Raw genomic sequence first — 453,032 nt, 5'->3', positions numbered from 1 at the left:
TGCCGCGCGGGACGATCTGTTTCCAGCGCAGCGCGGCGCGGTCGAGCCCGGCGCTGAGCATCGATGCGATCAGGCGATCGGCGTCGGCAGCATGTTCGGCCGACGGCGTCAGGCGCGCGGCGGCGCGGGCGGTGAGGATCAACCGGCTATAGGTGGCGCGCGGCCCCTGCGCCTCGTCCCATAGCTGGCGCATCCGCTCGACCCGCTCGGCGGCGGTGGCGGCGGTGAAGGCGGCGCGCAGATCGCGGGCAACCGCGACTTCGGCGATCGACGGATCTTCCTGTGCCTCGATCTCGCCGTACAGGTCGGTGAGCGCCTGGCTCGAGAAGATGCCCTGGGTCGCCGCTGCCTCCGCCGCGGCAGCGCGGTCACGCAGGCCCAGCATCGGCGCGGTCGCGCGCCAGTAGCGCAGTTGCGGCCCGGCAGTGCCGTACATCCGCTCGGGAATGTCGGTGCCCGATGCGACCGCAAGGCCCCAGCGCCAGGCGCTGATCCGGTCCACGGCGTCCCATTCGACGGTGACTGCGCGGCGGCCCGATACGCCCATGCCGACCAGCTTTTCGGCCAGCAGCACATCGACCGACGTACCCATTCGACGGCGGCTGGCGTCGATCAGCGGCCCGGCCTTGGACGGATCGGCATCGAGCCCCGCGCAGATCGCTTCGGCGAGCCACCAGTTGCGGTCGGGCGCGGTGTCGAGCGCGGGCTGAACCATCGGGCACATGCCGCCCGGATCGGCGGTGGCGAGCATCGCCTGCATCGCCACCTGAAACATTTTGGGCGTGTAGTTGGCGATATCGACCGACTGGACCAGCGCGCGCGCGGCATCGGCCTCACCCATGCGGATCAGCAGCCACGCGCGCTCCGCCGCGAAATCCGCGCCGTTGAGGCCGCGCGGGGTGTCGACCCGCGACAGCAGCGCGCGGCGCAGCGCGATCGACAGCCAGCGCGATGCGACCGGCGCATCGGCGCGGCGCATCAATGTCTGGAGGAAGCCGCCATCGGCATTGCCGAACGCGGTTGCAGCCAGCCCGTCGCTGGCGGGCGAGGACGGGCCGACCTGCGCGAGCGAGCGCTTGGCGAAATCGGGGAGTTCGTAGCGGGCGATCGTCGCGTAATCGATCTCGCCCGGTGCTTCGGGCGCGACGCCACCGGCCGCTGCGGTCGTATTGCCCGGCGTGCCGGGCGCAACCGGCGGAGCATCCGCGCGCGGCGCGCTCGTCGGTCCAGCCACGGGCGCGGTCGGCGCGGGGGCTGGCGCCGGAGCGGGCGCGGGGACCGGATCGTCGAATCCGGGGGGCAGCAGCGATTCGGGTCGATCCTGCCCCAGCGCGGGAATTCCCACGCCGGCAGCGACCACCAGAACCGCGGCGAGCGCGGTCTTAGTTCGAGAGATTGTCAAGCGGGACGACCTTCTCGACACGCACCGGTTGCTTTTCCGTATCGCGCCCCGCGAGGAAAAACAGCCCTCCGATCAACAGGATAGCAACAATGACGATGATGATGAGCGAACGGGACATCGACCCCCTCAAACCGGTTCTGAACACAGGCGACGGGCCTTTTGCCCGAGCGCGATGCTCGCTGTATAGCCCCCGCGACCATGCTGCAAACCCACCGCGCCGATCCTGAACCGATTACCCGCCCGATCGTGCTGATCGGACTGATGGGCGTGGGCAAAACCACGGTCGGCCGCCGCCTTGCCCAGCGCCTCAAACTCCCCTTTGTCGACGCCGATGCGGAGATCGAGGCGGCAGCGGGGATGACCGTCGCAGAAATCTTCGAGCGATTCGGCGAACCGCATTTTCGCGACGGCGAACGGCGCGTGATCGCGCGGCTGATCGATGGCGCGCCCAAGGTAATCGCGACCGGCGGCGGCGCGTTCCTGAACGAGGAAACCCGTACGCTGATCCTTGACCAGGCGACCGCGATCTGGCTGGACGCCGCCCCCAAGGTCTTGGCCGAACGCGTCGCCAAGCGCGACCATCGCCCGCTGCTACGCGGAAAGGATCCGTTGAAGGTGCTCACCGAACTCGCCGAAATCCGCAACCCGATCTATGCGCTCGCGCCGATCCATGTGGTGAGCAAGGCCGCGCCGCACGAGGCGACGGTGAGCTCGATTCTGGAGGCGCTGGGTCGATGAAGGTCGTTCCGGTCGCGCTGGGCGCGCGTAGCTATGAAGTGCGGATCGCGAGCGGCTTGCTGGCGCAGGCGGCGGAGCAGCTTGCGCCGCTGTCGCGCGGGCGCCCGTTTGTCATCGTCACCGATGCCAATGTCGCGCCGCACGCCGCGCGGCTGGCGGCGTTGCTGCACAATGGCGGGCTTGCGAGCGATATCATCGCCCTGCCTGCGGGCGAGGCGACCAAGAGCTGGGCGCAGCTCGAATCGCTCACCGACGCGCTGCTCGAGCGCGGGATCGAGCGTGGCGACCATGTGATTGCGCTGGGCGGCGGGGTGATCGGTGATCTGGTCGGCTTCGCCACGTCGATCCTCAAGCGCGGCTGCCACTTCGTGCAGATCCCGACGACGCTGCTGGCGCAGGTCGACAGCTCGGTCGGCGGCAAGACCGCGATCAACAGCCGGGCGGGCAAGAATCTGATCGGCGCGTTCCACCAGCCGTCGCTGGTGCTGATCGACCCGGACCTGCTCGACACGCTGCCGCTGCGCGATTTGCGCGCGGGCTATGCGGAAGTGGTGAAATACGGGCTGATCGACGATCTCGGCTTTTTCGAATGGTGCGAGGCCAATGGCGCGGCGCTGCTGGCGGGCGATCCGGCGGCACGCGAGCATGCCATCGCGCATTCGGTCGCGGCCAAGGCGCGGATCGTCGCCGCCGATGAGCGTGAGACGACGGGCGTGCGCGCGCTGCTCAACCTTGGCCACACCTTTGGCCATGCGCTGGAGGCGGAGACGGGCTTCTCCGACGCGCTGCTGCATGGCGAGGGCGTAGCGGCGGGGATGGCGCTCGCCTTTGCCTATTCGGCGCGACGCGGGCTATGCCCGGCGCAGGATGCCGATCGGGTCGCGGCGCATCTGAAGGCGATGGGGATGCCCCATGACCTGCGCAGCGCCGGCATTACCGCGTCCGGCGAGACGTTGGTCGCGCACATGCTGCACGACAAAAAGATGGACGCCGGCACCCTGCCCTTCCTGCTCGCGCACGGCATCGGGCGGACCTATCTCGACAAGCAGGTCGACCTGGCGGACGTGGCGGCGTTTCTGGACGAACTACCACGCTGACAACGACCGTTTGCCCTGAGCCCGTCGAAGGGCCGCAAGCGAAACGTCTGTTGGCAATCGCCCTTCGACAAGCTCAGGGCAAACGGGGGTTGGTGATCGCAGGCGCTCGTGGTGCGCCGAGCTGCCTCAAGCCTCGAGCTGGCGCATCAGGCTGCGGACGGCGCCGTCGATTTCGCTGTCGGTGCCGCGCAGTTCCTCGATGCGGCGGACGGCGTGGATGACGGTCGAATGGTCGCGATTGCCGAACTTGCGGCCGATTTCGGGCAGCGAGCGCGTGGTCAGGCGCTTGGCGAGGTACATCGCGATCTGGCGCGGGCGGGCGATTGCCACCGCGCGGCGCTGTGACACCAGGTCGAGCTGCTTGACGTCGAAATGCGACGACACGGCCTTCTGGATCTCGTCGATCGTTACACGGCGCTGGCTGCCGCGCAGTGCTTCGCCCAGCACGCTCTCAGCGAACTCGATCGTCACGACCTCGTTGTTGAGCTGCGAATAGGCGACGAGGCGGTTGAGCGCGCCTTCGAGCTCACGCACCGACGAGCTGATTCGCGTCGCGAGCAGGTCGAGCACTTCGGACGGCACCGTGGCGCCCGACATATCCTCAAGCTTGCGGTCGAGGATCGTGCGGCGCAGGCCGAGCTCAGCCGGCTTGATATCGGCCGCGAGGCCCGAGCCGAGGCGCGAGGCGAGCCGGGTTTCGATCCCCTCAAGCGCCAGCGGGCTGCGATCGGCGGCGATCACCAGCCGTTTGCCCTCACGCATGAATTCGTCGACGGTGTGGAAGAACTCTTCCTGAGTCGATTCCTTGCCAGCGATGAACTGGAGATCGTCGATCATCAGCAGATCGACGCCACGCAGCCGCGCCTTGAAGCTGTAGGTGTCGCGCTCCCGCACCGCGCGGACGAATTCGAACATGAAGCGCTCGGCCGGCATGTAGATCGCGGTCGCGTCCGGGCATGCGTCCATGAACGCATGGCCGATCGCGTGCATCAGGTGGGTCTTGCCCTGGCCGGTGTTGCTGTGGAGGTAGAGCGGGCTGAAGCGCGGCTTGCCCGGCTCCGCCAGCGCCTTGGCGGCGTTGAACGCCAGCCGGTTGGACGTGTCGACCACGAATCGGTCGAAGGTGAAGCGCGAATCGAGATTGGGACGCTCGCCCGCTCCGGCCTGGGCCGAGGGCGCGGCGGGCGTCGCCGCTTCGACCACGGGGGTCGCTGCGGCAAGCTCACGATTCGCACGCGCGTCGACCGTCTCGATCGAAACCGTACGCACGCCCGGAAGCTGCGCACGGAATTCCATCGCCAGACGGTCGGCGTAATGATTCTTGACCCAGTTGGTCATGAAGGCGGACGGCAGGCCCAGACGCACCGTTTCGGCGTCGTCGCCCGGGATCAGGACGATTGGCTTAAGCCACTGGTCGAACAGCCGCTGCCCTGCGGAGAGTCGCAGATTGCCGCGCACGCGTGTCCAGGCCTTGGCTTGATCCATATTTCCCGTTGCCCCTCAATTGCCAAAACACCCGCATGCGCGCCCGGCGCGCATGGACTCCCCCCGGCGCGAAGGAGTTCCTTCGCGCAAATCGCTCAGGCAACAGCCTCCCTCAGCCGGAATGACATCCGCACTTGGTTGGTGCCTTCGCTGAATCCGCCGACGTGAACGCCGTGGCGGAGGGCTGTTTTAGGGACGCTTTTCTGAGTCGAGCAAGAGGGTGGCATGTAAAGAATCTGAAATAAGTGGGGTTGACTCACTCAGAGCCCCGGAAACGCGTTATTCTTCTCTTAAATCACTGATTTAACGCGTTTTTATTGATTCATTACATCGCCGTAACACCGCGACTCATTGGAATTGCGCGATTCGCTTCCGCGCGGTCAGAAATTGGTCTTATCACAAACGAAAAACCCCGCCGGCACAGGGCCGGCAGGGCTCTTTCGATCGTCCTGATCGGCGGTTCAGCCGAGTGCGGCAAGCCGCTTGGTCAGGCGCGAGAACTTGCGCGAGGCGGTGTTCTTGTGAACGACGCCCTTGGCCACGCCGCGTGCCAGCTCCGGCTGCATCGCCTTGAGCGCGGTTTCCGCTGCGGCCTTGTCGCCGCTGGTCAGTGCGCTTTCGACCTTCTTGACGAAGGTACGGATGCGGCCAACGCGGGCACCGTTGACTTCGGCGCGGCGGTCGTTGCGGCGGATGCGCTTCTTGGCTTGCGGCGTGTTCGCCATGAATCTTCGTTCCTGTTTTCGATGCGAAAAGAGGCGCGGATTTCCGTCCCACGCCTCGGGAAAGCGCGGCCCTTAGCGAGGGCAGGCGATTCGGTCAACCTTTTGCGGAGGAAAACCGGGCACTAACGCTGGCATTTCGGACACCAGAAGGTCGAGCGCCCACCCTCGGCATAGCGCGCGACGGTGCCACCGCATTCGCACGGCTCGCCTTCGCGGCCATAGACTTTGAACTGCTTGGAGAAATAGCCGAGCTCGCCATCGGGCCGGGCATAGTCGCGCAGCGTCGACCCGCCGGCTTCGATCGCCGATTCGAGCACGCTATGCACCGCCGCGACGAGTCGCTGGAGTTGCGGCCGGGTCAGTGATCCGCCGCTGCGCTTGGGCGAGATGCGCGATTCGTGCAGCGCCTCGCAGACATAGATGTTGCCGAGTCCCGCGACGATGCGCTGGTCGAGCAGCAACAGCTTGATCGACGCCACCCGCCCGGCAAGCGCCTGGCGCAGGTGATCGGCGTTGAAGTGCGGCCCCAGCGGCTCAGGCCCCAGTGCGGCGAACGGCGGCCACGCGCCAATCTCGGCGGTCGGCATCAGGTCGACCGACCCGAATCGGCGGGGATCGTTGAGCGCCAGCACCCGGCCCGCCCCGGTCTCGATCAGCAGATGATCATGCGGCAGCAACTCGGTCGGATCGATTCGCCACCGACCCGACATGCCGAGGTGGAAGATCATCGTGTCGCCACGGTCGGTGTCGATCAGGCCATATTTGGCGCGTCGCCCGAGCGCGGTGACGGTTGCCCCGGTCAGCCGCTGCCCCAGATCGACCGGCATCGGCCGGCGCAGGTCGGGGCGGCGCAACTGGACGCGCGCGATCCGTTGCCCGTGCAAGGCAGGGGTCAGACCGCGGACCGTCGTTTCGACTTCGGGAAGCTCGGGCATTTTGTCCCGCTAAGCGGGCTTTGCCGCGCCCACAAGGGCGGCTAAGGGCTTGGCCATGACCGACACCGTCTCCTTTGGCTATGAAGAGGTTGCGCCCGACGAAAAGACCCGCCGGGTAGGCGGCGTCTTTTCCAGCGTCGCGGCGCGCTATGACATCATGAACGACGCCATGTCCGGCGGGCTGCACCGCGTCTGGAAGGACGTGTTCGTCCGCCGGGTGAAGCCGCGCCCAGGCGAAGCGATTCTCGACATGGCCGGCGGCACCGGCGACATCGCCTTCCGCATGGCCGAACATGGCGCGGCGGTTACGGTGGCCGACATCAACCCCGACATGCTCGCAGTCGGCATCGATCGCGCGGCCAAGCGCGGCATCGACGGGCTGGTGTGGAGCGAGGCCAATGCCGAAACGCTGCAATGGCCCGACCGATTCTTCGATGCCTATACGATCGCGTTCGGCATCCGGAACGTCACCGACATCCCCGCCGCGCTGCGTGAGGCGCATCGCGTGCTGCGCCGGGGCGGACGGTTCTTCGTCCTCGAATTCTCTACGACCTTATGGCCGGGCTTTGCCGATGTGTACGACGCCTATTCGCACCGGCTGGTGCCGAAGCTCGGCGAGATGCTGGCGGGCGATGCCGACAGCTATCGCTATCTGGTCGAATCGATCCGCCGCTTCCCCGACATGCCGACGTTCGAGGCGATGATCAAAGACGCGGGCTTTGTGCAGACGCGGGTCGAGCCGATGCTGGGCGGGCTGGTCGCGATTCACAGCGGCTGGAAGATTTGACCGCTCCCGTCGTCCATCTGTGGCGCCTCCTGAAATGGGGTCGCACGCTGGCGCGTCACGGCGCGCTGCGCGGGATCGAGCGTGACCGCAATGCGCCGCCGTTGGTCCGCCGCGCCGCGCGCATCCTGCGATTCGGTGCGCGCCTGCCAGAGGTGCCGCGCTATGCCGATGCGCTGCAGGCGATCGGTCCGGCGGCGATCAAGCTCGGCCAGACACTCGCCACCCGCCCCGATTTGATCGGCGAGGCCGCGGCGCATGATCTGTTGCGGTTGCAGGACGCGCTGCCCCCCGTCCCGTTCGCGGTGATCCGCGCGGCGATGGAGACGGGCTTCGGCAGGCCGATCGAGGATCTGTTTCTGTCGGTCGAGGAGACGCCGATCGGCGCCGCATCGATCGCGCAGGTGCATCGCGCGATCACCACCGATGGCCATCAGGTCGCGGTCAAGGTGCTGCGGCCGGGGATCGAGGTCGAGTTCGCACGCGCGATCGAAACCTATGAATGGGCGGCAGCGCAGCTTGAGGCGCAGGGCGGTGAGGTTGCGCGCTTGCGCCCCCGCCTCGTCATCGAGACCTTCAAGCGCTGGACCGCACGCGAACTCGACCTGCGGCGCGAGGCAGCGTCGGCGTCGGAGCTGTCCGAATCGATGGAGGCGGAGCCCGACTTCACCGTCCCGACGATCGACTGGCAGCGTACGACCGGCAAGGTCATGACGCTGGAATGGATCGACGGCATCAAGCTGTCGAACCGCGACGCGCTGATCGCTGCAGGGCATGACACCGAGAAGCTGGCGCATACGCTGGTCCGCGCGTTCCTGCGTCAGGCGATTTCCGAAGGCTTTTTCCACGCCGACATGCACCAGGGCAATCTGTTCGCCCTGCCCGGCGACCGGATCGCGGCGATCGATTTCGGCATCATGGGCCGGATCGACCGCCGCGCACGCGTGTGGCTGGCGGAGATTCTCTACGGCCTGATCACCGGCAATTACCGCCGCGTCGCGGAGATTCACTTCGAGGCGGGCTATGTCCCCGCGCACCATAATGTCGCCGAGTTCGCGACCGCGCTGCGTGCGGTCGGCGAGCCGATGCGCGGCCTGCCGGTCAAGGACATGAGCGTCGGCATGATGCTCGACAGCCTGTTCAACATCACCCGCGACTTCGACATGCAGACCCAGCCGCATCTGCTGTTGCTGCAAAAGACGATGGTGATGGTCGAGGGCGTGGCGACGCGCATCCATCCCGACATCAATCTGTGGGACAGCGCCGCGCCGTTCGTGCGCGAATGGATCCGCACCGAACTGGGCCCGGAGGCGTTCCTGGCCGACCGGATTTCGGAGGATCTGAAGACGCTCGCGCGGCTGCCCCGGCTGATCCGCAATATCGAACGGCATTTCCCCGATCCGGGCGGCGCGCCCCCTGCCCCGCCGCTGCGCGAGATTGAGGTGGTGCGGGTTGGCGGTGGCTGGCGCTATGGCGTGGTCGCGCTGCTCGCCGCCGGGTCGGGCGTCGCGGCGACGCTGTTGCTTGCCTGACAAGCGACTCCAGTCGCGCTAGGGACGTCGCATGACCAGCGCTCCCCTGTGGCTCTCCGCCCCCAGCCGCTTTGCCGCGCTGCCGGTGAACCGTGCGCGCTGGGTGGTGGCTGGGGTGGTGCTGTTGATCCTCGGCGCGCTGAGCGTGTTGTTCGTGCCGCTGCCCGTGCCTGGCGCAACCGGTGCGGGGGCGGATCGGCAGGGCGATGTCGCGCTGTATGAGTCGATCGTCGCGGCGGTGACGCATGGCGAGGGCTATTACCGCGCCGCGGCGGATGCGTTGCGCATGGGCGGCTATCCGCTGCGGCCGTTCCTGACCTTTCGCATGCCGGGGCTGGCCGTGGTGCAGGGCGCGCTGCCTGCCGCGCTTACCGTTGCGATGCTCTATGCGCTCGCACTGGCGACGGCGTGGAGCTGGTACCGGCGGGTCGCGGAAGCGCTGCCGCGCTGGCCCGCACGCGTGGTAGCGCTGGTGCTGCTCACCGCCGGGATGCTGGCGTTCGTGCAGAGCGGGCTGATCGCGTTTCACGAGATTTGGGCAGGGCTGCTCGTCGCGCTCAGCCTCGCGCTGCGCCGTCCCGGGCGTTGGGTCGAGGCGGCGGCGATTGCGGCGATCGCGACGCTGATCCGCGAGACAGCCGCGCTGTACGTGATCGTCATGGCGGGCATCGCCTTTGCCGAGGGGCATCGGCGCGAGGCGGCGGGATGGGCTGCTGCGCTCGGCCTGTTCCTGCTGGTGCTGACCGCGCATGCGGTGGCGGTGCAGGGCGTGACGGGGCCGCTCGACGCCACGTCGCCGGGCTGGGCGGGGCTGAACGGGTTCGGGCTGTTCGTCCGCGCGATGACGCTGGCGACGGGGTTGCAGTTGCTGCCGCCCGCACTGGCCGCGATCCTGACCGCGCTGGCGCTGTTCGGCTGGGCCTGCTGGCGCGACCCGCTCGGGCTGCGCGCGCTCGCTACCTTCTGCGCCTATGCGCTGGTGATCAGCCTATTTGCGCGGCTCGACACGTTCTACTGGGGGCTGATCATCGCGCCGGCCTTTTTGATCGGGCTCGCCTTTGTGCCCGATGGCCTGCGCGACCTGTGGGTTCGCGCCCGCGACCGGCGGCGGGTGGTCGTGACGCAGGTTGCGCGCTAGAGATCGCGGCATGAAGCGTATCCTTCTTATCGTCGGCGGCGGCATCGCGGCGTACAAGGCGTGCGAGCTGGTCCGGCTGATCCGCAAGGCGGGGCATTCCGTCACCTGCGTCGTGACCGCAGGCGGGCAGCATTTCGTGACCCCGATGACGCTCGCCGCCCTGTCCGAGAACCAGGTTTATACGGCCCTGTGGGACCTCAAGGACGAGGCCGAGATGGGGCATATCCAGCTCAGCCGCGCCGCCGATCTGGTTGTCGTCGCGCCCGCCACGGCGGACCTGATGGCGAAGATGGCGGCGGGCATTGCCGACGATCTCGCCACCACGCTGCTGCTCGCGACCGACAAGCCGGTGCTGGCGGCGCCCGCGATGAATGTGCGGATGTGGCAGCACGCCGCGACGCAGCGCAACGTCGCCACGCTGCGGGCCGATGGCGTGACCGTGCTGGAGCCCGACGAAGGGCCGATGGCGTGCGGCGAGTTCGGTGCCGGTCGGCTGCCCGAGCCGGATGCGATCCTGCGCGCGATCGAGGATGCGCTGGCGCCGCCATCGGGTCGGCTCGCGGGCAAGCACATCCTCGTCACCGCCGGGCCGACGCATGAGCCGATTGATCCGGTGCGCTACATCGCCAACCGTTCGTCGGGGAAGCAGGGCTTTGCGATTGCCGGCGCGCTCGCGGCGCTGGGTGCGCGGGTGACGCTGGTGGCCGGGCCGGTCGCGCTGCCGACGCCGGCGGGCGTGGAGCGGGTCGATGTCGAGACCGCGCGCGAGATGGCAGCGGCGGTCGATGCCGCTTTGCCCGCTGATGCCGCGGTGATGGTCGCGGCAGTTGCCGACTGGCGCGCGGGCGACGCAGCGGGGCAGAAGATCAAGAAGGGTGACGCGGCGGCTCCCGCGCTGGCGCTGGTCGAGAACCCCGATATTCTGGCCGGACTCGCCCATGGCACCAACCGACCGCGCCTCGTCATCGGTTTCGCCGCCGAAACCGAACGGGTGGTCGAACATGCGGTCGCTAAACGTACGCGCAAAGGCGCAGACTGGATTGTCGCCAACGATGTTTCGGGCGATGTCATGGGAGGCGATGCCAATCTTGTTCACCTTGTCACGGCGTCGGGCGTCGAAAGCTGGGAGCGGCTGGCCAAGGCCGATGTCGCACGCCGCCTCGCCGAACGGATCGCCGATGCGCTTTAAACTCTCTCTCCTGCTGCTCCCGCTGCTGATCGCCGGATGCGCGGCCGATCGCGCGCAAACTCCGACGGCGCCGAAGCTGTTCACCCAGGGCTATGGCGCCTCGCCGCGCACCGCGCCGACACTGTATGTCGTCATTCACGGCAATGGCCGCCGCGCCAAGATCGACACCAGCGACTTTGCGCGCTCATTGGCAGCGGCCGAGCCGGGCAGCGCCGTCGTACGATTGCTGCGCCCCGGCTATGCCGACGGTATCGGCGGCCAGTCGCCCGGCGTGCGCGGGGCGAGCCCGACCGATGATTTCAGCGCAGAGCGAATCGCCGCGGTGGGCGACGCCATCGCCGCGCTGCGTCAACGCTATCGCCGCGCGCGCGTGGTTGTGATCGGCGAAGCCGGGGGCGCGGTGGTTGCCGCCAATCTGGCCGGGCTGCGTCCCGGTTTGATCGATGGCGTGGTGCTGGTGTCCTGCCCCTGTGCATTGCCCGAATGGCGCGCCTATCGCGCGAAGCGCGAGCCGGATACGCCGCACTGGCGCGAAAAGCTGGTCAGCCTCGATCCGCTGCAGACCGCCGGTGGCATCCAGCCGGGACTGCGGGCAGCGATTCTGGTCGGCGGCGCGGACGCCGATGTGCCCGCGCGCTTTTCCCGCAGCTATGCCGAGGCGCTGAGCCTGCGCGGGATCACCACCGATTTCCGCATTATTCCGGACCGCAAGGACCCAGTGCTGGACGACCCGCAGGTGCTCGAGGCCACCCGCCGGCTTGCCGCCGCATTGCCGAGGCGCAACTGATGGGCGCGCCGATCTCGATCCGCCTGATGCGCCTCCCGCACGGCGAAGGCCTGCCACTCCCCGCTTATGCAACTGCGGGGGCGGCGGGGATGGATGTGGTTGCGGCAGAGGATCTGGTCCTCTCCCCCGGCGCGCGTCACGCGGTCGCGACCGGCTTCGCCATCGCGATTCCCGCGGGTTTTGAGGTGCAGGTACGCCCGCGCTCCGGCCTTGCGCTCAAGCATGGCATTACCTGTCTCAACACCCCCGGCACGATCGACGAGGATTATCGCGGCGAGGTGAAGGTGATCCTTGCCAATCTTGGCGACGAACCCTTCACCATCGTGCGCGGAGAACGGATCGCACAGCTCGTCCCCGCGCCGGTCCAGCGCGCGGTATTCGAGGAGGTTGCGGCGCTCGACGACACGGCGCGCGGCGGCGGCGGGTTTGGATCAACCGGACGATGATCACGGTCACGGCCCTCGCGCTGACGCTTGCCGCCGTGCAGGGAGATCCGGCGCCGACGCAGGACGCTCCCGCGCCGGCGGCGATCGATTGGGAGAGCCTGCCGGCCCTGCCCTATCGCGAGGCGCCGAACATGACCCCGGCGATGCATGATTGGGCGCGCGGCCAGGTGCGCTCTCGCAAATGCCGTGCGAGGCGGCTGGTCGACGGGCGTCCGGCGGTGCGGATCGAGGTCGCAGTGCTGGTCGATGAAGAGGGTGTGCGCACCACCATCCCGCGCGCGACCGGCTGTCCGACGATCGAGCAATATGCCGCCGGGCTGGTCGCGGGTTTTTCGCGCAACAATTTGACCCAGCGCACAGCTTCGCCGACAGCCTGGTACCGCGCGACAGTGACCTTCGCCTGGCGGCAATGAGCTTTTCCGACGCCGAACTCGAACGCTATGCCCGCCACATCGTGCTGCCCGAGATCGGCGGCGCGGGTCAGGCGGCGCTGAAGGCCGCGCGGGTGCTGGTGGTGGGCGCTGGCGGGATTGGAAGCCCGGCGCTGCAGTATCTGGCGGCGGCGGGGGTAGGCCAGATCACGGTCGTCGATGACGATCGCGTCGATCTGTCGAACCTTCAGCGGCAGACGATTTTCAGCACCGAGGACGCGGGGCGCTCCAAGGCGGTCGCAGCGCTGACACGGGCGGAGGCTATCAATCCCCATATCGAAATGCGGGCGTGGCAGGTCCGCCTTGATGGCGGCAACGTGGACGAACATGTCCGTGGCAACAACGTCATCCTCGACGGCACCGACAATTTCGAGACCCGCCTGCTCGTGGCCGATGCAGCCCTCCGCCATCGCGTCCCGCTGGTCAGCGCGGCAGTCGGGCGGTTCGAGGGGCAGCTTGGCGTGTTTCGTGGGTGGGAGGCGGACAAGCCCTGTTATCGCTGCTTCGTCGGGGCCGACCCGGAAACAGCCGGGATCAACTGTTCCGAACAGGGCGTGCTCGGCGCGCTGACCGGGATCATGGGCAGCCTCGCGGCGCTCGAGGTGATCCGCGCGATCCATCCGTTCGGGGAGGACAGCGCGGGCAAGCTGTTGCTCGCCGACACGCTGGCGCTGCGCTTCCGCACGCTGACCCTGCCCAAGGACCCGGGGTGCCCCGCATGCGCGGCCTGACGCTGATCGTCGCGACCGGCGATATCGAACGGTTCCGCGCCGCGCTCGCGCTCGCCTGCGCCCATGCTGCGCTGGGTGGGCAGGCGCGCGTCTATGCGCATGAGGCTGCGGTGCCGTTGCTGGTCCCCGGCGCAGATCCCGACGATACCGCGCTGCCCGCGCATGGCTTTGCGACGCGCGCGCAACTGCTCGCCGAGGCGCATCAGGCCGGGGTGCGCCTGATCGCGTGCCAGACCGGCCTTGCCGCCGCCGGCCTCAGCTTCGACGCGCTCGCCGCCGGGACCGAGCCCGGCGGACTGATTTCGCTGATGGCCGAGCTGGGCAACGACCGGCTGGTGGCGTTTTAGCCTTTACTGCGCCGGGAATGCCTGGCGCTTGCCGCCGGCCTTGTGAACGACGCCCTGGCGCATCACGAACTCGACCTGCTCCATCCGCTTGATGTCGTCGAGCGGGCTGCCGGTCACCGCGATAATGTCGGCGTGCTTGCCCGGCGCGATCGAGCCGATGCTGTCCGCCCGCCCGAGCGCTTCGGCAGCATTGAGCGTGGCCGTCTTGAGCGCCATCGCGGGGGTCATCCCCGCCTTCACCATCATCGAAAATTCCTGCGCATTGTCGCCGTGACGCGACACGCCGCTGTCGGTGCCGAATGCGACCTTCACGCCCGCGGCATAGGCTTTGCTGTGGCTGGCAAAGGCGGCGGCGGCGGCTTCCTCAGCCTTGGGGATCACTGCGGGCGGGAGCAGCCCCTTGCGCGCCTGTTCCAGCGCGGCGGCGGGCGCCATCATCGTCGGGACCAGCCAGGTGCCGTTCTTCTTCATCATCGCGATCGTCTCGTCGTCGAGGAACGACCCGTGATCGACGGTGTCCACGCCGGCAGCCACCGCCGCCTTGGTCCCCGCCGCAGCGTGGCTGTGCGTCGCGACCTTGCGGCCAAGGCCATGCGACGTATCGATGATCGCCTTCATCTCCGCATCGGTCATCGCGCGGCCAAGCCCGCCCGATACGTTCGAGAGCACGCCGCCGGTCGACATGTATTTGATCACCTGCGCCCCCAGCGCGATCTGCTGGCGCACCGCGCGGGTGCAATCCTCGGGGCCGTCACAGGTGTTGATCTGATGCTTGTGGATCGCGTCGGCGAACACCTCGGCCACGCCATTGGTGCCATCGGCATGACCGCCGGAGACCGAGATCGAATTGCCGGCGTTGATGATGGTCGGCCCGGCAATGTCGCCGCGCTCGACGCCCTCACGCAGCGCGCGCATCCCCCGCGCGCTCCCGCCCAGATCGCGCACCGTGGTGAAGCCAGCCTCGAGCGTGACCCGCGCATTGGCGACCGCATGCATCATGTCATCGGCATCGTCGCGATTGAGCGCGGTCAGCCGGTCGCGCAGCGGATCGCCGCCGATCCCCCATAGATGGACGTGCATGTCGACTAGCCCCGGCATCACGAACCGGTCCTTGAGGTCGATCAGCTCCGCTCCACCCTCGGGCGCGACGAAGCCATCGCGAATTTCCGCGACCTTCCCGTCGCGCACCACGATCGTGCTCGGCCCGCGCGGCGCCTCGCCGGGCTTGGCGAGCAAGGTGCCGGCGTGGATGAACCTGACCTTGGGCGGCGCGACCGTCTGGGCCGCGAGCGGGGTCGCAGCGAGCAACGCGATGGTGACGGCGGCGATTCGACGCATGAAACTCTCCCCTGTTTGCGGCAGCCTAGGCGGCAATCAGGGGGAGTGGCTAGCCCCCGCGCTGGGTGATCGACGGCGGGTCGCTGGCCGGGAAGCTGTCTTCTAGCTCTTCGTCCAGCTCGGCTTCCTGCTTGTTGCGCGCGACACTCGCTTCCATCCGGGCGATCTGCTCGGGCGTTGCCTGCCCCTGATGCTGCGCCTTCCAGCGCGCATAGGGCATGCCATAAACCACTTCGCGCGCGGCATCGCGGTCCAACTCCCCACCGCTCGCCTCGCTCACCCAGTCGCCCAGACAGTTGCGGCAAAAGCCGGCAAGGCCCATGAGTTCGATATTCTGCGCATCGGTGCGGTGGCGCAGATGGCGGACCAGTCGGCGGAACGCCTGAGCGGCAATGCGGTCGTCTAGTTTGTCCAGCGTTGTCACAATGACGCCTCCACAGTTGAATAGTGCGCATTTGGCGTTAGGGACCGGCACAGACAAGACATGGAGAATTCGGCGATGACGAAGGCAATGGCACCGCGGTCGCGCAAGGTGCGCGTTCTGGCGACGCTCGGCCCCGCCAGCAACGCGCCCGAGATGATCGCCGCGCTCCATGCCGCGGGCGCCGACGCCTTCCGCATCAACATGAGCCATGGCGACCAGGAATCGAAGATCCCGGTGATCCAGGCGATCCGCGCGCTGGAGAAGACGACCGGCCGCCCGACCACGATCCTCGCCGACCTTCAGGGACCGAAGCTGCGCGTCGGCAAGTTCGCCGAGGGCAAGGTGACGCTGGCGACCGGCACATCCTTCCGCCTCGACCGTGACCCGACGCCGGGCGACGCGACCCGCGTCGAACTACCCCATCGCGAGATTTTCGAGGCGGTGACCGAGGGCGCGCGGCTGTTGCTGGACGACGGCAAGATGGTGCTGCGCGTCACCGGCTATGGCGTCGGCTACATCGACACGCGGGTCGAGGTCGGCGGGGTCTTGTCCAATTCCAAGGGGTTGAACGTCCCCGACATGGTCCTGCCGATGGCCGCGCTGACCGAGAAGGACCGCAGCGACCTCGCCTTTGCGGTCGAACAGAAGGTCGACTGGATCGCGCTGTCGTTCGTGCAGCGGCCCGAGGATCTGGCCGAGGCGCGCCGCCTGATCGGACCGGACGGCCCGGCGCTGCTTGCCAAGATCGAAAAGCCGAGCGCGGTCGCGCGGCTCGATGAAATCGTCGAGGCATGCGACGGCGTGATGGTCGCGCGCGGCGATCTGGGCGTCGAGCTGCCGCCCCAGAACCTGCCCCCGATGCAGAAGCGCATCGTCGAAACCTCGCGCCGCATGGGCCGCCCGGTGATCGTCGCGACGCAGATGCTCGAATCGATGATCACCTCGCCCTCCCCCACCCGCGCCGAGGTGTCGGACGTCGCGACCGCGGTCTATGACGGCGCCGACGCGATCATGCTGTCGGCCGAGAGCGCCGCGGGTCAGTGGCCGATCGAATCGGTGACGATGATGGACGCGATCGCCGATTCGGTGGAGCGCGATCCGGCGCATGGCGACCGCGTGCACTTCACCGTGATGAAGCCCGATCCCACCACCGCCGACGCGCTTGCCGAAGCGGCCAAGACGATCGCGGCGAATGTGTCGGCTAGCGCGATCATCTGCTTCACCATGTCGGGCTCCACCGCCCGCCGCATCGCGCGTGAGCGCCCGTCGGTGCCGATCCTGGTGCTGACCCCCAAGGCAGAGACCGCACGGCGCATGGGCCTGCTGTGGGGCACCCACGCGGTGCACACCCGCGATGTCGATTCGTTCGAAGACATGGTCGCCAAGGCCAAGCGCATGGCGATGCGCCACGGCATCGCCAAGGGCGGCGACCGCGTGGTCGTATGCGCCGGCGTCCCGTTCGGCACGCCGGGGTCGACCAATGTGCTGCACGTCGTGACGATCGTCGGCGACGAGCTGAAGGGGCGGAGTTAAGCCGACAGGGCGAGCGGGTGACCGGTGAGGAGCCGGTCGCGCGTCAGCAGCCGCGCGCCAAGTACCTGCGCGTGGATCAGCAACTGCTCGTCAAACGGGTCGCGATGCGCGATCGGCGCCACGAGTGACGTCGCGCAATCGGTCGGCGTCAACGGCTTGAGTTCAAACCCGGCCTTCTCAACGAACGCAAGTGCAGCGGCGGGATCGAGCAATTCGCTCCGCCGCGCCGCACCGCTGGGACCCCATTTCAGCCGAAGTTCCCAGATCGACACTGCCGAAACCAGCACACGTGTCTCACTCTCTTCAAACAAAGCCGCTTCCGCTACGGTCAGCCGGTCCGGTGCCCGCGCAAGCCAGATCAGAACATGCGTATCGATCAGCAGCTTCACGTGCGCTCGGGCTCATCATCATAATAGTCAGGTCCGAACAATTCGCGGGTCCAGGCCGGGTCATTGAACTCCTCCAGCCATTTCTCGTCGAGCGGATAGTCCAGCTTCACCTTGTCCAGGCCCATTTCCTTGCGCACGCGCGCGTTGCGTTCCCAGAACCCCTCTTTCGAAGGCTTCTGAACCGGCCCGAGTTCCGCCACTGCTTCGCCATTGCGGGTAATGGTCACGCGCTCGCCACGCTCAGCGGCCTCGATCGCTGCGGCGAAATGGGCACGGGCTTCGCGAACAGACATCTTCATCGCGACTCTCCAATTGTGTACGCAGTGTACACGTATGGAGCAATTCAGTCCAGCAGGCCGGCTGCGACCAGTTCGCGCCGGGCGTCGGCCTCTTCGGTAAACAGCACCGAGCGGATCCCCAGCGCCCGCGCGCTATCCACATTCGCGGCATTATCGTCGATGAACACCGCCTCGCCCGGCTCCAGCCCGAAACGGGCGAGCGCGAGGTGGTAGATGGCGGGGTCGGGCTTCACCAGCTTCTCGTCGCCCGAGACGACGACATCGCGGAAGCGGTCGAACAGCTGCGGCCATTCCGCACGGAAGGGCGGCCAGAATTCGTGGCTGAAATTGGTGATCGCGAACAGCGGCACGCCCGCCGCATCCAGCTCTGCGACCAGCTCGTGCATCCCCGGCACCGGGCCGCCGACGCTTTCATTGAAGCGCGGCCCCCATGCGGCGATCAGGTCGGCATGCTGCGGATAGCGCGCGATCAGCTCCGCCGAGGTGTCGGCGAAGTCGCGCCCGGCATCATGCTGGAAATGCCAGTCGAGCGTGACGACATCGCGCACAAACGCTTCGAGCGCCCGATCGTCACCGATCAGGCGCTCGTAAAGATAGCGCGGGTGCCAGGTGAAAAGGACGTTGCCGATATCGAAGATAACGGCGCGCACGTCCCCGTTCGCCTGCGCCGGGATTAGCCCTGGCGGGCCTTGAAGCGACGCTGCGTCTTGTTGATGACGTACACGCGACCGCGACGACGGATCACGCGGTTGTCGCGGTGACGCCCCTTGAGCGACTTCAGGCTGTTCACGATCTTCATGACCGATTCTCTACTATCTTGAATTGTGGCGGGTGCCGGAAAAGAGGCGCCCGCCTAGTCGGGACGCGTCGGCAAGTCAAGGAAAGCTTGGCAACGGAACCCGCATCCTCGTAACGATGTTCAGTCGCTGAGCCGTGGCGTGTGCACGGCAGGAGGATGTGTCCGATGAAGACCCGTGCAATGCTTGCCCTCGCCCTGTCCGCAGTCGCTCTGGCGGGCTGTTCCACCACCATGGGCGGCTCTGCGCCGGTCGATGTGACGCGCTATCACCTGTCCCAGCCGATCCCGGCGGGAACACTGGCGGTGCAACCGGTGAGCGGCGGCGCGGTCGGGCCGGAGGCACAACTGTATCTCGACGCGGTCGCGACGACGATGGGCGGCATGGGATTCGCCGCTGCGCCCGATTCGGCCAAGGCCGACTATCTCGCCACCGTCGATTTCCGCCGCACCGATCGCGGCCAGGTCCGCACGCGTCCACCGGTGACCATCGGCCTTGGCGGTGGCAGCTTTGGCGGCAATGTCGGCGTCGGCGGCGGGGCCAGCGTCGGGATCGGCAGCAAGACCAAGACGATCTATGCCTCCGAACTGTCGGTCCAGCTCCGCCGGCGCGGCGACAACACCGTGATCTGGGAGGGCAAGGCGATGACCGAGGCGCTCGGTGCAAGCGATGGCACCCAGCCGGGGGACACGGCCACCAAGCTGTCAAATGCGCTGTTCAAGGGCTTTCCCGGCCAGTCGGGGATCACTATCACGGTCAAATGACCATCCAGCTGAACGCCGCCTTTGACAGCGGCAACATCCGCCTCATCGACATCGACGGTGACACCGTCGATGTCGAGATCGTCGCCGACCACCAGTCCGACTTTTTCCAGTGGTTCCACTTCCGCGTGGCGGGGGCGAAGGGGCGGACGCTGACGTTCCGCATTCTGAACGCGGGCAAGGCGGCCTATGCGTTCGGCTGGCCAGGCTATCGCGCGCGGGTCAGCACCGATCGTGACGCATGGCGGCTGACCGACGGCGCCTATGCCGATGGCGTATTCAGCTTCACGCACAGCTTCGACAGCGACGTGGCGTGGTTCGCCTATTTCGCGCCCTATACGATGGAGCGCCATGCCGACCTGATCGCGCGCATGGCCGCTCAGCCCGGCGTGATGCATCGTGAACTGGGTCAGACGCTCGACGGGCGCGCGATGGACCTGCTGACGCTCGGCACGGGGCCTAAGCAGGTATGGCTCTATGCCCGCCAGCATCCCGGCGAATCGATGGCGGAATGGTGGGCCGAGGGTGCGCTGGAGAAGCTGACCAACCCCGCGGACGCCACCGCACAGGCGCTGCGGGCCAAGGCGACGTTCCACATCGTCCCCAACATGAACCCGGACGGCAGCTTCCGCGGCCATCTGCGCACCAATGCGGCGGGCGTGAACCTCAACCGCGAATGGCATGCCCCGACGATGGAGCAGAGCCCCGAGGTCCTCCTCGTCCGCGCGGCTATGGACGAGACCGGCGTCGATTTCGCGATGGACGTGCATGGCGACGAAGCGATCCCGGCCAATTTCCTTGCCGGATTCGAAGGCATCCCGAGCTGGACCGATGCGCAGGGCGAGAAATATTACGAATTCGGCCGCCGCCTCGCCGCCGCGACGCCGCTGTTCCAGCTTGAAAAGGGCTATGACAAGTCCGCTCCCGGGCAGGCCAATCTGTCGATGTCGACCAACCAGCTCGCCGGGCGCTTTGGCGCGGTGTCGATGACGCTGGAAATGCCGTTCAAGGACCACGATCCCAGCCCTGACGCGGAGTTCGGCTGGTCGCCGGAGCGGTGCAAGGCGCTCGCGCATGCGTGCCTAGACACGCTGGCAGGGATGATCGACGAGATTTAGAGGAGCTACTCGCATGAGGCGCGCTGCAGCCCTTCTCCTGGCCCTCACTTTGGCGGCCTGCGATAACGGCGATAGCCGGATATGCGGCGCGCTCGCGGTCAAAATGGATAACATCGACTTGCCTGCTAATGATCCGCAGAACGTGACTGCCTGTGTAGATCGCTGGGCTGCGCGATTATCCAAAGCGCCCGACGATGCCACTACGGTCGCGGAAGCCGCGATTGGTGCATGCCAAGATGCAATTTCCAGGCATGAGGCCGCGATCGCGAAAGACGCCGACCGACCCCCTGACTATCCCGCCGCTCGCGCATATTGGAAACGCATCGCAACATTCCGCGCTGTCCAATGGCGAGCCGGAAAGTGCCCAATCGAACGGGCAAAATAACAGATGCGAATTGACGAAGGAGACCTCGACGATCCGCAGATCATCGCGCTGCTCGAACTGCACGCGCGGGAAATGTCGGATCATTCGCCGCCGGGCACCTGCCATTTCCTTGACCTGTCGGGGCTGAAGACCCCGGACATCACCTTCCTGAGCGCATGGGATGGCGACACGCTGCTCGGCGTCGGGGCGCTCAAGCAACTTGATCCGCTGACCGGTGAGGTCAAATCGATGCGCGCCACCGCCGCCGCGCGCGGGCGGGGTGTGGGGTTCGCGATCCTCGACCATATCGCCGGCCTCGCCCGCGACCGGGGCTATACTGCGCTCAAGCTGGAAACCGGCACGGGTCCGCTGTTCGAGGGCGCGCACGCCCTCTATCGCCGCTATGGCTTTGCCCCCTGCCCGCCCTTTGCCGGCTATGTCGAAACCGACTTCAACCGCTTCTACGCGCTCGACCTGCCCGCGCCTCAGTTCCAGTAATCGAGCATGTCGGCGGTGATCCAGCCGTTGACGTAATTGAGGTAGAAGGCCGCGAACAGCGCCGTGCCGACGATCGTCGTCCACTTCGCGATCGGCCCCGCCTGAAAGCGCTGCGGCGCGCTTTCGGCCTGCCCCTTGACCATCGGGTCCCCCGCCTCGACCCCGGTGCGCGCATAGAAGGGCAGCACCAGGAACAAGGCGAGGAACCAGAACAGGAAGTAAATCGCGAGCGCGCTGAACCAGTTCATTCCATCACACCTCGATGAGCATTACGTCCATCACCGGCTTCTTCCCGGTGTAGCGCACCGCGACGCGCCGTGCGGCAAGCCGGATTTGCTCGCGCAGCTTGTCGCGGTCGCCGCCGCGCGCTTCGCCCACCACCTTGGCCACCGCCGCGCTGGCATCGGTGATCAGCCCGTCGCGATCCTCTTCGGCCGGAACGCCCTGGATCGTGACTTCAGGCTGGCCGGCGAGTTTGCCATTGGCCTTGAGCGCCACCGCGACCGACATCTGGCCATAGAGGCCGAGCTTGCGCCGTTCGTTCATCGTCGTGCCATCGGCTGGCAGGATCACGTCGCCGTCGAGCACCAGCCGTCCGGCTGGGGCATTTCCGACCTTTTTCGGCTTGCCGGGCGCCAGGCGGATGATCTCGCCATTATTCTGCACCACCGCACTGGGGATGCCATGCGCGCGACCAAAGCGGGCTTGCTCCGCGATATGGCGCATTTCGCCATGGACGGGGACGAGGATGTCCGGGCGGATCCAGTCATACATCGCCGCGAGTTCCGGGCGGCCGGGATGGCCGGAGACGTGCACGAACGCCTGACGGTCAGTGATCATTTCGACCCCCTTGCCCGCCAGCACGTTCATGATGCGCCCGATCGCCATTTCGTTGCCGGGGATCTGCTTGGACGAGAATACGACGGTGTCGCCGGATTCGAGCTTCAGCTGATGCGTCTCGTCGGCGATGCGGGCGAGCGCGGCGCGCGGTTCGCCCTGGCCGCCGGTGGCGATGATCATCACCTTGTCGCGCGGCAGCTTCATCGCGGTCTCGAAATCGACCGTCTCGGGGAAGTCGCGCAGATAGCCGGTCGCCTTGGCAACGCGCAGGATGCGGTCGAGCGAGCGCCCGGCAACGCACATCGCGCGGCCGGTATCCTTCGCGACCTCGCCCAGCGTCTGCAACCGCGCGGCGTTGGAGGCGAAGGTGGTGACGAGCACCCGGCCCTTGATGCCCGCGACGACCTCGTCCAGCCCCTCCCGCACGGCGGACTCGGAGCCCGAGGCTTCGGGGTTGAAGACGTTGGTGGAGTCGCACACCAGCGCGAGCACGCCCTCGTCACCCACTGCGGTCAGTTCCGCGGCGGTCGATGCGCCGCCCATCACCGGCGTGTCGTCGATCTTCCAGTCGCCGGTGTGGAACACGCGGCCATAGGGCGTGTCGATCAGTACCGCATTCCCCTCAGGGATCGAGTGCGCCAGCGGCAGGTAGCGGATGCCGAACGGGCCGATCTGGAACGGCTCCTCTTCGCGCACCACGTTCAGTTCGACGCGGTCGGCAATGCCCTCCTCGTCCAGCTTGCCGTGGATCAGGCCGGCGGTGAACGGCGTCGCATAGAGCGGCACGTCCAGCTCGCCCGCCAGATAGGGCAGCGCGCCAATATGATCCTCATGCCCGTGGGTCAGCACGATGCCGAGCAAATCGTCCAGCCGCTCCTCGATGAACTGCAGATCGGGCAGGATCAGGTCGATGCCGGGATAGTCGGGTGTGCCAAAGATCACGCCGCAATCGACCATGATCCATTTGCCCTGACAGCCATAGAGATTGACGTTCATGCCGATCTCGCCCGAGCCGCCAAGCGCGAGGAAGAGGAGTTCTTTACCGGGGGTCACATGTTTCCAGTCTGATAAACGGCCATTTGCCCTGAGCCTGTCGAAGGGCTGTGCCGCGAACGTGATGGCGGGAACAGGCCTTCGACAGGCTCAGGCCAAACGGCGTTAGTGGGATATGCGCCAGCGATCAAACGATCATGCCCGCGACCGCTCCCACAGCATCGCTAGCCCCTGAATCGTCAGGTCAGGTTCGATCACGTCGAACGCATCGGTCTGCTTTTCGAACAGCACCGCCAGGCCGCCGGTGGCGATCACCTTTACCGGGCGACCGATCTCCGCCTTCATCCGCGCGACCAGCCCCTCGATCATCGCGATGTAGCCCCAATAGATGCCGATGTGCATCTGATCGACCGTATTGCGGCCGATAACGCTGGTGTTGGCGGGCGCCTCGATCGCGATGCGCGGCAGCTTGGCGGCGGCGGTGACCAGCGCGTCGAGCGACAGGTTGATGCCCGGCGCGATGATCCCGCCCTTATATGCGCCGGTATAGTCGGCGACGTCGAACGTGGCGGCGGTGCCGAAGTCGACGACGATCAGGTCACCGGGATGGTTCTCATGCGCGGCGATGATGTTGAGCGCGCGGTCGGCGCCGACGCTCTGCGGCTCTTCCACATCCAGCGCGATCGGCCAGCCGTCGCGCCCGGCGACCAACGGGGTGCAGCCGAAGTATTTCTGCGACAACACCTCAAGATTGTGGAGCGCGCGCGGGACGACCGTGCCGATGATGACGCCGGTAACGACTCCGCGCTCATAGCCCTCCAGCGCGAGCAGCTGGCTCAGCCACACGGCGTACTCGTCGGCCGTGCGGCGCGGATCGGTGGCGATCCGCCAGCGCGCCTTGATCTCGCGCCCCTGCACGAGCGCGAAAACGATGTTGGTGTTGCCGGCGTCGATCGCGAGCAGCATGAATTGGTCCTTCAGATGAGGAAGACGTCGCCAGCATGAATGACATGCCGCGATCCATCGGCCAAGCGGAGGATCAGCGCGCCGTCGCCGGTCAGGCCGTCAAACAGGCCGTCATGGGCCGTGCCGTCGGGCAAGCGCGCGGTGAGTGCAGTGCCGGTCGGGTGCGCGCGGTCGAGCCAGCGGTGGCGGATCGGGTCCAGTCCCTCGCCACGCCAGCGCGATAGCCAGCGTGAAAAGCTCTCGGCCAAGACCTCGGCAAACGTCGCGGCGGCGACCGCAACGCCCTGCGCGGCAAGGCTCGTCACGGGGCGATCGGGCAGGTCGGGATGATGCGCCAGGTTGACGCCGATCCCGACCACGACCGCATCGCCGGCGCGCTCGAGCAGCACGCCCGACAGCTTCGCGCCGTCGATCAGCAGGTCATTGGGCCATTTGATCGTCGCGTCGGTGGGGAGGAAGACGCGGACAGCCTCCTCAAGCGCAACGACCGTGACCAGCGCAAGCGTAGGCGCGGACGGATCGGTCGGGCGCAAGCGGACGAGCGTGCTGCCGTAGAAATTGCCGACCGGCGATTCCCACGCCCGGCCCTGTCGCCCCTTGCCCGCAGTCTGGCGCTCCGCACGCAACCAGGCCCCTTCGCTCGCGCCCGCCGCAGCGAGCGCCAGCATGTCGGCATTGGTGGAACCCGTCTCCGGGACGACGCGGATCAGAACAGCGTCCGCGCCGCCGCCATCGACCATGCGCCGAGCACCGGGATCAGCAGATAGCCGAGCGGCGAGACGAACACCGCCGCTGCGGCGATCAGACCGCCCTCAAGCGCGCTGTCGCCCTTGGCATAGGCCGGTGCGGGCTCGTCGAAGTACATCGTCTTGACGATCTTGAGGTAATAGAACGCCCCGATCACCGACGCCGCGATACCGATCGCTGCGAGCGGGAACAGCCCAGCCTTCACCGCCGGCTCGAACACCGCGAACTTGGCCCAGAAGCCAAACAGCGGCGGGATGCCCGCGAGGCTGAACATGAACATCGCCAGCGCCGCTGCCAGCGCCGGACGCGTGCGCGACAAGCCCGACAGGCTGGCGATCGTCTCGACCGGCTGGCCCTCGGTGTCGCGCATCTGCAGCACGACGAGGAAGCTGCCCAGCGTCATCACCACATAGATGGTGAGGTAGGTCAGCACGCCCGCCACGCCCTCTGCGGTGCCGGCGGCAAGGCCGATCAGCGCGAAGCCGACATTGTTGATCGAAGAGTAAGCCAGCAGCCGCTTAATGTTGGTCTGCCCGATCGCCGCAACCGCGCCGAGCACGATCGAGGCGAGCGCGGCGAAGATCACGATCTGGCGCCAGTCGCTGGTCACCGGACCCATCGCCTCGATCGCGACGCGGACCGACAGTGCCATTGCCGCCACCTTGGGGGCACTGGCGAAGAAGGTCGTCACCGGGGTCGGTGCGCCTTCGTACACGTCCGGGGTCCACATATGGAACGGCACCGCCGACATCTTGAACGCGAGGCCAGCAAACACGAACACCAGGCCGAACAACAGGCCCATATTCTCACCCGCAGCATAGGCCGACGCGATGTCGCCGAACACCGTGGTGCCGCTGAACCCATAGACCAGGCTGATGCCGTAGAGCAGGATGCCCGAGGCGAGCGAGCCGAGGATGAAGTATTTCAGACCCGCTTCGGCCGAGCGCACATCGCGGCGCATGAAACTGGCGAGAACGTAGGACGCGAGGCTGTTCAGCTCGAGCCCGACATAGAGCGTCAGCAGGTCGTTGGCCGATACCATCATGCCCATGCCCGCGGTCGCGAACAGGATCAGGATGGGATATTCGGGGCGCAGATCCTCACCACTGGTGCGCGCGAAGAAGCGCGGGGCGATGATAATCGCAATCGCCGCGGCGAAGAAGATCAGCGCCTTGGCATAGGCCGAGAACAGGTCGGCGCGATACAGGCCGTCGAACGCGAGGCCGCCGGAGGAGGCGTTGCCGGTCAGCGCGATGCCTGCGCCGATCAGCACAGCGACCGACACCCAGCTCACCGCGCGCGAAACCGCTGGGCCACCCCATGCGGCGACCATCAGCAAAGCGAGCCCACCGACCGAGAGGACAATCTCGGGCAGGACCATCGAAAGTTGCAGGCCGTAGTCCATCAGTGTGCCGCTCCATGCTCGGCAGATTTATGCTCGGGCGCATGCGCAGCCTTGGCAGCAGCGGGATTGCCGGGGGTCGGCAGGCTGTCGCCCGCCGGACGCGCCCGCTCGATCCGCGCCAGCAACGTCGCAACGTCGGCACGCATCGGGGCGAGGAAGCTCTCAGGGTACACACCCATCCACAGCACCGCCGCTGCGATCGGCGCCAGCAGCGCCATCTCGCGCTTGTTCAGGTCCGGCATCGCCTTGACGTCGTCCTTGGTCAGATCACCGAACACGACGCGGCGGTACAGGTAGAGCATATAGCCCGCGCCCAGAATGATGCCGGTCGTGGCGATCAGCGTCGCCAGCGTCGACACCTGGTACGTGCCCATCAACGCCAGCAGCTCGCCGACGAAGTTGCTCGTGCCCGGCAGGCCGACCGATGCCATCGTGAACAGCATGAACAGGATCGCATATTTCGGCATGTTGATCGCGAGGCCGCCGTAGCGGTCGATCTCACGGGTATGCAGACGGTCGTAGATCACGCCGACGCACAGGAACAGCGCGCCCGACACCAGGCCGTGGCCCAGCATCACCATCATCGCGCCCTCGATGCCCTGCCGGTTGAAGGTGAACAGGCCCAGCGTCACGATCGCCATATGCGCGACCGACGAATAGGCGATCAGCTTCTTCATATCGCTCTGCACCAGCGCGATCAGCGACGTGACCACGACCGCGATGCACGACAGGCCGAACACCAGCCAGATCAGCTGCGCCGACGCCTCCGGGAACATCGGCAGCGAGAAGCGCAGGAAGCCATAGCCGCCGAGCTTCAGCAGCACGCCCGCCAGGATCACCGACCCTGCGGTCGGCGCCTGCACGTGCGCGTCGGGCAGCCAGGTGTGGACCGGCCACATCGGCATCTTCACCGCGAAGCTCGCGAAGAACGCCAGCCACAGCCAGGTCTGGACCCCGGCGGGGAAGTCATACGCCATCAGCTCCGGGATCGACGTCGTGCCCGCGGTGATGGTCATGTACATCATCGCGATCAGCATCAGCACCGAGCCGAGCAGCGTGTAGAGGAAGAACTTGTAGCTCGCGTAGATGCGGTTCGCGCCGCCCCAGATGCCGATGATCAGGAACATCGGGATCAGGCCGGCCTCGAAGAACACGTAGAACAGGAAGATATCCTGCGCCGCGAAGGTGCCGATCATCAGCACTTCGGTGATCAGGAACGCGGCCATATATTCCTGGACGCGCTTGTTGATCGCTTCCCAGCTCGCGCCGATGCAGATCGGCATCAGGAACACGCTGAGCATGATCAGCAGCAGCGCAAAGCCGTCGATGCCCAGCGACCAGCCGAACACGCCGAACAGGTTCGGATAATGCTCGACGAACTGCCACTGCGGCCCGCCAATCTCGAAATTCGCCCACAGCACGCCGCCGAGAACGAGGTCGACCAGCGTCGCGCCCAGCGCGATCCAGCGCGCCTGATTGGCGCTGACGAACAGACATGTGATCGCCGCCACCAGCGGCACGATCAGCATCAGGGAGAGAATGCCGCTCATCGCGTGATCACCCAGGTAACGGCTGCGGTCAGGCCGATCAGCATGACGAACGCATAGCTATAGACATATCCCGACTGGAGCTTGGCGCTCCACACGCCCGCGAACTTCACCGCCGCAGCGGAGCCGTTCGGGCCGAACCGGTCGATCAGGCCCTCATCGCCCCGCTTCCAGAACAGGCGGCCGAACCAGAAGGCGGGCTTCACGAACAGCACATTGTACAGCTCGTCGAAATACCACTTGTTCAGCAGGAACTTGTAGAGAAGCGAGAAGGTCGCGGTGAAGCGCGCAGGGATGGTTGGCGACTTGATGTACGCAACCCACGCCCCGAACAGACCGAGCAGCATGACGATGCTCGCCGACAGCTTCACCCACAACGGCACTTCGTGCATCGCGTGCGCAAGGTGCGTATCGAACGCGACCGCGCCCTTCCAGAAGATTTCACCACTGTTGGGCTGGATGAAATACTGGTTGAACGCGAGTCCTGCGAACACCGCGCCGATCGACAGGATGATCAGCGGGATCATCATCGGCAGCGGGCTTTCGTGCGGATGATATCCGCCGGTGCCGTCTGCAGTCTCATGCGCGCTCGGACCATGGACGTGCGGTTCATGGCCCGCATCTTCCTGCGCCGGCGGGTTCTCCGCATGCGCGACCGCGTGGCCATGGGCGTCATCGTTATGATGCGAGTCATGCAGCGCGTGCTGAATATGCTCCGACTGCGTCCAGCGCGGTTTGCCCCAGAAGGTCAGGAACATCAGGCGCCAGCTGTAGAAGCTGGTCAGCAGTGCGGCGAACACGCCGACCCAGAACGCCGCCTGACCGCCACCACCGGCTGCATAGGCCGCCTCAAGGATCGCGTCCTTGGAGTGGAAGCCCGCGAACCCGGCATGGAGCCAGTAGATGCCGACGCCAGTGATCGCGAGCGTGCCCGCCATCATCGTCCAGAAGGTGACCGGGATGTGCTTCCGCAGGCCGCCATAGTACCGCATGTCCTGCTCATGGTGCATCGCATGGATGACCGAGCCGGCACCCAGGAACAGCAGCGCCTTGAAGAAGGCGTGGGTGAACAGGTGGAACATCGCCGCGCCATACATGCCGACGCCCGCGGCGAAGAACATGTAGCCGAGCTGCGAACAGGTCGAATAGGCGATCACGCGCTTGATGTCGGTCTGCGTCGTGCCGACTGTCGCGGCGAACAGACAGGTCGCCGCACCGATGAAGGTGACGAAGCCGAGCGCGATCGGCGCCTGCTCGAACAGCGGCGACAGGCGGCACACCATGAACACGCCCGCGGTGACCATCGTCGCCGCGTGGATCAGCGCCGACACCGGGGTCGGGCCCTCCATCGCGTCGGGCAACCAGGTGTGCAGGCCAAGCTGCGCCGACTTGCCCATCGCACCGACGAACAGCAGCAGGCACAGCACGGTCAGCGTATCGACGCGATAGCCGAGGAAGCCGATCGTGCTGCCGGCCATACCCGGTGCAGCTTCAAGGATCTCGGGGATCGAGATGGTGCCGAACACCAGGAACACGCCGAAGATGCCGAGCATGAAGCCAAGGTCACCCACGCGGTTGACCACGAACGCCTTGATCGCGGCGGCGTTGGCCGACGGCTTCTTGAACCAGAAGCCGATCAGCAGATAGCTCGCGAGGCCCACGCCTTCCCAGCCGAAGAACATCTGCAGCAGGTTATCGGCGGTCACCAGCATCAGCATGGCGAAGGTGAACAGCGAGAGATAGGCGAAGAAGCGCGGCTGATCCGGGTCCTCTTCCATGTACGACCAGCTGTAGAGGTGGACCAGCGCCGAGACGCTCGTCACCACCACCAGCATCACGGCGGTCAGGCTGTCGACGCGCAGCGCCCAGTCGACCATCAGATCGCCTGAGTTCATCCAGGTCAGCACCTTGATGACCTGCGGCTCGGCCGTGCCGTTGAGGAACGGGATGAACGTCATCCAGCTGAGGATCGCCGCGACGAACAGGCCGCCGGTGGTGACGATCTTCGGGAATGCCGTGCCGAACGCGCGGTTACTGAAACCGGCGACGATCGCTGCCAGCAGCGGCAGGAATACGATGAAATGGATCGAAGACATCAGCCCTTCATCCGATTGACGTCGTCGACCGAGATCGTGCCGCGGCCGCGGAAATAGATGACAAGGATGGCGAGGCCGATCGCGGCCTCACCCGCCGCAACGGTCAGCACGAACATCGCGAACACCTGACCAACCAGATCGCCCAGCGCGGCGCTGAACGCGACGAGGTTGAGGTTCACGCTGAGCAGGATCAGCTCGATCGCCATCAGGATGACGATGAGGTTCTTGCGGTTCATGAAAATGCCCAGCACGCCCATGGTGAACAGGATCGCGCTAACGACGAGATAATGGGTGATTCCGATCACAGCTCCACCCCCTGCCCGACGGGCTGGTTGACGTTGCGGGTCGCGTCCTTCTGACGCCGGTTGATCTGGCGCCAGACATTCTGCGTCTGCACCCCGCCGCGCTTGCGGTGGGTCAGCACGATCGCGCCGACCATGGCGACGAGCAGGATGAAGCCAGCGGCCTCGAACAGATAGAGATAGCGGCTGTAGAGCAGCATGCCGATCGCCTGAACGTTCGACACCTGGCCGAGCGCGGTATCCGCGTCGACTGGCGCGATCCGCTTGGCCAGGTCGATCTTGCCTGCGGTCCACGCCATCGTGCCGATCACGATCTCCGCCGCCAGCGCCACCGCGATGGCGAGGCCGAACACGGCATAGCGGACGAACCCGGCGCGCAGCTCGGCAAAGTCGATGTCGAGCATCATCACGACGAACAGGAACAACACCGCGACCGCGCCGACATAGACGATGACCAGCAGCATCGCGATGAACTCAGCGCCTGCGAGCACCATCAGCCCGGCGGCGTTGAAGAACGCCAGGATCAGCCACAGCACCGAATGAACGGGATTGCGGGCGGTAATCGTCATCGCGGCGGAGAGGATCACCACCCCGGCGAAGAGATAGAAGGCGATTGCCTGGATCATGGCTTAAACTTGAGCCCCCAAACCCCGTTCGGGCTGAGCTTGTCGAAGCCCAGCACCAGCAGCTGTAGAATTGCGCCCTTCGACAAGCTCAGGGCAAACGGAGGTGATTCCGAATGTCATGGCGCGCTTAACGGTACGGTGCATCGGCGGCAAGGTTCGCGGCGATTGCGCGTTCCCAGCGGTCGCCGTTCGCGAGCAGCTTGTCCTTGTGATAGATCAGCTCCTCACGTGTTTCGGTCGCGAATTCGAAGTTCGGCCCCTCCACAATGGCGTCCACCGGGCATGCCTCCTGGCACAGGCCGCAATAGATGCATTTGGTCATGTCGATGTCGTAGCGCGTGGTGCGGCGGCTGCCGTCGTCACGCGGTTCGGCCTCGATCGTGATCGCCAGCGCCGGGCAAACCGCCTCGCACAGCTTGCACGCGATGCAGCGCTCTTCGCCGTTCGGATAACGGCGCAGCGCATGCTCGCCGCGGAAGCGGGGCGAGATCGGGTTCTTCTCGTACGGATAGTTGATCGTCGCCTTGGGCTTGAAGAAATACTTCAGCGTGAGGGCGTGCGCCTTCACGAACTCCCACAGGGTGAACGAACGGACGAGTTGGGCGACGCTCACTGGACAGTCCCCTGAGAAGGCGATCCACGCCGCGTTTCACACATGCCGGTTCCGATAAGTGTATCGAACGAATGGCGACCGTCACTATACGACCGGACAATCGTTAACACGGCCACTTGCTGATTGCTGTAATCAATCATTCGAACATTTACTCTTTCGCGACCCGCCGCTTCTTTCCACTCATAATGATGGACCAGGTTCTCCACGGACAGCTGAAGGCCACCTTTAAGTTTGATCGGGCTCGATGGCTTAAGCCAATCCGCCATGTTCGTTTTCACCTCGGCCCCATCATAGGTGCCACGCAGCTTGAACCGAGCGGCGGATTTGGCGCCCCCCGGCCCGCGCATATCACAATCAAACGCCAGTCGACCGGCACTTGGCACGGCGGCTACGGTCTGAGCTGCTATCGCGAGGGCTAAGCTCATCACAGCCCCACTCGCTGGATCATCAGCCAGCCCGACACCGCGAACACGAAGAACAGCGACAGCGGCAGGAAGATCTTCCAGCCCAGGCGCATCAGCTGGTCATAGCGGTAGCGCGGGACGGTCGCCTTGATCCACGAGAAGATGAAGAAGAAGACGAGGATCTTGATGAACAGCCAGATGATGCCCGGGACCGCATACAGGATCGGGATATCCAGCGGCGGCAGATAGCCGCCCCAGAACAGCACCGCGTTGAGCGTGCACATCAGGATGACGTTGGCGTACTCGCCCAGCCAGTAGAGCGCGAAGGCCATCGACGAATATTCGGTCTGATAGCCCGCGACCAGCTCGCTCTCCGCCTCGGTCAGGTCGAACGGCGCGCGTGCGGTTTCGGCGAGCGAGGAGATCAGGAACACCACCGCCATAGGGAACAGCAGCGGGTTGAAGCCGAAGCCGTTGAAGATGCCCATCACATGCCCCTGCTGCGCATTGACGATGCCCGACAGGTTGAACGTCCCCGCCCACAGCACCACCGCGATCAGCACGAAACCGATCGAGACTTCATAGCTGACCATCTGCGCCGCAGCGCGGATCGCCGAATAGAAGGGATATTTGGAGTTCGACGCCCAGCCGGCGAGGATCACGCCATAGACACCCAGCGACGACGCCGCGAGGATGTAGAGCAGGCCGACATTGATGTTCGACAGCACCACGCCCGCCTGGAACGGGATCACCGCCCACACGATCAGCGCGACGGTGAAGGTGATGATCGGCGCGAGCAGGAACAGCCCCTTGTTCGCGCTCGACGGGATGATGGTTTCCTGAAGGAAGACCTTGAGGCCATCCGCGAACGACTGAAGCAGGCCGAGCGGGCCGACGACGTTGGGACCACGGCGCAGCGCCATCGCCGCCCAGATCTTGCGATCGGCATAGATGATCATCGCGACGGCCAGCATCAGCGGCAGCGCGATCAGCAAAATGCCCGCGATCGTCGCGACGAACCACGCCCATTCGAAGGGCATGCCGAGGGATTGGAAGAAAGCGGTCACTCTGCGGCCTCCGCGAAATCCTGGCCGTGGATCAGTTCGGCCGAGCAGCGCTGCATCGTCGGCGACGCGCGGCAGATGGCGTTGGTCAGGTAGAAGTCGGCGATCGGGTAAACGACCTCCCCTTCCCCCTTCGCGTCGAGCGCGGGCGGGTTCCACTCGAAGCTGGCGAGCCCTTCGCTGCCCAGCGCCGGCACGTCGGCGGCCATTGCCGCGCGCAGTTCGCCAAAGCTGTCGAACGGCAGCGTCTTGCCGATCACTTCGGACAGGGCGCGCAGGATCGTCCAGTCCTCACGCGCGTCGCCGGGGGCCGAAACCGCCTTCTCGCTGCGCTGGACCCGGCCTTCCAGATTGACATAGGTGCCGTGCTTTTCGGCATAGCTCGCGCCCGGCAGGATCACGTCCGCCGCATGCGCGCCCTTGTCGCCATGATGGCCGATATAGACGTTGAAGCTGTTGGCGAAGTTGGAGAAGTCCACTTCGTCTGCGCCCAAGAAGAAGGTCAGCTTCGGCTCCGCAGCGACGATGTCGGCAATGCCGCCCTTCGACGCGAAGCCGAGCATCAGGCCGCCCATGCGGCTCGCCGCCATGTGCAGCACGTTGAAGCCGTTCCAGCCCTCACGCACCAGATCGAGCTTCTTGGCCAGCGCCAATGCCGCGCCATGCCCGTTCTTGAGCGCCGCGCCGCCGACGATGACCATCGGGCGCACCGCATCCTTGACCGCGTCCGCCGCCGCGTCGGGCAGCTTGCCGAGCAGGCCGAGATCATTGCCGAGCCAGGTCGTCTTGTAGGTCAGATCGGTTTCCGGCCCGATCGCGAACACCTTCGCGCCCTTCTTGATCGCCTTCCGCACGCGGGTGTTCACCAGCGGCGCTTCCCAGCGCAGGTTGGTGCCGACCAGCAGGATCACGTCCGCCGTCTCGACGCCCGCGATGGTGGTGTTGAAATTCACCGCCGACAGCGACGACGTGTCATACGCCATGCCGGTCTGACGCCCCTCAAGCAGGTCGGAGCCGAACGACTGGACCAGCTTCTTGGCGGCAAAGATCGTCTCGCAATCGAGCAGGTCGCCATGAATCGCGGCGACCTTGTCCCCCGCGCCCTTCGCGGCAACCGCGATAGCGGCGAACGCCTCGTCCCAGGTCGATTCAACCAGTTTGCCGTCCTTGCGGACATAGGGCTTGTCGAGCCGGCGGAAGCTGAGGCCGTCGACATGGTGGCGCGTCTTGTCGTGCGCCCATTCCTCGTTCACGTCTTCATTGATGCGCGGGAGGACGCGCAGCACGCCGCGCCCGCGGCTGTCGATGCGGATATTGGTGCCGACCGCGTCCATCACGTCGATCGCGAGCGTCTTCTTGAGCTCCCACGGCCGCGCTTCGAACGCATAGGGCTTCGACGTCAGCGCACCGACCGGGCACAGGTCGACGACATTGCCCGAGAGTTCGGACGTGACCGCCTGCTCCAGATACGACGTGATCTGCATATTCTCGCCGCGATAGAGCGCGCCGATTTCCTCAACGCCCGCAACCTCTTCGGCAAAGCGGACGCAGCGGGTGCACTGGATGCAGCGGGTCATCACCGTCTTGACGATGGGGCCCATATATTTCTCGGTCACCGCGCGCTTATTCTCGGTGTAGCGGCTGTGACCACGGCCATAGGCGACCGACTGGTCCTGCAAATCGCACTCGCCGCCCTGATCGCAGATCGGGCAATCGAGCGGGTGGTTGATCAGCAGGAACTCCATCACGCCTTCGCGCGCCGCCTTGACCATCGCACTGTCGGTGCGGACATCCTGATTGTCCGCGGCGGGCAGCGCGCACGACGCCTGCGGCTTGGGCGGCCCGGGCTTCACCTCGACCAGGCACATGCGGCAATTGCCCGCGATGCTCAGCCGCTCATGGTAACAGAAACGCGGAATTTCCTTGCCCGCGGCCTCGCACGCCTGGAGCACGGTGGCCCCTGCGGGCACCTCCACTTCGATTCCGTCGACGGTCAGCTTCGGCATTACACGCTATCCCCGTCCCGGACGCGCCGGGCGTTCAAACTCTGAATCATCACGACGTCGCCCCCGCTGCCAGCCGGTAATAGCTGATCGCGATCGCCTCACGCAGCGTCGCGCGGTTGAGCTTCAGCGTCTCGCCCTTAGGCACGCAGGCCGGGATCGCCGGGCTTAGCGCGCGGAATGCGGGCAGTTCGGCGGCGTCGCCGATCTTCGTCGCGAGGAGCGCGCGCGTTCCAGCAGGGTTCGCGCGAACGATGCACTCGCCGAGCTTGCCCATATACATCTCGGCGACAGTCATCGAGTAGCCCTCGCGGGCCTTTTCATCGTCCTCGGTTGGGGCCTTAGGCTCCGTCCAGATCAAAGCGGGCTTGGCGGCGGGATCGATCGGCCCCTGCCCCTTCAATTCGACAGTGATCAGTCGCTCGGCCAGCGCGGCGCGGTATTGTTGATACCGCATGCGCAGCTTACCGCGCAGGAAACCGAGGCAACGTGGCCCCATGACCTTACGGAACTCGTCCTCGGGCATGCGCTCACCCACGGGCGTCAGCACATATTTGCGCGCGAGGGAGGGTTGGGCCTGCACAACGCACTCGGCATAGTCAGCCAGGACCTTGCGGCCCATCGCTTCGGCCTCGGCCTTTTCCTTGGCAGCGTCGGCGGGCGCGGCGGTCAGCAGCGTCGCGGCAAGAGCGAATGCGGCGATCATTCCGCAGCCTCCTGCATCGGGCTCAGTCCGCCGCCCTGCTTCTCAAGGATGCGCCGCTCCATTTCGGGGCGGAAATGCTTGATCAGGCCCTGGATCGGCCATGCCGCCGCGTCGCCGAGCGCGCAGATGGTGTGGCCTTCGACCTGCTTGGTGACGTTGAACAGCGTATCGATCTCGCTGATGTCAGCATCGCCCGTGCGCATCCGCTCCATCACGCGCCACATCCAGCCGGTGCCCTCACGGCATGGGGTGCACTGGCCGCAGCTCTCATGCTTGTAGAAATAGCTGATGCGGCTGATCGCGGCGACGATGTCGGTGGACTTGTCCATCACGATCACAGCTGCCGTGCCAAGGCCCGATCCGAGCGCGCGCAGGCCGTCAAAGTCCATCGGCGCGTCCATGATCTCCGCCGCCGGAACCAGTGGCACCGACGACCCGCCGGGGATCACGGCGAGCAGATTATCCCAGCCGCCACGGATGCCGCCGCAATGCTTTTCGATCAGCTCGCGGAACGGGATCGACATGCTTTCCTCGACCACGCACGGCTTTTCGACGTGCCCGCTGATCTGGAACAGCTTGGTGCCCTTGTTGTTCTCACGACCAAAGCTCGCGAACCATTCGGGGCTGCGGCGCAGGATCGTCGGGGCAACCGCGATCGATTCGACATTGTTGACCGTGGTCGGGCAGCCATAAAGACCTGCGCCCGCTGGGAAGGGCGGCTTGAGGCGCGGCTGGCCCTTCTTGCCCTCCAGGCTTTCGATCATCGCGGTTTCTTCGCCGCAAATGTACGCACCCGCGCCGCGATGGCAGAAGACGTCGAAATCATAGCCCGAGCCACAGGCATTCTTGCCGAGCAGACCCTTGGCGTAGGCTTCCTCGATCGCCGCGAACAGCGTCTGCGCCTCGCGGATATATTCGCCGCGAATGTAGATATACGCCGCGCGCGCGCGCATCGCGAAGCCCGCGACCAGCGCGCCTTCGAGCAGCAGGTGCGGGTCGTGGCGGATGATCTCACGGTCCTTGCACGAGCCCGGTTCGGATTCGTCGGCATTGATGACCAGGAAGCTCGGCCGTTCCGGCGTCGGGTTCTTGGGCATGAACGACCATTTCATGCCGGTCGGGAACCCTGCCCCGCCGCGCCCGCGCAGGCCCGACGCCTTGATCTTTTCGATGATCGTGTCGGAGCCGAGTTCGAGCAGCTTCTTGGTATTGTCCCACGCGCCGCGCTTCATCGCAGCGTCGAGGTTCCACGGCTGATAGCCGTAGAGGTTGGTGAAAATCCGGTCCTTGTCCGCGAGCATGTTAACGCGGCCCCCCGATACGCTTGTTGTCCTTGACCGCGAGGTAGATCGCGACGCCAGCGCCGATGACGAGCAGCGGCACGAACAGTTTCGCGGCCAGTTTCAGCGCCCAGATTGCAACGACGATGCCACCGATGATGGCGAGGATCGTGAAGATCGTGTTCTTGCTCACCATTCGCTCCTGTAGTCGTGGTTGTCGGACACCATCGCGGTCAGGCTGGTCGGGCCGCCGAGCGGCTCGACGGTGTGGCGGCCGGGCTCCTGCGTGCCCGCCTTGGGGCTCTTGCCCTGCGCCAGCGCGTCGAGGATCGCGACGGTACGGTCGTAGTCCAGATCCTCGAAATTATCGTCGTTGATCTGGACCATCGGCGCCGACGCGCAATTACCCATGCACTCGACCTCGGTCAGCGTGAACAGGCCGTCGGGCGTGGTCTTGCCCTTGGCCATGCCGCGGTTCTTGCACGCCGCGAACACCTCGTCCGATCCGCGCAGCCAGCACGGCGTCGTGCCGCACACCTGCACATGATATTTGCCGACCGGGTGCATGTTGAACATCGTGTAGAAGGTCGCGACCTCGAGCACGCGGATCACCGCCATGTCGAGTTCACGCGCGACGAATTCGATCACCGGGATCGGCAGCCACCCCTGCGTATCCGTCTCCGCCCCCACCTGACGCTGGGCGAGGTCGAGATAGGGAATGGAGCAGCTCATCTGCCGCCCCTCGGGATAGCGCGCACGGATGGTCGCGGCCTTGGCGGCATTCTCCGCCGTCCAGGCGAAATTGCCCCAGCGCGCGCGGAGTTCAGGCGTGTCTTCGATTGCGTTTGCGTCGGCCATTAGCGGATGAACTCCACGCGGCTCACTCGGTCGCCGCTGAAGGTGTAGATGGACATGACCTCGAACTGCTCGCCATCGGGCGCGCGCGAGACCGTTTCGTGGAGCAGCACCGTCTCGCCCAGCTCATAGCTGGCGAGGATGTCGGCGCGGTTGTGCGGGAACTGGGCGAACATCGCTTTCAGCCCCGCGCGGACGCCTTCGCGCCCCTCACGCAGCACCGCACCGCGATAGCCCGCTTCACAGGCATCGTCGGTCATCAGCGCGACATAGGCGTCGGCATCCTGCGCGTTGTAATGCGCGATCATTGCGTGCGCGGTGGCGACGCGGGTGCTCACGGGTGCGTCTTGGAGGGTGAGGGTGTCAGCCATGATTTGGCCCCGGATTCTTGGCCGCGCTGCGCAAGCGCGCGACCGAGGTGCCGAGCTTTGTCGCTAGCACCAGATAATAAAGCACAGCAGCACCAAGAATGAACACGACAGCGCCCATCACGAGATTGCCCCACGGATCTCCGAGCATCGAGTAACCCGCGTAGATCGCGAGGATTACGATCGGCGCAGCCAGCGTGAGCACGACAGACAGACCAACATCGCGAAGCACCTTCACCGGTCACACTCCCCGAACACGATATCCATCGCGCCCAGAATCGCGGTGATGTCCGCCAGCATGTGCCCGCGCGACATGAAGTCCATCGCCTGCAGATGGCTGAACGCGGTCGGGCGGATCTTGCAGCGATAGGGTTTGTTCGACCCGTCGCTGACCATGTAGATCCCGAATTCGCCCTTGGGGCTTTCGGTCGCGACGTACACTTCACCTGCGGGGACGTGGAAGCCCTCGGTATAGAGCTTGAAGTGATGGATCAGCGCTTCCATCGACTGCTTCATCTCGGCGCGCTTGGGCGGCACCACCTTGCGGTCGAGCGACGCGATCGGGCCGGACGGCATCTCGTTCAGGCACTGTTTCATGATGCGCGCGGACTGGTACACTTCCTCGACGCGGACCATGAAGCGGTCGTAGCAGTCGCCGCGCGTGCCGACCGGGATTTCGAAATCCATGCGGTCATACACGTCATAGGGCTGCGACTTGCGCAGGTCCCACGGGATGCCGGCAGCGCGGATCATCGGGCCGGAAAAACCCCACTTCACCGCGTCGTCGCGGTTAACGATCGCGATGTCGACATTGCGCTGCTTGAAGATGCGGTTTTCCGCGACCAGGCTGATCGCGTCGCCGAACAGCTGCGGCAGGCGCGTGTCGAGCCAGTCGCCGATGTCGGTCAGCAGCTTGAGCGGCACGTCCTGATGCACGCCGCCGGGGCGCAGATAATTATGGTGCATGCGCGCGCCGGACATGCGCTCAAAGAAGTTGAGGCAATCCTCACGCAGCTCGAACATCCACAGGTTCGGCGTCATCGCGCCGACGTCCATGACGTGTGCGCCAAGGTTGAGCATGTGGTTACAGATGCGCGTCAGCTCGGCGAAGAACACGCGCAGATATTGCGCGCGCACCGGCACTTCGATGTCGAGCAGCTTTTCGACCGCGAGCACGAAGCTGTGCTCCATCGCCAGCGGCGAGCAATAATCGAGGCGGTCCATGTACGGGAGCGCCTGGGTGTAGGTCTTGTGCTCGATCAGCTTTTCGGTGCCGCGATGCAGGAGACCCACGTGCGGGTCGATCCGCTCGATAATCTCGCCATCCAGCTCGGTGACAAGGCGCAACACGCCATGCGCCGCCGGGTGCTGCGGCCCGAAGTTGATCGTGTAGTTGGCGATCGCGGTGTCGCCCACGCTGGGGTCGCTCGCATCGGCGCGCCCGGCGATTTCGTCGAGATACTCGGCCATTATGCCTCATCCCCCTTCTTCGCGCGCGGCTTGGCCGGCTTGCGGGGCTTTTTCACAACATCGGGGTCGGCGGGCGCGGGACCGGCGTCGGGCGACGCCTTGCCGATTCCGGTATCCTCGGGGCCATCGCTGGTCTTGGGCTTGCGCACGCGCGCCTTGACCGGCTTGACCGAGTCATCGGCCTCCTTGACCTGATCGGCCGTGGCGGGCGTCGGCGCACCCTTTGCCTCAGGCGCAGCGGCGGGCTTTTCCTCGACCTTGGCGGCGGGCGGCGGGGCCGGGGGCGCAGGCGGCGGTGGCGGCGCGATATATTTCTCGTCGCCGGGCAGGATATACTCCGCCCCTTCCCACGGGCTCATAAAGTCGAAATTGCGGAAGTCCTGCGCCAGCTGAACCGGCTCATAGACCACGCGCTTGTCGGCTTCGGAATAGCGCAGCTCGACGAACCCGGAGAGCGGGAAGTCCTTGCGCTGCGGATGCCCGCGGAAGCCATAGTCGGTGAGGATGCGGCGAAGGTCGTCGTTACCCTCGAACAGCACGCCGTACATATCGTACACTTCGCGCTCGAGCCAGCCGGCGACCGGCCAGATCGCCGTCACCGACGGCACCGGCTTGACCTCGTCCGTCGTCACGCGGACGCGGATGCGGTGGTTGCGGGTGTAGGACAGCAGCATGTAGCAGACATCGAACCGCTCGGCCCGCGCCGGGTAATCGACCCCGGCGATCTCCATCAGCGCCTGATACTGCAAGCCCGCACCGTCGCGCAGTGCGATCATCGCCTCAACCAGCCGCGCACGATCGACAGTCAGATTGACCTCACCGACCAGATCGGTCGCCTCGATCAGCATATCGCCCAGCGCAGCCTGCGCCGCCGCGATCACGCCGTCATTGGCGGCGTATTTGGGAGCCGGGGCCTTCACCGCGTCACCGTGCCGATGCGGCGGATCTTCCGCTGCAGCTGCATTACGCCGTACAGCAATGCCTCGGCGGTCGGGGGACAGCCGGGGACGTAGATATCAACCGGCACGATCCGGTCGCACCCGCGCACGACGCTGTAGCTATAGTGATAATAGCCGCCGCCATTGGCGCAGCTGCCCATCGAGATGACGTATTTCGGCTCCGACATCTGGTCGTAGACGCGGCGCAGCGCCGGGGCCATCTTGTTGCAGAGCGTGCCCGCGACGATCATCACGTCCGACTGGCGCGGCGATGCGCGCGGGGCGGCACCGAACCGCTCCATGTCATAGCGCGGCATGTTGACGTGGATCATCTCGACCGCGCAGCACGCGAGGCCGAACGTCATCCACCACAGCGAGCCGGTGCGCGCCCACTGGAACAGCTCCTCGGTCGAGGTGACGAGGAAACCCTTGTCGTTGAGCTCGCCATTCAGGTCGTTGAAGAACGACTGATCGGGCTGAACAACCGCGCCGCCAGCCATCGGCTGACCTTGCGCGTTGAGGATCGGAGAAGTCTGGTTCACGGTGTTCATTCCCAATCCAGCGCCCCGACCTTCCACGCATAAGCGAGGCCCAGGCCGAGTTCGGCGATGAAGATCATCATGCTGATCCATGCGGCCCAACCCAGGTCGAATACGGTGACCGCCCACGGGAACAGGAACGCCGCTTCAAGATCGAAGATGATGAAGAGGATCGCGACGAGGTAGAAGCGCACGTCGAACTGGCTGCGCGAATCCTCGAACGCGGGGAAGCCGCATTCATATTCGGTGAGCTTTTCCGGCGTCGGCTGATGCGCCCCGGTGAAACGGGCCGCGACCATGGGCAGGAAGACAAAGGCGCTCGACAGCACCAGGGCCACCCCCAGGAACAGCAGGATCGGCAGATATTCTGACAGGTCGACCAAGACGGCCCCTCGCGGTTGCGGAATCTTCGGGTCGCTTTAGGCCGATGGCAGGGGGGCATCAAGGGCGGAAACCCTTGAGAATCACTCGCAACTAAAGCGCTATGGGAGGCGAAACGCGACCAGCGTGTTCGCGCCGCGCGGCGGCTGGTCCGGCTTGGTCGCTGCGGGCCAGCCGGCATCGGCCACCACGAGCAGGCGATCGCCATCCAAAGCGAGCTGAGTCGGGTCGGCGAGCGGGGTTCCGCGCTGCACGACCGTGGGCTCGATCTGTGCCCCGGAGATGCGGGAACGGATCAGCGATCCGGGGCTGCTGCCATTGTGGATCGCGTAGTAATCCGCGCCCACGCGAACCAGACCGTCGAGCCCGCGCAGCGGCTTGCCATCCGCCATGGGGAGCAACGTCCGCACCTTCGTTTTCAGATCGATGGTCGCGACGCCGCAGCCATAATCGGCGACGACCAGATGCTGGCCATCGGCGGTGAGTGCCGTTCCCTGCGCCGAACGCGCGACGCCCGGGGCGATCAGCGGGTCGAGGGTGCCGCCGTTGAGGCGATAGACCGCGCCATTGAGGCTGTCGGAGACGAACACCGCGCCGCCCGCCGCCGAAACATCGCCGGGGTGGAAGCCTGGTCCGGCCGTCAGCTTCGCCTTGAGCCGCCCCTTACGGTCGAGCGCGACCAGCGCGCCGGAGTCACACTTCGCCACACCGGGCAGATCGGGGCAATCGGTGGCGACCCACAGCCAGTTGCGCCGGGAGTCCCATGCCAGCCCCAGCGGGTGCAATGTCCCGGCAGGCATCGCGATGTTGGTGACAGCCCCGGCGCGCCGGACCAAAATAGTGCGGTCGAGCACGCTCGACAGCCAGATCGTCGCCCCGTCCGTCGCGACCCCTTCGATCAGCCGGTGCTGGGCGGGCGCGGAATAGACGGCCTCGGGGGCATCTGCAGCAGCCGTCAGGGCCAGCAGCAGCACCCCCGCGCGCATCACCGCAGCGACGACGCCAGCAGCTTGTGCAGCTTGGAGTGAATCGCGTCGTTTGCGGCGAGGATTTCGCCCTTGGCATGGGCATTGTCCGTACCGCGGAAATCGGTGACGAAGCCGCCCGATTCCTTGACCAGCAGGATGCCCGCCGCCGTATCCCACGGCTTGAGGCCGCTTTCCCAGAAGCCGTCATAGCGGCCCGCCGCGACCCAGGCGAGGTCGAGCGCAGCCGATCCGAAGCGGCGGATGCCCGCGACTTCCGGCGCAACCGCGCCGAAAATGCGGCTCCATTCGGCGAAATTGCCATGGCCCATATAGGGGATGCCGGTGGCGATCAGCGTGTCGGCCAGATCGCGCCGCGACGAGACGCGCAGCCGCTGGTCCTGAACCCATGCGCCGCGGCCCTTTTCGGCCCAGAAGCTCTCATCGGTGATCGGCTGATAGACATAACCGTGGGTGATCTCGGGCTTGCCCTGGCTGCCGAAGGGATCCTCGACCGCGATCGACATGCAGAAATGCGGGATGCCGTGGAGGAAGTTGGTGGTGCCATCGAGCGGATCGATGATCCAGCGCGGCTTGTTGGGATCGCCCGCAATCTGGCCGCGCTCTTCGACCAGGAAGCCCCAATCGGGCCGCGCCTTGCGCAGTTCCTCGATCAGCGTGTCCTCAGCGCGCTTGTCGGCCATCGACACGAAGTCGGCCGGCCCCTTGCGGCTGACCTGCAGCTGCTGGACTTCGTTGAAGTCGCGCCGCAACCGCGGCCCCGCCTTGCGCGCGGCACGCTCGATGACGGTGATGAGGCCGGAATGGGAAACCATTACTTCTTCTCCCCCCTCCCGCGTGCGGGAGGGGTTGGGGGAGGCCTGTCAGCAGTCAGCGGAGGGTCGTGAGGCCACGAACACGCCCTCCCCTGGCCCCTCCCGCACGGGGAGGGGAACAGATCAGTCCGCGCGCTTGACGTAAGTCTGCTCGTAGACATCCACGACGATCCGCGTACCGGCGCCGATATGGGGCGGCACCATCACACGCACGCCGTTCTCGAGGATCGCGGGCTTGTAACTGGACGAGGCGGTCTGCCCCTTCACCACCGCGTCAGCCTCGACGATCAGCGCTTCGATCGTGTCGGGCAGCTGAACGCTGATCGCTTCCTCGTCATACAGCTCCATGACGACATCCATGCCGTCCTGAAGGAACGCCGCGGCGTCGCCCAGCAGGTCGCGGGGCAGCGTCACCTGGTCATAGGTTTCCTTGTCCATGAACACGAGCATGTCGCCCTCAGGGTAGAGGAACTGGAAATCCTTGGTGTCGAGGCGGATACGCTCGACCGTCTCGGCCGAGCGGAAACGGACGTTGTTCTTGCGACCGTCGCGGAGATTCTTCATCTCCACCTGCATATAGGCGCCGCCCTTACCCGGCTGAGTGTGCTGGATTTTCACCGCGCGCCAGATGCCGTTTTCATATTCGATGATGTTGCCGGGACGGATGTCCACGCCGCTGATCTTCATGGGGATCGCCTACAGTGCTGAGAAAGACAAAGCCGTCGGGGTGTTCCCCAAAGGCCAAACAACGCCGCGGCCCTTAGCGATCTACGGGCGATCCGGCAAGCAGCAGATAGGGATCCACCGGTGTGCCCTTATGCCAGCGCTCGCCCGGGGCCATCCGGTTGACGCCGAAATGAAGGTGGAAGTTGCCGGCGCCCGAATTGCCGGTATCACCGACATAGCCGAGCACGTCGCCGGCGCGCAGCACCCTGCCCTCCACGATTCCCGGGGCGTAACCGGCGAGGTGGGCGTAGTAATAGACCCAGCCGCCATCGGCCGAGCGCTGGTACAGCGTAATCCCGCCGCCCCCGTTGGAATAGAACAGCTTTTCCACCAGCCCGTCCGCTGCGGCGATCACCGGCGTGTTGGCGGGGGCAATGATATCGAGCCCCTGATGCGCCCGAGCACCCCCGCCACGCGCCTCACCCCAGTTGCTGCGTAGCGTTTCGGCCTTCACACCCTGAACCGGGACAATCAGGCCTCCACTGTGCGCAGCGCGGGGAGATTGCGGCTCAGGCGTGGGCTGCGCGGTCGCGGTGCTCGGCTCGACCACGCGGATCGTCGCGGCGAGGAACGCGACGACTGCAACGACGCAGCCCCCCGCCACCCACAGCACGATCCGCAGCCGGCTCATTCCTGGAAGATCACCGGGGTTCCCGGCGACACCATCAGCGCCAGCCGCGCCGCGTCCCAATTGGTCAGGCGGATACAGCCATGGCTTTCACTGCGCCCGATCGTGTGGGGTTCGGGCGTGCCATGGATGCCGTAATGCTCTTTGCTGAGGTCGATCCACACCACACCCACCGGATTGTTGGGACCGGGCGGCAACAGCGCGTCGGGCTTCTTGTCGCTGACGTCCCAGAACAGCTTGGGGTTGTAGTGAAAGTCGGGGTTGGTCGCGACGCCGTTGATCTTCCAGCTGCCGATCGGCAGCGGGTCGCGCTTGCTCCCGACGGTGACATTGAACTGTGCTGCGAGCATCCCCTTGGCGTCGAACACGCGCAGCACCTTGTCGGACTTGTCGACCACGATGCGGTTCGCCTTGGGCTGCACCGCGCCGACATTGAGATCGGTCAGCGTCTTGCGCCAGTCGGGCTTCAGGTCGGCGGGATAGGCACGCGAGGCGGGAATCGCGTTCGGAACCTCGATCGGCACACCAGACGCGAGGCGCGTGTCGGGGCTGTTGAGCTCGATCAATACCTGCGGCGTCGTATGGAACATCTCTCCGAGCTTTTCGAGCGCGGTGCGATAGCCCATTGTCTTGAGCTTCGACTGCGCCTGCGGGTCGCGCGGCCAGGGGCGGACGTACGGCCCGGCCAGCATCTCAGGCGTCAGCCGCACGATCCGCGTCGGGCGGAGCGCGCGGTGTTCATGCAGCGCCTGCAGCGTGCGTGCATCGGTCTTGCCGGTCACCGGAATCTGGCGGTTGATCTGGAACGCCTTGAGCGCCGCAGTCATCCCCTGCCCCTCGCGCCCGTCCAACGGCCCGGGCGGAAATCCAAGATGGTCGAGGATCACCTGAACATGCAGGATGTCGCGGCTGAGCGCTGGCTTCGCCGGAGTCGCCTTCTCCGCCGCGCCGTTCTGCGCCTGCACCGCCACCGCGCCACCCGCCGCGAGCGCAACCGCGCCGATCAGTCCTGCAATAGCCTTACGCACACACACTCTCCGTCTCGTTACTCCGGGATAACGAGGCATCGCGGCGAGGGTTGCGCGATCAATAGCGATTGCGCAGCCGCTCGACCGTCGCAGCCGGATGTTCCGCGGCATTCGCGCGGACCTCGGCTTCGATCGCGGCACGGATCGCCTCGATCTCGATGTCGCTGCGATGTTCGATCCCGATAAACTCGTTGCGCGCCCCCTCCATCGCCCGGATCAGCTCGTCAAGTTTGGCCTGCAGTGCCGCAGCGTCGCGGTTCTGCGAATTCTGGATCAGGAACACCATCAGGAAGGTGACGATGGTGGTCGAGGTGTTCACGATCAGCTGCCAGGTATCGGAAAAGCCGAATACCGGGCCAGTCAGGCCCCAGCCGACGATCAGCAGCACCGCGACGATGAACGCCAGCGGCTGGCCCGCGAGCGCGGCGATGCGACCGGCGACGATCGTGAACATCCGGTCGAGCATCGTCGGCTCCTTTCGATCAGCGCGGCTGCTTCAGCAGGGCTTCGAACGCACGCATCGCAGCCACTTCATCTCCGCCCCACACCCCGCTCGACACCGCGATGAAGTCCGCTCCTGCTGACACCAAAGGTGCGGCATTTGCCGGAGTGATGCCGCCGATCGCGACGCAGGGGATCTCGAACACCGTGGTCCACCACGACAGGATCGCGGGGTCCGGGTGGTGTGACGTCGGCTTGGTCGTGGTGGGGTAGAAGGCGCCAAACGCGACATAGTCGGCCCCGGCCTCACCCGCTTCCATCGCCAGATGGCGGCTGTCATGACAGGTCACGCCGATCTGCGCCGCCGGGCCGAGCACGCTGCGCGCCTCGCGCGGGTCGCCATCACCCTGTCCCAGATGGACGCCGTCCGCGCCCAGTCTTTTGGCGAGGCTGACGCTGTCATTGACGATGAACGCCACCTCACGGTCAGCGCAGATCCGCAGCAATGGCTCGGCGAGGCGGGCCGCTTCGTGCTGATCGACATCCTTGACGCGGAACTGGAACGCCGCGACGGGGCCGGCATCCAGGGCCCGGGCGAGCCGGTCGGGGAAGTCGCCATCGACGCTGAGCGGCGAGATCAGATAAAGCTGGCAGGGCGGCCGTTTGTCGTCGCGTTTGAACTGGGCGGCGAATTCGGGGCCGAGCGGGGGCAGGTCGTCTTCATCAATCATGCGCCGCTGATAGGACGCGAAACGGGCGACGGGAAGCGTCCGTTTCGCGCTCCTGCAATCGTCAGACAGTGACCGCTTTCTTCGTCGACGCCGCGTGAATTGCGTCAATTGCCTCGCCCAGCGCAGCGTCTAACTCGGCGTCGGTCATGCCGTGGCGCAGATCTTCGAGCAGCGCGCGGCTGAAGCTGGCGATCATGCCGCGGTTCCGGGCCAGCTCAGCGCATGCCTCGGGGCGCTTGAAGCCGCCGGACAGGGCGACGACGCGCAGCACCTTGGGGTGGTCGATCAGCGGGTCGAACAGGCCCGGCGTCGCGGGGATCGACAGTTTGAGCATAACCCGCTGCCCCTCGGGCAGGGCGTCGAGCGCCTTGAGGATTTCGTCGCGCAGGATCGCGTCGGCCTCGGCGCGTTCGGGCGACTTGATGTTCACCTCGGGCTCGATGATCGGCATCATGCCGTGGCTGAGCACCTGGGCGCCGATTTCGAACTGCTGCTTCACCACGGCGGCGATGCCGTCGCGGTTGGCGAGGTTGACGACCGAGCGCTCCTTGGTGCCGAACACGCCGAGCGCGCTCGCCTTGGTCAGCAGCGCGTCGAGATCGGGCATCGGCTTCATCAGTTGAACGCCGTTTTCTTCAGCCTCAAGCCCCTTGTCGATCTTGATGAACGGAACGACGCCGCGCTCGATCAGCGCGTGCGGCGTGGGCTTGTCTTCGACATGTCCGTCCATCGTGCGTTCGAACAGGATCGCGCCGATCACCTTCTCGCCGCTGAAGCAGGGCGAGGTGATGATGCGGCTGCGCATCGCGTGGATCAGGCCGAACATCTCCTCGTCGCTCGACCATGCATCATCGGCGACCCCATAGCCGGCCAGCGCCTTTGGCGTCGAACCGCCGCTCTGGTCGAGCGCGGCGATGAAGCCGTTACCTTCGGCGATCTTGGCGGTCATTTCGGCGGTGTTCATCGCTGGCATCCCTGTACCGACACTTTGTTGCGCGGCCTATTGCAGCGCGGCAACGCGCTGAAAAGCCTGACAACGATAGCCAACCCGCCGAAAAAGCGCCGTCAGCGCGTCAGTGCCGCCACGCCGGGTAATTCCTTGCCCTCCATCCACTCCAGGAACGCGCCGCCGGCGGTGGAGACGAAGGTCATGTCGCCCGCGACGCCGGCCTGATTGAGCGCGGCGACCGTGTCCCCGCCGCCGGCGACCGAAACCAACGACCCTTCCTTGGTCAGTGCGGCGACGGTGTGGGCGAGTGCCATCGTCGCGGTGTCGAACGGCTTGGTTTCGAACGCACCGAGCGGGCCGTTCCACACCAAAGTGCGGCAGTTCTTGAGCACATCCGCCAGCGCCTCGCTCGCCGCCGGGCCGATGTCGAGGATCATCTCGTCCGCCGCGACTTCATGGACGTTGCAGGTGCGCAGGCTCGGCGGGTTCGCGGCGAATTCCTTCGACACCACCACGTCATACGGCAGGTGGATCGTGCAATTGGCCTTGTCGGCTGCGTCGAAGATTTCCTCGGCAGTGCCGGTCAGGTCGTGCTCGCACAGCGACTTGCCGACATTCACGCCACGCGCGGCGAGGAAGGTGTTGGCCATGCCGCCGCCGATGATCAGGTGATCGACCTTGCCGACCATGGCCTTGAGCACATCGAGCTTGGTAGACACCTTGGCGCCGCCGACGACTGCCGCGACGGGGTGGTCCGGGTTACCCAGCGCCTTGTCGAGCGCGTCGAGTTCGGCCTCCATCTGGCGACCGGCAAAGGCGGGGAGACGATGCGCCAGACCCTCGGTCGAAGCGTGGGCGCGGTGCGCGGCGGAGAAGGCGTCGTTGACATAGAGGTCGCCAAGCGCAGCGAAGCGCTCGACCGTTGCGGGGTCGTTCTTTTCCTCACCGCCGAAGAAGCGGGTGTTTTCGAGCAGGCCGATGTCGCCCGGCTGAAGCGTCGCGACCGACTCGGCGTCGCCCTCCCAGTCGATATAGCGGACCTCGCGACCGAGGACCTGGCTGAACGGCCGGGCAAGCTGGGCGGTCGACAGGTCGGGGCTCGGCACCTTGGGGCGGCCGAAATGGGCGAGGATCAGGACGATTGCGCCCTTGTCGGCGAGTTCGGCGACGGTCTGCACCGCGGCGCGGAAGCGGTTGTCGTCGGTGACCGCACCATCGGCCATCGGCACGTTCAGGTCTTCTCGCACCAGCACCCGCTTGCCGGTGATGTCGCCCATATCGTCGAGGGTCTTGAATGCACGCGTCATGGTTCGATCCTGATGCTGTCGCCGACGGCAATCGTGCCGGGCGTGATGACTTTGGTGAGCGCACCGCCGCGCCAGTCGGGGGTGAGCGCAGCGCGCAGCCCGGTGGCCAGCGCCTCCATCCGCTCACACGGGTTGGTTTCGCAGGTGATTTCGAGGACGACATCGGCGCCGATGCGGATACGGACGCCAGGGGTCTGGGGCAGGTCGAAGCCTTCGACCAGCAGGTTGGCGCGACGCTGTTCCCACGGGATCGAATGGCCGACCTCGACCATCGCCGCGTCCCAGTCACCCGCCTCGATCAGGCTGACCTGACGCTTGTACGGCTGGCCCTTCATCGCGCCGCGAAAATCGCCGCCGATGCCGCCTTCGAGCGTAACGGTGGCGTGATCGATGACCTCCATCGGCCCTTTGGGGATGGCGTGGCGGGCGATGCCTGTGATGCGGCCGGTCATGCGATCGCTCCGGTTGAGCGGGTAGCGAGATACCCGTTCCTGACAAGTCTGACGTTTTTGCTCATAGATGCGCGGGTGTCAGGCTGACTGGGAGTGGTGCCGGTTGCGGGTGGGAGGGGTCGACGGTGCGTCATGGTTCGACCCTAACCGAAAGGGGCGGCTGTAGGAAAGCGGGTCTGCCCCCAATCCTCCCCCGCCAGGGGGAGGTGTCAGCGCAGCTGACGGAGGGGGAGGAAGCGACGGACAAGAAGCTCAAGCGCATCGCCGTCCTCCCCCTCCGTCGCCTTCGGCGCCACCTCCCCCTTGCGGGGGAGGATTAGCAGGTCGCTTAGCCCAGCTTTGCCATTGCGCTGGCGGTGTCGACCATGCGGTTCGAGAAGCCCCATTCATTGTCGTACCAGCTGACAACGCGGACGAGCTTGCCGTCGATGACGGCGGTTTCGAGGCTGTCGATGGTCGACGATGCCGGGTTGTGGACGATATCGATCGAAACCAGCGGCTCGTCGCTATAGGTCAGCACGCCGACCAGCGGGCCGCTTTCCGACGCCGCCTTGAGGATCGCGTTGACCTCTTCCTTGGTGGTGTCGCGCGAGGGCGTGAAGGTCAGGTCGATCAGCGAGCCATCCGGCACGGGGACGCGCACCGACGAACCGTCGAGCTTGCCCTTGAGCTCAGGCAACACTTCGCCCACGGCGCGCGCGGCACCGGTGGTGGTCGGGATCATGCTCATCGCCGCAGCGCGGGCGCGGCGCATGTCCGGGTGGATCTGGTCGAGGATCTTCTGATCGTTGGTATAGGCGTGGATCGTGGTCATCAGGCCACGCTCGATGCCGATGCTGTCGTTCAGCACCTTTGCCACCGGGGCGAGGCAGTTGGTGGTGCATGATGCGTTCGAGACGATCGTGTGGCCGGCCTCAAGCTTGTCGTGGTTGACGCCATAGACGACGGTCAGGTCGACATTCTTGCCCGGCGCCGAGATCAGCACCTTCTTCGCGCCCGCGTCGATATGCTTCTGCGCGCTTTCGCGGTCGGTGAAGAAGCCGGTGCATTCGAGCACCAGATCGACGCCGTTGGCGGCGTGCGGCAGGTTGGCGGGATCGCGCTCCTTGGTCACCTTGATCCGCTTGCCATCGATGATCAGGTCATCGCCGTCCGCGCTCACCGTGCCGGGATATTTGCCGTGGACGCTGTCGCGGCTGAACAGCCATGCGTTCGACTTGGCGTCCGCCAGATCGTTGATCGTCACCAGTTCCAGACCGCTGTCGGGGCGCTCCAGAATGGCGCGCGCCACCAGGCGTCCGATGCGTCCGAACCCGTTGATCGCTACCTTCGTCATTCGAGTCTCCTTTTAGCGGCAAGCCGCAAGATGATGGGCCTTAAGCGGCAAGCCGTTCGATAATCTGGGGCACGATCGCGTCGGCGGTCAGCCCGAAATGGGTGTAAAGGTCTTCGGCGGGGCCCGACGCGCCGAAGCCGTCGATGCCGAAATTGAGGCCATTGAGGCCGGTGTAACGCTGCCAGCCAAAAGTCGTCCCCGCCTCGACCGAGACGGTCAGCACGTCGGCCGGCAGGATCTCGGCGCGATAGGCGGCGGGCTGGGCGTCGAACGCCTCGGTACAGGGCATGGACACGACATCGGCACCAATGCCCTGTGCTTCAAGGGCGGTGCGGATATCGGCGGCGATCTCGACCTCAGAACCGGTGGCGAGCAGCACGACCCTGCGTGCGGCCTGTGCCGACTGGAGGCGGTAGCCGCCCTTCGCGATATCGGCGACTTGGGTTGCATCGACCAGCGGGCGGAGGTTCTGGCGGGTCAGCACGAGCATCGACGGGCCGTCGACGGTGCGCAGCGACAGATCCCATGCCGCAGCCGCCTCGACCGCATCGCACGGACGCCACACGTTCAGGTTGGGCATCGCGCGCAGGCTCTGCAGATGCTCGATCGGCTGGTGGGTCGGGCCGTCTTCGCCCAGGCCGATGCTGTCATGCGTCATCACATAGACGACACGCGCGCGCTGCAGCGCCGAGAGGCGGATCGCGCCACGCGCATAGTCGGAGAAGACAAGGAAGGTGCCGCCATAGGGGATGATCCCGCCATGCAGCGCCATGCCGTTCATCGCCGCCGCCATGCCGAATTCGCGGATGCCGTAATAGACATAGCGGCCGGCATAATTTTCGGCCGTCAGGGGCCCGGTTGCCTTGGTCTTGGTATTGTTCGATCCGGTGAGGTCGGCCGAGCCGCCGATCAGTTCGGGCAGGTTTTCGGTCAGCGGCTCGAGCGCCATTTCGCTCGACTTGCGGGTCGCGACCTTGGGCGGGTTGGCGAGCAGGTCGGCGATGTAGGAATCGAGGTTGAAGGCGGGCAAGTCGCCGGCCATGCGGCGCTCGAACTCGGCATGGTCGGTGTGCGCGGCGAGGCGCGCTTTCCACTCGGCATGGGGTGCGGCACCGCGCTTGCCTGCTTCGAGCCAGGCGGCGGCGATGTCGCCGGGGATGTCGAACGGGGCGTGGCTCCAGCCGAGCGCTGCGCGGGCAGCGGCGACTTCGTCGGCACCGAGCGGCGAGCCATGGACCTTGCTGGTCCCGCCCTTGTTTGGCGAACCCTTGCCGATCACGGTCTTGCAGCGGACCAGCGAGGGGCGCGGATCAGCGAGCGCGGCGTCGAAGGCGGCGGCGATGCTGGCGGGATCATGACCGTCACAGGCGACGACGTGCCAGCCGGTCGCTTCGTAGCGGGCGGGGATATTCTCGCTCGACGACAGCGACACCTTGCCGTCGATGGTGATGTCATTGTCGTCCCACAGCACGATCAGGCGGCCGAGCTTGAGGTGACCGGCAAGGCCGATCGCTTCGTGGTTGATGCCCTCCATCAGGCAGCCGTCACCCGCGATCACCCAGGTGCGGTGATCGACGATCGAGTCATCGAACACGGCGTTGAGGTGACGCTCGGCGAGCGCCATGCCGACCGCCATTGCAAGGCCCTGACCCAGCGGGCCGGTGGTGCATTCGATGCCGGGCAGCTCGAAATTCTCCGGGTGGCCGGCGCAGGGCGACCCGACCTTGCGGAAGTTCTTGATGTCGTCGAGCGTCGGGCGGGCATAGCCGGTCAGGTGCAGCAGCGAGTAGATCAGCATCGAGCCATGGCCAGCGGACAGCACGAAGCGGTCGCGGTCGGCCCATTTGGGGTCGGTCGGATCATACTTCAGATAGTCGCTGAACAGGACGGTCGCGACATCGGCCATGCCCATCGGCATGCCGGGATGGCCCGAATTTGCGGCCTCCACCGCGTCCATCGACAGGGCGCGGATGGCGTTGGCGCGGTCGGCGAATGAAATGGTCACGGCATATCCCCTATCGGGCCTGCGCGCGTCGCGTTGAGTCTCGCCACGGCCCGGCGAATCGAAGTTGGCGTGCCAATGGGGCGCGCGGGCGCGTGCGTCAACCGGGCGGGGTTGCGGGTTGGGGAAAGCCCCCCTATCCACCCGGCATGGCGGATGCGGCACCTTCCGCGCTTGACCGGATCGAGCGCGCGCTCACGCGGATCGAGGCGGCTGCCACGCGGCGCGCCTTCGACGCCGAACGGCTGGAACACAGGCATGCGGCACTGCGCGGCCGGGTCGAGCAGGCGATTGCCGCGCTCGATGCGGTGATCGCGCAGGAGGGCGAGGACTGATGGGTCAGGTCACGCTCACCATCGCTGGACGCAGCCACAGCATCGCCTGTCGCGATGGCGAGGAACTGCATCTCGAGCGGCTCGGCGCGTTGCTGGAACGCCATTCCGACACTGCGGTGCGCGCGTCGGGTGGGCTGAGCAGCGAGCGGACGATGCTGTTCCTTGCGCTGATCCTCGCCGACCAGGTCGATGAGGCCGAGCGCAACCCGCCGGGGGGCGTGTCGCCGGTGCTGCTGGAAAATCTGGCGGATCGGCTGGAGGCGGTCGCGGCGGCGCTGGAGCAATAACGAAAATTGCGCAGTTTTTGTTATTGGGGTAGAGTCTGCGGCGAAGGAGAAGTTCGATGAACGTGTCGATCGGCGAACGCTGGGAAGGCTATGTCGCGGAGATCGTGAAATCGGGCCGCTATGGCTCGGCGAGCGAAGTCGTGCGCGAAGGGTTGCGCTTGGTGGAAGAGCGCGAGGCGAAGCTGCAGGCGCTGCGCGACACGTTGAATGCGTCGATTGAGGCGGGGGGTGAAGTGACTCCCGAAGAGCTCCGCGCAAGTCTCGACCGAACGATGCAGGAGTTGGCGGCAGAGGGCTACTAGGTGCGCCGCCTGATCTATCTCCCGGCGGCCAAAAAGGATTTGAACGCGATACTCCGGCATATCGCCGTCGAGAGCGGAAGCCTGCGTGTCGCGAATGACTTCGCGACGAAGCTGGAACGTCGCTGCGAGCGGATTGCCAGCCTTCCCGGCACGCTCGGGACGGGGCGACCTGAATTGCGCGCCGACATCCGGTCGGTGTCCGAGCAAGGCTATGTCATCTTCTTTCGCTACTCCGACGAGCGAGTCGAGATCGTCAATGTGATCCCCGGCCATCGCGACGTCGCAGCGCAGTTCGATCCCCCGCAATCCCATTGAATCCGGCGGCCTCACGGCCTAGATTGGCGGCGGCGGGTACTGCCCGGTGCGAGCTTTAGCGATTATCCCTGAGGCGATTCATCATCCATGGGGGCTGTCCCTGTTCAGACCCTGGTCTGTGGCACATGGTCCCCACCTGACGTAAAACGGCGTCAGAGGATATTCAAGCAACGGCCCATGGTGGTCCCGCCAACGAATTTTGTCAGCGAGGCTCAGGCTTCGCGTATAGCGAAGCACGACGATGGCTGACGATAAACGGACATTACGCGCCCGGATGCGCGCGCTGCGCGACGAGTTCGCGATGACCATTGGGGGCGTGATCGAGCCGCCCCCTGCCCTGCTCGCGCGGTTTGCGCCGGGCGTCATTGTCTCATCTTATGTGCCAGTGGGCAGCGAGGCCGATCCGACCGCGATCGCCTGGGCGGCGCGCGAGGCGGGGTGCACGATCGTGCTGCCGCATGTCACCAGCCGCGAGTCGCCGGTGCGCTTCTTTGCTTGGGAGCCGGATCATGCGCTGGTCGACGGGCCGCTGGGGTTGCGCCAACCCGATGATAGCGGGCTGGAGTGCGATCCCGAGATTGTGCTGACCCCATTGCTGGCGTTCGACGCGGCGCTGAACCGATTGGGTCAGGGTGCCGGACATTACGACCGGGTGTTCGAGCGGCTGCCGGATGCATGGCGGGTCGGTATCGCCTGGTCGGTGCAGCAGGTCGAGGCGCTCGCGATCGACACTTGGGATATGCCGCTGCATGGTGTCATTACCGAAGCCGCCGCATTCGGCGAGGTGGCAGCATGACCCCGTCCTGGCGCAAGCCTGTTGGCGCGTTCGTGATTATCGCGCTGATCCTGATCTGGTGCGTCGCGGTGGCGAGCCTGTCGCGTATCGTCGGCCAGTGGCCGGCCTTGGTTCAGATGGTCTTTTACGTCTTTACCGGGATCGTGTGGATTCTGCCGTTGAAGCCGTTGTTGCGCTGGATGGAAACGGGGCGGTGGGGGCTGCCCAAGGGGTAACCAGGCGCACAGTTCTGCGCGCCGAACGGTTTCAAGGCGAGTACACAGCGCAAAAGCAGCGCGCGAGGCATGGAGCCTCGCACGCCGCTAAACTCTCCCCTAGCCCCTCCCTTTCAGGGAGGGGAATAGTGGGTCAGAGGTGCGGGACCCCGTAATAGGCGTAGACCTCTTGCCCATAGGCGCGGTCGTAGGTCGGCTCGTCGCCCTCGTGGTCGTAATTGGGCGCGTTTTCGAGCTTCTCTTTGCTCAGCGAGACCACATAGCCGCTCTTGTCGGTGTCGTAGGTCAGCGCCTTCCACGGCACCGGATAGTGGCGGTGGCCGATGCCGAGAATGCCGCCGAACGCCATCACAGCATATTCGGCCTGGCCCGATACCTTGTCGACCATGAAGCGTTCGACATGGCCGAGCTTTTCGCCTGCGGTGTCATAGACGGCGGTGCCTTCGACCCGGTCGGATGCGATCAGGGGGTTCGGGCTTTCGACAGTCGTGTTCATCGCGTCTCTCCTTGAATTTGGGATATTGCGATCAACGCATCAGGGCCGTGCTTGTGCCCAAAGCGTTGAGATCGTAGCAATTGCCACCATGCGTATCCTGACCCTCGCAGCATTGCTGCTCGCCTCCGCCGCCCCTGCCCCCGCACTCGCCCACGCCCAGACCGCCAAGGTCGCGCCGGTGCTGACCACGCCCGAGGCAAAGGACGTGTGGACCTATGCCCGCCCCGCCGAAGCGCGCGTGACGCATGTGGACCTCACCCTGAACATCGATTTCGACAGCAAGACGATTGGCGGCGTGGCGACGCTCGACGTGCTGGCGGCGAAGGGCGCGAAGGAGATCGTGCTCGATACGCTCGACCTTGAGATTGCGGTGGTCTCTGACGAACGCGGCGTGAAGCTGGCGCATCGTGTCGGGGCCAGCGACCCGCAACTCGGCGCGCCGCTGACGATCGAGCTGAACGGTGCCAAGCGCATCCGCATCGTCTATCGCTCAAAGCCTGGCGCACGCGCGCTGCAGTGGCTAACGCCCGAGCAGACGCAGAGCAAGACCCTGCCCTTCCTGTTCAGTCAGGGGCAGGCGATCAACAACCGCAGCTGGATCCCGACGCAGGACAGCCCCGGCATCCGCCAGACCTGGGCCGCAACGGTGACGGTGCCGGAAGGGTTCGTCCCGGTGATGAGCGCGCAGATGCTGGACGGCGCGACTGGCACGCCCGCGCCGCAAGGAGGCCGCAGCTTCCGCTTCAAGATGGACAATCCGGTTCCGCCCTATCTGATCGCGATCGCGGTCGGCGACCTCAAGTTCAAGGAAGTCGGGCCGCGCAGCGGGGTGTGGGCGGAAGCGGGCATGCTCGATGCGGCCGTGTCCGAATTTGCCGATGTCGAAAAGATGATCGACGCGGCGCAGGCGCTGTATGGTCCGTATCGCTGGGGTCGGTACGACATGCTCGTGCTGCCCCCCTCCTTCCCCTATGGCGGAATGGAGAACCCCAATCTGACCTTCTTCACGCCCACCATCATCACCGGCGACCGGTCGAACACCGATGTGCTCGCGCATGAGCTGGCGCATAGCTGGTCGGGCAACCTCGTCACCAATGCGACCTGGGCGGATGGCTGGCTGAACGAGGGCTTCACGACCTATTTCGAGAACCGGATCATGGAGGCGCTGTACGGCAAGGAGCGCGCGGCGATCTATTCTGACCTCGATTATGCCGGGATGCTGCGCGACGTGAAGAACGCCGGTGGCGATGCCGCGCCCGCGACGCGCTTGCATGGCGCGCCGGGCGAGAGCGCGGGGCAGCTCGATTACCTCAAGGGCAGCACGTTCCTGCGCACGATCGAGTATGCGGTGGGGCGCGACCGCTGGGACCCCTATCTGCGCGGCTATTTCGACCGGCACGCGTTTCAGCCGCAGACCAGTGCGGGGTTCCTGGCGGACATCCGCAAGCATCTGGTCAAGGGCGACAAGGCGCTGGAAGCCAAGCTGCAGCTCGATCGCTGGGTGTTCGAGCCGGGCGTGCCGTCCAACGCGGTTCAGGTGAAGTCCCAGACGCTGGCCAAGGTCGACGCGCAGCTTGCCGCGTTCAACGCGGGCGGACCGGCGGCGGCGATCGACACGACCAGCTGGCAGACGCAGCAGTGGAAGCGGCTGATCGACAATTTGCCCCGCCAGCAGAGCGCGGCGCGGCTGGCCGAGCTTGACGCGGCGCTGGGGCTGACCAGGTCGCAGAACGCCTATGTCCAGTCGGCGTGGTTCGATCTCGCCATCGCCAACCGGTATGAGCCGGTGATCCCGGCGCTGGAGGAATATCTGACCCGCGTCGGCCGCAATCTGCTGGTCACGCCGCTGTATCGCGGGCTCAAGGCGCAGGGCGAATGGGGCGAGCCGATTGCCCAGCGCATCTTTGCCAAGGCGAAGCCGGGATATCATCCGGTGACGGTGGGCGCGGTGACGCGCATTTTGGGTAGCTGAGTCGATCGCCGCTGACCGAATCTTCATATTGTTTCGACCAAAGTTCGAACGAAGCGCGACAGAATTCGCGGTACGAACGGGGTTGAATTGATGGTCGAGGGCGAGACGCTTGGCGCAACCGCGCTGCGCGAGATTATTTCTCACGCCAGTGAGGCAACGAGTTCGGACGCGATCATCGCCCGCGCGTTGCAGGCGGTGCGCGCGCATTTGGGCCTGCAGGTCGCCTATGTGTCCGAGTTCGTCGGCAATGATTCGGTGTTCCGCGTCGTGGATGCCCCGGGGCTGGAGCATCTGGCCAAGGCTGGCGACGTCCATTCGCTCGATGACGTCTATTGCCGACATATCCTGGCGGGGCGCCTGCCGGAGCTGATCCCCGATACCGCCGCTGAGCCGATCGCGATGGCGATGCCGATCACCGCAGCCGTGCCGATCGGCGCGCATGTCAGCGTGCCGATCCGGCTGTCGAACGGGCGGACCTATGGCATGTTCTGCTGCCTTGGCCCGTTTGCGAGTCCCACGCTGAACCCCCGCGATCTGGGCATGATGCGCGCCTTTGCCGATCTGGCCGCGTTCGAGATCGAGCGTGATCTGGGCAATCGCGAGGAAGCGACGGCGTCGCGCACGGGGATCGAGGCGATCATGGCCGATGGCCTGATGGAGATTCACTATCAGCCGATCTTCAGCCTCTCGCAGGGCCGACCTGCCGGCTATGAGGCGTTGGCGCGGATCAGCGTCGAACCCTATCGGTCGCCCGACAAATGGTTCGATCAGGCCGGTCGCGTGGGCATGGGTGTCGCGTTCGAGCTGTTCGCGATCGACCGCGCGCTGCAGGGCCTGTCGCAGCTTCCCGACCATGCCTATCTGTCGGTCAATGCCAGCCCCGCGACCGCGATGTCGCCCGAGCTGCCCGCGATCCTGCGCCGCGCGCCGCTGAACCGCGTGGTGCTGGAAGTCACCGAGCATGACCGGGTTTCGGACGTCGCCATCCTGCTTGAGCGGCTGGCCCCGTTGCGGGCGGAGGGGCTGAAGATCGCGGTGGACGATGCCGGATCGGGCTATAGCGGGCTGCAGCAGATCATCCAGATGCGCCCCGATCTGGTAAAGCTCGACCGGTTCCTGATCGAGGATATCCAGCATGATCCGGGCCGCCGCGCGCTGGCCGCCGGGCTGATGATGTTCGCGCGCGACACCGGCAGCCGGTTGATCGCCGAGGGTGTGGAGCGCGAGGACGAGCTGGCGGTGCTGCGCGCGCTGGGCATCGATTTGATCCAGGGGTATTTGCTGGGGCGGCCGCAGTCGCTTGCGGCGATGCGGGATGCGGCGATGGAGTTGCGGGCGGCGGGGTAGCAATCCTCCCCGGAACGGGGAGGTGGCAGCGCGTAGCGCTGACGGAGGGGGCCCGAGGCACCCGATTCCGTTGCCTCGGGCCCCCTCCACCAGCTTCGCTGGTCCCCCTCCCCGTTCCGGGGAGGATCTTCAGAGCAACCGCTTGCCCTTGGTGCGCCCGGTCAGGTGAAAGCCGAAACAGCGGTCGCAGCAGTAGGGACGCAGGGTGATGCTCGCGGCCAGTGCGGCCGTGACCGCCTCCCCTTCATCCGCGAACCTCCGCTTGCGGCGGCAGACGCTCAGCCGCGTGCGCATCCTATTGCAGGCACCCGCCAAAGGTCAGATGTGCCAGAACCTCACTGAGAAAGAGTGCAGGCAACAGCCCGATCAGCGACAGCCCCGCGCCTGCGACCCGCTCGATCGGTGAGCGGAGCAGCACCAATGGCGTCACGACCCCTGCGCCTAAGGCGAATAGCATAAGATAAACGGTAGCATGCGGTGCGAGAAACCCTATCCACGGCGTCAGCGTCATGCCGGCACCGGTCAAACCTGCAACCAGCCATTTCCGGCGGCCGCTGGTCACTGCCCGCTACGCCCCAATCCGTGCCATGCGAGCCAGAGCCAGCCCAGGATCAGCCCGGTGCCACCGATCGGAGTGATCGCGCCCAGCCAGCGCGGCGCGCCGAACGCCATGGCGTAAAGCGTGAAGGCAAAGATCGCGGCTCCCGCGACGAACAGCCAGCCCGCGACCTTGGCGTTCATCTGCACCGCGACGAGAGCGGCGACGACATGGACCAGCTGATAGGTCGCGCCGGTGCGAAGCCATTCCGCCGCCTTGCCCTCTGCGCCATGCGCGCCGAATGCGCCCGCGCCGACCGCGATGGCGCCGGAGAGCGCGGCGAAAACAACGAGCCAGTTCATCCGCATTCACTCCCGGTCGCAGGCTTGGGCTCCAACGGATCGGGGGTCTCGCGGCGACCCGGGCGCCAGTCGAGGTCGGGATCGCCGATGATCGCTTCACGCGCCGCGGTCAGGCTGCCTGCTTCATGCTGGATCTTCAGCCGTTCGCGGTCGCGGCGGCGGTAGAGGTCTTCGGTGCGGTCAATTTCCTCGATATCGACGCCGACCGCATCCATCGCTTTGCGCGCCATCACAATGGCGGATTCGAGCACTTCGCGCACGACGCCTGATGCCGGCGTGCCGCGCAGCTTGAGCAGCGCGCGGCGGTCATAGGCGCGCACGAAGATCGATGCGTTGGGGAAGGATTCGTGGACGGCCTCGACCAGTTCCGGTTCGATCTTGTCGCCGTCGAGGCAGAACAGGATCAGCTGCGCCTCACCCGCCCCGGCTTGCCGGAGCATGTCGATGCGGGTGCCGTCGCCATAATAGACCTTGGCACCGAACTGGCCGGCGATGTCGATCATCTCAATATCGGTGTCGATCAGCGTGACGGCGATGCCCTGAGCGTTCAGCATCTGGCCGACCGTCTGGCCGAAGCGGCCATAGCCGACGATCAGCGCGTTCGATCCGTCAGACACCGGGCCTTCGCGCTCGCCCTTTGCCTCGACCGCATCGGCGCGGAAGCGTTTGGTGAACATCATCAGGAATGGCGTGGTGGCCATCGACAAAGTGACGACTGCGCTGAACACGCTCACCGCTTCGGGTGCGATCAGCAGCGCGTTTTGCGCCTGCGAGAACAGGACGAAGCCGAACTCGCCGCCCTGGCTGAGCAACAGGCCAAGGCCAAGCGCCTGACGCCACGGCATGCGGAAGGCCATGGCGAGGCCGGTGATGACGATCGTCTTGGTCGCGATCAGCGCGGCGGCCATGCCGAGCACGAACACCGGACGCTCGGCGATGGCGGACAGGTCGAGCATCATGCCGACCGAGAGGAAGAACAGGCCGAGCAGGATCGAACGGAAGGGTTCGATATCCGCCTCGATCTCATGCCGGTACGGGCTGTCGGCGAGCATGACGCCGGCGATGAACGCGCCGAGGGCCGTCGACAGCCCGATCGACTGCATCAGCGCGGCGGCGCCGACGACGGTGAACAGGGCGGCGAAGACGAACAGCTCACGCTCGCCCCAATTGCCGATCAGCTTGAACAGCGGGCGCAGCAGATAGCGCCCCGTGAGTACCAGCCCGGTGATCGCGGCGACGGTGTAGATGGCGAGCAGCCAGCCCGGAGGTCCCTCCGCATCCGCCGGATTTCGGCTGAGGATCGCGATGATCGTGATCAGCGGGACGATCGAGATGTCCTGAAACAACAGCGTCGAGAAGGCGCGCTCGCCGAACGGGGTGCGCATGCGGCCCGCGCTTTGCAGCATCGGGAGGACCTGCGCGGTCGAGGACAGTGCGAGCGGGAGGCCGAGGGCGAGGGCGGCGGAGACCGAGAAATTGGCCCCGTAGCCGATCACCACGCTGAGCGCGACGCCGCATAGGACGACCTGAAGCAGGCCGAATCCGAAAATGTCGCGCTTCATCCGCCACAGCCGCGACGGGCTGAGTTCGAGGCCGACGAGGAACAGCAGCAAAGCGATGCCGAATTCGGCGATGCCCATCTTGCTTTCGGCACCGCCGACCAGCCCGAGCACTTGCGGCCCGACCAAAGCGCCCGCGACGAGATAGCCGAGCGTCGCGCCCAGCCCCATGCGGCGGAAGATCAGGACGAACAGCAACGCGAAGCCGAGCAGCGGGGCGCTTTCGGCAACGAAGCTATGGGCGGCGCTGTGGTCCATCAGGCGGCCTTGTCCTGGCCGGCCACCGCGGCAGCCTCGGCCACCGCTTCGAAGGCGAGGCGGATCGAGGGGTGACGCGCGCTGTGCGGAAGCGCGGGGGTGAAGATGTCGAGGCCGGGCCAGTCGGGCGGCGTGTCGCCCTCCCCCGCCAGCCAGTTGGTCAGCGCGGAGCGGGTCGCGTCGAGTTCGGCGGGGGTGCGACCGATCGCGTGCGCGCCCATCAGCGACGCCGCCGCCTGCCCCAGCGCGCAGGCGCGGACCTGCATGCCGAGCGCAGCGACGCGGCCATCTGCGTCGAGATCGACATCGACCGCGACGCGGCTGCCGCAGACGGGCGAACGCTTCTCGACGCTCGCCATCGGGTTGGTCAGTCGCTCGTGATAGGGGATGCTCGCGGCGAGCCGCAAAATCTGGTTGTTGTAGAGCGGAGCCGTCATGGCTCCGATGTAACCTCGCCCGACTCATTCGCAAGCTCTGCGGCGTCGGTGTCGTTGCCGAACACCGGTTCGCCCCGGCGGCGGCGGTCGACGAATTCGGCGATGCTGGCACTGGTGGCGTTGAGCAACGGATAGGTGCGGCCGGCGGTCATCCATTCGGGACGCTGGGCCGGGCCGCCGGTGACCGTATCGACGACCATTGCGACGAGCAGGAACGCGAGGCTGGCGAGGATCAGGCCCTTAAGCGCACCGAAGCCGACGCCGAGTGCGCGATCGATCGGCCCGAGAAAGCCGGAACGCGTGCGCGAGCCGATCGAATTGGCAACGATCCGGCCGCCGAAATAAGCGACGCCGCCGAGCAGCGCGAAGGCGAGCACCGCCGCCCCCTGAACCGTCCCGACCGGTTCGGTCAGCGCTGCGGCGACTGGCGTATGGAGAAACCGGATCGCCGCGACGACCAGCAGCCACGCCATCAACGACAGGACTTCGGTGACGAAACCGCGCATCGCCCCGGTGATCGCCGCTGCGCCGATGCCCAGCAGCACCAAGATGTCGATTGCCGTCAGTCCCATTTCGCCCGCTCCCTCGGTCTCGCGCTCATAGCGGGCCAGAGCAGCGGCGCGAAGAGCGTTTCGAAGGCTTCGGGTTGCGCCGGGCGCGCTTCCCCCTCACCTTAAGGGCAATGATCTTGCTTCGCCGCTTCTTCTTTGTCGCCTTCTGGGCGGCGCTGATCTTCGCCTTCGTGATGGCAGTGCTGCCCAAGCCCCCCGCGTTGCCGGGCGAACCGGGGGACAAGGTGCAGCACATTATCGCGTTCGTGGCCCTCACCGCGCTCGCACGGCTGGCCTATCCGCGCGTGCGGGCGCTGACCCTGCTGCTTGCTTTTGCCCTGTTCGGGGCGCTGATCGAATTTGCCCAGATGCTGCCCGCGCTGGGACGGACGGCGGCGCTGGACGACTGGCTTGCCGATGTCGTGGCGACCATGGTGGTGCTGGCGGTGCTCGATCCGGCGCGGCGGTTGCTCGCGCGGCGGAAGCGCTCAGCGCCCGAGCATATGGTCGACGAACCCGCCGAGGTTGCGGAAGCCGGTTAGCGCGACGCTGCCCTCCTTGGTCTGAGCCGCGGGGACGAGCGCGCGGGTGAAGCCGAGCTTGCCCGCTTCCTTGAGCCGCAGTGCGCCGTGGGCGACCGGGCGCACCTCGCCCGACAGCGCGATTTCGCCGAACGTGACCATGTCGGTCGGCACCGGGCGTTCGGACAAAGCGGAGATCAGAGCCGCCGCGACCGCCATGTCCGCCGCCGGATCCTGCACGCGATAGCCGCCGGCGATGTTGAGATAGACTTCGCTGGTCGCGAAGCTGAGGCCGCAGCGCGCCTCAAGCACCGCGAGGATCATCGCGAGGCGCCCGCTGTCCCAGCCGACCACGGCGCGGCGCGGGGTCGCGCCGGATGCGAGGCGCACGACCAGCGCCTGAATCTCGACCAGCACCGGACGCGTGCCTTCCAGAGCGGGAAAGACGACGGTGCCGCTGACGCTTTCGTCGCGGCTGGTGAGGAACAGCGAGGACGGGTTGCCGACTTCGGTCAGCCCCTCGGTCTGCATCGCGAACACGCCGATCTCGTCGGTGCCGCCGAAGCGGTTCTTGACCGCGCGCAGGATGCGGTACTGATGGCTGCGCTCGCCCTCGAACGCCAGCACGGTGTCGACCATATGTTCGAGCACGCGCGGGCCGGCGAGGCTACCGTCCTTGGTGACATGGCCGACCAGCACGAGCGCGGTGCCGCGTTCCTTGGCGAAGCGGATCAGCTCCTGCGACGATGCGCGCACCTGACTGACCGTGCCGGGTGCGCCCTCGATCAGGTCGCTGTGCATCGTCTGGATCGAATCGATCACGAGCAAATCGGGCGGGCTCGCTCCGCCGAGCGTGGTGAGGATGTCGCGCACGCTGGTCGCCGAGGCGAGTTGGACCGGGGCATTGCCGAGGCCGAGGCGGCGCGCGCGCAGCCGCACCTGATCCGCCGCTTCCTCGCCCGAGACATAGGCGACGCTCTTGCCCGCCAGCGCCATCTTGGCCGCCGCCTGAAGTAGCAGCGTCGACTTGCCGATGCCGGGATCGCCGCCGATCAGCGTCGCCGACGCCTCGACAAAGCCACCGCCTAGAGCGCGGTCGAGCTCGGCGATGCCCGTGCCCATCCGCGCGGGCAGCGGGACATCGGCGTCGAGCCCGGACATCAGGATCATCCGCCCGCCGCCCTGCAGGTTATGCTTCGCCTGAAACGGCGTCACGACCGCGCCGGCATCCTCGACCAGCGTGTTCCACTCGCCGCAATCGACGCATTGCCCCGCCCATTTGGACGAGACCGATCCGCATTGCTGGCAGACATAGCGCTTCTGGGGTTTGGCCATGACGCGTGCCTAACCCGAGTGGAACGAAAAGGGAATATGCGTTCCGAAAGCCACGTCGTTCACTGCGGCTTGGAGGTGCTTTCCGGTGCAGGCGCGGTTGGCTGCGTCCCACCGCTGGCCGGGGCTGGACCGCGGCCGCCCTTGTTCCGGCTCGACCGGGCGGTGTTGTGGTTGGCCGTGGCATCGCCAGTCTCGACGGCGGGACCGCCCGGTGCGGCGATGGTCGATTTGTTCGACCACGCCGTATTGTGGTTGGCCTTTTCATCCCCCGCCGGCGCGCCGGACGGGCGGTCGGTCTGGATCGCGGCGGGCAGCAGCAGCGCGGCGAGCGAAAGTGCGAGAACGGACATCGGGACCCTCCCTGAAACGGTTTAGGACACGGAACAGGCCGACCCTCTCAGGGCGACATACGAGATATTCGTTTCGGCGGTGAATGCGCAGTGAATTGCGCCGGATCACCCCTTTGCCGTGACCATCAGCCCGCGCTGCACCGCCGGACGCGCAAGGCCGCGTTCCAGCCACGCCGCGACGTTGGCGAATGCGTCGAACCCGACCAGATCGCGCGCTTCGTAAAAGCCGATCAGGTTGCGGACCCAGCCGAGCGAGGCGATGTCGGCGATCGAATAGTCGCCCATGATCCAGTCGCGCCCATTGAGTTGCGAATCGAGCACGCCGAGCAGCCGCTTCGATTCCGCGACATAGCGGTCGAGCGGGCGCTTGTCCGCGATCTCGCGCCCGGCGAATTTGTGGAAATAGCCGAGCTGGCCGAACATCGGGCCGAGGCCGCCCATCTGCCACATCACCCAGCCGATCGTTTCGTAGCGCTGCGCCGGGTCGAGGAATTTGCCGGCCTTGTCGGCGAGGTAGAGCAGGATCGCGCCGCTCTCGAACAGCGCCAGCGGGCGGCCGTTCGGGCCATCGGGGTCGAGGATCGCGGGGATTTTGCCATTGGGGTTGAGGCTGAGGAATTCGGGGGTCTTCTGGTCGTCGGCACCGATGTCGATCAGATGCGCCTCATAGGGCAGACCGGTCTCCTCCAGCATGATCCCGACCTTCACGCCGTTGGGGGTGTTGAGCGAATAGAGCTGGATATGGTCGGGGTGCTGGGCGGGCCAGCGGGTCGTGATCGGGAAGTCGGACAGGTCGGCCATGCGGGAAAACTCCTTTTCGGCGACATAGTAACGCCGTAATCGGATCGCTATGGCCGCGCCGATGACTCCGACCGATCTTCGCGTGGCGCTGTTCAGCGGCAATTACAATTATGTGCGCGACGGCGCGAACCAGGCGCTGAACAAGCTGGTTCGGCATTTGCTGGACGCGGGCGTTACGGTGCGCGTCTATTCGCCGACGGTGGCAAAGCCTGCGTTCGCGCCCGAAGGCGATCTGGTCAGCGTGCCAGCCTTTGCCATGCCCGGCGGACGCGGCGAGTATAAGGTGGCGCTGGGCCTGCCGCGCGCGCCGCGCGAGGATCTGGAGGCGTTTGCGCCGAACCTCGTCCATGTCTCCGCGCCCGAATTTCTGGGGCATGCCGCAGTGGCGTGGGCGCGCAAACAGGGCATTCCGGTTCTCGCGTCGCTGCACACGCGGTTCGAGACCTATCCGCGCTATTATGGGCTGGGCTTTGTCGAGCCGTGGCTGATCCGGCGGCTGAAGCGCTTTTACAACCGGGTCGATCGGGTGATGGTTCCGGGCCAGTCGATCGCCGAGCTGATCAAGAGCTGGGGCGTGACCACGCCGGTCGGCATCTGGTCGCGCGGCGTGGATCATGCGCGGTTCAATCCGCAGCGGCGTGATCTGGAGTGGCGGCGCGGGCTGGGGATCGCCGACGATGTGCCGGCGATCGGGTTTCTTGGGCGATTGGTGCTGGAAAAGGGGCTCGACATCTTTGCCGAGGTGGCGCGCGAGCTGACCCGGCGCGGGGTGCCGCACAAGGTGCTGGTGGTCGGCGAAGGTCCAGCGCGCGAGTGGTTCGCGGGACAGGTGCCCGAGGCGATCTTCACCGGCTTTCAGTCCGGCGATGCACTGGGCCGCGCGGTCGCGTCGATGGATGTGTTCTTCAACCCGTCGGTGACCGAGACGTTCGGCAATGTGACGTCGGAAGCGATGGCGTGCGGAGTGCCGGTGGTTGCCGCGCGCGCAACCGGAGCGATGGATCTGGTGGTCGAGGGCGAGACCGGGTTTCTGGTCCCGCCCCGCGACGTCACCGCCTATGCCGATGCGATCGAGCGACTGGCGCGCGATGCGGCGATGCGGGTGCGGTTCGGCGCGCTTGGGCACCAGCGGATGCAGGCGCAGGTGTGGCCGCAGGTCAATCAGGCGGTGCTGGATGCGTATCTTGAGGTGATGGCGGGGCGGTGATTCCCACCAATCCTCCCCCGCAAGGGGGAGGTGTCGCCGAAGGCGACGGAGGGGGAGGAAGGGTCACGGCTTCAGGCTTGAGAACATCGCCGTCCTCCCCCTCCGTCAGCTGCGCTGCCACCTCCCCCTGGCGGGGGAGGATTTCAAGCCTTGTCCATTCGGGCCGCGTCACGCTTTGACAGGCCCTCCCCTAGCCCCTCCCGCAAGCGGGAGGGGGACTTAGGACCAATCGTACTTCAGACCCTCCTCGCGGAACGCGAAGCGGTCGATATGGCGTTCGATCGCGCCCTTCAGCCCTTCGGCCTGTTCGGGCGCGCTCGCGTCGATGCGGATCGCGATGCCGTCAGGCTTGGCGTCGAGCGTGACCAGCCCGTCGCCGGGCCAGTTCGCGCCGCGCGCGTCCTTGGGGAAGACGATCGTGCCGTGGTCGGCGGTGTAGTCGACCTTCAGGTTATGCTCCCAGTGCTTGCACAGCTGTTGCAGGTAGCGCGACGCCTTGTCGGTCGCGGCGAAGCCGGTTGCGGTTGCCGTCATCAGAGGCGCTCCACCTTGCGCGCGGCGGCGTCGATGATGTCGACGATCGCGTCGACCGTCTCCTGATCGGTCTCACCGTCGTTGAGCCGCTGCATCACCGCCATTTTGAGGTTGCCCATGGCGCGGCGCACCGGGCTGCGACCGCTCTTTTCGCGCTGCGTCCCGAGTTCGGCGAGGCGGCCCATCAGCAGGGTCACCTGTTCGGCATTCTCGCCGAGATGCGCCTGCCCGGTGGCGGTGATCGCGTAGAGCTTCTTCGCGCCCTCCGCCGCCTGTTCGGCGATATGATCCATGTCGGCGAGCAGGGTCAGCGTCGGATAGACCACGCCCGGGCTGGGCGCATAGGCGCCGCCGGTGCGCTCTTCGATCTCGCGGATCAGGTCATAGCCGTGGCGCGGCTGATCGGCGATCAGCGCGAGCAGGACGAGGCGGAGCTCGTCGCCCGCGAACATGCGGCGGCGTCCGCGACCGCCGCCGCCCGGGGCTTCGCCGGTCATATCCCATTCAACCGTAAACGGGCCCCATTGGCGGCGTCCGCGGTTGGCATTCATTCCGTGCGGCCCGTGGCCGCGATGATGTCCTCGAAACATTCTATATCCTTCATATCCGAGTCGTGATGCGTATAAGATATATCTTGAACGCATTTTGACAAGGCCCTTCGCGTTGCGGCGCGAAATTCCTATATCGTCAACCATGGCTGACCTGTTCGGCGGGACCGAACCCGCCGCCTCCCCTTCCGAAGTTTCCGCCTCAGCGCCGCTGGCCGACCGGCTGCGTCCGGCGCGGCTGGACGAGGTGGTCGGGCAGGAGCATCTGACCGGGCCGGAAGGCGCGATCGGCCGGATGGTCGCGGCGGGGAAGCTGTCTTCGATCATCCTGTGGGGACCGCCGGGGACGGGCAAGACGACGACGGCGCGGCTGCTCGCCGATGCGGTGGGCTTGCGCTTCGTTGCGATCAGCGCGGTGTTTTCGGGCGTGGCGGATTTGAAGAAGGTGTTCGCCGAGGCCAAGGAGCATGCGCGGATCGGGCAGCGCACCTTGTTGTTCGTGGACGAGATCCACCGCTTCAACCGCGCGCAGCAGGACGGGTTTCTGCCATTCGTTGAGGATGGTACGGTGACCCTGGTCGGCGCGACGACCGAGAATCCGTCGTTCGAACTCAACGCCGCCTTGCTCAGCCGCGCACAGGTGCTGATCCTGCGACGGCTGGATCATCCTGCGCTCAGCCAGTTGCTCGACCGCGCCGAGGCAATCGAGGGCCGCCCCCTGCCCCTCACCTCCGAAGCGCGCGATGCGCTGGTGGCGAGCGCCGATGGTGACGGGCGGTTCCTGCTCAATCAGGCGGAGACGCTCTACTCGGTCAGCTTCGACGCGCCGCTCGACCCGGCGGGGCTGTCGGCGTTCCTGCAACGCCGCGTCGCGGTGTACGACAAGGACCGCGAGGGGCATTACAACCTCATCTCCGCGCTGCACAAATCGCTGCGCGGGAGCGATCCGCAGGCGGCGCTCTATTATCTCGCGCGGATGCTGGTGGCGGGCGAGGAGCCGCTCTACGTGCTGCGCCGGCTGGTGCGGTTTGCGAGCGAGGATATCGGATTGGCCGACCCGCAGGCGCTGGTCCAGTGCCTCGCCGCCAAGGATAGTTACGAGTTTCTGGGGTCGCCCGAAGGTGAACTCGCGATCGTGCAGGCGTGCCTTTATTGCGCGACCGCACCCAAATCGAACGCGGCGTATAAGGCGATGAAGGCGGCGTGGCGCAGCGCGAAGGAGACGGGTTCGCTGATGCCGCCGCAGAATATCCTCAACGCACCGACCAAGCTGATGAAGGAGATCGGCTATGGCAAGGGCTATGCCTATGACCATGATGCCGAGGGCGGGTTTTCGGGCGCGAATTACTGGCCGGAAGAGATGACGCCGGAGACCTTCTACACCCCGACCGACCGGGGGACGGAGAAGCGCATCGCTGAGCGGCTGGCGTGGTGGGACGCGCGGCGGGGGCGGTAACGCTCTCACTCCCCTCCCGGAACGGGAGGGGTTGGGGGAGGGGCGCGCGTCTGCGCGCTCCAAAGACTCGGCGCGACAAAAAAGCGGCGCTCGAGGCATCGAGCCTCGCACGCCGCTACACCCTCCCCTAGCCCCTCCCTTTCAGGGAGGGGCACAAGAGGGGTCAGCGCACCCGGTACCGCAGCACCACATCCCCCTCGCCTTTGCGCTCCCACACGCCCGGCCATGCCATATCGGCGCGGATGAGCAGGGCGTCGAGTTCGGCGGCGGGCCACTTCATCTCCTTGTGCGGCCAGGCTTCGGCCCGGCCGCGATAGGCGGCGACGAAGTCGGTCGCGGCGCGGAGTGAACGGCCCTTGCTGTCGGTCCAGTTGTAGAGATCGACGCCAAGGCACGCGGCGCTGTCGGCGACGTGGTAGGCGGGTTCGATCGCGTAGAGCGAGTAGTGGAAGCTGCGCGTGCGGGCGAGTTCCTCGGGCAGGGCGCCGCCGGGCTCCATCTGCTTTTCGATCCGATTTTTCGGGAAGTCGGCAACCACCTTTCGCGCAAGGTCGGGGCGGCGGGCGAACAGCGCGAAGCGGGTGACCTGTGCGTCGTACCAGATACCGTGATTGTTGGTCTTGGCCCCCTCACCCCTGCCATTGGGGCTGGAGAGCATCCAGTCGAGATAGCGGCTGAACCAGCCTTCGAGCGCGGTGACCTCTGCCGCAGACAACGCGCCTGACGGGGCGATCAGGCCGACCGCGTCGATCACCGCGATGAAGGCGCTGGTGTCGAGCACGCCCTCGGGCCGCCCGCTGGAGCGCCCGGGGACCATCTGGGCGAAGTTCATGTTCGGGTTCATCGCCGTTGTCGGATCGAGGAACCAGGCGCGGACGATCGCCGCGACCTTGTCGGCGTAAATTTTCTCGCCGCGATAATAATAGGCCAGTGCCAGCACATCCGCGTCGCTCGCCATGCGGCCAAGCGCGGTGCGGTCAAAGCGGTTGGTACTACGCTCCGGATTGAAGCTGCCGTCGCGGCGGACATAGGGGCCGGTCGGATTGGCGGGATCGGGCCACCAATAGGGGGCGAGGCTGACATAGTCGTTGCGGTCGCCCGAGGGCGGGAGTGTGCGCTTGTCGACCACGCTGCCCGGCTTGCGCTTGAGCGCCTGTTCAGCGCGCGCCATCAGCGCGGTATAGGCCGATTTGACCGCCGGATCGCTGGCGATCGTTGCACGCACTGCCTGAAGTTCAGCCGGACGCAGCGTGAAGGTGCGGCGACCGCCGAACGCGGCGGCATAGCCCTCAACGCCGGTGCAGCTCTGCGCGGATGAAAAGGCCGCCGCCGGGGGTGAAGACCCCGCGGCGGCGGTGATGGCGAGGACCGAGAGAGGGATGGCCCAGCCGAGTTTGTGCAGGCTCACGGGCGGACCCGAAAGCCGAAGGGATCGTGCGTGCCGCTGTCCGGGGCGGCGGCGGTCGTGTCGCGCGTGTTCATGGTGCCGGGTGCTCCGGTATGCGATGTGTATGACAACTGGCAGGCTGGCCGTCAACTAGCCCTTAGTCTTAGTTGTATGACAATGACCAACTCGCCTCGACCGTTCGCGCGGGCATGTCGCCGCCTTCGCGCACGCATTTGACGACGGTCGCGAAGGGACCGGTGGGCGCGCGATAGACCGGATCGGTCGCCGGCTGCGCGTCACATGCGCCATAGCCGGTGGTGGCGAACCGCTTCACCGCGCCGCGTGCGAACTGGATACCGGACGTGGCCTTCGCGGGCGCTTCCGAGAAGCTGGCAAACTCCATGTCGATCCGCGCGATCTTCACGCCTTCGGCAGGAACGATGCGGTCGCGGCGCTCGATCTTGCCCGGCGCAAAGCGGTAATGCGTCTCGATCGACACGCGCGTGTCGAGCTGTGCATCGTTGCCGCCCATGCGGTCGAGCGCGGTCTGGTGCCAGCGCACATCGGTCACTGCGCCGCGCCGGGTGACGCGGACATCCTTGAAGAACGCCAGCGGCATCAGCACGTCGCCATTCGCCAGCGTGATGCGCGGCAGAAGCTGAGGATAGGGCGCGTCCGCTGACGCGGCGAGCATCCCGGGCGAGAACGGGATCGGGAAATAGGGGTTGTTCATATGCTGCCCCTCCGCCCCGTTGATGATCGGAAGCGAAATCATCCGCGCGCCGTCGCGGATCGTCACCAGCCCGCGATCATGCACGCCGCGCGCGAACCAGGTCATGGTCGAGCGCGGCAGCGTATCGAGCCAGCGCGCAAACCCCGGATCGGGCACCTGCCCGCGATAACCGAGCCGGTTCCAGATCGCGTTGGTGTAGATGTGCTGGCGCGCGAGGCTGAAATTCTCGCCGAGGATGCGGCCTTCACCGCGATAGACATCGGTGCGCCGCCCCTGCCCCCATGCGGTGCGGCCCCACAGGTCGACCGACCCGCTGACCGGATCGATCCAGAAATCCATGTAGCGCGCGGTGACCCGGCTGGAGAAGGCATAGGCCATGCGCTCTTCGACCGGGGTCATCACCTTGAGCAAGGCGGCGGCGGTCAGTACTTCGAGGAAGGCGGTGTCGCCATAGGTACCGATACTGCGGCCATATTCGAACCCCTCGCCATGCAGGTTGAAGCGCGGGAGCAGCAGGTCGACCGACTTGCGCAGCCACGCCTTGATCTCTGCGCTCGGGGTCATGCCGGTTTCGAGCAGGCGGTGCGCGATCTCACCGATCAGCAGCACCGAATAGCGGTCAAACCGCCCCTTCCCCTCGGTCTCGTCGGCAAAGCCATATTCGCCCGAATATTTGCGATAATGGTCGATCATCCGCGCGAGCAGCTGATCGCCCGCCGACGCATCCTCCCAGCCGAGCAGGTGGCGGAAACGCGCGATCGAGAAGGCGACGCCGTAGTAATTATTGGGCAGGTTGATCAGGCTGAGGTCGGGGCGGACGAAGCGGCGCCAGTCGAGCTTTTCGCGCAACGCGGCGAGCGTCGCCGGGCGCACCGCGCGGTCGAGCAGGCCGCGCGCATGCAGGTCGTGCAGTGCGGCGATGTAGTAATAGAGGCCCCAGCTCTCATTCTCATTGGCCAGAGTGAGGTCGGCCATGTCGGCAAATTCGCGCAGCCGCTGGTCAAGCTTGGGATCGCCGGGTTCGAGCGCGACGATGCGATGCGCCATCGTCGCGGCGATCTTGCCGGGCAGGAAGCGGTCGCCGCCGCCGAACACGGCAACGCCGTCGATCCTGGTCGCCTTGCCATCGCGCAGCAGCTGTTCGACCAGCCGTTCGAGCTGGGGCGACAGGCGGGTGGTGACGCTGGTGTCCATCGGCGCGACGCTGTCGGCGTAGAGCGGGCCGGCTGGGATTTCCGCGCGGCGATCTGCGGCCTGAGCCGAAAGCGGCGCGGCGAGCGCGAGCAGCAACAACGAACGCATCAATTGGACTCCTTCCGCGCGAGATCGGCCATCGCGGTACCGGCGAGCACGAACGCGCCCGCGCCATAGAATTGGGTTTCCTTTGCCGACACGCTGTCGGGCCGGTCGCCGACCTGCTGCACCCAGCCGAGCATGCCATCGGGCTGCACCGCGCGCACGATCGCGTCCCAGCCGCGGATCGCCGCGGGCTGATAGGTCGCGCGGTCGAGCAGCCCGGCGTCGATGCCCCAGGCAAAGGCATAGGTGTAGAAGGCGGTGCCGCTGGTTTCGGTCGGCGTGCCCGGATCGGTATCGAGCAACGAGGGCGACCAATAGCCGTCGGGCTTTTGCAGGGTCAGCAGCTTGGCCGCCATGTCGCGGAACAGCGCTTCATAATATGCGCGTTTGGGGTCGGTGCGGGGCATCGCGTCGAGCATGCGGACGATGCCGCCCATGACCCAGCCATTGCCCCGGCTCCAGAACTGCTTGCGCCCTTTGGCATCGCGCGTGTCGAAGAAGCGGCTGTCGCGGAAATAGAGCTTCTCGACCGGGTCGTAGAGATAGTCGGTGGTCGCCTTGAACTCGGCATGCGCGAAATCGGCGTAGCGCTGGTCGCCGGTCTGGCGCGCGAGCTGAAGCAGGGTCGGCGGGGCCATGAACAGCGCGTCGCACCAGCACCAACGATCGGTGCATTTCGACCAGCCCGCTCCGGGAGCGCCGGGGATGAATTCGAGGCTGCCGCTCGGGTGCTTGGCGAGGACATTGTCGAAATAGGCGACGGTGGGTGCCAGCGCCTCGCTGCCTGCCCCATTGCGTGCCGCCCAGAGCCACGCCTGCCCGATCAGCTGGTCATCGGCGTGGAAGGGATTGTCGCCGAGCTTCCACTGCTGCGCGCGGCCAAGCTCCATCAGCGGCGGTGCGTAGCGGGCGTCGCGCTTGGCTAGCTCGGTCAGCGCGATCCAGAAGGTCGCCTGTTGCCAGTCGCGCGGATTCTGCACGCTCTTGCGCGCGGCGGGCATGGTTGCCCAGTTGGTGCGGTTCGCGAGCTGCCAGTCGGCGACGCGGCGGACTTGCGCCAGGATCGCGTCCGGGCGGGGCAGCTGCGCGCGCGTCTCGAGCGCCGATACGGTCGCCATCGGGGCGGACGCAGCGGGCACCGCTCCGGCAAGGGCAAGCAGAATCAACGACATCTCATTTCCTTCCGGCCATGACGCGAGTCGCGACGGTCGCAGCCCTCTCCTGATCAGTCCGGCGCATGATCGTTGTTGACACCGGTGCCATAATCTTTCCAATTGACGAATGGCTGTCAATAAGGTTGTCACACAACTAGACTATAGTCGAGGGGGTTGCATGTCGGAAGCGCGAATAGGACGGGTGTCGTTGCGCATCGCCGCGCTCACGCTGCTGACCGCAAATGCGGCTTCGGCGCAGGAGCATAAGCCGCTGCGCCCGGCGACGGCGGCCGAGCAGACCGCGCGTGCGGCGGTGTCGATCGCCGACTATCGCTTTGGCGACCTGTTGTTCGAGAATGACCGGATCGCGTTCCGCATCTATGGCCGCCCGCTTGAGGCTGCCGAGCCGCCCTCCTCCTCCGGCATCGACGCGTGGGGCAAGCGCGTGCGCTGGCCGTTCATGGACCGGCAGTTGCGCACCGGCGACCAGCATCAGGACCAGGGTGAGGGCGTCGATTTCTACAATGTCGGCACGGGACGCGGGGTCGGCGGCCTTGGCATCTGGCACGACAACAAGCTGTGGACGTCGCGCAACTATGTGAACCCGCGCATCGCCAGCGCCGGGCCGGATCGCGCGGCATTCAGCGTCGATTATCCCGCCTGGCCGGTCGATACCGCGCGCAACGTCGCTGAGACGCGGCAGTTCGCGCTGGTGCCGGGCAGCAACTTCATCCGGATGACATCGACAATCGCGTCGAGCAGTCCTGAGCCGCTGACCGTCGCGATCGGTCTGTCGAAACGCCCCACCGGCACCACGCTGGGCAGCATTCGCAAGGACGCGGACTCTGCGCGGCTGGTCTGGTGGGGGCCGGACAATCCGGGCAAGGGTGCGATGGCGGCGGCGGTGATGGTCGATCCGGCAACGTTCGTCGGCTTTGCCGAGGATGCCGACAATTATCTGATCCTCGTCCGGGTCACCCCGGGCAAACCGTTTGTCTATTATGCCGGCGCGGCGTGGAGCGGCGGTCCCGATTTCAAGCGCGAACCCGATTGGCACGCCTATGTCCAACAGCAACATCCTGATTTCAAACCCTAGTCATATGCCTGCGGGCAATGCTATCCGTCCGGTGATGACGGTGACCAAGGCGGCATCGCTGGCCGACGATCTCGTCCAGCGGTTCGAGGAACAGATCGAACGCGGAGAGATGCCGCCAGGCTCGCGCTTCCCGACCGAGAAGGCGATTACCGAGAGTTTCGGGGTCAGCCGCACCGTGGTGCGCGAAGCCTATTCCCGCCTCGCTGCGCGCGGGCTGCTCGTCTCGCGGCGCGGGTCGGGGGCCTATGTCGCCGAGGGTGCGCAGTATCGCGCATTCCAGGTGACGCCGGACGAAGTCAACGCGATCGACGATGTCCTTCGCCTGCTGGAAATGCGCATGGGGTTCGAGGCGGAGATGGCCGACCTTGCCGCGCAACGCCGCACCGACACCGACCTTGAGGATATTCGCGCTGCGCTGGCGGCGATGGATGCGAGCACCGAGGCGGAGGGATCGGTCGCCGCCGACGCGGCATTCCACGCGGCGATCGCGCGCGCGACCGGGAACGCCTATTTCGTGCGCTTCACCCAGTTTCTCGGCGTGCGGCTGGTGCCGTCGCGCAAGCTGGCTCTGCAGGGCAACGACACCAAGAAGCACCAACGCTACGCCCGCATGATCAACCGCGACCACGAGGCGATCTATTCGGCGATCGCGGCGGGTGATCCGGCGGCGGCCCGGCGCGCGGCGCGGCGGCATATCCAGAAGTCGATCGACCGGCACGAAGCGCTGAAGGCTGGGCGCAGTGTGGGCGAGGATGAGGGGTGAGATTCTATTCCTCCCCCTGCGCAGCAGGGGAGGTGGCAGCGCGTAGCGCTGACGGAGGGGCCGCCGCTGCAAGCGGCGGAGTTTTGCCGAGCTGCCCACGGCCGTCTGCGCGGCCGCCCCTCCACCACCGCCTGCGGCGGCGGTCCCCCTCCCCTGAGCAAGCTCCGGGGAGGAATGAGACACAAGCGACTGAGCCGCTGCCGGCGGGGTGGATGCTGAAACAAGTTCAGCATGACGGACGTGAGTTGGGACCCACATCACTCCAAAATCGCAGACAACAAAAGAGGGGGAGGGTTTCTCCCTCCCCCTCTTTGGAACGGCGGCGCTTCTGCGCTTCCCTTCCCTTTCCTCGGCCCCCCGGCTGGGAAAGGGGCTTGCCCGCCCTCGGCCCCCCGGCTGGGGCGGGCAAAACTCAGTACGGCGTCCTCAGAACGGGAAGAGCGCGTCGTAAATCTGCTGGCCCCAGCGCGCCTGCTGAGCATCGGAGAGCTGGCCGCGGCCGCCATAGCTGATCCGCGCCTCGGCGATCTGGCTGTGGCGCACGGCATTGTCGCGACCGATGTCCTGCGGGCGGACCACGCCGCTGACGACCAGTTCGCGCAACTCGTTGTTCACGCGCACTTCCTGACGGCCCCGAATGCCGAGATTGCCGTTGGGGAAGACGTTGGTGACGATCGCCGACATGGTCATGTTGATCGTTTCGGACCGGCTGATATTGCCGCCGCCGCCCGACTGCGACTTGCTGTCGGTGCTGGCGAGGTTGGCAGGGTTGAGCGATTTGGGCAGCAGCTTTTCCAGGCCGAGCAACGAGGCGATGCTGGCGCTTTCCGATCCGGTGCGGACGCGCGAGGTGTTATTGCCGACCTCCGCCTTGTCGGCGATGTTGATCTTGATCGTCAGGATGTCGCCCATGCGGGCCGCACGCTGATCGCTGAAGAACGCACCCGCGCCGGCACGAAACAGCGAGGCGGAGGCGGCGGGTGCCGGTGCGGGGGCACCGCCGGGTGCAACCGGGGCGCCCGTCACGGCCGCGACCGCGTCCCCGCTGCGCAGGCCCGGCGTGCCGAGCGAGCGTTCGCCGCCGGGCATCGCCATCTCTTCGGGCGCGGTCATCTTGGGTGCCTTGCCGATGCGGCCGAGGCGTCCGACGCTGCCGCAGCCGGCAACCAGGCTGGCGGCGGTGATGGCGAGAATGATCTTCTTCATGGGGTCAACTCCCTCAATATGCGATGCGGACCAGCCCGTTGCCGGCGACGAAGCCGTCGAGCGTGCGCTGGGTGGACGAAGTGACGACGCGGACCGGCTCACCCGCGCCCGCGCTGGCCAGGGCGCGGCCCTGGGTGGTGATGGTGAGCGCGCCAGTCTTGTAGGCGATGAGCACCGGCTCCCCCCGGCGGACCAGCCGCGGGGTGATGATGTCGCTGATCCGGACGACCGATCCGGGCGAGAGCGGGCGGACCGCTTCCAGCCCTTTGGCGGCTTCAGCCTCGATCGCGCCGCGGCCCATGTTGGGCGAGCGCTTTTCATAGACGAAGTCGTCGGCGGACAGGATCTCGCCGCGCTGGACCGGGCGCGCGAGCACGGCGACCTCGACCTGTTCGGGCGCGGCGCGCACGGGCGCAGGTGTCGGCGCGGTCGTCTGGGCTGGAGCCGGGACCGGCACGAGCGCAGCGGCGATAAAGGCGATGCGGTAGATCATCAGCGCAGCTGGCTGGTGGTGGCCAGCATCTCGTCTGCGGTCTTCACGACGCGGCTGTTCATTTCATAAGCGCGCTGCGCGGTGATGAGCGCGGTGATTTCAGCCACCGGATTGACGTTCGACGCCTCGACAAAGCCCTGTTGCAGCGCCCCAAAGCCCGGCTCGCCCGGGTTGGCGATGGTCGGCTGGCCCGATGCGGCGGTCTCCAGATAGAGGTTGCCGCCCTGCGCCTCGAGCCCGGCTTCGTTGATGAAGGTCGCGAGCTGAAGCTGGCCGACATTCTGCGGCTCGGGCTGGCCGGCGAGGATCACCTGAACCTCGCCGGTTTTGGAGATGGTTACGTCAACCGCCTCGGCGGGAATGGTGATCCCCGGCTGAACCGCGAAGCCGTCGGCGTTGACCAGCTCGCCCTGATCGGACAGCTGGAACGATCCGTCGCGGGTATAGGCGGTCTCGCCCGAGGGCGTGGTGACCGCGAAATAGCCGCGCCCCTGAATGGCGACGTCATAGCGGTTGTCGGTCTGGGTCATCGCGCCTTGGCTGGCAATGCGATAGACGCCGCCGGTCTTCACACCCGCACCGATCTGGATGCCGGTCGGCACGCGGCTATCGGGGCCGGACGCGCCGCCGGGACGGGTCACCTGCTGGTAGAGCAAGTCCTGAAACTCGGCACGCTGGCGCTTGTAGCCGGTCGTGTTCATGTTCGCGATGTTGTTCGAGATGACATCGACGTTGGTCTGCTGTGCGAGCATGCCCGTGCCGGCGATGGAGAGGGTACGCATGGATCAGTCTCCGTGGAAATGGGGTCAGCCGAAGCGGCCAAGCTTGTCGATCGCGGACTTGCGCATGTCGCCCAGCGACTCCGACATCTTCATGCTGGTCTGATAGGCGCGCAGGATCTCGACCATGTTGGTGGTTTCGACGATCGCCTGGACGTTCGAGCCTTCGACCCCGCCGTTCTTCAGCTTGGTGTCGGCGGCGGCGAGTTCGCGCCCGCCGGTACCGGTGAAAGTGCCGTCGCCGCGCGGGTCGACCATGCGTTCGTCGTCGAACACCGTCACGGCGACACGCCCGACCTGGGCATCGCCCGCGCTGACAGTACCGTCCTTGGCGATGCTGACCTGTCCCGCCTGTTCGGGGGGAATGGTGATCGGGCGTCCGCCTTCGCCGAGCAAAGCGAGCCCGCCGGCCGTCTCCAGCGTGCCGTCCTCGCCGACCCTTAGATAGCCCGCGCGCGTATAGGCGGTGCCGCCCTCGGGCGTTTCGACCGCGAGATAGCCGGGTCCGTCGATCATCACGTCGATCGGATTGCCGGTCGCAAGGAATGCGCCAGCGCTCTGGTCATGCACCGCGCCATAATCGAGCACCATCGACGTCGTCTTGACCGGCGCATCTGTGCCACCGCCCGCCTGCTCCACATATTCGCGGAACACCGGTGCCTCGCGCTTGAATCCGGCCGTCGAAATATTGGCCATATTATTCGCGCTCACGTCGAGCCGACGCCGCAGCGCCTGGTTGTGACTCAGCAGCACATAGGATGAGATATCCATCGCGACCGCCCTTCAAAAAATTCGTCCAAGTTTTTTGCGGCTAGGCAAATGTTGCCGCCCCACTCCCCTATAATAGGAACATTCAGCCGGTCCGGTCGCGGATGGGCAAAGAGATTGGGGCACAGACAATGAGCGACGACATCATCGTCGAGGCGAAGGACGGCGAGGCGCCTGCCAAGCCCAAGGGCGGCAAGAAGAAGCTGATGATCATCATCGGCGCGGCCGTGCTGGTGCTGGGCGGCGGCGGCGGTGGCGCAGCCTTTTTCCTGATGGGGTCGGACAAGCCGGCGGCAAAAACTGCCGAGGGTGAACATGGCGAAGCGGAAGCCGAAGTGGAAGCCGAGGCCGAAGGCGGCGACGAAAAGGGCGGCAAGGACGGCAAGGGCAGCGCCTATCTCGACGTACCGCCGCTGGTCGTGAACCTGCGCAGCGCGGACGGCGCGGCACGCTTCCTCAAGGTTCACATCGTGCTGGTGCCGGGCGCGGCAAGCACGGTCGAGAAACTTCAGGGCAAGCTACCCTTGCTCATCGACGCCTATCAGCCATTCCTGCGCGAGCTGCGCCCCGAAGACCTGAACGGGTCGGGCGCAGTCTATCGCGTCAAGGAAGAGCTGCTGGTCCGCGCGACCCAGACGCTGGGGCCGGATCAGGTCAAGGACGTCCTGATCCAGGATCTGGTGCAGCAATGAGCGACGATTTCGAGGATTTCGAGCTTCCCGAGCCGCCCAAGTTCGATCCGGACGCGGACGCGCTGCTCGACCAGGCGGGCATCGACGCGCTGTTCGGTCAGGTCGGCGGGTTCGGCCAGCCCAAGGAAGGGCTGCGCGCGGTCATCGAATCCAACGTCATCAGCCGCGAGCGGCTGCCGATGCTGGAGGTCGTGTTCGACCGCATGGTCCGCATCTTCGCGACCTCGATGCGCAACCTCACCTCCGACGCGATCGACGTGAGCCTTGAAGAGGTGACCTCGATCCGTTTCGGCGATTATCTCAACCACATCATGCTGCCCGCGATGATCGGCGTGTTCCGCGTCGAGGAGTGGGAGAATTACGGGCTGGTATCGGTCGATTCGAGCCTGATCTACGCTGTCGTCGATGCACTGCTCGGCGGGCGTCGCGGCGGTGGCGAGCAGGTGATGATCGACGGTCGCGGCTTCACCACGATCGAAACGGATCTTGTCTCGCGCATGCTGGGCCATGTGCTGGCCGATCTGTCGACGTCGATGGCACCGATCACCCCGACCACGTTCGAGCTGGAGCGTGTCGAGAGCAGCCCGCGCTTCGTCGCGATCGCCGGCACCACCAACGTTTGCGCGGTCGCGACGTTCCGCGTCAGCATGGACGAGCGCGGCGGGAATTTCAGCATCCTGCTGCCCTATGCCACGATCGAACCGGTCCGCCATCTGCTCAACCAGCGGTTCATGGGCGAGAAGCTGGGCCGCGACACCATCTGGGAAGTCCATATGGCGTCCGAAGTCCGCAAGGTCGACGTGACGCTCGACGTCGTGCTGGGCGAGCGTGAGATGCCGCTGGGCACGGTGCGCGACTTCAAGGTCGGGCAGACGATCCCGCTGTTCGCCGACCCGGACCAGCCCCTCGACATTCAATGCGGCGGCGTCGCGATCGGCCGCGCCCAGATCGGCCAGCGGTCCAACAAGATCGCGGTCCGGCTCGTATCCGACATCGCCAAGGAGATGCGCGCATGACCTATTCGCTCGCAGCGAACGTGCTCACGATGCTGTTCTGCACGGTGACGATCATCCAGAGCATCCGCATGATGCGCGCGCTCAACGCGTTGAAGCGCAACGATCTGGGTCAGGTCGTCGCGACGCTCGACCAGGCGACGGTGCAGGCGCGGCTGGTGCTGTCCGAACTCAAGGGGACGCTGACCCAATATGCCCGCGGCACGCACGACGCGGCCCGCGCCAAGGCGGTCGCCGACGAACTGCGGATGATGATCGAGATTGCCGATTCGACCGCCGAACGGCTGGTCGAATCTGCCGCCGCAGCGCGGCGGGCCGAGCCGGTGGAGCGGTACTGATGCGCGTTCCCTTCCTGCTGCTCACCGCGCTTGCCGCGACGGTTGGGGCGGTCGCAAACGGCGTCGATGCGGCGGTCGCAGTCGGCGAATCCGCCGTGCCCAAGACGCGGCTTGGCAGCCAGATCGAGGGCGAGCTCAACGACGCCCAGCGCAAGGAGGCGCAGCGGCGCCGCGCGCTGGACCTGCGCGAACAGGCGCTCAAGGCGGCGCGGCTGCGGCTGCAACGCCAGCAGAAGGAAGCCGAAGCCAAGGCCGCCGCCGAAGGGAAGGCCGCAGCCGAGGCCGGTGCCCCCGGCGCGCCGGATGCAGCACCGCCGGCGGAGGAAAAGCGCTACAGCGACCTGGCCCGCATCTTTCAGGCGATGAAGCCCGCCAAGGCTGCGCCGGTGTTCGAGAAACTGAGCGCCGACGTGCAGTTCCAGGTGGCGCAGCGGATGCGTGAGCGCAACGCCGCGCTGATGATGCAGGCGATGTCGCCCGATGCCGCCGCGACGCTCGGCATGGCGCTGGCGCGTGGCGGAATGGACCAACCAAAGGGCGGCGCAGCCACGCCGGCCAAGCCCGCCCGGTCCGTGTCAAGATGAGGCCGCAAGACGTTACTGTAATTCTACAATACTGACATAAGCCTCCGGCTAAGATCATTGTGCGACAAGCGGGGTTCTTAAGCGGAGACTGCAGTGACGATCCCCGACACGGACAATGTGCCCTTGTCGAGCGAAGATGCGCTGCGTCGCGCTGCGCTTTTTGCATCGGGGTTGCTTGCGCTGCGCGAATCGCCGCGCTTTCATGAGCTGATTGGGGAACTGTGCCGCACGATTGACGTCCCGATTGCGGGCGTCAGCGTGATCGACAGTGGCTTTTGCTGGCTGCCGGTGCTGCACGGAGCCGATCTCGACGCGGTGCCGCTTTCGGAATCGCTGTGCATCGGGGTCGTCGAAACGCAGATCCCGATGGCCGAGACCGACCTGACCGCCAAGCCGCAGTTCGCCGACAACCGCTTCGTCACCGGCCCCCTCGCCCTGCGTGCCTATGCGGCAGTCCCGCTGCGGGGTGTACAGGACGCGAAGCTCGGCACCATATTCATCGCCGACCAGCGCGTTCGGCCCGATTTCGCCGACCGCGCCGTCCCGCGGCTGGAGCGCACGGCGCTGCGCATCCTGGAAGAGGCGTCGGCACCGCATCATATGCGCCGGATCGGTCGGACGACGGTCGAGGGTCTGGAAGCGCTGATCCGTCGGGCGACCCGCGACGGCGATGACGCACTGGTCACCGCGATCGACCGGGTGATGCGCGACGTGCTTCCGCTTACCGGGGTGCGCGGGATCTAAATTACGGCGCGCCGCGGGCGGGGCTGGTCCGGACCTCAAGAATCAGCACATGGCCGGCGTGCGGATCGGCGGCGTGCGCGGCGGTATCGAGCGCCTTGGCCAGCGCCACGGCATCCACCGCGACGCGCGGCGAGGCATTCAGCTGGGCAAAATCGAGCAGCGCCGACAGCATCGCCGCGCGCAAGGCCGGTTCGGCAGCACCAAGCTCGGCGGGATCGACGCCTTCAGCCGGGGTAATCGCCAGGTCGAGCTCAAGGTCGCCGTCGAAGCGCCCGGCATCGATGATCGGCACGCGAAACTTGCCCAGCGGGACGACGCCAGCATCGCCCCCGCCCCCACCGGCGGCGCCAGCGGGCGCGGCCATGGCGAGCAATGCGGCAGCGGCAGTCATTCGAGCAGCGGGTCTGCGCATAGGGTCTCCGTCAAAGGCGTGCAGCGGGAACCGCACCCGGCCCCGTCTTCCTATAATAGGTGGAAAACCCCGTGTTGGGACTTGCCCCTGTTGGGATTTGAATGAGCCACGATCAAAAGCCAGCGCGGGTACGCGTCGTCGGCGGCACCGCCTCCGACCGTCGCGGCACTGCGGGCGCAGCACTAGGCGGCGGCTTTGCCACCGGTCCCGCGCCGCGTCGCGCCAAGCCGCGTCATCCGCGCGCGCCAGGGCTGGCGCGCACGACAATTGCGTTTCTGTTTTTGTCCGCCGCATTGATCGGCGGCGTGGTTCAGGCGTGGCTGTTGCTGCGCGCATGACCCGGTCGATCCGCCTCCTCGCGCTGGTCCTGCTGGCCGGGACCGCAAGCGCCGCAGTCGCCGCCGGCGACCCCAAGCCCGCCGCCCCGGCGCATGGCGCGCAGCCCCCGGCAGCAGCGGCCAAGCCCACACCAAGCGGCGCGGTGGCCAAGCCGCCGCCCTTTGCCGCGCAACTCGCCGAAATGCCCCGGGCCGCTCCCGGCGAGCGCCCGGCGATCGATATCCCGCACGCCTGGTCGCTGATCGCGCGGAGCACGGCGGAGACGCGACAGGCCGCGCGCTGGAAGCTGGCGACCGCGTTGATCGACGGACGGCGCGGTGCCGAGGCGCTTGGCGTCCTCGAAACGATGCAGCGCGACGACAGCGCGCTCGACATGGTGCCGGCATGGCGGCTGGCGATCGGCAAGGCGAATGTCCTTGCCGGCCGCGATGCCGCTGCGCTGACCTGGTTCAATGCGCCCGAATTGATGGCCGATCCCGAAGCCTGCGCCTGGCAGATCCGCGCGCGGGCGGTGATCGACGGCGCGGCGGGCAGCGCGTTGCTCAAATGCGCGGTGCCGGCGATCCTCGCGCGGGTCGGGCCGGATCGGGTCGCCTTCATGCTCGATGCCGCCACCGGCCTGATCCGGTCGGGCCATCACGCCCGCGCCTTGCGCTTTCTTGCCGCGCTCCCTGACCAGCATTCCGCCGCCAATCTTCAGCGCGGGATCGCGCTGCTTGCGACCGGCCAGCATGAGCCGGGTAAGCTGCGGCTTGAACGCGTGATGCTGTCGGGCACGCCTGCCGAGCGCGCCGAGGCCGAGCTTGCGCTGATCCGCGACGGGGTTGCGCGCGGGAAGATCAAGCCCGGCGATGCGGCCAAGCGGCTCGACGCCCTCACCTTTCGCTGGCGCGGTGGCGACGTTGAACGTGCGGCACTCGAGTTCAAATGGCAGATTGCCGAGCGCGCGCACGATCCGGTGATGGCGATCGTCGCGTCGGCAGCGCTGTTCCGGCATTTCGACCTGGGCGCACAGACCGGCGCGACGCTGACCCGGATTCAGGCCGGGCTGCAGGCGATCGTCAACGATCCCAAACGCCCGATCGCGCAGGCAGCGGGGCTGTTCTGGGAATATCGCGACCTGTCGCCGACCGGCGCGCCGGGCGACCTGCTGGTCAGCACGCTCGCCGATCGGCTGTCGGCAGCGGGCCTGTATGTCCGCGCCGCCGAATTGTTGCAGCATCAGATGCAGAACCGCGCGATCGACATCGCCAAGGGGCCGCTGTCGGTCCGCATCGCCCGGCTGCTGCTGCTCGCCGACAAGCCCGATCAGGTGCTGGCGATCCTGCAGCGCAGCGAAGGTCCGGACTATCCCGAACCGATGGCCGAGGATCGGCGGCGGATGCAGGTTATCGCGACCTGGCGCATGGGTCGGCGCGGCGACGCGCTGGCGATGCTCGACCAGATCGAGTCCGCCGACGATTTGCGCGCCGAAATGCTGTGGCAGGCGCGCGACTGGGCACGCTTTGCCGCTGCCAATCGCGCGGTTCTGGCCGCCGGTCGCAACGGCGCCGTACTGCGTCAGGCGGTCGCGCTGGTGATGCTGGGCGACGAGCCCGGCCTTGCCGCGCTGCGCAAACGCTATTTGCCCGCATTGCGCGGGACCAAGGCGGGCGAGGCGCTGAGCGCGCTTGCCTCGTCCACCGGCGCGGTCAATCCCGCCGCGCTCGACGCCGCGATGGCGGGCGTGTCCGAGGCTCCCGCCGACGGCGACCTGCTGCTGCTCGCGCGCGGGTAGTTCCTGAACGTTCGGTATCTTCGCCCCCCTCCCTGAAAGGGAGGGGTCGGGGGTGGGTGCGCGCGTCTGCGCGCTCGAAAATCCAGATGCCCAACACCAAAGCGACGGACGGGGCATCGAGCCCCGCCCGTCGCTAAACCCGCCCCTAGCCCCTCCGTTTCAGGGAGGGGAAAGCACGAACACTACCCCCAAAAAAAGAAAAGCGGCGGTGCCGGGGGAGGCCCCGCCGCCAGGGGGTAGACGGTCGGGGCGATATGCCCCGGCCGGCTTGGGGATCAGAATTCGTCCCACTCATCGTTGCGACGGACGAGTGCGGGGATCGCTGCAGCGGGCAGCGGCTTGACCGGCGACTGATAGACGCGCTCGCTGGGCTGCTGCATGGTCTTGAGCGCGATCTTCGGCTCGGGCGCGGCGGCACGCGGCTTGGCCGGCGCCTTGGTCACGGGCTTGGCCATGCGGATCGGCGCAGCGGCACCCGGCGCAGAGCTGGTCGCGGTGCGGAAGCCGTCGGCGCGTTCGCCGAGCACGCGGACTTCGGAGTTCAGGCTGCGCGCAGCGGCCGAGGTCTGCTCGACCATCGCGGCATTCTGCTGAGTGGACTCGTCCATCGTTCCGATTGCTGAGGCGATCTGCTGGACCGCTGCAGCCTGGGCCTGGTTGTCCACCGCCATCGCGCTGAGCAGTTCATGCACCGCCGACACGTCCGACGAGATGCCGACCAGCGCGCCATCGACGCGCTCGACCGCACCGACCGCCAGTTCGACGTCGTTCTGGGTCGCGGTGAGCTGTTCGCGCGCGCGCTTGGCTTCTTCTTCCGAGCGCATCGCGAGCTGGCCGACCAGATCGGCAACAACCGCAAAGCCACGGCCCGCTTCGCCGGCGCGACCCGCCTCGACCGCCGCGTTCATCGCGAGAACGCGGGTCTGGAACGCGATCTTGTCGAGGCCCTCGATCACGCTGTCGATGCCCTTGGCGCTTTCGGCGACGCGACCCATTGCTGCCACGGCCTCCTCGGCGGTGCCGCGACCGGTGCCGACGGTGACCATTGCCTGATCGGCGCGGCCAACCGTGGTGGTCGCGGATGCAGCGCCGGTGCGCAGGCGATCGTTGATCTGTGCGACGGCTGCCGAGGTTTCCTCAAGCGACGCGGCGGCGCTTTCGGTGCGGCGGGCAAGATCTTCGGACGCCGCCTCGATCTCGCTCGAACCCGAGCCGATCGAACGGACGCTTTCCTTGACCGATTGCAGCAGCGTGCTGAGCGACGACAGGGCGGCGTTGAAATTGTCCTTGAGCGCAGCATAGGAGCCGCTGAACTGGGCGTTGATCGGACGCGTCAGGTCGCCCTGCGACAGCGATTCAAGGTGCGAGGAAACGGTATCGATCACCATCTTCTGCTCGGCATCGGCAGCCGCCTTGGCCGCAGCGAGGCGCTCCTGCTCCTGCGCATTGTCGCGGAAGACGAGCACGGCCTTGGCCATCTCGCCCACTTCGTCGCGGCGATCTGAGCCGATCACGTCGACCTTGTTGTTGCCATCGGCCAGCGTGCGCATCGTGCCTTCAAGGTCCCGCAACGGCGCGATAATCGTGCGGCGCGCAACGAAAATCCCGATGGCGATTGCCACTACAACGCCGATCAGGCCAATGACGAGCATCGAGAGGCTTGTGGCAGCGGTCGAGGCGGTCAGCGCTTCGGCCTCGGCGCTGGCCTTCTCGGAACGCTCGGTCGTGAAGCGGCGCAGTTCGGTGCGGATCTTGAGCGCGACAGCATTCGCTTCGGCCATCTTCAGCCGCGCCTCTTCATTTTGATCTGCCTGGCCGAACGTGATCGCTTCCGATACCCGCGCGTGCAGCCCGTCCACGTCCTTGAGGATCGCTTCGATGGTCGGCGCGGTCGCAGGCTCTGCCTTCATCATATCGCGCAGGCGCTTCTGGGTTGCGTCATAGACCTCGCGCTCGCGGCTCGCGGCTTCCTTGCCCTGCGCGCTGGCGCCGGGATAGGCCATGACCTGATACCCAGCGAGCGCCATGTCGATCGTGCCCTGATAGGAACGCGCGAGTTCGGTGTTGTTGGGCAGGGTCACATCGGTGAGCTGCGAATAGCTCTGATCGACCGAGCGGATCGAGCTGACGCCGTTGAGGACGAGGCCAAGCGTGACCGCACCGAGCAGCAGCATCAGCGCCGCGACCTTGTAAGCGATCTTGAGATTAGTGAACGCGTTCATGCGAGACTCGCTTTCTGTGTTCTTGAGTTCGGCAATGGCGAGGAGCGGGGCGGCGTGCGCCCGGCACCGTCACCGCATGTAATTGAGCAAGCTGAGTTCATTGAGCTGGGTGAAGACCGAGTAGCTGGCCTCCAGCGTGGTCTTGTGCATCGCGAGGTCCATCGCGACCTGGGCCAGGTCGGCGTCCTCGTTGCGGCTGATCACATCCTTGAGCACCAGCGCGCGTTCGTTGGCGCGATCGATGAGCGTGTCGGTCTGGGCGAGCCGCCGGCCGTTCTCGGCGTTGATGCGCCGGATTCCCGAGACGGCGTCGTCCAGCTGGATCTTGATGTTGGTCAGCGTGGTCTTCTGGGCATCGGTCAGGGTCTCACCAAAGGGACCGGCTTCGACCAGGCTGCGATAGACCGCAGTCATTTCGGTGCCGAGTTCGGATGCGGTGATCCCGTAATTCAGGTCGAGGCCGTCGCCGACGCGGGCGCGTGCGATAGCGGTGCCGTCGACAAAGTGATCCGTCGCCGGCAACCCCGTCAGGTCCTCGACCTTCGAGGTTGTGAAGGGTTCACCGGAGATGCCGCCGCCGAACAGCGGGAGGCCGCCTTCACTGGTATTGAGCATTGAACGGAACTGGTCGAAGGCGGCGGAAATCGCTTCGCCCAGGCCCGCAGACTCGCGGGTGCCGACCGCTGTTGCGATGCGGTTGCCCAGCTCCATCGAACCATTTTCGATCGCAGTGATCGAGGTTTCGTACAGGCTGAGCGTGGTGCCGAGGCGGGTTGCATTCTGTGCGTGCGCCTCCTGCTTGGCGAGCAGGGTGTGGGCCGACAGGGTGCGCACCGCCTCGCTGCCCAGCGCGGCGAGATCGGGCGCTTTCTTGCCCGTCGACAGCTGTGCCTGGGTGACGGCCAGCTTTTGCTGCGATCGCTGGATCGCGATCGCGGTGGTCTGTTGCAGGGGGATGGTGGCGACGCGCATCTATTCGATCCTCAACCCACGGTCCCGAGCAGGGCCTGGTACATTTCGTCGGCGACGCGCACGACGCGCGCGGCGGCGGAATAGCTGTTCTGCAGGACGATCATCATCGACAGTTCCTCGTCGATGTTGACGCCGGCATAGGAATCGCGGCGGGTGATCGCGTCCTGGCTGCGTGCCGAGGCGTCCTCGTACCGGGTCTGGGCATTCGCAGCAGTGGTGCCGGTTTCGCCAAGGATCAGCGACGCGTAGCGCTCGAGTGAGACATTGCCCTCCTTGCCGAGGTCGTTCACGCGGCCGAAGCTGTCGGTGTAGAATTGCGCCGCGCGCGTGTCGGACGCCAGCACCCCGCGCTCGCCCACGGCAGCGCTGGTGTTGAAGATCGCGAGCGGCAGCTTGCCCGGGCTGTTGCGCAGGTCCGGTGCGACCCCGCCCGCGGCAAGTCCGCTGACGCTGCCGGTCAGTCCGGATAGCGCGGAGAATGAGATGCCGGTGTCGTACCGTCCGGTCGAATCCGATGGGATCGAGATCGAGGTGCCGGTTACTCCTGCTGCCTGTTCGAAGCGGAAGCGCCCGCTGGCATCGATCGAGAAGGTGCCGAGCGTGCCGACCTGGCTCGCGTTGAGCTGGGTCACGAGATCGCCCATCGTGCCCCCCGCCGCTGCGGTTAGGGTGGTGCGTCCGATGACCCGGCCCGATGAATCGCGCAGCATGATGTCCGACGTGCTTCCGCCAGCAAAGCCGTGCGGATCGCTAGCGGCAAAACCTGCCGGGACCATCAATGCGCCTTCGGTCCGGACCACGTCGTTGAGGCCGAAATACTGGCTGAACCCGACGCCGCCGCGATTGGCTGGCGCAACGGGATCGTCGGCGACCGCGACGCCGCGACCCGTGCCGACCGCGTCGATCGTCAGTCGACCATCGACAAAGCTCGCAACGCCCGCGCCGCCAAGCCCGGTATTGATCGCTGCAACGGCGTCACCGACGGTCGCGCCAGCGCCCATTGCATCGAAGTCCACGCGTGTGCGGGCGACAATCGTGCCGTCCGATCCCATCACCGCAAAGATGCTGGCGCCGGTAAAGCCAAGCCGGTCGCTGCTGGCGAGCGCGGTGGTCGTGCCATTGAGCCGGTTGGGTGCCGGCACCGCGCTGGCGGCATTGGACGCGCCGTTGAGCGCGCGGGCAAGGCCGGTGAACAGCGTGCCGAGCTGATCGCGGAACCCGGGAAGGATGCGATCGCGCAGTTCGAGCAAGCCGCCGAGCTTGCCCCCGACTGCCGAGGATTCGATACGGTCGCCGGTCGCCGCACCGAGCGCCCCGGAGCCGGTCGCAAAGCGGATGTCGATGCCGGGATATTCGGCCAGCGCCGCTCCCGACCCGGACTTGGACGTCGGGTAGGACAGCAAGCGCAGCCGGGTATCGAGCAGCGGCGCGCCACCGGCGGTTTCGACCAGCAGGCGGCCATTGGGCTGTTCACGCACCGTCACCGCCATCAGGCTGCTGAGTTCCTGAACGGCATTATTGCGCTGATCGGCGGTGCCGGCGGCGCTGCGCCCAAGCCCGTCGAGCCGCGACACGGCGTCGTTGAGCGAGTGGATCTGCTTGAGCAGCGCGTTGATCCGCTCGACCGTCAGGCCGGTTTCGGAATCGACGTCGCCGGTGAGCATCGACATGTCGGTGTCGAGCCGCTGCAGCGTGCCGATGGCGTCGGTGGTGCGGGCGATGAAGTCGGCCGCATTCTGTTCGGCACCGAGCGCGCCGGTCATGGCGATCGCCGAGCTGTTGATCGCGTTGAGTCGCGCCGGAATGGCCGATTCCGATCCCGGCGCGCCGAGCAGGGTCTGCATCCGGTCGAGATAGCTCGACGTCACCTCCGAATTGCCAAGGTCGTTGGCGCGGCGATAGACGGCGGCTTCAAGGAACTTGTCAGCGATCCGGGTCGGTTCGCCAACGACGACGCCGGTTACCCGGTCGCCATGGACGGCGGCGGACTGGTTCGCGCGCTCGCGAGCATAGCCGGGGGTGCCGACATTGGCGATGTTCGTCGACACGGTCTTGAGCCCGGCTTGCGCCGCACTCATGCCCGATACGGCAGCCCCCAGAATCTCGGTCAGCGACACGTCAGCTCCCCCGCCCCTTCAACGATCAGCGCTTGAGGTTGCTGACTTCGGCCAACATGTCGTCGACCGTGGTAATGATCTTCGACGCGGCGCTGTAGGCGCGCTGGAAGCGGATCATGTTGCTGAATTCCTGCGCCAGATCGACCGTCGACGCCTCGAGCGTGCTCGATCGGATATTGCCCGCGCCGAGTGCGCCCGCGATGTCGATCGAGGCGTTGCCCGACTTGTCCGACAGCAGATAGGCGTTGCCCGTAATGCGGGTCAGCCCGTCCGGGTTGGGGAAGGTTGCGACCGGCAGCTGGAAGACGGGACGGGTCACGCCATTGTCGAACACCGCGCTCAGCAGGCCGATTTCCGACACCTGAATCGATGCGATGTTGCCGAGCACGCCGCCATCGGTGGTCGCGGCGATCATCGCCGATTCCGAACCGAACTGGCTGAGGCCGCTGATTGTGCCATTCTCGCCCAGTCCCAGTCGGATCGGCACGGCGCCGGCGCCGTTGCTCCAGGTCACGTTGACCGGATCGAACAGGTCGGAGGTATAGACCGCGTCGTCGCGGATCAGGCTGCCATCGGGATTGAAGCGCAGCTCGCCGCTCGCGAGCATCCCGTTCGCCGCAGTCACGTCGGACGCGGGCTCGGCATACAGCTCACCCTGCCAGGTGTTCGCGCCGGTGCGGACATAGGCCATCGTGACGCGGTGCGACGTGCCCTGCGCGTCGAAGATGTCGAACGAGCGGCTGAAGCCCGGTGTCACCGTTCCGTTGGCGATATCGCCCGAAGCATAGGCACCGGTATAGACCGGGGCAGTCGACTGAAGATTGGCGCGCACGTCGATCTTTGTCGTCGGCGCGGCCGCGCCGGTGAGGTCGCTGACACGAACCGGGGTCAGCGCCTGGACGTTGCCGGTGTTTGTGAATTCGCCGAAGCTGTCGAGGCGCCAGCCCTGAAGATACATGCCGGACGCGTTGCGCAGATAGCCGAACTCGTCCGGGCGGAAAGCACCTGCGCGGGTAAAGGCGACGTCGTTACCGTCCAGCGCCTCACGCACCACGAAGAACCCGCCGCCCTCGATACCGAGATCGGTGGTGCTGCTCGACGCCTGGAGCAGGCCCTGTTTCGAGATCAGCGCCTGCGGCGCAGCCATCACGCCGCCCGCGGTATAGGCCGACCGCGCACGACCGTCGCTGACCAGCGTGCTGAACTGGGTGTCGCTGCCCTTGTATCCGACCGTGTTGATGTTGCTGATATTGTCGGCAACGACGGCCATCGCAGTCGCTTCGGCGCCGAGGCCGGAAACGCCGGCATAAAGTGCGGAATAAAGGCTCAAGGACTGTCTCCGGTTCGCGCCCCATGAAGGGCAGGTCAGAGCCATGATAGGAGGGCGCCCGCGCCATCGGTCTGCGGGGCCACGCAAAATTTGCTGGGCGGCAATTTTTTCCGGGTGCGGGACCGCGCCCGTCGCCGCCCTTCTAAAAAGCAGCAACGCACAAGACGAGGACGTGACGATGCTGCGAATTTCCCTGCGCGACGGCGAGGCGCTGGTGGTCAATGGGGCGATGCTGCGCGCCAAGGGCCGCACCGAACTGGTGATCGAGAACAAGGTGGCGCTGTTGCGCGGCCGTGAGATCATGGCGCCCGAAGAGGCCACCACCACCGCCCGTCGGCTCTATTATGCGACGATGATGGCGTATCTCGGCGATGAGCCGGAGGCGCACAAGAACCAGGTGATCGACGAGCTGACGCTGTTGATCCCGGCGATGCCGAATGACGAAGGACGCGCCGCATGCGTGCGGTTTGCCCGGCAGGTTGCCGAGGGCAGCTATTATCGCGGCCTCACCACCTGCCGCGCGCTGATCGAGTTCGAGGACGCCGCCACCGCTCCGGCCAACGAAGCAGCCTGAGGCGCAGCGCGTGCACAGCCTGTCCACCGCCGCACGCACGATCGCCGCGCTGCCGCTGGAAAAGCGGCACGGGCGCGTCACCGCGGTCCGCGGCGCCCTAATCGAGGTCGAGGGCCTTGCCGGCGCGGCGCAGATCGGCGCGCGGATCGACATCGACACGCCCGAGGGGATGATCCCGTCGGAAGTGACCGGGATCGAGGCGGGTCTTGCGCAATGCATGCCGTTCCGCGAGCCACAGGGGCTGAGTTCGGGCACGATCGCCTGGCTGCACCCCGGCGCGCTCGCGCTGCGCCCATGCGATGGCTGGCTCGGCCGGATGGTCGATGGCCTGGGCCGCCCGGTCGATGGCAAGGGCGAACTGCCGCAGGGCGCGACGCGCCAGCCGATCAAGGCGCCCCCGCCCCCCGCCGCCTCCCGCGCCCGTGTGGGTGAGCGGATCGAGACCGGGGTGCGCGCGCTAGATCTGTTCGTGCCGCTGTGCACCGGCCAGCGTCTGGGCCTGTTCGCAGGCTCGGGCGTAGGCAAGTCGGTCTTGCTGTCGATGCTGGCGCGCTGGACCGAATGCGATGTCGCGATCATCGGACTGATCGGCGAACGCGGCCGCGAGGTGCAGGAGTTCGTCGAGGACGACCTTGGTCCCGAGGGTCTCGCGCGCAGCATCGTCGTCGTCGCGACGTCGGACGAGCCCGCGCTGATGCGCCGGCAGGCCGCCTGGACCACGCTGGCGCTCGCCGAATATTATCGCGACCGCGGCCTGCGCGTGCTGTGCCTGATGGACTCGGTCACGCGCTTTGCGATGGCGCAGCGCGAGATCGGCCTCGCCAATGGTGAGCCGCCGGCGACGCGCGGCTATACCCCCACTGTCTTTGCCGAGCTGCCCCGGCTGCTCGAGCGCGCCGGTCCCGGCCTTCCGGGACAGGGATCGATCACCGGCCTGTTCACCGTGCTGGTCGATGGCGACGATCATAACGAGCCGGTCGCCGACGCCGTGCGCGGCATTCTCGACGGCCATGTCGTCATCACGCGCAAGATTGCCGAGCGCGGCCGCTATCCCGCGATCGACTTGCTCAAATCGGTGTCGCGCACCCTGCCCCGCTGTTTGAACGAGGATCAGAACGCCACGCGGCTCGCGGCGCGGCGCGTGCTCGGCACCTATGCCGATATGGAAGAGATCGTCCGGCTCGGCGCCTACAAGGCCGGATCGAATGCCGAAGTCGATCGCGCCGTCGCCATCGCGCCGCAGATCGAGGCGATGCTGACCCAGAACAAGGGCGATCGCGGTCACGCCGATCAGGCCTTTGCCGACCTTAACGCATTGGTGGAGGAAGCGCATGCGCACGCCCTATGACGCGGCCCTCCGCGCGCTCGACCGCGACATGGATGCCCTGAAGGGGCTGATCGCCGACGCGACGATCCGGCTTCATGAGATGCAGTCGCTGCACGAGGCGCTGGGTGCCAAGATCGTGCGCGAGCGCGAACTGAGCGCGATGGACTGGCAGCTTTATGCCGAATCCTATCTCGACCGTGCGCGCGCCGAGCGCCGCCGTCTGGAGCAATTGCGCCACGATGCCGAGGTCGAACTGACGATGCTGCGCCGCCAGGCTGCGCAGCAATATGCGTCAATGAAGGCGATCGGCAACGCCGCCGACCAGTACAAGGCCGAGGCCGAACGCGTGGCGCAGACTGCCGAGCAGGCGATGCTCGACGATCTGACTGCAGCGCGCTTCGTGCGCCGCGCCCGCGAGATGCGCAGGAGCAGCCAATGATGACGATCCACACCCGCCCGCTGGGTTCCCCGGATACCGCCGCGACCGCCGCCGCGATCCACCGCAACGCGCTGGGCTCGGCGCAGAAGCGGCTGTGGCAGGCGGCGATCGGGACGATGGCGCCGGACGCCGAGGCGAAGCTGCCGCAGAACCCGGACATGGAGAAGCTCGACCTCGACGCGCTGCTGGAACTGGCGGGTCAGGCGACGCAACCGCGTTCGATGGCGGCGGTGCTGCACAGCCCCGAATTCCGCGACATCGACCTGCGCAGTCTCGAGGCCAGTCAGCCTGAAGCGGTCGGCGTGGCAACGCTCGATCCCGCGCGGCTCGGCGCCAATGCCCGCCACGCCCCGGCGCTGGAGCGCGCCGCCCAACGCACTGGCATCCCCGCGACCGCGCTTGCCGCGATCGTCAATGCCGAGGCCGCGAAGGATTCCGCAGGCCAGTGGAACACCTATTCGCGCAACAGCCGCTCGTCGGCGGCGGGGCTTGGCCAGTTCCTCAGCCGCACCTGGGAAGGAATGGCCGAGACGCGCGGCACCTGGCTCAACCAGACCGCACAGGCCAAGGGCTGGCTCGACCGGTCGGGTCAGGTGCGCGCCGCCGCCCGCGCGGAAATGCTCCAGCTGCGCTACAATGCGACGGCGTCGATCGAGACAACCGCAGACTATGCGCAGGCGAACCTGAAACTGCTCAAGCGATCGGGCGTCGCCACCGGCGAAGACCCATCCACGGTCGCGCGCACCGCCTATCTCGCCCATCACCTGGGCCCGGGGGATGCGATCAAATATCTCAAGACCGGTCTTACCGATGAACGCGCCGGATTGTTGCTGCGCGCGCAGATCGGCGGCGGTCGCGCCAGCCAGGCGATCGCCCGCACCGGTGACGCCAGCGCCGCGCACCGCGCCTGGCTGGACAATTATGTCGGCAGCCGCGTGCGCCCCGAACGCTATGCCTAACAGGTAAGTAAGAACCCGGATGGCGACCGCTGCTCCTGCAATTTTCCTATATGAGTAAGGACCGCAGCTGGGATGAGAGGGTCCTGCCATGACCGTGAGTGCCGAACTTGTCGAACGCCTGGCCTTTGCCGGTTTCACCGATGTCCAGCGCGCCGCGCTGACCAAGTTCGGCCCGACGCTGGAGCGCGCGCTTCCCGGCATCCTCGACAAATTCTACGCCAACCTGCGCGGCTGGCCGCAACTCGCCGCGATGTTCAAGGACAGCGAAGCGATGCCACGCGCCGCGAGCGCGCAGGCCGCGCATTGGAAGTCGCTGTTTTCCGGCCGGTTCGATGATGCCTATGTGAGCTCGGTCAAGAAAATCGGTCTGATGCACAGCAAGATCGGCCTCGACCCGCAATGGTATATCGGCGGCTACACCTTCATCCTGCGCCATCTGTTCGAATTGGCCGCAAGCAGCACCGGACGCGCGCTGAGCCCCGCAGCGGCGCGGCGCACGGCGGACCTGTGCACCGCGATCAACATGGCGGTGATGATCGACATGGACCTCGCCATCTCCGGCTACATCGTCGAGAACCGGGTCACCTATGACGAGAAGCTGTCGACGCTCGCAGAGACTTTCCAGGGACAGGTCGCGGGGCTCGTCGAGCAGCTGAGCGTCGCATCGAACGAACTGGAAGCCAGCGCCCAGTCGATGAGCGACAATACCGGCGTCGCGAACAACCGCGCGCTCGCCGTGGCGGCTGCAGCGGAACAGGCAAGCGCAGGCGTGCAGACCGTCGCGTCGGCCGCCGAGCAGCTGTCGGCATCGATCCAGATGATCGCCGCGCAGGTCACCGAATCCACCCGGACCACCCAGCGCGCCGTCACCGATGCGCAGCAGACCGACCAGACGGTCCGCGCACTCGACGAGGCAGCCGAGCGGATCGGCACCGTGGTCGGCCTGATCGGGCAGATTGCGGGCAAGACCAACATGCTGGCACTCAACGCCTCGATCGAGGCAGCGCGTGCGGGCGAGGCCGGCAAGGCGTTCGAGGTCGTCGCCGCCGAGGTCAAGGCACTCGCCAGCCAGACCGAGCGGATGACCGAGGAGGTCGAGGCCCAGGTTCGCGAAATCCAGGACGCGACTCGGCGCGCCGTTACCGGTCTTGGCAGCATTACCGCAACCATCAGCCAGGTCGCCGAGATCAGCAGCAGCATCGCCAGCGCGGTGAATCAGCAGAACAGCGCCACCGCCGACATCAGCCGCAACATCCAGCAAACCGCCCAGGCGGCGCATGAAGTCTCCGCCAATATCGTCGGGGTCAGCCAGGCGTCGGAGGCCACGGGGACCGCAGCAATCCAGGTTTTCTCCTCTGCGAGCGCGCTGTCGGGGCAGGCCAGTACCCTCTCCGATCAGGTCCATCGCTTCGTCAGTCAGGTGCGCGCGGCGTGAGGCACAGCATACTGTAGAAGTACATGTTGTGGAATTACGTATAGGAGTAGTTTACTCCTATTTACCGCAATCAGCGATCATTCCCCTGCAGCCGGAGCAAGCATCGCGACGGCGAAGACGATCGAGGGGACGATCATGTCGACCACCACTGCCGCGCTCGAAGTTGCCGTTGCGACCGTTATCGAGAACCTGGCCAAGGACGGCCAGCCGCAGACCAATCGCCAGCGCGTGCATGGCGACCGCGCCTTTGCCCATGTGCTGAAGCTGCTTGCGCCGCGCATCCGCCACTTTATCCGCCAATATGGCCTGGCCGCCCATTGGGACGATGCCGAGCAGTGCTGCGCGATCGGCGTTCACCGCGCGATCCAGGCCTATGACTCCGAGCGCGCCCAGTTCACGACGTTCGTCAACTGGCAGCTGCGCGGCGAGCTGCAGAGCCTGCGCTTCCGCGTCATGACCGACCAGCGCCCGTCGGCGAAGAAGGTCGAGGCGACCACCGTTTCGCTCCATGCGACCAGCATCGGCGCAGAGGGCGAAGCCAACACGCTGGAGAGCATGATCGAGGACGAATACGCCCTTGAGCGCACCGAGGCCGCCGCCGGCGAGCATTTCGCGGTCAAGACCCGTGAAGCGTTGCTCGACGCCTATGTCGATCATCTGCGCGGCGTTGCGATGGAGCAGCTCAAGCGCCGCGCCCGCAACACCCGGTCGGTGCAGGTCCAGGACCCGCGCCTGCCCCGCTATCGTGCCGGTGCCGCGATCATCGATCCCGCCGAGATCGCCGAGCTGGAGGAAAAGCTGGAGGCACAGCGCCGCACCGTCGCGCGCCGCCTGTCCGACGACGCCGCCGACATCGAGATCGAGGCCGATCCGCAGGAGCGCGAGCGCCAGCGTCAGGTCGCCAAGCGCGCCGCCAAGACGATCGCCGACATCGCCGCCAACGACCCTCGTTTTGGCGGGATGTTCGAGCGCCCCAAGACCACGCCGCGCCGCCGCGCGAGCGACAAGCTGGAAACGCCCCCGGTCGGCGTGCTTCCGGATCACAACGCACCGCACAACCGGCTGAGCCGCGTGATCGCGGTGGTCCCGGCCCCGCTGCAGGAGACCCCGGCGGTCGAGCAGGACGAGCGCGAAGCCGCGCTGGTCCGCGGCACCACCACCCGTTCGCGCTGAGACCAACCCCGTGATCCGCGAGAGCATCATGACCGCTCAGGGCAGCGCCGACGGCCTTATGCCGTTCATCGATCCGGGTCTGGACGACCTGTCCCGGGAATTCTGCCACAATGCCCGCTACTGGCTCGACCAGTCGGGCCATCTGATCGCCGTGTGGGGCGTGGGTGCCAACGGGAATTTCGGTGCAAGCTGGGACCGCTGGCTCAAGCGTCAGGACATCGCTCCGCTGCGCACTGCGCGGGCGTGCGAGCGGCTTGCCGGGCAGCTGCTCGAGCGGGTGCGTCAGCGCTGGCCGATCGGCATGGCGCCGAACAGCATCGGCCTGATCACCGACGGCAGCGGCGTTGCCGTCGCACCGGAAGATCCCTGGCCACTCGCACCCGGCTGGCTCGACCGTCGCATTGCCCGTCCGGGCAGCTTGGTTGCGCTGCGTCGCTTCGATCCGGCGGGAAACTGGGCGCTGATCTCGCATCCGCCACGGTCGACCGCAGCACGCCGGGCTGGCTGACAGGTTTAATCTCTAAACACTTGGAAGCATTCGGGAGGCCTGCTATCCTATATCATTATGGGTATAGGAGACCTGGGCATGGACGCGCCCGTCAAGTTCAGGACTGCAGCAAGTCCCGGCACCGTGCCGGTCGACCCCTATCGTGCGTTCATCTTTCCCAATAATATCCGCGAGTTGCGCCGTCGCGCGGGTTATCAGAAGCTGATCGGCCTGTCGCATCGCCTGCCCGGCCTCACTTATATCCGCCTGTCGAAGATCGAACGCGGCGAGGTGACGGCGCGGGCGCATGAGCTGATCGAGGTCGCAGGCGTGCTGGGCGTCGCGCCCGACGCGCTGCTGCTGGATGTCGATGCACCGGGCTTTTCGATCGAGGATTGGGCGACGCCGTTCGTCAACATGCCGATGCTGGACCTGGAGCGCGAGCGCTTCGCCGTCCTGCTCGCTGCGGCGGTGCGCCATCTCCGCTCGACCGACCGGTCGTTGACGATTCAGGCGATCGGCGAGCGCCACGGGATCGCGCCGGTCAACCTGTCGCGCATCGAAAATGCGCAGCGCAGCTTCGAGGAATGGAATGCGCCGACCCGGCTGGCGATCGCCGAGCTGTTCGGCACACCGAGCGAGGCGGCACTGCGCGCGCGCATCGACCAGTTGCACCGCGGCGGCGAGCTCGACCCGTGGATGTCCTCGGTCAGCGATCCCGACGAACGGCTGCGCCGGACGCGCGAGCGGACCGTTGCGCTGCGGGCCGAACTGCGCGGCGATGTCGCGGGCGTTCAAGCTGTTCCCGCAACAATAGCCACGGTGGGCGACCCTGCGGCAACGATCGCTGTCCGCGGAATCGCCGGACCGGACGGGCTGGTGCTCGACCAGGAGACGGGCGAGCGCATTCCGCCCCCGCCCGGATGCGGTTCGCAGGTCATTGCGCTGCGCCTGTGCCGCGCCACGCTCGGCGCGGGGCTTCCCGGTCAGGCGATCCTGTTCATCGATCCTGACCGTTATCCCGTCGCAGGCGGACTTGCCGCAGTGCGCGAAGCGGGCGGTTTTCGCATCCTTGCGGTCGCGGCCGGAATGGATGGCATGCTGGTCGGGCACAGCCAGTCGCCCCAGCGCGCCCTCCCCCTCAATGACCTGACTCAACATGAGGTCCATGCGGTTGTTGCCGCACGCTTCGTGTAAGCAGTTGTAACCCCATCCAATCTGGGTAAAGTTGGCCACAGAAACGGGGCAAAGGCTGTAATGGGGGTGGCGTGACGCCGGGCGGTCTCTGGTTCCCGATGAGGTCGATACGCGGGCGGGTAGCCGCAATTTGTTTCGTCGCAGCCGCCCTTGTCTGCGTGGTCGGACTGATCGGCTGGGTTCTGGGCGTCCCGACACTCTTGAGCCCTCTGCCCGGCTTTGCCTCGGCCTCGCCTCCTGCCCTCGCCGCCAATCTGATCCTCGCTGCGACATTGATCGCCGTGAGCGTGCCCGGCGCCATCTCGCGCAAACGCGTCGCTGCCGTTGGTGTCGGCGTCGCGCTGGTCGCGTCACTGCTGCTCGCGCTTTCCTTATTCTCTCGCAACGGCGGCAGCCCGATCTCCTGCCTGCTCATCATGTTGCTCGGCGCTTCGACGGTGATCCTGTTCCGCAACGAGCGGGAAGGCGCTCCGATTGCAGCGCTGGTCGCCGCGCTCGTCATCAGCTTCGCGCTGCTCATGCTGGCTGGCCAGCTTCTCGCGACCGAAGTGCGGGGCGGCACGGTCCAGCCCTGGCATATCCCGATCCTGACCAATATCGCCGAGTTGCTGCTGGGCGTTGGCCTGTTGATGACCGCAACTGATCAGGCGCTGGGCGACGATCGCCCGAATGGCGAGCAATGGCCAATGCCGCTGCGCGCGGTGCCGGCGCTGATGGTGGCCCCCGCCTTGGTATTGGCGGCAGATCTCATTTTCTTCAGCGACCGCGACTTTCCCGAGACGACTGAAATCTGGGGCATGCTGGCGAACACGCTGATCGTCGGTTCGGTGCTGCTGTGGGCGATCGCGCGGCTGACCCGGCAGCGCTCCAAACTGCGCATCTTCGCCGCCACGCTCGATGCCCAGCCGATCGCTATGATCGACAGCACAGGACGCATTACCCACTGGTCACGGGGTTGCGCGGCGCTGTTCGGATTCTCCGCGGAGGAGGCCATCGGACAAATCAAGACCGAGCTGCTCCAGACCCGGCCGGCCGAGGGCGCCGAGGAAGAGGAGCTGGCCGTCGAGGGCAGCGGCATCCATCGCCAGCGCCGGCTGGTCGAAACCGCGCGCGACGGCCGCGCTGTGCAGGTGCTGGAGACCGAGCAGCAGGTCGACGATCGCGACCGCGGCACCGTCACCGTGCTGTCCGTCACCGATCTTGGCCCGCTGCTCAGCGCACAAAGCGCGACGGCGGAGAGCGACGACCGGCTTTCGCTGGCGGCGCAGGCACACAAGATCGGCATTTTCGAATGGAACATCGCGTCGGGCAAGCTGACCTGGTTCGCCGATACCGAACCACTGCTCGGGCTGCCCTCGGGTACGCTCAACGACTATGCCACGTGGCAAGAGGCGATGCTCCCCGAGGATCGCGCCCTGCTCACCAAGCGGCTGGAGGCCGCCGTGTGGAGCCGGGCCGACCAGATCAGCTTCTTCTATCGCCTCCGCCTGCCCGACGGATCAGTCCGCGCGATCGAGGGGTCGGCGCGTTGTTTCTATGACGAGGCCGGCGCGCTCACCCGAACGGTCGGCGTGAACATCGACGTCACCGATCGCGTGCAGCAAACCACGCAGCTCGCCGCGCGTGAGGCGCAGATGCGCTCGATCCTCGAAACCGTGCCCAGCGCGATGCTGGTGATCGACATTCACGGGCGGATCCTGAGCTTCAGCCCCGCCGCCGAACGGTTGTTCGGCCACACCGCCAACGATGTGATCGGGTCCAACGTCTCGCTGCTGATGAACGAGGATTTCGGGCTGAAGCATGACGGTTTTCTTGAGCGCTATCTGCGCACCGGCGAGCGGCGGATCATCGGACGGCCGCGCATCCTGACCGCGCTGCATGCCGATGGCCGTGAATTTCCGATCGAACTGCATGTCGGCGAGGCGGTGTATGAGGACAACCGCGTCTTCACCGGATTCATCACCGACCTGTCCGAACGGCTGCGCGGCGAAGAGCGGTTGGAGCAGCTGTCCAGCGAACTGACCCAAATCGGACGGATCAACGCAATGGGCGAGCTCGCGGCGGCGCTGGCGCACGAGATCAACCAGCCGCTGTCGGCGATCGCCAACCATGTCGCCACCGCCGAGGTCATCCTCGAGAACGAACAAATCTCCGACCCGCTGTACGAGCGGCTGCTCGCCCAGTTGCGCGCCACGCGCGAACAGACCTTACGTGCCGGTGAGATCATCCGGCGGCTGCGCGATTTTGTTGCGCGGCGCGATGTCGATCTGCGCGTCGAGCCCGTAGAAACCGCAATCCGCGAAGCGAGCGCTTTGGTACTTGTCGGAACCCAGCGATTGGACGTATCGGTAGACTATGATCTTGCACCAGAGGCGCCCTTCATGTTCGCCGACAAGATCCAGATCCAACAGGTTCTGGTCAACCTGATGCGCAACGCGCTGGAGGCCTTGCGCGCAACTGCAGCAGACCAGCGCAGCATCCGCGTCGCGACCCGCAAGCTCGACGGCGACCGCATCGAATTTTCAGTGTCCGACAATGGGCCAGGTCTGGCCAAACCCATTCTTGATCAAATGTTTCTGCCGTTCAATTCGTCCAAGGGCGAAGGCAGTATGGGGATCGGCCTGTTGATCTCTCGCAGGATCATCGAGGCGCATGGCGGCAAAATCTCGGCGCACAACAACGAACAGGGTGGCGCCACATTCCGCTTTACCGTTTCAGGGGTAGAGCGGACGTTGGGGGAGGACTGATGCAGAGTGTTTATATCGTCGACGATGACCAGGCGGTTCGCCAGTCGCTCCATGGGCTGTTGTCCGAGCGCCCCAATCTGGTGATCCGCGTCTTCGCATCGGGGGACGCCTTCCTCGATAACATCGAGGCTAGCGACGGCGGCGTGCTGTTGCTCGATTTCCAGATGCCCGGACGCAACGGCATCGACGTGATGCGCGAGCTGCAGGAACGCAGCGCCAAATTCCTCACGATCATGCTGACAGGTCAGGGCGATATCTCGCTGGCGGTTCAGGCGATGAAGGCCGGCGCGACCGACTTTCTGGAAAAGCCCTACGACCCCCACCACCTGCTCAACCTGCTCGACCAGGCATTTGCGCGGTTCAGCGAGACCAGCGGCATTGCCGAACGGCGCGAACAGGCACGCGAGCGGATCGCGCGGCTGTCCCCGCGTGAGCATGAAGTGCTGATGGGCCTGATCGAGGGGCGGCCGAACAAGGTGATCGCCCACCAGCTCGACCTGTCACCGCGCACGGTGGAGATCTATCGCGCCAACATGATGGAAAAGCTGGACGTCAGCAGCCTGTCGGAGGCGTTGCGCCTCGCTTATGCTGCGGAGGTTGCGGCACCGGTATAAGCCCGGTGCCGGTACGCATCATGCAGCCATGCGGCCTTCGCCAAGGCCCTCGAGTAGCGAGCGATTGACCTCGATCAGCGGATCGAGCGACTCACGCCCCTTCATCACGTCGCTGGCATGGCGATTGACCCACAGCGCGATCGAGATAATCGATGCACGCAGCGCATCGGGAAGCTCATTGCCCGGCGCACCACAGGCGCTGGCGAACGTATCCCACATCTCACGATTCCAGTGCAGCGCCTCCATCAGGCGCCCACCGCTATAACCATGGTCGCGCGCTTCCATCAGCGACGCTGTAACCGCCCGGATCAGTCGCTGTTCAGTTGCGCGGGGCGTCTCCACAAGAGTGCGGGCACGTTGATAGGCGCTAAGCGACATGCGGGTTCCTCGTTCGCGTTTACATCTATCTAGAGTAGTCGGCGCCGGTCCGGTCGCACCCGCATCGGTGCAGCAAACAAATATCTAAAAGACGCACAGCGCGTCCGCCCCCCCTGCCCCCCGCCTATAATCCACGGGACCATCAAACACGGCAGGGGACGGCCAGCATCATGATTAACGGCGTCGGATTCGTGATAATTATGATCTGCGTGTTCGGCAGCTACATCATGGCTGGCGGCAAGATGGACGTGATTCTGCACGCCTTGCCCCATGAAATGATGGCGATCGGCGGCGCGGCGATCGGCGCGTTCCTCGTGTCCAACCAGCTTTCGGTGGTCAAGGCCGCCGGCAAGGGCATCGCCAAGTCGTTCAAGGGCAGCCGCTGGAAGGACTCCGACTATCGCGACCTGCTGACGCTTATGTTCGGCCTGTTGTCCGCGTTCAGAAAGGGTGGCGCGACCGCGATCGAGCCGCATCTGGACTCGCCCAAGGACAGCCCGATCTTCAACCGCTACCCGCGCCTGATCGCCGATCATCACCTGACCGATTTCATCTGCGACTATCTGCGCATGATGACGGTGAACTTCGAAGATCCGCATCAGATCGCCGAAGCGATGGAAAACGACATCGAGGCGCATCATCACCACGAGATGCACCCGCAGCATGCGCTGCAGCAAATGGCGGACGGCCTGCCGGCGATCGGCATCGTTGCCGCCGTGCTGGGCGTCATCAAGACGATGGGATCGATCGACCAGCCGGTCGAGGTGCTTGGTGCAATGATCGGCGGCGCGCTGGTCGGCACCTTCCTCGGCGTGCTGCTGTCCTACTGCTTCGTCGGCCCGCTGGCCGCCAAGCTGGGCCAGGTGATCGAAGCCGACGGCAAACCCTTCATCATCGCCAAGACCGCCATCGTCGCGCACGCCCAGGGCATGCCGACGCAGGTGGCGGTCGAAATCGCCCGTCGCGCGACGCCTTCCGACAAGGCGCCGAGCTTCCAGCAACTAGAAACCGCGCTCGAGGAGGCAAAGAGTGACTTCGCAGCCCAACCCGCCTGAACTGGCGCCCTCCCCGGGCGGCATCATTCAACTGCCTACCCATGGCGTCACAGTGACCGCCGAAGAGCTCAAGGTTCGCCTCGTGCTTGCGGCAGATTTCGGAGGCGACCTCGTCGTTGATGCGAGCGCGGTCGAAAGTGTGGGCCAGGCCGTGCTGCAGCTGTTGCTGGCCGCGCGAACCGAAGCCGAAGCGACTGGCCATCGCTTAGTGATCAAGAACCCGAGCCCCGCCTTCCTGGCCAGGACCGAGGCGCTTGGTTTGAACGACCGACTGGGCCTGAGCCAGACAGAGGAAATGCAATCGTGAGCAAGCTGATTCTTACCGTCGACGATTCCGCCAGCATGCGCATGCTGCTGAAGGCATCGCTGAGCGCACAGGGGTTCAAGATCGAAAGCGCCAATGACGGGCGCCACGGTCTCGAGCGGATGCAGGAGGTCAAGCCCGACCTGCTCATCACCGACATCAACATGCCCGAAATGGACGGCTTCGAGCTGATCGAAGCGGTGCGCGGCCTGCCCGAATTCCGTGGCACGCCGATCCTGGTCCTCTCGACCGAATTTTCGGACGAGAAGAAGGCGCGCGCCCGCTCGGCCGGTGCCACCGGCTGGATCACCAAGCCGTTCGAGGCCGAGAAGCTGGGAGCGGCGATCCGCCGCGTCTGCCCATGAGCGACGATATGGACGATATCCAGGCGATCTTCTTTGAAGAATGCGCCGAGGGACTGACCGCCGCCGAACAGGGGCTGTCGGCGATGCAGGCGGGCGACGTATCGTCCGGCACGATCGCGGCGGTGTTCCGCGCGGTCCACTCGATCAAGGGTGGCGCGGGCGCATTCGGCCATGTCGCGCTGACCGCCTTTGCGCACAAGTTCGAGAATTTGCTCGACGAAGTGCGCGCCGGTCGTATCGACCCAACGCCTGGAACCGTCGGCGTGATGCTGTCGGCACTCGACGTCCTGTCGGACCATGTCGCCGCGTCGCAGGGCACGGCTTCGCTGCCCGATGACAGCGCGTCGCTGGCCGCGATCCAGGCGATCCTGGACGGCGAGGCTGCACCGGCAGTTGCCGCGGCGCCCGCGCCCGCTCCTGTCGAAGCGCCGGCCGCGACTGCGCCCGAAGAGGAAGACCCGTTCGGGTTCCAGCCGGTCGCCGTCGCACTCGATTTCGATTTCGATGCGCCCGAAGAGACTCAGGACGAGCCGGAAGAGCCGGCCGAAGCGGTGTGGCGGGTCGAATTCGGTCCGTCGCGCGACGCGATGGCCGCCGGGGCCGAGCCGGTCCTGGTGATCCGCGAGCTTGAGGACAATGGCGGCCGCGTGGTCGCGGTCGATTGCGACTCGCTCCCCGCGCTGCGCGATGTTGACCCCGAGCAGGCCTATCTGCGCTGGACGATCGAGCTGCCCGGCTGGACCGCGGAATCCCGCATCGCCGATGCGTTCGACTTCGTCGCGCCGGATTCGCACATCGCGATCAGCCGCGTCGAGCCGAGCGCCATCGAAGCGCCGGCAACCGATGCCCGTGCCGAGCGTCTCGACGATGCCCGCGCGCTGATCGAACAGGTGACCGCCGCTGCCACCGTGGCCGCGCCGACGTTGGCCGCGGTCCCCGCCGCGCCGCCGCCCGCCGCTGCGGACGCCGGATCGCAGACGATCCGCGTCGATCTGGTCAAGCTCGACATGCTGCTGAACCTGGTCGGCGAGCTGGTGATCCGCAATTCGATCCTGTCCGATCGCCTGAGCGCGAAGGATCAGGAGCGGGTCGAACTGCCCGAACTCGCCCGCCTGACGCGCGAGATTCAGGACAATGTGATGAGCCTGCGCGCGCAGCCCATCAAACAGGCGTTCAGCCGCGTGCCGCGCATGCTGCGCGACCTGATGGCCGAGACCGGCAAGCAGGTGAACCTGCAGACGCATGGTGAGATGACCGAAGTCGACAAGGGGGTGATCGAGAAGATCGGCGACCCGTTGACCCACCTCATCCGCAATGCGGTCGATCATGGCCTGGAAAGCACCGAGGAGCGGCTGCGCGCCGGCAAGTCGCCGCAGGGCACGATCGTGCTGTCGGCCGAGCAGAAGGGCGCCCGCATCATCGTCACCGTGTCGGACGACGGCAAGGGCATCGACCGCGCCCGCGTCCGCGCCAAGGCGATCGAAAAGGGCATCGTGGCCGCCGATGCGGTGCTGAGCGACGAGGAAATCGATCAGCTGATCTGCGCCCCCGGTTTCTCGACCGCGGCGACGATCTCGAACATCTCGGGTCGTGGCGTGGGGATGGACGTGGTCCGCTCCAACGTCGAGGCGCTGGGCGGTCGGGTCGACATCGCATCGGTTCCGGGCAAGGGCACCAGCTTCACCCTGGTGCTGCCGCTCACGCTTGCGATCCTTGACGGCATGGTCGTCCGGCTCGCCGGTCAGCGCTTCGTGCTGCCGCTCGCCACCGTGATCGAGGCGATCCGCCCCGAGCCGGGTCAGGTCAGCGCGACCACGCCGGGCAGCGAAGTGATCGAGATCCGCGGAGACTATCTCCCGGTTCGCCGCCTCACCCAGGTTTTCGGGCTTCACGCCAATGAGGATCGCCCGGTGCACGAGAGCCTGGTGATCATCGTCGAGAGCGAGAGCGCCGGCCGCGTCGGCCTGCTGGTCGACACGATCGACGACCGCCGCGAGGTGGTGATCAAGAGCCTGGAGCAGAACCTCCATCCGATCCGCGGTCTGGGCGGCGCCACCATCCTTGGCGACGGTTCGATCGCACTCATCCTCGACGTCGAGGCGCTCGTCGCCCCGGCCGGACAGACCCGCAACCTTCTGAGAGGACTTGCAGCATGAACGACCAAGAGACCCCCGCCGACGAGATCAAGATCGTCACCTTCACGCTCGGCAGCCGCAATTTCGGCATCGACATGCGCTCGCTGATCGAAATCCGTGAATGGGCCGAACCGACCCCGCTTCCCGGCGTTCCCGACTATATTCTGGGCGTCACCAACCTGCGCGGCACCGTGGTGCCGGTGATCGGCCTCGCCGATCGCCTCGGCTGGACCCGCAGCGAGATCCACGCACGCTCCTGCGTCCTGGTCGTCAACATCGCGGGCAAGCAGGCCGGCTTCCTTGTCGACGAGGTCGATGACATCGTCGCGATCCAGGAGAGCGCGATCCAGGCGGCACCCGATGTCGAGCTGCAGGAATCGAACGTGATCTCGGGTCTGATCCAGATCACCGCCCGCGCCCGCGACGGGAGCGAGCCGAGCGCCCAGATGGTGCTGCTGCTCGACCTCGACGCGCTGTCGATCACCCGTCACCTGGACCTGGCCGCGTAATGAGCATGTCGCTGGCGCCTGCGCCCATGAGCCCGCTGCTGTCCGACGGCGCCCCGCCGCTCGGTGACAGCGAGTTCGCGGCGATCGCGCGGATCATGATGACCGAGGCACGCATCAGCTTGCCGCCGACGAAGAAGGTGCTGGTGCATTCGCGCCTGTCGCGCCGCCTTCGCGATCGCGGGCTGGCGTCGTTCAAGGACTATGTCGCTTTTGCCGAGAAGGATCCGGAAGAGCTGCGGCTGCTGGTGACTGCGCTGACCACCAACCACACGCATTTCTTCCGCGAATGCCACCATTTCGACCATCTGCGCGACGTGCTGCTCCCGCAGCTCAAGAGCGATCCGACGCGTGCGCCGGTGCGGATGTGGTCGGCTGGCTGCTCCAGCGGCGAAGAAGTCTACACGCTGGCGATGACGCTGATGGGGTCGGAACGCAGCCAGGCTGAATGGATGCGCAACCGCGATATCCGCCTGCTGGCGACCGACATCTCCGAACCGGTGGTCAACTCCGCAGCCGAGGGCTTCTATGCCGCGTCGGGCGTGGACGGCGTACCCGAAGCCTATCGCAAGGCGTGGATGGTGCCGGAAGGCAATGGCTATCGCATGGCAGAGGCGGCGCGCGCGCTGGTGACGGCGCGGGTGCTCAACCTGTTCGGCGAATGGCCGATGCGCCAGCGCTATGACGCGATCTTCTGCCGCAACGTCATGATCTATTTCGACGACACGGCGAAGGAAGAGCTGGAGGCACGGCTGGTCGCGCTGCTCAAGCCCGGCGGCTACCTCTATATCGGTCACAGCGAGCGGCTGATCGGCCCCGCGGTCGCGCAGATGCGCAGCTGTGGAAACACCATCTATCAGAAAACGGACGGTGCAGCATGAAGCAGGTCCGTGTTCTGATCGTCGATGACAGCCCGTCGATGCGGGCAGCATTGACGCGCATCCTGTCCGGCGACCCCGAGATCGAAGTCGTCGGCGCCGCCCCTGAGCCGCACACCGCGCGCGACATGATCAAGGAACTCAATCCCGACGTGTTGACGCTCGACGTCGAGATGCCAGGGATGGACGGCCTGTCTTTCCTTGAGCGGATCATGCGGCTGCGGCCGATGCCGGTGGTGATGTGTTCGTCGCTGACCGCGGCCGGTGCAGAGGTATCGATCGAGGCGCTGCGCCTCGGTGCGGTCGACTGCATCGCCAAGCCATCCGGCGGCCCCGCCGAGCTGGCGCTGGGTGCCGAACAGCTGCGTGCTACCGTCAAGGGCGCGGCGCGCTCACAGGCCCGCAGGGGCAATATCGCCCCGGCTGCCGCGCGTCCGCCCGCCCCTTCCGCCGCTGGCCAGGGGCCGTTCCGCGATGTTGTCATCGCGATCGGCGCGTCGACCGGCGGGGTGGAAGCACTGTTCAACGTGCTGGGCGAGCTGCCGACCGACTGTCCGCCGGTGCTGGTCGTCCAGCATATGCCAGCGGCGTTCACCGCCAGCTTCGCCGCCCGGCTCGATCGCGGCTGCGCAGTGCGGGTGGTCGAGGCAACCGACGGTGCCCAGCTTCAGCGCGGCACGGTGTATATCGCGCCCGGCGGATTGCAGCACATGGTGCTCGACGGACGCACGAACGGCCGGATCAAGCTGGTCGCCGCCGATCCCGTCAACGGCCACCGTCCATCGGTGGACATGCTGTTCGATTCGGTTGCCCGTCTGGGCAAGTCGGCGGTCGGCGCGATCCTGACCGGCATGGGCACCGACGGCGCCAACGGCATGTTGGCGATGCGTGAGGCCGGTGCGCGCACCTTTGGCCAGTCCCGCGAGGATTGCGTCGTGTGGGGGATGCCGCGTGCGGCACTCCTGGCCGGCGCAGTCGAGACCGAAACCAGCCTGTCCGCCATGGCAGGTGCCATCCTCGCCGCTTCGCGCGGCAAGTATCAGGAGCGTTAAATGCCCGCGGCGTCAGCTATCCGAGTCATGGTCGTGGACGACCAGACGAGTATGCGCGCGATGATTCGCCGCGCCCTGCAGGACTTTGGGTTCAAGGACATTCGTGACAAGGCGACTGCGCCCGAAGCGCTGTCGGCGATGCGGGTGGATCGCGTCCACCTCATCATCTCGGACTATAACATGCCCGAGATGGACGGCCTCGAATTCCTCGAGACCGTGCGCAACGATGCGACCCTCGCCAAGACGGTGTTCATCATGCTGACCGGATCGTCGGACCGTGAGGTCGTGGCGAAGGCGGCGGCATTGGGGGTCAACAACTATCTCGTGAAGCCCTTCGCGCCCGCAGCGCTGAAGGAAAAGATCGAGCGTGTGTTCGGCGACCTGTCATGAGTGTGATCACCGCCAGCAAGATCACGATCATCCAGGGCGAGTTCGCGGTTATCGCGAAGCCGGAGATCGTTATCTCGACCCTGCTTGGGTCCTGTATCGCCGTGTGCCTGCACGATGCGCGTGCGCATATCGGGGGGATGAACCATTTCCTGCTGGGGGAACCGAGCCCGGACCACAAGGTCAGCCAGTCCGAGCTGCAACGCTATGGCGTGCATGCGATGGAATTGCTCATCAACGGCATGATGAAGGCCGGTGCCGAGCGCTCGCAGTTGCGCGCGCACATGTATGGCGGCGCGAACATCATCGCAGGGTTGGGCGGGATCGGCACGGCCAACGCCGCCTTTGCCGTCCGCTTCCTGAAGACCGAAGGCATCGCCATCGGCCTGAACGACACCGGCGGGACACAGGCGCGCAAGGTCGAGTTCCGGCCCTATGACGGGAAGATCCGGTGCAGCTACGTCGCCGAACCGCCGCCCGTCACGCTGCCGCCCAAGATGCCCGCGCATGGCGGCGAGATCGACCTGTTCTGAGGGGTTTAATTATGGAAGAAAACACCAACCCTATGGTCGCCAATCCCGGTGCCGACCCGATGATCGCCTCGCTGCACAGCGCGGTCGCGGGAGAGTTGCGCCATGTCGGCGCGCTGATCGAGCAACTGGCCGAAGTGCTGGTCGGTGACGAGCATTTCGTCGACCGCTATCTGGACAAGCTCCAGGCGTTCGACCTGCTCGTCCAGTGCACCGAGGAGAGCGCCGCGGTGCTCGACCGGCTGGCTGCTGGCGCCTGCACCCGCAGCGCAATCGCGCCCGTGCGCCTCGGCCAGATCCATGACCGGCTGCACGCCGCCCTGCAAGCGGCGCACTGATCATGGCCAGCCAGGCACCCAACACGCGGCCGATCGTGATCCGCAAGATCAAGAAGGTGTCCGGTGGACATCATGGCGGTGCGTGGAAGGTTGCCTATGCGGACTTCGTGACCGCGATGATGGCGTTCTTCATGCTGCTCTGGCTCATCAGCAATCCTGACAAGGAAACGCTGAAGGGGCTGGCAGAGTATTTCACCCCCGGCCCGCCGATGGTGGGAAGCGCGGGCAATGCCGCCGGCGGTGCTCAGGCCGGATCGGGCGGGCATGGCCGCGCCAAGAATGCCGATCAGGCCAAGGCCGCCGGGGTTCCCGCGATGGAGGCACAGAGCGTCGGCACCGCGCGCGGCGGCTCCGCAACGATCCCGGACGCGACGCTGCGCGTGCTGGCGCAGGAGCTGCGCATCTCGCTCGACGCGATTTCAGCTGAGGCGAGCGCGCAGCAGAAGATCGAGTCCGACGAGGACGGGCTGCGCATCACGCTGATGGATAGCGTGCGCCAGCCGATGTTCCGGCCCGGCACCGCGCAACTCAACGACTTTGCCCGCCGCCAGTTGAACACCGTCGCGGAAAAGCTCGCCCGGTCGGGCGCGCGCCTGACGATCGAGGGGCATACCGACGGCGCCGGCGGCGATACCGAGACCAATTGGCGCCTGTCGGGCGAGCGCGCGCTGACCGCACGATCGACGCTGCTGGGTGGCGGGATCACCGCCGACCGCATCGCCGGGGTGATGGCGCGCGGCGCCAGCCAGCCAATGTATCCGGGCGAACCGGCCCGCGCCGAAAACCGGCGCATCACGATCATCGTCAAGGGCGAGTCCCCAGCGACGCCCGCAGATTCAAGCTTCAAGCTGTGAGCGAAGGACAATGAAGAAGATCCTGTTCCCCATCATCCTGTTGATCACCGGCGGTGCGATCGGCGCGGGGAGCGGCTATGCGACCAACTTCTTCCTAGGCACGCCCGCCGGTGCGACGACGGCCAAGCCCGAACCCGCCGAAGAAGAACCGGGCCAGTTCGTCACCGTGCCCGCGATGACCGCGCCGCTGGTGCTGAAGGACGGCAAGCTGTCCGGCTATGCGACGTTCGAGGTCCAGCTGGAGGTCGACGAGAGTCAGGTCGAAGCGGTTACCGCGCGGCTCCCCTTTCTGCAGCACGCGATCAACCTGCGCACCTTCAAGGTGCCGCTGGCGGCGGGCGCGGACGGGATGCTGCCCGACCTCGACAATTTCCGCCGCGTGGTGATCGAAGCTGCGCGCGAGGCGATCGGCCCGGACAAGGTGCGAAAGGTCGTGATCACCAAAGCAGAGCCGGCATGATGTACAGCGACCATCCCGAACGCTGGGACAGCGCACCGACCGCGCTCGACGATCGTCGCAGCGGGGGCGACACCCGGCTGGTCACGACCTTGCTCGTCGGCCGTCTGGTCACGCCGCGCGGCGACGTCGTCTGCCGGGTCCGAAATATTTCCGAGAGCGGCGCACGGATCGAATGCGCGATTGCATTGTCGCGCGGTGACCGCGTGCAGATTGAGTTGCGCGGCGCGGCGCTGCTGGATGCCGAAATCGCCTGGTCCCAGGGCGGTGCATGCGGCCTGCGCTTCCTGTCGAAAGTCGCGGCCGAACTGATCCTGAAGCCGTCGCCCAAGCAACAGGGCTGGCACAACCGCCTGCCGCGGCTCGAAACCGAATGCGCCGTGCTTCTCACCTGCGACGGCCGGCGCCTCGCCGCGACGCTGCGCGACATCAACCAGCGCGGGCTGCGGATCGACGGGCTCAGTCGCACGCTGACCCAAGGGACGCTGTCGGTCCATATTCCCCACCTGGGTACGGTCAACGCCGCGATCCGCTGGCAGCGCGAAGACGCAGCCGGGCTGCAATTCCTGACCCCGTTGCGGTTCGAGACGCTGTCGGCCTGGCTGATCGATCCCGCGACCCGGTTCGGGCGGCGGGATTAGCCTACCCCGTTCCGAAACTTCGGATCAGGCTGCCTGCCACCAGCGCCCAGCCATCGACCAGCACGAAAAAGATGATCTTGCACGGCAAGGCGATCGTCGTCGGCGGCAGCATCATCATACCCATCGCCATCAGCACCGCCGATACGGCGAGGTCGATGACGAGGAAGGGCAGCAGCAGCAGAAAGCCGATTTCAAACGCGCGGCGCAGTTCGGAGATCATGAAGGCCGGGATCAGCGTGCCGAGCGGCACCTCGGCCCGGGTCTTGGCCGGTTCTGCCGCAAGGCCGTTGAACAGCGCGATATCGTCGTCGCGAACCTGGCTCAGCATGAACTTGCGGAACGGCGCGGCGGTCTTCTCGAACGCGACATCCTCGGTAATCTTGCCTTCGGTATAGGGCTTGATGCCGGCGGTCCACGCCGCCTCCAGCGTCGGCGTCATCACGAACATCGACAGGAACAGCGCCAGGCTGATGATCACCGGGTTGGGCGGCACGCCCTGCGCGCCAAGCCCGGTGCGCAGCAGGGACAGCGCAACGACGATGCGGGTGAACGACGTCACCGTCATCAGGATGCCGGGCGCGAGGCTGAGCACGGTCAGCAGTGCGACCATGCCGATCGCCTTGCCGCTCATCGACCCGCCAGCCAGATCCAGCGCCGAGCCCCCTGCCCCGCCCCCCGCCGCAGCAGCGGCAGTGGCGGGGATGAGCAGCAGGACAGCGGCGAGACCGACGCGAAGCAGCTTAGGCATGTCGGGCGATCCGCGCGCTTGCGAAAGTCTGGAAGCGCTCGAGATTGCTGAGGAACGCGGTCGATCCCGGCGTATCACTGCCATCGCGGGCCGCGTCGAAGATCGGTGCCGCCACCATGGGGGCAGGTTCAACCAGCGTTGGCAACGCAGGCTGCGGCGCCGGGGAGTCGATCAGGCGTAGCGCAGGCGCGTCCATACGCGCCTCGTGCAGCACGACATTGCCCTCGGGCGCCATCAGCACGAGATGTTCGACATTGTCGCGACGCACCAGCAGCAGCGAGCGCTTCTGGTCGACGGTCAGCCGCTCGACCACCTCAAGCCGCTTTTCCGGAGCGCCGCCCGCGCCAAGCCGTCCGGGCAGGCGGATGTCGAAGCGCCGCACCGCCCACAGCGCACCGGCGAGCAGGCCGAGCACCATTGCGAGCGCACCGAACATGCGCAACAGGGCAAGGATCGTCATGCCGTGGCCCCCGACGCGAGGACTTCGGAAATCTCGATCGACATATGCTCGCCGCTCACGATCACGCGGCCCTTGGCGATCAGCGTGTCGTTGACATAGATCAGCGTCGGATCGGCATCGGTGCTGTCGAGCGCGACGATCGCGCCGCGGCTCATCTTGAGCACCTGTCGGATCGGCAGCCGGGTGGACCCCAGCACGATCGACAGTTCAACCATGATATCGTTGAGCACGGCGTTCCCCTGCGTGGTCGTCATACCGTGTTTATAGGGGGCAGAATTTGCCCCCGGTCCGACCGACCCGGAAAAACTTGCCTATAAGAAAGCTGTCGGGGGCAATTCCTGCCCGCCGCGCCGGATTTGGGATCATGGACCTCAAAAGTGCCGTCTCGGTCTCCGCCTCGGGCCTGCGTGCCCAGTCGCTGCGGATGCGCGTGATCGCCGAGAACCTCGCCAATCAGAGCTCGGTGTCGCAGACGCCGGGCGGCGACCCCTATCGCCGCCGGGTGGCAACTTTTGCCGCCGAAGTGGATCGCGCGACCGGCGCGACGAAGGTGTCGGTCAAGGGCGTCGCCACCGACAAGTCGGCTTTCCAGCGCGTCTATCAGCCGGGCAACCCCGCTGCCGACGCGCGCGGTTATGTGAACATGCCCAACGTCAACGGCCTCGTTGAGACCGCCGACCTCAAGGCCGCACAGCGCTCCTACGAAGCCAATCTCAGCGCCATCGAAGCCGCCAAAGGCATGACGATGCGCACCATCGACCTGCTGAAATAAGGGAAGCATCCATGTCCATCGGAGCACTTGACGCCGCCACCGCCTATGGTCGCGCCGCCGGCGTTTCGCCGCTGTCGCGTGGCCCTGGCATCGGCGGCCCCGGCGCCACTGACGCGCCGGCCGCCGGCGGCTTTGGCCAGCTCGTCCAGGGTATGGTCGGCGAGGCGTCGTCCAGCCTGAAAGCCGCCGAGACCGCGTCCACGCGACAGATCGCGGGCAAGGGCGATCTGATCGATGTGGTGACCGCAATGGGCGCGGCCGAAGTCGCGCTCGACACCGTCGTTGCCGTCCGCGACCGCGTCGTGAACGCCTATTCCGAAATCATGCGGATGCAGATCTAGGCCCGATCGATGGATGCAAACTCCGCCATCGAGATCGGCCGCGCCGCGCTGATCCTGACCCTCACCGTCGCCGGGCCGCTGCTGTTCGCCGCGCTGTTTACCGGCGTCGCGATCGGCCTGCTTCAGGCACTGACGCAGATTCAGGAACAGACGCTGACCTTCGTCCCCAAGATCATCATCATGGGCATCACCCTGTTGCTCAGCTTTCCGATGATCGGTTCCGCACTTGGCGACTTCATGCGCGTGCTGAGCGACAAGATCGTCCAGGGCGGCTGACCGGGCGATGATCGAAGACCTGCCGCTGCACGCCACCGCCTTCCTCATCCTGTTCGCGCGGGTTGGGTCGGTGCTGATGCTGCTGCCGGTGTTTTCGGAAGATGCGGTGCCCGCGCAGATCCGCCTGTTCGCCGGGATGGGCATGACGCTGGGCCTGTGGAGTTTCCTGTCGGCCAAGGTGATCCCGATCGCCGACGTCACCGATATCCAGCTCGCCGGCATCCTTGTCGCGGAACTGCTGGTCGGCATCGGACTCGGCCTGATCATGCGCATCATGTATCAGGCGATCTCGATCGCCGGATCGCTGATCAGCCTCCAGATCGGCCTCACCTCCGCCATGGTGTTCGACCCCGGCCAGTCGGGCCAGGCCCCGATCCTGTCCAAATTCGTCGGCGTCGCCGCAGCGGTCGTGTGTTTCGCGATGGCGGTCCACCATCTCTGGCTCGGCGCGCTGATCAAATCCTATGGGCTGTTTCCCGTGGGCGTCGTGCCCAACAGCCATGATTTCGCCCAGTTGGCGGTAAAGGTCGCGGGCAATTCGCTCGCGCTTGGCGTGTCGCTCGCCGCGCCGTTGCTGGTCTATGGAATCGTCTTCAATACCGTGCTTGGCCTGGTCGCGCGCGTCGCGCCAGCGCTGCAGGTGTTCTTCATCGCCCAGCCGCTCAACCTGCTGCTCGGAATCACCATCGCCGCTGCCACGTTCGGGGCGACGCTCGTCACCTTCGCGAACAGCATCGCGATGTGGATGAACATGGGCTGGAGCTGACGCAATGGCTGGTGGATCGGACTCGGAAGACAAGGACTCGAAAACATTCGCCCCCAGTCAGAAGCGCATCGACGATGCGCGGAAGAAGGGCGATGTGCCGATGGCGCCGGAAATGCGCCAGGCGGCGATGTTTCTGGGCCTGATCGTCATCACCGGCGGACTGGGTGCCCATGCTGCGTCCCAACTGGCGGGGTCGCTTGCCCGCATCTGGGGCCGCGCCGACGATTTCCTGTTCAACCCCGACGGGGCGCAGAATTTCGGCGGCTATATCCTCGGCGAACTGGCCGGAGCGCTGTTGCCCCTGCTTGGCGTGTTGTTTGGTTTCGCGCTGCTCGGCGGCTTCGCTCAGGGGCGGCCGATGATCAGCTTCAGCCGGATCGCGCCCAAATTCCAAAAGATCAATCCGGTGTCCGGGTTCAAACGCATGTTCGGCGGACAGGGCCTGTTCGAGTTCGCCAAGACGCTCGCCAAGCTGATCGTCGTTGCAACGATCGGGACGATCATTCTGTGGCCGTTCCTGCCCGGCTTTGAAACCATGGTCGGCGTCGGCCCAACAACGATCGCGGATCTGTCGCAGCAGATGATCCTCAGCGTGCTGACCTCGGTCGTGGTGCTGGTTGCGGTGATCGCCGCTGCGGATTTCTTCTACCAGCGCTACAGCTGGACGAAGAAGAACATGATGTCGCTCAAGGACATGAAGGACGAGCATAAGGAGCAGGAGGGCGATCCGAAGATCAAGGGCAAGATGCGCCAGATCGGTATGAAGCGCTCGCGCCAGCGGATGATGCAGGCAGTCCCCTCCGCGACCGTGGTCATCACCAACCCGACCCACTTCGCGGTCGCGCTGCGCTACGACCACGGCGCAATGAACGCGCCGATCGTAGTGGCCAAGGGCACCGACGCGATCGCACTCAAGATCCGCGAGATCGCGACCGCCAATGGCGTGCCACTGGTCGAAAACCGCCCGCTCGCGCGTGCTCTCTACGCCAGCGCCGAGATCGATCACCCGATCCCGCTCGAACATTATCAGGCGGTGGCAGAGGTCATCAGCTATGTGCTGAAGCTCGCGCGCGGCGGAAATTAAGGCTCCAGCGCGACGGCCACGCACCGGCGCGCCATTAACCATGCCGATTTAGAATTGCGGATCAGACCGTGCGGTCGTGCTTGGCGAGTTCGACGCGGACGCGCAGCTCGATGTCGCGGGCGATCTCGGCAAGGTCGGGATCGTCGGGCATCTCGAACACCGCCGCCCATTGCGTCAGCGCGTCGAGCACCGCCTCGTCGGGCATGCCCTTCACCTGCGCGGCATGCAATTTGTCGAGGATTTCCAGCCCGCGTGCCGCCGGCCGCGCCTCGCGCCGCCGCTTGTCCTTTGGCGTTTCGAGCGCGGTCGCGGCGGCGAGCAGCACGTGAACGGTGGTCGCGGCCTGGAGCGTCGGGCCGGCCTGCTGCCCCTGCTGGGGCGCCTCAGGCATCTCCATTTTCGGGAGTGCCACGCGCAGGGCGGCGTCCGACCGCGACAGTGCGTTGAGCACCATCTGGACCGGCATCGAGACGCCCTGGATCTGCACTGCCTTCTCACCTCCGCAAAGACCGAATGGGCCTTTCTCTTTCTATAAGAAGATTAACGGCATTTCGGAGACGATGGACAGGTTTATGCACATTTTGAGATTGCTGTTGTTAGCGCTGACCCTCGCGGTGCCCGGCACCGCGGCGGCGAACAGCACGCATCGGATCAAGGATATCGTCGATATCGAGAATGTCCGGCCCAACCAGCTGGTCGGGTACGGCCTGGTCGTCGGCCTTGCCGGCACCGGCGACCGCACTCGCAACACGCCCTTCACCGAGGAATCGATGCAGGCGATGCTGGAGCGGATGGGCGTCAATGTGCGCGGGTCACAGCTCAAGACGATGAACGTCGCTGCGGTCTCGATCACCGCGACCATGCCGCCCTTTGCGCGTGCCGGATCGCGGATCGACGTAACCGTGTCGGCGCTCGGCGATTCAACCAGCCTTCAGGGCGGGACGCTGATCGCATCGTCGCTGCGCGCGCTCGATGGCGAGATTTACGCCGTCGCGCAGGGGCAGGTCTCGGTCTCCGGCTTCAAGGCTCAGGGCGCAGCCGCGAGCATCAGCCGCGGCGTTTCGACCTCCGCGCGCATCGCCGATGGGGCGATTATCGAGCGTGAGGTGCCGTTCGCGCTGCGCAGCGCGACCAGCCTGAAACTGGCGCTCAAGAACCCCGATTTTACCACCGCCAACATGATTGCAGGCACGATCAACTCGACCTTCGCCGGGACCGCCGAGGTGCTCGACCCCGCCACGGTCGAACTGAAGCCAGGCCCCGGTTTTCCCGGTTCAGTGGTCGATCTGGTCGCACGCATCGAAAATCTGCCGGTCTCGGTCGATCAGCCGGCCAAGGTGATCGTCAACGAAGCGTCGGGCACCGTCGTGATGGGCGCAAATGTGCGCGTTAGTCCGGTCGCGATCGCGCAGGGCGGCCTGACCATCAGCGTCGCGGAGTCGCCGCAGGTGTCGCAACCCGCGCCGCTGTCGCAGGGCCAGACCCAGGTCGTCCCGCGCACCCAGGTGACGGTCGATGACGGCACCGGCCGCTCGCTCGGCACGCTGGGCGGCGAAACCTCGCTCGCCTCGCTGGTCGCCGGCCTCAACGCGCTCGGCGTCAGCCCACGCGACCTGATCACCATTCTTCAGGCCATCAAGAGCGCAGGCGCACTCCAGGCCGATATCGAGGTGCAGTGATGAGCCCCCTTTCCACCCCCGCCGCCGCAACCACCGGCGCCGCGCCGAGCGTGCCCACGCCCAAGAACAAGCAAACCGCGCAGGCGTTCGAGGCGGTGTTCATCGGCCAGATGACCCAGCTGATGCTCGAAAGCGTCGAGGAGGGCGAGTTTTCCGGCGGGCATGGCGAACAGATGTTCCGCGGCGTGCTGGCCGAAAATCTCGGCACCGCCATCGCTGCCAAGGGCGGGATCGGCCTGGCGCCGGCCGTCATGGACCAGATCATCAAACTGCAGGGGGGCAACACCGATGGAAACTGAACTTCTCGACCTGTTCCGCTCGCTGGCATCGATCAGCGAGGAAGAGACGTTGCTGCTGACCCATGGTCGCCGTAGCGAGATCGCCGGGCTGGTTCAGGCCAAGACCCGGCTGGTCGGCGCGGTCGATACCGAAGTCGCGCGGCTGGACCGCACCAGCCCCGCCTGGCGCGACGCGCTCGACCCCGAAACGCGCGCCGATCTGGCGGAGATTACCGGCCGGCTGCGCGATATCTGTGCGGCCAATGGCGCAGCGCTCAAGCGCCAGATCGACCTGTCGGACGAGATGATGGCGGAAATCGCCGCCGACGCGCGCCGCCGCCATGGCAGCGGCAGCAGTGCCTATGGAGCATCGGGTGCGATGGCCGGTGCGGGGATAGCGGTGCCAATCTCGGTCAACGCCAGCTTCTGACCCATTCAAGCCGGGCAAAGAAAAGGGGCCGTCCCGGCTGGGACGGCCCCTTTTTCATGCCCGCTCGATCGAGCGCGTCAGCCGCCGCCCTTGCGGCCGAGCGCCGACTGCATCAGCCCCTGGCTCTTGCGATAGAGGCTGGTCATTGCGGCGAAGTCGGCCTGGACCTGGCCCATCTTGAGCAGCTGGTCTTCCAGCGTGACGTTGTTGCCGTCAGGCTTGGTCTCGCTGGTGTTGGCGTCGAGCATGACGCTGCCGGCCGAGATCGGCGCGCGCGCCCCCAGCGCAGCCATGCCGCCGGTGAGTTGCACCTGCGGCCGTGCGATCGACGCGCTGCTGTTGCCGGTATTGATCAGGTCGCTGAAATCGGGTGCGCGCACATCGCGCGCCTTGAAACCCGGCGTCTCGCTGTTCGCGATATTCTCGGACAGCACGCGCTGGCGCTCCGAGAGGTGTTTCATGTTGCGGGCAATCCCGCCGATCAGATCGGACATGATGTCAGAACCCTATGGATGTCGACGGGCCGGAGGAAAGCCGGCTGAGCGCAGCCTGATAGTTGGCCATCTGGGCTTGTTCGCGCGCCGTGCTCCCGCCCTTCCGGCCACCCTCGACCATCGCCTGCTTCGTGTCATCCCAATATAGCGAGCGATAGCTCGTCTGGGACATCGAGAGCGCGGATTTGAGCTTGGCGAGCGCTGCGGTCGCCGACTTCGGGTCGGCGATCGACAGCGCCGGGTTGAGGCCGAGGCCGAAGCTGCCGCCGGGGCGGACGCGCGGCGCGTCCTTGTCGATCGGATCCATCCCCGAAACGCGCGCTGCGGGCAGGCCGAGCTTTTCGAGTGCGTCGCGGCCAGCTGGCCCGGCGATGAATTCGATATCGATCCCCGCCTTGGGCGACACGCGCAGCATCGCGCCGTCGTCCTTTTTGGGCGTCGTCACCAGCGCCTTTGACCCGGTGATCTTGCGCACCTTGTCGGCGAGCGTAGCCAGCGTCTCATCCTTGCCGATCGTGATCGTGCGGATCACGCCCCCGTCGATCCGCATCTGGAAACTGTCGCCCGCGCGCAGGCTTGAGCCGGTGGTCAGCTTGAGCGAACCATCGGGTGTCGCCACGCCGCGACCAAGGCCCAGCGCCTCGACCTTGCTCGACCCACCCTCGGACGCCGCGACGCGGACCGGTTCGGTGCGCAGTGTCGGCTGGCCGAACTGAGTGATCTTCTCGACCCCGCCGCCGACCGGATCGACCCGCGCGACAAAGCCGTCGGTCGGGCCGCTGCGCGTGCCGCCAAGGTCGCCGGTGGTGCGGCCGCCGACATAGAGTTTGCCGTTGGTGAAGGCGAGGCTGTCGACCTGTTCGTTGCCCGCCGTGCCGAGATAGGTCACAGCCATGCCACTGCCATCGGAAGCAAGGCGCGCAACGAAGCCGTCGCGGCCGCCGGAAATGCCGTTGATCTGCGTGCCGGGCAGCGCGGCAAGCGTCGTGCCGCCGATCGCGATCGATCCATCAGGTGCGATCGCGATGGCGCGTGCGTCTGCCGTACCGAGATCGACCGAGCTGAGTTCGGTGCCGGGATTGGCGGGATCGAGGAAGCGCAGCTTCGACGTCGCGCCCTCCTTGGTCAGCGCGGCGAGGCGACCATCGGCGGTCATCGCCATCGCGGTAATGCTCTCATCGCCCGTGCTGGGCAGCTTGACCCGCTGGGTAACCGCGCCGGTGCCGTTGAGCCGGGCGACGAACGCGTCGCCCCCGCCCTGCCCCGCGCGCCCGCCGACCAGGATCGCGCCATCATCGGCGATGGCAATGCTGGTCGCTCGATCCTCGCCGACCGAGCGGATACGGCTGGCGAACATTTCGTCGCCATTGTTGGCATAGCGCGCAACCAGCATGTCGGCATCGGCGCTGGTGCCGTCGAAACTGCCGGAGACGGTGCCGGCAACGACGATGTCGCCATTCTCCGCGACCGTCACCGCAGCCCCCGAAGCGCTGTCGGCAGCACCCAGTGCGCGCTGCCAGACGACGTTGCCAATGCTGTCCATCTTGGTGAGGTACAGGTCCTGCGTGCCCGCAGCGCGCAGCTCGTCGAGATCGCCCGACGCAGTGCCGACGACATAGGCAAAGCCATCGGCATCGGTCGCGACCGCGTCAGTGGTCGTCGCCACCGCCTTGGTCGTCAGCCGGTCCTTCGCCTCGATCGTCGCCAGCGTCTTGTTGGTCATCGCCGCTTGCGGATCGTCGATGCGCAGCACGCGGGCGGCGGTCGGCGTTTCGAGGCCGGTGCGGCCGGTGGCGACGATCAGCGCATCGGGAGCATCGACCTGATCGATCGAAACCGTCTCGAGCCCCTGGCGATTGATCGCCATTGCCCAGCCATCTTCCTCGGTCTTTTGCGGCTCGAACGCGACCTTCCACTTCGGCACCGGGGTGCCATCGGGGTTGAGCACGACATTGCCGCCGGTATCGCGCATCGGGATGTTGGCAATCGCCTGATTGACGAGGTTGGCGACGCTATCGAGCGTCGGCGGCTCGGGCAGCGAGCCCAGGTCGATCACGACGGTATCGACCGAGCTGCCACGCTCCAGCGTGACGCGGAACCGTTCGGTCCCCGACATTTGCGACAGCACCTCGTCGCGCTTCGCCACGACGCCCTTGCCGGTGACGCTGACGCTGAGGCCACCCGTGCCCGGCGCGACTACCGCGCTCTCGGCGCGGCGCACCGGCTGGCCGAACGACATCTCCAATTTGTCGGAGGGCGCGGTGCCCATATAGGTCTGGAGATCGGCCAGCCCCTTGGTGAAGGTCGCAGCGAGCTGGCCTCGTTCGGTGGCGGACAGGCCGGGCTTGGCCGCGGTCGTCGCCAGCACATTGAGGCGATCGAGTGCTTTCCAGGTGGTGAAGGCGGTCTGGACGTCGGTGGGGAGCGCGCGGACGCCGGTCAGCGGCTTGTCGATGATCGTCGCCAGACGGCGGATCGCGGCGATCTGGGTCGAGATCGATCCGGTGGCCCCGGCCTCACGCCAGGGCGGTGTGGTTTCGGGCAGCGTGAACTGCGCCTTCGCCTCGCGCACGGCCTTGCTCTCGATCGCCTGACCGATGCCCGCTGCCGAGAACCAGCTCGTATCGGCACCCAGCAGGGTCAACCCTGCCAATCCCGAATTGATGTTCATCTTGCTGTCCTCACGCGACCGGGTGCCCCCTTTCGTGTCCATAATAGAGGGGTCGTGGGCGAAACCGACGGGTTAACTACGAATAATGCAGGGGAACTAGACGATGATGATGACTCCGGTCGTGGAACCGCCAGAATTTAAGAAGCTCAACCAGCGCGAGCGTGCCGCCGCGCTGATGCTGGCGCTGGGCCAGGAGCATGGCGCGCCGATCTGGGAACAGCTGTCGATCGACGAGGTGAAGGAGCTGTCGCAGAGCATGTCGCAGCTCGGCCGGATCCCGTCGAACCTGATCGAATATCTGCTCAATCAGTTTCAGGCCGAGATGTCGTCGATGAGCTCGTGCCACGGCTCGTACGAGACGACCGAGCGGCTGCTCAACAGCGTCCTCGACGGTGACCGGGTCAAGGAGATCATGGAGGATATCCGTGGTCCGTCGGGCCGGACGATGTGGGACAAGCTGTCCAACGTCAACGAAGGCGTACTCGCCGGCTACCTTCGCAACGAATATCCCCAGACGATCGCAGTGATCCTGTCGAAGCTCAAGTCCGACCATGCCGCGCGCGTGCTTGGCGCGCTGCCCCGCGACATCGCGGTCGATGTGGTGCAGCGGATGCTGCGCATGGAGACGGTGCAGAAGGAAGTGCTGGCGCAAGTCGAAGCGACGCTGAAGACCGAGTTCATGGCGAACTTCGCGCGCGCCCAGCGCCGCGACCCGCATGAGGCGATGGCCGAGATCTTCAACGCGATGGATCGCTCGACCGAAGAGAGCATGCTCTCCGCACTCGACGCCCGCTCGCCCGACGCCGCCGACCGCATCCGCTCGCTCATGTTCACGTTCGAGGATCTGGGCGGCCTGCTGCCGGCATCGATCGCCGTCATCGTCCGTCAGGCCGACAAGCGCCAGATGGCGCTGGCACTGAAGGGCGCGCCGGAGAATATCCGCTCGCTGTTCTTCTCGACCATGACCGAACGCTCGGCAAAATTGCTGCGCGAGGACATGGCGTCGATGGGCCCGGTCCGCGCACGCGACTGCGAAGAAGCCCAGACCGCACTGGTCCGTCTTGCCAAGAACCTCGCCGATATGGGGGAGATCGTGCTGGTCGACCCCAAGAGCGACGACACGATGATCGTCTAGGAGGCGGCACATGGACCTTTCGTTCAGCACCAAGCCGTTCGGCTTCGACCGCGTTTTCAGCGCGCGCGAGGCGGCCCGCACCGTCGAACATGACGACACCATCTCGCTCGTCATCAAGCTCGAGGCGCTGGAGGACGAGCTGGCGCATCTGCGCAACATGCAGAATGAGGAACTGGCACGGGCGCGCGCCGACGCGTTTCAGGCGGGGCTCGACGCCGCCCGCTCGGACCGCGACAATGCGCTGCTCGCGGCGATGGACGCCCTGCACGCCGGGGTCGAGGGCATGGTCGAGGAGCGCGCAGACTTCCGCGCCGACACGGCCCGCGAGGCCGCCGAGCTGGTGCTTGCGGTCGCCCAGCATCTCGCCGGCCACCCGCTGCTCGCTTCCCCTGCCCAGGCAATCGACGATGCGATCGGGCGGGCGCTGTCCCAGGTCGCGCGCGGCACCGAACTGGTCGTGCGTATCCACCCCGACATGGCCGACCAGATCGAGGAGCGGATCGCGACGCGTCAGGCCAATGACCGCCGCCGCCTGAACCTGCACGTCACCCAGGACCCCTCGCTCGCCAGCGGCGACGCGCGGATCGAGTGGGACGAGGGTGGCCTGACGCTCGACCGCGCGATGCGTGAGGAAGCGGTGCTGCGCGAACTCAATAATCTTTTTCCCGTCGACGACAGGCAGGCCGCCTGATCCTCTATCAATAGCGTGTCGGACGGCTCGGCTCCCCTGCCCGGTCGCCTCCGCAATCGGCGCCCCCGGACCTCCCCCGTCCGGGGGCGCTTTTGTTTGCGATCCAGCGGAGCCGGAGCAGGGCGACACCAGTCCGCTGCCCACTCGGCAATTTTTTCCCACCGGCAAAACCTGCCGCCCGCCGCGCATCTATAATTGACCTGAGGGACACGCAGTCCCGGCTGTCTGATAGGGTGCCGCTTGGAGCAGGTTAAAGGGCTGATCGCGCAATTGGGGGCCAAACGGCTCATCATCATGGGCGGCGTCGCGGCATTGATCATGGCGGCGCTGGCGATGGTCGCGCTGCGTGGTGAGAACAGCACGATGGGGTTCCTCTACACCGATCTCGACCCCTCGGCCGCCGCCGCGATCAGCGAGAAGCTGAAGGCGCAGAACGTGCCCTTCGAGCTTTCCGCCGACGGCACCGCCGTGATGGCCCCGGTCGACAAGCTCGCCGAGCTGCGCATGGCGATGGCCGGCGAAAAGCTGGGCGGCAAGATCGGCTATGAGGTGCTGGACGAGGAACAGCCCTTCGGCGTCTCCGCCAGCCGCGCAAAGATGAACGAGACCCGCGCGATCGAGGGCGAGCTCGTCCGCTCGATCCAGAGCCTCGATGCTGTCTCGGGCGCGCGCGTCCATATCGTGATGCCCGAGCGCGCGATGTTCGCCGCCGAGGCGCGCCCCGCGACCGCGTCGGTCACGGTCAAGACCAAGGGCCGCCTGCCCGCCGAGACGATTCAGGCGATCCGCTACCTCGTCTCTTCCGCAGTCCCCGAATTGTCGCCCGAGTCCGTGTCGATCGTCGATCAGTCGGGCGCGCTGCTCGCCCGCGCCGGTGAACAGGGCGCAGCGGGCGGCGGCAGCGTCGATGAGCGTCAGTCTCAGATCGAGGCGAAGATGCGCGAAGAGATCATCGCGCTGCTCGAGCCGATCGTCGGCCAGGGCAAGGTCCGCGCCGAAGTCGCCGCGCAGATCGACCGCGACGCAACCCGCGAGGAATCGAACGTCTTCGATCCCGACAAGCAGGTGATCGCACGTCAGGTGACCGTCGAAAGCGACGACCAGAGCAGCGAGAATAGCGACGAGCAGGCCGCGACCGTCGGCAACCAGCTACCCGAGGCGCAGCAGCAGCCGGTCGGCGCCGCCGGTGGCGATACCCGCCAGCAGGCGCGCAAGGAAAATTCCGAAGACACGACCTATGCCAACAGCTCGACCCGCAGCGTCGTGACCCGCGAGCCGGGCAAGCTGACCCGACTGTCAGTCGCGGTCACGGTCGATGGCGGCGCACAGGGGCTACCCGAGGCGCGCAAGCAGCAGCTGACCCGGCTGGTCGAGAATGCCGTGGGGATCGATACCGAGCGCGGCGACAGCGTGGTGGTCGAAAGCCTCGCCTTTGCGGTTCCGACCGAACCCGCCGATGCGCAGACCGCCTGGTACAGCTTCTTCACGTCGGACCAGGTCGTCGGGCTGCTCAAGATCCTGCTGGTCGGCGCGATCGGCCTGATCGTCCTGCGCATGCTTCGCTCGCGCGCGAACAAGGAAGCCGAGGGCGAGGTCGGCCCGCCGATGCTGCCGAGCGAACAGAATGCCGAGATGCTGGCGATCGCGCAGCAGGCCGCCGATGGCGACCCCGAAGCGCTCAAGCAGCTGGAATCGATGCAGGGCAACCGCTCTGACGTCCCCCTGCTCGACCATGATGTCCAGCTCAACAATGTCGATGGCCAGATCAAGGCGTCGCATCTGCGCAAGGTCGGCGACATGGTCGCCAGCAACGCGCCCGAGGCGACTGCGGTGATCCGCCAGTGGATGAACGCATAATGGAGACCCCGATGTCCGATACCGGCGAACCGATCCAGAGCCCGGAAAGCGGCGCGATGATCGAGACCGATACGCCGCCGTCGTTTGAGGAATTCGGCATCGACGGCCCCGCCAGCGATGCCGGAAGCGCCGGATCGCTATCGGCCGTCAACGAGGTGCCGGTCCGCGTCCAGGCCGTGCTGGGCCGCGCCCGCGTGCCGGTCGGTGAACTGATCCGGATGAAGTCGGGCATGGTGCTCGAACTCGATCGCCGCGTCGGCGAGCCGGTCGATGTCTATGTCAACAACCGGCTGGTCGCCCGTGGCGAAGTGATGCTGGTCGACCATGCGCTCGGCGTGACGCTGACCGAAATCGTGCGCCAGGAAGGCTGATCATGCAGCTTCGCCTGATGATCGTCGGCGCCAGCAGCGGCCCGTTCGGCGAGGCCGCGCGGATGGCGCGCAGCCTGGGCGCCGAGGTGATGGTCGCCGAGACTCCGGACGAGGCGCTCGTGCATCTGCGCGACGCTGGCGCGGGACTGGTGATGATCGATGTCGATAGCGACGTGCCGACCTTTATGCGCGCGCTGATCGCCGAGCGGTTCGCGGTGCCGGTGCTCGCCTGTGGCATCGATGCCCCGGCCGAGCGTGCGGTCGCCGCGATCCGCGCCGGCGCCCGTGACTATATCCCCCTGCCCCCCGACCGCGAGCTGATCGCGGCGGCGATTGCGCAGATGGCGCAGGCCGATTTCGCGCCGATCGTCGGTGAGGACCCTGCCTGGCTGCGCGCGCTCGACTTCGCGCGCGCGATGGCACCGGCACATGCCCCGATCCTGATCAGCGGCGAGCGCGGTACCGGCAAGGAGCGCGTCGCACACGCGACCCATGCCGCATCGGGCCGCAATGGCTTCGTCACCATCGAATGCACCGGCGTCGCCGCAGAAGTGCTCGAGTCCGAATTGTTCGGTCATGAAGCTGGCGCGTTCGAAGGTGCGCTGGCCGGTCGTCGCGGTGCCTTTGCCACCGCAAGCGGCGGCACCTTGTTCCTGCGCGACATTGATCGGCTGCCCGCCGCGGTCCAGCTGCGCGTGCTCAAGGCGATGGGTGCGCCCGGCGCGCCCAATGTCATCGCCAGCACCCGTCGCGATCTCGCCGCGCTGGTCGATGCCGGGCAGTTCCGCAGCGACCTGCTCGCCCGCTTTGCGCTCGCAACCGTCGCGCTGCCGCCGCTGCGCGCGCGCGGCGGCGACATCCGTCTGCTCGCCGCGACCTTTGCCGCGCGCTTTGCCGCGATGCAGTGCCTCCCCTCGCCGCTGATCGACCCGGCGACCGAGACGCTGCTGACCAGCTATGAGTGGCCGGGCAATGTCGCAGAGCTGCAGGATGCGATGCACCGCGCGGTGCTGCTGTCGCCCGACGGCTATATCGGGCCGGAGGCGATCGTGCTCGCCGACGGGTCGCGGCTCGCTCCGCCCGCTCCGGTGGCCGGCAAGCCGCTGATCGCCTCGCTCGTCGGTCAGACGGTCGAGGAGGTCGAGCGCCAGCTGATCCTCGAGACGCTGGAGCGATGCCAGGGCAACCGCACCTCGGCCTCGCAGATCCTGGGCATTTCTGTCCGCACGATGCGCAACAAGCTCAAGGCCTTTGTCGAGGCCGGCATTGCTGTCGTCCCGGTTACCTGACGCGGAGCCACTTCCATGAACGGACTCAACGGCTTCCTCGCTCGTCTCGGCAATGGCCGCGACATCGCGCTCGCGATCGGCGTGCTGGCGATCATCGGCACGCTGGTGCTGCCGATGCCCGGCTGGATGCTCGATCTTGGCCTCGTCCTGTCGATCACCTTGTCGGTGATGATCCTGATGACCGCCTTGTTTATCGAAAAGCCGCTGCAGCTGGCGGCATTTCCGACGATCCTGCTGATCACGACGATGCTGCGGCTTGGTCTCAACATCGCCTCGACGCGCCTGATCCTGGCGCATGGGCATGAGGGCGCGCACGCGGCGGGTGGCGTGATCGCGGCGTTCGGTGATTTCCTGATCGGCGGCGAGCCGGTGATCGGCATCACCATCTTCGCGATCCTGATCGTCATCAACTTCGTCGTCATCACCAAGGGTGCAGGCCGCATCGCCGAAGTCGCCGCACGCTTCAGCCTCGACGCGATGCCGGGGAAGCAGATGGCGATCGACGCCGACCTGTCGGCGGGCATGATTACCGAAGAACAGGCGCGCGCGCGCCGCACCGAGGTTGAGGCCGAAAGCGGCTTTTTCGGCGCGATGGACGGTGCGTCCAAGTTCGTGAAGGGCGACGCGATCGCCGCGCTGCTGATCACCGCGATCAACGTGATCGTCGGCCTGATCATCGGCGTCGCCATCCATGGCGTTCCGTTCGGCGAGGCGTTCCACACCTATACGCTGCTGACCGTCGGCGAGGGTCTGGTCAGCCAGGTTCCAGCGCTGGTGATCTCGATCGCCGCCGGCCTGATGGTGTCGAAGGGCACACAGGCGGGCAAGACCGGCGCGGCACTGGGCGAGCAGCTGGGCCGTTATCCGCAGGCGTTCGGCATGTCCGCCGTGCTGCTGGGCGCGCTCGCACTGGTGCCCGGCCTGCCGTTCCTGCCGTTCGCACTGTTCGCAGCCGGCACCGGCTATGCCGGCTGGTATCTTTCGAAAAAGACCAAGCAGCGCGAGGCCATCGCCGAGCGGATGGCACAGGTCGAAGAGGCACAGGCCGCCGCAGTGGTCGAAGAGCCGATCTCGCGCACGCTCGCGATCGACGCGGTGCGCATCGAGATCGGCTATGGCCTGCTCCCGATCATCAACGACGCCGCGCGCGAGCCGCGCCTGGACGATCAGGTCCGCGCGCTTCGCCGCCAGATGGCGACCGAGTACGGCTTCGTCCTCCCCTCGGTCCGCATCATCGACAATATGGGTCTGCAGGCGAACCAGTACGTCATCTACATCAAGGAGACCGAAGCGGCGCGCGGCGACATCCGGCTCGATCGCCTTCTGGTCATCAATCCGGGCGACGGCCCCGCAGGTATTCCGGGCGAACCGACGCGCGAGCCGGTGTTCAACCTGCCGGCCCTGTGGATCGACCGTGAGCTGCGCGAGGAAGCGGGTTTCCGTGGTCTGACCGTCGTCGATGCCGGCACGATCATCACCACGCACCTGACCGAACTGGTCAAGGACAACATCGCCGACATGCTGAGCTACACCGAGGTGCAGAAGCTGTTGAACGAGGTGCACACCGACTCGTCCAAGCTGGTCGCGGAGATCATCCCGTCGCGCATCTCGATCTCGGGCGTGCAGCGCATTCTGCAGAACCTGCTCGGCGAAGGCGTGTCGATCCGCGACGTGCCGACGATCCTGGAGGGGATCGCGGAAGCGGCGCCGATCACCACCAACCTGACCCAGATCACCGAACATGTCCGCGCACGCCTCGCCCGGCAGATCTCGGCAACCCAGTCGCGCGAGGGATCGATCCCGATCCTGACCCTGTCGCCCGAATGGGACGCCGCGTTCGCCGAGAACATCATGGGCCAGGGCGACGAGCGCCACCTCGCGATGCCGCCGTCGATGCTTCAGGGCTTCATCGCCGCGGTGCGCGATACCTATGACCGGATGGCGAACAGCGGCGAAATCCCCTGCCTGCTGACCAATCCGACGATCCGCCCGTTCGTGCGCAGCGTAATCGAGCGAGTGCGTCCGGCGACCGTGGTGTTGTCGCAGAACGAGATCCACGCCCGCGCCCGGGTGCGCGCGCTCGGGACGATTGGTTAAGCGATGCGACCGGACAGCGCCCCGCACCTCTATGAATCGCCTATGGTGCCGAACCTCCTGCCCTTTTCCGCTTCCGTTTCGACGGGCGGTGGATCGACCCAAAGCGCAGCTGCGGGCCCGCAGGGACAGCCGGGCTTTGCCGCGATGCTGGGCATGGGCGCGACGCCGGTGACGCAAGGTCCCGCAGGCGGGACGATGTCCGGCATTGCCCCAGTTACGGTCAGCCTGATCCCGCCGACCGCAGAGCCGTTGCTGGGCCTGACTGGTGGCAAAGCCATTCAGCCGGTCGAGACCGCGCTTCCCGAACTGGTCGGCATTGCCGATGCGACGGAATCGCTGTCCGACGCCATCCCCGAGCCGGTGAGCGTGCCGGTCCTGACCGTCGTTGCGCCGCCCGCGCCGGCTCCCGTGGCGACACTCACCAAGACCCCGGCTCCTGTGCCGGGAACCGAGGGCGAGACTGTCACCGTCCTCGAGGAGCCCCGCAAGTCCGCCCCTCTGCCGCCGGTCACGGATAAAATCACCGTGACGGTGGTCGATGGCCCCGACAAGCCCGCGCCGTTGGTTAAGCCCGTTCCGACGCCAGACGGCGATGGCGGCAACGTGACCATTGTGGACGGTCCCGACAAATCGGTGGAGCCCGTGCCGGAAGGTCCGGCGCTGACGGTCGTCGCGCCGATGTTCAAGCCCGCCGAGCCCGCGCCCACCACTGGACCCGAAGGTGGGTCGGTGACGATCGTCGAACCGGTGCGCAAGTTCAGCGAGCCCAAGACTGTGCCAGTCGTTACAGAAGGCAGCGTGACCGTCGTCGATGGTCCGCGCAAGCCGGTCGAGCTCGCGCCGGAGGCGCCGATTGCTCCCGTCGATGCAGCACCGATCGCGGCGCCAGTCGATGTCGTGTCGGCCGATGTCGCGCCGGTCGATGTCCTGTCGGTCGATGTCGCGCCAGCGCTGACGGAAGCCGTCGCCGATCCGCTGACAACAGCGAATGGCGAGGCCGCACCCGCGCCGATCGCTCCGCCCATCGCGACCGCACCGCCAATCCCTTTGACCCCGGCTCCGGCCCCCGTCAGCCCGGCACCGACCCAGCCCCAAGCCGTGGCGTCCGCAGCACCCGCGCCAATCGCTCCGCGTGTCACCGAAACGGCACGCCCAGCTGAGTCCGCTCCCGCCGACATCGCGTCCGATGCTCCGGTCGATGACGGCGCATTCGATAACCTTGTCACGACCGACTCCGCGCCCGAAACCGACGCCCTGCGTACCAGCAGCGATACGGCGAGCGACGGCATGAACCGCGATGGCAACCGCCAATCGGCTCCGCAGCAGTCGGCACCCGCGCCGACCCCGACCTCCACAGGGCCGATCCCCGCCTTCGACCCGCTCGCCAGCGCAGCAGCGCCTGACGCCGCGCGCGCGGCTGGCGACCCCGCTGCCGAGCCACGTGCCCGCGCCAGCGCAATCGGTGAGGACGTGGGCCTCGCGATCGTCCGCCATGCCGATAGCGGAGCGGGCGATGTGCTCGTCATCCGCCTCGACCCCGCCGAGCTTGGCAAGATCGAGGTACGGCTGCGCATGGACGAGGCGCGCCAGCTGAGCGCGGAAGTGACCGCGGACCAACCCGCCACGCTCGACTTGCTGCGCCGTGACTCCGATAACCTCACCCGGGCGCTCAACGATGCCGGCTTCCGCGCCGACGACCAGAGCCTGCGCTTCGACAGCCGTGGCTTTGGCCAGAGCGACCAGCAGGCGCAGCAGGGCCGCCGCATCGCCAGCCGCGCCTATCTGCCCGATGACGACGCCGCGACGGCGCAGTCCATCCCCACCCCCGTCCAGGTCCGCAGCTCGGGCCGGGTCGATCTCGTCGCCTGAAGGAACCGATCATGGCCGTCGACGCCGCCACCGCAGCCACTAGCGCGACCAACAGCAATGCCAGTGGCGCGCTGGGCAAGCTCGCCACCGACTCAACGATGTTCCTGAAGCTGCTGACCACGCAGATGCAGAACCAGGACCCGCTCGATCCGATGGATACGTCGGAATATACCCAGCAGCTGGTCCAGTTTTCGCAGATCGAACAATCGATCCAGCAGAATGCCTCGCTCAAATCAATCCTGACCGCGCTGACCTCCGACAATCTCGTCGGGGCGGCATCGGTGGTCGGCAAGGTGGCGAGCTTTGGCAGCGATCAGGCGGGGCTGACCGCCACCAGCCCGGCGCAATGGACCTATGCCACCACGCGCCCGGCCGATACCGTGGTCGCGACGATCAAGAACGCCTCGGGCGCGACCGTCCACACGATCAACCTGACCGAATCGCAGGGCGATCTGGTCTGGGATGGCACGCTCGACAACGGCACGCGCGCGCCGGATGGCGCCTACAAGCTCGAGATTACCGCCAAGGATGCGACCGGGGCGGGCATCCCGGTGTCGATCTCCGCACGCGGCCTGGTCAAGGAAGTGGCGCAGGACGCGTCGGGCATGACGTTCCAGGTCAATGGCGTATTCTACAACGCCAACACGCTGATCCGCCTGACGCAATAATCGACGCGCAAAGGACCGGCGCAAGCCACGGCCCTCTATATCGGATCAGGATCGTGGCGATCGGTTGACTTCCCCCCTGCTGGCAACCGGCGCCACGCTCCGCCCCGACCCGCACTCAACCGTCCGCGCGGTCCTCCAGCATCCGGATGATGCCCGAAAAGTCCATGCCAGCATGGCCAGCATCCGCGAACTTGCCGTAAAGCTCGGCGGCGCGCGCGCCCATCGGCGTATCGGCATGGACCGTCTCCGCCGCCTCCATCGCCAGCTTGAGATCCTTGAGCATCAGCCCGACCGCAAAGCCGCCCTGATAGTCATTGTCGGCGGGCGATTTGGGGCCGACGCCAGGCAAAGGCGCATAGCTGGTCATCGACCAGCTCTGCCCCGACGAGACCGAGCTGATGTCGAAGAACGTCTGCGGATCGAGCCCGAGCTTGCGCGCGAGCAGAAACGCCTCGCAGGTCGCGACCATCGTCGCGCCGAGCAGCATGTTGTTGCAGATCTTCGCCGCCTGCCCTGCGCCATTGCCGCCGGCATGGATCACCGCCTTGCCCATGTCGGACAAGAACAGTTCGGCGCGTTCGAACGCGGCGTCGCTGCCGCCGACCATGAAGGTGAGCGTGCCGCCAGCCGCCGCCGCGATGCCGCCCGAGACCGGCGCATCGACCGCCATCAGCCCCTTGATCGCCGCGGCATCGGCGACGCGGCGCGCGGTATCGACGTCGATGGTCGAGCAATCGATCAGGATCGCACCGGTGTCCGCCGCACCGAACACGCTGTCGGCATAGACCTGTTCGACATGCTTGCCGGCGGGAAGCATGGTGATGACCGCCTCGGCACCATCCGCCGCCTCCGCCGCGCTCGCGACGGGCAGGCAGCCGGCGGCCTTGGCGCGGGCGAGCGCCTCTTCGCTGAGGTCATAGGCGCGGACGTCATGCCCCGCCTTCGCCAAGTTCGCGGCCATCCCGCCGCCCATATTACCGAGACCGATAAATCCTACGCGGGCCATGAGTTACTTCCTTCTCAGCTTGCTGCCGACGAGCGCCGTGATCACTGTCGGCACTGCGGCAAGGGCGACAGCGTAAAGCCCGATGCCCAAGGCGGCGGCACCCGCCGGAAGGGCCAGCCACGCCGCCGATAGGAACACCACCGCCAACATGGAGGCCGCAACTGCCATGGGCGGACGTCGGGTCATTGCGACCAGCAGGATCGACAGGATTGCCGCGCCCCCCGCCAGTTGCATCCAAAGTTCGAAGACACCGTGCATGTCGCTACTTCCCAGTCCAATTCCCCGGACGCTTCTCGACAAACGCGGCCATGCCTTCCTTCTGATCGGCGCTGCCGAACAGGCCGTGGAACAGGCGGCGTTCGAACTGGACGCCCTGCGCCAGACCGGTTTCGAACGCGGCGTTGACCATTTCCTTGTTCGCCAGCACCGCCAACGGCGCCATCGACGCGATCGTGGCGGCGGTCTTGAGCGCTTCGTCCAGCAGTTCGGCGGCGGGGACGATGCGGCTGACGAGGCCAGCGCGCTCCGCCTCGTCGGCGTCCATCATGCGGCCGGTCAGGCACATTTCCATCGCCTTGGCCTTGCCCACCGCGCGGGTCAGGCGCTGCGATCCGCCCATTCCGGGAGCAACCGCGAGCTTGATCTCGGGCTGGCCGAACTTGGCGGTGTCGGCGGCGAGGATGAAGTCGCACATCATTGCCAGTTCGCACCCGCCGCCGAGCGCAAAGCCGGAGACGGCGGCGATGATCGGCTTGCGCGTGCGGGTGAACTGGTCCCAGCCAGCGAAGAAGTTATGGCCGTACATGTCGGCAAAGCCCTGCGCCTGCATCTCCTTGATGTCGGCCCCGGCTGCGAACGCCCTTTCGCTGCCGGTCAGCACCGCGCAGCCCTGTGACGGGTCGGCGTCGAACGCGGCGAAGGCGGCGAGCAGGTCGGCCAGCGCTTCGCTGTTGAGCGCGTTGAGCGCCTGCGGGCGGTTGAGCGTCACCAGCGTAACCGCGCCACGCTGTTCGACGAGGATGGTGTTGTAGGTCATGTCTTCTCCTATGCGGGCGTCCACGCCTCAGCCTCGGGAAGCGGCGCGAAGATCTGGTCGATCAGATGGTCGCTCACCTCCTCGGGCGTGGCGGGGTCCCAGCGCGGGTGGTTGTCCTTGTCGATGATCAGCGCGCGCACGCCTTCGATGAAGTCATGCCGCTGCACGACGCGGGTGGCGACCGCGAACTCCTGCCGCATCTCGTCCTCGAAGGTCGGCATGGTCGCGCCGTCGAGCAGCAGCTTGAGGCTGACCTTCATCGATTGGGGGGATTTGGAGCGGATTGTCGCAAGTTGCGTCTGCGCCCATTCGCCGCCATCGGCCTCAAGCGCGGCGATGATATCCTCCAGCCGGTCAGACGCGAAGAGGTCGTCAATCTCCTCACGGTGCGCCAATAGCGCGCCCTCCGGTTGGCGCTCAGCAAACTCATCGAGCGTTGCCTCGATCCGTTGCGGATCAGCGACAATGAGAGTCTTGGCGGTCTCAAGCAGAATGGAAGGAAGGTAGTGACTGGCCAAACCAAGGCCGACACATTCCGCACCGTCGATCCGATGGCCGGTCACGGCCAGATACTGCCCGTTACGTCCTGGTAGCCGCGACAGATACCAGCCGCCGCCGACATCGGGGAACAGGCCGATCCCCGTCTCCGGCATCGCGAACTTGGTATTCTCGGTCGCGACGCAGTACTTCGCGGGCTGGCTCAGCCCGACGCCGCCGCCCATCGTGATCCCGTCCATGAACGCCACGATCGGCTTGGCGAAGGTGAACAGCGCATGGTTCATCTGATATTCGATGCGGAAGAACTCCCGCGCCGCCGCACCATCATCCGCGCCGCTGGTGGCGAGCATGCGGATGTCCCCGCCCGCGCAAAAGCCGCGGCCCTCGACATGGTCGATCATCACCGCCTCGACCGACATATCGCTGCGCCACGTCGTCAGCGCGTCGAGGATCGCCCGGCACATGCCGGTGTTGAGCGCATGAATGGCCTTGGGCCGGTTGAGCCGGATGCGGCCGACCTTCCCCTCGACGGAGATCAGGACGTCGTCATTTGCTGGATCGGTCACTGGCGGGTCAGCTCCCGTCCGACGATCATCCGCATCACCTGATTGGTGCCTTCCAAGATCGAATGGACGCGCAGGTCGCGCCAGAAGCGTTCGATCGGATAGTCCATCAGATAGCCATAGCCGCCATGCAGCTGCAGCGCGCGATCAACGACGCTCGATCCGGTGTCGGTAGCAAAGCGCTTGGCCATCGCGGCGAACTTGGTCTTGTCGGGCGCGTTGGCCGTGACCTTGGCAGCGGCGAGGTAGAGCAACGCGCGGGCCGCCTCCAGCTCGGTCGCCATGTCGGCGAGCATGAACTGGGTGTTCTGGAACTCCGCCACGGCAGTGCCGAACTGCTTGCGGTCTTTTGTATAGACAATTGCCTCATCGAGGCAGCGCTGCGCTCCGCCGAGCGAGCAGGCGCCGATGTTGAGGCGGCCGCCGTCGAGGCCCATCATCGCGATGCGGAACCCCTCGCCCTCGCCGCCGATCATGTTTTCGACCGGCACGCGGACATTGTCGAACATCACTTGCCGCGTCGGCTGCGCGTGCCAGCCGAGCTTGCGCTCATTTGCGCCGAAGCTGACGCCCGGCATGTCCTTTTCGATCGCGAGACAGGAAATGCCCTTCGGACCGTCCACGCCGGTGCGGACCATCGTGACATACAGTTCATTCTCGCCCGCGCCGGAGATGAACTGTTTCGATCCGTTGACGATGTAGAAGTCCCCGTCCCGCTTCGCGGTCGTCTTGAGCGCGGCGGCGTCGGAGCCCGAGGACGGCTCGGTCAGGCAATAGCTCGCCAGCCAGTCGGCGGTGACGAGCTGGGCGAGATACTTGTCCTTCACCGCCTGCGCGCCGAAGCGATCGATCATCCACGCGGCCATATTGTGGATCGAAATGAACGCGCTGGTCGCGGGGCAGCCATAAGCCATCGCCTCCATGATCAGCGCCGCTTCGAGCCGGCCCAGGCCGATCCCGCCGCTCTCCTCGCTGACATAGATCGCGCCGAAACCGAGTTCGGCGGCGGCCTTCACCGTCTCACGCGGGAAGATGTGTTTTTCGTCCCATTCCGCCGCATGCGGGGTGATCGCGTCGGCGGTGAAGCGCTGCGCCATCTCCTGGATCGCGCGCTGGTCTTCGGTCAGGTCGAATTGCTGGTCCATCATTCTCTCTGTCTGATCCTGTCGGAGGAACGCCGGGTCGAGGCGTGCGATCCGGATGGCGTCTTTAGGGGGTCGTCACATGAAACTTCGTTTGTTGCTCGCCGCACCGTTGCTGCTCGCCGCTGCCTGCACCTCGGCAGAAGGGCTCAACACCTTTGCCGCCGGCGTGTGCGAGCAAAGCTCGACCTGCACCGTGCGGGATCAAGCGCCGCGCTACGGATCGCCGCAACAGCGCGCGGTCGAGGACGTGATGCGCGGGCGGCAGGAACCGATGTAGCGCGCTCACTGTCCCTCCCCCAGCACGCGCTGCGCAAACAGCGGATTGGCGATGCGCAGGTCGTTGCGGTCATACCAGCGCGGCGCGGGCAGGCCCTTTTCCCATGCCAGCGCCTCGATCAACGTGCCTTGGGCATGCGACGTGTCGGGGGCGGCGTCGCGGAGCGGGTCGGCATAGGCCTCGTCGGCGGTGACAATGGTCCAGCCTTTGGCCTTCAGCGCCTTGACCAGATCGCCGATAAGCAAAGCCGCAATGTCGGTTTCGTGGAGCAGCATGACGTGGGCGGGGGAGCGGCCCAGCGTTTTCAGCGCGAGTCCTTCGTAGAATTCCGCCGCCTCGACATGACTTTCAACATAGAGGTCGCGCAGCGCCTGCATGTCGATCGTCTTGCCGGCCTGTTTCGCAGCAATGGTCAGGCTTTCGATGTTCCAGTCTGACGATTCGGCGGTGACGTATCCGTTGATCAGCCCGCGCGCCTTGAGGCCAGCACGGATCGCGTCGCGTTTGACCTTGTCTCGCCCGCCCTCATCGAGGAACGGGAAGCGGAACCACGGGCGGTAACCGGGGCGCGGCTTGAGCCATGCTTCGGCGCGGTCGAGATCGGCGAGATAGGCGTCCGCGTCAGTGCTGCCGAGCTTTGGGTGCGACCAACTGTGATTGGCGAGGACATGGCCCGCCTTCACATAGCGGTCGAGATTGGCGACGCCGTCGCCATGGCCGGGCTGGCCGACATTGCCGGGGTTCACGAAGAACACCGCCTGTTTGACGCCAGCCCGCTTCAACGCGGCGGTGAGCTTCTTTGCGCGGTCGTCGGGATCGAGGAACGCCCCGGCCCCGCGCGGCGCATCGTCAAAGCTGAGCGCAATCCGCTTTTGCGCGGCGGCGGGGAGCGCGACAAGCATAGCGGCGAGCAACGCCGCGACGATCTTCATTGGACGCTCGCTCCCTGCAGTTGGCCGGGACCGGGCGATAGCATGATCACCGCGAATAAACGACCGGCGCCACCCATTCGCGTCACCCCATGGTGGGAATGACGAAGGCGTTGGCGGCGTCGCCGACTCCGCCATCGGGCCAGCGCTGGGTGATCGTCTTCACCTTGGTGAAGAACTTGACCCCCTCCATGCCGTGCTGGTTGGTGTCGCCGAACGCGCTGCGCTTCCATCCCCCGAAGGAGTGGTAGGCGACCGGGACCGGGATCGGCACGTTGATCCCGACCATGCCGACATTCACGCGCGCCGCAAATTCGCGCGCGGCGTGGCCGTTGCGGGTGAAGATCGCGACGCCATTGCCGTACTGGTGATCGCTCGGCAGGCGCAGCGCTTCCTCGAAATTGTCGGCGCGGACCATCTGGAGGACGGGGCCGAAAATTTCTTCCTGATAGGAGCGCATCTGCGGCGTCACGCGGTCGAACAGGGTCGGGCCGACGAAGAAGCCGGCCCCATGCCCCTGCAGCGTGAAGCCGCGGCCATCGACCACCAGTTCCGCGCCCTCATCGACGCCCATCTGAATGTAGCTTTCGATCTTCGCCTTGTGCGCGGCGGTGACGACCGGGCCGTAATGCGCCTCGGCATCGGTCGAGACACCGATGCGCAGCGCTTCGATCGCGGGCAACAGCTTTTCGCGCAGCGCGATCGCGGTATTCTCGCCCACCGGCACCACCACCGGCAGCGCCATGCAGCGCTCCCCCGCCGAGCCGAAGGCGGCACCGGCAAGATCGTTGACGACCTGATCGAGGTCCGCGTCGGGCATCACGATGCCGTGGTTCTTCGCACCGCCCATCGCCTGGACGCGCTTCCCGGCCTCGACGCCGCGGCGATAGACATAATGCGCGATGTCGGACGAGCCGACGAAGCTCACCGCCTTGATCTCAGGGTGGTCGAGAATCGCGTCGACCATCTCCTTGTCGCCCTGCACCACCTGAAGCACGCCATCGGGCAGGCCCGCTTCCTGCATCAGTTCGGCCAGACGCACCGGCACGCTGGGATCGCGCTCGCTTGGCTTGAGGATGAAGGCGTTGCCGCACGCGATGGCGACGCCAAACATCCACATCGGGATCATCGCCGGGAAGTTGAACGGGGTGATGCCCGCAACCACGCCGAGCGGCTGGCGCATCGAATAGACGTCGATGCCGGGGCCGGCGCCTTGGGTGTATTCGCCCTTCAGCACATGAGGGATGCCGCAGGCGAATTCGATGACCTCGAGGCCCCGCTGGATATCGCCCTTGGAATCCGCGATCACCTTGCCGTGCTCGGACGACAGCAGGTGCGCCAGCTCGTCCATATGCTTTTCGACCAGCGCCTTGAACGCGAACATCACGCGCGCGCGCCGCTGGGGATTGGTCGCGGCCCAGCCGATCTGGGCAGCGAGCGCCTTCTGCATCGCGGTTTCGAGATCGGCGGGGCTGCCGAGCGCCACCTGCGCCTGCACCGCCCCGCTATTGGGATCGAACACGTCCGACCGGCGGGTCCCCGTGCCGGCATGTGCCGCGCCGCCGATGAAATGGGTGATCTCGCGCATGGGTCGGGCCTCTCCTATTTGTGGAGCAGGATGCACCTGCGCGGCGCGTACCGGCAACCCATCGACATGCAGGGCATAGCTGCATATTTGCAAGTGATGGACTGGAGCGACCTTCCGATCTTCCTCGCGATTGCCCGAACCGGCCAACTGGCGAAGGCCGCGCAGACCCTGCAGATCGACGCCACCACCGCCGGCCGCCGCCTGCGCCGCCTCGAACAGGCGGTCGGCGAGCGCTTGTTCGAACAGGGGCCGGATGGCCAGGCGCTGACCCCGGCGGGCGAGCGGCTGCTGACCCATGCTCGCGCGATGGAGCGTGCTGCGGCTGCGATCGGCGAGCGCGAGGCTGGCGGGCCGGTGCGGGGCACGGTGCGGGTCAGCGTGTCGGAGGGCTTCGGCAGCTGGTTCGTCAGCCGCCATCTCGGCACGCTCGCCGACGCGCATCCCGGCCTGTCGGTCGATCTGGTGGCGAGCAGCGGCTTCCTCAATCCGACGCGGCGTGAGACCGATGTCGCGGTCCTGCTGGCCCGGCCGCGGAGAGGCCCACTGCTGACCCGCAAGCTCGCCGATTACGGCCTGCGCCTCTACGCCTCGCGTACCTACCTCGCCGCACACGGCACCCCGGCCAGCGCCGAGCAACTGCGCGACCACCGGCTGATCGGCTATGTGCCCGACATCCTCTACGCGCCCGAGCTGCGCTATCTCGACGAAATCCCCGGCGCCCCCGCACCGCAGCTGCGCTCGTCGAGCATCAATGCGCAGCACCGGATGACCGAGGCCGGTGCGGGAATCGCGGTGCTGCCCTGTTTCGTCGGCGATGCCGACCCAAGTCTGGAGCGGGTATTGCCCGACATCGCGATCCGCCGGAGCTTCTGGCTGGTCACGCATGAGGAGACGCGACACTTCGCGCCGGTCGCTGCGTTTACCGACTGGCTCGGGGCGCTGGTTGCCGTGCATCGCTCCGAACTTGTTGGCTAGTCGAAAAGCCGCAGAAAACTGCCATTTGTCACGGAAGTGTCACGCCCGGCTAACACGGCATTTACCCTCTGCTCCCTATCACCAGCGCCATGTTCGCGCTCGCCGATCCCGCCCCTGCCCCTTCCACGACGACGCGCGAGTGGCTGTCGACGGTCGAGCGCAATCCGCCGTTCCTGCGCGAGCACGACACGCTGTTCACCGCGACGGAGATGTTTCAGGCGAATATGGAGCTACGCCTGCTGCCCGTGGTCGATGCCAGCCACCGCGCGATCGGGGCGCTGTTTGAAAAGGATGTGCGGCGGCTGCTGCTCAACCCGTTCGGCCATGCGCTGATGCGCAACCCGGCCTATGGAAGCGCAATCGCCGCGCATATCCGCCCCTGTCCGGAGGCTGAGGTGGATCAGGATATCGGCGCAGTGCTGGACGCCTATCGCGCCGCCAGCGGGCAGGAAGGCATGATCCTGACGCATCGCGGGCGGCTGTTCGCGGTGGTCGCCAACCGGCGGATCGTCAGCCTCGCGGTCGAGCGCGAACTGACCCATGCCCGCGGACAGCTCCAGCGATCGGCACGGATCGAGGCGGCATCGGCGCGGTTCGAACAGCAGGTCGGGTCACTCGCGCGCACGCTCGCCAGCCTGTCGCAACGGATCGGCGGGAACGCCACCGCCACCGCATCACGCGCGGCGGAAACCGGCGACCGCGCTGCCGCGGTCGCATCGGCGGCGGCGCAGACCAGCCTCAGCATGACCGGGATCGCCGATCGCGGACGGATGCTCGCCGAAGCCTTCGCCGCGATCAACGCAGATACGACCCGCGCCAAGGCGGCTGCGGAAAACGCCGTGGGGCTGGTCGGCGAAGGCGGCGCGCGGATGCGTCAGCTGATGCGGTCGGCCCAGTCGATCGATGCGGTGATCGCACTGATCGGCGAAATTGCGGGACAGGTGAACCTGCTGGCGCTCAATGCGACGATTGAGGCGGCCCGCGCAGGTGAGGCCGGACGGGGCTTCACCGTGGTTGCCAACGAGGTCAAGGCACTGGCGACCCAGGCGGGGCACGCCGCCGGGCGCATAACCACCCATGTCGCCGAACTATGTACCGGCATCGCTCAAGTCGCGGACGGCCATGGCGAGGTCGAACGCGCCATCGCGGCGATGGCGCGGCTGTGCGACACGGTCGAAGATGCGGTAGCGACCCAGCGCGACACGACCCGCCTGATCGCGATGACGGTGGAGGAGACGGTCAGCGCGGGGGCGATGATCGCCGACGATGTCGATGCGATCGGCGGCACTGCGGGATCGGCGACGCAAAGTGCGCAGGAGATGGGGTGCCTCGCGGAACGGCTTCAGGCGGAGGCCGGGGCGCTGGACTCGGCGGTTCAGGGGTTCTTGGCGGATCTGCGGGCGGCCTAAAGGCCGTCCACTGCCTCCCCGATCACCCCGTAAACTCGCGCCAGATCGTCATCCGAAATGCAATAAGGCGGCATCACATAAACGCTGTTGCCGAGCGGGCGGAGCAGCACATCGCGGTCGCGGAAGAACGTCATCAGGCGCGGGCCGAGCGTGGACATATAGCTACCCGCCGTCTGCTCGAACTCCATCGCGACGATCGTGCCGATCTGGCGGAGATTGCTGACTTTTCCGGCGAGCGGCGCGGACAATTCCGCCTGACGCCGTGCGAGGTCTGCGACCCGCTCCAGCACCGGCTCTTCCCGCCAGATCGCAAGATTGGCGACGGCGGCAGCGCAGGCGATCGGATTGGCGGTGTAGCTGGACGAGTGGAAGAACATCCGCGACCGGTCATCCGACAGGTGCGAGGCGAAAATCTTTTCGGTTGCCAGCGTGACGGCGAGCGGCAGCGACCCGCCGGTCAGCCCCTTGGACAGGCACAGCAGGTCAGGGACCACGCCCGCCTGTTCGCACGCCAGCAGCGTGCCCGTGCGGCCCCAGCCGGTCATCACCTCATCCGCGATGAACAGCACGCCATGTGCCGCGCACATCTCCCGCATCGCGCGCAGCACGTGCGCCGGATAGATCAGCATGCCCCCCGCGCCGAGGATCAGCGGCTCGACGATCAGCGCGGCCGGTCGCGCGCGACAGCATGCCTCCAGCGCGTCGAGCGTCGCCTGCTCGGCGCCCGGCTCCGGGAAGGGGATGACGTCGACATCGAACAGCAACGGCGCGTAACTTTTGTTGAACACGCCGCGCGCCCCGACCGACATGCCGCCGATCGTGTCGCCATGATAGCTGCCCTGCATCACGACGATGCGGTGGCGATCCTCGCCGCGATTGGCAAAATGGCCGAGCGCCATTTTCAGCGCGACCTCGACACTGGTCGATCCGCTGTCGGAGAAGAACACTTTGGTCAGCGCGGGCGGCATCATCGCCACCAGCTCGCGCGCCAGCGTCTCGGCGGGTTCATGCGTCCAGCCGGCGAAGATCAGCTGATCGAGCTTTTCCGCCTGCGCGCGGATCGCCGCCATGATGCGCCGATGGCAATGGCCGTGCGTCGTCACCCACCAGGACGAGATGGCGTCGATCACGCGGCGGCCATCGGCGGTGTGCAGGATCGCACCCTCCGCCTGCGTCACCAGCGGCACCGGCTCATTGAGGCCATGCTGGGTGAAGGGATGCCAGACGGGTGACGTCATGCCAGCGGCCCGAGATCGAGCAGCGCCGCCGCCGCGCGCAAGCTGTCCGGAGTCAGCGGGTCGAGGCGCGGCAGGCGACCCAGCGACGCGACGCGCCCCATCGCGCAGATCGTCGCTTGGCTGTCGGAGACTTCATCGCCCGAGAACAGGATGCCCGCCACAGTCACGCCGCGCCCGCGCAGCACTTCGATCGTCATCAGGCTATGGTTGATCGTGCCGAGCGCGGTGCGGGCGACGATCACCACCGGCAGCCCCCAGCGCGCGAACAGATCGGCGTAGAGCAGGTCGCGGGTCACCGGCACCAGCGCGCCCCCCGCCCCCTCGATCACCAGCCGCCCCGCGGGCGGGGTCAGGCGCGCGGGGTCGATCGTCACCCCATCGATCTCGGCCGCGCGGTGCGGCGAGCAGGGGGTTTCGAGGAAATAGGCTTCGGGCAGCGTATCCACCCCGGCCAGCCGCGCGACCGCCTCGCGGTCGCTCTCCACTTCCTCGCGCCCGGCCTGCACCGGTTTCCAGTACGTCGCGCCCAGCCGCCAGGCGAGCGCCGCCGACGCGACGGTCTTGCCCACCCCAGTATCGGTGCCGGTGACGACAATCATGGGAGTGCCTCTGCCAGTGAATCAATATCTTGCGGGGTGACGTTGAGCGTCAGCGTGATGCGCAGCCGCGCGGTCCCCGGCGCAACCGTCGGCGGGCGGATGCCGCGCACGTCGAAGCCCCGCGCCTGCAGCGCTGCTGCCCGCGCCATCGTCGCCGTGTCGTCGCCGATGATCAGCGGGAGAATCTGAGTCCCCGTCGCGGTCACGCCATGCGGGCCGAGCACGGTTTCGGCATGGGCGATCAGCGCGTGGAGCCGCGCGCGCCGCTCCGGCTCGTCCGCCACGATGCGCAGCGCCGCGCGAACCGCGCTGGCCAGCAAGGGGGATGGTGCGGTCGAAAAGATGAACGGACGCGCGCGGTTGATCAGGAAATCGATCAGCACGCGCGGGCCGGTGACCAGCGCGCCCTGACACCCCAGCGCCTTGCCGCAGGTGTGGAGCGCGACGACATTCGCCGCGCCCTCAAGCGCCTCAGCCAGCCCGCGCCCATGCGCGCCCCACACGCCAGTGGCATGCGCCTCGTCGACCAACAGCATGGCGTCATGCCGTGCCGCCACCGCCGCGAAGTCCGCGACCGGGGCACAGTCGCCGTCCATCGAATAGAGCGTCTCGAACGCGATCCAGGGCGTGCCCGTCCCGCCCTGCGCGCGCCACGCCCGAATCGCATCGTCCACCGCCTGCGGATCATTATGCCCTGCCGCCACCGCCGGAGCGCGGGCGAGGCGCAAGCCGTCATGCATGCTCGCATGGATCATGGCGTCATGGACGATCAGGTCGCCCGGCTGCGGCAGCGTCGCGAGCAGCGCGACATTGGCGGCAAAGCCGGTGGCGAAATAGAGGCACGCCTCCGCCCCGAACAGGGTGGCGGCTTCCGCCTCCAGCGCCGCAATCTCGGGATCGTTGCCGCGCAGCAGCCGCGATCCGCCCGACCCGACCGCCACGCCGCGCGCGACGGCATCGGCCACCGCGTCGCGCAGCCGCTGGTCATTGGCGAGCCCGAGATAGTCGTTCGATGCAAAGTCCAGCCCCGTGCACGGGCTCAGCGACCGCAGCCGCCCTGCCCGCTCCAGCCGACCCAAATCGTCGCGGTGAAAGTCTGGCGTCATGCCGCTCCCGCACGGGCGAGCAGCGCCTGCGCTGCTTTGAGGTGCGGCGCGTCGATCATCTTGCCGTCGAGCTGCAGCGCCCCTGCGCCCGGATTGGCGGCAAAGGCGGCGACGACCGCCTGGGCATGCGCGACCGCTGCCTCGGACGGGGTGAAGGCGGCGTTGATCACCGGCACCTGCGCCGGGTGGATCGCCATCATGCCGGTAAAGCCGTCGCGCATGGCGCGCGCGCAATAGGCCGCCAGCCCCTCGGCATCGCGGAAATCGGGATAGACGGTTTCGATCGGCGCGACCCCGGCGGCGTGCGCGCCGAACAGCGTCAGGCCGCGGATCATCTCATAGGGCGGGGTATAGCGCCCGTCCGCCTCGCGCGAGGATTGCGCGCCGATCGCGGCGGGCAAATCCTCCGCCCCCCAGGTGATCCCGGCGAGGCGCGGCGAGCAACCGGCATAGCTGCCCAGGCCAAAGATCGCGGCGGGCGTTTCGGTCGCGATCGGCAGGATGCGCGCGGCAACGCCGGCGAGCATCGCGTCGAGCGCGGCGACATCCTGCCCGCTCGCGGACTTTGGCAGCACGATGCCGTCCGCGCCGCGCGCCGTGGCCAAGTCGTCCTGCGTCATGCCGCTGTCGAGCGGGTTGATACGGACCCACAAAGCGGGGCCGTCATGCTGCCGGGCGAGGAACGCCGCCACCGCCGCGCGCGCCTCCGCCTTGCGTTCCGGCGTCACCGAATCCTCAAGGTCCAGGATCAGCGCATCGGCACCGCTGGCCAGCGCCTTTTCCATCCGGTCGGGCCGGTCACCGGGGACGAACAACAGCGAACGCAGGCGCATCGGATTTCCTCTCTCGTGCCCCGCGCCATGCCTTTGCCGCGCGCTGACGGCAAGAGGACCATCTATCCTCCCCCGCCAGCGAGAGGTGGCGCCGAAGGCGACGGAGGGGGAGGACGCACAACGGCAAGAACCTTGAGCACATCGCCGTCCTCCCCCTCCGTCAGCTACGCTGCCACCTCCCCCTGGCGGGGGAGGATGATTGGGTCGTAGACGCGTAAAAATGTCTGGCTGGAAGCGATCCCCTTGCAGACACGGCAACGCAACCGTAGCCTCCGCGTATGAGCGAGCAATCGAACATGCCGCCTGCCAAGCGCTGGCCGTGGTGGCTGTACTTCATGGGTGCTGCGCTCGGCGCTGGCGCCTCACGCATGATGTCAGTATTCTGGTCCAGCATGAGTGTGGCGGGCAGGGAGACCATCATCGGCATAGCCGCGATTTTCATCGCAGGCCTTCTCACGTACGCGATCTACCGCTTCGTTCGCACGTGGTAGAAACGAGGGGCCGCTAGTAACTCAATTCAAGCCGTCACGCTGGAAGCGGCCCTCCCCTACCGCACCGGCCGCTTCTCCAGCTTCCGCGCCAGCGTGCGGCGGTGCATCCCCAGCCGCCGCGCGGCTTCGGAGATGTTGAAGTCGGTTTCGACCAACGTCTGATGAATATGTTCCCACTCGACCGTCTTGATCGATGAGGTACGGCCGTCGACCGGGGCATCGACATCGCCGTCGACGCGCGCGAACGCGGCCTCGATATCGTCGGTGTTCGATGGCTTGGCGAGATAGTGGTTGGCGCCCAGCTTGATCGCCTCGACCGCCGTCGCGATGCTGGCGAAGCCGGTGAGGACGACGATCTTCATTGCTGCATCGCTCGCCCGCAGCGTCTGCACGCACGCCAAGCCCGATGCGCCGCCCAGCTTCAAATCCACCACCGCGAAATCCGGCGCCTGATTGGCGAGCAGCGCCGCCAGCTCGTCATGGTTCGCCGCCCACAGCACGGTGTAGTCGCGCCGCTCGAACGAGCGTTTGAGCGTCCGCGCAAACGCCTCGTCATCCTCGACGATGATCAGCAGGCGCGTGGTCATCGCCGCGCCGCCATCGCCAGCGCCGCGATCGGCAGGACGATCCGCACCCGCGCGCCGCCGTCCAGCCGGTTCTCCGCGCTCGCCTCCCCGCCCAGCTTGCGCAGGACGTTGACCAACAGGAACAGGCCGAGCCCGCCGCCCGGCTTGCCCTTGGTCGAACGATAGGGCTGGCCGAAGGTGGCGAGGATTTCCGGCGCGAAGCCGGTGCCGCGATCGGCGATGTCGAGCACCAGCGCCTCCCCCTCGCGCAGCACCGTCAGCGCGACGCGGCCCGGCGACACCTCGATCGCATTGTCGATCACGTTGCCGATTACCTGGCGCAGCGCCGGGTCGGACACGATGGTGACATCCGCGCCGAAGCGGTCGTCGAAATCGAGTGTTCCGGGGAGCAGGCTGGCGCGGTAGTCCGCGACAATCTCGGTCAGGAAGCGGCGCACGCTGGTCACTTCGGGCGCCACCCCGCGGGCCTCGCCGGCAGACATCAGGATGCCGCTGACGATCGCCTTGCAGCGGCGGACCGCGCCGTCCATCTCGGCCAGTTCCTCCTGCAACTCCGCGTCGTCCTTGAGCCGGGGCATCGCGCGCCAGTCGCCGATCGCGACCGACAGCAGCGACAGCGGCGTCCCCAGCTCATGCGCCGCGCCAGAGGCGAGCAGGCCCATGCGGACAATATGATCCTCCTCCGCCGCGCGTTGGCGCACTGCGGCGAGCGCGGCGTCATGGGTGCGCAGGTTGCGGCTGATCTGGCCAATGAAGATCACCAGCAACACCGCGATCAGTACGAAGCAGACGAAGCCGCCGCCGAGGTACAAATTGACCGGATCGACCGGCAGATCGGGCGGCAGCACCAACGGCGTCGGATCGAGCGCGAGGATGCCGAGCGCGATCAGCGTTGCGGCCACGATCGCCCACGGATAATGCGGTCGCAACAGCACCGCGCCGAGCACGATGTGGAGCAGGAACAGCGCCGCGAACGGGTTGGTGATCCCGCCTGACAGGCTGAGCTGCACCGTCAGCGCGCCGACATCGAACAGCAGGGCGGCGGCCAATGCGCCGTCGCTGAAGCGCGCGCCGCTGGCGATCAGCACATGGCTGGCGATGTTGAGCGCGGCGAGTGTGGCGGTCGACATCAGCAGCTGCGTCAGCGGCAGGTCGATGCCGAGCGCGAAGTTCACTACGGCGACCGTCACCAGCTGCCCGCCCACCGCCAACCAGCGCAATTGCGTGAGCAGCAGCATGTTGCGCCGCCCCGCATCCGCCGGCTGAAAGGCGGGCTCAAGGATCTGCCGGTTCACGAATCCTTGTTGGGCGCAACCGCCCCTTTGCGCAACACCAGCCAGATGGCGCCCAGCGACAGCAAGGCCAGCGCGAACCAAGTCAGCGCGTACCCCAGATGATTGTCGGAAAAGCGCAGCACGGTCAGCCCGCCTTTAGGCCACCCGCCCGGATTGGGCGCAGCATCGGCATCGATGAAATAGGGCGCGGCGTTGCTAAAGCCCCGCGCGGCGGCAATCGCGGCGACATCGCGGGAGTACCAGTTGCCCGCCGCCGGATCGTTACTGCGCAGGAACCCGCCTTCCGGCTCGGTGATGCGCAGCAGGCCGGTGACGGCCACCTGCCCCGCCCCATTACCCGCCGCGCGGCTTGCGGACTCGCGCCGGTCGGGCGGCACAAAGCCGCGATTGACCAGCACCGTGAAGCGACCCGTATCGAGCGGAGTCACCACCCAATATCCACTGCCCAGATCGCTGACTGCACGCACCAGCGTCTCGCGGTCGTGCAGGAAGCGTCCAGTGACGCGCACGCGGCGATAGGCGTCCGCGTCCGCGCTGACCGCTACATCCGGTGCCGGGGCGGCAACCGGCGCGGCGATGCTGCGCGCCTCGACCGCGTCGATCAGCGCGTGCTTCCACGCCCGCCGCTCGACCTGCCAGATGCCCAGCGCCACGAACCCGGCGGCGAGCATCAGCAGCAGCGCCGCGGGAACGGCGCGGCGGAGCTTCACGGGACCTGCTGCTCCATATGCTGCGGCATCATGTTGCTGTTGAGGTGGTGCATGACCCACAACGATCCGGCAAGCATGATGAAGATCACGATGATCGTGAAGACGAGCGAGGTCAGCGACCAGCCGCCTTCAGCCTTTGGCGTCATGTGCAGGAAATAGACCATGTGGACGATGATCTGCACCACCGCAAAGCCCATGATGACGGCAGCCGTTACCCCGGCGCTGAGCGGCATCGTCATCACCAGCCAGAACGGGATCGCGGTCAGAATCACCGACAGCACGAAGCCGATTACGTAATCGCGCAGCGTCGCGTGCGGCAGCTCGGCAGCCGCGTGATGCTCGTCATGGTGCGCGCTCATCGCAGCATCCCCATCAGATAGACAAAGGTGAAGACGCCGATCCAGATGACGTCGAGGAAGTGCCAGAACATGCCAAGGCATGCGACCCGACGCTGATTGGCGGGGATCAGCCCCTTGCGCCCCAGCTGAACCATCAGCGTCACCAGCCAGATCAGGCCGAAGGTGACGTGCAGGCCGTGGGTGCCGACCAGCGTGAAAAAGGCCGACAGGAACGCACTGCGCTGCGGCGTCGCGCCGAGGTGGATCAGGTGCGCGAACTCATAGAGCTCAATCGCGAGGAACGCAGCGCCGAACACGCCGGTGACGGCGAGCCAGCTCTGGGTCGCGCGAACCTTGCCCAGCTGCATCGACAGCATCGCGAAGCCATAGGTGATCGACGAGAACAGCAGCATCGCGGTGTTGAGCGCGATCAGCGTGAGGTCGAACAAATCCTTCGGCCCCGGCCCCGCGGCGTAATTGCCGCCGAGCACCGCGTAGCACGCGAACAGGATCGCAAAAATGAGGCAGTCGCTCATCAGATAGATCCAGAAGCCCAGCATCGTGCTGTGCCCTTCGGGGTGCGGATGCTCCTCCAGCTCGTAGAAGACGGGCGGTTCTTTGGTGGCGGTGATAGCGGTCATGCGGCGGCTCCGGCGGCCAGCTGGCGAGTGCGCGCGTCCTCAACCTCGGTGACGGTCGCCGCCGGGATGTGGAAGTCGCGGTCATAGTTGAAGGTGTGGATGATCGCGGTGGCGAGCAACCCGACGAACGCCGCAATCGCAAGCCACCAGATGTGCCACACCAGCGCAAAGCCGATCACCAGGCTGATGCCCGACAGGATGATCCCGGCACCGGTCGGACGCGGCATATGGATGTCGCGGAACCCTTCGACCGGACGCACGGCATTGCGCTTCTTCATGTCGTACCAGGCGTCCAGGTCGTGGATGCGCGGGGTGAAGGCGAAGTTATACTCCGGCGGGGGCGAGCTGGTCGCCCATTCCAGCGTGCGACCGTTCCACGGGTCGCCCTCAACCTTCAGCTCCTCACGCTTCCAGATGCTGACCGCGAACTGGACGAGCATCGCGAAGATCCCGACTGCGATCGTTGCCGCGCCGATGCCGGCGATGATGAACCAGATCTGGTAGGACGGGTCATCGAACACCCGCATCCGCCGCGTCACGCCCATCAGGCCGAGGACATAGAGCGGCGCGAAGGCAAGCCAAAAGCCCACGACCCAGCACCAGAAGGACACCAGGCCCCACTTCTTGTCGAGCTTGAACCCGAACGCCTTCGGCCACCAGTAGTTGATCGCCGCGAACAGGCCGAACAGCACGCCGCCGATGATCACATTGTGGAAGTGCGCGATCAGGAACAGCGAGTTGTGCAGCACGAAGTCGGCCGGCGGCACCGCCAGCAGCACACCAGTCATGCCGCCGATCGTGAACGTCAGCATGAACGCGATCGTCCACATCATCGGCAGCTCGAACCGGATGCGCCCACGATACATGGTGAACAACCAGTTGAAGAGCTTCGCACCCGTCGGGATCGAGATCACCATCGTGGTGATGCCGAAGAAACTGTTGACGCTCGCCCCCGACCCCATGGTGAAGAAGTGGTGGAGCCACACGACGTAGGACAGGATGGTGATGACCACCGTCGCATAGACCATCGAGGTATAGCCAAACAGCCGCTTGCCCGAGAAGGTCGAGGTCACTTCGCTGAAGACGCCGAACAGCGGAAGGATCAGGATGTAGACCTCTGGGTGGCCCCAGATCCAGATCAGGTTCACGTACATCATCGACGATCCGCCGAAGTCGTTCGTGAAGAAGTTGGTGCCAGCATAGCGATCGAGCCCGAGCAGCGCGAGCACGGCGGTCAACACCGGGAAGCTGGCGACGATCAGGATGTTCGCGCACAGCGACGTCCAGGTGAACACCGGCATCTTCATCAGGCCCATGCCCGGCGCGCGCAGCTTCAGGATGGTGACGATCAAGTTGATGCCGGACAATGTTGTCCCGACACCCGCAATCTGGAGCGACCAGATATAATAGTCGACGCCAACGCTGGGGCTGTAACTGATCCCCGACAGCGGCGGATAGGCGAGCCAGCCGGTCTGCGCATATTCGCCGACGAACAGCGACACCATCGTCAGCGCAGCGCCCGATGCGGTCATCCAGAAGCTGAAATTGTTGAGGAACGGGAAGCTGACGTCGCGCGCGCCGATCTGGAGCGGGACGACATAGTTCATCAGGCCGGTGATGAACGGCATCGCCACGAAGAAGATCATGATCACGCCATGGGCGGTGAAAATCTGGTCGTAGTGATGCGCGTTAAGATAGCCTTCGTTCCCGCCGAACGCCATCGCCTGCTGCAGCCGCATCATGATCGCATCGGCAAAGCCGCGCAGGAACATGATCAGGCCCAGGATCATGTACATGATCCCGATCTTCTTGTGATCCACACTGGTGAACCACTCTTTCCACAAATAACCCCATAGGCGATATTTGGTCAGCAGCGCGATCACCGCAATGCCGCCGATCGCGACCACGGCAAAGGTCGCGATCAGGATCGGTTCGTGCAGCGGGATCGAATCGAGCGACAGACGACCGAAGATCGGATCGACCGACGGGACGGGATGCGCGGTGGGATCGGACACAGGCTTGACTCAGCTTTCCGGAAGGACGGGAATATCGGCCATGGCGGTGCGCGCGGGCGGCGGCACCGACTGGCGGACGCGCGACAGGCCAGCGCCGGTCAGCGGGGCGCTGTCCACCGGCGCGGGTTCGGGTGCAGTCGCCGCGACCATCGGCGTGGTGCAGACTGCCGCGACATAGCGCGTGGTCAGCGCCGGCAAGCTGCCGCGGGCGGCGAACTTGTCATAGGCCAGGTCGCGGACATTATAGGCGCCGGCCAGCCCAAGGCCGCCCTTGGCATCGATCGCCATCATGTCGTGCATGCACATCTTGCCCGGCTCGACGCACAGGTTGACGACGCGGTCGAACAGGTTCGGTTCGACCTGCGCGTAGCGGCGCACCGGCTCCTTCTCGCTGGGGCGTTCGAGCTTCAAATAGGTCGCGCGGTCGAGCGGCGTTGCCGTCCCCTTCACCTGCGCCACCCATGCGTCGAACGCGCCACGCTCCATGCTCTTTGCGGCAAAGCGCATGTTGGAGAAGCCCGCGCCCGAATAGTTGGCGGAGAAGCCGACGAAATTGCCGGGCTGGTTGAAAATGCCGTGCAGCTTGGTCTCCATCCCCGGCATCGCATAGATCTGGCCAGCCAGCGCGGGGATGTAGAAGCTGTTCATCACCGAGGATGAGGCGATGCGGAAGCGGATCGGGCGGTCCACTGGCGCGGCGAACTCGTTCACCGTCGCGATGCCCAGTTCGGGGTAGATGAACAGCCATTTCCAGTCGAGCGCAACGACCTGAACCTCCAGCGGCTTTTCGCGGTCGGTTTCCGGTGCACCCGGCCCCTTCCCCTCAGCGGCGGCGAGTGGGCGGTAGGGGTCGAGCAAATGCGTGCCGACCCAGGTCAGCGCGCCAAGGCAGATGATGATCAACAACGGCGCGGCCCAGATCACCAACTCCAGCTGGGTCGAATGGTCCCAGTCGGGATCATAGGCCGCATCCTTGTTCGCCGCGCGATACTTGAACGCGAAGAACACCGTCAGCGCCATCACGGGCACGATGATCAACAGCATCAGCGCGGTGGAGATCATCACCAGATTGCCCTGTTGCCGCGCGACTTCACCGGCAGGATCCAGGACGATCAGCCCGCAGCCGGACAACAGCGGCAGCAACGCAAGCGTGAGCAGGGGCCGGAGGCGATGGCGGACTCGGATGGGGTTCTGGGCCATGATCGGCGCCTACGCCCCCCGCCCCGGCGCGGACATAGGACATTTTGTCCAATCCCTTGATGCCCATCAATGCAGCAGTGCGTTCTGCTGCGGGAAGCCGACACTGACCCGCCAGAGTGATTCGCGCCGCGCCGATGCGGCAAGCCGGGAAGACTGGAATGAGCGCCGACACCGTCCCCACGACCGAAGCCGAGCGCGACGCCCGCGCGGTCAATTCCGATGGTCCGCGGGACGGGCACAAGATCGCCCCGGGCGAGATCGCGATCGGCGTCGTCATCGGCCGCACGTCCGAGTTCTTCGACTTCTTCGTCTATGCCATCGCGTCGGTGCTGGTGTTCCCCGCTTTGGTATTCCCGCATCTCGACCCGCTGCAGGGAACATTGTGGTCGTTCGCGATCTTCGCCCTCGCCTTTGTCGCGCGGCCGGTCGGCACGCTGATCTTCACCGCGATCGACCGCGCCTATGGCCGTGGTGCCAAGCTGACCATCGCCCTGTTCTTGCTCGGCGGATCGACCGCGGCAATCGCCTTCCTCCCCGGCTACGCCTCGATCGGCGTCGGCTCGGCTTTGCTGCTCGCGCTGTTCCGCATGGGTCAGGGCGTCGCGCTCGGCGGATCATGGGACGGCCTTGCCTCGCTGCTCGCGCTCAACGCGCCGGAGGGCAAGCGCGGCTGGTATGCGATGATCCCGCAGCTCGGCGCACCGCTCGGCCTGATCGTCGCCAGCCTGCTCTTCATGTTCCTGATCGCCGCCCTGCCCGCGCAGGACTTCCTCGACTGGGGCTGGCGCTACCCGTTCTTCGTCGCCTTTGCGATCAACGTCGTGGCGCTGTTCGCGCGGCTGCGCATCGTGGTGACGCCGGACTATGCGACGCTGTTCGAGCGGCGTGAGCTGCAGCCTGCACCGATGATCGACACGATCCGGTCGAACTGGCGCACGATCATCCTTGGCGCGTTCGCCCCGCTGGCGAGCTTTGCGATGTTCCACATGGTCACGGTGTTCCCGCTGTCGTGGGTGTTCCTGTACACCGAGGAATCGCCGGTCCGCTTCCTCGCGATCGAGGCGGTCGCGGCAGCGCTGGGCGTCGGCGCGATCGTCGCTTCGGGCTATCTCGCCGACCGGGTGGGTCGCCGGACCGTGCTCGCCGCCACTGCCGCTGCCATCGCCGCGTTCAGCGGTTTCGCGCCGCAGCTGCTCGAGATGGGCGAGGCGGGCGAGGCGGCGTTCATGCTGCTCGGCTTCGTGCTGCTCGGCCTGACGTTCGGCCAATCCTCGGGCGCGCTCTCGGCCAGCTTCCAGCAGCGCTACCGCTACACCGGCTCGGCCCTGACCGCCGATCTCGCCTGGCTGTTCGGCGCCGGCTTTGCGCCGCTGGCAGCGCTGTGGCTGTCGTCGGAGTTCGGGTTGCTTGCGGCGGGTGCCTATCTGCTCTCCGGCGCGATCGGCACGCTGGTGGCGCTGTGGCTCAACCGCGAGCTGGCGCGCACGATCGATTGAGCGCGGTCACGCGGCGCGGACAGCTCCCTGTTCCGCGCCGTGGGTCGCAATCCATTGGGCGACCAGTGCCAGCCGAAGCGGATTGATGAAGACCAGCCCGATCCGCTCACCGCGCACCCAGCGCACATGCGCGCCGAGCGTGCCGATGCCCGCGATATCGATCTCTGCCCCCTGCCCCAGTTCCACCGGCAGATCGGTCTCGACCTTTGCCCCGCCCTGCGACAGGTCGATCAGCGGGACAAGGTGCCACACCGCACCGATGCGCAGCCGCGCGCGCAGCGCCGTGGTGACGCGCGGGCAGCGCGGCAGCTGGTCAGGCAGCAGCACATTGTGGATGTGAAGATAGGCATGCACGTCGATCGGGTCGTCAAAGGCGATCCCCGCCTGCCCCGCCTGCGCCCAGCGCACCACCCCCGCAATCGGATCGCACACCTTCGGCTCGATCCGCACGCGCATCCCCGGTTCGAGCGGCGCGTAGATTTCGAGCATCATCCCGCCCGCGCCGATGTTCCGGATCAGACAGAGATGCTGCGCACCCTGTTCGGTGAGCAGGCGTGCGACCTGAAACAAGGTGGTGGTGCGGTCATCGGCGCGGCGATCGTCATCCTGATGCAGCGCGACGTCCGACAGTTCTTCCGCATTCACGGGCAATCCTCCCGCGAGCAACCATTTGCCGAAAGAAAGAGTGCTCACAGCTCCAGCTCCGGCCCCATGATACCCCCGGCCATAGGTGTACCCGAACTATTGATAGCGAAACGTCACCCGACCTGCTCAACGGCCCGTTAGTCACAGTGGCGCGCACGATCGGGGTGCACGATTCCACCCCGGTGTCCTTGGTTCCACGCGATCGTCCTTGACAACCGCCCGCAAACCTTCGATTTCGACGCGCCTCGCGGGTGTAGCTCAATGGCAGAGCAGGAGCTTCCCAAGCTCACGACGAGGGTTCGATTCCCTTCACCCGCTCCAGCTTCCCTACGGCCTCACTCCACCGTCACCGACTTGGCGAGGTTGCGCGGCTGATCGACGTCCGTGCCCTTGGCCACCGCGACATGGTAGGCGAGCAACTGCACCGGCACCGCATAGACGATCGGCGCGATCAGCGGGTGGACGCGGGGCATCTCGATCGTCGCGAGGCAATTCTCGCCCGCTGCGGCAATCCCCTCGGCGTCTGAGATCAGCACGACCTTGCCGCCACGCGCCTGCACTTCCTGCATGTTGCTGACGGTCTTTTCGAACAGCGGGCCGCTTGGCGCGATGACGATGACGGGTACATTCTCGTCGATCAGCGCGATCGGGCCGTGCTTCATCTCGCCGGCGGCATAGCCTTCGGCATGGATGTAGCTGATTTCCTTGAGCTTCAGCGCGCCTTCCATCGCCAGCGGATAGTCGGTGCCGCGGCCGAGATAGAGGACGTCGCGCGCGCCGGCAACGCTGCCCGCCATCGCCTCGATCGCCTCGTCGCGGCTCAGCGCATCGTTGAGCGCGGCGGGGGCTTCGGCGAGGTGGAGGACGATTTCCTTCTCCTCTTCCGGCGTCATCCGCCCCTTCGCCTTGGCGAGGTTGGCGGCGAGTGCCGCAAGGACGGCGAGCTGACAGGTGAACGCCTTGGTCGATGCGACGCCGATCTCGGGGCCGGCATGGGTGGGGAGCAACAGGTCCGCCTCGCGCGCCATCGTGCTGGTCGGCACGTTGACCACGGCGGCGATCGTCTGCCCCTCGGCCTTGGCGTGGCGCAGCGCGGCGAGCGTGTCGGCGGTCTCGCCCGACTGGCTGATCACGATCATCAGCCCGCCCGGCTCCATCACCGGCGCGCGGTAGCGGAACTCGGATGCGACATCGATGTCGACCGCGACACGCGCGAACTGCTCAAACCAGTATTTTGCGACCATCCCGGCATAGTAGCTGGTGCCGCACGCGACGATGGTGACGCGGCGGATCGCCGACAGGTCGAACTCGGGGATCGGCAGCGTCACCTTTTCCTCGAGCCGCTGAAGGTAACCGCGCAGTGTCTGCGCGACGACGATCGGCTGTTCGTAGATTTCCTTCGCCATGAAGTGGCGGTGGTTACCCTTGTCGATCAGCTGGCCCGACGCACCCGAATTGACGATCGGGCGCTCGACGGGGTTGTTCTCAACGTCATAGACCTGCGTTCCGTCGCGGGTGAGGACGACCCAGTCGCCTTCCTCCAGATACGAGATGCGCTGGGTCAGCGGAGCGAGCGCGAGGGCGTCGGAGCCGAGATAGGTCTCCCCCTCGCCATAGCCGACCACCAGCGGCGAACCGAGCCGCGCGCCGATCAGCATGTCGGGGTGGCTGCGGAACAGGATCGCGAGCGCGAAGGCGCCGTGCAGGCGCGGCAGCACCGCCTTGACCGCGGCGACGGGATCGAGGCCTGCCTCGACCTGCTCGCTCACCAGATGCGCGACGATCTCGGTATCGGTCTCGCTCTCGAACACCCGCCCGCGCGCCAGCAGCTCCTCGCGCAGCGGCTTGAAGTTCTCGATGATCCCGTTGTGGACCAGCGCAACCTCGCCGGTCGCGTGCGGGTGGGCGTTGTTGGTGGTCGGGCCGCCATGCGTGGCCCAGCGGGTGTGCGCGATGCCGACATTGCCGGGGAGCGGATCCTCGGCCAGAACCTTGCCCAGATTGACCAGCTTGCCCGATGCGCGGCGGCGGGCGATACCGCCGTCAACGATGGTGGCGATGCCGGCCGAGTCATAGCCGCGATATTCCAGCCGCTTCAGGCCATCGAGCAGACGGTCGGCAACATCTTCGCGGCCCAGGATTCCAACGATTCCACACATGGGGTCTGCTCTCGACTTTAGAGGGTATAGGGGACGCGGATGCCAGGCATGTTGGCCGGGAAATCCTTGGTGTTACGGGTAACGAGCACGCGGCCGCGCAGCATTGCGGTGGCGAGGATAACTGCATCGGGAGAACGCAGCCGCTGACGCTCCCGGCGCAGGCTGGCCGCGCGGCTTGCGATCTCGACGTCCATTTCGTCGATGCCAAAGCCCGACAGCAGAATTTCCGCGCGGCGGAGGCCTTCCCCCGATCCCTTGGACAGGACTTCGATCCACACCATGCGGCTGATCCACGCGCGCGCGCCGCCCGATGTCGCACGGCGCAATTCGTCGCGCGCTGGCTCCAGACCCTTGAGCGCGTCGATCAGGATGTTTGAGTCAAACGCAAATCCGCTCACTTGGCGGGCTTCTTCGGATCGGGGTAGCGGCCCTTGCTCATGTCGAGATAGATTTGCCGCTGGCGGTCATCCTCGGCATCGAACAGGTCAGGGAACTCGGCCTTCACCTCTTCATAATCATCGTCCCACGGCCGCGTCGAAGAGGCGCGTTCACGCCGCTGCCATTCGACCGCATCGCCGATATCGTCGCGATCCTTCCACGCGCCGAACCCAATCTCCAGCCAGTCCTTGGGCGCTTCGGCACGATAAGCGGAAACAGCCTCACGCAGCACTGCGGCGCGGGACTTGCCCTGCTCGGCCGCTTGAGCGTCGAGCCATTTGATGTCTTCATCGGGTAGATCGGCAAGGATGCGGGTCATTGATATGCTGATATCATATCATGATATCATGTCAATGCGGGAACTTGCTGTCGACAAAGCTCCGCACGAATTCCACCGGGTCTGGCTCATGCCCCTGCGCGGCGATGAATTTGGCGCGCCCCTTGGTCCAGACCTCGTTGATCGCGCCCGCCATGCCCTCCGGAAACTGCATCCGCTGAACGACGATGCTGCGCCAGTCGCCGGTGGCGCCGAACAGTGTGTGAAACGTCGGTTCCTGCGCCTTGAGCGCCGCGTCGCTATCCGCATCGAGCGCGCCGATCGCGTCGAGGACATAGGCGTCGAGCAGCCTCAGGAACGGCTTGCCTTCATAGATATCGCTCATTTCGCTGCCTTTCGTGCCGCCATCGCCGCGCGGAACCGCTTCGCCCAACCTGCGCGCGCGGTCTGTTCGGGGCGCACCAGTGCCAGTGCGTCGGCCTCGACATCCTTGGTCACGACCGACCCAGCGCCGACGATCGCGCCTTCGCCGATGCTCACCGGCGCAACCAGCGCGCTGTTCGACCCGACGAACGCGCCCGCCCCGATCACGGTCGGATATTTGAAGAAGCCGTCATAGTTACAGGTGATCGTGCCCGCGCCGATATTCGCGCCCTCGCCCACCTGCGCATCGCCCAGATAGGTGAGGTGGTTGGCCTTGGCGCCCTTGCCCAGCACGGCCTTCTTGGTCTCGACGAAATTGCCGACCTTGCTCTTCTCGCCCAGCACCGTGCCGGGGCGGAGCCGCGCATAAGGTCCGACTTCGGCGCCGGTCGCGATCGTCGCACCCTCGATATGGCAGAAGGCGCGGATCGTGACGCCGTCTGCGACGGTGACGCCAGGGCCGAACACCACGTTCGGCTCAACCGTCACGTCGCGGCCCAGCACGGTATCATGCGCGAACCACACGGTTTCGGGGGCGATCAGCGTCGCGCCATCGGCCATCGCCTGCGCCCGCCGTGCCGCCTGCCAGCGATCCTCGGCATAGGCGAGTTCGGCACGGCTGTTGATCCCGATCACCTCATCCGCATCGGTCTCGACCACCACCGCACGGTCGCGATCGGCCAGCGCGAGCATGACGATGTCGGGGAGGTAGTATTCGCCCGCCGCATTGTCGTTCCCGACCCGGTCGAGCAGCGGCCACAGGTCCGCGGCGCGCACGGCGGTGACGCCGGAGTTGCAGAGGTCGACCGCGCGCTCCTCGGGGGTCGCGTCCTTATACTCGACCATCTTGGCAATCGCGCCGTCCGCGTCAGCGATGATCCGGCCATAGGCCTTGGCATCGTCGGGACGGAAGCCGAGCACCGCGACGCGCGGCGCATCCGCCGCATCGAGCCGCGCCGCCATTGCCGCGATCGTGTGTGCCGACAGGAACGGCGTGTCGCCGAATGCGACAATCACGACGCCGTCGAAGCCCGCCAGCGCCTCACGCGCCATCAGCGCCGCGTGCGCGGTGCCGAGTTGTTCGCCCTGGTGCGCGATTTTGACGCCGAGCGGCGCAACCGCCGCCTCGACCTGCTCGCGCCGTGCGCCGACCACGACCACTTTCTCAGCCGCGCCCGCCGCCGCAAAGGCATCGGTCAAATGCAACAACATCGGCTTGCCTGCGATTCTGTGCAGCACCTTATGCGTGTCGGACTTCATCCGCGTCCCGCTTCCGGCGGCAAGAATGATCGCGGCGATCGGCTTGGTCATCGAAACTGGACTCCCCTCGGGCGCGGCCCTGCCACGATCATGTTGCAATTTCCATAGTGGCACAGGCATTTGGCGCGATGACCGATTTTCCTTTCGATATCGTCGGGTTCGACCTCGACGGCACGCTGCTCGATACCAGCGCCGACCTGCTGGCCGCGACCAATCATGCGCTGGCGCTGATGGACCGCCCCACCCTCGCGCCCGACCGCATCAGGACGATGATCGGCGGCGGGGCGAAGAACATGCTCAAACAGGGGCTGGAGGAATCGGGTGGCTATGACGAAGAGATCATGCGTCGCGCCTATCCTGCGCTGCTGGAGTTCTATGGCGAGAACCTGTCGTATGGCACCGTCCCGTTCGCCGGGCTGGCGGGGGCGCTGGACGATCTGGAGGGGCGCGGCGTCAAACTCGCCATCGTCACCAACAAATTCGAACGCTTCGCGACGCGGCTGGTGCGCGAGGTCGGCCTCGACCACCGCTTTGCCTGTGTCATCGGCGGCGACACGATGGGGCGCGGCAACGCCAAACCCTCGGCGGCCCCGATCCATGAGATGATCGCGCGCTGTGGCGGCGGGCGCGCTGCGTTCGTCGGCGATTCGATCTACGACATTCTGGCCGCGAAGAACGCCGGCATCCCGAGCATCGCGGTCAGCTTCGGGTTCCTGATGCAGCCGGTCGCGGAACTGGGCGCGAACGCGGTGATCGACGGCTATGACGAGCTGGTGCCGACACTCATCCGGCTGGGCGATAGCCTTTCCACCACTTCGTCCACAGATGCTTCGCCAGCTTGAGCGGCGGCATGCGGAGGAAATGGCCGCGTAGGTAGAAGGCGAATTCGGTCAGCTTGCGCGTCCGCTGCCCCCAGCCGTCGCGGGCAAGCAGGCGGCGGACATAGACGCGGTCGGCAAGCGCCAGCGCCGTGCCTTCCCCGAACAGATGCGCGGACAGCCGCAACGAGCGCTCGACCTCACGGGTCAAGCCATGCCGAGCCGCGCAGGCCGCAAGCGCCAGGTCGAACTCAACCCCGCCAAACTCGTCGCGCAGGCAGTGGATATCCCACAAATTGCGCAAGCCTCCCTGCAGATCGCCATCGGCGAACAGATGCGCCGCCGCATGGACAACCATCCCCTCGGGCGGCAGCACCGACAGACCATTGCCCAGCGGCACCGCACTCGCGATCAGCGCAGCCGCATCGGGCGTCACCCGCGCGGTCAGCGGCAGGATCGTGTGGTGGACGTCGATCATCCGGTCGCGCTCGCGATGGATCAGCGGTGGCAGCTCGTGCATCCAGTGGCGATAATAGGCGTCGTCATAGGGGTCGGGCTTCACCCACTCCCACCCGGCGGCAAGCAGCAGCGCCTCTGCCTCCTCGATCCGGTCGCGCGGGACGAGGATGTCGAGATCGCCGATCTGCCGTCCCTGCCCCGCCGCCAGTCCGCTCGCGACGAACGCGGTGCCCTTGAGCAGCACCACCGGCATGCCGCTTAGGGCGAGCGCGCGGCGAGCCATCTCCGCCTCCCACAGCGCCGCCATCCGCCCCTGTTCCGCGGCCGCGCGCGCATCCGCGAGGATGCGGGCTGCGGCATCGGGGATCGGAAGGCCATCAAGCCGATGCGCCAGCGTCCCGATCAGCGTCTCCGCGCGCGCGGCGCACAGCAACGCGGTCCAGCCTGCCGCATCCAGCGCCAGCGCCGACGCCGGATCGCGCAACGCGCGGGCGACCAGCGCGCCGCTCATGCCAGCTCCCCCCACAGTCGCTCGACCAGCGCGATCGCGCCGTCGGTGTCGGGATAGTCGATCGCCCGCGCCGGGACCCCCCGCACCAGACCGGTCAGCGCGTCGAACCCGGCCTCACCCAGCGCGACATAGTTGGTCGATGCTTGCGTGAGCCGCACCAAACACTCGCTCGGCTCGACGGCGCGTTCGGCGACCTGATGGCCGAATGCCGGGAACAGGATCAGCGCGGGCCGGGCCGGTGCATCCATCGCCGCAATCGCTCGCGCGTCCGGGACAAGGTGGCGAATATCCCCCTTCGGCGTGCCTTTGAGCAAGGGTCCCCAGCGCGCATCGGGCAACGCCGCCTGCATCACCCCAATCGCCTCATTCTTCAGACTGATCAGCCGCGGAAAGCCGTGCAGCATCCCCGTCGCCGGATCGAGCAAGGCAAACTCGTCGCCCATCAGCCGCCAGCCGCGCGCCATCAGCAGCGCGGCGAGCGTCGATTTGCCCGCCCCGCTCTCTCCGGTCATCACCAGCGCGCGGCCATCCTTCTCGACCGCCGAGGCGTGGAGCAGCAGATAGCGCCGTTGCCCCAGCGCCATCTGCAAATTCATCGCCATTTCCGCCGCCAGCACGCCTTGCGCGAGCGGCAAAGGCGCCGCCTCCGGAATTACGAAATCCCCGCCCAGATGCACGGCAGGGCGCATCCAGCGCCGCCAGCAACGCGCGGCGAACAGGCGCACGGTGAAATCGGGGATGCCGTCCTGCGGCTGCGGGTAGTCACGGTAGAGATGGTCCAGCACCGCAACCGGCGCGCGCCAGTCGCTGCCGATGCGGAACCCCACCGGCCCGATGCGCAGCATGGTGGCGTGGCGCATCACACCCGCTCCACCAGCCCGGACGCGACCAGTTCGTCGATCCGTGCCGCGAGCGCGTCTCGGTCAGGATCGACCAGATCAAACCGCTCAGTCAGCGCCGCCAGCGCCTCATCCAGCGTCAGCGGCTCAGTCAGGAGGTCGAGCAACTCCGGCACCGGCGAATCGACCAGATGCGTGATCCCCGAAGCGCGGTGATAGACCAGCGTCAGCGCATCGAGCAGCTCGATCCGCAGCGTCGCGGCGGGCGCGGCGCGATACCGGGTCACTCGGCGTTACCCGCGCGGCATCTGGAGCGATGCGAAACAGGTAAAACCGCTCGTGCCGCGCTGCAGCCGGCGGATGTAATTGGTGTAAGCGCGGCTCTGGTCATAGGTGGTGCCGGGCAGGTTCGCGCCATTCAGCGCCTGCTTGACCTCTTCACCCTTGAAATTGCGGCCCGCCGGCGGGAACGCGCCCTGCGTCCCGGCTGGAACCAGCGATCCATCGGCGGCGATGTAATTGCCCGCGCGCCCGGCGTCGGGAACCGGAATCTCGCAGTTCAGCACCGACCCCGCAGTCTGCGCGAGCGCCGGCTTGATCGACACGATCGCCGACGCGCTGGCGGCACCCAGCATCAGCGCGCGCCTGCTGGGGCCTTTGGTCGGTCCGTCCTTGGGAGGCGTTGTGTTGGCCATGATGCGTTCATCTCTCGCATACTTGCCTTTCACAAGTGTGAATCGCGCGACGATCGGTTAGGCTGGATGACATGCCCAGCCTGACCAACCCCCGCACCTTTGCCGCGCTGATCGCGATTCTCGTTACCGCGATCGTCGCGTGGATCACCGCCGGGCCGCAGGCGGGCGGGATCGCGCTGGTCGGAGCGACGCTCGCCGCGCTGATCGCATCGCCCCCGCCCGACGAGCCCGCGCTGGAAGACGCGCCTCCGCTCGCGACCGGCACGACCCCGGCGGGCGTTGCCGAGGCGATCGAGGCCGTGTTCGAACCGATGCTGCTGGTCGAGGCGCAGCGCGTCACGGCGGCCAACCGCGCAGCGCGCGCGCTGCTGGGCGAGCATATTCTGGGCGAGGATGTCCGCGTCGCGATCCGCCACCCCGCTGCGGCCGAAAGGCTGCTCAACCCGGTTGATGGGGCACCCGGCGGCCCGATCCATCTGGTCGGCCTTGGCACGCGCGACCAGCGGTGGGAGATGCGGGTCCTCGCGCTGCCCGACGGCGGGCGCGTGGTGCATCTCAGCGACCGGACCGGCGCCCATGCAGCAGACAAGATGCGGGTCGATTTCGTCGCCAATGCCAGCCACGAACTGCGCACCCCGCTCGCCTCGATCCTCGGCTTTATCGAGACGCTGGAGGATGCCGCCGACGATCCCGAAACCCGCGCGCGGTTCCTGAAAGTCATGGATAACGAGGCGCGGCGGATGCAGCGGCTGATCGACGACCTCATTTCGCTGTCACGGATCGAGGCGGAGAAATATCGCGCACCGGACGATGTCGTCGATCTTCCCGCGCTGCTTGGCCAGGTGCGCGACGAGCTGTCGGCACTCGCCCCCGCGCGCGCCGCAGACATTGCGCTGACCGTCGATCCGATGCCGGCGGTGCGTGGCGACCGGGTCCAGCTCTCGCAACTGCTGCACAATATTATCGGCAATGCGATGAAATATGGCCGCGCCGGCACGCCGGTCACGGTCGCGCTCGCCGCGACCGAATCGGCGATGGTCCGGCTGACCGTCCGCGACGAGAGCGAAGGCATCGCGCCCGAGCACCTCCCCCGCCTGACCGAACGATTTTATCGGGTCGATTCGAGCCGCAGCCGGGCAGCCGGCGGCACCGGCCTTGGCCTCGCCATCGTCAAGCATATCGTCGAGCGGCATCGCGGTCGGCTCGATATTACCAGCAGTGTCGGAGAGGGCACCGCCGTCACCATCCTGCTGCCCACAGCAGCGATTCCGGAGTCGGTGTCATCATAACGTCACGCAATTGAAACAGAGGGCCGGTCGCGGACAGGCCCGGCCCCCGTCCCGCGACTCGCAAGCAGGCCGAGGGGATTCAACGATGCGCAGCTTCACTCTGATCGCGCTTTCGGCGCTCACGCTTTCTGCCTGTGGCGGCGGCGGGGGCCAGGCTTCCCGCGACCAGATCAAGATCGTCGGCTCGTCGACCGTCTATCCCTTCACCACCATGGTCGCCGAACAGTTCGTCAACTCGGGCAGCTTCAAGGCGCCGGTGATCGAATCGACCGGTACCGGCGGCGGCATGAAGCTGTTCTGCGCGGGCGTCGGCCCGCAGCACCCGGACATGACCAACGCCTCGCGCCGCATGACCGCGTCGGAATTCGACCTGTGCCAGCGCAACGGCGTGACCGAGATCATGGAAGTCCAGGTCGGCATGGACGGCATCGCCTTTGCCGAATCGATCAATGGGCCGAAGATCAAGCTGACGCTCGCCGAAGCCTATCGCGCGCTCGCCGCGACCCCGATGGGCAAGCCCAACACGGCGAAGCTGTGGTCGGACATCAACCCGTCGCTTCCCGCCGTGCCGATTTCGATCATGGGCCCGCCCGCGACCAGCGGCACGCGCGACTCGCTGCACGAGCTGATCATGCATCCGGGCTGCGAAGAGGCATATCCGCAGGTCAAGGAAATCGAGAAGACCGACAAGGACAAGGCCAAGGAGCTGTGCACCCGCGTGCGTGAGGACGGCGTCTATGTTGACTCGGGCGAGAACGACAATCTGATCGTCCAGAAGCTGAGCGCGAACCCCAATGCGATCGGCGTGTTCGGCTATTCCTACCTCGAGGAAAACGCCGCGCGGTTGAAGGGCGTTCCGGTCAACGGCGTCGACCCGACCTATGCCGCGATCTCGTCGGGCGAGTATCCCGGTGCCCGCGCGATGTTCATCTACGTCAAGAAGCAGCATCTGAAGGCAGTGCCCGGGATCAACGAGTTCCTCGGCCAGTATACCAAGATGTGGGAGCCGGAAGGTCCGCTGACCAAGCGCGGCATGATCGCCTCGTCCGACGCGGATCGCAGCAAGGCGAGCGACACGATCGGCCAGGGTCGCGTGATGCAGCGCGGCGACCTCGACTGATCCAAGCCGACACGCCCACCCCTCCCAGATAGGCGGTTTCGACCGGTGAACGTCTTCGCACTCCTGTTCCTCGTGCTCGGCCTCGGGCTGATCGGCTGGTTGACGGCGCGGGCGCGCGCCGCCCGCATGGCGCGTGGCCTCGCCGCCAAGCGGCTGCACAGCCTGCCCAGCCAGCATGGCTGGTATGTCGCGACCTGGGCCGTGGTCCCGGCGCTGATTTTCATCCTCGTCTGGGCGAATGTCAGCCCGGGTCTGGTCACCGAATCGGTGCTCTCCAGCCCCGCCGCCGCCCAGCTCCCGGCATTCGGTTTCGAGCGTGAGACGATCCTCAACGAGGCGCGCAGCCTGGCCGAGGGTAGCAGCCAGGGTGCGTTCTACCCGGTCGCCGAGCAACTCGCTCCGGCCTATGCCACCGCGCTCACCCGCTATAACTGGATCGGCACCGCGCTGGCGCTGATCATCGCGTTCGCGTTCGGGGCGCTGGCCTTCACCAAGGTCAAACCGGATTTCCGCGCGCGGACCAAGTTCGAGCGGGCGGTGATGATGCTGCTGCTCGTCGCGTCGCTGATCGCGATCCTGACGACGCTCGGCATCTTCCTCTCGCTGATCTTCGAGAGCGTTCGTTTCTTTTCGATCGTCCCCATCACCGATTTCCTGTTCGGCCTGAACTGGAGCCCGCAGGTCATCCGCGCCGACGATCCCGGTGCCAATCTCGGCGCGCTTCCGCTGTTCTGGGGCACCTTCTTCATCGGCGCCGTCATCGCGATGATCATCGCGATCCCGTTCGGCCTGATGAGCGCGATCTACCTCACCCAATATGCCCCGCGCAGCTTCCGCGCGTGGATGAAGCCGATCCTTGAGATCCTCGCGGGCGTACCGACCGTCGTTTACGGCTATTTCGCCGCGCTGACCGTCGGCCCGCTGATCCGCGATTTCGCGGTCATGCTCGGCTTCCAGTTCGCCTCAGCCGAAAGCGCGCTGTCGGCAGGTCTGGTGATGGGCATCATGATCATCCCGTTCGTATCGTCGATGGCCGATGATTCGATCGCAGCTGTGCCGACCGCGATGCGCGACGGTTCGCTCGCGATGGGCGCAACGACCAGCGAGACGATCAAGCGCGTGCTGATCCCCGCCGCCCTGCCCGGCGTCGTCGCCGGCATCCTGCTCGCGGTCAGCCGCGCGATCGGCGAGACAATGATCGTGGTGATGGCCGCTTCGGGCGCCGCCAATATCACGCTCAACCCGTTCGATGGCGCGACCACCGTGACCAAGCAGATCGTCGACCTGCTGACCGGTGAAACCGCGTTCGACAGCCCCAAGACCCTCGCCGCCTTTGCGCTGGGCCTGACGCTGTTCATGATCACCTTCGTCCTCAACATCGTCGCGCTGCGCGTCGTCAAAAAGTATCGCGAAGCTTATGAGTGAGAGCCTCATCCCGCAGCTGCCGACCAGTTCCGAGGAGCCCGCACGCGCGGCCCCGACGGGTTGGAAGACCGATGTGATGCAAAAGCGCATCCGTGCCCGCTATGCCAAGGAGCGTCGCTTCCGCATGTGGGGACTGGCTGCGGTCGTCGGCTCGGCCAGCTTCCTCGCCTTCCTGCTCGTCACGATGCTGTGGCAGGGCATTGGCGGGTTCCAGCGCGCCGAGATCGCACTGCCGATCGACTTCAAGGCGGCAGCCCTCGAGGTCACGCCGGAACAGCTGCGCGGCAAAGGTGCCGACCTGGCGCTTGCCGGTGCGGGGCTGAACGACGTCGTCGCCGACGCGGCGGTCGCGGCGTTCGGGCCGGATGGCGTCGACTATATCTCGGACAATGCGTGGGTCGCGGTCCGTGATGAATTGAAAGACCGGCCCGAGCTGTTGCAGGGCCGCGCGTCGATCGACGTGCCCGCCTCCTCCCCGATCGCGCTCGCCGCGAAGGGCGACGGCAACGACCCTGAGGTGACCAAGGTTGCGGTGCGGCTGCGCGACGAAGGCACGTTGAAGCAGGGCTTCAACATCGACTTCCTGACCGGCTCCGATGCCACCGACCCCACTGGCGTCGGCATCTGGGGTGCGCTCAAGGGGTCGTTGCTGACGATGCTGGTGACGTTGCTGATCGCCTTCCCGATCGGCGTGTTTTCGGCGATCTATCTTGAGGAATATGCGCCGCGGAACCGCTGGACCGACCTGATCGAGGTGTCGATCAATAATCTGGCTGCGGTCCCGTCGATCATCTTCGGCCTGCTCGGCCTCGCCGTGTTCCTCAACTTCATGCAGTTACCGCGCTCCGCGCCGCTGGTCGGCGGCATGACGCTGGCACTGATGATCATGCCGGTCATCGTCATCGCCGGACGCAACGCGATCAAGGCGGTGCCGCCCTCGATCCGCGACGCCGCACTCGGCATTGGCGCGAGCCGTATCCAGGTGGTGTTCCACCACGTCCTGCCGCTCGCCCTGCCCGGCATCCTGACCGGCACGATCATCGGCATGGCGCGTGCGCTGGGTGAGACCGCACCGCTGCTGCTGATCGGCATGCGCGCGTTCATCGTTACCCCGCCCGGTGGCGTGTTCGAGCCCGCGACGGTGCTGCCGGTGCAAATCTTCCTGTGGTCGGATCAGGTGAGCCGCGGCTTCGTTGAAAAGACGAGCGCCGCGATCATCGTCCTGCTCATCTTCCTGCTCGCGATGAACGCCATCGCCATCTATCTTCGCAACCGCTTCGAGACCCGCTGGTGATGACCCAAATCGATTATGCAAGCACCGCCGTCGATAGCGCCGCGCCCGCGCAGCGCGACGACACGCCCAAGATGTCGGCGCGCGGCGTCAACGTCTTCTATGGCGAGAAACAGGCGATCCGCGACGTGTCGATCGACGTCGACATGGAGAATGTGACCGCGTTCATCGGCCCGTCGGGCTGTGGCAAGTCGACGTTCCTGCGCACGCTCAACCGCATGAACGACACCGTCGCGAGCGCGCGGGTCGACGGCAGGATCATGCTGGACGGCGAGGATATTTACGACCGTTCGATGGACGTGGTGCAGCTGCGCGCCCGCGTCGGCATGGTGTTCCAGAAGCCGAACCCCTTCCCCAAGTCGATCTACGAGAACGTCGCCTATGGCCCGCGCATCCACGGCCTGGCGCGTTCGCGTTCGGACATGGACGCGATCGTCGAGCGCTCGCTCAAGCGCGCGGGCCTGTGGGAAGAGGTCAAGGAACGGCTGCAGGACAGCGGCACCGCGCTGTCGGGTGGCCAGCAGCAGCGGCTGTGCATCGCGCGCGCCATCGCGGTCGACCCCGAAGTCATCCTGATGGACGAGCCCTGCTCGGCGCTCGACCCGATCGCCACCGCCAAGATCGAGGAGCTGATCCACGAACTGCGCGGCAAATATGCGATCGTGATCGTCACCCACAACATGCAGCAGGCCGCACGCGTCAGCCAGCGCACCGCCTTCTTCCACCTCGGCACGCTTGTCGAATATGGCGAGACGGACCAGATCTTCACCGCGCCCCGTCAGGAGCGCACCAAAGACTATATCACCGGAAGGTACGGATGATGGGGACGGGTCAGGAACATACCGTCAAGGCGTTCGACGCGGACATCAAGCATCTGCGCGCGCTGATCTCGCAGATGGGCGGCCTCGCCGAACAGGCGATCCAGGATGCGATGACCGCGCTTGAGCGCAATGACCTCGCGCTGGCAAAGCAAGTCCGCACGAAGGACAAGGCGATCGACGCGATCGAAGCCGAGGTCGAGAAGCTCGCCGTCCGCGTCATCGCGCTGCGCGCGCCGATGGCCGACGACCTGCGCGACGTCGTCGCCGCGCTCAAGATCGCGGGCGTGGTCGAGCGGATCGGGGACTATGCCAAGAATATCGCCAAGCGCGTTCCCCTGATCCACCCGACTGGCACCGACCGGATCGAGGCGATTTCGCTCATCCCGGCGATGGCGCAACTCGCGAGCGAGATGGTGCACGAGGTGCTCGACGCCTTCTCCGCCCGCGACGCCGAGGGCGCGATCCGCGTGATCGAGCGCGACAACCGGCTCGACGATTTCTACGACAGCATCTTCCGGACGCTCGTCACCTATATGGTCGAGAACCCGCGCACGGTGAGCGAGGTCGCCCACCTGCTGTTCGTCGCCAAGAATATCGAGCGGATCGGCGACCATGCGACCAACGTCGCCGAAATGGTCTATTTCGCCGCGACCGGACAATATCTCGCCGACCGCGATCCGGTCGAGACCCCGGAGGCCTGAAATGAGCCGCGCGCGCATGCTGCTGGTCGAGGACGATGCGGCGCTCGCCGAACTCCTCACCTATCATTTCCGGCGTGAGGATTTCGAGGTCCGCCACACCCCCGACGGCGAAGAGGCGCTGCTGCTCGCCCAGGAATCGCCGCCCGACATCGTGCTGCTCGACTGGATGGTCGAAAGCCTGTCGGGGATCGAGGTCTGTCGTCGCCTGCGCCGGATGAGCGAGACGGCGAATGTGCCGATCATCATGCTCACCGCACGCGGCGAGGAAGAGGATCGCGTGCGCGGGCTCGAGACCGGTGCCGACGATTATGTGACCAAGCCCTTCTCGCCGCGCGAGCTGGTCGCGCGCGTCGGCGCGGTGCTGCGCCGCGTTCGCCCGGCGCTGGCGGGTGAGGCGCTGACCTATTCCGACATCGAGATGGACACGGTCGGCCACAAGGTCCGCCGCGGCGGCGAAGTCGTGCCGCTGGGCCCGACCGAATTCCGCCTGCTCAAGCATTTCCTGGAGCATCCGGGCTGGGTGTTCTCGCGCGAGCGGCTGCTCGATGCGGTATGGGGGCATGACAGCGATATCGAGAGCCGCACGGTCGATGTGCACATCCGCCGGCTGCGCAAGGCGATCAATATCGGCAACCGCCCCGACATCATTCGCACCGTGCGCTCGGCGGGATACTCGCTCGACGCGGGGCAGTAACTGCCAGGTCGAGCTGCCCGCTTGCCAGCCGCGCATACCCGCCGCATAGCTTGACGGGAACGTCAAGTCGGAGGGGTTATGAGCATCAGTTTTGAAGGCCGCGTCGCGATCGTCACCGGCGCTGGTGGGGGTCTGGGACGCGCCTATGCGCTGGAACTCGCAAAGCGCGGTGCGCGGGTCGTGGTCAATGACCTTGGCGGATCGCGCGACGGCAGCGGCACGTCGGACGCCGCACAGCAGGTGGTCGAACAGATCGAAGCGGCGGGCGGCGAGGCGATCGCCAATGGCGGCAGCGTCACCGACTATGCCCAGATGCAGGAAATGGTCGCGCGCGCGCAGGAGAAATGGGGCGGCGTTCATATCCTGATCAACAATGCTGGCGTGCTGCGCGACAAGAGCTTCGCGAACATGGAGCCGGAGGATTTCCGCTTCGTCGTAGATGTTCACCTCAACGGATCGGCCAACGCGACCAAGGCGGTGTGGGCGACGATGCGTGACCAGAATTACGGCCGCATCCTGATGACCGCGTCATCGTCCGGGCTGTACGGCAATTTCGGACAGGCCAATTATGGCGCCGCCAAGCTCGGCCTCGCCGGGCTTACCAAGACGCTCTACCTTGAGGGCGCGAAGTATAATATCCGCGTCAACACCCTGGCCCCGACCGCAGGCACGCGGATGACTGAGGATATCTTCCCCGAAGCCGCATTCAAGGCGTTCACGCCCGAGAGTGTCGCTCCCGCCGCGCTGTTTCTGGTCAGCGAGGACGCGCCCACGAATGCGATCGTCGGTGCCGGAGCAGGCGTATTCCAGGCCGCGTATGTCACGCTGACTCAGGGCGTGCGCCTGAGCGACGCGGAGATGAGCCCCGAGGGCGTCGCCGCACACTGGGCGCAGATCACCGATCGCACCGGCGAGATCGTGCCCAAATCGGGCGGCGAGCAGGCAATGACGATCATGGCGAAGCTGCAGAGCTAAAGTTTTTCGGTGTGGCGGCACCGGCCCGCTCCCCCACCCGGCCACCCATAGAATACACTGTCGTTGGGTGGCCGGGTGGGGGAACGGGCCGGTGCCGGTTCAGCGCAGATGAATACAAACTAGCGCAACAGCGTATTGCAACACTAATACACTTATGGCAGTCTCTCCGGTACAGGAGGGACTGCCATGTATAGCGAAGTGGATCTCAACAGCGCGGTGGAGGCCGGGGCGATCAGCCCCGAGGCCGCCGCCGCATTCCGCGACCATATCGCGTCGATGCGCTCTGCGCCGATCGCAGACGAGGAGCATTTCCGGCTGCTGACCGGGTTCAACGACATCTTCGTCGCGATTGCGGCGGCACTGATGCTGGTCGCAGTCGCCAAGATCGGGGGCGAGATCAAGCCCTGGCTTGGTGGCGTCGCCGTGGCGGCGCTGTCGTGGGGGCTGGCCGAATATTTCACGCGCATCCGCCGCATGGCACTGCCCAGCATCCTGCTGCTGCTCGCCTTTGTCGGCGGGATTGCCGCCACGCTGGTGGGCATCGTCGCCATCAATGTCGAGTTGCTCGAACGCTATGTCGGCAACGACAATGAAACGCAGCGTCAGATCGCGGCGGGGATTGCGGCCACCGTGGGTGTTGCGACGGCAGGAGCGGCATGGCTGCACTGGCGCCGCTTCATGGTGCCGATCACCGTGGCCGCGGGGGCCGTCGCGGTTGTCGGCGTGATGATCGCGCTGATCATGATCGCCATCCCCACAGCGCAGGATTGGGCGATGCCGATCGTGCTGGGCGGCGGCGTGTTGATGTTCCTGTTCGCGATGCGCTGGGACATGTCGGATCGCGAGCGCAAGACGCGCCGTGCCGATGTTGCCTTCTGGCTGCATCTCGCGGCGGCACCGATGATCGCCCACCCGATCTTCCGCATGCTCGGCATCTTCGACGGTGCGGTCCAGCCGGGCATGGCTGCGGTCGTGCTGCTGCTTTATGTCGGTTTCGCGATCGTCGCGCTCGCCGTTGATCGCCGCGCACTGCTCGTCTCCAGCCTCGCTTATGTCCTCTATGCGATGTACGCGCTGCTCCAGACGGCGGGCGCGGTCGAGCTGGGCGCGGCGCTGACGGCTTTGGTGATCGGATCGGCGCTGCTGACCCTGTCGGCCTTCTGGCAGCCGATGCGGGGGCTGGTGGTTGGCCCACTCGGCGGGCTCGGCAACCGCCTGCCGCCGGTCCCGGTGCGCCACTCTGCCTATGCCTGACTCCGGACCGGGGCGTGGCGCGCGCCGCGCCCCGGTTCAAATCATAGCTGCACCCTCGATCCGATATGGGTGCGTCGAGGGCGTGATGGCGGCAAGTAACTGCAAGGTGCGCGCCGCCATGCTGCCCCCACTTGTGGCTTTCAGGTCGCAAGTCGCCGGATTTCCCGATCCCGGCCCGATAATGCGCGCAAAATGAGTAGCAGACGCGTTGCACCCGTGACGCAGAGCGCTCTTACTTTCCTCCGCTTTGGGGGAAGTTGCTATTTTGTTGCGTCGAAACTTGATGTGCTTGGAAGTGGTCCGGGGCCATGTTGGCTGAGGCAAGGCTCCTCCAGCCGGCATCGCCCCCGCTCGAAGGGGCAACGTTTGACCTGCACGTCCTCACGTTCGCCGTGTCGGCCATGGCGCACGCGCTGGACGCATTCGGCAATCTCAACAGTGCAATCCTGTTCGCGGCGACTGCGCGCGCCTGTGGCCCGTTCGACCAGACGCCGGGCCGCAAACGCCCGGTGAGTATCAACGCACTCGCCGCCTCGCTCGGCCGGCCGTTCGAAACGACCCGGCGGCACGCCAACGCGCTGATCGACGAAGCGCTGATCCTGCGCTCGCCCAACGGGCTGTCGGTTACGACCGAGGCGATCGTCGAGCCGCGGGTCGCGCGCCTTACCGACACGTGCCACGACCTGCTGGTCCGCCTGATCGAGGATATGGAAGGCGACGGCCTCACATTGCCGTCGCCCGCGTCCGACATCACCTATGACCCGCGATCCGGGATCGGCATTGCACTCGACCTGATGCTCGCCGCGGTCGAGAGCCATGGGCGGCGCGAGGAGAATTTCACCCGCCTCGCGCTGCTGCTAGCAATCGAATCGGCGCAGCGTCGCGCGGCCCATGCGGGCGCGGATCGCGCGACCGATCCGGTGATCCGCACCAGCACCGCCGCGCGCATCCTTGGCCTTCCCTACGCAACCACCTCGCGCAACATCGATGCGCTGGTCGATAGCGGGTTGTTGACGCGGAGCGGCGCAGCGCTGCGCCCGGTCGATGACGCCCGCGCCAACGATGGCCGCAGCGCGCTTGCCTATCGGGCGCGTCAGCTGATCGGGCGACTGGCCCAGTCGGGATTTCCGATGCATCAGCCGGGCACCGCCTATATCCGCTACCGCGAGCAGGCGCAGGATCTGGGTTAGACACGCGTTCAGCTTTGCTGGAGCGCTGCCGCATTGCTGAAACGCGTTTGCCGCTCTCTCAATTAAGGGAAGCGTCGAACCACATCGCTACGTCCACGGAACCGCACCGCGCCGCCGTCCGTTCCCCGCTCCAACTCACCATTTAGGAGCATACCCCATGTCCAACCCGCAGGAACTCTCCGAAAAATTCTGGAAGGCGCTCGACAGCGACCGCACCCTTTTCCTTGGTCTTGATGGCGTGCGCGACGGCCATGCCCAGCCGATGACCGCGCTGCGTGAAGACGGCCAGCATGGCGGCCCGATCTGGTTCTTCACGACGAAGGACAATGGCATCGTCCAGGGCCTGACCGAGGGCAATCGTGCGATGGCGCATTTCGTGTCGAAGGGTCATGATCTGTGGGCGACGATCCACGGCAGCCTCGTCGCCGACAATGACCGCGCGACGATCGACCGGCTGTGGAACCCCTTCGTGGCCGCTTGGTATGAAGGTGGCAAGGACGATCCCAAGCTCCAGCTGCTCCGCCTCAACACGGAACATGGCCAGATCTGGTTGAACGAAAACAGCCTGTTCGCGGGTCTCAAGATGATGCTGGGTGCCGATCCGAAGGAAGATTATAAGGACAAGGTTGCCGACGTTTCACTCGCCTGAAGCGATGACGAACGTCGCGCATAGGGCGCGACGTTCGTCGCCAATCATTCCTTCATTGCACGCGACGACCCTCCGCCACTAGAGCCGGGCTGGGCCGCGGATCATCAGGACGCGCGGCCGGACAGGAACGCATGGCTGCCCACCCCTTTTCGATCCATAACTACCGCGCCTACTGGATCGCCCGCCTCGCCTCGACACTGGCCGGACTGTCGATGGTGGTCGTCATTGGCTGGCAGGTTTATGACATCGCCCGCGAGACGATGGGCATCCGCGAAGCAGCGATGCAGCTCGGCTTTGTCGGGTTGGTACAGTTTCTTCCCCTGCTTGCGCTCACCCTGATCACCGGATGGGTGGCCGATCGGCTTGATCGCCGCTGGATCGTCCGTGCGGCGATCGCTCTGGAACTGGGGTGCGCCGCCGCGCTGGCCTGGCTGACCCAGACCGACACTATCACCTTGCCCGCTCTGTTCGGCATCGCGGCGCTGCTCGGCGTTGCCCGCGCGTTCATCAGCCCGGCGCAGCAGGCGCTCGCCCCCAATCTCGTCCCCGCCGCCTCGCTCCCCACCGCCATCGCGTTGAGTGCGCTGGCGTGGCAGGTTGGATCGATCGGCGGCCCTGCGATGGGCGGCTATCTCTACGCCGTCGGGCCGGCGGTGCCCTATTGGGTCGCGACCGCATTGTTCGGCGTATCCTTCCTGATGATGATGCTGGTGACGCCGGTGGTGCGCAGCACGATCGCCCGCATCGGCAATCCGCTGATGCAGATGATCGAGGGGCTGCACTATGTCCGCCGTAACCGCCTGATCCTCGGCGCGATCTCGCTGGATATGTTTGCAGTGCTTTTGGGCGGCGCGACCGCGATGCTCCCGATTTACGCCCGCGACGTCCTGATGATCGGCGCGGACGGACTCGGCCATCTGCGCGCGGCACCTGCAGTAGGCGCGGTCGCAGTGGCGGTGATCCTGTCGTGGCGTCCGCTCAAGACCAATGTCGGGGTCAAGATGCTGTGGGCGGTGATCGGATTTGGCGTTGCGACGACCGTGTTCGGTTGGGCCGGGCCGTTGATGACCAGCTGGTTTGGCCCGTCAATGATCGGCAGCGAACTCGCCCCGGCGGTGCTGGTCTCCATTGCCGCGCTGATAGCGCTTGGCGCGTTCGACATGATCTCGGTTTATGTTCGGTCCTCACTGATCCAGCTGCACACGCCCGACGCGATGCGCGGGCGGGTCGGATCGGTCTCGACGCTGTTCATTTCCAGCTCGAACGAGCTGGGTGAGGCGCGATCGGGTTTTCTCGCCTCGCTGATCGGGCCAGTCGTCGCGACCGTGGGCGGCGGCATCGCAGCCATCTTGGTAACCGCGCTGTGGGCGCGTATCTTCCCCGAATTGCGGTGCGCGCGGACCTTCGATCCGCCCGCATCGTTGGACAATTCCCCGCCAGAGGAGATCAAGGCATGAAGGCGAACTCGATCCTCGAAACGATCGGCAACACTCCGCACATCCGCGTGGCCCGGCTGTTCCCCGATGCCGAGGTGTGGATCAAGTCGGAGCGCACCAATCCCGGCGGGTCGATCAAGGACCGCATCGCGCTGGCGATGATCGAGGCGGCGGAGGCCGATGGCAGCCTGAGCCCCGGCGGCACGATCGTCGAGCCGACCAGCGGCAATACCGGCGTCGGGCTGGCGATGGTTGCGGCGGTCAAGGGCTACAAGCTGGTGCTGGTGATGCCCGAGAGTATGAGCATCGAGCGCCGCCGCCTGATGCTGGCCTATGGCGCGAGCTTCGACCTGACCCCGCGTGAAAAGGGAATGAAGGGCGCGATCGAGCGGGCGATCGAGATCGTCGAATCGACCCCCGGTGCGTGGATGCCACAGCAGTTCGAGAACCCGGCCAATGTCGATGTCCATGTCCGCACCACGGCGCAGGAAATCCTCAAGGACTTCGGCGACACCCCGCTCGACGTCATCATCACTGGCGTCGGCACCGGCGGCCACATCACCGGCGTTGCCGAGACGCTGAAGAAGCACTGGCCATCGCTCAAGGTATTCGCGGTTGAGCCGGAACTGTCCCCGGTCATTTCGGGTGGCCAGCCGGGTCCGCACCCGATCCAGGGCATCGGCGCCGGCTTCGTGCCGAAGAACCTGCACACTGACTCGATCGACGGCGCGATTCAGGTCGATGCGGCCGATGCGAAGGAGTTCGCCCGCCGCGCGGCGCGTGAGGAAGGGATGCTGATCGGCATCTCGTCGGGCGCGACCATGGCGGCGATTGCGAAGAAGCTGGGCGACCTTCCGGCGGGTTCGCGCGTGCTTGGGTTCAACTATGATACGGGCGAGCGCTATCTCAGCGTTCCGGACTTTCTTCCGGAGGCTTGAGGGGACCGCATCGCATCCCAGGCCGGACAATCTGCGCTGAGTCGGGGACGCCGACTCGGCCAGCTTGCGGGATGGCGACGATGTCGGACAGCGGGCTTCGGGCACTGAACTCAGACGGCCCGTCGCCCTGAGCAAACGGCGTGGTTTGCTGCAGGCTCATCTTCGGCTAAAGCGCGAGCGCCAGTGTCGCTGGCGTTTCGCCGCTGAAGGACTGCGCGCTTCCTGTGAACCCGCCCCCTATTTCGGCCGCCATGGCCCGCCCCGCGCAGGGCCTATGGATCGCGCTCGCGGCGATTGCGCTCGCCGCCATCGCGCTGCCGCTTGCCGCCGTGCTGCGCGCGCCGCCCCCGCCGGCCTCCCCCGTTCTGGCCGAGATTTCGCGGCCCAAGCGCGTCGTACCCGCCGCCGAGTTGCCCGAGGTCGAGCCGGTCCGCCTCGCCGCGCTGTCGATGGACGACGCACGTGTCTTCAACGCCGCCATCCCGTTTTCGACCGACCCCAATCCTGCTGCACGCCCGCTGATCCTCGACGCCGGGGCGGACGATTTCGGCCGGGCGGTCGACTGCCTTGCCGCCGCGACCTGGTACGAGGCCGGGGACGACCCGGTCGGCCAGCGGGCGGTGGCGCAGGTCGTGCTCAACCGGATGCGCCACCCCGCCTTTCCCAAATCGGTGTGTGGCGTGGTGTTTCAGGGGCAAGAGCGGCGCACCGGGTGCCAGTTCACCTTCACTTGCGACGGAGCGTTGCGGCGCACCCCCTCCCCCGCCGCTTGGGGCCGGGCACAGACGATTGCCCGGCAGGCGCTGACCGGATCGGTCTATGCTAAGGTCGGACATTCGACGCATTATCATACCGACTGGGTTGTGCCCTATTGGAGCTCGAGCCTCGACAAGGTGGCGGAGGTGAACACCCACCTGTTCTTCCGCTGGACCGGGTGGTGGGGCACGCCGCCGGCGTTTCGCCGCGGCTATGCCGGTGCGGAGCCGGTGGTGGCGAAGCTGGCGGCGCTGTCGCTTTTCCATGGCGGTGGCGAGGTCGCGCTGGCCGGGGTTGTCGATCCGGCGGCGATGCTGGATCCGGATACCATTCCGGAGTCTGCGGTGCCCAAGCCGGTGGCGGCGGGGGGCGACAGTTTTCATGTCGCGCTGGACAAGGCGATGGGGGCGGATGCTTTTGCGGCGCTGGCGATCCGGACCTGTGGCGAGCGGGCCTATTGCAAGTTTCTGGGCTGGACCGATCGGGCCAAGGTGCCGGCGGTGGGGGCCAGCCTGACCCCGGCGCAGATCGAGGCGATGTCGTTCAGCTATCTTCGCGACAAGGATCAGGGGTTCGGCAAGGCGCTGTGGAATTGTGGGGAATTCAAGCGGCCTAGTCCGATCCAATGTATGCGGCGGACGCCGGTTGATGCTGCGGTTGCTCCGGTGCCGGTTCCGTCGGCAACGCCGGAGGTGCTGAGCGGGGTGCGGCGGAAGGCTGCCCCCTCGCCAACTCCGGCCCCCACCCCGGCCATCAACTGATCCCGGCGGCGAGGTCGCGGGCTAGCGCTGCTCCGTCCTCCAAAGCGACATCGACGACGGCGGGGGTTGCGCCCATTCCGGCTCCGGCGGTGTCGACTTCGACGCTGACCAGTCCCAGCCAGCGCTGGATCAGACCCTGACGGAGGGTCACGACCTGGACATTGTCTACCGGGACGATCCAGTCGCGCTGGGCTAGCACCCCTCGCATCACTTGCAGGCTGGCGGAGCGGAGGGCGTAGCGGTGGTAGCGGCGCTGGAGGAGGGCGGTGAGGACGGGGGGGATGGTCAGGATCAGGCCGAGCCAGGCGAAGGGGGTCAGGAGCAGGGCGGCGGCGATGACTGCTAGTGGCAGGGGGATGGCCAGCACCAAGGCCCGGAGGATGTGGGCTGGGGCTACGGGGCGGAGGGGGAGCCTTTCGAACGGGGGTAGTCCGGCTCGGTCGACGATTCCTGCTACTTCATAATCGCGGGCCAGCGGGGCCATGACCTGGCGGCCGCTGGGGTCGTTGCTGCCGCCAAGTGTTTGAACACTCAGGGCATTCCATCCCAATAGCCCCCGGAACGGTCCGCGCTGGATTAGGGCGAGCTGGATGCGGCGCATGGCCACGACCACTTCGCTGCGGGTCAGCAACCCTCTGGTGCGGCGGAAGCGGCCGATTCCGGCGCGCAGTTTGAAGTTCCATTCGCGCAGTACCGTCCGGGCCACCCCGGTGATCACTCCCAGCACCACCACCAGCCCGAACAGGCCGAAGCCGGTGGAGTAGTTCAACCGGCTCGTCACTTCGCCCCGGGCGCTTCTCGCCATGTCGGCGACTTCGTCCCAGCCGAAGCCCAAGGCATCGCCGAGGAACTGGATGCCGGTGGCCAGAGCGGCGATCCAGACCAGCGAGAAGCTGAACAGGCCCAGCAGCAAGACGCGCTGGGGCGTCATGGCGAAGACCTCGGTCAGCGTGTCTTCGACGGGTTGGTCGAGGCCGACACTGGCCAGCTTCACCGGGGCCCCTCTCAGGGCTCCGCGCAGTCTGGCGGCTTCGGACAGGGTGACGCTGTCCAGCACCGCTTCGTCCTTGTCGCCGCCGCCGGTTTCGACGCGGACTTCGGCGAGGCCGAAGATGCGGGACAAGGGCCCCTGTTCGATCCCGACGTCCTGAATGCGCTCCAAGGGGATCGAGCGGCGGGTTCGGTTCAACAGGCCGCGTTCGATCACCAGTTCGCTGTCGGTGACGGCATAGGTAAAACGCCGCCAGTTGATCCAGGTCCACACCAGACTGAGCGCGCCGACCACCGCCGCCGCCAGCAAAATCCAGCCAAATCCGCGGCCCGAGGTGATGCCGATCAGCGCGGGCAGACCGACGACGTTCTGCGGCGCCTTTTTGAGGAACCAGATGCCGATCGTGCCCGGATGGACGCGACGCGGTTCGTGGTCCTCAAGCTCGCTCACCTCCTCGCTCACCACGGGTCGACCGTGAGCTGGTCGCGGATCGCGTCGCGGATCTCCTCGGCGGTTTCGCGGGCGATGCCGGGGAGATGCACTTCGCTGTTGGCGGTCCCCGCGGTGTGGAGGACCAGGGTGGCGACGCCGAACATCCGCTCAACCGGGCCGATCGTGACGTCGATATGCTGGACGCGCGCGGCGGGGACGATGGTGTGGCGGCGGGCGAGCCAGCCGGAAGCGACGTGCAGTTCCTTCCCCGTCCACGCCCAGCCCCAACGCGCCCATTGCTTGGGCGCGGCGTAGAGGACGGACCACAGGCCGATCGGCGCGATGACCGCGGGCGGCGCCCAGAAGGGGAACCAGTCGAACGCGATGTCGAGGCCGATGCCGGGGCCGAACGAAACGAGCGTCGCGATCGTCCAGAAGACGGCGGCGGTGAGGCGCATCGCATTGAGCTGGCCGCGTTCGAGCGGGTGGAGCGGCGTGTCTGGGAGCAGCATTCCTCCGTTATGGCGGGTGGGGCGAAAGGCTCAAGGGGGTGGCGAGACTATTCCTCCCCCAGCTTGCTGGGGGAGGTGGCATCGCGCAGCGATGACGGAGGGGCCGCCCTCGCAGAGGGCGGAATTTTGTCGCGCTGTTCACCGGCCGTCTGCGCGGCCGCCCCTCCACCACCGCCTGCGGCGGCGGTCCCCCTCCCCTGAGCAAGCTCAGGGGAGGAATTGGATGGAGCCTCGGGGGCATTCCCTTCCTCCCCCTCCGTCGCGCTATGCGCGCCACCTCCCCCTGGCGGGGGAGGATTTCGCGTGGCCCCCTCCCCTGCTGCTGCGCGGCATCGGGCTAGCCAGGCTTCGCGGGCGGCGTCGCCGGCGGCGATGAGCGGTTCGAGTTTGGCGTCCTCTTCGGCTTCGATGGCTTCTTCCTCTTCCTCGGTCAGGTCGCGCTCATAGTCGTCGGTGCCGGGGATGCCTTCGTCGAAGCCGTGGAAATCATGGGGCGGCGGGAAGCTGGTGCGCCAGGCGTTCCGTTCGTCGCACCACCAGATGGGCGGCGCAGTCGCGTCACTGTCCAGACGATCCTGACAAGAATCGCGGGTGTCGGACGAACTGTCAGCCTCCTCTGGCGGCGTTTCGGACGCGAGGGCGACGAGTCCGATGGCTTCGGCGCGGCGCCATTGTTCGTCGGTCCAGCGGGCGCGGTCGGCGGGGTCGAGGTCGGTGGCGGGGACGGCGGCGCTGTCGTCGACATGGGTGCGCAGCCAGCGATCGGCGCGGGCGAGCGTGCGGATCGGGGCGAGGTCGTCCTCACTCGCCACCCCCGCCGCCCCGAAGCGCGCAGCGAGGAACAGGCCGGCGCGGCCCGGTGCCGCCGATTGTTCGACCAGATCGAGAAATTGTTCGAAGTCCGCCGCGGCGAGCCGGACGGCGGCTGCGTCGCTATCGGTGCAGGCGGCGTCAGCGCGCTTGTCGAGCCGGTTCAGCATCTTCCACGCCAGCTGGTTGTCGTGGCGGTGGCGGGTGGTGATGCGGCCATCGTCGCCGGTGACGGATTCACGCACGCCGTTGAAGGCACGGTCCATCAGTTCGTCGGCGAGGCAATCGCGGCTGCGTAGCTGAGCCGCCTTCCACCCCAGCGCAAACGCCGCGCCGCGCGCGCTGTCGCGCAGGGCATAGGCGGTCTGGCGCGACATGCCGACGATGGCGCACGCCTTGGTGACATTATGCCCGCGCGCCAGCGCAGTGAGGAAGCGCTTCTGTTTTTCGGGGGTCCAGCCGTCGTAACGCTGGGCATCGGGCACGCCGGGTTCGAGTTCGTGGAAGGCGGCGTGGTTGAAGGTGGAGACGTCGTAGGGCGCCGGTTCTGGCGTGGTGAAAGCGTTCATGTCTGCCGGTCCTTTGCTGATGTGATGCAGAGGACCGGTTAGGTATGCCGGAACGGGGGCTGTAGGAAAGCGCCAATTTCTTCAGCGACGTCGACGACCGTCGCCGATTTCACCCTCTCTAACGAATCTTTTGTTGCCCTCATGCGACCAACAGCATATCGCTTCGTTCTACAGAACATGACAGAGAATCATGACCACGCGAGCCGAGGGGTGGGTTCGATGTTACACAGCGATGGCGACGGAATGAACGCGTTCTCCGAATTTGATGACAAGACAGCCGGTGATACGCTAGATGTGCTTATCGATCTTGTGAGCGACCTGCTTCCAGTTACGGAAGCTCAGTATCCTGACCTTGGCAAATCTTCACAAACCGCGACGGTCGAATTCTGCATTCGACATTCAGCCCTGCACTTTTCGAAGACAGCTGGTAGGCTTGCGGCGTGGGTTGAAGACGCAGATCACGGAAAATATTCAAAGATTGAATCCCTTGAGGCTATAGTGGCCGCAGGGCTGATCAATTCCCTCAAGTTAGCCGATGAAATCGGCATTTCAGGTGATTCGATTGTGAGTCACATCAGAGGGAAATATGCGCTGCCCGTTCCAGCGGAATTATAAAAGTCGTTTTGGCAGCACTTTCGTCATCGGGCTTTTTCCCGAGTATTCCGGCTACTGTAAGAAACGTGTTGTTCCAAAGGCGCTGGAGTCGACGATCCGGTATTCCTTTCATGTCCATGTCAGCGACGTGAACCAGGCCCTCGGTCGGCGGTTTTAGATACCAGTCATAGACGGGCCGCGGCTTTACCCTCATGACTATCGACGTATACGGCGTACGGCGCGTTTCCGGCATGAAATCAAACGGCCCAAACCCGGAAACAAAAGATTCGTCTTCGCCGACTTTGGCACGGAAGCGATAGCACCGGTGCTTTGGGGTATCCAACGTCTCGTGGAGATAAATTGGCCCGCAAGGCAGTGCGGCCAGAAGCAATGCCAATTCATCGACAGATGTCACTGCCGGAAAAACTATCGACAATGTGGAAATCGCGGGGTCCGCACGGGCAGCGTCCACGCGAGCAGCAATTAGTCCGGGATCGAGCTCCATGATGAGATCATGGTGCCATTCGTATTTTGCCGGGTCTCGCGCCGCGATCGCGGCGAAGGCGCAACCGGATTGGTTGCGCACAAAGAACTCAAGATGCTCACTAACGATTGCGTCGCCAGACATGCTAACCTCTCTTTACCCAGTTCCCTTATCCTGAAAAATTGGTCAAGAGTAGAGGGCTGCGACGGGAAAGTGTGGAGAGACGCATGAGCGTGTCAGACGAGGTAATTCGGTTTTTTGAAAGCCCACCGTTCTCTTTGAACGTGGGAAACCACCTGAATGTCCACAATCCATTCAACGACACGCATAGAAAGAACGCGATCAAGGCGTTCTCTCAAAAATTTTACGATGACTCTGAGGCGAGGATCCATCTTCTCGGAATAAATCCGAGCAGACTGACGGCCAGCTCGACGGGTGTAAATTACACCGATGGATTTGCTCTCGAGAATAGCTGCGGCATTGAGAATGAATTCTCTAAATCCCGAGAGTTAACGTCTCGTTTTTTCTACAATGTTGTAGAAAATATGGGTGGTGCCGGAACGTTTTATAATGGCGTATTTGCTTGGGCGGTTATGCCGCTGCCCGTGACCCGCGAAGGCGCTTATACAAACTATTACCAGGCGGACAGCATAGACTCGCTTCAACCTTTAATTTTAGCGAATCTCGATTGGATTAAAAGCAAGATACCAAGCAATGGTCGCGCAGTTATACTCGGCACGGGTGATAACAAAAAGTCTTTTGAGAAACTTCCAGGATACCCATTTGGATATGATCGTATCGATTATCTTCCGCACCCTCGCTGGGTGATGCAATATAATAGCGCGAAACTCGAAAAATACACTGATATGTATGCGAAGGTTTTGGTCTAGTTTTATTTCTCGAAGCATATGAAAGTTGTGGGGGCGCCTAAGCGCCCCCTCCCCTCAAACCCCAAACGCCTCCACCGGCAGCGCCATGATCGTCTCCGCGCCGCTTTCGATCTTGCGGCGCAGCGCGCCGGCGTTGGGCATGATGCGGTCGGCGTAGAAGCGGGCGGTGACCAGCTTCGCCTCATAGAACGCCTTGTCGTCGTCGCCTTCGGCCAGTGCCGCGACGGCGGCGTCGGCCATGCGGAGCCACATCAGGCCGATCGCGACGGTGCCCATCAGCTCCATGTACGAATAGGCGCCGGCGCCGACCTGGTTGGGGTCCTTCATGCCGTTGGCCATGAACCACATGGTCGCGGCCTGAAGCTGGCCATTGGCCTTTTCGAGGGCTTCGGCGAGGTGGGCGAGGTCGGGCTTGGCCTTGGCGGCGGCGACCTCCTCCGCGACGATGCGGAACAGGGTCTGGACCGCGCGGCCGCCATTCTGGGCGAGCTTGCGGCCGACCAGGTCCATCGCCTGCACGCCGTTGGTGCCTTCATAGATCATCGCGATGCGGGCATCGCGGACGTACTGCTCCATGCCCCATTCGGCGATGTAGCCATGGCCGCCATAGACCTGCTGGCTGTCGGTCGCGATGCGGTAGCCGGCGTCGGTGCCGACGCCCTTGATCACCGGGGTGAGCAGGCCGATCAGGTCGTCGGCGAGCTGACGCTCCTCCTCGCTCGCCGCCTTGTGCGACAGGTCGACCTGGAGGCCGCCCCACAGGCACAGGGCGCGGAGCCCTTCGGTCATCGCCTTGGCCTCCATCAGCATGCGGCGGACATCGGGGTGGACGAAGAGGGTGTCGGCCTTTTCCTGTGGCTCGGCGGCGCCGGTGAGCGCGCGGCCCTGACGCCTGTCGTGGGCGTATTGGACGGCGTTCTGGTACGCGACTTCGCCGATGCCGAGGCCCTGAAGGCCGACGCCGAGGCGGGCGGCGTTCATCATGATGAACATGGCGGCGAGGCCCTTCATCTCTTCGCCAACGAGCCAGCCGGTCGCGCCGTCATAGTTCATGACGCAGGTCGAGTTGGCGTGGATGCCCATCTTGTGCTCGATCGAGCCGCAGGAGACGGCGTTGCGGTCGCCCAGGCTGCCGTCGTCGTTGACCATGAATTTGGGGACGACGAACAGGCTGATGCCCTTGCTGCTCTCGGGCGCGCCCGGCGTCTTGGCGAGGACGAGGTGGATGATGTTGCTGGTGAGGTCATGCTCGCCGGAGGAGATGAAGATCTTGGTCCCCGTGATCGACCAGCTGCCGTCGGCATTGGGGGTGGCGCGGGTCTTGATGAGGCCGAGATCGGTGCCGCAATGCGGTTCGGTCAGGTTCATCGTGCCGCCCCATTCGCCCGAGACCATCTTGGGGACGTACTTCTCCTGCTGCTCGGGCGAGCCCTTGGCGAGGAGCGCCTCGATCGCGCCGTGGGTGAGGCCGGGGTACATGGCGAAGGCCATGTTGGCGGAGATCATATACTCCTGGAACGCGGTGGAGACGACGTGCGGCATGGCCTGGCCGCCGAACTGTTCGGGCGCGGCGAGCGTGCCCCAGCCGGATTCGACGAACTGCTGGTAGGCTTCCTTGAAGCCTTCGGGCGTGGTCACGCTGCCGTCGGCGTGGCGGGTGCAGCCCTGCTGGTCGCCGCTGTGGTTGATCGGGAACAGGACTTCGGCGACGAACTTGCCGCCCTCTTCCAGCACCGCGGTGACGGTGTCGGGGGTCGCGTTGGCGAAACCGGGGAGGTCGGCGTAGCGGTCGAGCTTGAGCACGCGGTCGAGGACGAAGCGGGTGTCGCGGACGGGCGGGTTGTAGCGGGGCATCTCTCTCGTTCCTGTTCTTATTTGATGGGGCTGGCGCGGCCCTCGAGGACCGCGATGAAATCGTCGAGTTCGGCAATGGCGGCGTCGATGTCGTGCTTTTGCCGCTCGAGCAGGTCGATGCGGGCGCGGCATTTGTCGAGCGTGACCTGATGCTGGGTGCGGCGTTCGTCGCCGACGTCGTAGAGGTCGATCATCTCGCGAATTTCGGCGAGGCTGAAGCCGACGCGCTTGCCGCGCAGGATCCAGGCGAGCCGGGCGCGGTCGCGGTGCGAGTAGATGCGCTGAAGCCCGCGGCGCTCGGGGCCGATCAGCCCTTCATCCTCGTAGAAGCGCAGCGCGCGTGCGGTGACGTCGAACTCGGCGCACAGGTCCGAGATCGAGAAGCTCTCCTTGTCCGGCCGCGCCTCGATCGGGGCGAAGCTGGCTACGGCTTTCAGTTTCGTTGCCATGGGGGGAATTTAGTCGCGGTTGACGTTAACGTCAACTTTGTTTGCTTGGGTTCCAGCACCGGCCCGCTCCCCCACCCGGCCACCCATAGAATACTGTCGTTGGGTGGCCGGGTGGGGGAGCGGGCCGGTGCCGCTTCAACCGCAGAGACGCGTTCCTTCGGCGCTGCGGAGGGCTTCGGCTTCTGCCGCTGATTCACTCAGGCGTTCGACCTCGAGCGCGGCGAAGCTGGCGCGGGGGCCGCAGAGTTTGGCGCAGCTGTCGGGGACGTTGGCGGGGAAGGTGATGCGGTCGCCGTCGAACTTGGCGTCGAACGCGCAGGTCTCGCCATTCCTGCCCTTGAACTCGATCGCGAGGGTCGCCCCGGAGCGGGCGGCGGTGCCGCGGCCGGTGCAGCTGACCTTGTCGCCATAATCCACGAACGCGCCGACGCGGTAGGCGGTGCCATCGGGGACGACGCACAGCCGGTCGGTGTCGCGGGCGTAGAGGCCGGTCACGTCGCTCGCCTTGGGATCGCGGACGAGGCCGCGTTCGATCGCGGCGGATTCAAGGCTGGGGGGTGTGGGGGATGCTGCGGGCTGCGGCGCGCCCCCCGAGCAGGCGGCGAGGAGGAGGAGGGGCACAATCCTCCCCGGAACGGGGAGGTGGCAGCGCGCAGCGCTGACGGAGGGGGCCCGAGGCAAGGGAATCCGGTGTCTCGGGCCCCCTCCACCACGCCGCTTCGCGTCGCGGTCCCCCTCCCGGTTCCGGGGAGGATTTTTTGTGGCTCCCCTCACTCGCGCACCAGCTTGCCGTTTTCGATGCGGCGGAAGAAGCAGCTGGGTTCGCCGGTGTGGCAGGCGGGGCCGGCGGGGTCGACCTTGAGCCACAGCGCGTCCTGATCGCAGTCGATCCGCGCCTCGACCACGCGCAGGACATGGCCGCTGCTTTCACCCTTTTTCCACAGGCGCTGGCGGCTGCGCGACCAGAACCAGGCTTCGCCGGTCTCTAGCGTCTTCGCCAGCGCATCGGCGTTCATGTGCGCGAGCATCAGCAGCTCGCCGGTCGCAGCGTGGGTGGCGACGGCAGTGATGAGGCCGTTGGCGTCGTAGTTCGGGTTGAGGTCGAGCGTGGAATCGCGGGGGTCGGTCATGCGGCGGTGTTAGCGTCCGATGCCATTCGGATGAACCTTTTTCGCCGTCCACCGACTACGAGGGAAAGCATGAGGTGAATGATGCGGCCGGACGGCGGGGAACAATCAAGCGCGATCGCGGACGAGCTGCTGGTCGTGCGCTGCCAGCTGGGCGAGCGCGACGCGTTCGATGCGCTGGTGCGGCGCTGGGCGGGGCCGGTCAGCGGCTATGCCCGGCGCGTCACCGGCGATGCGGATACCGCCGCCGAGCTGACGCAGGACATCTGGCTGCGCGTGGTGCGCGGGATCGGGCGGATCGAGGATACGAGCCGGTTTCGGTCCTGGCTGTTCGGCATCGCCCATCGCGCCTTTGCCGACCAGCTGCGCCGCAAATACCGGGCGGCCCAGCCCCTGCCCGCCGAGGATGACGTCGCAGACGCCGATGCGGGCGAGGCGGAGCTCGATGTCGCGGCGGTCGAGCGCGGGCTCGCGCAACTGGCCCCGGTCGAGCGCGAGATCCTGACCCTGTTCTACCTTGAGGAACTGGCGATCGACGAGGTTGCCACTGCGCTCTCGATCCCGACCGGAACCGTCAAGTCACGGCTGCACCGCGCCCGCAAGCAGTTGCGGCGCGTGCTCGAATTGCATGGAGATGTCCAATGACGCTTGCCCCGCAAATGGATGCTGCGGCCCCGGAAGTCGGACTCGTCAGCGCCGAATTGTCCCCCCGCCCCCGCATCGCACACGCGCTGTTGCTGGCGGCAGCGCTCGGCGGGACGGCGGTCACGCTGTCGCTGTTCATCACCGAGCCCGACCTGCCGCTGCGCACGCGCGCCGCATTTGCGGTGCTGTCGCTGATCGGGATCGGGTGGACCGCCTATGCGCTGTGGGTGCTGACCCAGCGCCGCGTGCTGTATGCGCGCCAGCAAGTTGTGGCGGGATGGATGGCGGTCGCCTTTACGTCGGTGTTCACGCTGGGCGCGCTGGCGATCGGGATCGGATCGGGGATGGCCACGGGGTTCGTCGCAGCGGCGATGGGCGTGGCGATGGTTGGTGCCGCGCTGGTGCTGCTCAGCCGGGCGCGACGGCGGCTCGCGGCGCTGACCGCAAAGCGGCGGGCGCTGGAAACGCAGATGGCGGAGCGCGCGCGATGATCCGCCTGCTGCTGACCGGACTGGCGCTGCTGGCCAGCGCCACCGCCGCCAACGCCGCGCCGATCGCGCCGCAACTGGGTGATGCACGCGCCGAGCAACTGGTTGCGCCGGACGGGCGCGCGATGGCGGTCGAGCGCGGCTTTCTCCGCGTCCCCGAACGCCGCGACCGCGCGGCGCCGGAGGGGGTGATCGAGCTGGCGGTGATGCGGCTGCGCTGGGCGGACGCGCCGAGCCGGATCGTCAACATGGTGCTGGCGGGTGGACCGGGCGATTCCGGGACCGGATTGCTGAGCGGCATCTCCGCGACGCGCGCGGCGGCGTTGCTCGACCTGATGGGCGGGGACGTGATCGCGTTTGATCAGCGCGGCAGCGGGCGGTCGCGCCCGAGCCTTGCCCTGCCCGAGCGCACACCACTGCCGCTGGAAGCCGAGGGCTCCCCTGCCCTATGGCTGCCGGTGATGGCGGATGCGGCGCGCGCGGCGGCGCGGCGGTTCGAAGCGAGCGGGGTGCGGCTGGCATCCTATACCAGCGCCGAGAATGCCGATGATGTCGACGCGGTGCGGCGGGCGTTCGGCTATGCGACGATGCATCTGTGGGGGCGCAGCTATGGATCGCACCTCGCGCTGGCGACGGTGCGGCGGCACCCGGCGAGCGTCGCACGGCTGATTTTGGTCAGTCCCGAAGGTCCCGATCATACCTACAAACTGCCCGCGCTGACCGATGCGGTGATTGCGCGCATCGCCGAGCGGGCGGGAGTGCCGGAACTGCCCGCGACGATGCGGACGGTGATCGCGCGGCTGCGGCGCGCGCCGGTGACGGTGGAGGTGGCGGGGCCGGACGGCGTGGCGCGGCGCGTCACCATTGGGGCGTTCGACGTGCAGTGGCTGACCGCGCAGGCGCTGGGCGATCCGCGCACGCTCGCCACCCTGCCCGCCGCCTATCGCGAAATGGCGGCCGGCGATTTTCGGCGCATGGCCGCAGTGGCGCTGGCGGCGCGCAGCCAGTGGCGGCTGGGGTCGGGGATGAAGTACATGATGGACCTCGCCTCGCATGCCAGCCCCGCGCGGTTGCGGCGGATCGAGCGCGAGGCGCGGACCGCTTTGCTCGGCAATGCGATCAACGTTCCGCTGATGGGGCTGCGCGATGCCTGGCCGGCCGTCGATCTGGGTGCCGCCTATCGCAAGCCGGTGCGCAGCGCGGTGCCGACGCTGATCCTGGTCGGCGACCTCGACGCGCGCACGCCGGTGGAGAATGCGCGGGAGACCGCGCGGGGGCTGTCGCATGCGCAGGTCGTCGTGGTGGAGAACGCTGCGCACCAGTTCGACCTGTTCGGCGATCCAATGCTCCATCCGGTGTTGCGGGCGTTTGTTGCGGGTCGGGCAGTGGCGACGCGGCGGGTGCGGGTGCGGGAGATTGGGTTTCAGCGGTGAGGGTGACTGGCGTGGAACGCGGGGCCAGTATGGCGCGATGGCGCCCGTCGCCCATGTCGCGTAACGGCATTACCCGCCAAGATCACCGCCATTGCCGAAGAATAGCCCATGCCCGTCATTGAAACCGAACGCCTGATCCTGCGCCCGTTCCGCTCGGGAGATGCCGAGGCCCTGTTCGCCTATCTGCGTGCGCCCACCGCCCGCTGTTTCCTCCCGCTCACGCTGACCGACCTGTCACAAGCCGAGGCGGAGGTCGCGAAGCGTGCGGACGACCCGGACAGCCTGGCGATCTGCCTGAAACAGACCGGGCAGCTGATCGGCGACCTGTTCGGCGGCGCGGCGGAAGGCGACGAGGCAGAAACCGCGTCGGTCGGATGGCACCTCAAACCGCATTTCGGGGGACAGGGCTATGCGTTTGAAGCCGCATCGGCGCTGTTCGACCATCTGTTCGGCGTCGCGGGACTGCGCCGGCTCTACGCCTATGTCGAGGATGACAATGCGGCGTCGCAGCGGCTGTGCGAGAAGCTGGGGATGCGGCGGGAAGGCGTGTTCGTCGAGTTCGTGTCGTTCACGACCGACGACGCGGGCAAGCCGGTGTATGAGGACACGATGCAATATGCGATTTTGCGACGCGAATGGTTGGCCAATTGTGGCGCGCGTCACGCTCTGTCTGCGTCTGCCTTCTGATGATCCAGCCGGCTCGCCGAAACGGCGATGACGGCGCAGAACACAGCTTCGATCGCAGCTCCGATGAAGTCCGCTTCGAGCAGGACCGCAAGGACGGCGCGGATGGCGAACAGGATTGCCAGCACGTAAGCGAGCTTCGGCGCATGGCGATTACCCGACACGGTCACGCCGAACAGCAGCAGACCAAGAAAGACGTTCCATCCGCCCGCCGCTACGTTCGAGACGATCAGGGGAATGGAGAAGAGGATCATCCCGGCAGCGGCCGCAAGTGCGAGCCAGCGCCCGAGCCCCGTCCACTGATATGTCTTTCCCGTGTTCATGGCGCCGATGCTGCGGGCGATGTCCTGCGCAGTCAACTGCAGGTTTGGGGGCCGCTTACGCCCGGATTTCGATGACGATGTTGTCCGGTACGGTGCGCCAGATCTCCTCAATCTCGGCATTGGTTACCGCGATGCACCCCTGGGTCCAGTCGACCCGACGATGCTGTGTGCCGATCCAGCCAAGGCCGTTGCGCAGCCCGTGAATCATGATGTCGCCGCCCGGATCGATGCCGCGTGCGCGTGCGGCCTGTGCCTGCGATCGCGTTGGGTAGCTGATCCGCAGTGACAGATGATAGGCGCTGTCCGGGTTGCGGCCGCTGATCCGGTAGGTGCCCTCCGGCACGCGATTGTCGCCGGAGCGTGTTTTGGGGCCCAGGCCGCCGCGACCCAGCGCGATGCGATAGGTTCGGACGACGCGCCCGTCCTTCAGCAGCGTCATGCGATGCGCGCTTTTCTCGACGATGATCCGGTCGGTGGCTGGTGCGATGGGATCGCGGCGGGGCGTTTGGGCGAATGAGAAGGCGCAGAAGGCGGCGACGCCGATTACTATTGCCGCGACACCAATAACGAACAGTCGCACCCGCATCCCACGCCCCTTTTGGCGATGCTGCGTAACCCGCGATCAGGCCGGTCCGCAATGTTTGTTGGTTGCCTCAGCCGGAACAGCCCTGTCCCGGCTCAAGGCCGGGACGACGAGGGGTTTGCCGGGCGCTTTCGCCCCCAGCAGCGTGATGACGCGCCGATTTATCGTAAAACGATAAATTAGCTTGCCGTTATTCGATGCGTGAATTATCGAATACCGATAATTGACGGAGACTCGACATGCTCATTCTCACGCGGCGCATTCTGGTGGTGCTGCTGGTTCTCAACTGGATCGCGGTTGTCGGGTTCTTGCTGTTTGGCGGCGTGCTGCTGGCGATGCCGGAGTTCATGGCGGGCAAGCTGGCAAAGGGGTTCGGCAGCGATGCCGACGCAGTCCGCCTTGCGCTGGTCGGCGTGATGGCGATCGGGTGCGTCGCGGCGGTGCCGGTGCATGTCATGTTCACCCGGATCATCGCGATGATCGACACGGTGCGCGTCGGCAACCCGTTCGCGGCGGTCAATGCCGAGCGGTTGCGGCAGGTCGCGTGGGCGATGCTGGCGCTGCAGGTCGTCGACCTTGGCTATGGCTGGTTCGCGACGCAGCTGAGCGAAGCCACGGGCGAGTTCATGGCGTGGCAGTTTTCGGTCACGGGCTGGCTCGCGGTGCTGTTGCTGTTCGTGCTGGCGCGGGTGTTCCAGCAGGGCGCGGCGATGCAGGACGAGATCGAGGGGACGGTCTGATGGCGGTCCGCGTGACGCTGGACGATGTGCTGCATGCGCGGCGCATGACCCTGACCGAACTGGCCGAGCGGGTCGATATCACGCTCGCCAATCTGTCGATCCTGAAGACCGGCAAGGCCAAGGCGATCCGTTTTTCGACGCTGGAGGCGATCTGCCGCGCGCTGGAGTGCCAGCCGGGCGACATCCTGACTTATGACGAAGGGGAATGACGATGGGACGCGATCTGGTTGAAGTGTTCGTGCGATCGGGCCGCTATGCCCTGCTCTGCCCGCTGTTGTTCCTAGTGCCCGTCGCGATCGAGATGGTGCAGCATGCGGTCGAGATCCGCGCGGGCATGTATGTCGATATTGCCGGCCTGAAGGGGGCGGAGGGCGATGTGCTGCGGCTGACCATCGGGCATGTGAAGGTGATCGCGCTGTTCCTGACCGGATATTGGGCGGCGCGCTTTCTGGTGTTCGGCGACGATCCGGTTGCGGCGCGGCGGATCGATCCGGTGGCGGTGCGGCTGTTCGTGCCGGTGATGGTGTGGAGCCTGTTCTGGCTGATCCTGGTGCAGGACGTGCCGCTGATCGCCGATGCGGCGGGGATTTCGGGCAATGTCGCGGCGTGGGTGCTGATGTTGAGCCTGATCGTCAGCCTGTTGTTCGAGCCGTTGCTGTCGGCGTGGAAGACGGCGGCGGCGGCGGGCAATCCCGGCATCGGCTTTGTGCGATCGATCCGGCTGACGCGGGGGGTGTATCTCTACGCCGTGATCGTGTCGCTGCTGGCGATGCTGCCGCTGATGGTGGCGCATTATGCGCTGGCGTTTCTCGCGGTGGGCAAGGCGCCGGCTGTGGTTTGGGCGGTGATGGCGCTGGATTCGCTGCTGGTCGGATATCTGGGCGTGGTGATGGTGGCGGCGGCGTTTGTGGTGGCGCGGCGGGCGGCGGCAAGGGGTGGGGTTGGGTTGGGTGCAACCGGCGGAGTGTCCGGGCACGCGGCCATGGGGTGACCTACCGATCCGACGGTGCGTCGCACGATGATCGGGTGGCCGGCGATGTGCGGCCACCCGATCAGTCCGTTACGCGGCGGCGGGCGCGAATATGCGCAACCGGTGGCCATCGGGATCGAGCGCGACGAAGGTGGTGCCGAAGCTCATGCGCGTCGGAGCCTGGGCGATGGTCAGTCCACGCCGCTGCCAGTCGGAGTGCATCGTTTCGACGGTCGCGGCATCGGGAACGGCGAAGGCAATTTCGCTCGCACCGGTCTGGCCCGAACTTTCGGGCTCGACCGTCTCGCGCGCCCACAGGCCGAGCATCACGCCCTCGCGGAGCGGCAGGATGGCGATGTCAGTCTTTTGATCCACGATCGGGATTCCCAGCAGATCACTGTACAGCGCCGCGCTCGCCGCATGGTCCTGAACGTGCAGAAGCAGGAAGTTGAAGTCGGACATAACACCCCTTTCGGTGAGCGGCACGCGGGATCGGTGCCGACGAGAGCGGGTTACAACTCGATCCTGTCAGATTCTGTCAGCAGTCATTGTTCGGGAACCCCTTGGACGGCGTGCCACTCCTTGAGCAGCTTGGCGCGGCGACCCGGATACCGCTCTGCATGGCATTCGAGCGAGGCGATGCGGTCGATCCTGAAATGGCGATAGCCAGCGCGCAATTCGCACCAGGCGACCAGGACGCGCACCCGATCGTAAAAGGCCAGCGCAATCGGCCAGATCGTTCGGTTGGTGGCGTTCCCGCGTTCATCTTCATAGGCCACCTCGATCTTGTGTTCGGACCGGATCGCCTGACGAATCGCGGCAAGTTCGCCGTCTCGCGCCGCGATCGGCTCGCCGGGGCCGATCAGCAGGCCGGATGCCTCGATGCCCGCTTTCAGGTCGTCGGGAAGGACGGCGCCGATCTTTGCGAGGACGTTGCGCGCCGCTTTGCCCAAAAGGCCGTCGGCCCGTTCGGAAACCCATCGCGAACCGAGCACAAGTGCTTCGATTTCCTCTTCCGAGAACATCAGCGGCGGCAGCATGAAGCCGGGTCGAAGCACGTAACCCAGGCCCGCCTCGCCCTCGATATGCGCGCGCTGAGCCTTTAACGTTTCGATATCTCGGTAGATGGTGCGCAACGACACGCCGAGTTCTTCGGCCAATACGGCACCTGCCACCGCGCGCCGATGTTGGCGCAACACCTGAATCAGGTCGAGAAGACGTTGCGCGCGCGACATTGGGCACTCCCGGCGGAGATACTGCCACAATCTGGCAGTTGCGCAACAGCTGCCCGTCCTCGGTTCCGCACGCTGACGTTGCGCGCGCCGTCACGTAGGCCGGGCATGAATACGGCAAATCGGTCTGGGTTCGGCCTGCATCCGTCCTGCTTGCGACAGAAGGCGCCACCACCTTGATCTAGTCCGCTTGCTCGTTGCGATCCTCTGCGGTGTCGTCCCGGAATTCCTCCAGCACCTCGGCTGCGTCCTGCTTCTCAGCCGATCCTGCGGACCTGGGCGTGGCGTTGCCCGCTTGCCCGGCCGCCGGGTTGAGGCACAGGCGCGCGATGACGGGGCGATGGTCGGAACCGATCGCGGGGCCAACCTGCATGTCAGCGACCACAAACTCCTTGGTCACGAACAAATAATCGAGCGGCCAGCCCAGCCAGGTCATGTCGGCGGGAAAGGTGGCATAGGTACCGCGGCCGATCCGCGGATCGAGGAAGCCGCCAAGCTCCTGAAACAGGCGGGTGGTGTCGGACCAGGCGACGTCGTTGAAGTCGCCGATGGTGATCGCTGGCATGGCGAGGCTGCGCGCATAGTTCGCGGCGAGGACGATCTCGGCATCGCGCTCCTCGGTATCCTGCCCCACCGTCGGAGGGCGCGGATGCAGGGCGATCATGCGGAAATCCTGCTTGCCCGCGCGCAGCGTCGCGAACATCGACGGGGTATCGGGTTCGGCAATGTCCTGAACGCTGCCGTCGCGCATCGGCATCCGGGTCGCGAAGATCATGCCATAGGTGTTCGACAGCGGGCGATGCAGTTGGCCCGGATAGCGCTTCAGCATCGGGGCCATCGCATCCACCCATGCGCGATCGGTTTCCATCAGCAACAGGATGTCGGGATCGACGTCGCGGATCAGCTTTGCGGCGCGGTCATAGGCGCGGTTGGTCTGGAGGACATTGAACGACAGCACGGTGAAGCAGCCCGGCATTTTCGCTTCGGCGGAGGCGATCTGCTTGACTTCGGGATCGGCCAACGCGGTGTAGGGGAAGATGCGATAGGCCTGCCAGATGCTCAGCGCGGCAAGGACGACGGGAAGCCATGGGCGACTCCTGCGGTCGATCACCCACAGCGCGGCCCCCGTCGCGACCAGCGCGATCAGGATCTGCAGGCGCGGAAAATCCCAGATGCGGATCCACCATTCATTGAAATCGGTCGCGCTGAGCAGCGTACCTGCCGCCAGCATGGCCGCCAGCCCGCGCAGCAGCCAAAGGCCGACCGATTTCCAAGCCGCAGCTGGCAAGTTCATGGTTCAGCCCCTCTCTACCCCTGCGATAGGCAGGTCCCGTGCGGGGCACCAGCGCGCATTGCAAGCGCGCCGTTCAAACAAGGATCGGCGGCGGCACGCCCGTCAGCGCGCCGCCGCCCATCGATCGGTGCCACCCGCCCCCGACGACGGGGGCGGTGCGGTCGCCTTACCCCTTCAGGTCGAAGCGGTCGGCGTTCATGACCTTGGTCCAGGCGGCCACGAAGTCCTTGACGAACTTTTCCTCATGGCCGTTTTCGGCATAGACTTCGGCGACGGCGCGCAGTTCGGAGTTGGAGCCGAAGATCAGGTCGGCGCGGGTCGCGCGCCAGGTTTCGTGGCCGCCCTTGCGGTCGGTCGCGATGAACTCCTGATCGTCCGATCCTTCGGCGGCCTTCCAGACATTGGTCATGCCGAGCAGGTTGACGAAGAAGTCGTTGGTCAGCTGGCCCGAGCGCTTGGTGAAGTGGCCATGGCCGCGCTCGCCATGGTTGGCGCCGAGCACGCGCAGGCCGCCGACCAGCACTACCAGTTCGGGGACCGACAGGCCGAGCAGCGATGCGCGGTCGAGCATCATTTCCTCGGTCTTTACCGCCAGCTTCTTCTTGCCGAGATAGTTGCGGAAGGCGTCGGCCTCCGGCTCCATCACGGCGAAGCTGTCGGCGTCAGTCTGCTCCTCGGTCGCGTCGCCGCGGCCGCCGGTGAACGGCACGGAGACGCTGTGGCCGGCGTCCTTGATCGCCTTTTCCAGACCCACCACGCCGCCGAGCACGATCGCGTCGGCCATCGACAGGTTGCCGCGCAGGCCGTCGAGCGTGTTGAGCACCTTGGCGAGCATCTCCGGCTCGTTGACCTCCCAGTCCTTTTGCGGGGCCAGGCGGACGCGCGCGCCGTTGGCACCGCCGCGATGGTCGGACTTGCGATAGGTGCTGGCCGAGGCCCAGGCGGTCTTGATCAGCTGGCTGACGGTCAGACCGCTATTGGCGATCGCCGCCTTTACCGATGCCACGTCGGCGTCGCTCGGCATGGTGCCGGCGGGGATCGGGTCCTGCCAGATCAGGTCTTCGGCCGGCACTTCCGGGCCGAGGTAGCGGACCTTGGGGCCCATGTCGCGATGGGTCAGCTTGAACCATGCGCGGGCGAAGGCGTCCTTGAACGCTTCATGGTCGTTGCGGAACTTCTCGCTGATCGCGCGGAATTCCGGGTCCATCTTGAGCGCCATGTCGGCGGTGGTCATCATGGTCGGGACCTTGATGTTCGGGTCCCACGCCGCGGGGGCCATATCCTCTTCGCGCTGGTTGATCGGCTGCCACTGCTGCGCGCCGGCGGGCGAGTGGACGATTTCATAGTCGTAATCGAGCAGCAGGCGGAAATAGTTCGCGGTCCATTCGGTGGGCGTGTTGACCCACGATCCTTCGATCCCGCTGGTCACGGTATGCTCGCCGATGCCGCCGCTTTCATGGCTGCTGACCCAGCCAAAGCCGAGCGCGGAGATGTCGCCGCCTGCCGGAGCGTTGCCGAGCAGCGACGCGTCGCCATTGCCATGCGCCTTGCCGAAGGTGTGGCCGCCGGCGGTGAGCGCGACGGTTTCCTCCGAGTTCATCGCCATCCGCTCGAACGTCGCCTTCATGTCGCGCGCCGAGAGCAAAGGATCGGGGTTGCCGCCCGGCCCTTCCGGATTGACGTAGATGAGGCCCATCTGGATCGCGGCGAGCGGACCTTCCAGCTCATGCATGCCGTGTTCGGGGCTGATGCGGGTCTGAACGCCTTGGTTCACCCACTTGTCTTCGCTACCCCAATAGATGTCGCGCTCGGGCTCGTACACGTCGGCGCGGCCGCCGCCGAAGCCGAACACGGGACCACCCATGCTCTCGATCGCGACATTGCCGGTGAGGATGAACAGGTCGGCCCAGCTGATCTGCTGGCCGTACTTCTGCTTGATCGGCCACAGGAGGCGGCGTGCCTTGTCGAGATTGCCGTTATCGGGCCAGCTGTCGAGCGGAGCGAAACGCTGCTGCCCGCTATTGGCGCCGCCGCGACCGTCGGCGGTGCGGTAGGTGCCAGCGGCGTGCCACGCCATGCGGATGAAGAACGGGCCATAATGCCCGTAGTCGGCCGGCCACCACGGCTGGCTGTCGGTCATCAGCGCGACGAGGTCGGCCTTGAGCGCGGCGTAATCGAGCTTCTTGAACGCCTCGGCATAATCGAAGTCGGGGCCCATCGGGTTGGACACGCCGTTGGGATTGAGGATTTCGGTCGCCAGCATCTCCGGCCACCAATCCTTGTTGGTGCGGCCGAGCAGCGCGCGGACCCCGCCATTGCCGTGAACGGGGCAGCCGCCGCCGTCGATCGATCCGGTCTTTGCGTCCATGTTGGAATCCCTCCTTGGGTGATTGGTCTTGGGAGGAGGCTATCGGAGCGGAGCGCGCGGCGGAAACGGGATAAACCGGTCAGTGCGAGTGATGAAATCGATTATGTCATCGTTCGGTCATCGATTGGGGCGAACAGAGTGGGGATTTGGGGGCCGTTTGATTCCTCCCCTGAGCTTGTCTCAGGGGAGGGGGACCGCCCGCGCAGCGGGTGGTGGAGGGGCGGCTGCGCAGACAGCCGTTGACCAGCTCGGCAAAATTCCGCCCTCTGCGGGGCGGCCGCTCCACCACCGCTTCGCGGCGGTCCCCCTCCCCCAGCGAGCTGGGGGAGGATTTGGTGCCCCCCCCAAACAGAAACACACTGATCGTCGATTTGATGTGACAAACAGGCGACAAAGCCGGATCGAGCGCTTATAGGCCCGCGGATCGACCAACGACTCCCCCGAAGGGCCGATGCTGACCACAAATCCGTTCGATGACGACAAGCTGCGCGAAGAGTGCGGCGTATTCGGTGTTTCCGGTGCCGAGGGCGCAGCTGCGCTCGTTGCACTGGGGCTGCACGCGTTGCAGCATCGTGGACAGGAGGCGGCCGGGATCACCAGTTGGGACGGCGCCAACTTCCACACGCACCGCGCGATGGGCCATGTCGCGGGCAATTTCGACCGCGACGAGGTGATCCGCGCGCTGGCCGGGACCGTGGCGTGCGGCCATGTCCGCTATTCGACCACCGGTGAGACCGCGCTGCGCAACGTGCAGCCGCTCTATGCCGAGCTGGCGAGCGGCGGGTTCGCCATCGCGCATAACGGCAATATCTCGAACGCGATGCACCTGCGCCGCGAGCTGATCCGGCGCGGTTCGATCTTCCAGTCGACGTCGGATACCGAGACGATCATCCATCTGGTCGCGACCAGTGGCTACAAGGATCTGCTCGACCGGTTCATCGATGCGTTGAAGCAGGTCGAGGGCGCCTATTCGCTGATCTGCATGACGCCCGCCGGGATGATCGCGTGCCGCGACCCGCTGGGCATCCGGCCGCTGGTGATGGGACGGCTGGGCGACAGCTTTATCTTTGCGTCGGAGACGGTCGCGCTCGACGTGGTCGGTGCGACCTATGTCCGCGATGTCGAGCCGGGCGAGCTGGTGATCGTGCAGGACGGCGCGATGCGCTCGATCCGCCCGTTCACCGCGATTGCGCCGCGCCCGTGCATCTTTGAGTGGGTGTACTTCAGCCGCCCGGATTCGATCGCGCAGGACCGGTCGGTCTATACCGTGCGCAAGGGCATCGGCGCCGAGCTGGCGATCGAATCGCCGGTCGACGCCGATCTGGTGATCCCGGTGCCGGATTCGGGCGTGCCCGCCGCGATCGGCTATGCCCAGCAGTCGGGCATTCCGTTCGAGCTGGGCATCATCCGATCGCACTATGTTGGCCGCACCTTCATCCAGCCGAGCGCGGAAGTGCGGCGGCTGGGCGTTAAGCTCAAGCACAATGCCAATCGCGCGCTGATCAAGGGCAAGCGGGTCATCCTGATCGACGATTCGATCGTGCGCGGGACGACCAGCCTGAAGATCGTCGAGATGATGCGCGAGGCCGGTGCCGCCGAGGTGCATATGCGCATCGCCAGCCCGCCGACGACGCATAGCTGTTTCTATGGCGTCGACACGCCAGAGCGCTCGAAGCTGCTCGCCGCGCAGCATGACGTTGCGGGGATGGCGAAGTTCATCAAGGCCGACAGCCTGGCGTTCGTGTCGATCGACGGCCTGTATCGCGCGCTGGGCGAGGCGGAGCGCGGCGACGTGCTGCCGCGTTATTGCGACGCGTGCTTCACCGGCCAGTATCCGACCCAATTGACCGACCATGACGAGCAGGCGGTGAGCCAGCTCGCGCTGCTCGACGAGACGCGTTGATCCGATGACAGAACAGGCACTTGCAGGGCGCATCGCGCTCGTCACCGGCGCGAGCCGCGGGATTGGCGCGGCGACCGCGATCGCGCTGGCGGCACAGGGCGCGCATGTCGTGCTGACCGCGCGCACCGCTGGGGGCCTCGAAGAGGTCGAGGAAGCGATTTTTGCAGCCGGTGGATCGGCGACGATCGCGCCGATGGATGTGATCGAAAGCGATTCGATCCCGCGTCTGGCCGCTGCGGTGGCGGAGCGGTGGGGGAAGCTCGACATCCTCGTGCTGAACGCTGCGGCGCTGGGCACGTTGTCGGCGGTGGCGGCGTTCGATCCCAAGGAAGTGGCCAAGGTGCTGGCGCTCAACGTCAGCGCGCAGGCGGCGCTGATCGGGGCGTTTGATGGCTTGCTGCGCAAGTCGGACGCTGGCCGCGTGATCGGCCTGACGTCGAGCGTCGCGCGCCAGCCGCGCGCCTATTGGGGCCTGTACGGCGCAACCAAGTCGGCGTTCGAGACGCTGTTGCTGAGCTATGCCGATGAGGTGCGCAACCTGACCAAGGTGCGCGTGGCGCTGCTCAACCCCGGCGCGACCCGGACCAAGATGCGCGCGCGCGCCTATCCGGGCGAGGCGCCGGAGAGCGTCAAGCCTCCGGAAGAGGTGGCGGCGCGGATCATTGCGATGCTGGGCGAGGATTTCGAGACGGGGGCGTTTGAGGCGTTGGGGTGATGGGCGCGATCAACGCACCTCGTTATAGGTGTTGGCTGCGAAATCCCGCATGAAACGAGAGCTGGTCGGGGCGTCGATCAGGCTTAGCCAGCTGTCATCGCGATTAAGCACTGCACCGACGGCGACATATTGCGCCGTTCGAGCTTCCAATTGCTCGTCGGTCGCATCACCCATCCTTCCCCGGATGCGCCATCCGCTGTCAGCATGCTTGTCGCCTTCGTCCTGCATGTCGGGCTCTTCGCGATAGATATACTCAACCGGCTCCGACCCATCGAGGACACACTGGTCCACGAGACAACGCTCCCAATATTCGCGATATTCGTTAGGCGGCGGAGCGGTGTCCGGGCGATCCCGTTGGATTGAGAGGATATTGTGCCGATGAAATTGGATCAGATCGCCAATTTTGAGCGATGATGTCTTCTCGAATGGCTGGTTGCTGAGCGCACCGACCAAGGTGTCACCCTCGACCTCCTGTACGGTGACCCACATCCGCTCTGCCGGCCACTCTTCGATGTCATGGTTATACTCAAACGTCAGCTTGACGAGATCACCCTTTCCGACTGCCGCAATCTCAGCCGCGTTCGGAAGAAAAAAGGTATAGGGTGCGTTGGCCGCGAGCGGACGCGGGTCGGTCAGGGTATAGGTCTGCTCGGTCATCTCCACCACGATAGCGGGCAAACTCGTGCCTACAAGCGGTGGCTTTTGGGCCATGAGCTTATGGCTGACCCCGCCCTCCTCCTCGCCTTCCGTCATGCTGAACTTGTTTCAGCATCCACCGCGCAACAGGCGACTGAGCCGCTGGTGGAGACGTGGATCCTGAAACGAGTTCAGGATGACGGCGGTTGAATAAGGTCGCGCCGCAATTCTGTAGACGACTAGCGAAACTGATCGAAGTCGACGCTTTGCTTTTCGAAAAGGCCGGTCTCCAGCAGCACCCGTTCGATTTCTGCGATAACCGAGACGTTGTTCTCGGGCGCACAGACGAACAAACCCCAATTGTCGTCATCAATCTCGTAGCTGCCGCCGGGGTAGGTCCACAAGGTGATCCGCCGATCTATCAAATAGCGGCTATCGAGACCCTCTGGGTGCAGGGCTCTGGACGCACCCAATAGATCCCGCAGCATAACCGACATGTCGGGAAAACCGGGCGCGCGATGGTCATCCATCAGTTCGATGAGGAGATCGCGACTTTGGTATCCCGGACGTGTCCTGAAACGGATCGGAGCAGACACATCACACCTCGTTAGTGGAAGTGACGAAGGCAGCCCGGCCCCGGGTCTAGCCCGGGGCGACGAGGGGGGTTGCGGTTACTCGGCGGCCCCCGCCCCTTCGATCCCGAGCAGCTCCACCGTGAACAGCAAGGTCGCGCCGCCCGGGATCGGGCCGCGGCCGTTAGGGCCGTAGGCGATTTCGGAGGGGATCGCGAATTCGACCTTGTCGCCGACGCCCATCAGCTGGACGCCTTCGGTCCAGCCGGGGATGACGCGGTTGAGGGGGAAGGTGATCGGCTGGCCGCGTTTGATCGAGCTGTCGAATTCGGTGCCGTCGGTGAAGGTGCCGACATAATGGACCGTCACGCCGTCCGTCGGGCCGGGGCGCTTGCCGGTGCCGTTGCCGGCGATCAGGCGCCAGCGCAGGCCGGTGGCGGTGACGTTCCAGCCGGTGCCGCTGTGGCGCTCGGCCAGCGCGCGCATCTGGTTATTGTGCCAGGCGACGTCCTGCGAGCGGTCGGGGGCGTCGTCCTGAACCATCGCCGGGAGTGCGGCGAGCGTGGCGGCGGCGAGTGCGAGGGTGAGGATCATGCTGCGAGGAATGCCTTTACCTGAGCCTGGAAGAAGGGCGCGTTGTCCCACATGATGAAGTGCGCGGAGGCGGGGACGCGGACCAGCTTGGCGCCTTTGATCGGAGCGAAGGACGCCTGATAAAAGCCGTCCATCTGCGCGTCGGTGACCGGTGCGCCCTTGGGCGTCACATAGAGGACGGTGGTCGGCGCGGTGATCTTGCCCAGTTCCGGCATCAGGTTGGTGACGACGAGTTCGCCATAGGCGCGGGCGGAGACGTCGCGGTCGGACTTCATCGCGTCGTCGAGCGCGGGCGCGCGCATGCTTTCGGTCGCGACCATCGATGCGATCGTGCCTTCAAGCTGCTTGGCATAGGCGTCCTGCGGGCTGTTGCGCATGCCGTCCATGATCTGGTCGGCGATGGGCTTGAGCGTCTCCGGCGTTGCCTGCGGGCCGCCGAACATCGCGCCCATGAAGGGGAGCATATCCACGACCATCAGCTTGCCGACCTGATCGGGGTGACGCGCGGCAAGCATCATCGCCATCGTGCCGCCCATCGAATGCCCGATCACCGCGACCTTGCCGAGCTTGTGTTCGGCGATGTAGCGCGAGAGTTCCTCGGCCACCGGTGCGGCGACATTGCCTTCGGTGTTGCCGCCCTTGTCGAGCCCGCCGAACCCGCGCACCTGAACCTTGTGGTAGCGATAGCCGGGGAGCGCGGCGGTCATCTCGGCCCAGACACGTGGGGACGAGGACAGGCCGGGGATCAGGATGACGTCGGCGCCCTTCCCCTCCACCGTGACGGCGATGCGGTCGGACGTGAAGCCCTTGGCCGCGGCGGGTGCGGGGAGCAACGCTGCGGTGAGCAGCATCGCCAGTGTCGCGAACAGGCCGCGGCGGTTCATCATCTCAATCCCTCCCATGTCACAGGCGCCATGCCGGCGGTGCCGGGTCGCCCAGTTCGATCAGCAGCTCTTCGTCCACCGCCGCGTCTTCGTCCAGTTCCTCGGCGCTGAAAATCTCGCGGTTCATCACGAAGCTGCCGTGATAGCCCGAGAAGCGCCAGTCGCCGGTCACTTCGGTGCCGTCGTCGCTGATCCGTCCGGTGTACGCGACGCTGTGCGCGAGCGGGCCTGCGGGGTCGTATTGCTTGGTGAAGACCAGCGTATCGACGCTGCGGCTGCCGGAGACGAAGGCGCGGCGGATTTCGGAGCGGCCGGTGTCGTCGGGTTCGGTGATCGTCCCCTCCACCGCGCCGCCAAATTCCTCAAGATGCGCAATGAAGCTGTTTTCGGGCACGTCCCAGCCGGTCGCGAAATAGCGGCCATACCAGACGCCGGTCGCGTCGCGGGGATCGTTCATACTTGTTCTACCAATGCGATAAGTTCGGGCAGGGTCAGCGGCTCGGCGCAGAGGAAGCCCTGATAATATTGGCACCCCTCTTTGGCGAGCAGGTCGAGCTGTTCGGGGGTTTCGACCCCTTCGGCGATGACGGTCAGGCCGAGTGAGCGCGCCATGTCGATGACGCCGCGCACAACGATGCGGTCACGCGCGCTGCCGGTGATGTCCTGGGTCAACTTGCGGTCGACCTTGAGGTAATCGAGCGGGAGCGCTTTCAGATAGGCGAGGCTGGAATAGCCGGTGCCGAAATCGTCGATCGCAACGCGGCAGCCCGCCGCGCGCAGCTCGCTGAGCAGGCGGGAGGCTTCGCCGAGGTCGTCGATCAGGCCGCCTTCGGTGATCTCCACGGTCAGGCGCGAACGCGGGAAGCCGCTGGTGTCGACCCAGTCGAGGAACAGGTCGGCAAAGCTCGACCGCGCGACATCGGCGGCGGTGACGTTGACCGACAGGCGCAGATGGCGGAGCGCGGAGGGCCAGCGCGCGGCCTGTGCCAGTGCAAGCCGCTGGACGTGCTCCGACAGCGCGAGTTCGAGTTCGGCGCGGGCGGCGGCGGCGAACAGGGTTTCGGCACCGACCTCGCCATGGTCGGGGTGGCGCCAGCGGGCCAGCGCCTCGACACCGACGATCGCGCCGGTGGCGACGGCGACCTGGGGCTGCATGCGCAACTCGATCTCGCCCGCGTCCATCGCGCGGCGCAGGTCGATGGCGAGCGTTTCGATCGGGACCGCGAGGGTGCGGTCGCTCTCTTCGCCTGCAAGTGCCTCTCCGGCCCGGCGCATCAGCGCGGCGGCATCGTCGTCGGGGCGGGAGTGCGCGGTGGCGACGCGGGCGCCGACCGGGGCGATGGCGTCGCCGATGACGAAGGGGCGAGTCAGCGCGTCCTCGATACCCTTGGCAGCGGCGGCGAGCGTCGCGGGGTCGGCATCCTCGACCGCGACGAGGAATTCGGCCCCGCCCATCCGCGCGAGCACGGCGCGACGGCCCAGCGTGGCGCGCGCCGCTTCGGCAATGCGGGTCGAGGCGGCGCGCAGCACGGTGTCGCCGGCGTCGCGGCCATAGGCGGTATTGACCATGTCGAACCGGCCGAGCGCGACGAGGATGACGCCGATCGGCTGGGCATCGTCGAGGCGACGGGTGATCCAGCGGCGCATCCCGGCATCGTCGCGCACGCCGGTGAGGACGTCGCGGACCACGGCGCTCGCGTCCACCTCACCCAGCCGTTCGATCAGCGCGTGGATGCGCCCGGTGCGGGCGTCGCGCTGAAGATGCTCGACCACGCGCCCCGCGCCGGGCAGGTCGTGGGCGAAGGCGGTCGCCTGAATGCCGTCGCGCAGCCGCTGAAGCGCGCCGCGCATCGCCCCGCGATCGGCGGCCTCGACATGGCGCAGCACGGTGCGCAGCGAAGGCGCCGAGGTGAGGCCGAGCATCGAGGCGAGCGCGGGCGTGACCTGAAGCGAGCGCAGCGCGGGGTCGTAGCGCCAGCCAAGCGGCTCGCCGGTCGCGGCGCGGGCGGCTTCGTTGCCGGCGCGTTGGGCGTGGCGCGCGGCGAAGCGGAGCGCCTGGACGAACTCGATCTCGCGCATCGGGCTGGCGAGGAAATGGGTGGCACCGGCGTCGTAGAACTCGCCGAGCCGGGCGGTGTCGTCGCGCGAGACCAGCGCGAGCAGCGCGCCGCCACTGGCGCCGGTGACGGCGGCGAGGGTGCGCACGGCGGCGAGCCCTTCATCGACCGAGCCGCGCGCATCGACCACCGCAACCGCCGCACCGCTGGCGAGGAAGCGGCGGTCGGCCCCCTCCCCGCGCCGCGCCGCGACGACGCGCCAGCCGGCGCGCGCGGCATGGGCGGCAAGCTCGTCACGCTGGCGGAAGGACAGCAGGAACAGCGGGCGATCGCGTCCGGTCATGGGAGTGGCTGGAACGGGCGCGGCGTCGGTCATCGGCAGCAGTCCTAACCCAAGCCCGGGCGGAACCAAAGCCTTGTCCCCGCGCTACGAACAGCTTAGCGCATGGAGGATGGCGATGGATCGGCCTTTGATGGACAAGCATGGCCGTGCGATCCGCTACCTGCGGGTATCGGTGACCGACCGGTGCGACCTGCGCTGTCGCTATTGCATGGCCGAAGAGATGACATTCCTGCCGCGCAGCGAATTGCTGGCGCTGGAGGAAATCGCGCTGATCGCCGAGCGGTTCGTCGCGCGCGGGGTGACCAAGATCCGCCTCACCGGGGGCGAGCCGCTGGTGCGGCGCGACGCGCTGGATCTGGTGCGGCGGCTGGGGCGCAGCGTGGGCGCGGGGCTGAACGAGCTGACGCTGACCACCAACGGCACGCGGCTGGCGACCCATGCGGTGGCGCTGGCGGATGCAGGGGTGCGGCGGATCAATGTCAGCCTCGACAGCCGCGATCCCGAGATTTTCCGGCATATCACCCGGCATGGCGATGTAGCGCAGGTTCTCGACGGCATCGCGGCGGCGCGGTCGGCGGGGCTGGACGTCAAGATCAACATGGTCGCGATGAAGGGGCTGAACGAGGCCGAGATCCCCGCGATGCTGGACTGGACCAGCGCGCAGGGCATCGACCTGACGCTGATCGAGACGATGCCGCTGGGGCGGATCGACGAGGATCGCGCCGATCGCTTCGTGCCGTTGACGGCGGTATTCGACGATTTGTCTGCACAATTCGATCTGACCCGCGATGCCCATGACAGCGGCGGTCCGGCGCGCTACTGGCGGGTCGGCGGAACCGGCGCGCGGCTGGGCCTGATCTCCCCGCTTACGGGCAATTTCTGCGACAGCTGCAACCGCGTGCGGCTGACCACGGAGGGCAAGTTGTTCACCTGTCTGGGCCATGACGACCAGGTCGATCTGAAGGCCGCGATCCGCAGCGGCGGGCTGGCGGCGGTCGATGACGCGATCGATGCGGCGCTGGCGGCCAAGCCCGCGCGCCACGGTTTCGACGTCGCGCCCGGCGCTGCGCCTGCCGTTTCGCGGCATATGAGCGTGACCGGCGGATGAGCGACGTGCGCCGGGCGCTGGCCGCCTCTCCCACCACGCCGGCGGAAACCGCTGCGGCGGAACTGCTCGCCGGGCGCGACTGGGTGCCGGTCGACGATGCCGACATGGTCGTCGCGCTGGGTGGCGATGGATTCATGCTGCAGACGCTGCACGCGATGCTGGAGCGGCGGCGGATCGTGCCGGTGTTCGGGATGAACCTGGGCACCATCGGCTTTCTGATGAACGATTGGCAGCCCGAGGGGCTGGAGGATCGGCTGGCGCGGGCGCGGCCGTTCAAGGTGTCGCCGCTGGTGATGACCGCGACGACGATGGATGGCGAGCGCCACGTCCTGCCCGCGATCAACGAGGTGTCGCTGCTGCGCGAGACGCGCCAGACCGCCAAGCTGGAGGTGCGCGTCAACGATCGCGTGGTGCTGCCCGAACTGGTGTGCGACGGGATACTGGTGGCGACGCCGGCGGGATCGACCGCATATAATCTGTCGGCGCATGGCCCGATTCTGCCGCTCGGCTCGCGGCTGCTGGCACTCACCCCGATCAGCCCGTTCCGCCCGCGGCGCTGGCGCGGCGCGATCCTGCCCGAAAAGACGCGCATTTCGCTGCGCGTGCTCGATCCCGGCAAGCGGCCGGTGAGCGCGGTAGCGGACCAGCGTGAGGTGCGCGACGTAGCGCAGGTCGACATCGCGATCGACCGCAACCGCGACCTGACGCTGCTGTTCGATCCCGAGCATGCGCTGGATGAGCGGATCACGATGGAACAGTTTATCGCGTGAGCGCCCAATTCCTCCCCTGCGCCGCAGGGGAGGTGGCATTGCGCAGCACTGACGGAGGGGGCGTAGCTGCGATCAGCGATATGCCGGGGGCATATCGCAGCAGCGGAGCCGGCTTGCGAAGCAAGCCGTGGGCGCAGAGGGCGGAATTTTGCCGAGCTGTTCACGGCTGTCTGCGCAGCCGCCCCTCCACCACCGCCTGCGGCGGCGGTCCCCCTCCCCTGAGCAAGCTCAGGGGAGGAATGAGAAGCCTCCCAAAAAATCCCGTTTTCCCCGCTTGCAATGCGCCGCACCCCTTCGTATAGGCGCGCCTCGCTGTCGTTCCCCGATAGCTCAGCGGTAGAGTAGGTGACTGTTAATCACTTGGTCGTTGGTTCGAATCCAACTCGGGGAGCCAGCCTTTTTCCGACATTGCTGGAACCGGCCACCCGCCCGCGCCTCTTGCGCCGAGCGGGTTTCTGTCGTTTCGTTCAGCTCAGGGACATTTGGCCTATGCTGTTCGTTGTCATCGCAGCATCGGCACGATTCGCCGCAGAACGAAGCACTTAGGAGGAATATGATGTCCAGCAGACACGCACGCCGTTCGCGGATTGCGGCGGCCGCGCTTGCGCTTGCCAGCGCCAGCGTGCTCGCATCCTGCGCCACCCCGACGCCCTATCAGCCGGCGACCGGCATGGGCATGTCGCGCACGGGATATTGGGACGAACAGATCGAGAGCGACCGCTTTCGCGTCACCTTTGCCGGCAACAGCATGACGTCGCGCGAGACGGTGGAGCGCTATCTGCTTTATCGCGCCGCGCAGCTGACGGTGGAGCGCGGTGGCGACCATTTCATCCTGTCGGAGCGCGATACCGAGAAGAAGTCGCGCACCTACGCGACGACCAGCCCGTTCAGCAGCGGCCCATGGGGCGGCTGGGGTCCGTCGTGGCGCTATTACGGCCCGCGCTGGGGCTGGCGCAGCTGGAGCCCATGGGGCGGCGATCCGTTCTTTGACCGCGACATCGATATCCGCACCGTCGAACGCTATGAAGCGAGCGCGGAGATCGTGATCGGCAAGGGCCGCAAGCCCGACAATGTCCGCGCGTTCAATGCGCGCGAGGTGATCGAGAATCTGGGCGCGTCGATCGCGCCGCCGCGTCCGCGGTGATGTAGCTTAATCCTCCCCCGCAAGGGGGAGGATCGAACAGAAAAGGGCCGCCCGGTCAGACCGGGCGGCCCTTTTTATTTGGTTGGGAAGAGTCTTTGGAGCGCGCAGACGCGCGCCCCTCCCCCGCCCCCTCCCGTTCCGGGAGGGGTGATTTACGTCACACCACTGCGCCGTGGCACTGCTTGTACTTGCGGCCCGAGCCGCACGGGCATGGGGCGTTGCGGTTGACGCGGCCTTCCCAAGTGGCGGGGTCGTCGCCCAGCGCGTCGCCCGCCGGACGCGGGATCTGCATCGGGGGGAGCTGGTTCGAAATCAGGCCGGCGCTGCCCGCATCCCAATCGGCGCTGTTGTCGAGGCCGGTGAGCGGGTCGATGTGCGTGGTCAGGAAATCGGGCAGTTCGGGCAATTCGGGCGGGGCCTGGAACTGGAATTCGGCCCAGGCGATCGTGCGGGTCACATCCTCTCGGATCGCGACCAGCATGCGTTCGAACATTGCGAACGCTTCCTGCTTATACTCGTTGATCGGCGTCTTTTGCGCATAGGCGCGCAGGTGGACAACCTGACGCAGCGCGTCGAGCATCGCGAGATGCTCCTTCCAGTGATGGTCGAGATTCTGGAGCAGGATCGACTTTTCGATTGAGGTCCAGGTTTCCGGGTCCAGCTCGTCCGACTTGGCGGTGATCCGCGCGCTGGCGAGGTCGCGGATGCGGGTTTCGACATCCTCCGGCTCGATGCCGTCCTGCGTCGCGATCCACTCCTCGACCGGCGCCTCGATCCCCAGCATCTCGTGCGCGCGGGTCTTGAGCCCCTCGATATCCCATTGCTCGGGATAGGTTTCGGGCGGACAGGCGGCGCCGACGATGTCGTTGACCGCTTCGGCGCGCATATCCTCGACCACGTCGCCGACGGTGTCGGCGTCCATGATGTCGGCGCGCTGTTCGTAGATCACCTTGCGCTGATCGTTCATCACGTCGTCATATTCGACGACTTGCTTGCGGATATCGTAGTTGCGCGCCTCGACCTTCTTCTGCGCGGTCTCGATCGCCTTGGTCAGCCACTTGCTGCCGATCGCCTCGCCATCGGCGATGTTGTTGCGCATCATCTTGGCGAACAGCGTGTCCGGGCCGAAGATGCGCAGCAGATCGTCATCGAGGCTGAGATAGAAGCGCGACAGGCCGGGGTCGCCCTGACGGCCCGAACGGCCGCGCAGCTGGTTGTCGATGCGGCGGCTTTCATGGCGTTCGGTGCCGAGCACGAACAGGCCGCCGGCTTCGAGCACCTTTGCCTTTTCGGCGGCGATCTCGGCCTTGATCTGTGCGACGGCTGCCTCGCGCTCCGGCCCCTCGGGCATCTCGCCCAGTTCGGCCTCGACGCGGAATTCGAGGTTGCCGCCGAGCTGAATGTCGGTGCCGCGACCCGCCATATTGGTGGCGATCGTCACCGCGCCGAGCCGGCCGGCCTGGGCGACGATATGCGCCTCCTGCTCATGGAAGCGGGCGTTGAGGACCGAATGGTCGACGCCTTCCTTGGTGAGATATTCGCTGAGCAGTTCGGACTTTTCGATCGACACGGTGCCGACGAGGACCGGCTGGCCCTTCACCGCATGCTCGCGAATGGTGCGGGCAATGGCGATGAACTTGTCCTGCATCGTCTTGTAGAACTCGTCCTCCTGGTCGATCCGCTTGACCGAAACGTTGGTCGGGATGGTGACGACGTTCATCTTGTAGATGTCGAAGAATTCGGGCGCCTCGGTCGCGGCGGTGCCGGTCATGCCCGACAGCTTGGGGTACATGCGGAAGTAGTTCTGGAAGGTGATGCTGGCGAGCGTCTGGTTTTCAGGCTCGATCTGCACGCCTTCCTTGGCCTCGACCGCCTGATGCAGGCCGTCGGACCAGCGGCGACCGTCCATCATGCGGCCGGTGAATTCGTCAATGATGACGACCTTGCCGTCCTTGACGATGTAGTCGATGTCGCGCTTGTACATGACGTTCGCGCGCAGCGACTGGTTAAGGTGGTGGACCACCTGGGTATTCTCGAAATCATAGAGGTTGCTGCCCTTGAGCAGTCCGGCATCCTCGAGCATCCGCTCGGCGGCTTCGATGCCCTCCTCGGTCAGGACGATGCTCTTCTGCTTCTCGTCCTTCTCGTACAGCTCGGGCGTCAGCTGCTTCACGATCGCGTCGACGCCGACATAGAGCTCGCTCTTGTCGTCGGTCGGGCCGGAGATGATCAGCGGGGTGCGCGCCTCGTCGATCAGCACCGAGTCGACTTCATCGACGATCGCCATCGCGAACGGGCGCTGGACCATCGACGCGCGGTCATACTTCATGTTGTCGCGCAGATAGTCGAAGCCGAATTCGTTGTTCGTGCCGTAGGTGATGTCCGAGGCATAGGCCTCGCGCCGCTGATGGTCGGCGAGGTTGGGGACGATCACGCCGACGGTCAGGCCGAGGAAGCGGTAGATCTGGCCCATCCATTCGGAGTCGCGGCGGGCGAGATAGTCGTTGACGGTGATGACGTGCACGCCGTTGCCGGGCAGTGCGTTGAGGTAGCAGGCGAGCGTCGCGACCAGCGTCTTGCCCTCACCCGTCCGCATTTCCGCGATCTCGCCGCGGTGGAGGACGATGCCGCCGATCATCTGCACGTCGAAATGGCGCATGCCGAGCACGCGGACACCAGCCTCGCGCACCGTGGCGAACGCTTCGGGGAGGATCGCGTCGAGCTTTTCGCCATTGGCGAGCCGTTCGCGGAACTTGACGGTCTGCGCCGCCAGTTCTTCGTCTGACATCGCCTTGAGCGTGGGTTCGAAGCCCTCGATCTTGGCGAGAATGGGGTTGAGCGAACGGACGTACCGGTCGTTGGACGAACCGAACAGGGACTTGGCCAAGCCGCCGAACATGATGATTTCCAGTCGTGTGAAATTGCAGGGTGTGCGCCCGCGTCGCGAGCGCCAGTGATTCGAATGCGAAATGGATGCCAGCCGCAGGCCCCCGACAGGGACAGGCGGCGGCGCGCGCGGCTATTCGAGCCGGCGTTCGCTGGTCAGGCGGGCGGAGGTGCCGACCGGGGCGTCATGGATCGCGAACAGCGCAACAGCGGGCGCTTCGCGGGTGGCAAGGGGTCGGCTGGCAACCGCCGCCGCGACGCGCGACACCGCCTCGACGGTCGTGTCGGCGGTGCGGGAAATGGCGGTGTCGCTGCGCTGCTGGAATCCGCGCATATCCCGGTCACCGGCGATAACACCGGTGAGGCTCGCGAGGAGCGCAGAGAGGAACAGCAGCAATTGCACGCGAAAACCCGTTAAACGGCCCCTTGTTGCCCGCCGCTGAACGACGGACCGGCTGGACATAGGGATTGGACGCGGCTTCGTCCAACTGAAAACCCGAATTTCTGGCTTCGAAAGCTATCGCAAATGCTTGGCGATGAACTCCGCCGGATCGCCGACACCGTGAATCGTCGACGCTCTCAGCGGGTCGCCGCCTGCGCCAAGGATCGTATCGGTCCACGTCTTGCACCAGTCGGCTTTGATGACATGACGCTGCCCGCCATGTTCGGTCGTGCAAACAAAACCCGCATCTGATTTCGTCACCTGGATGACCAACGACCCGCCTTGGGGGATTTTCCAGTTTATCCGCGAGCGAAACACGCCCTCCGCCGGTTGCCCGGCAGCGTCGCGGGCTGGCGTGAACCGAGCGCGCTGCAGCAGCAGCGCACAGGTGCCGGAGTCGAGCGACGGCGAGCCGGAACTCGTCGTTATCTCGCACTTCGTAGGCACGCCATCGGCACCAACCACGAGCATAAACGCAACGGGCCCCTGCTCCTTCGCACGAAGCGCATCGACCGGGTAATCGCCACTGGTAACCCAGCCGGCAGGGTCAATCGGCTTTGCATGCGTGGAGACCACCGCGCTCGCCTGCACCGCAAGCGTCAACAAGGCTGTCAGGAACATGACCGTTCTCCGCTCGTCTGCGCCCTGCGCACCACCTCACACCCTACCCGCGCGTCGGGGTACACGTCGAGCTTCATCGAGCGCACGCGGACTTCGGCGACGCGGGGGTCGGCGGACAAGGCGAGTGCGGCGACGGCGTCGCACAGAGTTTCCTGAAGCTCGATATGCCCCTTCGCCGCGAGTGCGAGGATACCGCTGCGCAGATAGTCGTAATCGACCACGGCATCGATCGCATCCTGTGGCGGCGCATCATAGACGCAGCGCATCGCGACGTTGAGTTCGACCCGCTGTGGCGCGGCGCGCTCATGGTCGTGGATGCCAAGGCCGATTTCGGCGACGAGACCGTCGAGATGGATGGTGTATTCAGCCATGCGGGCGGTCCCTTCCGGTGAACATCACGTCGCTGTCGCGCTTCACGAGGCGCTGGCCGCAATCGACGAAGATGTTCTGGCCGGTGATGCTGCGGGTGGTGAGCAGATAGGCGACGGTCGCGGCTAGATCGCTGAGGTCGACCGGGCGCTCGAGCAGATTGGCCGAGGCGACGATGGCGAACTCCTCCGGCGTCTGGTCGAGGCTCGGCAGGCTCAGCCCCGGCGAGACGGCGTTGACGCGGACGCGCGGGGCAAGCTGCATCGCGAGCAGGGTCGTGGCTTCGGCGAGCGCTGCCTTGCTCAGCGTGTAGGTCAGGAAATCGGGGTTGGGGTTGGCGAGCTTCTGATCGAGCAGGTTGACGATCGCCCCCTCCCCCAGCCCGACCTGCGCGGCCAGCGCGGAGGCGAGCAGCAATGGCGCGCCGACATTGATGTGCATGTGACGGTCGAGCCCGGCATAGTCGGCGAGCGGCATCGCGTCCCACGCAAAGCGCGAGGCATTGTTGACGAGCCCTTCGACCGGTCCGCCCAGCGCATCGGCGGCGGCGGCGATCAGATTGCGGGTGTCGGCTGCATCGGACAGGTCGGCAGTGACCGGGGCGATGCCGAGTTCGTCCGCGAGCGCCGCTGCCTCGTCATGCGAGTCATGATGATGGACCGCGACCGCGTGCCCGTCCGCAACGAGCCGCCGCACGATCGCCGCGCCGATCCGCCGCGCGCCGCCAGTGACCAGTATCCGCATCAATAGCCCATCAGCGCGAGCACTTCCTTGCGGCTGCGCTCATCTTCGCGGAATGTGCCCATCATGCGGCTGGTGACCATGCCGACACCCGGCGTGCGCACGCCACGCGCGGTCATGCAGGCGTGGCTTGCCTCGATCACCACCGCGACGCCGCGCGGCTTGAGGTGTTCCCAGATGCAATCGGCGACCTCGGCAGTCAGGCGTTCCTGCACCTGAAGCCGGCGGGCAAAGGCGTGGAGCACGCGGGCGAGCTTGGAAATGCCGACGACATGGTCCTGTGGCAGATAGGCGATCGACGCCTTGCCGATGATCGGCGCCATGTGATGTTCGCAATGCGACTGAAACGGAATGTCCTTGAGCAGGACGATCTCGTCATAGCCGCCGACCTCTTCGAACACGCGGCTGAGGTGATGGGCGGGGTCCTCGCCATAGCCCTGGCAATATTCCTTCCACGCGCGCGCCACGCGCTTGGGCGTGTCGATCAGCCCTTCGCGACTCGGGTCGTCACCAGCCCAGCGCAACAGCGTGCGGATCGCATCGGCGACCTCATCCGGCACCGAAATCTTCGGTGGCGAGGCGACCATGTCGCCATCCATCGCATCGTCATGATCTTGGCAGCTCATCCGGCCCCGTCCCCCGAAACTTCCTGTTACGCTACGGCATGCGGATGCGGCCGTGTTGCCCAGCGGCCACAGATGGTATCGTAACGGGAAATAGCAAGCATTTCCGCCGGATTGACGGGGCGATTTGACGTTGACGTAAGGATTCGAGCGACGGTAGCGTGCGGGTTAACGACAACAAGAAGAATGGTCCCGGAGGGAAGACCCCGGAGAACCCAGAGAGGAGAGAACCCCATGCGAACACTCCAGCTGTTTTCCGCATCCGCGCTCGCGCTGATTGCGGCCACCCCGGCCATCGCCCAGGACACCACCACCCCCGCCGCGCAGGAAGAAGAGGCTTCGGGTAACGAAGTCGTCATCACCGCCACCCGCCGCAACGAAACCGTGCAGGACGTGCCGATCGCGGTGACCGCGGTCCCCGCCGCGCTGCTCGAGAATGCCGGCATCGAGGATATTCGCGGGCTGGAGCAGCTGGCACCGTCGCTGCAGAGCTCGACCGGCCAGTCGTCGGCGACCGGCACCACCTTGTATATCCGCGGTATCACCACCGCGGGCGACAACCCCGGCTTCGAACCGGCGGTCGGCGTGTTCATCGACGGCGTGTTCCGCGCGCGTGCGGGCGTCGCGATTTCGGAGCTGCCGCAGCTTGAGCGCGTCGAAGTTCTGCGTGGTCCGCAGGGCACGCTGTTCGGCCGCAACACCTCGGCCGGCGCGCTGTCGATCTTCACTGCGCAGCCGGCGTTCGAGCTCGGCGGCTATCTGGAAGGCAGCTACGGCAACTATAACGCGTTCGAGCTGAAGGGCGCGATCACCGGCCCGGTGACCGACCAGCTCGCGCTGCGCGTCGATGGCGGCTATCGCAAGCGCGACGGTTATATCGAGGACGTCAACGCCGACCGCTCGTTCAACAATATCGATCGTTGGTACGCGCGTGGTCAGGCACTGTACGACACCTCGACCTTCTCGCTGCGTGTGATCGCCGATTATTACGAGACCGACGAGCAGTGCTGCGGCGCGATCTCGGCGGTGCGCGGACCGTTCGCGCCGCTGATCGAAGGTATCGCCGGGGCGCAGGGCCTGGATGGCCTGTTCACGGGCACGAACCGTTCGGTGAACGGCCTGCCGACCACCGTCGATCCCGAGCAGCGCCGCATGGCCGCATCGCCCAACCGCGACCTGAGCGAGCGCGTGCGCGACTGGGGCGTTTCGGCCGAGATCAACGCCGAACTGGGCGACATCAAACTCACGTCGATCACCGCCTATCGCGACTGGCGCGTGCGGCGTAACCAGGATGTCGATTTCTCGGGCATCGATCGCGCCTATCGCGAAGGCTATCGCAACGAGCTGGTCGACTTCACCCAGGAGCTGCGCTTCCAGGGTTCGGCGTTCGGTGGCACGCTCGACTGGCTGGTCGGCGGCTTCTACCTGAACGAAACCAACAAGGTCCACGACACAGTCCGCGTCGGCAACGACGGCAACCGCTATGTCGACTCGATCTTCAACGCGCTGGCCGGTCCGACGTTCGGAACGCCGCTGCAATTCTACGGCTCGCTCGGCGGCACCGTGCCAACCTTTGGCCAGGTGATTCTCAACCCGGCGGCACCGCCGGCCGCCTATGGGGCGGCCGCGCCGCTCGTCGGCTGTTTCCGCACCGCCGCCGGCACCGCGCCATCGGGCACGATCCCGGTCCCGGTCTGCAACGCACTCGGCTTTTCGCCAACCCCGGTCGCCGGCCTTGCGGCGCTGGCCGCAGGTCCCCTGCCCGGCGTGGCCGCCGGTCAGGGCAACAACAACGACTATCGCGTCAAGACCAACGCCTTCGCGCTGTTCACGCACAACATCATCAACATCAGCGACAAGTTGTCGCTGACGCTGGGTGCGCGCTGGAACTATGAGAAGAAGGACTTCACCGCGACGGTCAGCAACAACACCGGCAGCTGCACCTTCTTCAACCAGGTGCGGGCGGGCAACACGGCGGCGGTCCAGTACGCCACGCTGCTTCGCCAGCTCGGCCTGTTCAACAACCTGTTCCTGCTGAGCTGCAACCCGGCGATCAACACCGAGTTCAACGGGAGCTATGCGCACGACCGCGATGAGAGCAAATTCACCGGCACCGCCAAGCTGGCGTACAAGGTGAATTCCGACATCCTCGTCTATGGTGGCTATGACCGCGGCTACAAGTCGGGCGGCTACAATATGGATCAGGCGACGTTCGACAGCGTCCTGCTGGGCGGCAACGGCCCGCAGGCGAGCGATCTGGAGTTCGGGTCGGAATCGGTCGACGCCTATGAAATCGGCGTGAAGACGCAGTGGGGCCGCGCCTTCACCTTCAACATCGCCGCCTTCTACCAGAAGTTCAGCAACCTTCAGTCGCTGGTCTTCAGCGGCAACAACTTCGTTGTCCAGAATGTCGACAGCACGACCAGCAAGGGCGTGGAGCTGGAATCGATCATCCAGCCGGCGCGCGACTTCACCGTCCGTCTGGGCTACAGCTACATCGACGCGCAATATGATGCCGACAACAACTTCACCGGCACCCCGTTGCAGGGCCAGGAAGGCCGTCAGGTCAGCAACCAGCCCAAGCACACGGTGACGGTGGCAACGACCTGGACGCCGAGCATCACGTCGGGCATCCGTGGCCTCGTCCATGTCGACATGCGCTACAACAGCGAGGTCAACATCCCGTCGAACAACCCGAACCCGGCGACGGGCCGGACTGCTCTCTACAATCAGGGATATCCGCTGGTTGGGGCGCGGATCGGTATCCAGACCGAGGATCGCCAGAAGAGCCTGGAGTTCTTTGTCGAGAACCTGACCAACCAATATTACCACGTCACCGGTTTCGCGGTGCCCGAGCAGACCGGCAACTATGCCGCCTATCCAGGCCTGCCGCGCTTCTTCGGCGTGAAGGCGAAGGTCGGCTTCTGATCCTGGCCTGATCGGGGCCGGGTATCCGGTCCTGCGAGACATGGGGCGCGTCCGGGACACCGGGCGCGCCTCTTCGGTTTCAGCTTCGCTGAATCGCGGCACCGGCCCGCTCCCCCACCCGGCCACCCATAGAATACTGGCGTTGGATGCCCGGGTGGGGAACCGGGCCGGTACCGCGATCATGGCGGCGGCGCGGGCCGGTGAGCTGATATGAACGGATCGAAACGCCGCTCGATTGCGCCGGATCGCCCCTCTGGAGCGGTGGAGAGGCGAGTTCTCCACAAACAAACGTGTCAAACCCCCTTGGAACCGCATCAAATACGTGCATCGTGGAGAGAACCGGATTACATCCGGCGCAGCGACAACGGTGGCAAGGCTTTGTTCTGGCCGTCGGCGCTGACCAAGATCGGGATCCGGCATCGGTTGCCGGACCGCAGAGGAGAAGAATAGAATGGCCGAAAACAAGGCATCTGGCGGCGCCCGTGGCGGGATCGCCAAGCCCGTCACCCCCTCGCCCGAGCTCGCCGCTATCGTCGGCACCGCAGAGCTGCCGCGCAGCGAGATCGTCAGCAAGATGTGGGAATACATCAAGAAGCACAATCTCCAGAACCCCGAGAACAAGCGCGAGATTCTGGCCGACGACAAGCTGAAGCCCATTTTCGGCGCGGACAAGGTGACGATGTTCGAGATGAACAAGCACATCGCGAAGCACGTCAAGTAAGTTACGTTCCGGAGCAATCCGGATCGGACAGCGAGAGCCTCCGAAGCCGCTGGCTTCGGAGGCTTTTTCGATCCAAGATAGTACCTCGCAGTGGCGGGGGGACCGGGGGGACCACGGGTGAACGGGTATACGGGGCGACTGCTGGAGCGACTTCCGCTTGCCCGCGCGCATCGCTGGCAGGGCTATAGCGCTGCCATCCTGCTGTCGCTGATCGGGCTGGTGACGCGATGGGCGCTGGCCGGTTCCTTCCCGCCAGGCTTCCCCTTTCTCACCTTTTTCCCGGCAGTGGTGCTGTCGGGGTTCCTGTTCGGGCGCGGCCCCGGCATCCTCTCGGCGGTGCTGTGCGGAGCGTTCGCCTGGTATTTCTTCATCCCGCCGGAAATGAGCTTCGCGCTCGAAAGCGGCGCTGCGATCGCGATGGGGTTCTATGTCGGCGTCGTGGCTGTGGACCTGTTGCTGATCGACTGGATGCAGCGCGGCACCGCGCAGCTGCGGGTAGAGCGCGAGCGGTGCGAGAAGCTGGCACAGCGCAGCCATTTGCTGTTCAGCGAGCTGCAGCACCGGGTGTCGAACAATCTGCAGATGGTCGGCGCGGTGCTGACGTTGCAGCAGCGCAGCGTCGCCGATCCGGCGGCGCGGCAGGCGCTGGTCGATGCCGGGGCGAAACTGCAGACGATCGGGCGGATCCAGCGCCAGCTCTACGACCATAGCGGCGATCCCCAGACGCTGGAGCGGATACTGCCCGACCTGGTCGATGATCTGCTCGCGACGTCGGGACGCCCGGGCGTCACGGCGACGGTCGAGGTCGACAGCGCGATCAAGCTTCCGCCGGATTCGATCATCCCGGTCGCGCTGATCGTGGCGGAAACCATCGCCAACGCGGTCGAGCACGGCTTTGCCGAGCGCGAGATCGGGCGGATCGAGGTGCGCATGTGCGTGAGCGTCGGAAGCGTGACGCTGACGATCGCGAACGACGGAGCAAGCCCGCCAGCGGACTTCAGCGCGGCGGCGGCGACCAGCTTGGGTCTGCGAATTTCGCGCACTCTGGCCGATCAGCTTGGCGGCAGTTTCGACCTGACGCCGCGCGATGAAGGTGGCGCAGTCGCCACGCTGCGGTTCCCGCCCACCGCAGGATAATGCGCGGGGCGCACCTGGGCGGCGTCTTGCGTTGGCCGGACGAGGCAGACCGCTAGTTCAGCAGCGCGTGCAGGCTCCATTCGGTGCGCACGCCCAGCACCACTGCGTCGGCGACGCCGGGATCGGCGGACGGGCGGCGGACATAATGGGCGTTGGGCTGGATCGCGAGCCAGGGTGTGACCTGCGCGCGATAGGTGAGTTCGACGGCGACTTCGGACGCCTCCGCGCCGGTCGCGGCGCGATAGGGATCGGCGGTGAAGGCTGCGGCGATCGCGATGCCGAACGCGTCCTCGTCGCGCCCCTTGACCCAGCCGGTGAAGTTGAGCCCGCCGCTGAGAAACCGGTCGAACCTATTGAACCGGCTGCTTGCGACCCCGGCGCGGATGAAGGCGTCGAGCGTGCCGTCGTCGCGCCGCGCGAGCGGGAGCTGTGCGCGGACATAGCTGCCCGAATTGCCGGTTTCCGCGCCCGCGCCATCGGTGCGATCGAACGCCGCCGTGTAGCGCCAATGGCCGAGCAACAGCTTCCCCCCGGCGAGCGGCGCTTCGACCTCGCCGACCAGCAGCGCGCCATCACCCTTGCCGAGCCTGACCGCCGTGCGCGCGGGCCGTGCCGGGTCGCCGGGAACGCCGTCGAGCACCGCCGCGCGCACCGCCCAGCCCTCCGCCGGGGCAAAGGCAACGCGCGCGGCGAGCGATGTGGACGGGAAGATCGACGGACCATTTTGCCCGCTCTGCGCGAAATCGGTGCCGATCCCGTGCGGGCTGCTGACGAACAGCCCCGATGCATCGAGCGCGTCGAATTCGGAGTTGAGGTCGTAGAGCCCGACGCGGAGTGAGGCGGCGTCGCCGAACTTCTGGTCGACCCACGCCTCATACAGCCGGATCGCGCGGGTGCCGGTTTCGATGTTGCTCACCGCCTGCGCATCGCCGACCAGATCGCTGATCGAATTGCCATTGTTGTAGAGGCCGTAGAGCCACAATTGCGCGCCGGTCCAGCCGACCATCCGCTCAAGATCGGCGTCGAACACGATGTCGAGATTGTCGAGGTAACGCGTGCCCCGCTCCACCCCGCCCGCGGCATTTCCCATGAGTTCGGCGGTATAGACGACCTCGAAATTCCACGGCTTCTCGTCACCGCCTTCCTGCGCCGGAAGCGTGCGATGGGTGTGCGTCTGCCCTTCGCGTTCGTCGCGTGGCGGCTCGAGTGCGGTCAGGGCGAGGAAGGGAAGCAGCATCGGGTCTCACCATCAACAGGGATTGGAACAGCCGGCGATCACGCCGCCCGGCGCGGTTTGCGGCGCTTGAGCCAGAGCAGCACGCCGGCGACGATCATCGTGATCAGCCACAGGCCGATCGCGATCGACAGGATCCGGCCGATCAGCCCGCCCGCCTCGCCGGTGTGGATCGGGAACAGCGCGCTCATGAACCGGTTCGCCGCGCTCGCCTCAGCGATCGGGAAGACGCCGCGCACCTGCCCGTTATTGGCATCGACCAGCACATAGCTGCCGCCATAGGCGCGGCGCAGTTCGTCGGGCGCGCGCAGCCGGACGCGCCAGGTTGCGTCGTCAGGCTTGGGCCAGGCGACCTGGGTCAGGCTGCTGCCGGGAAGCGCCTCCAGCCCGGCGCGCGCCGCTGCGGCAAAGCCGATCTGCGCACCGGTTGGCGCAACTGCGGGCATCGCGACCGGCGCCGCCCCGACCAGATCGCCAACCCCATCCTCAAACTTGAGCAGCGTTCCGCTCGCCGCGATGACGAGTGCCGGGATGCCGACCCACAGGCCGAGCGCGCGGTGCCAGCTGTACAGCCGTGGGGCGGCGGGGCCGCGCATCGCCGGGCGCAAGGCACGCCCCCACGTCCCGCGCCGTGGCCAGGCGGCGATGATGCCGAGGATCAGGTTGGTGCAGAGCAGGACGCCACTGATCGACACCAGCCAGCTGCCCCATGCGCCGAGCAGGTCGTGATGAAAGCCGACCAGGAAGCCCATCAGGCTTTCCTCATCGGGCTTTGGCGCGTGGAGCAGTGTGCCATCCCCGGCGATCCGCGCCGAGGCGCTGGTCCCCTGCGCATCCTGAAAATAAACAGTGTAGCGGTCCGGCGCGCCTGCGGCGGTCCAGATCGACGCGACCTTGCCCCCCTGCGGCACCAGCGCGTCGATCCGCCGTTCGATCGCGGCAAGATCGGTGGGACGGTGCAGCGACGAGATGCCCGCGTCGGTGATCTCCCAATGGAAGACGATCAGCACGCCGGTCAGCGCCTGAAGCAGCCAGAACACCGCCGCACCCAGGCTGAGCCAGCGGTGCAGCTTCAGGATCGACCGACGAAGCGTCGGCGCTGAGGTCGATGCGGTCATACGGCCTTGTCTGGCGCAATGGGGTGGACCGCCAAACCTCCACTTTCCGGAACGGTCGGGGACCAACCCCGGCCGCGCTATTCCAGACTCTTCGCGACGAACCGCGCGCCATCGGCAATCGCCTCCCGCGCCACCGCCGCCACCGACATGGCTTCGAGGAAGCTGTGCGTCGCGCCGGGATAAGTCTTGTCCGCCGTCGCCACCCCCGCCGCCCGCAGCCGCGCGGCCATCGCCACCGACTGTTCGGTGAGAAGGTCGCATTGCGGGATGACCAGGAACACCGACGGCATCCCTGCCATGTCGGCTAGCAGCGGGCAGACCAGCGGGTCGGCGCATTCACGCGCCATGTCGGTCAGGTAGTTGGTGTAATAGGCGAGCGCCTCGTCGCGATCGAGGTTGGAGGTCGGCCCGCCGAACGTCGCTTCGGCTTCGTCGGAGATGATGTTCGAGAAATAGCCGTAATTGGACAGGATCGCGCGGACCACCCCGCCCTCCCCCCGGTCGCGCAGGCGCAGCGCAGTGGCGAAGCTGAGGTTCGCCCCCGCAGAATCCCCGCCCATCGCCAGACGGCTGCCGTCGATGCCCAGCTCGTCGCCATGGTCGCGCAGCCACAGCATCAGCGCCGCGATCCGATCGAGCGCGACCGGATATTTATGCTCGGGCGACAGCGGATAATCGACGCCGACCACCGCAAAGCCTCCGGCGGCAGCATATTCGCGCATCAGCCGGTCATGCGTGTCGATGCTGAACAAAGTGAACCCGCCGCCGTGCAGATAGACCAAAGCGGGCGCAGGCTCACGCGCACCTTCGGGCAGATAGACGCGGATGCGCAGCGACCCGGCACCGGGATCGAACACCCGCTCCACCGTCCGAGCCATCACCGGCCCACCCTCGGCCCAGCGTGACCGCACCGCTTCGCACACCGCGCGCTGGCCGGGATAGTCGAGCGACCCGAGCGGCGGATGCGCGGCCCAGCGCGCGGACATCGCATCGAGGAACTCGCGGATTTCGGGGTCGATCGTCACGGGTAGGGTAGCCACTGGGTTTCCTTTTCCTCGCCCGCGAACCACGGCGCGGGCAGTTTCCGCCGGTGCGGCCAGAGTTCGTCGAGCGCGTCAGCGTCGAACAACTGGCCCCCGCGCATGACCAGGCTGACCGACCGCGTGTTGCGGATATCGGTCAACGGATCGCGGTCGAACACCACCAGATCGGCATATTTGCCGACCTCCAGCGTGCCCATGTCGCCGAGCCGCCCGATCACCTCGGCCGCGCCTGCAGTGGCGGCGTGGAGCACCGCGATCGGCGTCATCCCGCCCAGAACATGCGCTTCCATCTCGTAATGATAGCCAATGCCGGGATCATCGCCATGCGCGCCCATGCCCACCAGTGCGCCGGCTTCGGCAAGGCGCGCGGTATCCCTGGCGAGCACTGGCGCACGACTGGCGGCGAGCGAGGACCAGTCGCGCTGGGCCAGCTTCGCCGCGATCGTCGCGGGGGGCCAGAAACGGCGGACCTTGGGATCGAGTGCGGGGTCGTATTTGGCGACGAAATGGTGCCGGGCGGCGGGGCCACTAGTGTTGACGAGCAGGGTCGCGACATAGCTGGTGCGGGTCAGCGCGAACAGCTTGAGGACATCCTCCTGCAAGGGCGCGATCGGGAGCGCATGCTCACTGCCGGCATAGCCGTCGAGCAGCTGGCTCAGGATCAGCTTGGGGTTGTGGCTCCCCTCGGTGGTCGGGATCAGGCCCTGCGCGCGCGCCTCCATCGCGATCCATTGGCGGACCGTGCGGCTCTCACCGCGATATTGCTTGATGTTGGTGAGGCCCCACGCCTCGCGATAGCGGCGCAGCACCGCGCGCACCTGCTCGCGCGACGTCAACCGCTCGCGCGCGAAGATGCCGGGACCGGTCGAGCGCAGCCGTGGCGCGACCATCAGGCCGGCGTCGATCAAATCCTGATAGGCGATCTGGTCGATGCTCAGCGTCGAGGGATCGAACGCCGTGGTCACGCCAAAGGCGAGCCGCGCACGCATCGATGTGTCCTCATAGGCAAGCGCATAGCGGCGGATCGAGCCGATATGGTCGTGATCGTCGATCAGGCCGGGCGCGACGGTCTTGCCGCCCAACTCACGCTCCGGCGTGCCGGCGGGCACCGTGAAGCTGCCACGCGGCCCGATGGCGGCGATGCGGTCGCCGGTGACGAGGATGTCGGCATTCTCGATGATCCGATCGCCGCCCGCCATGGTGAGTGCGCGTGCGCCGCGCAGCAGGATGCTGCCTTGCGGCCGGGCGCGGGGCAGTTCGGCGTTCAGCTCGACATGGCTGGTCGGCACCGGCGCGCTTGCGTCGGGCAGGACTTGCAGGAAATTGCCGACCGACCAGACCAGCGCGCCATCGCCGCGCCAGTCGTAGTAGTTCGCCCCGATATCGGTGACCTGCCGCGCCGGGCTGTCCGCTGCGGCGAGGTCCACCGGCTTTTCAGGATTGGCGGGAATGGGCAGCAGATAAAGCTGTTCGCGCGCCTGTGCCGCCAGCCATTTGCCGTCCGGACTGATCCGGATATCGTCCATCTTCGCCGGGGCTTCGGTGAAATAGTAATTCTGGGTCAGCAGCTTGGCCACGTCGCGCTTCGCGCCAGTGGCAAGGTCGATGGCGATAAGCCCATCGTCGCTCATCACGTGCGCGACGCCGGGCGCGGCGCGCGTGAAATGCGGACGCTGGCCCAGAATTCCGCGCGCGACGACCCGCACTGCGCCGCCGCTGGCGGGGATCGCGACCAGTTCGCCGTCGCGCAACGGTGAGACGATATAGCCGCTCAGCTGCCGTGCCGCTGCCGCCGACCGCACCGTCACCACGCTGCGACCGTCGGGCGTGAAGACCGGCCAGGTATAGAAGGCGGACAGCGCGCTCAGCTTCACCGGCGCGCTCTTGCCGTCCGCCGCGACACTCCACACAGCCCCGCCGTCGCGCTCGCTCCAGGTGACATAGGCGATGCGCGTGCCATCGGGGCTCCAGCCCGGCTGCGCCGCCGGATCGCCATGGATCGGCAGACGCAGCGATACGCCGCCCGCAACTGGCTGGACATAGATGCTGCCGAGCGCAGCGAAGGCGACCCGCTGGCCATCGGGCGACGGGCTGGTCCCCATCGGCAGCTTGGCGCGCACCGGGCCGGTCGGCTCGCGCAACGCGATGCGGGTGGGCATCCCGACTTCAAGGTCGAGCTTCGCTGTGAAGGGAATGCGCGTCGCCGCCGATCCATCGACCGGGCGGCGTTCGATCCTGCCATCCACCGCGATCAGGATCGCCTTGCTGTCGGGCGTGAAGCTGTAGCGCGGGATCAGGTCCATCCACTCCGCCCCGTTCATCAGGTCGAGCGGCGCGGGGCCGAGGTCGCGGTCGAGCCCCGTGGCAAGGTCACGCACCCGCAGCCGCGTCTCGGCCATGCGCCGCGTCGCATAGGCGAGCAGCCTGCCATCAGGCGAGATGGCGGGGCGGAAGAAGGTTTCCTTCGCGGCCTCGCGCGCGCCCGAGTTGGTGATGACCGGCTGTTCGGCGCCCGTGGCGATGTGGCGGCGGACGATCGTCCACGCGACCGGCTGGTCGAAGGATGAATCGGCGACGGTGCGCGCGAAATAGAGATATTTGCCGTCGCGCGAGGGCGACACGCCCAATGTGCTTTGCTCGCCGCGCGCGGACTTGATCGGCGCGACGAGTTCGCCCGGCCCGCCGTCCACCGGGTGCCGCCACAGCTCGTAATGGCCGACACGAATGCGGTTGCGGCTGACATAGACCGACTTGCCGTCCGCGCTCCATTCGGGCGAGGTGCGCACCGCGCCCTCATCTTCGTCGGTGATCCGGCGCGCGCCGCTGCCATCGGCGCGGGCGATCCACACATTGTCGCCGCCCGAGCGGTCGCTGACATAGGCGATCCACTGGCCGTCGGGGGAGAAGGTCGGCTGAACCTCGAACGCGAGTCCCTGCGCAATCGGGGTCGCGCGGCCGCCAGTCGCGGGCATGGCGTAGAGTTCGCCCAGCATGTCGAACAGGATCGTCCTGCCATCGGGCGACACCGCCAGCGACATGAAGGTGCCGCTCGACACCTCATAGCTGAGGGTCCGGCGCTCCTTCATCGGCAGATCGTCCCGCGCCAGCGCCGGTGCAGCCAGCGCCAGCAGCGAGACCAATGCCAGCGCACCCCGAGCCATATGCTTCCCCCGAAACCGACGCGCAGACTCTAGCTGCCGGCCACCGGGTCGAAACGGGCCAAGTCCGGATTTCCATGCGCACCAATCAATCAGGCGCCCATGCGCGCGGTGAACGCTGGCCTGCCTGGGGCGGTTATCCGGCGAGTTCGCGCGAACGCGCCGCCGCCGCATCGACGACCGCACGGGCCAGCCGGTCGATCGCATCGTCCTGATCCATCTGCATCAGGCCCGCCGCAGTGGTGCCGCCGGGGCTGGTCACCTGGTTGCGCAGCTCGGCCAGCTCGGCGGGGTCGGCGCCCGCCAGCGCCGCCGCGCCGGTAAAGGTCGCGCGGGCCAGCTGCATCGCGAGATCGGCGGGAAGGCCGGCCTGTGTGCCCGCTTTGGCCAGCGCTTCGGTGAAGCGGAAAAAATAGGCCGGGCCGCTGCCCGATACTGCGGTCACCGCATCGATCTGCCGCTCATCATCGAGCCACACGACCGGGCCGGTCGGGGCGAGCAGCTGGTTGACCGTGGCGAAGTCGCTCATCCGCACGTCGCGTCCGGACACCGCTGCGGTAATCCCCTGCCCGATCGCCGCGGGCGTGTTGGGCATCGTGCGCACCACGCGACCGCTGCCCAGCGCGTCGCCCAGTCCCTGCAATGTGATCCCGGCCATGATCGACACGAACAGAGCGTCGCGCGCGGCAAGCGGGCGCAGCGAGTCGCCGATCGCGGGGAAGATCTGTGGCTTGACCGCCAGCACAACGGCGAGATCGCCGCCCGGCTCGACATCGGCGAGCGCATCGACCCGTTCGGCGCCCTCGGGCAGATCGGTCGCCATCGGATCGAACACCAGCACGCGGTGCGCGCCGTGCCAGCCGCGCGCCATTGCGCCGCCCATCCGCCCGCATCCAACCAGCAACACGTCCATCAGCGCACATCCTTGTAACGTTCAGCGAGCACATCCTGGCGCGAGCGGCTCGACACCGCGCGCCCCTCGACAATCACTCGCACCGCATTGGTCGACGGCTCCAGCGGATCGCCGTCCCATACGACCAGATCCGCATCCGCGCCGGGGGTGAGCGTCCCGCCACCCCGACCCCAGATGGCGAGCGGCGCGGTGGTAACAGCACGCAGCGCCTCAATCCAGCTCAGGCCGTTGGCGACCGCGATCCCCGCGCCCTCGCGCAGCGCCATGCCGGCGTTGTAATTGCTGTGGATCGCCCCGCCCGCCTGACCGATCGCAACGGCAACCCCGGCGCGGCGGAGCAGGGTCGCATTATCCTGCCGCGCGCCGAGTTGGTCGAAACTGCCGGGCAGATTGACCTGCGGGTCGAGCACCACCGCGACCTTTGCCGCCGCAAGCACGTCTGCGGCACGCCACGCCTCGGTGCCGCCGATGATGACGACGCGAATGCCGAACTCGCGCACCAGCGCCGCAGCCTGACGGATGTCGCTTTCGCGATGCGTCTGGATTGCAAGCGGGACGTCGCCGCGCAGCACCGCGCGGATCAGCGCTTCGCCGGCGCGCCTGCCGGGGGGCGGCGGGCCGCCATGCTTGCCCTTCTTTCCCTTGCCCTTTTCCGGGGTCAGTGCGGGTCGCGCATCGACCAGCGCCTTGCGCAGCGCCGCCCACTGCACCGCACGCGACCCCAGCCGGTCCCACGCCCCGCCCCCGATCACCGCGTAGACGCCGACATCGGCGGCATCGAGAATCTCGACCCCGTCACGCAGCCGCGCCATGCTCGCCTCACCATTGAACGGGGCGAAGCGCGACGGTGCGGGATAAATCAGCGCGCGGGTAACGCCATCGGCGCGCGCCAAACTCACCAGCGTCGAGTTGCCGTTGAGCGCGCTGCTCATGTCGAACGCGGCATTGCGCTCGTCCGCCGAGGCCATGTCGCGGGTGTCGCCCGATCCGGACACCTCGACCAGCCCGATCTGGGTCGCGGCGTTGACCAGCCCCGGCGTCACCGGCCTGCCCCGCGCATCGATGACCGTCGCGCCGTCCGGCACCGCGCCGCCCGGCGTGACCGAGACGATCTTGCCGTCCGCGATCACGATCGTCGCGTCACACACGGGGGTTTCGCCCTCGAGCGTCCATGCCTCGGCATGAGTCACCGCGATCGTCTGAGCGGACACAGGCGCGGCAATCGCGAGCGCGATCAGCGACGCGAGGCGCATCATGGGTTGGCACCCCCGCGTCCTGCCTCGAAGTCGGAGACCGGCACCGCAGGCGGGCGGCTGCGATCATAGGCGACCGCGCCGTCGATCAGCACCAGATCAGCCTTGCTGTAGATGCTGAACGGATCGCCCGACCACAGCACCACATCGGCCTGATAGCCCGGTGCAAGCGTGCCGACGCGCTTGTCGAGCCCCAGCAGCCGCGCCGGATTGCTGGTGGTCCATTTGATCATCACTTCGGGCGGAGTCGCGATCCCGATGCGCCGCCCCGCTGCCGCTGCTTTCGCCGCCGCAATGTTGAGCCGCTGGCCATCGGCAGGTGAGTCCGAATGCATCATCACACAGACGCCTGCGCGTTCAAGCAGCGGCGCCTCGGCGCGCACTGCGTCCTGCGCCTCCATCTTGAACCCCCACCAATCGGCCCAGACCGCTGCGCACGTCCCCGACGCGCGCAGCAGGCCGGGGATCTTGTACGCCTCGCTCGCATGATGAATCGCGCCGATGGTGAAGCCGAATTCCTTTGCCACCGCCAGCACCGAGGCGATGTCGTTGGCGCGGTAGCAATGAAAATTGACCCGGATATCGCCCGACAAAATCCCGGCGAGCGTCTCGAGCTTGAGGTCGCGTTTGACCGACGCGCCCCGCTCGACCGCGCGCTTATACGCCTGTGCGTCGCTGAACGATTGGCGCATGAACGCGACGACGCCCTGTCGGCTGGTCGGGCCGTCATTCTTGTCGTCGGCACCCCAGCTTTTGGGGTTTTCGCCGCACGCCATCTTGAAGCCCTGAACGCCGCCCACGGCCTTCATCCCCCACACGGTCGGCGCACGCACCGGCTTTACCACCACCGACCGGCCCGCGAAGATCGGGGTCGACCCGGGCAGGATCTGGATCGTCGTCACCCCCGCCGCCAAGGCGCGATCGAACGCCATATCCTGCGGGTTCACCGCGGTTTCGATCCAGGTGTCGGCGCTGTCGGGGGTCGCAACCTCCGAAACGTCGCTTGCCTCACGGTCGATTGCGGTGAGGGGAAGCACATAGGTGCCGTCATGGCTGTGCACGTCGATAACCCCCGGCGTGACCCAGCGGCCCTTGGCATCCACTTCCCGCACGCCCGGATTGGCCAGCCCCTTCCCCACCGCCACGATCCGGCCGCCGCGTATCAGCACATCGCCGCCGTCGATCCGCCCGCCCGCGCCGTCGAGCACGGTCGCGCCGCGCAGCAGCATGTCGTCAGAGGCCGGGGCCTGATAGCGGCTGGGGAATGGGTCGTGCTTCCACGGGGCAACCGACTGCGCGCCGGCAAAGGGAGCGGCCAGCAGCGCCGCCGCCATTCCAATCCCGATGCTCGCCCTCCGCCGCATCGCCTACCGCCCTTGGTTGAACCGGCGCATCCACGCCGTCATGTCGCCGTCGGGCAGTGCGTCGAGGATCGCGCCGAGCGTCGCGTCATCCTCATCCTGCCCCAGTTTGAACTTGCCCGACACGCTGGTCACGCGCGCGCGAAAGCCGATGATCCGGTCGAGCATCGCATAATAGCGCGGACCCAGCTCTTCCACGCCCCATGGCGCGGCGCGGCCCGCCTCCATCGCGTCGATCAGCACCTTGAGCGCGTATTCGGTCAGCGCAGTGTCGAACTGGACCTCTGCACCGACTGTCAATTGCGCATAGTTCCAGGTCGGCGCCCAGTTGCGGCGTCGCGCATGTTCCGGGCTGACATAGGTTTGCGGCCCGGAAAACAGGATCGTCGCGCGCGGATCGTCGCTCAGCGCCGGGTATAGCGGGTTGGAGCGCATCAGATGCCCGATCAGCTCGACCAGCCGTCCGGCCTCATCGAACACGCCGATCAGCGGCAACTGGCTCGATCCCAGCGCCGCCGCCGCGCCGCCACACACCCAGGCGAGCGGATAGCCCTCGACCAGCGCACGAACATCGGCGTCGCCGAACCGTTCGAACAGCGGAACCTGTACCCCCGTGATGCCGTCCGCGTCGCTCATCTGCCCCGTTACCCGTAATGGTTGGCCCCCTTTCTTTCCGATGGCTGGGGCAGGGACAAGCACCAATTCATAAAAGACCGATGGTCCAGCCCTGGTTGCATGACAGCGAGGTTACAGTTAGCATTGGTACCGATATAGTCCAATTTATTGCAATGGAGATGGTCCAATGCTGCGACCGTGGCAGGTCAGCCTGGGGGATCGCATCGATCCGTCGCGCGATGTTCCGATCTATATGCAGATCATTCAGGCGCTGATCCGCGACATCGAACGCGGGCGACTAACCTCGGGTACCTATCTTCCCAGCAGCCGCGAACTGGCCACCATTTTGGGGGTCAACCGCAAGACCGTGGTGCTGGCCTATGAAGACCTGATCGCGCAGGGCTGGCTGGATTCGGCGGGGACGCGCGGGACAATGGTGTCGGCGTCGCTGCCCGAGCCTGTGACCCGTCAGCGCGCCGGGGTCGAGGCGACGATGAGCGACGCGCCGATCGACTATCGCTACGCCCCGCCGCCCGAACGCCCGCTCGCACTCCCCTCCGGCCCCGGTCTCAAGCTGGACGAGGGCGCGCCGGACGGTCGCCTGTTTCCCGCCGACCTGCTCGCCCGCGCCTATCGCGCCGCCGCGCAGCGTGCGTCCCGCGAAAACCTGTTCCAATACGGCAATCCGCGCGGGTCGCTGACGCTACGGGAGAGCATCGCGACGATGCTCAAGAGCCAGCGCGGCCTGCCGGTCACGGCGGAGAATATCTGCATCACGCGCGGCAGCCAGAACGGCATCTTCCTCGCCGCGCATGTGCTGGTCCGGCCGGGCGATACGGTGATCGTCGAGGCACTGACCTATGAACCGGCGGTCGCCGCATTCCGGTCACTGGGCGCGAACATCGTCTCGGTCGGGCTGGGCGAGGACGGGATCGACGTTGAGGCCGTCGAGCGCGCATGCCGCCGCAACGCGGTGCGTGCGGTGTTCCTGACGCCGCACCACCAATTTCCCACCACCGTATCGCTGCGCCCCGAGCGGCGGCTACGGCTGCTCGAGCTCGCCCATCAGTTTGGCTTTGCGATCATCGAGGATGACTACGACCACGAATTCCATTTCGAATCGCAGCCGCTGTTGCCGATGGCGGGCTATGGCCCCGGCCATGTCATCTACGTCGGGTCGATGTCGAAGCTGCTGCTGCCCGCGTTACGCATCGGCTATGTCGCCGCCCCGCCGCCGGTGATCGATGCGATCGCGCACATGGTGTCGCTGACCGATGGCATGGGCAACACGCTGACCGAGGATGCCGCCGCCGAGCTGATCGAGAATGGCGAACTGCGCCGCCACGCGCGCAAGGTGCGGCAGGTCTATGCCAAGCGACGCGAGAATTTCGCGAAGGAGATCGATCGCGGCTTGGGCGATCTGGTCGACTATCGCATGCCCGATGGAGGCCTCGCCTTCTGGCTGCGTTTTCCCAACACCGACCTCGATACGATGGAGGCGCGCGCGGCAGCCATGGGCCTGCGCTTTGCCGCGTCGCGGTCGTTCATGACCCGCGACGACGCTCCGCGCGGCCTGCGCATCGGCTTTGCCAGCCTGAACGAGCATGAGGCGCGCACGGCGGTCGCTGCACTGCGCGAAGCGGCGGGGTAAATCGCACTGGTCCCGCAAGCCTCGACGCAATTGGATGTTTGCCGATCCAATCGCCGGGTGGAAGCTGGTCGCTCAGGGAGACATAAGCATGATCGATCGCCGGACCATCCTCGCCGTTAGCGCCGGAACTGCGGCGGCGGCGATCAGCCACGCGGCCTTTGCGGGAAGCGACGATCAACTCGACACCGCCTGGATCAATGCGCGGGTGTGGACGGGCGCAGGCCCCGACACGCGCACCGACGCGATCGGGGTGAAGGGCGACCGCATCGCCGCGATCGGCGCCGATGCGGTGCGCGCGCGGACGGGCAAGCGGACCCGGGTGATCGACCTTCAGGGCGCGTTCGTAACGCCCGGCTTCATCGACCCGCATGTCCATTTCGTCATGGCCTCAACCATGTTGACGCAGGCGTCGTTGCGCGATGCCGCGAACCGGAAAGAGTTCGTCGAGAAGATCGCCGTTGCGGCAAAGGCACTGCCCAAGGGCCAGTGGCTGGAGGGCGGCAATTGGGATCAGGACCGCTGGGGTGGGGAGATGCCGCACCGCAACTGGATCGATGCGGTCACCCCAGACACGCCGGTCGCGGTGATCCGCTACGACCTCCACATGCTGTTCCTCAACTCGCTGGCGCTCAGGCTGGCGGGGATTGATCGCAACACCGTGTCGCCGCCGGGCGGGGTGATCGAAAAGGATGCCGATGGCGAACCCACCGGCATCATCAAGGATGCGGCCAAGGACCTGGTGCTGCGCGCGATCGGCGAGCGCACCCCGGCGCAGATCGACGCGACGGTCGCAAAGGGGATCGAGGTCGCGCTGAGCAAGGGCGTGACCCAGGTCCATCCGACCGAGCTGGAGACGATCAGCTTCGATTCCACCCGCCGCTTGCGCGCCAGGGGGGAGACCGGGCTGCGCTTCCGCCACTATCTCCCGCTCAAGGACTGGGAGGATCAGGCCGCACTGATCGCGCGTGAGGGGCGCGGCGACGACTGGGTCCAGTGGGGTGGGTGCAAGGTGGTGTTCGACGGGTCGCTCGGCTCGCGCACCGCCAGATTCTACGAACCCTATCTCGATGATCCAATGACGCGCGGCATCATCGTCACCGATCCCGCCGATCTGCGCCGCTGGATCGCGGGGGCGGACAAGGCCGGGCTTCAGGTCACCGCGCACGCGATCGGGGACGAGGCGAACGATATCGTCCTCGACACGCTCGCCGCCGTCGCCAAGGCCAATGGCCCGCGCGACCGGCGCTTCCGCGTCGAGCATGTCCAGCACATGAAGCCGCACGCAATCTCCCGCTTCAAGGCCCAGGACGTGATCGCCTCGGTCCAGCCCTATCACGCGATCGACGATGGCCGCTGGGCGGTCCGCCGGATCGGCGAGACGCGGCTGGAAACCAGCTTTGCGTTCGGTTCGCTGGTGCGATCGGGTGCGCATGTCTGCATGGGATCGGACTGGCCGGTCGCGCCGATCGACCCGTTTGCCGGGCTGGACGCAGCGGTCAATCGCGAGACGCTGGATGGCAAGCATCCCGAAGGCTGGCATCCCGAACAGCGCGTGACGCTTGCTCAGGCGCTGCGCTGCCATACGCGCGAGGGTGCCTATGCCGGCTTCAACGACGCGAAAATGGGACTGATCGCCCCGGGCCACCTCGCCGACTTCGCAGTGATGGATCAGGACTTATTCGCGATTAATTCGCATTTGCTTAAGCGCACGTCAGTGCTACGCACGATTGTAGGCGGCGTTCAGCGCTTCGGCTGAGCGGGTTACCCGCCGCCGCTTTGCGGTTACCCAATTGGTCCCTTGCATCTGTGCAAACTGGATGTTCCGCGGGCCAGCTGGGGCGGACATGCTGATCCTGCGATAACAGGCTTGGACCCTGATCCAGCCGTATCGGGAGGGAACACACAACCAACTCGGGGGAAGTATCATGGTTTCGAGAACGAATGCACTGCGTGGGGCCGGTCTTTTCGCGATGGCTACGGTGATGGTGGCGGGAGGGTCGGCGTTCGCGCAGGAAGCGCAGAGCGACGACGAGGTGCTGATCACCGCCCAACGCGACAACCAGAGCCAGGTCAGCCGGAGCGGCAAGCTGGGCGCGCTCGGCGATCAGGACGCGATGGACACGCCCTTTTCGGTCAAGAGCTACAATGCCGCGCTGATCCTCAACCAGCAGCCGCAGACGCTGGGGCAGGTTCTCGAAAACGACCCGGCGATCCGCGTCAGCACCGCCTTTGGCACGCCCGCCGAGCTGTTCGTGGTGCGCGGGTTCAACCTTGCGTCGGACGATATCGGCTTCAACGGCATGTACGGCCTGACCCCGCGCCAGCTGGTCGCGCCCGAACTCTATGATCAGGTTCAGGTGCTCAACGGCGCCAGCGCGTTTCTCAACGGCGCAGCACCGGGCGGTTCGGGTCTGGGCGGGGGTATCAACCTCATCTCGAAGCGCGCGGGCGACAAGGACCTCAACCGCGTCACCCTCAACTATGCGGGCACGGCGCATTTCGGCGGGGCGTTCGATTTCGGGCGGCGGTTCGGTGATGGCGCATTCGGCGTCCGCCTCAACGGTGCGTTCCGCGCTGGCGACACCGCGGTCGATGACGAGTTCCGCCGCGCCACGGTGCTGGGCGCGAGCTTCGACTGGAACTCGGGCGGCCTGCGGCTGACTGCGGACTTCGCCTATCAGCGGCTGTTCGTGCGCGGTCTGCGGCACAAGGTCGCGATCCCCACCACGACCACCGTGATCCCCGAAGTGCCGCGCGGCGACGTCAATTATTCGCAGCAATGGCAGACCTATGAACAGCGCGACGTGTTCGGGATTGTCGGGCTGGAATATGACCTGACCGACAAGGCGATGTTCTATGCCTCATTTGGCGCGCGCGACGGGATGGAGGAAGGCGTATCGCTCAACGCGGTCACGCTCACCAACCTGACGACGGGCGCTGCGGTCAGTGCCAACGCGCAGTTCACGCCGCGTACCGACAATAATGAGGCGGCGCAGGCGGGCTTCCGGGTCAAGGGCGACACGGCGGGCATCTCGCACCAGCTGAACCTTGGTTTCTCACTCAGCTGGCAGGTCAACCGCAACGCCTATCAGCGCTACGGCACCTACACGACCAACATCTATAACCCGGTGCAGGTCGCACGCCCGGCGGAAACCACAGTGCGCGGCGGCAATCTGGTCGATCCCTTCCCGGTCGCGCGGACCCGCTATCACAGCTTCTATGTCTCAGACACGCTGGGCTTTGCCGACGACATGGTGTTCCTGACAGTCGGTGCGCGCCACCAGATCATCAAGGATCGCCGCTACGCCTATAACCAGACCGGCACGATCGCGCCGGGCGGGCAGACCAGCCGGTACCAGAAGGGCACGACCACCCCGATCGTCGGGCTGGTCATCAAGCCGAGCGAGGGCATCTCGCTCTACGCCAACCGGATCGAGGGACTGGTCGCCGGCAGCGTCGCTCCGGTGGATGCCGCGGTGATCAACTCGGGCGAAGTGTTCGCGCCGTTCAAGACGACCCAATATGAGTTCGGCGGCAAGGCGGCGATCGGGAATTTCAACGCCTCCCTCGCCTTCTACCAGCTCAAGCGCCCCAATGCCTTCACACGCGACATCGCGCCGCGGCCAACGACCGGGCCAACGCGCATCTTCGTGATCGAGGGTGAGCAGCGCAATCGGGGCGTCGAACTGGCAGTCGACGGGGAGCTGACCGAGGGGCTGCGCATCATCGCGGGCGCCGCGATCAACGATGCCAAGCTGACGCGCAACGCCGATGCGACGCTGAACGGCATGAAGGCGGTGGGCGTGCCCGACTATACCGCCAACGCCAATGTCGAATGGGACGTCGTCGGCGGCCTCACCGTCACCGGCCGCGTGATGCACACCGGGCCACAGATGGTGACGATGCGGAACACGCTGGAATTGGGCGCATGGACCCGCTTCGACCTGGGCGCGCGGTTCGTGACGGTGATGGGCGGCAGCCCGATCACCTTCCGCGCGAATGTCGATAACGTGCTCAACGATCGGTACTGGGCGGCGTCGTTCACCAGCTTCCCGACCTTCGATGCGTCGCTGCTGCAAGGGCTGCCGCGCACGTTCAAACTGTCGGTCACCGCCGACTTCTAAGCGAATGGGGGCGCGCATCGCCGATGCGCGCCCCTTTCCGTCTATTTACCGCACCACGAAGCTGGTCGTGGTGATCCGGCTGACCATCTGGACGGCGCCCGAGGACAGGGTGAAATCGCCGGTTTCCTTCAGCTCCGCCTTGACGATGTAGCGGCCCTTCTCGCGCAGCGGGAGTTCGACCTGCCCCGCTGCATCGGTTTCGAGCGCGAGCATCCACCGTTCGGGCGAGACGAGCGTCACCGCCTGTTGCGCGACCGGCTTGCCGTTGAAGATGACGGTGAAGCGGTTGCCGTTCGGCGAAATCGGCACGATCTCGAACGGCAGCTGCGCGGTCGTGTCGCTGCGTCCGCTGCGCGCATAATAGACGCCGCCCGCCGTCTTGCCGTCCTCCTGCCACGGCGCGAAGATGTTGTCGTCCCACACCCGCACGTCGCCCGGCGCGACGTCCATCTCGATATAGCCCGGCCCGCGCGTCTGCTTCCCGGTCGATGCGGGCACCAGCTTGGGCGATTTGAGCGAGGGGAAGGCGGGATCGCCGGCGGCCGGGATCGGCTTTTCGGGCTCGCCCAGCCAGATCTGCAGCTTGCCGTTGGCGCCGCGTTCGGCCCACAACTCGTGCGCCTGCGCGCTGGTGGCGGCGGCGAGCGCCAGTGCGGCGATCCACATCTTCTTCATTCGATCTTCCCCTTGCGATGAGGCTCCCCGGCGGGGAGCAGGTTGAGGGCGAGAAACAACAGTCCCGCGCCCAGCATGACGGATCCGACCCACAGGATCGGGCCGAACACCCATCCCTGCGCGAGGATCGCGGGCGGGAAGGACAGCAGCAGCGCCGCCCATGCCCCCAGCCGCATGCGTCTGACCGTGACGACAGCGGGCGCGCGGCCCAGTCGGCGCCGGTGATGGTCGAACGTCGAAAGCCCGAACAAGGCGAAGGCGAGCGCGGCCAGCGCGAGTGTCAGCGCGCTCATTGCGCCGGCTCCAGCGTCATTGCGGGGACCACAGATCTCCGCTTTTTCGGCGCGACCGAACGGTACCGCCCCACGCGCCGCGCGACGGCAAGAAAGCCGAGGCCGAACACCAGCAACGCCGCGTCGATCCCGGCCAGCATCCCGTCACCACGCCCCAGCGCGGCGAACAGCCCCGCATCGGTCCCGACCAGATTGTAGACCGGCAAGGCCACCAGCAACGCGCCGGTCAGCGTGAACAGGACGACCCACCCGACCCGCGCCCGGCTGGTCAGTGCGAGCAGCGATGCCGCGCCCCAGGCGATGAACAGGCAATGGATTTCCCACTCTGCACGGCCCGCCATGCCGACGGGCAACAGCCGGTTCGCCCAGAACAGCGCCGCGATGCCGAGCGGCAGCCCGCCGATCGCGGCAACGTTCAGCCGCTCGACCACCCGGAACCCGAAATGCGGCCGGTCCGGATCGGGCAGCTTTTCGCGGCGCTTGACCGTCCACATGACCATCCCGCTCGCGACCATCAGACACCCCGCCACGCCGCTCAGGAAATAGACGAAGCGCAGCCAGTCATTCGCAAAGCGCCCGGCATGCACCCCGATCATCGCGCCGGCGGTCGTCGACGCGGCGTCCTGCGGCGGCGCGGTCCACACCGGCTTTCCGGTCACGCCGTCATAGGTCATGCGCGGGGTGCGCGAGGACAGCATCGTCGCGCCGGAGCGCAGCACGCTGACCTTGGCGCCGGCATCGCCGGGCTCGTTCACCTCGATATAACCCGCCGCACCGCCGAGCCGCGGTTCCGCGTCGCGCAGAATTGCGGTGAGATCGACCAACGGCGCCGCGCGACCGGTGCGTTCCGCCTGCACCCCCTCGGGATAGAGGCTGTCATAATAGGCCTTGCCCTTGTCGGAATAGGCCGCGACGGTCGCCCAGGGCAGCAACGTCACCATCAGCGTGACGAGGCCGGTATAGGTGATCATCAAATGGAACGGCAGGCCCAGAACCGCCGTCGCATTATGCCCATCGAGCCAGGACCGCTGCCCCTTGCCCCGGCGCAGGGTGAAGAAATCGCGAAAGATCTTTTTGTGCGTGACTACACCGGACAGGATCGCGACCAGCATGAACAGCGCGGCGATCCCGACCAGCCACCGCGCCCAGATGACCGGCATGTAATAAAGGTCGAAATGGAAGCGGTAGAAAAACTCCCCGCCGCGCGTCGCACGCACATCGACTGGGTCGCCATTGGCGTCGATCGTCATCTGTTCGCCGCGGCGGCGACGGGGGCGTTCGCCCTCCTTGAGTTGCGGCACCCACGACACGACCGCCCCATGGCTCGACGCGCCGGGCAGCGTGATGAACCAGCTTTTGGCGTCGGGCGCCCGTTGCGCCAGATAGCGCTGCGCCCCGGCGACCACCCGTTCGGGCTGAGTCACCGGGGGAAGCTCGGGCCGCATCCACCGGTTCAGCCCCTCGCGGTAAAAGGCGATGGTGCCGGTCACGAACACCGCAAACAGCAGCCAGCCGAGCAGCAACCCCGACCAGGTGTGCAGAAACGCCTGAGACTGGCGAAAGCCCTGTTCCCCGGAGACGCTCATTGCCGCCCCCCGAGGAACGACAGCCACAGCAACAGGCCCGCCGCACCGCCAAAGATCGCCGTGATCGCGAGCGCGCGGACCCCGCTACGGGCCGCGAATGCCCACATCGCCACCACGGCACAGACGGCGAATGCCACCAGCATGCCCGTGGTGGTGGCGGCGGCCCGCGTCATCGGCAGCGTCCGCGACAGGGCCATCGCCCATAAGGTCGCGACCCCGTAACCGATCGGTAGCGCCACCGCGATGCGCAGCGTCAGGTCGCCCAGACGCCGCCGCCGCCGACCGGCGCGCCCTGTCGCCATCCCGCTCATGGATAGGCGATCCGCAGCGTCGCGAACACGCTGCGCGGGCTGCCGAAATAATTGCCGCGCCCGGTCGAGGAGATGCGGGAATAGTAAGTGCGGTCGAACAGATTGTTGACGTTGACGCTCAGCGACACCTGATCGGTCAGCTTGTATCCGGCACGCAGGTCGACCACCGCATAATCACCCTGCCGCACGATCGAGGAACGCGTGCGCAGGCTGCCATCGGCATTGAATACCGCCGCATTGCCGCCCCAGGTCGAACTGAACCAGGTAACGCCGCCGCCGATGCTCGCGCCCTTCAGCATCCCGTCCGGCGCGACATAGTTGGTGAACAGCTTGACCGAATGTTCGGGGATCACCGGGACGAGCGAAATGCCCTCGAGCAGCGGGTTGCTGTCCTCCAGATACTCGCTCTTGGTGTAGCTGTAGCCGCCATTGACGCGCCAGCCGGGCAGGATCTCGCCCGCCGCCTCGACCTCGACCCCACGCGCGCGCACCTTGCCGATCTGGAACACGACATCGGGCAGGTCAGCATCGTTGAACAGGCGATTGGACTGGGTGATCTGATAGCCCGCCAGCGACAGCAGCAGCCGGTCGTCGGCGAGCGACAGCTTCGTCCCAACCTCATATTGCGCGCCGACCAGTGGTTCGATCTGCCCGCCATCGCTGCGCGGCTTGGCCGAGCTTTGCGGGGAGAAGCTGTCGGCATAGCTGGCATAGAGGTTGAGCTGGTCGGTGACGTCCCAGACGATGCCGGCATAGGGGGTGAACTTGCCCTCGATCCCATAGCCCGTCTCGGCCCCGACGGTCGGCAGCACCGTCTGAAGATCGGTATCCCACCAGGTCAGGCGTCCGCCGCCGACCAGCGTCACACCAGCGATCGGGCTGAGCCGCATCTGGCCATAGAGCCCATATTGCTCGACGCGCGTGAGCGTGCCGCCGCGCACCTGACTGACCGGGCCGTTGACGCCGTTATAGGGCGGCAGATTGGTGTAGGGATCGAGCGGCGGTTCGGCGGGCGAAACCGGATTATACACGTCGATCCGCGCATAGTTGGACAGGCGGGTATAGTAGCTGGCGTAATCGCTCGCCTGATAATCCGCGCCAAGGATCAGCGTCTGGTCGCGCCCGAACATCCGGAAGGTGCCGATGCCGTTGACGTCGAACGCCGTGGTGTCCTGAAAACTGTCGCCGCGATAGGCGATGTGGCTGGTGACGCCGCTTGCCTGCGTAATCGGCTGGTTGCCGATATAGCTGTACACGTCGATGCGATCGACATTGGCGATCAGGCCGGTGGCACGCAGCGTCCAGCGATCGCTGAGCTCATGCGCGATTTCGCCAAACCATGACCAGCTTTCGGAGCGGAAGCGATTCCAGTTCGCGCCGAGATAGGTGGAGCGATCGATGTCGAGCAGCCGCCCGTCGCTGCCATCGGTACCGCCGATGATCCCGGGCAGGCCCGACTGGATCGCCGGCTTGAACCGGTCGTAATTGCCGCCGAAGGTGATCGTGGTGCGGTCACCGATGCGGACCGATGCGGTGCCATAGGCGGCGACGCGGTTGCGATGGGCGACGTCGAAAAACTGGTCCTGATCCTGCACCATCGCGCCGACGCGAACGCCGATCGCATCGCTGAGCGGCGCGGACAGATCGATCTCGCCCCGGAAATTGTCGTAGCTGCCATAGCCGGCCACCGCCTGAACCTTGAAGGTATCGAGCGGGCGCTTGCGGACGAGGTTGATGCTGCCCGCCGGATTGCCCGAGCCGCTGAACAGGCCGGCCGGCCCGCGCAGGATTTCGATGCGGTCATAGAAGAACAGATCGGGGACGACCCCGGGGAAGCCGAAGGCGCGGGTCGCGACGCCGTCGATCAGATAGTTGTTGATGGCAAAGCCGCGCGACAGGAAGGACGGGTCCTCGCTGCCCACGCCGTTGACGGTGATGCCGGGCGCCGCGGTCGCGACATCCTCCAGCGTGAACAGGCCCTGCGCCTCGATCTGCTCGCGGTCGACGACGGTGACGGTGTTGGGAACGTCCTTGAGCGGCGTCACGGTCTTGCCGACGCCGTTGCCGTAGCTCTTGCCGAGGATCACCACCTCGTCACGCTCGGCGTCGTCAGCGGGTGCGACGTCGCGGGCGAAAGCCCCCGGCGCCCACAATCCCGCCGCCGCAACGCTCACCAGCCACTTTCCCGTCGTACGCATAACCGTTCACCCCATGTTTGAGTCGGGGGTCGGATAGCCAAGATGTTTTTGCGAGTCACTAGCATTAGCGATTTAATTCGCCGGTTTATGGACACGTCGCCCATCGCGGCGGTCACACCGCCTCACGGGCGCGGCGCGATGCCGCCCGGCTGCGCCGCGTGACGATCAGGTATGCGACGGTCGCCAAGATGGTCGCGTCGATCATCGGCACCGTCGTGACCGTCAGCGCGAACCGCTCGGCCAGCAGCGCCACGGTGATCGAGCCGAGCCACACCAGCGTCGCGGGCCAGCGGATCGCGGGCAGCCCCTGGATCGAGGCGGCCGGATCGGCCTCACGAAACGCGGTGAAGGCATCGATGACGTAGATCGCGGCGATCGGGGGAATGATGATCGCAAGGAAGATCAGGAACGGCACGAAGCTGTCGATGATCCCCCACAGCGCAAAGCCGCCGCCGATCGCGCCACCGGCGCAGATGAAGATCCACGGGCGCACGCGCGGAAAGGTCGCCCCCATCGACAGGCTCGCGGAATAGAGATTGGCGGCGTTGATGGTCCAGATCGACAGGATCAGGATCAGCAGCACCGGCAGGCCAAAGCCGGCCATCACCACCAGCTTCATGATATCGGTCTCCCCGGTCGCCAGCGCCGGGAGTACCGATGCGATCATCAGCAGCGGGGTCGCCACCGGAAAGGACAGCACCATCCCCACCGCCGCCCCGCGCGCTGTGCGGATGTAGCGGGCAAGGTCGGGCATCGCCGCGACGGTCAGCATGTTGCCGCCGACCAGTGCCGACAGCGCGATCCCGAAGGTCATCGGGATCGGCGGCGTTGCCGATCGGTCCAGCTCGACCCCGGACTGGCGCAGGATGATCCACGCGACCGCGCCGAGGATGATCGCCAGCAGCGGTACCGCCACCAGCGCCAGCCGGTCGAGCGCGCGGAAGCCGAAGATCGTCGAGACCGTCATCAGCACGCTGCCCGCGATCACGAAGGTGCCGAAGCTGCCGGGGATCGCATAGCCCTGCGACACCAGCGCCATGATCGCGCCGGCGAAGAAGGACACGTTCACGCCGAACCAGCAATAATGCACGATCGCGACGACGATGTTGACCATCGCCGCGCCCTGCTTCCCGAACGAGCGCTGGATCAGCAGATAGGTGGTGAGCCGCGTGCGAACGCTGACCCAGGCGGTGAAACACGCGCCCGCGCACAGGATCGCCCCGGCGATCAGGGCGACCAGCACCGCCTGCCAGAAGCCGAGCGCCAGGCCGATCTGCGCCCCGTTGAGGAAACCCGGCAGCGCGATCGAAAAGCTCGCGACGATCAGCGCGACGCGCCAACCCGCGACGGTCAGACGCTCCGGAAGCGGTGCATCGGCATATTCTCCGCCCGGAACGTCTGTGCTCATCCCCTGTCCCATCCATTGAGTGTTTCGATCGGGCAATAGGCGTCGCCAAAGCCGAATGCAGCCGGCCCGACCAGCGCCAGCGCGCGCGCCTCGCGCAGCATCGCAGGCGCGGCGGCACCGACGACCTTGACGCGCTGTCCATATTTCAGACGTTCGGTCGTGATCGAATCCGCCGTCTCGCGGTCCATCACCGTGATCAGGTCGGGCACCATCGCCACGACATCGCCGTCGCGGCGTGCGACCAGATTTTCGTTCTGAAACACCAGTTCCATCCGCCCCGCACCGCCAAAGCCCTCGATCACCACGCGACCGATCGAAAAGCCGCCCTGTGTCTCACGCTCCAGATCGACGATCTTTCCGTCGAACAATTCGCCGGCATAGGGGTAAAGCGATGTTGCGCGCAGGGCCGCATAGAGCGCCGCGAACGGATCGTCGCCCTGCGCGCGTGCCTCACGGACCGCAGCGCCGATCGCGATGGCAGCGGATACGCTGCCGCCGATCGCGTGATCCTTCGCCTCGCGCCCGGACAGCGGATATTCGACCATGTGCGCAATGCCGCCCAGCGCGACCGAAAGCCCGCGCGCGACGCGCTCATGCGTGAGATTGTCGGGCGTTTCGATCACGGTCAGCGACCCGCACGCGGCAGTCAGCACCGATGGGCAGGCCGAAAGCCCGCGAATGTTGAAGATCGCCATCTGCGATTCCGGGAAGGCCCGGCCCATCCCGTCGGCATCGACCACCGGCACGCCCAGCCGCGCTGCGCTGACCAGCGGCGCCAGTCCGTTGCCTCCGCCAATTTCGATCGGCAGCACGGCATCGACCCGCCTTCCCATTTCGCGCTCCAGCCGCCGCAGCCCGGCCAGCGCCTCCTGCCCGCTCGGCAGCTTTTCGACCGAGACGGTCGGCGCGCCGATCCATCCGCACGGGACGATGAGTGCATCGTCGGCGAGACTGTCGAGCGACACGAGATCGAACGCATCGATCCGGCCAAGCTCGGCCTGCCCCAACAGCAGGCTGTAATAAGGGTCGCCCCCTCCGCCCGATCCAAGGAATGCAGCGCCCTGAGCGAGGTCGGCCAGCGCCGTGCGATCAATGCGCATGCTGAACCTGTCGCGTCGCGGTTTCATCGATCGGCAGGCCGGCAAGATCGCCGACCGCCCGCACGCGCAGCTGCGCGGCACGGCCCGGGAGATAACTCAGGAACACTTCATCCACTTCCACAATCTGGACAGTTTCGGCGATGCCGCCGGCGGCAACCACCTGCGCGGTGACGTCGCGGCGCATGCGTTCGATCGCCTCGGCGCGCGGCTCACGGTCATAGGCGACGATCTGCTCGATCTGCGCACCGACCTGAGCGATCGCGGCGCCGACCGCGTTGGCGACCGCCGCATGCTGGGGTCGCAGGACGCGCGCCGCGCCCTTCAGGCTGTCCGCGATCAGGAAGTTTCCGCCCCCCACCGCAAGGATCGTGGCATCGCCGCGCGTCGTCTTCATCCGGTCGACCGCTTCCTCCAGCATCGCCTGAAACCGCGCCCAAGTCGCAGCGAGCATGGCAGCGCTGAAATCGGGCAGCGCGGCGCTGTCGCCAAAATCCGCCCGGCCGGTCGCCACCGCGACGTCGCTGGTGGTCAGCGTCGCTCCGCCGAACACCATCGCCTCCTGCGCGATTCGATAGCCGACCGAATCCGGCCCGACCTTGAGCGCGTCGGCGGGAACCTCCGCAGCCGCGTAGAGCGCCGGATCGAGATGGACGCGGGTACCGCCACCCAGCCCGATCGCGAGAATGTCCGGCATCCGGAAATTGGTTCGCACCCCGCCGATATCGACGGCGATCGAGGATTCGCGCGGGAAGCCATTGGCCAGCACGCCGATATCGGTGGTGGTCCCGCCGACATCCATGACGATCGCGTCCTGCACTCCGGTGAGGAACGCGGCACCGCGCATCGAGTTGGTCGGCCCCGATCCGATCGTCAGCACCGGAAACGCCGCCGCCTGCGCCGCAGAGATCAGCGTCCCGTCATTTTGCGAAATGTACAGCGGCGCGGCGATGCCAAGCTCCGCCAGCGCGCGCTCGAACGAAGCCATGACGCTCGCCGCCAGCGCAGCCAGTGCGGCGTTCAAGATCGCGGCATTCTCTCGCTCGATGAAGCCGATCCGGCCGATCGCGCTCGACACGGTGACGCGCGCCTCAGGATGCTCCTGCGCCACGATTGCGGCGGCGCGCGCCTCCATCTCGGCATTGACCGGGGCGAAGGCGCAGGTGATCGCGACGGCGCGCACCCCGCGCGCCTTCAGCTCCAGCGCCGCGGCACGCACCTTGTCCGCATCGAGCGGAGCGATCTCACGCCCGTCCACCTCATAGCCGCCGGGCAGCAGGAAGATATGATCGCCGATCCGCCGCGACAGATCCTCGGGCCATCCGGTCAGCGGCGGCAACGCCTCACCCGACGGGCTGGCCAGCCGCAGCACGCCCACTGCATCCAGCTTGTTGCGCTCGATCAGCGCGTTGGCGAAATGCGTCGTGCCGATCATCACCGCGCCGACCGCGTCGGGGGCAACGCCGGCCTCTTCAAGCACCGCGCGGATCGCCGCTGCCACGCCGCCGCTGACGTCCGCGCTGGTCGGGCGCTTGGTCCACGCCCGAATGGCCGACCCGTCCATCAACACGGCGTCGGTGTTCGTTCCCCCGACATCGACACCAATCCGCACGCAGCAAACTCCCGCCCTGAACCTGAGCCAAAGGGTGCGGCGGCAAGTCATTGCCCGCAACGCGAAAAACGGGTGCGGCGGGCGGGGAACGGGTAAGCGGCCCCGGATTGCGGGTAATCATGGAACCGCCGCTTGAGTGCAACGCGCGTGTAACATAGCGTGTCGGCCAGATAGCGGGGGTTGACGGACACGATGGAGGTCGCGGCAGGGTGAAGCTGATGGATGAGCCGATCCACACCAAGCTCGCCCCGCCGATGTGGATGGGGAACCAGATCCGGCGCGACATGCTGCTCGCCCGCCTCGATACCGCGCTCGACCGCCGGCTGACGCTGATCCAGGCGCCCGCCGGCTATGGCAAGACCAGCCTGTTGGCACAGTGGCGCGCGCGCTTCGATCCGGCGCTGGTTCGCGTCGCATGGCTGACGCTGGAACGCGACGACGCCGACCTCAAGCACCTCGCCCGCTACATCACCCTGGCGCTGGACGAGACCGCGAGCGGCGAGAGCGAGCGCAACGCCGCCTCGCTTCCCGCGCGGGCGGCGGTGTCGGCGGTGGTCAACCGGCTGGCGCGCGAGACCCGGCCCGTGGTCCTGATCCTCGACGACTACCACCATGCCGAGGGGCCGGAGGTGGACGCATTCGTCCGCGCGCTGATCCAGCTTGCCCCGGAAAACTGCCATTTCGTCATCGCATCGCGCGATTACCCGTGGCTCGGTCAGTCGGCGCTCGCCGCCGAAGAGCAGCTGGTCGAACTGACCGCAACCGACCTGCGCTTTTCGACGCATGAGGCCGAGGCGCTGCTGACGCGCGCGCATGGCGAGGGGCTGGCCGATACCGAGGTCCGCAGCATCGTCGCGCGGACCGAGGGCTGGCCGATCGCCCTGCAGCTCGCATCGCTCTCGCTCAAGCGCGGCGCGGCGCATCACGCGTTGGTCGAGCGGTTTCGCGGACCCAGTTCCGAGCTTGCCCGATACCTGTCCGAACAGGTGCTGATGACGATGCCGGAGGAAACGCGCGAGATCGTCGTGCGCACCGCCCTGCTCGATCGCCTGACCGGTGATGCAGTCAACCTGTTGTGCGACCGCAGCGACGGGTGGCTGGTGCTCGAACGGCTGGAGGAACAGGGCATGTTCCTGACCCCGCTGACGCCCGAACGGCAGGCCTATCGCTACCACCAGCTATTCGCCGAGCATCTGCGCGAGCGGCTTGAGCGCGGCGACAGCGCCCGGTTCCGCGCGCTGCACCGGCGCGTCGCGACCTGGTTTGCCGAGCGCGGCGAGACCGCAGAAGCGGTCGGCCATGCGATTCAGGGCGATGACGATGCGCTGCTGGCGACGATCGTCGAGGATGCCGGCGGATGGCGCCTGATTCCGCAGGGGCAGCAGGCGATGGTCGAACGCGCGCTGGCCAAGCTGCCCGAAGCGATGGTGTCGGCCCGCCCGCGCCTCGCGCTCGCCCGCGTCTATCTCGAGATCAAGCGGGGCGAGATGAGCCATGCCCGCGCGGATTACGACCGCTGCGCGGCGAGCTTCGACCGTGCCGACCTGTCCGCCGACCAGCGGATCGAAGTGCGCGTGGTCGGCGACGTGCTGGCCGATTACGAGAATGAGCCGGTCGGGCTCGACGACTTGCTGTCGCGCGAGGCATTGCTGCGGACGCTGCCGTCCAATGACCATCTCATCCTCGCCAACGTTTGCGAGACATTGGGCGCCAAATATTTCGAGGGCGGATGGCTGGAGCGCGCGCTGGAGCCGACGGTGGCGGCGCGCGACCATTATCAGGCGATGGGGTCGCTCTACAGCGACCTGTTCACCCGCTTTCTCGAATCGCGCATCCGCCATGCGCAGGGACGCATGAAGGACGCCACTGCGATCCTGGCCACGGCACGGGCGGAGATCGAAAGCAATTTCGGCCCGCGATCGGATCTTGCCGCCAATTGCGCGGCGTTCGAGGCGGGCCTGTTGTACGAACAGGACCAGTCCGCCGCCGCGCTGGCACTGCTCGACTGGGCGGTGCCGCATATGGAACAGTCCGATGGCTGGGCCGATGTCTATGTCGCCGGCTATCTCAGCGCGGCACGGGCACATGCGGCCGAGGGGCGGATCGACGATGCGCGCACGATGACCGCGCGCGCCCGGCGGCTGGCAGAGCGGCGCGGGCTGCGCCAGCTCGACCTGCTCGCCGCGCTGTGTGAGGTTGATCTGCTGATCGATCAGGATCTCGACGCCGCGCGCGCGGCTGCCGATGCGGTCGGCATCGACGCGCTGGGTCACGCCGATGCGGAGGATTCCTCGGTACACCGCCCGGTCGTGACCGCCGCGCGGCTGTGCCTGGCCAAGTTCGCGCTGATCGACGGCGACCATGACGCCGCGCTCGACATCCTGCGCGCGCTGCGCCGCTGGGCGGCCCAGCATGGCGCCGGGCGGCTGTTGATCGACGTCAACATCCTGATGAGCCACGCCCTGCGCGCCTTGGGCGATAGCGAGGCGGCGCAGGTCTGTTTCGACGATGCGGTCGGGACCGCGATGTTTCAGGGGTTCATCCGCCCGTTCATCGCTCTGCGCCGGTTCGGCGAGGAGGGGATCGATGCGACGCTGAACGGCGCGGCGCAGCTCGACCGCTTTCGCGCGCAGTTCCTCAAGGGCATTGCCCGCACGCTGGCGGCACGCCCGGTGAGCACCGCGACGCCGGGCGTGTTGAGCGATGCCGAGGCGGCGATCGTCGCGCATCTCAGCTTTGGCTATTCGAACAAGGAAATCGCGCGGCTGATCGGGATGTCGCCGGACACGGTCAAATATCGGCTCAAGTCGGTGTTCAAAAAGATCGGCGTGCAGAAGCGGCGCGACGCCGTGCGCGTGCTGCACGAGCGCGGGTTGATCGTCGGGGATGTACCGGCAATCCCCGAGTAACCCGGGCGGCGCATCGCCCCTTCCCCCACCCGCCTTACCCGCTTACCCGTCTTCCCCGCCACTTACCCTGAAAACCGCATGGTTCCCGGCGTGACATGGGTTTGAATGCAATCGGGAGGATTGGCGCCGCCACCGGACAGAAACGGGGCCGCCGACCAAGACACATGCTCGGGGAAGGGTTCAGACAATGAGGAAGCACCACGAAGTTCAGACCAAGGCCGGCACCCGCGCAATGCGCCGGATTGCCTTGCTTACGGCCTGTTGCGCGATCGCCCTGCCGGGCCTTGCCGCAGCGCAGGACGGTGGCGAGAACGCGGATGACGTGACGGTCATCGGCACGCGCGCACAGACCGGCACCAAGACCGACGCAGCGCTGACCGAAGTTCCGCAGTCGATCAGCATCATCTCTGCGCAGGAGTTCAACGATCGTGCAGCGGTGAACCTGCAGGACATCATCCGCTATAGCGCAGGCGCCAGCAGCGAGCTGAACGGTGTCGACACGCGCGGCGATTTCCTCGCGGTGCGCGGCACCACCGCCGAACAGTATCTCGACGGCCTGAACCGCATGCCCGGCTTCATCTATGGCGGCCGCATCGAAATCTTCACGGTCGAGAGCGCCGAGCTGCTGCGTGGCCCGGCGTCGACGCTGTATGGCGGCGGCGGCGCGGGCGGCATCCTCAATTCGATCAGCAAGAAGCCGCGGGAAACCTTCGGCGGTGAGATCGGGGTGATGGGCGGCACCGACGATTACAAGCAGCTTCAGCTCGACGTCACCGGCCCGCTGGCCGATGGCGTGTCCGCGCGCCTCGTCGGCCTGGTCCGCGACGCCGACCTGCAGCAAAAGGGGCAGAAGAACGACCGCATCGTCGTGATGCCGTCGGTCACTCTGCGGCCCGGCGCTAACACCGAAGTGACCTTCATCGGCCTGTATCAGCGCGACAAGCTCGGCAGCCAGACCTATCTGCCGACCAGCAAGACGATCGACGGCAGCGGCGCGACGAAGATTTCGGACGATTTCTATCTCGGCGAGCCGGACTTCAACCACACCTTCGCCGACCATTATGCGCTGACGATGCTGATCTCGCACCGCTTCAGCGACGCGCTCGCGTTCAACAGCCGCACCCGCGCGTTCGAGCAGGATACGGACTATCAGGAAGTGTTCGGCTATACCGGGTTCGGCGGCGCCTACGCCGATGCCGGGCGGACAGTCGCCAACCGCGCCTGGTACCTCAACCGCGCCAAATATTCGGGCCTGAGCAGCGATAACAATGTCGTGCTGAGCTTTAGCACCGGCCCGTTCGAGCATCAGATCCTCGCCGGCTTCGACTATACCGAGTTCCGCGAGGACAAGGAGGAAGGCTTCGGCGCGGCGCCCGGCCTCAACCTCTACAACCCGGTCTATGGCGTTCCATTTGCCACCGGCGTGGGCTGGACCACCGACACCAAGAACACCCAGCTCGGCTTTTACGCGCAGGAACAGATTCGCGCATGGGACCGCGTCTCGCTGGTGTTTGGCGCGCGGCACGACAAGGTGAAGTCGAACGTCAACGGCTTGCAGAACCCGGACAATGAGGCGTGGACCTTCCGCGCAGGCATCATCGCCGACGTGGTGAAGGGCGTGTCGCCTTATTTCAACTATTCGGAATCCTTCCTGCCGGTGTTTGGGTCGAACTTCTTCGGCATCGCCTATGTCCCGCGCACGGGCCGGCAATATGAGGCGGGCGTCAAGTTCCAGCCGCATTCGCGCATGCTGCTGACTCTCGCGGCGTATGACATCAAGGAAAACAATGTCCTGATCGCCGATCCGAATGAGCTTCAGAACTTCATCCAGGGCGGATCGACGCGGTCGCGCGGGATCGAGGCGGAAGCGAAGATCAAGCTGCCCGGCGCGTTCGACCTGACCGCATCGTACAGCTACACGCGGGCAGAGTATCTGGTGGTCGATGGCCGCCAGCGTGGCGACCGGCGCGAGAACCTGCCCGAGCATCAGGCATCGGCGTGGGCGACCAAGAGCTTCGATCTGGGCGGCGATCTGCGCGCGAAGATCGGCGGCGGCGTGCGGTATCAGAGCGACAAGATCAGCTTTGACCAGTTCTACACGACCCAAGTCTACACGATCGAACCGGTGACGCTGTTCGATGCGATGGCCGAACTCAGCTACGGCAAATGGTCGCTGTCGGTGAACGCCGCGAACATCGGCAACGAGCGGGTCTATACCAATTGCAGCTATAACAGCGCGCCGACGGTGCAGGAGGGGTATTGCTATCTCGGCAAGGACCGCACCGTGCTGGCGTCGCTGCGCCGCAAGTTCTGACAACCAACGATCCGGGCCGGGGCCGCGATGCGGTGCCCGGCCCCTGTTTGCTTACGGAAGGACGCTGATGCCAACCGCCGCCACCCTGACCGCCCGACTGACCCTTGGCCTGTTGCTCGCATCCGGCGCGACCGGCGCGGCGTTTGCGAAGCAAGACCGCGCGCCGGCGGACACGATCATCACCAATGCGCGCGTCTATACGGTGGACAAGGCTCGACCCTGGGCAGAGGCAGTGGCGATCCGCGATGGCAAGATCGTCGCGGTGGGGTCCAAGGCGGCGGTCGAAAGGCTGAAGGGTAAAGCGACGCGGGTCGTGGATCTGGGCGGGCGGCTGGTCATGCCGGCATTTGGCGACGCGCATGCCCATCCCTTGTTCGGCGCATTGTCGTTCACGCGCTGCTCGCTGCACAATGGCAAGTCGATCGAGGATTATCAGGCGATCATCCGCAAATGCATCGCTGACAACCCCGGCACCGGTACCATCTATGGCGCGGGCTGGGAGGATTCGCTGTTCCCGCCCAATGGCGTCCCCCACAAGAAATATCTGGATGCCGTCTCGACCGACCGCGCGCTGATCTTCGATTCGGTTGGTGGCCACACCAACTGGGTCAATTCAAAGGCGCTGGAACTGGCGGGCATCACCAAAGACACCCCCGATCCCGTCAATGGCAGCATCGACCGCGATCCCGCGACGGGCGAGCCGATCGGCGGATTGCAGGAATCGGCGCAGCGCCTGATGCAGGACCTGATCCCGCCGGTGACCGACAAGAACATTCAGGATTCGGTCAAATACACCGCCAAGCTCTTCAACAGCCTCGGCATCGTCAGCTGGAACGACGCCGGGGTGGCCTGGGAAGACGATGGCAGCAGCGCGATGATCGACGCGTACAAGGCAGTCCACGACGCGGGCGAGCTGACCAGCTATGTCACCGTGTCGCTGACCTGGAAGAACGACAAGGGCATGGAGCAGCTGCCCGGTCTGCTCAAGGCGGCGGCGCGGGGCAACGCGCTGGGCGTGCCGACGCACACGGTCAAATTCTATGTCGACGGCGTGATCCCGCAAAAGACCGCGTACATGATCTCCCCCTATGAACACAGCCACGAACATGGCAGCGCACAAGTGTCTCCCGAGACGCTGAAACAGGCGGTGATCGCGGTCGATGCGCGCGGCATGCACGCATTCCTCCACGCGATCGGCGACAATGGCGTGCGCATCTCGCTCGACGCAATCGAAGCGGCCCGCACCGCCAATGGCAAAAAGCCGACGCACCACATGGTAACGCACCTGAACGTCGTCGATCCGGCGGATCAGCCGCGCTTCGGCAAGCTCGACACCTTCGCCCAGTTCCAGCCGACCTGGTCGTCCTGGTACCCCTATATGGAGCTGACCGAGCAGGCGATCGGCAAGGAGCGGATGAAGCACATCTACCCCGCCGGGAGCATCGTGCGCATGGGCGGCAAGCTGGCTTATGGTGCCGACTGGCCGGTCGCGACGGCGAACCCGCTGGAGGGGCTGGAGGTCGCGATGACCCGCCGCACCGCCGGCGACCCCAATGCCCGCCCGCTGATCGCCGAAGAGGGCGTCACGCTCGAACAGGCGATCGAAAGCCACACGCTCAACGTCGCCTATGTCAACGGCTTCGACAAGGTGACCGGGTCGATCACGCCGGGCAAGAATGCCGACCTGGTCGTCCTTGATCGCGACCTGTTCAAGATTCCGACGCATGAGATCGGCAAGACCAAGGTGCTGGTGACGCTGTTCAAGGGGAAGGCGGTCTATGGGGCGCTGGAGGCGGCGGGGAAGTGAGCGGTTGGGTGGGGTCCGTCTTTGGGTCACCCCACCTCCGTTTGCCCTGATGACCAGGTCGCCAAAGCCCCCGGCTTTGGCTGGAACGTCCGGGGGACGTTCCACCTGGTCATTGTCGAAGGGCGGCATACCGTCCTCATTGAGCGCAGGAATTGTGCTTCGACAAGCTCAGCACAAACGGCTGAGGTGGAGCCGCCCGGCCTAGGGCCAGGTCAGCGCAAACCGGAGCGTGTCGGTGACCGCGCGCGCGGGGACGGTCATATGGCCCTCGTCCTTGTACACCATCGACTGGACGCGCAGGCCGTGGGCGGACAGCGGCTCCATCCGCTTGGCGAACGCCTCGGCATCCCAGCGCTCGAGGACCGCCTCCTCCCGCTCGCCCGAGACGACGAGCAACCGGGCGACTGAACCGCCCTTCCCCGCCTGCAGCCGCGCGACGAAATCGCGCTCCTCGCGCCGCGTCAGCGCTTCGTGCCAGAACAGCGACGGGCTGGCGGCGATGATCGCGTGAAAGGCGTCGGGCCGGGTGAACAGCGTGTGCGCGGCGAACAGGCCGCCGAGCGAGTGACCGAACAGCGACTGGCGCGCGGGGTTGGTCTTGTAACGCTTGCCGATCTCGCTGCGCAGCTCGCCGGTCAGAAAGTCCAGAAACCGGTCCCAGCCGCCATTCTTCTCCCTGGCGTATTTGGCGTAGGCGAGAGAGGTGGTGGGTGCCCCGGTGAAATCGTCGATCCGCCGCACATCATAGGCCTGGTCGGTCGGATAGCCGATGCCGACCACGATCATCTCCTGCCCCTTGGTCCATCCGATCATCCGGCGGGTTTCGGCGAAGCTGGCGAACAGCGCATTGCCATCGGTCACATAGAGCACGGGAAAGCCGCCCTCGGGCGCTTCGCCTTCGGGATAGGAGACGAAGATGCGGTAGGTCGCGCCATGTGCGGCGCGCATGTCCCACGTTGCGGTGAACGGCATGGTATAGCCGGGCGCTGCTGGCGCCGTCTGCGCATGTACCGCAGCGGGCGTCAGAATGCCCGCAGCCGCGCACAGGCCCATCATCGCAACCCGTCCGATCATCGCTTCATCCTCCTGCCCAATGTGTCGATTGCGACAGGCTAGGATGAAGGCGCATGGATCGGCAAACCCCGGTGCCGGGTAAGGCCGTCAGCTTCCGGGTAATCAGCCCGGAAAGGCGATCGGCGGCCAGCGCTCACCCCACGGGGCGGCGACCTCCAGCTCCCGGCCCAGCGCCAGCAGCAGGTCATCGCCGCCAAGATCGGCGGAAACCATCACCCCCACCGGCAGGCCGTCATCGTTATGGCCCAGCGGAAGCGAAATGCTGGGCGCACCGGTCATGTTGTGGAGCGGCGTATAGTTGACGAAGCCGAACAGCGCGTCGAACAGCGCGTCGGTCGGCCGCGTCGGCGCAAGTTCGCCGAGCGGGGTGGCGACCGTCGCTGTCACCGGCGACAGCACGACGTCATAGCTGGCGTGGAATGCCGTCAGCGCGCGGCTGGCCCGGTCGATCTGCGCCAGCGCCTCGGTCAGCCGCTCGGGCGTGACCGTGCCGCGACGCGCGGCCAAGCCAAGCGTCCACGGCTCCAGCACCTCCGGTGCGCGGGCACCATAATGATCGACGATCTCGCCGCCCAGATAGTCCCAGAGTGTCGTGAACCCCGCGCGCAATGCGGCGCGGTCGATCGGCTGTACCACCGGTTCGATATGGTGGCCGAGCGTCTCGCACAGCGCCGCTGCGCGGTGGATCGCGTCGGCAACCTCCGGCGAAGGCCCGGTGCCATCAAGGCCGGTGAGATCGAGCGCGATGCGAAGGCCGGGGCGCGGGGCGTCGTCCACCGCCTTGTCCGCCGGACGCAGCATGCGAGCGGCCCAGATCGTGTCGCGCATCGACCGCCCATACAGGCCGTCCGAACACAGAATGTCGTCGACCAGATTGTGCGCACGCGCGCGGACATTCCAGCCGCGGCTGGGCTTGAAGCCGATGATTCCGCAATTGGCGGCGGGGATGCGGATCGACCCGCCTGCGTCGCTGGCGGTGGCGAACGGCACGAGGCCCGCCGCGACCGCCGCCGCTGCGCCGCTGCTCGACCCGCCCGCGCTGCGGCTCAGATCCCACGGGTTGGCGGTCACGCCGTAGAGCGGACCTTCGCAACTGGCGTTCAGACCGAATTCGGGCATGGTCGACATGCCCACCGGGATCAGCCCGACCGCGTCGAGCATGCGGACGAGCGGGAAGGCGCGGGTCGCAACCTCTCCCTGTTTCGCGCGTGATCCGGCCTCGCACAGGAAGCCGGGATATTCGAGCGATGCCTTGAGCAGATAAGGCACACCCGCCATCGGCGCGGTCGGGTCGATCCGCGCGGCAGCGGTGCGGCCATGCTCGAATGCGCGCGCGGCGATCGCGTTGATCGGGCCGTTCACCGCCTCGATCCGGGCGATCGCCGCCTCGACCGGCGCGTCGGGCGCGACTTGTCCGGTCCGCACCAGTTCGGCCTGGCCATGCCCGTCCAGCCGGGCGATTTCGTTCGCTGTTTCAATCTGCATCGTCATGTCCCCGTTCCAGCGTGGCGCGGCGTGCGCGTCCAGCCTGTCACCCGTTTTTGCGCAGGCCTTACCCGCTGGCGCGAGCCAGGCGGTTTCGATCCCGGCCTGCTTCACCTGTCCCGGACAGGCTAAAGCCGGGCGATGCCGACGCGACAGATGCAGGCTGCGCAACTTCACCCGTGTTTCTGGGCAGATTACCCGGCGCGGGTCGGCAATTTGCATGGTGGTGGTGCTAGGTCGCGGCGATGTACGAACTCGACGATCTGGACCGCCGGCTGATCGCCGCACTGCGCGAGGATGCGCGGATGCCGATCACCCGGCTCGCCGCAGTGCTGAAGGTGTCGCGCACCACGGCTCAGGCGCGGCTCGACCGCCTGCTGGACAGCGGCGCGGTGCTGGGCTTCACCATCCGCGCGCGGCACGACCGCAACAGCATCCGCGCGATCATGATGATCGAGATCGAGGGACGCTCGACCAGCCAGATCATCCGCCGGCTGCGCGGCTTTCCCGAGCTGATCGCGCTGCACACCACCAATGGCGGGTGGGATATGATCGCCGAGATCGAAGCCGCCGGAATCGGCGATTTCGACCGCATCCTGCGCGAGGTGCGGCAGATCGAGGGGGTGCTGAACAGCGAGACCAGCCTGTTGCTGAGCAGCCTTTAGGGTCTTGCGCGGCGCTGCGCCCAGGGCAGCAGGAAGACCATCGTCGCGGCGACGAGCCCGCCAATCCCCATCGTCAGCGATACGACGAGCAGGCTGCTTCCACCTGCGAACAGGGCGCCCGCGACGACCGGGCCGAGCGCAGAGCCTCCGCGCCCCACCCCGATGACGAAGCCGGTGCCACTCGCGCGCAATGCAGCCGGGTAGGTCTGCGCGAGGATCGGGTAGAGGCCGACAACGCCCGCGTTGATGAAGAAGGCGGCGATTGCGGCGGTCAGCGACAGACGCATGAGGTCCGCCCCCGCCAGCCCGAATGCACCGATCGCGAAAAAGCCGATCAGCATCGATCCGGCGACCAGCGGGCGCAGGTCGAACCGCTGGCTGGCGAGGCCGATGACGACCGCGCCGGTCAGATTGCCGACATTGGCCCAGACCAGCACCCCGCCCGCCTGCGCCGCGTCGAAGCCGAGGTCCACGACGATCTTCGGAATCCATTTCTGGATGTAATAGAAGAACAGGATTTGCGCGAAATAGGCGATCGTCAGCAGGACCGTGACCCCGGCATAGCTGCGCGAAAACAGCGATCCGATCGACGGTTTGACGACCTGTGCGGGCGGCGGCGGCAGCGCATCGACCGCTGCGTGGCCAAGTCGGCCCAGCGTCCGGTTGACGCTTTCCAGCGCCCCCGCCGGTCGCCGCGCGATCAGCGATTCGATCGACTCCGGCAACATGAAGATGGCGAGCGGGATCGCGACGGTGCTGGCGACTGCGCCCAGCATGAACACCGATCGCCAGTCACCGGTCGAGGCGAGCAGCGCGGAGGCGACCACCCCGCCGAGGATCGCGCCGGTCGAATAGCCGGCGATGTTGAGCGCAACGTTGAGCCCGCGCCGCTTGTCGTTGGAAAACTCGGCGACCATCGCGCTGGTCGACGACAGCATCCCGCCAATGCCGATGCCGGTGACGAAGCGGATGACCGACAGCATCGTCACGTCGCGCGCAAATGCGGCGGCCATCATCCCCGCCGCCATGACGATCAGGCAGCCAAGGATCGTCGGGCGCCGTCCGATGCGATCGGCGACATTGCCGATCACGACCGACCCGGCCGCCATGCCGAGCAATTCCATCGACAGCACCACGCCCAACGTCGCCCGGTCGATCCCCCATTCCGCCGCGATGCCGGGCGCGGCAAAGCTGATCGCCAGCACATCGAACCCGTCGAGCGCGTTGAGTGCGATGCACAGGGCGACCACGGCGACCTGACGCCAGTGCATCGGCGCGGCGGCAATCGCCGCGCGAGGATCGAGGGTCATGTCGCTCTCCTGAGAGGCGCGCTCGTGCGCGCTGATTTGTGATTCTGGCTAATTCCTCCCCGGCACGGGGAGGTGGCAGCGCGCAGCGCTGACGGAGGGGCCGCCGCGCAGACGGCGGTACGGGCGGCAAGGAACACCGCCGTGTGCGCGGCGGCCCCTCCACCGCCTTCGGCGGTCCCCCTCCCCGTTCCGGGGAGGAATTGATTTACTTCAGCCGCTTCAGCCGGTCCGCGACCACCGCTGCCATGTCGGCGCGCCGCTCGAGGCAGCGCGACACCGGTCCCACCACAACCACCGACAACAACCGGTCCTCGCCGGGCAGCGGCATCGCGATGCCGGCCAGATCGGGAGTGTACTCGGTATTGCTCTGGTGCCAGCCCATCGCTTCGGCCTCGGCCAGCCGGGCCTCGACCGCATCCGGGCTGGCCGGGGTCGTCGGCGCATAGGCGACGAAGTCGATCTTGCGGTACAATTTCTCCCGCTCCGCGCGCGGCATCCGCGACAGCAGCGCGCGGCCCGCCGAGGTGGCGTGGATCGGCACGCGATCGCCGACCCGCGCGAAGTAGCGCACCGGCTGACGCGATTCCGCCACATCGACAAAGGTCGCGAAGATGCCCGCCGGAGCCGAGATCGCCGCCGTCTCGCCAGTCGCTTCCATCAGGTCGCGGGCGAGCGTCTGGTACTTCTCGGGCAAGGGCTCGGCATCGGTCACCGCCTGCGCCAGCGTCAGCCAGCGCGGGCTGGGATAATAGCCGCCGCGGGTCCGTGGCTCGTAGAGATAGCCCATCCCGGCGAGCGTGCCGATCAGCTTGAACGTGCTCGAGCGCGGCCAGCCAAGATCGTCCGCCATCTCCGCCGGGGTGGCCGGTTTCAGCCGGCGTGCGAAATATTCCAGAATCTCGAGCGCGTTGGCGGCTTGGCGGACGGTGGTCATAGCCTGATGTCTCGCCCCCGCCGCGCACTGTCAACGCGCCGTGAAGCCGCCATCGACCGGCAATGCGACGCCGGTGACGAAGCTCGCCTCATCCGACGCCAGCCACAGCGCCGCGTCGGCGATCTCGCCCGCCTGCACCAGCCGGCCCATCGGCACATTCGCGATCAGCTTCGCCTCGTTCGCCGCGGCCTCGGCCGGATCGCCGCTGCGGCCGGTAAAGCCGGTCTTCATCGGCGTGTCGGCAAGGCCGGGACACACTACGTTGACGCGGATGCCATCGGCGGCGAGCGCGAGCGCGAGGCTCTTGGTCAGCCCGACCACGCCCCATTTCGCGGCGGAATAGATCGGGCTCATCATCGACCCGACCAGGCCGGAGACCGAGGCGGTGAAGATGATCGAACCACCGCCACGCTGGCGCATATACTGCGCCACCTGCCCCGCCCCCAATGCGGCAGCGGTGACGTTGAGGTCGATCGCCCGACGATAGGCGTCGAGGTCGAGGTTCTCGACCGATGCCGGGCCGGGCATGCCGGCATGCGCCCACAGGATATCCGCGCCGCCCAGCCATTGCGCGGCGGCGTGGATGCTGCCCTTTGCCTGTTCGGGGTCGAGCAGGTCGGCGGGGATGCCGGTCACCTTGTCCGCGCCGAACTCCGCGACGACGCCGTCGAGCGCGTCTGCACTGATGTCGATCGCGGCGACCTTCGCGCCCTCACGCACGAAGCGTTCGACGCCGGCGCGGCCCATGCCGGATGCGGCGGCGGTAACGATGGCAAGCTTGCCGTTCAGGCGCATGTTGGTTTCCTCGGTTCTGCGGTGCCGGCCCGCTCCCCCACCCGGCCACCCACTTCAGGGTATCTTTGATGGGGGGCCGGGTGGGGGAGCGGGCCGGCACCGTGCATCCAGCGCAGCTGGATCAAACAAACGGATCGGGGAACTTCCCCGTGGTGGAAACGATGGTGGTCTTGGTTTCGAGGAACGGATCGAGCCCCTCGATCCCGTTCTCGCGGCCCCATCCGCTTTGCTTCACCCCGCCATAGGGGGTGGACCAGCGGATGTAGCGATAGGTGTTGACCCAGACCATGCCGGCCTCGATCCGCGCCGCCACGCGATGTGCGCGCCCAGTGTCCGACGACCACAGGCCGGCGGCGAGGCCATAGGGGGTCGAGTTGGCGATGCTCACCGCCTCATCCTCGCCGTCAAAGGGGATGATCGCGGCGACGGGGCCGAAGATTTCCTCCTGCGCGATCCGCATGTCGGCGCGCACATCGGCAAAGACGGTGGGTTCGACGAAATAGCCGTTCGCCAGCCCGTCGCGATCGATGCGATTGCCGCCGGTGATCAACTGCGCACCCTCGGCCTGGCCGATACCGACATAGGACAAAGTCTTGTCGAGCTGCTGTGCATGCGCCTGCGGACCCATATGTGTTGCGGGGTCGAGCGGCATGCCGACGCGCACCCGCCCGGCGCGTTCGCGAAACGCCTCGACGACTTGGGCATAGATGGGGCGCTCGACCAGCACGCGGCTGCCGAGCGCACAGCTCTGTCCGCACAAAGCCCAGGCCGAGCCGGTCGCGGCGTTGAGTGCGTTCTCAATATCAGCATCGGCGAAGACGATATGCGGCGCCTTGCCGCCCAGCTCGAAGGTGCAGCGGGTCAGCGTATCGGCGCCCGCCTTCAGGATCGTTTTGGCGGTCGATCCTTCGCCGGTGAAGCTGATCTTGGCGACATCGGGATGCGCGACCAGCCGCGCGCCCGCGACGGTGCCATCGCCGGGAACGACATTGACGACGCCGGGCGGGAACCCCGCCGCCTCGAACAGCTTCGCCAGCGCCAGCGACGATGCGGGGGTCGATTCCGCAGGCTTGAGCACGACGGTGCAACCGGCCGCCAGCGCCGGGCCGAGCTTCCACGCCGCCGCCATCATCGGTACATTCCACGGCGTGATCGCGCCGACCACTCCGACCGGATGCCGGGTGGTGAAGGCATGGACGCTGTCGTCCATCGGGATCGTCCGCCCGCCCAATTTGTCGGCGAGCGAGGCGAACCAGTGATAATATTGCGCGTGCAGACCGATATCGCCGCGCGACTCCCGCACCGCACGGCCATTGTCGCGCGTCTCGATCTGCGCCAGCGCATCGACCTGCGTCGCATAGAGATCGGCGAACTTCCGCAGCAGTGCCGCGCGCTCCCATGGCGGCATCCGGCGCCACGGGCCGTCGAACGCCGCCTTGGCCGCAGCCACCGCGCGATCGATGTCCGCCGCACCGCCCCAGGCGACATCGCCCCAAGGCTGGCCGGTCGCCGGATCGATGCTCGGCCGCACCCCGCCATCGATCGGCGCAACCCAGTCCCCGCCGATGAACAGCCTGTCGAAGCGAAACCCGTCGAACATCCCGACTCCATAATTTCTATTTGTGGACTTATTTGTCCCTGTATAGAAATTGAAGTCAAGAGAGGGAGACGGGTAAATGCTGCCACTGCTCGAGGGTATCCGGGTGATCGAGGTCGGTGCGGTGGTGCTCGGCCCCTATGCGGGCCAGATCCTCGCAGACCTGGGCGCGGAGGTGATCAAGGTCGAGCCGCCGGAGGGGGATATCGCGCGCCACGCCCACCCGACAGGGCCGGGCGGCGGCGCGCTGTTCGTCAACAACAACCGCAACAAGAAGATGCTCGCGCTCGACCTCAAATCGGCGGACGGGCGCGCGGCGCTGGCGCGGCTGATCGAGCGTGCCGACGTGGTCTTCCACAATATGCGAGTCGATGCGGCGGAGCGGCTGGGCCTCAGCTTCGACGCCGTCGCCGCGATCAACCCGCGCATCGTCCATTGCGCAGCAATCGGCTTTGGCCAGCGCGGCCGCTATCGCAACCGCCCCGCCTTCGACGACATTATCCAGGCGGCGAGCGGCATTGCCGGACTTGGCACCGCGACCGGGGGCGACCCGCGCTTCGTGCCGACGATCCTCGCGGACAAGGTCGCGGCGCTGCACGCGGTCTATGGCATCCTCGCCGCACTCGTCGCGCGCGCCAACGGGCGCGAGGGGCCGATCGAGGTCGAGGTGCCGATGTTCGAGGCGCTGGCGGCGTTTCTGCTCAACGAGCATCTCGCGGCGGCGACCTTCGAAGCGGACGGCGCGGTCGGCTATCCGCGCATCCTCTCGCCCAATCGCCGCCCGTTCCGCACCGCCGACGGATGGATCGCGGTGCTGCCCTATACCGACCGGCAGTGGCGCGCGTTCCTGATCGAGGTCGGGCGCGAGGACGTGATCGCGCAGGACTGGTTCGCCGACCCGCGCCAGCGCCCAGCGCAGATCGACACCCTCTACGCACTGGTCGCGGAGGCACTGCCCGCGCGAACCACCGATGCATGGATCGCGGCGCTGGAGGCGCGCGACGTGCCCTGTTCACGGATCGCGGAACTGGGCGACCTGCTGACCGATCCGCATCTGACCGAAATCGGCTTTTTCGACGTGCCGGACGGGTATCCTGAGGGCGTAGTCCGAACGCTGCCGCAGCCGGTGGCCTTCGACGGAATCGCCCCCTCCCCCGACACCCCTCCCCACCCGCTCGGCGCAGACAGCCGCCAGGTGCTGCGCGACTGTGGGCTCGACGACGAGCAGATCGAGCGCCTTGTGGAAGCGGGCGTGGTCCGGGCGCGCTAGGGTCTGCTGGCTACCCAGGACAAGCCACACCAGCCGGATGGGGACTGCGCGGCGGCGATCGCAGTGTCCGGATGAAGCCGGTGGTGGTGCCTCACTGGGGACAAAGATGGGCACTCAGATCATTGGAGAATTTCGGTTCGGCGCGGCTGAAGCGCTCAGACGCTCTAACTATCGTGCTTCACGGTGGCACGAGCGGCCAATAGCTGATCCAAGCGCTCGAGATCTGCGCGCGCGATCTCAAGCAGTTCGGCAACGCGCGATGGCATGTTAAGCCCACTGGTACGCGGGGGCGCGGGCGTCGCGGGTTCATCTCCGCCACGCGCGCTGACCGGGATCGCCGGTTTTGCGGTTTTCGGAGCGGCGCCCCGGGGGGCGGCGGGAACCGGCTGCGCGGCTGCGCTGGTCTGACCGCACGCGATCCGGCCGAACCGATAAAGCAAGGATGGCTGGCTGGTGTCGACGAGCGACCCAAGCGCACGCTGGGCGCAGAGATCACCCGATTTGGTGCGGATCGTCATCGTCGCCGACAGCGGCGCGGTAATCGTGAAATAGCCGCGATCATCCGCAGTGACGACATCGGTGCCGGCTTCCACACGCGCAGACCCCAAGCCGCGGCCATTGGCATCAACCACTTGGCCGAACATGCTGACCACACGCTGCGCCTCGAACCGAACGCGCACGACATTGCCGGGATAGACGACAACCCGGCGCTGCGTCGTATCAAGATCGAACTGCGGCGCACCTTCGGGCCGCAGCGACACGACATATTCACGCAGCGGCTGGACGCCGATCGCAACGCGCGAGCCGGGCTCGATGAAATCCGCCGGACGACCATCGATCATCACCCGATACCCGCCATCGGCGACCGGCGCGCCGCCGTCTGAACTGGCGCGGGTGCTACCCGTCTCGCCTGAATCGGGATCCGCAGGCGCGCCGTCGCGCTGACGCACGCGACCGATATCGAGCATCACCATCGCATCGGCAGGGCTGCGCAGCCCGACCTTCATCGCGCCGCCGCCGATCGCGAACCCAGTCTCACCATTGAACTGGTAGGTCAACGCGCTGCCGCTCGCGCCACGCGCTTGCCACTGCGCGGCAATGTCGCCGGTGCCCAAGTCAGAGAGCGCCCGAATTCGCGCGATCGCGAGATCCGAATCCGCGTCGGTCGATGCACCGACCTCGCCAATAATGTCGGTCGAGCCCCATCGTTCGGTCCGCGCGATCGACGCGTCCGCCACCGGTGAGAAGCCGCGACGGGCACCGTCAGGGCCCGCTTCAGGGACATATTGGCCGCCCACCGCAAAGGAGCCGGTGGTTTTGCGGTCAATTCTGCGGAAGAAGGAGACCGAGACCCCGAAGCGTGTGTCGAAATCCGAACGCGCAAGCCCGGCAGAGAGCAATGCGTTGCCGATCATCGGCATGCGCACTTGCCGGGTATATTGGAGGCCGGCGGTGTACCGTGTCGGCAAGCCGGAGGCCTTGGTATAGCTGCCGGTGAGGTTCAGCGAGCCGCCCAGAACAACGCCCTGGATCGACCCAAATACCGTGTCCTGGCTGCGGAAGAACGGCTGATACCGGTCGGGTCGCGTCAGTCCCGGGATGCCGATTGCGTCATCGCCGCCGCGCATGCGTCGCGCAGACACGTTCGCGCTGATGCGTGCAAACTGAACGTTTCCGCTCAGCACGACCGAATAGCTGCCGCCGGATCCGCCGCCCACGCCGGCCTGCGCGCTAATTCGGCCGCGGTTAGCCTGCAGCGTCGCCTCGCCAAAAATTCGCGAACCAAAACTGGTCGCGGTTACCCCGCCGAGCAGAGATCGTCCGAGACGCCGCTGCACCGCTCCCGACAGGACGAGCTCGTCGGTCACACGGGGCAAAAATCCGTCGCCCTGCCCGGCAAAGCCGGATGAAAAGACGCTGTCCCGCACCCGCTGTCCAGCGCGCACGCGAAAGCCCAGCTTGCCCGGCGGCAGCGCGCTGTTGATCCGCGAGAAGGGCCGCACCTGGTCCAGCAGAACCTGTCCGCCATCGCGCACGACCACGCGGATTTCGTAGGTCCCGTCGGGCAGCGGCCGGGTGTCGATAAGTTGGAGGCCGGCATCATAGAGACCACTGGCGACGAGGACGCCGAACCGGTAGATTTCGACCTGCGCGCGCTTTGGCAACAGCACCTCGATCGGCGTCGCCAGATCGTTCGCGGGATCGATCAGCGTGCCATAGAAGGAGCCGAATTCGGCGCCGAGCATCCGATAGCTGTTGAGCGTGAGCGTCTGATAGTCCTGCAGCAGCCCCGCTGCGGCCCTGCGCTCGCCCCACAGATGTTGGACATAGGCTTCTTCGCTTCGCATCCCGTTGAAGCTGCTCAGCGTCGCCTGCGAAACCAGCGCAGTCCGCCCGATGCTTGCAAAGGTCGACAGGGTTCCGCCGTAACTTAGCGCGTTGCCTTCAACCGACGCAGCGGAGAAGCGCACATTCTGGATCAGCGAAGGCCCTGACATGGGCGCGCCGAGTTCGCGCACCTCAACGACCCGACTCCGCAGCAGCTCACGCGGGAGGAACAGCGTCACCCCGAAATTGTCGGCGTTGACGATGACGCCCGAACTGCCCTGTGGAAGAATGCCGCATCCGGTGATCGGAAGCTGACCTGGCCGACAGCGATATTGTTCGTTGGCGAGCAGCTGCTGCGACAGGAACTCGACCACGCCTGCGCGCTCGACGGCATCGCCGAGCGCAGCGGCGACCGCCGCCGGATCCTCGAACACGAAGGTGCCGTTCTCGAGCCGCCCCGCGAAAGAACCGATGCGACGCTCTTGAAAGGTCAGATCGAATAACGTGCTGATCGTGCTGTTCAGATCGGCGAAGCCCGGCGGAACGCCGGTGCGCACGACAGGAGCCGGTTCGGCGGTCGATGGCTGTTGCGCCGGAGCCGGTTCGGAGGGCATCGGGCTGGTTTGCGCCGACGCTTCATATGCAAGTGCGATCGCCAACGCCCACCCGCTTATCAGGCATCGTCCGTAGTGTCGCTTGCCCCCCGGCGTCTGCCCCCGCATCGAAGTCAAAGCGGTTCGACGCTCAGCATGAGCCGATCGGCGTAAGATCCCGCGACGGGGGCCGCCAGATTCTGCTCAGGACTATCGGCAAACAGGACCGCGTTAGCGCCACGCGAGCAATCCGCGCTGCCGGGCGAGCGCCCCTCGAACACGACTTCAACGCCGTCCATCTGCCTAATCTGTTCGGCGCCGGTAGCGTCGCGAAACTTGAGGCGATAGCCGAGCGCAGAGCCCAAATCGGCGCCGCGCATGACGCCACCCGACAGACTCGTCACCCGCAGTCGGTAGCGGCCAGTGCTGCTCGCGACGCACAAATTGGTAACAGTGCCATTGATCAGGTCGAAGCTGCGACGCGCAATGCGCCCGTCGCTGGAGTACACGCGAATCTGCGCCGCCGGCGCCGAGAAGGCGTCCGATCCAGCGGGCGCGACCTGAGCCATGGCGGTCGGCGCGGCCGCCAGCGCCATTCCTGACAAGATCAGGATGCCCCTGCTCGACAATCCCGCTACCCCCCAAAAAAAACAAGAAGTGGCGGCGGGGGCAACAAGCCCCCGCCGCGCCAAATCAAAGCGCCTCGACGACGAAGGTCAGGGTGCCGGTATAGGTGCCCGCCACTGCGGCGAGGATCCGCGAATTGGAAAAGCGGACGTTCATCGATGCGTTCTCGGTACCATTGCAGTTCAGCGTGGTCGTGCGCGCCTGGCCGCCCGAGGTGGTCTTGAACGACTTGGCGACGCCCGGGGTTGCAGTACCACCTGCATAGGCGTTGGCGGCGACATCCGAGGTCCACAGCGCGAACGAAAGGGTCTGACCCTCCGGGCCGCTCAGGGCATACTTCGCTTCACCGGTGTTCAGCTCGGCGCCAGCCTGGCCATTGACCGACAGCTTGTAGAGACCGGCCATCGTGTCGTTCGAATAAACGCAGAAGGTCTGGCCGCGATTGTAAGCGCCGCTGGTGTTCGCGAGATCGGTCGCGCTGGCAGTCAGCGTGATGTCCTGCAGGCCCGAAATCCGGACGAGCTTCGGGATGGTGGTCGAGATGTCGACTTCGGCCGAGCTGCTGGTCGAGCTCAGGCTGCCATCCTGCGCCAGTGCGGGCGAGGCGACAACGGCGACAGCGAGCGCGGAGGCGCAAAGAAACTTCTTCATATATATCCCCAGTTCTTAACTGGACGACGCTGAAATTAGCGGTCCCGAGTCGGTGAAGTAAATTTTATGTTAAGACCTGTCAACGCTTGTTAAGAACCCGGGGTGCAAAATTGTCTTTCAGTTTCAATGGTTAATGTTCGAAAATGGGATTCGCGGGCGCAGGAAAAGGCGCGGACACCTTAAGCGCCGCGCCTTTATTCAGTCTGATGTTGCCCAGAGAAAGCTAAGGGAAGTTAAAAAGCGACTTCACGTGGCTCGGAAGAGGCGTAGCGCCGCTCCTTAAATTTCAGCTTCGCGTTCGGGTCCTTGAGCGTGACCTTCCATTCGTTCGCCGGGTAAAGGCGCCGCGCCCCGATTTCTTCGCAGCTCTCTTCGCCGCCCTGCGCAGCCGCTGGCGAACACGCAACGCCATCGAACAACAGCGTGTTGCTGTTGCCTGCATTGCGAATGGTCACCTCATTCCCGAGGCGGGTCGCGGTGATCCCCGATTCGGGCTTGGGCGGGCGCACCGTGACCAAGACGTCATAGGCGGTGAGCAGCTTAACAGTCATCCCGCGCGCGTCGGCGCCGGGATCGCCAGCCTGAATCTCGCCGACCTGTGGCGTGACCCGAATGCGATAGACGCGATCGACAGTGACTGAGTCGTTTAATGAGACGACGCGAATTGCGCGCATCCCGCCGGGGTCGACGACCAATCGGTTCGGCGAAACGAGCAGGCCCAGCTGCTCGGGATCGCTGTTCTCCACGCGCTGCTCGTCCGCTGTCCCGGGAGACAAGACCTCAACCGGGCTGACTGTGATGTAATATCGGTCGGCGCTCTCGTTGCGGATAATCAGATCCGAGCGATTCGCGGCGCCTGGTTCAAAATCGACCCACAGCCGGTCGATCGCCAACTGCGCTGATGCGGGAGAGGGTGCAAATCCCCCAGCCGCCATCAAACAAAAGACTATGAGTCCTCGTGCCAATTCCAGAATCCCCACCGACAAACCGCCGACCATCAATCCTGATCGCGGCGTGTCTTAATCGAGATGGGCCGCCAAAGAGTCAACGGACAGCATTATCAACGACGTGCCAGATCGGGAGATCAGAGATCAGACCCCGGAAATTACAAAGGTAGCCGTGTCCTGGATCGCTTCATTGGCAGACGCTACGGTCCCGGAATGTCTTAGCGTAAACCCATGGCGGACCAGGCCATTAGTCACGGTCGGTCGCTGGAGAGCGACGTTCATACCTATATCGGCGACCGAAACGCTGAAGGGCGTGCTCACCGCGGTGAAGATCGCAGCCTGTACATCGCCATCGTCGCTGCTGACCGTATCAGGCAATTTGACCATAAGCGTGGACTGGTTGTCGATCATCGTCCACAGGCCGACGGCCCCCTCCGCCTGCGCGGCGAGCCCCGCCGCGAACGGGGGAATCTCAACCGTGATCGTGACCGTGCCGGAAGTTTGCGCGTCGCCACTTGCGGCATGAGCCGACTGAGCGGTCAGTCCGGTGAGGAGCGCGACAAGGACGGCAGCTGATGTACGCTTCATCTGGAAAGCTCCACGGTTAGCGCTTAGCATGTACCGCACAACTCATAAAAATGATTAGCCTGTCATAGTTAATAACTAAGTAACGACTTCACTTCTGAGCGGTGGCCATCATTCGCGATTCGAAAATATTGGCCCAAATCTTCCTCGTTTCATTTCTCCGCCAAAATCCCGACATTTGCAGGCGCCGAAACATATTCTGGGCGCAAAGATCTGCTGGTCAGTTGCTCACGCGGATAACGGCGTGCGCTCGGAGGGGCGTCGCCGGTGCGAAGATCGCGGTGGCCAATCCGTTCTGGTGTGCGCGTGGCAATGGATTATGCGAGATCGCCGCGCGTTGCGTCCTCGAAGGACATCCCATCGGCAAGCTTGAGATCCAGTCTCCAGCCTCTTCCGGTCATGGCTCGCACCGTCACATCAGTGGCCCCGGCCAGACTCAGTTTTTGCCGGATATTGTACATATGAACGTCGATCACCCGTTCGGAACGCGAACCGGCGGCTCCATAAAGTCGCTCGAGCATTGCCGCGCGCGAAACCGGGGACGGCATTTGCTCCCATAGCAACTCCACGACCTGGAACTCGCGCGGGGTGAATGAAATGCGGCGGCGGCCGATACGGACCTCACGCTTGAGCGGGTCCAGAAAAAAGGGAAATTGCAATTGTGGTTGCGCTTGCCCGTGCATCGACGGCACCGCGCTCTGCGTCACGGCAGACAGCGCCCGCATCAGCTCCATTTGATGCGCGCGCAGCAACGTGCGCACATCGTCGTCCTCATCCTCAACCGTCAACCTACCCAGCAGCGCGCCGAGTTCGCCCAGGTCAGATGCCAGATCGGAAAGCTCGTCTCGCAGCCGCGCCACCCGCGCCTCACAGCTGACGAACTTTGCTTCCAACTGCCGAATATCACGGAGCACCAGCACATTGCCTCAATATGGTTGCGGGATACGACCAATCGTAAAACCCGGGAACTTTCATAAGAAGGCAATATTTATTAAAAATATTAAGACGATCAGGACTTACGATACATTAAGGTTAAATAAATATTATCACTCGCGGCAGCCCGATTAGGTAGCTCGATCAAGTTCAGGAAAACTTACGCGAGCTTCGACGCATGTTTCGGATATATCGATGGCATCTAGCGCGGAAATGACCAAGTTTTGCCGGGCGCTCTACTCATGCTGCTGCAGTTGAGCGGACTGCGGACGATGCGCTATTTGCTTGCTCAGCCACCCGTGCGCCTCCGGTCGCTGCCGCGCACGACGCGGGAACCCAGCCCACCGGAGCCGCATCAATCAGCGTGGCGGGCCAACTGGCTGATCCCGGGCTTCGCGCGTTGCCAGACGCTGCTGTAGTTTTCCCGGCGACGTTCACCGGACTCAATCCTGGACCGACGCTCACCGGCCCGCGATGGGGCTGACGTTCCTTCTACAGCGGCAGTTGCTTTCATTGTCAAGAAGAGCGGCTTGCGGCGCGCATAATCTATCCGTGTTTTTAACTATGCGTTTTGGCCGGGGTGTTAACGACTCCCCGATAAAACCGCCCCGTTCAGGAGGCGGCGATGCGATCTTTAGCAACTTTGATTGGCATGGTGGGTCTGTTGGCTCCAACGGCGGCATCTGCGGAAGTGTCGCTAATCCTCCGCGCGCGGATCGAGCCGCAGTGCAAGGTCATTTCGGTCAGTTCGGTCGCTGGCTCGGCAGACGTGGCAATCCGGACCGCCTGCAATGTCGAGCGCTACACGCTCACGCTCGCTGATGCGAATCGTGGCCAGGTAGCTGCGGTGTCCGCCCAGAACGCCGCTGTCGTCGCGTCGGATAGCGGCGCACTTAATGTGAGCGTCGAAAATCCCGGTTTTCAGATGGTTACGATCACGCTCGACGCGCCGGTCGATGCAGAGCCTCCGGTCATCACGCTGAACGCCCGCTAATAGGCGGCAAAGCTGAAGGTAATCACGTCTTCGTAGCGCCCGGCGGCCAACGGACCCGCAGGCGGCACCTCGACCATGATCGTGCGCGACTGCAGATTGGTCTGGACGAACCCGAAATCGACGCTCGCACTGCCGTTCGAGAGACTAAGCGTCACGCCGTCAAGCGTTGCCTTGTACGGAATTCGCCCGACACTGACGCCCCGCTGATGCACCAGCGCGCCGCCGTTCAGCGAACTGGCCGAAACGCGCAAATTAGTGTTGGTCTTGTAAAAGAACACGGTCGACCCGGAGGTGCCCGTTTGCGGATCGCCGTTGAGCAGGATTTCTTCGACGCCATCGAGCGACGAGAGCTGCAGCAAAAACGCGGGTTCAACCGCAACGCTCATCGCTTCGCTCACTTCGGTCGCGCCTGCGGTCGCGCGCAACAGCGCGGTATAAACCCCTGCGCGAAGAAACTGACCCGCTTGAAAGCGGCCGATCTGGACATTGACCGGCTGGCCGCGCACCAGCCGGGCACGCGCATCCGGCGACAGCGTCAGCGCGGAAAAGGCAATGCTGGCATCCGTGCTTTGCATCAGGTCTGCGACAAGGTCTGAGCCGCCTCCACCCTTGAACTGGAGCGGACGCGGATCGCCCGGTGCACCCTCAATCCGCACCGGCAGGGTTTCGCACGACGTCGGCAGGGGTGCGCCGTTCGCTACCAGTTGAACCACGAGGGGCGCATCTACCGTATCGACCGGGCTGTAGCTTGTCCCCGAAACCTGATTGATCGCAATGGTATAGCCTGGACACGCAGCGGCGTCCCCGGCTGCAAATGCCAGTGCCGCGACCGCGAAAGCGAGATACCGGTTTCTCATGGACTTCGCTCCAGGTTGATGACCCCCATGTCGATAAATGGTGCATCGGAGTTAAGGACGGTGAAACGCCCCCGGAATGCACGACCGGCAAGGCGGATTTCATATACGCCCGGCGCAAGCTCCGCAAAGCGCGCCCGGCCGGTCGCGTTGGTGAAAAAGGACTGACTCGTGCCGGTGGCGACGTTGACCAGTTCGCCATAATTGAGATCGACGGGCTCGCCCTCGACATACAAGGTGGCCAGACGCCAGCGAAACGCATCGCTACCGATGTTGATCACAACGCCGCTGCGCGCGCCTGGCAACACGACAAAGCGCGTGTCGCCCACGTCATAGCCAGTCGGCACATTGTTGGCGACGACCGTCAGTTCGGTGGGCAAATAAGGCGAATTCACCGGAGCGATCGCCGGCCCCAACGTGCCGCTGGTAGCGAGGGGCAGGTTCTGGGATCGGCCCTGATAGAGCACCAAATCCGCCGCTTCCAGGCTCGGGTGACGCCGAACCATGTAGAATCCCCGACCCGGGTCGCGCCCCAGGGCGACCGTGCCGTCCGCGAAGGCAAGCCCGGTTTGCACCCGGAAGGCCGCGGTGCGCCCACGCGACCCCCCTTCGCTTTCCAGATTGCCAATCAACCGCGCATCCGCCTCGAAGCGGGAATGGGTATAGGCCGCCTGGCCGAATGCCTGCCGATTGCCAGGGCGCCCTTCCACCCCGACGCGGTAACTATAGTCGGGCGCTTGCGCGCGCCGGGTGCGCGAAAATTCTACCCGGCCATTGTTGGTCAGCGTGTCGTAGCTGGCGCTGGCAATGGTCCTGTCGCCAAAAATCATCGACAGCGTGAAGAACGCCCCGGCATCGGTCCGGCCCAGTGCGTCTTGGCCCAGACGCCCGGTTACCGACGCCTGAAGCCGCCCGATGCGATGGTTGATCCCGGCCGTCACGAACTTGTCGGCGCGACCGACGGAATGTCGGTCGGCATAGGTGCCACCGACGAGCGCCGACGTGTCTTCGGTCAGATTGAAACGATAATCGACCGCGGCGCGCCAGCGATCATCCGCTGCGCTGGTCGGATCGGCGAGCGTTGAGAACACCTCGCTGGAATAATCGAGCCGCGCCGTCAGAACATCGTTCGTCCCGCTGGGCAGGAAATTGCCGCCGCGATAGCCAATGCTGGCCGCAAAGCCGGTTCGGTCACCGACTGCGCGGCTTGCCGCGCCTTCGATCAGGATCACACCGCCCAGCCCAGCGAAGGCGACCGAAGCGCCACCATTCTGAAGCTCCTTGGTAATCGCCGCGTGCGCCCCAAGGGTCAGCCGCTCGCTGACGCCCCGCATATAGCCGGCGGCCATCACCCAGTCGTTGCTGTAAGCGTATCCATCGCGGTTCGGGTCGCGCAGGAACCCCGCCGACACAGAAAACTCGTCCAGCCCGGCACCCAGCAGCGTCACGTCATTCGCCAGCGCGAAGGAATCGAGCTCTCGGCGACCGAGCGCGTCCTCGACGACGATCTCGATATTGTTGGTGATGTTCGCGACGGGAATGTCCGCCAGGTCGATCGGGCCCGGCCCCGCAGCAAAGCGGTTGATCAAGGTACCGTTGGAATAGACCTCGACCGTCGCGGCCTTCTCCAGCAGAAAGCTGCGTCGACCGGTCGGGCGGATGATCCGCGCGGGTTGCAGCAGCTGATAGTTCCGCTGCAGCGAAATCCCGACAAAGGGCGAAGAACCGGCAAGGGCGGGCAGTGCCGGAAACAGATCGCCGGCCGAATAGCGCAAGGCTTGTTCGGGGCGATCGACAAATGCCAGGATCGCGTCGCGCTGGAACCGCGTTCGACCTTCCTGGATGTCGAACGTGCCTCCGTAGTCGATGTTGACGCCCCGCATCCCGCCGACATTGGCAAAGCCGAAGAAACCCAGTCGCCCGGTGGGCCCAAGTCCGTCATCTGAATTGTCGACCACCGACATCGTCGCGGTGAGGCCACCGGCGACATTGCCCGGATAGATCTGCTTGGATTCCGGATACTGATCCATGTCGATCAGCGAAAAACGCTCGATCGCCCGCAGTGCGGGCTGAACGTCAACTGCAACGCTCAAATTCTGGGGGTTGAGGCGAACGAGATAGCCCAGCTCGCCCAAGGTCGCGACCGGAAACTGGCCGGAGCCGAGCGCGACCAGCTGCTCCCGCGCCGCGTCGCTAAGAATCGGGCGCAGGGATTCGGCCAGCGCGGCCGGCGATATCGTCAGCACCTCCGACACGGTCGCGGTTACCAATACCGTTTGAAACCGGCGCCCTTCGACCACGATCGGCAGCCGGGCCGACAGGACCGCATTCTCCTGCGGCGTTGCTCCCCGCGCCGGATCCTTGGGATCGCCCGTCACGCCAGCCGCCACCACTGCGGCAATCGGTGCATCCACCGGTCCGGCGCCCTGGGGCGTGATAGCGGGCGACGTCTCGGCGCGCGCGAGCGGCGCACGCGGGTCGGCGGCGCCTCCCACTTGCGCGCTCGCCGCAGCGCCAAATCCTCTGGCATTGTCCGTATCTGCCCGGGCGGGCGCTGCCGCGAGCGGGGCGAGCGTCGACATGGTGCACAGCAGGGCAGAGCCGTACAGCCAACTCCCTTTGCGATTGCTCCCCCCCCGCATTGCTCGGCTACTCAGCTTTAACAAACCGGATGGCGCTCGGCGTGCCTGCGGGCAAGCCATCGGCTCGCATGTCGAACTGGCGCACCGAATTGGGGGGTACGACCGGGTTGTTCGTGCGCGATCCGAACTCGGGACCTGCGATCTGCACCATTTGGTCGCCCAATCGCAAAGCGACGGTGCCCCGGGAAAGCACGGCAAAATCATTGCCGCGATTCTTCACGGAAAAGCGGATCGAGTCGCCGTCGCGTGAAACATCGGATATTTCGAGATCGACAAATGCGGCGCGCGGCTTGACGTACACCGCCACGCCGAAATTATAGACCGTCAGGATTCCTGAGAATCCAGGCGGCGTGACCGGAACCTCCCTGACGTCAAGCAGATAGGAGCGGCTCTCGGTCAGCGATTGCTCGCCGACATACTCGAACCGGACTGCCTGGCTTGCGCCAGGCTTGACCAGCCCCTGCGGTGGAAAGACGATAAAGTCTTCGGCGGCCGGGGTGAGGGTTTCGGTACCGTCGGGCGCAGTCGTGCGCCGCTGGACCACCACTTCGAAGGGCAGGTCGGTCTCGCGAGTGTTGCGGACAGTGACGAGCGCCGAGCGGACGCCTGCCGCGGGGACAAGCTCCGCGCGCATCGGAGTGACCTCGTGCGCCATTGCGGAGCGGATCAGGCCGACGCCGACCAAAAGCGCCAGGGTCACGCACCCGACGAGAGCTCTGAAGGGTAGCCGTTTCAACCGCATAAACCGGAAAACCCATGACTGTGGAAACGATGGCGAGGGCGCCACTGGTTGGTGGATCGCCCTCGCCAGGTTCAATCCAGCCGTCAGGCCGGACTGGAATGTAGATTAGCGCGCGGCGATCGCGATCGTGACGACGTCGCTATAGTCACCCGCGAACACGGTGGTCACCTGCGTGCCCGAACCCGACGGATCGAGCTGGCTGACGCCGTTCGCGCGGAAGGTCAGGCCGCCGGTCTGGCCGCTCAGCATCGCGCCGAAGTTCGCCGCAACCGGAGCGGTCAGCTGGGTTTCCGCAAAGCCGAGGCCTGAACCGCCGCCGTGCTGCACGGTATAGCGGATGCGGCGGTTGTTGGCAGTGGTCGCCGCGCCGTTCAGCGTCAGGAAGCCGCCATTGGCGGAGGTGATCGTGCGGGTAAAGCCGTCCGGATCGTTGCAGATATAGGTGACGCTGCCGCCAGCGCGGGTAACCTGCGCTGCGGTGTCCGTGCTCGACAGCGTGTCGAAATCGATGTTGAGGACGGTGCCGTCGCCGCCATTCAGGCGGGCATCGCAACGCGCCGCGACGTCAGCGGCGAGGTTGACGGTCAGGTTGTCGCCAAAGGTCGGGACTGCCTGAGCAAAGGCGGGCGTGGCGCTGAGGCCGGCGAGAACCGCTGCAACCGAAAGAATCTTCTTCATGAACCATATCCCCGTAAATTGCGCCTGGCGCAACGCGCTGGCGGCATGGAACGACACGGCCTAGTCGGCCGAGCGAAAACAGAAGGGAACGTGGAAACCCCACGCTGCACAGCGTGAGGTTAACAAAATGACCCCTCCTGTTAAGGTCCCTAGAGGTCACGCGGCGGGCGCTGCTTCACCCATTTTGGTGGGGATTTCTAAATATCGTGCTGAAGCGGGCTTATCGGCAGATTCGCGTGAAACCTTAACCATCAATCGCGTGCGCGCGTCTCATTCGGGTACGAATTTACTGCAATTTCGCGAACTTGTCCGAGTCGCACACCGCGAATCACCAAAATCTCCGGTAGAGAAATCTTAATTTCCTATTAAGGTGGGTTGGTCGCGTTCGTACGACTAACCATAGTGTACGCTGCGCCGCGAGCGATCAGGATCCGAGAGCGCAGCATGACCTTTCCCCAAAAAGCCAGTCAAACGCCAAAACAATCGCAGACCCCTGCTGATTTCGGATCTTAATATGATTACCCATTTTGATCACTTGGCGCGTTCGCCTCAGACTTCCAGCGTATTTCTTCCGATACTGTTTTCGAATCTTCTTTCAATGGGATCGAGTGCTCGAATCATATTTGACCACAAGTGCAATATAATCTGGGCGAACGAGGCTTTCGAAAAAATTCGTTCGGAGGATCGGATGTTCCAGAACCGCCCCGGCTTACTGTGCTTCGCCATCAAAAAGCACCAGTCGAAGGTGGATCTCTTCATTTCCGATGAAACTGCGGAAGATGTCTTCTTTTGGGCCGAATTGAATGAACCTGCGGTCAGGTTTGCCGTTCAACTCAGGCGAATAAAGTCGCCGATGATCGAAGATCATTTCGCCATGAGAATTTTAGATTGCGATACATTTCTTTCGCAAAACTTCAAACACGTCCAAAGTCATTTTGGGATGACCAAGCAGGAATATCATATTTGTAAGCTCCTGCTTTGTGGGCGCACTGTTCAGGACATCGTTGTACTGCACGGCAAGTCCCCGGATACAGTCCGCTTCCATATCAAGAACATCTATCGACGGATGGGGGTTTCATCGCGGGAAGAGATGTTCGCTGGCTTGATGCACTTTCTGTTCGATTAAGCGCGCGGTTGTGAAGCACGCCCCGAGGAACGTCGGAGCGGCACACGACGCAGCGGACCGCTGCCTGCCGGTGAGCCAAGTTTGGGCCAACGATATCGAGGTCATCAGCGCCGGTTGGAAGACAGCGCAGAAAGCAGCTTTGTCAGTGGGCGGCGCAGAGGCGACCGCCGCTGCGCCCAGTTTTGACCGGAAGTGGTGCCCCTGGCCGGACTCGAACCAGCATGCCTTGCGGCGGTCGATTTTGAGTCGACTGCGTCTACCATTTCGCCACAGGGGCAGCGAGCGAGCGTGGCTAGACGAAGGTCCGGGCTTGGGCAAGCGTTTAAGGCGCATGCGTTTGACACCCGCCCTGCCCCGGCCTATATCGCGGCCCTACCCCGACCGGTCGGGACATGGTGTGCCGTCGCGCAGCGCACCGTACGAATGGACCGGACGGGTATCATAGACGCTTGAGAGGCTGAGTTTTTCCCCGTTTCGACGAAGGGAATCGCTCGGCCCTTTTCGCGTCTGTTTGCGTGCCTGTCCCGGCGGATACCGGGGCGAAATTCAGGCTGAGAAGGCGAAAACAGCACATGGCAACCAAGGCGACCGAAGTTGGCGCGGCAACCCGCGCGAGCTCCAGCGGCACTGCAAAGCGCCGCATCCGCAAAGTGTTCGGCGATCTCCATGAGGTCGTGCAGATGCCGAACCTGATCGAGGTTCAGCGCGAATCCTACGAACAGTTCCTGCGGTCGGACCCGTCGATCGGTTATGTTTCGGGCCTGGAAAAGACGCTGCGCAGCGTGTTCCCGATCCGCGACTTCGCCGGCACGGCCGAGCTCGACTTCGTGACCTACGAGCTTGAGCATCCCAAGTTCGACGTCGAGGAATGCCGTCAGCGCGGCATCACCTATGCGGCGCCGATGCGCGTTACCCTTCGCCTGATCGTGTTCGAGGTCGATCCCGATACCGATGCCCGCTCGGTCCTCGATATCAAGGAGCAGGACGTCTATATGGGCGACATGCCCCTGATGACGGGCAACGGCACCTTCTTCATCAACGGCACCGAGCGCGTGATCGTGTCGCAGATGCACCGCTCGCCGGGCGTCCTGTTTGACCATGATCGCGGCAAGACGCACGCGTCGGGCAAGTACCTCTTCGCCGCACGCGTGATCCCGTATCGCGGCTCGTGGCTCGATTTCGAGTTCGACGCCAAGGACATCGTCAACGTCCGTATCGACCGCAAGCGCAAGCTGCCGGTCACAACGCTGCTCTACGCGCTGGGCCTGAACAGCGAACAGATCCTCAACCACTTCTACAACACCGTCACCTATGTGCGCGGTCCGGGTGGCTGGCAGATCCCGTTCGCGCCGGAAAACTGGCGCGGTGCCAAGCCGATGTTCGACATCGTCGACGCCAAGTCGGGCGAAGTGATCTTCCCCGCGGGCCAGAAGATCAGCCCGCGCGCCGCGAACAAGGCGGGCAAGGACGGTCTTGAGACGCTGCTGATCCCGACCGAGGAAATCTTCGGCCGCTACAGCGCGTTCGACCTGATCAACGAGTCGACCGGCGAGATCTACATCGAGGCGGGCGACGAAGTGTCGGCCGAGAATCTCGAACTGCTCGACAAGGCCGGCATCGATCGCATCGAGCTGCTCGACATCGATCATATCTCGACGGGTCCGTGGATCCGCAACACGCTCAAGGTCGACAAGGCCGAAGAGCGCGAGCAGGCGCTGTCCGACATCTATCGCGTCATGCGCCCCGGCGAGCCGCCGACGCTTGAGACCGCAGAGTCGCTGTTCGGCGGCCTGTTCTTCGATCCGGAGCGCTACGACCTGTCGGCCGTGGGCCGCGTGAAGCTGAACATGCGCCTCGACCTCGACGCCGAGGACACGGTGACGACGCTGCGCGTCGATGACATCCTCGCGGTGGTCAAGACGCTGGTCGACCTCAAGGACGGCAAGGGCGAAGTCGACGACATCGACAACCTCGGCAACCGTCGCGTGCGTTCGGTGGGCGAGCTGCTGGAGAACCAGTATCGCGTCGGCCTGTTGCGCATGGAGCGTGCGGTCAAGGAGCGCATGTCGTCGGTCGACGTCTCGACGGTCATGCCGAACGACCTGATCAACGCGAAGCCTGCGGTTGCCGCAGTGCGCGAGTTCTTTGGCTCGTCGCAGCTGTCGCAGTTCATGGATCAGACCAACCCGCTGTCCGAAGTCACCCACAAGCGCCGCGTGTCGGCGCTTGGCCCGGGCGGTCTGACGCGTGAGCGCGCTGGCTTCGAAGTCCGCGACGTTCACCCGACCCACTATGGCCGTATCTGCCCGATTGAGACGCCGGAAGGCCCGAACATCGGTCTGATCAACTCGCTGGCCACCTTCAGCCGCGTGAACAAGTATGGCTTCATCGAGACGCCGTACCGCAAGGTGATCGACGGCAAGGTGACCGACGAGGTCGTCTATCTGTCGGCAATGGAAGAGGCCAAGCACACCATCGCGCAGGCTTCGGCCGAAACCGATGGTGAGAAGCGCTTCACCGAAGATCTGGTCTCGGCGCGTCAGGCGGGCGAGTTCCTGATGGCGCTGCCCGACACGGTCACGCTGATGGACGTGTCGCCGAAGCAGCTGGTTTCGGTCGCTGCGTCGCTGATCCCGTTCCTGGAAAATGACGACGCCAACCGCGCGCTCATGGGCTCGAACATGCAGCGCCAGGCGGTGCCGCTGGTCAAGGCCGAGGCACCGTTCGTCGGCACCGGCATGGAAGAGACCGTCGCCCGTGACTCGGGCGCCGCGATCGGTGCACGCCGTGGCGGCGTCGTCGATCAGGTCGATGCCAGCCGTATCGTCATCCGCGCCACCGGCGAAGTGTCGGCGGAGGAAAGCGGCGTCGACATCTACACGCTGATGAAGTTCGAGCGTTCGAACCAGTCGACCTGCATCAACCAGCGTCCGCTGGTGAAGGTGGGCGATCTGGTCAATGCCGGTGACATCATCGCCGATGGTCCGTCGACCGAGTTCGGCGAGCTGGCGCTGGGCCGCAACGTGCTCGTCGCGTTCATGCCCTGGAACGGCTACAACTACGAGGATTCGATCCTCATCAACGAGCGGATCGTGAAGGACGACGTGTTCACGTCGATCCATATCGACGAGTTCGAAGTGATGGCCCGCGACACCAAGCTGGGGCCGGAGGACATCACCCGCGACATCCCGAACGTCGGTGAAGAAGCGCTGCGCAACCTCGACGAGGCTGGCATCGTGTACATCGGCGCCGAGGTTGAGCCGGGCGACATTCTGGTCGGCAAGATCACGCCGAAGGGCGAGAGCCCGATGACGCCGGAAGAGAAGCTGCTCCGCGCGATCTTCGGTGAAAAGGCCAGCGACGTGCGTGACACCTCGCTTCGCCTGCCGCCGGGCGTTGCCGGTACGATCGTCGACGTCCGCGTCTTCAATCGTCACGGCATCGACAAGGACGAGCGCGCGATGGCGATCGAGCGCGAAGAGATCGAGCGCCTGAAGAAGGACAGCGACGACGAGCGCAACATCCTCAACCGCGCCACCTGGTCGCGGCTGCGCGAGATGCTGCTCGGTCAGGTCGCGACCGGCGTGCCGAAGGGCCTGAAGAAAGGCTCCGAGATCGATCAGGATCTGCTCGACAGCGTCGACCGCCATGAATGGTGGAAGTTCGCGGTCGCCGACGACAAGGTCCAGGGCGATCTGGAGACGGTCAAGACGCAGTATGACGAGGCCGTCAAGCGCATCAAGGACAAGTTCGAGGACCGCCGCGAGAAGCTGGAGCGGGGCGACGAGCTGCCGCCGGGCGTGCTGAAGATGGTCAAGGTGTTCGTCGCGGTGAAGCGCAAGCTGCAGCCGGGCGACAAGATGGCCGGCCGTCACGGCAACAAGGGCATCATCAGCCGCATCCTGCCGCAGGAGGACATGCCGTTCCTTGAGGACGGAACTCCGGTCGACTTCGTGCTCAACCCGCTGGGCGTGCCGTCGCGCATGAACGTCGGTCAGATCTTCGAAACGCATCTTGGCTGGGCCGCGCGCGGTCTGGGCAAGAAGATCGGCGAGGCGCTGGACGCATGGCGTGAGGCAAATCCGAACCCGCAGGCGGGCGAAGCCCCCGAAGCGGTCAAGGAACTGCTGCTCGAAATCTACGGCGACAACTATGCCGAGCAGATCAAGAGCCGCGACAGCGCATCGCTGATCGAACTGGCGCAGAATGTCCGTGGCGGTGTTCCGATGGGCACCCCGGTGTTCGATGGCGCGGTCGAGGCGGACGTGACCGACATGCTCCGGCTCGCCGGGCTGGACGAGAGCGGCCAGGTCGACCTGTTCGACGGACGCACGGGCGACATGTTCGACCGCAAGGTGACCGTCGGGTACAAGTACGTGCTCAAGCTGCACCATCTGGTCGACGACAAGATCCACGCACGTTCGATTGGTCCGTACTCGCTCGTCACCCAGCAGCCGCTGGGCGGTAAGGCGCAGTTCGGTGGCCAGCGCTTCGGCGAAATGGAGGTCTGGGCGCTGCAGGCGTACGGTGCCGCCTACACGCTGCAGGAGATGCTGACGGTGAAGTCCGACGACGTGGTCGGCCGCACCAAGGTCTATGAGGCGATCGTCAAGGGTGACGACACGTTCGAGGCCGGCATCCCCGAGAGCTTCAACGTGCTCGTCAAGGAAATGCGCTCGCTCGGCCTCAATGTCGAACTCAAGACCAATGAGGATCTTGGCTTCGGCGAGGACGGCCACGCGATCGCGGCGGAATAAGGGGATCGGGCGCTGCCACGGCGCAGCGCCCTCCCCGGCCGGCCCAGAGATTTACCCTCCTGAGGGAAAACGACATGAATGAACTGACCAACTTCGCGAACCCGGTGGCCAAGCCGGAGACCTTCGACCAGATCCAGATCGGTATTGCGTCCCCGGACCGCATCCGTTCGTGGTCGTTCGGCGAGATCAAGAAGCCCGAAACCATCAACTATCGCACGTTCAAGCCCGAGCGTGACGGCCTGTTCTGCGCGCGCATCTTCGGTCCGATCAAGGATTACGAGTGCCTGTGCGGCAAGTACAAGCGCATGAAGTACAAGGGCATCGTCTGCGAAAAGTGCGGCGTCGAGGTCACCGTCTCGAAGGTCCGCCGCGAGCGGATGGGCCATATCGAGCTGGCCGCACCGGTCGCGCACATCTGGTTCCTCAAGTCGCTGCCGTCGCGCATCGGCCTGCTGCTCGACATGCAGCTCAAGCAGCTTGAGCGCGTGCTGTATTTCGAATCCTACATCGTCACCGAGCCGGGCCTTACGCCGCTGGAGAAGTTCCAGCTGCTGACCGAGGACGAGCTGCTCGACGCGCAGGACGAATATGGCGAGGACGCCTTCTCCGCCGGCATCGGCGCGGAAGCGGTCAAGATCATGCTCATGGACCTCGACCTTGAGGGCGAGAAGCGCACGCTGCTCGAAGAGCTGGCGGTCACCAAGTCCGAGCTGAAGCCCAAGAAGATCATCAAGCGGCTGAAGGTCGTCGAGAGCTTCCTGGAATCGGGCAACCGTCCCGAGTGGATGATCCTCGACGTCGTTCCGGTCATCCCGCCCGAACTGCGCCCACTGGTGCCGCTGGACGGCGGTCGCTTCGCGACCTCGGATCTCAACGATCTGTATCGCCGCGTGATCAACCGCAACAACCGCCTCAAGCGCCTGATGGAGCTGCGCGCGCCGGACATCATCGTCCGCAACGAGAAGCGCATGCTGCAGGAAGCCGTCGATGCGCTGTTCGACAACGGTCGCCGCGGTCGCACGATCACGGGCGCCAACAAGCGTCCGCTGAAGTCGCTGTCCGACATGCTCAAGGGCAAGCAGGGCCGCTTCCGTCAGAACCTGCTCGGCAAGCGCGTCGACTATTCGGGCCGTTCGGTCATCGTGACCGGTCCTGAGCTGAAACTGCACCAGTGCGGCCTGCCCAAGAAGATGGCGCTCGAGCTGTTCAAGCCGTTCATCTACGCGCGCCTTGACGCCAAGGGCCTGAGCATGACGCTCAAGCAGGCGAAGAAGTGGGTCGAGAAGGAGCGCAAGGAAGTCTGGGACATCCTGGACGAGGTGATCCGCGAGCACCCGGTTCTGCTGAACCGCGCGCCGACGCTTCACCGTCTGGGCATCCAGGCGTTCGAGCCGGTGCTGATCGAGGGCAAGGCGATCCAGCTTCACCCGCTGGTCTGCTCGGCCTTCAACGCCGACTTCGACGGTGACCAGATGGCCGTGCACGTTCCGCTGAGCCTTGAGGCCCAGCTGGAAGCGCGCGTCCTGATGATGTCGACCAACAACATCCTGTCGCCCGCCAACGGCAAGCCGATCATCGTGCCGTCGCAGGACATGGTGCTCGGTCTCTACTATCTCTCGATGGAGAAGCAGAACGAGCCGGGCGAAGGCATGGTGCTGGGCGACATGGCCGAAGTGCATCAGGCGCTGTTCGCGGGTGCGGTCACGCTGCACACCAAGATCACCAGCCGCGTGCCGCAGACCCTGGAAGACGGCAGCACCGTGATGAAGCGGTTCGAGACCACTCCGGGCCGCATGCTGCTCGGCGAGTGCCTCCCCAAGTCGCACAAGGTGCCGTTCGACGTCGTCAACCGCCTGCTGACCAAGAAGGACGTGGGCGACGTGATCGACGAGGTCTATCGTCACACCGGCCAGAAGGAGACCGTGCTGTTCGCTGACGCGATCATGTCGCTCGGCTTCCGTCACGCGTTCAAGGCGGGCATCTCGTTCGGCAAGGACGACATGATCATCCCGGCGAGCAAGGAAGCAACGGTCGATGAGACCCGCGCGCTCGTGAAGGATTTCGAGCAGCAGTATCAGGACGGCCTGATCACGCAGCAGGAGAAGTACAACAAGGTGATCGACGCCTGGAGCCGTTGCGGCGACGTGGTGGCGGCGGCCATGATGGACGAAATCCGCTCGGTGAAGATCGATCCGGAGACCGGCCGTGAACTGCCCGCCAACGCGATCTACATGATGGCGCACTCCGGTGCGCGTGGTTCGGCGGCGCAGATCAAGCAGCTGGCCGGCATGCGCGGCCTGATGGCCAAGCCGTCGGGCGAGATCATCGAAACGCCGATCATCTCGAACTTCAAGGAAGGTCTGACCGTCCTTGAGTACTTCAACTCGACCCACGGCGCGCGTAAGGGCCTCGCGGATACGGCGTTGAAGACGGCCAACTCGGGCTACCTCACCCGCCGCCTGGTCGACGTGTCGCAGGACTGCGTCGTCATGGAAGTGGATTGCGGAACCGAGCGCGCGCTGGAGATGAAGGCGATCGTGCAGGGCGGCAGCGTCATTGCCTCGCTGGGTGAGCGTATTCTGGGTCGCACGACCGCAGAAGACGTGGTCGATCCCAAGAGCGGCAAGGTGCAGATCCCGAGCGGCACGCTGCTCGACGAGCCGATGATCGCGCAGATCGAAGCACTGGGCGTCCAGGGCATGAAGATCCGCAGCCCGCTGGTCTGCGAAGCGAAGATCGGCGTGTGCGCCAAGTGCTACGGGCGTGACCTTGCCCGCGGCACGCCGGTGAACATCGGTGAAGCGGTCGGCGTCATCGCGGCGCAGTCGATCGGTGAACCGGGCACGCAGCTGACCATGCGTACCTTCCACATCGGCGGCGCGGCACAGCTCAACGAGCAGTCGAACCTCGAGGCACCGGTCGATGGCCGTGCCGAGTTCCGCGACCTGCGCCTGATCACCGATCAGCGTGGCCGCCGCGTGGTTCTGGCCCGCTCGGGCGAGATCGCGATCCTGGACGAAGATAACCGCGAGCTGGCGGTCCACCGCATCCCGTACGGCGCCTATGTCATGTTCGACGATGGTCACATCGTCAGCAAGGGCGAGCGCATGGCGGAGTGGGATCCGTTCACCATGCCGGTGATCACGGAAACCGGCGGCGTCGTGAAGTATCAGGACCTGATCGAGGGCAAGACGCTCGCCGAGCAGGTTGACGAAGCGACCGGCATTGCCCAGCGCGTCGTGGTCGAGAACCGCGGTGCATCGGCGAAGAAGGAAGATCTTCGTCCGCGCCTGACCCTCACCGGCGACGGTGCGGCCGAGGCGGCCCGCTACATGCTGGCACCGGGCGCGATGCTGAGCGTCGAGGACGGTGCGACGGTTCAGGGCGGCGACGTTCTGGCCCGTGTGAGCCGCGAGTCTGCCAAGACCCGCGACATCACCGGCGGTCTGCCGCGCGTCGCCGAGCTGTTCGAAGCGCGCAAGCCCAAGGAAAATGCGATCATCGCCAAGGTCTCGGGCCGCGTGGTGTTCGGCAAGGACTATAAGGCGAAGCGCAAGATCGGCATTCAGCCCGAGGATGGCGGCGAGGTCGTCGAGTATCTGGTGCCCAAGTCGAAGGTGATCGACGTTCAGGAAGGCGACTACGTCAAGCGTGGCGACAACCTGATCGGCGGCTCGCCCGATCCGCACGACATTCTCGAAGTGCTCGGCATCGAGCCGCTGGCGGAATATCTCGTTGCGGAAATCCAGGAAGTCTATCGACTTCAGGGCGTGAAGATCAACGACAAGCACATCGAAGTGATCGTTCGCCAGATGCTGCAGAAGGTCGAGATCATCGAATCCGGCGACACCACGCTCCTCGTGGGCGAACAGGTCGACCGCGACGAGATGGACGACACCAACGCAAAGCTGGAAAAGGGCCAGACCCCCGCACAGGGCAAGCCGATCCTGCTCGGCATCACCAAGGCGTCGCTGCAGACCCGCAGCTTCATCTCGGCGGCGTCGTTCCAGGAGACCACCCGCGTCCTCACCGAGGCGGCGGTTCAGGGCAAGCAGGACACGCTGATTGGCCTGAAGGAGAACGTGATCGTCGGCCGTCTCATCCCCGCCGGTACCGGTGCGGGCATGAACCGGATGCGCATCGCGGCCAACAGCCGCGACGCCGCGCTCCGCGTCCAGCAGCGCCGTCTGCAGGAAGTGCTGATCGCGCCGAACTCGGCAGCCGAGGAACGCGCGGCCGAACTGGCGCAGGATCCGATCGACGCGATGGTCACCAGCGACGCGCTGGAGAAGGTCGAAGTGTCGGGTGACGGCAGCGACGAAGCGGCCGGCGAGTATCTGAACAAGGGCGAGTAATCGCCCGCGTTCAGCATCCCGCTGACACAAAAAAAGGCCGCCGCCCGACAGATCGGGCGGCGGCTTTTTTGTTGCCTGCTGGTGCAGGGATCAGAGTTGGATTCAGCTGCCCTGAATTGCGGCACCGGTCCGCTCCCCCACCCGGCCACCCAGCGGTCGCATCATATGGGTGGCCGGGTGGGGGAGCGGGCCGGTGCCGCCGCCGTTTCAGCTTTGCTGAAACAAACTCTAAAAGAAGGTCGACACCGTCAGATAGCCAAAGCGCATGTCGCCCCGCGCCGGGGCATTGGGCGCTTCGGTGAGGAAATCACCCTTGGCCAGCAGCGCGGCACCCGCTTCGAGACGCAGCCGCTTCGGTACGACCCAGGTGCGGACACGCCCCTCAAGCTGAAGCCCGGCGTCACGGCCCGATGCACCGGTCGCGTCGCGGACCGAGGTTGCCCCGAAGCTGTCCGTCGCCGATGCCAGCCACAGTTTCTGCGCCTTGACCATGAAATCGACGCGCTTGCTCGGCTTTGCGTCGAACAGCAGGCCCGCGCTGACCACATTGGACCGGCTTACCGGGCCATAGAGGCTGATCGGCCCGAAGTCGCCGCGCCGCCCGCCGAACAGCGGGTCGAAGCGCGTATAGCTCGCTGCGCTGGTGTCACCGCTCGCATAGTCGAACACGCCGGCGACGCGCGGGGTCCAGCCGGTGGCGAGGGTGTAGCCAAGCTCGACATGCGTGGTCCCTGCCCGCACCTTGCGGTCCGTCACGTCGGCGGCCGAGGTCGAGCCGCGGATGGTGCCGTGCTGCAACGCGGCTTCGACGTCGAAATCGACCTGCCCCTTTGCGGCGGCGCGATTGATGCGCGTGCCAAAGGTGAACAGGTTGCGATTGCGGGTCTGGCGCCCGGCGCGGTCGCCTTCATCCAGCCAGAAGCCATAGGCTTCGACATTCGCCCCCGCCAGCGCCTTGGCGCGGGTGAACGATCCGCCCCAGAAATGCACCCCGGCATTGGCGCGATCCAGCTCGACCTGGTTATCCTCGATCGAGGCGCGGTCGGACGGCAGCTTGTCGAACGGGCGCACCGCGATCAGGTTCACGCGGTCGCCACGCTTGCTGCTCCAGTCAAGATTGACGCCGAGGAAGCTGGTGGGCGAATTCGACCAGTCGGGCCGGTCGAGCAGGCGGCCCGACCCGGACGAGGCCGTGAAGCGGCCAAGGCGCAGCACGCCCTTACCCTTCTGGCCCGCGACCGTGCCGAGATCGACGCCGAGATACGCCTGAAGCGGCTCGAGCGCGTTGGACTCGCTCGTCCCTGCGTTCGACTGACCATGCTGGAAATAGCTGCGCGCGTCGTCGAGTTCGCCGGTGATGTGGACGCCGCCGAAATCATAGCTCGCCTTGATCAGCGTGCGGAACGACAGCATCGCATCGCTGTCGGGCGCATTGGGGCGAACCTGCCCCTCCACCACCTCGGCGCGCGCACGGACGCTGCCTTCGATGGAGAAGCCGGTCGCATCGGCATCCTTGCCCGTTCCGGCCTGCGCAGTCCCTGCCCCGCCGACCAGCAGCGCGAACGCCGCGCCGCTCAACATGGCGGTGTACCCTGTCTTCATGCGTGATATCCTCAACCTGAAATCCGAACCTCTTTATAGACGACGCGGCGACAAATCGGCGGCGGGGCACGGCAATCGAGGGTAAGAGACTGGCGGTTTGCCGCAGTACTACCGGTACAACTTCGCTTCAGCAGCTAAAGCCAAGTATAAGTACAGTAGCACCGCCCTTCAGAACTCGAACGTCGTCCGCAGCCCGGCGACCAGCACCGCGCCGCGCCCGCGCTCCCCGGCGGGATTGACGACGAGCTGAAGGTCCGGCTGAACGCTGAGCCAGGGCGCGAGGCGATCGGAATAGGTCAACTCGAACGCGGTTTCCGCAGCCACGCTCTCGATCCCGTCCGCGGCGAGCAGACGGCGATAGCCGTGCGCGAGATAGGCCTGATTGACGCCGAAGGAGAGCTGCGCGTCTTCGCGCCCCGGGAACGGCCGGGTCATCAGCACACCCGCCTGCCAGCCGCCGCGGAACTGCGTGGTCCGGCCATCGGAGATGCCGACGCGCGCAAAGGCGGCGATTCCCGGCACGCCCTCACGATCGCGCAACTGCACCTCGCCAATCGCATAGACGCCCCATGCCGTCCGCTGGACCGGGTCACCCGCTCCGTCGGTCGCGTGAATATCGTCATGCCGGTCGGTATAACCCCAGCCACCCACGCCCAATTTGCCGCGTTCGTTGGCGATCCCGACTTCGCCGATCAGCAGCGCGCCCGAATCGAAGTCGAGATTGACGCCCTGAGGGTCGCCCAGCGTCCCGGCAGCGGCATTGAGGACCGCGAACCGCGCATAGCTGCCCCGCGTGTCAAGCTGCCGCTCGATCCGCACCGCGAGCGCGGTTGACGGAAAGATCGACGGGCCATTGGCGCCAGTCGCGGCGATTTCGGAGCCAACGCCGAATGCGGGCGCGATCAGCAATCCCGCCGCGTCGTTCGAATAGAATTCGCTGTTGAGATCGTAGAGCCCGATGCGGACGCTGGTACGCGCGCCCAGCCGCTGCTGGACCCACGCCTCGAACAGACGCATCCGCTGGCTCGCCACCTCGATATTGTTCACGCCCTGAAGCGTCGCGGCACGATCATTGGGCACGCCGCCGAGATTGTTCAGGACATGAACATGCGCCTGACCACCACTCCATCCAAGCAGCGCATCGAGATCAAGATCGGCGACAACATCCAGATTATCCAGCAGAAAAACATCGTCGCCAGCCCGCTCCGATATCGCAACGACATCGACGGTTTCGACCACCGAAATCTGGAAAGCGTCTTCGGAACGTGCAGGATGTGCGTGAATCGCAATGCAAAACGCGACGACGTTGAACAATCTATTTCGCATGATTGGCTCCTCGGCCCTGTTCATGCATATTTTAGAAGATGGCGACCGCTTTGGTTCGCAAGTTAACTATAATGATCGTGACTGCCACTTTGAGGTGATGTTGCGATGATTTCTCTGGACCGTGCCGCACGGCGGGCATCCGCGCTCATCCTGGGGCTCATGCTGCTCTGCGGCGGCGCAGGACTGACCGCGACCTGGATGCTCAGCGATGCCCTCACCCGGCAGCAGGAAGCCGCATCCCTGCTCCGATCGCATCTTGAGGCAGACATGATGCACGACGCGGTGCGCAGCGACGTACTCGCCGCGCTCGCCTCGGCCGACCCGGCGACCGGCATCAAACGCGCCGAAGCCGCCGCCGATCTCGACGATCACCTCAAGACCTTTGCCGAATCGATCGCCGAGGAGCGCGCCTATCAAGGCTCGGCGGAGATCACCAAGCTGACCGAAACGCTCGCGCCCCCCCTCGCCGCCTATGGCGCGGCCGCCAAAAAGATCGTGACGCTGGCCGAACGCGACCAGGCCAGCGCGCTCGCCGCCCTGCCCGACTTCTTCACCCGCTTCGGCGCGCTCGAAACCGCGATGGAAAGCGCATCCGAGGCGATCGAAACCCATGTCACCGAAGTCGGCGACGGCAGCCGTCGGGCGGGAATCATCGCGATGGTCCTGCTCGGCATTGCATTGGTGCTGGGCATCGGCGTCGCTGTGCAGCTATCCAGACTTGCGCAGCGTCATCTCGTCGCGCCGTTGCTCGAACTGACCGAAGCACTGCGCCGTCTGGGCTCGGGTGAGACCGACGTCACCATTCCCGCGCCGGGAAGCGTGAGCGAGCTGGGCGAACTGACCGCCGCGACCGCCGGCTTTCAGCAACAGTTGAGCGCCGCCGCCGCCGCGCGCGAGGCGCAAACCCAGCTTATTGTGAGCAGCATCGGAACCGGGCTCGGCGCCCTGTCGCGCGGCGACCTGACCGCCGAGGTGACCGCCGACCTCAATGGTCCCTTCGCCGGCCTGAAAGCGGATTTCAACGGCGCCCTCGCTAACCTGCGCGACCTCATCGGAACCGTCGTTTCAGGCGCCCGCGCGATTCACACAGGATCGAGTGAGATCGCCCACGCCTCCGACGACCTCGCCCGCCGCACCGAAGGCAATGCCGCGAGCCTGGAGGAAACCTCCGCCGCCGTCACCCAGATGAACGATCGCCTGCGCCAGACCGCCGAGGCGGCGACCCGCACCGTCGAGCGCGCGGATGGCGCAATCGCCGTCGTCGCATCGGGCCGCGCGGTCGCCGAAGAAGCCACGCAGGCAATGACCCGCGTCGCCGACAGTGCCAAGGGCATCGACGACGTGATCGAAGGGCTCGACAAGATCGCGTTCCAGACTCGCGTCCTCGCGATGAACGCAGCGGTCGAAGCCGGCCGCGCGGGTGAGGCCGGGCGCGGCTTTGCCGTCGTCGCCGACCTCGTCTCGGCGCTCGCGATGCGTGCCGAGGAAGAAGCGGGCCGCGCGCGCGAACAGCTGACCGTCACGCGCACCGACATCGGCTCTGCAGTCGAAGCGGTGCGGAAGGTCGATGGCGCGCTGGTCAATATCTCGGGCGATGTCAGCGAGGTCCACGCGCTGCTCGGCCAGATGGCGGCAGACAATCAGGCGCAGTCGGTGGCGATCACCCAGATTTCGACCGCGATCCAGGCGATGGACCATTCAACCCAGCAAAATGCAGCGATGGTCGAGCAAACCTCCGCCGCCGCACGCAACCTGTCGACCGAAGTGACCACGCTGACCGAACAATCGGCGCGCTTCAACATCGGCGCCAATGCGCCGACGCGCCCGACAGCGCCCCGCGTGTCGCCAGCCGCACCTGAGACGCCAGTCCCTGCGCCCAAGCCAAAAGCCCCCGCCAAGGCCGCCGCAAAGCCGAAGCCTGCGGCGAAACCCAAGGCTGAATCGAGTACCAAAGCCTATCGCTCGCCGGTCAAGGCGCTGCCGGTGGCAAACGGTTCCGCCGCGGTCGCAGCGGACGCCGATACATGGGATGCCTTCTGAAGGGCATCGCAACGCGATCTCAGCCTAACTCCGCGGCGCCTGTCGCCGGTAGCTGAGCGCCTCGGCGATATGGATGCGGCCGACCGTTTCGGCGCCCGCCAGATCGGCAATCGTGCGGGCGACCCGCAGCACGCGGGTATAGCCGCGCGCGCTCATCCGCATCGCTTCCGCCGCCTGCGCCAGCAGCTTGCGGCCCGGCTCGTCGGGGGTCGCCGCGCTGTCGAGCACCGGGCCGTCGGCTTCGGCATTGGTGCGCGGGCCGTCGCTGCCATAGCGGGCGCGCTGCACCGCGCGCGCCGCCGCGACGCGCGCCCCGACTTCCGCCGATCCTTCGGCGGGCGGGGGCAGGACGAGGTCGGCGGCGGTGACCGGCTGAACCTCGACGTGCAGGTCGATGCGGTCGAGCAAAGGCCCCGAAACCTTGGCCTGATAATCCGCTGCACAGCGCGGCGCGCGGGCGCAGGCGAGCGCGGGATCGCCGAGATGTCCGCAGCGGCACGGATTCATCGCCGCGACCAGCTGCACCCGCGCCGGGAAGGTGACGTGCGCGTTGGCCCGCGCTACGCTGACCGTCCCCGCCTCCAGCGGCTGGCGCAATGAATCGAGCACCGCGCGCTGGAATTCGGGGAGCTCGTCGAGGAACAGCACGCCGAGATGCGCGAGGCTGACCTCGCCCGGCTTGACCTTGAGCCCGCCCCCGGTGAGCGCGGCCATCGAGGCCGAATGATGCGGGCTGCGGAACGGCCGCGTCCGCGTCAGCCGCCCGCCCTCCAGCGTTCCCGAGACACTCGCTACCATCGACACTTCCAGCGCCTCGGCAGCGTCGAGCGGGGGCAGGATTCCGGGCAGGCAACTCGCCATCAGCGACTTGCCCGCGCCGGGCGGGCCAACCATCAGCAAATTATGTCCACCCGCCGCCGCAATCTCGAGCGCGCGCTTGGCGGTCTCCTGCCCCTTCACCTGCTTGAGGTCAGGACCGAACCCCGGCGGGTCAGCCTCCCCCGGTTCGGGCGATCCGAGCAGTTGCTGACCCTTCAAATGGTTGAGCAGGGCGATCAGGTCGGGCGCCGCCAGCACCGCGCCGGTCCCGGCCCACGCCGCCTCCGCCCCCTGCGCCGCGGGACAGATCAGCCCCTTCCCCTCCCCAGCCGCATGCAACGCCGCGAGCAGCACGCCGGGGGACGACGCGATCCGGCCATCCAAAGCAAGTTCGCCGACCACGACATAGTCCGCCAGCGCCTCGGCATCGGTCACCCCCATCGCCGCCAGCAGCGCCAGCGCGATCGGCAGGTCGAAATGCGACCCCTCCTTGGGCAAATCGGCGGGCGAGAGGTTGAGGACGATATGCTTGGGCGGCATGGCAAGGCCGATCGCCGCCATCGCCGCGCGCACCCGCTCCCGGCTCTCCGCCACCGCCTTGTCCGGCAACCCCACGATCATGAATTTAGGCAGGCCGGGAACGAGGTTGCACTGCACCTCGACGCTGCGCGCCTCCAGCCCCAGATACGCCACCGTTGAGACGCTCGCGACCATGAATCCCCCCGAATAATCCAGTCGTTGTAACGGGTTTTCGACGGCAGGGAACGGTTCGTCGTGCCTGCGTCTTGCATCTGCAACACACAACCCCACCTCGACGGGATGCGCAGCACTCCGCATCCCTTTGTGCGAATCGCCCTGCTGGCGGCCGGATGGACTCTGTTCCTTGTCGTCGCCCCGCTAGTCTCGCCCCTGCCCGGCCCGGCGGGCACGGTGGTCGCGGCGTTCGGGCTGATCCTGATCCTGCGCAATTCGCGTTGGGCGCGGATTCGATTCGTGCGACTCAAGGCCCGCTGGCCGCGAGTCGGCGCGTTCATCGACCGGATTCTGGTCCGTGGAAGCGCCAAACGCCGCCGTGCGGTGGCAAAAAGGCTCGCCGCGAATTGACTTCGCACTCCGCTTTGGCTAACGGCCCCGTTCACACGGTCGCCCCTGCGGCGACCTTTTCAGTTTCTAGAATTCAGGGAATGAGCGATGAAGCGGACCTTTCAGCCGAGCAATCTGGTGCGAGCGCGCCGGCACGGCTTCCGGTCGCGCATGGCGACTCCGGGCGGCCGCAAGGTGATTCGCGCCCGTCGCGCCCGCGGCCGCAACAAGCTGAGCGCATAAGCCTGACGCCAGCATCGCTGGCGCCACACCAGCCCGTTTCCTCAACCGGGGAAGCGGGCTGTTCTTGTTCGCCCATCCCGCTGGCGCGGATGACGCAGCGCAAGGACTATCTCGCCGCCAATGCCGGCAAGCGCGCGCCAATGCCGGGCTTTGTCCTGATCGTCCGGCAACGCGGCGACGATGACACCACGATGCGAATCGGCATCACCGTGTCGAAGAAGGTCGGCAACGCCGTCACCCGCAACCGCATGAAGCGCCGCTTTCGCGCACTGGTCCGCGAAGTGCTTCCAGTCGATGGCGTCGCGGGCGCCGACCATGTCCTGATCGGCCGCGCGAGCGGGATCGAGCGGGACTATGCGGCGCTCAAGGCCGAACTGTCGAAGGCGTTGGCGAAGGTGAAGCGGTGATCGCCCGCGTGCTCATCCTCATCGCGCGCGCGTGGCAGATCGGGCCATCGCGAATTCTGCCGCCCAGCTGTCGTTTCGCGCCAAGCTGTTCGGCCTATGCAATACAGGCGCTCTCCCGCTATGGGGCGCTCAAGGGCGGATGGCTTGCGCTGCGGCGCATCCTTCGCTGCCATCCATGGGGTGGGCACGGCTATGACCCCGTGCCCTGATGTCCTGACCGGGGAATGACGTGAAAGACGACCAGAAGAATTTCCTGCTGTTCGCAGTGATTGCCGGCCTGTTGCTGTTCGCATGGCCCGCGATCACCAGCTGGCTGTTCCCGACCCCGCCCGCCACGACGGTGACCAAGGCAGCGGATGGCACGCCCAAGGTCGTCCCCAACCCCGGCGCCGATCCCACCGCCGACACGCCGCAGGCGATCCGCGACCGCGACAGCGTGTTGCGTGAGAGCCCGCGTCTCGCGATCGAAACGCCGACGGTGCGAGGCACGCTCAACCTCAAGGGCGCGCGCATCGACGATCTGGTGCTGGTCAAGCACAAGGAAACGATCGCCAAGGACAGCCCGCCGATCCGCCTGCTGTCGCCCAGCGGCACGCGTGACGCCTATTTCGCCGGCTTTGGCTGGTCGGGTCAGGGCATCAACGCCCCCGGCCCCGACACCGTTTGGACGGCAAGCGGGTCGAAGCTGACCCCCTCCACCCCGGTCACGCTCACCGCGACCAGCGGCACGCAGCGCTTCGCGATCGAACTGTCGGTCGATGACGGCTATATGTTCACCGTCCGCCAGAAGGTCGCGAACCTGGGGCAAAAGGCAATTGCGGCGGCTGGCTATGGCTATCTGTATCGCTATGGCGCGGGCAAGGACCTCGACACCTGGACCATCCATGCCGGCCCGGTCGCATCCTATGGCGGCGCGGTCGATTACGGCGTCAACTATTCGACGGTGACGGAAGAAGGCGCAAAGCGCTTCGATTCCAAGGGCGGCTGGATCGGCTATACCGACATCTACTGGCTGACCGCTTTGGTCCCCGATCAGGGCATGCCGGTGGGCCTGAGCTTCCGTCCCGCCGCCAATGGCGCGACGCAGGCGCAGTTCGAACCGACCGCGGCCCGCCAGGTCGCCCCGGGCCAGGTGATGACGCAGACCACCCGCTTCTTCGCCGGCGCGAAGGACGTGAACCTGCTCGATCAGTATGAGGAACAGGGTGGCATCCACCTGTTCGGCAAGGCGATCGACTGGGGTTGGTTCGAAGTCGTTGAGAAGCCGATCTTCCATTATCTCCACTGGCTGTTCCGGATGATCGGCAATTTCGGCGTCGCGATCATCGCGCTGACGCTGACCGTCCGCCTGCTGCTGTTCCCCATCGCGCAGAAGCAATTCGCGTCGATGGCGTCGATGCGCGCGCTCCAGCCCAAGATGAAGGCGCTGCAAGAGCGCTACAAGGACGACAAGCCGCGCCAGCAGCAGGAGATTATGAAGCTGTACAAGGACGAGAAGGTGAACCCGCTGGCGGGCTGCCTTCCGACCCTGCTGCAGATTCCGATCCTCTACGCGCTGTACAAGTGTCTGATGCTGTCGATCGAGATGCGCCACCAGCCGCTGGTGCTGTGGGTCAAGGATCTGTCCGCGCCCGACCCGGCGAACCTCGTCAATCTGGTCCATTATCTGACCGGGATCCAGCTGCCGATGTTCCTGGCGCTGGGCGTGTTCCCGATCCTGCTCGGCGTGTCGATGTGGGCGCAGTTCAAGCTGAACCCGGCGCCGACCGACGAAGTGCAGAAGCAGATGTTCGCGATTATGCCGTGGATTCTGATGTTCGTGATGGCGCCGTTCGCGGCCGGTCTCCAGCTCTACTGGATCACCTCGAACCTGCTCACCATCGCGCAGCAGAAGTTCCTGTACATGCGCCACCCGGCGCTCAAGGAACCGATGCCCGCGACTGGCGCGGTAATCGACGCCAAGCCCGGTAAGGGGAAGAAGTGACCGAATTCGACCCCGAGCTGATCGAGAGCGCGCGCAAGACCTTTGCCGGTCCGGTCGCGTTCCTCAAATCCGCGCCTGCGCTCAACTTCCTGCCCGATGCGACGCTGCCGGAAGTGGCGTTTGCGGGCCGGTCGAACGTCGGCAAATCCTCGCTGCTCAACGCGCTCACCGGGCGCAACGGGCTGGCGCGCACGTCGAACACGCCGGGGCGGACGCAGGAGCTGAACTTCTTCGACGTCGGTGATCCGGTGAAGTTCCGGCTGGTCGACATGCCCGGCTATGGCTTTGCCAAGGCGCCCAAGGATGTCGTCAAGAAATGGCGTTTCCTGGTGAACGACTATCTGCGCGGGCGGGATGTGTTGAAGCGCGTGCTGGTGCTGATCGACAGCCGCCACGGCATCAAGGAGGTCGATCGAGACATCCTCGACATGCTCGACGCAGCGGCGGTCAGCTATCGCATCGTCATGACCAAGGGCGACAAGATCAAGCCCGCCGAACTTGCCGAAGTGACCCAGCGCACGATCGACGAGGCCCGCAAGCGCCCCGCCGCCCACCCCGACATCCTCGCCACATCGAGCGAGAAGGCCGACGGCATCGCCGAACTGCGCGCCGCGGTGATCGAGGCGGTCAGCATCTGACTGACCGCCCGCCCGGCTCAGGCCGGGTTATGCTTCGCGAGGAACGCCTCCAACGCCTTGAGAAACTCGACGCGATCTTCCTGTCGGGTGAAGTGATGGTCGGCGAGGGGCTGGACGATATAGGTCACGTCCTTGCCCGCGCTTTTGAGCTTTTGCGCCATCACCCGCGACTGGACGATCGGCACGACGCGATCCTCGTCGCCATGCATGAGCAGCACCGGGATGCTAAACGCCGCGGGGAAGTTGACCGGCGACACATCCTTGAGTTCGGGAGCCTGCGCGCGCAGCCAGTCGCCCCGCGCGCCAGCATAGAGGAAGTTGCTCTGGTGCCGCAGCATCCGGTTGAGGTCTGAAACCCCGGCATAGGACACCGCGCAGCGATATTTGTCGCCATCGCGCTGCGCCGCACGGAGCGCCGCATAGCCGCCATAGGATGCGCCGACCATGCACACCCGCTTCGGATCGGCGATGCCCTGATCGGCCAGCGCCTTGATCGCGTCGTCCAGATCGTCCTGCATCGCCAGGCCCCATTGCCCCGCACCCTTTTCCAGGAACTTGGTGCCATATCCGGTCGAGCCGCGATAATTGGGCTGGATCACCGCATAGCCGCGATCGGCTAGAAACTGCGCCCACCACTCCCACACCTCGCTGTCACGCACGCTCGGGCCACCATGCGGCATCACGATCAGCGGCAGCTTGTCCGTCTTGCCGCGCGGCAGCGTCAGCACGGCGGCGATCTCCAGCCCGTCCCGCGCCTGGTAGCGGATTGTCTTCACCGGGTGCATCCGCTTGAGCCGGATGGTGGTGTTGTCATAGGCGAGCGGGGTCAACTCACGCGTTTCGGCGCGATAGAGCAGCCAGGCGCCCGGCGTATCCGGACCGCCGACATTGACCAGTGCAGCCTGCCCGTCACGGCTCATTGAGCCGATTTCCACCTGTCCGCCCTTGACCTGCCCGGCGATCGCAGCGTGCATCGCGGCCATCTCCGGGTCGATCCAGCGGATCATCGGGCGGTTCTCTTCTACACGAACCCCGGCAAAGCCATCGCCATCCACATTCGCAATGACACCGCCGATGTCATAGCCGGGCGTCGCAAACAGCTGCTTGCCGCGCTGAAGCGTCGCGAGATCATATTCGTAGAGCGCGGAATAACCCTGCTCGTCATCCTCGATCACCAGCGCCTTGTTCTTGTCGCGCAGGAACAGCGACGGCACGGTCAGCCGGTCCTGGCCCCGCTTTGCGCGGTCCACGGTCCGCACCGGCGCATCGGCGCTCTCACGGTACAGCAAACGGCTCGACCGCCCGTCGAGGCTCGATCCGATGCCCATCCGGATCACCCCGTCGCGGTCGGCGTACCAGTCGAGCACGCCTTCGCGCGGCCCCTGAACCAGACGGCGCTTACCGGTGGACAGGTCGACTTCCTCGACCTTGGACCAGAAACCCGGGTTATCGACATAGATCGATGTCTGGTAAGCGAGCATGACGCGCGCCGAACCGTCACGGGCCATCCACACGATGTCGTCCCCGCGCTGGGCGGCGTCCTTGTCGGCAATCGGCACCATCCGGCCGGTCGATGTCTGGATGCCGATCGCGCGGCTGATGTAGAAATTGCTGCCCTCGACATTCTGCTCGCGCCCGACGCCGACGACGATCCAGTCGTCATTGACCCAGCTCCACCAGTTGAGGTCGACCTTGCCGGGGTGGATGATTGCGGGCGGTGCCCCGCCATCCAGCGTGATCACGGCGAGAAACATCTGCCCGTTACGCGCCAGCCGCGCGACGACCCGCTTGCCATTGGGCGAAATGCGGGGACGTTCGATCTGCGGAAGCTCCGCAAAGACCTCAAGCGGGAGCGGCGGGCGCACCGTTGTCGGTGCCGGTGCCGGCGTCTGGGCCAGCGCCACCGGAGCCGCAGCAAGCGCAAGCATCGCCATGAAAAGACGCGACATTACCCCCCCTATCCCGCTTCCCCGCAAACATGTCCGGGCTTGGCGCGACGCGCAAGCGATTCCGCGCGGTTGCCCCATCCCCGCCCCGCCGCTATCCCCGCGCGATGCTCAAGCTCTTTATCGGCAACAAGGCCTATTCCTCCTGGTCGCTGCGCGGCTGGCTCGCGTGCAAGCTCTCCGGGCTTCCGTTCGAGGAAGTGGTGGTCCCGCTCTACGATCAGGATTGGGACCAGCGCCGTGAGGGCGACGAGTTCGCACCGTCATCGGGCAAGGTGCCGATCCTGTGGGACGGCGACGCGGTGGTGTGGGACAGCCTCGCCATCGTCGAATATCTCAACGAGAAATCGGGCGGCGACAAATTCTGGCCGACCGACCCCGCCGCGCGCGCGATGGCGCGGTCGATGGCGGCGGAAATGCACTCGGGCTACGCCGCGCTGCGCCGCAAGCACAGCATGAACATCCGTCAGGTCTATCCGCCCAAGACCCCCGACGAAGACGTGATGCACGACATCCAGCGGATCATGGAGCTATGGGCCCAGGCCCGCGCGCGCTACGGCAGCGACGGCGAGTTCCTGTTCGGCCAGTTCGGCGCGGTCGACGTGATGTTCGCGCCGGTCGTGACCCGCTTCGTCACCTACTCCCTCCCCGTCGCGCGCTTTGCGCCTGCGTACATGAACGCGGTGCTGCAGCACCCGTTCATGCAGGACTGGATCGCCGGTGCGCAGGAAGAGGAATGGGTGATCGAGCAGTTCGAGCAGGAAGCGGTTTGAGCCTTATAAGCCCCTCCCCTTCAGGGGAGGGGTTGGGGGTGGGGCAGTGCGGGTCTCACCGAGACCGTCGCATATAGAGGATAGGCCCCACCCCAACCCCTCCCCTGAAGGGGAGGGGCTAGAACCGCTTAAAACCCTCTCCCATCCTTCCGCTTGAACCCGACGCCATCCTCCAGATGCATGTCGATATCGGGATAGTGGCAGTCGCTCGCCGCAGCGCAGCCGATTGCCACGAACACGCAGTCGGCGTCGCTGCGGTTCTGCAGGACATGGCCGTTGCCATCGCCCTTGGGGAAGGTGGCAACATCGCCGGGGCGCATGACATGCTCACCCGCATCGTCGACCAGCACTGCCTCGCCCGCGATCATCACCACCAGCTCGTCCTCGCCCTCATGCCAGTGGCGATGCGCGGACCATGCGCCGGGTTTCAGCGTCACATGGCTCGCGCCGAAATCGGTGAGGCCGGATGCGGGGGCGAGGCGGCGGTACCAGCGGCCCTGCACGACATCGGCATATTCAGCCGGGTAGCCGGTCGCGTTGGTCTGCGGGATTGTGTCGAGGTCGAGCTTGGGCAAAGGAGCCTCCATTGAAGGAGCGAATATGCCCGATGTCGTCGACCTGACCAAGGCGCTGATTGCCGCGCCCAGCATCACCCCGGCGCGGGGCACCGTGTTCGATGTGCTGGAGGCGGCGCTGGTGCCGCTCGGCTTCGACGTTGAGCGGTTCGTGGCGGGTGAGGCCCCCGACGGGCCGGTCGAAAACCTGCTGGCCGTGCGCAGCGTCGGGCCGGGGCCGCATTTCGCCTTTGCCGGGCATCTCGACGTGGTCCCGCCGGGCGAGGGTTGGGCGTCCGGCGCGTTCGAGCCGGAAGTGCGCGGCGACCTGCTCTATGGCCGCGGCGCGGTGGACATGAAGGGCGCGATCGCGGCGTTCATGGCGGCGCTCGCCCCCCTCCCCGCTTCCGGCACCGTCAGCCTGATCATCACCGGCGACGAGGAAGGGCCGGCGACCTACGGTACACTCGCGATCATGGATCGGATGGCGGCGCGCGGGCTGACCCCGGACCTGTGCCTTGTCGGCGAGCCAACCTCGGCGCATCGGCTGGGCGACACGATCAAGATCGGGCGGCGCGGATCGACGGTGATCGATATCGAGGTGCCGGGGCGGCAGGGGCATGTCGCCTACCCGCATTTGGCCGACAATCCGGTCCCGCGGCTGGTGCGCGCGCTCGCAGAGATCGACGCGATCGTGCTGGATGAGGGCACCGACTGGTTCCAGCCGTCGAACATCGAGGTGATCGACCTGGAGGTCGGCAATCCCGCGACCAACGTCATCCCCGGCCGGGCCAAGGCGCGCATCTCGATCCGCTTCAACGACCAGCATCGCGGACATGACCTGATCGCGCGGGTGCAGGATATCGTCCACGCGCACGCCCCCGCCGGCATCGTACGCGGCCGCGTCTATGGCGAAGCGTTCCTGACGGAGCCGGGCGCGCTGTCTACGCTCGTCGCCGATGCGATCCGCGCGGAAAACGGGGTCGAGGCGGAGCTGTCCACCAGCGGCGGCACGTCCGACGCGCGCTTCCTGTCGCGGATTTGCCCGGTGGTCGAATTCGGCCTGCTCAACGCGACGATGCACAAGCTGGATGAGGCGGTCGCGCTGGACGATCTCCACGCGCTGACGCGGATTTATGCGGGGGTGCTGGGGCGGGTGTTCGGGTAGCCCTCACTCCTCTCCCTGAAAGGGAGGGGTCGGGGTGGGTGCGCGCGTCTGCGCGCTCAGAAGACTCAAACCCGTGCGGCAAAACAGCGGCAATCGCGGCATCGAGCCTCGCTTGCCGCTAAACCCACCCCTTGCCCCTCCCTTTCAGGGAGGGGAATTTGATTTAGGCGGGGTTTATGCCCGCAGCGCCAATCGCGGCGCGGCGCTCGCCCAGTCAAGGAACGCGGCCTCGGGCATCGGCTTGGCGATGACATAGCCCTGCAGGATGTCGCAGCCGATCACGCGCAGCACTTCCAGCTGCGCCTCGGTCTCGATCCCTTCGGCCACCACTTCGCAACCGATGCCGTGGATCAGGCCGATCACCGCATGCGCGATGGTCCGCGCCTCGGCATTGGTCGCGACATTCTCGACCAGACTGCGGTCGAGCTTGACCCGGTCGAGCGGCAGGTCACGCAGGCGTGCAAGGTTGGAATAACCGGTGCCGAAATCGTCGACCGCCACCGTCGCGCCATCGCTACGCAGCGCGGCGATCGCATCGATCACCTCGCGCGAGCAGTGCATCGCCAGCGTTTCGGTAATTTCCAGCTCAAGCAGCCGCGCGGGAGCACCGGCGGTCTGCATCGCTTCGCGCAGGCGGCGGAAGAAGGCGGCATGGTCGAGCTGACGCGGGCTGATATTCACCGCCATCCGCTGCTCGATCCCCATCTCGCCCCAGCGCGCGATCGTCGCGGCGACATGTTCGACCACCCAATCGCCGATCTCGACGATCAGGCCGGTCTCTTCGGCGCGGCCGATGAAGCTGCCGGGCAGGCACAGCCCACGCGTCGGATGCTGCCAGCGCAACAGCGCTTCGGCGGCGACGATGCGGCCGTCGCCCGCGCTGATCTGCGGCTGATAGACCAACGTGAACTGGTTGCGCTCGACCGCCATGCGCAAATCGCTTTCGAGGAGCGCGCGTTCGGCAATCTCGTTGGCGAGCTGATCGGTGAAATGTTCGGCGCGGCCCCGGCCCCTCGCCTTGGCGTGGTACATCGCCGCATCGGCGGCGCGCATCAGGTCGGTCAGCGACGAACCGTGCTCGGGCCGGATCGCGATGCCGACCGATGCGCCGATCGACACTTCCTGATCGGCCAGATCGAACGGCTCGGACAGCGCGAACAGGATACCGCGCCCGACTCGGTCGGCGTCGCGGACATGGCCCAGCTCGGGGAAATAGATGGTGAATTCATCGCCCGACAGGCGGCCGATCAGCGGCTGGCGCGCATCGCCCTCGATCGCGAAGCGGTCGGCGACGGCGCGCAACCGGTTGGCGACCATGCTGAGCAGCTGGTCGCCGACGGCATGGCCCAGCGTGTCGTTGACCGCCTTGAACCGGTCGAGATCGATGAAGAACAGCGCCGCCATCGCGTCCTGCGGCAGCTCGGCCAGCATCCGCTCGCAACTGCGGCGGAAATGGATGCGGTTGGGCAGGCCAGTGACCGGATCGAACAGCGCCAGCCGCTGAACGCTCTCAAGATTGGTGTGCAGCTGACGGAACAGGCCGTCCATCGCATGGGCGAGCGGCGGGACGCATAGCTCCACCTCACGCGGAATTTCGCTCTGCAGGTCACCGTTGGCAGCCTGGGTCAGGCGTTCGATCGCGGCGTCGATGGCTTCGGCGGTCGAGGCAATGGTGCGCTCGGCATAGGCCCAGCACATCGCGGCACAGATGATCGCGGCGATCAGCGCGCGGCTCGCACTCGCGACGTCGAACGGTCCGCGCGTGGTCGCGGCGAGCGCAAGGATGAAGACGAACGCCCCCGCGCACAACGCGAACGCAATCGCGCGGCTTTTGAGCGAAAATCCGTCCATTGCGGTTGCGCGATCCCCCACGCCAGCCGGACCATCCGGCTTCCTGGAACGGAGGTATGCCGCGAAAGAGTTAAAAATTTCGCGCCGGCGACCGGGATCGGCGCAGCACGATATAGAGCGCGCCCTGCCCTCCGTGCCGGGGATGCGCCCCGCGCACCGCCGCAATGGCATCGGCATGGCGCGATGCCGCCAGCCAGTCGCCCACCGCCGCGCGGATCGCGCCGCGCGCATGCGGCCGTTCGGACTCGGGGCGTGGCGGCTTGCCGGTAATCAGCAGCAATACCCGGTCCCCCCGCGCTACCGCTTGGTCGAGCCCGCGATCCAGCATCGCATGCGCGCTGGCGAGCGTATGGCCGTGCAGGTCGATCGAACTTTCCGGTGCGACCAGCCCCCGCGACAGGCGACGGTCCCACCCACCATCCAGCGTATCGCGCGGCGGCTTGGGCGGGGGCGGAGCGGGCTGACGCGGCGCCGGAACCCGCCCCTTCACCCGTCGCGCGGGTTCTGGCTCAGGTGGAGGCGCAGCCACCGGTGCGGCAAAGGGCACGAGCGGTGGAGTCGGGACCGGCTTGGCCCGTGCAATCGGCGTCACGCTGGAAATCACGCGCTGCCACAGCGCCCGTTCCTCGGGCGAAAGCGCGCGCGGCGGGCGGGCCATGGATCAGTCGCGCGCGGCGCCGAGCCGCTGTAGCGTTCCCTTGGGCAGCAGCAGCCAGGCGGTCCCGCGCGCGGCCATGCCGCCGGCAATCGCGCGCGCATCGTCGCCCGCGCCCCAGAAGGTGTCGAAGCGGTTCGAACCCTTGATCGCCCCGCCGGTATCCTGCGCGATCCACAAGCCATTGGCGTCCTGTCGATCCATCGACAGGAACACCGGCGCGCCGAGCGGCACGAATTTCGGGTCGGTCGCCACCGTCGCCAGCGCCGTCACCGGAATGCCGAGCGCGCCCAGCGGACCCGCCCCGGTCAGTTCGCGGAAGAACACATAGCTCTTGTTCTCACGCATGATCGCCGTCCCCTGTGCGGGGTTGGCGCGCAGATACGCCATGATGCCCTGCATCGACGCCTGCCCGCGCTGGACCAGCCCGCGGTCGAGCATCAGCTTGCCGATGCCGGTATAGTCGCGCCCGTTCTGGCTGGCATAACCGATGCGCATCACCCCGCCATCGGGCAGGCGCAGGCGCCCCGAACCCTGGATCTGCAAAAAGAACAGCTCGACCGGGTCCGCCGCCCAGGCGATCTCCAGCCCGCGCCCGGCGAGCGCACCCTGCTCGATCGCGGTGCGGTCGTGATAGGGAACCAGCTTGGTCCCATCGACGCGGCCGCGAATCGACTTGCCCGCCAGCGTGTCGGTGAAGCCGCCCAGATCGACGTCGATCAGATCGGACGGGCGGGCATAGACCGGCACTTCATAACCCGGGCGACGCGTGCGCGATCCGGCGATCTCGGGCTCATAATAGCCGGTTGCGAATGCCTTGCCGTCGGCGACCTGCACCGTTTCGAAGTAACGCGCGAAGAAGGTCGCCGCATCGCGATCCTGCGTCGTGCGCGCGGCGTCGCAAGCAGGTTGCCAGTCCGCGCCACGCGTCAGGCCTGTCGCATCGGTGCGGCGCACCAGCGTCGCGCAGCTGAGCTTGAACGCCCCCAGCGCACGCGCTGCAGCGGCCATCGTGATCGGCAGATCCTCGACCGCCGGCCCTGCGAGCAATCCGGCGGCTGCGGCGGTGGTGACACCGGTCGGGACCGGTGCGGCAGGTGCCGGGGTCAGCGGCGTGGCGGCCACCGGCTGGCGCACCGGAACGCCGCCGCTCGACGGTGCAGGCCGCGCGGGCGCCGCGCCACCCGTGGCGGGTCGACTCGCCGGAACCACTCCGGACGAACACGCGCCCAACAGCGCGGCGCAAGCCGCTACTCCCCAAGCGCGCATCATGTCCCCCTTATGACCGATCAAACTTCGTCGGTGTCGCTGAGCTTCCAGTTCGGATCGCCGCTGCCGAGCGTGCGGCTGAACGTCCAGGAATCATGCGTCTGCACCGCGTCGCTCATCGATCCGGCGATCACGGTACCGTCCTTGTCGCGGGTGATCGCGGCAATGTCGGCGTCGAACCGCACGGTGATGCGTGCCGCGCGGCCATCCAGCGCGATGTCCGAGATCACTGCGCGTTCAATCCCGATCAGGCGGTTGTCGAGCGTCTCGCCGGCAGCATCACGCGCGTCGATCGCGGCGATGAAGCTGTCGCGCACCTCGGCTTCGACCAGCCACTCGAGCGTCTCGCGGTCGCCCTTCCAGAATGCCTCTAGGATCATGCGATAGGCCGACTTGGCGCCCTCAACGAACTGGCCGACATCGAACGACGGATCGGCGGCGACAAGCGCGCGCAGGCCGGATTCGGCGCCGCTCTCCAGCGGGCGGGGACCAGCGTCACGGACTTCGGCCGGCATATCGATGGTGCGCGGCATCTGTGGCGCGCCGACGCGCTCCTCCGCCGGTTTCGGCAGGGGCTGCTCATGCCCGGTGCGCTTGCCCAGCACCGAATAGAGGCGGAGCGCGAGGAACGCGGCAATCGCCGCAAACAGGATCACTAGATACACGTTGGCACCTTCTTTCTCTCCCGCAACATAGGCGGGAACACGTCGGGTTTCAAATCCGCGATTGCGCGCCGTGCACGCCCGTTGAAACGGGCAAGCGCCCCTGCTAGTCGCGACCGTCATCGCAACGCGGGTAGCCGCGACAAATATCCCGAACACGCAAAGGAAGTTTCACGACCATGGATACGCCCGACACCGCAGCTCCTCAGGCGAACGGCGCCGATACCGCCCCGTCGGTCGGCGTGATTTCGCAGTATATCAAGGACTTCTCGTTCGAGAATCCGAACTCGCCGGCGATCTATCAGATCCAGGGCCAGCCCGCATTCGACGTTCAGTTCAACATCGGCGCGGCCGAAGTGGCGCAGGACGTCCATGAAGTGACGCTGAAGATCGACGTGCGCGCCACGATGGAAGAGCAGGTCGCGTTCATCGTCGACCTGTCCTATTCGGGCCTGTTCGCGATCCGCAACGTGCCGGACGAGCATCTGCAGCCCTTCCTGCTCGGCGAAGCGCCGCGCCTGCTCTTCCCGTTCGCGCGCCGCGTGCTGGCCGATGCCGTCCGCGACGGCGGCTTCCCGCCGCTGATGCTCGAGCCGATCGACTTCAACGGCCTCTACGAACAGCAGCGCGCGCAGCAGGATGCACAGAACCTGCTGGGCGGCGAGGCCGGCCAGGCGTAACCGTCTGGTGCGGCACCGGCCCGCTCCCCCACTCGGTCACCCAACGCCAGTATCCTATGGGTGGCCGGGTGGGGGAGCGGGCCGGTGCCGCACATGCGCCGTAAGGCGCATCATAAAAGAGGGCGGGCACGCATGAATCTCGTCAAGGCACTCGGGTCGATCGGCGGGTTGACGCTCGTCAGCCGGGTGCTGGGGCTGGTCCGCGATTCGCTGTTCGCCCGCTATGTCGGCGCGAGCTTCGCGTCCGACGCCTTCCTGATCGCCTTCCGCCTGCCCAATCTCTTCCGCGCGCTATTCGCCGAAGGGGCGTTCAGCGCCGCCTTCGTGCCGATGTTCAGCAAGAAGGTCGGCGAAGCGGGTGGCGACACCAAACCGGCGCTGTCCTTTGCGGAGGAGGCGCTGTCGGTCCTCTTGCCGCTCCTGATCCTGATCACCGCGGTGATGGAGATCGCCGCATTTCCGGTGGTGTGGGCGCTGTCGGGCGGGTTCAACGACGCGAGTGCCGGCGAGTTCGCCTATGCGGTCGAGCTGTCGCGGATTACCTTCCCCTATCTGCTGCTGATCAGCCTCGTCTCGCTGCTCGGCGGTATCCTCAATTCGCTCAACAAATTCTGGGTCAATGCCGCAGCACCAATCCTGCTCAACGCGACGCTGATCGTCGCCTTGCTGTTCTTCCACACCGACGAAACGCTGCTGACCGCGCGTAATCAGGCGATTGCCGTCACCGTGTCGGGTGTGCTCCAGCTGCTATGGCTGATCCTCGCCTGCCGCGCTGCTGGCGTGAAGCTGCGCCTTCGCCTCCCCCGCCTCACCCCGGACGTGAAGAAGCTGCTCAAGCTGATCGGCCCGGCGGCGGCGGGTGCGGGCGCGTATCAGATCAACCTCGTCATCTCGACCGCGCTTGCCGCCAGCCTGCTGGTCGAGGGGTCGGTGTCGTACATCTATTATGCCGACCGGCTGAACCAGCTCCCGCTCGGCCTGATCGGCATCGGGCTTGGCACCGTGCTGCTCCCCACCATCGCGCGCCAGCTGGGTGCGGGGAATGACGGCGCGGCGATGCACACGCAGAATCGCGGGATGGAGCTGGCGCTGTTCCTCACCCTCCCCGCCACCGTCGCGCTGGTCGTGTGCGGCGTGCCGATCGTCGCGGCGCTGTTCCAGCATGGCGCGTTCACGCCCGAGGACAGCCGCGCCACCGCGCAGGCGCTCGCCGCCTTCTCGGTCGGGCTGCCCGCCTATATCTTGGTCAAGGTGCTGACTCCGGGCTTCTACGCGCGGTCGGATACCAAGACGCCGGTGCGCTATGCGATGATCTCGATCGGCATCAATCTGGCGCTCAACCTCGCCCTGATCGTCCCGCTGCGCCACATGGGCCCGCCGCTCGCCACCGCGATTGCCGCCTGGGTCAATGTCGTGTTGCTCTACCGCACCTTGGTAAAGCGCGGCCATTTCGACGCCGATCCGCAATTGCGCCGCCGCGTGTGGCGGCTGGTCGGTGCGGCGGCGGCGATGGGCGCGGTGATGTTCTTCCTCAACGACCTGTTCACGCCCTATACCAGCGGCACCTGGACGATCCGCACGGCGGCGATGATGGTGCTGGTCGGCGCAGGCTGCATCGTCTACGCCGCCGCCTGTTTCGCAACCGGCGCGTTCCGGCCGAGCGACATCAAGTCGCTGGTCCGCCGTAAAGCCACCTGAACCTTGGACACCTGAACATGCGCGTCGTTTCCGGCATCAAGCCCACCGGCAATCTCCACCTCGGCAACTATCTCGGCGCGATCAAGCAATGGGTGGGCATGCATGCGGAGGTCGAGGCGGCGGGCGGCGAGTCGATGTACTTCATCGCCGACCTGCACGCGCTGACCGAGTGGAGCGAGCCCGCCGCAATCACCGACAGCACGTTCGAGGTGACCGCCGCGATGATCGCCAGCGGCATCGATCCCACGCGCTCGATCCTGTTCAACCAGGCGCGCGTCCCCGCGCACAGCGAGCTCGCCTGGCTGCTCAACAATGTCGCGCGCGTCGGCTGGCTCAACCGCATGACCCAGTTCAAGGACAAGGCGGGCAAGAACCGTGAGGGCGCGAGCGTCGGCCTGTACGACTATCCGGTGCTGATGGCCGCCGACGTGCTGCTCTATCGCGCGACGCATGTGCCCGTCGGCGAGGACCAGAAACAGCATCTCGAGCTGGCGCGTGACATCGCCGCCAAGTTCAACCTCGACTACAAGACCGACCTGCTGCTCGAACCCGAACCGCTGATCAGCAAGGCCGCGCCGCGCATCATGTCGCTGCGCGATGCGACGCAGAAAATGTCCAAGTCGAACCCGTCCGAAGCGGCGCGGATCAACCTGGTCGATGACGACGACGCGATCGCCCAGAAATTCCGCAAGGCCAAGACCGACCCCGAACCGATGGGCGAAACCTGGGACTCGCTCAAGGACCGGCCCGAGGCCAGAAACCTCGTCACCATCTTCGCCGCACTCGCCGACCGCACGCCTGACGATGTCGTCGCCGAATATGCCGGGCAGGGCTTTGGCAGCTTCAAGCCCGCCCTCGCCGATCTTGCCGTCGCAAAACTCGGCCCGATCCGCGACGAAATGGTCCGCCTGATCGCCGATCGGGCCGCGGTCGATGCCGAACTGCGCAAGGGCGCCGAACGCGCCGCCACCCTCGCCGCGCCGCTGCTGCGCGACGTGCAGCAGGCGATGGGGTTGCGCATCGGCTGAAGCCGGTGCGGCGAACCCCCGCCAAGATGTCAGGCTTTGTCTCTGGCATAGGCGCAGCGCGGTGATAGTCTGGTGGGCATGCGCGCTCTTGCTCCGCTCCTGCTCCTCGCTGTCCCCGCCCTGGCCACCGAACGCGCGCCGGTGCCAAGGGGTGCCAGCGCGGATCGGCTACAGGCCGCACTCGACGCCTGTCTCAGGGCCGCTCCAGCAAGCGACCGCTGTTTCGCGCTCCAGCTTGCCCGCGCCCGCACCTTGCTCGCCACCGACCCCGCCGCCGCGCACACGCTCGCCCAAGCAGCCCGCAGTGCCGTCGCGGACGCGCACGACGCCGCGGAAAACCGCGTCGCCCCGCTCGATTTCCGTCGCCGCAACGGTACGATCACCCCCGCCGATGCCGCCGCACTTGTGCGAGGCGAGGAGCAGGTCCGCCGACTGTGGATCGACCTTGCCGAGGCGAGCGAGGTACTCGGCGACGCGGCCCTCGCCTCGGGCCGAATCTATCGCGAGGCCGCCGAGAATTATGACAGCACCGTCGCTCTCCTCGAAGAACATGGCCGGGGCGATGCCGACAAGCGCTGGCGATTGCGCGCCAAGGGCAAACACGCCGCGGCGTTCACTGACTCCCCCTCCCCCGGCGAGGGGCAAAAGCCCGCGCGCGAAGCCTATGACGAAGCGCTGGCCGCCTATGGCCCGGCAGACCCACTCACCGTATCGCTGGCGCTGACGCTTGCCGACTCGCATACGCAGCTCGGTCGGTTCGACGCGGCCGAGCCGCTCTATCGCGATGCGCGTGCGCGACTGAACGATCCGGCCGCCCGGCTCGATGCCGATGCGCGCATCATGCGGCTGTTCACCCGGATGGACCGCCGCCAGGAAGCCGAAGCGCTGGGTAGAGACCTCCTCACCCGCCTCGCTGCGACCCGCGCCGATCCGCTCCAGTCCGCACGCGTCTATCTCGATCTCGCCACGGTCGTCGCACCCGAGGAGGGGCTTCCGCTCGCCAGCAATGCGCTGGCGCTACGCACGCAGCGGCTGGGCGAGAAGCATGTCGACACCGCCCGCGCACAACTCGCCATCGCGACGCTGCTGGAGGCGCTGGGCCGTTACGCCGAGGCAGAGCCGTTGCGGCGCACGGGGGTGTGGGCATTACAAGGCAAACTCTTTGCCCAACACCCTGAAACCGCCACCGCCTGGCTGCGCTATGGCGAGAATTTGCTGCTTCAGGGCAAACTCAAGGAAGCCGCCGGGGCGCTGCGCTCGGCCGAGTTCTCGGTGCGTGATTCCGTCGGAGAGACGCACCCCCAATATGGCCGTGTGCTGCTGTTGACCGGCATGACGCAACTGCGTCAGGGCGACCCGCAATCGGTCGGGACGATTGAGCGAGGCCTCGCGATCATCCGCGCCGGCCTCGCGCCGACGCATATCGACCGGGTGCAGGCCGAATTAACGTGGGGGATGCTGAAGCTGATGTTCGGGGACGCCGCGACGGCGCTGTCGCAATTCCGCGCGGTCGGACGGGCAGGACTCGAACGCGCCGCCGCCTTCGCCGACTATGGCGCCGCGGCGCAGCGCGAACTCAAGCAATTCTCGGGCGTCTATACGCTTCAGATCCGCGCTGCGTGGCAGCTGGCGGCGACGAAACCCTAGAACTTCGTCTCTGCGTAAATCCGGCTGACATCGCCCTGCCACTCGCCATGATAGCGCTCCAGGAGCCGCTCCGCCGGCACCTTGCCGCTGCGCACGATATCGCGCAGCGGGTCGAGGAAGCCGCTCTCACTGTCCCCCGCCGAATTGAGCCGCGCACGCGCCGTCAGGCCCGCCCCGGCGATGTCGATCACCTGCCCCGCAATATCGCGCAGCGTTCCGCCACCCGGCAGCGGCGCGTCGAGGCCGAGCCGCGGCACGCTGTCGCGCAGCTCCTGGCGCCCGGCCATGTCCCAATCCTTAACCAGATCCCATGCCGCATCGAGCGCGCTCTGGTCGTAGAGCAGCCCGACCCAGAACGCCGGCAGCGCACAGATCCGCCCCCACGGCCCGCCATCGGCGCCGCGCATTTCGAGGAAGGTCTTCAATCGCACTTCGGGGAAGGCGGTCGACAGATGGTCGGCCCAGTCGTCGATCGTCGGCTTCTCGCCCGGCAGGACCGACAATTCGCCCTTGAGGAAGTCGCGAAAACTCAGGCCCGCCGCGTCGATGTACCGACCCTCGCGGTAAACAAAGTACATCGGCACATCGAGCGCATAGTCGGCATAGCGCTCATACCCGAACCCATCCTCGAACACGAACGGCAGCATGCCGGTCCGCGCCGGATCGGTGTCTGACCAGATATGCGAACGGTACGACAGCATGCCGTTCGGCTTGCCTTCGGTGAACGGCGAATTGGCGAACAAGGCGGTCGCCAGCGGCTGCAGCGCCAGCCCGACGCGGAACTTCTGCGCCATGTCCGCCTCGCTCGCATAATCGAGGTTCACCTGAATCGTGCAGGTGCGCAGCATCATGTCGAGGCCGAGGGTGCCGACACGCGGCATATGGTTCAGCATGATGCCGTACCGCCCCTTGGGCATGATCGGCAGCTCGGCGCGCGTCTTGTCCGGCCACATGCCAAGGCCAAGAAAGCCGATGCCCAGCTTCTCGCCCACCGCCTTGACCTGCTCCAGATGGCGGCCCGTCTCGGCGCACGTCTGATGCAGATTGTCGAGCGGCGCGCCCGACAGCTCCAGCTGCCCAGCAGGCTCCAGGCTGACATTGCCGTCCGGCCCGGCCAGCGCGATCACATTGCCGCCCTCTTCGACCGGCGACCAGCCAAACTGGGTCAGTTCCGCCAGCAGGTCGCGGATCCCGCCCGGCTCGTCATAGCTTGGCGCGTGATTGTCCGCAGTGGCATAGACGAACTTCTCATGCTCGGTGCCGATGCGCCAGCGCTCCGCCGGCTTCTCGCCCCCGGCGAAATAATCGAGGAGCGCCTGACGGCTCTCGATGACAGGCGCGTTGCTGTTTGAAACCGTCTTTGTGCTCATCGCGCGCATTTAGGCGCGCGAAACGATCTGCGAAAGGGGGGATGAAACACCCAAATCGGGATGGGAGATGCGGCGATTGAACTGCATGCCGCCCCGCGCTTCCTACCATGACGCCATTGACCTGGCCCCGCCCCTCTTAGTGGCCGCTCACGAACGGCAGCGATCAGGACAAGGGGCGGTGGCGCTAAAGGTCCACAAATGGGCGGTTAGCTGCCATAACTAGCGAGTGCTAAAGAGCCATGGCAGCATCGCTGTTGATCCGAGTTGATTCTCAACAAACTGGTAGTCGGGGCACGATTGGCAACCCGGCCATTCCATGCATTGCCGACGGTCTCCCGGCTGCAATTTACCTCGCACAATAAAAGCCGGATTGATAATTTAGAGCTGTCTGTGTTTGTCAGTTATTAGCAGCTAGTCCTATGGTAGCTTCCACTCGCTTAACAGCGGAGGAAAGATGTGCGGGTTGAGGTTCGGGCATTATGGATCTTGATGCTGCTGTTGCTTTACACGGCGCCTTCACTTGCCGCTGCTATGCCGGTGCCAAGGGGAAATGGCGGTGCTCCCGGTCACGCCGCAGGTGATATTGACGGGAGTGATTTGTCGCTCAAGTCGAAGCAATGCGAGGCCAGTCCAGATCACGATGGCTGCATCGATTTGCTTTATGCGCTTGCACAGACGGAGGAATCACGAGGCGAACTAGAGATCGCCGAGCGCCATGCCAGTTTTGCGATTACAACCGCTCACCAGCAGGGCGGGTTTGCGCGGCCGGATATTGAAAAGTTCTATATTTTGTTGGCCACGATTGTCGCAGTCCAGGGACGAACGGATGAAGCCGAATTTATGATGATGGACGCAATCGCTGCCGGCCGGGCAAGAAAGTGGCAACCCGAGCGGATCGGCAAGCTCAATTGCCGCGCTGGAAAGATTTTGGCGGATTCGCTGGCGCACGATCGTGCCATGCCCTTGTTCCGTGCCGGGTTAAAGATGACATCGGCTGCGCTAACGAACAAGCATATCGATTATAGAGTTTGCGGACTGTGGGCGATGATGTCCTTTTACCGTCAAGGGCGGCTGGATATCGCAACGGAGATTGCCACTGTTCTAATGGAAAATAAGAGTCAAGATGCAGCGCAATTTGAGATCTACTCCGGCGTGTTATTGGTTTCGGGCCACGTGTTATTCAAATCCGGGCGTAATGATGAGGCCGAAAGGGCTTTGCGCACCGTTTTTTTAATGGAACGCACTTCGAGCGCTTCGACCTCTTTTATAGACAGCGCGATTACGCTATCGGCGATATTGGTACGACGACAAGCCGCGATCGGCGAAGCTCGCACTATCAGCATCGCGGCGGAGCGAGTGATCCTAAACCAGCTCAGGCAAGAAAAGTTTGATAAGCGCGCCGAAGTTATTCTGCGCCGTAACCGGCACGTCTTCGAAACGCGAGTGCGCGTCAACTGGGCCGCTGCGCAGGCTGGAACTGAACTGGTGCAAGGGCCGCCGTAGCCGGACTACCCGCGCATGAGGGAACGAAGCACGGCGGTCCGCTTTTGCGGCTTACGGTCGATGGCGGTCCACGATCCATCGCACAACGCGACTGAGGTCATACTGCAAGCAGGGCAATGTACTGATAGTCCGCAATGGGCCGGAAGCCGACAGACGGCTTTTGGTGGCAGACTGCCCCAATCCGACCATGCGATACGGCACGCGGGCCGCCGCCGCACTCGCTTGAACGCTCACCAATCCCCCGCCGCGCCCATCCACAGGCTCACAGCCGCAGCCGCCGCAGTCTCCGCGCGCAATATCCGCGGCCCCAGCGAAATCCCCACTGCCCCCGGCACCGCCCGGATCGCGTCGCGCTCCTCGGCGTCGAAGCCGCCCTCCGGCCCCACGAGAATCGCCGCCGGGCCGGGATGCGCCTTCATCGCCTCCAGCGCAGGCGCGCCGCCGGTTTCGTCGGCGAAGAACAGCGTCCGCCCCGCCGGCCAGTCGCGCAGCAGTGCCGCCAGCTTCACCGGCTCGGCGAGATCAGGCAGCGCGGTGCGCCCGCATTGCTCCGCCGCCTCGACCATATGCGCGCGCAGCCGGTCGAGGTTGAGCTTGTCCACCACCGCGCGCCGGGTCAGCACCGGCGCGACGCGTGCGACGCCCAGCTCGCACGCCTTTTCCACCACCCAGTCGATCCGCCCCTTCTTGATCGGCGCGGCGCACAGCCACAGGTCCGGCACCGCCTCGCGCTCACGCAGCTTCTCGCGGATCTCCAGCACGACGTCGCGCTTGCGCACCTCGCTCGCGACGCCCAGCCATTCGCCGGTCGCGTCGTCGAACAGCTTGACCGGGTCGCCGACCTTCAACCGCATCACGCTGGCGAGATAATGGCCCTGCTGGCCGTCGATGCGGCGGTGCTCGCCCTGCGTCAGCGCGGGTTCGACGAACAGGCGCGGGGTCGATTGCGGCGGCCAGGCGGGGGTGGCGATCATGGCCGAGCCATATCGCGCCCCAAATGGTTCGTCACCCGGCGTCTTTTCGCTGTCCTACAAGCGCCCGCTTGTGGCAGCAGGAAGCATGACCGAAACGGCCCCCGCCCCCTGCCTGACACTGCGCCTGACACCGCGCATACAACCCATGTTTTTTGTCAGCTTTGTTGTCAGTTTCGCGCATGACTGACCCCGCGCAGATCGTCCCCGATACCGAGCATCGCGGCCTGATGGCGCTGCTGCCAGCCGCCGCGCGCCCCTATGCCCTGCTCGCCCGGTTCGACCGGCCGATCGGCTGGTGGCTGCTGTTCTGGCCCGGTGCCTGGGCAATCGCGCTGTCCGGCGGCGCGGTCGAGCGCTGGGATCTGATCCTCTGGTTCCTGCTCGGCAGCATCGCGATGCGCGGTGCAGGCTGCGTCTATAACGATATCGTCGACCGCGACCTCGACCGTCAGGTCGCCCGCACCCGCAGCCGCCCGCTGGCCAGCGGCGCGGTCAGCCTCAAGGCCGCGTGGCTGTGGCTCGGCTTCCTGTGCCTGATCGGCCTCGTCGTGCTGGTTCAGCTCAACCCCTTCGCCGCCGGCATCGCCGTCGCCAGCCTCGCGCTGGTCGCCGCCTACCCCTTCATGAAGCGGATCACCTGGTGGCCGCAGGCATGGTTGGGCTTGGTCTTCTCCTGGGCTGCCTTGGTCGGCTGGGCCGCCGTCGCGCGCGAACTCCCTTTGCCCGGCCTGCTCCTCTATGCCGGGTGCATCGTCTGGGTGATCGGCTACGACACGATCTACGCATTGCAGGATGTCGAGGACGATGCGCTGGTCGGCGTCCGCTCCTCCGCCCGCCGCCTGGGCAGCAATGTGAAGGTCGGGGTCGCGATCTTCTACGCCCTCGCCCTAGCCCTGTGGAGCGCAGCCTTGTGGCAGGTCCGCCCCGATCCGCTCGTCCTCGCCGCGCTCGCCCCGATGGCGCTGCACCTCGTCTGGCAGGTCGTGACTTTGGTCCCGGCAAACGGCGCCAACGCGCTCCACCGCTTCCGCTCGAACCGCAATGCCGGGCTGCTGATGTTCGCCGCCTGTTTCGTCGTGGGGACCACCGCCTTTTGACCTTCGCCCCTGCACTTCCTAGATCGCGTCGATGCTGACCCCCGATCAAGCCCGTGACCGCGTCCACGACGCCATTGCCCGCGCCACCCGCGCCGGCGCCGACGCCGCCGATGCGATGCTCTCTGCCGGCGAATCGCTGTCGGTGTCGGTCCGGCTCGACGCGCTCGAGGATGTCGATCGCGCCGAGCATCTCGAACTCGGCCTGCGCGTCTTTTGCGGCCAGCGTTCGGCGAGCATCTCCACCACCGACCTGACCCCCGCCGCGCTCGACATCCTCGCCGAACGCGCCGTCGCAATGGCGCGTGAGGCGCCCGAGGATGAATGGGCCGGCCTCGCTCCGGTGGAGCGGCTGATGCACGGCGATGTGCCACAGCTCGACCTGGACGACGGCACATTGGGCGATCCCGCCGCGCTCAAGGAAACCGCCCTCATCGCCGAACGCGCCGCCCGCGCCGTCCCCGGCGTCACCAACAGCGAGGGTGCGGGTGCCAGCGCCAGCCGCAGCATCTGGGCGCTCGCCACCAGCCACGGCTTTGCCGGTGCCTATGCGTCGTCGAACCACAGCATCTCGGCCAGCGTCCTTGCAGGCGACGCCGGCGCGATGGAGCGCGATTACGACTATCACAGCGCCCGCCACGCCGCCCGGCTCGATTCCGCCGAGGACATCGGCCGCCGCGCAGGTGAGCGCGCCGTTGCCCGCGTCGGCGCAGGGCGGGTCCGCGGCGGCGCGATGCCGATCGTGCTCGACCCGCGCGTCGGATCCAGCCTGCTCGGCCATTTGAGCGGCGCAATCTCGGGCAGCGCGATCACCCGCAAGACCAGCTTCCTGCTCGAAGCGATGGGCACCCGCATCTTCGCACCTGGCATCGACATCATCGACGACCCGCACCGCCCGCACGGCCTGCGCTCGCGTCCGTTCGATGGCGAGGGACTGCCGGTGTCGCCGATGACATTGGTCGCCGACGGCATGCTCGAAACCTGGCTGCTCGACAGCGCCGCCGCGCGCCAGCTGGGCCTCGAGCCCACCGGCCATGCGGTGCGCGGCGTCGGCGGCGCGCCCAGCGTGGGGCCGAGCAACCTCTACCTCGCCAATGGCAAGACCCCGGTCGCGTCGCTGATCGCCGACATTGACTATGGCATCTATATCACCGACCTGATCGGTCAGGGGATCAACCTCGTCACCGGCGACTATAGCCGCGGCGCGGCGGGCTATCTGATCGAGGGCGGCGTCATCACCACGCCAGTCAGCGAGTTCACCGTCGCGGGCACGCTGCAAGCGATGTTCCGCGAACTGGTCCCCGCCAACGACCTGAACTTCCGCTATGGCATCAACGTGCCGACACTGCGGATCGACGGGATGACGGTGGCCAGTGGCTGACGATCTCGCCGCCGCCGTCAGCGCCATCGCGGCCGAGGCGGGTCGGCTGGCGCTCGGCCGCTATGGCACCGACGTCGAGAAGTGGGAGAAATCGCCCAACAATTTCGTGTGCGAAGTCGATCTCGCGGTCGACGAACTGCTCCGCAACCGCCTCTCCGCCCTCCTCCCCGACGCCGGCTGGCTGTCGGAGGAAACCGCCGACGACCTCGCCCGCCTCTCCTGCCGCCGCGTCTGGGTGGTCGATCCGATCGACGGCACCCGCGATTATCTGCGCCAGCGCCCCGGCTGGGCAGTCTCGGTCGCACTGGTCGAGGATGGCCAGCCGGTGATCGGCGTACTCGACGCCCCGGTGCGCGGCGAACATTGGCTGGCGGTGAAGGGCCAGGGCGCGATGCGGAGCGGCACGCCGATCGCGGTGTCGGACCGCACCGACCTGACCGGCGCGCGCGTTCCCGCCGACGATCTCGCCAAGGTCGACCGCCACCTCGTCACGGTCGACAAACCCAACTCGATCGCGCTGCGCATGGCGATGGTCGCCGCGGGAGACGCCGATCTGCTCGCCACCTTCCGCTGGGGCGCCGACTGGGACATCGCCGCCGCCGTGCTGATCGCGCGCGAGGCCGGCGCGACCGTGACCGACGCACTGGGCAAGAAAATCCGCTTCAACACCCCACGCGGCGAGAGCTTCGGCCTGCTCGCCACCACCCCCGCCATCCACGCCGCCGCCGCCGACCACCTGCGGCCACGGGCGGTGGAGGCACTGGGCAAACCTATCCGCTGACCTCATCATCGCCGCGATAGCGGATTTGCAGATACCGCCCCCGCGTCGCCAGCGCATCGAGGTCGCCCTGCGCGAGTTGCGCCGACATCTGCGAAATCTCCTGATCGATCAGCGCAAGGCCATCGACCAGCTGCTTGTCCGGCGACTGACCGAAGCGATCGACGCCGCGCAGATTGTCCGGCACGCGCTGATAGCCCTTGATCAGCTCGGGCAATTGCTCGCCGACCAGTTTGCGGACTTCTGCCGCTGCGGGCTCGGCTTCGTTGAGCGTCTTGAGCTGCCCCGCCAGCACGTCGAGCTTCATCCCGATCATATCGACCAGCGGCATCGCCGCGCCCGGCAGGCTGGGCCGCTGGCGATCCAGCCATTCCTCGGTCTGGTGCGGGAGCCTTGCCAGCGGCGCTTCACCGAACTTTTCCGGCGCAACTTCACGGCTGGTCGGCGCGAGCCCGAAGAACAACGTCACCGCGATCAGCGCCGCCATCACCAACAACGCGCCGCCCATGCCGAGCGGAATGAACCAGCCGACCACGATCGCGCCGATCAGGATCGCACCGACCGCCGCAGCGATACGCCCGATCCGCCCGAGAATCTCGGCCTCACGCCGCTTTTTCGCGCGCGAACTCAGCGTCGTATAGCGCTCGCGCGAGCGGTTGAGGACTTCGCTCGCGCGGTCAATCTGGCGGTCAATCTCGGTCGGCACGGGTGTTTACAGAGCCTCCAGCTTGAATGTGTCGTTGGCGCCGCCGATCTGGTTCTGCGCCGCACCCTCGGCCCGGGCGATATAGCCCTTGGACTTTTCGACCTCGGTCGACAGCACGTTGACCGTGGTCTTCATGTTATCGAGCGCCTTCACCTTGAACGTGTCGATCGCGTCCATCGTGTCATAGATATTCTGGAACGCGCGCTGCAGCGTTTCGATCGGGATCGTCGCGGACGCCGCCTGTTCGTGGATGCGGCCGGTATTGTCCTTGAGCAGCTTGCCGGTCGAATCGATGATGTTCGCGGTCGTCGTGTTGAGCGCGGTAATCTGGTCGAGCACCAGCCGCTGAGCCGTAAGGGCTTGGGCCACCGTCACCGCAGTGCGCAGCGCGCCGACGGTCGTGGTGCTGGCGCGATCGACGCCCTTCACCAGCTCGACATTGTTCTTCTTGACCAGATCGAGCGCGAGATAGCCCTGCACCGTCACCGCCATCTGCGTCAGCAGGTCCTGCGTGCGCTGGCGGGTGTAGAACAACGCGGTCTCGCGGATCGCCTTGGCCTTGGCCGGATCGCTGTGATCCAGCTCATTGGCCTTATCCTCAAGCCGCTGATCCATCTCCTTCGAGATATAGATCATCTGCTCGAGCCGCCCCATCGCCGCCCACAGATTCTGCCGCTCCACATCGATTGCGGCATTGTCCATCAACAGCTCGTCCTTGCCGGACTGCAGGCTCTTGAGAATCGCGGAGATATGCCCCTGGCTCGACTTGTAGCTGTCGAAATAATTGCGCAGCGAATTGCCGAACGGGATGATGCCGAACAGCTTCTTGCGCTGAGTCAGGCTGCCTTTCTTGCCGGGGTCGAGATCCTCGACCACGCGGCGCAGCTCAGCCAGGTCCTTGCCGACGCCGACATCCTTGTCCATCGCGCGCACCGGGCGGTCGAGAAAGCGGTTGGACTGGCCCGCCGCGTCGCGGATCTCCTTCGATCCCATCGCGGTGATCGCATCGACGCGCTTGCCGAACTCGGGCGAATTGACGTCCTGCGCGACGAGGTCGTCGATGAAACCCTCGACCCGGGTCACCAGTTCGGACTTCTTGCCCTCATCGACGGGCACCAGTCCCGACATTTTCTCGATCGGACGTTCCTTCAGCGGCTCGGGCGCGGTCAGCACCAGATCGTCAGTCTTTTCGGCAGTCGCAGTCTCGGTCGCCATCCCATCCCTCCAGCGGTTCTCCCCTAGATGAACGGGAACCGCGTTGCCTTCAAGTGTATCGCAAATATAATACACGTGGTTTATCATGCAACCGACCGTGATTGTCAGTGGTTGGTGGCAAACAGGCTGTTAACGTCTTGGCCCTACGGAGGAGTCATGGAACGCAGGCTCAGGATGATGATCGCCGGTTCGATCGCGGTGTGGGTGCCGGTGGCTTCGGCCGCCGATGCGCGCCCCGTCGCAGTCGATCTGGGGAAAGTCTATCGCCTGAAAGCCCAGCCCGCGAAGGATGCGCCCCCCGTCATGGAGGATCATGCGCGCTAGCCTGGTTGCGGTACTTCTGACCGCACTCGCCGTCCCCGCTTCGGCATCGCAAGCGGATCTTTGCCAACAGACTTATGGGCAGCGCGCGTGCTCGGTGACAGCGCTCGTCCCGCTCCGCGCCGAAATGGCGCACAAGTTCGCCGCTGTAATGGCGATCGGCAACCGCACCGCCACCTGGCAGGCACGCCATGACGCCGTGCTGAGCGACATTCGCACCGCGCTCGACTACGACGGCAAGCCGATGGACGACGTCGCACTGGAACAGACGTTCCGCGACGCCATTGCCGAGTATGACAAGGCGCTCGCGCAGGCGCAGGGCGTACGCACGATGATCAAGACGCCATCGGCGCGCAGCCAGACCTGCATGGCCAAATGGCTGGACCGGGGGTGCGGCGTGACCGCGTCGGGCGTCCTGTGGCGCAAGGATGGCCAGCCGGTCCATTGGCAGATGATGGACGGCGCTTCGGATGACGACGGCATCGGCGCGGGCATTGTGCTGTGGGCCGAAAGCGGACACGGCACCGCAAAGGCGATCGGCTGGTCGTTCGACGGCGTTGTCTATGAGCCTCCACGCATGACGCAGGACGGGATGATTTGGGTGCCGGGCCGCACGATGGGCACCGGCAACGGCAATGCCGACCTGCTGTTCAAATGGGACGAGGCGAGCAAGAGTTGGCAAGACATCGAGCTGGAGAGCTGGCGCGACGCCCTGCCCGGCAAGTTGCCCAAGGGGTTTGGCATCTGGAAGGGCGTCGACTATGATTTCGAGGGGCTTGCGGCGACGAGCAAGCTGTGGCGCGACAAGGATCCCAATTGCTGCCCGAGCGGCGGCGACGCGCTGCTGGAGTTCGCGATTTCAGGGCGAAAATTGACGCTGAAGGACGTCCGCGTCGACATTGTTGCGAAATGGGCGCCGCGCCAAACCGACTGAAGCTCTTCCCGCGCCGCACAATTTCCGCTATGCGCCCGCCCGAACCGCATTTCAGCGACATCCAGGAACTCGTATGAACCTTCGCAACGTGGCGATCATCGCACACGTCGATCATGGCAAGACCACGCTCGTCGATCAGCTCTTCCGTCAATCCGGCACGTTCCGCGATAACCAGCGCGTTGAAGAGCGTGCGATGGACTCCAACGACCTGGAAAAGGAGCGCGGGATCACGATTCTGGCCAAGCCGACCTCGGTCGACTGGTCGCCCGACGGGACCGAGGCGAACTCGATCCGCATCAACATCGTCGACACGCCCGGCCACGCCGACTTCGGCGGTGAGGTGGAGCGCATCCTGTCGATGGTCGATGGCGTCGTCCTGCTGGTCGATTCGTCGGAAGGCGCGATGCCGCAGACCAAGTTCGTGACCGGCAAGGCGCTCGCGCTCGGCCTGCGTCCGATCGTCGTGGTCAACAAGGTCGACCGCCCCGACCAGCGCATTCAGGAAGTGCTGGACGAAGTCTTCGACCTGTTCGTCAGCCTGGACGCGAATGACGACCAGCTCGACTTCCCGGTCCTCTACGCATCGGGCCGCAACGGCTATGCCAGCGATGATCCCGACCGGCGTGAGGGCACGCTCGCCCCGCTGTTCCAGAAGATCGTCGACCATGTCCCGCCGCCCGCGCTGGACATCGACGCGCCGTTCACCTTCCTCGTCACCCTGCTCGACCGCGACAACTTCCTCGGCCGCGTGCTGACCGGTCGCGTCACCAGCGGCAAGGTGCGCGCGAACCAGGCGATCCACGCGCTCGACATGGACGGCAACATCATCGAGACCGGCCGCGCGTCGAAGATCATGACCTTCCGCGGCCTCGACCGCGTGCCAACCGACGAAGCGCAGGCGGGCGACATCATCTCCCTCGCCGGCCTCGCTGTCGCGACGGTGTCGAACACCATCGCCGACGTTTCGGTCAGCGTGCCGATCCAGGCGCAGCCGATCGATCCGCCGACGCTGTCGATGCGCTTTGCGGTCAACGATTCGCCGATGGCGGGGCGTGAAGGCACCAAGGTGACCAGCCGCATGATCCGCGACCGCCTGCTCCGCGAAGCCGAATCGAACGTCGCGATCAAGGTGACCGAAGCCGCCGACAAGGACAGTTTCGAAGTCGCCGGCCGCGGTGAGCTTCAGCTGGGCGTGCTGATCGAAACGATGCGCCGCGAAGGCTTTGAGCTTGGCATCAGCCGCCCGCGCGTGCTGCTTCAGGAGGAAGACGGCCAGAAGATGGAGCCGTATGAAACGGTCATCATCGACGTGGACGAGGAATATTCGGGCACGGTTGTCGATAAGATGAACATCCGCAAGGCGGAGATGACCGACATGCGCCCGTCGGGCGGCGGCAAGACGCGCATCACCTTCAGCGCGCCCAGCCGCGGCATGATCGGTTACCATGGCGAGTTCCTGTCGGACACGCGCGGCACCGGCATCATGAACCGGCTGTTCGAGAAGTACGGCCCGTACAAGGGCACGATCGAGGGCCGCAAGAACGGCGTGCTGATCTCCAACGGTTCGGGCGAGGCCAATGCCTATTCGCTCAACACGCTGGAAGAGCGCGGCATCCTGTTCGTCGGCCATGGCGAAGCGCTGTACGAAGGCATGATCATCGGCGAGAACGCCAAGCCGGACGACCTTGAGGTCAATCCGATGCGCGCCAAGCAGTTGTCCAACGTCCGTTCGTCGGGCAAGGACGACGCGATCCGCCTGACCCCGCCCAAGAAGATGACGCTGGAACAGGCCATCGCGTACATCGACGATGACGAGATGGTCGAGGTGACGCCCAAGACCATCCGCCTGCGCAAGCGCTTCCTCGACCCGCACGAGCGCAAGCGCGCGAGCCGCGCCAAGGCGGCGTAACTGCGATAGCCCCCCGCCAAGCCGTGTTGTTGCTTGCACCTTGGAAACAAGTGAGGCAACAGAACGGCTTAGGGGGGGGATATGCACAAATCCGTCTGGCTGGTGCCAACATTGATCGTGCTGGTCGGCTGTGGCGGCGAGAAGGGGACTTCGGGGGGCACGGTCGTGGTCAACCCAGGCCCTTCGCCCACAACCAGTCCGCCTCCGGTCACGCTGAACACCGGCGAGGTGAAGCCTCGCGGGGATGCCGCCTATATCGTGGCGGCAATGGAGTTGAGCACGACCGGCGGTGTTGCGCAGACCAATGGCGTGATCACGGCCGGATCGACGACCGATCGTATCGTCACGCTCGATCCGCCGGGATTTAGTGCAGACTACAATGCCGGTTATCGTCTGGCAGACGGGGTTAACTCGGCGAATTTCGGCGCGGCTCAGCTGACCGCAGACACGACCCGGCCAAACGGAAATGGCGTCGTGTTCTTCGCGAGCACATCGGGTGCCGCCCAAAACTATCTTGCCCTGTATCAGCAGTCGGAGTTTATTTCGTCCTTCAAGGGCAGCGGATATGTGACCGCGCGATATGGTGGGACGGGCGGGTGGCAACATACCGTTGTCAACGGAGCGACACGCCGGACTCGACTGAAATATTTCGGTTACGGCTCCCCAACCCCGACAGCGTCGATGCCACGCACGGGTGTGGTGCGCTATTCGCTTCTCGGTTCGGGTAACTACGCCACGGACACTGATTTGTGGTTTCTTTCCAGCACTTCATCGGTGTCGGTCACCGTGGATTTCAGCACCGGAACTGTAACGGGCACGATGAGCCTGGGAGGCGAGAATTTCTACAAGAACCAGGTCGGTGGCGTTGGCTCGTTCCCCATTCGTGGCAACGTCGCCGGGAACATGGTCACAAACGGGTTCGCAGGCGCGGGGATCGGGCCGGTCGCCGATGTAAGCGGGCAATTCCGAATCATGTTTGTTGGCCCGGCAGCGGAAGAACTCGTGCTGACCTATGTGTTTGGCAATGGCACACGTACAGGCGTAGGTGCGGCAGTTGGCTTCGTTCATCCCTACGCCCTGTAAGCGCCAACCCGCTGCTGGGACCGCGCCGCGCGCAATACCAAGTCCGGACCGGCGCAGGCCGAGGTTGCTCAACCCGCCGCGCGGATCGCACCGCCCGCCCTGACTCGGGGGCAGGGCGTCGGAACCTTCGCCGCGACCCGGGCTTTGCTCCGCAGCCCCGTAACGGGCTGAGCTTCAGGAGTATGTCTATGCGTCCCATCCATTCCGGCGCCCTCGCGCTCACCGCCCTGCTCGCCGCCGTCGCGCCGACCGCTTTGGTCGCGCAGGAAGCGCCGCTGCAATCGACCGAGCAGGTCACGATCCAGGGCGAGCCGCTGCCGCCACTGGCGCAGCTGCCTGCAGGACCAGAGATTGAGGGGATGATCTCCGCGCGGCAGGGCAATCAGATTCAGGTGACCGGGGCTGATGGCACGCCGACGCTGATCGCGGTGACCGGTGAGACGCAGATCCGCTCGGCCGGCGGCTTTCTGGGCCTTGGGCGGACCAAGCGCGGTAGCGATGCGCTGCTCAACGGTCTGCCGGTGAGCGTGCAGACGCGCCAGTTCGGCGGCGGGCTGGTAGCGGCGCAGGTGAAGCTGGCTGACAAGGACCTCAAGACCGCGTCGATGATCCGCAGCGGCACCAGCCAGGGCTTTGCCGAGCAGACAGCCGCGACCGAGGCGCTGAAGGGCCGGGTCGGCGATATCGACCAGTATAACGTCAAGGGCACGACCAATGTGAACTTCGACACGGGCAAGGCGGTGCTGACCGCGCAGGCCAAGGCCGAACTGTGCAATGCGGCGAGCCAGGCCGGGTCGATGGAGAACGCGCTGCTGCTGGTCGTCGGCTATACCGACGCGACCGGGCCGGAGGAACTCAATCAGGAGCTGAGCGAGAAGCGCGCGAGCCGGGTGGTCAACCACCTCCAGCAGGCGTGCGGGTGGAAGCCGTATCGCATGCTGACCCCGACCGGCATGGCCGAGGCCGACCCGCTGGCGGATAACATGACCGAGGAAGGCAAGGCGCAGAACCGCCGCGTGGCGGTGAATATCCTCGTCAGCAAGGCGGTCGACGGGTTGTAAGTCGGATGACGGCCCGCGCGCGGTTAACCCAAGCTAGCCGCGCGCGGGCTGTCCTCTGCGGCGCTGTCCGCGATCCGCTCGGCGAGCATGCGGCCGGATAGCCACGCGCATTCGAGGCGGGGGGCGAGCAACCAGTCGCCGCATGCGCCGAGCTGAAGCCCGGGGTTCCAATAGGCGCCGTCGCTGCCCGGACTGGACAGGGCATAGCGCCAGAGGTGCGCGCGGGTCGCGGCGGGCTGGGCGACCAGGCCGATCGCGGCGAGGAAGGCGGCGGTCAGTTGCTCGGCCACTTCCTCGTTCGGGAGATCGAGGTGCGCGATCGACCAGTCGCTGGCCGCGTGGAGCACCCATGATTCTCCGCCGTGGCGACCGGGTTTGGCGGAATCGCGCGCGGCCCAGGCGATCGGGCCGATATCGCGAAGCACATCGGAATCGACCGGCAGCGGCGCGTCGAACGCCAGCATCACTGCCCAGCATGGCCGCGAGGGCGACATGACCGCGCGGCGGGCGAGCGCGAAGTCCTGCGCACCGGCGAGCGCCGCGACCTGCTCGGCCGGCATCGCGAGCACCAGCGCATCGAACGGCCCCGCCGCCCCTTCGGTCAGGGTCAGCGACCAGCTGCCGGCGCGGCGTACGATCGACTGGACGTGGCTCGACCAGCGCACCCCCATCCCGTCGGCGAGGTCGCGCACGATCGTTGCCATCGCGGGCACGCCGACCCACGCATCGCCGCCGGCGGCCGGCCAGCGCGCGGCAATGCCCCGCTCCGCCCAGCCATTGGCCTGATTAACGAAGTCAGGATGCCGCGCGGTGAAATACTGCGCGCCGAAATCGAACGCGTACAGGCGATCGCCGACGGCCTGCTCACGGGTCGAGGCGCGGCCGCCGGGGCGGCGGGCCTTATCGAACAGGGTGACGTGATGCCCCTGATCGCGGAGCGCGCGCGCGCACGACAGCCCGCTGACGCCAGCCCCGACAATCGCAACCGAACTGCTCATCGATAGCCGAGCAGCGCAAGCAGCTCCGCCCGGCTCGAGCGGTCCTCAAGGAAGCAACCGAGCAACTTGCTGGTGACCATGCCCACGCCCGGCGTGCGGACGCCACGGCACGTCATGCAGCCATGCTGCGCCTCGATCACCACGGCGACGCCATGGGGGTTGAGCGTGTCCATGATGCACTGCGCGATCTGAACGGTCAGCCGCTCCTGCACCTGCAGGCGATGGGCGAAGGCATGGACCACGCGGGCGAGCTTCGAGATGCCGACGATGCGTTCACGCGGAAGATAGGCGACCGCTGCCTTGCCGATGATCGGGGCCATATGGTGTTCGCAATGCGAGTTGAAGGGGATGTCCTTCAGCACCACCATCTCGTCATAGCCACCGCTGTCGCCGAAGGTGCGGGCCAGCATCGCGGCGGGGTCCTGCTCATACCCCTCGAAATACTCACGATAGGCGCGTGCGACGCGGTCGGGGGTGTCGCGCAGCCCTTCGCGGTCGGGATCGTCGCCGGCCCAGCGCAGCAGCGTGCGGACGGCGTCGCGCGCCTCTTCCTCGCTGACATGAGGCGAGGCGCCGGAACTGTCCTCACGCGGTGCATAATAGTTCATCGACGCCTCCTTGGTCAGCTTCCACAATCCTCCCGGTTAACGGCGCGCACAACATGGCCGGAGGTGCAGGTTTGCGCTGCGCCCACCAAGCTGGCATGACGCCAGCATGTCACCGTCCGAGATGATCGCCGGAAGCGCGGTTGCCGCCGTCATCAGCGATCCGCACCGGCCCGATACGCCGATCATCGAATGCAACGACGCGTTCGTCGCGCTGACCGGCTATTCGCGTGAAGAGATCATCGGCAACAACTGCCGTTTCCTGGCAGGCCCCGGAACCGAACCCGAGCTGACCGACGAAATCCGCAAGGCGGTGGCGGCGCGGCGCACGGTGCTGGTCGAGATCCTCAACTACAAGAAGGACGGCACGCCGTTCCGCAACGCGGTGATGGTCGCGCCGATCTTCGACGATCGCGGTGAGCTGCGCTATTTCCTCGGTTCGCAAGTCGAAGTGCGCACCCCCGCTCCGGTCGCAGCGCCGCAGACCACCGCGCGCACGCGCGTCGATATGCTGTCCGCGCGGCAAAAGGCGGTGCTGCTCGGCATGGCGGCGGGGCGGCTGAACAAGCAGATCGCGCACGAACTGGGCATCACCGAACGCACGGTGAAGATGCACCGCGCGGCGATGTTCGATGTGCTGGGGTGCCGCACCGGCGCCGACGCGATCCGCATGGCGATCGAGGCGGGCTACTGACCCGCGTCCGGCGCGCATGGTCCAAGGTACAGGTCGCTCCGGCCCCTCCTAGCCCCGATCTACCATATATGAGCGATGATGGGTTGAAGTCCGGCCCCGGCCGACGCGTACCGCGCGGGCGATTGGCCCGGCTGGGCGGCTTTGCGCGCCTGACCGCTGGCGTCGCGGCCAATGTCGCGCGCGATGGGGTCAAGAAGATCGCGGCGGGCGAGCGCCCTGCTTTGTCCGACCTGATGCTCACCCCCGCCAACGCCGAGAAGCTGACCGCGCAGCTCGCCAATCTGCGCGGCGCGGCGATGAAGCTGGGGCAGATGCTCTCGCTCGACAGCGGCGACCTGTTGCCGCCCGAACTGGGCGCGATCCTCGCGCGGCTGCGCGACCGCGCGCAGCATATGCCCCCTGCCCAGCTCGACCAGCGGCTGAAGGCCGAATGGGGACCCGACTGGCGCCGCCGCTTCCGGCGGTTCGAGGCGACGCCGATCGCCGCTGCGTCGATCGGTCAGGTGCACCGCGCGGAAACGCATGACGGGCGGATGCTGGCGATCAAGGTGCAATATCCCGGCGTCGCCGACAGCATCGATGCCGATGTCGACAATGTCGCGACCCTGCTGCGCCTGTCGCGCCTCCTGCCCGACAGCATCGACATCGCCCCGCTGCTGGAGGATGCCAAGGCGCAGTTGCACGAAGAAGCCGATTACCAGCGCGAGGCCGGGATGATGGCGCTGTATGGCGACATGCTCGCCGACCGCCCCGAATTCATCGTGCCGCGCGGCGATCCGGCACTGACCACCGACCATATCCTGGCGATGGATTTCGTCGCGGGTCGCCCGATCGAGACGGTCGAGACCGCCGCACCGGAAGAGCGCAACCGCGTCGCCGCGCTGCTGATCGATCTGGTGCTGGACGAGCTGTTCCGCTTTGGCGTAATGCAGACCGACCCCAATTTTGCCAATTACCGCTACCAGCCCGAGACCGGCCGCATCGTCCTGCTCGACTTCGGCGCGGCGCGGCGCATTTCGGCCGAGCTGGTGGAGGGCTATGGCCTGCTGCTCGGCGCGGCGCTGTCGGGCGACCGTGCGCGGACCGAACAGGCGGCGGTCGATTCCGGCTTCATGGGACAGCGCGCGCGCGAGCGTCATCCGGCGCTGATCGCGTCGATGATCGATGCGATCCTGACCGAGCTGGAGCGCGGGCCGGTGTTCGATTTCGCCGACCGCGCCTTCCTGCAATCGATCCGCCGCGACGTCGGAGACATCGCCGCCGACCGGAGCAGCTGGCACCTGCCGCGATCCGAACTGCTGTTCGTCCAGCGCAAGGTCAGCGGCACCGCGTTGCTCGCCGCGCGGCTGAGTGCCGTGATCGAGATGCGCGCGCGCGTCGGGCGCGCGATCGGGACGGTCACCGCCTGATTGCCAGCCGCGAAGGCGCGCCGGATTATGACGCACCCGAAATATTCAGCTGAACCGAGGACTGAACGACCAAGTCACTTTACTTGGCCGTTCTCCACCCAATGCGCTGGAACCCTCCGACCATCAGTCGCGCGGCGAGATTCCGTACCGCACCGCACAACGACCATTTCACAATGCTTTAGTCCGCGCACATAGGATTTGGGTATCCGCGACCGGCCCCTGCACATCGCCCACTATAATGGCTCCAGTATTTATTCGGGAGAAGCTGGATGCGAGTGCGGGCCTATCTGTTGACTGCTGCTGCGTGTGTCGGGTCGGTTAGTCCGGCGTGGGCACAGGCCCTGCGGGGCGTCGAGCCCGCTCCGGCCGAGGCACCGTCAGCCGATCAGGCGCCGGCGGAGAATACCGCCGACATCGTGATCACCGCCACCCGCCGTTCGCAGCGCCTGTCGAGCGTGCCGATCGCGGTCAGCGCCTACAGCACCGCCGCGCTCGAAAATTCGGGCGCGACCGACATTCGCCAGATGGCGCAGATCGCCCCGTCGCTGCTGGTCGCATCGACCGGGTCGGAAGCCAATGCCACTGCGCGCCTGCGCGGCATCGGCACAGTCGGCGACAATCCCGGCCTGGAAAGCTCGGTCGTCGTGTTCATCGACGGCGTGTACCGCAACCGCACCGGATCGGGCCTCAACGATCTGGGCCAGGTCGAGCGGATCGAGGTGCTGCGCGGGCCACAGGGTACGCTGTCGGGCCGCAATTCGTCGGCCGGCGCGATCAGCATCTACACCAAATATCCCGAGTTCACGTTCGGCGGCTATGCCGAGGCGAGCTATGGCAATTACGATGCCGTGCGCGTTGCCGGCGCCGTCACTGGCCCAATCATCGCCGACACGCTGGCATTCCGCGTCGATGGCGTGTTCGCCAAGCGCACCGGTTTCTATCACGATGTCGTCAACGACACCGACTATAACGACCGCAACCGCGTGTTCGTGCGGAGCCAGCTGTTCTGGAAGCCCAACGCCGATTTCTCGATCCGCCTGATCGGCGATTACACGCGCCGCGACGAGAAATGCTGTGGCGCGGTGCTGATCGATACGCGCGAGAAGACCGACCCGACGCCGGGCGTGCCGGGCGATTACGCGGTCGCGGCACAGAACCGCATCCTCCCGATCCTCACCAACCTTGGCGCGGTGTTCCCGCATCTGGGCGATCCGTATAACCGCCGCATCGCCAATACGCGCGGGCGTGCCTATTCGAACCTGACCACCGATTACGGCGTGTCCGCGCGCATCGGATGGAATGTCGGCGCGGCGCAGCTGATCTCGCTGACCGCCTATCGCGAATATGAAGCCGGCGGCGCGGCGGACATCGATTATGGCAATGTCGATATCGGATACCGCCCGGATGACGGTAATGCATTCCGCAAGTTCCGCACCTTCACCCAGGAAACGCGGCTGAGCGGTTCGGCCTTCGGCAACCGCTTCGACTGGCTGATCGGCGGCTATTTCGCGGATGAAAAGCTCAGGGTCTCCGACAACCTCAAATTCGGCAGCCAGTACGGCGCCTTTGCCGCGTGCCGGATCGTCGCGACGATCAACCCCAACCCGGTGTTGCAGAGCGCATCGGCGACGGGCTGCCTCAGCCCGACCGGCCGCGCGGTGCTGACCCCGGCGGTCGGGCCACAGGTGATTGCCGGTATCGATCGGCTGAGCACGATCAACAATGTCGGCAGCGTGCGCGACATCTATGACCAGACCAGCAGCAACTGGGCGCTGTTCACCCACAATATCTTCAAGATCACCGACACGCTCAGCATCACCGGCGGCCTGCGCTACACGCATGAGGTCAAGACGCTGAACGCGCAGTTCACCAACAACAACACCGTTTGCCCGGCGCAGCAGGCCGCGCTCGGGCCGTTGCTGGCCAATCCGGCGCTGCAGTCGCTGGTCGGCGGGATCATCACGCTCAGCTGCACCGGCAACTCGTCCTCGGCGATCACCGGCCTGCCGATCAGCGACCGGATCAGCGAGGGGCAGTTCACCGGCACCACCGTCCTGTCGTGGAAGCCGACCCGCGACCTGCTGGTCTATGGCAGCTATTCGCGCGGCTATAAGGCGGGCGGGTTCAACCTTGACCGGTCGGACCTGAGCACCACCGTGTTCAGCACGCCGACATCGGCGATGGCGCGCAACCTGCGCTTCGATCCGGAAACGGTGCAGGCGTATGAAATCGGCATCAAATACACCTCGCGCAAGCTGACCGCGAACGTCGCCGTCTACCGGTCGGAGTTCAAGAATTTCCAGCTGAACACGTTCAACGGCAGCAGCTACATCGTCCAGAATATCGGGTCGTGCAGCGTCGCGCTGAATGGTGCCGACCGCGATCTGAGCGCGGCGACCGGGGCGTGCACCGGCGACGTCCAGGCCGGCGTGATCACGCAAGGGTTCGAGATCGAGGCGGGCGTGTATCCGACTGCGGATCTGACGGTGAACCTTGGCTACACGCTGACCGATGCGAAATATGCCAACGATCTGGTCGGCAGCGCCACGGGTGAGCCGCTCAACAATGCGCTGTTCCTGCTGCCCGGCAGTGCCATTTCGAACGCGCCGCGGCACACCATCACCAGCTCGCTGAGCTGGACACCGGAGCTCAACAGCACCGGCCTGTCCGCGATCTTCTATGTCGATAGCCGCATGACCAGCGACTACAACACCGGCTCGGACCTGTTCGCGGAGAAGGCGCAGGATGGCTATATGCTGGTCAACGGGCGCATCGGCATTCGCGGCCCGGATCAGCGCTGGGCGGTCGAATTATGGGCGCAGAACCTGCTCGACACCGATTATCAGCAGGTCGCGTTCTCGACCCCGTTCCAGGGGGCGGGCAGCCTGTCCCAGGTGCAGAGCTTTGGCGCGCCGTCCTACGCGACCGCCAACTCGCTATTCTCGTCCTTCCTTGCCGAGCCGCGCACCTATGGCCTGACGCTGCGCACCAAGTTCTAAGAACAACACTGCCAGTTACCGCAACGCTCTCCGGGCCAGTCCCGGGGAGCGTTTTGCGTTGCGCTACTTTCCGTCGAACAGCCCGTCCTGCGATCCGGCAGGCGGGTTGAGGCCGAGATGCTTCCACCCGGCCGCGTTAAGGCAGCGGCCGCGTGCGGTGCGGGCGATCAGGCCGATCTGGATGAGGTAAGGCTCGATCACCTCCTCGACCGTATCGCGCGGTTCGGACAGGCCCGCGGCGAGCGTCTCCACCCCGACCGGGCCGCCGCGATAGATGTCGGCGATCATGGTAAGGTAGCGCCGGTCCATCGCGTCGAGGCCGAGCGCGTCGACCTCGAGCCGGTTGAGCGCGGCATCGGCGGCGCGGGCGTGCACCACCGTCTCCCCCGCGACATTGGCGAAGTCGCGCACGCGGCGCAGCAGTCGTCCGGCGATGCGCGGGGTGCCGCGCGAACGGCGCGCAATCTCCGCCGCACCATCCTCGGCAATGCCAAGGTCGAGCAGGGCGGCGGCGCGGGTGACGACGCGGGTCAGCTCATCGACCGTATAGAATTGCAGGCGCACCGGGATGCCGAAACGATCGCGCAACGGCGTCGTCAGCAGCCCCTGCCGCGTGGTCGCGCCGACCAGAGTGAAGCGCGGCAGATCGATCCGGACGCTCCGGGCCGACGGCCCCTCCCCGATCATAAGGTCGAGCGCGCGGTCTTCCATCGCGGGATACAGCACTTCCTCGACCGCAGGGGCGAGGCGATGAATCTCGTCGATGAACAGGACGTCGCCATCCTCAAGATTGGTGAGCAACGCGGCAAGATCGCCCGACTTGGCGATCACCGGGCCGGAGGTAGCGCGGAAGCCGACGCCCATTTCCTTGGCGATGATCTGCGCCAGTGTGGTCTTGCCCAGCCCCGGCGGGCCAAAGAACAGCACATGATCGAGCGCATCGCCGCGCTGGCGAGCGGCGTCGATGAACACGCGCAGATTGTCACGCGCCGCACGCTGGCCGACGAACTCGTCGAGCGACTTGGGACGCAGCGCCGCGTCGACGTCCTCGGGACGGCGGGAGGCGGTGGGGATGCGGTCAGCATCGGTCATTTGAGTGCCTGCACCCACTTTTCCGATCTCACCGACACTCTTGAAAACCGCGCTCATACCTGCCTCGACATCTATCGCAACAATAGGCCCGCTACCGCGATACCACCCACAAACGCGAAAACCGAAGCCCAAGCAGCCGCTTGCCCCAGCCACGCGCCTCGCATTTGCGTCCTCACGCGGCTCATTAAAGCCGCCTCGCCATCATCATCTCGCACCCCGCTAACAAGAACGGAAACCCAGTAACCAGACATCCATTGGAGGCCCGGCATGTTCCGCATGACAAACCACTGGTTAGTGCGAGCGCTCAGAAGGGCTAAAAGTATTCCGACCACAAACAAGATAATGGGCCAGCGAACATCAGCGCCTTTGAACCTATCCGCAGACATTATGGCGAACGCAGCACCCCCATTTATCGCCAAAAGGGACGACGTTAGCCATTTGTAACCCGACGAGTGCTGTTCCCAGGATATTTGGCGAATCTCGCTCAGGGTTTGAAGCTCTACGCGAGCAACCTCTTGCAGGATCTGCTTATCAAGCTCTTCCATCGCCTCACCCCCTCCATCGATGCAAGCAAAGGCGCCGCGCAGCGCAGACACACTCTGACCGACATGAGGCGGTGAGAATAGGGCCGGACCCAAACTGGGGGATAATGCGCGCCACAAACGTTCCTTATCCGTTCGCTTGCGGCAAGCCAATCCCCCTCCCCGTCACGTCGGCGCGGGGCGCGCGGTCGTCGCCGCGAACGCATCCCCGATCGCGGTATACAACCGTTTGGGCTGGGCGCTGGCATCATAGGGAAGCGGGCGCAGCGGCTGGCCGTCGGGGCGCGGGGTGCCGAAATTCTGGAGCCAGCTATATTTGTCGTTCATGCCCCAGACGAGCACGTCCTTGAGCTGCGGGTAGCTGAACAACAGGTCTAGCCAGGCGCGGCCGTACACCGCGACATCCTCGTCCCGCTGCGCCACCGTGCCGGTGCGGTTGCGGTCGCTGACGTCGAATTCGGTGATGATCAGCTTGTAGCCGAGCGCGACGACCGCATCGAGGAAGGTCCGCATCGCCGGGATCTGCGCGTTGGCGATGTCCTGCGCGGTGCCGCTGGAGTAAAAGCCGATATGCGACTGGATGCCCAGCGCGTCGATCGGCACGTTGCGGTCGCGAAAGCCGCGCAGCAGGTTGAGCACGCCGTTGCGGTGCGTGGTCGAGCCCCAGTCAATATAGTCGTTATAGACCAGCTCCGCCGTCGGCAGCTCGGCCCGCGCGGTGCGGAAGGCGAGGTCGAGGATCGAGTTGTCGCCGCCGACCGCTGTGTGCAGGATGTTGGTGCGGACATTGCCGGTCGCGGGGTCGATCGCCTCGTTGATCACGTCCCAGCTTTTGATGCGGCTGCCGAAATGGCGCGCGGTGCTCTCGACATGCGTGCGCACCAGCCGCTCCGCCGTGGCACGGGGATTTGCTCCCATGTCATAGCTGCGCAGCCATGCGGGAAACCGCTCCTGAATGTACCACAGGAAGCAATGGCCGCGCATCTCCATGCCCTTTGACTCGGCATAGGCCAGCATCTGATCGGCGCGGGTCCAGTTGTACACATTCTCGGCGCTCGACTGATATTCCCACTTCATCTCGTTTTCGGGGACCAGCAGCTGGCAGTCGCGTTCGAGCAAAGCGGCATAAGCGGGGTTGTTGAACGACCCGGCATCGGCGCCGGGCGAGGCCCAGGCAAAGGTCGATCCGAAGCGCATCCGCTTGGCGGCAGCTGCCGCCTTGAGCGTAGTCGTGGGCGAGGGCGTCGGGCTGGGCGAGGCAGAGGGGCTGGGTGATGGGCTGGTCGACGGTCCGGCCGATGGTGTCGGGGTTGGGGCCGACACTGCGCCGCTCCCCGGCCCTCCACCGCTACATGCTGAGACACCCAGCGCACCGGCCAGAGCAAGGGCTTCCCGACGCGTGAGGGACCGCATCCTCTCTCTCCTCCTCGCGGCCCGTTTGCGGGCCTGCAGGTCCGGATTGATGTCCGGCGGAGTTATGGTAGCGCTATCAAATCCGAGCGCAACAAGATTCTGGTAGCGCTATCTTTGGTTCAGTCCATCATGCTGAACTTGTTTCAGCATCCACCGTGCGGCGCGCGACGGTTCCGAGATTTCGCCCCCAGCGTCGCCGCAAAGGGGGCGCGGATTGCCGTTGCAGATAGAGCCTCTGGTTAGTCGCTGCGGGGAGCAGTGGATGCTGAAACAAGTTCAGCATGACGGAGTGGAGGGTGTCGCGAGATTACTCAGCGCTTTTCCCTGCCCCGCTCCGCCCGCGCCTTCATTTCCGGATCGACAACGTACTTATCGAGTTCAGCGGCACTTCGACCTTTTGGATAAACCCTACCACTGACGGGGCGCGCGACGACAACGATCTCACCCGAGGAGCGGGTGAAAACGCGGTCGAAAACAAAGAATGCACGGCCCTCGCGGAATCCAAAGTCGATGCAGTTTGTGCCCTCAGGATACTCGGGCAGTTCGATTTCGATGTCGCGCCCGCCAAGTGCTTTGGCAAAACGCTCGTCCGCTCTCGCGTGAACGACTTGCCCATCGATGCGAACGATCTCGACAGGCAGCAGCCGCGCGACCTCGACACCCTCTGGTCGCACACCGAAGAAATAATACCGGGTTGCCGAGCCATCCGTGCAAGCGAGCGCATTGCTGCTCATCAGCAACGCGATCAGATAGATCACCCACTTCACTTCGCCGCCTTGCGCAGCGCCAGCCTGACCAGCGCGTCGAGCGTTGCCCCCGCCCCAAGTTCATCGCTCGCCGCGTTCACCGCGTTGCTGGCTTCAGCGGGTTTGAAGCCGAGGTTGAGCAGCGCCGACACCGCGTCATTGGCCGCGCTGCCGACCGGAGCCGCCAGCCCCGCCCCGCCCGCGCCGATCGCGATGCCGCCGGCTTTGTCCTTCAGCTCGTTGACAATCCGCTGCGCCAGTTTCGGACCGACGCCATTGGCGCGCGCCACCATCGCCGCGTCGGCGCGGGCGATGGCGGTCTGGACTTCGGCGGGGGAGAGGATCGAGAGGATCGCCAGCGCAACCTTGGCCCCCACCCCCTGCACGCCGGTGAGCAGGCGGAACCAGTCGCGCTCCTCGGCGCTGGCAAAGCCCATCAGGCGGATCGAATCCTCGCTGACCAGCATTTCGGTATGCACGGTGACGAACTCGCCGAGTGAGCCCAGCGCCGCGAGGGTGCGGGCCGATGCGCCGACCAGATAGCCGACGCCGTTCACGTCGATCACCGCATGGTCGATGCCGGTGGCGGCGAGATGCCCGTTGAGATGCGCGATCATGGTTGGGACATAAGCGGAACGGCGGGCGCGAGGGAAGCGATAATCAGCGTGCCAGTGCCCGTGCACTCGCCAGGTGATGGGCGTGGCAGATCGCGACCGCCAGGGCATCGGCGGCGTCGGCCCCGGCGATCTTGGCACCGGGGAGCAGGCGGGCGACCATCGCATGGACCTGTGCCTTTTCCGCAGTGCCGGTGCCGACCACCGCCTTCTTGACCAGTCGCGGTGCATATTCGCCGACCTCAAGCCCCGCGCGCGCGACCGCGCAGATCGCAACGCCGCGGGCATGCGCGAGCTTCAGCGTCGATTGCGGGTTGGCGTTGACGAACACCTCCTCCACCGCCGCGCCATCGGGGGCGTGATCGGCGACGAGCGCCGCGAGCATCGCGTCGAGATGCGCGAGCCGGCGCGGAAGCGGTGCCTTTGCGTCGGTCTTGAGCTGGCCGTTGGCGACATGGCTCAGGCGATTGCCCTCGGCGCGGATCAGGCCCCAGCCGGTGGTGCCAAGGCCGGGATCAAGGCCCAGAATCAGGCGAGTCGCGCTCATTGCGTTACCGCGCACCGTGCATGCCGTAACGTAATTCTACTGGTTTCCCGACCTTTAAGCATCGCCGTGCCCTAAAAGACAAACGGACGGTGCGCCAGCCCGTCTGGGTATCGCTGCGGTACCGCCCTGTCGTTCCGGAGCCAAGAAAGCGGGTTTCAGCGTGTCCAATCTCGATCCATTCTTTGCCGAGCACCGTCGTTTGCGCGAGTGCACTGCGGAAATGGCGGCAATTGCCCGGCGATTCGAGCCGCCCGGTGTCGAAGACTTGAACGATGCGCGCTGGCGTTTCAGCCGCAGCCTGCTGCGCACGCTGACGCTCAAGGACCGGATGATCTATCCGCGGTTGCGGCTGCATGCCGACCCCGCCGCGCGCGCCGTCGCCGATCGCTTCTGCCAGTCCACCGCTGCGGACTATGAACGGTTCGCGGCGCATACCAAGCGCTTTCCGCCCGATGTCGTGGTGCGCGACTGGCGTGCTTATGCCGTTGCGGTGCGGCTGCGCACGGCGGAGATGGAGGATCGACTGGCCCGCGAGGAGCGCGAGCTGTTTCCGCTGCTCGACGACGCGCCGCGTCTCGCGTCGATGCCGTTTTCGCAAGGGACCAACTGGGCAGCCGACGCCTGGCGCATCCGCGCGCTGCTGGGGATGGATGCCGCCGACGATCGGGCGGCTTGAAGCCCGATCGATCGCCGGATCAGAGCCGAAGACCAAGGCGCGGACCGAGCGCCATCAGTCCGAGATACAGCGCAATCGTCAGCGCGCAGCCCGCCACGAGTGCCACCCAGAAACTGACCCCGCTCCGCAGCAGGACCGGGATCAGCAGGAACATCGGCAGCGACGGCAGCACGTACCAGAAGGTCGCCTCTGCATGATGCGCCATGTTCTCCGCATCCGGGCGCCCGCTCCACAACAGGACCATGCCCAGGATGGAGACGAGCGGGAGCGAGGCGACGAGTGCGGCAAACCCCGGCTGGCGCTTGCCGATCTCTGCGATCGCCACGATCAGCGCGCCCGAGAGCAACGCCTTGGCGATCAGCGCCAGCATCAGCCGAGCTTCGCCATCACCGCGTCGGACACTTCGTAATTGCCCCAGACGGTCTGGACGTCGTCATCGTCGTCGAGCGCGTCGATCAGCTTGAACAGCGTCGCGGCGTCGGCTTCGTCGACCTCGACCATCGTCTGTGGCTTCCAGGCGAGCTTCGCGCCCTCAGCCTCGCCCAGCACCGGCTCAAGCGCCTTGGCGACTTCGTGCAGGTCGGCGTTGGCGGTCCAGATCTCGTGGCCGTCCTCGCTCGACGTCACGTCCTCGGCGCCCGCCTCAAGTGCTGCCTCGAACACCTTTTCCGCGTCGCCGACGCTGGCGGGATAGGTGATCAGGCCGACGCGGTCGAACGCGTGGCTGACCGATCCGGACGCGCCGAGATTGCCGCCATTCTTGGACACCGCGGTGCGGACATTGGTGGCGGTGCGGTTGCGGTTGTCGGACAGCGCCTCGATGATCAGGGATACGCCGCCGGGGCCAAAGCCCTCATAGCGGATTTCCTCGTAATTCTCGCCGTCGCCCTTGCTCGCCTTGTCGATCGCGCGCTGGATATTGTCCTTGGGCATCGACTGCGCCTTGGCGGCGTTGACCGCAGCGCGCAGGCGCGGGTTCATGTCCGGATCGGGCAGGCCCATCTTGGCCGCGACGGTGATTTCGCGGCTGAGCTTGCTAAACATGCCCGAGCGCTTCTTATCCTGCGCGCCCTTGCGGTGCATGATGTTCTTGAATTTGGAATGGCCTGCCATGGGGTGTCTCTATGGAATTGGATGCGGCGTCTCTAGGCGAGGCAGCGGCTGGCGCGCAATGCCTAGCCGCAGATCACACCCCGCTGAGCGTCACCGCAGTGCCGGAGGCCGAGACCATCAGCATCGATCCGTTCTTGCCGATCACCTCATAGTCGAAGTCGATGCCGATGACGCCGTTCGCACCGAGCGCACGGGCTTCATCACGCAGTTCGTCGAGCGCGGTCTTGCGCGCGTCCTTGAGCGGGCGCTCATAGCTGCCCGATCGCCCGCCGACGATGTCGCGGATGCCGGCGAACAGGTCGCGGAAGATGTTGGCGCCGATGATCACCTCGGCGGTCACGATGCCGTGATAGCGGGTGGCGCTATGGCCATCGACGGTGCTGGTGGTGGTGAGAATCATGCTGCCGGTTCCTCCTGTGCGGAGGGGCATGTTAGGCGTGTGGGGCGAGGCTGCAAATCCTCCCCCGCAAGGGGGAGGTGGCGCCGAAGGCGACGGAGGGGGAGGACGGCTTTGTCCTCTCGGTTCCTGCCGTCGTGCTTCCGCCCCCTCCGTCAGCTGCGCTGACACCTCCCCCTGGCGGAGGAGGATTTAAGTTACTGCATCCCCAGCGCGGCGCGGTAGACTTCGAGCAGCGCGTCCTGCTCGTCGAGCTGGTGCTTCTCCATCTTCCGCAGGCGGATGATCGTGCGCATGATCTTGGCGTCGAACCCGGTCGCCTTGGCCTCACCATAGACGTCCTTGATGTCGTCGCTGATGCCCTTTTTTTCTTCTTCCAGCCGCTCGATCCGCTCGATCAGAAGGCGCAGCTGCTCGGCCGAAATCGAGTCGCTCATATCCCGCTCCATACATGGTGAACGGGGGCGTTTAGCGGCTGCGCCGGGGGGTGCAAGGGGGCGGCGAACACGCGCTGTGGATAGCGCCGCCGCCGTGCTGGCCGCTGGGTCAGTGACGGCGTTCCATCGGGCCCTTGGGCATATGCGATGCCGACAGCGTCTCGGCCTGGGCTGCGGGGACACCCTCACGCACCAGCACGTCGTAAAGCGCACGCGCGGGGGCGATTGCGATGTCGGGCTTGACCCCCACCTGCTCCCAACCATCGCCGTCGGGGAAATAGCTGCGCCCGAACGGGATGAAGGCCGCAAAGCCGCCCGGCAACGGCAGCGAGCCGCCATAATGGCCCGCGCCACCGGTGGTGTCGCCGACCAAGGTCGCACGCCCGGTGCCCTTGAACGCCGAAGCGAGATGCTCCGCCGCCGAGGCGGTGCGGCCCGAGGTCAGGTAATAGATTTTCGCCTTGCTCCACGGCGAGGTGGGGCTGGCGGGGGTGACGCGATGTTCGGAGCGGTAATATTCGCTGGGCGCATCGACCTTGACCAGCGAGGTGAAGGGCAGTGGCCCGCCACGCTCAGCAACCGAGGCGCGGGTGTCCATCACCATCACCGTTTGCGGCCGGGTGAAGATGCGGGGAAACAGCACATCCATCTCCGAAAGCCCGCCGCCGCGGTGGGTGCGTGCGTCGATGATGAGCGTCTTGGCCCCGGCATTGGCGTCGAGGAATTCGGTGAACGCCGTGAGCACCGCCGGGTCGCCCATGAATGCGTTGAAGCGGACATAGGCGATGCCCGGCGCGATCATACCGGCCTGTTCCATCGCGGGCGGCGGGGACGGACGGTCGCCAAAGCCGCGCTGCGCCGAAGGCTGGCCGACGCGTTGCGGCTGGGGGGCGTCGGGGGCGTACATCCGCAAATGCCCGTCGGACGCGACCGCCTGAAGATCCGCCGTCACCGCCTGGGCCAGCGCGAAGGCTTCGGTAAATCCGTCATAGCCTCCGGCGGCAAGCTTGGTGCGCAACATCGCGGCGTAGCGTTTGGCGATATCGGGGAAGACGAAATTCGCCTCGATCTCCTCGGCCAGCTTGGTCACCGCCTCCCGGCCCATGGCGGGGGTATAGGCCGGTGCCTTGGCGGCGGGCACGGCGGCCGGAGCCGTCTGGGCCATGGTCAGCGGGGCAAACACCATCAGGCCCGCCGCCGCGAGAAAACGCGCATTCATGTATATCACTCCGTAGTTGCCCGAGTGTTATATTTGACTAACACGCCTTTTGCAGTCGATCATCGCCCCCTATGTGCCGAAAATCGTCATCTCGGAGGGAGTTCGCGCCGGACATGAGCAAGCTCGACGCCTTCGATATCCAGTTGCTCAACCTGCTTCAGGGCGATTCGCTGGCGACCGCAGAGGCGCTGGCGCGGTCGGTGCCGCTATCGGCGTCGGCAGTGACGCGACGCGTGCGCCGGTTGCGGAGCGAAGGGTTCATCGCGGCGGATGTTGCGATGCTCGCGCCGAAGCTGACCGCGCGACGGCTACGCGCGCTGGTGCGGGTGCAGGTGCATGAGCATGCCGAGGAGCGCGGGATCGCGGCGCTGCGCGCGTCGCTGGCGGCGGAGGATTCTGTGCAGATGATCCTGGATGTCGCGGGGGCGGACGACCTCGCCGTGCTGGTCTGCGTGCGCGACATGGCGGACTATAATGCGCTGGCCGAGCGGCTGTTTCAGAACGATCCGGCGGTGCGGCGCTACGAAACGAGCTTCATCAAGCGCGTGCACAAACAGAGTGCGCTGGTGATGCTGAAACCCGGCGATGTCGAGTGAGAGGGGGATGGCCACCCTGTGAGGGGTGGCGCGAGTGACGGGGCTCGAACCCGCGACCTCCGGCGTGACAGGCCGGCGCTCTAACCAACTGAGCTACACCCGCATGACCCTGGTGCCGAAGCACCGTCCCTTGCGAGAGCGCGGCACCTAAACGGGCGGGTCGGGGCTGTCAACACCGGTTTCGCGCATAAATTGCGCACGCGGCGCAGACGGGTTGCCGCGCGCCACCAACGTGCCGTGTTCGAACAGGAATCCGGCGATATCGGGCTTGCCCGCAGCGTTGAGCACGGTCTGGATGATGATCAGCAGCGGCACCGCGAGCAGCGCGCCGGGCGTCCCCCAGACCCAGCCCCAGAAGGACAGCGAGATCAGAATCATGATCGGGTTGATCGTCAGCCGCCGCCCGACCACCAATGGCGTGACCACATTCGCCTCGATGATATGCAGCACGACCATGATCGCGGCCGGCAGCAGCGCGGTCCACACGTCCTGGAACGTCATCAGCCCGCCCACCGCGAGGAATCCGGCGGCGAAGATCGGGCCGAGATAGGGGATATAGTTGAGCAGCGCGACGATCCCGCCCCACATCAGCGGCGTCGGCATCCCGATCAGCCACAGCGCCCCCGCCACCAGCAGCCCCAGCGTCACATTGATCAGCGTGATCGTGCCGAGATAGGCCGAAGTGTCGTCGACCACGTCCTGAATCACCCGCGCGGTCGCCATCGCGCCGCCAAAGCTGGTGCGGCTGGTGATCGCGTTGCGCCGCAGCCGGGTCCAGCCCGACAGGAAGAAATAGATGACGAGCACCGCGAAGAACATTTCGATGAACGCGGTCGGCGCGCTGGTCGCGGCAAGCTCGAGCAGCGAGCGCGGCGGTGCCTGACCTGCGGCCTCAACCGGCTGAATCGGGCGCGACTGGGCGAGATCCTGGATCGTCTTGTTCACGAAGGTTTCGAAGTTCGAATAAAAGTCGATCAGCGGCTTCACGTTCGACTGGATGTTGTCGATTCGCTCGGGAAGGATCGACAGCCAGCCCCAGGCGGGCACAACGATCGACGCCAGCGCCGCATTGGCCGCAGTCAGGAACAGCAACAGACAGATCAGCGCGGCGAGCGGCGCGGGCACGCGGTGCCGCTCCAGCCATTCGAGAATCGGGACCAGCGCGATCGCGATGACGATCGCGGCGGTGAGCGGCAGGAAGAAGGGTGACCCGGTCTTGAGCGCGAACGGAATCGCGAGGACGAGGCCGATCCCGGCCATCAGCGTCAGCCCGGCGAGCAGGCGGTCGCGGCGATTCTCCGCCTCGCTCTCGTGATCGGCGGGGGGCACGACGGGGACGAAATGATGCGTCGAGTCGGGCGTGTCCCCCTCCCCTCCGCTGCGCCGATCGTTACCGAAACCCTCGTCCACTCGCTTCACCTCTCCCGTGAAGCCTAGCGCGATTTGCGCGCGATGTAATCCCGGCTACCCTATCTCGATGGGAGAGATTCTACTGGTCATCGACGAGGGGACGACCTCGACCCGCGCGATGCTGTTCGCCCCGGACGGGCGCTGCCTCGACAGCATCGCGGTTCCGCTGCGCCAATCCTATCCGCGCGCAGGGTGGGTCGAGCACGACCCCGAGCAGATCTGGGCCGAAACCGCCAATTGCGCGGCGACGATGATCGAGCGCGCAGGCGGGCCGGACGCAATCGCCGCGATCGGCATCACCAACCAGCGTGAGACCATCGTCTTCTGGGACAAGGAGACGGGGCAACCGCTCGCCCCGGCGATCGTGTGGCAGGACCGCCGCAGCGCGGAGCTGTGCCGGACCCTCAAGGATCGCGGTGAGGAGCCGGGGGTGCAGGCGCGCACCGGCCTGTTGCTCGACCCCTATTTCAGCGGGACCAAGATCGCCTGGGCGATGGCCAACTGGCCGCAGCTGAGCGAGGCCGGCGACCGGCTGGCGATTGGGACGGTCGAAAGCTGGCTGGTGTGGAAGTTGACGGGCGGCCTGCACGTGTCGGACGCAACCAACGCATCGCGCACCTTGCTAATGGGCCTTGGCAGCGGCGGGTGGAGCGACGGGCTGCTCGACCTGTTCGATTGCCCGCGCGGCGCGCTGCCCGAGATCGTCGATTGTGCGGGGCGGTTCGGCGAGACGACGCTGTTCGGCGGGCGCATCCCGATCTGCGGCCTGGCCGGCGATCAGCAGGCGGCGACGATCGGGCAGGCGTGCCTGGCGCCGGGCGAGACCAAGGCGACCTATGGCACCGGGGCATTCGTGCTGACCAATGCCGGCGAGCGCCAGCCGACGTCGCGCCACCGGCTCCTCTCGACCGTGCTGTGCCAGCTCGACGGCAAGCGCACCTATGCGATCGAAGGGTCGGTGTTCGTCGCGGGCAGCGTGGTCAAATGGCTGCGCGATTCGCTCGGACTGATTGGCGATGCGGGCGAGACCGAGGCGTTGGCGCGCAGCGTCGCGGATAATGGCGGCGTGTATTTCGTTCCCGCTTTGTCGGGGCTGGGCGCGCCATGGTGGGAGCCGGAAGCCCGCGGGGCGATCAGCGGCCTCAGCCTGGCCAGCGGCAAGGCGCATGTCGTACGCGCCGCGCTGGAGGCGATGGCGCACCAGAGCCATGACTTGAAGACAGCGTTCGCCGCGGATGGCTGCGACTGGTCGCGGCTGCGGATCGACGGGGGCATGGTCGCCAACGACTGGATCGCGCAGGACCTGGCCGATGTGCTGGGCGTGACGGTCGAGCGGCCGGCCTTCACGGAGACGACCGCGCTGGGCGCTGCGATGCTGGCGGGTGTCGGCTGCGGGCTGTTTTCCGGGCTGGAGGACGCTGCGGCAATGCGCGGGCGGGTCGAGATGTTCGAACCCGCGATGGAGAGCGGCGCGCGGGAGGCGCGGCTTGCGGGTTGGAACAAGGCGGTCGCGGGGGTTCTCGCCTGACCCTCCCCCCGTCGCCCCGGGCTCGACCCGGGGCTGGGCTTTTCTTTGCCAGCGCTGAGAAAGAAGCAGCCCTGCCCCGGGTCAAGCCCGGGGCGACGAAGAATGTTGTTCGCCCGCAATTGCGTGCCCTCCCGTCAACCGTTACGGTTACACAATACACTACCGACTCTCTGGGGGGATTTTTCGTATGAAGATCAGTGTTTTCACGCGCCTGACGCTGGGCGTTGCCGCGCTTGCGCTGACCGGTCCTGCGCTGGCGCAGAGCGCGAGCGGGCCGCGTTACGGCACCGTCGGCCTGGAACTGACCGGGCAGGACAAGAGCGTCAAGCCGGGCGATGACTTCTGGTCGTACGTCAATGGCGGCTGGAACAAGTCGGTCGAGATCGCGGCGGATCGCGCATCGGCGGGCTATGGCGTCAAGCTGACCGACGAGGCCGAGATTTCGGTCCGCGCGATCCTCGACGACATGGCGAAGAACCCCAGCCAGTTCGGCGCCAAGGGCCAGCAGATCGGCGACCTCTACGCCAGCTGGATGGACGAGGCCGGGATCGAGGCGCGCGGCACCGCGCCGCTCAAGCCCTACCTCGCCAAGATCGCGGCCGCGAATGACCGCGCCAAGCTCCAGACGCTGTTCGCCAGCACCGGCTATGCCAGCCCGGTCGATATCGGGATCATCCCCGACCTGGCCGACCCGACCCAGTACACCGCGTTTGCCAGCCAGGGCACGCTCGGCATGGCGCGCGACTATTATCTGCTGGAAGGCGAGAAATACGACAAGTTCCGCGCCGCCTATCGCGCCTATGTCGAGCAGGTGCTGACGCTCGCCGGGATCGGTGACGCCGCCAAGAAGGCCGACGCGATCGTCGCGTTCGAAACCGCGATGGCCAAGGTGCACTGGAGCCCCGAGCAGAACCGCAACATCATGGCGCTGTACAAGCCGATGGACCGCGCCGGCATGGCGAAGCTCGCGCCCGAGTTCGACTGGACCGGCATGATGCAGACCGCGGGTCTGGGATCGCTGCCCAAGATGATCATGGGCAACGACACCGCGCTGACTGCGCTGGGCAAGATGTTCGCGCAGGTACCGGTTTCGACCTGGCAGGACTGGATGACGTTCCACTTCATCTCGTCCAACGCGGCGTATCTGCCCAAGGCGTTCGACGATGCCTCGTTCAACTTCTACGCCAAGACGCTGTCGGGTACTCCGCAGAAGCGCGAGCGGTGGAAGCGCGGCATTCAGCTGGTCAACGGCGCACTCGGCGAAGCGGTCGGCGAGATTTACGTCGCGCGCCACTATCCGCCCGAAAGCTCGGCCAAGATGAACGAGCTGATCGTCGACCTGCGCGCCAGCCTGGACGAGCGGTTGAAGGCCAATCAGTGGATGGACCCGGCGACCAAGGAAAAGGCGCTGGCAAAGCTGGTCGCGTTCGACCCGCGCGTAGGCCACCCGGCCAAGTGGGTCGACTACTCGTCGATGAAGATCAGCCGTGGCGACCTGCTCGGCAACATGATGGCGTCGCGCGAATGGGGGCAGAATTATCAGCTGTCGAAGCTCGGCAAGCCGGTCGACCGGTCGCTGTGGGACATGACGCCGCAGACGGTGAACGCCTATTACAACCCGCTCGCCAACCAGATCACCTTCCCCGCGGCGATCCTTCAGGCGCCCTATTTCGACGCCAAGGCGGACCCGGCGGTCAACTATGGCGCGATCGGCGCGATCATCGGGCATGAAATCGGCCATGGCTTTGACGATCAGGGCAGCCAGTTCGGCGCCGACGGCAAGTTCGCCAACTGGTGGACGCCCGAAGCAAAGGCCGCGTTCGCCAAGCGCACCGCCGTGCTGGTCGAACAGTTCAACGGCTATGAGCCGATCCCGGGGACCAAGATCAACGGCAAGCTGACGCTGGGTGAGAATATCGGCGATCTGGGCGGCGTCGAAATGGCCTATGGCGCGTATCAGCGCTATCAGGCGAAGCACGGCAAGGCACCGGTGATCGGCGGCCTGACCGGCGACCAGCGCTTCTTCCTGTCCTATGCCCAGGCATGGCAGTCCAAGGTGCGCGAGGACGCCGAACGCCAGCGCCTGCTGACCGACCCGCACAGCCCGGCCAAGTATCGCGTCAACGGCATCGTGCGGAACGTCGACGCCTGGTACGTCGCGTTCAACGTGAAGCCCGGCGACGCGCTGTACCTGCCGCCCGAGCAGCGGGTGAAGATCTGGTGAGGCGACTCGCCTGATGTGATGGAGGGGGCCGGTTCGAAAGGACCGGCTCTTTTTGTTGGGAACTCCCTCTCTCTCGTCGTCCCGGGCTTGACCCGGGACAGGGCTTTTCTTGACGACATCCGAGGGAAAAGGCAGCCCAGCCCCGGGTCAAGCCCCGGGTCAAGCCCGGGGCGACGAGGGGCTGAGGCATTGGACGACGAGCGGGGTTTTAGTCGCCCCCCGCCAGTTGATCGTAGAGATCAACCCAATCCGGATTCGCCTTCTCGATCAGCGCGAACTTCCACTCCCGGTGCCAGCGTTTGACACGCTTCTCATGCGCAATCGCGTCGCTGATGTCCTCAGCATAGTCCGCCCAGACGAGACGGGTGAGGTGATGCTCGGCGCAGTAGCTCGACCCCGTGCCGGTGCGGTGCTGGTGGACGCGAGCGGGGAGGTTTGCCGAGACGCCCGTGTACATCTTGCCGCGATACCGGTTGGCCATGATGTAGACCCAGCCGCCTTTGGGTGCGCGTGGCATGCGGGAATACCAGCTGAGATTGAATCGGCAGTCAACCACCCCCACCCCGTCGCCCCGGGCTTGACCCGGGGCTGGGCTTTTCTTGGCCGACGTTGAGGAAGAAGAAGCCCGGCCCCGGGTCAAGCCCGGGGCGACGATGGGGGTGAGTTCAACCCGCCGGTCAGGTCACCCCCTCCTCCACAAACAACGCCTTCAGATCCTTCTTCAGGATCTTCCCGTTCGCATTCCTCGGCAGCGTCTCGGCGACAAAGCGGATCGCGACCGGGGTCTTGAAGATCGCCAGCCGCTCGCGGACCCAGGCCTGCAGCTCGGCCTCGGTCGCCTCCATCCCCGGTGCGAGGTGGACGACCGCAGCCGGCTCCTCGCCCAGCGTCTTGTGCGGGATGCCGATCAGGGCGCAGTCGGTGACGGCGGGATGGGCGTAGAGCACGTCCTCGACCTCGGACGAGTAGATATTCTCGCCGCCGCGGATGATCATGTCCTTGGCGCGGTCGACGATGTAGAGGAAGCCTTCCTCGTCCAGCTTCGCCAGATCGCCGGTGCGGACCCAGCCGTCGCGGAAGCATTCGGCGGTCGCCTCGGGCTTGTTCCAATATCCCTTCACGATCATCGGCCCCTTGGCCCATAATTCGCCGACTTCGCCGACGGGCAGTTCGTGCTCGCCTTCCGGGTCCATGATCTTGAGGTCGGCGACCGGCACGGGCGGGCCGGCGCTGGTCGGACGGTTCAAATAATCCTCGCTCGAATGGCTCGTGACCGTCGCCATCGTCTCGGTCATGCCCCAGCCATTGCCGGGCAGCGCGCCGAATTCGGTGAAGATGCGCTTGACCAGCTCCGGCGCCGACGGCGCGCCGCCATAGGCGATCGCCTCGAGGCTGGAGAGGTCGTATTTGTGGCGATCGGGATGCTCCAGGATCTGCCACGCGATCGTCGGCACGCCGCCGGTCAGGTTGACCTTCTCGCGCTGGATGATCTCCATCGCCTCGATCACGTCCCATTTGCGCATGAACACGGCGGTGTTGCCCGACGCCAGCGTGCCCATCAGGCTCGCCGAACAGGCGGTGACGTGGAACAGCGGAATGACGAGTAGGCCGACCTTAGGCTGCGGCTCGGGCGGCATTTCGCCGCGGCGCAGATACGAGCGCGCGGCGGCGTACCCGCCCGACATGATGTTGGTGCAGAGGTTGCGATGCGTGCCGAGCGCTCCCTTGGGCGAACCGGTCGTGCCGCTGGTGTAGAAGATCGTCGCGTCATCCTCCGGCTCCAGCGTCGGTTCGGCGGGGAGCGGTACGTCGGACAGCCCGGCCCAGCTGTTGGGCGCGCCGATCAGGTCTTCGAGCTTGTCGACGCCCTCCGGCAATTCGCCATCCCAGCGGCTGACGATGGTGCGCTGAAGGTCCGGCAGCTCGGGCAGCCGCTTTTGCAGCCGCGCGAACCGCTCGCCGTCGAGGAACAACACCTTCGACCCCGAATCACGCAGTCCGTAATCCAGCTCGCCGCCGGTCCACCATGCGTTGAGCGGCACGAGGATCGCGCCGATGCTGACCGCGGCAAAGAAGATCACCGGCCATTCGGGCGTGTTGCGCATCGCCAGCGCGACGCGGTCGCCCTTGACCACCCCCATCTCGCGCAATTTGGTCGCGAGGTGCGCGGTCGCGCGGAAATTCGCCTCATAGCTGACGCGCTCATCCTCATGGATGGTGAAGATGCGGTCGCCATGCGTGCGCGACAGTTGAAGCAAGGCGGCAAGGTTGGGCGGGGCGTTCTTCCACACCCGCGTCGTGATGCCGCGGATTTCGACCTCGTCCATTTCCAGCTTCTGCCCGGGCGCAGTCATCAGCGCCTGGGCTTGCGCCAGCGTCATCTTCGGCCAGGACGGGTCGAGCGGGATGAGCGGTTCGGGGGCCAAGGCGGGTCTCTCCAATCATATCGTTGTTGAATGTCCGGTTTGGCGATTCCACCACCCGTCCACGCACTTCATTCTTGATTCATTGGCCGCGTAACGCAATAGGGAAGCGACAATCGCGCAAACACATCGGGACGAGGATTCGAATTACAGGTATGGACTCGGCCGACTTCGCAACCCCCGCATCCATCGGCTTCGCGCCGGACCGGCTCGCGGCGATCGACGCCTTTGTGAAGGCACGGTATCTCGACACCGGAAAGCTGCCCAATGCCCAGCTGTTGATCGCGCGGGACGGCATGATCGCGCATTTCAGCCATCAGGGCGCGGCGCGTGAGGGCGGCGGCGCGGTGGACGCAGGATCGATCTACCGCATCGCGTCGATGACCAAGCCGGTGACATCGATCGCCTTCATGCAACTGGTCGAGCAAGGGAGCGTCGCACTCGACACCCCGGTCCATCACGTCCTGCCCGAATTCAAGGGATTGGGCGTCTATAATGGCGGCGGCGGCGGGGTGCCGTTTGTTACGAAGCCGACGACCGAGCCGATGCGGATGATCGATCTGCTGCGGCACACCTCCGGCCTCACCTATGGCTTCCAGAATCGCGGCAATGTCGATGCCGCCTATCGCGAGGGGCGGATCGAAAGCTGGCACGGGCATCTCGACCTTGACGGGTTCGTCGCGGCGCTGGGTAAGCTGCCGCTTGAGTTCTCGCCGGGTGAGGCGTGGAATTATTCGGTGTCGACCGACGTGCTCGGCGCGGTGGTCGAGCGCGTCTCGGGCCAGACGCTCGACGCCTATTTCGAAAGCCAAATCTTCGCCCCGCTCGGCATGCACGACACCGGGTTCATGGTCCCGGCGGACAAGATCGATCGCCTGACCGACTGCTATACCTTCAAGCCGGGCGAAGGCCGGGTGATGTATGATCAGGGCGAAAAGTCGGCGTGGAGCCGCAAGCCGACCTTGCTGTCCGGCGGCGGCGGGCTGGTTTCGACCGCGCTCGACTATCACCGCTTCTGTACCATGTTGCTGAATGGCGGGACGCTGGACGGCGCGCGCGTCATCGCGCGCAAGACGCTCGACCTGATGGTGATGAACCACCTGCCCGGCGGCAAGGATCTGTCGAGCCTGTCGCGGTCGCTGTTCAGCGAGACGCAGAATGCCGGGACCGGTTTTGGCCTGGGCTTTGCGATGAACATCGACGTCGCGCGAACGATGATCCCGGGCAGCGTCGGGGAGTTTTACTGGGGCGGCATGTTTTCGACCGCCTTCTTCGTCGATCCGATCGAACGGATCAGTATGGTGTTCATGACCCAGCTGTCGCCATCGGGGCTCTACCCGATCCGGCGCGAGCTGAAGACGATGATCTATTCCGCGCTGGCCTGACCGGCGCACTACGCAACTGGAGAGCGACATGTCCGTGATTACGACCGAAAAACAGGGCGATATCCTCGTCATCACCTCGAACAATCCGCCGGTGAACGCGCTGGGCGCGGCGGTGCGGCAGGGGCTGGATGCGGCGATCAAGGAACTGAACGGCGACGACAGCCTGAAGGCCGCGGTGATCCGCTGTGACGGGCGCACCTTCTTTGCCGGGGCCGACATCACCGAATTCGGCAAGCCGATGCAGGAGCCGGGGCTGCCGACTTTGGTCGACGCGATCGAGGCGAGCGAGAAGCCGGTGGTCGCCGCCGTGCACGGCACTGCGCTGGGCGGCGGGTGCGAGGTTGCGCTGGCATGCCATTACCGCATCGCCGTCCCCTCGGCGAAGTTCGGCCTGCCCGAAGTGAAGCTCGGCATCCTCCCCGGCGCGGGCGGCACCCAGCGGCTGCCGCGCGTCGCAGGGGTCGAATTCGCGCTCGAACTGGCGGCGAAGGGCGATCCGGTCCCGGCCAAGGTCGCGCAGGCCGCTGGCCTGGTCGATCGCATGGCCGGTGAGGACAGCCTGACCGCCGATGCGGTCGCCTATGCCAAGGAAGTAGCCGACGCCCGCCCCCTGCCCCGCGCCAGCGAAAAGCCGGTCAGCGTCGAGGCGGGCGTGTTCGACAATTTCCGCAAGACCAACGCCAAGCGCTTCCGCGGCTATGACGCGCCGGCGGAGATCATCGCGGTGATCGAGGAAACGGTCGACAAGCCTTATGCCGAGGGCGTGGTGCGTGAGCGCAACGGCTTCATGAAGCTGATCATGGGCACGCAGAGCGCCGCGATGCGCCACATCTTCTTCGCCGAGCGCAAAGCCGCGAAGATCGACGACGTGCCGGAAGATACGCAGCTGCGCGCGATCAAGAAGGTCGGCGTGATCGGTGCCGGCACGATGGGCGGCGGCATTTCGATGAACTTCCTGTCGGCCGGCATCCCGGTAACGATCGTCGAGATGCAGCAGGACGCACTCGACCGCGGCACCGGCGTGATGCGCAAGAATTACGAGGGCAGCGCCGCGCGCGGCCGGATCAAGCCCGAGCAGGTCGAACAGGCAATGGGCCTGCTGACCCCGACGCTCAGCATGGACGACCTCGCCGACTGCGACCTCGTGATCGAGGCGGTCTATGAGAATATGGACGTCAAGAAGGACATTTTCGGCAAGCTCTCCGCGATCTGCAAGCCGGGCGCGATCCTGGCGTCCAACACCAGCTACCTCAACATCGACGAGATTGCAGCATCGACCAGCCGTCCGGGCGATGTCGTGGGCATGCACTTCTTCTCGCCCGCCAACGTCATGAAGCTGCTGGAAATCGTGCGCGGCGCACAGACCGACAAGGACGTGCTGGCGACCGTCATGGACGTCGCCAAGAAGATCAAGAAGGTCGCGGTGGTCGCGGGCGTGTGCCACGGCTTTATCGGCAACCGCATGCTGATGCCGCGTCAGGTCGAGGCGATGAAGCTGCTGATGGAAGGCGCAACGCCCGAGCAGGTCGACCGCGTCCATGTCGAATTCGGCATGCCGATGGGGCCGTTCCAGATGAGCGATCTCGCCGGTGTCGACATCGGCTGGCACCGCGACCCGACCCGGATCGAAAGCATCCGCGATGCGCTCGCCGCCGAGGGCCGCTGGGGCCAGAAGAAGCAGGCCGGCTTCTACGACTATGACGACAAGCGGAACCCCTCGCCCAGCCCACGCGTCGCCGAGATCATCGAGGATTTCCGCAAGAAGACCGGCGCGGTGCAGCATGAGGTGAGCGATGAGGAAATCATCGAGCGCACGCTGTATACCATGGTCAATGAAGGCGCGCTGATCCTGCAGGAAGGCATGGCGCAGCGTGCGTCGGACATCGATGTCGTGTGGATCTATGGCTATGGCTGGCCGGTCTATCGCGGCGGCCCGATGTTCTGGGCGGACACGGTCGGGCTCAAGACCATCGTCGCGGGACTGGAGAAGCATGGCTTCGAAGTCGCGCAGCTGTTGAAGGACAAGGCCGCGAAGGGCGAGCGCTTCAATGGCTGATGCCGCAGCGACCGGCGTGGAGGCAGGCGAGGTCGAGGCGCTGCGCTTCCGCCTCGGCTTCTTCAAGCTGGTCGTGCGCGATCTGGCCGCGATGGAGCGGTTCTACTGCGATACCTTCGGGTTCGCGGTGACCAATCGCGTGGTGCTGCCCGGGCTGGAAGAGTCGATGCTCAATCTGCCCGGCCAGCCCTTCACCTTGGTGCTGTTCCACCACAGCGACGGGCGGGAGATCATTGTCGGCAACGGGCATGGCCCGGTCGGCCTGACCACGACCGATCTCGACGCAGCGGCGGCGCGCGCGATCGCGCATGGCGCGCGTCTGCTGCACGGTCCGCATGAATTGCCCGGCGCGCGGCTGACCTTCCTGCTCGACCCCGAGGGGCATGAGATCGAACTGATCCAGCGGACAGGCGCTCCGGGATGACGCTGGCGCGCGCGTCCGCGATCGACATCGCCACCGCGATTGCGGCGGGCGAGACGAGCGCGCGCGCGCAATGCGAAGCCGCCATCGCGCGGGTCGAGGCTGGAGACGGCGCGATCAACGCGGTGGTGGTGCGCGATTTCGAACGCGCGCTTGTCGCAGCGGACGAAGCCGATGCCGCGGTAGCGCGCGGCGAGCGCCGCCCGCTGCTGGGCGTGCCGATGACGGTCAAAGAGGCGTTCGACGTTGCCGGCCTTCCGACCAGCTGGGGCTTCTCGCACGCGGCTGGCAACATCGCGACCTCGGACGCGGTCGCGGTGCAGCGGCTCAAGGCGGCGGGCGCGGTGATCTTGGGCAAGACCAATGTGCCCAAGGCGCTGGGCGACTGGCAAAGCGTCAATTCCGTCTATGGCCGCACCAGCAACCCGCACGACCCGACCCGCACCTGCGGCGGCAGCTCGGGCGGCGCAGCGGCGGCGCTGGCGGCGGGTTTCGTCCCGATCGAGTTGGGCAGCGATATTGGCGGGTCGATCCGGGTGCCGTCGCACTTCTGCGGCATCTGGGGGCACAAGCCAAGCTATGGCGCGCTCAATGGCTACGGCCACCGCTTTCCCGGTACCGATGGCGCAGAAACGGTGCTGAGCGTGATCGGGCCGATGGCGCGGCATGGCAGCGACCTGCCGCTGCTGCTTGACCTGCTCGCCGACCTGCCCTTGCCGCGCGCTGCGACGCCCGTCCGGCGCGTGATGGTACTGACCGCGCATCCGGCGACCGCGACCGCTGCGGCGGTGATCGACGGGGTGGAGCGCGCGGCCGAAGCGCTGGCGCGTGACGGGGTCGAAGTGATCCGCTCCCACCCCGCCCTGCCCAATCTGGCGGCGCAGCATGACGCCTATACCGCGCTGCTCGGCACGGTGTTCGCCCGGTCGGACCCCACGTTGCACGACACGCTGCCGCGCCTGCTCCCCTACCTCGCGATGCTGGATACGCAGGCGCGCAACACGCGGGCATGGGCGGCGCTGTTTGCCGATGTCGATGCAGTGATCGCACCGCCCGCCGCGACTCAGGCATTCCCGCACGACCCGCGCCCGCAGGCCGATCGGACGCTCGACATCGACGGCGTGGAGCGCGGCTATGACGCGCACCTCGCCTGGGCGGGGCTCGCCACCTATCCGGGCCTGCCCGCCACCACCTTCCCGGTCGGGACCGCCAACGGCCTGCCGACCGGCGTGCAGGTGCTGACCGACCTGTATCACGACCATCTTGCGATCGCGACCGCGCGCCGCATCGCCGCTTTGCTGGACGAGGAAAAGCAATGACCGATCTCGACACATTCCGCGCCGAAACCCGCGCCTGGCTTGAGGCCAATGTCCCCGCATCGATGCGCGAACCGATGCGCGGCGAGGGCGACGCCAATTGGGGCGGGCGCAAGGCCGATTACAGCAAGAACCCCGACCAGAAACGCTACATGGACATGATGGCCGCGCGCGGCTGGACCGTGCCCGACTGGCCCACCCGATATGGCGGCGGCGGGCTGTCGGCGGCCGAAGCCAAGATCCTGCGCGAGGAAATGGCGGCGCTGAACTGCCGCAATCCGCTCAACAGCTTCGGCATCTCGATGCTCGGCCCGGCGCTGCTGAAATACGGCACCGAGGAGCAGAAGCTCGAGCATCTGCCCAAAATCGCGCGCGGCGAAATCCGCTGGTGCCAGGGCTATTCGGAGCCGAATGCGGGCAGCGATCTCGCCGGCCTCGCCACCAGCGCGATCCCCGATGGCGATGATTATATCGTCAACGGGCAGAAGGTATGGACCAGCTATGCCGACAAGGCCGACTGGATCTTCTGCCTGGTGCGCACCAGCAAGGACAGCAAGCAGGGCGGGATCAGCTTCCTGTTGTTCGACATGGACTCGCCCGGCGTCTCGACCAAACCGATCCTGCTGATCAGCGGTTACTCGCCCTTCTGCGAAACCTTTTTCGACAATGTCCGCGTTCCCAAGAAGAACCGGATTCACGACGAGAACAAGGGCTGGGACGTCGCCAAATATCTGCTCGGCCATGAGCGCGAGATGATTTCGGGCATGGGCCTCGCCTCGCCCGGCGGAAACCCGCTGATCGAAGGCGCAATCGCAACGATCGGGCTGGACGCGCAGGGGCGTCTGGCCGACCCGATCCTGCGCGCGCAGCTGGCGATGTTCGAGGTCCGGTCCAAGGCGTTCTCGGCGATGTCGGAGCGGTTCATCGACCAGCTCAAGGCCGGACAGGCGCACCCCGCCCAGCCGTCGATGATGAAGTACTACGGAACCGAGCTGAACAAGGACCGCCACGAGCTGGTCATGGCGAGCGGCGGGTCCGACACGCTCGAATGGGAAAGCGAACGCTCCAACGGCGGCGCGAAGCCGCGCGCGTGGCTGCGGACCAAGGCGAATTCGATCGAGGGCGGGACGAGCGAGGTCCAGCTGAATATCGTCGCCAAGCGGATTCTCGAACTCCCCGCCTGACACGCCAACGCCTCTCCTGCTTTCGCGGGAGAGGCAGCGAGACTTGGCAGCTTGCTGCCTAGTCGCAGCGGTGAGGGTCTTCTTGGAAGAAAGAAGAAGACCCTCACCCCGACCCTCTCCCGCGAAGGCGGGAGAGGGAGAAGGAAAGAAGAAAATGCCACTCTACCTCAACGACGAACAGACCATGCTCCGCGAGAGCGCGCAGCAATTTGTGAGCGAGGCCGCCCCGGTCAGCCACATGCGCGCACTGCGCGACGCGAACGACGCAACCGGGTTCAGCCGCGACCTGTGGAAGCAATTCGCCGAAATGGGCTTCACCGGCATCCTGATCCCCGAAAGCGACGGCGGCCTCGGCCTCGGCCATGTCGAGGCGGGGGTGGTGCTGGAAGAGATCGGGCGTAACCTGTCCCCCTCCCCCTTCCTCACCACGGCGGTCGCGGCGGTCGCGGCGCTCAACGGCACGGCGCAGCGCGAGCGCTGGTTCCCCGGCATCCTGTCGGGCGAAACCGTCGCGGCGCTGGCGGTCGACGAGCGCGCCAAGCATGGCGACGCGATCGGCATGAAGGCCGAACGCTCGGGCAACGGCTTCAAGCTGACCGGCACCAAGCAGTTCGTCGCGCACGGCCATGTCGCCGACCTGCTGATCGTCGCCGCGCGCACCGCCGGGTCGCCCGAGGATGCCAATGGCGTGACGCTGTTCGCGGTGCCGAAGGACGCGACGAACCTGACCGCCGACCCGCAGCGGCTTGCCGATGCCAGCCTCGCCGCGCGGATGACGTTCGATGGGGTCGCGGTCGATGCCGACGCGGTAATCGGTGAGGTCGATGGCGGGCGCGCGGTGCTGAACGCACTGCTCGGCGCCGGGCGCACGGGTGCTGCGGCGGAAATGCTGGGCGTCGGTGGCGGGGCGATGGACATGACGGTCCAGTATCTCAAGGAACGCAAGCAGTTCGGCACGCTGATCGGCAGCTTCCAGGCGCTCCAGCATCGCGCGGCGCACCTCTATTCGGAGCTGGAAGTCGCGCGCGCGGCGGTGCTCAAGACACAGCAGCTGCTCGACGCCAGCGATGCCAAGGCGGACGAAGCGGTGGCGGTCGCCAAGGCGATGGCCGGCATGGCATCGACGCTGGCGGTGCAGGAAGGGGTGCAGATGCATGGCGGCATCGGCATGACCGACGAATATGATATCGGCTTCTACATGAAGCGCGGGCGCGTGCTGGCGGAGCTGTTCGGCGACACCAATTATCACGCCGACGCCCTGGCGCGGGCGAGCGGATATTGAGGACAATATTTTGAGCGAGAATGAAAAACGCGCCGAAACCGCCGCCGAACAGGTGACCCAACTCGTCAGCCTGCTCGACGTCGAAACCATCGATGTCGACCTGTATCGCGGCGCGCGCCAGCCCGGCGGGGTCGGGCGCGTGTTCGGCGGCCAAGTGATCGGGCAGGCGCTGCAGGCCGCGCAGCGCTCGGTCGAGGGCAAGGACGCGCACTCGCTCCACGCCTATTTCATGCGGCCGGGCAATGAGGATTTCCCGATCATCTATCGCGTCGTGCGCGATTATGACGGGGGCAGTTTCGCCAACCGCCGCGTGATCGCGCTGCAACAGGGCGTGCCGATCCTCAACATGATCGCGTCGTTCCAGCGGCCCGAAGATGGCCTCTCGCATCAGGCCGACATGCCCGACGTGCCGGGGCCGGACGACCTGCGCTCCGAATTCGATCTGCGCGAGGAAATCCGCGATCACGTGCCGGAGAAGTTCCGCCCCTTCTTCCTGCGCCCGCGCCCGATCGAAATCCGCCCGTGCTCCCCGCGCAACTGGTTCAAGCCGGAAAAGCGCGAACCGGTGCAGCATAGCTGGTTCCGCACCGCCGCCGCCCTGCCCGACGATCCCGCGCTCCACCGCGCGATCCTGTCCTATGCCAGCGACATGATGCTGCTCGGCACCGCGACGCTGCCGCATGGCGTCAACTGGATGACGCGCGGCTTGCAGAGCGCGAGCCTCGACCATGCCGTATGGCTGCACGCGCCGCTGCGCGCCGACGACTGGCTGCTCTACACCACCGACAGCCCCTGGGCCGGCCATGCGCGCGGGTTCAACCGCGGGCGCATCTACAGCCGCGACGGACGGCTGGTGGCGAGCGTCGCGCAGGAAGGGCTGATGCGGATGCGGGAGGGGTGAGCTATTCCTCCCCCAGCTTGTCTGGGGGAGGTGGCAGCGCGCAGCGCTGACGGAGGGGCCGCCGCTGCAAGCGGCGGAATTTTGCCGAGCTGTTCACGGCCGTCTGCGCGGCCGCCCCTCCACCGCCTTCGGCGGTCCCCCTCCCCTGCTGCGCAGGGGAGGAATTCGGTCGCCTATTCCTTCGGACGAACCACATACGCCGCCGGCAAATACAGAAACACCTCGGTCAAACTCGCCCGCGACCATTCGACCGGCCGGTCCAGCCCACGCACCTCCACCCCATAATCGCCCCCGAACCGCGCCGCAGTGGTGGCCGCGTCGGCGGCGATCATCTCGATGATCTTGTTCCGATACTGATCCGGGTTGAGCACCGACAGCGTCATGTCGCCGCTTTTCTCGATCTGCGCGCGGCCGGTGGGCGGCACCGCCTTGATGAACTTGGCAATCCGGTCGAGCGCGGCGCGGGCGTCCATGCCGGGCTCCAGCTTCACCTTGATGATGAAGCTGGTCCGCTCCGAATCCGGGCGGCCATCGCGGCTCAGCAACAGGTCGCCATAGTTGGCAAGCGTCAGCGCCTCGACCACATAGTCGCCCGTCGCCAGCTCGACGCCATGCTTGCCTGCCTGCTCGATCGCGCTGCGCACCATCGCGTAGATTTCCTTGCGGCGCAGCGCCTCGTCGCGCGTATCGCCGGTGATCGCGACCCGCTGAACCGCGAAATCGGCGGTGCGACGCAGCGTGATGATCGGGATCGACGTGCCCTGAAAGCCATCGCGATTGCTCGCCGATCGGGTGGCGGTCACCACCACCTCCTGCGCCGGGGCGGGCAGGATGCTCGCCACCATCAATGAAGCCGCCGTCAGTGCCCGAATGATCCGCATCGCCCTGCTCCCGTTTACCTCGGGTGCAGGGTCGGCCTTTGGTACAGCCCGGTCAATCGCGTGTCAGGAGCCGTCAGAAAGCGGGCGCGTCGTCGCCACCGTCATCGGTCCCCGTCATGCGATAATGGACCCGCGCGATACAGCCCTGTGCGCCGCTGGGCGCGGGCTCTGCGCTTGCCGCGATGATCATCCGGCGGGCCTGCTCGCCGAATTCCGCCGCCGGTTCGCTGGCCAACACGGTGACCGCCCCGGTCGCGCCCCATGGGGCAAGATCATAGCGGACGATCGCCCAGCCCTCGATCGCGCGGCGGCGAAATGCGTCGGGGAATTGCTGGGTCAGCGGGCGCGCCCAGCGGATCACTTCGGGGCAGGTGCCAGCCGGATAGTCGCTCTTGGGCGGCATCGGCGGTGCGGGCACCGGGTCCACCGCGCCTCGAACAAACGGGATGGTACAGCGCGTGCGCGGCGCGTTGCCGACATAGCGGCTGCGCCCCGCCGCGTCGCTCGCCGCCGCCTCCAGCACGCGGTTGCCATCGCTGGCCACGATGCCGGGATTATGCGGCACGCCATCGGCGTCCACGTCAAAGCTGGCAACCGCATAGGACGGGACGCCCGGCGTCTGGGGGATGCGGCGATCGTCGATAAAGGCGCGCAACAACATGCGCGGACGCCCCGCCCCGGCGCAATCGCCCGACTTGCGGATCTGCTGCATCACCATCTGGAATTCGGACGGGTTCGCCATGCGCAGCGCCGCCACGCGATAGAGATCGGCGGGCGCCGCGCGGTCGAACGGAACGCTGCGCCCGGTAAAGGTCATGGTGCAGGCGGCGCCGGCCGCGCTCGCCGGGAACCGCCACAGGCTAAGCGCCGGGGCAAGATCGGTGCCCGGAACATAGCCACGCGGACCGGACGCCGCGACCCGCTGCGTGATCCCGAGCGGGCGGCCATCATCGCCGATGGTGAACGTCATTTCATAGGCACGCGGCGGATCGATCCCGATCCGCGCGACCTGGGTAAAGGGAGCGACGGCGGCCAGCGGGGCGACGACCCGCCCGCCGCATTGCGCGGTGGCGCCCTCATAATCGACCAGATGCTGCCGCGCCTCCAGATGGACGACCGACGGCGCCGCCAAATGGGTGGGTGACCGCGGCGGCGGCGGCGAAGGCACGGCGATGGTCGCAGTCTGGGCGGCGGCGGCGAGGAGCATCAGCATGGCCGCAGCGTCCGCCTTTTTTGTTACCGGATCAAGGCATTAGGTTGGCGGCAGGGGGTTAGCTTTGACAATGGTCCGAGCGGCGCAAACTGGGTGGGATGCGAACGCTCGATCTCAGCGGTCCCTCAAAGTTCAATTTTAGATCACGTCGTTATCGGTACGGCGAGTTGAGATGCTTAAATCCCATACCCATGCAGACAATGAGCGCTGGAAAATAGGATGCCGCCAAAGTGATCCCAAAAAACGGTCCGAGCTGGATGCTTGTGAAGGCCACACTGTAGATCAAGTAGGTAAGCCCGATCGATACAAACGGGATTAAAGCCAGAAAATAAGGTCGAATCCTTATCCGAAATACGCGTAGCATCGCCATCGACACTATCGAAAACCCCGGTGGGAGAATTAGGGCGATTTCTGCCACATGCCCTCGCAGGTTGTAGATCCGGGATCCATGATGGACTTGGCTCACGCCGGAAGCAAGTTCAGAGCGAGGAAATGGCAGGGGCCGGAACGACCACTATCGGGTCGCAGCCGCTCCCCTACACTGCCGTCTTCCCATACTCCTGCCGCGTCACCGGATGGCTCGACGACAGCCCGCCATCGACCGCCAGCGCCTGTCCGTTAACATAGCTCGCATCATCCGACGCCAGGAACAGCGCCGCGCGCGCCAGCTCCTCTGCCTGCGCACCCCGGCGCAGCGGGTTCAGCCGGCCGACGCGGTCCATCTTCCCCGCCTCGCGCGCATAGTCGAAGGTCGGCTTGGTCATCCCCGTCTCGGTCAGCCCCGGGCACAGCGCGTTGACGCGGACGTTCGACCCCGACAGCTGCTGCGCGGCGACGGCGGCGAGGTTGATGACCCCGGCCTTGGACGCCGAATAGGCCGGGCTGCCCGCGCCCGATCGGATGCCCGCAACGCTGGCGGTCAGGACGATCGCCCCCTTCCCCCGCTCCGCAATCTTTGGCGCGCCATGTTTGATCGCGAGCAAAGGCCCGATGAGGTTCACGCGCAGCACTTCGGCCATCAGCTCCGGCGTGGTGTCGAACAGGTTCGCCATGCCGCCCGAGATGCCGGCATTCGCCAAGAGGATGTCGAGCCCGCCAAATTCGGCGACCGCGAGATCGACCGTCGCGATCACATCCGGCTCGCTGCCCGCGTCCATGCGGATCGCCTTGGCCGTGCCCCCGGCGGCGGCGATCAGCGCTACCGTCTCGTCCGCGCCCTCGGTCTTGTCGGCGACGATCACCCGCCCCCCTTCGGCGGCGAACAGGATCGCGGCGGCGCGGCCGATGCCGCTGCCCGCGCCAGTGACGATGATCGATTTGTCGGTGAAGCGGGCCATCAGATCGTCACCCCACCATCGATCACCAACGCCTGCCCCGTGGTGTAACGCCCCGCCGCAGAGGCGAGGAACACGACGCCACCGGCAATATCCTCCGGTTCGCCCAGTCGCCGCAACGGCGTCTGCTTGTTCACCCGCGCCTCGGCCTCCGGATTTTCCCACAAGGCACGGGCGAAGTCGGTCTTGATCAGCCCCGGCGCGATGCAGTTCACCCGGACATTGTCGGGGCCGTACTCAACCGCATAGTTGCGCGCGAGCTGGAAGTCCGCCGCCTTGGACACATTATACGCGCCGATCACCGGCGACCCGCGCAGGCCGCCGATCGAAGAGATGATAACGATCGCGCCGTCCTTGCGCGCGCACATTTCGGGCGCGACCATCTGGATCAGCCAGTGGTTGGACAGGACATTATTGTCGAGGATCTTGCGGAACTGGTCATCCGCAATCCCCGCCAACGGCCCGTAATAGGGGTTGGACGCGGCATTGCAGACGAGGATGTCGATCCGACCGAACACGCGACGCGTCTCGTCCACCAGATGCTGGAGCGCATCCTTGTGCGAGATGCTTGCCGCGATGGCGACCGCAGTGCCCTCGCCATGCTTCGCGTTGATCGCGGTGGCGACCTCCTCGCAAACATCCTGATTGCGGCTGGAGATCACCACCTTCGCGCCCTGATCGGCGAGCGCCTCGGCGCTTGCCCTTCCGATCCCGCGTGAGGATCCGGTGACGATGGCGACCTTACCGGTCAGGTCGAACAGGCTCATCTAAAACTCCCCTCCCGCTTGCGGGAGGGGCCGGGGGAGGCCTGTCCGCACGCGGTGTATCCAGTTTGGAGGGACAGGCTCTCCCCTAACCCCTCCCGCAAGCGGAAGGGGGACTTACGCCCCCGCCTTCCGCGCAAACTCCCACGCGCTCGCGGCCAGCCCCGGCACCCGCGTCGCGGTTTCCTCGGCGTGCGCATTGCTGGCATTGCCGTCGAGCAGGCGGCGCTTGATCCCCTGCACGATGCTCATCAGCCGGAACTGGCCGAACGCGAAGTACCAGTTGAGGTCGGGAATCCCGTCGCGTCCGGTCGCGGCGCAGTAACGCTCGACCATCGCCTCGACGGTCGGGATGCCGGTGTCCGCCCCCGTGATGCCACCAATCGCCGAAGCGCCATTGGCGGGGATCATCCAGTTGGTCAGCAGGTACGAGAAATCCGCCATCGGATCGCCCAGCGTCGACAACTCCCAGTCGAGCACCGCCTTCACGCGCGGCTGCTCCGCGTCGAAGATCATATTGTCGATGCGATAATCGCCATGGACGATGCTGGTCCGCGTCTGCGGCGGCAGGGTGCGCGGCAGCCATTCGATCAGTCTCTCGACATCCTCCAGATCGTCGGTCTGGGCGAGGCGGTATTGCTTGGTCCAGCGCCCGACCTGTCGCTCGAAATAGCTGCCCGGCTTGCCGTAATCGCCCAGCCCCGCCGCCGCGTAATCGGTCTCATGCAGCTGCGCCAACCGGTCGCAGATTTCGTAATAGATCGCGGTTCGTTGCGCCGGCGTCTTGTCCGGCAGCGCCCCGTCCCAATAGGTCGCGCCCTCGACCAGCTCCATGATGTAGAAGGCCGAACCGACGACCCCATCATCCTCGCACAGCCCATAGGGCCGCGCGACCGGGAATCCCGTCGGGTGCAGCCCCGCGATCAGCCGATATTCGCGATCCACCGCATGCGCCGATGGCAGCAGCGGCCCGAACGGCTTGCGCCGCAGCACATAGGCACCGCTCGCCGCGTCGATGCGATAGGTCGGGTTGCTCTGCCCGCCGGGGAATTTGGCGTAGCTCAGCGGGCCAGCGAAACCCGCGACATTGGCCTCCATCCATGCGGTGAGCCGCGCGGTGTCGAGGTCGTCGACCTGCTCCATCGGCTGCCCGCCGCGATGTCCCGCCGGGCTGCTCATGCGAATTCGATCACGGAGCGCACCGCGTCCCCCTGTCGCAGATTGTCGAAGGCGTGGTTGATGTCCTCCAGCTTGATCCGCTCGGCGACCATCGAGTCGAGGTCGAGCACCCCGTCGAGATACATCTGCACCAGCCGCGGCAGGTCGATCGGGAATTGCATCGACCCGGCGAGCGAGCCTTGCAGCTTCTTGCCCGACAGGAAGGTCGGACCCGGAATGCTGACCGACTGGCCCGGCGCGATCATGCCCAGGATCGTCGCGGTGCCGCCCCGGCGCAGCACGTGCCACGCCGTCTCCGCAGTCTGCGGCCGCCCGACCGCCTCGATCGCATAATGCACGCCGCCATCGGTCAGCTTCAGCACCTGCTTCACCAGATCGGGAGCCATCGCGTCGAGATCGTGCGTCGCGCCCATCTTCCGCGCCAGCGCGCGTTTCTCCGGCACGGGATCGATCGCGATAATCTTGCCCGCACCGGCAATCTTCGCGGCATTGATCGCCGACAGGCCGATGCCGCCACAGCCGATCACCGCGACCGTCTCGCCCGGCGTGACCTTGCTGTCGCGGAAGATCGACCCCGCCCCGGTCAGCACCGCACAGCCGAGCAGTGCGGCGCGGTCGAGCGGCATATCCTTGCTGATCGCCACGCAGGCATTTTCGTGAATCAGCATCTGTTCGGCGAAGGCCGACAGGTTGAGGAAATGGTTGACCGGCGTGCCATCGGCGAGCGTCAGCTTGGGGCTGGCATCGGCCGGACGACGCGTCGAATTGTCCAGACAAAGCGACGGGCGGCCCGATATGCAGAACTCGCACGACCCGCAGAACACGGTGAAGAAGGTGATAACATGGTCGCCGGGCTTCAGCCGCGTGACCTCGCTCCCCACCGCCTCGACCACGCCCGCCGCCTCATGCCCCGGCACGGTCGGCATCGCATGCGGATAGGCCCCGTCGACAAAATGCAGGTCCGACCGGCACACGCCGCACGCCGCCGTGCGCACCAGCACCTCGCGCGGGCCGGGCTTGTCGATGCGGATGTCGTGGATTTCGAGCGGCTTGCCGGCCTCGAACAACACTGCTGCTTTCACTGAAACTCCCCTCCCGCTTGCGGGAGGGGCCGGGGGAGGGCCTGTCTTCCGCAAGCGTTGAATGCATGGAGAGGGACAGGCCCTCCCCTAACCCCTCCCGCAAGCGGGAGGGGAACTGTCACCGCGTCACCGCCATATCGCCGCTGCTCGGCCGATCCGCCTTGAACTCGCCGTACTTGCCGAACTCCGACCGCGCGATCGCCCGGTTGTGCACCTCATCCGGCCCATCGGCAAAGCGCAGCGTGCGCATGCTCGCCCAGGCACTGGCGAGCGGCGTGTCACCCGACACACCCGCCCCGCCGAACGCCTGAATCGCATCGTCGAGGATCTGCAGCGTCATGCGCGGCCCCATCGCCTTGATCATCGCGATCTCGCCCTGCGCCGACTTGTTGCCCGCCTTGTCCATCATGTCCGCAGCCTTCAGGCACAGCAGGCGCATCATTTCGAGATTCGATCGCGCTTCGGCGACGCGCTGCTCCCAGATCGAATGGTCGGCAATGCGCTTGCCGAACGCGACACGGCTCAACAGGCGCTTGCACATCAGCTCCAGCGCCATTTCAGCGACCCCGATCGACCGCATGCAATGGTGGATGCGGCCCGGCCCAAGCCGGCCCTGCGCGATCTCGAACCCGCGCCCTTCGCCGAGCAGGATATTCTCGACCGGCACGCGGACATTCTCCAGCACCACCTCGCCATGGCCGTGCGGCGCGTGATCATACCCGAACACCGAAAGCATGCGCTCCACGCGAACGCCGGGCGCATCCATCGGCACCAGAATCTGGCTCTGCTGCGAATGGCGCGAGGCGTCGGGGTTGGTCTTGCCCATCACGATCGCGACGGCGCAGCGCGGGTCGCCGACGCCCGACGACCACCATTTGCGCCCGTTGATCACATAATGATCGCCGTCGCGGACCATCGACGTCTGAATATTGGTCGCGTCGGACGAGGCGACGTCGGGCTCGGTCATCAGAAACGCGGAGCGGATTTCGCCATCCATCAGCGGCTTGAGCCAGCGCTCCTTATGCTCACGCGTGCCGTAACGGTGGAGCACCTCCATATTGCCGGTGTCGGGCGCGGAGCAGTTGAACACCTCGCTCGCCCAGCCGGCGCGGCCCATCTCCTCGGCGCACAGCGCATATTCGAGGTTGGTGAGCTGAGTCCCCTCGAACTCGAAGCTGTCATCGACATGGGTCTGGCCCGAATGCGGCGGCATGAAGAAATTCCACAACCCCTGCGCGCGCGCGACCGGCTTCAGCTCCTCGATCACCGGCAGCACCTTCCAGCGCTCGCCCGTGTATACCTGGTCGCGATACTCGTTCTGGCGCGGCGTGATGTGCTGGTCGATGAACCCGCGCACGCGGTCGCGGAAATAAGTCTCGCGCTCCGTCAGCGTGAAATCCATGCGCCCTCTCCTTCTCATTCTCAGTTAGGCGGCACCGGCCCGCTCCCCCACCCGGCCACCCATAACATACAACGCCGTTGGGTGGCCGGGTGGGGGAGCGGGCCGGTGCCGATCCAGCGAAGCTGACAAGGACGTTAGGCCATACCCGATATTCGGTAAAGTGGGGCTGGCCGCATTTTTCCGCTGCGCTTCCCTCTGCATCGCATTGCTGCGCTTTAGGACTGTTCGTTCGAATCAAATTTGCTAATCTAAACGGATGAACGCCGAAGACGCAGCGCCCGAAGAGGCGCGGGGGGAAACAAAACGGTTCCGCGCCAAGCGCGACGCGATCCTCGCGGCGGCGGCGGACGTGATCAACGATCAGAGCGCGAAGGGCATGACCTTCGCGGATGTCGCACAGCGCGTCGGCCTCAACACCACCAGCGTTACCTACTATTTCAAGCGCAAGGAAGACCTGGCGGCGGCGGCATTCGACGTGACGCTCGACCGGCTCGACGCGATGCTGGACGAAGCGCATCGCGAAGCGACGCCCGAAGCCCGCGTCGCGCGCTATCTGTCGATCAACATGGAGCGGCTGGCGCGCATCCATCGCGGCGAGGAAAAGGCGCTGGCGATCCTGTCCGATCTGCGCGCGATGGAGGGTGAACTGCGCACCCGCCTGATGCAGCGCTGGCAGCAGATTTTCCGCAAGACCCGCGCCTTGTGGGGCGATGGCGGCACGCGCGCCGAAACCGATCTGCGCGGCGCGCGCGCGCATGTGCTGCTCGAGAACACCTTCTGGCTTCCGGCCTGGATCACCCGATACGAGGTTGACGAATATTCCCGCGTTGAAAGCCGGCTGATGGACGTGTTTCGCCACGGCATCGCGACACCGGGCGACGTGTGGAAGCCCGCGATGCTCGACCTGATCCATGACGAGGCCGAGCCGGGGCGTGAGGCGTTCCTGCTGGCGGCAACGCGGCTGATCAACGAACTGGGCTATCGCGGCGCATCGGTGCAAAGGATCGCGAGCGAGCTCAACGTCACCAAGGGCAGCTTCTACCACCATCTCGACGCCAAGGACGAGTTGGTGATCGAATGCTACAAGCGCAGCTTCGACCTGATCGCCGACGCGCAACGGCTGGCTGAGGACGGGCCGGGCGACCATTGGCGCAAGCTGACCAGCATCATCGCGACCCTGCTCGACGTCCAGTTCTCCGAACGCGGGCCGCTGCTGCGCACCACCGCGCTGTCGGGCCTGCCCGCGCGCGTGCGCACCGCGCTGATCGACCGCTCGAACCGCATCGCGCGCCGCTATGCCGGAATGCTGTCCGACGGCATCGCCGAAGGATCGATCCGCGCGATCGACCCGCTCGTCGCCAGCCAGACGATGATGGCGCTGCAGAACGCCGCATTCGACATGCGCAAATGGGCCAGCACGATGCCGCGCGACCGCGCGGTGGCCTTCTACGCCTCGACCATCGTGTTCGGGCTGTTCGACGATCGCGTGCTGGAGTTCTGATCGCGGATTACCGGCCCGTGTCTGCTTGTCGGTCGGCCGTCATTTTGGTGATATCGATCAAGTGAAGGCTGACATCACCGGCGCGCAAGCGAATGCGGCTTCCTAACTTCGCTACGTATTTGGAGCGAAGCGTGTACCGCAGAACACGATACATCCCGATATCGCCGGCCCTGCTGTCGAACGGAGAATAGCGGCGTGTCGCGATCTCCTGCAGAATGGGCTTTGCCCAATCACTGTTCTTGATCGGTCTCAGAATCTGCAGATCTGCGATCCGGCCGTCGGGCTGAATCCAGAAGCCGATATCGGCCCACAGGATCTCGCGATTTGAGGAAAAGTGCACCTCTTCGACAACAACCCGGGGCGTGCGTGGTTCACTCATCAATACCGGTTCCGCCGTCCCGGCGCTGCGCAGCGCGGCGATGAACGCCTCGGTCCCGTCGTCCTTTCCGTCGCCCAGCGCGAGGCGCGCCCTCAAGATCGCAAGCGCCTGAGCGAAGACCGGTTCGCTGCCATAATCGCGCTCGAGTTGAACCAGTATTTTGCGCGCTTGGGGCTTGTCCCGCGCTGCGAGCGCAAGCCAGGCGCGGCGAAAGGTCAGCATGCCCGCAAGATCCCGCCGGCCGAGCCGCGCCGCCCGCTCCGCTTCGTCCCGATAGGCCCCGTCCGCGCGCTCCGGTTGCGCCAGCTTCGCCCACATGTCGCCGAGCCGGGCGGAAACGCGGATCGAGGTCGGATGCTCCTCACCCAGCGCCCGGCGCAGGATGGTCACGCTGTTGCGGGTCGCGTTGATGAACGCGGTTTCGTCGCCCTCATGCTCGGCGACGTCCGCGTACGTGGCGTAGAGATCGGAAATCTTGCCCGGCATGACCCGCGCATATTTGGCGTTGCGCGAGACCGCACGACGCAGGATCGATTTGGCGTCATCATACTGGCCGGCAGCGAACGCCTCGGCGCCCGCATCCATTGCCGCATCGACCTCCTCCTCCGGGGGGCATTTCCGCTCGAGGCACCTGTCGAGCGCCGCGCGCCGGCGGCTTGCGATCACCACCACGTCGGCCGCCACGGGGGCTTGGGACGTCGGTTGCTGCTGAACCGCGGCGAGGAGGACGGCCAATACCAACATCGAAGTCTCCATCGCCGGGCCCTCGTGCTCGGCGGCTCGAGGATTGCGAGCTCAGCTCATGCGGCGGTCACGGCGTCGCGCTGACCTCGGTGTGTGCAGCCAATTTGGTGATGTCGACCTGGTGCAGGCTGACTCGTCCCACGCGCTGGCGAATGCGCGTCCCGATATCGACCCTATAGGCCGGGCGCAGCGTATAGCGCTCGACCCGATACACACCCATCGCCCCCACCTCGGCACCCTCGACCGGCGAATAGCGGCGACCGGCGATCTGCTTCAACATGGGGCGCGCCCAGGCGCTCTCCTCCGCCGGTCGCAGGATTTCGCTCCCGGTGGTCGTGCCATCCGGCTGAATCCAGAAACCGATATCGGCCCATAATATGTCGCGGCTGGAACCGAACACCATCGGCTTGTCATCAAACTCGGGATGGCGTGGTTCGCTGATCAGCAACGGATCTGCCATGCCGGCCTGTCGCAGTGCGGCGACGAACGCTTCGGTCCCGTCATCCTTTCCATCACCAAGGGCGAGACGTGCCTTCAGGATCGACAACGCCGGCGTGAACACGGTTTCGCGGCCATATTCGCGTTCGAGTTCGACTGACAGCTTGCGCGCATGCGGCTTGTCGCGCGCCGCCAGCGCCAGCCAGGCGCGCCGGAAGGTCAGCATGCCGGCAAGGTCACGCCGTCCAAACCGCGCCGCCCGCTCCGCTTCGCGCTGATAGGCACCGTCAGCGCGTTGCGCCTGCCCCAGCTTGGCCCACATGTCGCCAAGGCGCGCGGACACCCGGATCGCAGCCGGATGCCCTTCACCCAGCGCCCGGCGCAACACCTTCACGCTGTTTTGGGTCGAGTCGATAAAAGCGGTTTCATCGCCCTCATGTTCGGCGACGTCGGCATAGGTGGCATAAAGGTCGGAAATTTTGACCGGGATGACCTTGGCATATTTGGCGTTGCGCCCAATGGCGAGCCGCAGCGTTTTCTTTGCCTCTTCATAGCGTCCGGCGGCAAAGCTCTCGGCCCCTGCCTCCATCGCGGCCTCGACCTCCTCCTCGGGCGGGCAATTTCGCTCAAGGCAGCGCTTGAGCGCCGCGCCCATGCGGTTGCCGATCACGACGATATCCTGGGTTTCGGCGGGCTTGGGCGCGGGGGCGGCCTGTGGGACGGCCAACATCAAACTCAGCACGATCATACACGCCTCCGTCACCGCTAATACACTGACCCGCAAACGCTAAGTTGCGGGACGGGGCTTGGCAAGGACGGTGTCAGGCGGCAGCCGCCCGGCGCTTCAGCCACACACCCGCACGCCAGTAGTGAAAGATCGCCCACGGCGTGATCCCGGCAAAGATCAACATCGCATAGCGCAGCGAGTCCTCACCATAGGTCGGGTAGAGCGCGTCGCTGAGGCGCCCGACCGCGACCGGGCCGATGCCAAGGCCGACCAGGTTGATGACCAGCAAGGTGATCGCCGCCCACAGCGCGCGCACCTTTTGCGGGGCGAGGCTCTGGATCATCGCGAAGCTGGGGCCGAGATAGCTGTTCTGGAACAGCAGCGCGACGACATAGGCGGCCAGCGCAAGCTGCCAGCTGTCGAGCCAGTAGAACATCAGCGCAAACGGCAGCGCGATGACCTTGAGCAGCGCGACCATATAGCTTTGCGCGTGCATTCCGCGTGTTTTCGCCAGCCAGTCGGCAAGCCGCCCACCGATCAAAGCCGACAATGCGCCGACCACACCCAAAATCGGCGCCACGATCCACGCGATCTCCAGCAGGCTCATGTCCAGCGAGCGCTGCATGTAACTCGGCCCGAACGCGGCGAGGCCATAGCCGATCATCGAGGTCAGCGTGACGCCGAGCACGACGTGCACCGCCGCCTTGTTGGCCCACATTCCGGCAAATGCCTCCCGCAGCGAGGGCATCGCATCGCTCTCCGCGACCTTGACCACGTCGGATAGGCCGCGGCGCGGTTCGACCACGAATTTCCAGACGAAAAAGGCGAGGATAACGCCCGGCAGGCCGACCGCGAGCAGGGCGATGCGCCAGCCATAATAATGCGCAACCGTGCCCCCGATCATCGTGCCGAACGCAGTGCCCAGCACCACGCCCAGCGAATAGATCGCCATCGCGCCGGCGCGCTTTTCGGGCGGATAGAGGTCGGCGATGATCGAGTGGCTCGGCGGGCTCGATCCCGCCTCGCCAATTCCGACGCCGATGCGAAAGATCAGCAGCTGGATGAAATTCTGCGCCAGTCCGCACGCGGCGGTCATCGCGCTCCACACCGTCAGGCTGATCGTGATGATGTTGCGCCGGTTCATTCGGTCGGCAAGCCGCGCGACCGGGATGCCGAGCCCGGCATAGAAGATGGCAAAGGCAAGCCCGGTCAGCATCCCCAGCTGGGTATCGCTGAGCCCGAGGTCCTTCTTGATCAGCTCCTGAAGGATCGCAAGGATCTGGCGATCCATATAGCTGAAGAAATAGGTGATGGTCAGCAACGCGAGCGTGAGGCCGCGGCGCCGGATCGCCCGGTCATCGGCCCCTTCAGGAACGGGACCGTCCGGTGCGGGAATCGTCGCCATCTGAACCTGCTCCTTGTTACGCGCTACGCGACGTCAATTCTTCACGCTCGTCAAACAAAAGCGGAGCCCCGCCGCGTTCCCCGCGCGACGGAGCCCCGAAAGCGACCGGCTTCAGAACTTCGCGCTGACGCCAATCTTGAAGTTGCGGCCCAGCGGATTCCCCACGAACGGCTCGTAGTTGTAATCTTCGCGCGCGAACGGCGGATCCTTGTCGAACAGGTTGTAGATGCTGCCCGACAAGGTGACGCTGTCGGTAATCCCAAACTGGATCGTGAAGTCCACAGTGGTGAAGCTGTCGATGACCGCCCCTTCACTCACCCGCGCGCCGCCCAGTGCCGGGTTGGGACCATAGACACCCGCTGCCGTGGTATCGGCGCGCTGGTCGTACAGCCCGTCGATATAGGTCGCGGTCAGGCGCGCATCGATCGGCCCAGCGCCAAGCTCGAGGAACGCCTGCCCCTTCCATTCGGGCACCGGATAGAGCGTCGTCTGATAGTTGAGCAATCCAACGCCATCATACCCGGCCTGCACCAGCGTGCCTTCGACGAAGATGTCGCTGATCCGGTTCTGAAGCGTGTAGGTGACATTGCCCCCGATCGCGAAGCGCGTGCCGCTGCCCAGCAGGTCGGTGCCGCGATAGCTCGCCATCGCATCGATGCCCTCGTTGGTGATCGACGCGCCATTCTGGTTCTGGGTCCGCACGCGCGAGATCGCGGTACGCGCCGTCGTTGCGGTGCACGGCCCGGTCGAGAAGGTGAAGCGCGCCGCCAGTGCCGTATTGGTGGCACAGGTATTGCCGCCGGTGCTCGGGAACAGAGTGTTGACCATCGAGATCAGCGGATCGGAGACGATCACATCCTCGATATCATAGCGGTAATAGTCGATGCTGGCGCTGAAACCGCCGGCATTGAGCAACACGCCCGCGCCATAGTTTTTCGAGCTTTCCGGCACGAGGTTCGGATTGCCGAACACATCGATCGGGCGGAACGTCGTATCGATGATCTGCAGCGCAGTGATCGATCCCGGCGCCAGCTGGTTGAGCGTCGGCGCACGGAAGGTGGTGCCAAAGCCGCCACGCACCGCCAGCCAGTCGGTCACCTGCCACCGCGCGCGGATCTGCGGGTCGAAGGTCGAGCCGGTCGCACCGCCATAATCCTCAAACCGCGCGGCCAGCTGGAGGTTCAGCGCGTCGAACACCGGCAGCTGCACCTCGCCATACACCGCCCAGACATCGCCGCTCAGGTCATAATCCTGATTGGTGCCGAGGAAGCCGAGCGCGCCAGCTGCGGCGCGGCCACCCGAACAGGCCGCCGCGTTGGTGTTGCCGTTGAGCGGCGTTTCACGGCACGGATTGACCGCCAGGTTGCTCGCCGCGCCATAACGCCCGGTGATCGAGGTATCGCGATACTGCGCGCCGACACCGAACTGCACTTCGCCGCCGGGCAGGCTGACGCCCGTCCCGCCGCTGAGCGAACCTTCGAAAACCATCAACTCGGTCGTGACCCGCGTGTTCGACTTGACGAAGAACCAGTCGGTGAGCTCCTCGCTGTTGCGCGGCCCGTTGGCGACGGGGTTGGTCTGGCCGGTCGACGGGTTGACGGTCACCGCATTGCCGAACGGGTTAAGCCACAGACAGCCATTGGCGCCGGGCGTGGTGCCGCTGCAATTCGGCCCGCCAAAGCCGAGCAGGGCGCGCTGGACGCGGTCACCGAACGAATCGAACCCGTCGGTGTAGCGATAGTAATTATGATAGGTCGCGTTGACGTTGTAGTTCAGCCCGTCCGCCACCTCGCCGCGCAGCTCTGCGGTAAAGCGGCTCGATTCACCCTTGCGCAGGCCGGTCGCCGACCCCGGCGCAAAGTCATTGTCCAGCGTCGACGGGTTGCCGCCGAGCAGGAACGGGCGGAACAGCAAGGTCGGGAACAGCACGCCCGCGCCCGCAGGGGTCGTATTGCTCGCGCGATAGGCGACGAGGCCCGGATTGGCACTCGGCACGAAAAAGCCGCTGTTGAGCAAGGCCGCGAACGGCGCGAACGGCGTTCCCGCGATCGCGACACCCGATGGCGGCTGGGTCAGCAGATAGGATGGCGATGTCAGATAATGGGGAACGGTGGTGCGACCATAGAGCGCAGTCACCTGAAACGTCGTGCTGGCACCGATATCCCATTCGAAGTCGATGAACGCCTGACCGCGCGACTCCTTCTCAACCAGATTGTCATAGGTCGAATATTGGTTGTAGCAGCGCGCATCGGCCCCGACGAACCCGCCGAGCGGGGCGCAGGCGCTGTCCGCCACGATCCCGGTGACCGGCGATCCGGTCGCGCCAAGGAACAGGAAGTTCGCCGGGTTGCCACCGCCGGTCCAGCCACCCTGCGGGTTTTCGGTATAGGGACGGATCGCCCAGTCGCGCTCCTTCGCCATCAGCTGCCCGCGCTGCTGATATCCGCCCGCGACCAGCACGCGGAAATTCTCGCCGACATGGCCGAAGCTGAGCGACACATCGAGATCACCATCCGACCCGTCGATAAAGCGCCAGCTGCCCGAACCCTGGAAGCCGCGCTGGTTGGTCCGCGTGATGAAGTTCACCACGCCCGCGACCGCTTCGGAACCATAGGTCGCCGCCGCGCCGTCCTTCAGCACCTCGACCCGGCCGATCGCGGCCTGGGGCAGCAAGTTGATGTCGACCGACGGGACACCATTGCCCGACGTCGCGAGCCGCTTGGAATTGAGCAGCACCAGCGTGCGCTGCGGGCTGAGCCCGCGCAGGTTCACCGTCGCGATGCCCTCTGCCCCCTGCGAGCGGCTGTCGAACTGGTTGGCATCGCCCAGCGACGCGCTTGAACTCGGCAGCGCCTTGACCAGGTCGAGGACGGTCGGATTGCCCTGCTTGGCCAGCTCCTCGGCGCCGATCACATCGACCGGCAACGCCGCATCTTCAGGGGTGCCGGCGATCAGCGATCCGGTGATGACGATTTCGGATTCCTCGCCGCTGTCCTGCGCGAAGGCCGGCGCTGTTCCGCCGAGGACGAGCGCCGAAAATCCGCACGCCGCCAAAAGCTGCTTCTTCATAGATCCCACTCCCGTTCGGCCGGAACGCTGTGCGGCTCCATACCGTAAACTCGAATAGAACGAGTTCCGCACTTCGGGTCAAGGCGAGAAAAGCGTTGCGAAACGCCACCTATCCTAGAGTGTATCAGGAAAAGCACGCCGCATTGGGTAGTGTAGAAATACCCGAGGGTATGTTGAACCGATCTTCTAAACGACCAATTTTATACCGCAGATGCGAAAAGGGCGCTGCCGCTAACTGCGGAAGCGCCCCGGAGCATGATTGGCTTCTCTTGATCCTCCCCCGCGAGGGGGAGGTGGCACGCGAAGCGTGACGGAGGGGGAGGATGCACGCGGGCAAGAGCGGAAAGGACGCAGCCGCCCTCCCCCTCCGCCGCCTGCGGCGACACCTCCCCCTGGCGGGGGAGGATTACGCCTCGATCCTAAAACCCGCTCAGCCGCGCAAACCGGTCGCGGTGATAGGCAGTGTTGCCCCACATCTGCTCGAGCACGCGCATGCGCTTGAGATAAAATCCGGCATCATATTCGTCGGTCATGCCGATGCCGCCATGCAGCTGGATCAGCTCGCGGCTCATCAGATGGCCGATCTCGTTCGCCTTGCCCTTCGCCAGCGACGCCGCCTGACGCACATCGCCGCCCCGGTCGATCGCGGCGAGGCCTGCCTCGACCGCCGAGCGCATCTGCTCGATCTCGCTGAACAGATTGGCCATGCGGTGCTGCAGCGCCTGGAAGGTTGCGAGGATCTGCCCGAACTGCACGCGCTGTTTGAGGTAGGCGAGCGTGGTGTCGAACGCCTGCCCCGCCATGCCGAGCATCTCGGCGGCGGCGAGCACGGCTGCACGATCGAGCACCGCGTCGAACAGGTCGGCACCGCCCGATGCAAGCTTGTCCGCAGGCGCACCGTCGAACGTCACCTGCGCATGGCTGCGGAAGTCGACCAAGTGACGGCGATCGACCGTCACGCCCTCCCCCGCCTCGACCAGATACAGGCCATCGGTCGCGGCGACGACGAGCAGGCCCGCGCTATCGCCCTCGGCGACGAACGCCTTGGTGCCGCTGAGCTTTCCGCCCTCGACCGAGGCCGCGATGGCCGATGGATCATGCCGCGGCCCTTCATCCACCGCGAGCGTCGCGACCAGTTCACCGCTGGCGATGCGCGGGAGATACTTGTCCTTCTGCGCGTCGCTCCCGCCCAGCAGGATCGCCGAGGCCGCAGCGGCGCTGGCCGCGATCGGGCTGGCGGCAAGCGTCTTACCCAGTTCCTCGATCACAAGGCCAAGGCTCAGCCAGCCGAAATCGCTGCCGCCCTGCGCCTCCGGGATAATCACCCCGGTCCAGCCCATTTCGGCCATCGTCGCATAGGCGGCGGGGTCGTATCCCGCCGCTTCATTGGCATTGCGGATCTTGCGCCATGCGGTGACCGGGCTCTCGTTAGTCGCCCAGTCGCGCGCCATGTCGCGCAGCATCGTCTGTTCTTCAGTCAGAACGGCCATTTTCTTCTCCCTCTCCCCTTTAGGGGAGAGGGCCGGGGAGAGGGGCAGTGTCTCGCGCCGGCCCATTTTGAGGTTTTGTTTCGAGAGGGACTGCCCCTCTCCCAACCCTCTCCCCTGAAGGGGAGAGGGCTATAATCACTGATGATCCAGCATCCCCAGGATGCGCTTGGCGATCACGTTGTTCTGGATTTCGGTCGAGCCGCCATAGATGGTCGTCGCCTTGCCAAAGAGCCATGCGCGCACGCCGTGGATCTGTGCCTCGGTAAAGCCTTCGCCTTCCCAGCCGAGCCCTTCCATCCCCTGGATCTCGATCATCAGCTCGGCGCGTTCCTGGCCCAGCTTGGTGCCGACGGTCTTGAGGATCGACGAAACCTCCGACACGCCGCCACCCTTGCTCTCCGCCTGCACGCGCATCGCGGTGAGCAGGAAGGCGCGCCAGTCCATCTCGAACTTGGCGATGCGGGCGCGCAGATCCGTGTCGGCGATCCGCCCCTCGGCATCGACGCCGCGATATTTCTTGGCGATATCGGCGAGCGACGGGCCGGACATGCGGAACGCGGAGCCGCCGCCCGACAGGTTCGTGCGCTCATGCTGGAGCAGGCGCTTGCCGATCGTCCAGCCCTGCCCTTCCTCGCCGACGCGGTTTTCCTTGGGCACCTTCACATTGGTGAAGAAGGTCTCGCAAAAGGGCGACATGCCGCTGATCATCTGAATCGGCTTCACCTCGACGCCGGGCGAATCCATATCGATCAGCAGAAAGGTGATGCCGCCCTGTTTCTGGGTCTTGTCGGTGCGCACGATGGCGAAGCATTTGTGCGCCCATTGCCCGCCGCTGGTCCAGGTCTTCTGGCCGTTGACGATGTAATGATCACCCTTGTCCTCGGCAAAGGTCTGGAGGTTCGCGAGGTCGGACCCGGCGTTCGGTTCCGAATACCCCTGACACCAGCGCACTTCGCCGCGCGCGATCGCGGGGATATGCTCCTTCTTCTGCGCTTCATTGCCATATTCCAGCAGCGTCGGGCCGAACATCATCACGCCCATGCCGCCGATCGGATTCCACGCCCCGGCGCGGCCCATTTCCTCGGCCAGCACCTTGGCCTGCGCGCGGGACAGGCCACCGCCGCCATATTCGGCGGGCCAGGTCGGGACGCCCCAACCCTTTTCGCCCATCGCCTCGCGCCAGGCGGTCTGTTCGGGGGTCTCGTTGGTCGGCCCCTCGACCGCGGACATGCTATTGTCCTTGCCCTTGAGCGAGGCGGGGAAGTTGGCCGCGAGCCAGTCGCGGACTTCGGTGCGGAAGGTGTCGAGATCGACCCTTACATCCTCCATTACAGACATGTTCTCTCCTCAAAATTCACAACGGGCTGCGGCTCCACGGCGCATTCTTCCGCGACATGTTCACTTGTGTTCACTTTGTGCGAATTCCCTCGACATGTTCGCTTTCGACCATTTCCAGCCTCTCGGCTTTGGGCCGTTTGCATGCACCGTCAAAGCGACTCCCACGACGTTTAATTTGAATTTGCGGTATGGCTTGATGCGCGTCAATACCCCGGATCACCGGACCGGGCCGAGCAGGGCCGAATTGTCCATCTCCACCGCCCGCGCCTGCGCCTCGCGGGCGCGCAGGGCGGCGACATTGGCTTCGTGCTTCGCCTTGGTGATCGGGTAGAAGAACAGGATCAGCGCGCCGAGCGTCCACAGCCCGATCGAACAGGGGATATAGTGGATGACCAGGCTGCGGATCGCCTCGTCCGTGACCTGCCCCGGCACGGGCTTGGCCGGGAAGTCGGACCACACCAGCAGGCGCCCGGCGAGGAAGATGCCGATCGCGGTTGAGCATTGCTGCATGAAGCTGGACGCAGCAAAGAAGGTCCCCGCTTCATGCCGCCCGGTCGTCACCGCACTGTCCTCGACCACGTCGGCGAGCATTGAGCTGGTGTTGATCAGCGAGATCGCGACCATCGCGCCATATAATGCACCAATTGCGAACAGGGTGGGCACCAGCAGCGCGTCGCCCGGCACGAAGAACAGGCCGAGATAGGACAGGTACAGCGGCGACAGCCCGATCGACACGCCGACGACCGCGAACAGCATCGAACTCGCCCGCTTGCCGATCCATCCTGACATGATCGGCGCGAGCGGCGCGGCGATCGTCGCGGCGACCAGGCTGTCGATCGTCAGGATCGCGAGCTGGGTCGCGGTCAGCTCGAACAGATAGGTGCCAAAAAACAGGTTGGTCGCGGCATACAGCCCGATCGCGGAATATTTGAGCACGCCGAACCCGAAGATCGCAAGAAACGCGCGGTTTTTGAGCGCGGTCCCCATCTCGCGCAGATGGCCGAGCAGCGGGGTGCGCTCGGTCCGCACTTCCGCCTGCCGCAGATAGGGGATGCGGTTGTGGGTGCCGATGCCGCAGATCAGGATCACCACAAAAATGGTCAGTGCGCCGGCAATGGCAAAGCCGGGATAGCCGTCCGGATTGAGCTGACCGCGCGGATATTCAGGCGTCGCGGCGAAGAAGGTCAGCAGGCACAATGTGGTGAAGCCATAGGTGCCGGCATAGCCGAACCACCAGCGCAGCGAGAACAGCCGGGTGCGCTCGCGATAATCGTCGGTCATCTCCGGCGTCATCGCCGAGGTCGCGATCTCGAACGCGCTGATCGACATGCGGGTGAGCGAGGCGGTGGCGAAGATCCACACCCCCATCTGGAAATCGGTGAGGCCAGCCGGCGGGAACCAGGCGAGCAGGAAGAACAGCGCGGTCGGAAGCGCCGAGCCATAGATGAACGGGTGGCGGCGGCCCCAGCGGCTGCGCGTGAGGTCCGACCAGCGCCCGATCAGCGGGTCCGCGACCGCATCGACCAGCAGCGTCAGCGCGACCGCAGCGGAGACGATCCCCGCCGGTACGCCGATGATCTGGCTGTAGAAAAACAGCAGATAGGTGGTGAAGGCGGCATTCTTGATGCCGTTGGCGATCGCGCCCGAACCATAGCTGATCCGCGTGCCGAAGGTGATCGGCGGGGTCCCAGACACACGCGCTCGTTCGACCGGCACGGCTCCACCAAGCGTCGTCGCCATCTACATCCCTCCATCGACCGTCTGCTGCGGCTGTTTAGAAGGTGCGGTATGGATGACGTTACGTCAAGCCGGGATCGAGAAGCGAACATGTCGCCGCCCAGGGGTGAAAATCACCGGAAGCGAACATGTCGCGTGACTTCGCGCCATTTGTCGCAAAGCCCGCAGGACATTTGCCCAGCGGGAATGATAGCAAGTCCATCCCAATGACGAACAGTGCGCGCCTTACCCATTTCGTCGCCCCGAGCTTGACCCGTGGCAAGGCTTCTTACGGGGAAGGCAGCCTGGTCCCGGCTCAAGGCCGGGACGACGAGGGGGTGGAGCGATGCGCTTCCGTGTCACCGCGATCGATCGTACAAGAAAGCCCAAAGCGGGGGACAGGCGCATGAAGTTCGGGCATCGCGCGGTTCCGATCGCGCTGGCGGCGGTGTTGATCGATGCGATTGGGTTCGGGATCGTCATTCCGGTGCTGCCGACGCTGATCGTCGAATTGAGCGGGGCGACGCTGACCGATGCGACGCGGATCGGCGGGGCGCTGGCGATCGTGTTTGCGCTGGCGCATTTCTTTGCCGCGCCGATACTGGGCAATCTGGGCGACCGGTATGGGCGGCGGCCGGTGATCCTGGCGGCGATGCTGATCTTTGCAGTCGATTATGCGCTGATGGCGTTCGCGCCGACGATTGCGTGGCTGTTCGCCGGGCGGCTGATCGCGGGGATTGCCGGAGCGGTGTATGGCCCGGCCAATGCGATCCTGGCCGACGTGACCCCGCCGGAAAAGCGCGGCGCGACATTCGGCCTGATGGGCGCCGCGTTCGGGATCGGGTTTGTCGTCGGCCCGGCGATCGGCGGGCTGCTCGCGGGCTTTGGTCCGCGCACTCCGTTCATGGTGGCGGCGGCGCTGGCGGCGATCAACGCCACCTGGATTTTCTTCATCCTGCCCGAGACGCTGGCGCCCGAGCATCGCCGCGCCTTTTCATGGAAGCGTGCCAATCCGCTCGGCACCTTCCGCCCGCTGTTCGCGATGAAGGGCGCGCTGCCGCTGCTCGCCGTCGCGTTCATCTGGCAGCTGGCGCATCAGGTGTATCCGGCGACCTGGGCATTCTATGCCGAGCTGGCGCATGGCTGGGACAGCCGCGCGATCGGCTGGTCGCTGGCGGCGTCGGGCACGGCGATGGCGCTGACTCAGATTTTCGTGACCGGGCGCGCGATCGCCAAGCTGGGTGAGGCGAAGACGCTGATGATCGGGCTGATCGTCGGCACGATCGCCTATGCCGCCTATGGCTTCGCGACGCAGGGGTGGCAGGTGTACGTAATCCTGATGTTCGGCGCGTTGCAGATGCTCGCCTACCCCTCGCTCAACGCGATGCTGAGCCAGCGGGTCGATGCCGCCAATCAGGGCGCGCTGCAGGGTGGGATGGCGAGCATTGCCAGCATCGCCGCGATCCTGGGTCCGCTGAGCCTGACGCAGACCTTGGCCTACGGCGCCGAGCATGGCTTTCCGGGCGCCGCCTTTGCGCTGGCAGCGGTGATGACGACGGTCGCGGCGGGGATCGTGCTTGTCTTCGTGCTGCGGCGGACGCGCGCGGCGGAGCCGGTTGCGTAAGTTGCGGGCGACCCCATCTGTGCGGCTTCACGCTGGAGACCCGCGCTCATGATCGACCTGCATTACTGGCCCACGCCGAACGCCCACAAGATCACGCTGTTCCTGGAGGAGGCCGGCCTCCCCTACTCGATCGTGCCGGTGAACATCGGGCAGGGCGAGCAGTTCAAGCCCGATTTCCTGAAGATCGCGCCGAACAACCGCATGCCTGCGATCGTCGACCATGATCCGGTCGATGGCGGCGAGGCGATCAGCGTGTTCGAGAGCGGGGCGATCCTGCTGTACCTCGCCAACAAGACCGGGTGCTTCTTTGGCCCCGAACAGCGCGACAAGATCGTGCAGATGCAGTGGCTGATGTGGCAGATGGGCGGCCTTGGCCCGATGGCGGGGCAGAACCACCATTTCAACCGCTATGCGCCCGAGCAGATTCCGTATGCGCAGAAGCGTTATATCGACGAGACCAACCGGCTGTACGGCGTGCTCGACCGCCAGCTCGCTGGGAAGCCGTTCGTCGGGGGCGAGGAGTATTCGATCGCGGACATGGCGATCTATCCGTGGATCGTGCCTTATGAAGCGCAGAGCCAGAATCTCGACGATTTCGCGCATGTGAAGCGCTGGTTCGAGGCGGTCGCCGCACGGCCGGCGACGGTGCGCGCCTATGCCAAGGGCGAGGAAGTGCGGCCGGGGAATCCGGTGATGACCGATGAGCAGAAGAAGGTGCTGTTCGGGCAGACTGCGGCGGTGACGAAGGGGTGAGTCAAAATTCCTCCCCGGAACGGGGAGGTGGCAGCGCGCAGCGCTGACGGAGGGGGCCCGCGTCACCGGACTCCTTTGCCTCGGGCCCCCTCCACCACCCGCTGCGCGGGCGGTCCCCCTCCCCGTTCCGGGGAGGATTTAGAAGACCCTCACCCAACCCTCTCCCGCACGCGGGAGAGGGCTAAGAAGAGGGGCCTCAGCCCTTTGCTGGCCCCGCCGCGCGGCAGCGGTCGGAGCAGTATTTGACGGTTTCCCAGTCGCGTTCCCATTTCTTGCGCCACGCGAACGGGCGCGCGCAGGCGACGCAGATCTTGGTCGGGAGATTGAGCTTCTTGTGCGCCAAGTTCAGCCTTTTCCGGGTCGTCGCGATAGTCCGACGTCGAGATGGGCGCCGGCGTCGAGCAGCACAACCTCTCCGGTGATGACGCGGCTGGCGGGGTCGAGCAGGTTGACGATCGGCCCGGCAATATCCTCGGCATGGGCGGCCATCTGCATCGGGGTCTGGCTGGCGATGAAGGCTTCGAACTTGTCGAACGCTTCGGGCGTCATCCGCTCGCTGAACCAGCCGGTGCCGACATAGCCGGGCGCGACGGCGTTGACGCGGATCGCGGGGGCGAGGACGCGGGCGAGGCTTTTGGTCATCGTCGCCAGTGCGCCCTTTGACGCGGCATAGGCGACCGAGGAGCCGTTGCCGAACACGCCCGCGACCGAGGCGATGTTGACCACCGCGCTCGCTGGCCCTTCGCGCATGGCGGGGGCGCAGGCGCGGATCATCTGGAACGGCGCGATGGTGTTGAGCCGGTAGATGTCGAGGAAATCGTCGGCGGTCAGCGCTTCCAGGTCCTCGTGATTGGCGAATTTGGTCTTGCCGGCATTGTTGACGAGCAGGTCGATGCGGCCGAATGCCTCCGTCGCCGCAGCGGCGAGCGCGCGGCACTGGGCGTCGTCGGCGATGTCGGCCTGAACCGCGATCGATCCGTTGCCGAGTTCCGCCGCCATCGCCTCGGCCGTGTCGCGGCTATTGGCATAGTTGATGACGCAGCGCACGCCGCGCGCTGCGAGCCGCCGGACCACCGCTGCGCCGATGCCGGTGCCGCCACCGGTGACGATGGCGGCCATGCCCTCCATGGTCATGCAGCGGCGCTCGCGCGCGCGGTGACGCGGCGGTGCCAGTCGTTGAGGCGGGTGTGCTCCTCGGCGATCGTCAGGCCGATGAAGGTGCCGAAATCGATGGTGGTGAGCAGCAGGATATCGGCCATCGTGTAGCGTTCGCCCGCGACGTACGGGGTTTCGCCGAGCGCTTGGTCGAACAGCGCGTGGGCGCGGGCGACGAGCGTGCGGTTGCTCTCGCCGAACTCCTTATATTGGTGCGGCACGACGCGCGCGGTGAAGGGGTGGGTGTGGATCCAGATCATGCCGGTCGGGACCATCAGGCGCAGCTCGACGCGGCGGCTCCACATTTCGACCTGGGCGATTTCGGTCGGGGTGCTGCCGAACAACGGCGGTTCCGGGTGCAGTGCTTCGAGATAGCGGCAGATTGCGACGCTTTCGGACAGGCAGGTTCCGTCATCGGTTTGCAGCGCTGGCGTCTGGCCGAGCGGGTTGATCGCCTTGAACTCGTCGCTCTTATGCTCGCCCTTCAGGATCGACACATCCTGCGTCGGCAGGGTGATCCCCTTTTCCGCGGCAAAGATGCGGACGCGGCGGGGATTGGGGGCGGGCATCGCCGAATCGTAGAACAGCATCGACCTCTCCTCGTCATTTTTCGAAGATCGCGTATGGCAGCGAATGGCGGTTTCGCATAGCAGTTGATGCGAATCGAGGAGTGGGGATGCAGACAGCGGCGGAAATCCTGGCCGGGCCGTTCGGGACACTGCCCGAGCTTATCGCCGCGCATGCGCGCGAGCGGGCGGACAAGCTGGCGGTGGTGCATGGCGACGATGCGCTAAGCTATGCGCAGCTCGATGCGCGAATGGATGCGATCGCGGCGGCGTTGCAGCGTGACGGGCTGGTGCGCGGACAGGCGGTGGCGATCGTCGGGGCGATGGGCGTCGATTATGCCGCGATCTTTCTGGGTGCGATCTGCGCGGGCGGGGCGCCGGCGCCGATTGCGCCGTCCTCCACCGGGGACCAGATGGCGGCGATGATTGGCGACAGCGGCGCGGGGGTGGTGTTCCTCGACGCGGATGCTGCGGCGACGCTGGGAGATCGGGAGGTAGCGGCGCGGCGGGTGATGCTGGACCCTGAGGCAGTGGATGCGTGGCTGGCGGGCGCGGGGGCGCCCTCCCCCGTCGAACTGCGGCCCGAGGATCCGTTCAACATCATCTATTCGAGCGGCACGACGGGCACGCCCAAGGGGATCGTCCAGCCGCATGCGATGCGCTGGGCGCATGTCGCGCGCGGCGATGCGGCGGGCTTTGCCGAGGCGGTGACGATGATCGCGACGCCGCTGTATTCGAATACGACATTGGTCAGCTTCATCCCGACGCTCGCCTGGGGCGGGACGGCGGTGCTGCTCGGCAAGTTCGATGCGCGCGGGTTTCTGGAGGCTGCGGAGCGGCATCGCGGGACGCACGCGATGCTGGTGCCGGTGCAATATCAGCGGATCATGGCGCTGCCCGATTTCGATGCGTTCGACCTGGCGAGCTTTCGGCTGAAGACCTGTACCAGCGCGCCCTTTTCCGCCGCGCTCAAGGCCGATGTCGTGGCGCGCTGGCCGGGGCTGCTGGTCGAATATTATGGGATGACCGAGGGGGGCGGCACCTGCATCCTCAACGCGACCGCGCATCCCGACAAGCTGCACACGGTCGGCCAGCCCGCGCCGGGGCATGACATCCGCCTGATCGACGAGGACGGCCGCGAGGTTGCGCAGGGCGAGATGGGCGAGGTGGTCGGGCGCAGCGGGGCGATGATGTCGGGCTATCACGGGCGCAAACAGGCGACGTCGGAGGCGGAGTGGTTCGACTCGGATGGCAATCGCTTCATCCGCCATGGCGATGTCGGGCGGTTCGATGACGACGGCTTCCTGATCCTGATGGACCGCAAGAAGGACCTGATCATCTCGGGCGGGTTCAACATCTATCCGAGCGATCTGGAGGCGGAGCTGCGCCAGCATCCCGACGTGCGCGATTGTGCCGTGGTTGGCGTGCCGTCGGAGCAATGGGGCGAGACGCCGGTGGGGTTCTATGTCCCCGGCGACGCGACCCCGGCGGGGGAGATATTGGCGGCGGTCAATGCTGGCCTTGGCAAGACTCAGCGGCTGAGCGACCTGATCGTGATCGACGAATTGCCGCGCAGTGCGATCGGCAAGGTGCTGAAGCGCGAATTGCGCGACCTGTATGTGGAGAACCGCCCATGACTTCGCTTATCGACCTGCTGGCATCGGCGCAGCGTACCGAGACGGGTTTCGAGAGTGAGATCCCGGCGAACTGGCTGCAGGGGCGCACCGCTTATGGCGGGCTGTCCTCGGCGTTGGCGCTGGCGGCGGCGAAGCAGGTTGAGCCGGATCTGCCGCCGCTGCGGTCGGCGCAGGTGGCGTTTGTCGGGCCGCTCGCCGGACCGGTGACGGTTAGCGCGACCAAGCTGCGGCGTGGGCGCAATGCCGCGTTCATTCAGGCGGATATCGTCAGCGAGGCGGGGCTGGGGCTGCGCACGACGTTCGTGTTCATGGCGCAGCTGGAGTCGGCAATCGACCATGACGGCACCGCCGCCGCGCGCCATGCGCCGCCGCCCGCGGATGCCGAGCTGTACACCGGGCCGAAGGAGTTCTTCACCGGCAATTTCAACTTCTTCGACCTGAAGGCCGACACCCGCCCGACGCAGTGGCTGCGCTGGGGGCGGCTGATCGACCGGGCGGGGCTGGACCCGGAGGTCGAGCTGATGGCGCTGGGCGACGCGCTGCCGCCCGCAGCGTTCAGGCTGTTCGCCAAGATGACGCCGCTGTCGTCGCTGACCTGGCAGGTCAACATCCTCCAGCCCGCACCGGTGACCCGCGACGGCTGGTGGCTGCTGGAGGCCGAGACCGACAGCGCACGCAACGGCTATTCGAGCCAGACGATGCGGATGTGGGATGCGGACGGGAAGCTGGTGGCCGAGGGTACGCAGGGCGTGGCGATTTTCGGGTGAGCCAATCCTCCCCCAGCTTGCCTGGGGGAGGTGGCATCGCGAAGCGATGACGGAGGGGCCGCCCTCGCAGAGGGTGGAGTTTTGCCGAGATGTTCACGGCCGTCTGCGCGGCCGCCCCTCCACCACCCGCTGCGCGGGCGGTCCCCCTCCCCTGCTGCGCAGGGGAGGAATTGAGATCGACACAATTTGCGACAACTTCCCCGCGCGCTGACAAATGGCTGCGACAGGCGGGGTTCAGAAGGGCATCACTGCGGCGCCCCCTGCCGCGTGACAGGAGCCCGTATGAAGAAATTTCTCACCACCGCCGCGATCGGCGCGATGCTGACCGCGGGCGCCGCGGTCGCGATGCAGGGCCAGGCCCCCACCCCGCCCAAGGCGCCGGTGTCCAAGGCTGAGATGCTCGCCCGCGCCGATGCGCGGTTCGACCGGCTCGACACCAACAAGGACGGCCAGCTCAGCGCGGAAGAGCGCAAGGCCGGCATGGACGCCGCACGCTCGGCCCAAAGTGAAAAATCTGGGGCCGAGAAGAAGGGCGGCGAGCTGCAGGACTTCATGCCCGGCGGTCGTCGCGGCGGTGGCGGCATGGGCGAGCGGATGATGGCGCGCGTCGACACCAATGGCGACGGCATGATCAGCAAGGCGGAAAACCGCGCGATGGTCGAGGCACGCTTTGCCCGGATGGACGCCGACAAGGACGACATGGCCGAGGCCGGTGAAGGCCGCAAGGGCTGGGGCAAGCGCGGTGAAGGCCGGGGCGGCAAGGCCAAGGGCATGCGTGGCGGTCGCGGTGGCGGCGCGGGCATGATGATGGCGGACACAAACAAGGACGGCGCGATCAGCAAGGCCGAGTTCGACGCGCAGTCGGCACAGCGTTTCGCCAAGCTCGACATCAATAGCGACGGCAAGATCGACGCAACCGAGATGCAGGCGCAGCGTGAGAAGGCACGCGACAAGATGAAGAAGATGCGCGAGCGCCGCGGAAACACCCCGCCGCCCCCGCCCTCCCCCCAGGGCGCGTGACGGCGATGCCGGGCGGGTTTGACGACCTCCTCCGTGCCCGCCCGGCACTTCCCGAGCGGGCGGAATCTGCTAACTCCAACGAGATGACCAACGAGACCCCGCATTTGCTGCTCGTCGATGACGAGCGTTCGATCCGTGAGCCGCTGGCGCAATATCTGACCAAGCAGGGGTTTCGCGTGACCCAGGTCGGCGATGCCGAGGCGGCGCGGACGCGGTTGTCGGCTTATTCGATCGACCTGGTGGTGCTCGACATCATGATGCCGGGCGAGGATGGGCTGAGCCTGTGCCGCCATATCCGCGCGACCAGCGAAGTGCCGGTGATCCTGCTGACCGCCAAGAGCGAGGAGACCGACCGCATCGTCGGCCTTGAAATGGGCGCGGACGATTATGTCGTGAAGCCCTTTTCTCCGCGCGAACTGGCGGCGCGGATCAAGGTGGTGCTGCGCCGGATGCAGGCGGGCGGCACGCGCCAGCACGCCCCCGAGAGCGGCAGCTATGCCTTTTCGGGCTGGGTGCTCAAGACCGGCGAGCGCGCTTTGGTGGGCCGCGATGGCGTGTCGGTGCCGCTGTCGACCGGCGAGTATAATCTGCTGCTGGCGCTGGTGATGCGTCCGCGCGCGGTGCTGACGCGCGATCAGTTGCTCGACCTGACGCAGGGGCGCGAGGCCGCGGCGTTCGACCGCGCGATCGACAATCAGGTCAGCCGGCTGCGCAAGAAGATCGAGCCGGACGCCAAGACCCCGACGCTGATCAAGACCGTGTGGGGCGGCGGCTACACGCTGGCGAGCGACGTCACCAAGCTGTGAAGCGCCCCCATGTCCTCAAGCGGCTGATCCCGAGCAGCCTGACCGGGCAGATCGCCCTGCTGGTCGCGCTTGCGCTGTTCGTCGCGCAGGCGATCAATTTCGGCCTGATCCTGCGCGAACGGCGGATGCTGCGTTTCGAACAGGTGACCGCACCCGCGATCACGCGCGTCGTCGATGCCGCCGAGCGCATTCGCGACGGGCGCTTTCGCGACCCCCCCGATGGCCGCAAGGCGCGACTGCGGCTGGAGCCGACCAATCCGATTCCGGCCGGGCTGCGCAGCAAGCCCGAGGTCGAGGAAGGCATCCGCCTGTCGCTCGCCGAGGCGGGGATTCCAGTCGGGCGGATCATCACCGGGGTGCGCAAGCTGTCCGCGACCGACCCGCGCTTTGCCCGGATGAATGCGATGCGCGCCGAACGGCTGAAGCGGCTGGGCGGAGAGATGATCGTTGCGGTCGAACTGCCCGGCAAGGGCTGGCTGGTGCTGACATCGGCGTGGCCGCGCAGCGATGTCGACATCATCTGGCGGCTGATCCTGCAGACGCTGATCATCTATGGCGTGGTGCTGGTGCCGGTGCTGTGGGTCGGCGCACGCGTAAACCGGCCGCTGCGCTCGCTCGCCGATGCGGCGCGCGGGTTCAGCCCGGGTGCCGCGCCCGCGCCGATCGAGGAGCGCGGGCCGGGTGATGTGCGCGCGGTGATTGCCGCGCACAATTTGATGCGCAGCCGCGTCACCGCGATGCTGGATGAGAAGGACCAGATGCTCGGCGCGATCGGGCATGACCTGCGCACGCCGCTCGCCGCGCTGCGCGTGCGGATCGAGTCGGTCGATGACGAAGAAGACCGCGCGCGGATGGCCGACACGATCGACGAGATGAACCGCACGCTCGACGACATTCTCAGTCTAGCGCGGCTGGGGCGGCCGAGCGAGCAGCCGACCGAGACCGATTTGTCGGCGCTGATCGACGCGGTGGTCGATGATTTCCGCGATCTGGGCGCGCAGGTCGAGTATGAGGATGGCCACCGGCTGACCCGCCGCATCCGCCCGTCGCTGATGCGGCGCGCGCTGCGCAATTTGATCGAGAACGCGATCAAATACGGTGGCGGGGCCGAAGTGACGCTGAGCCATGACGCGAGCGGCGTGCGGATCGAGGTCGCCGATCGCGGCCCCGGCATTCCGCCCGAGCAGATCGCGGCGGTGTTCGATCCGTTCACCCGGCTCGACCCGTCGCGCAACCGCACCACCGGCGGCGTCGGCCTTGGCCTGACGCTCGCGCGGGCGATCGTGCGCGAGGCTGGGGGCGACATCACGCTGGCCAACCGCGACGGCGGCGGGCTGTGCGCGACGATCACGCTGCCGGGGCGGTGACGCCGCGTGTCCGGCAGGGTAAGGTCGCGCCATGACCGAAACCCCGCCCGACACGAATGAGGATCAGGCCGAGAAGGCCGAGAAGCAGGCGATCCGGCGCCGCTGGCTGACGATCGGCGAGTTGGTGGCGGTCGCGGGCGTGGTGATCGCCGGGCTGACGCTGTGGAATGGCTGGTCCGAACGCCGCGACGCCGCCGCGACGCGCGTTGCCGAACAGGCAGCGGCGCGGGCGCAGGCCGAGGCGACCCGCCGGCGCGTCGGGCTGATCGCGACCGATGCCGGCGGCGACACGCTGGCGTTCAAGGGGATCGAATGCGCCCTGCAGGCGACCGACATCCGGTTTCCCAAGGCCTTGGGCGTCGAGCCGCAATTCACCGTTACGGTGCATGAAATTCAGGCCGGCTGGATTGCCAAACCGTTGCTGGCGCTGACCGATGGCGGTGCGGATCGGCGGCGCGGTCGCCTGCCGATGCTGATCGAAAGCCGCTGTGACGGCGCGGGTGGCCCGCGGCTGGAGCGCGCGATTTACGATCTGGTGTGGGAAACCGAGCCCGGGCTGTTGGGCAGATCGCTGAAACTGCGCGGACTGGTCCTGCGTGAGGACAAGGTTGGCAAGGACGCCGATGCGCGCCTGAACGCGCTGTGGAGCAGGCCAGAGGCGCAGCCGCGCGGATAGGTTAGCCGACGACGATCGCGACCGTCGCATTGACAAGCTACCCTCCGCGCCCGACCAAACGGGTCGGGGGGACATGATGTGAGCGGTTTCGAGTTCATCTTTTCGCTGTTCGGGCTGATACTGGGCCTGGCGCTGGCCGAGGGGTTGGGCGGGTTGACCCGCGCGATCAAGGCACGGGGGATCCGGACGATCGGCTGGTCGACCGGGCTGCTCGGCCTGTTCGTGTCGTGCGACGTGGTGACGTTCTGGATGTATGGCTGGGCGATGCGCGACCAGCTGCCACTGAGCTGGCCGGTGATGTTCGGCGGGTTTGTGGTGACCGCGGTCTATTATGTCTCAACGGCGCTCGTGTTCCCCGACGCGGTCGATCGCGACAGCGACCTCGACGCGCATTTCGAGCGGAATTACCGCACGGTGATGGGTGGGCTGCTGTTCTGCAACGTGGTGCTGCTCGGACTGGTCTTTGCGCTGCTCTCCCCCACGCTCGACCTGCGCAGCGCGATCCTGAGCATGTCCTTCTTTCCGGTCAGCCTGATCGCGATTCTGGTGCGCAAGCGGCCGGTGGTGATCGCATGCCTGATCTGGCTGATCGCGCTCTATCCCGCCTCCGCGGTGTGGCACTGGTCTGCTTGATTCTCCCCAAAACGCAAAACGGGCCGGGGTTGCCCCCGGCCCGCTTCGTCTGGTCAGGTGATCGGATCGATCAGCCGACGATTTCTTCCGGCTTGAAGAAATAGGCGATTTCGATCGCCGCATTCTCGTCGCTGTCCGAACCATGGACGGTGTTGGCTTCGATCGATTCGGCCAGTTCCTTGCGGATCGTGCCCGGCTCGGCATTGGCGGGGTTGGTCGCGCCCATGATGTCGCGGTTGCGCTGCATGGCGTTCTCGCCCTCGAGCACCTGCACGACGACCGGGCCGGAGATCATGAATTCGACCAGCTCACCGAAGAAGGGGCGATCCTTGTGCACCGCGTAGAAGCCTTCGGCCTGTTCGCGGGTCATGTGGATGCGCTTGCTGGCGACGACGCGCAGGCCGGCTTCCTCCAGCATCTTGGTGACCGCACCGGTCAGGTTGCGGCGGGTGGCATCGGGCTTGATGATCGAAAAAGTACGGGTCGCGGCCATGGCCGTGCGGCTCCTGTCATATGGGGGATGGATTGCGCGCGCCTCTAGTCGGGTGCGGGCGTGGTGGCAAGGGGGCGGGATGCGCTAGCGGGCAGGAACCGCCGGTCCGGCCCGAGCATCCACCGATTCAAACCCCGCGCGCTGAAGGGTGTAGATTGCCGCGCCGATACATCGATAGGGCGTTTCTTCATCGTACTCGACCCGTACGCGGCGGGTCTGTTCGATCTGGCGACGGGAAATCCCGCTGAGCCGGTCCAATGTCACCTCGCTCCCGGCGACCCAGATCGAGCAACCGTTCGCAGCGGCCCGAACAGTGACAACGAAAGCGTTTCTCTCAGCTCGCTTCACGCATCCCGTTAGCGCTACGCTCGCTGCAATGAACATCCAGGCGGTGAGTAGTCTCATGTTACGCCGCCTGCGCCCAGCGGCCGGTTTCGTCCTGTTTCCAGTAGCGGCGCTCGACGCCGTCGCGGTCGGCGAGGGTCTTCCACGCGATCCGGGCCGCGCCGATGCTGTCTTCGCCAAAGAAGTGGAAGGCGCGGTCGAAGGTCAGGGCTTCGTCGCGCCACTCGCCATCGATCAGCGCGACGTGGCGCGCGCCGTTGCCCGGTGCGACCGCTTCGCCGATCAACACCGGCTGGAGGCTGTCATCGCCTGCCCCGGCCTTCGCGTGCGGCAGGAAGCTGTCGGGGCGGAAGGTCCATAGCAGCTGGTCGATCCGGCGGCGCTGTTCGGCGTCGGCGGAGACGATCAGCAGGCGCTGGCCGGTTTCCACCACCTTCGCCGCGATCTGCGGAAGCGCGCGTTCGAGCGGGGTCGCGGTGAGGTGGTAGAAGTCGACCTGCATCACCCGATCACCGCTCGAAATTGTCGCGGATGTAGCGGTCGAGCAGGCGGACGCCGTAGCCGGTTGCGCCCTTGTCGTAATTCGGGCCGGGCTTGTCGGCCCAGACCATGCCGGCGATGTCGAGATGCGCCCAGCGCACACCGGGGTCGACGAAGCGCTGGATGAACTGCGCCGCAGTGATCGATCCGGCGCCGCGCGGGCCGACATTCTTCATGTCGGCGATCGGGCTGTCGATCAGCTTGTTGTAGGCGTCGCCGAGCGGGAAGCGCCACAGATGGTCGCCGGTCGCGCGGCCCGCAGACAGCAACTCTTCGGCAAGGCCATCATCGTTCGCGAACAGGCCGCCATGCTCGCTGCCCAAGGCGATGATCATTGCGCCGGTCAGCGTGGCGAGGTCGACGATCGTCTTGGGGCCATGGGTGCGCTGGACCCAGGTGACTGCGTCGCACAGCACCAGACGCCCCTCGGCATCGGTGTTGATGACTTCGATCGTCTGGCCCGACATCGAGGTTACGACGTCGCCGGGGCGCTGAGCGTTGCCGTCGGGCATGTTCTCAACCAGGCCGCACACGCCGATGACGTTGGCCTTGGCCTTGCGCAGTGCGAGCGCCTTCATCGCACCGGCAACGGCACCGGCGCCGCCCATGTCCCACTTCATGTCTTCCATGCCGGCCGCCGGCTTGATCGAGATGCCGCCGGTGTCGAAGGTCACGCCCTTGCCGACCAAAGCGACATCGACGTCTTCCGATCCCTTGCCGTTCCAGCGCATGGCAAGCAGGCGGGCCTCACGGCGCGAGCCTTGCGCAACGCCAAGCAGCGCGCCCATGCCGAGCTTTTCCATGTCGGCGCGGTCAAGCACGGTGATCTCGACGCCCAGCTCCGCGAGGTGGCGGCAGCGCTCGACGAAGCTTTCGGGATAGATGATGTTCGGCGGCTCGGACACGAGCGTGCGGGTCAGTTCCATGCCCTGCGTCACCGCGTCGAGCGTCGCCCAGCTCGAATCGCTGTCGGCGGGGGTGTTGGCGAGGGTCAGGGTGTCGAGCGTCGGCTTCTGCTTGTCGGCGAGCTTGGTGCGATAGACGTCGTGGCGCCAGCCGCGCTGCACGGCAGCGGCGGCAAAGCGCGCGACCGCGCGGGCCGTCGGCGCGCCACCCAATGCTGCGAAATCGACCGTCACGGCGGTGACGCCGGAGGTCAGGAAACGCGCGGTCAGGGCGCCGCCGGCACGCTCATAATCCGCCTCGCTGCCCGAACCGACGCCGAGCAGGAGGATGCGGTTCGCCGCTTCGCCGCCGGGTACGAAGATTTCGGCGATCGCGCCTGCTTCACCCTCGAACCGGCCCGCGCGCGCGGCGCCACGGACCAGCGCCAGCGTCGCGTCATCGAGCGTGCCCGCCGGCATCCGGTCCAGCCCGTCCTTTTCGACCGGGAGCGCGAGCACCGCCGCATCGGCGGGGCGGGTGGCAGAAAAAATGACCTGCATGAAGCTTCCTGTTCCTGTGATCGTTAGCGGATCGGTGGGCCGCGATTCCGGCCTATCTAGGCGCGGCATCCGACCGGGGCAACGCCGGGCGATTGCGAAGCGGGCCTTGCGGTGCGATAGGGCTGGTTCGGCCCTGCGCGGGGCGATGGTGCGTATAAAGGGGTTTTCGAGGAACGTGACGCGCAAGGCTCTGCTACTCGCCGGGGTCGTCCCGCTGGCCCTGTGCCTGGCTCCGGGCGCAATTGCGCACGGCGCGCAGGACCTTCAGGACCGCGCGGTCGAACCGCCGCCGCCATCCGAAACCCCGCTGCCCGACGACCCCAACCAGATTCAGTTTTCGGCCGATCTCGCCGAATATGATTCGAACGGCGATGTCGTCACGGTCAGCGGCGATGTGCGCCTGTTCCGCGAAGGCAACCGCCTGCGCGCCGACAAGGTCGTGTGGAACCGCAAGAGCGGGCAGGTCGTGGCGAACGGCAATATCGCGGTCACCAACCCTGAGGGCGACACCGCCTATGGCGACAGCATCGAGCTGACCGATTCGCTGAAGGACGGCGCGATCGAGAATATGCTCGTCGTGCTGGAGCAGGGCGGACGCATCGCGGCGGAGCGCGGGACGCGTGAGGAAGGCGGGGTGATCCGGGTCGATCGCGCGGCCTATACCCCGTGCGCCGTGGTCGATTCGGGCAATTGCCCCAAGGAACCGTCGTGGAAGATCACGGCGGTGCGGGTCGTCTATGATCCGGCGAAGCAGCGCATCCGCTACACCGGCGCGCGCGTGTCGCTGTTCGGCATTGCCTCGCTTCCGCTCCCGGTGTTTTCGCATTCGGTGGGCGACGGCAACGCCAGCGGCCTGCTCGCGCCCGAGCTGCGCTATGACGCGGTCAACGGGTTCGAGGTCGCCCTCCCCTATTATTTCAGCCTCGCACCCAATCGCGACCTGACGCTTACGCCGCGCCTGTTCACCGGCGCGCTGCCGATGGTGCAGGCGCAGTATCGCCATCTGCTCGACAAGGGCGCGTTCACGGTGACCGGCTATGGCACCTATAGCCGGCGCAGCGACGATTTCGTGTCGCCCACGCTGGGCGTGTCGACCGAAAATGCGTTTCGCGGCTATATCGACGCGGTTGGCAAATATCAGTTCGACGAAAACTGGAGCACCAGCGGATCGGTGCGGCTGGCGAGCGACCGCACCTTCCTGCGCCGCTACGACATTTCCAGCGACGACCGGCTGCGCAACAATTTGCGGGTCGAGCGGATCGACCGCGATTCCTATTTCGCGATCAATGGCTGGTTCGTCCAGACGCTGCGCCCGACCGAGAATCAGGGGCTGCAGGCGGTGGCGCTGCCCGAGATCGACTATCGGCTGCGCTTTGGTCAGGATCTGATCCCCGGCGGGCGGTTCGAGTTGCAGGCCAATAGCCTGGCGATCGGGCGCGGCGCGGGTCAGGATACCCAGCGCGCCTTTGCCTCGCTGCGTTACGATCTGCGCAAGCTGACCTCCTGGGGGCAGGAGGTGACGCTGACCGGCTATGCCCGGGGCGATGTGTACAATACGCAGGATACCGCCGCGACGACCGTCGCCAGCTATCGCGGGCTCGAGGGCTTTCGTGGCCGGGCGATCGGCGCCGTCGCGCTCGACGTCAAATGGCCGCTGATCGGCGAAGCGTTCGGCGGCACGCAGCGTGTCACCCCGCGCTTCCAGATCGTCGCCGCACCGCGAATCGACAATTTCGACGTGCCGAACGAGGACGCGCGGTCGGTGGATCTTGAGGATTCCAACCTGTTCGCGCTCAACCGCTTCCCCGGATATGACCGGTTCGAGGATTCGACGCGCTTCACCTTTGGCGTCGACTACGCGCTGTACCTGCCGGGCATTTCGATCGAGGCGAATGTCGGGCAGAGCTATCGCCTCAATTCGCGCGCCTCGATCCTGCCGAACGGGACCGGACTCGATGACCGGCTGTCGGACATCGTCGGGCGGACGGTGGTGCGGTATCGCGACTTCCTGTCGTTCACCCACCGCTACCGCGTGGACAAGGATAATTTTGCGGTGCGCCGCAACGAGATCGACGCCACCGTCGGGTCGCGCACCACCTTCGTCACGCTCGGCTATCTGCGGCTCAACCGCAATATCGGCTTTGCGCTGGAGGATCTGCAGGATCGCGAGGAAGCGCGGGTCGGCGCGCGGGTGCAGATTGCGCGCTTCTGGTCCGCATTCGGGTCGGCAGTGGTCGATCTGACCAATGCCGAAGAGGATCCGACCTCGATCGCCGACGGGTTCGATCCGGTGCGGCATCGCCTGGGCGTGGAATATCAGGACGACTGCATCCGCATTGGCCTGACCTGGAAGCGCGATTACCAGACCACCGGCGACGCGCGGCGGGGCAATTCCTTCCTCTTCACATTGGCGTTGAAGAATTTGGGGCGGTGAGTTTCCAATAATCCTCCCCCGCCAGGGGGAGGTGTCAGCGCAGCTGACGGAGGGGGAGGAAGCATCACGGTTGGAGGCTCAAGGGCACAGCCGTCCTCCCCCTCCGTCGCCTTCGGCGCCACCTCCCCCTGGCGGGGGAGGATTGAAGTGCATCCGATCATGACCATTGCGGCGATAGATTACAGGCCGTAAGCCCCAGTTCAGGCACAATTGGCGATTACACGACCCCGATGAATGTATCGGACAGGTTTCAGGCACAGGTGAAAATGACTTCGAAAGTCGCGCGTTTCGGCCGGATTGCGGCCCTTGTTCTGGGTATTGCGGGCAGCACCGCGATTGCGGCGCAGACCGTCGATGATGGCGCCGTGCCGTCCACGGCGAACCTGAACCTGCCGGAAAACCTGCAGCTGTTCGGCAAGGCCGACCCCAATGTTCGCAAGCCGACAGCGATCATCAACGGCTATGTCCTCACCCGCACCGAGGTCGATCATCGCGTCAACCTCGCGATCGCGATCAATCAGTGGAAGCTCTCCGACGCGGAGAAGGACCAGCTGCGCATGCAGGTGCTGCGGCTGTTGATCGACGAGACGATCCAGATCCAGCAGGCCAAATCGGAAAGCGTGTCGATTTCCGCTGAGCAGATCGAACGCAGCTTTGCCGGTATTTCGCGCCGTTATGGCCGTTCACCCGACGAAATGCGCGCCTGGCTCAAGGAAGTCGGTTCGTCCGAGCGCTCGTTCCGCCGCCAGATCGAGGGTGAACTGTCGTGGCAGGCGGTGATCCGCCGCAGCGTCAATCCGTTCATCAATGTCGGCGATTACGAGATCCAGCAGATCATCGATTCGATCGAGGCCTCGAAGGGCACCAACGAATTTCATCTGCGCGAAATCTATATCTCGGCGTCGCCGGAGCGCGCAGGCGAGGTATTCCAGTCGATGCAGCAGATGATCCAGCAGATGCAGCAGGGTCGCCCGTTCGAATATTTCGCGCGCTTCTCCGAAGCCACCACCAGCGCGCAGGGCGGCGACCTGGGCTGGGTGCGCACCGAAATGCTGCCCGGACCGCTGTCGCAGGCGGCACAGCAGATGCAGGTCGGTCAGGTCGCAGGCCCGATCGAAGTACCGGGCGGCTTTTCGATCCTGTACCTCGTCGACAAGCGTCAGGTCGGCATGCCCGATCCGCGCGACGCGAAGCTCAGCCTGCGCCAGCTGACGGTCAAGTTCCCGGCGGGCATCACCCAGGCACAGGCGACCGCCAAGGTCGCCGAATTCGCCGCGGTGCTGAAGGCGACCAATGGCTGCGGCGCGGTGGGCAAGGCGGCCGAGACGCTGGGCGCCGATGTGATCGACAATGACGCCGTGGTCGCGCGCGATCTGCCGCCGCAGTTGCAGGACCTGATCTTGGGCCTGCAGGTTGGTCAGGCGACCCCGCCGTTCGGTTCGCCGAGCGAGGGCATCCGTGCGCTCGTCCTGTGCGGGCGCGACGATCCCAAGACCGCAGCGGCCCCCTCGGCCGATGCGATCCGTGACGGGCTGGAAGAGCGTCGCACGAACCTGCGCGCCACACGGTTGCTCAAAGATCTGCGCCGCGACGCGATCGTCGAGTATCGTTGAGCCGTGAGCGGCGCGTTGCGCCCGCTCGCGGTTGCGATGGGCGACCCTGCGGGGATCGGCCCGGAGATTATCGGCAAGGCATGGCGCAGCCGCGAGCTGCACGCGCTCGCCCCGTTCTTCGCGGTCGGTGAGCCGGGCGCGATTGCGGCGGTGTGGGACGGGCCAATAGCGCGGATCAGCAGTCCGGACGAGGCGCGCGGCGCGTTTGACGATGCGCTGCCGGTGTTGGCCGTCGATTGCTCTGCTTCCGTCCAGCCGGGTGTGCCGGATGTTGCCGGTGCGCGCTGTGCGCTGAGCAGTCTGGAGCTGGCGACGGGGCTGGCGCGCTCCGGTGCAGCGGGCGGGCTGGTTACCGGGCCGGTGTCGAAGGCACAGCTTTATGCGATCGGCTTCACCCATCCGGGACAGACCGAGTTCGTCGCCGAACGCTGTGGCGTTGCGCCGCAGAACGCCGTGATGATGCTCGCCGGGCCGACGCTGCGGGTGGTGCCGGTGACGACGCACATCGCGCTGGCGGAGGTTGCGCCGACGATCACGATTCCACTAATTCTGGCCAAGGCGCGGGCGACTGCGCGTGGCCTTGCGCGCAATTTCGGGATTTCCGCGCCGCGCCTCGCCTTTGCTGGCCTCAACCCGCATGCGGGCGAAGGCGGTGCGATCGGGCGCGAGGAGATCGAGCTGCTGATCCCGGCGATCGAGCAATTGCGCGCCGAGGGGATCGACGCGACCGGGCCGTTTGCGGGCGACACGATGTTCCATGCGCGGGCGCGCGCGACCTATGACGCCGCGATCTGCCTGTACCATGATCAGGCGCTGATCCCGCTCAAGACGCTGCATTTCGATGAGGGCGTCAATCTGACGCTGGGCCTGCCGATCGTGCGGACGTCACCCGATCACGGTACCGCGTTCGGCATTGCCGGGCAGGACATGGCGGAGCCCGGCGCGATGATCGCGGCGATCCGGATGGCGGCGCAGGCGGCCGCGCACCGCGCCGTCTATGACGCCGAACAGGCCGCAAGCGCGTGAGCAAGCTGCCCCCGCTGCGTGAGGTCATTGCCAGACACGGGCTCTCCGCCAGCAAGGCGTTGGGCCAGAATTTCCTGTTCGATTCGCAATTGCTCGACCGCATCGCACGCGTGCCGGGCGATCTGAAGGGCGCTGAGGTGTTTGAGGTCGGCCCCGGCCCCGGCGGCCTGACCCGATCGCTGCTGGGCGCGGGCGCGCAGGTGACGGCGGTCGAGCGCGACCGGCGCTGTATCCCCGCGCTGGAGGAACTGAGCGAGGCGTTTCCGGGGCAGCTCACGGTGATCGAGGGCGATGCGCTGGAGGTGGAGGCCCCGGCGCTGTTCACCGGCAAGCCGCATATCGCGTCGAACCTGCCGTACAATGTCGGCACGGCGCTGCTGGTCGGCTGGCTGTCGGCGGAGTGGGAGCCGTGGTGGGCGAGCCTGACGCTGATGTTCCAGAAGGAAGTCGCCGAACGCATCGTCGCGACTACGAACAGCGATCATTATGGCCGCCTCGCCGTGCTCGCCCAGTGGCGCAGCAGCGCGCGGATCGCGATGCCGGTGCACCGCAGCGCCTTTACCCCGCCGCCCAAGGTGATGTCGGCGGTGGTGCATATCGTGCCAGGCGACGAGCCGCCGAGGGTGAAGTTCAAGGTGTTGGAGCGCCTGACCGCGGCGGCATTCGGCCAGCGGCGCAAGATGCTGCGGCAGAGTTTGAAGGCGGTGCCGGGCGCGGTCGAGGCAGCGGAGGCGCTGGGGATCGACCCGACGCGGCGGGCGGAGACGGTGAGCGTGGCGGAGTTTGTCGCGCTGGCGCGGGCGCTTTCCAACTAAATCCTCCCCGGAACGGGGAGGTGGCAGCGCGTAGCGCTGACGGAGGGGGCCCGAGCCAAGGGATTCCGTTGCCTCGGGCCCCCTCCACCAGCTTCGCTGGTCCCCCTCCCCGTTCCGGGGAGGATTTTTTAGTTCTTCTTCTCTTCCGCCTTCGGAGCCGGAACCACCTGCGCGGTCGCGGTCGCCGGTGGGCCCTTGGCGATCGCCGCCGATAGCTGGGTCGCGTCGGCGCAATTGCCGCACAGCGTCTTGAGGCGCGCGAGATTTTCCTTGGCGCGTTCGACAGCGCCCTTTTGCACCATCGCTTCGCCCTGACCGCGCAGTGCAGCCTGGTCGTTCGGCTCGAGCGTCAGCGCCTCACGGTAGAAGCGGATCGCCTTGCCCGGCAGGCCCTGTGCGCGGGCGATTTCGGCGAGCACCAGATAGCCGGCGCGGTTGCGTGGATCGACCGCGAGCGCGCTTTCGATCAGGCCGTTGGCGGTGTCGAGATCACCGGTGGCGCGCGCCGCCTTGCCGCGTTCGAGCAAAGCGACCGACCGGGCATCGATCTGGTCGTCGGCGCGCTGGGCGTTGAGCGAGGTCGAAACGCTGAGCAGCGCGAGCGCTGCAGCCGCCGACACGAGCGAGATACGCATGACAATCTCCGGACGTGGAATGGATAGGGCTATCACGCGCGCACCAGCCGCGCGACAAAAAAGCCGTCGGTCGCGTCGCTGAGCGGGGTGAGGCGCATGCCCGGCCCATGCGGCGTGCCGAGCGGGAGCGCGAGCGGCGCGGCGCGGAAGACCGGGTTGCGGGCGAGGAACGCCGTCGCCTGATCCGCGCCCTCGGCATCGAGCAGCGAGCAGACGATGTGGATCAGCGCGCCGCCGGGGCGGACCAGCGCAGCACCGACATCGAGCAGGCGAGCCTGTGTCTCCACCAGCCGGGCGAGCCGCGCAGGGTTAAGCCGCCAGCGTGCCTCGGGATTGCGGCGCCAGGTGCCGGTGCCGGAGCAGGGCGCGTCGATCAACACCACGTCCGCGCTGTCGGCCCAGTCGGCCAGCGCCTCAACCTCGCGGTTCGGGTTGAGCAGGCGGGTTTCGACGATGGTCACACCGGCCCGCTGTGCACGCGGGGCAAGGCGCGAGAGGCGGGTGCGGTCGCTGTCGGTGGCAAGGATCGCCCCCTCCCCCGCCATGGCTGCGGCGAGCGCGAGCGTCTTGCCACCACCGCCCGCGCACAGGTCGACGACGCGCATGCCGGGTGCTGCGGCGGCGGCGAGGGTCACGGCCTGGCTGCCGGCATCCTGCACCTCGAACCAGCCCGCGTCATAGGCGTCGCTCTTGTCCACCTGCGTATCGGCGGACAGGCGCAGCGCGAGGTCGAGGCCGGGGATCGGCGCGGAGTCGGGGAAGGCTGCGGCGAGCTGGTTGCGGTCGGCCCTTAACGGGTTGACGCGCATGTCGAGGGGGGCGCGGTCGAGCAAGGCCGCTGCCTGCTCGCCATCGACGCCCGAGGCGGCGAGCGCTTCGATCAGCCAGGCGGGCGCGACGCCTGGTGCGGCTGAGGGCTCGCCGGGCGTGATCGGCGCGGGGCCATAGGGTGAGCCGTCGAAGGTCGCGGCAAGATCGGGGTCGCGCGCCGCCAGCGCCAGCATCGCCGCACGCCCGCTTACCGGAACCGCGCCACACAGCCGGATCGCGTCATAGACGAGCGCGCGGATCGCACGCCGATCCTTCGACCCCGCATAGCGCCGCGCGGCGAGTTCGCGCGCGATCAGCACGTCTCCCGAGGCCCCGCCCTCACGCGCGGCGGTCAGGATCGTATCGAGCAGTTCGATGGCGGTACGTGTGCGCGCGGCTGGGGTCATGCCCGCGCCTTAGGGTATCGACAGGGGTTCGGCGAGGGTTTGCGGGAACGCGCGAATGATTGCGGGGGCGAGCTTGGCCGCGAGCGCCGTGGGGGTGTCGTTCCGCGTCCCCTCCGCCTGCGCGGTCAGGGCACTGCCGCTCCACACGACCTTTTCATCGGCCCGGCTGACCAGCTCGACCGTCAGCGTGGTGACGATCAGGCCGCGCAGCTGGCGCTTGTCAGACGGCAGCGTGACGCTGACGGCCCCGCCCCAATTGCCAAGGCCGCCCGCTGCACCCTGTTCGCGCCCGTTCGACGCGACCGCGCCGCGCGCCGCACGGGTCAGGCTGATCCGTGCGATGTAGCGGCCGCGTGCCTGCGCCGGGAGTGCGGTGAAGCGGGCGTCGAGCAACGCCTGTTCGACCGCATCGGCGAAGGTCTGGCGCACCGCTGCGGGAGTGGCTTCGTCCTTGACCGCCTCGACCGTCACCGTGCCGGGGGTCGGCACCGGGGCGTCCTGCGCGCCGGAGGCCAGTAGCGCCAAAGCTGCCATCCACATCATAACCATTCCTTCCAAAACCTACCGGACGCGTGTTGAGTCGAGTTCGTAATCGATCCGGATCCGCACCCATTCGCCGACCTGATATTGGCCGCGCAGCCGGGGCGGGCGGACGCGGAACTGCCAGGCGGCGGCGAGCACCGCGCGGCCGATCTGCGCGCCGTCCGGATATTCGTCGAGCAGCGCGCAACTGTCGATGCGATAATCGGCAACCGTGCGGCATGCGATCAACGCCCAGCCGGGCGGCCGCGCGGTTGAGAGATAGCCGCGCAGCTCGCTGTCATAGGGCTCGCGAAACCAGGATGCGGCGTAGAGCGGCTCGCCATTGGGGCCGCTCCCTTCGACGCGGCGCGAATCCCCCGGATCGGGGCCGGGCGCGGGGGGGCCGGCGACGCGGCGCGCGGGTGCCGCCGGACCCGCAGCGGGTCGGCGCGGCAGCGCGGAGATATCGGGCAGGCGACCCAGCGGAATATCGAGCAGCGCCGGCGGCTCGGGCGCGGGATCGGCGACCACCGGATCGGGTGTCGGCGGCGTTTCCGCGTCGCGCGGCTGTGCGCGCTCGGTGGGCTGGGCCACGGCGTCGGCGGGGCGGGCGTCGGATGGCGGTTCGGGCGCGGATTCGGGTTCGGGGCTGACGCCGAACGTTGCCATCGGCACCGTTTCCTCGGGCGGGGTCAGGATCTTGGGCGCGAGGGTCAGCAGCAGCAGCGCCAGCAACAGCTCGATCAGCAGCGCCAGCGCGATCGCGACCGCACGCGTGCCGAACCGATCGCGCACGCGCTGGAGCAGCGGGCGCGAGTCTTCGACTGGGGGTGGGACGGCGATACTCGACAAGGCGCGCTCGAGTTGCCCGCGCATTGCGTCGAAATGATGTCGGCCCTTTTTCCCTCTCCCCTTGATAGGGGAGAGGGTTACCGCAGCTTGGCAGCTTGCTGCCTAGCGAAGGTTGGGAGAGGGGTAGATCGGCGCGCAGCGCCGAGCGTCCGCTGCGCGGCCGCCACCCCTCTCCCAGCTCCGACTAAGGGCCTTGCTTCGCAAGACCCAAGTCTGCGCATCCCTCTCCCCTCCTGCGGAGGGGCGAGGAAGTGGCGGCAGCCCTAAACCCGCTGCAGCATCGCCTCTGCAACCGCGCGTTCGAGGTCCGCCTGGGTGAAGGGCTTGTTCAGCCGGAGCAGCTGGTCCGCCGCGTCGGCGGGGGTTTCGCCATAGCCGGTGGCGAGGATGATCGGCAGTTCGGGGCGCAGCGCGCGTGCTCGTGCGATCAATTCCGTGCCGGTCATGCCGGGCATCGCCTGATCGGTCACCAGCAGCGCGATGTCCTCCCGCGCCTCGAGCTGGTCGAGCGCGGCGGTGCCGGAGTCCGCCTCGATCGCCTTGTGCCCCAGGTCGGTGAGCAGATCGGCGGTGTTCATCAGCACCAGCGGATCGTCATCGGCGACCAGCACCACCAGCGATCGGGTCGCCCGTCGCGCGGCTTCGCGAGGTGGTGTCGGGGCGGCGGCGCCTGCACCCTCAGCGGCGACCGGAAGCCAGAGATGCGCGCTGGTGCCCTTGCCCGGCGTGCTTTCGATCTCGAGCATCCCGCCATTCTGGCGCGCAAAGCCGTGGATCATCGACAGGCCAAGGCCCGTGCCCTTGCCCACCCCCTTGGTGGTGAAGAACGGCTCGGTCGCCCGCGCAAGTGTCGCGGCGTCCATGCCCATGCCGCTGTCGTTGACCGACATCCGGACATAGTGGCCGGAGGACAGGCCGCGGACCTCGCCGACCACCTCCTGTTCGATCCCGTCGATGCAAATGCGCCCGCCATCGGGCATCGCGTCGCGCGCGTTGACCGCAAGGTTGAGCAGCGCCATTTCGAGCTGGTTCGCGTCTGCCCACACTGCCGGAAGATGGTCGGGGAAATGCACCTCGATCCACCAAGACGGCCCGATCGTCCGTTCGAGCAGGCCGCGCATGTCGGCGACCAATGCCGGCATATCGACCCGTTCGCTCTTGAGCTCCTGCCGCCTAGCAAACGCCAGCATCCGCTGGGTCAGCGCGGCGCCGCGATCGGCGGCCTGCATCGAATTATCGATCAGGCGGGTGATCTGCGCATCATCCTCGGGCAGGCGTTTGCGCAGCAGCGTGAGGCCGCTGATGATCGCCATGAGCAGATTGTTGAAGTCGTGCGCGACGCCGCCGGTCAGCTGGCCGATCGCCTCGATCTTCTGTGCCTGGAACAGCGCCTCGCGCGCGACTTCCAGTTCGCGCTGCGCCTCTTCGCGTTCGGTGATGTCGCGGGTGATCTTGGCAAAGCCGATCAGCCGCCCGTCATCGTCATGGATCGCGTCGAGCACCACGCTGGCACGGAAGCGCACACCGCCCTTGCGCATCCGCCACCCTTCTGCGGCAAAGCGGCCGAGGCGGCGCGCGGTTTCGAGTGCGCGCTCGGGCTCTCCGGCAGCACGATCCTCGTCGGGGTAGAAGGTCGAGAAATGCGCGCCCATGATCTCGTCGGGAGCATAGCCCTTGATCCGCTGCGCCCCGGCATTCCAGCTCGCCACCACGCCATTGGGATCGAGCATGTAGATCGCATAGTCGGTCACGCCCTGAACCAGCAGGCGGAACTGGGTGCGGCTTTGTTCGAGCGCGGCGGCGCGTTCGCTCGCGCGGGTTTCGAGTTCGGCGTTGAGTTCGCGCAGCTGGATCGCGGTCTTGCGCAACTCCGCCTCGGCCGCCGCACGCTCGACATGTGCCCAGCTGCGGTCGGTTACCTCGCGGATCAGCGCGACCTCATCGGCGGTCCAGACATGCGGTTCGTCGTGATGCGCCGCCATCAGCGCGATCAGCCGGCCGTCCTTGACCAGCGGCATGCAGCAGGTGGCGGCGATGCGGATCGACTGGAACGCCGCGGCCTCATGCACGGGCAGTTCGACGCTATTGTCATCGAGGATCAGCGGACGCCCGGCGCTGAGTTCGCGCGCCGCCAGCTCGCCGAATGCGGCAAAGCGGTAATGCCCGATGGTCGAGGGTAGTCCGGACCGCAGCCATTCGCCGCGGATCGTCAACCCGGTGCCATCGGCATCCATATCGGCATAGGCGCAATTGGATGCGCCAAGATGCTCGGCGAGCTTGGCCGTGGTGATCGCGAGTACTTCCAGCGGATCGGTCGCGCGCCCGGTGTCGCGGTCGAGCGCGTCGAGGAAGCGCAGCCGCGCCTCGCTCTTGCGCAGCGCCTGTTCCGCGAGGACCGACTCAGTCGTCTCGACCACCACCGCCATCACCCCGGCGGGGTGCCCGTCATCGTCGAACACGGGCGAGTAATCGAGGTCGAGCCAGCAATCCTCGAACACCCCGGTGCGGTTGAGCTTCAGCCGGTGGTTGCGATAGGCGAGCGTGCCGCCGGCAAGGCCGACGCGCATGACATGTGCGTTGAGATCGGCGACTTCGGGCCACGCCTCCAGCACCTTCATGCCGAGCAGGCCGGGATGGCGTTCGCCGGCGAACTGCGAATAGCCGTCATTGTAGATGAGATAGCCGTCCTCACCCCACAGCATCACCAGCGGGACCGGCGAGTTGACGAGGAAGGCGACGATACTGCGCAGGCTTTGCGACCAGGTTTCGATCGGGCCCACGCTGGTCGCGGACCAGTCGAACGCGGCGATGCGCGCGCCCATCTCTCCATCATTGGTCAGGAATGCCGGGACGTTCGCCGCCCGCGCCGCAGTTGATGTCACGCCCGCTCCAATACATGCCCCCGGAACGGCGCGCATGCACCGTCCCGCAGATCAACGCACGAGCGTAACGAACGATCCCAGGCGGGCTAAAGTTTTGGGATCGGGTGAGATTCCATTTGGGATCAGTGCTTGGCCTACCCCCTCGCCCCTCCGCAGGAGGGGAGAGGGACGCGCAGACTTGGGTCTTGCGAAGCAAGGTCCTTAGTCGGAGCTGGGAGAGGGGTGGGCGGCTACGCAGTAGCCGCGCGGAGCTGCGCTCCGCTCTACCCCTCTCCAAGCTGCGCTAGGCAACAAGTTGCCAAGCTCCGCTATCCTCTCCCCTATCAAGGGGAGAGGACAGGTTAGTCCGGCGCCTAGCGCGTCGGGTAGTTCGGTGCCTCACGCGTGATCGTCACGTCGTGGACATGGCTTTCGCGAAGGCCCGCATTGGTGATGCGGACGAACTTGCCCTTCTTCTGCAGGTCGGGGATCGTCGCTGCGCCGGTATAGCCCATCGCCGCCTTGATGCCGCCGATCAGTTGGTGGATCACGTCCTTGGCTGGCCCCTTGAACGCGACTTGGCCCTCGATCCCTTCAGGAACGAGCTTCAATTGATCCTTGATATCGCCCTGGAAATAGCGGTCGGCCGAGCCGCGGCCCATTGCGCCGACGCTGCCCATGCCGCGATAGGATTTGTACGCGCGGCCCTGATACAGGAACGTCTCGCCCGGCGCTTCCTCGGTCCCCGCGAGCAGCGACCCGACCATGCAGGTCGAGGCACCTGCAGCGAGCGCCTTGGCGAGGTCGCCCGAAGTGCGCAGGCCGCCATCGGCGATCACCGGCACGCCCGACTTGGCGGCTTCGTTGGCGGCATCCATCACCGCGGTCAGCTGCGGCACGCCGACGCCCGCGACGACGCGGGTGGTGCAGATCGATCCGGGGCCGATGCCGACCTTCACGCCATCCGCGCCCGCGTCGATTAGCGCACGGGTGGCGGCTGCGGTGGCGACGTTGCCGGCGACGACCTGAACGCGGTTCGACAGCTTCTTCACCCGCTCGACCGCGCGTGCGACGTCCTTGTTATGGCCGTGCGCGGTGTCGATTACGATCAGGTCGACTTCGGCATCGACCAGAGCCGCCGTGCGCTCGAACCCCTTGTCGCCCACGGTGGTCGCGGCGGCGACGCACAGGCGGCCCGCGCCGTCCTTGGTCGCGTTGGGATAGTTCACCGCCTTTTCGATGTCCTTGACCGTGATCAGGCCGACGCAGCGATAATCGGCGTCCACCACCAGCAGCTTTTCGATCCGGCGGGCGTGCAGCAGGCGGCGCGCCTCGTCCTTGCCGACGCCGATCGACACGGTGGCGAGGTTGTCGTGCGTCATCAGCTCGCTGACCGGCTGGCCCGGATTTTCAGCAAAGCGCACATCGCGGTTGGTGAGGATGCCGACCAGCTTGCCGTCGCCTTCGGTCACCGGAATCCCGCTGATCTTGTGCCGCGTCATCAACGCCTGCGCCTCGGCCAGCGTGCCGCTGGCGCGGATCGTGATCGGGTTGACGACCATGCCGCTTTCGAAGCGCTTGACCTGCCGCACCGCCTCAACCTGTTCGTCGATCTCGAGATTGCGGTGGAGCACGCCGATTCCGCCGAGCTGCGCCATGACGATCGCCATGTCCGCTTCGGTCACGGTGTCCATCGCCGAGGACAGGATCGGGATGTTCAGCTTGAGCGACCGCGTAACGAAGGTGCTGGTGTCCGCCATGCTCGGCAGGACCTCGCTCTCGCCCGGGTACAGCAGGACGTCGTCGAAGGTGAGGCCGAGGGGGATATCCATGGGGTGCGCCAATGTCCTGAGTCGAAGATTGGCGGCCCATGTAACCGCGCTATGTGACGGGCGCTAGGGGGTGCTGCGTCGCAGCGCGGGACAGCGCATCAGCCGTTCAGTTTTTGCAGCCATTGCTGGGCCTGTTTGGGTTCGCCGACGGCGTGCGAACCGACCTTGCCGCGCGACCGGAGAAACTCGGCGTGAAGGTCGAACGGCGGCAGCAACAGGCGCTCGCGCATCGCATTGATGTCGTCGCCCAATTCGGTCAGTTCGGCGACCATCGGCGCCGCGGCAGCCCGGCTGGCACGATCGTCATTGTGACCGAACAGGCCCCAACGCCCCGCCGCCGTCACTTCAAGCGCCTTGATCAGCGCGGCGCGATAGTCGCCCTCCAGCTCGATCCGATGCGCGTCGAGCTTCGCCAGGCGATCCGCCTTTGCCATCAGTTGTGCCCGCCCGCGCGCGCCAGCAGTGCCTTGGCGCGATCGACATGCATCTCCTCGATCATCGCGTCCTTGTAGCGTTCGGCCCCGCCGGAGAACGCCGCGACCAGCGCGCGCGCCTCTTCCAGTTCCGCTTCGTTCGGATCGAATGCGGCGCGGGCGATGTCGATCTGGTTGGGGTGGATCAGCGACTTGCCGTCGAAGCCGAGCAACCGGCCCTCGGCGCATTCCGCCGCCAGACCTTCCGCATCGTCGAGGCGGTTGAACACGCCGTCGAGTACCCAGAGTTCGCGCGCCCGCGCCGCCAGCACCACCAGCTGGAGCGACAGCGCCATCTGTGCGCGGCCCGCCGCCGGGGGCAGCTTGAGCGACGCGGCCAGGTCGTTGGTGCCGACGATCAGACCGGCTAGTTCGACGCCCCAGCCAGTGGTGCTGGCGATCGGGCCGACATTCATCACCCCAGCCGCAGTCTCGATCATCGCCAGCACGGGGCGGTCGGCATAGAGCGCGGCATAGGTGATCGCCTCCGCGGTTTCGACCTTGGGCACGATGACATGGGTCGCGGCGGATTTCTTCACCGCCTTGAGGTCCGCCTTCCAGTGATCGCTGTCCTTGGCGTTGACGCGGACGCCGAACGGGCGGTCGCCAAAGCCTTCGACCGCGCGCACCGCCTCCCGCGCCGACTCCTTGTCCTCGGCCTTCACCGCATCCTCGAGGTCGAGGATCACCATGTCGGCGGCGAGGCCCTGGGCCTTCTCGATCGCGCGCGGGTTCGACGCGGGCAGGAACAGCGCAGTGCGCGGCGGGGCGTAAATCGCTTTGCTCATGGCCCCTCTATGCTAGGATCAGGGGAACTAGGAAACCCAGGGGACGCGTGATGGAACTGACGGTCGGCGCATTTTTCATCCTGATGGTGCTGGTGCTGATGTACCTGTTCGCCAGCATCAAGATCGTCCGCCAGGGCTATCACTACACGATCGAGCATTTCGGCCGCTTCACCACCGTCGCGCAGCCGGGGTTCAACCTCTACCCCGCGTTCTTCTATCGCGTGGGTCGCCGCGTGAACATGATGGAGCAGGTGATCGATATTCCGGGTCAGGAAATCATCACCAAGGACAATGCGATGATCTCCACCGATGGCGTGGTGTTCTTTCAGGTGCTCGACGCGGCCAAGGCGGCCTATGAGGTGTCGGACCTGTATGTCGCGCTGCTCCAGCTGACGACGACCAACCTGCGCACCGTGATGGGGTCGATGGACCTCGACGAAACCTTGTCCAAGCGCGACGAGATCAATGCGCGGCTGTTGTCGGTGGTCGATCATGCGACGACGCCCTGGGGGGTCAAGATCACCCGCGTCGAGATCAAGGACATCCGCCCGCCCGCCGATATCGTCAACGCGATGGGCCGCCAGATGAAGGCCGAGCGTGAGAAGCGCGCCAATATCCTTGAGGCTGAAGGCAGCCGCCAGTCGGAAATCCTGCGCGCCGAGGGCCAGAAACAGGCGCGCATCCTCGAGGCTGAAGGGCGCAAGGAATCGGCGTTCCGCGACTCCGAAGCCCGCGAACGCGCCGCCGAGGCCGAGGCCAAGGCGACGCAGGTCGTCAGCCAGGCGATCGAGAGCGGCGGCACCCAGTCGCTCAACTATTTCATCGCGCAGAAATATGTCGAAGCAATCGGCAAGTTCGCGACCAGCCCCAACGCCAAGACCATCCTGTTCCCGGTCGAGGCGACGCAGCTGATGGGTACGCTGGGCGGCATCGGTGAGCTGGCGAAGGAAGCGTTCGGCAAGAGCGAAACCCCGACGCCGCCCCCCGCCCCGCCAGCGCGGGTGCGCCAGTCGCCGTTCGGGACGCCGCAGGAATGAGCGACTGGCTGTCGGATCAGGCCGGCTATGTCTGGCTGATCATCGCGGCGCTGCTCGCGATGTGCGAGCTGCTGATTCCGGGCGTGTATCTGACCTTCATTGCGCTCGGCGCGGCGGCGACCGGCATCCTTGCGCTGGTGTTCCCGGAGCTGGGCGCGATTGGGCAGTTCATCAGCTTTGCCGCATGGTCGACGGTCGCGGTGCTGGTCGGCAAGCGCTGGTACGGCGCGAACCCGGTGCCGAGCGCCGACCCCGACCTCAACAACCGCGCCGCGCGGATGATCGGGCAGAGCGTGACCGTAGTCGAGCCAATCAGCGGCGGCAGTGGCCGGGTGCGCGTCGGCGATGGCGACTGGCCGGCGGAAGGGCCGGACCTAGCCGTCGGGGACAAGGCGCGGATCGCCGATGTGCGCGGTGGCGTTGTGGTGATCGAGGCGGTGGCAGCGATCGGCGCGCCGGACTAGCCCGACTTGCTCCGCGCCATTGCCCTCACTCCATATGTGATCGCGATTGCCGCGCTGACCGGGGCGGCGAGTGCGGCATCGGGGCCGCCATCCCGGAATCGCGTCGCTGCGCTGGAGGAAGCGGGCCGCTATCGCGATGCCGAAGCCATCCGTCGGCAACAGCTTGCCGCGACGGACGGCCAGTCGGGCGAAGATGCGGCTCGTGCGCTGGAAAACCTCGCCAACAATCTGGGAATGCAATCGCGGGGCAGCGAGGCCGCGCCCTATATCCGTCGCGCGCTGCAAATCCGGCTGAAAATCGCGGGCGAGGCCCAAAGCCGGGCCCAAGCATCGCAACGGGCGGCGGCGGCTAGCCTCAACCAGTTTTCCGGGATGCTCGCCGATGCGGGGTCGCTCGACGAGGCCGAGCGCGCGGCGCGACGGGCGCTCGATATGTACCGAATTGCCGGAGACGCCGACACGGTCGCCTATGCGGATACGCGCGTGAATCTGGGCGGGATTCTAGCGATGCGGGGTGAAATCACGCGCGCCGATGGCGAATTCCGCGCGGCGGTCGCATCGCTCAAACAGCGTGAGGAGAGCCTGCACAGGATCAAACCGCAGCCAGGAGTGATCGAGGCGGCCGAACTGGACAGGGCGGCGCGGTCGATCAGCTTGAGCAAGGCCATCGCCCTCAACAACCTGGCAATAAACCTGCATCGCATCGCGCTCGCGCGAACCATCCCGTCGCAGTTTCGTCAGAGCTATATGCACCGCAACGCGATGCTCGCGCCGATCCCGTCCGGGGCAGGCGGCACCGTCGTCGGCATCGATCCGGTCGCGCGCGACGCCATGCTGCGCGAGGCGACCGGCTGGTTCGAAGAATCACTCGACCGGCGCCGTCAGCTGTTCGGTCGCAACCACCTCGACACCGCAAACGCGATGAACAGCCTCGCCGCCAACTACGTCGCGCGGGGCAAGCGGGCCGAGGCCATGGCGCTCTATCGACAGGCGCTCGCTACGAAGCTGAAGTTCCTGTCCCCCGGCGACCGTGACCTGACTTTGGGATATTGGGGGCTGGCATCGATCGTTGATGCGCCCAGCGAGGCGCGCTCACTCTATCGCCTCGCCGCACGCAGCGCGTTCGCGGGGCAGGCCCGGTTCAAGGAATTCGATCCCGCGGCAACATCGGAACTGCGCAGTCAGCGTCCCATCTTTCTGGGCGCGGTGCGCGCCAACTGGGCTATGGTCACCGAAGCCGGCTCCACGCAGGGTGGCGTCGGCGCGGCACCGCGTTAAGGTAACCCTCGTAACCACCCCTCCCGCGTATCCGGAGCCCGCATGACCCCCACCCGCCGCCAGTTCCTTGCCTCGACCGCCAGCTTCGCCGTGCTCCCCACCCTCCCCGCCTGCGCCAGCCAGAGCGGGCCATCGGCGGATGCGGCGGCCGATGCGCTGTTGAGCGCGACCGCCGAGCAGTTGCTGACCAACTCGCCCGAAAGCGCGACTTCGCTCGGCATCGACAAGGGCGAGCGCACGCACCTCAGGTCGATGGTCGAGGATCGCAGCGTCGCGGGCCGCGCCAAGGTTGCCGAGGGACTGCGTGCCCGCATCGCGCAGCTCGACGCGCTCGACCGCAACGCGCTGTCGCCGGTGATGCAGACCAATGTCGATGTGGTGCGCACCGCGTTTCAGGTCGGGGTGGACGGCATGGCGTTCGGCTATGGCGATGTCGCCGTCGGCGGATGGCGCAACGCCCCCTATGTCGCGGTGCAGAATGTCGGCGCCTATCTCGACATGCCCCGCTTCCTCGACAGCGAGCATAAAGTCGAGAGCGCCGCGGATGCGGCATCGTGGCTGGCGCGGTTCGAGGGCTGGGCCGGGCAGATCGACGGCGAGACCGAACGGCTCAAGATCGCGTACGACAAGGGCGTCATCGCGCCCGACTTCCTGCTCGACAAATGCCTGCGCCAGATCGCGCTGACCCGCGGCACCGATGCGGGGAAATGGGAGCTGGTCGAGAATTTCACGGGCAAGAAGGTCGTGACCGGCGATCAGGCAGTGGCCGCAGCAAAGCTGGCGGCGGGCAAGATCGCCCCCGCGCTCGACCGTCAGATCGAAGAACTCAAGCGCCACCGCGCCAAGGCGACGCCGGATGCGGGGGTGTGGAAGTTCCCCGATGGCGAGGCCTATTACGCCTGGGCGCTGCGCGCCGGCACGACGACGACGATGACTCCGGACGAGGTCCACAAGGCCGGGCAGGATGAGCTGAAGGCGCTTCAGTCGGAGATGAATACCATCCTCAAAAAGCTCGGCTACTCCAAGGGCACCGTCGGCGCGCGGATGACCGCGCTCGGCAAGGATGACAAGTTCCTCTACCCCGACACCGACGCCGGGCGGCAGGAAATCCTCGCCTATATGACCAAGACGATCGAGGATATGAAGGCGAAGATGCCGCAGGCGTTCCACACGCTGGTGCGCGGCAATGTCGAGGTGAAGCGCCTGCCGCTCGCCGAGGAGCCGGGCGCGCCGGGTGCCTATGGCGGGGCGGGTTCGATCGACGGGACGGTTCCGGGCCGCGTGTGGCTGAACCTGCGCACCACGCACCTCCACACCAAATACAGCCTCGCCACCCTCGCCTATCACGAAGGCATCCCGGGGCATGCCTGGCAGGGCGAATATACGTTCAAGCTGCCGCTGGTCCGCTCGCTGCTCGGCTTCAACGCCTATAGCGAGGGCTGGGCGCTGTACGCCGAACAGCTCGGCGCAGAACTGGGGGCGTATGACAGCGACCCGGTCGGGCGGCTGGGCTATCTTCAGAGCCTTGCCTTCCGCGCGTGCCGTCTGGTCGTCGACACCGGGCTGCATGCCAAGCGCTGGACGCGGCAACAGGCGATCGAATGGTTCGCCACCGCCAATGGTTCGTCAGTCGAAGAGGTCTCGGGCGAGGTCGACCGTTATTGCAGCTGGCCGGGTCAGGCGTGCGGCTACAAGCTCGGCCACACCGCGATCAACCGGCTGCGGACGAAAACGCAGCGCGAACTGGGCTCGCGCTATGATTTCCGTGGGTTCAACGATGCGCTGGTGCTGGGCGGCGGCGTGCCGCTGACCGTGCTGGAAAGCGTGATCGACCGGCATATCGCCAGCCGGAAAGGCTAGGGCCGCGCGTCTTCGGGGATCGCCCCCGCCCCGCCGCTGGAGCCCTGTTCCCCCGGCGCGGGCGGCACGGGCAATGCGACCGGCTCGCTCCAGCCGGGGCGACCCAGTTCCATGCGGCCGCGCGGCAGTGCCTCGGGCATTTCGTCGCGGATAAATGCCAGCATCCCCTCACGCATGTCGCAGCGCAGGTCGAAGGCGTTGGCGGCGTCGCGTGCGGTGACGAGCGCCCGAACCTCGATCGCGTCCGGGCGGGTGTCGGTGACCTGCAGCACAAAGCCGCGCCCGTCCCATCGTTCATTGGCGCGCACCAGCTCCTCGAGCCGCGCGCGCAACCGCGAAATGTCGGCGGTGGGATCGAGCCAGAAAAAGGCGGTGCCGTGCAGCTGGCTGGAATTGCGCGTCCAGTTCTGAAAACTGTCCTCGAGGAATTTCGACACCGGCACCACCAGCCGCCGCTCGTCCCAGATCGCGACGACGACATAGGTCAGGCGGATTTCCTCGATCCGCCCCCATTCGCCGTCGACAATCACGACATCGTCGATCCGGATCGGTTCAGTGAATGCCATCTGGATGCCGGCGATGATATTCTTGAGCGCCGGTTGCGCAGCCGCGCCGACCGCGAGCCCGGCAAGGCCCGCGGAGGCCATCAGCGTCACCCCGACCGATCGCACGCTGGGGATCGACAGCAGCATCAGGCAGATGGTGACGAAGCCGACCAGGAACACCGCGATGCGGGTGAGGATCGCGCTGCGCGTGCGGCGGCGGCGGGCGAGCAGATTGTCGGCCACGCTGATATCGGCGCTGAGTTCGACCGCCCTGCCGCCCGCGCGGATCATGTTGACCGCCAGCCAGCCGAGCAGCAGCGGCACGATCATCCCGGCCGCCTGCCCCCAGAAGGCGCTCGCACCTTCGCCCAGATGCAGCAGGCGGCGGACAGATGCCAGCGCGAGCGCGACGAAGATCCAGCGCAGCGGACGCTCCGCCCGGTCGACGAACACGTCGTCGATCGAATCGGGGGTGCGCGCGGCGAGCCTGCGCGCGACCCGGATCGCGATCCAGTGCAGCACAAGCGCCGCCACGACCGCGACCGTAACGGTCAGCGCGTCAATGACGATGGGCGGCACTGCCCAGTGACTGGGGAAAACTTGCTGCATTGCAACAGGAACCGGCCGCGAACGGGCCGGTTCCCGTCGCGATCATTTCTTGCCGAAGAAACCCGAGGCCAGTCCGGTCAGGTCGTTGAGCGGGTTGCCGTCGCCATCACGGTCGAGCGCGCCGAGAATGCCGGCCGCGCCGTCGGTCTGCAGCATCGTCGCGAACTTGCCGAGCGCGCCTTCGCCGCCGATCTGAGCGATCAGGTCCTGCATCTTGTCGAGCGGCAGGCCAGTCGCGGCGGCGGCGCCTTCGGCCGTGTCACCGGCCATCTGGTGATGCTTGGCCAGCGCCTGCACCGCAGACTCGACATGTTCGGGCGACAGGCCAACTTTGGCCGCGAGATTGGTGAGGCCGTCGGTGCCGCCGACCTGGCCGAGAATGGTGTCGAGGATGCTCATCTGCGTCGCTCCTTGCGTGGGGAAATGCCCCGCGCGATCCTACCCCGCCGGATGGAGCACGTCGAGGCGGGCGATCACCGCGCGGACGCCGTCATCGCTCGCAATGGCGAGGTCGATCGGGCGCCCGTCCAATCCGTCGTCATGCGCATTGAGGAACGCCAGCACAGCCGCATTGTCGCGCAGCCGTTCCCAGACGAGCGTCGCCACCCGGCCCTGACGTGCCACCGCTTCGGGGGCGAGGCGCGGCTTGTCGCTGTGGCGGCGGAACTGGCGCGTGCGCGGCTTGTCGGTTTCGGCGGGGGTCGGGGTCAGCATGGCGCGCGCGTCAGCGACCCTTCCTCGCCCAGCGCGCTGCGCAGCACGCGGATGCGGTCGGCATAGCCGCGCGCGAGGTCGCGGTGCGACCGGGTGGCGCACAGGCAATCCGATGCCTTGGCACGCATCAGCGAGACCTGATGGCGGTAGAGAAGGTAGTTGAGGTCCATGAAGCGGCTCCCGTCGTGTAAGCGGGAGCGCGAAGAATCTCTCAGTCGTCGGCGCCTACGGAGCAATGTGCCGACGATGATTGCTATATAGGGGAGCGACCGGAAAATAGCCAGCGCCATCCCCCGCCGAAACGTGTCGGCGGAGGATGGTGAAGGGATCAGGCGGGCTCGGTTGCCTTGCTGCGGCTCTGCGGTGCAGCCTGGCGCACGCCCTCGTCGACATGATCCGCGAACTGCGCGAAATTGGCGACGAATTCGTCCACCAGCTTTGCCGCGGTCGCGTCATACTCGCCCTTGTCCGCCCAGGCGGCGCGCGGGTCGAGCATGTTGGGGTCGATGTCGCCGACCGCGACCGGGACCATGAAGCCGAAATTGGGGTCCTGACGGAATTCCGCATCCTTCAGGCTGCCGTCGAGCGCGGCGTTGAGCAGTGCGCGGGTCACGCGGATCGGCATGCGCTTGATCCCCGGCATCGTCGCCTTGCCGCCGCTCCAGCCGGTGTTGACCAGCCAGCAATCGACCCCGCCCTTGGCGATCCGCTCCTTGAGCAGATTGCCATAGACCGACGGGTGGCGCGGCATGAACGGCGCACCGAAACAGGTCGAGAAGGTCGCCGACGGCTCGGTCACGCCGATCTCGGTCCCCGCGACGCGCGCGGTATAGCCCGAGAGGAAGTGGTACATCGCCTGTTCCGGCGTCAGCTTCGCGATCGGGGGCAGCACGCCATAGGCGTCGGCGGTGAGAAAGATGATGTTCTTCGGCACCGGCCCCAAATTGTCCGCGCTCGTATTCGGGATGAAGTCGAGCGGGTAGGAGCCGCGGCTATTCTCCGCCAAGCTATTGTCGAACAGGTCGATCTCACGCGTTTCGGCGTCCATCACGACATTTTCGAGCACCGTGCCAAAACGCTTGGTGGTGGCGAATATCTCCGGCTCGGCCTCGGCCGACAGGTTGATCATCTTGGCGTAGCAGCCGCCCTCGAAATTGAAGACCGCAGTGTCGGACCAGCCATGCTCGTCATCGCCGATCAGCGTGCGGCTGGCATCGGCGCTGAGCGTCGTCTTGCCAGTGCCCGACAGGCCGAAGAACACCGCCGTGTCGCCGTCCGGGCCGATATTGGCCGAACAATGCATCGGCATGATTCCCTTCACCGGCAGCAGATAGTTGAGCAGGCCGAACACGCTCTTCTTCATCTCCCCGGCATAGGCGGTGCCGCCGATCAGGATCAGCTTTTCGGTCAGGTTGACCGCGATCACCGTCTCGCTGCGGCAGCCATGTTTGGCCGGATCGGCCTGGAAGCTCGGCAGGTCGATGATCGTATATTCGGGGTCGAAGCCGGGCAGCTCGTCCGCTTCCGGCCGGCACAGCAGGGTGCGGATGAACAGGCTGTGCCAGGCGAATTCGGTGACGACGCGGACGCGCACGCGATGCTCGGGCTGCGAGCCGCCATACAGGTCCTGAACGAACAGCGTGTCCTTGGTGCCGAGCGCGGCGAGGAAATCAGCCTTGAGCGCCGCGAAATGCTCGGGCGTCATCCCGACATTGGTGCTGCCCCACCAGACGCTGTTCTCGGTCTCGGCATCGCGGACGATGAACTTGTCCTTGGCGCTGCGCCCGGTGTGCTTGCCGGTTTCGACGACCAGCGGCCCATCCTTGGCCATGCGGCCCTCACCGCGCTGGATCGCATGTTCGACCAGCGGGGCGGTCAGCAGGTTCCAGTGGACAGGCTTGTCCGCCGCGACGCCCAGCGCGTCGAGGCCGATCTTCGGGGTACGATCGGTCACGTCTCTCTCCTCACGCCGCATCGTTCGCACGGCATTGCATTCGTATGCGTGGAGTCGCGCATAGGCGGCGGAAAAAAGGGGGGTCAACAACAGTAACCGGTGTCAATTGTGACCGAACGCGCTTATTTTTGGTGACAACGCTGACCTGTTGCAAAGTTCGCGATGAGGTCTGCATCGACAAATCCGGTGGGGCGTCGTTGCGCCAAGTGGAGGATCAGCCCCGGATGTCGCTTTGAACCCGACAGTAGAGGTCGGAGATATAGTCATTTTCGTAGGATGGGGGCTGATGTGGCTCGGGTTGCAAATCCTTGTCGACGCCGAGCAGCACGCTTTCCTTCACTTCGGGTGTAGCGCCGCGCGCACACCGAAGGGCTTTGCTGACCGCTTGTCTCGCCTTACGCTCGGCGGGTCCCCAGACGAGCACCTCGGCATTTGCCTCTAAGCGCATGCATAGCGCGATGCCCCCGATGAAACCGGCCCCATACTGGATTGACCAACGCAAGCTCTGCCACTCGCCATCTTCATCGCGACTTCCCCAATCATAAGGTAGAACGGCGACGATCGCGTAAACGGCGGCATACACGAGGACGCCCACGGCGATCCACGTCACAAAGACGGCGGGCATGGAATACCAGGCTGCCGATGGGGTCAGAATGTTCCGGCGCCGCTGTTTGATAGCGCTGCGCCGGTCCATGTGATTCACCGCAAGCGTGTCGAGAAACCAGCCCGGTGCGAATATTGCGGTCGCCACATAAAGGGCACCGTAGAGCCCGAAAGCTGACTGCACGGCTCGGAAGATAAGTGGTGCTTCGTCCATATTTTGCCCCCCAACGGCTGAATACGGTCCGCTGGAGCATCGGGCAAGCGAGAGGGGAGAGGTGTACTCGCACCATGCAATTCCGGGGAGACGATGTTAAATTGGCCTTGCCCCGGCCTCGCGGGTCCTCTTTGGGCTCCGCCTCCAGCCGATCCGTCAAGCACCCGCCTACTGCAACAACTCGCGCACCAGCGACGGCTTCTTCGCGATCATCGCCAGCAGCACCTGCGCCGGCCCGGTCGGACGGCGGCGGCCATGTTCCCAGTTGAGCAGCGTGCCCTTGGCGACGCCGATGCTGCGCGCAAAGGCGCTCTGTGACAGGCCGGTGCTGGCGCGGATTGCCGACACATCGACGACCGGCACCTGGATTTGATGGATGACAGCCCCGGTCTTCTCGCCGCGTGCGAACGCCAGCGCTTCGTTGAGCCCTTCCATCAGGCCGTCATAGACTTCACTCATACCCGGTCTCCGTCGATGCCATAGGTTGCGAGCAACGCCTTGCTCAACGCGACCGCAGCCGCCTGTTCGGCCTTGGTCAGATTATCCTTCTCGTTCTTGGCGTAGATCGTCAGCAGGAACAGGGGCATCGTGTCGCCCCCGAACACGTAAAGCGTGCGATACCCGCCGCTCTTGCCACCGCCCTCGCGCGCGATCCGAACCTTGCGCAGCCCGCCGCCCAGCGGCGTTCCAGCTTCCGGGTTCGCCGCCAGAAACGTCACGATCCCGGTGCGCTCTTCGTCGGACAGGATCGCCTTGGCGCGCTTCAGGAACGACTCGAGTTCCACAACGGTTTGCAGGCGCTGCATTCAGTATATCTATGTGCTGCGGACGTATAGGTCAATGACACACACCCCTCCCCCGTTGAGCCTAGCCCCACATTCCGCTACCCCATCCGCATGACCGCAACGATTGCGCTGGTCGATGACGACCGCAACATCCTGACTTCCGTGTCGATCGCGTTGCAGGCCGAGGGGTTTGTGACGCGCGTCTATTCGGATGGAGAGGCGGCGCTGAAGGCGCTGGTCGATAATCCGCCCGAGCTGGCGGTGCTCGACATCAAGATGCCGCGCATGGACGGGCTGGAGCTGCTGCGGCGGCTGCGCGAAAAGAGCCAGATCCCGGTGATCTTCCTGACCAGCAAGGATGACGAGCTGGACGAGGCGCTGGGCCTGGCGATGGGCGCGGACGATTATATCGCCAAGCCGTTCAGCCAGCGGCTGCTGATCGCCCGCATCCGCGCGATCCTGCGCCGGACCGAGCTGGTGGCGGCGACAGCGCAGGGCGAAGAGGAGCCGGCCGCCGAGGCGCAGCCGGTGATCGAGCGCGGGCCGCTGGCGATGGACCCGGCGCGGCACAAGGTGACGTGGAAGGGCGACAACGTCACGCTGACCGTCACCGAGTTCATGATCCTCGAAACGCTCGCCCAGCGGCCCGGCATCGTCAAGACGCGCAACCAGCTGATGGATGCGGCGTATCAGGACGACATTTACGTCGATGACCGCACCATCGACAGCCATATCAAGCGCGTGCGCCGCAAGTTCCGGCAGGTCGATCCCACATTCGACGCCATCGAGACACTCTATGGCGCCGGATATCGCTTCTCCGACGAATAGACCCGCCACGACGCGGGAAGAGCGCGACCTGTCGCTGCGCTGGTCCGGCCGGGTCAGCCTGACGCCGCGCATTCTGGCGGTGAACATCTTTGCGCTGGTGATGCTGGCGGGCGGGTTCTTCTACCTCGACAGCTATCGCGCGCGGATCGTCGATAGCCGGGTCGAACAGGCGAGCCGTGAGGCGCGGCTGATCGCCCAGGCCGTCGCGATGACCCCGCCGAGCGACCGCACCGCGCTGATCGAACGCGTCGCGAGCGAGGCGGATATCCGCATCCGCCTGTACGATCGTGCCGGGCGGATGACGCTGGATACGCGCGCGCTGGGCCTTAACAATTTCGTGCTGCGCGATCCCGACAAGGATCCGTGGAACCAGAGCGCGGCACGTTTCCTCGACGCGGTGTTCGACACCGTCGCGGGGGCGGACCGGGCGCAGCAGTTTCGCGAACGCGCGCCCGCCAAGGGCCTCGACTGGCCCGACCTTGCCGCAGCACTCCGCACCGGCGAATCCAGCGCGACCGTGTGGCGCGCGCCCGATCGCACGCCGGTGATCACCGCCGCCGCGCCCTATGGGCCGGAGGGGGCGGTGTTCACCAGCTCCAACGCGCGCGACATCACCCAGCGGGTGCGGATCGAGCGGTTCCGGCTGGGGCTGGTGCTGGCGTTCACTGCAGGGCTGTCGGTGTTCCTGTCGCTGTTCCTGGCGCGCACCATCGTCCGCCCGCTGCGCCGCCTTGCCCGTGCCGCGGTACGGGTGCGGCTGGGGCGCGCGCGCGAGGTGGTGGTGCCGCGCCTGCCCGAGCGGCGCGACGAGATCGGACACCTCGCCCGGTCGCTGTCGGACATGAGCCTCGCCTTGCGCGCGCGGATCGACGCGACCGAGGCGTTTGCCGCCGATCTGGCGCATGAGATCAAGAACCCGCTCGCCTCGCTGCGCTCCGCCGTCGACGGCCTGATGGCGGTGCGCGATCCGGCGTTGCAGGAACAGTTGCTGGCGGTGGTGCGCGACGATGTGCTGCGGCTCGACCGGCTGATCAGCGATATTTCGGAGGCGTCGCGGCTCGACGCGCAGCTCTCCCGCGCCAAGTTCGATCCGGTCGATCTGTCGGCGATGCTCGCCGCGATGGTCGAGGAGCGCAGCAGCCGCGGGGTCGAGCGCGACATTCGCCTGCGTTTCGACGCGCCGATGGGTCCGATGCCGCGCGTGATGGGCGAAGGCGCGCGGCTGGAGCGGGTGTTCGCGAACCTGATCGACAATGCCGTGTCCTTCTCCCCCGATGGCGGCACGGTCGCGCTGTCGCTGGCCGCATCGGGCGACATGCTCGAGGCGCGGGTCGAGGATGAAGGGCCGGGCGTGCCGGAGGAAGCGCGCGAGGCGATCTTCCGCCGCTTTCACACCGACCGGCCCGCAGGCGAGGAATTCGGCAAGCATTCCGGGCTAGGGCTTGCGATCGCGCGGACCATCGTCGAAGGCCATCAGGGCAGCATCGACGTGGAGACGCGCGAGGACCGGATGCAGGGCGCGCGCTTCGTCGTCCGCCTGCCGTTCGTGCAGCCGGGGTGAGAGAGCGGGGAGTGTAGAGCTTGGCGATCCTGTCTTCCGAAACGCTGCATGCGTCCTGCGTCGCGATCGATGGTCGCGCGGTGCTGATCGAGGGGCGCTCGGGCGAGGGCAAATCCGATCTGGCGCTGCGGCTGATCGACCGGGGCGCGCTGCTCGTGTCCGACGATTATACGATCTGCACGCGGCGCGATGGCGTGCTGCACGGCGCGGCCCCCGCGACTATTGCGGGCAAGATCGAGGTGCGCGGGATCGGCCTCGTCACCCTGCCCCATGCAGATAGCGCGCCGATCGCGCTGCTCGTCACCATCCTCGACGCGCCCCCGCGCATGCCGGAGGGACCGCAGACGCGGAAGATCGCCGGGGTCGATGTGCCCGTGGTCGCGCTACCGGCACTCGAACCCTCCGCGCCGATCAAGGTCGAACTGGCGCTGCGCCATCTGACGGAGCTGAAACGATGAACAAGCGGCGGCCCAAGCAAATCCTGCTGGTCACCGGCATGTCGGGGGCGGGCAAGTCGACCGTGTTGCGCACGCTGGAGGATCTGGGGTGGGAAGTCGTCGACAACCTCCCCCTGCTGCTGCTCAACCGCCTGCTCGATACCGACCCGCCCGAGGGGAGCGAGGGCGACGAGCGACCGCTGGCGATCGGCATCGGCACCCGCACCCGCGCGTTCGACGCCGACAGCATCGTGCGCCGCATCAAGAAGCTGCGCGACGAGCGCGGGTACGACATGGGGACGCTGTTCCTCGACTGTTCGGGCGCCGAGCTTGAGCGCCGCTATTCGGAGACGCGCCGCCGCCACCCGTTGGCGCTCGACCGCCCGGCCAGCGACGGCATCCATCGCGAGCGCGAGTTGCTTCAGCCGCTGCGGCGCTGGGCCAACAGGGTGATCGACACCACCACCCTGTCGTCGAACGAACTGGCGCAGCAGATTCGCACGAGCTTCTCCGGCCGCGGCCTGGGCGAGACGGTGGTTTCGGTGATGTCGTTCGGCTTTGCGCGCGGCGTTCCGGCGGGCGCGGACCTGGTGTTCGACATGCGCTTCCTGCGCAATCCGCACTGGGTCGAATCGCTGCGTCCGGGCACCGGCAAAGACGCCGATGTCTCCGCCTATGTCGCCGACGACCCGGCCTATGCCGAGGCGATTACCCGAATCGAGGAACTGATGCTCCTCCTCCTCCCCCGCTATCAGGCGGAGGGAAAATCCTATGTTACCATCGCGTTCGGCTGTACCGGCGGGAGACACCGGTCGGTCCATGTCGCCGAACGCGTCGCTGGCCGGTTGCGCGAAGCGGGTTTTTCGCCCACGGTAACGCATCGTGACTTGCAAACCGCGCCGCAGGACTCGCTAGAAGGCCCGCCGGCTGCAAGATGAACCGCATGGGACAAGCGTAAAGACATGATTGGACTGGTACTCGTGACGCACGGGCGGCTCGCGGAGGAGTTCGTCGTCGCGATGGAGCATGTCGTGGGCAAACAGGAACGCATCGCGACGATCGCGATCGGGCCGGACGACGACATGGAGGGTCGGCGCGCTGATATCGCCAAGGCGATCATCGCGGTCGATGGCGGCCGCGGCGTCATCGTGCTGACCGACCTGTTCGGCGGCACCCCGTCGAACCTCGCCATTTCGCTGATGGACGCGGGCAAGGTCGAGGTGATTGCGGGCATCAACCTGCCCATGCTGATTCGCCTTGGCGGCGCGCGCAAGACGATGAAGGTGACCGAAGCGGTCGCCGCTGCGCGTGAAGCCGGGCGCAAATACATCACCGTCGCATCCGAGGTTCTGGGCGAGGCCGCCGCTTGAGCCGGGTCAGCCGCACCGTGCTGATCGGCAACCGCCGCGGCCTGCACGCGCGGGCGAGCGCGAAGTTCGTCACCCTCGCCTCCTCCCAGCCATGCGAACTGACCGTCGAGAAGGACGGCAACGCCGTCACCGGCACGTCGATCATGGGCCTGATGATGCTGGGCGCCGCAATGGGCGACACGATCACGATCAGCGCAGCCGGCGACGGCGCCGAGGACGCGGTGCTCAAGCTGGTCGAACTGGTCGAGGATCGCTTCGGCGAGGATTGATGCCCCGCGAAATAACCGCCTTTTCCAATCCGCTGGTCAAGCGGGTCCGCAGTCTGCGCGACAAGAAGCATCGTCGCGACGAGGGGCTGTTCCTCGCCGAAGGGCTGCGCATCCTGACCGAGGCGCGCGAGGCTGGGCATCTGCCGGCCTATCTGTTCTTCGCCAAGGGGCATGACACCCATCCGCTGGCGCAAGAGCTGATCGCCGCGACCGAGGCTGCGGGCGGTGAGGTCATCCAGACGGATAACGACATCCTGTCCAAGCTGTCGGGCAAGGACAACCCGGGCGCAGTGGTCGGCGTCTATGCTGAACTGTCCACCGACCTTGCCCGCATCGACCGCACCACCGCGCCACTTTGGCTGGTGGCCGAACGGCTGCGCGATCCGGGCAATCTCGGCACGATCCTGCGCACTGCGGACGCGGTCGGCGCGGGCGGGCTGATCCTGATCGATGAGTGCGTCGATCCGTTCAGTGTCGAGGCGGTACGCGCCAGCATGGGCGCGCTGTTCACGATTCCGATCGCGCGTGCGCCTTGGACAGAGTTCCACAGCTGGCTGCGTGCCGGCCCCGGCCAGTTGGTCGGCCTCGCGCTGGAAGGCGCAGTCGATTACCGCGCGCCGGAGTTCGCCGCGCCGGTGTTCCTGCTGACCGGAAACGAGGCGCAGGGGCTGCCCGCCGACTATGCCGCGGCGTGCGATGTGCGGGTGAAGATCCCGATGCTGGGCAAGGCCGACAGCCTCAACGCCGCCGTCGCGACGGCGGTGATGGCCTATACCGTGCTCGACCGAATCCGTCCGTTGGACTGACCGCCCGACCGTTGCACAATCGCAACACGGGCAATCCGCTTCGCGTCGCATCCGGAACCAAATCCGGATTCCGTGCGTCGAACCGGTCAAGTCTGGAGACGAAACGATGTTTTACGACACGACCCCCTTCACCGCCGCGAACAGCGGCTACCGCGTCGCCTTTCGTCCGGGGGAGCAGAATATCTGCCCCGGATGCGGCCAGTCGCACTGGATGATCGGACGGATGACCGCCGAATGCGCCTTCTGTGCCACCGCGCTGCCGATCAACACTGGCGGCAGCTTCGGCGCCGGGCGGTTCACCGCCAAGTCGCTGGCCGCCTGAACGCACAACGGGGAGGTTGGTAAGCCGCCTCCCCCGCGCTATGGCGCGCGCCATGACTGGCGCACCCCTCACCCTCTACAACAGCCTCACCCGCGCGTTCGAAGCCTTCGCGCCGATCGATCCCGCCAAGGGGGTGCGCGTCTATTCGTGCGGGCCGACGGTCTATAGCGACCCGCATCTCGGCAATCTGCGCGCCTATGTGTTCACCGATACGCTCAGCCGCGTGCTGCGGTGGAAGGGCTATCCGCTCACCCATGTCCTCAACATCACCGATGTCGGCCATCTGACCTCCGACGCCGATGCGGGCGAGGACAAGATGGAGGCGGCGGCGAAGAAGCGGGGCATGAGCGCGTGGGACATTTCGCGCCACTATGCCGATGTGTTCCGCCGCAATTTGCGCGACCTCAACATCCGCACCCCCGATCACATGCCGCTGGCGACCGATTACGTCGCCAGGATGATCGATTTCGCCAAGGGCATCGCGGACGAGCATTGCTACCAGCTCGATAGCGGCCTGTATTTCGACAGCAGCACCGTGCCGGATTACGGCAAGCTGTCGGGCGGGCAGGACGATGCCGGTGAAGGCCGGATCGAGAGCGTCGAAGGCAAGCGCCATCCACAGGATTTCGCGATCTGGCGCACCACCCCGCCGGGCGAGACGCGCCAGATGGAGTGGGATTCACCTTGGGGCCGCGGCGCGCCCGGCTGGCACCTCGAATGCTCGGTGATGAGCGCCGAACTGCTCGGCCTGCCGTTCGACATCCACACCGGCGGGATCGACCATCGCGAGATCCACCACGTCAACGAAATCGCGCAGAACCAGGCGCATTGCGGGTGCGCAAATTCGGGCGCGAAGATCTGGATGCACAATAATTTCCTGGTCGATCGCGGCGGGAAAATGTCGAAGTCCAAGGGCGGCATCGCGACGCTCGACGCGCTGGTGGCCAAGGGCGTGCACCCGCTCGCCTATCGCCTGATGTGCCTCTCCGCCCATTATCGCAGCGAGCTGGAGTTCAGCGGCGAGAACCTGATGGCGGCGCTGGTGCGGCTGCGGCGGCTGGTGCTGGCGGCGGAGAAATTCCGCGCGACCGAGGGCAAGGGTGGCGGCAATGCGGCGAGCTATCTCGAGCGGCTCGACGCGGCGATGTCGGACGACCTCAACACGCCAAAGGCGCTGCCGGTGCTTGAGGAACTGCTCGGCGACAAGCAGTTGGGCCAGGAAGCGCGACTGATGACGCTGACGCAATTCGACACCGCGCTCGGCCTCAACCTGCTCGACCTGTCCCGCGTTGACCTGCGCGTCCGTCCGTCCGACGCGCTGGTCACCGAAACGGAGATCGAGACGCGGCTGGCGCAGCGCAAGGAAGCCCGCGCCGCGAAAGACTTCGCCCGCTCGGACGCGCTCCGCGACGAGCTGCTCGGCGCCGGGGTCGAAGTGATGGACGGCGACCCGATCGGGTGGGACTGGCGGGTAGAGGTTTGAGTCGTCTCTTGCAGAGCTCAGCCGCAGTACAGCGGAACGGGGGCAAATGTGATTGTCGATAAGATACTTATTTCGCTGTCGCTGTTCGCGCTGGGTTCCTGCAATTACCCCGTGAGTGAAGAACAGAAGGCGATTGAGAGCGCCGCCAAGGCAGCGAAAAGCCATCCCGTTTATGGGGGAAGCATGCTCGACTGGGAGAAACCAGACGTTGTTGACGAAGGCCATGCTTTTCGAGTGAAATTTTCACCGGCACCAGGTTGGATGGGTGGTTCAGTCACCTACTCGGTGAATAAGTCAAACGGCGAGCTAAAGATCGTTGCTGCCGAACAGTAGGCAGTGATGCCTCAGCTCGAACACTATACAAACCCCAAATTCGTCGTCGAATAATTCCCGATATTCGGCAGCACCGTCGACATATTCCCTGCCGACACCCCGAACCAGCTTGCCAGCGTCGCGGCGTACTGGTCGACCGAGGTCGTCGGCAGGAGCCGCCCCTGCCCGACATCACTCGGCGTGTTGTGTCCGAAATCGGGGGCAGTGCCATAGATGCGGCCGCCCTGCACCGCGCCGCCCAGCACGAAATGCATGCTGCCCCAGCCATGGTCGGAGCCGTCGTCATTCTGCGTCAGCGTGCGGCCGAAGTCGGATGCGGTGAAGCTGGTCACCTTGTCCGCGATGCCCAGCGCGTTGGTGGTGTCGTAAAAGGCGCGCATCGCATCGGCGACGCGGCCGACCAGGGTCGGGTGATCGCGCACGAGGAAGTCGTGCATGTCCCATCCGCCGATCGAGACGAAGAACACCTGCCGCTTTGCGCCCAGTTCCTGCGACACCGAAATCAGCCGCGCGACGATCTTGAGCTGGTCGGCCAGCGAGTTGCCGGCCGGAAACAGCGGGAAGTTCGCCGCAGGGGCGCTGCCCAGCGCGCCATTCACCTGTGCATAGAGGTCGAGCGCGCGTTTCGACACGGTGGCGTGTTCGTTGGCGATCAGGTTCGCCTGCGCCCCGCCCATCAGCGAGCGCAGCGTGCTGGCCGCCGTGGCCGACCCGAACAGGGTCGATGCGCCATTGATCAGCGCGGTCGGGCCGTTGGTGCCGGTGACGTACTGGATCGAGCTGCGCCCCGACAGATACACCGCATTGCCCGACGCGCTGATACAGGTGAGCGCACTGGTGCCGTTGCCGCTCTGCAGCAGATCGCCGATGCGCCCGCCCCAGCCCGAGGTCGCGCCCTCCGCGCTCGACGCCTGCCAATAGCTTTGCTGGTCGTTATGGCTGAACAGCTTGGGCGGCAGCGCCACCGACCGCGCGTTATATTCGGCCTTGGTCGTCGGGCGCACCAATGTGCCGACATTGAGCACCGGGGCGAGCTTGCCCGCGTTGAACAACGGCAGCAGCGACGCCATCGTCGGCGCGAGGGCAAACTGCCGCCCGCCCAGCGCATTGCTCGGGTTGAGCAGCGTCGCGGTCAGGCTGTCGCGCGTGTGGCCCAGCGTCGGGCGCTGCGCGAGATAGGCGGCGTGGGTTGCGCTGTCATAGGGCGGCAGCGTGTTGGCGTAATCATTGCCGCCATAGAGGAAGATGCACACCAACGCCTTGTAATCGCTCGCGACCGCCGCCGATGCCTCGCCGATCGCGGCAAGCTGGGTGACGAAGGGCGCGGCGGCACCCGCTGCACCGAGCGCGGCGGTACGCTTGAGGAAGGCGCGGCGCGATTGGTTCTGGTCCATGTCCCGGCCCCTCACTTCAGTGTCAGAAATTCGGGCGACGCCATCGTCAGCAGGACGGCGATGGCGATGCGGTTGTTGGTGTTGGTCGAACTATCGACCGCAGTGCGGATCGCGGTTACCGTGGCGGTGGAGAGCTGCCCCGCCGCCAGCCACAAATTGACCCGGTCGACCAGCGCCGCGCTGTCCCCGGCAATACCGCTGATCGACCCGTAATCGGTGCGCAGGTCGGTCGTGTTGTTCACCACCGCCTGCATGTAATTCACATAGCCGACAACGCTGATCTCGTTGGTGATCTGCAATTCCGGCGCGACCAGCCCGGCCGTCGCGATCGGCGTGTTGGGCGGGGTGTAGCCGGGACGGAAGAAGTTGAAGACCGACGGGCTGCGGCCCATCGACTGCGCCAGCCGGTTGGTCCCGCTGCTGGTATTGCCGGTCGTCCAGTTGCCCGACGCGCTGGTCGCGCCGAATGCGCGTGCCCATGACGTCAGCCGCATCACCGGTTCGCGCAGCTTGCCCGCGCTGGCCGCGCTCGGCTCGGTCCGCGCCTCGCTGTCCATCAGGATCGCGCGGATCACCGCCTGCATGTCCCCGCGCACGCCCGAGCCATTGTCGGCGAACTTCGCGGCGACGCGCCCGACATAGGCAGGCGAAGGGTTGCTGGTGACCAGCCGCTGGATCAGCTGTTTCGACACGAACGGCGGCACATTGGGGTGGGCAAAAATCGTGTCGAGCGCCTGCCGCACCGCGTCTGCGCCCGACGCTCCGGCAGAGACGGTGGCGCCAAGGAAGTTCGAAACACCGGTCTCATGCTGCCCGGTGTTGAAGATCATCGCCCGGCGATAGCGGTCGGGGGTCGTATTGTCCGACCCGTCGAGCACCAGCCCCGTAAACACCCGCGCCAGCCCCGACACGTCCGCCGGGGTATAGGTTTCGACCGGCTGTCCGCCCGATGTCACGGCGCTTCCGTCCATATTCAGCCGGGTCAGGCCGATCGTGAACAGCTGCATCAGTTCGCGCGCATAATTCTCGTCGGGGACCGACCCGGTGCGACTGTCCGCCTTGCGGTTGCCAAGGAAGGTCAGGAACGACCCCATCGCCGGAGTATAGGTCACGCGCTCGATCAGCGTGCGGAAATTGCCGAACGCAGTGTCCATCAGCACATCGACATAGGCGGCCATGGCGAATTGCCGCCAGCTGAGGTTGACCCCGTCGATCCCGACCACCAGCATTTCGAGCAGCGCCATGCCGACACGCTGGCGCAGCTGATCTCCCGCGCCGGTCAGCTGGCTCCACATCGCATTGTCGAAGCCGTTCTGGTTATTGACGTTGGCGGTGTCGCTATAGCCCTTGCTCACCAGCCAGTCCCACAGGGTGGTCGGGCGCGGCTTGGCGAATTCGGCGGTGATCCAGCCGTCATAGCCGCGCGCCTGGACATCGGCGATGTCGGCGGCGGTCGCGCCCATCGTCGCCTGCGCCAGAAAGCGGCTGGCCTGGGCGGCAGTCGGCGGCGGTGCCGGGCTGGGCGTGGAGATCGGGCCGGGTGTCGAGACGACGCCGCCGCCTCCACCGCCGCCCGAATCGCATGCTGCCAGCGCGAGCGCGAGCCCGCTGACGCCGACTGCCGTGAAGCTGCCACCCGCGCGTGCCACATCGCCCGCGACCGCCGGTTGCGGCGCGGACGGTTCATCCGCCGCGATCAGCGGCGATTCCGGTTTGTCCATTGGTCCCACCCCCGGGGCGGGTCACACCTTGCCCCACCCGATCCTCTCAATCTTTGTAGGATGGCGCCAGAGCGAAACAGCGTGAAGCCCCCGCTAACCGACTCGGTCCGGCGCGAATTGCGCGCTCTTCGCCGCCGCCGTAACATCATCGCCATGAAAGCCGTGCTGCCCGCGCTCGCCCGCCCGCTGATCGAACCCGGCCTGCCCGCCGGGATCGATGCGCATTGGTTCACCAGCCGCGAGGAGGCGCTGACGATGATCGGCGATGCCGATATCGGCTGGGTCGACATGAACCGGCCGGGCTGGACCGGCGAGATCGCGGCGGCGGGGACGCGGCTCAAATGGCTGTCGACCATTTATGCGGGCATCGACGCGTTCGACATCGACCTGCTCAAGGCACGCGGCACGATTCTGACCAATGGCGTCGGCATCAATGCGATCGCGGTCGCCGAATATGCGGTGCTGGGCATCCTCGCCGCCGCCAAACGCTTCGACGAGGTCGTGCGCATCGCCGACCGGCGCGAATGGCCGACCGATGCGCCGGGCAAGATCGAGCTGTTCGAAACGCGCGCGCTGGTCATCGGCTATGGCACGATCGGGCGAATGATCGGCGATCGGCTGGCGGCGTTCGGAGTGGATGTGACCGGCGTAACCCGTTCAGGCCGCGACGGCACGCTGACCCCCGACCAGTGGCGCGAGCGGATCGGCGAGTATGATTGGGTCGTTCTCGCCGCTCCCTCGACCGCGCAGACCGGCGCGATGTTCGGTGCGGCGGAGCTGGCGGCGATGAAGCCCGGCGCATGGCTGATCAACATCGCGCGCGGCGATATGGTCGATCAGGATGCGCTGATCGCCGCCCTTCACAAGCGGCGGATCGGCGGCGCGTTCCTCGACGTGGTGACGCCCGAGCCACTGCCCGCCGACCACCCGCTGTGGACCGCACCCAACGCGATCCACTCGATGCACCTGTCCGGGCGCTCGCAGACGAAGATGTTCATGCGCTCCGCCGCGCTGTTTCTGGACAATGCGCGGGCCTTCATGGGCGGCACGCCGATGACGAATATCGTCGATCTCGACGCGGGCTATTGAAGCCGGTTACACTCGGCAAACAGGGGGAATGACATGCCGCCAATCGACGACATCGCACTCGACCGCCGCGCCCTGCTGCGCGCCGCCGTGCTGACCTCCGCCGGTGCGGCGTTCCCCGGCGCCGCCTTTGCCGAACCGATGGCCAACCCGTTCCTCAACGGCATCCACAAGCCGATGACCGAGGAAAAGACCCTCGCCAACCTCAAGGTGACCGGCACGATCCCGCCATCGCTCAGCGGTCGCTATCTGCGCATCGGCCCCAATCCGGCGGGGGATATCGACGCGGCCAAGGCGCACTGGTTTCTGGGCGACGGCATGGTCCACGGCATCCGGATCGAGGGTGGCAAGGCGGTCTGGTATCGCAACCGCTGGATCCGCTCGAACCGCGTCGCCAAGATGACCGGCCTGCCCGCCGCGCCCGGCGCGGGCGGATCGGTCAACACCAATGTGCTTGGCATCGGTGGCAAGGCATGGGCGCTGGTCGAAGCGGGCGAGGCGCCGGTGCGGCTGTCCGAAACGCTCGACTCCGAAGCCTATGACCGGTTCGGCGGCACGCTGAAGGGTCCGATCTCGGCGCATCCGCATCTCGACCCCTATTCCGGCGAGTTGCACGCTATCTGCTATTTCGGGATGAACCAGAACCAGCTGTGGCACGTCGCGCTGAACACCGATGCCAAGGTGATCCGCAGCGAGCCGATCCCGGTGCAGGACGGGCCGTCGGTCCATGACTGCGCCGTCACGCCCAATTACGTGCTGGTGTTCGACCTGCCCGTCATCTTCTCGATGAAGCGGGCGATGTCGGGCTATGCCTTTCCCTATATCTGGAATCCCAAGCATCAGGCGCGCATCGGCCTGATGCCGCGACGTGGCACCGCCGCCGAGATGATCTGGATCGACGTCGACCCACTCTACATCTTCCACGCCGCCAATGCGCAGGAGACGGCGGACGGCAAGATCCTGCTCGACGCGATCGTTTATGACAGCATGTTCGCGACCAGCACGATGGGGCCGGACGTCAATCCGCGCGCCTTTGAACGCTGGACGATCGACCCCAAGGCGCGGCGAATCGACCGCGCGGTGATCGACAAGACGCCGCAGGAATTTCCGCGGATCGACGAGCGGCTGACCACGCGCCAGCATCGCTATGCCTATACGCTCGGCCTATCGAGCTTCGCCTCGCCCGACCAGCTCAGCAACGGCAAGCTCTTCCGCCACGACATGAAGGCGGGCAGCCGGCTGACGCATGATTTCGGCAAGGGCCGCGTGCCGGGCGAGTTCGTGTTCGTCCCGGGCGACAAGGGTGAGGACGAAGGCTGGCTGATCGGCCTGGTCATCGACCGCGACCGCGATGCCACCGATCTCGTGATCCTCGACGCGCAGCGCTTTGACCGTAAGCCGGTCGCCAGCATCCGCATCCCGCATCGGGTGCCGCCCGGGTTCCACGGCAACTGGATCGCCGATGGGTGAGATTGTCGGAACCGCTGCTTCGCGCTAGGCGGCAAACCATGATCCTCGTCATCGACAATTACGACAGCTTCACCTGGAACCTCGTCCATTACCTGATGGAGCTGGGCGCGGAGGTGAAGGTGGTGCGCAACGACGCGCTGACCGCGCAGGAAGCGATCGCCAGCAACGCGCAGGCGTTCCTGCTCTCCCCCGGCCCGTGCACCCCGAATGAAGCGGGGATCAGCCTCGACCTCGTCGCCGCGTGTGCCGAGGCGGGCAAGCCGCTGCTCGGCGTGTGCCTTGGCCACCAGTCGATCGGGCAGCATTTCGGGGGCAAGGTGGTGCGCGGCGGGCTGATGCATGGCAAGACGTCGCCGGTCAGCCATGACGGCACCGGCCTGTTCGAAGGGCTGCCCAGCCCGTTCACCGCCACCCGCTACCATTCGCTGATCGTCACCGACATTCCCGATGCGCTAGTGGTCAACGCCACCGCATCCGACGGCAGCGTCATGGCATTCCGCCACCGCGACCTGCCAATCCACTCGGTACAGTTCCACCCGGAAAGCATCGCGACCGAACATGGCCATGCGATGCTGGCGAATTTCATGAAGATCGCCGGGCTCGAGGCGAAAGCACTGGCGTGAAATCCCCGGTCCGCAGTCAATACCGGCTTAACCCATTGGCGCTAGAATCCGCGCCTAAGTCGTAGTTGCGGATCCGCGTTCGCGCGGAGCCGGAAGGTCAAACCATGGGCGAACCAGCGATCCACGAATCTCTCCCCCCTCGAATGCCGCGCCAGCAGGTGTTGCTGGGTGCTGAGATTTGCGGCTTTGGTGGCGGCGCGCCCACCAAACACCGGATCAAGGATCTGTCGGCTGGCGGTGCGCGAATCGATCGCGCCGGTACGCTAAGGGCCGGCGCGACCGTGCTGGTGTCGGTCGGCGTGCTCAAGGCGGTCGGCGCAACCGTCGTGTGGGTGAAGGACGATCTGGCCGGGCTTCGCTTTGCCGAAGCGATCGATCCCGACGCGGCGCGGTCAAAAGCGATCATCGCCCCGGCCAAGCCGCGCCCGACCCCACTGCTCAACCGGGGCGCGACCTCAGGTTGGATGAAGGATCTCGACAGCCCGTATCGGCGCTGAACACCCGCGCCCGCGCTTGCCCCACCGATAACAGGAATTGCTCGACTCGCGCGGCGCGCGCCGGAATAGAGGCGGCGTGACCACATTCAGCCTCCTCCCCGACCCAACCAGCCCGCTCGCGCGCGAAAGCGCAGCGCAGGCGTTCGCCGACATCCTTGATGGCCGCGCCGCCGAGGACGAGATCGAGGCGTTCCTGATCGCCTTGTCCGATCGCGGCGAAACCAGCATCGAGATCGCCGAAGCCGCACGGGCGATGCGCGCGCGGGTGATCCCGGTCAGCGCTCCCGCCAACGCGATCGACGTGTGCGGCACCGGCGGCGACGGGCACCACACGCTCAACGTATCGACCGCCGTGGCGATCGTCGTCGCGGCGGCGGGGGTGCCGGTCGCCAAGCATGGCAACCGCGCCGCCAGCTCCAAATCCGGCGCCGCCGACACGCTGGAGGCGCTCGGCCTCGACCTCGATCGCGCGGCGGCGAATGCCGAAGCGCACCTCAACGACCTCGGCATCGCGTTCCTGTTCGCGGCGAAGCACCACCCGGCGATGGCGCGCGTCGCCCCGATCCGCAAGCGCATCGGGCGGCGGACGATCTTCAACCTGATGGGCCCGCTCGCCAATCCGGCGGGGGTGCAGCGCCAGCTGATCGGCATCGCCCGCCCCGATTATGCGCCGATCTATGCCGAGGCGCTGGCACAACTGGGCGTCAAGGGCGCGGCGATCGTCGCGGGTGAGGAAGGGCTGGACGAATTGTCGCCCGAGGGCGGCTCGCTGGTGGTCAGCATCGGCGATGTCAGCCTGCCCGCGCGCGTGACCCCTGCGGACGCCGGCCTGTCCGCCCACCCGCTCGCCGCGCTGCGCGGTGGCGACGCGCAGGAGAATGCCGCAGCGCTGCGCCGCCTGCTCGATGGCGAGCATGGGGCCTATCGCGACGCGGTGCTGCTCAACGCCGCCGCGGCGCTGGTGGTGGCGGGTGAGGCCGCCGATCTGCGCGAAGGTGCGGAGGAAGCCGCCGAGACAATCGACAAGGGGCTTGCCAAAGCGCTGCTCGACTGCTGGATCGCCGCCGCATGAGCACGATGCTGGATGAAATCATCGCGGTGAAGCGCGGCGAAGTGGCGGACCGTAAGGCGGCGACGTCGCTTGCGGGCCTGCAGGCGCTGGCGATGGCGCAAACCCCGCCGCGCGGCTTTCGCGCCGCTTTGGATGCCAAGGCGGCGAGCGGATACGGGCTGATCGCGGAGATCAAGAAGGCTTCGCCCTCCAAGGGGCTGATCCGCGCCGATTTCGATCCCCCTGCCCATGCCCGCGCCTATGCCGCCGGCGGCGCGGCGTGCCTGTCGGTGCTGACCGACGCACCGTTTTTTCAGGGGCATGAAGACTATCTGATCGCCGCGCGTGCCGCCTGCGCCCTGCCGGTGATCCGCAAGGATTTCATGGTCGATCCATGGCAGGTGCTGGAGGCGCGCAGCATCGGCGCCGACGCGATCCTGATCATCGTCGCCGCGCTCGAAGACGCGCAGATGGCCGAGATCGAGGATGCGGCACTCGGCCTCGGCATGGATGTGCTGGTCGAAGTGCATGACGCCGAAGAGCTCGACCGCGCACTGGCGCTTCGGTCGCGGCTGATCGGGGTGAACAACCGCAATCTCAAGGACTTCACCGTCTCGTTCGACCGCACCTATGAACTGGTCGGCCGCGCGCCCGAAGGCTGCACCTTCGTCGCCGAAAGCGGGCTGACCGCCCGTGCCGACCTCGACGCGATGGCCGAACGGGGCGTGCGCTGTTTCCTGATCGGTGAATCGCTGATGCGGCAGGACGATGTCGAGGCGGCGACGCGGGCGATGATCGGGTGAGCAACCTCACCCATCTCGACGACACCGGCGCGGCGCGCATGGTCGATGTCGGCGCCAAAACCGAGACGCAGCGCACCGCCGTCGCCACCGGCCGCATCACCATGTCTGCGCAAGCCGCGACCGCGATCCGCGACGGGCTGGTCAAGAAAGGCGATGTCCTAGCAGTTGCGCGCATCGCCGGGATCATGGCGGCGAAGAAGACCAGCGACCTGATCCCACTCTGCCACCCGCTCGCGCTGAGCAAGGTCACCCTCGACCTCGTCCCCGACGACGGCGGCGTCACCGCCACCGCGACCGTCGGCCTGACCGGACGCACCGGGGTGGAGATGGAGGCGCTGACCGCCGTCACCGTCGCGCTGCTCACCGTGTACGACATGGCCAAGGCGCTCGACCGCACGATGGAGATCGGCGCAGTGCGGCTGATCGAAAAACGCGGCGGCAAGTCCGGCGACTGGCACGCCGACTAAAACACAATCCTCCCCCGCCGGGGGGAGGTGGCACGCGTAGCGTGACGGAGGGGGCGGAAGCACTTCGGCAAGAGCGGACAGGACGCAGCCGTCCTCCCCCTCCGTCGCCTTCGGCGCCACCTCCCCCTGGCGGGGGAGGATATCGAAACAGGCACGCCGACCAAGGTTAACCCGCCCCTTACCGCGCTCACTCAGCGAATCTTGATGCCGCAGGCCCCACAACTTTTTCGTTCAGTTGTGGGGCGTTATGTCGAGTTCGGGGCGGTCGGCCATATTTTCATTATCGGGCGGGCTCGATCCGGTTCAGCCGGGTAACGGCGAGAACGCCGCGCATGGCCGGTTGGTCGGCGCGCATGGTACGCGCGACTGCTTCATCCACCGCATCACCTCCGCCGGCGCGACGCTGACCGTCACCGGGCCGATCACCCATGGCGAGCGTGCGACGATGGAGCTGCCCTTCGGCGTCAGCGCGGAGGGATCGGTGGTCGGCGATGATCCCGATTCGCTCGCCTTCCACTTCGACGCGCCGCTGGATGTGGTCGCGGCGCTCGCGCGCTGCCTCGCCGCGCTCCCCGCCGAGCGCCGCCAGATGCCACGCATCGAGCTGCGCCAGCGGCTGTGCCTGCGTCACGGCGATCAGGTCGACTTCGCCTGGACCCGCAACCTCTCCCCCGCTGGCCTCGGCATCGAGATCCGCGCATCGTTGAAGGTCGGTGAGGTCGTGGAGATCACGCTCGACGGGCTGCGCCCGATCGCGGGCGAGATCCGCTGGATCGAACATGGTCAGGCGGGAATCGCCTTTGCCGAGGAAATGGGATGGCAGATCCTGATGCCGTGGCTGCGTCAGGTCGCCGATCGCCGCCCGCCGGTCGCGCACGAGCCGATGGCCGGCAGCGTGTCGCCGCTGGGCGCGGTCAAGAACGCGATCCGGCTCGACGCGGCGACGCATGTCCGCTCGGGCAGCAGCTGGTGGAACGCGCAGATCACCTCGCTCAGCAACGCGCTGGTCGAATTCGAGAGCGATACCGAATTCGCGCCCTTGTGCGGCCTGTGGCTGTCGCTGCCGCAGATCGGCGGCTGGCCGATCCGGGTGATCGAATGTCACGGCGCGCGCCACGTCGCCGAATTCCGCCTGCCGCTGCGCCCACATGAGATGGCCCGGCTGACCGAGGCCGCACGCCCGCGCTGATAGCATGTTTGGGAATGCGCCTTCCGGCGCATTGCGGCACCGGCCCGCTCCCCCACCCGGCCGCCCAACGACAGTGTATTCTATGGGTGGCCGGGTGGGGGAGCGGGCCGGTGCCGCCTCGACCATACGCCCCGCCCCGGCTAATCGGGAGCATGGCCGACATGATTTCCTTAGCTGAAGCGCAAGAACGCCTGTTCGCATTGGCCGATCCGGTGACGGTGGAGCATGTGCCGCTGCGCGACGCCGCCGGGCGCTGGGCCGCCGCGCCCGTGGTGGCGCTGCGCACCCAACCCGAACTCCCGCTGTCGGCGATGGATGGTTATGCGATCCGCTTCGCCGACCTGCCCGGCCCGTGGCGTGTCATCGGCGAAAGCGCGGCGGGGCGGCCGTTCGCGGGGTCGATCGCGGCGGGTGAGGCGGTGCGCATCTTCACCGGCGCGGCGGTGCCCGACGACGCCGACACGATTCTGATGCAGGAAGAGGCGGCGCGTCAGGGGGACACGCTATCGCTCGATGGCGAAGGCCCGCCCGCCCGTGGCGCGCATGTCCGCGTCGCAGGGCTCGACTTCACCGAGGGCGAGACGCTGATCGAACCCGGCGCGCGGCTGACTCCGGCCCGCATCGCGCTCGCCGCCATCGCGGGCCACGCCACCCTGCCCGTCCGCCGCCGCATCCGCGTCGCCATCGCCGCCACCGGCGACGAACTGCGCGCGGCGGGGGAGCCGATCGGCCCCGGCGAACTTCCCGAGAGCAACGGCGTGATGCTCACCGCGCTGCTCGGCGGGCTGCCGGTCGAACTGATCGACCTCGGCATCCTCCCCGACCGGATCGACGCGCTCACCGCCGCATTCGCCGCAGTCGATGCCGACCTGCTCGTCACCACCGGCGGCGCATCGGTCGGCGACCATGACCTCGTCCGCCCGGCGCTCGAGGCTGCCGGCACCGAGATCGATTTCTGGCGGATCGCGATGCGCCCCGGCAAGCCGATGATGGCCGGACGGATGCGCGATACCGTGGTGCTCGGCCTGCCCGGCAATCCGGTGTCGGCACACGTTACCGCCTTGCTCTTCGTCCTGCCGATGGTCGCGTATCTCTCCGGCGCGAGCGACCCACTGCCCCGTCGCCGCACCGCCATTCTTGGCGCAGCGCTGCCCGCCAATGGCCCGCGCGCCGACCATATCCGCGCCGTCCATCGCGACCGCGGCGTGGTTCCTGCAGACCGTCAGGACAGCTCGATGCTGCGCATTTTGGCCGCTTCGGACTGCCTGATCGTGCGTGCTCCACATGTTCCGGCGGCCGCACCCGGCGACTCGGTGGAAATCCTCGACATCGGCTGAGTCGCACCCGCTTGACGCGACGTGGAACAAGGCGTAAACGTTCCACGTCTGTTCTTGATAGGGGACGTCCAATGCTTACGAAGAAGCAGCATGAGCTAATCTGCTTCATCGCCGACCGTCTGGCCGAGACCGGGGTTTCGCCCTCGTTCGAGGAGATGAAGGACGCGCTCGACCTCAAGTCGAAGTCGGGCGTCCATCGCCTGATCTCGGCACTGGAGGAACGCGGCTTCCTGCGTCGCCTGCCCAATCGTGCGCGTGCGCTCGAAGTGGTCAAGATGCCCGAGCGCGGCGAAACGAAGAAGGCGGCAGCGCCCAAGTCGACCGTCGTCGCGATGCCGCGCCCCGCGCCGCAGCCGGCCAATGACGTGATCGAAATCCCGCTCCACGGCCGCATCGCTGCGGGCGTACCGATTGAGGCGATGGAGGGATCGACGATGCTCCCCGTCCCCGCCGCGTTGCTCGGCTCGGGCGACCATTATGCACTGGAAGTTGCCGGTGACTCGATGGTCGAGGCCGGGATCTTCGACGGCGATTATGCGCTGATCCGCCGCCAGGAAACGGCGCGCGACGGCGAGATCGTGGTCGCGCTGATCGACGAGATGGAAGCGACGCTGAAATACTTCCGGAACGAAGGCAGCATGGTCCGCCTCGACCCGGCGAACCGCAGCTACGATCCCCAGCGCTATCGCCCCGATCAGGTCCGCGTACAGGGCCGCCTCGCCGGGCTGCTGCGGCGTTACTGACGCACTTAAAGCCCCTCCCCTTCAGGGGAGGGGTTGGGGTGGGGCGGTGAGGCAAGGGCGCATACGCCAAACCAATCCGGCCCGGAACAAGGGAGAGCCAGCATGACCCTGACCGGCGGATGCCATTGCGGCGCGATACGTTACGAGATCGACGGCGAGCCGCTGCACGGCGGTCAGGCGCTGTGCCACTGCACCGATTGCCGCCGCAGCGCCGGCGCACCGATGGTCGGCTGGGCGATGTACCCTGAAGACGCGGTGACGGTGACGCAGGGGTCCCCCCGCGAATACGCCTCGTCCGAAACCGGCCGCCGCTGGTTCTGCGAGACCTGCGGCACCGGCCTGCTCTACCGCAACGCGACCAACCTCCCCGGTCTGGTCGACGTCCAGGCATCGACGCTCGACAACCCCGACGCCATCCCCGCCGCCGCCCACATCCAGACCGCCGACCGCATCGGCTGGATGAAGGACGCACATGACTTGCCCGAGTTCGAGCGATTTCCGGGCGGGGCGTAGGCTTGGGCGCGCCTTAGGCTCTCGCGTGCCTTACGGACCCAGCCCGGCTCGGCGCCGAGGGAAGGACGGTGGCGCCGATTGCGCCAAACGCTGCCGGCGGACTTGCGTACGGGGCGGCGGACCCATAGCCAAGCACGCGCAGAACGCGATAATCAGGCATGAAAGGAGCGTCCATAAAGCGCGTTCTTGCGACCTGCCTGTTGTGCTCGCTCCCATTGAGCATGATCCCCGACAGCGCCCGAGCGTGCACGCTTCCGTTGAACGCCTATGATGCCGCGAACGCAGCAGCTGCCGTGAAAGCAACGGTTACTGGCGTTCAGGGCTCGGGCCTCGGTGCGACGTATGACATTCGCCGCACGGCAATTATCGAATCCGCCCGGCCCCCGAAGCCAATTCCAACGCGGCTGCGGATCAGAATGGCAGATTACGTCCTGGGCACTTGTGGGTCGCAGAGCCCAGTGCTTCGCGCTGGCGACCGAATCACGCTCTACTTCGAGATCCGGGACGGCACGTTGCGACCAAGCGGTTGGAGACACTCTTAGCTGCGCATGCGCGTCTGAACGCTCGCCAATGCCTGTTTTCACGACTTCGGGGCGGCCCAATCGCTCCCTCATGGTCACCCCGGCCTTGTCCGGGGTCCACCGGCCGGCAGGCGCGGAGCGTGAAGCGCACGGGCGAAGGCGAGGCTGATTCCCCCCGTTGTTCACAGCGGCAGTGCACCGCGACAAGCAGGGATCGCCATAGGGTATCGCCAGCTATCGCTTGCGGAGCGGACGTCGATGGCGCAGCCTGATGACGTCAGGCACTCACTCAGAAGATGACATGGTTCCCAAACCGCCGGCCAAAGCCGTCCTCAACCCGGTGCAGACCGGCGGTGACACCAAGGGCCGTTGCGCCCTGCCTAATAGAGCAAAAACCGCGCCCGCAGCTCCACCCACGCCGCCTCATCCGCGCTCGCCGCCGCATCCAGATCGCCCGGCTCCGCAGCGGCATCATCGACCCACACGCGCAAGCCCGGCCCGCCATTGATCACATCGATTGCCAGTTTTTCGAACTCATATTCATACGGGAAATCGCGCCACAGATCATAATCCGGGTACAGCGCCCGGATCGCCTTGAACCCCAGCGCCTGCAACCGCCACGGCTGGAACGCGTCATGGTCGTATCCCGCGCCCTCAGCATGGATGAACACGCCGCTGCACAATTGCCCGACATGCTTGTGAAAGGTCGGCTGGAACCAGAAGTCGCGCAGCGTGCAGCCCGCGGTCCATTCCGGCGCGATCCGGCGCATTTCCGCGATCACCGCCTTGCCGTCGATGTCGGGCGCGCCGAACAGCTCCAGCGCGCGCGTCGTGCCGCGCCCCTCGGACAGCGTCGTCCCCTCCAGCATCACCGTGCCGGCATAGGCGCGCGCCATGTTGACGTTGGCGGCGTTGGGGCTGGGGTTGATCCACACCCGCTCGGGCGGCCAGCCGAACCCCGGCGCAGCGTCCGGCGCCCAGCCCTGCATTTCGATCACGCGATATTCGACGTTCAGCTTGAAGTGGTCGATGAACCACGCGCCCATCTCACCCAGCGTCATGCCGTGCCGCATCGGCATCGGCCCCGCGCCGACGAAACTCTCCCATCCGGGCAGCAGCATCAGCCCCTCGACCGGGCGCCCCGCCGGGTTGGGACGGTCGAGCACCCACACTTCCTTGCCATGCGCCGCCGCCGCTTCGAGCATGTACAACAGCGTCGTGACATAGGTGTAGATGCGGCACCCCAGATCCTGCAGGTCGATCAGCACCACGTCGAACGTGTGCATCGACTGCCCCGTCGGGCGCCGCACCTCGCCATACAGGCTGAACACCGGCATCCCGTAGGTGGGATCGGTATAGTCCGGCGATTCCATCATATTGTCTTGCAGATCGCCGCGTACGCCATGCTGCGGCCCGAACACCGCCGATACATCCAGCCCCGCCGCGACCAGCGCGTCGAGGCTGTGCGTCAGGTCCGCCGTCACCGACGCCGGATGCGCGAGCAGCGCGACGCGGCGGCCCTTGAGTTGTCCAAGCAGCGCGGGGTCGGCGATCAGCCGGTCGATACCGAAGTTCATGGCACTTCAGGTGCCGGGGTTCGCCGTGCAACGCAATCGGCTTTGTCGTCGCCGCGCCGGACCCAAGCGGCGGTCTGGCCGTTGAGCGAGTAAATCACGAGGAATTACACGATGCTTCGATCGATCCTGCTTGGCCTCGCCGCCGGCTCCCGCGCCATGACCCCGCTCGCCGCGGTCGCCAACGCTGCCCGCACCGGCACGCTACCCCGGGATAGCGCCGCCCCCGACCTGCTCGCGCATCCACTGGTCTCGGCCGGGACCACCGCGCTGGCCGTCTATGAACTGATCGGCGACAAGCAGCACAGCGCACCGGACCGCATCATCACGCCCGCCGTCGTGATCCGCACGCTCAACGCCGCCTTTGCCGGGGCGATGGTCGCGCCGCGCCGGCATCGCTGGGCGGGAGCCGCGGCAGCGGGCGCGACGGCGGCGGTCGCATCCTATATCAGCTGGCGGATTCGGATGAAGTCGATGGAGCGGAACAGCCAGGAAGCGACCGGTTTTATCGAGGACGCGCTGGTCGTCCCCGCCGCGATCGCGGCGGCCACCGCGCGCTAACGGAAAGAGGCGGCCCGGTTCCCCGTGCCGCCCCCATTCCTTCAGTCTCGGATGATCAGAACGACGCCGCCACCTGCACATACCAGCTGCGCGGGCGGGCGAAGATGCGCTCGGCATAGCCCAGTGTCGCCAGCGACGCGTTGCCCTGGATCAGATACAGTTCGTCGAACAGATTATTGACGCCGCCGCTGACCTCGATCCCGTTGCCGAGCTTGAGAGTCAGCGACGCGTTGCCGACGAAATAGCCATTCTCCTCGATCAGCGGGATGCTGCCGGTGATGAACGTGATCTTGGACTGGTAGCTGCCGTCAAAGCGCGGCGTCAGCTTCATGTCGCCGCCCAGCGGGATCGCATAGCTGATCCCGAAATTGGCCTGCACGTCGGGGGTAAAGGGCAGATCGTCGTTCGGCGTCACCGTCGCGGTCGCGCCGGGCACCGGGGTGATGCTCTTGATCTGGTCATCGAGCAGGCTGATGCCGGCGTCGAAGATCAGGCCCCATGGCGTGCGCAGGTTTGCCTCGGCCTCCAGCCCGCGAATGCGCGCCTCACCCGCGTTGAACAGCAGCGGCACGACGCCCTGGCGGAAGATCAGCTGAATGTCCTGATACTCGGCCTGGAACGCGGCAAGGTTCAGGCGCAGCCGCCCGATATTGGTCTTGGCGCCAATCTCGTAGCTGGTGACGCTTTCCTCCGCGAACGGCACCGGCAAATTGCCGGTCGGCGCCGCGTTGTAGCGGGTGTTGTAGCCGCCCGACTTGAAGCTCTTGGCATAGGACGCATAGGTGCTGATCGCGTCGTTCCAGCGATACTGGATGCTCGCCGAACCGGTCAGCGCCGAGAAATCCTGCTGGAACGGGCGGTTGAAGATGAACAGCGGCCCGCCCTGCGATGTTGCCAGCGTCGGCAGCGGGCTGGGATCGGGCAGGGTCGCGGGGAACAGGTTCAGCACGGTCCCGCGATAATTTTTGCGGTCGCTGGTATAGCGCAGGCCGCCGCTGATCTCGAGCGCGTCGGTGATGTTCCAGGCCAGCTCGCCGAACACCGCGACCGAATCGGTCTTGAGCCGCGAGATCTGAAGGTCGCGCGACCCCGGCCCGCCTGCCAGCAGCGATCCGATCACCGGCGGCGAGGGCGGGAAGGCGAGCGGCACCGTCGCGCGCTCGTCGGTGACTTCGTTGAAATAATAGCCGCCGATGATCGCATTGACCGATCCGAAGTCGAGCTGAAGCTGAACCTCCTGGCTGAACTGCGCCGATTGCGCGGCGACATCGGTGGTGATCAGCAGCAGCGGCGTGTTGTCGCCATCGCGGATGCCGCGCGACTCGGTCTCGCGATACGCGGTGATCAGCTTGACCGACGCGACATCGGTCAGCCGGATGTTGGCGGTCGCGGCGAGGCCCCACACTTCCGAATTGCTCTCAACCGGCGCGGTGCCGCCATTCACATACGGCCCGCGATTCTGCAGGTCGTTGGCGCAGCGGATATCGTTGACCATCGGCACGTTGGGCGCACCAAAACGCGGGTCACCCGGCACCAGCGGCGCGAACGGGATCGTCGCGCCGGGGCAGCCTGCTGCCACGCTGGCGATCGCCGCGACCGGTGCCTGTTCGTTGATCCCGGCAAAGGTGAACGGCGCGCCATTCTCATCCTGCTTGCTGTAATCGGCGCGCAGGAACAGGTCGAAGTCGCTCGACGGCTCCCACAGCAACGACGCGGCGAGCGAGAAGCGGTTCTCGTTACCCAGGTCGAGGCCATCGACCGCACGGATCACATAGCCGTCACGCTTGCGGAATCCGCCCGAGACGCGCGCCGCCGCAGTCGTGCCCAGCGGCACGTTGACGACGCCAAAGCCCTCGATCAGGTTCTCGCTACCACCACGCACCCGCGCCCGGCCGCTGAATTCGCCCAGCTTGGGCTGCTGCGTGCGCACCAGAATCGCGCCGCCGATCGTGTTGCGACCGAACAACGTCCCCTGCGGCCCGCGCAGCACTTCAACCCCCGCGATATCGCCGAAATCGATCGCGCCACCCACGGCGCGGCCCAGATAGACTTCGTCGAGATAGACGCCGACGCCCGGATCGACCGCCGCGGTCGGATCGACCTGACCGACGCCGCGGATGAACACGACCGACGACGCGCTGTTGCCCGACAGCTGGCCGGCCGGCTTGAACTGCAGGCTCGGCGTGATCCGCTCAAGGTCCTGCGTCTGGGTGATCTGCCGTTCCTGCAGCGTCTCTGCGCTGAACGCGGAGATGGCGACCGGCGTATCCTGAAGGCTTTCCTCACGGCGCCGCGCGGTAACGAGGATCTCGCCCTCCGCCGCCGGAGTCGCCTCCTCCGCACTCTCCTGCGCCAGTGCCGGCGCGGCTGCGGTAAAGCTCAAAAAAGCCGCAATCGCGGCGATGCTGGATGCTGCACGCCCCTGCGCGCGCGAAGTCCCTCGGCCCATGTTCACACTCCCCTGTCACCCGCGATTCTTGGCGATCGGCGGTGCGATATTACTCACATCCGGAATTGTTCTTGTCAATAACAGTTATGCGGTGAAACTATTCGTGCGGCGCACAGATGGTTTGCAATTGCAACGATCTGTGGTCGTGGCGATTACGGTGCGGCGGGAAGCTCCAGCACGAACCCGTCCGGATGGTGAAAGTCCGGCTTCTCCCCTGGATGCGCCAGCGCCCAATAGGATTTGGTGCCGTCGGTTTCTTCGATCACGGCGGTGAGGTTGACCCACAATCTTCCCGGCGGGATCGCGGTAAGATCGATACCGACCGCGAGAGTTTCCGCCCAGCTAGCGACGCTAATCTCCGGTTCGAGCATGTCCTTTTGGCGCATCCCTGCGCGATATGCGTCGAAACTATAGGCCGCCCATTGCCGGGAAGACGTGAGGTTCACCTCGTCATACGCCGTGCCGTCGCCGTCCCGGATGAATGCCTCAAAGCAGGTTGCCTGCCATAGGCCATCGGCACGCGCCGGTTCGCCCCACTTCGGAACGCGGAGCTTCTCGATCGCTCCTGCCACAACATACCAAAGGCGCAGGCCGCCCCCGTCCAGCCGGGTGACTTCCACATCCAAAGTGATCGCGGGATGGGGCATCGCCGGGTGCGGGATCAGCCGATACTTTTGCAAAACTCGATCTCCATGCTAACCGCCCGCGCACCATGACCGAATACACCTCCGATCTGCTCCGCACCTTGTCCGACCGTGGCTACATCCACCAGGTCACCGACGCCACTGCGCTCGACGCGCTCGCGGCCAAGCAGATCGTGCCCGGCTATATCGGCTTTGATCCCACCGCGCCCTCGCTGCATGTCGGCAGCCTCGTTCAGATCATGCTGCTGCGCCGGATGCAGCAGAGCGGGCACAAGCCGATCGTGCTGATGGGCGGCGGCACCGGCAAGATCGGCGACCCCAGCTTCAAGGACGAAGCGCGCAAGCTGATGACGGACGAGGTCATCGCGGCCAACGTCGCGTCGATCAAGACGGTGTTCGAGAAGTTCCTCACCTTCGGCGACGGCCCGACCGACGCAGTGATGGTCGACAATGCCGACTGGCTCGACAAGCTCGAATACATCCCGTTCCTGCGCGACATCGGCAAGCATTTCTCGATCAACCGGATGCTCAGCTTCGATTCGGTCAAGCTGCGCCTCGACCGCGAACAGTCGCTCAGCTTCCTCGAATTCAACTACATGATCCTCCAGGGCTATGACTTCCTGGAGCTGTCGCGCCGTGCCGGCTGCCGCTTGCAGATGGGCGGGTCGGACCAGTGGGGCAACATCGTCAACGGCATCGAATTGTCGCGCCGCGTCGACGGGACCGAGGTCTATGGCGTCACCACCCCGCTGATCACCACGGCGGACGGCGGGAAGATGGGCAAGACCATGTCGGGCGCGGTGTGGCTCAACGAAGACGCGCTCCCCGCCTTCGATTACTGGCAATTCTGGCGCAACACCGACGACCGCGATGTCGGCCGCTTCCTGCGCCTGTTCACCGACCTGCCCCTGGACGAAATCGCTCGCCTCGAAGCGCTGCAGGGCGCCGCGATCAACGAGGCGAAGAAGATCCTCGCCACCGAAGCCACCGCCATGTGCCGCGGTCGCGACGCCGCGCTCGCCGCCGAGGAAACGGCGCGCAAGACGTTCGAGGAAGGCACCTCGGGCGACGCGCTCCCGACCCTGTCGGTCAGCGGCGAAATTAGCGTCGTCGACGCGCTCGTCGGCCTCGGATTTGCCGCGTCCAAGGGCGAGGCCCGCCGCCTGATCAAGGGCGGCGGCGCGCGCATCGACGGCGAAAAGGTCAGCGACGAAGCCGCGACCGTCACCGTCAGCGGCGCTGACGTGCGCGTCTCGGCGGGCAAGAAGCACCACGGCCTGCTTCAGCACCCGTAAGAATACCTAAGTAACGACTGGTAACCATCCCGGTTGCCGGGCTGTTTACGCCATTGCGGTTACCCATATCGACATCGAGCCACGAGTCGGTGGGGGCCAGTATGAGTTTTCAATTCTCGTCCATCGTCCGGGACACCGCGGCCGACACCGATCGCCGGACGATGGCGCGCGACGAAGTCCACTACCGCGCCCGCGCCTTCGGCCCCGACGCCCAGCCGCGCACCTTGCTGATCGTCAACATCTCCCCCCACGGCCTGATGGCGCGGTGCGAACATGAATTTGCCGAGGGCGACCGCCTGCGCGTCATGCTCCCGGTGGTCGGCGTCGCCCCCGCCGAAATCCGCTGGGCGCTCGGCGGCCGGATCGGCGTGAGCTTCGACAGCGCGGTCGATCTGGCAAGCTATTACGAACTCCTCGCGCAGATGCTGAAGGCGGGCTGATTTTTCTTAAGCCCCTCCCCTTCAGGGGAGGGTTGGGGTGGGGCAGTAAAGTCTCACCGAGACCGCCAGCCTTCCCAATCCTCCCCCGCCAGGGGGAGGTGGCACGCGCATGCGTGACGGAGGGGGAGGAAGGGTATCGGCCTAAGGGGTGAGGCCGCAGCCGTCCTCCCCCTCCGTCGTCCCGGAACAAGTCCGGGACGCCACCTCCCCCTGGCGGGGGAGGATAGCTGACACCACCCGCCACACCCCCATCGTCACCCCGCCCCCCCGTGCCGGGGTCCACCCCTCCCCAAGCGCAGCGCTCCAACCTCAAGCCCCGCGCCCGCCTCCCGGTGGACCCCGGCACAAGGCCGGGGTGACGACTGACGGAAATGGGTAGAAAGCGCGCGTTCGGCCAGCTATCCGATGAACCATGGAGTTGCATCCCGCAGCCTTTGCTGAACGCTCCCGCTATCGAGCTGCGTCGATTGGGCTCATGCTTGCATCTTGGCTCGCAATTGCGGGAGTATTCATCGGCGTTCCCGATGTCCTTTGCTTCCTTGTTGCTTTGGTGCCGTCGATCATTCTGACTATCATCACCTATCATCGCCTGCGCGACGCCGCTCTTTCAGGCGCGTGGATCCTGTTGATGATCGTTCAAATCGGCATAGGCCCGACATGGCATCTGTCGGACTCGCTGACAGTCAATTTCGGTGGGTATCTTGTGGGCTGTGTGCCGATAATTCTAGGCTGGCTGGTCGCTGCTAATTCCGGAGCAAACCCAAAATCCAAGTCGATCTAGGGCAAAGCTCGTTTCGAGGTCCTTAGCCCCCGGTCAGCAGCTTTCGCTGCCAGCCAACGCCCCTACCCCGCCCGCAACAACCCCACAGCCGCATCCCGCTCAAACAAATACAACGCCACCCGCGCCGCCTGCCCCCGCGCGCCGTCCAGCCCACCGTCGCGATCGACCAGCAGCCGCGCATCGGCGGTCGCCGCCGCGATCAGCTCGGCGAACTTCTCGGGCGGGGCCAGCCGGAAGGTCTGTTCCCCCGATTGCCGCGTCCCCAGCATCTCGCCAGCACCACGCAGCCGCAGATCTTCCTCGGCAATCCGAAACCCGTCATTGGTCTCACGCATCAGCGCCAGCCGCGCGCGCGATGTTTCGCTCAAGCTGCCCCCGCGCAGCAGCACGCACACCGACCGCCCCCCGCCGCGCCCCACGCGACCGCGCAGCTGGTGAAGCTGGGCGAGGCCAAACCGGTCCGCCGCCTCGATCACGATCAGCGTCGCGTTGGGCACATCGACCCCCACCTCGATCACCGTCGTCGCGACCAGCACGCCCAGCTCGCCAGCGGAAAAGCGCGCCATCACCGCGTCCTTTTCCGGCCCCTTCATCCGACCATGGACGAGGCCCACCCGCTCCCCGAACCGCGCGCGCAGCGCCTCGGCCCGGGCCTCGGCCGCGGCCAGGTCGGTCTTCTCGCTCTCCTCGACCAGCGGGCACACCCAATAGGCCTGCCCCCCGCCCGACAGATGCCGGGCGAGGCCGTTGACGATCTCCTCCAGCCGCTCCTCGCTGATCACGCTCGTCTCGATCGGCATCCGCCCCGGCGGCATCTCGTCGAGCTTGCTGACATCCATCTCGCCATGCGTCGCGAGCTGCAGCGTGCGCGGGATCGGCGTCGCGGTCATCACCAGCAGATGCGGCGCGGTCTTCGCCTTGGCTTGCAGCATCATCCGCTCGGCCACGCCAAAGCGATGCTGCTCATCGACCACGACGAGGCCGAGATCGCGGTACTCGACCCCCTGCTGAAAGATCGCATGCGTGCCGATCAAAATGTCGATCGACCCGTCCGCGACCCCCATCAGCGTCGCCTCACGCACCCGCCCCTTGTCGCGCCCGGTGAGGATGGCGATCTCGACGCCCAATCCGGCGAACAGCTTGCGCAACGTCTCATAATGTTGCCGCGCCAGGATCTCGGTCGGCGCCAGCATCGCCCCCTGCGCGCCCGCCTCCACCGCGATCAGCAGCGCCATCGCCGCCACCAACGTCTTGCCCGCACCGACATCGCCCTGCAGCAGCCGCAGCATCGGGCGTGGCTGCGCCATATCGCCCTCGATCTCCCGGATCGTCCGCGCCTGCGCGCCCGTCGGCGTGTAGGGCAGGTGCAGCACATCGCGCAGCCGCCCGTCGCCGGCCAGCGCCCGCCCCTTCTTCGCCCGCGCCGCGCCGCGCACCAGCATCAGCGCCAGCTGATTGGCGAACACCTCGTCATAGGCCAGCCGATCGCGCGCCTTGGCATCCGCCGGATCGGCATGGATCCGCGCCAGCGCCTCGCGCCACTCGGGCCAGCCATGCCTTTCCTTCAAACTCGGCTCGATCCATTCGGGCAGCTCCGGCGCGCGCGCCACCGCCTGCGCCGCAAAATCGGCCAGCCGCTTCGACGTCATCCCCTCCGACAGCGGATAGATCGCCTCGCGCCCGCCCGGCCGCGGCTCGCTCAGCGCGACGATCTCGGGATGCACGATCTGCAGTTCCTGCCCGTACTGGTCGAGCCGCCCCGACACCCATTTGGCCTCATTCAGCGGCAGCTGCTTCTTCGCCCAGCCGCTATTCCCGCCAAAGAACACCAACGTCACATAATTGCCGCGCGCATCAGTCGCCTCGACCCGCGCCGGCGCCCGCGCGCTTCCGCTCATGCGATAATTCACCGGGGTAAGCTGGATCGCGATCGTCCGCCCAACATCGGCCTGATCCAGTTCCTCGCGCGGCAGCCGGTCGATCCACCCGCTCGGCAGATGAAAGGCGACATCCACCACCCGCGCCAGCCCCAGCCGCTCCAGCGGCTTGGCCAGTTGCGGTCCCACGCCCTTGAGGACGGTGACTTCGGCAAAGAGGGGATTGAGCACTTCGGGACGCATCGCGGCCTGACTATCATCCTCCCCCGCGTCGCGCCATGCGCCGCGACGCCCTGTCCGAAGGGGAAGATGCGGCCCGCTGGCAATTCGCCCGCCCCGGGCCTAAATGGGTTTAAACCCACCCCAGCCGACAGCGCAATTTCGCGCCGTCGGCTAATCTGTGTTGGAACCCATGGACCGCGAAACCCGCATCAAACGCCTCCGCTTCCGCGCCTGGCACCGTGGCGTGAAGGAAGCCGACCTGATGATCGGCGGCTTCTTCGACGCGCATCACGCCGGCTGGACCGATGCCGAAATCGAACTGTTCGAAGCGCTTCTCGAGGAACAGGATGTCGACATCATGGCCTGGGCGATGGGGATGCAGCCGGTCCCGGCCGAATATCAGGGCACGATCATGGCCGCGCTCAAGACGCTGAACTACGTGCCGATCGCCCGATAACTAAAGCCCCTCCCCTTCAGGGGAGGGGTTGGGGGTGGGGCAGTGCATGTCTCACCGAGACCGGGGTCTATGCCGATAGGCCCCACCCCAACCCCTCCCCTGAAGGAGAGGGGCTAAAGAAGAACCCAATGCCCGACCTCAACCGCATCCTCACTGCCAAGACCCCGCTGACCCTGTCCGGCGTCCCCACGGGCTTCCTCCCCTGGCTGCTCGTCGATCTCGCGCGCGCCTCGACCAGCGGCGCGGTGTACATCGCCCCCGACGAATCCGCGATGCGCGCGGTCGCCTCCACCGCGACCTTCTTCGCGCCGGAGCTTGAGGTCGTCCAGTTCCCCGCCTGGGACTGCCTCCCCTATGACCGCGCCAGCCCGACATTGCGCGTCATGGCCGAGCGCATGGCCGCGCTGTCCGCGCTCCAGACGACCACCACCAAACCGCGCCTGATCCTCACCACCGTCAACGCCGCCAGCCAGCGCACCCTCACCCCCTTCCGCATCCGCCAGATGACCGCGCGCCTCGCGCCCGGCGAGCGCATCTCGCTCGACAAGCTGGCGACCCTGCTGTCGTCCAACGGCTATGTCCGCACCGACACCGTCCATGACAGCGGCGAGTTCGCGGTGCGCGGCGGGCTGGTCGACCTCTACCCCTCGGGCGCGCCCCAGGCGCTGCGGCTCGATTTCTTCGGCGACGAGATCGAAAGCGTCCGCACCTTCGACCCCGCCGACCAGCGCACCACCGGCCGCGTCGACGGCTTCACCCTCCTCCCCGCCTCCGAGGCCCTGCTCGACGAAGACACGATCAAGCGCTTCCGCACCCGTTACCGCGAGAAGTTCGGCGCCACCGCCACCGGCGACCCGCTGTACCAAGCGATCAGCGACGGCCGCCGCCTCGCCGGCATGGAACATTGGCTCCCGCTGTTCGAAGAGCGGATGGAAACCCTGTTCGACCACCTCCCCGCCGGCGCGGTCGTCGTCCGCGACGCGGGTGACGCCGGCGCCGCCGAAGCCCGCTTCGAAGCCATCGCCGACTATCAGGCCAACCGCGTCCGCGCCCAGTCGACCGATGCCGGCAGCTACCGCCCGCTCGGCACCGACCAGCTCTACCTGCTCCCCGCCGAGTGGGAGACGCGCCTCAAATCCGCCCGCGCGCATCTCGCCACCCCGTTCCACGAGCCGGAATCAGCCACCGTCCTCGACTTCAACGTCGACGGCCCCCGCGACTTCGCCCCCGAACGCGCGGCACAGAGCAACATCTACGAAGCCGTCACCGACCACCTCGCCAGGCTGCGCAAGACGGGCAAGAAGCCGATCCTCGCCAGCTACTCCACCGGCTCGCGCGAGCGCCTCAAGGGCCTGCTCGCCGACCACGGCCTGACCAGCACCGTGCTGGCCGACGGCTGGCAGGAGGCGCTGGGCGCGGCAGCGGGCGGCCGCGATTCCGCCAATGTCGCGCTCATCGTCCTGCCCCTCGACCACGGCTTCACCGCGCCCGACATCGCGCTGCTGACCGAGCAGGACATGCTCGGCGACCGGCTGATCCGTCGCAACAAGCGCAAGAAATCGACCGACGCCTTCCTCGCCGAACTCGCCACCCTCTCCCCAGGCGACCTCGTCGTGCACGCCGAACACGGCATCGGCCGCTACGAAGGGCTCACGCAAATCCCGGTGCAAAAGGCACCGCACGATTGCGTCGCGCTCTCCTATGCCGGCGGCGACAAGCTCTACGTTCCGGTCGAAAACCTCGAAGTCCTCACCCGCTACGGCTCCTCCGAAGAAGCCGCGACCCTCGACCGCCTCGGCGGCGAAGCGTGGCAGCGCCGCAAGTCGAAGATGAAGGAGCGCATCCGCGAAATCGCGGGTGAACTCATCGCCACCGCCGCCGCCCGCGCCGTCCGCCCGGGCGAGGTGATCGACCCCGACCCCGGCGCCTATCCCGCCTTTGTCGACCGCTTCCCGTTCAGCGAGACCGACGATCAGGAACGCGCCATCGGCGAAACCCTCGACGATCTCGCCGCCGGCCGCCCGATGGACCGGCTCGTCGTCGGCGATGTCGGCTTCGGCAAGACCGAGGTGGCCCTGCGCGCCGCCTTCGTCGCGGCGATGGCCGGCTATCAGGTCGCGATCGTCTGCCCGACCACGCTGCTCGCCCGCCAGCATTACACCAACTTCGTCGCCCGGTTTGAAGGGTTCCCGCTGCGCATCGGCCGCCTTTCCCGCCTCGTCCCCGCTGCCGAGGCCAAGGCGACCAAGGAAGCGCTCGAAAACGGCACGCTCGACGTCGTCGTCGGCACCCACGCCGTCCTCGCCAAGGGCATCGAATTCAAGCGCCTCGGCCTCGTCGTGGTGGATGAGGAACAGCGCTTCGGCGTCACCCACAAGGAACGGCTCAAGGGCCTCAAGGCCGACGTCCACGTCCTCACCCTCACCGCCACCCCCATCCCGCGCACGCTGCAAATGGCAATGTCGGGCCTGCGCGAGCTGTCGGTGATCCAGACCCCGCCGGTCGATCGCCTCGCGGTCCGCACCTATGTCATGCCGTGGGACCCCGTGGTCCTGCGCGAAGCCCTGCTGCGCGAACATTATCGCGGCGGCCAGTCCTTCTTCGTCACCCCGCGCATCGCCGACCTGCCCGATGTCGAGAAGTTCCTGCGCGAGGACGTACCCGAAATCCGCTACGTCGTCGCGCACGGCCAGATGGCGCCGACCGAGGTCGAGGAGCGCATGTCCGCCTTCTACGACAAGAAATACGAGGTGCTCGTCTCCACCTCGATCATCGAATCCGGGATCGACATCCCCAGCGCCAACACGATGATCGTCAACCGCGCCGACAAGTTCGGCCTCGCCCAGCTCTACCAGCTGCGCGGCCGCGTCGGCCGGGCCAAGACCCGCGCCTATGCCTATATGACCACCGCCCCCCAGCGGCAGATGACCGAAGCCGCCGAAAAGCGCCTCAAAGTCCTCTCCGACCTCGAAAGCCTGGGTGCAGGGTTCCAGCTCGCCAGCCACGATCTCGACATTCGCGGCGCGGGCAACCTGCTCGGCGACGAACAGTCCGGGCACATCAAGGAAGTCGGCTACGAACTCTACCAGTCGATGCTGGAAGAGGCGATCATGGACGCCAAGGCCGGCGGCATGGCCAGCGACCGCCCCCGCGACCTCTCGCCCCAGATCACCGTCGACGCCCCGATCCTCATCCCGGAAGGCTTCGTCCCCGACCTCGACCTGCGCATGGGCCTCTACCGCCGCCTCAACGATGTCGAGGACCGCGCCGGCATCGAGGAATTCGCCGCCGAAATGATCGACCGCTTCGGCAAGCTGCCCGAGGAGACCGAAAACCTCCTGCTGCTGATCGAGGCCAAGCTGAACGCCAAAAAGGCCTGCATCGCCAAGATCGACGTCGGCCCAAAGGGCGCGCTCGTCACCTTCCACGAAGACAAATTCCCCAGCGTCGACGGGCTGCTCGCCTATGTCGAACGGCTGGACGGCACCGCCAAGCTGCGCCCGGACATGAAGCTGGTGGTGGCGCGGGCGTTCGCGACGCCACGGGCACGGCTGAACGCGGCGGTGCAGATTTCGCGGGGGTTGGCTAAGGCGGCGGGGTGAGGGGGGCGCGTTCACACCAACTCAATAAACGAAACTATCCTCATCGTCCCAGTCCGGGTAAACGACTGGCTTGTCACCGAAATATTGCTTTAATACCTTGTCACGCCGATCAAGCGACATTTCGTCCGGATCGAGGTCTTCCGGGTAGACGAAGGTGACCTCAAAGCGGCCATCCTTCACGAGGTACTGGAGTTCTTCCCAGCGATCCTCGCCTTCCTGCGCTTCCCACAGGTCGAGCAGCGCATCGCCGAGCCGGTTCAGGTCGGGACTCCGATAAACAATCTGATTTCCGCGATCCTTGAAGATTGAGGGGCTCACTGAATTACGCCGTACTTCGGCATGGAGCAGCGTGCCTTCAAGCGGATACTCTTTATCCTCTGCCAGTAGCTGCGAAACTCGATTGAGCAGCCTTTCAGTCTCGGTGTTTGACATCTCGCCTTCCTTTCGGTTCATTCGGGAGCTGATGACTTCCCTCTTTCCCGTCGATATAGAACCAGACATTGAGTGCTGAAGGACGTTGCGACTTTCCCTCATATACCGGGACGATCTTCACGCGCACCTGCTTCCCTTGGCGCTTCGCTCGCTCCCACTGATTTTCCAGCTTCGCATAGTCGCGACGATTGAAGCTGGCATCCTGCGCAAAATGGTTGAAGGCTTCGGTAGGTCCATTGAAGCGCCGCGCGATGTAGTGCCCGCCATGATCGGTCTCGCGACGATCACCCCCGCCCGCTGCCCGCTGTGCAGTTGGTGAACGCCCTTGCTCCGGATTGAGCGTGATCTCGCCTGAAACCCGGCGAGTCCGGTTCTGCTCATCGATCTCATAGCGATACCCGTTACGATCGACCTTTCTCCAGCGCTCTGAGCCGACCGGTTGACGGCCTCGCGCCTCCGATTGGCGTGCGTTAGCTGTTGGTGTCGCCTGGCCGACCGGATCGGCGACTGCATCGGGTACCGATTGCTGCGGCGACAGCGTACCCGGCTCATCCCAACTGCCGGTCGCTCCGCCCCCAGCGAAACGCCCGCTCCGGCCTGGGGTAAATGCGCCTTGCTCTGATCGACCAAAGCTACGCGGTCTCGGCGGGACCGGCGTATCACCGTTCCCGCCCACCGGACGACTGGGAGAGCTTGGAGGACCCGGTGGACTGGGTGGGTTTGGTACGCTTTGAGCGATCGTCGCCTTTTCTGCGGCGGCGGGATTCGGCGTCGGTGCCACCTCAGTGTCCCGGGCAAACGCCTTTTTGTAGAGAAGATATCGCGCCTCTATTGCTTCACGATACCCCGGCTTGTGGCCATGTTTGGCCAGTTCCGCGGCTCTCCAGGCGTCGGCCTCTTCCATGTTCCTGATCGGCGGTTTGGACGGATCATCTACATATTCGACCTTCCCGCGACCCCGGCCGACTTGGTCCTTCGCCCTGTCGCCGCCACGTCCGTAATAGCGCCCGGTCCCGGCGAAGGTGAAACGCCCGTTTTCCGGATCGTGCCACGGATTGAATTTGAACTCGATCCCGCTCGCACTGCGTGCCGGCGGAAGGCGCCCGGTTCGCACCCATATCGAAAAAGCGCGCCGCCGCGCGTCATCCTGTTCCCGAATCATGTTGCCCCGCTTGAAAATGCGGTGAGAACATTTCAAGAACATTTTCCAACGGGTCAAGCCCGTGATGATGACTTTGGGCTTGGGGGCTATTCAAAAGAAGCGCTGGTCACCTTCCACCAAGACAAATCCCCAGCGTCGACGGGCTGCTCGCCTATGTCGAGCGGCTGGACGGCACCGCCAAGCTGCGCCCGGACATGAAGCTGGTAGTCTCCCGCGCGTTCGCGACGCCACGGGCGCGGCTGAACGCGGCGGTGCAGATTTCGCGGGAGTTGGCTAAGGCTGCGGGGTGAGGGGGCGGGGCCGCGCAAGACCGTGTGGAGCAATTCAGGCAGGCGAGCCACAACGCTCGGCAATCGCGGCGCGGACGCGCGCCAGCCCCGCAATGGCCTTGTCGTGATAGAAGGGCATATCGTCAGAGGTGTAGACGGTCAGCGCATCAAGAAAGGCTGCTTCGGCCAGACGCAGGTCTCCGCAAGCGTCGCTGACACCAGGCATTTCGGAACGCCTTTTGAACAACAGCGCCATGTTTTCGCGCGTCATCGCCCAGTCAGCGGGCATTTCCGCCTCGGCATAGACCCGCAGCGCAGCGCGATACGCCTCCTCCGCTTGGGCCAGCAACTCTAGTCCTGCCGCGCCACCCGTCCGCTGGCCCTGCACTTGCAGCACACTGCCGAGATTGTTCTGCGTCATCGCCCATCGGACGGGCATGTCCGGCTCAGGACAAACCCGCAGAGCCGCACGATACGCCTCCACCGCTTGCGCCAGCAGCTCAAGTTCTGCCGGGCCGCCCGTCTGCCGGCCCTGCAAGTTGAGCACATTGCCGAGATTGTTCTGCGTCATCGCCCAGTCAGTGGGCACGTCCGCCTCGGTATAGACCCGCAGCGCCGCGCGATACGCCTCCACGGCTTGCGCCAGCGGCTCCACTCCTGCCGCCCCGCCCATCCGCTCACCCTGTAGCCCCAGCACATTGCCGAGATTGCCCTGCGTCATTGCCCATTGGGCAGGCATATCCACCTCGGTAAAGACCCGCAGCGCCGCGCGATACGCCTCCATCGCTTGTGCCAGCAACTCCAGTCCTGCCAAACCACCCGTCCACTGGCCCTGCACTTTCAGCACATTGCCGAGATTGTTCTGCGTCATCGCCCATTGGACGGGCATGTCCGTCTCAGTGCGGACCCGTAACCCCGCGCTATACGCCTCCACGGCTTGCGCCAGCAACTTCAGTCCTGCCGGACCACCCGTCCGCTGGCCCTGCACTTTCAGCACAATGCCGAGATTGTTCTGCGTCATCGCCCATTGGGCGGGCATGTCCGTCTCAGTGAGGACCCGTAGCCCCGCGCGATAAGCCTCCACCGCTTGCGCCAGCAACTCCAGTCCTGCCGGGCCACCCGTCCACTGGCCCTGCACTTCCAGCACATTGCCGAGGTTGTTCTGCGTCATCGCCCAGTCAGCGGGCATGTCCTCCTCGGTATAGATCCGCATCGCCGCGCGATACGCCTTCTCCGCTTGCCCCAGCAGCTCCAGTCCTGCCGTCCCACCAGTCCGCTCGCCCTGCACTTTCAGCACAGCGCCGAGATTGTTCTGCGTCGTCGCCCAGTCAGCGGGCATGTCCGCCTCGGTATAGACCCGCAGCGCCGCGCGATACGCGTCCGCAGCGCGCTGCAGCAAGGCAGAGCCGCTGCGTCGTTCGCCTAAGGCACACAGCACTGTGCCGAGGTTTACCTGAACCATTGCGAAGGCCGTTCCCGCCACAAGGCGCGCCGCGACCGGCTCAAGCCGGCGCAGTGCGCGTTCCAGCACGGCATTCTGAACGTTGCCGTGATAGGCTGGCGCAGCCTCCACCGCGATCCGTGCTGCCAGCGCTGTGGCGAGGTCATCGCCGAACTCGGCGGGTAGCTCGAACTTGTCCTCGCTCAATGCATAGCTGCGATGCTCCCCGCTATCGTCGCGCGATATGAACGCCAGCGACAAGGCGCGGTCCGCTTTGACATAGCCATGCAGCAGCAAATCGGCGTTTCGTTGCTGCAACCATTGCTGCGCGATCCGCTGAGCGGCGACGGCTCGATCGACGTCGCGCCCATCCGGCACGGCAAGCGTGTCCGGCCAGGTAACCACCTCGACGTCCCGCCCCATCACCCGCCGGATTGCATCATCTACTTCACGGCGCTTCAGGTCGCGTGTATCACCGTCCAGCCGCGCGATCATCAGCGTGATTCGCTCGCCGCTCGCCTTACCGACCGCCGCCAGCCTGCGGCGGCGTTCATGCCACAGTCGCAGCGAATTGAACCCACCGCCCATGGCCAACGCCGCGCCGATCGCGACGACCCAGATCGGCCAGTTTTCGGTTGAACCGGCGTCTCCGCTTTTGGTCAGGCCCGCCGCGACGCAACCGGCGCCAATCAACGTTGTGCAGATTGAAGCAATAATGTTCTGCCCAATTCCGCCAACGAAACCGCCGCTGCCACGCTCCATCTTCACCCCCGCCCACGGCCCGAGCCGAAATGTAGCAGGAACCCGGCGTGAAGGTAAACGACGGGTTCATTGGCCCTGTGCCCGATCACGCACGGCCAACATCCAATCCCCTTGCAATGTTGGACCCGATATGTTCTCCTCCCCCAGTCACACCCCGACCGCTCTTTGACCCCGTCGATCGCCCCGCCGCAGGACCTCGGCTGCCCCCTGCGCGAACCTGACAACCCGCCTTACACACCCGTATTTTTGTCAGCTTCGTCAGCCCCGCCCCGCCGTCACCGCGCAAAATCCGTCCGAAGCTGACAGGATGAACCGCGTTTCGCGTAACTTTGTCAGCTTCGCCGATCCGCCGCCCGGCCACCCCTTCCCCGCCCCCACCCCCTGCCAATCGCGAATCGCAATCGCCGCAAGATCGGCTAGTGGCGATGATCGGCGCATCGGCGGGTGCGTCGGACGATCGATATGGTAAGGACGACCGCGTGACCGACACCGCTTCCCCTGATCGCCTGGCCGAGGCGCGCGCG

The 453,032-nt window shown here is 66.2% G+C and carries 443 protein-coding genes and 4 tRNA genes (2 of these 447 cut by a window edge); 209 read left to right on the top strand and 238 right to left on the bottom strand.

Annotated elements, in window-relative coordinates; genetic code table 11:
- A protein-coding gene (locus VGN66_RS13570; RefSeq protein ID WP_327519329.1) for a hypothetical protein crosses the window boundary here: on the bottom strand, positions 1–1,402 show its 5' portion. It extends 398 nt beyond the left edge of the window; only the first 1,402 of its 1,800 coding nucleotides appear in the window; the start codon lies at positions 1,400–1,402; its stop codon lies off the left edge, out of view.
- Positions 1,383–1,520 (bottom strand): hypothetical protein, encoded by a 138-nt coding sequence (locus VGN66_RS13565; RefSeq protein WP_224922282.1) that lies wholly within the window; start codon positions 1,518–1,520, stop codon positions 1,383–1,385. The genes VGN66_RS13570 and VGN66_RS13565 overlap by 20 nt, the downstream gene beginning before the upstream one ends.
- An 80-nt stretch (positions 1,521–1,600) precedes the next feature.
- On the opposite strand from VGN66_RS13565, the gene VGN66_RS13560 reads away from it, so the two are divergent.
- Together VGN66_RS13560 and aroB are read left to right on the top strand one after the other, a co-directional pair.
- Entirely contained in the window at positions 1,601–2,140 is a 540-nt protein-coding gene (locus VGN66_RS13560; protein ID WP_327519328.1) for a shikimate kinase, read from the top strand.
- Positions 2,137–3,237, top strand: coding sequence for a 3-dehydroquinate synthase (gene aroB / locus VGN66_RS13555; RefSeq protein WP_327519327.1), 1,101 nt, complete (start codon positions 2,137–2,139; stop codon positions 3,235–3,237). The genes VGN66_RS13560 and aroB overlap by 4 nt, the downstream gene beginning before the upstream one ends.
- Before the next feature lie 126 nt (positions 3,238–3,363).
- Here aroB and dnaA read toward each other — a convergent pair whose 3' ends face one another.
- The 3 genes from dnaA to mutM form a co-directional block, all read right to left on the bottom strand.
- Complete coding sequence (gene dnaA / locus VGN66_RS13550) at positions 3,364–4,722, bottom strand: chromosomal replication initiator protein DnaA (protein WP_327519326.1); 1,359 nt, start codon at positions 4,720–4,722, stop codon at positions 3,364–3,366.
- Positions 4,723–5,183: 461 nt separating this feature from the next.
- Positions 5,184–5,447: a 30S ribosomal protein S20 gene (gene rpsT / locus VGN66_RS13545; RefSeq protein ID WP_224922286.1), complete on the bottom strand. Its 264-nt coding sequence runs from the start codon at positions 5,445–5,447 to the stop codon at positions 5,184–5,186.
- Between the two features lie 122 nt (positions 5,448–5,569).
- Entirely contained in the window at positions 5,570–6,382 is an 813-nt protein-coding gene (mutM, locus tag VGN66_RS13540) for a bifunctional DNA-formamidopyrimidine glycosylase/DNA-(apurinic or apyrimidinic site) lyase (RefSeq protein ID WP_327519325.1), read from the bottom strand.
- Positions 6,383–6,437: 55 nt separating this feature from the next.
- Here mutM and VGN66_RS13535 point away from each other — a divergent pair, with 55 nt between their 5' ends.
- Genes VGN66_RS13535 through VGN66_RS13495 form a run of 9 tightly spaced genes read left to right on the top strand, consistent with a single transcriptional unit; the run spans position 6,438 to position 13,767 of the window.
- The gene (locus VGN66_RS13535; RefSeq protein WP_327519324.1) at positions 6,438–7,169 is read left to right on the top strand and encodes a class I SAM-dependent methyltransferase; all 732 of its coding nucleotides are present in this window, start codon (positions 6,438–6,440) and stop codon (positions 7,167–7,169) included.
- Positions 7,166–8,698, top strand: coding sequence for a 2-polyprenylphenol 6-hydroxylase (gene ubiB / locus VGN66_RS13530; RefSeq protein ID WP_327519323.1), 1,533 nt, complete (start codon positions 7,166–7,168; stop codon positions 8,696–8,698). Before VGN66_RS13535 ends, ubiB begins: the two co-directional genes overlap by 4 nt.
- Positions 8,699–8,729: 31 nt before the next feature.
- Positions 8,730–9,836 carry a hypothetical protein gene (locus VGN66_RS13525; protein WP_327519322.1) on the top strand — a complete coding sequence of 369 codons (1,107 nt, stop codon included), beginning with the start codon at positions 8,730–8,732 and terminating at the stop codon, positions 9,834–9,836.
- Between the two features lie 10 nt (positions 9,837–9,846).
- Positions 9,847–11,025, top strand: coding sequence for a bifunctional phosphopantothenoylcysteine decarboxylase/phosphopantothenate--cysteine ligase CoaBC (gene coaBC, locus VGN66_RS13520; RefSeq protein WP_327519321.1), 1,179 nt, complete (start codon positions 9,847–9,849; stop codon positions 11,023–11,025).
- Complete coding sequence (locus VGN66_RS13515) at positions 11,015–11,812, top strand: hypothetical protein (RefSeq protein ID WP_327519320.1); 798 nt, start codon at positions 11,015–11,017, stop codon at positions 11,810–11,812. The genes coaBC and VGN66_RS13515 overlap by 11 nt, the downstream gene beginning before the upstream one ends.
- On the top strand, positions 11,812–12,258 hold the full coding sequence (gene dut / locus VGN66_RS13510) for a dUTP diphosphatase (protein WP_327519319.1): 447 nt from the start codon (positions 11,812–11,814) through the stop codon (positions 12,256–12,258). Before VGN66_RS13515 ends, dut begins: the two co-directional genes overlap by 1 nt.
- The gene (locus tag VGN66_RS13505; protein WP_327519318.1) at positions 12,255–12,671 is read left to right on the top strand and encodes a hypothetical protein; all 417 of its coding nucleotides are present in this window, start codon (positions 12,255–12,257) and stop codon (positions 12,669–12,671) included. The genes dut and VGN66_RS13505 overlap by 4 nt, the downstream gene beginning before the upstream one ends.
- Entirely contained in the window at positions 12,668–13,420 is a 753-nt protein-coding gene (locus tag VGN66_RS13500; RefSeq protein ID WP_327519317.1) for a molybdopterin-synthase adenylyltransferase MoeB, read from the top strand. The genes VGN66_RS13505 and VGN66_RS13500 overlap by 4 nt, the downstream gene beginning before the upstream one ends.
- On the top strand, positions 13,408–13,767 hold the full coding sequence (locus tag VGN66_RS13495) for a DsrE family protein (RefSeq protein WP_327519316.1): 360 nt from the start codon (positions 13,408–13,410) through the stop codon (positions 13,765–13,767). Before VGN66_RS13500 ends, VGN66_RS13495 begins: the two co-directional genes overlap by 13 nt.
- A 3-nt stretch (positions 13,768–13,770) precedes the next feature.
- Here VGN66_RS13495 and VGN66_RS13490 read toward each other — a convergent pair whose 3' ends face one another.
- Both VGN66_RS13490 and VGN66_RS13485 read right to left on the bottom strand, forming a co-directional pair.
- Complete coding sequence (locus VGN66_RS13490; RefSeq protein ID WP_327519315.1) at positions 13,771–15,105, bottom strand: amidohydrolase family protein; 1,335 nt, start codon at positions 15,103–15,105, stop codon at positions 13,771–13,773.
- Positions 15,106–15,154: 49 nt separating this feature from the next.
- Positions 15,155–15,529 (bottom strand): DUF1244 domain-containing protein, encoded by a 375-nt coding sequence (locus VGN66_RS13485; RefSeq protein WP_327519314.1) that lies wholly within the window; start codon positions 15,527–15,529, stop codon positions 15,155–15,157.
- A 75-nt stretch (positions 15,530–15,604) separates the two neighbouring features.
- Between VGN66_RS13485 and pyk the strand changes: the two genes are divergently transcribed.
- Positions 15,605–17,062, top strand: a complete 1,458-nt coding sequence (gene pyk / locus VGN66_RS13480) for a pyruvate kinase (protein WP_327519313.1) — start codon at positions 15,605–15,607, stop codon at positions 17,060–17,062.
- Here the strand turns inward: pyk and VGN66_RS13475 are convergent.
- From VGN66_RS13475 to ykgO, 4 genes are read right to left on the bottom strand one after another with little or no spacing between them, the layout of a single operon-like run.
- The gene (locus tag VGN66_RS13475) at positions 17,059–17,451 is read right to left on the bottom strand and encodes a type II toxin-antitoxin system VapC family toxin (RefSeq protein WP_327519312.1); all 393 of its coding nucleotides are present in this window, start codon (positions 17,449–17,451) and stop codon (positions 17,059–17,061) included. The two genes, pyk and VGN66_RS13475, sit on opposite strands and share 4 nt — an antisense overlap.
- Complete coding sequence (locus VGN66_RS13470) at positions 17,448–17,750, bottom strand: type II toxin-antitoxin system prevent-host-death family antitoxin (RefSeq protein ID WP_327519311.1); 303 nt, start codon at positions 17,748–17,750, stop codon at positions 17,448–17,450. The genes VGN66_RS13475 and VGN66_RS13470 overlap by 4 nt, the downstream gene beginning before the upstream one ends.
- A gap of 44 nt (positions 17,751–17,794) precedes the next feature.
- Complete coding sequence (locus tag VGN66_RS13465) at positions 17,795–18,400, bottom strand: HAD family phosphatase (RefSeq protein WP_327519310.1); 606 nt, start codon at positions 18,398–18,400, stop codon at positions 17,795–17,797.
- A 23-nt stretch (positions 18,401–18,423) separates the two neighbouring features.
- Positions 18,424–18,549: a type B 50S ribosomal protein L36 gene (ykgO, locus tag VGN66_RS13460; protein ID WP_066575973.1), complete on the bottom strand. Its 126-nt coding sequence runs from the start codon at positions 18,547–18,549 to the stop codon at positions 18,424–18,426.
- A 165-nt stretch (positions 18,550–18,714) separates the two neighbouring features.
- Here ykgO and VGN66_RS13455 point away from each other — a divergent pair, with 165 nt between their 5' ends.
- Genes VGN66_RS13455 through VGN66_RS13440 form a run of 4 tightly spaced genes read left to right on the top strand, consistent with a single transcriptional unit; the run spans position 18,715 to position 21,288 of the window.
- A complete protein-coding gene (locus VGN66_RS13455; RefSeq protein ID WP_327519309.1) occupies positions 18,715–19,311 on the top strand; it encodes a DUF4136 domain-containing protein in 597 nt (198 codons plus the stop codon).
- Complete coding sequence (locus VGN66_RS13450) at positions 19,308–20,426, top strand: M14 family metallopeptidase (RefSeq protein ID WP_327519308.1); 1,119 nt, start codon at positions 19,308–19,310, stop codon at positions 20,424–20,426. The genes VGN66_RS13455 and VGN66_RS13450 overlap by 4 nt, the downstream gene beginning before the upstream one ends.
- 13 nt (positions 20,427–20,439) lie before the next feature.
- Positions 20,440–20,811, top strand: coding sequence for a hypothetical protein (locus tag VGN66_RS13445; RefSeq protein ID WP_327519307.1), 372 nt, complete (start codon positions 20,440–20,442; stop codon positions 20,809–20,811).
- Positions 20,812–20,814: 3 nt separating this feature from the next.
- Entirely contained in the window at positions 20,815–21,288 is a 474-nt protein-coding gene (locus tag VGN66_RS13440; RefSeq protein WP_327519306.1) for a GNAT family N-acetyltransferase, read from the top strand.
- On the opposite strand, the gene VGN66_RS13435 is transcribed toward VGN66_RS13440, so the two are convergent.
- From VGN66_RS13435 to tkt, 35 genes are all read right to left on the bottom strand, one after another.
- Complete coding sequence (locus tag VGN66_RS13435; protein WP_327519305.1) at positions 21,276–21,536, bottom strand: DUF1467 family protein; 261 nt, start codon at positions 21,534–21,536, stop codon at positions 21,276–21,278. The genes VGN66_RS13440 and VGN66_RS13435 overlap by 13 nt on opposite strands.
- 4 nt (positions 21,537–21,540) lie before the next feature.
- On the bottom strand, positions 21,541–23,181 hold the full coding sequence (locus VGN66_RS13430; RefSeq protein ID WP_327519304.1) for a ribonuclease J: 1,641 nt from the start codon (positions 23,179–23,181) through the stop codon (positions 21,541–21,543).
- Between the two features lie 135 nt (positions 23,182–23,316).
- Positions 23,317–24,087, bottom strand: coding sequence for a type III pantothenate kinase (locus tag VGN66_RS13425; protein WP_224922308.1), 771 nt, complete (start codon positions 24,085–24,087; stop codon positions 23,317–23,319).
- 11 nt (positions 24,088–24,098) lie between these two features.
- The gene (locus tag VGN66_RS13420) at positions 24,099–24,827 is read right to left on the bottom strand and encodes a biotin--[acetyl-CoA-carboxylase] ligase (protein ID WP_327519303.1); all 729 of its coding nucleotides are present in this window, start codon (positions 24,825–24,827) and stop codon (positions 24,099–24,101) included.
- Positions 24,794–26,239 (bottom strand): NADH-quinone oxidoreductase subunit NuoN, encoded by a 1,446-nt coding sequence (gene nuoN, locus VGN66_RS13415; RefSeq protein ID WP_327519302.1) that lies wholly within the window; start codon positions 26,237–26,239, stop codon positions 24,794–24,796. The genes VGN66_RS13420 and nuoN overlap by 34 nt, the downstream gene beginning before the upstream one ends.
- Positions 26,239–27,789 (bottom strand): NADH-quinone oxidoreductase subunit M, encoded by a 1,551-nt coding sequence (locus VGN66_RS13410; RefSeq protein ID WP_327519301.1) that lies wholly within the window; start codon positions 27,787–27,789, stop codon positions 26,239–26,241. Before VGN66_RS13410 ends, nuoN begins: the two co-directional genes overlap by 1 nt.
- Positions 27,786–29,882, bottom strand: coding sequence for an NADH-quinone oxidoreductase subunit L (gene nuoL, locus VGN66_RS13405; RefSeq protein WP_327519300.1), 2,097 nt, complete (start codon positions 29,880–29,882; stop codon positions 27,786–27,788). Before nuoL ends, VGN66_RS13410 begins: the two co-directional genes overlap by 4 nt.
- Entirely contained in the window at positions 29,882–30,187 is a 306-nt protein-coding gene (gene nuoK / locus VGN66_RS13400; protein WP_224922312.1) for an NADH-quinone oxidoreductase subunit NuoK, read from the bottom strand. The genes nuoL and nuoK overlap by 1 nt, the downstream gene beginning before the upstream one ends.
- Positions 30,184–30,810, bottom strand: a complete 627-nt coding sequence (locus VGN66_RS13395; protein WP_224922313.1) for an NADH-quinone oxidoreductase subunit J — start codon at positions 30,808–30,810, stop codon at positions 30,184–30,186. Before VGN66_RS13395 ends, nuoK begins: the two co-directional genes overlap by 4 nt.
- Before the next feature lie 127 nt (positions 30,811–30,937).
- Positions 30,938–31,423 (bottom strand): NADH-quinone oxidoreductase subunit NuoI, encoded by a 486-nt coding sequence (gene nuoI, locus VGN66_RS13390; protein WP_066663200.1) that lies wholly within the window; start codon positions 31,421–31,423, stop codon positions 30,938–30,940.
- Positions 31,420–31,848, bottom strand: coding sequence for a hypothetical protein (locus VGN66_RS13385; protein ID WP_327519299.1), 429 nt, complete (start codon positions 31,846–31,848; stop codon positions 31,420–31,422). Before VGN66_RS13385 ends, nuoI begins: the two co-directional genes overlap by 4 nt.
- On the bottom strand, positions 31,848–32,894 hold the full coding sequence (gene nuoH / locus VGN66_RS13380; RefSeq protein WP_327519298.1) for an NADH-quinone oxidoreductase subunit NuoH: 1,047 nt from the start codon (positions 32,892–32,894) through the stop codon (positions 31,848–31,850). Before nuoH ends, VGN66_RS13385 begins: the two co-directional genes overlap by 1 nt.
- Positions 32,891–34,897: an NADH-quinone oxidoreductase subunit NuoG gene (nuoG, locus tag VGN66_RS13375; protein WP_327519297.1), complete on the bottom strand. Its 2,007-nt coding sequence runs from the start codon at positions 34,895–34,897 to the stop codon at positions 32,891–32,893. The genes nuoH and nuoG overlap by 4 nt, the downstream gene beginning before the upstream one ends.
- 49 nt (positions 34,898–34,946) lie before the next feature.
- Positions 34,947–35,600 (bottom strand): hypothetical protein, encoded by a 654-nt coding sequence (locus VGN66_RS13370; protein ID WP_327519295.1) that lies wholly within the window; start codon positions 35,598–35,600, stop codon positions 34,947–34,949.
- On the bottom strand, positions 35,597–36,901 hold the full coding sequence (gene nuoF, locus VGN66_RS13365) for an NADH-quinone oxidoreductase subunit NuoF (RefSeq protein ID WP_327519294.1): 1,305 nt from the start codon (positions 36,899–36,901) through the stop codon (positions 35,597–35,599). The genes VGN66_RS13370 and nuoF overlap by 4 nt, the downstream gene beginning before the upstream one ends.
- Before the next feature lies 1 nt (position 36,902).
- Positions 36,903–37,073 carry a hypothetical protein gene (locus VGN66_RS13360; RefSeq protein ID WP_156442874.1) on the bottom strand — a complete coding sequence of 57 codons (171 nt, stop codon included), beginning with the start codon at positions 37,071–37,073 and terminating at the stop codon, positions 36,903–36,905.
- A complete protein-coding gene (locus tag VGN66_RS13355; protein WP_327519291.1) occupies positions 37,070–37,738 on the bottom strand; it encodes an NAD(P)H-dependent oxidoreductase subunit E in 669 nt (222 codons plus the stop codon). Before VGN66_RS13355 ends, VGN66_RS13360 begins: the two co-directional genes overlap by 4 nt.
- Entirely contained in the window at positions 37,738–38,106 is a 369-nt protein-coding gene (locus tag VGN66_RS13350) for a nuclear transport factor 2 family protein (RefSeq protein WP_327519290.1), read from the bottom strand. The genes VGN66_RS13355 and VGN66_RS13350 overlap by 1 nt, the downstream gene beginning before the upstream one ends.
- Complete coding sequence (locus tag VGN66_RS13345) at positions 38,099–38,341, bottom strand: hypothetical protein (RefSeq protein ID WP_327519289.1); 243 nt, start codon at positions 38,339–38,341, stop codon at positions 38,099–38,101. Before VGN66_RS13345 ends, VGN66_RS13350 begins: the two co-directional genes overlap by 8 nt.
- Positions 38,338–39,573 carry an NADH-quinone oxidoreductase subunit D gene (locus VGN66_RS13340; protein ID WP_327519288.1) on the bottom strand — a complete coding sequence of 412 codons (1,236 nt, stop codon included), beginning with the start codon at positions 39,571–39,573 and terminating at the stop codon, positions 38,338–38,340. The genes VGN66_RS13345 and VGN66_RS13340 overlap by 4 nt, the downstream gene beginning before the upstream one ends.
- Positions 39,573–40,493 carry an NADH-quinone oxidoreductase subunit C gene (locus VGN66_RS13335; protein WP_327519287.1) on the bottom strand — a complete coding sequence of 307 codons (921 nt, stop codon included), beginning with the start codon at positions 40,491–40,493 and terminating at the stop codon, positions 39,573–39,575. The genes VGN66_RS13340 and VGN66_RS13335 overlap by 1 nt, the downstream gene beginning before the upstream one ends.
- Positions 40,490–41,011 (bottom strand): NADH-quinone oxidoreductase subunit B family protein, encoded by a 522-nt coding sequence (locus VGN66_RS13330; RefSeq protein WP_327519385.1) that lies wholly within the window; start codon positions 41,009–41,011, stop codon positions 40,490–40,492. The genes VGN66_RS13335 and VGN66_RS13330 overlap by 4 nt, the downstream gene beginning before the upstream one ends.
- 47 nt (positions 41,012–41,058) lie before the next feature.
- Positions 41,059–41,433, bottom strand: a complete 375-nt coding sequence (gene ndhC / locus VGN66_RS13325; protein ID WP_224922324.1) for an NADH-quinone oxidoreductase subunit A — start codon at positions 41,431–41,433, stop codon at positions 41,059–41,061.
- Positions 41,434–41,532: 99 nt separating this feature from the next.
- Positions 41,533–42,405 carry a hypothetical protein gene (locus VGN66_RS13320; protein WP_327519286.1) on the bottom strand — a complete coding sequence of 291 codons (873 nt, stop codon included), beginning with the start codon at positions 42,403–42,405 and terminating at the stop codon, positions 41,533–41,535.
- Positions 42,406–42,416: 11 nt separating this feature from the next.
- The gene (locus VGN66_RS13315; RefSeq protein WP_327519285.1) at positions 42,417–43,232 is read right to left on the bottom strand and encodes an inositol monophosphatase family protein; all 816 of its coding nucleotides are present in this window, start codon (positions 43,230–43,232) and stop codon (positions 42,417–42,419) included.
- A 123-nt stretch (positions 43,233–43,355) separates the two neighbouring features.
- On the bottom strand, positions 43,356–43,919 hold the full coding sequence (gene efp / locus VGN66_RS13310) for an elongation factor P (protein WP_224922327.1): 564 nt from the start codon (positions 43,917–43,919) through the stop codon (positions 43,356–43,358).
- A gap of 73 nt (positions 43,920–43,992) precedes the next feature.
- Entirely contained in the window at positions 43,993–44,589 is a 597-nt protein-coding gene (locus VGN66_RS13305; protein WP_327519284.1) for a M23 family metallopeptidase, read from the bottom strand.
- A complete protein-coding gene (locus VGN66_RS13300) occupies positions 44,586–45,614 on the bottom strand; it encodes a L,D-transpeptidase family protein (RefSeq protein ID WP_327519283.1) in 1,029 nt (342 codons plus the stop codon). Before VGN66_RS13300 ends, VGN66_RS13305 begins: the two co-directional genes overlap by 4 nt.
- 58 nt (positions 45,615–45,672) lie before the next feature.
- Positions 45,673–46,080, bottom strand: coding sequence for a low affinity iron permease family protein (locus VGN66_RS13295; protein WP_224922330.1), 408 nt, complete (start codon positions 46,078–46,080; stop codon positions 45,673–45,675).
- A gap of 16 nt (positions 46,081–46,096) precedes the next feature.
- Complete coding sequence (gene thiE / locus VGN66_RS13290) at positions 46,097–46,786, bottom strand: thiamine phosphate synthase (protein WP_327519282.1); 690 nt, start codon at positions 46,784–46,786, stop codon at positions 46,097–46,099.
- 61 nt (positions 46,787–46,847) lie between these two features.
- On the bottom strand, positions 46,848–47,750 hold the full coding sequence (locus VGN66_RS13285; RefSeq protein ID WP_327519281.1) for a fructose bisphosphate aldolase: 903 nt from the start codon (positions 47,748–47,750) through the stop codon (positions 46,848–46,850).
- A gap of 101 nt (positions 47,751–47,851) precedes the next feature.
- A complete protein-coding gene (locus VGN66_RS13280; RefSeq protein ID WP_327519280.1) occupies positions 47,852–49,042 on the bottom strand; it encodes a phosphoglycerate kinase in 1,191 nt (396 codons plus the stop codon).
- On the bottom strand, positions 49,039–49,494 hold the full coding sequence (locus VGN66_RS13275) for an MOSC domain-containing protein (protein ID WP_327519279.1): 456 nt from the start codon (positions 49,492–49,494) through the stop codon (positions 49,039–49,041). The genes VGN66_RS13280 and VGN66_RS13275 overlap by 4 nt, the downstream gene beginning before the upstream one ends.
- A 328-nt stretch (positions 49,495–49,822) precedes the next feature.
- Entirely contained in the window at positions 49,823–50,830 is a 1,008-nt protein-coding gene (gene gap / locus VGN66_RS13270; protein ID WP_327519278.1) for a type I glyceraldehyde-3-phosphate dehydrogenase, read from the bottom strand.
- A gap of 40 nt (positions 50,831–50,870) precedes the next feature.
- Positions 50,871–52,835, bottom strand: coding sequence for a transketolase (gene tkt / locus VGN66_RS13265; protein ID WP_327519277.1), 1,965 nt, complete (start codon positions 52,833–52,835; stop codon positions 50,871–50,873).
- Between the two features lie 146 nt (positions 52,836–52,981).
- Between tkt and VGN66_RS13260 the strand changes: the two genes are divergently transcribed.
- From VGN66_RS13260 to VGN66_RS13235, 6 genes are all read left to right on the top strand, one after another.
- Positions 52,982–53,167, top strand: a complete 186-nt coding sequence (locus VGN66_RS13260) for a hypothetical protein (protein WP_224922339.1) — start codon at positions 52,982–52,984, stop codon at positions 53,165–53,167.
- Complete coding sequence (locus VGN66_RS13255; protein ID WP_327519276.1) at positions 53,167–53,454, top strand: cell division protein ZapA; 288 nt, start codon at positions 53,167–53,169, stop codon at positions 53,452–53,454. Before VGN66_RS13260 ends, VGN66_RS13255 begins: the two co-directional genes overlap by 1 nt.
- A gap of 56 nt (positions 53,455–53,510) precedes the next feature.
- Positions 53,511–53,756 carry a type II toxin-antitoxin system ParD family antitoxin gene (locus VGN66_RS13250; RefSeq protein WP_327519275.1) on the top strand — a complete coding sequence of 82 codons (246 nt, stop codon included), beginning with the start codon at positions 53,511–53,513 and terminating at the stop codon, positions 53,754–53,756.
- A complete protein-coding gene (locus tag VGN66_RS13245) occupies positions 53,757–54,071 on the top strand; it encodes a type II toxin-antitoxin system RelE/ParE family toxin (protein WP_327519274.1) in 315 nt (104 codons plus the stop codon).
- 241 nt (positions 54,072–54,312) lie between these two features.
- Positions 54,313–54,867 carry a 5-formyltetrahydrofolate cyclo-ligase gene (locus VGN66_RS13240; protein ID WP_327519273.1) on the top strand — a complete coding sequence of 185 codons (555 nt, stop codon included), beginning with the start codon at positions 54,313–54,315 and terminating at the stop codon, positions 54,865–54,867.
- On the top strand, positions 54,864–55,082 hold the full coding sequence (locus VGN66_RS13235; protein WP_327519272.1) for a DUF2842 domain-containing protein: 219 nt from the start codon (positions 54,864–54,866) through the stop codon (positions 55,080–55,082). The genes VGN66_RS13240 and VGN66_RS13235 overlap by 4 nt, the downstream gene beginning before the upstream one ends.
- 133 nt (positions 55,083–55,215) lie before the next feature.
- Here VGN66_RS13235 and VGN66_RS13230 read toward each other — a convergent pair whose 3' ends face one another.
- Positions 55,216–55,578, bottom strand: coding sequence for a PRC-barrel domain-containing protein (locus VGN66_RS13230; protein ID WP_327519271.1), 363 nt, complete (start codon positions 55,576–55,578; stop codon positions 55,216–55,218).
- 88 nt (positions 55,579–55,666) lie between these two features.
- Between VGN66_RS13230 and VGN66_RS13225 the strand changes: the two genes are divergently transcribed.
- On the top strand, positions 55,667–57,550 hold the full coding sequence (locus tag VGN66_RS13225) for a M1 family metallopeptidase (protein WP_327519270.1): 1,884 nt from the start codon (positions 55,667–55,669) through the stop codon (positions 57,548–57,550).
- A gap of 90 nt (positions 57,551–57,640) precedes the next feature.
- Entirely contained in the window at positions 57,641–58,897 is a 1,257-nt protein-coding gene (locus VGN66_RS13220; protein WP_327519269.1) for a sensor domain-containing phosphodiesterase, read from the top strand.
- A gap of 129 nt (positions 58,898–59,026) precedes the next feature.
- Here the strand turns inward: VGN66_RS13220 and VGN66_RS13215 are convergent, their stop codons facing one another.
- Genes VGN66_RS13215 through VGN66_RS13190 form a run of 6 tightly spaced genes read right to left on the bottom strand, consistent with a single transcriptional unit; the run spans position 59,027 to position 62,623 of the window.
- Complete coding sequence (locus VGN66_RS13215) at positions 59,027–59,191, bottom strand: hypothetical protein (RefSeq protein ID WP_327519268.1); 165 nt, start codon at positions 59,189–59,191, stop codon at positions 59,027–59,029.
- Between the two features lies 1 nt (position 59,192).
- Entirely contained in the window at positions 59,193–59,459 is a 267-nt protein-coding gene (locus VGN66_RS13210; RefSeq protein ID WP_327519267.1) for a hypothetical protein, read from the bottom strand.
- Positions 59,456–59,797: a DUF423 domain-containing protein gene (locus VGN66_RS13205; RefSeq protein WP_327519266.1), complete on the bottom strand. Its 342-nt coding sequence runs from the start codon at positions 59,795–59,797 to the stop codon at positions 59,456–59,458. Before VGN66_RS13205 ends, VGN66_RS13210 begins: the two co-directional genes overlap by 4 nt.
- On the bottom strand, positions 59,794–61,614 hold the full coding sequence (locus tag VGN66_RS13200) for a monovalent cation:proton antiporter-2 (CPA2) family protein (protein ID WP_327519264.1): 1,821 nt from the start codon (positions 61,612–61,614) through the stop codon (positions 59,794–59,796). The genes VGN66_RS13205 and VGN66_RS13200 overlap by 4 nt, the downstream gene beginning before the upstream one ends.
- Positions 61,614–62,051 (bottom strand): iron-sulfur cluster assembly scaffold protein, encoded by a 438-nt coding sequence (locus VGN66_RS13195; RefSeq protein ID WP_327519263.1) that lies wholly within the window; start codon positions 62,049–62,051, stop codon positions 61,614–61,616. Before VGN66_RS13195 ends, VGN66_RS13200 begins: the two co-directional genes overlap by 1 nt.
- A complete protein-coding gene (locus VGN66_RS13190) occupies positions 62,048–62,623 on the bottom strand; it encodes a CvpA family protein (protein WP_327519262.1) in 576 nt (191 codons plus the stop codon). Before VGN66_RS13190 ends, VGN66_RS13195 begins: the two co-directional genes overlap by 4 nt.
- Before the next feature lie 110 nt (positions 62,624–62,733).
- Between VGN66_RS13190 and VGN66_RS13185 the strand changes: the two genes are divergently transcribed.
- A complete protein-coding gene (locus VGN66_RS13185) occupies positions 62,734–63,144 on the top strand; it encodes a hypothetical protein (RefSeq protein WP_327519261.1) in 411 nt (136 codons plus the stop codon).
- Here VGN66_RS13185 and radA read toward each other — a convergent pair.
- From radA to VGN66_RS13170, 3 genes are all read right to left on the bottom strand, one after another.
- On the bottom strand, positions 63,091–64,458 hold the full coding sequence (gene radA / locus VGN66_RS13180; RefSeq protein WP_327519260.1) for a DNA repair protein RadA: 1,368 nt from the start codon (positions 64,456–64,458) through the stop codon (positions 63,091–63,093). The genes VGN66_RS13185 and radA overlap by 54 nt on opposite strands.
- A 59-nt stretch (positions 64,459–64,517) precedes the next feature.
- Entirely contained in the window at positions 64,518–64,808 is a 291-nt protein-coding gene (locus tag VGN66_RS13175; RefSeq protein WP_327519259.1) for a hypothetical protein, read from the bottom strand.
- A gap of 105 nt (positions 64,809–64,913) precedes the next feature.
- Entirely contained in the window at positions 64,914–65,609 is a 696-nt protein-coding gene (locus tag VGN66_RS13170) for a glutathione S-transferase N-terminal domain-containing protein (protein ID WP_327519258.1), read from the bottom strand.
- A gap of 61 nt (positions 65,610–65,670) precedes the next feature.
- On the opposite strand from VGN66_RS13170, the gene VGN66_RS13165 reads away from it, so the two are divergent.
- A complete protein-coding gene (locus tag VGN66_RS13165; protein WP_327519384.1) occupies positions 65,671–66,816 on the top strand; it encodes a glycosyltransferase family 1 protein in 1,146 nt (381 codons plus the stop codon).
- Positions 66,817–67,035: 219 nt separating this feature from the next.
- On the opposite strand, the gene VGN66_RS13160 is transcribed toward VGN66_RS13165, so the two are convergent.
- Positions 67,036–67,350 carry a DUF2218 domain-containing protein gene (locus VGN66_RS13160; RefSeq protein WP_327519257.1) on the bottom strand — a complete coding sequence of 105 codons (315 nt, stop codon included), beginning with the start codon at positions 67,348–67,350 and terminating at the stop codon, positions 67,036–67,038.
- A complete protein-coding gene (locus VGN66_RS13155; RefSeq protein WP_327519256.1) occupies positions 67,350–67,847 on the bottom strand; it encodes a PadR family transcriptional regulator in 498 nt (165 codons plus the stop codon). Before VGN66_RS13155 ends, VGN66_RS13160 begins: the two co-directional genes overlap by 1 nt.
- 196 nt (positions 67,848–68,043) lie before the next feature.
- Between VGN66_RS13155 and VGN66_RS13150 the strand changes: the two genes are divergently transcribed.
- On the top strand, positions 68,044–69,354 hold the full coding sequence (locus VGN66_RS13150; protein WP_327519255.1) for a replication-associated recombination protein A: 1,311 nt from the start codon (positions 68,044–68,046) through the stop codon (positions 69,352–69,354).
- Positions 69,355–69,517: 163 nt separating this feature from the next.
- Here VGN66_RS13150 and VGN66_RS13145 read toward each other — a convergent pair whose 3' ends face one another.
- The 3 genes from VGN66_RS13145 to VGN66_RS13135 all read right to left on the bottom strand — a co-directional run bounded on the left by VGN66_RS13145 (position 69,518) and on the right by VGN66_RS13135 (position 73,945).
- Positions 69,518–70,762, bottom strand: coding sequence for an alginate lyase family protein (locus VGN66_RS13145; RefSeq protein WP_327519254.1), 1,245 nt, complete (start codon positions 70,760–70,762; stop codon positions 69,518–69,520).
- Between the two features lie 142 nt (positions 70,763–70,904).
- A complete protein-coding gene (locus VGN66_RS13140; RefSeq protein ID WP_327519253.1) occupies positions 70,905–72,776 on the bottom strand; it encodes a hypothetical protein in 1,872 nt (623 codons plus the stop codon).
- A complete protein-coding gene (locus VGN66_RS13135) occupies positions 72,776–73,945 on the bottom strand; it encodes a glycoside hydrolase family 88/105 protein (protein ID WP_327519252.1) in 1,170 nt (389 codons plus the stop codon). The genes VGN66_RS13140 and VGN66_RS13135 overlap by 1 nt, the downstream gene beginning before the upstream one ends.
- A gap of 160 nt (positions 73,946–74,105) precedes the next feature.
- Here VGN66_RS13135 and VGN66_RS13130 point away from each other — a divergent pair, with 160 nt between their 5' ends.
- Together VGN66_RS13130 and VGN66_RS13125 are read left to right on the top strand one after the other, a co-directional pair.
- Complete coding sequence (locus tag VGN66_RS13130) at positions 74,106–75,023, top strand: DUF4861 family protein (RefSeq protein WP_327519251.1); 918 nt, start codon at positions 74,106–74,108, stop codon at positions 75,021–75,023.
- A 4-nt stretch (positions 75,024–75,027) separates the two neighbouring features.
- The gene (locus VGN66_RS13125) at positions 75,028–75,786 is read left to right on the top strand and encodes a FadR/GntR family transcriptional regulator (protein ID WP_327519250.1); all 759 of its coding nucleotides are present in this window, start codon (positions 75,028–75,030) and stop codon (positions 75,784–75,786) included.
- Between the two features lie 426 nt (positions 75,787–76,212).
- On the opposite strand, the gene flgH is transcribed toward VGN66_RS13125, so the two are convergent.
- From flgH to VGN66_RS13105, 4 genes are read right to left on the bottom strand one after another with little or no spacing between them, the layout of a single operon-like run.
- Positions 76,213–76,992 (bottom strand): flagellar basal body L-ring protein FlgH, encoded by a 780-nt coding sequence (flgH, locus tag VGN66_RS13120; RefSeq protein WP_327519249.1) that lies wholly within the window; start codon positions 76,990–76,992, stop codon positions 76,213–76,215.
- Between the two features lie 13 nt (positions 76,993–77,005).
- Positions 77,006–77,485: a flagellar basal body P-ring formation chaperone FlgA gene (gene flgA / locus VGN66_RS13115; RefSeq protein WP_327519248.1), complete on the bottom strand. Its 480-nt coding sequence runs from the start codon at positions 77,483–77,485 to the stop codon at positions 77,006–77,008.
- Complete coding sequence (flgG, locus tag VGN66_RS13110) at positions 77,485–78,267, bottom strand: flagellar basal-body rod protein FlgG (RefSeq protein ID WP_327519247.1); 783 nt, start codon at positions 78,265–78,267, stop codon at positions 77,485–77,487. Before flgG ends, flgA begins: the two co-directional genes overlap by 1 nt.
- 24 nt (positions 78,268–78,291) lie before the next feature.
- Positions 78,292–79,035, bottom strand: coding sequence for a flagellar hook-basal body complex protein (locus VGN66_RS13105; protein WP_327519246.1), 744 nt, complete (start codon positions 79,033–79,035; stop codon positions 78,292–78,294).
- Positions 79,036–79,163: 128 nt separating this feature from the next.
- Between VGN66_RS13105 and VGN66_RS13100 the strand changes: the two genes are divergently transcribed.
- From VGN66_RS13100 to VGN66_RS13080, 5 genes are all read left to right on the top strand, one after another.
- The gene (locus VGN66_RS13100) at positions 79,164–79,724 is read left to right on the top strand and encodes a flagellar basal body-associated FliL family protein (protein WP_327519245.1); all 561 of its coding nucleotides are present in this window, start codon (positions 79,164–79,166) and stop codon (positions 79,722–79,724) included.
- On the top strand, positions 79,721–80,740 hold the full coding sequence (gene fliM / locus VGN66_RS13095) for a flagellar motor switch protein FliM (RefSeq protein WP_327519244.1): 1,020 nt from the start codon (positions 79,721–79,723) through the stop codon (positions 80,738–80,740). Before VGN66_RS13100 ends, fliM begins: the two co-directional genes overlap by 4 nt.
- The gene (locus VGN66_RS13090; RefSeq protein ID WP_327519243.1) at positions 80,737–81,075 is read left to right on the top strand and encodes a DUF6468 domain-containing protein; all 339 of its coding nucleotides are present in this window, start codon (positions 80,737–80,739) and stop codon (positions 81,073–81,075) included. Before fliM ends, VGN66_RS13090 begins: the two co-directional genes overlap by 4 nt.
- Positions 81,075–81,659 (top strand): MotE family protein, encoded by a 585-nt coding sequence (locus VGN66_RS13085; RefSeq protein WP_327519242.1) that lies wholly within the window; start codon positions 81,075–81,077, stop codon positions 81,657–81,659. The genes VGN66_RS13090 and VGN66_RS13085 overlap by 1 nt, the downstream gene beginning before the upstream one ends.
- Before the next feature lie 93 nt (positions 81,660–81,752).
- Entirely contained in the window at positions 81,753–82,403 is a 651-nt protein-coding gene (locus VGN66_RS13080; RefSeq protein ID WP_327519241.1) for a GAF domain-containing protein, read from the top strand.
- Position 82,404: 1 nt separating this feature from the next.
- On the opposite strand, the gene VGN66_RS13075 is transcribed toward VGN66_RS13080, so the two are convergent.
- Positions 82,405–82,794, bottom strand: a complete 390-nt coding sequence (locus VGN66_RS13075) for a hypothetical protein (RefSeq protein WP_327519240.1) — start codon at positions 82,792–82,794, stop codon at positions 82,405–82,407.
- Positions 82,795–82,916: 122 nt separating this feature from the next.
- Between VGN66_RS13075 and VGN66_RS13070 the strand changes: the two genes are divergently transcribed.
- Both VGN66_RS13070 and VGN66_RS13065 read left to right on the top strand, forming a co-directional pair.
- A complete protein-coding gene (locus tag VGN66_RS13070; RefSeq protein ID WP_327519239.1) occupies positions 82,917–83,153 on the top strand; it encodes a hypothetical protein in 237 nt (78 codons plus the stop codon).
- Positions 83,150–84,931: an endoglucanase gene (locus VGN66_RS13065; RefSeq protein WP_327519238.1), complete on the top strand. Its 1,782-nt coding sequence runs from the start codon at positions 83,150–83,152 to the stop codon at positions 84,929–84,931. Before VGN66_RS13070 ends, VGN66_RS13065 begins: the two co-directional genes overlap by 4 nt.
- Before the next feature lie 275 nt (positions 84,932–85,206).
- Here the strand turns inward: VGN66_RS13065 and VGN66_RS13060 are convergent, their stop codons facing one another.
- The 4 genes from VGN66_RS13060 to VGN66_RS13045 all read right to left on the bottom strand — a co-directional run bounded on the left by VGN66_RS13060 (position 85,207) and on the right by VGN66_RS13045 (position 91,572).
- The gene (locus VGN66_RS13060; protein ID WP_327519237.1) at positions 85,207–87,153 is read right to left on the bottom strand and encodes a methyl-accepting chemotaxis protein; all 1,947 of its coding nucleotides are present in this window, start codon (positions 87,151–87,153) and stop codon (positions 85,207–85,209) included.
- A gap of 69 nt (positions 87,154–87,222) precedes the next feature.
- Entirely contained in the window at positions 87,223–88,125 is a 903-nt protein-coding gene (locus tag VGN66_RS13055; RefSeq protein WP_327519236.1) for a flagellin, read from the bottom strand.
- Positions 88,126–88,136: 11 nt separating this feature from the next.
- Entirely contained in the window at positions 88,137–90,242 is a 2,106-nt protein-coding gene (locus tag VGN66_RS13050; RefSeq protein ID WP_327519235.1) for a FlgK family flagellar hook-associated protein, read from the bottom strand.
- Positions 90,243–90,267: 25 nt separating this feature from the next.
- Positions 90,268–91,572: a flagellar hook protein FlgE gene (locus VGN66_RS13045; protein WP_327519234.1), complete on the bottom strand. Its 1,305-nt coding sequence runs from the start codon at positions 91,570–91,572 to the stop codon at positions 90,268–90,270.
- Positions 91,573–91,750: 178 nt separating this feature from the next.
- On the opposite strand from VGN66_RS13045, the gene VGN66_RS13040 reads away from it, so the two are divergent.
- The 10 genes from VGN66_RS13040 to VGN66_RS12995 all read left to right on the top strand — a co-directional run bounded on the left by VGN66_RS13040 (position 91,751) and on the right by VGN66_RS12995 (position 102,524).
- Positions 91,751–92,146, top strand: coding sequence for a flagellar biosynthesis repressor FlbT (locus tag VGN66_RS13040; protein ID WP_327519233.1), 396 nt, complete (start codon positions 91,751–91,753; stop codon positions 92,144–92,146).
- Positions 92,147–92,156: 10 nt separating this feature from the next.
- On the top strand, positions 92,157–93,494 hold the full coding sequence (fliI, locus tag VGN66_RS13035; protein WP_224922383.1) for a flagellar protein export ATPase FliI: 1,338 nt from the start codon (positions 92,157–92,159) through the stop codon (positions 93,492–93,494).
- Positions 93,478–93,912, top strand: coding sequence for a hypothetical protein (locus tag VGN66_RS13030; RefSeq protein WP_327519232.1), 435 nt, complete (start codon positions 93,478–93,480; stop codon positions 93,910–93,912). The genes fliI and VGN66_RS13030 overlap by 17 nt, the downstream gene beginning before the upstream one ends.
- Complete coding sequence (locus VGN66_RS13025) at positions 93,909–94,871, top strand: peptidoglycan-binding protein (protein WP_327519231.1); 963 nt, start codon at positions 93,909–93,911, stop codon at positions 94,869–94,871. The genes VGN66_RS13030 and VGN66_RS13025 overlap by 4 nt, the downstream gene beginning before the upstream one ends.
- 88 nt (positions 94,872–94,959) lie before the next feature.
- The gene (locus tag VGN66_RS13020) at positions 94,960–96,306 is read left to right on the top strand and encodes a globin-coupled sensor protein (RefSeq protein WP_327519230.1); all 1,347 of its coding nucleotides are present in this window, start codon (positions 94,960–94,962) and stop codon (positions 96,304–96,306) included.
- A 135-nt stretch (positions 96,307–96,441) separates the two neighbouring features.
- Complete coding sequence (locus VGN66_RS13015) at positions 96,442–97,479, top strand: sigma-70 family RNA polymerase sigma factor (protein WP_327519229.1); 1,038 nt, start codon at positions 96,442–96,444, stop codon at positions 97,477–97,479.
- A 28-nt stretch (positions 97,480–97,507) separates the two neighbouring features.
- Complete coding sequence (locus tag VGN66_RS13010; protein ID WP_224922388.1) at positions 97,508–97,987, top strand: hypothetical protein; 480 nt, start codon at positions 97,508–97,510, stop codon at positions 97,985–97,987.
- A gap of 78 nt (positions 97,988–98,065) precedes the next feature.
- The gene (locus VGN66_RS13005; protein ID WP_327519228.1) at positions 98,066–99,163 is read left to right on the top strand and encodes a helix-turn-helix transcriptional regulator; all 1,098 of its coding nucleotides are present in this window, start codon (positions 98,066–98,068) and stop codon (positions 99,161–99,163) included.
- A 158-nt stretch (positions 99,164–99,321) separates the two neighbouring features.
- Positions 99,322–101,910, top strand: coding sequence for a PAS domain S-box protein (locus tag VGN66_RS13000; protein ID WP_327519227.1), 2,589 nt, complete (start codon positions 99,322–99,324; stop codon positions 101,908–101,910).
- Positions 101,910–102,524 (top strand): response regulator transcription factor, encoded by a 615-nt coding sequence (locus VGN66_RS12995; protein WP_224922391.1) that lies wholly within the window; start codon positions 101,910–101,912, stop codon positions 102,522–102,524. Before VGN66_RS13000 ends, VGN66_RS12995 begins: the two co-directional genes overlap by 1 nt.
- 18 nt (positions 102,525–102,542) lie before the next feature.
- On the opposite strand, the gene flaF is transcribed toward VGN66_RS12995, so the two are convergent.
- Positions 102,543–102,902, bottom strand: coding sequence for a flagellar biosynthesis regulator FlaF (flaF, locus tag VGN66_RS12990; protein ID WP_224922392.1), 360 nt, complete (start codon positions 102,900–102,902; stop codon positions 102,543–102,545).
- A gap of 170 nt (positions 102,903–103,072) precedes the next feature.
- On the opposite strand from flaF, the gene motA reads away from it, so the two are divergent.
- Genes motA through VGN66_RS12925 form a run of 13 tightly spaced genes read left to right on the top strand, consistent with a single transcriptional unit; the run spans position 103,073 to position 112,404 of the window.
- The gene (motA, locus tag VGN66_RS12985) at positions 103,073–103,957 is read left to right on the top strand and encodes a flagellar motor stator protein MotA (protein ID WP_327519226.1); all 885 of its coding nucleotides are present in this window, start codon (positions 103,073–103,075) and stop codon (positions 103,955–103,957) included.
- Positions 103,932–104,264 carry an STAS domain-containing protein gene (locus VGN66_RS12980; protein WP_327519225.1) on the top strand — a complete coding sequence of 111 codons (333 nt, stop codon included), beginning with the start codon at positions 103,932–103,934 and terminating at the stop codon, positions 104,262–104,264. The genes motA and VGN66_RS12980 overlap by 26 nt, the downstream gene beginning before the upstream one ends.
- Positions 104,261–104,626, top strand: coding sequence for a response regulator (locus VGN66_RS12975; protein WP_327519224.1), 366 nt, complete (start codon positions 104,261–104,263; stop codon positions 104,624–104,626). Before VGN66_RS12980 ends, VGN66_RS12975 begins: the two co-directional genes overlap by 4 nt.
- A complete protein-coding gene (locus VGN66_RS12970) occupies positions 104,623–106,782 on the top strand; it encodes a chemotaxis protein CheA (RefSeq protein ID WP_327519223.1) in 2,160 nt (719 codons plus the stop codon). Before VGN66_RS12975 ends, VGN66_RS12970 begins: the two co-directional genes overlap by 4 nt.
- Positions 106,779–107,270 (top strand): chemotaxis protein CheW, encoded by a 492-nt coding sequence (locus tag VGN66_RS12965; protein WP_327519222.1) that lies wholly within the window; start codon positions 106,779–106,781, stop codon positions 107,268–107,270. Before VGN66_RS12970 ends, VGN66_RS12965 begins: the two co-directional genes overlap by 4 nt.
- A 26-nt stretch (positions 107,271–107,296) precedes the next feature.
- Positions 107,297–108,148 (top strand): protein-glutamate O-methyltransferase CheR, encoded by an 852-nt coding sequence (locus VGN66_RS12960; protein WP_327519221.1) that lies wholly within the window; start codon positions 107,297–107,299, stop codon positions 108,146–108,148.
- Entirely contained in the window at positions 108,145–109,197 is a 1,053-nt protein-coding gene (locus VGN66_RS12955; RefSeq protein ID WP_327519220.1) for a chemotaxis response regulator protein-glutamate methylesterase, read from the top strand. The genes VGN66_RS12960 and VGN66_RS12955 overlap by 4 nt, the downstream gene beginning before the upstream one ends.
- Positions 109,198–109,587, top strand: coding sequence for a response regulator (locus tag VGN66_RS12950; protein ID WP_224922400.1), 390 nt, complete (start codon positions 109,198–109,200; stop codon positions 109,585–109,587).
- Positions 109,584–110,117, top strand: a complete 534-nt coding sequence (locus VGN66_RS12945; RefSeq protein WP_327519219.1) for a chemotaxis protein CheD — start codon at positions 109,584–109,586, stop codon at positions 110,115–110,117. The genes VGN66_RS12950 and VGN66_RS12945 overlap by 4 nt, the downstream gene beginning before the upstream one ends.
- Before the next feature lie 11 nt (positions 110,118–110,128).
- A complete protein-coding gene (locus VGN66_RS12940) occupies positions 110,129–110,452 on the top strand; it encodes a hypothetical protein (protein WP_327519218.1) in 324 nt (107 codons plus the stop codon).
- 2 nt (positions 110,453–110,454) lie between these two features.
- On the top strand, positions 110,455–111,306 hold the full coding sequence (locus tag VGN66_RS12935; protein WP_327519217.1) for a flagellar motor protein MotB: 852 nt from the start codon (positions 110,455–110,457) through the stop codon (positions 111,304–111,306).
- Positions 111,307–111,316: 10 nt separating this feature from the next.
- On the top strand, positions 111,317–111,766 hold the full coding sequence (locus tag VGN66_RS12930) for a hypothetical protein (RefSeq protein WP_327519216.1): 450 nt from the start codon (positions 111,317–111,319) through the stop codon (positions 111,764–111,766).
- Positions 111,763–112,404 carry a PilZ domain-containing protein gene (locus VGN66_RS12925; protein ID WP_327519215.1) on the top strand — a complete coding sequence of 214 codons (642 nt, stop codon included), beginning with the start codon at positions 111,763–111,765 and terminating at the stop codon, positions 112,402–112,404. Before VGN66_RS12930 ends, VGN66_RS12925 begins: the two co-directional genes overlap by 4 nt.
- A gap of 1 nt (position 112,405) precedes the next feature.
- On the opposite strand, the gene fliP is transcribed toward VGN66_RS12925, so the two are convergent.
- Genes fliP through VGN66_RS12910 form a run of 3 tightly spaced genes read right to left on the bottom strand, consistent with a single transcriptional unit; the run spans position 112,406 to position 113,866 of the window.
- Positions 112,406–113,152 carry a flagellar type III secretion system pore protein FliP gene (gene fliP, locus VGN66_RS12920; RefSeq protein ID WP_224922406.1) on the bottom strand — a complete coding sequence of 249 codons (747 nt, stop codon included), beginning with the start codon at positions 113,150–113,152 and terminating at the stop codon, positions 112,406–112,408.
- A complete protein-coding gene (locus VGN66_RS12915) occupies positions 113,145–113,612 on the bottom strand; it encodes a flagellar biosynthetic protein FliO (protein WP_327519214.1) in 468 nt (155 codons plus the stop codon). The genes fliP and VGN66_RS12915 overlap by 8 nt, the downstream gene beginning before the upstream one ends.
- Complete coding sequence (locus VGN66_RS12910; protein WP_327519213.1) at positions 113,609–113,866, bottom strand: FliM/FliN family flagellar motor switch protein; 258 nt, start codon at positions 113,864–113,866, stop codon at positions 113,609–113,611. The genes VGN66_RS12915 and VGN66_RS12910 overlap by 4 nt, the downstream gene beginning before the upstream one ends.
- Positions 113,867–113,976: 110 nt before the next feature.
- On the opposite strand from VGN66_RS12910, the gene flgC reads away from it, so the two are divergent.
- Genes flgC through flhB form a run of 5 tightly spaced genes read left to right on the top strand, consistent with a single transcriptional unit; the run spans position 113,977 to position 116,851 of the window.
- Complete coding sequence (gene flgC / locus VGN66_RS12905) at positions 113,977–114,384, top strand: flagellar basal body rod protein FlgC (protein WP_224922409.1); 408 nt, start codon at positions 113,977–113,979, stop codon at positions 114,382–114,384.
- 11 nt (positions 114,385–114,395) lie between these two features.
- Positions 114,396–114,725 carry a flagellar hook-basal body complex protein FliE gene (locus VGN66_RS12900; RefSeq protein ID WP_224922410.1) on the top strand — a complete coding sequence of 110 codons (330 nt, stop codon included), beginning with the start codon at positions 114,396–114,398 and terminating at the stop codon, positions 114,723–114,725.
- A gap of 9 nt (positions 114,726–114,734) precedes the next feature.
- Positions 114,735–115,001, top strand: a complete 267-nt coding sequence (locus VGN66_RS12895; RefSeq protein WP_224922412.1) for a flagellar biosynthetic protein FliQ — start codon at positions 114,735–114,737, stop codon at positions 114,999–115,001.
- Between the two features lie 7 nt (positions 115,002–115,008).
- Entirely contained in the window at positions 115,009–115,767 is a 759-nt protein-coding gene (fliR, locus tag VGN66_RS12890; protein WP_327519212.1) for a flagellar biosynthetic protein FliR, read from the top strand.
- 4 nt (positions 115,768–115,771) lie between these two features.
- Entirely contained in the window at positions 115,772–116,851 is a 1,080-nt protein-coding gene (gene flhB, locus VGN66_RS12885) for a flagellar biosynthesis protein FlhB (protein WP_327519211.1), read from the top strand.
- Between the two features lie 61 nt (positions 116,852–116,912).
- Here the strand turns inward: flhB and VGN66_RS12880 are convergent, their stop codons facing one another.
- Positions 116,913–117,338, bottom strand: coding sequence for a flagellar assembly protein FliX (locus tag VGN66_RS12880; protein WP_327519210.1), 426 nt, complete (start codon positions 117,336–117,338; stop codon positions 116,913–116,915).
- Between the two features lie 85 nt (positions 117,339–117,423).
- Here VGN66_RS12880 and VGN66_RS12875 point away from each other — a divergent pair, with 85 nt between their 5' ends.
- The 3 genes from VGN66_RS12875 to VGN66_RS12865 are packed head-to-tail and all read left to right on the top strand — an operon-like array spanning position 117,424 to position 119,238.
- A complete protein-coding gene (locus VGN66_RS12875) occupies positions 117,424–118,530 on the top strand; it encodes a flagellar basal body P-ring protein FlgI (RefSeq protein ID WP_327519209.1) in 1,107 nt (368 codons plus the stop codon).
- The gene (locus VGN66_RS12870) at positions 118,530–118,829 is read left to right on the top strand and encodes a rod-binding protein (protein ID WP_327519208.1); all 300 of its coding nucleotides are present in this window, start codon (positions 118,530–118,532) and stop codon (positions 118,827–118,829) included. Before VGN66_RS12875 ends, VGN66_RS12870 begins: the two co-directional genes overlap by 1 nt.
- Positions 118,819–119,238 (top strand): hypothetical protein, encoded by a 420-nt coding sequence (locus tag VGN66_RS12865; RefSeq protein WP_327519207.1) that lies wholly within the window; start codon positions 118,819–118,821, stop codon positions 119,236–119,238. The genes VGN66_RS12870 and VGN66_RS12865 overlap by 11 nt, the downstream gene beginning before the upstream one ends.
- A gap of 77 nt (positions 119,239–119,315) precedes the next feature.
- Here VGN66_RS12865 and VGN66_RS12860 read toward each other — a convergent pair whose 3' ends face one another.
- Together VGN66_RS12860 and VGN66_RS12855 are read right to left on the bottom strand one after the other, a co-directional pair.
- Complete coding sequence (locus tag VGN66_RS12860; protein ID WP_224922425.1) at positions 119,316–119,732, bottom strand: flagellar basal body protein; 417 nt, start codon at positions 119,730–119,732, stop codon at positions 119,316–119,318.
- 4 nt (positions 119,733–119,736) lie between these two features.
- The gene (locus tag VGN66_RS12855; RefSeq protein ID WP_327519206.1) at positions 119,737–122,403 is read right to left on the bottom strand and encodes a hypothetical protein; all 2,667 of its coding nucleotides are present in this window, start codon (positions 122,401–122,403) and stop codon (positions 119,737–119,739) included.
- 103 nt (positions 122,404–122,506) lie between these two features.
- Here VGN66_RS12855 and VGN66_RS12850 point away from each other — a divergent pair, with 103 nt between their 5' ends.
- The 8 genes from VGN66_RS12850 to VGN66_RS12815 all read left to right on the top strand — a co-directional run bounded on the left by VGN66_RS12850 (position 122,507) and on the right by VGN66_RS12815 (position 132,380).
- Positions 122,507–123,538: a flagellar motor switch protein FliG gene (locus VGN66_RS12850; RefSeq protein ID WP_327519204.1), complete on the top strand. Its 1,032-nt coding sequence runs from the start codon at positions 122,507–122,509 to the stop codon at positions 123,536–123,538.
- A gap of 10 nt (positions 123,539–123,548) precedes the next feature.
- Positions 123,549–124,229, top strand: coding sequence for a FliH/SctL family protein (locus VGN66_RS12845; RefSeq protein WP_327519203.1), 681 nt, complete (start codon positions 123,549–123,551; stop codon positions 124,227–124,229).
- 240 nt (positions 124,230–124,469) lie between these two features.
- The gene (fliF, locus tag VGN66_RS12840; protein ID WP_327519202.1) at positions 124,470–126,086 is read left to right on the top strand and encodes a flagellar basal-body MS-ring/collar protein FliF; all 1,617 of its coding nucleotides are present in this window, start codon (positions 124,470–124,472) and stop codon (positions 126,084–126,086) included.
- Positions 126,087–126,097: 11 nt separating this feature from the next.
- Positions 126,098–126,457: a flagellar motor switch protein FliN gene (gene fliN, locus VGN66_RS12835; protein ID WP_327519201.1), complete on the top strand. Its 360-nt coding sequence runs from the start codon at positions 126,098–126,100 to the stop codon at positions 126,455–126,457.
- A gap of 2 nt (positions 126,458–126,459) precedes the next feature.
- Complete coding sequence (locus VGN66_RS12830) at positions 126,460–127,746, top strand: sigma-54 dependent transcriptional regulator (protein ID WP_327519200.1); 1,287 nt, start codon at positions 126,460–126,462, stop codon at positions 127,744–127,746.
- A gap of 15 nt (positions 127,747–127,761) precedes the next feature.
- Positions 127,762–129,843: a flagellar biosynthesis protein FlhA gene (gene flhA, locus VGN66_RS12825; protein WP_327519199.1), complete on the top strand. Its 2,082-nt coding sequence runs from the start codon at positions 127,762–127,764 to the stop codon at positions 129,841–129,843.
- Positions 129,844–129,885: 42 nt separating this feature from the next.
- On the top strand, positions 129,886–131,712 hold the full coding sequence (locus VGN66_RS12820) for a flagellar hook-length control protein FliK (protein ID WP_327519198.1): 1,827 nt from the start codon (positions 129,886–129,888) through the stop codon (positions 131,710–131,712).
- 11 nt (positions 131,713–131,723) lie between these two features.
- Positions 131,724–132,380 carry a flagellar hook assembly protein FlgD gene (locus VGN66_RS12815; protein WP_327519197.1) on the top strand — a complete coding sequence of 219 codons (657 nt, stop codon included), beginning with the start codon at positions 131,724–131,726 and terminating at the stop codon, positions 132,378–132,380.
- 115 nt (positions 132,381–132,495) lie between these two features.
- Here the strand turns inward: VGN66_RS12815 and mmsB are convergent, their stop codons facing one another.
- The 5 genes from mmsB to VGN66_RS12790 are packed head-to-tail and all read right to left on the bottom strand — an operon-like array spanning position 132,496 to position 136,628.
- Complete coding sequence (gene mmsB, locus VGN66_RS12810) at positions 132,496–133,386, bottom strand: 3-hydroxyisobutyrate dehydrogenase (RefSeq protein WP_327519196.1); 891 nt, start codon at positions 133,384–133,386, stop codon at positions 132,496–132,498.
- Between the two features lie 3 nt (positions 133,387–133,389).
- Positions 133,390–133,644: a hypothetical protein gene (locus VGN66_RS12805; RefSeq protein ID WP_327519195.1), complete on the bottom strand. Its 255-nt coding sequence runs from the start codon at positions 133,642–133,644 to the stop codon at positions 133,390–133,392.
- A gap of 4 nt (positions 133,645–133,648) precedes the next feature.
- On the bottom strand, positions 133,649–134,422 hold the full coding sequence (locus tag VGN66_RS12800; protein WP_327519194.1) for an enoyl-CoA hydratase: 774 nt from the start codon (positions 134,420–134,422) through the stop codon (positions 133,649–133,651).
- An 8-nt stretch (positions 134,423–134,430) separates the two neighbouring features.
- Positions 134,431–135,486, bottom strand: a complete 1,056-nt coding sequence (locus tag VGN66_RS12795; RefSeq protein WP_327519193.1) for an enoyl-CoA hydratase/isomerase family protein — start codon at positions 135,484–135,486, stop codon at positions 134,431–134,433.
- Complete coding sequence (locus VGN66_RS12790; protein WP_327519192.1) at positions 135,483–136,628, bottom strand: acyl-CoA dehydrogenase family protein; 1,146 nt, start codon at positions 136,626–136,628, stop codon at positions 135,483–135,485. Before VGN66_RS12790 ends, VGN66_RS12795 begins: the two co-directional genes overlap by 4 nt.
- A gap of 79 nt (positions 136,629–136,707) precedes the next feature.
- On the opposite strand from VGN66_RS12790, the gene VGN66_RS12785 reads away from it, so the two are divergent.
- Complete coding sequence (locus tag VGN66_RS12785) at positions 136,708–136,905, top strand: hypothetical protein (RefSeq protein WP_327519191.1); 198 nt, start codon at positions 136,708–136,710, stop codon at positions 136,903–136,905.
- A gap of 5 nt (positions 136,906–136,910) precedes the next feature.
- Here VGN66_RS12785 and VGN66_RS12780 read toward each other — a convergent pair whose 3' ends face one another.
- Both VGN66_RS12780 and VGN66_RS12775 read right to left on the bottom strand, forming a co-directional pair.
- Positions 136,911–137,837 carry a polysaccharide deacetylase family protein gene (locus tag VGN66_RS12780; RefSeq protein ID WP_327519190.1) on the bottom strand — a complete coding sequence of 309 codons (927 nt, stop codon included), beginning with the start codon at positions 137,835–137,837 and terminating at the stop codon, positions 136,911–136,913.
- An 82-nt stretch (positions 137,838–137,919) separates the two neighbouring features.
- Positions 137,920–139,422 carry a CoA-acylating methylmalonate-semialdehyde dehydrogenase gene (locus VGN66_RS12775; RefSeq protein WP_327519189.1) on the bottom strand — a complete coding sequence of 501 codons (1,503 nt, stop codon included), beginning with the start codon at positions 139,420–139,422 and terminating at the stop codon, positions 137,920–137,922.
- Between the two features lie 96 nt (positions 139,423–139,518).
- On the opposite strand from VGN66_RS12775, the gene VGN66_RS12770 reads away from it, so the two are divergent.
- Both VGN66_RS12770 and VGN66_RS12765 read left to right on the top strand, forming a co-directional pair.
- Entirely contained in the window at positions 139,519–140,397 is an 879-nt protein-coding gene (locus tag VGN66_RS12770) for a LysR family transcriptional regulator (RefSeq protein WP_327519188.1), read from the top strand.
- 89 nt (positions 140,398–140,486) lie between these two features.
- Positions 140,487–141,806 carry a methyl-accepting chemotaxis protein gene (locus tag VGN66_RS12765; RefSeq protein ID WP_327519187.1) on the top strand — a complete coding sequence of 440 codons (1,320 nt, stop codon included), beginning with the start codon at positions 140,487–140,489 and terminating at the stop codon, positions 141,804–141,806.
- Here VGN66_RS12765 and VGN66_RS12760 read toward each other — a convergent pair.
- From VGN66_RS12760 to VGN66_RS12745, 4 genes are read right to left on the bottom strand one after another with little or no spacing between them, the layout of a single operon-like run.
- Complete coding sequence (locus VGN66_RS12760) at positions 141,803–143,044, bottom strand: adenosylmethionine--8-amino-7-oxononanoate transaminase (RefSeq protein ID WP_327519186.1); 1,242 nt, start codon at positions 143,042–143,044, stop codon at positions 141,803–141,805. The two genes, VGN66_RS12765 and VGN66_RS12760, sit on opposite strands and share 4 nt — an antisense overlap.
- Positions 143,041–143,643 (bottom strand): dethiobiotin synthase, encoded by a 603-nt coding sequence (gene bioD, locus VGN66_RS12755; protein WP_327519185.1) that lies wholly within the window; start codon positions 143,641–143,643, stop codon positions 143,041–143,043. Before bioD ends, VGN66_RS12760 begins: the two co-directional genes overlap by 4 nt.
- Complete coding sequence (locus VGN66_RS12750) at positions 143,640–144,749, bottom strand: 8-amino-7-oxononanoate synthase (RefSeq protein ID WP_327519184.1); 1,110 nt, start codon at positions 144,747–144,749, stop codon at positions 143,640–143,642. Before VGN66_RS12750 ends, bioD begins: the two co-directional genes overlap by 4 nt.
- On the bottom strand, positions 144,746–145,582 hold the full coding sequence (locus VGN66_RS12745) for a CoA ester lyase (protein ID WP_327519183.1): 837 nt from the start codon (positions 145,580–145,582) through the stop codon (positions 144,746–144,748). Before VGN66_RS12745 ends, VGN66_RS12750 begins: the two co-directional genes overlap by 4 nt.
- Before the next feature lie 278 nt (positions 145,583–145,860).
- On the opposite strand from VGN66_RS12745, the gene VGN66_RS12740 reads away from it, so the two are divergent.
- Positions 145,861–146,073, top strand: a complete 213-nt coding sequence (locus VGN66_RS12740) for a hypothetical protein (RefSeq protein WP_327519182.1) — start codon at positions 145,861–145,863, stop codon at positions 146,071–146,073.
- A 56-nt stretch (positions 146,074–146,129) separates the two neighbouring features.
- Here the strand turns inward: VGN66_RS12740 and VGN66_RS12735 are convergent, their stop codons facing one another.
- Genes VGN66_RS12735 through cyoA form a run of 7 tightly spaced genes read right to left on the bottom strand, consistent with a single transcriptional unit; the run spans position 146,130 to position 152,859 of the window.
- Positions 146,130–146,660 carry a response regulator transcription factor gene (locus tag VGN66_RS12735; RefSeq protein WP_327519181.1) on the bottom strand — a complete coding sequence of 177 codons (531 nt, stop codon included), beginning with the start codon at positions 146,658–146,660 and terminating at the stop codon, positions 146,130–146,132.
- Positions 146,657–147,898: an ATP-binding protein gene (locus VGN66_RS12730; RefSeq protein WP_414713215.1), complete on the bottom strand. Its 1,242-nt coding sequence runs from the start codon at positions 147,896–147,898 to the stop codon at positions 146,657–146,659. The genes VGN66_RS12735 and VGN66_RS12730 overlap by 4 nt, the downstream gene beginning before the upstream one ends.
- 53 nt (positions 147,899–147,951) lie before the next feature.
- Positions 147,952–148,626 carry an SURF1 family protein gene (locus tag VGN66_RS12725; protein ID WP_327519383.1) on the bottom strand — a complete coding sequence of 225 codons (675 nt, stop codon included), beginning with the start codon at positions 148,624–148,626 and terminating at the stop codon, positions 147,952–147,954.
- Positions 148,627–148,661: 35 nt separating this feature from the next.
- Positions 148,662–149,024, bottom strand: a complete 363-nt coding sequence (cyoD, locus tag VGN66_RS12720) for a cytochrome o ubiquinol oxidase subunit IV (protein WP_327519179.1) — start codon at positions 149,022–149,024, stop codon at positions 148,662–148,664.
- Complete coding sequence (gene cyoC / locus VGN66_RS12715) at positions 149,021–149,644, bottom strand: cytochrome o ubiquinol oxidase subunit III (protein ID WP_327519178.1); 624 nt, start codon at positions 149,642–149,644, stop codon at positions 149,021–149,023. Before cyoC ends, cyoD begins: the two co-directional genes overlap by 4 nt.
- Entirely contained in the window at positions 149,641–151,659 is a 2,019-nt protein-coding gene (gene cyoB / locus VGN66_RS12710; RefSeq protein ID WP_327519177.1) for a cytochrome o ubiquinol oxidase subunit I, read from the bottom strand. The genes cyoC and cyoB overlap by 4 nt, the downstream gene beginning before the upstream one ends.
- Positions 151,660–151,668: 9 nt before the next feature.
- Complete coding sequence (gene cyoA / locus VGN66_RS12705) at positions 151,669–152,859, bottom strand: ubiquinol oxidase subunit II (protein WP_327519176.1); 1,191 nt, start codon at positions 152,857–152,859, stop codon at positions 151,669–151,671.
- A gap of 158 nt (positions 152,860–153,017) precedes the next feature.
- Between cyoA and VGN66_RS12700 the strand changes: the two genes are divergently transcribed.
- Positions 153,018–154,355 carry an MFS transporter gene (locus tag VGN66_RS12700; RefSeq protein ID WP_327519175.1) on the top strand — a complete coding sequence of 446 codons (1,338 nt, stop codon included), beginning with the start codon at positions 153,018–153,020 and terminating at the stop codon, positions 154,353–154,355.
- Between the two features lie 6 nt (positions 154,356–154,361).
- Here VGN66_RS12700 and VGN66_RS12695 read toward each other — a convergent pair whose 3' ends face one another.
- Entirely contained in the window at positions 154,362–155,048 is a 687-nt protein-coding gene (locus tag VGN66_RS12695) for a PilZ domain-containing protein (RefSeq protein WP_327519174.1), read from the bottom strand.
- 199 nt (positions 155,049–155,247) lie between these two features.
- Here VGN66_RS12695 and VGN66_RS12690 point away from each other — a divergent pair.
- Positions 155,248–155,321 (top strand) — tRNA-Gly (locus VGN66_RS12690).
- A 14-nt stretch (positions 155,322–155,335) separates the two neighbouring features.
- Here VGN66_RS12690 and glmS read toward each other — a convergent pair.
- The 5 genes from glmS to glmU are packed head-to-tail and all read right to left on the bottom strand — an operon-like array spanning position 155,336 to position 159,608.
- Complete coding sequence (gene glmS, locus VGN66_RS12685; RefSeq protein WP_327519173.1) at positions 155,336–157,159, bottom strand: glutamine--fructose-6-phosphate transaminase (isomerizing); 1,824 nt, start codon at positions 157,157–157,159, stop codon at positions 155,336–155,338.
- A 17-nt stretch (positions 157,160–157,176) separates the two neighbouring features.
- On the bottom strand, positions 157,177–157,557 hold the full coding sequence (locus VGN66_RS12680; RefSeq protein ID WP_327519172.1) for a type II toxin-antitoxin system VapC family toxin: 381 nt from the start codon (positions 157,555–157,557) through the stop codon (positions 157,177–157,179).
- A complete protein-coding gene (locus VGN66_RS12675) occupies positions 157,554–157,916 on the bottom strand; it encodes a ribbon-helix-helix protein, CopG family (RefSeq protein ID WP_327519171.1) in 363 nt (120 codons plus the stop codon). Before VGN66_RS12675 ends, VGN66_RS12680 begins: the two co-directional genes overlap by 4 nt.
- A gap of 31 nt (positions 157,917–157,947) precedes the next feature.
- Complete coding sequence (locus tag VGN66_RS12670; RefSeq protein WP_327519170.1) at positions 157,948–158,259, bottom strand: hypothetical protein; 312 nt, start codon at positions 158,257–158,259, stop codon at positions 157,948–157,950.
- Positions 158,256–159,608 carry a bifunctional UDP-N-acetylglucosamine diphosphorylase/glucosamine-1-phosphate N-acetyltransferase GlmU gene (glmU, locus tag VGN66_RS12665; RefSeq protein WP_327519169.1) on the bottom strand — a complete coding sequence of 451 codons (1,353 nt, stop codon included), beginning with the start codon at positions 159,606–159,608 and terminating at the stop codon, positions 158,256–158,258. The genes VGN66_RS12670 and glmU overlap by 4 nt, the downstream gene beginning before the upstream one ends.
- Before the next feature lie 77 nt (positions 159,609–159,685).
- Between glmU and VGN66_RS12660 the strand changes: the two genes are divergently transcribed.
- A complete protein-coding gene (locus VGN66_RS12660; protein ID WP_327519168.1) occupies positions 159,686–160,399 on the top strand; it encodes an HAD-IA family hydrolase in 714 nt (237 codons plus the stop codon).
- On the opposite strand, the gene VGN66_RS12655 is transcribed toward VGN66_RS12660, so the two are convergent.
- Genes VGN66_RS12655 through VGN66_RS12640 form a run of 4 tightly spaced genes read right to left on the bottom strand, consistent with a single transcriptional unit; the run spans position 160,341 to position 162,879 of the window.
- A complete protein-coding gene (locus tag VGN66_RS12655; RefSeq protein WP_327519167.1) occupies positions 160,341–161,345 on the bottom strand; it encodes a nucleotidyltransferase family protein in 1,005 nt (334 codons plus the stop codon). The genes VGN66_RS12660 and VGN66_RS12655 overlap by 59 nt on opposite strands.
- Complete coding sequence (locus VGN66_RS12650; RefSeq protein WP_327519166.1) at positions 161,342–162,205, bottom strand: HprK-related kinase A; 864 nt, start codon at positions 162,203–162,205, stop codon at positions 161,342–161,344. Before VGN66_RS12650 ends, VGN66_RS12655 begins: the two co-directional genes overlap by 4 nt.
- Positions 162,205–162,471 carry an HPr-rel-A system PqqD family peptide chaperone gene (locus VGN66_RS12645; protein ID WP_327519165.1) on the bottom strand — a complete coding sequence of 89 codons (267 nt, stop codon included), beginning with the start codon at positions 162,469–162,471 and terminating at the stop codon, positions 162,205–162,207. The genes VGN66_RS12650 and VGN66_RS12645 overlap by 1 nt, the downstream gene beginning before the upstream one ends.
- A 6-nt stretch (positions 162,472–162,477) precedes the next feature.
- On the bottom strand, positions 162,478–162,879 hold the full coding sequence (locus VGN66_RS12640) for a hypothetical protein (protein ID WP_327519164.1): 402 nt from the start codon (positions 162,877–162,879) through the stop codon (positions 162,478–162,480).
- A gap of 71 nt (positions 162,880–162,950) precedes the next feature.
- Between VGN66_RS12640 and VGN66_RS12635 the strand changes: the two genes are divergently transcribed.
- The 14 genes from VGN66_RS12635 to VGN66_RS12570 all read left to right on the top strand — a co-directional run bounded on the left by VGN66_RS12635 (position 162,951) and on the right by VGN66_RS12570 (position 178,179).
- The gene (locus VGN66_RS12635) at positions 162,951–164,168 is read left to right on the top strand and encodes an ATP-binding protein (protein ID WP_327519163.1); all 1,218 of its coding nucleotides are present in this window, start codon (positions 162,951–162,953) and stop codon (positions 164,166–164,168) included.
- A gap of 85 nt (positions 164,169–164,253) precedes the next feature.
- The gene (locus VGN66_RS12630; protein WP_327519162.1) at positions 164,254–165,288 is read left to right on the top strand and encodes a substrate-binding domain-containing protein; all 1,035 of its coding nucleotides are present in this window, start codon (positions 164,254–164,256) and stop codon (positions 165,286–165,288) included.
- Between the two features lie 45 nt (positions 165,289–165,333).
- Positions 165,334–166,713, top strand: coding sequence for a phosphate ABC transporter permease subunit PstC (pstC, locus tag VGN66_RS12625; RefSeq protein ID WP_327519161.1), 1,380 nt, complete (start codon positions 165,334–165,336; stop codon positions 166,711–166,713).
- Complete coding sequence (gene pstA, locus VGN66_RS12620) at positions 166,706–168,007, top strand: phosphate ABC transporter permease PstA (RefSeq protein ID WP_327519160.1); 1,302 nt, start codon at positions 166,706–166,708, stop codon at positions 168,005–168,007. Before pstC ends, pstA begins: the two co-directional genes overlap by 8 nt.
- Before the next feature lie 71 nt (positions 168,008–168,078).
- A complete protein-coding gene (pstB, locus tag VGN66_RS12615) occupies positions 168,079–168,825 on the top strand; it encodes a phosphate ABC transporter ATP-binding protein PstB (protein WP_327519382.1) in 747 nt (248 codons plus the stop codon).
- Positions 168,825–169,526 carry a phosphate signaling complex protein PhoU gene (phoU, locus tag VGN66_RS12610; protein WP_327519159.1) on the top strand — a complete coding sequence of 234 codons (702 nt, stop codon included), beginning with the start codon at positions 168,825–168,827 and terminating at the stop codon, positions 169,524–169,526. The genes pstB and phoU overlap by 1 nt, the downstream gene beginning before the upstream one ends.
- Position 169,527: 1 nt before the next feature.
- The gene (phoB, locus tag VGN66_RS12605) at positions 169,528–170,220 is read left to right on the top strand and encodes a phosphate regulon transcriptional regulator PhoB (RefSeq protein ID WP_224922486.1); all 693 of its coding nucleotides are present in this window, start codon (positions 169,528–169,530) and stop codon (positions 170,218–170,220) included.
- A 78-nt stretch (positions 170,221–170,298) separates the two neighbouring features.
- Positions 170,299–171,195: an SDR family NAD(P)-dependent oxidoreductase gene (locus VGN66_RS12600; RefSeq protein WP_327519158.1), complete on the top strand. Its 897-nt coding sequence runs from the start codon at positions 170,299–170,301 to the stop codon at positions 171,193–171,195.
- A gap of 186 nt (positions 171,196–171,381) precedes the next feature.
- A complete protein-coding gene (locus tag VGN66_RS12595; RefSeq protein WP_327519157.1) occupies positions 171,382–172,449 on the top strand; it encodes a hypothetical protein in 1,068 nt (355 codons plus the stop codon).
- A 401-nt stretch (positions 172,450–172,850) separates the two neighbouring features.
- Positions 172,851–173,639 carry a hypothetical protein gene (locus VGN66_RS12590; RefSeq protein WP_327519156.1) on the top strand — a complete coding sequence of 263 codons (789 nt, stop codon included), beginning with the start codon at positions 172,851–172,853 and terminating at the stop codon, positions 173,637–173,639.
- Between the two features lie 157 nt (positions 173,640–173,796).
- Positions 173,797–174,288, top strand: coding sequence for a pyridoxamine 5'-phosphate oxidase family protein (locus VGN66_RS12585; protein WP_327519155.1), 492 nt, complete (start codon positions 173,797–173,799; stop codon positions 174,286–174,288).
- A 131-nt stretch (positions 174,289–174,419) separates the two neighbouring features.
- Positions 174,420–175,745, top strand: a complete 1,326-nt coding sequence (locus VGN66_RS12580; protein ID WP_327519154.1) for an MFS transporter — start codon at positions 174,420–174,422, stop codon at positions 175,743–175,745.
- Positions 175,742–176,662, top strand: coding sequence for a cysteine synthase A (gene cysK, locus VGN66_RS12575; protein WP_327519153.1), 921 nt, complete (start codon positions 175,742–175,744; stop codon positions 176,660–176,662). The genes VGN66_RS12580 and cysK overlap by 4 nt, the downstream gene beginning before the upstream one ends.
- A 251-nt stretch (positions 176,663–176,913) precedes the next feature.
- Entirely contained in the window at positions 176,914–178,179 is a 1,266-nt protein-coding gene (locus VGN66_RS12570; RefSeq protein WP_327519152.1) for a cell wall hydrolase, read from the top strand.
- Here the strand turns inward: VGN66_RS12570 and VGN66_RS12565 are convergent.
- The 3 genes from VGN66_RS12565 to VGN66_RS12555 are packed head-to-tail and all read right to left on the bottom strand — an operon-like array spanning position 178,172 to position 181,493.
- Positions 178,172–179,620: a PH domain-containing protein gene (locus VGN66_RS12565; protein ID WP_327519151.1), complete on the bottom strand. Its 1,449-nt coding sequence runs from the start codon at positions 179,618–179,620 to the stop codon at positions 178,172–178,174. The genes VGN66_RS12570 and VGN66_RS12565 overlap by 8 nt on opposite strands.
- Positions 179,621–179,628: 8 nt before the next feature.
- Complete coding sequence (locus tag VGN66_RS12560) at positions 179,629–180,114, bottom strand: PH domain-containing protein (protein ID WP_327519150.1); 486 nt, start codon at positions 180,112–180,114, stop codon at positions 179,629–179,631.
- 47 nt (positions 180,115–180,161) lie between these two features.
- Complete coding sequence (locus VGN66_RS12555; RefSeq protein ID WP_327519149.1) at positions 180,162–181,493, bottom strand: hypothetical protein; 1,332 nt, start codon at positions 181,491–181,493, stop codon at positions 180,162–180,164.
- 177 nt (positions 181,494–181,670) lie between these two features.
- Between VGN66_RS12555 and VGN66_RS12550 the strand changes: the two genes are divergently transcribed.
- Entirely contained in the window at positions 181,671–182,108 is a 438-nt protein-coding gene (locus tag VGN66_RS12550) for a hypothetical protein (RefSeq protein ID WP_327519148.1), read from the top strand.
- On the opposite strand, the gene VGN66_RS12545 is transcribed toward VGN66_RS12550, so the two are convergent.
- Positions 182,068–182,715, bottom strand: coding sequence for a hypothetical protein (locus VGN66_RS12545; protein WP_327519147.1), 648 nt, complete (start codon positions 182,713–182,715; stop codon positions 182,068–182,070). The two genes, VGN66_RS12550 and VGN66_RS12545, sit on opposite strands and share 41 nt — an antisense overlap.
- An 83-nt stretch (positions 182,716–182,798) precedes the next feature.
- Between VGN66_RS12545 and VGN66_RS12540 the strand changes: the two genes are divergently transcribed.
- Positions 182,799–183,461, top strand: a complete 663-nt coding sequence (locus VGN66_RS12540) for a uracil-DNA glycosylase family protein (RefSeq protein ID WP_327519146.1) — start codon at positions 182,799–182,801, stop codon at positions 183,459–183,461.
- A gap of 54 nt (positions 183,462–183,515) precedes the next feature.
- Here VGN66_RS12540 and VGN66_RS12535 read toward each other — a convergent pair whose 3' ends face one another.
- From VGN66_RS12535 to hisI, 4 genes are all read right to left on the bottom strand, one after another.
- On the bottom strand, positions 183,516–185,315 hold the full coding sequence (locus tag VGN66_RS12535; RefSeq protein WP_327519145.1) for an acyl-CoA dehydrogenase C-terminal domain-containing protein: 1,800 nt from the start codon (positions 185,313–185,315) through the stop codon (positions 183,516–183,518).
- Between the two features lie 17 nt (positions 185,316–185,332).
- Positions 185,333–185,764 (bottom strand): MerR family transcriptional regulator, encoded by a 432-nt coding sequence (locus VGN66_RS12530; protein ID WP_224922515.1) that lies wholly within the window; start codon positions 185,762–185,764, stop codon positions 185,333–185,335.
- Positions 185,765–185,899: 135 nt separating this feature from the next.
- On the bottom strand, positions 185,900–186,385 hold the full coding sequence (locus VGN66_RS12525) for a hypothetical protein (RefSeq protein ID WP_327519144.1): 486 nt from the start codon (positions 186,383–186,385) through the stop codon (positions 185,900–185,902).
- A 149-nt stretch (positions 186,386–186,534) separates the two neighbouring features.
- Positions 186,535–186,894, bottom strand: a complete 360-nt coding sequence (gene hisI / locus VGN66_RS12520; RefSeq protein WP_327519143.1) for a phosphoribosyl-AMP cyclohydrolase — start codon at positions 186,892–186,894, stop codon at positions 186,535–186,537.
- Between the two features lie 78 nt (positions 186,895–186,972).
- Between hisI and VGN66_RS12515 the strand changes: the two genes are divergently transcribed.
- From VGN66_RS12515 to VGN66_RS12500, 4 genes are all read left to right on the top strand, one after another.
- Positions 186,973–187,536 (top strand): RNA polymerase sigma factor, encoded by a 564-nt coding sequence (locus tag VGN66_RS12515; protein ID WP_327519142.1) that lies wholly within the window; start codon positions 186,973–186,975, stop codon positions 187,534–187,536.
- Positions 187,537–187,550: 14 nt separating this feature from the next.
- Complete coding sequence (locus tag VGN66_RS12510; protein WP_327519141.1) at positions 187,551–188,027, top strand: hypothetical protein; 477 nt, start codon at positions 187,551–187,553, stop codon at positions 188,025–188,027.
- On the top strand, positions 188,024–189,457 hold the full coding sequence (locus VGN66_RS12505; protein WP_327519140.1) for an alpha/beta fold hydrolase: 1,434 nt from the start codon (positions 188,024–188,026) through the stop codon (positions 189,455–189,457). The genes VGN66_RS12510 and VGN66_RS12505 overlap by 4 nt, the downstream gene beginning before the upstream one ends.
- Positions 189,458–189,565: 108 nt before the next feature.
- Complete coding sequence (locus VGN66_RS12500) at positions 189,566–190,144, top strand: GNAT family protein (protein ID WP_327519139.1); 579 nt, start codon at positions 189,566–189,568, stop codon at positions 190,142–190,144.
- Here VGN66_RS12500 and VGN66_RS12495 read toward each other — a convergent pair.
- Positions 190,117–190,500, bottom strand: a complete 384-nt coding sequence (locus VGN66_RS12495) for a hypothetical protein (RefSeq protein WP_327519138.1) — start codon at positions 190,498–190,500, stop codon at positions 190,117–190,119. The genes VGN66_RS12500 and VGN66_RS12495 overlap by 28 nt on opposite strands.
- 19 nt (positions 190,501–190,519) lie before the next feature.
- Complete coding sequence (locus VGN66_RS12490) at positions 190,520–191,044, bottom strand: L,D-transpeptidase family protein (protein ID WP_327519137.1); 525 nt, start codon at positions 191,042–191,044, stop codon at positions 190,520–190,522.
- Between the two features lie 242 nt (positions 191,045–191,286).
- Between VGN66_RS12490 and VGN66_RS12485 the strand changes: the two genes are divergently transcribed.
- The 3 genes from VGN66_RS12485 to VGN66_RS12475 are packed head-to-tail and all read left to right on the top strand — an operon-like array spanning position 191,287 to position 192,778.
- Positions 191,287–191,787: a DUF2975 domain-containing protein gene (locus VGN66_RS12485; RefSeq protein ID WP_327519136.1), complete on the top strand. Its 501-nt coding sequence runs from the start codon at positions 191,287–191,289 to the stop codon at positions 191,785–191,787.
- Entirely contained in the window at positions 191,787–191,996 is a 210-nt protein-coding gene (locus tag VGN66_RS12480) for a helix-turn-helix domain-containing protein (RefSeq protein ID WP_145844190.1), read from the top strand. The genes VGN66_RS12485 and VGN66_RS12480 overlap by 1 nt, the downstream gene beginning before the upstream one ends.
- A gap of 2 nt (positions 191,997–191,998) precedes the next feature.
- On the top strand, positions 191,999–192,778 hold the full coding sequence (locus tag VGN66_RS12475) for a hypothetical protein (protein WP_327519135.1): 780 nt from the start codon (positions 191,999–192,001) through the stop codon (positions 192,776–192,778).
- A gap of 69 nt (positions 192,779–192,847) precedes the next feature.
- Here VGN66_RS12475 and VGN66_RS12470 read toward each other — a convergent pair whose 3' ends face one another.
- The 4 genes from VGN66_RS12470 to katG form a co-directional block, all read right to left on the bottom strand.
- Entirely contained in the window at positions 192,848–193,219 is a 372-nt protein-coding gene (locus VGN66_RS12470; protein WP_327519134.1) for a VOC family protein, read from the bottom strand.
- Between the two features lie 83 nt (positions 193,220–193,302).
- Entirely contained in the window at positions 193,303–193,992 is a 690-nt protein-coding gene (locus VGN66_RS12465; RefSeq protein ID WP_327519133.1) for a YafY family protein, read from the bottom strand.
- Between the two features lie 178 nt (positions 193,993–194,170).
- Entirely contained in the window at positions 194,171–195,283 is a 1,113-nt protein-coding gene (locus VGN66_RS12460) for an endonuclease/exonuclease/phosphatase family protein (RefSeq protein WP_327519132.1), read from the bottom strand.
- A 166-nt stretch (positions 195,284–195,449) separates the two neighbouring features.
- Positions 195,450–197,651 (bottom strand): catalase/peroxidase HPI, encoded by a 2,202-nt coding sequence (gene katG, locus VGN66_RS12455; protein WP_327519131.1) that lies wholly within the window; start codon positions 197,649–197,651, stop codon positions 195,450–195,452.
- A gap of 451 nt (positions 197,652–198,102) precedes the next feature.
- On the opposite strand from katG, the gene purF reads away from it, so the two are divergent.
- Entirely contained in the window at positions 198,103–199,554 is a 1,452-nt protein-coding gene (purF, locus tag VGN66_RS12450) for an amidophosphoribosyltransferase (protein WP_327519130.1), read from the top strand.
- Between the two features lie 4 nt (positions 199,555–199,558).
- On the top strand, positions 199,559–200,269 hold the full coding sequence (locus VGN66_RS12445; RefSeq protein WP_327519129.1) for an SDR family NAD(P)-dependent oxidoreductase: 711 nt from the start codon (positions 199,559–199,561) through the stop codon (positions 200,267–200,269).
- A gap of 9 nt (positions 200,270–200,278) precedes the next feature.
- Here VGN66_RS12445 and VGN66_RS12440 read toward each other — a convergent pair whose 3' ends face one another.
- From VGN66_RS12440 to VGN66_RS12415, 6 genes are all read right to left on the bottom strand, one after another.
- A complete protein-coding gene (locus tag VGN66_RS12440; protein WP_327519128.1) occupies positions 200,279–200,926 on the bottom strand; it encodes an immunity protein Imm33 domain-containing protein in 648 nt (215 codons plus the stop codon).
- 218 nt (positions 200,927–201,144) lie between these two features.
- Positions 201,145–201,501, bottom strand: coding sequence for a hypothetical protein (locus VGN66_RS12435; RefSeq protein ID WP_327519127.1), 357 nt, complete (start codon positions 201,499–201,501; stop codon positions 201,145–201,147).
- 75 nt (positions 201,502–201,576) lie between these two features.
- The gene (locus VGN66_RS12430; protein WP_327519126.1) at positions 201,577–202,071 is read right to left on the bottom strand and encodes an FKBP-type peptidyl-prolyl cis-trans isomerase; all 495 of its coding nucleotides are present in this window, start codon (positions 202,069–202,071) and stop codon (positions 201,577–201,579) included.
- Entirely contained in the window at positions 202,068–202,955 is an 888-nt protein-coding gene (locus VGN66_RS12425) for an alpha/beta hydrolase (protein WP_327519125.1), read from the bottom strand. The genes VGN66_RS12430 and VGN66_RS12425 overlap by 4 nt, the downstream gene beginning before the upstream one ends.
- A 19-nt stretch (positions 202,956–202,974) precedes the next feature.
- The gene (locus VGN66_RS12420) at positions 202,975–203,412 is read right to left on the bottom strand and encodes a hypothetical protein (protein WP_327519124.1); all 438 of its coding nucleotides are present in this window, start codon (positions 203,410–203,412) and stop codon (positions 202,975–202,977) included.
- Positions 203,409–205,355 (bottom strand): GGDEF domain-containing phosphodiesterase, encoded by a 1,947-nt coding sequence (locus tag VGN66_RS12415; protein ID WP_327519123.1) that lies wholly within the window; start codon positions 205,353–205,355, stop codon positions 203,409–203,411. The genes VGN66_RS12420 and VGN66_RS12415 overlap by 4 nt, the downstream gene beginning before the upstream one ends.
- A 109-nt stretch (positions 205,356–205,464) precedes the next feature.
- On the opposite strand from VGN66_RS12415, the gene moaA reads away from it, so the two are divergent.
- The 4 genes from moaA to VGN66_RS12395 all read left to right on the top strand — a co-directional run bounded on the left by moaA (position 205,465) and on the right by VGN66_RS12395 (position 208,377).
- On the top strand, positions 205,465–206,463 hold the full coding sequence (gene moaA, locus VGN66_RS12410) for a GTP 3',8-cyclase MoaA (protein WP_414713209.1): 999 nt from the start codon (positions 205,465–205,467) through the stop codon (positions 206,461–206,463).
- On the top strand, positions 206,460–207,233 hold the full coding sequence (locus VGN66_RS12405) for an NAD kinase (RefSeq protein WP_327519121.1): 774 nt from the start codon (positions 206,460–206,462) through the stop codon (positions 207,231–207,233). Before moaA ends, VGN66_RS12405 begins: the two co-directional genes overlap by 4 nt.
- A gap of 319 nt (positions 207,234–207,552) precedes the next feature.
- A tRNA-Asn gene (locus VGN66_RS12400) sits at positions 207,553–207,627 on the top strand.
- Positions 207,628–207,789: 162 nt separating this feature from the next.
- Positions 207,790–208,377, top strand: a complete 588-nt coding sequence (locus tag VGN66_RS12395) for a CC0125/CC1285 family lipoprotein (protein ID WP_327519120.1) — start codon at positions 207,790–207,792, stop codon at positions 208,375–208,377.
- 157 nt (positions 208,378–208,534) lie between these two features.
- On the opposite strand, the gene secA is transcribed toward VGN66_RS12395, so the two are convergent.
- The 6 genes from secA to folE (VGN66_RS12365) form a co-directional block, all read right to left on the bottom strand.
- The gene (gene secA, locus VGN66_RS12390) at positions 208,535–211,276 is read right to left on the bottom strand and encodes a preprotein translocase subunit SecA (RefSeq protein ID WP_327519119.1); all 2,742 of its coding nucleotides are present in this window, start codon (positions 211,274–211,276) and stop codon (positions 208,535–208,537) included.
- A gap of 120 nt (positions 211,277–211,396) precedes the next feature.
- On the bottom strand, positions 211,397–211,666 hold the full coding sequence (locus VGN66_RS12385; protein ID WP_327519118.1) for a hypothetical protein: 270 nt from the start codon (positions 211,664–211,666) through the stop codon (positions 211,397–211,399).
- Between the two features lie 114 nt (positions 211,667–211,780).
- Positions 211,781–212,326: an energy transducer TonB gene (locus VGN66_RS12380; RefSeq protein ID WP_327519117.1), complete on the bottom strand. Its 546-nt coding sequence runs from the start codon at positions 212,324–212,326 to the stop codon at positions 211,781–211,783.
- A complete protein-coding gene (locus VGN66_RS12375) occupies positions 212,317–212,697 on the bottom strand; it encodes a dihydroneopterin aldolase (RefSeq protein WP_327519116.1) in 381 nt (126 codons plus the stop codon). The genes VGN66_RS12380 and VGN66_RS12375 overlap by 10 nt, the downstream gene beginning before the upstream one ends.
- A complete protein-coding gene (locus tag VGN66_RS12370; protein WP_327519115.1) occupies positions 212,690–213,439 on the bottom strand; it encodes an SDR family oxidoreductase in 750 nt (249 codons plus the stop codon). Before VGN66_RS12370 ends, VGN66_RS12375 begins: the two co-directional genes overlap by 8 nt.
- Positions 213,439–214,062 (bottom strand): GTP cyclohydrolase I FolE, encoded by a 624-nt coding sequence (folE, locus tag VGN66_RS12365; RefSeq protein WP_327519114.1) that lies wholly within the window; start codon positions 214,060–214,062, stop codon positions 213,439–213,441. The genes VGN66_RS12370 and folE (VGN66_RS12365) overlap by 1 nt, the downstream gene beginning before the upstream one ends.
- A 231-nt stretch (positions 214,063–214,293) precedes the next feature.
- Between folE (VGN66_RS12365) and VGN66_RS12360 the strand changes: the two genes are divergently transcribed.
- From VGN66_RS12360 to VGN66_RS12350, 3 genes are all read left to right on the top strand, one after another.
- A complete protein-coding gene (locus tag VGN66_RS12360; protein WP_327519113.1) occupies positions 214,294–216,987 on the top strand; it encodes a TonB-dependent receptor in 2,694 nt (897 codons plus the stop codon).
- A 451-nt stretch (positions 216,988–217,438) separates the two neighbouring features.
- Entirely contained in the window at positions 217,439–217,708 is a 270-nt protein-coding gene (locus VGN66_RS12355; RefSeq protein WP_224922655.1) for an SWIB/MDM2 domain-containing protein, read from the top strand.
- A gap of 117 nt (positions 217,709–217,825) precedes the next feature.
- Positions 217,826–218,845, top strand: a complete 1,020-nt coding sequence (locus VGN66_RS12350; RefSeq protein ID WP_327519112.1) for a sensor histidine kinase — start codon at positions 217,826–217,828, stop codon at positions 218,843–218,845.
- 52 nt (positions 218,846–218,897) lie between these two features.
- Here the strand turns inward: VGN66_RS12350 and VGN66_RS12345 are convergent, their stop codons facing one another.
- The 8 genes from VGN66_RS12345 to VGN66_RS12310 form a co-directional block, all read right to left on the bottom strand.
- Positions 218,898–220,082, bottom strand: coding sequence for a carbohydrate porin (locus VGN66_RS12345; protein ID WP_327519111.1), 1,185 nt, complete (start codon positions 220,080–220,082; stop codon positions 218,898–218,900).
- Between the two features lie 38 nt (positions 220,083–220,120).
- Positions 220,121–221,197, bottom strand: coding sequence for a PepSY-associated TM helix domain-containing protein (locus VGN66_RS12340; RefSeq protein ID WP_327519110.1), 1,077 nt, complete (start codon positions 221,195–221,197; stop codon positions 220,121–220,123).
- A gap of 77 nt (positions 221,198–221,274) precedes the next feature.
- Complete coding sequence (locus VGN66_RS12335; RefSeq protein ID WP_327519109.1) at positions 221,275–222,237, bottom strand: alpha/beta hydrolase fold domain-containing protein; 963 nt, start codon at positions 222,235–222,237, stop codon at positions 221,275–221,277.
- Positions 222,219–225,401, bottom strand: coding sequence for an amidohydrolase family protein (locus VGN66_RS12330; protein ID WP_327519108.1), 3,183 nt, complete (start codon positions 225,399–225,401; stop codon positions 222,219–222,221). Before VGN66_RS12330 ends, VGN66_RS12335 begins: the two co-directional genes overlap by 19 nt.
- Positions 225,402–225,534: 133 nt before the next feature.
- A complete protein-coding gene (gene proC / locus VGN66_RS12325; RefSeq protein ID WP_327519107.1) occupies positions 225,535–226,311 on the bottom strand; it encodes a pyrroline-5-carboxylate reductase in 777 nt (258 codons plus the stop codon).
- On the bottom strand, positions 226,311–227,567 hold the full coding sequence (locus VGN66_RS12320; protein WP_327519106.1) for an amidohydrolase family protein: 1,257 nt from the start codon (positions 227,565–227,567) through the stop codon (positions 226,311–226,313). Before VGN66_RS12320 ends, proC begins: the two co-directional genes overlap by 1 nt.
- The gene (locus VGN66_RS12315) at positions 227,564–228,928 is read right to left on the bottom strand and encodes an amidohydrolase family protein (protein ID WP_327519105.1); all 1,365 of its coding nucleotides are present in this window, start codon (positions 228,926–228,928) and stop codon (positions 227,564–227,566) included. The genes VGN66_RS12320 and VGN66_RS12315 overlap by 4 nt, the downstream gene beginning before the upstream one ends.
- Positions 228,929–228,931: 3 nt before the next feature.
- Complete coding sequence (locus VGN66_RS12310; RefSeq protein ID WP_327519104.1) at positions 228,932–229,561, bottom strand: FMN-binding negative transcriptional regulator; 630 nt, start codon at positions 229,559–229,561, stop codon at positions 228,932–228,934.
- Between the two features lie 166 nt (positions 229,562–229,727).
- Between VGN66_RS12310 and VGN66_RS12305 the strand changes: the two genes are divergently transcribed.
- The 3 genes from VGN66_RS12305 to VGN66_RS12295 all read left to right on the top strand — a co-directional run bounded on the left by VGN66_RS12305 (position 229,728) and on the right by VGN66_RS12295 (position 235,315).
- The gene (locus VGN66_RS12305) at positions 229,728–231,191 is read left to right on the top strand and encodes a PLP-dependent aminotransferase family protein (RefSeq protein ID WP_327519103.1); all 1,464 of its coding nucleotides are present in this window, start codon (positions 229,728–229,730) and stop codon (positions 231,189–231,191) included.
- An 88-nt stretch (positions 231,192–231,279) separates the two neighbouring features.
- The gene (locus VGN66_RS12300; RefSeq protein WP_327519102.1) at positions 231,280–232,947 is read left to right on the top strand and encodes an amidohydrolase; all 1,668 of its coding nucleotides are present in this window, start codon (positions 231,280–231,282) and stop codon (positions 232,945–232,947) included.
- Between the two features lie 214 nt (positions 232,948–233,161).
- Positions 233,162–235,315: a TonB-dependent siderophore receptor gene (locus VGN66_RS12295; RefSeq protein WP_327519101.1), complete on the top strand. Its 2,154-nt coding sequence runs from the start codon at positions 233,162–233,164 to the stop codon at positions 235,313–235,315.
- A gap of 45 nt (positions 235,316–235,360) precedes the next feature.
- Here the strand turns inward: VGN66_RS12295 and VGN66_RS12290 are convergent, their stop codons facing one another.
- The 8 genes from VGN66_RS12290 to VGN66_RS12255 all read right to left on the bottom strand — a co-directional run bounded on the left by VGN66_RS12290 (position 235,361) and on the right by VGN66_RS12255 (position 244,495).
- Positions 235,361–235,990, bottom strand: a complete 630-nt coding sequence (locus VGN66_RS12290; RefSeq protein WP_327519100.1) for a DUF4198 domain-containing protein — start codon at positions 235,988–235,990, stop codon at positions 235,361–235,363.
- Positions 235,987–236,283: a DUF3325 domain-containing protein gene (locus tag VGN66_RS12285; protein WP_327519099.1), complete on the bottom strand. Its 297-nt coding sequence runs from the start codon at positions 236,281–236,283 to the stop codon at positions 235,987–235,989. Before VGN66_RS12285 ends, VGN66_RS12290 begins: the two co-directional genes overlap by 4 nt.
- Positions 236,280–237,869: a PepSY-associated TM helix domain-containing protein gene (locus VGN66_RS12280; protein WP_327519098.1), complete on the bottom strand. Its 1,590-nt coding sequence runs from the start codon at positions 237,867–237,869 to the stop codon at positions 236,280–236,282. Before VGN66_RS12280 ends, VGN66_RS12285 begins: the two co-directional genes overlap by 4 nt.
- Positions 237,866–238,171 carry a hypothetical protein gene (locus VGN66_RS12275; RefSeq protein WP_327519097.1) on the bottom strand — a complete coding sequence of 102 codons (306 nt, stop codon included), beginning with the start codon at positions 238,169–238,171 and terminating at the stop codon, positions 237,866–237,868. The genes VGN66_RS12280 and VGN66_RS12275 overlap by 4 nt, the downstream gene beginning before the upstream one ends.
- 5 nt (positions 238,172–238,176) lie before the next feature.
- Positions 238,177–240,378: a TonB-dependent siderophore receptor gene (locus tag VGN66_RS12270; protein ID WP_327519096.1), complete on the bottom strand. Its 2,202-nt coding sequence runs from the start codon at positions 240,376–240,378 to the stop codon at positions 238,177–238,179.
- Between the two features lie 112 nt (positions 240,379–240,490).
- Complete coding sequence (locus VGN66_RS12265) at positions 240,491–241,786, bottom strand: cytosine permease (protein ID WP_327519095.1); 1,296 nt, start codon at positions 241,784–241,786, stop codon at positions 240,491–240,493.
- Complete coding sequence (locus VGN66_RS12260) at positions 241,783–242,886, bottom strand: DUF917 domain-containing protein (protein ID WP_327519094.1); 1,104 nt, start codon at positions 242,884–242,886, stop codon at positions 241,783–241,785. Before VGN66_RS12260 ends, VGN66_RS12265 begins: the two co-directional genes overlap by 4 nt.
- A complete protein-coding gene (locus VGN66_RS12255) occupies positions 242,876–244,495 on the bottom strand; it encodes a hydantoinase/oxoprolinase family protein (protein ID WP_327519093.1) in 1,620 nt (539 codons plus the stop codon). The genes VGN66_RS12260 and VGN66_RS12255 overlap by 11 nt, the downstream gene beginning before the upstream one ends.
- Positions 244,496–244,713: 218 nt before the next feature.
- Between VGN66_RS12255 and VGN66_RS12250 the strand changes: the two genes are divergently transcribed.
- The 3 genes from VGN66_RS12250 (at position 244,714) to VGN66_RS12240 (ending at position 251,525) form a co-directional block, all read left to right on the top strand.
- Positions 244,714–247,404 (top strand): helix-turn-helix transcriptional regulator, encoded by a 2,691-nt coding sequence (locus VGN66_RS12250; protein WP_327519381.1) that lies wholly within the window; start codon positions 244,714–244,716, stop codon positions 247,402–247,404.
- A gap of 187 nt (positions 247,405–247,591) precedes the next feature.
- Entirely contained in the window at positions 247,592–249,718 is a 2,127-nt protein-coding gene (locus VGN66_RS12245; RefSeq protein WP_327519091.1) for a TonB-dependent siderophore receptor, read from the top strand.
- 67 nt (positions 249,719–249,785) lie between these two features.
- Complete coding sequence (locus tag VGN66_RS12240) at positions 249,786–251,525, top strand: amidohydrolase (protein ID WP_327519090.1); 1,740 nt, start codon at positions 249,786–249,788, stop codon at positions 251,523–251,525.
- A 201-nt stretch (positions 251,526–251,726) separates the two neighbouring features.
- On the opposite strand, the gene VGN66_RS12235 is transcribed toward VGN66_RS12240, so the two are convergent.
- Together VGN66_RS12235 and VGN66_RS12230 are read right to left on the bottom strand one after the other, a co-directional pair.
- Entirely contained in the window at positions 251,727–252,599 is an 873-nt protein-coding gene (locus VGN66_RS12235) for an alpha/beta hydrolase (protein WP_327519089.1), read from the bottom strand.
- 102 nt (positions 252,600–252,701) lie between these two features.
- On the bottom strand, positions 252,702–254,090 hold the full coding sequence (locus VGN66_RS12230; protein ID WP_327519088.1) for an amidase family protein: 1,389 nt from the start codon (positions 254,088–254,090) through the stop codon (positions 252,702–252,704).
- 239 nt (positions 254,091–254,329) lie between these two features.
- On the opposite strand from VGN66_RS12230, the gene VGN66_RS12225 reads away from it, so the two are divergent.
- Positions 254,330–254,749 (top strand): Lrp/AsnC family transcriptional regulator, encoded by a 420-nt coding sequence (locus VGN66_RS12225; protein WP_327519087.1) that lies wholly within the window; start codon positions 254,330–254,332, stop codon positions 254,747–254,749.
- Here VGN66_RS12225 and VGN66_RS12220 read toward each other — a convergent pair.
- From VGN66_RS12220 to VGN66_RS12205, 4 genes are all read right to left on the bottom strand, one after another.
- On the bottom strand, positions 254,746–256,059 hold the full coding sequence (locus VGN66_RS12220) for an MFS transporter (protein WP_327519086.1): 1,314 nt from the start codon (positions 256,057–256,059) through the stop codon (positions 254,746–254,748). The genes VGN66_RS12225 and VGN66_RS12220 overlap by 4 nt on opposite strands.
- Before the next feature lie 205 nt (positions 256,060–256,264).
- Positions 256,265–256,993, bottom strand: a complete 729-nt coding sequence (locus VGN66_RS12215) for an IclR family transcriptional regulator (RefSeq protein WP_327519085.1) — start codon at positions 256,991–256,993, stop codon at positions 256,265–256,267.
- A gap of 30 nt (positions 256,994–257,023) precedes the next feature.
- Entirely contained in the window at positions 257,024–257,788 is a 765-nt protein-coding gene (locus VGN66_RS12210) for an SDR family NAD(P)-dependent oxidoreductase (protein ID WP_327519084.1), read from the bottom strand.
- Positions 257,789–257,909: 121 nt separating this feature from the next.
- Complete coding sequence (locus tag VGN66_RS12205; protein WP_327519083.1) at positions 257,910–259,388, bottom strand: aldehyde dehydrogenase; 1,479 nt, start codon at positions 259,386–259,388, stop codon at positions 257,910–257,912.
- A 76-nt stretch (positions 259,389–259,464) separates the two neighbouring features.
- On the opposite strand from VGN66_RS12205, the gene VGN66_RS12200 reads away from it, so the two are divergent.
- Positions 259,465–260,655, top strand: coding sequence for a CoA transferase (locus VGN66_RS12200; protein WP_327519082.1), 1,191 nt, complete (start codon positions 259,465–259,467; stop codon positions 260,653–260,655).
- A 164-nt stretch (positions 260,656–260,819) separates the two neighbouring features.
- On the opposite strand, the gene VGN66_RS12195 is transcribed toward VGN66_RS12200, so the two are convergent.
- The 6 genes from VGN66_RS12195 to VGN66_RS12170 form a co-directional block, all read right to left on the bottom strand.
- A complete protein-coding gene (locus tag VGN66_RS12195) occupies positions 260,820–263,597 on the bottom strand; it encodes a TcfC E-set like domain-containing protein (protein WP_327519081.1) in 2,778 nt (925 codons plus the stop codon).
- A gap of 113 nt (positions 263,598–263,710) precedes the next feature.
- The gene (locus VGN66_RS12190) at positions 263,711–264,145 is read right to left on the bottom strand and encodes a hypothetical protein (RefSeq protein WP_327519080.1); all 435 of its coding nucleotides are present in this window, start codon (positions 264,143–264,145) and stop codon (positions 263,711–263,713) included.
- Positions 264,146–264,269: 124 nt separating this feature from the next.
- Complete coding sequence (locus tag VGN66_RS12185; protein ID WP_327519079.1) at positions 264,270–264,854, bottom strand: hypothetical protein; 585 nt, start codon at positions 264,852–264,854, stop codon at positions 264,270–264,272.
- A gap of 233 nt (positions 264,855–265,087) precedes the next feature.
- A complete protein-coding gene (locus VGN66_RS12180) occupies positions 265,088–265,852 on the bottom strand; it encodes a hypothetical protein (RefSeq protein ID WP_327519078.1) in 765 nt (254 codons plus the stop codon).
- Positions 265,853–265,945: 93 nt separating this feature from the next.
- The gene (locus tag VGN66_RS12175; protein ID WP_327519077.1) at positions 265,946–266,389 is read right to left on the bottom strand and encodes a hypothetical protein; all 444 of its coding nucleotides are present in this window, start codon (positions 266,387–266,389) and stop codon (positions 265,946–265,948) included.
- Positions 266,390–266,703: 314 nt separating this feature from the next.
- Positions 266,704–267,306, bottom strand: a complete 603-nt coding sequence (locus tag VGN66_RS12170; protein WP_327519076.1) for a winged helix-turn-helix domain-containing protein — start codon at positions 267,304–267,306, stop codon at positions 266,704–266,706.
- Between the two features lie 704 nt (positions 267,307–268,010).
- On the opposite strand from VGN66_RS12170, the gene VGN66_RS12165 reads away from it, so the two are divergent.
- On the top strand, positions 268,011–268,313 hold the full coding sequence (locus VGN66_RS12165; RefSeq protein WP_327519075.1) for a hypothetical protein: 303 nt from the start codon (positions 268,011–268,013) through the stop codon (positions 268,311–268,313).
- On the opposite strand, the gene VGN66_RS12160 is transcribed toward VGN66_RS12165, so the two are convergent.
- The 4 genes from VGN66_RS12160 to VGN66_RS12145 all read right to left on the bottom strand — a co-directional run bounded on the left by VGN66_RS12160 (position 268,310) and on the right by VGN66_RS12145 (position 273,229).
- Entirely contained in the window at positions 268,310–269,170 is an 861-nt protein-coding gene (locus VGN66_RS12160) for a hypothetical protein (RefSeq protein WP_327519074.1), read from the bottom strand. The genes VGN66_RS12165 and VGN66_RS12160 overlap by 4 nt on opposite strands.
- Entirely contained in the window at positions 269,167–271,749 is a 2,583-nt protein-coding gene (locus tag VGN66_RS12155; protein ID WP_327519073.1) for a fimbria/pilus outer membrane usher protein, read from the bottom strand. The genes VGN66_RS12160 and VGN66_RS12155 overlap by 4 nt, the downstream gene beginning before the upstream one ends.
- 67 nt (positions 271,750–271,816) lie before the next feature.
- Positions 271,817–272,509 carry a fimbria/pilus periplasmic chaperone gene (locus tag VGN66_RS12150; RefSeq protein ID WP_327519072.1) on the bottom strand — a complete coding sequence of 231 codons (693 nt, stop codon included), beginning with the start codon at positions 272,507–272,509 and terminating at the stop codon, positions 271,817–271,819.
- A 147-nt stretch (positions 272,510–272,656) separates the two neighbouring features.
- The gene (locus tag VGN66_RS12145; RefSeq protein WP_327519071.1) at positions 272,657–273,229 is read right to left on the bottom strand and encodes a hypothetical protein; all 573 of its coding nucleotides are present in this window, start codon (positions 273,227–273,229) and stop codon (positions 272,657–272,659) included.
- Between the two features lie 688 nt (positions 273,230–273,917).
- On the opposite strand from VGN66_RS12145, the gene VGN66_RS12140 reads away from it, so the two are divergent.
- Positions 273,918–274,355: a helix-turn-helix transcriptional regulator gene (locus tag VGN66_RS12140; RefSeq protein WP_327519070.1), complete on the top strand. Its 438-nt coding sequence runs from the start codon at positions 273,918–273,920 to the stop codon at positions 274,353–274,355.
- Positions 274,356–274,548: 193 nt separating this feature from the next.
- Here the strand turns inward: VGN66_RS12140 and VGN66_RS12135 are convergent.
- Positions 274,549–274,632, bottom strand: a tRNA-Leu gene (locus tag VGN66_RS12135).
- 295 nt (positions 274,633–274,927) lie between these two features.
- Between VGN66_RS12135 and rpoB the strand changes: the two genes are divergently transcribed.
- Together rpoB and rpoC are read left to right on the top strand one after the other, a co-directional pair.
- Complete coding sequence (rpoB, locus tag VGN66_RS12130) at positions 274,928–279,112, top strand: DNA-directed RNA polymerase subunit beta (protein WP_327519069.1); 4,185 nt, start codon at positions 274,928–274,930, stop codon at positions 279,110–279,112.
- 74 nt (positions 279,113–279,186) lie between these two features.
- On the top strand, positions 279,187–283,467 hold the full coding sequence (gene rpoC / locus VGN66_RS12125; protein WP_327519068.1) for a DNA-directed RNA polymerase subunit beta': 4,281 nt from the start codon (positions 279,187–279,189) through the stop codon (positions 283,465–283,467).
- Between the two features lie 228 nt (positions 283,468–283,695).
- On the opposite strand, the gene VGN66_RS12120 is transcribed toward rpoC, so the two are convergent.
- Together VGN66_RS12120 and VGN66_RS12115 are read right to left on the bottom strand one after the other, a co-directional pair.
- Positions 283,696–285,069: an alginate export family protein gene (locus VGN66_RS12120; protein WP_327519067.1), complete on the bottom strand. Its 1,374-nt coding sequence runs from the start codon at positions 285,067–285,069 to the stop codon at positions 283,696–283,698.
- A gap of 168 nt (positions 285,070–285,237) precedes the next feature.
- Entirely contained in the window at positions 285,238–286,395 is a 1,158-nt protein-coding gene (locus tag VGN66_RS12115) for a carbohydrate porin (RefSeq protein WP_327519066.1), read from the bottom strand.
- A 105-nt stretch (positions 286,396–286,500) separates the two neighbouring features.
- Here VGN66_RS12115 and VGN66_RS12110 point away from each other — a divergent pair, with 105 nt between their 5' ends.
- Positions 286,501–288,435 carry a methyl-accepting chemotaxis protein gene (locus tag VGN66_RS12110; RefSeq protein ID WP_327519065.1) on the top strand — a complete coding sequence of 645 codons (1,935 nt, stop codon included), beginning with the start codon at positions 286,501–286,503 and terminating at the stop codon, positions 288,433–288,435.
- A 24-nt stretch (positions 288,436–288,459) separates the two neighbouring features.
- On the opposite strand, the gene VGN66_RS12105 is transcribed toward VGN66_RS12110, so the two are convergent.
- Positions 288,460–289,968, bottom strand: a complete 1,509-nt coding sequence (locus VGN66_RS12105; protein ID WP_327519064.1) for a YifB family Mg chelatase-like AAA ATPase — start codon at positions 289,966–289,968, stop codon at positions 288,460–288,462.
- A gap of 105 nt (positions 289,969–290,073) precedes the next feature.
- On the opposite strand from VGN66_RS12105, the gene VGN66_RS12100 reads away from it, so the two are divergent.
- From VGN66_RS12100 to yihA, 6 genes are all read left to right on the top strand, one after another.
- The gene (locus VGN66_RS12100; RefSeq protein WP_327519063.1) at positions 290,074–290,358 is read left to right on the top strand and encodes a hypothetical protein; all 285 of its coding nucleotides are present in this window, start codon (positions 290,074–290,076) and stop codon (positions 290,356–290,358) included.
- An 87-nt stretch (positions 290,359–290,445) separates the two neighbouring features.
- On the top strand, positions 290,446–290,580 hold the full coding sequence (gene rpmH / locus VGN66_RS12095; protein WP_224922788.1) for a 50S ribosomal protein L34: 135 nt from the start codon (positions 290,446–290,448) through the stop codon (positions 290,578–290,580).
- Positions 290,581–290,669: 89 nt separating this feature from the next.
- Positions 290,670–290,987 carry a ribonuclease P protein component gene (gene rnpA / locus VGN66_RS12090; RefSeq protein WP_327519062.1) on the top strand — a complete coding sequence of 106 codons (318 nt, stop codon included), beginning with the start codon at positions 290,670–290,672 and terminating at the stop codon, positions 290,985–290,987.
- A complete protein-coding gene (yidD, locus tag VGN66_RS12085) occupies positions 290,984–291,196 on the top strand; it encodes a membrane protein insertion efficiency factor YidD (protein WP_327519061.1) in 213 nt (70 codons plus the stop codon). The genes rnpA and yidD overlap by 4 nt, the downstream gene beginning before the upstream one ends.
- Positions 291,197–291,216: 20 nt before the next feature.
- Entirely contained in the window at positions 291,217–292,971 is a 1,755-nt protein-coding gene (yidC, locus tag VGN66_RS12080; protein WP_327519060.1) for a membrane protein insertase YidC, read from the top strand.
- Positions 292,968–293,609, top strand: coding sequence for a ribosome biogenesis GTP-binding protein YihA/YsxC (yihA, locus tag VGN66_RS12075; protein ID WP_224922792.1), 642 nt, complete (start codon positions 292,968–292,970; stop codon positions 293,607–293,609). The genes yidC and yihA overlap by 4 nt, the downstream gene beginning before the upstream one ends.
- A 17-nt stretch (positions 293,610–293,626) precedes the next feature.
- Here yihA and VGN66_RS12070 read toward each other — a convergent pair whose 3' ends face one another.
- On the bottom strand, positions 293,627–295,558 hold the full coding sequence (locus tag VGN66_RS12070) for a S9 family peptidase (RefSeq protein ID WP_327519058.1): 1,932 nt from the start codon (positions 295,556–295,558) through the stop codon (positions 293,627–293,629).
- A 104-nt stretch (positions 295,559–295,662) separates the two neighbouring features.
- Here VGN66_RS12070 and VGN66_RS12065 point away from each other — a divergent pair, with 104 nt between their 5' ends.
- Positions 295,663–296,328 (top strand): glutathione S-transferase family protein, encoded by a 666-nt coding sequence (locus VGN66_RS12065; RefSeq protein ID WP_327519057.1) that lies wholly within the window; start codon positions 295,663–295,665, stop codon positions 296,326–296,328.
- A gap of 128 nt (positions 296,329–296,456) precedes the next feature.
- Here the strand turns inward: VGN66_RS12065 and VGN66_RS12060 are convergent, their stop codons facing one another.
- Positions 296,457–296,903 (bottom strand): cupin domain-containing protein, encoded by a 447-nt coding sequence (locus VGN66_RS12060; protein WP_327519056.1) that lies wholly within the window; start codon positions 296,901–296,903, stop codon positions 296,457–296,459.
- Positions 296,904–296,928: 25 nt separating this feature from the next.
- Between VGN66_RS12060 and dapE the strand changes: the two genes are divergently transcribed.
- Positions 296,929–298,050 (top strand): succinyl-diaminopimelate desuccinylase, encoded by a 1,122-nt coding sequence (dapE, locus tag VGN66_RS12055; protein WP_327519055.1) that lies wholly within the window; start codon positions 296,929–296,931, stop codon positions 298,048–298,050.
- A 174-nt stretch (positions 298,051–298,224) separates the two neighbouring features.
- Here dapE and VGN66_RS12050 read toward each other — a convergent pair whose 3' ends face one another.
- The 4 genes from VGN66_RS12050 to VGN66_RS12035 form a co-directional block, all read right to left on the bottom strand.
- Positions 298,225–299,901, bottom strand: a complete 1,677-nt coding sequence (locus VGN66_RS12050; RefSeq protein ID WP_327519054.1) for a putative bifunctional diguanylate cyclase/phosphodiesterase — start codon at positions 299,899–299,901, stop codon at positions 298,225–298,227.
- A gap of 70 nt (positions 299,902–299,971) precedes the next feature.
- Positions 299,972–300,559, bottom strand: coding sequence for a Smr/MutS family protein (locus VGN66_RS12045; protein ID WP_327519053.1), 588 nt, complete (start codon positions 300,557–300,559; stop codon positions 299,972–299,974).
- Between the two features lie 3 nt (positions 300,560–300,562).
- Positions 300,563–301,828 carry a murein transglycosylase A gene (locus VGN66_RS12040; RefSeq protein ID WP_327519052.1) on the bottom strand — a complete coding sequence of 422 codons (1,266 nt, stop codon included), beginning with the start codon at positions 301,826–301,828 and terminating at the stop codon, positions 300,563–300,565.
- Between the two features lie 17 nt (positions 301,829–301,845).
- Positions 301,846–302,490: a Tim44/TimA family putative adaptor protein gene (locus VGN66_RS12035; protein WP_224922801.1), complete on the bottom strand. Its 645-nt coding sequence runs from the start codon at positions 302,488–302,490 to the stop codon at positions 301,846–301,848.
- 176 nt (positions 302,491–302,666) lie between these two features.
- Between VGN66_RS12035 and secB the strand changes: the two genes are divergently transcribed.
- From secB to VGN66_RS12015, 4 genes are all read left to right on the top strand, one after another.
- Positions 302,667–303,167, top strand: coding sequence for a protein-export chaperone SecB (gene secB, locus VGN66_RS12030; RefSeq protein ID WP_327519051.1), 501 nt, complete (start codon positions 302,667–302,669; stop codon positions 303,165–303,167).
- 132 nt (positions 303,168–303,299) lie between these two features.
- Positions 303,300–304,865 carry a murein biosynthesis integral membrane protein MurJ gene (murJ, locus tag VGN66_RS12025; protein ID WP_327519050.1) on the top strand — a complete coding sequence of 522 codons (1,566 nt, stop codon included), beginning with the start codon at positions 303,300–303,302 and terminating at the stop codon, positions 304,863–304,865.
- A 17-nt stretch (positions 304,866–304,882) separates the two neighbouring features.
- Positions 304,883–305,893 carry a tryptophan--tRNA ligase gene (trpS, locus tag VGN66_RS12020; RefSeq protein ID WP_327519049.1) on the top strand — a complete coding sequence of 337 codons (1,011 nt, stop codon included), beginning with the start codon at positions 304,883–304,885 and terminating at the stop codon, positions 305,891–305,893.
- 78 nt (positions 305,894–305,971) lie between these two features.
- On the top strand, positions 305,972–307,540 hold the full coding sequence (locus tag VGN66_RS12015) for a tetratricopeptide repeat protein (RefSeq protein ID WP_327519048.1): 1,569 nt from the start codon (positions 305,972–305,974) through the stop codon (positions 307,538–307,540).
- Here VGN66_RS12015 and VGN66_RS12010 read toward each other — a convergent pair.
- Positions 307,537–308,910, bottom strand: coding sequence for a glutamate--cysteine ligase (locus VGN66_RS12010; protein WP_327519047.1), 1,374 nt, complete (start codon positions 308,908–308,910; stop codon positions 307,537–307,539). The genes VGN66_RS12015 and VGN66_RS12010 overlap by 4 nt on opposite strands.
- Positions 308,911–309,396: 486 nt before the next feature.
- Here VGN66_RS12010 and VGN66_RS12005 point away from each other — a divergent pair, with 486 nt between their 5' ends.
- Positions 309,397–310,413, top strand: a complete 1,017-nt coding sequence (locus VGN66_RS12005) for a hypothetical protein (RefSeq protein ID WP_327519046.1) — start codon at positions 309,397–309,399, stop codon at positions 310,411–310,413.
- A gap of 230 nt (positions 310,414–310,643) precedes the next feature.
- Here VGN66_RS12005 and VGN66_RS12000 read toward each other — a convergent pair whose 3' ends face one another.
- Positions 310,644–311,387: a 16S rRNA (uracil(1498)-N(3))-methyltransferase gene (locus VGN66_RS12000; protein WP_327519045.1), complete on the bottom strand. Its 744-nt coding sequence runs from the start codon at positions 311,385–311,387 to the stop codon at positions 310,644–310,646.
- Between VGN66_RS12000 and VGN66_RS11995 the strand changes: the two genes are divergently transcribed.
- The 4 genes from VGN66_RS11995 to VGN66_RS11980 are packed head-to-tail and all read left to right on the top strand — an operon-like array spanning position 311,386 to position 314,643.
- Positions 311,386–311,574, top strand: coding sequence for a hypothetical protein (locus tag VGN66_RS11995; RefSeq protein WP_327519044.1), 189 nt, complete (start codon positions 311,386–311,388; stop codon positions 311,572–311,574). The genes VGN66_RS12000 and VGN66_RS11995 overlap by 2 nt on opposite strands.
- Positions 311,567–312,484 carry a 4-hydroxybenzoate octaprenyltransferase gene (gene ubiA, locus VGN66_RS11990; protein ID WP_327519043.1) on the top strand — a complete coding sequence of 306 codons (918 nt, stop codon included), beginning with the start codon at positions 311,567–311,569 and terminating at the stop codon, positions 312,482–312,484. Before VGN66_RS11995 ends, ubiA begins: the two co-directional genes overlap by 8 nt.
- Positions 312,485–312,515: 31 nt before the next feature.
- Entirely contained in the window at positions 312,516–313,862 is a 1,347-nt protein-coding gene (locus VGN66_RS11985) for a TldD/PmbA family protein (RefSeq protein WP_327519042.1), read from the top strand.
- Complete coding sequence (locus VGN66_RS11980; RefSeq protein ID WP_327519041.1) at positions 313,855–314,643, top strand: 3'(2'),5'-bisphosphate nucleotidase CysQ; 789 nt, start codon at positions 313,855–313,857, stop codon at positions 314,641–314,643. The genes VGN66_RS11985 and VGN66_RS11980 overlap by 8 nt, the downstream gene beginning before the upstream one ends.
- Here VGN66_RS11980 and VGN66_RS11975 read toward each other — a convergent pair.
- Both VGN66_RS11975 and VGN66_RS11970 read right to left on the bottom strand, forming a co-directional pair.
- A complete protein-coding gene (locus tag VGN66_RS11975; protein WP_327519040.1) occupies positions 314,633–315,346 on the bottom strand; it encodes a hypothetical protein in 714 nt (237 codons plus the stop codon). The genes VGN66_RS11980 and VGN66_RS11975 overlap by 11 nt on opposite strands.
- Before the next feature lie 6 nt (positions 315,347–315,352).
- The gene (locus VGN66_RS11970; protein WP_327519039.1) at positions 315,353–316,561 is read right to left on the bottom strand and encodes a toxic anion resistance protein; all 1,209 of its coding nucleotides are present in this window, start codon (positions 316,559–316,561) and stop codon (positions 315,353–315,355) included.
- Between the two features lie 156 nt (positions 316,562–316,717).
- On the opposite strand from VGN66_RS11970, the gene VGN66_RS11965 reads away from it, so the two are divergent.
- The 5 genes from VGN66_RS11965 (at position 316,718) to VGN66_RS11945 (ending at position 321,869) form a co-directional block, all read left to right on the top strand.
- Positions 316,718–316,885, top strand: coding sequence for a hypothetical protein (locus VGN66_RS11965; protein WP_327519038.1), 168 nt, complete (start codon positions 316,718–316,720; stop codon positions 316,883–316,885).
- Positions 316,886–316,979: 94 nt separating this feature from the next.
- Positions 316,980–317,816 carry a hypothetical protein gene (locus tag VGN66_RS11960; RefSeq protein ID WP_327519037.1) on the top strand — a complete coding sequence of 279 codons (837 nt, stop codon included), beginning with the start codon at positions 316,980–316,982 and terminating at the stop codon, positions 317,814–317,816.
- Between the two features lie 73 nt (positions 317,817–317,889).
- A complete protein-coding gene (typA, locus tag VGN66_RS11955; protein WP_327519036.1) occupies positions 317,890–319,725 on the top strand; it encodes a translational GTPase TypA in 1,836 nt (611 codons plus the stop codon).
- Between the two features lie 81 nt (positions 319,726–319,806).
- Positions 319,807–320,808 carry a hypothetical protein gene (locus VGN66_RS11950; RefSeq protein WP_327519035.1) on the top strand — a complete coding sequence of 334 codons (1,002 nt, stop codon included), beginning with the start codon at positions 319,807–319,809 and terminating at the stop codon, positions 320,806–320,808.
- Between the two features lie 188 nt (positions 320,809–320,996).
- Entirely contained in the window at positions 320,997–321,869 is an 873-nt protein-coding gene (locus VGN66_RS11945; RefSeq protein WP_327519034.1) for an OmpA family protein, read from the top strand.
- 23 nt (positions 321,870–321,892) lie between these two features.
- On the opposite strand, the gene VGN66_RS11940 is transcribed toward VGN66_RS11945, so the two are convergent.
- Positions 321,893–322,867 carry an NAD(P)/FAD-dependent oxidoreductase gene (locus tag VGN66_RS11940; protein WP_327519033.1) on the bottom strand — a complete coding sequence of 325 codons (975 nt, stop codon included), beginning with the start codon at positions 322,865–322,867 and terminating at the stop codon, positions 321,893–321,895.
- On the bottom strand, positions 322,864–323,475 hold the full coding sequence (gene folE, locus VGN66_RS11935) for a GTP cyclohydrolase I FolE (RefSeq protein ID WP_327519032.1): 612 nt from the start codon (positions 323,473–323,475) through the stop codon (positions 322,864–322,866). Before folE (VGN66_RS11935) ends, VGN66_RS11940 begins: the two co-directional genes overlap by 4 nt.
- A 106-nt stretch (positions 323,476–323,581) precedes the next feature.
- On the opposite strand from folE (VGN66_RS11935), the gene VGN66_RS11930 reads away from it, so the two are divergent.
- The 3 genes from VGN66_RS11930 (at position 323,582) to VGN66_RS11920 (ending at position 328,574) form a co-directional block, all read left to right on the top strand.
- Complete coding sequence (locus VGN66_RS11930; RefSeq protein ID WP_327519031.1) at positions 323,582–324,166, top strand: PAS domain-containing protein; 585 nt, start codon at positions 323,582–323,584, stop codon at positions 324,164–324,166.
- A gap of 68 nt (positions 324,167–324,234) precedes the next feature.
- A complete protein-coding gene (locus tag VGN66_RS11925) occupies positions 324,235–325,575 on the top strand; it encodes an AarF/ABC1/UbiB kinase family protein (protein ID WP_327519030.1) in 1,341 nt (446 codons plus the stop codon).
- A 269-nt stretch (positions 325,576–325,844) separates the two neighbouring features.
- Positions 325,845–328,574, top strand: a complete 2,730-nt coding sequence (locus VGN66_RS11920; RefSeq protein WP_327519029.1) for a TonB-dependent receptor — start codon at positions 325,845–325,847, stop codon at positions 328,572–328,574.
- 63 nt (positions 328,575–328,637) lie between these two features.
- Here VGN66_RS11920 and ruvB read toward each other — a convergent pair whose 3' ends face one another.
- The 5 genes from ruvB to ruvC all read right to left on the bottom strand — a co-directional run bounded on the left by ruvB (position 328,638) and on the right by ruvC (position 333,528).
- The gene (ruvB, locus tag VGN66_RS11915; RefSeq protein ID WP_327519028.1) at positions 328,638–329,666 is read right to left on the bottom strand and encodes a Holliday junction branch migration DNA helicase RuvB; all 1,029 of its coding nucleotides are present in this window, start codon (positions 329,664–329,666) and stop codon (positions 328,638–328,640) included.
- Between the two features lie 707 nt (positions 329,667–330,373).
- Entirely contained in the window at positions 330,374–331,531 is a 1,158-nt protein-coding gene (locus VGN66_RS11910) for an endo-1,4-beta-xylanase (protein ID WP_327519027.1), read from the bottom strand.
- A gap of 401 nt (positions 331,532–331,932) precedes the next feature.
- Positions 331,933–332,388, bottom strand: a complete 456-nt coding sequence (locus tag VGN66_RS11905) for a hypothetical protein (RefSeq protein ID WP_327519026.1) — start codon at positions 332,386–332,388, stop codon at positions 331,933–331,935.
- A complete protein-coding gene (gene ruvA / locus VGN66_RS11900; RefSeq protein ID WP_327519025.1) occupies positions 332,385–332,984 on the bottom strand; it encodes a Holliday junction branch migration protein RuvA in 600 nt (199 codons plus the stop codon). The genes VGN66_RS11905 and ruvA overlap by 4 nt, the downstream gene beginning before the upstream one ends.
- Before the next feature lie 43 nt (positions 332,985–333,027).
- Positions 333,028–333,528 (bottom strand): crossover junction endodeoxyribonuclease RuvC, encoded by a 501-nt coding sequence (gene ruvC, locus VGN66_RS11895; protein ID WP_327519024.1) that lies wholly within the window; start codon positions 333,526–333,528, stop codon positions 333,028–333,030.
- Positions 333,529–333,688: 160 nt separating this feature from the next.
- Here ruvC and VGN66_RS11890 point away from each other — a divergent pair, with 160 nt between their 5' ends.
- Positions 333,689–334,204 (top strand): hemerythrin domain-containing protein, encoded by a 516-nt coding sequence (locus VGN66_RS11890; RefSeq protein ID WP_327519022.1) that lies wholly within the window; start codon positions 333,689–333,691, stop codon positions 334,202–334,204.
- 19 nt (positions 334,205–334,223) lie between these two features.
- Here the strand turns inward: VGN66_RS11890 and VGN66_RS11885 are convergent, their stop codons facing one another.
- From VGN66_RS11885 to VGN66_RS11865, 5 genes are all read right to left on the bottom strand, one after another.
- Positions 334,224–334,574 (bottom strand): DUF3147 family protein, encoded by a 351-nt coding sequence (locus tag VGN66_RS11885; RefSeq protein ID WP_327519021.1) that lies wholly within the window; start codon positions 334,572–334,574, stop codon positions 334,224–334,226.
- Positions 334,574–335,317, bottom strand: coding sequence for a YebC/PmpR family DNA-binding transcriptional regulator (locus VGN66_RS11880; protein ID WP_224922835.1), 744 nt, complete (start codon positions 335,315–335,317; stop codon positions 334,574–334,576). Before VGN66_RS11880 ends, VGN66_RS11885 begins: the two co-directional genes overlap by 1 nt.
- A 73-nt stretch (positions 335,318–335,390) precedes the next feature.
- Entirely contained in the window at positions 335,391–335,717 is a 327-nt protein-coding gene (locus VGN66_RS11875; protein ID WP_224922836.1) for a heavy metal-binding domain-containing protein, read from the bottom strand.
- A gap of 194 nt (positions 335,718–335,911) precedes the next feature.
- Positions 335,912–336,151: a DUF2312 domain-containing protein gene (locus VGN66_RS11870; RefSeq protein WP_224922837.1), complete on the bottom strand. Its 240-nt coding sequence runs from the start codon at positions 336,149–336,151 to the stop codon at positions 335,912–335,914.
- A 109-nt stretch (positions 336,152–336,260) separates the two neighbouring features.
- Positions 336,261–337,370: a S41 family peptidase gene (locus tag VGN66_RS11865; RefSeq protein ID WP_327519020.1), complete on the bottom strand. Its 1,110-nt coding sequence runs from the start codon at positions 337,368–337,370 to the stop codon at positions 336,261–336,263.
- A 113-nt stretch (positions 337,371–337,483) separates the two neighbouring features.
- Here VGN66_RS11865 and VGN66_RS11860 point away from each other — a divergent pair, with 113 nt between their 5' ends.
- Positions 337,484–337,966 carry an Lrp/AsnC family transcriptional regulator gene (locus tag VGN66_RS11860; protein WP_327519019.1) on the top strand — a complete coding sequence of 161 codons (483 nt, stop codon included), beginning with the start codon at positions 337,484–337,486 and terminating at the stop codon, positions 337,964–337,966.
- A gap of 26 nt (positions 337,967–337,992) precedes the next feature.
- On the opposite strand, the gene VGN66_RS11855 is transcribed toward VGN66_RS11860, so the two are convergent.
- Positions 337,993–338,069, bottom strand: a tRNA-Asp gene (locus VGN66_RS11855).
- A 44-nt stretch (positions 338,070–338,113) separates the two neighbouring features.
- Positions 338,114–339,295 carry an AI-2E family transporter gene (locus VGN66_RS11850; RefSeq protein ID WP_327519380.1) on the bottom strand — a complete coding sequence of 394 codons (1,182 nt, stop codon included), beginning with the start codon at positions 339,293–339,295 and terminating at the stop codon, positions 338,114–338,116.
- 148 nt (positions 339,296–339,443) lie between these two features.
- On the opposite strand from VGN66_RS11850, the gene VGN66_RS11845 reads away from it, so the two are divergent.
- Together VGN66_RS11845 and VGN66_RS11840 are read left to right on the top strand one after the other, a co-directional pair.
- Entirely contained in the window at positions 339,444–340,904 is a 1,461-nt protein-coding gene (locus VGN66_RS11845) for a glycerol kinase (RefSeq protein WP_327519018.1), read from the top strand.
- A 187-nt stretch (positions 340,905–341,091) separates the two neighbouring features.
- Positions 341,092–343,128 (top strand): M13 family metallopeptidase, encoded by a 2,037-nt coding sequence (locus VGN66_RS11840; RefSeq protein WP_327519017.1) that lies wholly within the window; start codon positions 341,092–341,094, stop codon positions 343,126–343,128.
- Positions 343,129–343,336: 208 nt separating this feature from the next.
- Here the strand turns inward: VGN66_RS11840 and VGN66_RS11835 are convergent, their stop codons facing one another.
- Both VGN66_RS11835 and VGN66_RS11830 read right to left on the bottom strand, forming a co-directional pair.
- The gene (locus VGN66_RS11835) at positions 343,337–343,645 is read right to left on the bottom strand and encodes a GIY-YIG nuclease family protein (RefSeq protein WP_327519016.1); all 309 of its coding nucleotides are present in this window, start codon (positions 343,643–343,645) and stop codon (positions 343,337–343,339) included.
- 160 nt (positions 343,646–343,805) lie between these two features.
- Entirely contained in the window at positions 343,806–345,509 is a 1,704-nt protein-coding gene (locus VGN66_RS11830) for a class I adenylate-forming enzyme family protein (RefSeq protein WP_327519379.1), read from the bottom strand.
- Positions 345,510–345,706: 197 nt separating this feature from the next.
- On the opposite strand from VGN66_RS11830, the gene VGN66_RS11825 reads away from it, so the two are divergent.
- From VGN66_RS11825 to VGN66_RS11795, 7 genes are all read left to right on the top strand, one after another.
- Complete coding sequence (locus VGN66_RS11825; protein WP_327519015.1) at positions 345,707–346,936, top strand: serine hydrolase domain-containing protein; 1,230 nt, start codon at positions 345,707–345,709, stop codon at positions 346,934–346,936.
- A 28-nt stretch (positions 346,937–346,964) separates the two neighbouring features.
- Complete coding sequence (locus VGN66_RS11820) at positions 346,965–348,992, top strand: 3-hydroxyacyl-CoA dehydrogenase NAD-binding domain-containing protein (protein WP_327519014.1); 2,028 nt, start codon at positions 346,965–346,967, stop codon at positions 348,990–348,992.
- The gene (locus tag VGN66_RS11815; protein WP_327519013.1) at positions 348,985–349,416 is read left to right on the top strand and encodes a VOC family protein; all 432 of its coding nucleotides are present in this window, start codon (positions 348,985–348,987) and stop codon (positions 349,414–349,416) included. The genes VGN66_RS11820 and VGN66_RS11815 overlap by 8 nt, the downstream gene beginning before the upstream one ends.
- Positions 349,413–350,732 carry an amidase family protein gene (locus VGN66_RS11810; protein WP_327519012.1) on the top strand — a complete coding sequence of 440 codons (1,320 nt, stop codon included), beginning with the start codon at positions 349,413–349,415 and terminating at the stop codon, positions 350,730–350,732. The genes VGN66_RS11815 and VGN66_RS11810 overlap by 4 nt, the downstream gene beginning before the upstream one ends.
- Positions 350,729–351,913: an acyl-CoA dehydrogenase family protein gene (locus tag VGN66_RS11805; protein WP_327519011.1), complete on the top strand. Its 1,185-nt coding sequence runs from the start codon at positions 350,729–350,731 to the stop codon at positions 351,911–351,913. The genes VGN66_RS11810 and VGN66_RS11805 overlap by 4 nt, the downstream gene beginning before the upstream one ends.
- A 154-nt stretch (positions 351,914–352,067) precedes the next feature.
- Positions 352,068–353,195 (top strand): acyl-CoA dehydrogenase family protein, encoded by a 1,128-nt coding sequence (locus VGN66_RS11800; protein ID WP_327519010.1) that lies wholly within the window; start codon positions 352,068–352,070, stop codon positions 353,193–353,195.
- A gap of 10 nt (positions 353,196–353,205) precedes the next feature.
- A complete protein-coding gene (locus VGN66_RS11795; RefSeq protein WP_327519009.1) occupies positions 353,206–354,096 on the top strand; it encodes an acyl-CoA thioesterase II in 891 nt (296 codons plus the stop codon).
- A 173-nt stretch (positions 354,097–354,269) separates the two neighbouring features.
- Here the strand turns inward: VGN66_RS11795 and VGN66_RS11790 are convergent, their stop codons facing one another.
- From VGN66_RS11790 to VGN66_RS11760, 7 genes are all read right to left on the bottom strand, one after another.
- Positions 354,270–354,977: a TonB-dependent receptor gene (locus VGN66_RS11790; protein WP_327519008.1), complete on the bottom strand. Its 708-nt coding sequence runs from the start codon at positions 354,975–354,977 to the stop codon at positions 354,270–354,272.
- 73 nt (positions 354,978–355,050) lie between these two features.
- Positions 355,051–356,190 carry a TonB family protein gene (locus tag VGN66_RS11785; RefSeq protein ID WP_327519007.1) on the bottom strand — a complete coding sequence of 380 codons (1,140 nt, stop codon included), beginning with the start codon at positions 356,188–356,190 and terminating at the stop codon, positions 355,051–355,053.
- 536 nt (positions 356,191–356,726) lie between these two features.
- The gene (locus tag VGN66_RS11780) at positions 356,727–357,527 is read right to left on the bottom strand and encodes an SDR family oxidoreductase (RefSeq protein WP_327519006.1); all 801 of its coding nucleotides are present in this window, start codon (positions 357,525–357,527) and stop codon (positions 356,727–356,729) included.
- Positions 357,527–358,291: an SDR family oxidoreductase gene (locus VGN66_RS11775; RefSeq protein ID WP_327519005.1), complete on the bottom strand. Its 765-nt coding sequence runs from the start codon at positions 358,289–358,291 to the stop codon at positions 357,527–357,529. Before VGN66_RS11775 ends, VGN66_RS11780 begins: the two co-directional genes overlap by 1 nt.
- Before the next feature lie 114 nt (positions 358,292–358,405).
- A complete protein-coding gene (locus VGN66_RS11770; protein WP_327519004.1) occupies positions 358,406–359,467 on the bottom strand; it encodes a phosphotransferase family protein in 1,062 nt (353 codons plus the stop codon).
- A complete protein-coding gene (locus VGN66_RS11765) occupies positions 359,464–360,549 on the bottom strand; it encodes a Zn-dependent alcohol dehydrogenase (protein ID WP_327519003.1) in 1,086 nt (361 codons plus the stop codon). The genes VGN66_RS11770 and VGN66_RS11765 overlap by 4 nt, the downstream gene beginning before the upstream one ends.
- Positions 360,550–360,667: 118 nt before the next feature.
- Complete coding sequence (locus tag VGN66_RS11760) at positions 360,668–361,951, bottom strand: acyl-CoA dehydrogenase family protein (protein WP_327519002.1); 1,284 nt, start codon at positions 361,949–361,951, stop codon at positions 360,668–360,670.
- 256 nt (positions 361,952–362,207) lie between these two features.
- Here VGN66_RS11760 and VGN66_RS11755 point away from each other — a divergent pair, with 256 nt between their 5' ends.
- The gene (locus VGN66_RS11755) at positions 362,208–363,452 is read left to right on the top strand and encodes a TetR/AcrR family transcriptional regulator (protein WP_327519001.1); all 1,245 of its coding nucleotides are present in this window, start codon (positions 362,208–362,210) and stop codon (positions 363,450–363,452) included.
- Positions 363,453–363,459: 7 nt separating this feature from the next.
- Here VGN66_RS11755 and VGN66_RS11750 read toward each other — a convergent pair whose 3' ends face one another.
- The 7 genes from VGN66_RS11750 to VGN66_RS11720 all read right to left on the bottom strand — a co-directional run bounded on the left by VGN66_RS11750 (position 363,460) and on the right by VGN66_RS11720 (position 374,782).
- A complete protein-coding gene (locus VGN66_RS11750) occupies positions 363,460–364,587 on the bottom strand; it encodes a hypothetical protein (protein WP_327519000.1) in 1,128 nt (375 codons plus the stop codon).
- Positions 364,588–364,642: 55 nt separating this feature from the next.
- Positions 364,643–365,761 carry a hypothetical protein gene (locus VGN66_RS11745; RefSeq protein ID WP_327518999.1) on the bottom strand — a complete coding sequence of 373 codons (1,119 nt, stop codon included), beginning with the start codon at positions 365,759–365,761 and terminating at the stop codon, positions 364,643–364,645.
- Positions 365,762–365,834: 73 nt separating this feature from the next.
- The gene (locus tag VGN66_RS11740; RefSeq protein WP_327518998.1) at positions 365,835–367,145 is read right to left on the bottom strand and encodes an MFS transporter; all 1,311 of its coding nucleotides are present in this window, start codon (positions 367,143–367,145) and stop codon (positions 365,835–365,837) included.
- A gap of 111 nt (positions 367,146–367,256) precedes the next feature.
- Entirely contained in the window at positions 367,257–370,214 is a 2,958-nt protein-coding gene (locus tag VGN66_RS11735) for a TonB-dependent receptor domain-containing protein (RefSeq protein WP_327518997.1), read from the bottom strand.
- Between the two features lie 419 nt (positions 370,215–370,633).
- Positions 370,634–371,704: an acyl-CoA dehydrogenase family protein gene (locus VGN66_RS11730; RefSeq protein ID WP_327518996.1), complete on the bottom strand. Its 1,071-nt coding sequence runs from the start codon at positions 371,702–371,704 to the stop codon at positions 370,634–370,636.
- A gap of 135 nt (positions 371,705–371,839) precedes the next feature.
- A complete protein-coding gene (locus VGN66_RS11725; protein ID WP_327518995.1) occupies positions 371,840–373,042 on the bottom strand; it encodes an acyl-CoA dehydrogenase family protein in 1,203 nt (400 codons plus the stop codon).
- Positions 373,043–373,258: 216 nt separating this feature from the next.
- Positions 373,259–374,782, bottom strand: coding sequence for an MFS transporter (locus VGN66_RS11720; protein WP_327518994.1), 1,524 nt, complete (start codon positions 374,780–374,782; stop codon positions 373,259–373,261).
- A gap of 382 nt (positions 374,783–375,164) precedes the next feature.
- On the opposite strand from VGN66_RS11720, the gene VGN66_RS11715 reads away from it, so the two are divergent.
- Together VGN66_RS11715 and VGN66_RS11710 are read left to right on the top strand one after the other, a co-directional pair.
- Complete coding sequence (locus VGN66_RS11715) at positions 375,165–376,382, top strand: TCR/Tet family MFS transporter (protein WP_327518993.1); 1,218 nt, start codon at positions 375,165–375,167, stop codon at positions 376,380–376,382.
- Between the two features lie 48 nt (positions 376,383–376,430).
- A complete protein-coding gene (locus tag VGN66_RS11710) occupies positions 376,431–377,135 on the top strand; it encodes a glutathione binding-like protein (protein WP_327518992.1) in 705 nt (234 codons plus the stop codon).
- 196 nt (positions 377,136–377,331) lie between these two features.
- On the opposite strand, the gene VGN66_RS11705 is transcribed toward VGN66_RS11710, so the two are convergent.
- The 3 genes from VGN66_RS11705 to VGN66_RS11695 are packed head-to-tail and all read right to left on the bottom strand — an operon-like array spanning position 377,332 to position 378,880.
- On the bottom strand, positions 377,332–377,478 hold the full coding sequence (locus tag VGN66_RS11705; RefSeq protein WP_327518991.1) for a DUF2256 domain-containing protein: 147 nt from the start codon (positions 377,476–377,478) through the stop codon (positions 377,332–377,334).
- A gap of 2 nt (positions 377,479–377,480) precedes the next feature.
- The gene (locus tag VGN66_RS11700; protein WP_327518990.1) at positions 377,481–378,269 is read right to left on the bottom strand and encodes an SDR family oxidoreductase; all 789 of its coding nucleotides are present in this window, start codon (positions 378,267–378,269) and stop codon (positions 377,481–377,483) included.
- Positions 378,266–378,880 carry a glutathione S-transferase family protein gene (locus tag VGN66_RS11695; RefSeq protein ID WP_327518989.1) on the bottom strand — a complete coding sequence of 205 codons (615 nt, stop codon included), beginning with the start codon at positions 378,878–378,880 and terminating at the stop codon, positions 378,266–378,268. Before VGN66_RS11695 ends, VGN66_RS11700 begins: the two co-directional genes overlap by 4 nt.
- An 86-nt stretch (positions 378,881–378,966) precedes the next feature.
- Here VGN66_RS11695 and VGN66_RS11690 point away from each other — a divergent pair, with 86 nt between their 5' ends.
- From VGN66_RS11690 to VGN66_RS11660, 7 genes are all read left to right on the top strand, one after another.
- Entirely contained in the window at positions 378,967–380,493 is a 1,527-nt protein-coding gene (locus VGN66_RS11690; protein ID WP_327518988.1) for a class I adenylate-forming enzyme family protein, read from the top strand.
- Entirely contained in the window at positions 380,490–381,260 is a 771-nt protein-coding gene (locus VGN66_RS11685; RefSeq protein ID WP_327518987.1) for a thioesterase family protein, read from the top strand. The genes VGN66_RS11690 and VGN66_RS11685 overlap by 4 nt, the downstream gene beginning before the upstream one ends.
- A gap of 282 nt (positions 381,261–381,542) precedes the next feature.
- Positions 381,543–382,280, top strand: a complete 738-nt coding sequence (locus VGN66_RS11680) for a hypothetical protein (protein WP_327518986.1) — start codon at positions 381,543–381,545, stop codon at positions 382,278–382,280.
- Between the two features lie 83 nt (positions 382,281–382,363).
- Complete coding sequence (locus VGN66_RS11675; RefSeq protein WP_224922872.1) at positions 382,364–383,086, top strand: response regulator; 723 nt, start codon at positions 382,364–382,366, stop codon at positions 383,084–383,086.
- Positions 383,083–384,453, top strand: coding sequence for a sensor histidine kinase (locus tag VGN66_RS11670; RefSeq protein WP_327518985.1), 1,371 nt, complete (start codon positions 383,083–383,085; stop codon positions 384,451–384,453). The genes VGN66_RS11675 and VGN66_RS11670 overlap by 4 nt, the downstream gene beginning before the upstream one ends.
- A 31-nt stretch (positions 384,454–384,484) precedes the next feature.
- Positions 384,485–385,129 carry a hypothetical protein gene (locus VGN66_RS11665; RefSeq protein ID WP_327518984.1) on the top strand — a complete coding sequence of 215 codons (645 nt, stop codon included), beginning with the start codon at positions 384,485–384,487 and terminating at the stop codon, positions 385,127–385,129.
- A gap of 78 nt (positions 385,130–385,207) precedes the next feature.
- On the top strand, positions 385,208–385,762 hold the full coding sequence (locus tag VGN66_RS11660; protein WP_327518983.1) for a hypothetical protein: 555 nt from the start codon (positions 385,208–385,210) through the stop codon (positions 385,760–385,762).
- Positions 385,763–385,832: 70 nt separating this feature from the next.
- Here VGN66_RS11660 and ndk read toward each other — a convergent pair whose 3' ends face one another.
- The 3 genes from ndk to VGN66_RS11645 form a co-directional block, all read right to left on the bottom strand.
- Positions 385,833–386,255, bottom strand: a complete 423-nt coding sequence (gene ndk / locus VGN66_RS11655) for a nucleoside-diphosphate kinase (protein WP_327518982.1) — start codon at positions 386,253–386,255, stop codon at positions 385,833–385,835.
- 406 nt (positions 386,256–386,661) lie between these two features.
- Complete coding sequence (locus VGN66_RS11650; RefSeq protein WP_327519378.1) at positions 386,662–387,102, bottom strand: DNA polymerase III subunit chi; 441 nt, start codon at positions 387,100–387,102, stop codon at positions 386,662–386,664.
- Between the two features lie 7 nt (positions 387,103–387,109).
- Complete coding sequence (locus VGN66_RS11645) at positions 387,110–388,585, bottom strand: leucyl aminopeptidase (protein ID WP_327518981.1); 1,476 nt, start codon at positions 388,583–388,585, stop codon at positions 387,110–387,112.
- A 145-nt stretch (positions 388,586–388,730) separates the two neighbouring features.
- On the opposite strand from VGN66_RS11645, the gene VGN66_RS11640 reads away from it, so the two are divergent.
- The 4 genes from VGN66_RS11640 to rsmA all read left to right on the top strand — a co-directional run bounded on the left by VGN66_RS11640 (position 388,731) and on the right by rsmA (position 394,473).
- Entirely contained in the window at positions 388,731–391,019 is a 2,289-nt protein-coding gene (locus VGN66_RS11640; RefSeq protein ID WP_414713208.1) for an LPS-assembly protein LptD, read from the top strand.
- 266 nt (positions 391,020–391,285) lie between these two features.
- Positions 391,286–392,632, top strand: coding sequence for a peptidylprolyl isomerase (locus VGN66_RS11635; protein ID WP_327518980.1), 1,347 nt, complete (start codon positions 391,286–391,288; stop codon positions 392,630–392,632).
- A 3-nt stretch (positions 392,633–392,635) separates the two neighbouring features.
- The gene (gene pdxA / locus VGN66_RS11630) at positions 392,636–393,658 is read left to right on the top strand and encodes a 4-hydroxythreonine-4-phosphate dehydrogenase PdxA (RefSeq protein WP_327518979.1); all 1,023 of its coding nucleotides are present in this window, start codon (positions 392,636–392,638) and stop codon (positions 393,656–393,658) included.
- Positions 393,655–394,473: a 16S rRNA (adenine(1518)-N(6)/adenine(1519)-N(6))-dimethyltransferase RsmA gene (gene rsmA, locus VGN66_RS11625; RefSeq protein WP_327518978.1), complete on the top strand. Its 819-nt coding sequence runs from the start codon at positions 393,655–393,657 to the stop codon at positions 394,471–394,473. Before pdxA ends, rsmA begins: the two co-directional genes overlap by 4 nt.
- Before the next feature lie 128 nt (positions 394,474–394,601).
- On the opposite strand, the gene VGN66_RS11620 is transcribed toward rsmA, so the two are convergent.
- From VGN66_RS11620 to VGN66_RS11585, 8 genes are all read right to left on the bottom strand, one after another.
- Positions 394,602–395,108 carry a tetratricopeptide repeat protein gene (locus VGN66_RS11620; RefSeq protein ID WP_327518977.1) on the bottom strand — a complete coding sequence of 169 codons (507 nt, stop codon included), beginning with the start codon at positions 395,106–395,108 and terminating at the stop codon, positions 394,602–394,604.
- A gap of 32 nt (positions 395,109–395,140) precedes the next feature.
- The gene (locus tag VGN66_RS11615) at positions 395,141–396,325 is read right to left on the bottom strand and encodes an RsmB/NOP family class I SAM-dependent RNA methyltransferase (protein ID WP_327518976.1); all 1,185 of its coding nucleotides are present in this window, start codon (positions 396,323–396,325) and stop codon (positions 395,141–395,143) included.
- Between the two features lie 9 nt (positions 396,326–396,334).
- Positions 396,335–396,868, bottom strand: coding sequence for a hypothetical protein (locus VGN66_RS11610; RefSeq protein WP_327518975.1), 534 nt, complete (start codon positions 396,866–396,868; stop codon positions 396,335–396,337).
- 18 nt (positions 396,869–396,886) lie between these two features.
- Positions 396,887–397,699 carry a hypothetical protein gene (locus VGN66_RS11605; protein ID WP_327518974.1) on the bottom strand — a complete coding sequence of 271 codons (813 nt, stop codon included), beginning with the start codon at positions 397,697–397,699 and terminating at the stop codon, positions 396,887–396,889.
- Positions 397,700–397,962: 263 nt separating this feature from the next.
- Positions 397,963–400,581 (bottom strand): PAS domain S-box protein, encoded by a 2,619-nt coding sequence (locus VGN66_RS11600; protein WP_327518973.1) that lies wholly within the window; start codon positions 400,579–400,581, stop codon positions 397,963–397,965.
- 353 nt (positions 400,582–400,934) lie between these two features.
- A complete protein-coding gene (guaB, locus tag VGN66_RS11595; RefSeq protein WP_327518972.1) occupies positions 400,935–402,392 on the bottom strand; it encodes an IMP dehydrogenase in 1,458 nt (485 codons plus the stop codon).
- 98 nt (positions 402,393–402,490) lie between these two features.
- Positions 402,491–402,826, bottom strand: coding sequence for a hypothetical protein (locus VGN66_RS11590; RefSeq protein ID WP_327518971.1), 336 nt, complete (start codon positions 402,824–402,826; stop codon positions 402,491–402,493).
- Positions 402,826–403,653, bottom strand: coding sequence for a CoA ester lyase (locus VGN66_RS11585; RefSeq protein ID WP_327518970.1), 828 nt, complete (start codon positions 403,651–403,653; stop codon positions 402,826–402,828). The genes VGN66_RS11590 and VGN66_RS11585 overlap by 1 nt, the downstream gene beginning before the upstream one ends.
- A 50-nt stretch (positions 403,654–403,703) precedes the next feature.
- Here VGN66_RS11585 and VGN66_RS11580 point away from each other — a divergent pair, with 50 nt between their 5' ends.
- The 4 genes from VGN66_RS11580 to VGN66_RS11565 are packed head-to-tail and all read left to right on the top strand — an operon-like array spanning position 403,704 to position 408,292.
- Entirely contained in the window at positions 403,704–404,690 is a 987-nt protein-coding gene (locus VGN66_RS11580; RefSeq protein ID WP_327518969.1) for an SPFH domain-containing protein, read from the top strand.
- Entirely contained in the window at positions 404,687–405,154 is a 468-nt protein-coding gene (locus VGN66_RS11575) for an NfeD family protein (protein ID WP_327518968.1), read from the top strand. Before VGN66_RS11580 ends, VGN66_RS11575 begins: the two co-directional genes overlap by 4 nt.
- 36 nt (positions 405,155–405,190) lie before the next feature.
- Positions 405,191–406,432, top strand: a complete 1,242-nt coding sequence (locus VGN66_RS11570; protein ID WP_327518967.1) for a tetratricopeptide repeat protein — start codon at positions 405,191–405,193, stop codon at positions 406,430–406,432.
- A 42-nt stretch (positions 406,433–406,474) separates the two neighbouring features.
- Positions 406,475–408,292, top strand: a complete 1,818-nt coding sequence (locus tag VGN66_RS11565) for a DUF885 domain-containing protein (RefSeq protein ID WP_327518966.1) — start codon at positions 406,475–406,477, stop codon at positions 408,290–408,292.
- Here VGN66_RS11565 and VGN66_RS11560 read toward each other — a convergent pair.
- The 8 genes from VGN66_RS11560 to VGN66_RS11525 form a co-directional block, all read right to left on the bottom strand.
- Complete coding sequence (locus tag VGN66_RS11560; RefSeq protein ID WP_414713207.1) at positions 408,289–409,446, bottom strand: mechanosensitive ion channel family protein; 1,158 nt, start codon at positions 409,444–409,446, stop codon at positions 408,289–408,291. The two genes, VGN66_RS11565 and VGN66_RS11560, sit on opposite strands and share 4 nt — an antisense overlap.
- A 42-nt stretch (positions 409,447–409,488) precedes the next feature.
- Positions 409,489–409,845: a hypothetical protein gene (locus VGN66_RS11555; RefSeq protein WP_327518964.1), complete on the bottom strand. Its 357-nt coding sequence runs from the start codon at positions 409,843–409,845 to the stop codon at positions 409,489–409,491.
- Between the two features lie 39 nt (positions 409,846–409,884).
- The gene (locus tag VGN66_RS11550) at positions 409,885–410,160 is read right to left on the bottom strand and encodes a hypothetical protein (protein ID WP_327518963.1); all 276 of its coding nucleotides are present in this window, start codon (positions 410,158–410,160) and stop codon (positions 409,885–409,887) included.
- Positions 410,154–410,330, bottom strand: coding sequence for a hypothetical protein (locus tag VGN66_RS11545; RefSeq protein ID WP_197421923.1), 177 nt, complete (start codon positions 410,328–410,330; stop codon positions 410,154–410,156). Before VGN66_RS11545 ends, VGN66_RS11550 begins: the two co-directional genes overlap by 7 nt.
- 158 nt (positions 410,331–410,488) lie before the next feature.
- Positions 410,489–412,114: a phosphoenolpyruvate carboxykinase gene (locus VGN66_RS11540; protein ID WP_327518962.1), complete on the bottom strand. Its 1,626-nt coding sequence runs from the start codon at positions 412,112–412,114 to the stop codon at positions 410,489–410,491.
- Positions 412,115–412,328: 214 nt separating this feature from the next.
- Positions 412,329–412,931, bottom strand: a complete 603-nt coding sequence (locus VGN66_RS11535; RefSeq protein WP_327518961.1) for a hypothetical protein — start codon at positions 412,929–412,931, stop codon at positions 412,329–412,331.
- A gap of 168 nt (positions 412,932–413,099) precedes the next feature.
- Positions 413,100–413,390, bottom strand: coding sequence for a helix-turn-helix domain-containing protein (locus VGN66_RS11530; protein WP_327518960.1), 291 nt, complete (start codon positions 413,388–413,390; stop codon positions 413,100–413,102).
- Positions 413,387–413,737, bottom strand: a complete 351-nt coding sequence (locus VGN66_RS11525) for a type II toxin-antitoxin system RelE/ParE family toxin (RefSeq protein ID WP_327518959.1) — start codon at positions 413,735–413,737, stop codon at positions 413,387–413,389. The genes VGN66_RS11530 and VGN66_RS11525 overlap by 4 nt, the downstream gene beginning before the upstream one ends.
- Before the next feature lie 90 nt (positions 413,738–413,827).
- Between VGN66_RS11525 and VGN66_RS11520 the strand changes: the two genes are divergently transcribed.
- The 10 genes from VGN66_RS11520 to VGN66_RS11475 all read left to right on the top strand — a co-directional run bounded on the left by VGN66_RS11520 (position 413,828) and on the right by VGN66_RS11475 (position 421,125).
- Complete coding sequence (locus VGN66_RS11520) at positions 413,828–414,544, top strand: response regulator transcription factor (RefSeq protein ID WP_327518958.1); 717 nt, start codon at positions 413,828–413,830, stop codon at positions 414,542–414,544.
- Positions 414,513–416,105 (top strand): sensor histidine kinase, encoded by a 1,593-nt coding sequence (locus tag VGN66_RS11515; RefSeq protein WP_327518957.1) that lies wholly within the window; start codon positions 414,513–414,515, stop codon positions 416,103–416,105. The genes VGN66_RS11520 and VGN66_RS11515 overlap by 32 nt, the downstream gene beginning before the upstream one ends.
- Before the next feature lie 26 nt (positions 416,106–416,131).
- On the top strand, positions 416,132–416,563 hold the full coding sequence (locus VGN66_RS11510; protein WP_327519376.1) for an aldolase: 432 nt from the start codon (positions 416,132–416,134) through the stop codon (positions 416,561–416,563).
- A complete protein-coding gene (gene rapZ / locus VGN66_RS11505; RefSeq protein ID WP_327518956.1) occupies positions 416,560–417,480 on the top strand; it encodes an RNase adapter RapZ in 921 nt (306 codons plus the stop codon). Before VGN66_RS11510 ends, rapZ begins: the two co-directional genes overlap by 4 nt.
- Positions 417,481–417,504: 24 nt before the next feature.
- On the top strand, positions 417,505–417,912 hold the full coding sequence (locus tag VGN66_RS11500; protein ID WP_327518955.1) for a PTS sugar transporter subunit IIA: 408 nt from the start codon (positions 417,505–417,507) through the stop codon (positions 417,910–417,912).
- Positions 417,909–418,181, top strand: a complete 273-nt coding sequence (locus VGN66_RS11495) for an HPr family phosphocarrier protein (protein WP_066660312.1) — start codon at positions 417,909–417,911, stop codon at positions 418,179–418,181. Before VGN66_RS11500 ends, VGN66_RS11495 begins: the two co-directional genes overlap by 4 nt.
- The gene (locus VGN66_RS11490; protein ID WP_327518954.1) at positions 418,181–418,987 is read left to right on the top strand and encodes an RNA methyltransferase; all 807 of its coding nucleotides are present in this window, start codon (positions 418,181–418,183) and stop codon (positions 418,985–418,987) included. Before VGN66_RS11495 ends, VGN66_RS11490 begins: the two co-directional genes overlap by 1 nt.
- A 106-nt stretch (positions 418,988–419,093) precedes the next feature.
- A complete protein-coding gene (locus VGN66_RS11485; protein ID WP_327518953.1) occupies positions 419,094–419,309 on the top strand; it encodes a hypothetical protein in 216 nt (71 codons plus the stop codon).
- A gap of 52 nt (positions 419,310–419,361) precedes the next feature.
- Positions 419,362–420,792 carry a cysteine--tRNA ligase gene (gene cysS / locus VGN66_RS11480; protein WP_327518952.1) on the top strand — a complete coding sequence of 477 codons (1,431 nt, stop codon included), beginning with the start codon at positions 419,362–419,364 and terminating at the stop codon, positions 420,790–420,792.
- A 48-nt stretch (positions 420,793–420,840) separates the two neighbouring features.
- A complete protein-coding gene (locus VGN66_RS11475) occupies positions 420,841–421,125 on the top strand; it encodes a hypothetical protein (RefSeq protein ID WP_327518951.1) in 285 nt (94 codons plus the stop codon).
- Between the two features lie 23 nt (positions 421,126–421,148).
- Here the strand turns inward: VGN66_RS11475 and VGN66_RS11470 are convergent, their stop codons facing one another.
- Entirely contained in the window at positions 421,149–422,519 is a 1,371-nt protein-coding gene (locus tag VGN66_RS11470) for a DUF1501 domain-containing protein (RefSeq protein WP_327518950.1), read from the bottom strand.
- 11 nt (positions 422,520–422,530) lie between these two features.
- The gene (locus tag VGN66_RS11465; RefSeq protein WP_327518948.1) at positions 422,531–424,240 is read right to left on the bottom strand and encodes a DUF1800 domain-containing protein; all 1,710 of its coding nucleotides are present in this window, start codon (positions 424,238–424,240) and stop codon (positions 422,531–422,533) included.
- Positions 424,241–424,393: 153 nt separating this feature from the next.
- Here VGN66_RS11465 and VGN66_RS11460 point away from each other — a divergent pair, with 153 nt between their 5' ends.
- The 11 genes from VGN66_RS11460 to VGN66_RS11410 all read left to right on the top strand — a co-directional run bounded on the left by VGN66_RS11460 (position 424,394) and on the right by VGN66_RS11410 (position 434,019).
- The gene (locus VGN66_RS11460; RefSeq protein ID WP_327518947.1) at positions 424,394–425,329 is read left to right on the top strand and encodes a D-2-hydroxyacid dehydrogenase; all 936 of its coding nucleotides are present in this window, start codon (positions 424,394–424,396) and stop codon (positions 425,327–425,329) included.
- A gap of 33 nt (positions 425,330–425,362) precedes the next feature.
- Positions 425,363–426,796 (top strand): carotenoid oxygenase family protein, encoded by a 1,434-nt coding sequence (locus VGN66_RS11455; protein WP_327518946.1) that lies wholly within the window; start codon positions 425,363–425,365, stop codon positions 426,794–426,796.
- Positions 426,797–426,834: 38 nt separating this feature from the next.
- Positions 426,835–427,419, top strand: coding sequence for an aminodeoxychorismate/anthranilate synthase component II (locus VGN66_RS11450; RefSeq protein ID WP_327518945.1), 585 nt, complete (start codon positions 426,835–426,837; stop codon positions 427,417–427,419).
- A 143-nt stretch (positions 427,420–427,562) separates the two neighbouring features.
- Positions 427,563–427,916, top strand: coding sequence for a PilZ domain-containing protein (locus VGN66_RS11445; protein ID WP_327518944.1), 354 nt, complete (start codon positions 427,563–427,565; stop codon positions 427,914–427,916).
- 76 nt (positions 427,917–427,992) lie between these two features.
- A complete protein-coding gene (gene trpD, locus VGN66_RS11440) occupies positions 427,993–428,988 on the top strand; it encodes an anthranilate phosphoribosyltransferase (protein WP_327518943.1) in 996 nt (331 codons plus the stop codon).
- Positions 428,985–429,770, top strand: coding sequence for an indole-3-glycerol phosphate synthase TrpC (trpC, locus tag VGN66_RS11435; protein WP_327518942.1), 786 nt, complete (start codon positions 428,985–428,987; stop codon positions 429,768–429,770). Before trpD ends, trpC begins: the two co-directional genes overlap by 4 nt.
- Positions 429,767–430,237, top strand: coding sequence for a cyclic pyranopterin monophosphate synthase MoaC (moaC, locus tag VGN66_RS11430; protein WP_327518941.1), 471 nt, complete (start codon positions 429,767–429,769; stop codon positions 430,235–430,237). Before trpC ends, moaC begins: the two co-directional genes overlap by 4 nt.
- 247 nt (positions 430,238–430,484) lie before the next feature.
- Positions 430,485–431,426: a PilZ domain-containing protein gene (locus tag VGN66_RS11425; protein WP_327518940.1), complete on the top strand. Its 942-nt coding sequence runs from the start codon at positions 430,485–430,487 to the stop codon at positions 431,424–431,426.
- A gap of 152 nt (positions 431,427–431,578) precedes the next feature.
- Positions 431,579–432,763, top strand: a complete 1,185-nt coding sequence (locus tag VGN66_RS11420) for a molybdopterin molybdotransferase MoeA (RefSeq protein ID WP_327518939.1) — start codon at positions 431,579–431,581, stop codon at positions 432,761–432,763.
- A gap of 71 nt (positions 432,764–432,834) precedes the next feature.
- Complete coding sequence (gene lexA, locus VGN66_RS11415) at positions 432,835–433,506, top strand: transcriptional repressor LexA (RefSeq protein WP_327518938.1); 672 nt, start codon at positions 432,835–432,837, stop codon at positions 433,504–433,506.
- A gap of 102 nt (positions 433,507–433,608) precedes the next feature.
- On the top strand, positions 433,609–434,019 hold the full coding sequence (locus tag VGN66_RS11410; RefSeq protein WP_327518937.1) for a GFA family protein: 411 nt from the start codon (positions 433,609–433,611) through the stop codon (positions 434,017–434,019).
- Positions 434,020–434,920: 901 nt separating this feature from the next.
- Here the strand turns inward: VGN66_RS11410 and VGN66_RS11405 are convergent.
- The gene (locus VGN66_RS11405; protein WP_327518936.1) at positions 434,921–436,117 is read right to left on the bottom strand and encodes a DUF1343 domain-containing protein; all 1,197 of its coding nucleotides are present in this window, start codon (positions 436,115–436,117) and stop codon (positions 434,921–434,923) included.
- Positions 436,118–436,228: 111 nt separating this feature from the next.
- Between VGN66_RS11405 and VGN66_RS11400 the strand changes: the two genes are divergently transcribed.
- Positions 436,229–436,675, top strand: coding sequence for a DUF4126 family protein (locus tag VGN66_RS11400; protein ID WP_327518935.1), 447 nt, complete (start codon positions 436,229–436,231; stop codon positions 436,673–436,675).
- A gap of 55 nt (positions 436,676–436,730) precedes the next feature.
- On the opposite strand, the gene VGN66_RS11395 is transcribed toward VGN66_RS11400, so the two are convergent.
- Positions 436,731–439,124 (bottom strand): TonB-dependent receptor, encoded by a 2,394-nt coding sequence (locus VGN66_RS11395; protein ID WP_327518934.1) that lies wholly within the window; start codon positions 439,122–439,124, stop codon positions 436,731–436,733.
- Positions 439,125–439,276: 152 nt separating this feature from the next.
- Complete coding sequence (locus tag VGN66_RS11390) at positions 439,277–439,804, bottom strand: DOMON-like domain-containing protein (protein WP_327518933.1); 528 nt, start codon at positions 439,802–439,804, stop codon at positions 439,277–439,279.
- A 32-nt stretch (positions 439,805–439,836) separates the two neighbouring features.
- Here VGN66_RS11390 and tyrS point away from each other — a divergent pair, with 32 nt between their 5' ends.
- The 3 genes from tyrS (at position 439,837) to VGN66_RS11375 (ending at position 442,284) form a co-directional block, all read left to right on the top strand.
- A complete protein-coding gene (tyrS, locus tag VGN66_RS11385; RefSeq protein WP_327518932.1) occupies positions 439,837–441,063 on the top strand; it encodes a tyrosine--tRNA ligase in 1,227 nt (408 codons plus the stop codon).
- A 101-nt stretch (positions 441,064–441,164) separates the two neighbouring features.
- Entirely contained in the window at positions 441,165–441,503 is a 339-nt protein-coding gene (locus tag VGN66_RS11380; RefSeq protein WP_327518931.1) for a PilZ domain-containing protein, read from the top strand.
- A gap of 412 nt (positions 441,504–441,915) precedes the next feature.
- Positions 441,916–442,284 carry a hypothetical protein gene (locus VGN66_RS11375; RefSeq protein ID WP_327518930.1) on the top strand — a complete coding sequence of 123 codons (369 nt, stop codon included), beginning with the start codon at positions 441,916–441,918 and terminating at the stop codon, positions 442,282–442,284.
- Positions 442,285–442,346: 62 nt separating this feature from the next.
- Here VGN66_RS11375 and recG read toward each other — a convergent pair whose 3' ends face one another.
- Entirely contained in the window at positions 442,347–444,404 is a 2,058-nt protein-coding gene (recG, locus tag VGN66_RS11370) for an ATP-dependent DNA helicase RecG (protein ID WP_327518929.1), read from the bottom strand.
- 169 nt (positions 444,405–444,573) lie between these two features.
- On the opposite strand from recG, the gene VGN66_RS11365 reads away from it, so the two are divergent.
- Together VGN66_RS11365 and mfd are read left to right on the top strand one after the other, a co-directional pair.
- A complete protein-coding gene (locus VGN66_RS11365; protein WP_327518928.1) occupies positions 444,574–444,840 on the top strand; it encodes a succinate dehydrogenase assembly factor 2 in 267 nt (88 codons plus the stop codon).
- Between the two features lie 128 nt (positions 444,841–444,968).
- Positions 444,969–448,442, top strand: coding sequence for a transcription-repair coupling factor (gene mfd, locus VGN66_RS11360; protein WP_327518927.1), 3,474 nt, complete (start codon positions 444,969–444,971; stop codon positions 448,440–448,442).
- Between the two features lie 21 nt (positions 448,443–448,463).
- Here the strand turns inward: mfd and VGN66_RS11355 are convergent, their stop codons facing one another.
- From VGN66_RS11355 to VGN66_RS11345, 3 genes are all read right to left on the bottom strand, one after another.
- Entirely contained in the window at positions 448,464–448,874 is a 411-nt protein-coding gene (locus VGN66_RS11355) for a hypothetical protein (RefSeq protein WP_327518926.1), read from the bottom strand.
- A complete protein-coding gene (locus tag VGN66_RS11350) occupies positions 448,855–450,093 on the bottom strand; it encodes a DNA/RNA non-specific endonuclease (RefSeq protein ID WP_327518925.1) in 1,239 nt (412 codons plus the stop codon). The genes VGN66_RS11355 and VGN66_RS11350 overlap by 20 nt, the downstream gene beginning before the upstream one ends.
- Positions 450,094–450,360: 267 nt before the next feature.
- Positions 450,361–452,508, bottom strand: coding sequence for a hypothetical protein (locus tag VGN66_RS11345; protein ID WP_327518924.1), 2,148 nt, complete (start codon positions 452,506–452,508; stop codon positions 450,361–450,363).
- Positions 452,509–452,933: 425 nt separating this feature from the next.
- On the opposite strand from VGN66_RS11345, the gene VGN66_RS11340 reads away from it, so the two are divergent.
- Positions 452,934–453,032 carry the beginning of a tetratricopeptide repeat protein gene (locus VGN66_RS11340; RefSeq protein ID WP_327518923.1) on the top strand. 1,317 nt of this gene lie beyond the right edge of the window, so 99 of the gene's 1,416 nt are visible here — the first part of the coding sequence; its start codon is at positions 452,934–452,936; its stop codon lies off the right edge, out of view.

Source organism: Sphingomonas sp. (assembly GCF_035998645.1).
Classification (GTDB): domain Bacteria; phylum Pseudomonadota; class Alphaproteobacteria; order Sphingomonadales; family Sphingomonadaceae; genus Sphingomonas.
This window is presented reverse-complemented; position numbering and strand designations above follow the sequence as displayed.

Excerpts from the sequence above, each read along its gene's own strand:
- VGN66_RS13350 (WP_327519290.1), bottom strand. The coding sequence starts at position 38,106 with ATGGCTGACACCCTCACCCTCCAAGACGCACCCGTGAGCACCCGCGTC.
- VGN66_RS13255 (WP_327519276.1), top strand. The coding sequence starts at position 53,167 with ATGGGTCAGGTCACGCTCACCATCGCTGGACGCAGCCACAGCATCGCC.
- VGN66_RS12265 (WP_327519095.1), bottom strand. The coding sequence starts at position 241,786 with ATGAGCACAGACGTTCCGGGCGGAGAATATGCCGATGCACCGCTTCCG.
- ruvB (WP_327519028.1), bottom strand. The coding sequence starts at position 329,666 with ATGACCGATGCTGACCGCATCCCCACCGCCTCCCGCCGTCCCGAGGAC.
- VGN66_RS11965 (WP_327519038.1), top strand. The coding sequence starts at position 316,718 with ATGGAACGCAGGCTCAGGATGATGATCGCCGGTTCGATCGCGGTGTGG.
- VGN66_RS12960 (WP_327519221.1), top strand. The coding sequence starts at position 107,297 with ATGAGCCCGCTGCTGTCCGACGGCGCCCCGCCGCTCGGTGACAGCGAG.
- VGN66_RS12180 (WP_327519078.1), bottom strand. The coding sequence starts at position 265,852 with ATGGTCGGCGGTTTGTCGGTGGGGATTCTGGAATTGGCACGAGGACTC.
- VGN66_RS13330 (WP_327519385.1), bottom strand. The coding sequence starts at position 41,011 with ATGGCTGGCGGCGCGGTTGTTCAGCCCGATCAGTCGTTCTTCAACGAC.
- VGN66_RS13070 (WP_327519239.1), top strand. The coding sequence starts at position 82,917 with ATGAGCCACGATCAAAAGCCAGCGCGGGTACGCGTCGTCGGCGGCACC.
- VGN66_RS13560 (WP_327519328.1), top strand. The coding sequence starts at position 1,601 with ATGCTGCAAACCCACCGCGCCGATCCTGAACCGATTACCCGCCCGATC.
- VGN66_RS13040 (WP_327519233.1), top strand. The coding sequence starts at position 91,751 with ATGCTGCGAATTTCCCTGCGCGACGGCGAGGCGCTGGTGGTCAATGGG.
- VGN66_RS12275 (WP_327519097.1), bottom strand. The coding sequence starts at position 238,171 with ATGGCGACAGGGCGCGCCGGTCGGCGGCGGCGGCGTCTGGGCGACCTG.
- VGN66_RS12735 (WP_327519181.1), bottom strand. The coding sequence starts at position 146,660 with ATGACCACGCGCCTGCTGATCATCGTCGAGGATGACGAGGCGTTTGCG.
- VGN66_RS13515 (WP_327519320.1), top strand. The coding sequence starts at position 11,015 with ATGCGCTTTAAACTCTCTCTCCTGCTGCTCCCGCTGCTGATCGCCGGA.
- VGN66_RS11650 (WP_327519378.1), bottom strand. The coding sequence starts at position 387,102 with ATGCAGGTCGACTTCTACCACCTCACCGCGACCCCGCTCGAACGCGCG.
- mutM (WP_327519325.1), bottom strand. The coding sequence starts at position 6,382 with ATGCCCGAGCTTCCCGAAGTCGAAACGACGGTCCGCGGTCTGACCCCT.
- aroB (WP_327519327.1), top strand. The coding sequence starts at position 2,137 with ATGAAGGTCGTTCCGGTCGCGCTGGGCGCGCGTAGCTATGAAGTGCGG.
- proC (WP_327519107.1), bottom strand. The coding sequence starts at position 226,311 with ATGGACGTGTTGCTGGTTGGATGCGGGCGGATGGGCGGCGCAATGGCG.
- VGN66_RS11405 (WP_327518936.1), bottom strand. The coding sequence starts at position 436,117 with ATGAACTTCGGTATCGACCGGCTGATCGCCGACCCCGCGCTGCTTGGA.
- VGN66_RS12240 (WP_327519090.1), top strand. The coding sequence starts at position 249,786 with ATGCCAACCGCCGCCACCCTGACCGCCCGACTGACCCTTGGCCTGTTG.
- glmS (WP_327519173.1), bottom strand. The coding sequence starts at position 157,159 with ATGTGTGGAATCGTTGGAATCCTGGGCCGCGAAGATGTTGCCGACCGT.
- VGN66_RS12785 (WP_327519191.1), top strand. The coding sequence starts at position 136,708 with ATGAAACTTCGTTTGTTGCTCGCCGCACCGTTGCTGCTCGCCGCTGCC.
- VGN66_RS13220 (WP_327519269.1), top strand. The coding sequence starts at position 57,641 with ATGGTCGAGGGCGAGACGCTTGGCGCAACCGCGCTGCGCGAGATTATT.
- VGN66_RS12105 (WP_327519064.1), bottom strand. The coding sequence starts at position 289,968 with ATGGTCGCGAGCGTCTCAACGGTGGCGTATCTGGGGCTGGAGGCGCGC.
- VGN66_RS12475 (WP_327519135.1), top strand. The coding sequence starts at position 191,999 with ATGGGACGCGATCTGGTTGAAGTGTTCGTGCGATCGGGCCGCTATGCC.
- VGN66_RS11945 (WP_327519034.1), top strand. The coding sequence starts at position 320,997 with ATGCGTCCCATCCATTCCGGCGCCCTCGCGCTCACCGCCCTGCTCGCC.
- flhA (WP_327519199.1), top strand. The coding sequence starts at position 127,762 with ATGAACGGACTCAACGGCTTCCTCGCTCGTCTCGGCAATGGCCGCGAC.
- VGN66_RS12870 (WP_327519208.1), top strand. The coding sequence starts at position 118,530 with ATGAGCCCCCTTTCCACCCCCGCCGCCGCAACCACCGGCGCCGCGCCG.
- VGN66_RS13385 (WP_327519299.1), bottom strand. The coding sequence starts at position 31,848 with ATGAGCTTAGCCCTCGCGATAGCAGCTCAGACCGTAGCCGCCGTGCCA.
- VGN66_RS11995 (WP_327519044.1), top strand. The coding sequence starts at position 311,386 with ATGGCCGAGCCATATCGCGCCCCAAATGGTTCGTCACCCGGCGTCTTT.
- VGN66_RS11830 (WP_327519379.1), bottom strand. The coding sequence starts at position 345,509 with ATGACGCTGGCGCAAGCCCAGGCGCTGATGACTGCGCCCGGGCAGAAG.
- VGN66_RS12515 (WP_327519142.1), top strand. The coding sequence starts at position 186,973 with ATGATGCGGCCGGACGGCGGGGAACAATCAAGCGCGATCGCGGACGAG.
- recG (WP_327518929.1), bottom strand. The coding sequence starts at position 444,404 with ATGCGTCCCGAAGTGCTCAATCCCCTCTTTGCCGAAGTCACCGTCCTC.
- VGN66_RS11500 (WP_327518955.1), top strand. The coding sequence starts at position 417,505 with ATGATTGGACTGGTACTCGTGACGCACGGGCGGCTCGCGGAGGAGTTC.
- VGN66_RS12635 (WP_327519163.1), top strand. The coding sequence starts at position 162,951 with ATGCCCAGCCTGACCAACCCCCGCACCTTTGCCGCGCTGATCGCGATT.
- VGN66_RS11635 (WP_327518980.1), top strand. The coding sequence starts at position 391,286 with ATGACTTCGAAAGTCGCGCGTTTCGGCCGGATTGCGGCCCTTGTTCTG.
- flgH (WP_327519249.1), bottom strand. The coding sequence starts at position 76,992 with ATGAAGAAGATCATTCTCGCCATCACCGCCGCCAGCCTGGTTGCCGGC.
- VGN66_RS11930 (WP_327519031.1), top strand. The coding sequence starts at position 323,582 with ATGTCACCGTCCGAGATGATCGCCGGAAGCGCGGTTGCCGCCGTCATC.
- coaBC (WP_327519321.1), top strand. The coding sequence starts at position 9,847 with ATGAAGCGTATCCTTCTTATCGTCGGCGGCGGCATCGCGGCGTACAAG.
- VGN66_RS12295 (WP_327519101.1), top strand. The coding sequence starts at position 233,162 with ATGGCTACGGTGATGGTGGCGGGAGGGTCGGCGTTCGCGCAGGAAGCG.
- VGN66_RS11820 (WP_327519014.1), top strand. The coding sequence starts at position 346,965 with ATGTCCGTGATTACGACCGAAAAACAGGGCGATATCCTCGTCATCACC.
- VGN66_RS11455 (WP_327518946.1), top strand. The coding sequence starts at position 425,363 with ATGCCGCCAATCGACGACATCGCACTCGACCGCCGCGCCCTGCTGCGC.
- cyoC (WP_327519178.1), bottom strand. The coding sequence starts at position 149,644 with ATGACCGCTATCACCGCCACCAAAGAACCGCCCGTCTTCTACGAGCTG.
- VGN66_RS13500 (WP_327519317.1), top strand. The coding sequence starts at position 12,668 with ATGAGCTTTTCCGACGCCGAACTCGAACGCTATGCCCGCCACATCGTG.
- VGN66_RS12210 (WP_327519084.1), bottom strand. The coding sequence starts at position 257,788 with ATGCGCCTGAACGGCAAGCTTGCCATCGTTACCGCCGCCGCATCCGGC.
- VGN66_RS12460 (WP_327519132.1), bottom strand. The coding sequence starts at position 195,283 with ATGAACTTGCCAGCTGCGGCTTGGAAATCGGTCGGCCTTTGGCTGCTG.
- VGN66_RS11395 (WP_327518934.1), bottom strand. The coding sequence starts at position 439,124 with ATGGGCCGAGGGACTTCGCGCGCGCAGGGGCGTGCAGCATCCAGCATC.
- VGN66_RS11755 (WP_327519001.1), top strand. The coding sequence starts at position 362,208 with ATGAACGCCGAAGACGCAGCGCCCGAAGAGGCGCGGGGGGAAACAAAA.
- VGN66_RS12220 (WP_327519086.1), bottom strand. The coding sequence starts at position 256,059 with ATGACCCTCGATCCTCGCGCGGCGATTGCCGCCGCGCCGATGCACTGG.
- VGN66_RS11520 (WP_327518958.1), top strand. The coding sequence starts at position 413,828 with ATGACCGCAACGATTGCGCTGGTCGATGACGACCGCAACATCCTGACT.
- VGN66_RS12965 (WP_327519222.1), top strand. The coding sequence starts at position 106,779 with ATGAACGACCAAGAGACCCCCGCCGACGAGATCAAGATCGTCACCTTC.
- VGN66_RS11805 (WP_327519011.1), top strand. The coding sequence starts at position 350,729 with ATGACCGATCTCGACACATTCCGCGCCGAAACCCGCGCCTGGCTTGAG.
- VGN66_RS12570 (WP_327519152.1), top strand. The coding sequence starts at position 176,914 with ATGGCCCGCCCCGCGCAGGGCCTATGGATCGCGCTCGCGGCGATTGCG.
- VGN66_RS12655 (WP_327519167.1), bottom strand. The coding sequence starts at position 161,345 with ATGAGCGGCGCGCTGGTCGCCCGCGCGTTGCGCGATCCGGCGTCGGCG.
- VGN66_RS12505 (WP_327519140.1), top strand. The coding sequence starts at position 188,024 with ATGATCCGCCTGCTGCTGACCGGACTGGCGCTGCTGGCCAGCGCCACC.
- VGN66_RS12345 (WP_327519111.1), bottom strand. The coding sequence starts at position 220,082 with ATGCTGCTTCCCTTCCTCGCCCTGACCGCACTCGAGCCGCCACGCGAC.
- dnaA (WP_327519326.1), bottom strand. The coding sequence starts at position 4,722 with ATGGATCAAGCCAAGGCCTGGACACGCGTGCGCGGCAATCTGCGACTC.
- VGN66_RS11760 (WP_327519002.1), bottom strand. The coding sequence starts at position 361,951 with ATGGATTTCACGCTGACGGAGCGCGAGACTTATTTCCGCGACCGCGTG.
- VGN66_RS12865 (WP_327519207.1), top strand. The coding sequence starts at position 118,819 with ATGGAAACTGAACTTCTCGACCTGTTCCGCTCGCTGGCATCGATCAGC.
- pyk (WP_327519313.1), top strand. The coding sequence starts at position 15,605 with ATGACGAAGGCAATGGCACCGCGGTCGCGCAAGGTGCGCGTTCTGGCG.
- VGN66_RS12750 (WP_327519184.1), bottom strand. The coding sequence starts at position 144,749 with ATGACGCCAGACTTTCACCGCGACGATTTGGGTCGGCTGGAGCGGGCA.
- VGN66_RS11880 (WP_224922835.1), bottom strand. The coding sequence starts at position 335,317 with ATGGCAGGCCATTCCAAATTCAAGAACATCATGCACCGCAAGGGCGCG.
- efp (WP_224922327.1), bottom strand. The coding sequence starts at position 43,919 with ATGAAGATCAGCGGCGTGGACATCCGTCCCGGCAACATCATCGAATAT.
- VGN66_RS13020 (WP_327519230.1), top strand. The coding sequence starts at position 94,960 with ATGACCGTGAGTGCCGAACTTGTCGAACGCCTGGCCTTTGCCGGTTTC.
- VGN66_RS13215 (WP_327519268.1), bottom strand. The coding sequence starts at position 59,191 with ATGCGCACGCGGCTGAGCGTCTGCCGCCGCAAGCGGAGGTTCGCGGAT.
- VGN66_RS13455 (WP_327519309.1), top strand. The coding sequence starts at position 18,715 with ATGAAGACCCGTGCAATGCTTGCCCTCGCCCTGTCCGCAGTCGCTCTG.
- VGN66_RS11460 (WP_327518947.1), top strand. The coding sequence starts at position 424,394 with ATGAAAGCCGTGCTGCCCGCGCTCGCCCGCCCGCTGATCGAACCCGGC.
- VGN66_RS12100 (WP_327519063.1), top strand. The coding sequence starts at position 290,074 with ATGCGCAGCACTCCGCATCCCTTTGTGCGAATCGCCCTGCTGGCGGCC.
- dapE (WP_327519055.1), top strand. The coding sequence starts at position 296,929 with ATGCCCGATGTCGTCGACCTGACCAAGGCGCTGATTGCCGCGCCCAGC.
- rnpA (WP_327519062.1), top strand. The coding sequence starts at position 290,670 with ATGACGCAGCGCAAGGACTATCTCGCCGCCAATGCCGGCAAGCGCGCG.
- VGN66_RS13565 (WP_224922282.1), bottom strand. The coding sequence starts at position 1,520 with ATGTCCCGTTCGCTCATCATCATCGTCATTGTTGCTATCCTGTTGATC.
- VGN66_RS12910 (WP_327519213.1), bottom strand. The coding sequence starts at position 113,866 with ATGACGACCACGCAGGGGAACGCCGTGCTCAACGATATCATGGTTGAA.
- VGN66_RS12585 (WP_327519155.1), top strand. The coding sequence starts at position 173,797 with ATGTCCAACCCGCAGGAACTCTCCGAAAAATTCTGGAAGGCGCTCGAC.
- VGN66_RS12545 (WP_327519147.1), bottom strand. The coding sequence starts at position 182,715 with ATGTCTGGCGACGCAATCGTTAGTGAGCATCTTGAGTTCTTTGTGCGC.
- pstA (WP_327519160.1), top strand. The coding sequence starts at position 166,706 with ATGAGTGAGAGCCTCATCCCGCAGCTGCCGACCAGTTCCGAGGAGCCC.
- phoU (WP_327519159.1), top strand. The coding sequence starts at position 168,825 with ATGGGGACGGGTCAGGAACATACCGTCAAGGCGTTCGACGCGGACATC.
- VGN66_RS11725 (WP_327518995.1), bottom strand. The coding sequence starts at position 373,042 with ATGTCTGTAATGGAGGATGTAAGGGTCGATCTCGACACCTTCCGCACC.
- VGN66_RS13445 (WP_327519307.1), top strand. The coding sequence starts at position 20,440 with ATGAGGCGCGCTGCAGCCCTTCTCCTGGCCCTCACTTTGGCGGCCTGC.
- VGN66_RS12560 (WP_327519150.1), bottom strand. The coding sequence starts at position 180,114 with ATGCTGCTCCCAGACACGCCGCTCCACCCGCTCGAACGCGGCCAGCTC.
- hisI (WP_327519143.1), bottom strand. The coding sequence starts at position 186,894 with ATGACCGACCCCCGCGATTCCACGCTCGACCTCAACCCGAACTACGAC.
- VGN66_RS12510 (WP_327519141.1), top strand. The coding sequence starts at position 187,551 with ATGGATGCTGCGGCCCCGGAAGTCGGACTCGTCAGCGCCGAATTGTCC.
- VGN66_RS12140 (WP_327519070.1), top strand. The coding sequence starts at position 273,918 with ATGTTCCAGAACCGCCCCGGCTTACTGTGCTTCGCCATCAAAAAGCAC.
- VGN66_RS12070 (WP_327519058.1), bottom strand. The coding sequence starts at position 295,558 with ATGTCGCGTCTTTTCATGGCGATGCTTGCGCTTGCTGCGGCTCCGGTG.
- VGN66_RS12190 (WP_327519080.1), bottom strand. The coding sequence starts at position 264,145 with ATGGCTCAGGTCGCGCCCGCTGGATCGGACGCCTTCTCGGCGCCGGCG.
- VGN66_RS12440 (WP_327519128.1), bottom strand. The coding sequence starts at position 200,926 with ATGACCGAGCAGACCTATACCCTGACCGACCCGCGTCCGCTCGCGGCC.
- VGN66_RS13170 (WP_327519258.1), bottom strand. The coding sequence starts at position 65,609 with ATGGCCGACCTGTCCGACTTCCCGATCACGACCCGCTGGCCCGCCCAG.
- VGN66_RS13165 (WP_327519384.1), top strand. The coding sequence starts at position 65,671 with ATGACTCCGACCGATCTTCGCGTGGCGCTGTTCAGCGGCAATTACAAT.
- VGN66_RS13280 (WP_327519280.1), bottom strand. The coding sequence starts at position 49,042 with ATGACGCGTGCATTCAAGACCCTCGACGATATGGGCGACATCACCGGC.
- VGN66_RS11525 (WP_327518959.1), bottom strand. The coding sequence starts at position 413,737 with ATGCAGCGCCTGCAAACCGTTGTGGAACTCGAGTCGTTCCTGAAGCGC.
- VGN66_RS11345 (WP_327518924.1), bottom strand. The coding sequence starts at position 452,508 with ATGGAGCGTGGCAGCGGCGGTTTCGTTGGCGGAATTGGGCAGAACATT.
- VGN66_RS13125 (WP_327519250.1), top strand. The coding sequence starts at position 75,028 with ATGCCTGCGGGCAATGCTATCCGTCCGGTGATGACGGTGACCAAGGCG.
- VGN66_RS12050 (WP_327519054.1), bottom strand. The coding sequence starts at position 299,901 with ATGGACGGATTTTCGCTCAAAAGCCGCGCGATTGCGTTCGCGTTGTGC.
- VGN66_RS12995 (WP_224922391.1), top strand. The coding sequence starts at position 101,910 with ATGCAGAGTGTTTATATCGTCGACGATGACCAGGCGGTTCGCCAGTCG.
- VGN66_RS11885 (WP_327519021.1), bottom strand. The coding sequence starts at position 334,574 with ATGCTGGCGCTGATCGCCAAGGCGTTGCTCTCGGGCGCGCTGATCGTG.
- fliP (WP_224922406.1), bottom strand. The coding sequence starts at position 113,152 with ATGCCTAAGCTGCTTCGCGTCGGTCTCGCCGCTGTCCTGCTGCTCATC.
- VGN66_RS11490 (WP_327518954.1), top strand. The coding sequence starts at position 418,181 with ATGCCCCGCGAAATAACCGCCTTTTCCAATCCGCTGGTCAAGCGGGTC.
- VGN66_RS12470 (WP_327519134.1), bottom strand. The coding sequence starts at position 193,219 with ATGTCCGACTTCAACTTCCTGCTTCTGCACGTTCAGGACCATGCGGCG.
- VGN66_RS13435 (WP_327519305.1), bottom strand. The coding sequence starts at position 21,536 with ATGAACTGGTTCAGCGCGCTCGCGATTTACTTCCTGTTCTGGTTCCTC.
- VGN66_RS12770 (WP_327519188.1), top strand. The coding sequence starts at position 139,519 with ATGGACTGGAGCGACCTTCCGATCTTCCTCGCGATTGCCCGAACCGGC.
- VGN66_RS11420 (WP_327518939.1), top strand. The coding sequence starts at position 431,579 with ATGGCCGACATGATTTCCTTAGCTGAAGCGCAAGAACGCCTGTTCGCA.
- VGN66_RS12650 (WP_327519166.1), bottom strand. The coding sequence starts at position 162,205 with ATGCGCCACGCCACCATGCTGCGCATCGGGCCGGTGGGGTTCCGCATC.
- VGN66_RS11790 (WP_327519008.1), bottom strand. The coding sequence starts at position 354,977 with ATGCGGATCATTCGGGCACTGACGGCGGCTTCATTGATGGTGGCGAGC.
- VGN66_RS11730 (WP_327518996.1), bottom strand. The coding sequence starts at position 371,704 with ATGGCCGTTCTGACTGAAGAACAGACGATGCTGCGCGACATGGCGCGC.
- VGN66_RS12765 (WP_327519187.1), top strand. The coding sequence starts at position 140,487 with ATGTTCGCGCTCGCCGATCCCGCCCCTGCCCCTTCCACGACGACGCGC.
- VGN66_RS12555 (WP_327519149.1), bottom strand. The coding sequence starts at position 181,493 with ATGAACGCTTTCACCACGCCAGAACCGGCGCCCTACGACGTCTCCACC.
- VGN66_RS13420 (WP_327519303.1), bottom strand. The coding sequence starts at position 24,827 with ATGGTCGATGGCGGCGGCGCGGACGCTGTTCTGATCCGCGTCGTCCCG.
- VGN66_RS12805 (WP_327519195.1), bottom strand. The coding sequence starts at position 133,644 with ATGCACGGTGTCTTCGAACTTTGGATGCAACTGGCGGGGGGCGCGGCA.
- flaF (WP_224922392.1), bottom strand. The coding sequence starts at position 102,902 with ATGTCGCTTAGCGCCTATCAACGTGCCCGCACTCTTGTGGAGACGCCC.
- VGN66_RS12260 (WP_327519094.1), bottom strand. The coding sequence starts at position 242,886 with ATGCGCATTGATCGCACGGCGCTGGCCGACCTCGCTCAGGGCGCTGCA.
- mmsB (WP_327519196.1), bottom strand. The coding sequence starts at position 133,386 with ATGGCCCGCGTAGGATTTATCGGTCTCGGTAATATGGGCGGCGGGATG.
- VGN66_RS11845 (WP_327519018.1), top strand. The coding sequence starts at position 339,444 with ATGGGAGAGATTCTACTGGTCATCGACGAGGGGACGACCTCGACCCGC.
- VGN66_RS12110 (WP_327519065.1), top strand. The coding sequence starts at position 286,501 with ATGATTTCTCTGGACCGTGCCGCACGGCGGGCATCCGCGCTCATCCTG.
- VGN66_RS11780 (WP_327519006.1), bottom strand. The coding sequence starts at position 357,527 with ATGGCCCGCTTCACCGACAAATCGATCATCGTCACTGGCGCGGGCAGC.
- lexA (WP_327518938.1), top strand. The coding sequence starts at position 432,835 with ATGCTTACGAAGAAGCAGCATGAGCTAATCTGCTTCATCGCCGACCGT.
- cysK (WP_327519153.1), top strand. The coding sequence starts at position 175,742 with ATGAAGGCGAACTCGATCCTCGAAACGATCGGCAACACTCCGCACATC.
- VGN66_RS12760 (WP_327519186.1), bottom strand. The coding sequence starts at position 143,044 with ATGACGTCACCCGTCTGGCATCCCTTCACCCAGCATGGCCTCAATGAG.
- VGN66_RS13275 (WP_327519279.1), bottom strand. The coding sequence starts at position 49,494 with ATGACCGGCCGCATCACAGGCATCGCCCGCCACGCCATCCCCAAAGGG.
- VGN66_RS11665 (WP_327518984.1), top strand. The coding sequence starts at position 384,485 with ATGACCGAAACCCCGCCCGACACGAATGAGGATCAGGCCGAGAAGGCC.
- folE (WP_327519032.1), bottom strand. The coding sequence starts at position 323,475 with ATGAACTATTATGCACCGCGTGAGGACAGTTCCGGCGCCTCGCCTCAT.
- VGN66_RS11365 (WP_327518928.1), top strand. The coding sequence starts at position 444,574 with ATGGACCGCGAAACCCGCATCAAACGCCTCCGCTTCCGCGCCTGGCAC.
- VGN66_RS12375 (WP_327519116.1), bottom strand. The coding sequence starts at position 212,697 with ATGGCTGAATACACCATCCATCTCGACGGTCTCGTCGCCGAAATCGGC.
- VGN66_RS11590 (WP_327518971.1), bottom strand. The coding sequence starts at position 402,826 with ATGGCAAAGGCGGATCGCCTGGCGAAGCTCGACGCGCATCGGATCGAG.
- VGN66_RS11515 (WP_327518957.1), top strand. The coding sequence starts at position 414,513 with ATGGCGCCGGATATCGCTTCTCCGACGAATAGACCCGCCACGACGCGG.
- VGN66_RS13295 (WP_224922330.1), bottom strand. The coding sequence starts at position 46,080 with ATGCTCGACCGGATGTTCACGATCGTCGCCGGTCGCATCGCCGCGCTC.
- VGN66_RS13355 (WP_327519291.1), bottom strand. The coding sequence starts at position 37,738 with ATGGCCGACGCAAACGCAATCGAAGACACGCCTGAACTCCGCGCGCGC.
- VGN66_RS13005 (WP_327519228.1), top strand. The coding sequence starts at position 98,066 with ATGGACGCGCCCGTCAAGTTCAGGACTGCAGCAAGTCCCGGCACCGTG.
- typA (WP_327519036.1), top strand. The coding sequence starts at position 317,890 with ATGAACCTTCGCAACGTGGCGATCATCGCACACGTCGATCATGGCAAG.
- VGN66_RS12290 (WP_327519100.1), bottom strand. The coding sequence starts at position 235,990 with ATGAAGAAGATGTGGATCGCCGCACTGGCGCTCGCCGCCGCCACCAGC.
- VGN66_RS12945 (WP_327519219.1), top strand. The coding sequence starts at position 109,584 with ATGAGTGTGATCACCGCCAGCAAGATCACGATCATCCAGGGCGAGTTC.
- VGN66_RS11785 (WP_327519007.1), bottom strand. The coding sequence starts at position 356,190 with ATGCTGATGCTCCTCGCCGCCGCCGCCCAGACTGCGACCATCGCCGTG.
- VGN66_RS12640 (WP_327519164.1), bottom strand. The coding sequence starts at position 162,879 with ATGGCCAACACAACGCCTCCCAAGGACGGACCGACCAAAGGCCCCAGC.
- VGN66_RS13450 (WP_327519308.1), top strand. The coding sequence starts at position 19,308 with ATGACCATCCAGCTGAACGCCGCCTTTGACAGCGGCAACATCCGCCTC.
- VGN66_RS12330 (WP_327519108.1), bottom strand. The coding sequence starts at position 225,401 with ATGGCTCGGGGTGCGCTGGCATTGGTCTCGCTGCTGGCGCTGGCTGCA.
- VGN66_RS11645 (WP_327518981.1), bottom strand. The coding sequence starts at position 388,585 with ATGCAGGTCATTTTTTCTGCCACCCGCCCCGCCGATGCGGCGGTGCTC.
- VGN66_RS13535 (WP_327519324.1), top strand. The coding sequence starts at position 6,438 with ATGACCGACACCGTCTCCTTTGGCTATGAAGAGGTTGCGCCCGACGAA.
- VGN66_RS11410 (WP_327518937.1), top strand. The coding sequence starts at position 433,609 with ATGACCCTGACCGGCGGATGCCATTGCGGCGCGATACGTTACGAGATC.
- VGN66_RS13195 (WP_327519263.1), bottom strand. The coding sequence starts at position 62,051 with ATGACGGCTCCGCTCTACAACAACCAGATTTTGCGGCTCGCCGCGAGC.
- secA (WP_327519119.1), bottom strand. The coding sequence starts at position 211,276 with ATGTTCGGCGGCTTGGCCAAGTCCCTGTTCGGTTCGTCCAACGACCGG.
- VGN66_RS12045 (WP_327519053.1), bottom strand. The coding sequence starts at position 300,559 with ATGGCCCGCCCGCCGCGCGCGCTTTCGCCCGAGGAACGGGCGCTGTGG.
- VGN66_RS13060 (WP_327519237.1), bottom strand. The coding sequence starts at position 87,153 with ATGAACGCGTTCACTAATCTCAAGATCGCTTACAAGGTCGCGGCGCTG.
- VGN66_RS13285 (WP_327519281.1), bottom strand. The coding sequence starts at position 47,750 with ATGAACACCGCCGAAATGACCGCCAAGATCGCCGAAGGTAACGGCTTC.
- VGN66_RS12120 (WP_327519067.1), bottom strand. The coding sequence starts at position 285,069 with ATGAAGACAGGGTACACCGCCATGTTGAGCGGCGCGGCGTTCGCGCTG.
- VGN66_RS13090 (WP_327519243.1), top strand. The coding sequence starts at position 80,737 with ATGACCTATTCGCTCGCAGCGAACGTGCTCACGATGCTGTTCTGCACG.
- VGN66_RS13150 (WP_327519255.1), top strand. The coding sequence starts at position 68,044 with ATGGCTGACCTGTTCGGCGGGACCGAACCCGCCGCCTCCCCTTCCGAA.
- VGN66_RS12175 (WP_327519077.1), bottom strand. The coding sequence starts at position 266,389 with ATGAAGCGTACATCAGCTGCCGTCCTTGTCGCGCTCCTCACCGGACTG.
- dut (WP_327519319.1), top strand. The coding sequence starts at position 11,812 with ATGGGCGCGCCGATCTCGATCCGCCTGATGCGCCTCCCGCACGGCGAA.
- moaA (WP_414713209.1), top strand. The coding sequence starts at position 205,465 with ATGGCGATGGATCGGCCTTTGATGGACAAGCATGGCCGTGCGATCCGC.
- VGN66_RS12550 (WP_327519148.1), top strand. The coding sequence starts at position 181,671 with ATGACAGAGAATCATGACCACGCGAGCCGAGGGGTGGGTTCGATGTTA.
- VGN66_RS13140 (WP_327519253.1), bottom strand. The coding sequence starts at position 72,776 with ATGCGTTCGTTGTTGCTGCTCGCGCTCGCCGCGCCGCTTTCGGCTCAG.
- ndk (WP_327518982.1), bottom strand. The coding sequence starts at position 386,255 with ATGGCCGCGACCCGTACTTTTTCGATCATCAAGCCCGATGCCACCCGC.
- VGN66_RS12530 (WP_224922515.1), bottom strand. The coding sequence starts at position 185,764 with ATGGCAACGAAACTGAAAGCCGTAGCCAGCTTCGCCCCGATCGAGGCG.
- VGN66_RS12730 (WP_414713215.1), bottom strand. The coding sequence starts at position 147,898 with ATGCTGCTGCTCACGCAATTGCGCTGGTTGGCGGTGGGCGGGCAGCTG.
- VGN66_RS12415 (WP_327519123.1), bottom strand. The coding sequence starts at position 205,355 with ATGACCGGACGCGATCGCCCGCTGTTCCTGCTGTCCTTCCGCCAGCGT.
- ruvA (WP_327519025.1), bottom strand. The coding sequence starts at position 332,984 with ATGATCGCGCATCTCAACGGGCATCTCGCCGCCACCGGCATCGACCAT.
- VGN66_RS11380 (WP_327518931.1), top strand. The coding sequence starts at position 441,165 with ATGAGTTTTCAATTCTCGTCCATCGTCCGGGACACCGCGGCCGACACC.
- VGN66_RS12040 (WP_327519052.1), bottom strand. The coding sequence starts at position 301,828 with ATGATGCGCGCTTGGGGAGTAGCGGCTTGCGCCGCGCTGTTGGGCGCG.
- ruvC (WP_327519024.1), bottom strand. The coding sequence starts at position 333,528 with ATGAGCGCGACTCGCCTGATTCTGGGCCTTGATCCCGGCCTTGGCACC.
- VGN66_RS12405 (WP_327519121.1), top strand. The coding sequence starts at position 206,460 with ATGAGCGACGTGCGCCGGGCGCTGGCCGCCTCTCCCACCACGCCGGCG.
- VGN66_RS12800 (WP_327519194.1), bottom strand. The coding sequence starts at position 134,422 with ATGACCTACAACACCATCCTCGTCGAACAGCGTGGCGCGGTTACGCTG.
- VGN66_RS12245 (WP_327519091.1), top strand. The coding sequence starts at position 247,592 with ATGAGGAAGCACCACGAAGTTCAGACCAAGGCCGGCACCCGCGCAATG.
- VGN66_RS11810 (WP_327519012.1), top strand. The coding sequence starts at position 349,413 with ATGACGCTGGCGCGCGCGTCCGCGATCGACATCGCCACCGCGATTGCG.
- VGN66_RS12285 (WP_327519099.1), bottom strand. The coding sequence starts at position 236,283 with ATGAGCGCGCTGACACTCGCGCTGGCCGCGCTCGCCTTCGCCTTGTTC.
- VGN66_RS12630 (WP_327519162.1), top strand. The coding sequence starts at position 164,254 with ATGCGCAGCTTCACTCTGATCGCGCTTTCGGCGCTCACGCTTTCTGCC.
- VGN66_RS13260 (WP_224922339.1), top strand. The coding sequence starts at position 52,982 with ATGGCGGATGCGGCACCTTCCGCGCTTGACCGGATCGAGCGCGCGCTC.
- VGN66_RS12595 (WP_327519157.1), top strand. The coding sequence starts at position 171,382 with ATGTATAGCGAAGTGGATCTCAACAGCGCGGTGGAGGCCGGGGCGATC.
- VGN66_RS11985 (WP_327519042.1), top strand. The coding sequence starts at position 312,516 with ATGCTGACCCCCGATCAAGCCCGTGACCGCGTCCACGACGCCATTGCC.
- VGN66_RS11680 (WP_327518986.1), top strand. The coding sequence starts at position 381,543 with ATGAAGAAATTTCTCACCACCGCCGCGATCGGCGCGATGCTGACCGCG.
- VGN66_RS12225 (WP_327519087.1), top strand. The coding sequence starts at position 254,330 with ATGTACGAACTCGACGATCTGGACCGCCGGCTGATCGCCGCACTGCGC.
- purF (WP_327519130.1), top strand. The coding sequence starts at position 198,103 with ATGCTGACCACAAATCCGTTCGATGACGACAAGCTGCGCGAAGAGTGC.
- VGN66_RS11710 (WP_327518992.1), top strand. The coding sequence starts at position 376,431 with ATGATCGACCTGCATTACTGGCCCACGCCGAACGCCCACAAGATCACG.
- VGN66_RS12535 (WP_327519145.1), bottom strand. The coding sequence starts at position 185,315 with ATGCCCCGCTACAACCCGCCCGTCCGCGACACCCGCTTCGTCCTCGAC.
- VGN66_RS11615 (WP_327518976.1), bottom strand. The coding sequence starts at position 396,325 with ATGACCCCAGCCGCGCGCACACGTACCGCCATCGAACTGCTCGATACG.
- rpoC (WP_327519068.1), top strand. The coding sequence starts at position 279,187 with ATGAATGAACTGACCAACTTCGCGAACCCGGTGGCCAAGCCGGAGACC.
- VGN66_RS13250 (WP_327519275.1), top strand. The coding sequence starts at position 53,511 with ATGAACGTGTCGATCGGCGAACGCTGGGAAGGCTATGTCGCGGAGATC.
- VGN66_RS12670 (WP_327519170.1), bottom strand. The coding sequence starts at position 158,259 with ATGAGCGATATCTATGAAGGCAAGCCGTTCCTGAGGCTGCTCGACGCC.
- VGN66_RS12145 (WP_327519071.1), bottom strand. The coding sequence starts at position 273,229 with ATGAAGAAGATTCTTTCGGTTGCAGCGGTTCTCGCCGGCCTCAGCGCC.
- VGN66_RS11675 (WP_224922872.1), top strand. The coding sequence starts at position 382,364 with ATGACCAACGAGACCCCGCATTTGCTGCTCGTCGATGACGAGCGTTCG.
- VGN66_RS12895 (WP_224922412.1), top strand. The coding sequence starts at position 114,735 with ATGGATGCAAACTCCGCCATCGAGATCGGCCGCGCCGCGCTGATCCTG.
- nuoF (WP_327519294.1), bottom strand. The coding sequence starts at position 36,901 with ATGCTCGCGGACAAGGACCGGATTTTCACCAACCTCTACGGCTATCAG.
- VGN66_RS11565 (WP_327518966.1), top strand. The coding sequence starts at position 406,475 with ATGACCCCCACCCGCCGCCAGTTCCTTGCCTCGACCGCCAGCTTCGCC.
- rpmH (WP_224922788.1), top strand. The coding sequence starts at position 290,446 with ATGAAGCGGACCTTTCAGCCGAGCAATCTGGTGCGAGCGCGCCGGCAC.
- fliN (WP_327519201.1), top strand. The coding sequence starts at position 126,098 with ATGTCCGATACCGGCGAACCGATCCAGAGCCCGGAAAGCGGCGCGATG.
- VGN66_RS13230 (WP_327519271.1), bottom strand. The coding sequence starts at position 55,578 with ATGAACACGACTGTCGAAAGCCCGAACCCCCTGATCGCATCCGACCGG.
- VGN66_RS13065 (WP_327519238.1), top strand. The coding sequence starts at position 83,150 with ATGACCCGGTCGATCCGCCTCCTCGCGCTGGTCCTGCTGGCCGGGACC.
- pstB (WP_327519382.1), top strand. The coding sequence starts at position 168,079 with ATGTCGGCGCGCGGCGTCAACGTCTTCTATGGCGAGAAACAGGCGATC.
- VGN66_RS13315 (WP_327519285.1), bottom strand. The coding sequence starts at position 43,232 with ATGGTTTCCCATTCCGGCCTCATCACCGTCATCGAGCGTGCCGCGCGC.
- VGN66_RS11685 (WP_327518987.1), top strand. The coding sequence starts at position 380,490 with ATGACTTCGCTTATCGACCTGCTGGCATCGGCGCAGCGTACCGAGACG.
- VGN66_RS12155 (WP_327519073.1), bottom strand. The coding sequence starts at position 271,749 with ATGTCGACGCTCGCCCCGCTCGCGGCAGCGCCCGCCCGGGCAGATACG.
- VGN66_RS11555 (WP_327518964.1), bottom strand. The coding sequence starts at position 409,845 with ATGAGCATCCTCGACACCATTCTCGGCCAGGTCGGCGGCACCGACGGC.
- VGN66_RS12465 (WP_327519133.1), bottom strand. The coding sequence starts at position 193,992 with ATGTCGCGCGCGCAACGTCTTCTCGACCTGATTCAGGTGTTGCGCCAA.
- VGN66_RS11940 (WP_327519033.1), bottom strand. The coding sequence starts at position 322,867 with ATGAGCAGTTCGGTTGCGATTGTCGGGGCTGGCGTCAGCGGGCTGTCG.
- VGN66_RS13015 (WP_327519229.1), top strand. The coding sequence starts at position 96,442 with ATGTCGACCACCACTGCCGCGCTCGAAGTTGCCGTTGCGACCGTTATC.
- VGN66_RS12250 (WP_327519381.1), top strand. The coding sequence starts at position 244,714 with ATGGATGAGCCGATCCACACCAAGCTCGCCCCGCCGATGTGGATGGGG.
- VGN66_RS11640 (WP_414713208.1), top strand. The coding sequence starts at position 388,731 with ATGGTGCGTATAAAGGGGTTTTCGAGGAACGTGACGCGCAAGGCTCTG.
- VGN66_RS11870 (WP_224922837.1), bottom strand. The coding sequence starts at position 336,151 with ATGAGCGACTCGATTTCGGCCGAGCAGCTGCGCCTTCTGATCGAGCGG.
- VGN66_RS11425 (WP_327518940.1), top strand. The coding sequence starts at position 430,485 with ATGTCGAGTTCGGGGCGGTCGGCCATATTTTCATTATCGGGCGGGCTC.
- VGN66_RS13525 (WP_327519322.1), top strand. The coding sequence starts at position 8,730 with ATGACCAGCGCTCCCCTGTGGCTCTCCGCCCCCAGCCGCTTTGCCGCG.
- VGN66_RS13055 (WP_327519236.1), bottom strand. The coding sequence starts at position 88,125 with ATGCGCGTCGCCACCATCCCCCTGCAACAGACCACCGCGATCGCGATC.
- VGN66_RS13135 (WP_327519252.1), bottom strand. The coding sequence starts at position 73,945 with ATGTCGTTGATTCTGCTTGCCCTTGCCGGAGCGGTGCCCGCTGCGTCC.
- VGN66_RS12270 (WP_327519096.1), bottom strand. The coding sequence starts at position 240,378 with ATGCGTACGACGGGAAAGTGGCTGGTGAGCGTTGCGGCGGCGGGATTG.
- VGN66_RS13225 (WP_327519270.1), top strand. The coding sequence starts at position 55,667 with ATGCGTATCCTGACCCTCGCAGCATTGCTGCTCGCCTCCGCCGCCCCT.
- VGN66_RS13240 (WP_327519273.1), top strand. The coding sequence starts at position 54,313 with ATGGCTGACGATAAACGGACATTACGCGCCCGGATGCGCGCGCTGCGC.
- VGN66_RS11835 (WP_327519016.1), bottom strand. The coding sequence starts at position 343,645 with ATGCCACGCGCACCCAAAGGCGGCTGGGTCTACATCATGGCCAACCGG.
- VGN66_RS11825 (WP_327519015.1), top strand. The coding sequence starts at position 345,707 with ATGGACTCGGCCGACTTCGCAACCCCCGCATCCATCGGCTTCGCGCCG.
- glmU (WP_327519169.1), bottom strand. The coding sequence starts at position 159,608 with ATGACCAAGCCGATCGCCGCGATCATTCTTGCCGCCGGAAGCGGGACG.
- VGN66_RS13505 (WP_327519318.1), top strand. The coding sequence starts at position 12,255 with ATGATCACGGTCACGGCCCTCGCGCTGACGCTTGCCGCCGTGCAGGGA.
- nuoG (WP_327519297.1), bottom strand. The coding sequence starts at position 34,897 with ATGCCGAAGCTGACCGTCGACGGAATCGAAGTGGAGGTGCCCGCAGGG.
- VGN66_RS11470 (WP_327518950.1), bottom strand. The coding sequence starts at position 422,519 with ATGGACCAGAACCAATCGCGCCGCGCCTTCCTCAAGCGTACCGCCGCG.
- folE (WP_327519114.1), bottom strand. The coding sequence starts at position 214,062 with ATGAGCTGCCAAGATCATGACGATGCGATGGATGGCGACATGGTCGCC.
- VGN66_RS12860 (WP_224922425.1), bottom strand. The coding sequence starts at position 119,732 with ATGTCCGATCTGATCGGCGGGATTGCCCGCAACATGAAACACCTCTCG.
- katG (WP_327519131.1), bottom strand. The coding sequence starts at position 197,651 with ATGGACGCAAAGACCGGATCGATCGACGGCGGCGGCTGCCCCGTTCAC.
- trpS (WP_327519049.1), top strand. The coding sequence starts at position 304,883 with ATGCGCGTCGTTTCCGGCATCAAGCCCACCGGCAATCTCCACCTCGGC.
- VGN66_RS11580 (WP_327518969.1), top strand. The coding sequence starts at position 403,704 with ATGGAACTGACGGTCGGCGCATTTTTCATCCTGATGGTGCTGGTGCTG.
- VGN66_RS13205 (WP_327519266.1), bottom strand. The coding sequence starts at position 59,797 with ATGAACTGGCTCGTTGTTTTCGCCGCGCTCTCCGGCGCCATCGCGGTC.
- VGN66_RS12590 (WP_327519156.1), top strand. The coding sequence starts at position 172,851 with ATGGCGCACGCGCTGGACGCATTCGGCAATCTCAACAGTGCAATCCTG.
- secB (WP_327519051.1), top strand. The coding sequence starts at position 302,667 with ATGGATACGCCCGACACCGCAGCTCCTCAGGCGAACGGCGCCGATACC.
- VGN66_RS11535 (WP_327518961.1), bottom strand. The coding sequence starts at position 412,931 with ATGGACGAAGCACCACTTATCTTCCGAGCCGTGCAGTCAGCTTTCGGG.
- VGN66_RS12875 (WP_327519209.1), top strand. The coding sequence starts at position 117,424 with ATGCACATTTTGAGATTGCTGTTGTTAGCGCTGACCCTCGCGGTGCCC.
- VGN66_RS13030 (WP_327519232.1), top strand. The coding sequence starts at position 93,478 with ATGCGCACGCCCTATGACGCGGCCCTCCGCGCGCTCGACCGCGACATG.
- VGN66_RS11740 (WP_327518998.1), bottom strand. The coding sequence starts at position 367,145 with ATGGCGACGATTCCCGCACCGGACGGTCCCGTTCCTGAAGGGGCCGAT.
- VGN66_RS11560 (WP_414713207.1), bottom strand. The coding sequence starts at position 409,446 with ATGCAGCAAGTTTTCCCCAGTCACTGGGCAGTGCCGCCCATCGTCATT.
- VGN66_RS13010 (WP_224922388.1), top strand. The coding sequence starts at position 97,508 with ATGACCGCTCAGGGCAGCGCCGACGGCCTTATGCCGTTCATCGATCCG.
- VGN66_RS11530 (WP_327518960.1), bottom strand. The coding sequence starts at position 413,390 with ATGAGTGAAGTCTATGACGGCCTGATGGAAGGGCTCAACGAAGCGCTG.
- VGN66_RS12355 (WP_224922655.1), top strand. The coding sequence starts at position 217,439 with ATGGCCGAAAACAAGGCATCTGGCGGCGCCCGTGGCGGGATCGCCAAG.
- VGN66_RS11575 (WP_327518968.1), top strand. The coding sequence starts at position 404,687 with ATGAGCGACTGGCTGTCGGATCAGGCCGGCTATGTCTGGCTGATCATC.
- VGN66_RS12600 (WP_327519158.1), top strand. The coding sequence starts at position 170,299 with ATGAGCATCAGTTTTGAAGGCCGCGTCGCGATCGTCACCGGCGCTGGT.
- VGN66_RS13235 (WP_327519272.1), top strand. The coding sequence starts at position 54,864 with ATGACCCCGTCCTGGCGCAAGCCTGTTGGCGCGTTCGTGATTATCGCG.
- VGN66_RS12480 (WP_145844190.1), top strand. The coding sequence starts at position 191,787 with ATGGCGGTCCGCGTGACGCTGGACGATGTGCTGCATGCGCGGCGCATG.
- cyoA (WP_327519176.1), bottom strand. The coding sequence starts at position 152,859 with ATGGCCCAGAACCCCATCCGAGTCCGCCATCGCCTCCGGCCCCTGCTC.
- VGN66_RS11700 (WP_327518990.1), bottom strand. The coding sequence starts at position 378,269 with ATGACCATGGAGGGCATGGCCGCCATCGTCACCGGTGGCGGCACCGGC.
- VGN66_RS11735 (WP_327518997.1), bottom strand. The coding sequence starts at position 370,214 with ATGAAGAAGCAGCTTTTGGCGGCGTGCGGATTTTCGGCGCTCGTCCTC.
- VGN66_RS12010 (WP_327519047.1), bottom strand. The coding sequence starts at position 308,910 with ATGAGCACAAAGACGGTTTCAAACAGCAACGCGCCTGTCATCGAGAGC.
- VGN66_RS11775 (WP_327519005.1), bottom strand. The coding sequence starts at position 358,291 with ATGAGCCTGTTCGACCTGACCGGTAAGGTCGCCATCGTCACCGGATCC.
- VGN66_RS11550 (WP_327518963.1), bottom strand. The coding sequence starts at position 410,160 with ATGCTGACCCCGACCCCCGCCGAAACCGACAAGCCGCGCACGCGCCAG.
- VGN66_RS11445 (WP_327518944.1), top strand. The coding sequence starts at position 427,563 with ATGCCGCGCCAGCAGGTGTTGCTGGGTGCTGAGATTTGCGGCTTTGGT.
- trpC (WP_327518942.1), top strand. The coding sequence starts at position 428,985 with ATGAGCACGATGCTGGATGAAATCATCGCGGTGAAGCGCGGCGAAGTG.
- VGN66_RS12790 (WP_327519192.1), bottom strand. The coding sequence starts at position 136,628 with ATGGACCAGCAATTCGACCTGACCGAAGACCAGCGCGCGATCCAGGAG.
- VGN66_RS13185 (WP_327519261.1), top strand. The coding sequence starts at position 62,734 with ATGATCTTGCTTCGCCGCTTCTTCTTTGTCGCCTTCTGGGCGGCGCTG.
- bioD (WP_327519185.1), bottom strand. The coding sequence starts at position 143,643 with ATGATTGTCGTCACCGGCACCGATACTGGGGTGGGCAAGACCGTCGCG.
- VGN66_RS12300 (WP_327519102.1), top strand. The coding sequence starts at position 231,280 with ATGATCGATCGCCGGACCATCCTCGCCGTTAGCGCCGGAACTGCGGCG.
- VGN66_RS11770 (WP_327519004.1), bottom strand. The coding sequence starts at position 359,467 with ATGAGCAGCCCGGCGGGACATCGCGGCGGGCAGCCGATGGAGCAGGTC.
- VGN66_RS11585 (WP_327518970.1), bottom strand. The coding sequence starts at position 403,653 with ATGAGCAAAGCGATTTACGCCCCGCCGCGCACTGCGCTGTTCCTGCCC.
- VGN66_RS12725 (WP_327519383.1), bottom strand. The coding sequence starts at position 148,626 with ATGCTCGCCGCCGGGTTCGTGGCGCTGGGCATCTGGCAGGTCGAGCGG.
- cysS (WP_327518952.1), top strand. The coding sequence starts at position 419,362 with ATGACTGGCGCACCCCTCACCCTCTACAACAGCCTCACCCGCGCGTTC.
- motA (WP_327519226.1), top strand. The coding sequence starts at position 103,073 with ATGATTAACGGCGTCGGATTCGTGATAATTATGATCTGCGTGTTCGGC.
- VGN66_RS12660 (WP_327519168.1), top strand. The coding sequence starts at position 159,686 with ATGACCGATTTTCCTTTCGATATCGTCGGGTTCGACCTCGACGGCACG.
- VGN66_RS11610 (WP_327518975.1), bottom strand. The coding sequence starts at position 396,868 with ATGATGTGGATGGCAGCTTTGGCGCTACTGGCCTCCGGCGCGCAGGAC.
- VGN66_RS12360 (WP_327519113.1), top strand. The coding sequence starts at position 214,294 with ATGCGAACACTCCAGCTGTTTTCCGCATCCGCGCTCGCGCTGATTGCG.
- VGN66_RS11745 (WP_327518999.1), bottom strand. The coding sequence starts at position 365,761 with ATGATCGTGCTGAGTTTGATGTTGGCCGTCCCACAGGCCGCCCCCGCG.
- VGN66_RS12930 (WP_327519216.1), top strand. The coding sequence starts at position 111,317 with ATGAAGAAGATCCTGTTCCCCATCATCCTGTTGATCACCGGCGGTGCG.
- thiE (WP_327519282.1), bottom strand. The coding sequence starts at position 46,786 with ATGATTGATGAAGACGACCTGCCCCCGCTCGGCCCCGAATTCGCCGCC.
- VGN66_RS12845 (WP_327519203.1), top strand. The coding sequence starts at position 123,549 with ATGGACCTTTCGTTCAGCACCAAGCCGTTCGGCTTCGACCGCGTTTTC.
- VGN66_RS12815 (WP_327519197.1), top strand. The coding sequence starts at position 131,724 with ATGGCCGTCGACGCCGCCACCGCAGCCACTAGCGCGACCAACAGCAAT.
- VGN66_RS12185 (WP_327519079.1), bottom strand. The coding sequence starts at position 264,854 with ATGAAGAAGTTTCTTTGCGCCTCCGCGCTCGCTGTCGCCGTTGTCGCC.
- VGN66_RS12115 (WP_327519066.1), bottom strand. The coding sequence starts at position 286,395 with ATGCGAAATAGATTGTTCAACGTCGTCGCGTTTTGCATTGCGATTCAC.
- VGN66_RS13105 (WP_327519246.1), bottom strand. The coding sequence starts at position 79,035 with ATGGATATCTCATCCTATGTGCTGCTGAGTCACAACCAGGCGCTGCGG.
- VGN66_RS13085 (WP_327519242.1), top strand. The coding sequence starts at position 81,075 with ATGCGCGTTCCCTTCCTGCTGCTCACCGCGCTTGCCGCGACGGTTGGG.
- VGN66_RS13340 (WP_327519288.1), bottom strand. The coding sequence starts at position 39,573 with ATGGCCGAGTATCTCGACGAAATCGCCGGGCGCGCCGATGCGAGCGAC.
- VGN66_RS12580 (WP_327519154.1), top strand. The coding sequence starts at position 174,420 with ATGGCTGCCCACCCCTTTTCGATCCATAACTACCGCGCCTACTGGATC.
- VGN66_RS11720 (WP_327518994.1), bottom strand. The coding sequence starts at position 374,782 with ATGGCGACGACGCTTGGTGGAGCCGTGCCGGTCGAACGAGCGCGTGTG.
- VGN66_RS12540 (WP_327519146.1), top strand. The coding sequence starts at position 182,799 with ATGAGCGTGTCAGACGAGGTAATTCGGTTTTTTGAAAGCCCACCGTTC.
- VGN66_RS12700 (WP_327519175.1), top strand. The coding sequence starts at position 153,018 with ATGAGCGCCGACACCGTCCCCACGACCGAAGCCGAGCGCGACGCCCGC.
- ykgO (WP_066575973.1), bottom strand. The coding sequence starts at position 18,549 with ATGAAGATCGTGAACAGCCTGAAGTCGCTCAAGGGGCGTCACCGCGAC.
- VGN66_RS12445 (WP_327519129.1), top strand. The coding sequence starts at position 199,559 with ATGACAGAACAGGCACTTGCAGGGCGCATCGCGCTCGTCACCGGCGCG.
- VGN66_RS12900 (WP_224922410.1), top strand. The coding sequence starts at position 114,396 with ATGTCCATCGGAGCACTTGACGCCGCCACCGCCTATGGTCGCGCCGCC.
- VGN66_RS13395 (WP_224922313.1), bottom strand. The coding sequence starts at position 30,810 with ATGATCCAGGCAATCGCCTTCTATCTCTTCGCCGGGGTGGTGATCCTC.
- VGN66_RS11840 (WP_327519017.1), top strand. The coding sequence starts at position 341,092 with ATGAAGATCAGTGTTTTCACGCGCCTGACGCTGGGCGTTGCCGCGCTT.
- ubiA (WP_327519043.1), top strand. The coding sequence starts at position 311,567 with ATGACTGACCCCGCGCAGATCGTCCCCGATACCGAGCATCGCGGCCTG.
- VGN66_RS11355 (WP_327518926.1), bottom strand. The coding sequence starts at position 448,874 with ATGTCAAACACCGAGACTGAAAGGCTGCTCAATCGAGTTTCGCAGCTA.
- flhB (WP_327519211.1), top strand. The coding sequence starts at position 115,772 with ATGGCTGGTGGATCGGACTCGGAAGACAAGGACTCGAAAACATTCGCC.
- VGN66_RS12380 (WP_327519117.1), bottom strand. The coding sequence starts at position 212,326 with ATGTTCCTGACAGCCTTGTTGACGCTTGCGGTGCAGGCGAGCGCGGTG.
- VGN66_RS13370 (WP_327519295.1), bottom strand. The coding sequence starts at position 35,600 with ATGATCGCCGCATTCGCTCTTGCCGCGACGCTGCTGACCGCCGCGCCC.
- VGN66_RS13190 (WP_327519262.1), bottom strand. The coding sequence starts at position 62,623 with ATGGGACTGACGGCAATCGACATCTTGGTGCTGCTGGGCATCGGCGCA.
- VGN66_RS11485 (WP_327518953.1), top strand. The coding sequence starts at position 419,094 with ATGTTTTACGACACGACCCCCTTCACCGCCGCGAACAGCGGCTACCGC.
- VGN66_RS11920 (WP_327519029.1), top strand. The coding sequence starts at position 325,845 with ATGCGAGTGCGGGCCTATCTGTTGACTGCTGCTGCGTGTGTCGGGTCG.
- VGN66_RS11375 (WP_327518930.1), top strand. The coding sequence starts at position 441,916 with ATGGAGTTGCATCCCGCAGCCTTTGCTGAACGCTCCCGCTATCGAGCT.
- VGN66_RS11715 (WP_327518993.1), top strand. The coding sequence starts at position 375,165 with ATGAAGTTCGGGCATCGCGCGGTTCCGATCGCGCTGGCGGCGGTGTTG.
- VGN66_RS12940 (WP_327519218.1), top strand. The coding sequence starts at position 110,129 with ATGGAAGAAAACACCAACCCTATGGTCGCCAATCCCGGTGCCGACCCG.
- VGN66_RS12935 (WP_327519217.1), top strand. The coding sequence starts at position 110,455 with ATGGCCAGCCAGGCACCCAACACGCGGCCGATCGTGATCCGCAAGATC.
- VGN66_RS12200 (WP_327519082.1), top strand. The coding sequence starts at position 259,465 with ATGCTGCCACTGCTCGAGGGTATCCGGGTGATCGAGGTCGGTGCGGTG.
- VGN66_RS12305 (WP_327519103.1), top strand. The coding sequence starts at position 229,728 with ATGCTGCGACCGTGGCAGGTCAGCCTGGGGGATCGCATCGATCCGTCG.
- cyoD (WP_327519179.1), bottom strand. The coding sequence starts at position 149,024 with ATGAGCGCGCACCATGACGAGCATCACGCGGCTGCCGAGCTGCCGCAC.
- VGN66_RS12955 (WP_327519220.1), top strand. The coding sequence starts at position 108,145 with ATGAAGCAGGTCCGTGTTCTGATCGTCGATGACAGCCCGTCGATGCGG.
- nuoN (WP_327519302.1), bottom strand. The coding sequence starts at position 26,239 with ATGGACTACGGCCTGCAACTTTCGATGGTCCTGCCCGAGATTGTCCTC.
- VGN66_RS12160 (WP_327519074.1), bottom strand. The coding sequence starts at position 269,170 with ATGAGAAACCGGTATCTCGCTTTCGCGGTCGCGGCACTGGCATTTGCA.
- flgG (WP_327519247.1), bottom strand. The coding sequence starts at position 78,267 with ATGCGTACCCTCTCCATCGCCGGCACGGGCATGCTCGCACAGCAGACC.
- rpoB (WP_327519069.1), top strand. The coding sequence starts at position 274,928 with ATGGCAACCAAGGCGACCGAAGTTGGCGCGGCAACCCGCGCGAGCTCC.
- mfd (WP_327518927.1), top strand. The coding sequence starts at position 444,969 with ATGCCCGACCTCAACCGCATCCTCACTGCCAAGACCCCGCTGACCCTG.
- VGN66_RS12320 (WP_327519106.1), bottom strand. The coding sequence starts at position 227,567 with ATGATGCGCCTCGCGTCGCTGATCGCGCTCGCGATTGCCGCGCCTGTG.
- VGN66_RS11450 (WP_327518945.1), top strand. The coding sequence starts at position 426,835 with ATGATCCTCGTCATCGACAATTACGACAGCTTCACCTGGAACCTCGTC.
- VGN66_RS12485 (WP_327519136.1), top strand. The coding sequence starts at position 191,287 with ATGCTCATTCTCACGCGGCGCATTCTGGTGGTGCTGCTGGTTCTCAAC.
- nuoL (WP_327519300.1), bottom strand. The coding sequence starts at position 29,882 with ATGTCTTCGATCCATTTCATCGTATTCCTGCCGCTGCTGGCAGCGATC.
- VGN66_RS12370 (WP_327519115.1), bottom strand. The coding sequence starts at position 213,439 with ATGCGGATACTGGTCACTGGCGGCGCGCGGCGGATCGGCGCGGCGATC.
- VGN66_RS13155 (WP_327519256.1), bottom strand. The coding sequence starts at position 67,847 with ATGACCGGCGAAGCCCCGGGCGGCGGCGGTCGCGGACGCCGCCGCATG.
- VGN66_RS12970 (WP_327519223.1), top strand. The coding sequence starts at position 104,623 with ATGAGCGACGATATGGACGATATCCAGGCGATCTTCTTTGAAGAATGC.
- fliR (WP_327519212.1), top strand. The coding sequence starts at position 115,009 with ATGATCGAAGACCTGCCGCTGCACGCCACCGCCTTCCTCATCCTGTTC.
- VGN66_RS13175 (WP_327519259.1), bottom strand. The coding sequence starts at position 64,808 with ATGTCCGTTCTCGCACTTTCGCTCGCCGCGCTGCTGCTGCCCGCCGCG.
- VGN66_RS12310 (WP_327519104.1), bottom strand. The coding sequence starts at position 229,561 with ATGAGCGACGCGGACGGCATCACGGGGGTACAGGTTCCGCTGTTCGAA.
- VGN66_RS12500 (WP_327519139.1), top strand. The coding sequence starts at position 189,566 with ATGCCCGTCATTGAAACCGAACGCCTGATCCTGCGCCCGTTCCGCTCG.
- VGN66_RS12195 (WP_327519081.1), bottom strand. The coding sequence starts at position 263,597 with ATGCCCTCCGAACCGGCTCCGGCGCAACAGCCATCGACCGCCGAACCG.
- VGN66_RS11860 (WP_327519019.1), top strand. The coding sequence starts at position 337,484 with ATGAGCAAGCTCGACGCCTTCGATATCCAGTTGCTCAACCTGCTTCAG.
- tyrS (WP_327518932.1), top strand. The coding sequence starts at position 439,837 with ATGACCGAATACACCTCCGATCTGCTCCGCACCTTGTCCGACCGTGGC.
- VGN66_RS13200 (WP_327519264.1), bottom strand. The coding sequence starts at position 61,614 with ATGGACCACAGCGCCGCCCATAGCTTCGTTGCCGAAAGCGCCCCGCTG.
- VGN66_RS12015 (WP_327519048.1), top strand. The coding sequence starts at position 305,972 with ATGCGCGCTCTTGCTCCGCTCCTGCTCCTCGCTGTCCCCGCCCTGGCC.
- VGN66_RS12425 (WP_327519125.1), bottom strand. The coding sequence starts at position 202,955 with ATGAACCGCCGCGGCCTGTTCGCGACACTGGCGATGCTGCTCACCGCA.
- VGN66_RS12430 (WP_327519126.1), bottom strand. The coding sequence starts at position 202,071 with ATGATCCTCACCCTCGCACTCGCCGCCGCCACGCTCGCCGCACTCCCG.
- VGN66_RS12820 (WP_327519198.1), top strand. The coding sequence starts at position 129,886 with ATGGTGCCGAACCTCCTGCCCTTTTCCGCTTCCGTTTCGACGGGCGGT.
- VGN66_RS12745 (WP_327519183.1), bottom strand. The coding sequence starts at position 145,582 with ATGCGCCTGCGTTCGCTGTTGTTCGTCCCCGGTGACCGGCCCGACCGG.
- guaB (WP_327518972.1), bottom strand. The coding sequence starts at position 402,392 with ATGGATATCCCCCTCGGCCTCACCTTCGACGACGTCCTGCTGTACCCG.
- VGN66_RS11815 (WP_327519013.1), top strand. The coding sequence starts at position 348,985 with ATGGCTGATGCCGCAGCGACCGGCGTGGAGGCAGGCGAGGTCGAGGCG.
- rpsT (WP_224922286.1), bottom strand. The coding sequence starts at position 5,447 with ATGGCGAACACGCCGCAAGCCAAGAAGCGCATCCGCCGCAACGACCGC.
- VGN66_RS12395 (WP_327519120.1), top strand. The coding sequence starts at position 207,790 with ATGTCCAGCAGACACGCACGCCGTTCGCGGATTGCGGCGGCCGCGCTT.
- VGN66_RS12065 (WP_327519057.1), top strand. The coding sequence starts at position 295,663 with ATGCTCAAGCTCTTTATCGGCAACAAGGCCTATTCCTCCTGGTCGCTG.
- VGN66_RS12205 (WP_327519083.1), bottom strand. The coding sequence starts at position 259,388 with ATGTTCGACGGGTTTCGCTTCGACAGGCTGTTCATCGGCGGGGACTGG.
- VGN66_RS12315 (WP_327519105.1), bottom strand. The coding sequence starts at position 228,928 with ATGCGGCGGAGGGCGAGCATCGGGATTGGAATGGCGGCGGCGCTGCTG.
- VGN66_RS13490 (WP_327519315.1), bottom strand. The coding sequence starts at position 15,105 with ATGCGTCGAATCGCCGCCGTCACCATCGCGTTGCTCGCTGCGACCCCG.
- VGN66_RS11875 (WP_224922836.1), bottom strand. The coding sequence starts at position 335,717 with ATGATTCTCACCACCACCAGCACCGTCGATGGCCATAGCGCCACCCGC.
- VGN66_RS12420 (WP_327519124.1), bottom strand. The coding sequence starts at position 203,412 with ATGAACGATCCCCGCGACGCGACCGGCGTCTGGTATGGCCGCTATTTC.
- VGN66_RS11400 (WP_327518935.1), top strand. The coding sequence starts at position 436,229 with ATGCTTCGATCGATCCTGCTTGGCCTCGCCGCCGGCTCCCGCGCCATG.
- VGN66_RS11925 (WP_327519030.1), top strand. The coding sequence starts at position 324,235 with ATGAGCGATGATGGGTTGAAGTCCGGCCCCGGCCGACGCGTACCGCGC.
- gap (WP_327519278.1), bottom strand. The coding sequence starts at position 50,830 with ATGACGAAGGTAGCGATCAACGGGTTCGGACGCATCGGACGCCTGGTG.
- VGN66_RS11970 (WP_327519039.1), bottom strand. The coding sequence starts at position 316,561 with ATGGCGACCGAGACTGCGACTGCCGAAAAGACTGACGATCTGGTGCTG.
- VGN66_RS13100 (WP_327519245.1), top strand. The coding sequence starts at position 79,164 with ATGAGCGACGACATCATCGTCGAGGCGAAGGACGGCGAGGCGCCTGCC.
- VGN66_RS13025 (WP_327519231.1), top strand. The coding sequence starts at position 93,909 with ATGATGACGATCCACACCCGCCCGCTGGGTTCCCCGGATACCGCCGCG.
- VGN66_RS13470 (WP_327519311.1), bottom strand. The coding sequence starts at position 17,750 with ATGAAGATGTCTGTTCGCGAAGCCCGTGCCCATTTCGCCGCAGCGATC.
- VGN66_RS12915 (WP_327519214.1), bottom strand. The coding sequence starts at position 113,612 with ATGACGATCCTTGCCCTGTTGCGCATGTTCGGTGCGCTCGCAATGGTG.
- VGN66_RS11800 (WP_327519010.1), top strand. The coding sequence starts at position 352,068 with ATGCCACTCTACCTCAACGACGAACAGACCATGCTCCGCGAGAGCGCG.
- VGN66_RS13075 (WP_327519240.1), bottom strand. The coding sequence starts at position 82,794 with ATGACTGCCGCTGCCGCATTGCTCGCCATGGCCGCGCCCGCTGGCGCC.
- rapZ (WP_327518956.1), top strand. The coding sequence starts at position 416,560 with ATGAACAAGCGGCGGCCCAAGCAAATCCTGCTGGTCACCGGCATGTCG.
- VGN66_RS13440 (WP_327519306.1), top strand. The coding sequence starts at position 20,815 with ATGCGAATTGACGAAGGAGACCTCGACGATCCGCAGATCATCGCGCTG.
- VGN66_RS12675 (WP_327519171.1), bottom strand. The coding sequence starts at position 157,916 with ATGACCCGCATCCTTGCCGATCTACCCGATGAAGACATCAAATGGCTC.
- VGN66_RS12235 (WP_327519089.1), bottom strand. The coding sequence starts at position 252,599 with ATGATCGGACGGGTTGCGATGATGGGCCTGTGCGCGGCTGCGGGCATT.
- VGN66_RS12230 (WP_327519088.1), bottom strand. The coding sequence starts at position 254,090 with ATGACGATGCAGATTGAAACAGCGAACGAAATCGCCCGGCTGGACGGG.
- VGN66_RS12830 (WP_327519200.1), top strand. The coding sequence starts at position 126,460 with ATGCAGCTTCGCCTGATGATCGTCGGCGCCAGCAGCGGCCCGTTCGGC.
- VGN66_RS13425 (WP_224922308.1), bottom strand. The coding sequence starts at position 24,087 with ATGCTGCTCGCGATCGACGCCGGCAACACCAACATCGTTTTCGCGCTC.
- VGN66_RS13495 (WP_327519316.1), top strand. The coding sequence starts at position 13,408 with ATGCGCGGCCTGACGCTGATCGTCGCGACCGGCGATATCGAACGGTTC.
- phoB (WP_224922486.1), top strand. The coding sequence starts at position 169,528 with ATGAGCCGCGCGCGCATGCTGCTGGTCGAGGACGATGCGGCGCTCGCC.
- VGN66_RS11750 (WP_327519000.1), bottom strand. The coding sequence starts at position 364,587 with ATGGAGACTTCGATGTTGGTATTGGCCGTCCTCCTCGCCGCGGTTCAG.
- VGN66_RS12855 (WP_327519206.1), bottom strand. The coding sequence starts at position 122,403 with ATGAACATCAATTCGGGATTGGCAGGGTTGACCCTGCTGGGTGCCGAT.
- murJ (WP_327519050.1), top strand. The coding sequence starts at position 303,300 with ATGAATCTCGTCAAGGCACTCGGGTCGATCGGCGGGTTGACGCTCGTC.
- VGN66_RS12780 (WP_327519190.1), bottom strand. The coding sequence starts at position 137,837 with ATGAAGATCGTCGCGGCGTTGCTCGCCGCTATGCTTGTCGCGCTCCCC.
- VGN66_RS13410 (WP_327519301.1), bottom strand. The coding sequence starts at position 27,789 with ATGAGCGGCATTCTCTCCCTGATGCTGATCGTGCCGCTGGTGGCGGCG.
- flgA (WP_327519248.1), bottom strand. The coding sequence starts at position 77,485 with ATGATCTACCGCATCGCCTTTATCGCCGCTGCGCTCGTGCCGGTCCCG.
- VGN66_RS12775 (WP_327519189.1), bottom strand. The coding sequence starts at position 139,422 with ATGCGCGAGATCACCCATTTCATCGGCGGCGCGGCACATGCCGGCACG.
- flgC (WP_224922409.1), top strand. The coding sequence starts at position 113,977 with ATGGACCTCAAAAGTGCCGTCTCGGTCTCCGCCTCGGGCCTGCGTGCC.
- VGN66_RS11950 (WP_327519035.1), top strand. The coding sequence starts at position 319,807 with ATGCACAAATCCGTCTGGCTGGTGCCAACATTGATCGTGCTGGTCGGC.
- VGN66_RS11865 (WP_327519020.1), bottom strand. The coding sequence starts at position 337,370 with ATGAATGCGCGTTTTCTCGCGGCGGCGGGCCTGATGGTGTTTGCCCCG.
- VGN66_RS12925 (WP_327519215.1), top strand. The coding sequence starts at position 111,763 with ATGATGTACAGCGACCATCCCGAACGCTGGGACAGCGCACCGACCGCG.
- VGN66_RS13130 (WP_327519251.1), top strand. The coding sequence starts at position 74,106 with ATGTCGGAAGCGCGAATAGGACGGGTGTCGTTGCGCATCGCCGCGCTC.
- VGN66_RS12215 (WP_327519085.1), bottom strand. The coding sequence starts at position 256,993 with ATGACCACCGTCCGCCAAGCCGCCAACGCGCTCGAGATTCTGGAATAT.
- VGN66_RS13160 (WP_327519257.1), bottom strand. The coding sequence starts at position 67,350 with ATGACGGCAACCGCAACCGGCTTCGCCGCGACCGACAAGGCGTCGCGC.
- VGN66_RS12850 (WP_327519204.1), top strand. The coding sequence starts at position 122,507 with ATGATGATGACTCCGGTCGTGGAACCGCCAGAATTTAAGAAGCTCAAC.
- VGN66_RS12280 (WP_327519098.1), bottom strand. The coding sequence starts at position 237,869 with ATGAGCGTCTCCGGGGAACAGGGCTTTCGCCAGTCTCAGGCGTTTCTG.
- VGN66_RS11695 (WP_327518989.1), bottom strand. The coding sequence starts at position 378,880 with ATGCTGTTCTACGATTCGGCGATGCCCGCCCCCAATCCCCGCCGCGTC.
- fliM (WP_327519244.1), top strand. The coding sequence starts at position 79,721 with ATGAGCGACGATTTCGAGGATTTCGAGCTTCCCGAGCCGCCCAAGTTC.
- radA (WP_327519260.1), bottom strand. The coding sequence starts at position 64,458 with ATGGCCAAACCCCAGAAGCGCTATGTCTGCCAGCAATGCGGATCGGTC.
- VGN66_RS12000 (WP_327519045.1), bottom strand. The coding sequence starts at position 311,387 with ATGATCGCCACCCCCGCCTGGCCGCCGCAATCGACCCCGCGCCTGTTC.
- VGN66_RS11545 (WP_197421923.1), bottom strand. The coding sequence starts at position 410,330 with ATGGACCTCAACTACCTTCTCTACCGCCATCAGGTCTCGCTGATGCGT.
- VGN66_RS11690 (WP_327518988.1), top strand. The coding sequence starts at position 378,967 with ATGCAGACAGCGGCGGAAATCCTGGCCGGGCCGTTCGGGACACTGCCC.
- VGN66_RS12340 (WP_327519110.1), bottom strand. The coding sequence starts at position 221,197 with ATGACCGCATCGACCTCAGCGCCGACGCTTCGTCGGTCGATCCTGAAG.
- VGN66_RS13305 (WP_327519284.1), bottom strand. The coding sequence starts at position 44,589 with ATGAGCCGGCTGCGGATCGTGCTGTGGGTGGCGGGGGGCTGCGTCGTT.
- VGN66_RS11465 (WP_327518948.1), bottom strand. The coding sequence starts at position 424,240 with ATGGACAAACCGGAATCGCCGCTGATCGCGGCGGATGAACCGTCCGCG.
- VGN66_RS11620 (WP_327518977.1), bottom strand. The coding sequence starts at position 395,108 with ATGCGTATCTCGCTCGTGTCGGCGGCTGCAGCGCTCGCGCTGCTCAGC.
- VGN66_RS12950 (WP_224922400.1), top strand. The coding sequence starts at position 109,198 with ATGCCCGCGGCGTCAGCTATCCGAGTCATGGTCGTGGACGACCAGACG.
- VGN66_RS12740 (WP_327519182.1), top strand. The coding sequence starts at position 145,861 with ATGAGCGAGCAATCGAACATGCCGCCTGCCAAGCGCTGGCCGTGGTGG.